The organism is Tunturibacter gelidoferens (assembly GCF_040358255.1).
In the GTDB taxonomy this organism is placed as follows: Bacteria; Acidobacteriota; Terriglobia; order Terriglobales; family Acidobacteriaceae; genus Edaphobacter; species Edaphobacter gelidiferens.
The window spans coordinates 1,326,444-1,787,816 of sequence record NZ_CP132938.1 but is presented as its reverse complement, the minus strand read 5'-3'; the positions used below and the strand labels follow the sequence as shown (position 1 = coordinate 1,787,816).

The following is a 461,373-nucleotide window of genomic DNA, read 5'->3' as shown; positions in this document are numbered from 1 at the left end:
GGTAATGACTGGGTGCTAGAGAATGAGACGGACGTGGAGTACGTCACGAGTCTGACTTACTCGAAACAAAGCCGTCAGAAGGTGAAGTGGGTCCTGGCGGTGCCGGAAGACTCACCGTTCCAGAAGCCGGAGGACCTTGCGGGGAAGATTATTGCTACTGAGCTGGTTGAGTTTACGAAGCGGTACTTTGCCGGGAAGAAGATTCCTGTGACGGTGGAGTTTAGCTGGGGCGCGACCGAGGTGAAACCTCCTACTCTGGCTGATGCGATTGTCGAGGTGACCGAGACAGGGTCGTCGTTGCGCGCGAATCGGCTGCGGATTATCGAGACGCTGATGGAGAGCGAGACCCAGTTGATTGCAAATAAAACGGCGTACAAAGATGCCTGGAAGCGGGAGAAGATTGAGAATATCTCCCTGATGCTGAATGCCGCGATTGCTGCACAGGGACGAGTTGGTTTGATGTTGAATGCGCGGAAGGCCGATTTGGAGAAGATCGTTGGTGAGTTGCCTGCGTTGAACTCGCCGACAGTATCGCAGTTGAGCGATCAGGAATGGGTCGCGTTGAATACGATTTTGGATGAAGCTTTGGTGCGCGAGGTGATTCCTAAGCTTAAAGCTGCAGGTGCTACCGGCATTGTTGAGTATCCGCTGAGTAAGGTTGTGCTGTAAGAAGATCGTTCCTGCTTTAGGCTAACGAGTTGCCTCTGGAGTTTTGTGATGAAGCTGGTAAAGACGTTTGGCCGCGGCAAAGATGCGGCAGATGCATTGATCGAATCGCTGGAGCGGCGAGGGGCTGTGAACACGGCGCGCGTGGAGCCAGTGGTGCGACGCATTCTCGCAACGGTGCGCAAGGGCGGCGATCGGGCGTTGGCGAAGTATGCGGTAGAGTTCGATGGGCTTGCGAAGGGTCAGACGTTGTTGGTGTCGCGGGATGAGATGAAGGAGGCCTGGGATTCGACTGCACCGGCACTGCAAGCGGCGATGATGGTGGCGCGAGGAAATATTCTTGCATTCGCCGAGGCGCAGCTGCCGCAGGAGTGGACGATCTCCCCGGTGGATGGAGTGAGGACGGGGCAGATCGTGCGGCCGTTGGGCAGCGTTGGCTGCTATGTGCCGGGAGGGCGCTATCCACTGCCTTCGACGCTGTTGATGACAGTGATTCCTGCGCAAGTCGCTGGGGTGGAACGGATTGTGGTGTGTTCGCCGAAGCCCGCAAAAGAGACAATGGCTGCGGCATGGCTCGCCGGGGTAACGGAGTTTTATCGGGTGGGCGGAGCGCAGGCGATTGCAGCTATGGCTTACGGCACGACTACTATTGAGCGAGTCGATAAGATTGTTGGGCCGGGAAATCTTTATGTGACTGCGGCCAAAATCCTGGCTTCGGATGAATGCGGGATCGATATGCCGGCTGGCCCAACGGAGATTGTGGTAACCAGTGAAAGCGGAAACGCGGCGGGGATCGCGGCAGATCTGGTTGCGCAGGCAGAGCATGACCCGGAGACGTTGGCTGTTCTGATTACGAGCAAGGAAGAGCTGGCGAAGGCTGTTGAGGCAGAGGTGAAGTTGCGGACGCGAGAGAATGAGATCGCGAAGCAGTCACTGGCGGCGCGCGGATGCTTATTTGTGACCGCCTCAGTACGCGGAGCTCAGGAGCTAACGAACCGACTCGCGCCAGAGCATTTAACCGTCGATTCGGAGGCGGATCTGAAGTGGGTTCAGAACGCTGGATCTGTTTTTGTCGGAGCGTTCGCGCCGCAGTCGATGGGTGATTACGTCTCAGGACCGAATCATGTATTGCCGACCGGGCGCTTCGGCCGAGTCCGAGGTGGATTGAGTGTGGTGGATTTTGTAAAGGTCATTACAATGCAGCAGTACACGAAGACAGGATTGAAGAAGTTGGGTCCCCATGCGATCGCACTGGCGGAAGCTGAGGGACTGAAGGGACATGCAGAGAGCGTGCGGGTGAGGATGAAATGAGTCTTGCTACTGACTTGGTTACAGATAGAAAAATCGTGCAGCCGCGCAAGGCTGTACTAGAGATGCCGGAGTACCATCCCCCGTTGGCTGGACGTGACGCGTTGCGTCTGGACTTCAACGAAAACACGTTTGCGCCTTCGCCACGGGTCGTAGAGAAGTTACTGGCGCTTACAGCCGAGGGGCTAACGAAGTATCCCGAGAGGGAACCGGTGGAGAGGGTCGTTGCAACGCATTTCGGATTAAAGACAGAGGAGGTACTGCTGACAAACGGCGTCGATGAAGCGATTCACCTTATGTGTGTGGCGTTTCTCGAGGCGGATGACGAAGCGCTGATTGCGACCCCGACATTTTTCATGTACGACGTGAGTATCAAGATGATGACGCCTCACCTGCGAAAGGTACAGGCAGATGCGACGATGGAGTTTCCGTTCGAACGCTTTATGTCTGCTATCACGGATAAGACGAAGCTGATTATCGTTGCTTCGCCAAATAATCCGACCGGAGCAACGGTGAGCAAAGAGCATCTGCTGGCGATCGCCGCTGCGGCTCCTCACGCGGTGTTGATGGTTGATGAAGCTTACTACCATTTCCACGGCGAGTCGATACTTGAAGATCTGTCGACGGTGCCGAACGTGATCGTAGCCAGGACGTTTTCAAAGGCCTATGGATTGGCTAGTTTGCGAGTCGGCTTGTTGGCCGGGAATGCAGCGCTTTTGAAGAGTCTGCGCAAGGTGTCGTCGCCGTATAACGTGAATGGAGTAGCGTTGGCTTGTCTGCCAGTTGCTGTTGCCGATGAGGAATATCTTTCCTGGTACACAGAGCAGGTTCGTATTGGACGGCAGAGAATGATGGATGGGCTGCGAGAGCTGGGGGTTCCCTTCTTTCCTAGTCATGCAAACTTTGTTCTTATGAATATTGGGCCAAAGCATGCGGCGCTGGTAGGCGCGATGAGAAGGCAAGGGGTACTGCTGCGAGATCGATCGACCGATCCTGGATGTGATGGTTTTGTGCGCATCACCATTGGAATTGAAGAACACGTGACGCGTGGACTGGATGCGTTGAAGACTTCCCTCCAGGAGATTGAATGGAGCGCTGCGGTATGACGGCGGCGAAGACTTTGAAGGTGCGCTCTGGAATAATCAAGCGCGATACTACAGAGACGCAGATCTCGTTGAGCCTCGTTATTGACGGGCAAGGTGCGTACAAAGTGTCGACCGGCATTCGTTTTTTTGACCACATGCTGGAGCTGTTTACGCGCCATGGAGGGTTTGATCTCACGTTGAAGTGTTCGGGTGATCTTGATGTCGATCAGCACCATACCGTGGAAGACGTGGGGATTGCTCTTGGCGAGGCATTTGGGAAAGCGCTGGGTGACAAGAAGGGCATCATGCGCGCGGGGTACTTTGTGATGGCAATGGACGAGACTCTTGCTGTCGCAGCGGTAGATCTTAGTGGACGAGTTGCTTATGTTGTCGACGATAAAGTGAAGGTGCGGCTGGTGGGAGATTTTCAGAGCGAATTGCTGGCCGACTTCTTCGACGGCTTCGCGCGCGGCGCCAAAGCAAATGTCCACGTGAAAACGATGTATGGGCGCAGCAATCATCACAAGATCGAGGCGATCTTCAAGGCGTTTGCCAGGGCGCTGCGTGGGGCCTGTTCTCGGGATGAGCGGATGAGGGAGATGTTGCCGAGTACGAAGGGACTACTTTAGCGGACTTAATTTTCTTCTTCGTCACATGTACGAATAAGGCTGATTGTATGATCGCGATTATCGATTACAAAGCGGGAAACCTGGCCAGTGTTGTAAAGACGCTGCACTATCTTGGTGCGCGCGAGATGGTGGTGACTCAGGATCCTGCGGTGGTGGCTGGAGCGGCGAAGGTGGTGCTGCCAGGGGTAGGACACTTTCGGGCTACTTCCCTGTTGTGCGAGCTTGGGTTGGCGGATGCGGTGCGGGAGAGTGTTGCTAAGGGCTCATGGTTCCTGGGGATCTGCGTTGGGTTGCAGTGGTTGTTTGAGGGTTCGACCGAAGCTCCGGGTGTGCAGGGGTTGGGACACTTTGAGGGAATGTGCGAGCGGTTCCCTGCTCTGTTCGAGGGCGCGGAGTTGAAGTCGCCACATGTGGGATGGAACTCGCTTGAGAGGGTGAGTGCTGATTCCAGGTTGATGCGTGGGATCGAAAATGGTGGATTTGTTTACTACACTCATTCGTGGCGCGCCCCGGTGATTCATGCAACTGCAGCGGTTACAGAATATGGCGGGGCGTTTACGGGAGTGGTCGAGAAGCACAATGTGATGGGAGTGCAGTTTCATCCTGAGAAGTCGAGCGCGGTGGGATTACAGGTTTTGAAGAACTTTGTGGAGCTGTAGAATATGCCTTTTTTGTATGAGTTGAAGATTGCGGCGGAAGAACCTTCTTATACGTTTGTGCAGCAGCTGGTGCCGGCCGGGTCGCTTGTGGGAACCGGGCAGGCGGTTTGTACGCTGACCGATGGGGCTATGGAGTTTCATGTGCCAGCGCCGCGGCAGGGTCTTCTGGTGGAGTGGTTTGTGGAGCATGGTGCGGTGATCGAGAATGGGGACTCGCTGGCTCGGATTGTATGTGAAGGCGAGTTGGTTGCGGTACCTGCGGCGGTGCCGATGAGGTTGGGATAGCCGATGCTGACGAAGCGGATTATTGCTTGTCTCGATGTGCGCGGCGGACGCGTGGTAAAGGGCGTGCAGTTCGTGGACATCGTGGATGCGGGGGATCCTGCGGAACTGGCGCATCGTCATGCAGCGGCTGGGGCGGATGAGATTGTGCTGCTGGATATTACGGCTACACATGAGGGGCGCGGAACACTGCTCGAGACGGTTAAACGGACGGCTGCGGCGCTGTTTGTGCCTTTCACGGTTGGTGGAGGGATTCGAAGTGCGGAGGATGCTGCGGCTGTGTTCGATGCGGGCGCAGATAAGGTGAGCATTAACTCGTCGGCGATTGCGAGGCCGGAGTTGATTGGAGAGATCGGTGGAAGCTTTGGAGCGCAGGCGGTGATTGTGGCGGTCGATGCTCGGCGAATTGAAGGACGCGGGGTGGAAGAGGCTGAAGTTTTTGTGAGTGGTGGTCGGAAGGCTGCCGGGCGACGGGTGTTGGATTGGGTTCACGAGGCGGAGGAGCGAGGGGCGGGGGAGATTCTGTTGACTTCGATGGATACCGATGGGATGCGGGGTGGCTTCGATTGTGAGTTGACCGCGATGGTGAGCGGGGCGTTGCAGATTCCGGTGATTGCTTCGGGTGGTGCGGGGACTGCAGGGCACTTTGTTGAGGTGTTTGGAAGGGGGAGAGCGGATGCGGCGCTGGCGGCTAGTATCTTTCACTTCGGCGTGACGGACTCACGGGAGTTGAAGGCGGAGTTGCAGCGTGCTGGGGTTCCGGTTCGGCTGCCCTGCTGATGTCCTGCCGGACGGACCTCCTACGCGGAGGGCGGTCACTTCCCTGAGCTTAAGTTCAAGCAAATCAGAGGTGGGATAGGCGGGGAACTTAGTCTTTTCCCAATCGTAGGACCGGATCAGGCGGGTAATCGTCTCAAGCCAAACATGGTCGAGAGCGCACTTAAGATTGTGGACGGCGTCACCGATGATTGTGGACGGCGTCACCGATGATTGTGGCGAGATCATCTCGAATATCTCTTTCCTCGATACCTGCAAAGTCGCACTCGATGTATTCACATCCACTACTCGCGTCTACATGAGCCGCAACGATCAGTCCTTTTTTCAGGCGGTGAATGCAAGATTCAAGATCCGCAATGTGTTTGTCGGCCCGTTTGATCTTGAGATGCGCACCTCGGCAGTAAGGCATGCAGAATCATAGCAGACTTATTCAGTCAAGTATATTATTACTTCTGTAAACCACTCCATCCAAATACTTTACGCCAAAAATACTCCCAGGGGGAGGGGGGTGAGGGTCAGCCGAGGTCTAGAACTTGTGAAACATAAAAAACGCGCCGGCCGAGGCACCCAAAGGCAGCAAAGTGGTTCCAGTGCAACTTGTCGCCAAAGTAAAAGGTCGAAAAGACGTCAAACACCGTCAGCGTAATCACCTCCTGAATCACCTTGAGCTGATCCGGACTGAAGGTCTTCGACCCGATCCGATTGGCTGGTACCTGCAGGCAGTACTCAAAGAGGCGATGCCCCAGCTGACCAGGATCACCTTCCACAGCGGCACCTCCTTGAACTTGAGGTGACCATACCAGGCGAAGGTCACAAAAATATTCGACCCAATCAGCAAAAAGATGGTCCACATAGTTCGTTTCTGTCTCCAGTCAATCTAATTGGAAGCTAACGATAAGATGCAAAGAGCATGTCCATCGCCGGAAACCTCGAGCACCTCCATCAACAGATTCACGAAGCCTGCCGCCGAGCCAATCGCTCCTACAGCGAAGTAGCCCTGATGGCAGTCAGCAAGGTCCATCCGGTCGAGGTCATCCTGGAGGCCTACGCCGCCGGACAGCGCCTCTTCGGTGAGAACCGGGTACAGGAGTTTCAAGAAAAATCTCTCCATCTCGCCGCACTGACTGACGCTGAATTCCATCTCATCGGCCCGCTTCAATCCAACAAAACAGCCCGCGCAGCCGAGTTATTCCACGCGATCGATGCAGTCGACTCGCTGAAGATCGCACAACGGCTGAACGCAGCCGCTAAAGCACTAGGAAAGAAGCTGCCAATCCTGGTAGAGGTTAAGCTGAGCCACGAGGAGTCAAAACATGGATTCGCTCCGGCAGAATTACCCGCTCTCCTGGATGCGATGGAGCCGCTCGAGTCGATCAAAGCCGTAGGCCTGATGACGGTTCCACCATGGTCCGAGGACGCAGAGCTGGCGAGGCCCTACTTCCGCGACCTTCGCGGCCTGAGAGACCAGTCGCTCGCTCGCTTCCCGAAGCTGACGCAGCTTTCGATGGGAATGTCGAACGACTTCCAGGTAGCCATCGAAGAAGGCAGCACCTGCGTCCGAGTCGGGACCGCACTCTTCGGCAAACGGATCGTGGCCAGCGCCGGATGAACTCCGAGCCCAGAGCAAATGAGCTCCATCGCGGCCTCTCAACCGGCGCTGCGCTCGGCCTCAACGTCATCGACATGGTCGGAGTCGGCCCGTTCGTCACGCTCCCTCTGATCGTCGGAGTCATGGGCGGACCGCAGGCGATGCTCGGCTGGATGATGGGTGCCCTCCTGTCTCTCTGCGACGGCTTGATCTGGAGCGAACTCGGCACCGCCTACCCTGAGGCCGGCGGCTCCTACGCCTACCTAAAGCACCTCTATGGAGAGAAGACCTGGGGCCGGGCGTTTTCTTTTCTCTACGCGTGGCAGGTCCTGATCAGCGCGCCACTCTCGATCGCCTCAGGATGCATCGGATTCGCACAATACGTCTCCTTCTTTCTTCCAAACGCGGGCCACCCTTTTGCATCCGCATCGCTTTTTGGGGTTCCAGTAGTACTAAGCGGACAGACGCTGATTGCGATGAGTGCATGCGTTGCTGCTCTGATCATTCTGCACCGGAGCATCTTCGCCATCGGTCGAATCGCACGCTGGCTTGGAGTCGTTGTAGGTCTCACGTTGGTGTTACTGATCGTGGTTGGATTTATGCACTTCAGCCCTCGTCTAGCCTTCGACTTTCCGCCCGGCGCCTTTCACATCAACCATGCATTCTTCGCGGGCCTCGGCGCTGGAATGCTGATCTCAGCCTACGATTATTGGGGTTATTACGGGGTCTGCTTCCTAGGCGCCGAGGTCCGCGACCCCGCAAAAACCATCCCCCGCGCAGTGCTCGGCTCAATCGGTCTTGTCGCAACTCTGTACGTGCTGATGAACATTAGCGTTCTCGGCGTGCTCCCATGGCGAGAGATGGCACAGTACAGCGACAGCCACGCCCGTACGTTTACTATGGCCGTCTTCATGGAGAAGCTGTATGGGCATACTGCCGCCGGAGTGATCGTTCTGCTAATCGCTCTGGCAGCACTTGCATCTGTGTTTGCGTTATTGCTCGGATACTCGCGTATCCCTTTCGCTGCTGCACGAGATGGTAACTTCCCTTCATGGTTTGGCGCGGTACACCCGAAACATCGAGTCCCAATGCATTCCCTTTTGACCCTCGGTGGCATAACACTGACGTGCTGCATCTTCAGGTTGCAGGAAGTCATCACGACTCTTGTAGTGATTCGCATTTTGTTTCAATTCCTACTACAGGGAACAGCCGCGTTGCTACCAAAGCATCGCCGCGAGCGCAAGACGCGAGGGTTCCGGATGCCAGCGTATCCGCTGCCTGTGCTGCTGGCGCTGGGTGGATTTGTCTTCATCCTCTTTTCACGACCGAACTTCCTGCGAGAGATGCGGACAGCCGGGCTGATCCTGGCAGCGGGCTCGGTTGTGTATGGATTTCGCTACAAAGGCATCCGAAGCTGATCCGAAAAGACCTACCTTCGGTATCAATTGTAGTTTAATCTGGCGGATCGCTTGGTACGGTCACCTGCTCGGTAAGATCTTTTTGCGAATCCTACCTAGAACGACATTGCTAGTCAGGTCAACGAGATCACTAATTTAGTTGTGTCCCATTAGTGAGTAAGGGGTGCACGGATAGACTACATGATTGAATTGGTAAAGCAGAAGTACTTAAAATCGACAGATGTCAAGCTACTTGAAACCAAAGTTATAGGTGACGCCGGTACTTACTCGGATATTGTTTTGGCGATCGTTCTTAGCGTTCGGGATCTGGGTGTAGACATAGTCAAATTGAGCCAGGGTAACACCCAATCGTCGCTTAAGTTGTGCGCTTACGCCTCCTCCTGCTGCTAGGCCAAACGAGTTGCGATTGATGGTGAACTGAAAGTTAACATCCTCCTTCGCGCCGCCAAACAGCGCTTCCCCGTAAGGAACAAATCTACTTGAGTTGCGGCGAGTGTATCGCGCACCAAAGAGATAGTTGACGATGGTGATATTCTGAGAAGTGTTGTCCACCTGGTTAGCATGCGCAACAGCAATATCCGCTACAGCGGCCCACCTCGGGGTCACGTTCATGAGTATTGTTCCGCTGCCTCCGCTCAGCGAGAAGCAGCCGCATTCGCCTGGAGGGGCGTTCGCATGGAAATAGTTATAGTTGGCTCCGAGCTCGAATCGAGGTATGTCGTCGTGAATCCCGCCCATGGATATGGCCTGGGCATGCAGAATCCCGGACAAAACGGATAGAAGTGCCACTAACAGGACGCTTCGAAGATGCATCATCCTTCTCCTACTGCACAATCAAAGTGGCGGTTGCCGCATGTTGGACGGTACCTTCGATACCGGTTACCGTGACGGTGTAGGTCGTGGGGGTGAGAGTGAAATACCCGCCTGCGCAGCCACTAAGTGCGGCGATTGGCAGAAGAGAACCGAGCGTCAGGAGGGCCAGCATCAAAGTACGAGGCATCTTCTTTCGAAGTGTCCGCATTGTTCCGAGGCCGAGAAGGCTAAGCATTCCGAGCGCGACCGAAAGTTCGTTCTTTGAGGAAATAGGTCCCTGGGGTGAGGAATTTCGCGCAGTGAGAGAACTGCTGGTTTGCACGTTGAGAACCACTCCCGTGGCGCCACTACCAGCCGCAACGGCAGATGGAGTAAACGTATAGGTTGAACCCGGTGGCAAGCCTGTGACCGTGACTGTCACATCATTGAGGAAGGTTGTCGCGCTTATGGGAGCGAGGCTAAAGTTATAGCTTGTCGCCGCGCCCGGAAAGACATTCTGGCTAGCGGGACCACTATTTGTGTTTGTGAAGTCTTCCACAATGTCGTTCGCGGGAGCTGACGTGCTGGATGCGAAGGTGCTGTCTCCGGAATACACCGCTACGATCTGATGTGTCCCCATTGCCAGATTCGCGGTGAGCAGGGCCGCATTCGCATTCGTGTTGAGCGACACCGCGACACCTCCGTTTGAGGTAAGCGAAGTCGTTCCCAATACGGTCGTACCATCTAAGAAGGTTACCGTGCCCGTTGCGTTAGGACTAGAAGCCGTGACGTTTGCCGTAAAGGTTATTCCAGTCTTGATCAGTTGGGCAGGTGTGCTTTCGGTAATCGTGATAATAGTCGGGATCTTACTGATGACCTGTACTAACACCGAGGAGATGGATGAACTATAGCTCGAGTCCCCCCCATACGATGCAGTGATGGGGTGAGACCCAATCGTCAATGTCGATGTGGAAAAGGTTGCGACTCCTGAGATATTGACTACTCCAGTGCCCAGAGTGGTAGAACCGTCGAGGAAGATCACCAAACCAGTTGCCCCAGGATGTACGACCGCGGAGAAGGTTATAGGCTGACTAACTGCAGATGGATTAGTCGACGACGTCAGAGTTACAACTGTGGCTGTCTTTCCTACTGTTACTAGAGTAGGTGGCGACGTAGCCGGATTATTATTCGCGTCTCCAGAGGTGGCTGCAGTAATGGGATCAACTCCGAGCGGCAGCGATGGAACGTTAAGAGTTGCAACTCCATTCACAATGGTCGCTGACCCTAATGGAGTTATGCCGTCAGAAAAAGTAACTGTACCCGTCACCCCTGTCGGGACTGTCTCGGTAATAGTCTCAGGTGTATCGATGGGTAGGTTAGACGACGACACAACGGGCGGGGGCAAGATCGGCGTATTTTTTCCGACCGACTGGGTGAGGCTAGCTGTTGCGGCGTTGTAGTTGGTATCGCCGCTGTAGGTAGCAGTGATCGTGTCGCTTCCTGCCGGCAGGGTGGAGGTGGAGATGGTTGCTGCTCCGCTCGTTATCGTTGAGGTTCCGAGGAGAGTTGCACCACTGGTAAAGGTCATCGTGCCCGTTACGCCAGATGGAAGCGAAGCGGTAAAGGTCACAGACTGATTCACCGCAGATGGGTTGGCAGAGGAGGTTAGAGTTACTATCGGAGTGGCCTTGGTCACGCTTTGCGTGGTAGTGCCGGTGGCTGGGTTGTCATTCGTATCGCCACCATAAGAAGCAGTGATGGGATCACTGCCAACAGGCAGAGTCGTCGTGCTGACGGTTACAGTTCCGGTTGTCGGATTTACTGTTCCAGAGCCCAGCATCGTTCCTCCACTGGTGATCGTTATCGTGCCAGTGGTACCAGGGGGCACCGTCGCCGTGATCGTGACAGGACTTCCATACGTGCTCGAACCGGAGGTAGTAACAACCACTGTCGGAGTCGTCTTACCAACTGACTGAATAAGAGTTGCCGTCGCGGTGTTGTAATTAACATCACCACCGTAAGTGGCTGTGATCGTGTTACTCCCGCTCGGAAGCGTAGAACTAATTACTGTTGCCATGCCGTTGGTCAGGGCTGACGATCCAAGGATGTTCGAACCGCTCGTGAAGGTCACTGTCCCAGTTACGCTGGTCGGAAGCATGGCTGTGAAAGTTACAGCTTGATTCACAGCAGACGGGTTGGTAGAAGATGTCAGATTTACTGTAGGAGTTGCCTTTGTCACAGTTTGGGTAGTTGAACCGGTCGCGGGATTGTCGTTCGAATCGCCACCATAGGAGGCTGTGATCGGATTACTACCAACCGGAAGCGTCGTTGTGGTGATTGTTACCGTTCCGGTCGTGGGATTAACTGTGCCAGATCCCAACGTCTCGCCTCCACTGGTGACCGTTATTGTGCCGGTTGTGCCAGGAGGTACAGTCGTCGTAATCGTGACCGGATTGCCGTAGGTGCTCGAACCAGACGTAGTGACAATGACCGTCGGCGTAGCTTTGCTAACTGTCTGGGTCAGAGTTGCGGTTGTAGAGTTATTGTTCGCATCGCCATTATACGTAGCGGTGATCTGATCAGAACCTATCGGGAGCGTCGAAGTGCTTACAGTAGTTATCCCATTCACTAATACGGATGTGCCCAGAACAACCGATCCGCTGGTGAAGGTTACTGTTCCGGCTGCGTTCGACGGAAGAGATGCCGTGAAGACAACTGACTGATTGGCGGCGGATGGGTTGATCGACGAGGAAAGGGTTTCTTGAGGAGAGGCCTTGGTCACAGTCTGGGTGGTGGTGCCGGTGGCTGGGTTGTTGTTTGTATCGCCCCCGTAGGAAGCCGTAATTGGATCATTACCTACCGGAAGTGTGGTCGTAGTAATCCTCACCGTTCCGGTTGTGGGATTCACTGTTCCTGAACCAAGAGTTAGGCCGCCGCTAGTAACAGTAATTGTGCCGGTTGTGCCAGGGGGAACAGTCGTCGTGATCGTGACCGAACCACCATAGGTGCTAGATCCAGAGGTTGTCACCGTTACGGGCGGCGTATTTTTTCCGACCGACTGGGTGAGGCTAGCTGTTGCGGCGTTGTAGTTGGTATCGCCGCTGTAGGTAGCAGTGATCGTGTCGCTTCCTGCCGGCAGGGTGGAGGTGGAGATGATTGCTGCTCCGCTCGTTATCGTTGAGGTTCCGAGGAGAGTTGCACCACTGGTAAAGGTCATCGTGCCCGTTACGCCAGATGGAAGCGAAGCGGTAAAGGTCACAGACTGATTCACCGCAGATGGGTTGGCAGAGGAGGTTAGAGTTACTATCGGAGTGGCCTTGGTCACGCTTTGCGTGGTAGTGCCGGTGGCTGGGTTGTCATTCGTATCGCCACCATAAGAAGCAGTGATGGGATCACTGCCAACAGGCAGAGTCGTCGTGCTGACGGTTACAGTTCCGGTTGTCGGATTTACTGTTCCAGAGCCCAGCGTCATTCCTCCACTGGTGATCGTTATTGTGCCAGTGGTACCAGGGGGCACCGTCGCCGTGATCGTGACAGGACCGCCATACGTGCTCGAACCGGAGGTAGTTACAACTACTGTCGGAGTCGCCTTATTTACTATCTGGGTCAGAGTCGCCGTTGCGGTGTTGTTGTTCGTATCGCCGTTGTAGGTCGCGGTGATCGTATCGGAACCGATCGGCAAGACTGTACTGCTTACCGTCGCTATCCCGCTGATCAAGGTTGAGGTGCCCAGAACAGTCGACCCGTTAGTGAAGGTCACTGTACCGGTTGCATTGGAAGGAACAGACGCGGTAAAGACCACTGACTGGTTCGCAGCAGATGGATTGATCGAAGAAGAGAGCGTCTCAATAGGAGTTGCCTTCGTTACCGTCTGAGTAGTCGCTCCTGTCGCCGGATTGTTAACGTTGTCTCCACTGTAGTTTGCCGTGATCAGATCACTTCCTACCGGCAATATCGTGGTCGATATCGTCACTGCTCCAGAAGTTGAAGTGACTGCGCCTGATCCCAGGGTGACGCCGGCGCTGGTTAGCGTGATCGTGCCGGTCGGACCGGGCGGCACGGACGCAGTGATCGCGACCGAATGGCCGTAGATGCTCGAACCGGAAGTAGTAACTGTCACCGCAGGACTCAACTTCGCAACGACTTGAGTCAAGGTAGAGGTGGAAGCATTGTCATCTCCGTCTCCACCATATGTGGCAGTAATGAGATTATTACCAAGTGGAAGCGTCGAGGTCGTGAATGTGGCGACACCGTTCGCCAGTGTTGCACTCCCAAGAGGGGTTGAACCGCTCGCAAATGAGACCGTACCAGATAGGTTTGCTGACAACGTATCTGTGAAGGTGACTGGACCTCCGGGTAGGGACGGATTTGCGGAGGAAGTCAGAGTCGATGTGGGGCTGTCTTTAGCCACCGTCTGCAGAGTGGTTCCTATAGCAGAGTTGTAGTTGCCATCACCACTGTAAGCGGCCGTGATGAGATCGCTTGGCGGTGTCAGCAGCTTCGTAGTTACTGATACGGTGCCACTCGTGATGGTTCCAGAGCCAAGGGCGATACTACCGCTCGTAAAGACAATTGTGCCAGTCGCGTCGGCGGGGACCGAAGCTGTGATCGTAACAGTGTCGCCGTAGTTGCTGGGCCCAGAGGTCGTGACACTTACAGTTGGTGTTGCCTTATTGACAACCTGAACCAGGACAGGGGATTTGCTGGAACTATATTGTGCTGTGATGTTATGCGCACCCCCCGAAAGGCTAGAAGTTGTGAGTGTGGCGGTGCCTCCCGATATGACGCCACTGCCGATGCTCTTCGTGCCATCGAAGAAGGTTATCGTCCCAGTTTTTCCGGTAGCTACGGTTCCTGTGAAGGTAACAGATTGCAAATAAGTTGATGGGTTTGGCGAAGAACTCAGCAGAACATTAGAAACTGTCGCAGTTACCATGTTCGAATTACTGGGGTTGTAGTTTGAGTCTCCAGCGAATGTAGCAGTGAGGGCGTCGGCTCCTATCGGCAACGCAGTTGTCGTCAGGGTGGCTACTCCTTTCACAAGCTTTCCGGAACCAAGCAAGGTAGTTCCGGTGAAGAACTTAACAGACTCAGTGTCAGTTGTTGTAGTCGGTGGTCCGACTGTGTAGGGAGAAAGGACAGCGGTCAACACTACAGACTGTCCAGGCAAAATTGCTGAAGTTGAAGATGCCGTCAAAGTGAGTGTGGTATTTACAGGCGCCGCAGTGAGTGGGACTGTGGCTGAGAGGCTGCCTATGTAAATGGAGTCACCAGAATAACTCGCATCCACTTGATGAACGCCACTGCCAAGTGGAAAGACAGCGACATGAGTGAGGGCGGAGGCGACAGATGTCTGTTGGACCTGACTCAGCGAAACAGCAGCACGAGGTGTGTCCGCATCAGTTCCGATGAGATCAGCGTTGCCGTCGTTGTTATAGTCTCCGGCATTTACAGCGTACGTGAGGGCGAAGCCACCTATGCCAGGCTCCTGATAGTTCTGAAAAGTTCCATCGCCATTGCCCTGATATACGAGAGCACCGGTACTACCTCCTGCGATGATGTCAGGGATTCCATCGCCATTTACGTCGGCAAGGTGGGGATCCGAGGGAATGTCAGACACATAGGTCGTCGTCGTGAAATCTCCCTTTCCATCTCCAAGAAGCACAAAAAGGCTGTTTCCAATATTGTTGCCGCTTCCCGGTCGCGTGATCGTACTCGAAATAATGTCTGGAAAGTCGTCGGCGTTTGTATCGCCAGCGGTAAGAAATTCGCCTATCTGGGTGGCGACGGGAGAAGTCGGGAGTTGGAATGTGCCATCACCGTTTCCGAGAGCGAGGTAGAGATCTGACAACGAACTATTCGGGGTTGCGGTGTTGACTGCGTAGGCTACATCGTCCTTGCCATCTAGATTAAAGTCTGCAACCACGACACCATGCGCAAGAGCGGGAGTAACGAGAGGTACTGCCTCTGGCAGGAACTTGCCGCTGCCATCACCAATAAAGATTGTGATGTTTTGCTGTGACTTATTGGAGAGCGCAATATCCAGAAGACCATCACCATTGAAATCTCCAATGGCAATGCTTGCAACATCGCCCGTCGGATAATAAACGGGAGTCTGGAATTTACCATCCCCACTGCCGAGGATGATCACAAGACCACCGTTCGTACCATCGGAGCAGCCGAGAGCAATGTCAGTGACGCCGTCTCGGTTGAAATCGGCGAGGAGAATCTGGAGCGCTTTACCAACGACGCAGCCGGCGTAGTTTACCTTCGGCTTGAACGTTCCATCTCCATTACCAAGGAGCACAGAGATCGTTTGGGCAGCGTCCCCGGTGACGACATCTAGGTTGTTATCGGTGTCGAGATAGGCCGACGCGATTGCCACGGATCTCAGGGTGGTGCCATTGCCTCCTATGGCAAATGGCTGATTTTGGAGGAAGGTTGTCGAAAGCGTAGATGCGACAAGGTTCTCGGTACCAAGCAAACTGTTACTTGTGCTGGTGTCTAGGAACGAAATACTACCAGTGGGGCCTGTATTGAGCGAGCCAAAGCCAGCGACTGTTCCTGTGAGACTGTAGTTCCCGATGGAGCCTGTAGATGCCAGAGTTAGGGTCGAAGCATAGGTGCCCGTGACTGCATAGGTGACTGTATTTGACTCACTACTGGCATAAATATTATTCGCTCTGAAAACCGCTTTATAGCTGTGGTTTCCAATCGGTCCGCTGCCGATTTTTATGGACGCGGTTGCTGCGGGAGAGGTCAGTTGCGCAATGCCCAAAGCGGAGTTATTTTCGCAAAACTTCGCCGTCGCCTCACAAAAGAGCACCAAACCGGCACTGATTGGCGAATTTCCCGCTGTAACGGTTGCCGTTAAGGTAATTGGTGTCTGATAGGCGACCGTAGTCGCTGAGATTGCCAATGTCGTGACAGTTGGCGTTGGGTTAGGCGTTGTTCCAAAGGCCGCGGAGGAAAGAATTGACATCAACACGAGGGGGAAAAGAACCCGTGTTCGGCAAATACCTCTAAAAACCGAGACAGAAAAACAAGGCGAACGGTGAGACAAGCGCTTCATAGGGTCCCCTTGGCTCGTTACTTCGACCAAACTTTAGTACCCACCGTAACCTCCTGAGTCGGCACTACCTATTACACGAAAGTTGCATCATAGCGATGGCTCGTTTGGCCCCAATCTCGCTGGATATTGTTAGAAAGCCCAACAAATGCAATGGGGAGGCCTGCTTGTACTCAAACGAAGCCCTCTGCGATTGCGCTTGGAATAGATTATTAAATGAAATGGGACACGACTCGCCTCCGCCTAAGTAGGACAAGGGTAGGCACTGCTAGAGCCAGAAGTTACTTCCAGCGTCTAAGAATACGGGTCGATTGGTACTGGAAGCTTGTCCGGGAACTATTCCTCTGTGACGGCCTTGACCAGATTTCTGGGCCGATCAACATCGATGCCCCGACTGATCGCCAGGGAGTAGGCGAGCAGTTGAAATGGCACGACCTCTAGAATTGTCGAGAGCAGATCGTTGCTAGCAGGAATAAAGAGGCAGGCGTCGCTGCACTGAGGGACCTCTTGATCTCCTTTAGTCGCCAAGGCAATGATTCTTGCACCTTGCGCCCGCATGTCCTTCATTAGCTGTAGGACCTTGGAATAACGCAGTAGTGAATCGGGATCGCCAGCGTCAGCAGTGGCTATCATAATTAGCGGAGAGTCCTTGCTGACGAGAGCATTGGGACCGTGTTTCAGTTCCCCTGAGGGATATCCTTCGGCATTCAAATATGCGGATTCCTTAAGCTTAAGCGCTCCTTCGCGGGCGATCGCATAATGAGCACCGCGACCGAGGTAAAGCAGCGCGCGAGAGCTTGCCAGCTGAGGCGTCAGCGCGTCAATCTGTTTCTGCCATTCCGGCAATGCTGTCCGCAAGAGACCGGGGATCTCCTGAAGCTGGCGGCCGTGAGCCTCAGCAGTCTGCAGCGTCATCCGACCGCGAACGCGAGCCAGGTGAAGAGCTAGAGAGTAGAGTACCGCGAGCTGCGTGGTAAAGCTTTTTGTTGCCGGGATGGCCTTTTCAACGCCGGCGAAAGTTGGCATCGAGGCGCTTGCCTCGGTTGCCATGCTGGAACGAGCATTATTGGTGATCGCGACAGTGGCAAGTCCCCGGGCTTGGGCCTCTCGGAGAGCGGCAAGTGTATCGGCTGTTTCCCCGGACTGGGAGATAACGACTACGCCAGGATTATGCAGCGTATGTGTTGAGCGATAGGTGTATTCACTGGCGTATTCGACATCGACAGAGATTCCAGCCAGATCTTCAAGCATGATTTCACCAGCGAGACCCGCGTGTCGGCTAGAGCCACTGGCGGCAATAACGAGCCGCTCCCGCCCCCCAAGGGCATCGACAACCGGTTGAAACGTCTCTGCTGTTGAAACGCCGCCTGGGACATATTGCTCGATAGTCGCGGCGAGAGCTTGGGGCTGTTCGTAGATCTCACGCAGCATGGCGTGAGGAAATGTCACAAGCTCCTGCGGAGTGAGCGTCGGTTCTGTCATTTGCTTTGGCATCCGTTTGCTTTTAGTTGCGTTAAGGGATGGCGGGCAGCGCTGCGGAGCAACTGACCCGTTGAAGACGGTTGAGCACTACCGTTGAGCTATGGGGGAAGCAGTCGCTTAGATCAAGCTTATGCAGACTATGCATCATCGACAATGACCTGTATTGAAAGATGAAATCTCTGCTTCGCCAAACTTGTATGTACGACTATACTGGATTTGCGATATCAAGGATAGCTTTGTTTACGAACGTGGTGACGACGGCTCATAGCCTTCGCGATGTCCGCGCGAAGGTTCAGAACATGGTTAACTAGAGCTTGCGTTTAGCGTGGAGTTAACGAAAGGGCGGCAATGATTAGTACGATAGCGGCGCGGAGACTCATAAGTTCAGACGCGGCGGTCGAATACCCGCTCGTTAGAGTAGAAGATGGTCGGATCAGCCAGATAGAGAGCCTGAACGCGGCTGACCACAAATTGACAGAGGCAACATATAGATTTCCTGAGGCCACCCTGGTACCGGCTTATGTCGACATACATATTCACGGTTGCGCTGGACACGATGTCATGGAGGCCGACGCGGAGGCGCTGGACGCGATTGGGTCCTATCTTTCCAGCCGGGGTGTGGGAGCATACTTTCCGACCACGGTCACGTCTCCGACGGACGAGACTCTACGCTCTTTGACGGGACTCGCGACTGAGATCAGACTGAGAGCGGCGGCTGTCGTCTGTGGCGCCACGCCTCTGGGAATACATCTCGAAGGGCCGTTTCTCTCTCACTTGAAACGTGGCGTACATACGGATGCTCTGCTGCAAGTGCCCACTGTCTCACTGTTCGATCGTTTCTGGCAGGCAGCAGAAGGCCAGATTCGCCTTATGACGATTGCTCCCGAGCTGCCCGGGGCGACTGAACTGATCGCGCATGCCACTGCGCTTGGCGTTCGTTGCAGCATGGGACACAGCGATGCCAAGGTCTGCGAGGCGGATGCCGGCTTTGTGGCTGGAGCGCGTTCCGCAACCCATACGTTCAATGCAATGCGGGCCATTGATCATCGGGAGCCTGGATTAGCGGCCTATGTACTGGATAAGCATTTACTGTTTGCCGAGATCATCTGTGACGGCATTCACGTGGACCCCTTAATGGTCAGGCTCTTCTTCAAAGCAAAGGATAAGGACCGCATCATTCTGGTGACCGATGGTATGAGTGCCACCGGAATGCCTGACGGGACTTACATGCTGGGCGACATGAAGGTTGAAGTGCGTGACGGGCGCTGCACCTCAAATGGCACTCTTGCAGGCAGCGTATTGACTCTGGACCGCGGAGTGCAGAACTTCATCAACTTTACCAGCGCAAGCATGGATACCGCTGTCGCTGCCGCATCGCGAAATCCTTCTCGACTGATGGGCATCGATGACAGCTGGGGCAGTCTCGACGAGGGTCGCGAAGCCAATATCACCGTGCTATCACCTTCTGCGGAGGTCATACAAACCTTCTTGTCGGGAAGATCAATGATTGCATGAAGTGGAGTCGCTCCTATCTTGCGTTCAGCCAACACAGCTCGCTGAATCCGCTACCTGTTGTTACCCACGTCTGACAAGGTGTGTATAGACAACTGAACCGCGTTAAGACTAAAAAGACAAGGGACGTCAATTATTTCGATATGTTGTGTCCACAAGATGCTGGCTGAAACTGCCCATCCGGCGTCGCTGCGAGCCATGCAGACACAAATAATGTCGGAAGGTCTCAGGAGATAGAGTGTCGAAGCCTCAAAATCAAACTGTTTCAGCCGTACGTCCCCTGGATAAGAGCGGATTCATACCGTTGTACTACCAGATTCAGCGGGCCTTGATGGAAAAGATTCACTCGGGGGAGCTATCCACAGGGGACCCTCTGGCTTCTGAGGAGGAACTGGCGCGGATCTACCAGGTGAGTCGAATGACGGCCCGGCAAGCTCTACACGGGTTGAAGACTAGCGGCTTCGCGATTAGCCAAAAGGGGCGCGGCACGTTTGTCACCCGACCAAAACTCGAGAAGAACATCATGCATTTGCGCGGGTTTACCGAAGATATGAAGCATCTCGGTATGGCCCCGAGTTCAAAACTAATCGAGCAAACGGTGGTGAAAGCGACGGCAGAACTCGCGGAGCAGTTGAAGGTCGAAACGGGAGAGGCTGTGATGCGGTTGCGTCGACTACGGCTCGCTGACGGAATTCCGATGGCGCTCGAACTATCTCATATTCCACTAAAACAATTTCCAGGTCTTGAGAAGATCAATTTCGCGAAGCAATCCCTCTACTTCGTCCTTCGCGAAACATTTGGTGTGCGCGTGGCCTGGGCCGATGAGGTGATCGAGGCGCTGCCCGCGACTCGCGAAGAATCCGATTTACTGACAATCCCAAAGAAGGCGAGTATCCTTTCTATCTCGCGGACCATTATGACCACCGAAGAGACACCGATCGAGGTAGCCTGCTCCCGTTATCGCGGCGACAGATATCGTGCTTCGATCCGCGTGCCAACCACGACTATTGAATAAGGGCTGAGCTCGGAGCGAGCGATGCATCGGCTGAGTTCAGATTGCGATGCCCCCTGATTGCGAAGAAGAAAATGTAAGCGTAACAAAGCAAAACAATCGCGAAGCTGTGCTGATAGCCAAGCGTATCGGCGAGAAAACCCTGAATTTCCGGGATCACTGCCCCACCGACGACCATCGTGATTAGAATTCCGGAGCCCTGGCTCGTGAATCTTCCCAACCCCTTTACCGCCAGCGGGAAGATGCAGGGCCACATGACCGAGTTACAAAGGCCGCAAAAAACTACCGCCCACATAGCGATGTGCCCATGGGCTGCGACGGTGAGAGCAATGAGGCCGGCAGCAACCAGCGAGACGACAGCAAGTGCCCTTTGAGCTCGAATCCAGCGCATCGCGAAGTATCCGACGAAGCGGCCTATCAGGGATAGCCCCCAATAGTAGGAGACGTATCGCGCAGCGACCTCGTGGCTCAAGCCCCCCATCGATGGCTGGCCAAGATAGGTGATCATGATGCTTCCAATGGCAACCTCGGCTCCCACATAGAAGAAGATCGCGAGCGCACCCAGTCTTAGATGGCTGAAGCTCCATGCGCTTCCATCAGCACCGGATTTGGAATCGCCCTTTTCAATGACGTCGGGTAACTGCACGAAGGCTGTGATGACTGCCATGGCAAAAGCGCAGATGGCGAGAATCAGGTAGGGCTTCCGCACAGAGTGGGCGAGTTGCGCCGTCGAGGCACCCGCGGCTATGAAGATGAAGGCAGCGCCAACTCGGGGAGCGGAAGTTGTAGCAATCGAGTTGAAGAACCCAGCCAGATTTAGCCGAGAAGCCGCTGTCTCCGGAGGTCCCAATGCACCGACGTAGGGATTAATGGCTACCTGGAGAAGTGCCAGGCCGCTGCCAACGACGAATAGTGCGAAGAGGAACAGTGGATAAAAGATGATGATGGAGGCCGGAAGAAACAGAAGCAGGCCAAGCCCCATGACTGACAGCGCGACCACGATCCCGCGCTTGTAGCCGATCCGTCCGACGATCCATCCTGACGGGAGCGACATTACGAAGTACGCTCCGAAGAAGCAGAACTGGACCAGCAGCGCAGTGACGTTCGTGAGATGGAAGAGATCCTTGAAGTGAGGAACCAGGATGTCATTCAGAGCGGTGATGAAACCAATGCCAAAGTACAAAGAGACCATCAGCATTAGTGGAACGGTGTAATTCTTGCTGCTGGTCTCGACCGTGGTGATAGAGCTTTCTCCCGTGACTCCAAGTGCCATTTCAATCCCCTGTTCGTGCACACGTTTCTTGTATTGTCTAGATGACTATACTGCTTTGCCAAATTGTTCGCAGGAAAATTAGCCGTCTGCCGGTCGAGTCGCTTGCACAAACCGATTTGCGATGGTCTCGGGACGAGTGATGGCGGACCCTATGACGACGGCGGTGGCACCCATGTCCAGGGCTAGCAGGGCCTCCGGTGGGTGGGTGATGTGGCCTTCCAAGAGGACGGGTATTGTCAAGTGAGCGACCAGGGATTGGAGCAAGGGCCAGGAAGGAGTGCGGATGCCTCTGGTCTCGGCGGTGTAGCCGTAGAGGGTTGTGGCGACGGCATCGGCCCCGGCGCGCTCGGCTGCGAGGGCGTCATCCAGGGAGGCGATGTCGGCGAGTACCGGGCGGTTCAGCTCGGAGTGGATGCGAGGGATGAGTTCCGGCCAGGGTTCAGGGGCGGTGAGGCGGCGAGCGGTGCAGTCGAGGGCGATGATGTCGGCTCCAGCGTCGCTGACGGCTTTGGCGGAGTGGAAGCTGGGGGTTATGTAGACGTCTCCGTTGGCGTCGTAGGTCTTGATGATGCCTATGATGGGAAGTTGGGTGAGGGCACGGAAGGCAATGATGCGTGCTGTGCCTTCGGCTCGGAGACCGCCTGCTCCGCCGCGCAGGACGGAGGTTGCGATGCGGGTGAGCGTGTCGAGATCGTCGAGCGGATCACCTTCTGCAGCCTGACAGGAGACGATGATGCGGCCACGAAGTCGATGGAATGGCGAGTTGAAGGAGGAGTTCGAGCCTTGAGACACTTTGCTTGCTTCCTTGGAGGCAGCTTTTGAGGAGAGGCACGCTCAACCGCTGTAGCAAACAGACTATCTGCAAATCACGTTATTGTGGATGAGGGAAAAAGGAGCTGAGATTGAGACAGATTAATCGGCGTGGATTTATTTTCGGTTCGGCAGCGTTATCGGTGATGGGCAGGGCTGGGTTTGCGGCGGCAAAGGATGGGGCCCGGCTGCTGGTTGGGACACAGACCTCGGGTTCCAGCAAGGGCATCTACGCGTACTCCTTTGTGGCGTCGACCGGAGATCTGACGGCGCTTGGCCTTGCGGCTGAGGCGGAGAATCCTACGTTTCTGGCGCTGGCTCCTGATGGGAGGACCGTCCTTGTGGCCAATGAACTGGACAAGTTCGGGGGCAGGGACAGCGGTGCGGTGTCGACTTTTACTCTGGACCGCACCAAGACGCGGCTGTCTAAGGTCAATCAGGTTGCTTCGGGCGGCGGAGGAACTTGCCACGTCGCCTTCGACGGTACTGGGAGGGCGGCGTTTGCGGCGAACTACGGCGGCGGCAGCGCGGCCTCGTTCGCAGTTGGAGCGGGTGGTGAGTTGAGTCCCGCGGTTTCGTTCTTTCAGTACAGCGGACACGGACCGGATAAGGAGCGGCAGGAGGCTCCGCATGCTCACCGGGTGACGGTGTCGCCGGATAACCGGTTTCTGCTGGTCAACGACCTGGGGATCGATGAGATTCACATCTATCGGCTGGATGCTGCGACGGCGAAGCTGACTCCTAATGAACCGGCAGCGTGGAAGTCGGCTCCGGGGGCGGGACCTCGGGCGCTACGCTTTCATCCGAACGGCAAGGTTGCGTACTGTGTGACCGAGATGACTTCGTCGGTCGTGGTGCTGCGCTGGGACTCACAGCGCGGGGCGCTCGACACGGTGCAGGAGGTTGTGATGAGGCCCGACGGATTTTCGGGCGTGACCACCGGGAACGACATCGTGATCGATCATGGAGCACGCTTCGCCTACGCGACGGACCGCTCCGACGACATTGTGGTCACGTTCGCGATCTCGCCGAACGACGGCAAGCTCACGCTGGTAGACCGGTTGCCGTGCGGCGGTAAGGTTCCACGCCACCTGACGCTTGATCCGAGTGGACGGTGGCTGTTGATCGCGAATCAGGAGTCGGACAATATATCGGTGCTGGCTCGCGATGTGAAGACGGGCAAGCTGACTGACGCGGGGAAGAGTTTTCCTCTTTCTCGACCACAGTGCCTGGTATTTGCATAGTCCCCGGGAGGCACCCCCCGGGGGGTATTTTCGTATAACCCTTTTATTTCTAATGGTTTACAAAAAACTGCCATTTCGTAAAATAGTCATAATAAAAGGCTTACGCGCAAATTATTCCAATCAAAGGAGTTATCGGTTGCAGACAGCAAAGCCCCGACTTGATGCCGGGCTTTCTCTTTCTCTGTATCCATTATAGCGATTGACCCATAACTCATACGCCACGCGAAAGTGCTGGATTGACGCGGGTTTTAGACGTTTCGGGGCTTGACAACATTTCTTGGCGGCGACTGATTGCAATGATATGTCACGACCTAGCGCAACGTCGTCACGCACGCACTACTCTCCCACATCACCACGTAAATCGGCGCGATCTGGACTGCCGATCCAGATCGAATCCTCGAATAGTAGGATGTGGTTTTGCGAACTTGCTCAAAACCGGACTTTGCGGGCACTACGGGATTACTTCCGGTCAAGTTGGCAAGCTCTCTAGGGTCAGTAGACGCGCTTTCCGGTGATGGTGTATTTCGCGTCGGGAGGATCCTCTGAGACGATCACCTTCTCCTCCGCAGGTTTTATCTCCTCAGCAGGCCTCTTCGCCTCTGCAGATCTCACCAGCTCTGCTGGTTTCTCTGGCTCTGATGGTTTCATCGACTCCGCAGGCTTCAGCTGGTCCGCAGGTTTCAATGCCTCCGCGGGCCTCTTCTCCTCTGCAGGCTTCTCTGGGATCATCGCCCACGCGAAGCCGTGCGCCAGCCACAAAAAGAAGCTGGCGAACAGGCACACCAAAACAAGGCCAGCGAAGAGCAATCCTACCTGGCCTTTCGTGCTGGCGTCGGCATACAACCCGATTGAGAAAAAGGCGACGGTTGCGAATGAGAAGCCTCCCGCGAAGCGCCCAAGTCGACGCGATAAAACACTCATGCGATTACTCATTTAGGTGCTCCGTCGCTTGCGAAATAGACCATGGAGAGCTTATTGAACAGAGGCGCTTACCTGCCCAGATAGGTTGCACCCTCTGTTTAGGGATTCAAGTGTATCCCGATTCTTCGAGGAGGAGTTAGTGTGCCAATTGCCAGTTCGTGGATTTGAAAAGGCGGACGTGCGGGATTGGCGGCGGCAGGCTCAAGATTTCGATTCGGAACGCTGCACAAGTTGTAGATGGTATTGGTGGGCCCTGTTTCCTGAGCCAATAGGTCAAAGAAGCTCACTAACGGGTTCTGGGCGATTGTCGGCAAATCGCACGTTACTCTCGGCGCCTGACTCCGACCACGTCCTGTGAACCCTAAGAGGCCTGAGCCAATCGAGTTTGGGGGGCCTCCGAACGGACCGCTGGCTTCGGTCGCGGAGGCTTTTTGGGGTGCGCGGGGATATCCCCCTCTTGTCGCACGGCGTTGTCTGGGTCTTGTTCGACGCTGGGAGGAAATAAAAAACGAAGAGTACTGACCGGACAGCAGCCCTGCCTTCCTTTTGACGGCAGGTAACTCGTTTATAACGTGGAGTTGCCAAAACGGGAAATACTTTCACTTTTTTTGGTCGTTCAGGCAACCCGGAAAAGGGTTGACAAGGGGGCTTGGGTATGGTGAACCGAGGGCGTTTTTTGTACACAAAAAATACCCTTTAAGCCTTGAATTTCTTATACTTAAGGGATGCAAACGACACCCGGAAACGAACGTAGCGCAATCACCTTAGGGAGGGCCCGGACCGCTTTTACTTTGGCGGCGATGGTCGTTCTGTCGGCCTTTGCGACGGACAACGCCATTCCGGCGTCCGCGCGGGCGGCAGAACCGACGACGGTGATGCATGATGTCACCCCGTCGGAGATCGTGACCACGGTGCGCATGCCTAAGGCGACGGTGTTGACCAGGATAAAGAGCGGTTTTGCCAGCTGGTATGGGGAGATGTGGCAGGGACGCCGGACGGCGAGCGGTCGAATCTTCGATATGAACGAGATGACCGCAGCGCACAAGACCCTTCCGTTCGGCAGCAAGGTCAAGGTGACCGATCTGCGGAACCATCGGTCAGTCATTGTGACGATTACCGACCGAGGGGCGTTGTTCCCCGGGCGGGTGATCGACCTGTCGCTCGGCGCTGCGAGGCAGCTTCGGATGGTGAGCACGGGCATTGATCCGGTGAAGCTCGAGTTGCTGACCTATCAGAACTAGGACTTGCCTGCTTTATCGGCGGAATTTCGATTCTCTTTAGTCTCAACTTTATTATTTGACGCTGGCGTCCTTCGGGGCGCCGGTGTTGTTTAATTCGGCTGGGCGCGGTGGCGTGGCCGCGCGATCCATCGGAAGAGCGGTGCTCCCCAGGCGCCAATGGAGAGCAGGGCGCCGAAGAGGACGATGGCGTCGATGCTTTCGCGGCCCTCGTGGGACCAGTAGGCTGCGGCGTCGAGGTTCAGCCAAAGGGCGAACTCGTCGAGGGTGAGGGCGGCACCGATGCCGTAACTGAGAGCCAGGAGCCGGCTGAGCAGGATGGAGAGGGAGGCGTCTCCGGTGCCGACGTCTGCGAGTTCGGCGTAGCCGCAGAGAAGCAGCAGGAGGATGCCCCAGACGAGATGGTGGATGTGGCGGCCGCCCATTTCGACATAACCGAAGGGTCCAATGTGATGGGTGATGGAGGCTACCAGAAGGCGTACGGCGAGAAAGGTGATGAAGAAGCTGACCGAGGCGAGGAAGAGACGCCGCTGAGGGTGGTCGGGGATCTGCTGGTGGATGATCTGACCGGCTTTGGTGAGGTGAAGGACGAGCAGAATGAGTGCGGTGGCGAGGGTTAGGAAGACGAGAAGGATCCAGGATCCGGCGATGTGCATGGGTAAGGATTATCACGTGCCAACGGGGATAAGATGGGTCCATGCCGTTGGATGCAAAGGTACAGGCGATTCTGAATGTGGGTAAGTCGTTGGCGCGGCCTCCGGTTGAGCTGCAAACTCCAGAAGAAGCCCGGGCTGAGAGAGCTGAGATGATGGCGCGGTTTGTTCCGATGCCGGAGTACGCTGATGTTCGTGTGGCGGATCGGACGATCGGTGCTGCAGGGCGGGAGATTGGGGTGCGGGTTTTTGCGCCGGAATCAGGTGGCTCGGCTCCGGTGGTGGTGTTCTTCCATGGCGGGGGGTGGGTGGCGGGGACGCTGGAGACGCATGATCCGTACTGCCGGGCGTTGGCAAAAGAGGCCGGAGTGGTGGTGGTTTCAGTGGACTTCAGGCTGGCTCCGGAGCACAAGTTTCCGGCGGGGCTGGAGGACTGCCTGGCCGCGACGGAGTGGGTGATGGCGCATGCCGGGGAGTTGGGTGGGGATGCCTCGCGGGTGATAGTGGGGGGCGATAGCGCCGGGGGGACATTGGCTACCGTGGTGGCTTTGCTGTTGCGGGATAAAGGTGTGACTGGGTTGGCGGGGCAGATTCTGCTCTATCCGACTACCGCCTACTATGATCCGCCAACGGCTTCTTATCTGGAGAACGCTGAGGGGTATGGGCTGACGCGGAAGGGGATGATCTGGTTTTGGGATCATTATCTAAACGACAAGAGGGAGGCGGCGGACTTTCGGGTGGCGCCGCTGCTGGCTACTTCGCTGGCTGGACTGCCGAGGGCGTTTGTAGTGACGGCGGAGTATGACGTGCTGCGGGATGAGGGGCAGGCCTACGCGAAGAGGATGGCGGAGGCAGGGGTTGAGGTGACGGAGGTGTTTGCCGAGGGGATGAACCATGGGTTCGCGGCTTCGGCGAATGAGTTTCCGTTTTTGCCGCAGGCGAAGGAGATGCTGAGGCGGGTGGCGGAGTGGGTGAAGGTGGGCCGCTAGACTACGTCGGTCTTTTGGGGATCCACTTTTTGCGCGCCGGGGCGACATCGTCCGCGAGGGGTGCTGGAGTTTCTGATTCCGCGATTGGGGTGGGGGCCGATTCAGGGACGGCGATGGGGGCAGCGGATTTTGGCTGCCACTTTTTGCGTTCGGGCGGGGGAGGTTGAACGTCCTGAATGGAAGCGGATTCGGATGCAGGCGCGGCTGCGGTTGATTCTTGGATTGGCGCAATCGCAGGGGTTGGAGTTTGATCGCTTGCTGGTTCCGGTAGAGGCGCGGTCGTCGTTTTGGGCTGCCACTTTTTGCGCTCGAGAGTGGGCTGCGTTTGAACGGCCGCGGTTGATGGAGCCTGTTCTGTGACGGGAGCCGCGATGGGGGGATTCTCCGCGGGCTGAGTTGGTGCGGCTGATTTGGGTTGCCATTTTTTGCGCTCGGGGGATGGAGTGGCGACCGGAGGGGCTTCCGGAGTATGAGGTTCAACTGAAGGAGGCTGGGCTGCGATGGGGGTGATGATCGCGGGTTCGAGTGTGGGTTGGGGGGTGGCTTCGCTTCGCGGCGGAGTGACGGCGGTGGTGAGGCCTTTGCTGCGGCGGACTCCTTCGAGGAGGAGCTCGGCTACGTCTTTGATCGCGATGTCTTCGGAGTCGGCTTTGCTGGGGGTGCTGCCGAGCATGCTCTTGCAGAAGGGGCAGCCTACGGCGAGGACTTTTTCTCCGGTGGCGGGGGCGAGGGTTTGCTGGGCTTCGCGGAAGCGGTTGTCGGAGATGCGCTCGTTTCCCTCCTCTTCTTCCTTCCAGAACTGGGCTCCGCCTGCTCCGCAGCAGAAGGAGTTTTCGCGGTTGCGGGGGAGCTCGGGGGTGGAGTTCGAGAGGATGTTGAGGAGGTTGCGGGGGGCTTCGTAGACGCCGTTGTGACGGCCGAGGTAGCAGGGGTCGTGGTAGGTGATGGTGGCGTCGCTGGGCGTGGCGGTGAGTTTTTTGGTGGCTACGAGGGTTTCGAGGTACTCGGTGTGGTGCATCACCTTGTAGTCGCCGCCGATCTGTTTGTACTCGTGGCCGATGGAGTTCATGCAGTGGGGGCAGCTGGCGACGATGAGTTTGGGCTGGACGGTGTTGAGTGTGGAGACGTTTTTGTCGGCCAGCTGGCGGTAGAGGTACTCGTTGCCGGCGCGGCGGGCGCTGTCTCCGGTGCAACACTCTTTTTTGCCGAGGACGGCGAAGTTGACCTCGGCATGGTTGAGGAGCTCGACGAAGGCGCGGGCGGTCTTCTGGGCCTGGGGATCGTAGCTGGCGGCGCAGCCTACCCAGTAGAGTACGTCGGGGTTGGGGTTTTCGTCGGTGGTTTTGACGTTGAGGCCGTCGGCCCAGGCGAGGCGCTGCTCGTGGTTGATGCCCCAGGGATTTTGAGCGCGTTCCATGCCGCGGAAGGCTGATTGAAGCTGGCTGGGGAACTCACCTTCAATCATGACCTGGTTGCGGCGGATGTCGATGATGTCGAGCATCTGCTCGTTTTGCGTGGGGCAGACCTCCATGCAGGCTCCGCAGGTGGTGCAGGCCCAGGCGGCTTCGGGCGAGAGAGCAAATTGGAGGAGAGGGCGGGGGGTGGGAGCGTTCTTTTCGAAGGGGGCGGGGGTGAAGCTGAAGGGGCTTCGCTCGGCGGCGAGGTCGTTGAGCTCCATGCGCTTGTTGATTTCGAGCGCGGCGGGGGAGAGGGATTTGCCGGTGGCGGTGGCGGGGCAGACGTCCTGACAGCGGTTGCACTGGATGCAGGCGTAGGCGTCGAGGAGGCGGGGCCAGGCCAGGTCTTCTAGCTTGGCGGCACCGATGGTTTTGGGATTGGGTTCGGCTTTGGTGTCGGGTTCGCTTTCGTCTTCGGTGTCGAGATTGAGGGCCGCGAGAGGCAGGACGCCGGAGGAGGGTTCGCGGGCGACGAGGTACTTCGCCGGGGCCATGAAGATGTGGATGTGTTTGGTGTAGGGGAAGTAGGCGAGGAAGGCGAGGACAGAGCCGAGCGCTCCCCAGTAACCGAAGATGCGGAAGGCTTCGGCGTTGGCGGGGGTGAAGAGGTGGGAGAGCAGGGTGGCGAAGGGCTGGAGCGGGTCGGGACCTTCGGCGGCGATCTTCGCTCCGGCTCCGATGGCTCGGCTGCCGACGTGGAAGAGGATGAAGGCGGAGACGATGAGAGAGTCGCGGGTGATCTTGGATTGTTGGACGTCTTTGTGGAGGAGGGTGCGCGGGTTGAAGCGGAAGTCGGTGCGGCTGGGGAGGGCGAAGCGGCGGATGACGAGCGCGACGACGCCGAGGAGGACCAGGAAGCTGAGGAGGTCGGCGAGGAAGCTGTAGGCTGCGACGACGATGATGATGGCATAGAGCGCACCGATGCGATTTGAAGAAAGGCCGTTAATTGTCAGGAAAGGAAGGTAGCCTTCGGCGGCGTCAACGAGGTTGACAAGGCCGTAGAAGATGAAGCCGTAAAAGATGAAGGAGTGGAAGAGGCCAATGGTTGGACGCTTTTTGAAGGTGCGCTGCTGGGTGAGCGTGGTGGTGAGGGCATAGAGGAGGCGGCGCGGGAGTTTGTTGAAGCGAGGTTCGGGGTCTGGGGTGCCTCGCCGGATGCGGAGGTAGAGGCGATAGAAGCCGTGGAAGCCCAGCGCGAGGGTGACGACGGCGAAGAGGAGGAAGGCGATCTTCTGGGGGAATGGAAGCATTGGGCTTGAGACGCTCGTCTAGCTTGTGATGACGATCTGAATTGAGTCGTTTCTATGCGCTGTTGGATCTTTCTACGAAGCGCGGGATGAAAGACATACCCCAGGGGCTAAAGTCCCACGTTAGTGGCGGATTGAGAGACCCAAGGCTAAAGCCTTGGGGTACCTAGATGCAAGATCCTTGAGACGAGCATCGTGTCTTGAATATCTAACCTGCCTTTATAGCGACTGAACTCCGGGCGATAACGCGGCGCAGAAGGAGTAACAGTAGATTCCTCCCCCATTCGGCTACGCTCAGGGTGCGGAATGACAAATAAAAGAACGGGCAACAGCAAAACCAGACGACTTTACTAAAGGCGGATCTCTTCAAGCGATCTCTCCGGCAAAGGCTGGCTTCGATAAGAGATCTCTTTTGACAGCAGAAGCTGAGTGCTCTTTAGCTTGAACCCAGCGACTATTTTTTGAGTTCGGTGAGGATGGCTGGGACTAGCTGGGTTACGTCGCCGATGATGCCGTAGTCGGCGATTTTGAAGATGGGGGCTTCAGCGTCGCGGTTAATGGCGACGATGGTTTTGCTCTTGTTCATGCCGGATAGATGCTGGACCGCGCCGGAGATGCCGATGGCGATGTAGGTCTTAGGCTGCACGGTCTTGCCGGTCTGGCCGACTTGTTCGGAGTAGGGGCGCCAGCCTGCGTCGACGATGGCGCGGGTGGCTCCGACTGCGGCGCCGAGCTGGTCGGCGAGGGCTTCGACATATTGGGTGAAGCCTTCGGCGCTGCCTACACCGCGGCCGCCGGAGACGACGATCTCGGCCTCGGAGAGCGAGATGCGTGAGCTGCGCTCGGCGGTCTTGCCGGTGACTTTGAGTCGTGGCGCGGGAAGGCTGAGGTCGACGTCGAACTGTTCGGCGGCTTCGGCCTTCGGGGTTGCGGCATTGAAGACGCCGGGTTTGATAGTGGCTACCGCGATGGGCGCGGTGGACTCGATGGTCTCGGTGACACGGGCGAGGAAGGTGTAGCGCTGTGCGGTGATGGTTTCACCGGTGGCCTTGAGGGAAATGACGTCTTCGAGAAGGGGCGCGTCTAGTTTGATGGCAACGCGGGGGCTGTACTCGCGGCCGCTGCGACTGCCGCCGAGGAGGACGAGAGAGGCTTCTCCTTCGGTTGCGATCTGGGCGACGGCGGCGGACCATAGTTCGGGATCGTATTGGGCGAGTGCGGGGAGATCGGCGACGAGAACCTGGTCTACGGCTTTGGCTACTTCCGCGGCGACTGCTGCTATGTTGCTGCCGAGGACTAACGCGGTGACGGGGCCTTCGCGGCCTGATTCGCGAGCCGCGGTGATCATCTCCCAGGTGCTCTTGCTTACTTTTCCATTGGCATACTCCACGACGACGAGAATCATGCGATCACCCTTGCTTCGTTGCGGAGAAGATCTACGAGTTGCGCGGCGGCAGCAGGGGCGTCTTTGCCATCGAGGATTTTGTTGAGGCGATTTTTGACCTGGATCTCGGCGCTGACGAAGTTGAGCTTTGGCGTTACGTCGAACTGGTTGAGGGACTCTTTGCGGAGCTCTTTTTTCTTCGACTTCATGATGTTGGGGAGCGTGGGATAGCGCGGCTCGTTGAGCCCTTGCTGGGTGGTGACAACGACAGGGAGCTCGAGCGTGAAGGATTCGCTGCCTTCGTCGGCGTCGTGCTTGCCGGTGAGGATGGTGCCTGCGAGTGCGAGGGCACTGGTCCAGGTGACCTGCGGCCAGTTGAGGCGCTCGGCGGTGGCGGCGGCGAGGGCGTGCGAGTCCCAGTCGGCCTGTTGACCGCCGGAGAGAATGAGGGTTGCTTCTTCCTGCTTGGCGAGCTGGGCGAGGACTTTGCTGAGTGCGATGGCGTCGAGACGGATGTCGGTTTCGACGTGGATAGCACGGTCGGCACCCATGGCGAGGGCGGTGCGGAGGGCGTCCTGCACACGGGCGGGGCCTACAGCTACGGCTACGATCTCGGCTTCGATGCCGCTCTCGCGGAGGCGCAGCGCCTCTTCGACCCCGTACTCGTCCATGGTGTCCATGACGAGCTTGCTGTTTTCGAGCGCGACGGCGTTGTTCGCGATGTGCACGCTCTCTTCGGCGTCGAGAACCTGCCGAATGTACGTCAGTATGCGCATGTAGTTCCTACCTCATCCTTTGCATCGTGTCGTTTGACTCTTTCGAGCGATGCGGCGTTGTCATTCGATGCCGCGTCTGTTGAGATCGAGAGATACGCTTGAACACCTTGGATCGCTTCGTGAAAAGAGCGTTGCTCCGACGCGAGAAGGATACTGAATGATCGTTCAGTTCGTCAACGAGGCACGATGAACCATTCCAAAGGCATGTGTCCTGCCGGACTGGCTCCCTGAGCGGGAGGTGGTCACTTCGTGACTTGTATACCGGTCTTGGTTGGATGGGTGCGTTGGTCCTCCCGTTGGTCGGAGGAAGATGGAGATCAAACCTTGAGGCCGATGAGGCGCATGAGTTCGATGCCGTTGCTTTTGGTGACGACGCCCTCCTGCAACTTGAAGTCGAACTTCATCTTTCCGTCCTCGATCTCGTCCTGAAGATGCACATTGTGGAGACGGGGGTCGCGCTGTTCTCCGATGTTGGTGAGGGCGAGGTCGTGGGTGCTGATAAGGCCGATGGCTCCGCTGTCGAGCAGGGCGCGGACTACGCCTTCGGCTCCGATGAGGCGGTCTTTCGAGTTTGTGCCCTGGAGGAGCTCGTCCAGGAGGAAGAGGACCGGGGGATTTTTTTCGGCGAGGTCGCAGATCTGGCGGAGGCGCGTGATCTCGGCGTAGAAGCGAGAGCTTCCTTCCTGTAGCGAGTCGTTGATGAGAATGCTTGCTCCTATTTGTAGCGGAGTGAGTTGCAATCTTGCGGCGCGGACGGGTGCCCCTGCCATGGCGAGGACGGTGTTGATGCCGACGGCGCGCATGAGCGTGCTTTTGCCGGACATGTTTGAGCCGCTGATGAGGAGGACGCGGATTTCGCCACAGATACTAACGTTGTTGCGGACACACTTTGCGGCGGGGATGAGAGGGTGGCCGAGTTGTTCGGCGTTGAAGCAGGGTGCGCCCTCGACGAACTCGGGGAATGGGTCGGCGGGATGCTCGAAGGTGTAGGCAGAGAGGGACAGGAGCGCTTCGGCTTCGCCGATGGTTGCGAGCCAGGAGCGTACTGCGGTTCCGTGGGCGCTGCGCCAGGCTTCGGCTGCGTAGGCAGCCTGGACCCCGTAGACGAGCGGCACGTTGAGGGCGCGCAGGATTGGGTTTTCGAGCGCGTTGATGTACTCCACGATGGTGCGGAGGCGGGCGATAGCTTGAGAGCCTGCGAGGTGATGAGAGGAGAGTTGCTTCTTGAGAGTCTGCAGGCGCGGCGATTCGAACTGTTCGCGCTCGAGACGGGCCAACAAAGAGGAGAGGAGTTGCAGATCCTTGAGGGCGTGCTCGGTGGATTGAAGGACTTCGGCGGTTTGCATGCGAAGAGATGCGGTAATGATGCTTGCGAGGATGAGGATGAGGAAGAAAGGAGTCTTTTCTCCGCGTTGCGCCCAGAAGATCACGGAGGCTATCGATGCGAATGAGATGAGGAGAGAGAGCCAGCGGAGAGCCTGGTGTTTGAGCTGATTGGGAGCCTCGGCCCAACGTGTGAGAGCTTCGGCGTGGATACCAACCTTGAGATCTTCACCAAGGACAGCTACGTCTTCGCGAAGGTTGAGGCAGGTGCGAAGTTCGGAGACTGCGGCGTGGCGCTGCTTTAGGCCGGCGACGGGGGCTGGAGCGAGGAGCCAGGTGGCGAGGGTGTCCTCGCCCATTCGCGTGCGAGCGAGCGAAAGGAGTTCGAAGAGGCTGCCGGGGCCGAAGAGGTCGAGATCGGTGGCGTAAAGGCTGGCGTGGGTATCGATGCGTTCGCCGGTGTGGCCAGTGCCGATCTGGCTGGAGAGGTTCCAGCGGTCTTCGATGCGGGCAATGCCCTTGCGATAGAAGTCTACGGCGCGCTCGGCGCAGGTGCGCTGACGTAGGATCTTTGCGTGCAGGAAGGCAATCGCGAGGAATACTACAGGGCCCGTGAGAAGCCACCATGGTGAAAAGGCGGTGTTGTGGAGAGAGAACCAGCAGGCGATCAGGGTTGCAATGACTACCAGGAGTCGGAGATTTCCGAAGCGCCGATGCAGCTTTTCGAAATGCGCGACCTTCTGCTCGCGGGCTTGCTGGCGCTGCTTGTACTCTTCGGAGGGAGAAAGATCGGACGGAGGCACAGAGGTATTATCGCTTACCTCTGTGCCCAGTCCTTTGGTTGGTTATGTTGTGGCAGGGGTGGCTTCGATGGTGTTGGTGGCGGCGACACGAGAGTACCACTTCGCTGAATCCTTCATGAAGCGGCGCTGTGTGGGGAAGTCCACGAAGACCATGCCGAAGCGTTGCGTGTAGCCTTCGGACCACTCGAAGTTGTCGAGGATGGACCAGGAGTGGTAGGCGCGAACATCGGCTCCGTCGTGAATGGCGCGGGCGAGTTCGCGAAGGTGCTCGCGATAGTAGTGAATGCGGCGGACGTCGGCGACGCGGCCGGAGGCGTCGGGATAGTCGCCGTAGGAGCAGCCGTTCTCGGTGATCTCGATGGGGAGTTTGTAGTCCTGCGAGACGCGCTGGACGATCTCATACATGCCTCGCGGATAGACCTCCCAGCCGATCTCGGTGAGGGGGCCTTCTTTTCCATTGAAGTGGTCGAAGCCCATGGCGTCGTAGGAGGGTTTGGTGGGAGCGGGTGTTTTGAGATTGGCGACGATTTGGCGGAAGTAGTAGTTGACGCCGATGTAGTCGAGCGGTGCAGTCATACGCTTGTCGTCGCCGTTTTGAAAGCCCATGGTCTCGAGGGGGACACCGTGGACAAAGGCTTCGGGATAGCGGCCGCGTAAGGCAGTCTCGAGGAACCAGACGTTGTTGAAGGCGTCGAAGCGTTTGGCGGCGGCGGCGTCTTCGGAGGAGGAGGTTGCGGGGGTAGTTGACGACATACTGAAGGCGCTGCCGACCTTGGATTTCGGAGCGATGGCCTTGATGGCGCGGAAGGCGTCGCCCTGTGCGAGGTTCACAGTGTGTGAGGCCTTGAGGAAGAGGTCGAAGTCTTGTTTTCCGGGGGCGTGGACACCACTTCCGTAACCGAGATAGGTGAAGACCCAGGGCTCGTTGAAGATGGCCCAGGTTTGAATGCGGTCGCCGAGGGCTTTGACGGCGATCTCGGCGTAGTCGGCGAAACGGGCAGCGGTGTCGCGGTTGGGCCAGCCGCCTTTGTCTTCGAGGGGCTGGGGGAGGTCCCAGTGGTAGAGGGTGACGAGGGGGCGAAGCCCTGCCTTGAGAACGGTGTCGGTGAGGCGCTTGTAGTAGTCGATTCCCTTCTGGTTGATGGCTCCTTCGCCGGTGGGTTGGATGCGGGACCATGCGATGGAGTAGCGATAGCTGCGCATATTCATCTGCTTCATGAGGGCGATGTCTTCGGGGTAGCGATGGTAGTCGTCGCAGGCGGCGTCGCCGGTGTAGGCGCCCTTGACGTTGCCGAGGGAGTGGCTGAAGCGGTCCCAGACGGTCTCGCCTCTACCGTCAACATTCCAGGCGCCTTCGACCTGATAGGCGGCAGTGGCGGTGCCCCAGAGGAAGTCTTTTGGGAACTTGACTTCGCCGACGGCTGGGGTTTGCTCGGCGGTGGCGTCGAGTGAGGGGAGGACGGAGGCTACGGATAGCCTGGGGAGCGCGGCGGCTGCGGCCCACGCAGAGGTTTGGGCTAGAAAACTTCGGCGATTCATGTCAGGTAGTCTCCGTGCGGGTTGTTATGGGGACGAAGTGCTCGAAAAAAATGGGGAATGGGAAAACTCAAATTTAGAAGGGTTTTGGGGGGAAACCTAGTCGGAGACGTGGTGATTTGATGGTGAAGTCGTGGTGAGATGGGTGGTAAACGTGGTGTTTGAGATGGTGGGTTTTGAGGGGCGAAAAATGTGACAGGTTTTTGAGATTTATTTTTGTGAAGTGCGCCGGAGCGAACGGAAATACAGGGATCCTTCACTTCGTTCAGGATGACGACTTCTGAGGGAGTGGCTGTGAATGCGTCTCTGGTCCTATCCCAACAGCCTGAGCTGAGACTCGGAGCAAAAAGTACCCGTCGGCGAAGAGGGTTTCTCTTCGCCGACGGGCTGGTTGTGTCGCGTTCGGGTTAGAACAGCACCTTGAGGGCAAACTGATACTGGCGCGGGGTGTAGTTCGGGTCGGCCTGCGATATGCTTCCGAAGCCGGGGTTGCCGAATTGATCGCCTGGTTGGCCATTGCCCAGGTAGAAGTTGGGCGTGTTCGAGATGTTGTAGCTCTCCGCGCGGAACTGAAGTCCGAACCGCTCGGTAATGGCGAACGTCTTGAACACGGATAGGTCTACGTGGCGGAAGGTGGGCCCGAACAGCGAGTTGCGCTGAACGTTTCCAATGGTTCCGAGGGGTTGAGGAACGAAGGCCGCAGTGTTGAAGAAGTGCTGAATCGCCCTCGATCCACGAGCATCTCCGATCTGGCTGGGGCGGTCGTTGCCTCCGCTGTTTTGGGGAACGGCGCGGTTGTTGAAGCCGAATCGTTTGGCGGGATGTAGAGGGTCGTCGCCAGCAGGGTTATCTGCTCCGCTGCCAGTGCTGGTGATGGTGAAGGGTTTTCCGCTCTGCCAGACGGTGATGGTATTGAAGGACCATCCGCTGAAGGCGAGTTTCTTGGCGCCGGTGAACTGCTTGCCGTACTGGAGTTCGTAGTTCAGACCGAGAGCGAAGCGGTTTTGAATATCGGTCTCCGCGATGCCGTATTCAGTTGCACGGATATTGAACGGATCCGCGTTGCTCCAACCCTGGTTGCTGCCCTGTTGGGAGAAGCCAGTGATGTCGCTCAGAGCTTTGCCCCAAGTGTAGTTCGCATCAAATGCCAGACCCTTGGTAAAGCGGCGCTGGTAGGAGGTCTGCAAAGCGTTGTAGTTGGAGATACCGCCGCTGTTGATGTAGCTGACGCCGCCCAAATTCGAGCTGGTCGGCTTGTTTGGATTGGCTGCAATGAAGGCTGCATCCAGCGGACGAGCAGCGCCAGCGGCGTTGGTGATGGGGTTGAAGGGCAGCGGCTGGTTGATGTTGTTAATCGATTCGGGCAGATGCTGACCGATGTTGCCGACGTAGCCGATGGTGAAGACGTTGGAGCCGAACTGTTGCTCTATTTGCAGGTTGTACTGCTGGATCATGGCGTTTTTGAAGTGCGGTGCTTCCGCGACGAACGAAAGACCGGGGATGAGGCTCAGGTTTGCGAGCTGCGCTGGACTCGGAGCAGACGGACCAACGATTCCCTGGCTAAAGTTCGAGTTTGTATTGAAAGGACCGCCTGCGCAGTCCGGGTTCTGGCCTGGAGGGAGTGTGCCGTTGTTTACATAGGTTTCGATATTAACCGCGAGAGTGGATTGGCAAGCCGGGCTGAAGATGGAGGTGAACGGAACGTTCTTCAGGTCGGCGTTGGAGGTGTAGTTCCCGGGGAAGTAACTGAGCCCGTAACCACCACGGAGAACGGTTTGGGGGGTGAGCGATGCGGAGAAGCCAACGCGTGGCGCAACATCGCCGTGATCGGTAGGAATGTTGACCTGTGAGTTGACTCCATTCACATTGGCGATCTTCAACGCAGACGAGGTAGCTGCCGCCGGGTTGGAGAGCGCATCGAGGAAGTCATAGTTTGAGATGTGGTTGTGAGCTTCGGTGAATGGTGTGAAGACGTCGTAGCGGAGGCCGTAGACGATGGTCACCTTGGGGTTGATCTTCCAGCTATCCTGCACGAAGCCACTTGGCTCCCAGCTGCGGTAGTCAGGAGAGTTGATATTGAAGTTGCGGGTTTGGTTGTTGAAGGCGCCGAGCAGAGTAGAAGCAATCTGGTTGTTCTGCTGGGTCAGCTGATCGCCGTTGCTGTCTGTGGTCAGATTGAAGCCATAAGCTCCGACCGCGGAGGCACTTTGCACGTTACGAGCCTGCCGGCGGATGAGACCGAGGCCTGCCTTGATGTTGTGGTTGCCCAGGGTCCAGCTAACGGTACCGGAGTATTGGAAGGTGTTGTCGATGTCCTGCAGAGGAACGTAAGCGCCGTCGCCGATATCACCGAAGGGTCCGATTGAGACCGGGGTCAAGGAGTCAGCAAACGGGCTGAAGTTGGTCTGGCTGGCCGGGAAGCCGACTTTTTGGTCGATCCCGATGCCGTAGTTGAGTGGAAGAGAGAGGTTGTTGATGCGAGTGTAGCCTGCGCGGAGATCGAGCAAGAGAGCTGGTGTGAAGATGTGCGTGAAGCCGAATGCAAACTGTGTTGCGAAGTCGGATGCGGGACCGTCAAAGTTGTACCTTCCACCCGAAACCTGGACACCGTTTACAGTGCCGAAGTTGGGGGGCGTAAAGCTAGTGACTTTGTTGTAGGACCAGCGGCCAAACAGCACGTTTTTATCGTTGAACCTGTGGTCTATGCGAGCGTCATAGAGGTTGTAGTCCTGGGTCTTACTCGGGCTGATGATGTAGTTGTTCGAGAGATTGCTGTTGGTAGGTGCCGGGAACAGCTTCAGATAGTTCAGTGCGATCGGGTTGATGGGTACCGGTCCACCGGTGGCTGGGATTAGTCCCGCATGCGCCTGGGCGGTACCGTTAGCCGTGCTAAAAAATGCCTCTGGCGATCCACCGTTAATGCTGTTGATGTTGTTGTATTCAGACTGAGTCGGTACGGTACCGGTATAGGTAACGCCCGCGACGTTCCGGAGGCCTTCCCAGTCAAAGTAGAAGAAGGTTCTGTCTCGGAAGATCGGTCCGCCGATGCTGACGCCGTACTGATTCTGACGGAGCTCGGGTTTCTTTCCGGTGGATGCGAAGACGTTGCGGGCGTCAAAGATGTCGTTGCGGAAGTACTCGTAGACCGAACCATGGAAGGCGTTCGTTCCAGAGCGGGTGACGAGGTTGATGACTCCGCCGGCAGTACGTCCAGCTTCCGGAGCGTAGCTGTTGGTCTGGATCGTGATTTCCTGAATACCTTCGACGTTGGGCTTGATACCGATGGTGCCGATGATGCGTTCGTTGTCGTCGATGCCGTCGACTACCCAGTTGTTGAGGGTGTCGTCCTGTCCGTTGACGGAGAGACCGGCTGCATTGGTACGACGATCGTCGGGACGGCCACCGCTCGAAAGGCCGTTGCCTGCTCCCTCGTTGGCGCCGGGGACGAGGCCCACGAGCTGAACGAAGTTACGTCCGTTGAGGGGAAGATCCTGCACGGCTTTTGCAGTCACGGTGGAGCTGACGGTTGCGGAATCTGCCTGGAGGAGAGGCGTGCTGGCGGTGACTTCGACGACGGTTGATTCTGCGCCGAGCTGGAGATGGACGTCGTTGCGGGCGCGGTCACCAGCTTCTACAGAGAGATCCTTGGTAATCGCCGCCTCGAAGCCGGTGGCTTTGACGGAGATGGAGTAGTGGCCGACCGGAAGGATGTTGAAGCTGTAGTCGCCGGAGCTGTTGGAGGTGGTGGTGCGCTTCTCGTTCGTCCCGGTATTGGTGAGGACGACGGTGGCGTTGGGAACGACGGCGCCTGTGGCATCGGTGATGGTTCCGAGGATGTCGGCGGTGGTCAGCTGCGCGAAGGCTGCTGAGGTGAAGAGGACCAGGAGTGCCAGAAGATATGCCGGCTTGCTCCATCCCCGAGATAGTCTGCGTCCGCACTGGCCTAGGCGGGTCATCTGGGTGGTTGAATCGTAGATCATGTTGTCCTGCCCTTCGGTTCTTGGGTTTGTAAAACGTTTAAGTCGATCTAACGTTCTGCTGCTTGTGTTGGCAGAGTTCTCTTGAGACTGCTTCAACACAATGAAAATGCTTCGCTTACGGTTTTTGTTTGATGGAAGTCGCCGTATCCGGGCAAATGTTGCTCGTCCTGCATTTACTTCAAACGTTTGAGTAGAGGAAATGTCGTCAATCTTCCCCGGCTGAGGATTCTGCTGGATCAGACTATTGCTTGTCAAGAAAGTTTTTGGTCTGGGGGTGACTCTGTAGAGCCTGACGAGACTCTTCACCGTTACTGGTCTTACCAGTTTCTCTGCCGGTGAGGATCATTCGATAAACGCGGGGCTTGACGGGCTCTTTGCGGGGCGCAACCTCGGGCGCAACCTCGGGCACACGTCGAATTTCGAGGGCGAGTGGTCGGACGTTTCGGAGCTTTGCGGGACTCTCGCTGGTTACTCCTTAAAAAAGGAGGGGAGAGCGCAAAGTACCGATGCGCTCTCCCCAAGGGAAGAATTTGAAATGAGGGTTAGAACATGTACTTCAAGGCGAATTGAAGGTTTCGCTCGCCCTGGGCGTTGTTGACCAGACCAAAGGTGGTGCCGATGCTGGAATTCGGCGCGACCAGGATGGGATGGTTGAGTGCGTTGATGGCTTCGGCGCGGAATTGCAGGCTCTGACTCTCGAGGATGTGGAAGGTTTTCGAGACACTGAAGTCGATCGCCTGGAGGCCTGGGCCGGTGAAGCTGCCGACCTGACAGTCGCCGAAGCCGCTGGTGGGTTGAGAGACGGAGGAGGAGTCGAACCAGACGTATCCGGGGCTGCCGGGGATGGTGGACTTCTTCTTCGGGGTTTCGATCGGCTGGCCGGTGCAATTGGCGCGGGGGAAGCCGGAGGTCGTGCCGGAGTTGTCGGAGGCCTGTGCGGTGATGGGGAAGCCGGTGTGGAACTGGAGGATGGAGTTTACCTGCCAGCCGCCTGCGACGAGATCTGCTGCGCGGTTGATGTTTGAGCCGAAGGTGCGGCCGCGGCCGAAGGGAAGGTCATAGGTGACGAAACCGTTGAAGGAGTTGGCTACGTTCTGGTCGCATCGACCGTAGTCGGCTGCGGGATTGTAGGTGTTCTGGAAGAAGAAGTGGTTGTTGCCGGCCTGGGTGAGTTGCGCGTTGGTGTCGCCGTATTGCGCGTAGAAGCCTGAAGAGTTTCCGAGGCACTTGGAGAAGGTGTAGTTGCCTTGGAGTTCGAGGCCGTGGTTGAGGCGCTGCTGGAAGCTGGCTTGGAGGGCGTTGTAGTTGGAGTAACCGGTGGAGGCGGTGAGACGCGCCTGGCCGATCAGTCCCTGCAGGGTGGGGTTGAGGTAGGGGCTGGGTGCGATGGTGCCGTCGGCCTCAAGAACCTTCTGGTTGATGAGGGCGATGGTCATGAGGTGGTCGGTCTTCTGGCCAACGTAGCCGATGGAGAAGGTGGAGGAGTTGCCGATCTGACGCTGGACGGTGAGGTTGTATTGCTGCGAGACGGCGGGGCGGATTTCGTTGGGATTGAAGGCGTGGATGCCAGAGCCTGAGAAGCAGAGCGGCGACTGCGCGAGGGCAGCGGCTTCGGTGCATCCGGATGCTGGGAAGCTGGAGAAGCCTTCGTCGAGGGTAGTGGTGGGGAGGGCCTGGGTGCCACCCGCGTAGGTGACGTTGAGGGGGATGGCAAAGGGCGGGTTCTGGATAAGGAGGTTGCCGGTGCCGGTGCTCTCGGTGAAGTTCGAGATACCGTAGGCGCCGCGAACGACCATGGATTTATCTCCGCCTGGCTGCCAGGAGAAGCCTACGCGCGGCTGGAAGTTGGTGGGGCCGTTGTATTGGTTGTAGAGGGCTTTGGAGTTGCCGTTCAGTCCTGCAATCTGGACTTCTCCGGTGAAGAGGCCGTAGTTGGTTGCCTGATTGTGGGCTTCAGCGCGCGGGGTAACGACTTCATAGCGGAGGCCGAGGTTCAAGGTCAGGTTCGGGAGCGCGTGCCAATCATCTTGAACGAATCCGGAATAAAGACTGTTGCGCAGACTGCGACCACCGCCCGAGCCGAGTCCAACGTTTTGGGGCAGGCCGAGGAGAAAGTCGGCTTCTGCCCAGCCGGTTGGGGTCGAGGAGGCTCCGCCTGGGCCAGAGGGTGGGATGACGACTGAGGGATTGCTGGTGAACGAGCCGTTGTAGATGAACTCACCGGCCAGACCTGAGTTGCCAACGTAGAGAACATTGGTGCGGTAGTTGTAGAACTCGAATCCGACGTTGACGGTGTGCTTGCCGCGAATGATGGTGACGGTGTCTTCCGCCTGAACGACGGTGTCATGGAACTGCGAGACGAGATTGTTGTTGCCGAACATCGGGCCGTAGCTGGCACCTGAGAACATCTGCAGGGGCAGGAAGGTTTGATTCGGTGCGGCTCCTGCGATGCCGAAGGTGGAGGGAAGGTTCTGTCCGGTGGGATTGGTGTAGCCTTCGGTCACTGGAAAGTAGCTGGTCCCGATACGGGCATTGTTGAGGAGGGACGGGTTGAAGGTGTGGGTGTAGTCGATGACACCGTTATAGAGTGGGAACTCGTTGTCGGAGTCGCCGGTGAGCAGCTGGCTGTTGGTGGTTGGGTTGGTAATGTGCTGCTGCGAGTAGCGGGCGTAGACATGATCCTTCTGGCTAGCAATCCAGTCGATTTTAAGATCGCCTTGATCGCTGTTTGTGAAGGAGTGCGTCACGTTGACCTGGTTGCCTGTGGTCAGATCGTTGATGGGTGCGGGATAGAGATTCGAGTTGAGAATCTTCGAAGCGGCGGAGCTGAACGGAATGTTGATCTTGTTGTAGAGGAATGGGGTACGGCCGCCGGGCGTTGGCGATGAATACGGATTGTAGAGTTGCTGGGTGAGGTTGTTGCAGATGCCTGATGCGTTGAAGCCCGCGGAACAGATGCTGGCGAAGTTACCCTGACGTTCTGCAGCGGTGAATACGGTGTACGGCACGGAGGTCGCCGGCTGGTCAAAACGCGAGCCCTGGTAATCCACGAAGAAGAAGAGCTTGTCTTTGATGATGGGACCGCCCACCGATCCGCCAAACTCGTTCCAGCGGAGGATCGGCTTCAGGCCAGTTCCGTCGGGGTTGTTGGTGCCCGGAATATACGGCTGTCCTTTGGTGAGGCCGTTTTTCCAGGTGTTGGCGTTGAGGGCGTCGTTGCGGATGAACTCGAAGACGTCGCCGTGGAACTGGTTGGTTCCGGACTTAAGGGTGACGTTGATGATTCCGCCGAGGTAGTTGCCGTAGGACGAGGGCGCGTTCTGCGAGATGAGATTGAACTCCTGGATGGCGTCGACACTGGGCGAAAAGGCTACATCGTTGTTGTCGATCTGGTTGTTGTCCATGCCGTCGAGGATGTAGTTGTTGGTCTGCTCGCGGTTGCCGTTGATGTAGGGACGGCCGACCTGGAAGCTGGCCTGAGAGCCTGTGAAGGAGCCAGGATTGAGGCTGACGGCGCCGGGAGAAAGGAGGGTGAGCTGGTTGTAGTTGCGAGTTGCGAGCGGCAGAGTGACGTTGGCACGCGCATCGAGAACAGTTCCAAGGTAGCTGTCATCGGTCTGCAGCAGAGGCGGCGCACCGGAGACTTCGACGGTCTGCGAGGCCTGACCGACGGTCAATGCGACGTCAATGCGAGCTGTCTGGGCTATGTCGAGAGAGATGGCCTGGTGCTCTGAGGAGGAGAAGCCGGGAGCTGCCACCTTGAGCACGTACTGCCCAACAGGCAGAGGAGACAGGTAGTAGACACCGGCGGCGTTGGTTTTGGTTGGATAGACAGTGCCACGAGAGCTTTCACGAGCGGTGACGGTAGCGCCGGCAATAACGGCGCCTGAGGCGTCGGTTACGGTTCCGGTGATCTTAGCGCTGATGTCCTGCCCGTGCGCGAAGGAACAAACCAGAAACGTGAAGAAACTAAATAATGCGATGCGTGCTCTCATTGGTGGCCTCCAATTCCATTTCTTTCTCAAAGAGTGTTGCGAACTTCGTGGAACGTTCTTGTTCGAGCGACTTTGACTGTCGCTTAGATTTCTGTCTGGTGTTTGCGCCTTAGGGTTGAGTCACTGCAGTGTGTGGCTTCTTGCAGCGAATTCAGATCCTTCGCGTCTTGTGTTGTAAACATCCTCGGATGAAACTGTGTCCTAAAAACCTTCCGAAATACCCAGAAAACAGAACTTTCGGGGTCGCTTCTGAGACCGAAAAATCATCAGTTCTTTTGAAGGCCAAATAGTATAGACAACTGTACTGACATGCAAGGAGAAAATTCAGCGCATGTGTCGCCGGTGTCTCCTCAAACGCCGATGGGCAGCGGAGATTCGCGCAGCGCGGTTTTCGAATCAGTGACTTAGTGAAGAAGGGGAGATCGAAGAAGCTGGTGTTTAAATCACGGTTTCAGGAAAAGAATTGGGAACGAGCGGACAGAAACAGGGGGGCTTGTCGTCGCTGTGAACGTTTGAGTTGTTGGATTTTTAGAACAACGTCGAAGTTCCGGGAGGCTCATCGCTTGTCTCAGGATCGTTTCGCCTGAGAGCTGGTCGCAGATCGCGTGCGCTGAAGAGGAGTTTCTGTGACGCTGTGCAGTGGAAGCTCAGTCCGGCGTCTTGAAGGTAGCGAGCAAGCGCTCGCGAACGAAGACGATATGGTCCCGCATGGCAAGTCGCGCCTCGCGTTTGGAGTCTTTTTTCAGGGCCTGGTAGATCTTCGTATGAGCTACGGGCGCGGTGGTGGCTGAGAGTTCATATGATTTGGAACGGCAGAGAAGAGCTTTTTGTTGCACGTTTTCGAGGACGTGGCAGAGCTCCTGGTTACCGGTGGCTGCGGTGATCAGGCCGTGAAACCGCATGTCTTCTTCGATATGTTCGAGCTTGTTGCCGTTCTTGAGAAACTTTTTGGTGCGGTTGATGCTGTTTGACAGATCGCTAAGCAACTTCGGAGTGATGGTCGCTGCATCGATCGCATGGACCTCGAGAACCTCGCGGAGCTCGTAAAGATCCCGGATCTCTTTTGCTGAGAACTGGCGGACGTAGGCCCCGCGGCGGGCTTCAATGCGAACAAGCCCCTCTGCTTCCAATCGATTGAGCGCTTCGCGGACCGGGGACTTGCTGATTCCGAGTTGAGTGGCAAGGGACTCTTCGGTGAGCCTGGACAGTTCGCCTAAAGTCCCATTCAGCACGCTCTGCTTAATGCTCCGGTAGGTGAGCTCTGTAAGGTTTGGGATTTTAGCCAGCTTAATCATGATGGTGGTCTGGAGGATTCTACACGACCGAAGGTTGGAGCTCGTATGAGTGGCGTGAAATCGAGACTTCTTTCATTTTTGGGAGATTTCCTGACTTACTTTCCTGCCGATCGACATTGATTGAGCAGGACTAAGACCGGAGTCAGAGATTCGAGTATTAATTTCCGGGATTGTACTGGCGCTCGATGTGTCCTTCTAGATCTGAAGGATAAAAGTAAACATCGCGGAGGTCGCCAGTGGCGTAGCGCTTTGCCTGGTCGTTGAAGTGACGGGAGGCGGGGTCGCCGCTCTCTCCGCCGGCGGTGACAGCCTTTGCGCGGACCTTGTCTCCGAACTCGACTACGGCTACGAAGCTGTTGCCAACGGTTCCGTACCATTTTTTTGTTCCTGGGTAGGGCCGGGCTCCGAAGGAGGCGAGGGAACCCCAGAGCGAGGAGGTGAATCCGACGGGGATGCTCGGTTGGGCGTCGTTGAAGGGCTGGACAAGATCGCCGGTGATGCGCTGGAACCGATTGATGTCGCCCCACGGAGTCTTCCAGGTTCCGAAGTCGGAGGTGAGTCTGTCGGAGGCGCTGGCGAGGGACTGGAGCAGTTGGCCGCTGGGGACCTGAGTGGCGATGTACTCTTCGACGGGGATGCCTGCTTTTTTGGCGTCGGCGATGGTGAGGCGACGAATGTCTTCGCCCCAGAAGACGGCGAGAGAGGTGGGCATGGAGTCGACGGCCCAGCGTTGGTCCCATGTGCGCAGGGCAGCGATCTGTTCGGTCAGCCGGGCGCGGAGGAGACTGGAGAGTGGTGCTTCGTTCCAGGCTTTGAGCAGAGCTGGGATGGTTTTGTCGAACCAGGGAAGGTAGCTGTCGTAGGCGGCAGCGATGAGGGTGTCGAGGGTGAAGTCTTTTTTATTCTGCAGGACTCGGATGGCGTGGAGGCCGCGTGCGGTTTCGGTTCCGGTTTCGACGTAGGGGGGAAAGTCCTGCTTGCGAAGGCTGCTGATGCCGGCTCCGGACCAGGGCCAGTTGTTGCTGTTGTAGAGCCAACCGCTGGCTGGGTTGAGGAGTTGGGGGAGTTCGTCGATGGTGAGCAGACCTTTCCAGTCTGTGGCGGGATTGCTGCCGTCGACGGGCTTGGTGAAGTCGAAGGTGGTGTCGCGGCGCGGGATGAAGTTGCCGTGAAAGTAGGCGATGTCGCCGTCGGCGTCGGCGAAGATGGTGTTGTTGGAGGAGTTGGCTTTGAGTTCGAGGGTCTGGCGGAAGGATTTGTAGTCGGTGGCTTTGGTGCGGAGGTAGGACTGGGTGAGCGCTTTAATGGGCTCGTGCATGAGACGGATGCTGATCCACCTGGCATTGCCTTCGCGGCTGGATTCTTCGTGGCTGGGTTCTTGGCGGCTGGGTTCTTGGCGGATGATGGGGCCGTGATGAGTGCGGTAGATGATGAACTTCTTTTCGGCCATTCCGTGGTCGGTTTTGTAGGGGACGGTTATTTGCTCGGCGGTGACGGGGCGCTGCTGATTGCCGTACTTGTAGGTGAAGTGGTCGCCCTTCTTCTCGACGGTTTCGAGATACTCGTCTACTGCGTCGACTCCGCTGGAGGTGTGCATCCAGCCGGCTCGCTCGTTGAAGCCCTGGTAGATGAAGAACTGACCCCAGGTGACGGCTCCGTAGGCGTTGAGGTTTCCGTCGCTGGCCATTTGAAGTTCGGAGCGGAAGAAAAAGGAGGTGTGAGGGTTGATAAGGAGGAGGGCGTGATGATCGGCGGTGTTCGAGGGCGCGATGGCCATTCCGTTGGAGCCGGTGGGCTCGGGAGGATCGCTGTCGTGGACGTAGGCTACTTCGTCGCGAGAGGTGATGGGTTTGGAGGCGTGGATTGCGGCGGGATGAGAGTAGAAGGCCTCGAGCTGGGCGAGGTCGATGCGTTCGATGTCGCCGCCGATGCTGCCTTCTGTAAAAGATAGGGCCATCCACGGCTCGAAGTGTTGAATGACTCGCGGTTTTACTTCGGGATGTTTATAGAGGTAGAAGTTGAGGCCGTCGGCGAAGGCGTCCATGAGGGTGCGGAGCCATGCGGGGCTGGCTGCGTATTGTTTCTTCAACGCCACGGGGTCGATGAAGAGCTTCATGCGAAGGTCTTGGTAGATGCGCGATTCGCCTTCAGCTTCGGCGAGACGGCCGAGGGCGTTGATGTAGTTCGTCTCGACGCGGTTGAAGTCGTCTTCGGCCTGGGCGTACTCCATGCCGAAGACGGCATCGGCGTCCGTTTTACCGTGGATGTGCGCGATACCCCAGTCGTCGCGTGTGATGGAGACATTGGCTGCTTCTCGCTTCCAGCGCGCGGAATCGCCGATTTCGGCTGCGTGGAGCGTGGAGGATAAGAGCGTAAGGGAGAGAACGAGGTTCAGACAACGTCGGCAGCAGATCAAACAGCGTGGCCTCCGGTGGGGATGGGTGTGCTCCGTCTGGACGAGACGAATACAGTAGTCGCGGTGCGAGTAGTGTACCTCTCCTGTGCTGATGAGAGATTCGGAGCTGGCAACGCCGCGGAGTGGCGAAATGCAGGTTTTGAGGATGAGATGTCGAACCTACAGTCTCGTGTATCCAATTCATCTCTCTATATATATCGGGTTGGCAGGTATAACGTTAATTATTCAGGAGAAGATGCGTGCCCGTTGATTCACTACGAGTAGTCTCTGATCTTAAAGAACTTCGTGCCCTGACGGCTGACGAGAATGGCGCCCAGCGGGTGGCCTGGACTTCGGTTTGGCTCGATGCGCGTTCGTGGTTCCAGAGCAAGCTGAAGGGACTGCCATTGGAGCATCATTACGATGCCGCTGGAAACTCCTGGACTACGCTTAGCGGAGATTCGGATCGCGCTCTTATTCTTGGGAGTCACCTTGACTCGGTGCCTAACGGCGGATGGCTGGATGGATGTCTTGGGGTCCTGGCTGGCTTAGAGGTGTTGCGCGGCCTAGTGGAAGATTTTGACGGCAAGCCGCCGATCACGATTCGGCTGGTCGATTGGGCTGATGAAGAGGGCGCGCGTTTTGGGCGAAGTCTCTTCGGATCTTCCGCGTTTGCGGGGACCCATACGATTGAGGCTGATCGTAGTCGCACGGATCGCGATGGAGTTCGGCTGGAGGACGCTCTTCGGAGTTGTCAGATCAACGTGGAACAGATTGGAGAAGCGACAAGGGAACGGAGAAACGCCGCCGCTTATCTGGAGTTACATATCGAGCAGGGACCGGTGCTTGAGAGTATGGGGATCCCGCTGGGGGCGGTGCTCGGCACCAAGGGTGTTGAACGACACGCGGTTGCGTTCCACGGACAGGAGGCTCATTCTGGGTCTACTCCGATGAGTGTACGGCGGGATGCACTGGCTGCTGCGGCGAAACTGGCGCTTGAGATTCGCCCGATTGCACGAAAACACCCGGACGCCGTTGCGACGATGGGAAGCGTGAAGACTTTTCCCGGGATTGTGACGGCTGTGGTTGGGCGTTGCGAGACGACGCTTGATATGCGTGATCTCGACGCGGAGGTACTCGCTTCTATGCTGGCTGAGGCTCGCACTGCGAGTGAACGCTTTGCGAAGGAAGAAGGCTGCACAGTCGATTGGTCGAGGATCTGGAGTATTGAGCCGATACCGTTTGATGCGCGACTGATTGAGTTTTGCGAGGAGGCGATCCTTGAGATTGCTGGCACGTTCCACAGGCTGCCCTCCGGGCCGTTGCATGATGCTGCGGAGGTGGCGCGCGCCGGGATTCCGACTGTCATGATGTTTACTCAATCTGTTGCCGGGCTGAGCCACAACAAGGCGGAAGATACGAAGGTCGAAGATTTGATGCTGGCCGTGCGGGCCTTTGACCGGCTTGCCGGGAAGACTATGAAGTGGTTGAGGGATCAGGAGAGAAACGGCCAGGCGTCGTGATTCGAGATTGGAGTTGGTCTCATCTCTGGATCATGCAACGCGCGATGTGAAGTCTTAGATTTCTTTATCTGGCCGTAAGTTTGGTTGAGATAGTGCATAATAGTCACTCCTGACGGAAGAGTATGCAGCCCAAGGAGGATTCATGTTGTCTTCCATGATGCAGTTGCTTTCATTCCATGGAAGTTTCGCCAACTGCAGCAGGCCCATGCATGAGACATCAATGAGGAATGCGTCTATTGAGTGCTGCGGTTTCGATGAGCCTGACGAGGTGATTGGATTCTGATGAGCGAGCGAGTTCCCTTTCCTCTGCAGATCGTAACTGCGCCCAAGGTGGCAGAACGTTTTGGCGATCTGCATCCACCGTTCGACAGGCAGGCGGCGGTGCCTGAGGCGAATCGCTGTCTCTATTGCTTCGATGCGCCGTGTACGATCGCTTGTCCGACGCACATCGATGTGCCGGGCTTCATCAAGAAGATTGCAAGCGGGAATCTTTCTGGCTCCGCGCGCACGATACTGGATGCGAATATTCTGGGTGCCAGTTGCTCTCGCGCTTGTCCGGTAGAGGTGCTTTGCGAAGGGGCTTGTGTGATGCATCGCTACAACAAACAGCCGATTCAGATTGCGCGGCTTCAGCGCTTCGCGATGGATGCGTTGTACGAAAGCGGAGCTCCGCTGCCGTTTGAACCTGGAGCTGAGACTGGGCTGTCGGTCGCGTTGATCGGCGCGGGACCTGCTTCACTTGCTTGCGCTGCCGAGCTGCGAAGGCGTGGAATTCGTGCACGTCTATATGATGCGCGACCGTTGCCCGGTGGCCTGAACACGTATGGGGTTGCGGAGTACAAGCTGCCGCTGGTGGAGAGTCTGCGGGAGATCGAGATGCTTTCGCAGTTGGGAGTGGACTTTCATTTTGAGACGCGGATCGATGCATCCGGACTTGCTGAACTCGAACGAAAGCATGATGCGGTTTTTCTTGGAATTGGACTAGGCGCGATTCATCAGCTTGGAGTCTCTGGGGAGGCGCTTGCCGGAGTGACGAATGCGCTTGACCTGATTGCCGGGTATAAGTCCGGTTCGCTGACGACGGTACCGGAACGCGTGGTGGTGGTGGGGGCCGGAAATACCGCTATTGATGCGGCAATCGCTGCGGTTCGGCTCGGGGCGGCTGATGTGCGTATTGTCTATAGGCGAGGAGCGGAGCAGATGTCGGCGTTCAGGTTCGAATATGAGCATGCAAAGAACGAGGGCGTGAAGTTCCTCTGGCACGTTCAGCCGACGGGCGTTCGCGGCGATAGGGTTGTGGAGGGGATCGAGCTGACGAAACTTGAGTCGACCGAAGACGGTTCGATTGTGCCTCAGATGGGTTCGGAGTTTGTTCTCGAGGTTGACCTTATCGTCTTATCGATTGGACAAGCAACGCATGCGGCTTTTCTCTTTGAGTCTTCGAGTACGTTTGGGAAGATTCAGCTTGAGCGTGGTCGAATTGTGATTGACCGAGCGACAGGACAGACCTCTTACCCGAAGTTTTTTGCCGGCGGAGACTGTACAAACGGCGGACGCGAGGTAGTGGACGCGGTGGCGGACGGAAAGCGTGCCGGGATCGGAATCGCTAAATGGTTGGAGGTGCAATATGTCCAGACCTAAGCCAACACTTGCAAGCACTTTCTGCGGCATTGAGTGCCTCAATCCGTTTTGGCTGGCGTCTGCTCCGCCTACAAACTGCGGTGAGCAAGTGATGCGGGCCTTCGATGCGGGTTGGGGGGGAGCCGTTTGGAAGACGATCGGGGAGCCGATTACCAATGTGAGTTCGCGCTACTCGTCGATCGATTGGGAGGGGCGGCGGATGATGGGCTTCAATAATATCGAGCTCATCTCGGATCGCCCGATCGAGGTGAACCTGCAGGAGATCGCTGAGGTCAAGCGGAGGTATCCGAAGCATGTAGTGATCGCTTCGCTGATGGTTGAGAGCAAGCGTGAGAGCTGGCATGACATTGTCCAACGGGCGGAGGATGCTGGCGCAGACGGGTTAGAACTTAACTTTGGGTGTCCGCATGGGATGAGCGAACGGGGCATGGGATCTGCGGTGGGACAGGTACCGGAGTACTGCGAGCAGATTACTGGATGGGTGAAGGAAAAGGCTCGAACGCCTGTGATTGTTAAGCTGACACCGAACATCTCGGATATTCGTGTGCCTGCGCGAGCTGCAAAGCGCGGAGGGGCCGATGCACTCTCCGCGATCAATACGATTAACTCGATTACAGGCATCGATCTTGATACGTTTCAGCCAAATCCAAATGTAGACGGCAAGAGTTCACACGGCGGCTACTGCGGGCCTGCAGTGAAACCGATTGCGCTCAATATGGTTCAACAGATTCAGGCTGACGCTGCGAGTGTGCTTCCTCTGTCAGGGATTGGCGGGATTGGAAGTTGGCGAGATGCGACAGAGTTTATTTTGTTGGGCTGCAACACTGTGCAGGTATGCACTGCCGCGATGCACTACGGCTACAGAATCGTCGAAGATATGCAGGACGGACTGTTGAATTGGATGGGGGAAAAGGGATTCGCTACGATCGAAGACTTTCGCGGGTTATCACTTCCGAATGTTCTCGAGTGGAAACAGCTTAATCTGAACTATCAGATCGTTGCGCGTATTCATAAGGATTTATGCATCGGATGCCAGCTTTGCTATACGGCCTGTTGGGACGGCGCACATCAGTGCATCCATCTTGATCGCACCGCCGCTGCGCCCGATACGACACGAACGCCGGGGATCGTCGAGGCTGAATCTGCGCGGCGAATTTCGACTACGCCGATTCCGAAACTTGACGCGGAAACTTCGGGCAGGACTAACGCGATTACCCCGCTTGAGCGCATTCCTCGCGTAGACGAAGACCATTGTGTGGGCTGCAATCTTTGTTCGCTGGTTTGCCCTGTTGAGAACTGCATCACGATGGAGCGCATTGACAAAGACCTTCCATTCGAGAGTTGGGAGGAGCGTGTTGCCAAAGGCTTGGTCCCAACGGGCGCTAGTGAAGTGATGAGTACGAATACATGATTCGATGTGTTTTGGGGATGGAGCATCATCTTGTGTCGTGAACTGTAGCGCTCAAACAGTCGGGAGCAACGTATGGGAACTCTGATTCAGAACGGCATCGTTGTCACAGCCGATCGCTCCGAAAAGGCAGACGTGTTGATTGATGGCAGCACGGTATCGGAGGTGCGGGCTAGCATCGATCCTGCGGGGCATACGGTTGTGGACGCTGCTGGGCTCTTTGTCTTGCCGGGCGGTATCGACGCGCATACGCATATGGATATGCCGTTTGGGGGGACGGTCTCTGCAGACGACTTCCTGACCGGCACGCGTGCAGCGGCGATCGGCGGGACAACTACTATCGTCGATTTTGCGATTCAGGCGAAGGGAACGCGGATGCGGGATGCGCTGGATATCTGGATGGCGAAGGCCGACGGCAAGGCTTGCATTGACTATGGGTTGCATATGATCGTGACCGATCTTGGCTCCGACAATGGCAAGCAGGGACTGCACGATATGGACGACATGGTTCGGGAAGGTGTCGCCAGCTTCAAGCTTTTTATGGCTTATCCGAATGTGCTGATGGTAGATGACGGCACGATCTTCAAAGCGCTGCAGCAGACTGCGAAGAATGGTGCGCTGGTGTGTATGCACGCCGAGAATGGCAGTGCGATCGATGTGATTGTGCAGCAGGCGCTTGCGGAGGGGAAGACTGCTCCTGTTTATCATGCGCTTACAAGGCCGACAAAGGCCGAGGCTGAGGCGGTGAACCGCTCGATCGCCCTGGCCGAGATGGCTGGAGTGCCCGTGTACATCGTTCATCTCTCGAGCGAAGACGCGCTGAACCAGGTTCGCGAGGCGCGTGACCGTGGCGTTCCGGCGTTCGCAGAGACGTGTCCACAGTATCTCTTGTTGTCGATCGAAGACCAGATGCCCGGAAAGAGTTTCGAGGAGGCGAAGTATGTCTTCACTCCTCCGCTGCGCGAGAAGAAGAACCAGCCGAAGCTTTGGGATGGGCTGGCTACGGATAATTTGCAGGTGGTTTCGACCGATCACTGCCCGTTCTGCTTTGCGGATCAGAAGCAGCTAGGGAGGGACGACTTCAGCAAGATTCCCAACGGCGGTCCCGGCGTGGAGAATCGAATGCAGTTGCTGTATCACTTCGGCGTGAATGCGGGAAAGATTTCGCTGCAGCGCTTCGTCGAGATTACGTCCACCGCGCCAGCGCGCATCTTCGGGATGTATCCGAAGAAGGGGACGATTGCTGCAGGCTCCGATGCAGATATCGTTCTGTGGGATCCCGAGGTGGAACACGTTATCTCCGCAACAACCCACAACATGCGGTGTGATTTTTCTCTGTTTGAAGGATGGAAGGTGAAGGGCAATGCACGGCGGGTTTACTCGCGCGGTGAGCTTGTTGCAGATGGAGGAGGGTATGTTGCTGCGGTTGGCCGCGGTCAGTATCTACGGCGAGAGGCAAGGGGAGGGGCATGGCAGTGAGTTCGATTTCGACGCGAGCTCTCGATCAATCCGCGGCGGATCTCGCAGTGAAACATGACTCGCGCCTCTATAACGCGGATCTGGCACCTACTGTCGCTGCGCAGCGAACGTGGGGGACTTATAACTACATCGCGTTGTGGTTCTCCATGTCGATGGAGGTGACGACGTATATGCTTGCGTCTTCGCTGATCGCGGGCGGCATGAACTGGAAGCAGGCGATTTTGACGATCCTTCTGGGGAATCTGATCGTACTGGTGCCGATGCTGCTGAACGCGCACGCGGGGGCGAAGTACGGTATTCCCTTCCCCGTGTTTGTCCGTGCGAGCTTTGGGACACGGGGAGCTAATCTTCCGGCGATGCTGCGGGCCGTTGTGGCCTGCGGATGGTTCGGGATCCAGTCGTGGCTTGGAGGGCAGGCTATTGCAGCGATGATCGGTGTGCTGTGGCCTCAGACCGCAGATATGCCCTTCGTGTTGTGGGCGAGCTTTCTTGGATTCTGGCTCCTGAATATGTATGTCGTTTGGCGAGGCGTCGAGTCGATCCGATTTTTGCAGAGTTTCTCTGCTCCCTTCATGCTCGTTATGTCGCTGACGCTTCTCTTCTGGATGCTGCATAAGGCGGGTGGGTTTGGCCCGATGCTTTCGGCACCTAGCCATTTCCATACGACTGGCAGCTTTCTTCGGTTCTTCTTTCCGTCGCTGACGGCGATGGTTGGGTACTGGGCGACGCTGTCGCTGAATATCCCGGACTTTACTCGCTATGCGAGGTCTCAAGATTCGCAGATCGTCGGGCAGGCTTTCGGTTTGCCGGTTGCGATGGTGCTTTACTCGTTCATCGGGATCGCGTGCACTTCGGCGTCTGTAACTATCTTTGGAGAGCCGGTTTGGTCGCCGATCACTTTGCTTGGGCGATTTCATCAACCGTTCGCAGCTTTGCTGGCGCTGGTTGCTCTTTTGATTGCGACACTGAATGTGAACATCGGCGCGAATGTGGTGTCACCGTCAAACGACTTCTCAAACCTTGCTCCTGGACTGATCAGCTTCCGAACTGGGGGATTGATTACCGGCCTGTTAGGGCTCGCGATGATGCCGTGGAAGCTGATGAGCAGCTTCGGCAACTACATCTTTGGGTGGCTCATCGGCTACTCGGGATTGCTGGGACCGGTTGCAGGCATCATGGTCGCGGATTATTTTTTGATTCGTGGGACGCGGCTGGATACGGTGTCTCTGTATCGTCGCGGAGGACCCTACGAGTACACTCGTGGGATCAATCCCAGAGCGATCATTGCGCTGGGCGCCGGTGTAATTGTCGCTCTAATTGGTCGTGCTGTTCCCTCCTTGCGGTTCCTCTACGATTACGCGTGGTTCGTTGGTTTCTTTGTTGCGGCGGTCAGCTACTATCTGCTCATGTTGGGGTATCGAGCGGACCTTCGCACGGGAGTGGCGTCGTGACACACTTAACTTCTCAGGAATAGGATGCAGTCATGAGTCCCATTGATGTCGTCGAGCCTAAGAGCTCCAATAAGTCAGAACCGCTCACCAGCCAGCAGGTTGTCGACCTGACACGACAGCATAACTACGGCACTTGGCGATTCCAAAAAGGTTGGAACCCGATGCACATCGTCGACGCGGAGGGCTGCTATATCGTCGACGGATCGGGCAAGCGGTATCTGGACTTTTCGTCGCAGTTGATGTGCTCAAACCTTGGTCACAAGAATCAAGCTGTTATTGATGCGATTGCGCGGCAGGCACAAGAGCTGAGCTACGCTATGCCGGGCTACGCTACTACGGCACGAGCGGAGTTGTCTCAGCTTCTACTCGAAGTGTTACCCAAGGGCCTCAGTAAGTTTTTCTTTACCACTTCCGGCACAGAGGCTAACGAGGCGGCCTTCAAGATTGCGCGCATGTATACCGGAAAGACGAAGATCATCGCTCGCTACCGCTCTTACCATGGCTCGACTGCTGGCTCAATCGCTGCAACTGGAGACCCACGGCGGTGGGCTATGGAGCCGGGCGGTAAGGGTCCGGGTGTTCTCTTTGCGCCGGAGGTTCACTGTTACAAATGCCCGATCAAACATGCCTATCCGGGATGTGGCATTGCGTGCGCGGACTACATTGAGCATATGATCCGCAATGAATCGGATGTGGCTGCTGTTCTGGTGGAGCCTATCGTTGGAACGAACGGCGTGATCGTTCCTCCGGAAGAGTACATGCCGAAACTTCGCCGGATCTGCGACGAATATGGCGTTCTGCTGATTGCGGATGAGGTGATGACTGGTTGGGGGCGCACGGGCGAGTGGTTTGCGATGAACCACTGGGGAGTCGTTCCGGACATTCTCGTTACGGCCAAAGGGATTACTTCGGCTTATGTGCCGCTGGGACTTTGCGCGACGAATGAGAAGATCGCCGAGTTCTTTCAGGATCATTACTTCGCTCATGGTCATACGTATGAGGCGCATCCGCTTACGCTTGCTCCTGCGGTTGCTACGATTCATGAGATGCAGCGGCTTGGTCTTGTGGAGCGCGCGCGTGAGCTTGCGCCCTATGTTGAAGGCAAGCTCATGGAGTTGAAGGCTAAACATCCAAGTATCGGAGATGTTCGGGGAAAGGGCCTTTTCTGGGCGGTCGACCTGGTGAAGGATCAAATCACTAAGGAGCCTTTCAACACTTATTCCGATAAAGTTTCTGGGAAGCCACTGCTAGTGGATCAGATCGCGGCGAAGATACTGGCGGATGGAGTCACGATCCAGGCATGGGTTTCACACTTTGTGATTGCTCCGCCGCTGATTGTGACTAAAGAACAGATTGATCTTGGCATCTCGGTTCTGGATAGGCATCTGAACTTGGCTGACGCTGCTGTCGGAGCTTGAGTACGTCCTGCCGGACGGGCCCACTCCGCGTGGGGCGGTCACTTCGTGACTTGTGTACCGGCCTTGGCTGGGTAAGTTGCATTGGTCCTCCCGTTGGTCGGGAGGGAGATTGGACCGCAGCCCTAGCCTAGAGTTGGCATGGAAGTGTCGACGCCCTTGCGTATGCCCGTGGGCCAGCGAGACGTGATTGTTTTCAGTCTGGTGTAGAAGCGGATACCCTCCGGGCCATACATCGCGTGATCCCCGAATAGAGAACGCTTCCATCCGCCGAAACTATGGAACGCCATCGGAACAGGGATGGGGACGTTGATGCCGACCATGCCGGCCTGTACTCGGTGCGCGAAGTCTCGTGCTGTGTCGCCATCGCGCGTGAAGATGGAGGTGCCGTTGCCGTATTCATGTTCATTGATCAGCTGCAGCGCTGTTTCGAAGTCGCTGGCTCGTAGGATGCCCAACACTGGACCGAAGATCTCCTCGCGATAGATCTTCATCTCTGGCTTGACGTGATCGAAGAGGCAAGCGCCAAGGAAGAAGCCTTCCCCCTTGGTGAGCGCATTCTTGCGTCCATCAACCACTAATTCTGCCCCCTCGGACTCACCGTGTTGCAGGTAGCTGGTGACTCGTTCGAGATGGGCTTTTGTGACCAGCGGGCCAAGTTCTGCGCCCTCTTTCATACCATCGCCCATCTGCAAGCCTTCGATGCGATGCTCGATTTTGCCGATCAGCTTGTCGGCGGTGGCATTGCCTACTGTCACGGCTACTGAGATTGCCATGCATCGCTCGCCTGCAGATCCGTAGGCTGCGCCGACGAGCGCGTCGGCGGCCTGATCGAGGTCCGCGTCGGGCATGACGATCATATGATTCTTGGCGCCGCCGAGAGCCTGCACGCGTTTGCCGTGTCTGGTTCCTTCGCGGTAGACGTACTCGGCGATCGGCGTGGAGCCTACGAAGCTTATCGCCTGTACGGTTGGATGGGCGAGGAGCGCGTCGACTGCGGTCTTGTCGCCGTGGACGACGTTGAAGACTCCGGCGGGCAGGCCAGCTTCCTTGAGCATCTCAGCGAGGAGCAGCGAAGCGCTGGGGTCGCGCTCGCTTGGCTTGAGAACGAAGGTGTTGCCGCACGCGAGGGCGATGGGGAACATCCACATGGGCACCATCGCCGGGAAGTTGAAGGGTGTAATCCCCGCTACGACGCCGAGAGGTTGCCGCATGGACCAGCTATCAATATCGGAGCCAACCTGTTCGGTAAATTCCCCTTTGAGCAACTGGGGGATGCCAGTCGCAAACTCGACGACTTCGAGCCCGCGAGTGGCCTCGCCTTTCGCATCGGAGAAGACCTTGCCGTGCTCGCTGGTAAGTAGGGTCGCCACCTCGTCGAGACGGCGCTCGAAGATTTCACGAAACCGAAAGAGTACACGGGCTCTGCGGAGGGCCGGCAGTGACGACCATCCTGGAAATGCGGCAGCGGCGGCGGCTACAGCGACATCCACCTCGGCGCTGGTTGCGAGCGCGACCTTGGCCTGGATCTTCCCGGTAGCGGGGTTGTAGATGTCCCCGAACTGTCCGGAAACTCCGACCATGATTTCGCCGTTAACCCAGTGGTGGACCTCTCTCAATTGGCGGTCAGTGGCTTTGGGTGGGGTCAGTGTGGATGTGGCGGACATAGGCGGGCCTCCTCTTGAGAGCACTATCCTACCAGTCGGAGGAAGAGAACTCCGAATCCCGCCTGGTCGATGGGGCGCGCGATCGGCAGGGGCCTACGACGTGGAAGGGATTGTTACAGTTTGAAGTCAACTTTCTTTTTCCGGAACTTGTGAAACGGTCGTGACTTGGCAGGCACTATCTGGGTATCGCGCCTTTACGGGCGGGAGTCTTGTATTTCGATTTGCAGCGCTTCTCTGCCTTGATTCACTCTTGGTGAACACCACCCGCACCTAGTCGAAATGGTCAATTGGAACGGGGCATCAAGATACAAAAAGATCCGAACCCACGATTACCGGAGCGGTTCGTGACAAGTTCGTCCTACGGTGTAAACTTGGGCGCAAGTACAGCCGCCTGGGGGGACAGAGCTTGCAATTTTTTGCGTTCGACGCGGCTTATCTGGAGAGGCTCCGATCCGGAGACGCCCGCACCGAGGAGCACTTTGTAAGCTACTTCGGAGAACTGATCCAGCTTAAGCTGCGTTCGCGATTAAACTCCAGAGAAGCCATCGAAGATGTGAGACAGGAGACCTTTGTGCGGGTGTTGGTGCTGGTGCGCTCGGCACATGGCCTGAGGGAGCCTGACCGTCTGGGTGCGTTTGTCAATTCGGTTTGTAACCATGTGTTGCTGGAGCATTACCGTTCCAAGAACAAGACCGAGTCATTCCTCGACCCCGACACGGAAGCGTCCCTGGTGAATCATGAACCGAGTGCTCTCAGTCTTCTTGAGACGAAGGATGCGCATCGAATCGTTCATCAGATTATGGCGGAGTTGACCGAGCGGGATAGGCGGCTGCTGCAATCGGTGTTGCTGGATGAGCGCGACAAGGATGAGGTTTGCGCCGAGTTTGGCATAAACCGGGAGTATCTGAGGGTGTTGGTACACCGGGCCAAGCAGTCTTTCAAGTCTTTTTATATAAGCCACTTAGGCGACAGCAGAATGAACTAAAGAAGTTCGTGACACGATTTTGCGGCCGGAAACACTATAGAGTTGAGGCATTTTTCCCAATGGACCATTTCGAAGCCACACAGAGCAAAGCGGTAGAGAAGTATTTGCTGGGAGAGATGTCCCCTCTAGAGCGTGATGAGTTCGAAGCACACTTCTTCGACTGTCCGGAGTGCGCTGCCGATCTCCGCGCGACTGCTGCATTCCTTGATACAGCAAAGCATGAACTCAAGTCTTTTCCCCGTTCGAAGCCGGCGTCGGAGGCCCCGAAGAGATCCCGCTCTATTCTGCAGTGGAAGCCGGTATTTGCCTGGACGGCACTGGCGGCGTCGCTGCTGGTAACCGCTTACCAAAATATCGTGGTGTATCCACATTTGACTAACGAGATTGCTCAGTTGAAGGCTCCAGAGATTCTGCCTTCTCTCTCCTTAGTAAACGGAAATAGCCGCGGCGACGGCGCGGCAGCGATCACAGTGTCGAAAGCTAAACCCTTTCTTTTACTTGTCGATGTTCCTACACAAGACCGTTTTATGAGCTACACTTGCTCTCTGTATTCACCTTCCGGCTCGCTTGCCTGGCACGTCCAGGTCTCTGCGCAGGAAGCGAAGGATACTGTTTCGATACGAGTCCCCGGAGTCGAAAAGGTGGCGGGCAGTTACACCTTGGTAGTACGGGGAGATACGGATCGAGCTTCGGTTGGGCCCGCTGTTGAACTAGCTCACTATCGCTTTACTTTGAACGTTCAGGATTAGACTACTGAAACTGAAGGGCTGATATGCGACCCGTTTCAACGAAGACATTCTACTTTCAATCCGACGCGCACTCGCTAGGCGGATTCGTCAAACATCCTTCTCAGAAAATAATCCCGTCGCAGGCACACTCCTTACTGCCCGCCGTCGGCGGCCATGTGACGACATCGACCGGATCGTTTAATCATGATTCGATCGTCTCGTGCCGTGCGGCTTATACTCGTGTTTCGGGTAGAGAACAACAGACGGACGGCCCCTGGTCTATGGTGACCACTTCTGTGGTCGAGGGACTAAACATTCTGGAGGTTTTGACGGCTGAGCGGATTGTGGCCCAGGTCTCTATCGAATACTCCAAAGACGGCAAATACCCTCGAATCTCGTTTGCTGGATCTCGGTTCGACCAGCTTCGAGTAGCTGGGCGCGACGTTGCACCAGTGATGAACGAAAAGTTCATGACTCTACGGGGCGAAGCTGACGAACCACTTTCCCACAAACACTTTCAGCAGGCCAGCCGCGATCAGGGTCGCAAAATAGTCAAGAGCGCTAACGCAAAGAAAGCCGGATGGGTGAGCGACAGATTTGGTTGGATGGATTCGGATCCAAAGCCGGGAGAAGATCGATGTGTTCTGTGTTCCTTGGTGGATGGCGTGGATCAGGCGGTTCCAGGCAGATCTTTCGGCCACGTTATGGAGATTCCGGAGTTCGGAAGGATCTTCCTTGGAGAATTTTTTATCAGTCGCGGGACGGTTTCGTTATCGATGATTCGGGCCGAGCTAGGTTGCAATGTAGAAGGAAACCTGAACATATCTTCGTTGACCACTGGTGGCCGTACTGTTCCGCCATAGTACTGGCCACCGCCTCGCTGTTTGCCATTAGCGGTTTGGGATGCCGTTCCTCGGTGGGCATCGAAGATCCAGCGGCGACGTTCGAGCACATCCGAAGCGACTTTCTGCATGGCAGTCTGGATGTGGCACAAGCGGAAGCGGAGGAGGCACGCGAACGCTTCGCCAGCAGAGATGCAAACTGGTCGATGAAGTTTCGCCTCCTGGAAGGCGAGATTCTCACCTATCAGGGACGCCGAACGGATGTCCTCCACTTACTCGACGATAAGACGGTCTCGTATCCCGACACAGGGGATGCAGCAATCCAAAGGGACTTGCTCTGTGGCTTGGCGCATGCGGGATTGGGCCAATCCCAACAATCAGATCAAGAGTTACGCCAGGCGCGGGTCTTATGCGATTTGAGTAATTCGCATTTAGACGGTGAGGTTTTCAATGCCGAAGCGAGGATACAGCTCAACCGGAATAACCTGACTGCTGCTTCAGACTTGTATAGAAAAAGTTTGCAGGCTGCGCGCGGCCATGCGGATGCTTTCCTCGAAGCCAGCGATCTCTTAAATCTTGGATATGTGGCTTTGCAGATGGAGCATTACGACGAAGCGGTGGCTCTGCTGCAGGAAGCGACTAAATTTGCAAGATCTGTGCAGGCAAGACAGGTAACAGAAGCGGCGATGGGAGATATGGGTGACGCGTTCTATCGGCTTGGAGATTACGAGAAGGCTCTGTCGAATTTCCAGGCCGCTGAAAAAGAAGCCAGGGAGATAGGTACTACAAGCGCACAGGTCGTTTGGTTATGGGAGGCCGGTTCGTCTTATTACAAACTCGGGGATCTCAAGGAGGCGAAGACCTGCTACGAACGAGCGCTAAAGTCCGCAACCGCCATCAATGCTACGGATCAGATCTCTGACATCGAGACACAACTAGCACTCTTGTATTTCCAAGAGGGGCAATTCGATTCCGCGAAGATTCAAAGCGACGAGGCAGTCCGTGCAGCGAATTTATCCGGCGACAAGGGAGCGGAGATTGACGCCAAGTTCGTGCAGGCACTTCTAGCGATACATCAGCCGAACGGGCGAGATGCAGAACGAATGTTGATGGAGGTGTATGAGAGCGCGGAGGGAGCCCCTTATGTGCGATGGCAGATTGAAGACGGCCTCGCAAAATACTTCACCGTCAGACAAAACCAAAAACAAGCTGAGATCTGGTACCGAAGATCTATTCAGACCTTTGAGGATAAGAGAAACGAAGTCACAGATGAAGAACTGAAATTACCTTTCTTTGCGAACGGAAATGATCTTTACAGAGACTACGCTAGTTTTTTAATCGCTTCGCATAGGGAAGACGAAGCCCTGAAGCTTCTCGACCTTGGGAGAGCGCGCACTCTGGCCGAGGGGCTCGGGACGAGAAAGAATTCGCCGACTCTACGTGAGGTGATGAATCCGCAGGCGATCGCGCGTAAGCTCAATGCCGTAATTCTCTTCTACTCGCTTGGATCAGAAAAGTCTTATCTGTGGGCAATCACAGCAACTCATACGAGTCTCTTCTTGCTTCCGAAGGAACAAGAGATCGAATCTCATGTCCAGACCTACCAGAAGGCGATTTTGAGATCGAGCGATGCGCTGCGGGAGGCGAACGTTGACGGTAGATATCTCTATGACACGATCGTCGCTCCAGCAGCGTCTATGATCCCGGATGGGGCGAAGGTATTTATCATTCCTGACGGCGGCCTCAACGGATTGAATTTCGAGACGCTGCTTAAGCCGGGGGTCGGAAAGCTTCATTACTGGATCGAGGATGTGACGCTGACGAACGCGAACTCGATTCGGCTTCTGTCGAAGGTCGATTCTGTCTCTTCTTCAAATGAGGCGGACAATTTACTGTTGATCGGCAATCCAGTCTCTTCGGGCACAGAGTATGAAAGCCTGCGAAACGCTCCGGCTGAAGTGGATGAGATCAAGAGGCATTTTACGGTGGATCGCGAGACAGTGCTCACGCAGGCAGAGGCAGTGCCCTCGGCGTATGGAACGATCGGGCCGGATCGTTTTGAGTACATCCACTTCGTCGCTCACGGGACCGCAAGCCGGCTTAGTCCGCTGGATTCGGCGGTTGTGCTTTCGGCATCAACGGCTCACCCTGAGGACTATAAGTTGTATGCGCGGGAGATCGTCCATCATCCGTTGCATGCCAGACTTGTGACTATCTCGTCCTGCTACGGATCGGGGTTACGCGCTTACGCGGGCGAGGAGTTGGTGGGTTTGTCCTGGGCGTTCTTGCGGGCGGGAGCGCATAACGTAATCGGAGCGTTGTGGGAGGTGAACGACGCTTCGACACCGCAACTCATGGACCGATTGTATGGCGGCCTTGAAAGCGGAAGCAAACCGGACGAGGCGCTTAGAACGGCTAAGTTAGCGATGATGCGTTCTGATGGTGTCACGCGCAAGCCTATGTATTGGGCAGCATTTCAACTCTATGCCGGTTCGTAGAGGCCTTATCTCAATCTTCAAAAGGTTCAAACCAGAGACTTTCTTGATTTAGCTATTTTTCAAATGGTTTCAGCACAATTGAAACGATTTTGGTCCGACCGTCACTACAGGGTGTGCTTGCGCAGACACGTACTTGACAGGAGAACTGATGGCTTCGCTGAAACAGGTAACATCCCAGGCATCGATAAATCAGCTTCGGTTTGAAGAGAAGCTCGACGAAGCTAAACATGCTGTTTGCAGGCTTCCCAGTGAAAGTTATTATGAAGAGCTGCTGTCAGTCATTCATCGTCCCGGCTGGACGAGCGGCGCGGAGCGAATCTACTTCGCTGCAATGATCGATCTGATCGTCGTCTATACCGAGAATCTGATGGATCTGCATCAGCAGTTAATGGCTGCCTCGAGGGCAGTCCAGACGAATTAATCTTAGGTTCCAGCCAAGTCGAGTTGTTCGGGCTGGTGACGCCTGCGAGAGGTGACGGGAGACATCACCTCCGCAGGTTTCTATCTTTTTATCGGTTGAAATCATCTCCGCTGGCTCAAGCGTTTTCTAGAATAGAACTTACAAGGACCAACTCAGGTTGTTATGGAAGACCTATACGAAGTTATCGAGAGCCATCACCTTTGGGAATATGATGTTTGCACTTTCGGGGTTCAATCGCGAACGAAGAGGTAATTTATGAGCGCCTCATTTAATAGGTTTCTGGCCGGTGTGGCTGTTCTCACCTTTTCCGTTTTTGCGAGAGCGACTGACTTGACGATCCACCTAAGTGGGTCGGAACCGATCTCGCGGCATATGATGAAGTACCGCTGTGACGCCCAAGGAAGTAAGATGGGACTGCCTGCGGAAGTTTTTTCGGTTGAATATATTAACGGAGCAGGTAACAGCCTTGCGATCGTTCCTGTCTCTGGGCATTCGCTCATCTTTGCGAATGTAGTTTCGGGTTCTGGCGCGCGGTACGCGGCCGGAGGTTTTATCTGGTGGGATGCGGGAGGCCGAGGGGTTACCTTTTCGTCGGATTCTATCGATGGCAATATAACCTCTGAATGTCATCGTGCCGAATGATCCGCATCACTCGCACAGCTGAACTAGCATTCAAGATTTATGTATCGTGACCTGCAGATTCCGGCCTGCTTTGAAGAAGAACTGCATGGAAAATTACTTAACCACTTGAAGACCAGGTTGAAGGATTCTGAGAAGATTGCCACCTGCGTCTGGGAACTGGTAAGCCAACCACGTGAGAACCGGAGCTGCGCCGAAGGTGACGATTCGGATGTAGAAGTCGAGACCGAGCTTGTTGGGCGCTGTATCCGTGATGCGACTAAGGATGGAATTGCGATGCATTTGGGCGAAGACCCAGACGACACCGGTACCGAGGAAGACAAGCAGGAGAGTGAAACACCAGTCAATCAGTTGATGGGGCTGAAAGGGATACGAGTTCCACGCAACGATGGAGAGCACGAAGGCCGCGCAGGTGAAGAGCATGAGGTAGCGAATATTCACGAGCACAGACCGGATGAGCGCGACGTAGCGGATAACAAGTAGCTCTTCCGCCAGAAGAATTGGAAGGGGATCCTGCGCGGGGGTCTCCGGTTTGGCTCGGTTTGCGCCGAGGTCATCCCCATCGTCTTCGACAAAGCCGACACGTTGGTTATCCCAGTAAGGGATCAACAGATCCGACAAGATTAATTCACAGAAAGCAGCATATCGTTTCTCAATGGCGTAGATGAAGCTAAGATCCTGGCGATGTTCCTCCGGCGGGAGGTCGCAGTCGTTCCGCGGATATTCCATTGGAGGAATGGGCAGACTCTTATCTCTTTTTCGAAACTGAATGTGCTCTCTTAGCTGCTTTAGCTTCAGACTGAGATCATCATGCGCGTTCTTCAAAACGGTCCATTTCGCATCATCGTCGATCGCCTTGCGAAGCTCTTCGTTATTGACTAGCTGGCGGACAGACTCGTTCGAACGCGCCATGTCGCGCCAACGGATGTGGAGGCTGCTCTGGCTAAGCATGGTCATCCACCCAACCTCCTTGAGGCGGCTGAAGGCAGCGCGAATGGGCATTCGCTCCAGTGGCTCGAGGAGGCCGCGACTGAGGGATCCCCACACGAAGATCATGCGCAACCATCCTGTGAGGACGACCATAATGAGTGGAAAGAAGAGCGCGGCAATAAGGAACTCGTAGGGTGTAGGGCCGTAAACAGGATGCAAGAGGAACCGCTCCAGGCTCTGAATACGGCCGCAGAAAACGCAAAGCAGAAACAAGCCAAGGTAGATGATGAAGAAGATCACATTCAGTTTTCTGTGAGGCCAACGAGTGAAGCGGCGCAGGATTTCGCGGGTGATGAGAAGACAACTGATGTTTTCAAAGAGACAGACGTTAGTCGGATTTCTACATGCGCTTAGCTGGCGGTCGGGAACGTAGAGGGGATAGGAGGATTTAAGTGGGACTTGATCGGGAAGCCTGGGGCGGTTCATGGTGGAGAAGCGGAGACGCGCCGTCTGAAAGATTGCCCAAAGGTACCAGCCAAATAGCAGCAAGAGAATGGGAATGACAGGGGAGACACCGCTGCCGGGGTGAAGCGAACGATAACTAAAGAAGAGGCCTACATAAGTGGGAACACCGTTCGCAGCATTGTGCAGACAGATCCGAAGCCAGAACAGTGGAACCACAATGAGCGTGGCAAGTGCGAGCAGGTTGAACAAGAAGTAGAGACCTGTTGGATACTTCGAATTTCTCTGAGGCTCGTATTTGAGATAAGGCCACGTCTTGTAGAGAGTGGCGAGCACGGCCGCGACTGCGACAAGCAGGGTCATAGAGGCGACAACGAGATTGCTTCTTTCCCATCGGTAGACCCGCAGGATGAGAAACATCGGCGAGGCCAGGACGAACGACATGCAGAAGAGTACGGAGGTTCCGATATTGATGTAGACCGATCTGCGACGAGGCTGATCGTTCTGATCGATCGCCAGATCACGGGTGAAGGGCGACCAATACTCTGCTGAAAGCATGATGGCGGCGTGACCGATGCAGAGACCAGTAAGGATGACGCAGAGAATAGACCAAGCCAACGATGGAGCTGCATTCGGAGACGGAAGAGGAAGGAGCTGCATGGAGGATATCTCCCTCTCCGAACACGGTACGGGTTCTGCGCCATGAAAACTCGGTAGAATCCGGGGCCACTCGCTGGCGCATCCATTGACGAGTCCAAGAGGATAGTACCCATCGCTACCGACGGCAGTTGCCCAGAGAGGGGCTTGCATCTTGTCCTCACCGCGTAGATAGCCGGAGAGATTTAACGGCTGGGTCTTCGGGTCCTTCGATCCCTTCCACAAGATGTAACTGGCGGCATTATAGGTAGCTTCAGCCTGCGAGTCCGAGAAGGCGCGGCCCGCATAAAACGGCCTGCTCAACGTCGTTAGATTATAGGGAGAGATTGTAAGGGAACCGATGTAGCGGGCGTTATCTACGTCTCGCTCGACCAGCAGATCGCCGCCGTTGTAGAAGACGATCCTGGCGTCTGGACAGGCGCGATGGAGAAACTGAGCGAGAAAGAGCTCGTCCAGAATGTTTGATGCGGTGATGAGTATATATTCGACACGCGCTCGCTGAAGCTGATGAGCGATGGCCATCAACTGTGCCTCTTGCGATAACGGCGTCTGAGTCGTAGAAAACCGAGGCATGGTGTCATCTGCACTCGAGTCTTTGAGCGTCAGATTCAAATAGGGAGTGGGGATCTCTGAAGAAGAATTCTTTCCAGGCTTCTCGCCCTGGGCATTTCGCAGGAGCGATATCTCTCGCGGAAAGCGAATATAGATTGGATGATAAGGCGCGGCGGATTCATCCGGCATGGCCGGCCGGTATGGCCACCCGGTCGCGTTTAGCCCCCCTGATGTATCTGGCACGCTGGGGCGACTGCTGGCTTCACCAAATACGGTGTCGTCTTCGCTAAGGATAGCGATATGTTGCTCATCGGAATGAGCGCTTCGAAACGAGTCGAGGATTCGATGCTCTTCGGAGACGGTGTCTTCTCCAAAGGAGTAGTACGTGATGAATCTGGTTGAAGACGGCGAATTCAGTTCGGCGTCGGCGATGAGTGTCGAGGTGGTACCCGCTACGATGACGTTGGTTATATCTTTTGGTTTGGCCTGATTTGCACCTTCGAGTCGATCTCTGGTTCCGTTCTTGGTCTTGAGTTTTTCGTGACTCTTTTCTTCACCAGGATTTTTCTCTTCGGCAAATGGAGCATTAACGATCCCTTCGCGAAGAGAGGCGGCGGAACCTGACGAGCCGGGACCAATGACGGCAAGTTGAGAGTCATCGTCGCTCATAGAAAGCTTGGCCCCGTATCGGCTTCGCAGCATGGCTTCGTAACGGAGCGCATTGCGAAGCTGAAGGCCGTTCATGCCCAAGGCGGGAGACTCGCTTACCAGAAAGAGATAGATGACGCGATGGTAGCTAAGCCAGGAGAAACTCTTTTCGTCTCGCTGGGGACTGTATTTGAGAATGATGAGCCCCGGTTGTTGTTCCCGGTAGCGGTCTTCCTCGGTGCTTGTCGCATTGATAGATGATTCATTGACGGCGTCGGCGCCATGCTGAATCTTCCAGGGGAACCAGTAGTTGCTGCTAAGATACCGGCGGTCAGCTGCTGCCTGCATGAATGAATCGATGGTTCTATCAAACTCAAGCGCCAGATGACTGTGAATAGGGTCGGGGACGGACGCAAGGATGACGCGGATCTCTGGCTGGTGGAGATCTTCCGTCGAGGTTGTCGTGGCTGCGTCGATGTGATCGGACGGTAGTTGAGGAATACCCCAGTCATCGTCACCTTCACAGTCAGTCTTCGGGCTGCTCATGGATGCCACGAGCTGAGAAACCGCGCTGGTTTTACTCTCTCTCTGTGCGTTCTTCGGCTGATTTGTCTCCTCCTGACCCAAGGGCTTGATTAAACGCGCGGCGGTCCAGTATTTACAGGAGGCACGCCAAGGACCCTCTCCCGTTACAGGTCCGAGTGTCGCTTCAGTAGTAGTGGGCGGCTTTGCAATCGCAGATGCATTGGGAAAGGTGACTCCGGCGTAGACCATCGCACCAGCAAGTACGGCTGTGCCGACGATGACGCTTCGTCCTTTGTTCATGTTGCCCTTCCCTGGATTCACTCTCGTTGAATGGTAGGACCCGAGACCCAACTATTTGGGCACGATACCAGTCAGCCAATTTCGTGGACGGGCCAAGGTAATGGAATAAAGAGGGTCTTCGCAATTGGGGCAAATGAATCGATCTAACAAAGAGTCGGTTCTTGACTGGGCACCGAAAGCAGACAGACACCTAAAGTTCGCCGGCCCCGGTAGTGCTCGCATTTCCTTTCGGCTGCGCCGCATGGATCTACGGAGCGCTCGTTCTTCTTGTTTCAAGATTTTAGCCCCCTTCCGACGATCACTGCGTCAGGATCTTTGTTGCAAATATTCCAGGCGTCACCGTTGACCGCTTCTGACGAATCGGTCGTTCTTCCCTCTGGACCGACTCCGACCATTCAGAAAGCTATCTAAGCCCTTCCGAGTAGTTGGTTTCATTGCGGGAATAGTGAAGGCAGAGAGATAGGCGTTTCTTCTGTGAGCCACAGGAGATGCCCTGATGAGAGACTCAACCTTCCAATGGAAGACTCTTGGTTTTAATGACGAGAGAAATCTTGCCGACTGAAATAGACCTGCATTCAACACGAACCACGACGCGATAGTATTCCTGCAAGGGATCAAAAACGCTGTTCGAGGTGGTCGAAGGTTTGTCTGTTCTCTAGACACTGACGATCATCCATCGCCTAGCTTCGCCGGAAGAGAGACCGCCTTTATGCATTTTGAAGAGACCGAAGCAGCTGCAGCAACTTCTGAAGCTGGAGCTCCAGGATGGAGATTTGCCGTGGCAGCCGGCATCCTGGGATGGATTCTCGACGCATTCGATTTTTTCGTCGTCGTCTTTCTCATATCGGAGCTGATGGGCAAATTTCACGTGGGGAAGGCCGCGATTGTGTGGAGCATGACACTTACGCTGGCCATGCGGCCGATTGGAGCGCTCTTCTTTGGAGCCCTGGCCGACAGGTGTGGCCGCAAGAAGCCTCTGATCGCATGCGTTCTGTACTTCTCGACCGTGACGGTTCTGAGCGGGCTTGCACCAACCTACTGGATCTTTCTGGCGATGAGGCTGTTGTATGGTCTCGGGATGGGCGGGTATTGGGGCATTGGTGCTTCCTATGCGATGGAGAGCGCACCTCGGCACAGACGCGGCGTTCTCTCTGGCCTGATGCAGGGCGGTTATCCTTTTGGATATCTGATGGCGGCGATCGGAATGCAGACGATCGCGCCGGCGTTCGGCTGGCAGACGATGTTCTTCGTTGGCGTCGGGGTCACCCTAGTCATTGTGGCGCTGGCTGCGGTAGCGCCTGAATCGGCCGCTTGGCGGATGCATCGAACGCCGTCCCTTGGAAATATCTTCGGAACGCTATTCCAACACCTCGGTGTTTTTGGATACCTTTTGCTGCTGATGGCGGCGATCACATGCCTCTCCCACGGCACTCAGGATCTTTATCCCGACTTCCTGAAGACGTTGCTGTGGATGAATGGTGCGACCGTGCTGGGGATGAAAGCTACGCTTGGAATTCCTGTGATTTACAACGTTGGGGCGATCATTGGAGCGGTTGCGGTGGGCGCGATGTCGGAACGAATTGGACGGCGATATGCCGTGATGGCTGCGCTTGGGGTGTGTCTGCTGGCGATGCCGATGTGGGCGTTCGGCGGGTCGGTGCTGGCGATTGTCGTTGGCTCGTACCTTATGCAGAGCGGCGTGCAGGGGGCGTTTGGCGTGATTCCGGCGCATTTGAATGAGCTGGCGCCGGATGCGATTCGCGGGCTATTTCCTGGGTTTGTGTATCAACTAGGCGTCCTGTTTGCTTCGCCGGTGTTGCCGCTGCAGAACCTGCTACGGAGCAGATTTGGCTATCCGTGGGCGCTATGTTCTTTCGAGACGCTGGTGATCGTTTCGCTGCTTCTGATCTTCTGGTTTGGTCCGGAGAAGCGAGGCAGAAGCTTCGTAACGGGCCATCTGATGGGCACGGCCGACAATTTACCCTCGAACGCGACCAGCTCGGCTACCGCTGCTTTGAGATAAATTTTTCAAAGGGCAATAAGTGTGTTTTTGGGGCGATTTTGGGGGAAATGGGTTTTAGAACGTGGTGTTTTGATGGTCATCTCGTGGTGGATTGCGTGGTAAAGATGGTCATTTGACTGACACTTTTCAGGCTCTGAAAAATACGCCACCGATTCAGCATTTATTTTTTAGCTTTCCCCTTATGGGAATCGTCGGAAAAACGAGTCTCTGCCGGAATGTTGATAGTAGCTCCATCCCCGCGGTTGACTTCGTTGCGTCGGTATTTTACGGACTTACCTAGTGAGCGAGAACCTTCAGGCTTCCGATTCAGGCAGGCTGCTGCAGGAGGGAGGTCCGCTTCGCTGTGAAGTAAGGACTGCAGACGTGGCGTAGTTCGGCGTCGGACCGGTCAGCTTCTTGTTCTTGTTTTGCGGCGACTGTCGCTAAGCAATTCAAACAAATCGAATCAGATGATCCATCCATCTTTGGACGATGGGGATGTGTAGCAGAGGCTTGATCAGCCATGACGATCTCCCTTACAAGAAGGTTTAGGTTGTTCTGTTGTCAGATGAGTAAACTCTCGGAGGAGTTGCCCGGCCCGCTTGGAACTCAAGGCCCAAGTCGACTTGCAGCTGTTCTTCAGCTACGGTGATGTTGTTTTAACGGTCTTTTGAAGTTGAATGGGACTTTTGGGTCTCCGCCTTTAGCTGATCGTTTATGGTTGCAAGGCGTTCGTTGATAACGGCGATTGATTCTGCCCAGGTCTTGAAGGTATCTGTGGTGTAACCAGCATCGAAGGTTCGGGGGTGCGGCTCTTTCGCGGAGTGTCTTCGCTTGGCCTCTTCGAGCCTTTGCTGAAAATACGCAAGCCGTTGTTTGAGATCTTCTTCGCTCATGCCAGCACTTAGTATATTCGATGCCGATCCACAGGGTTGGCGGCGGTATATTAAGCGGCCATCCAGTGGAATAGAGCGAAATGCGGGGTCTCTCCACTGCGCGACGGACGATGAGACGTTCCGTCGCTTCGGTCGAGATGACGATTTTTAGGTGTTATGGAGTTGGTTCGGTTGAAATGACGATTCTGGGGTGTTTGCTTATGAAAGGCGCTAAGCAGGCTGGTTGCAGAGCATCACTCGGCCCACGCGACCCCTGCGAGAGAGTGGTGTGCCGGAGTAGGTCGATGCTCTTAGAGATGTTAGCTCGTTTGACCGAAAACTTTGTGTCTACCGCAATAAGTTTGATCGGCCCATTTCCTTCGCGCGGTTGAAGCGTTCGTCTACCTAGGAATTCAATCTTTCGGTGCAGGATTGCTCGCGCAGAACCTCGGTTTTCTGAAGACATTGTTGCTGCAAACGACTTCGCAGGAAAGCCGATTTAGGTTTGGGGGAAGATAGCTCGATTGGGGTGCAACGAGAGGCCCGAAGACGACAAAGGGCGAAGAGCCGATGGAGAAGTTATCTCAGAAAAGAATGCACAAAGAAAACTGTTCCTGAGTTTTACGAGTTCGATCAGGCCCAGGTGATGGCGACGAAGCGGTTCGGGATGCAGATCTCGACCTCTGTCCCGGCTCCGGATCGACTCCATATGCTGAGTTGTGCGCCGATCCTTCTTGCCCGCTCACGCATTCCCGACACGCCCCAGTGGGTGTCTGTTCCCGAGCGCACGTCGGGTCGAGCCATTCCGCGTCCGTTGTCGCGGACGATGAGGCGCAATCCGCGGGTCGAGTACTCTACCTCGGCCTCTATGAGTGTCGCTTGAGAGTGCTGCAACGCGTTGGCCAGCGCCTCTCGTCCAATCAACGTGAGCTCCTCGAGGATCGTTGGCTCCAGTAACTGCGGCTTTCCGGTGACCCAGATCTGACAGCGTGCTCCGGCGGTTGAGAAATTCTCGAGAAATCCGGAGAGAGACTGTTCGATAGTTGGAGAGGTGCACCCTGGAGCGCGGAGTTTCGGCAAGATGGTGAGGCCGTCGTCAAAAACGCGACGAGCCCGGCGCAGAACTCCACCAAACGAGCGCTCGGATGGGCCGGCGGAGACCTTTCCCAAGAGCGGGCCGAGATCTCGGGAAGAGACGGCTTCGATGGTGCTTATGGTTTGCTCAATGCTTTGATTCATTGCTTATACCCCCTGCCTGTTTCAATCCACTCACGGACGTACGATGGGCAATTCTTGAGCATGATTCCCTGAGCCTCGCAGGTGGCTAGAAACCGGATTGCTTCCCGGTCTACCAGCCTCACATCGACGAGATCAAGCGTTATGGCGGTTGATTTGGCTTGAGTCTCGACTTCCAGGAGTTTCTGTAACTCCGGTAGATGCTCCTCCTGGATTCGGCCACTGAAGGCGAAGGTCACAAGTCCCTTGTCCTCGGATCTTCGAATCTTGAACATTTGAGCGATTTATCTGCAACTGCATGACCGTTTGTAAGTTGCTGATACTAAATGGATCTGGGAGTATCCCAGTTTCACGAATTTCGTGAATTAGCGAATTTCGTGAATTAGCGGGAAAGGATTCGGGACACTTAGTTCGTTGTGAAGCGGTGTTTGTTTATGTTGAGCGTCTTGATCTTGGAGTCGAGGGTTGAGGGAGGAATTCCAAGCCTGGCTGCGGCACCCGACGGGCCGGAGACTCGACCGTGCGCCTCGGCAAGCGCGGCTTCGATTGCGCGCTTCTCCTGGGAGGGAGGGATTTTGAGAAGGGTTGGGCCGGCTCGATCCGGTTGATCGACTTCTCCGGAGAGCCAGCTTCCATCCACAGTGAAGGTCTCGGATTCGCCGAGAATCACGGATCGTTCGACTACATTTTGAAGCTCGCGAATATTGCCGGGCCAGGCGTACTGCCGAAGCCGGTCGAGCGTCGACTTCTCGATACTACGAATCTTCTTTCCTGTTTTAGCCGAGTAGCGATCGATGAAGTATTCGACCAGGAGAGGGATGTCTTCTCGGCGCTGTCGAAGAGATGGCATCTCGATGGGAAATACGTTGAAGCGATAGTAGAGATCGCCGCGGAATGTACCAGCGTCAATCAACCCCTGAAGGTCGCGATTGGTCGCGGCGATGACGCGAACGTTCGCACGAATCACCTTGGAGCCACCGACGCGCTCAAACTCGCGCTCCTGCAGAACACGCAGCAGGGCGATCTGCGTCTCGGGCGGGAGCTCTCCGATCTCGTCGAGGAAGAGCGTGCCTCCTTCGGCTAACTCGAAGCGGCCGAGACGGCGTTGCATGGCGCCAGTGAACGCGCCCTTTTCGTGCCCGAAGAGCTCGGAGGAGATGAGTGAGGCAGGGATGGCGGCGCAGTTGACGCTGACGAAGGCGCGAGCGGAGCGCTGGGAGCGCTTGTGAATCGCGCGTGCGATCAACTCCTTGCCGGTTCCTGTTTCACCGGTGATCAAGACGGTTGAATCAGCGGGGGCGACTTTGGTGACGCGGGCGAGCACGGCGCGCAGAGCGGGCGACTCGCCAACGATCTCCTCAAACATGGAGGTCTGAACGATCTCTTCGCGGAGGGCGATGTTCTCTTTGTAGAGCTGGTCCTTGAGGGTTTGTATCTCTTGAAAGGCCGTCTCCAGCGCTGCTCTCGCGTTGTGCTGTTCGGTCACGTCCATTGCGGTGCCGATGTATTCGGAGAAGTTGCCGGAGTTGTCGAAGACAGGATGGCCGACGGAGTGGACGTACCTGGTTTCTCCATTGGGAAGAACGACCCGGTACTCGAGGTCGAGATCGGGCTGTTGATGAGTGATTGCGCTTTCGAAGGCGTTGCTGTAATTTTCGTGGTCGTCTGGATGGATGCGCTGAAAGAACTTGCCGTGCGGGGGAACACCTTCTTTTGGATCAAAGCCCAACAACCGAAAGTTCTCTTGCGACCAGTGAATACCGCGTCTTGTGGCTACGTCGTAGGCCCAGCTGCCAGTGCGGGTTAATCTCTGCGCGTCGGCTAAGTAACCTTCACTCCGTCGCAGGGCTTCCTGTGCCCGCTTGGCTTCGGTGACGTCGGTGACGGCCCCAACGATTTGCAGATCTTCCGGTTCGTCGCCTCTGATGACACGCGCGACTACACGAACGTGCTTTATGGAGCCGTCGTCCGAGATCAGTCGATGCTCGATGTCGAAGTCGCCCGTCTCAGAGGCATGTTCGAAGACGTGTTGAAGACGTTCGCGGTCCTCGGGGTGGGTTCGCTCGACGACCAGCTCGACCGAGGGCGTTGTCCCCGGTTCGCATTCAAAGACACGGTATGTCTCGGCGGACCAAAAGACTTCCCTGGTGCGGATGTTCCATCCGAAGCTGCCTGTGCGGCTCAGGCGCTGGGCCTCGGCCAAAAATGTCTCGCTGCGACTAAGCGCTTTCTCGGTCCGCTTGCGTTCGGCTCTCCCGTCGGCTTCGCGGAGGGCGCGAAGGACGGACGGCGCCAGCCTCGACAGTCTGGTCTTGAGAACATAGTCTGTGGCACCGATCTTCAGCGCTTCAATGGCTACCTCTTCCCCGAGCGTTCCGGAGACAAACAAGAATGGCACCTCGGGGCTGATGCTCGTCGCGAGCTTCAGGGCTGAGAGACCGTCAAACGAGGGAAGCTTATAGTCCGCGAGAATGAGATCAATCCCGCCTTGTTCCAGCGAGGCGCTGAATGCAGCCTGAGTGTCGACCCGTGTAACTACACAGTCTATGCCTTCGGTCTCGAGGGAGGCCTGAATCAGTTCGGTGTCGTTAGGATCGTCCTCAAGGGAGAGGATCCGCAGACGGTGGCTCGTGCTCACTTATTCACGCTCGCTGGCGGAGGAACATTAATGACAGCCCAGAAGGCGCCGAGTTCCTTGATGGCGTTGACGAACTGATGAAAATCGACCGGCTTTACGACGTAGGCGTTCACTCCTAGTTTGTAACTTGTCACCAGATCCTTTTCCTCCTTGGAGGAGGTGAGCACGACGACAGGAATAAACTTCAAATTCTCGTCAGATTTGATCTGCTTCAACACCTCTAATCCATCGACCTTGGGCAGCTTCAGATCCAGCAGGATGACGGCGGGGTTATCGCAGGAACGTGTTGTGAATTTGCCGCGGCAATAGAGGTAGTCCAGGGCTTCTTCGCCGTCTCGAGCGACGACGACCTCATTTGCGAGGTTGTAGTCTTCGAGTGCCGTCAAAGTGAGTTCGACGTCCTTAGAGTCGTCCTCCACCATCAAGATACGTCCCAGTCTTTCCATGGCTTCATCCTGACTTTAGATTCTAGGAACTGAAAAATAGAAGGTCGCGCCTTGATCGACTATCCCCTCCGCCCGGACTTTGCCTCCATGGCGATGAATGATGCGCTGAACGGTAGCGAGTCCTATGCCAGTTCCTTCAAACGCGTCGGCATGATGCAGACGTTGAAACACTCCGAACAGTTTGTCTACATATTTCATATCAAAACCCGCACCATTGTCTTTTACGAATACCACTACCTCATCTCTGTTTCCATCGACACATCCGATCTCGATCTCCGGCTTCGCTTGAGGGCGTGTGAACTTTACCGCATTCGAAAGGAGGTTGACGAGAACAAGCCTGAGCATGGAACGGTCTCCATAACAAACTGGAAGTGTGTCGATTCTCCAGACGATGTTACGACCATTGGTCTCCGGCCGTATCTCGATGAGAGCTTCCTTCACCAATTGCTCCAGATTTACCTGGTTTTTCTGCGTTTCGACGCGTCCTATTCGCGAAAACGCCAACAGATCGTCGATAAGATTGCCCATTTGCTTTGCGGCCTCCAGAATCATCCGCATGTACCGCAGCCCCTTCTCGTCCAACGCGGCAGATGAGTTTTTCTGGAGCAACTCCGCATATCCGGCCATATGGCGGAGAGGTGCGCGTAGATCGTGTGAGACAGAGTAGGCAAAGGCCTCCAGTTCCCTATTGCTGGCTTCGAGATCGGTCGACCTTTTTTCGAGTTCGGTATTGAGGGTACGAATCTCTTCTTCTCGGCGTTTACGGTCTGTGATGTCGTTATTCGTTTCCAGAATGGCGACAGGAAGGTTGTTCCCGTCGCGCCGCAACGACCATCGGCTTGCCACCACTACCTCAGTTCCGTCGGACTTTGCATGCCTGAGTTCGCCCTCCCAGCGCCCGGTTTCTAATAGCTCCGCGCCGATGTCGTCGCTTGGTGTGCTGAAGACGGTGTGCAGCAGATCGTTTGAACGTTTCCCTATCGCCTCGTATGGCGCCCAACCGTATAACTCCTCGGCTCCTCTGTTCCAGTAGGTGATGACATCGCTCATGTCGCGGACGAAGATCGTGTCATGAGTGAGATTCAGCAGGCTCGCCTGTTGGGTTCGCTCGATTACTTCCGCCTGAAGTTTGTCGCGAGTCTGAAGGAGCTGACTCTCGATTCGATGTCTTACGGCACTGAAACGGATGATCAACACGGCGAAGGAGATCAGTACCAATATCGCCGGGATGTCCGCGGGCGTTATGGAAAAAACATAAAGAGGCGGAGCGAAGAAGTAATCGAAACACAGGCTCGAGAGGATGATCGATAGCACTGCGGGTCCGACTCCGGCGTGCCATGCTGTGAGAGCGATCGCAAAGAGCAAGAGCGGCAACTCTACGTCGCGAAACTTATAGTGTTGCAGCAGAAGCCCTGGCAGGAGGGCAAGAAGAACAGCGACGACCGCGAAGCCGTAGCGTTGGATGATCGGCAGGATTTTATGCGAATGAGCTTGCCCTTGCGCCATCAGCTCGCCTCACCTCTGTTGTTGGCGAAATCGTCGCACAAGTATAACCCTCATAATTTCGGCTGCGGCTCCAACGGTCAGCTGAATTCGTGCTCCTCCGAAAGGAAAGGCTCGGGGTTTAGCCATGCAGGCTCTCTCCTATTCCTTTCATCGCCGCATGAACGTTAGGTGCAAAAGGACAGAGACGTCCTATCCTGCTCCCTCAAATGGAGCGACTCAGAAGAGCACCTTAACTGAGAATTGAATCTGCCGGGAGGTTCCCGCGGTTTTGCTGATGACACCGAATCCCGAGCCTTTGATTGTGTTGGCTGGCAAGCCCATATCCACAATGTTGAACAGGTTGAAAAATTCTGACCGGAACTGCACATCAAATAGTTCACTACCGCCCGCGCGTCTCCCCACAGGGGTGTCTTTGATAAGCGAGAAGTCAAAGTCGTAATACGCCGGTCCGCGAAAGGTGTTTCTGCCGAGAGATCCAAAAAAACCTTGATTCGGCCCCGTACCACCGGGCGCGTTGATTGGGATTGAGAAGAAGTTGGCGTTGTTCGCTCCCTGCCCGAAGTAGTCTTCGCGAACCTTTCTTGCGGTGGAGAGATTCGGCTTTGCGATCTGGTTCGGTCGATCCACTCCGTTGGAACCGGCTCCCGTCTGCTGTACACCGGAGTAGACCGTAAACGGCTGGCCACTGCTGATGGTGGAGATACTCAGCAGCTCCCACCCGGCGGTGACTTTTCGGTTGATCGGCTGCAGAAACTGCACTTTCTCCAACTGCAGATCCTGAGCAAGACTCATGGTGAATCCATGGGTGACGTCGAAGCTGGACGGCCCCTTTTCCGCGTGGATATCAAAAGGATTCTGCGGGTACGGGATGGATACTGCGCCGGTGGTGTTTCCGTTCGCTCCGACTCCACTCGTGTCATCAATGGACTTCGACCATGTGTAGCTTACCTGGATGCTGGGGCCATTTTGAACGACCGTACCTGCAAGCGAAGTTTGCAGCGAGTGGTAGCTGGAATGAGCATTATTTGTAATCAGCTGTTCTGTGCCGAAGCCGCCGACCGCGTTACCGGAGCTGTCAAACTGCGTGAAAGGCGCGAATCCAGGACTGGCGCCGGAGTAGCTGTTGGGGAAGCTGATGCGCGGCAGCTTGACCGAGGCGGTGCCAACATACGCGGCGTCAGCAGTGAGCTTTCCGAACTGACGTTCTGCGCCAAGTGTCCACGTTTGTAGGTAGCCATTGCCAAAGCGACGGTCGATTCCTGTCAGGTTCAAAGGCGTGAACTGAGCGCCGGGCGAGAGCGCTGCGAGATCTCTCTGGTAGCGCTCCACGTCGAGAACGGTGTTCGATGGGACATTTTTGGGGTTGCCGCTCGCGAAGACGTTTTGCCCGGCAGGAGTGTAGAAGGTAGGCAGCTGCGCCGAGGTGATCTGGAAGCCGTATAGGATTGGCGCTCCTACGGCAGCGGTAACGTGGGGATAGATCACGAAGGGAACGGCGCCGGTAAGGAAATTGTCTTGCCAGATATTGGGCGGAATCGTTGTAATGCCGCCGCCTGCGTGAAGGTGAAGGGTGTTTGTAACCTTCCAGTCAACTTGAACACGAGGAGCAATACCGCCCCAGTCGAACCGATATCCGGGCTGCGGATTGTCAAGGTATTCCTGTTGCGACCCGTTCATGAGGAAGCCCGAGGTGCGATGCGCGCGCTCGGTGATCGGAGAGTAGATCTCGTAGCGAAGTCCGTAGTCGAGGACAATCCGGTCTGAGATTTTGAAGGTGTCCTGAGCATAGATCGCTCCGCCGGTACGCGAGATTGCTGCAGGGCCGATGTGACTCCCGCCCGAGACGTACGGTGGCGCGACGGCTGTGGTGTAGACGAAAGCGCTTCCGGTGAGGAGCGCGCTCAGAGTATCTGGTAGGGGGTCGCCGACGCGGATGTTATGAGCACCGCTCTGCGAGGTGATGTTTACAGGGGAGTAGGCGGTTCCTCCGCCGAAGTCGTACTCGCCATTTGGACTGATGCCGAAGTAAGTCGTATCGCGATTGGCCCGGAACTCTCCACCAGCCTTGATGAGGTGGCGCCCGATGTTGATTACGAAGTTCTGCCGTGCCACAAAGAGGTTACCGTAGGCGGACATCACCGAGCCGCCAGCCGAGTTGAATGCTTCGAAGAGGCCGTCGTTGAACTTCACCGCAGGATCGACGTGGTTGGGCGTTGGGAACTGGGGAGTCGTTCGAGTTGCGCTGATGGAACTCTCGAAGGAGAAGCGCGGGGAGACTGTCTGGTTGTAGGTAACGACTCCATTGCGCTGGTGATCGACGTAGACAACACCGAAGCTGGGATCGATGGTTGTCTGGTCGGGGTTCGTGGTGGGACCGAAGAGATTGTTGAAGTTGAATCTTGCGGTGAGGTGTTTGTTAGGCGAGAGTACCTGGTCGATGCGCACGGAGAACTGGTTCGCGTTTGTGACTACCTTCGAGGACACGGCATAAGTGTTAGCACCGTAGGAGCCTGTCGGGTTATTTGGCAGCGGATAGCGAGAGAGGATCTTCGCTATCGCAGGTGTGGGCGTGATCACCAGCGTATCGCCCGGAAAGGCGGTGGTGTCGATGCCCTGGCGCTCTGAAGCAGTAGGAACCGGAAGGACCTGCGTCGTTCCCAGTACCTGGCGGAAACCTTGATATTGGCCGAAGTAGAAGGTCTTTCCGCTTCCATCGTAGAGATGGGGCAGGATGACAGGGCCGCCGTTTGTGAAGCCGAACTCGTTGCGCCGGAAGGGTGGGATTCGGCCGGGCTCGGCGATCGAGGGATGATCGAAGTAGTTGCGCGCATCGAGCGCAGAGTTGCGCAGGAACTCGAAGATGGAACCGTGAAAGCCACCGCTTCCGGAGCGTGTCGTGATGTTCGTGAAGCCGGCGGCACCGCGGCCGATCTCGGCGGGCATCCAGCCTGAGGTAGATTGGATCTCCTGGACGGCATCGACGTTGAAGTTACTGAAAGTTGCGCCACCCATCTCCGGGTCGCTGGTGTCTGCGCCGTCCATGGCGAAGACTGCCTCGACGCCGCGCTGTCCGTTGATGGCGAACTGCTGGGTGAAGTTCGTCTGGCCGTTGGCGTCGGTCATGGTTCCAGCCGCGAGCAGGAGTAGCTGGCTAAAGTCGCGTTTGTTCAATGGAATTGCACTGACGGTTTGACTTGAGAGCTTCTCTCCGCCAGTCTTAGCGGCTTCCTCTGAACGAAGTGCAACCGCGACGGTGCCATCTGCGGAGAGGGTCACAACGGCTGGAAGTGAGTCCGCTTTGAGTCTGAAAGACACGATAGAGTGGTGAACGACTCCGCCAACCGTCACATCGAGCTGATAGTCGCCGGGAGTTAGATTGGGAAACTCAAAACCGCCGTCTGTCGAGGTATTGGACTTGAATTCGCCTTGCTTAGAGACGAGGCGGATGGTTGCGTCCTTTATCGACGCACCGGTTTGGTTCTGTAGCGTCCCTCCCCAAGATCGAGTAGCCAGTTCCTGAGCGCAGAGCAAGGAAGATACGAACAACACGAAGAGAGCAGCCTGAATGGAACGCATGAGACGCCATTATATTGTGACGCACATAGGATTGGCCTAGAGTTGGTATCCGCGCACATCTTCTCCAACGCAAAACTTCGTAGCCCTAATTACGTTTTCCATCAGACATGCGACGGTAACGGGTCCGACTCCCCTGGGTACAGGCGTCAAGAAAGCTGCCACCTGTTTGACCTCATTGAAATCGACGTCACCGATCAGATTGCCGTTCTTGTCGACTCGAGTGCCAACGTCGATCACTGTGGATCCGCTGCGAAGAACATCTGCTTTCAACTGATATCGAGCGCTGCCGACACAGGTAATGACTATATCCGCCGCTCTCGTCAGGTCGTCATGCGTCTCCTTCGGTGTAAAGCGGTGGCACCAGGAGACCGTTGCGTTTCCCATGCGGCCGCCCAACATGTGGTGAATCGGCTTGCCGGTGATGTCATTCCTGCCCACGACTACGACCCGCTTTCCTGCAGTTTCGACACCGTAGAACTTTAGTATTCGACTTACGGCCAGAGCCGTAGAGGGTAGGAACGTCAGGCGTTCCAGTTGGCCTCGATAGAGTTCTGCCGTCGAATGGCGAGAGACACCATCGACGTCTTTGAATTGATGTATCCGGTCGAAGATATCGAATTTACCTCTTGCGGAACCGGCGGCATTTTCGATGTGAGTTGGAAGCGGTAATCCGATCATGATTCCATGAACGGACTTGTCCTCACTCAAGGCACTCACCAGGTCTTCTACCTCGGCCGCACTGACGGATGACTCAAAGGTGTGGGGCCGCACTTGGATGCCGATCTTGGAGAAGCTCTTTATTTTGTTTTGCAAATAGACTTCGGAGGAAGCATCTGTTCCGACCTGTATGACCCTCAATTGAGGGACAACGTCGTAGGTTTCTTTCAGATAGGCAACATCTGCTACTACTTTTGTTACGATGGCATCCGCCACCGGTTTACCGATCATTGGAGTTGCTGTCATATGTATTGTCCTTAGACAGTTTACAGTTTGGTTGTGGCGCTCATGGGCTGCTGCCGACAGCCCGCGTCTCTGGATTCTTGAGCCGTTTTCGAAGCTGGTGACCGTGTTGCTTTTCGGTTGAGCGGCAAATTGGGATACCTTGGAGGCGTTTATGGAGAAGGTTGATGTAGTTAGCGCCGTTGCATCTGTAACGGGCTTACCGGCAAATCCTTTTGGAGCAACTGGGTCGCCGTCTATCGCAGTGCCGGCCGGGAGACACCTGGTGGTGGAGACCTTGAGTGTGCAGTTGGACGTGAGTCCGCCGGGGAGTCAGCTCGAGGCTTTCGTGAACTACACCTGTGGGGGCAATAACGTTAGTTTGTTTGTCCCACTAACCTTTGCCTATGCTCAGAGCTCTAATGGCTACGATTTTTATGCCGCTCTGCAGGCGGTGCGTTTGTACGCTGACCCGGGGACGTTTATCGTCGTCACGGGATACAGCCCGGGTGGGTCGACGGGTACGTTGTTCGTAACTGTGTCGGGCTACTTGATCTGAATCAGAGCGCCCTTCTCGTGAATTTGGCTCAGCAGCCCGATCGAAGCCTGATTACATTTTGACGGATTCGACGGTGAGGGAGTCTCCCTTGAGAGTGCCTTCGACCGTGACGTCGTGGCCTGCGTGGGGGACGAGAGTGTCGGGGTTGGTGATCTTGTAGACTTTGTCGCCGACGACGAGGACGGGGGCGGAGCCTCCCTTGATGCACTTGGCTGCGCAGTCGGCACTGTTTTTGGTGCCTTTGTTGGCGCACATGGTGTCGGAGACAAAGCCCTTGAAGGACTCGGCGTAGGCGCCTGCGGTGGTCAAGGCGAGTGCGAGGGTGGTGAGAGCTACGAGCTTTTTCACGAGAGACCTCCAAAGTTTATGGTAGCCGAGATTATAGACCTCGACGTGGGGCGGAAGAGTTGGCGGGTCTATGGAGACATCTTTGTCCGCGAGTTTGTTGGAGAGTTTTTTGGACGGCGTCTTGTGAGTTGATGGAGGGGTTGATGCTTTCAAAAACGCGGCCTGGCAGGGGGAGTTGTTTGGTCTGCTCGAAGCGTTTTAGGCCGGTGGGCTTGGCAGTACTGGCGGGCTTCATCCCACTCTTCGCAAAAGACGCGAAGGATGGGGCACTCAGAATTTTGAACAGTTGGAACTTTCTACTTGAGGTCGAAGATTGCGGCTGTTTGAGGTGCGAGGTGAAGGGTGAGGGTGTTTGTGGTTAGCGTTGCCTCGGAGGATCCGTAGAGGGTGTTGGCCTGTTGAGCGCCTTCGAGTGCGGTGGCCTCGATGTTGACGATGGTGTCGGAGGGCTGGGCGGCTTTGTTTATCGCGACGAGAATGCGTTGGCTGGGCTGGGTGGGGGTGTGGAGGGTGCGGACGTAGACGAGAACGTTCTGGTCAGCGTGGAGGAGTTGCTCGTCTCCGGTCTGGAGGGCTGGATGAGAGCGGCGGAGAGCGAGGAGAGTTTGAAGTGTGGCGAAGGATTGCTGCTGCTCGGGAGTGCGGGAGGATGGGTTGAAGGCGTCGTTCTGCACAGCGCCAGGAGCGGGGACGAAGCCGCCGGGGAAGTCGCGGCGGTTGTCGGGATCTTCGCCGCCGTGCATGGCGATCTCGTCGCCGGAGTAGATCTGTGGCATGCCGCGCATGGTGGTGAGGATGGTGAAGGCGAGCTCGAGTGTGCGCGGGGTTGTCGCGGGGTCGTTAAGGAAGCGGGCTGTGTCGTGATTGCCGATGAAGGGGATAAGGCGCTCGGGGTGCGGATAGAGATTGTCGAGGCGAAGGACGTCGGCCAGCCTGGTCATGGGCGCGTTTTTGAGAAAGACGTCGCGGAGGGCGAAGTATGAGGGGAAGTCGAAGGGGGTGTCGAGGCCGGTGTCGACGCCGGTGCGGGTGACTTCGCCAGCGAATGTGGAGGTGATGGTGGGATCGCTGTTGAAGACTTCACCGACGGTGGTGAGGTGCGGATAGAGTGCATGGAGCTGAGCGTGGAAGCCCTGCCAGAAAGGGCGAGCGACGTATGGGAAGGTGTCGATGCGCAGACCGTCGAGGCCGCCCTGCTCGATCCACCAGATGGAGTTCTGTGTGAGGTAGCGGGCTACGGCGGGATCTTCCTGATTGAGGTCGGGAAGCGTGTTGGCGAACCAGCCTTCGGTTACGTTGTGCTGGTCGCGCCAGGGAGCGTGGGGGTCGGTGAGGGGAGCGAAGTCGCCCTGGGCGATGGTGTGATGCTCGAGGGTGCCGTGGAACCAGGTGGGGTCGGGGCTGTCGCGAACCCAGGGATGGTTGGGGCCGATGTGGTTGGGAACGGTGTCGAGGACGAGCTTCATGTGGCGGGCGTGTAGAGCGGCGGCGAGGTCCTTGAGATCGGCGAGGGTGCCGAAGTGGTCGTCGACGGCGTACATGTCGGTAGCGCCGTAGCCGTGATAGCTCTGACTACCGCGGTTCTGGTAGACGGGTGTGATCCAGACGGTATTGATGCCGAGCTGCTGAAGGTAGTCGAGGTGTTGGGTAATGCCGCGAAGATCTCCGCCATGCCAGCCGCGGGGTTTGGCGAGTTCGGCGGCGTGGTCGGGGCCGTCGTTGGTGGGATCTCCGTCGGCGAAGCGGTCGATCATGATGAGGTACATGACGTCTTTGGAGGAGAAGCCGGCAAAGCTGTCGGAGGAGCTGCGGCGGGACGCGAAGGAGTAGCGGCTCGAGGTTCGGCCGTTGGGTGTGCGGACGTTGATCTGGATTGTTTGAGAGTGCGCGGGTGAGGCAGAGAGCCAGAGTTGCGCGTAGTGGCCGTTGGCGGAGATGACGAGTTTGTTGATGTGCAGCGATGCGTCGCTTAGGGTGAAGTGCGCGGCGGTGAGGTTCTCGCCTTTGACGAGAAGCATGGGCGCAGGCATAGTGGCCCACCAGTTGGGTGGATCGATCTTCTCGATGCGAGGAGATTGGGCGAACGCCGATACGGTGAATAAAAGAGCTACAAGAATACGGCGCATGGACGGAATCTCAAGAGGCAAGAGTGGCGGCTGGTTTGCCGGGGAGAACAGCGGCACCACGAGACTAGCTCAATGATGCCGCCTGAGGTTGCTGCGGGCTAGAAGTTGATGTGAGCGGCGAGCTCAAGCTGGCGTTCGGTGTTGAGGCGAATGCTGTTGATGCTGCCGAAGCCGTTATTTGCACCGCTCGCGTTTGCGCCGGTGGTGAAGATGGTTGTCGATCCGGGAACGTTGACGCCGTCGCGGATGTTGGTGTCGGGGTTGCCGAACTGCGGTGTGTTGAAGAGGTTATAAGCCTGAGCGCGAAATTCTGCGTTGACTCGTTCGGTGATGTGGAAACCTTTGAAGAGACCGAGGTCCACGGTCTTGTAGCCGGGCCCCGCAAAGGCGTTGCGCTGTAGTGTTCCCGGACGGGTGAAGATGCCGGAAGAGTTGATGGGCGGAGTCGCGAAGACACCAGTGAAGAAGGTGCGGTTGTTGGAGTTGGTCGAGCCACCGACTAACTGGCGGGATACCTTGCTGAAGCTGATGAGGTCTGGCCGGTTGTCGATGGTTCCTGGGCTGCCGGTGGTGTTGAGGTCGATCGGCGTACCGCTGTCGAGGGTGACGATAGTGTTGAGTTGCCAGCCGCCGACGACCTCGTCGAGCGCATGGCTCATGTTTGAACCGAACATCTTGCCTCGGCCGACGGGCAGCGAGTAGACGGCGCTGGCGACGAAGACGTTACGCTGATCCTGGTCGGAGTTGCCGTAGTTGGCAGGGAGATCGACTCCCTGCTGGGTGATGAAGATGCGTCCGCTGGAACTTGCGCCTGCGCCTGAACTGAAGGCTCCACTCGAGTTGTCGCGGGTGTGAGACCAGGTATACGCGACGGTTGCAAGGAAGCTCGAGCCGACGTGGCGGTCAAGGTAGATCTGCAGGCCGTCATACTTTGAGGAACCGCCAGCCAGACCCTCGGTGATGGTGCCGCGGTTGGGGAAGAGGCCCTTCGTGGTGCCGTCGAGGACAGGCGAGTTGGCGTTGTACCAGGTCATCAGGTGATCGGATTTGTTGCCGACATACGCGATGTTGAGCGAGGTCGCGTGATCGAGCTGCTGCTGGACTTGCAGGTTGTATTGCGTCACCGAACCGTTCTGATTGTTCTTTGGCACGGCGATGACGGTAGCGTTCGACAGGTTGATGGAGTTGATCGCACCTGGTCCGAAGGCAGGTATGGGAAGAGCTGCGGTTGCGCTGGCTGCGTCGTTAGGAGTGGTTGGGCTTTGACCTGTGAAGGTGATGCGATAGCCGTTGGTCGCGGCGTACTGATTGACTCCATTGAAGCCGGGCTGGTTGGAGAGTTGGTTGCCGACGCCGCCACGGTCGAGGAAGTAGAAGATGCCGTAGCCGCCTCGGAGTGAGGTCTTACCGTTGCCATAGAGATCGTAGGCAAAGCCGATACGCGGTGCGAAGTTGTTCTTGTCGGTATTAATGAGCGAGCGTGAGTTCCCGTTGACGCCTGCAACCTGGAGGGATGCAGTGGCAAAGTCATAGTTCGCCTGGTTGTTGTTCTGCTCGTACGGGTAGGTATAGAGATCGTAGCGAATGCCGAGGTTGAGAGTAAGCCTGCGGGTCGCCTTCCAATCGTCCTGGACGAAGTAGCCGGTCTCGTAGTTGAAGGTTTTGAAGAAGGTGCTGGCTGCACCGATCTCATAGTCGGAGAAGCCAGCGAGGATCTCGGAGGTTTCATATCCTGTGAAGCGTCCCGTTCCGGGATAGTTCACTCCGCCCAGGACGAAGTAGCCTTTGGAGTCATTCCCCTGGAAGAAGTCAACCTCGCGGCGCAGGACGTTGGCGCCGGCTTTCATGGTGTGTTTGCCGCGGGTGTAGGTGACGCTGTCGAGGTACTGGAAGGTTTTCTCGGGGACGGAGTAGGGACCGCCGTCACCGGTGTACTCGATCTGCGTGTTGCTGCCGCCGATAAGAGCGCCGCCTCCCAGAAGGGGGTTGCGGTTTGCATTGACGATGCCGAGATTGGCGGAGATGGGTGTGCCCTGGTCGGGGTTGATGTAGGCGAACTCGGGACGGATGTAGCCGAAGCGAAATTCGTTGACGAGATTAGAGGTAAAGATGTGGGTGTACCCGGCCGCTCCACCGCGTGGGTGGTTTACGTTGGCGCCGGAGGCAAAACCTGCCGGAAGGTTGGTGAAGAGGCTGTTGACGTTGAGGTTGTCCTGGCCGTAGCTGTAACGGACGAAGATCGAATCCTTCTGGGAGACGTGATAGTCGAGGCGCACGTCGAAGTCGTTGAAGTTCTGGATCGCTTTACGGACTGCGAAGTAGTTATTCAGGATGCCGCCGCGGGTGGGTGCGTCGAACGCGTTGAGGTACTTTAGACCGGCGGAGTTGATGCGATTTTGCGGGATGATATTTCCGGCGAAGGGCTGGCACGTTGTCGGATCGTAGATGGCTCCGACCACAAGCGTCGCGTTTGCGGCTGGTGCGGGGCAACCGGTTGCCGAAGAGAAGGCCCCGGGATTGCTGGTGACGTTTTGACCGAGCAACTCGGAGAAGTTGCCTTGACGCATAAGTGCTGTGGGGACGGTGTAGAAGCCGGTGTCCTTTGGCTGTTTCTGACGGAGTGCCTGGTAGTCGCCGAAGAGGAAGATCTTGTCTTTCCAGAGGGGTCCCCCTGCGGCAACGCCGAACTGTTTGCGCTGAAAGGCTGGCGCTGGATTGCCGGGATTGAAGTAAAGGGGGTTGGCGTCGAAGATCTGATCGCGGAAGTATCCGAAGGCCGAGCCATGGATGCTGTTGGTTCCGGATTTGACGGAGTTCTGAAGGATGGCACCGCCGGCGCGACCGAACTCTGCGGGGGCAACGGATGTGGTGACCCGGAACTCCTGGATGGCTTCGGGCGGGGTGAAGAAGACGATGGAATTTACGAGAGATTCGTTGTTGTCGACTCCATCGAGGATGAAGTTGTTGGACTGCTGACGGAGTCCGTTGACCGAGAGAGCGCCACCGCCGGAGTCTGAATAGCGGAAGGTTTCGACGTTACCGTTGCGGCCGCTGGCGTCAGAGTTGAAGGCTCCGCGGGTGACACCGGGGATCAGATTGGCAAGACTGGTAAAGTTGCGGCCGTTGAGAGGGAGATCGGTGACCTGCTTGCCCTCAATGACAGCTCCGGTGGATGAGGTAGAGACGTCGACGACTGGAGCGGCATCGGTTACCTCAACGGTTTCGTTGGAGGAGCCGATGGTCATTTTGAACTCGATGGTCTGGACCTGGGAGACCTGTAGAGCGAAGGACTGATTGACGCTCTGAAATCCGCTGTGGCTGGCTTCAACGCGGTAGTTGCCACGGGGGACGGCGGAGAAGGTGAAATTTCCGTCGTTCCCAGCGGTTACGGAAAGCGTAATGCCAGTGTCAGTATTAATGAGTTTGAGCGTGGTACCCGGGATGACGGCACCAGAGGGGTCGGTAACAATACCAGTGACTCGACCTGTGTCTGTCTGGGCCCGCAGCCCGAGGACTGGGAAGAGCAGCAGACAGAGGAGCAGTAATAATTTGCCGGCGAGTGTCTGCCGATGTCGGTTGAGATCAGTGTGCATGGTGAGGCCTCCAGAGGTGCAACCTGAATGGTGTAATCGCGGTGCAATTCAGGGTCGCGGGAAAACGATGGCAATTTATTTGGGTTCCTCGCCATCGCCTAGTCACCCATTTTCGATAAATCTTTGATCACCTAGTAAGTGATTGATTCGTCTAAGCATTCTTGAGGGTCATCAACAGGCAGTTGATCCGATGAGGTGGTTTTCAGCGTGATAAAGTTTGACTACAAGGAACTTGGTTATGCTCTCTCATCCTGAAGTCGCCTCCAGATTCGGATTCGGAGTTTATGAGGCTGATCTTCAGACCGGCGAACTTTGGAAGGCGGGTCGAAAGATCAAGCTTCAAAGTCAGCCTTTCAAGGTGCTGGCCGTACTGCTAGAGAAAGCCGGCGACGTGGTCACCCGGGAGGAGTTGCAGGTTCGGGTGTGGGGCAAGAACATAGTTGTCGACTTTGATCACTCCATTGGCACTGCGATTAATAAGATTCGGGATGCTCTAGGGGACACAGCAGATAATCCGCGATTTGTGGAAACGCTGGCAAAGCGCGGTTACCGGTTCATCGCGCCTGTTACGGTGCTGAGTGGAACTTCAGCGATCAAGTCGACTGAGTCGATAAACCTTGAGCTCACTTCGGAGTCTGGCTCGGCCCCGGTCGTGTTGGAAGGGCAGCCGGGGACTGCTCCTCAAATTGAGGTCTCCTCCCTTCCGAACGAACTTGATCTAATGCGTCGGCGTCGCAAGGTGTTCGGGTTCTGGCTATGGATCCCGGTGGGAGTCCTGGCGGGTTTGGCTGGGTTTTATTACGGCTCTCGAAGCTCGGGACCTCTACCGCGTATCGAGCGCCTGACGCGGACCGGACGGATTGCGCCGGGCGTGCAGGCCATGGAGAGCCTTCCGGCCTCGGCGACGGATGGGCTACGCATCTATATACCAGTGATTTCAGGAGGCAGATCCGTTCTGGCGCAGGTAGATGTGCGCACTGGGGCGGTCGAGAACCTTCCGCTGCCGAGCGAGATCTCTTCCGCCACGCTTGGAGACCTGTCTCCCGATGGGTCCACGCTGCTGTTGCGAAATCATTTATCTCCGGAGTCGGAGCAGTCCCTATGGACGGTACCGGTTGGTGGAGGCAGTGCGCTGCGGGTGGCCAATGTTGTGGCTCACGATGCGACATGGATGCCTGACGGCAAGAGCATTCTCTACGCCACTGGCAACCAGTTGCTGATCAACAGACCGCAAGATGGCTCCTCTTCCGTGTTCGCCAAATTGCCTGAGCGCGCATTCTGGTTGCGCTGGTCGCCTGACGGGAAAGTTCTGAGATTCACTCTCCTTGACCCGATAAAACACACGTTGGGGCTTTGGGAGGCGTCGAGCGATGGCACGTCGATTCGTCCGATTCTTGGTAATTGGACCAAGCCTTCGTCGGAGTGCTGTGGAATCTGGACCGGCGATGGGAAGTACTTTGTCTTTCAATCGGACCGTGGAGGAAGCAGCGATCTTTGGCGGCTTGAGGGAGAGAGTATCGGCGAACCGAAACGAGTGACGAATGGGCCGTTGAGCTTTGTTGGGCCAGTGACCTCGCGGAACGGGCATCGGATCTTCTTCCTGGGGCTCGAAACCGAGTCCCTTCTTCAGCGTTACGACGCTGGCCGACACGAATTTGTAGCAATGCCGGGATTCCTCGCGGAGGCAAACAGGATTGAGTATTCGCGCGATCGACAGTGGGTCATCTGGACTGATGCATCGGGAAAGCTATGGCGGGCGAAGGCGGATGGGTCGGAGTTGATCCAGATAACACCGGACTCTTTGCAGGTATTTCTCGCCCATTGGTCGCCCGATGGAAAAAGGATCGCAGTGATGGCAAAGGAGTCGGGTAAAGCATGGCAGATCTATTTGGTGCCTGCGGATGGCGGGGCACCCGAGAGACTTCTGCGAGAGAGCCGTAATGCAGCGGACCCATCCTGGTCTGCGGATGGGCAGCAGATCGCCTTTGGGCGCGTGACCGATATTATGGGAAAAGAGGATGGGCCACGAGCCATTCAGATCTTCGATCTACGCACTCACGCGTTGTCGACGGTCCCTGGATCCGAGGGGTGGTTCAGTCCACGATGGTCGCCGGACGGACGTTATATTGCCGCAGTCTCGCTGGACCAACGTAAGCTCTCGCTTTTTGATACGGTACTGCACACTTGGCGGACGATCGCGGAGACTACGGTCGCGGATCCTGTCTGGTCGTCGGATAGTAAGGCGATCTTCTTTCACGCATCGTCGGCCGAGATGCAGCCGATCTACCGTGCGTCGATTCCAGATGGTCGACTGGAGCAGATTGCGAATCTATCAAACTTCAACGGGGGAGATACGGAAGACTATTTTTTCTGCGGCCTGACGCTGGAGAGCGTACCGATCGTGCGATCACGAACTCGGACGGGTAATCTTTATACGCTTGATCTTGATGGCCCCTAGGATTCACGAATACTCCGTTATCGAAACTCAAGATGGTTCTGTTCAGGTTTTTGGAGTTCGGCAGCTCCCGGCATTTGGATTTGGAAATCTGTTCTCTCGTTATCGCCATCGACACAGACGCACATCAAGAACCACCCTACGTCCCATTTTTGACACAACGAAATCCGAGATGGTTTGTGCCGGTGCTGACTTCGCCCTTGCCTCGTGTCCCGACCATATAGCGCGAGCAGTATTGATCCGTGCAAAGATAGGAACCACCTCGATGAACCTTCTTGGGTTCGTTGGGTTCGGCTGGATCGAAAGAGGCATCGGGGCCCTGCGGATTGCGCGCGACCTTACCGGATGCATCTAATTGACGATAGTAATCCGGGCGATACCAGTCGCTGGTCCACTGCCAGACGTTTCCAGCCATGTCATATAGGCCGTATCCGTTCGGAGCGAAGCTGGCTACGGGGGCGAGACCCACGTGGCCGTCCTCTCCGGTGTCGGAGTTGGGAAAATGTCCCTGGTAGGTGTTTGCCATCCACTTCCCTTTGGGACGAAACTCATCGCCCCAGACAAAGGGCTTACCTGCAAGTCCGCCGCGAGCGGCAAACTCCCATTCCGCCTCTGTGGGGAGTCGCTGTCCGGCCCATTTTGCATAGGCTTCCGCATCCTCGTAGGCCACCTGGACTACAGGATAGTTGTCCTTACCATTAATGTTGCTCTTCGGACCAGTCGGATGCCGCCAGTCAGCTCCGTGTACGAAACTCCACCACTGGAAGTGATCGTTCAACGGCACGGAATGATCGGGCGGGGTGAAGACCACCGATCCTGCAATTAGATTTTCTGGAGGAGCTTCGGGAAAGTCCTCTGCTCGAGGCTTGCGTTCTGCCACGGTCACGTAACCGGTGGCATGAACGAACTTTGCGAACTGGGCGTTAGTTACGTCGGTCTTGTCGATGTAGAAGCCGTCCACATAGACCTGGTGGATGGGCCGTGAATCGCGCGTGGCCTGCATGCCTACCTCATCCCCATCAGGTGCATCTGCCGCACCCATCGAAAACTCACCTCCTGGAATCCAAACCATGCCTACGGGCGCGATATGAGGAGCGGGTGTTCCGTTAGCGACCGACGGCTGGAACCGCGTAAGCGGTACGGGTACCGGTTGTCCAACCGGTGTACTCGCCTGTGCCTGCGATGGCGCTGACTTGTTGCACGCCGTCAGAAGCAGTGAGAGCGAGAGAGCCAGACTCAAGTTCAGCGCGTTGAAAGATCTTCGCTTAATCACCTGTGCACTCCATGCTCCTTCGATTCGGTGGTGGGAGATTTGGAACCTTCAACGCTTGCAACAACGCCGGGGTTCCCGCTGGTGTCAAGGAGTAGGCATCGCAAGTTTACTGAACCTTAAGAGGATCTGTTGGATATATCGCTATCGGCACTCGCAATCTCTATCGCGGGACGGCAGTACTGAGGCATCAGGAAAGCTGCTTTCAAAACACAACCTTGCAGAGCAAGCTTACAACCGGGGTCGCTTTTGCTCTCTATACTGCAGGTTATTGCTGACAATGGACTTACGCTTGCAAACAAAAAAGCGATGAAAACGTTGCGTTTCGATAACCTCCTGCTAACCGGAGGCAACTTCGATCAATCGGCAGGTACATCGGCTGGTCGCCTTGGATATTCCGGCTTGGTGCGCGTTCCTCTAAATCTGTGGAAGCAGGTCACTATCTGCACTTCTGTGTCTAATAAACACTGCGCCTCAATGTCTGCTATCTACACTTTGTAAAGATTTTAGCGTCAAACAGTTGCCTTAGCTCGGTTTTAGGTAGACAGTAAGTGCATTCTCTCCAGCGAGTTTCAGAATTCTCAAGGGAATCACCACCCTGACGAAACTGGCCGTGATTGGGAGATTATTGCTGTGGACATTCGTCTCATAGGCCATAGGGCCGATTTCCAGGATAGGCCCAACTAATCCAGACTTACATGAATGTTAACCGAGTAGTTCGTGTCCGGGCCCCTAGAGATTTACTTAGAGAGAGGTCACATGTCGAGGCGAGCTCTTAGTATGGCGGCAGAAAGATTGAACGATTCGCCAGCTCAGGCGGGTGTAGATGACCAACTCCGGTTTGAGATGTTGATGACGGAGCTTTCGGCGAAGTTCGTGAGCGTGACATCTGCGTCAATCGATCATGAGATTGTCGAGGCTCAAAAGGACATTGTGCGTGCTCTGGGGCTTGACCGCAACACTTTGGTGCAATTACGTGATGACGAACGTTTCGTCGCCACTCACAGCTGGCAACTCCCGGGCCTACAGCCGTTTCCTGGCTTCGCCGTCAAAGATCTACCTTGGATGGCGAGCGCAATCCTTCGGGGCGATGTGGTTTGCTTTTCGCGAATCGACGACTTACCCGAGGAAGCAGTTTCGGAGAGGCAGGTTGCACGCAAGTTCGGGCCTCGCTCCAACCTAACCTTTCCACTGAAGGTCGGCGGCAGAGTGATCGGCGCGATGGCCTTTGGCACAGTGCGTCATCAACGGGAGTGGCCCGATGTCGTCGTGAACCGGCTGCGGGTTTTTGTCGAGATAATAGGCAGCGCTCTTGCGCGCACGCGCGCAGAGGACGAAATCCAGAGAGCGCTCGAGGAAGTGAAGCGCTTACGTGACCAACTTCAACGAGAAAATATGTATCTGCAACAAGAGATAAAGACGGTTCGGGGCTGCAGAGGCCTCGTCGGCGAAAGTTACGCTCTTCGACGCGTGTTGGAGCAAGTTGAACAGGTAGCACATACCAATTCCAGTGTGCTGCTAGTGGGCGAAACTGGCACCGGAAAGGAACTTATTGCGAACGCTCTCCATGAACTCAGCCCTCGCAGAGACCGCCCGATGGTACGGCTAAATTGCGCGGCAATCCCAGCAACCCTTATTGAAAGTGAACTATTCGGTCGAGAGAAAGGAGCGTACACGGGCGCACTTTCGCGCCAGGCTGGCCGTTTCGAAGTAGCACATCGTTCAACGTTGTTCCTGGATGAGGTGGGCGAATTGCCTCTCGAAGTGCAGGTAAAGTTACTCCGCGCACTTCAGGAAAAGCAGGTTGAACGACTTGGGAGCTCGAAGAGCATCTCTTTCGATGTGCGAATCATTGCAGCAACCAATCGAGACTTGGATAAAGAGGTTCGTGAAAAGCGATTTAGAGATGATCTCTACTACAGACTGAACGTCTTTCCCATTCGGATGCCGGCGCTACGAGAACGCCCAGAAGATATTCCGCTACTAGTTCAGTCGTTTGTACATGAATTTGCAAAATCATTTTGTAAGCCTATTGAGTCTGTCGACAAAGGCAGCGTACGCGCGCTGCAACTGTACCCCTGGCCCGGCAACATTCGCGAATTGCGAAACACTGTCGAACGGGCAATGATCCTCGCGAATGGTTCGAGACTCTTCATCAGCCCCCCGAGCGATTCATCGAACAATTCAGCTCCCAGTTTGCTTCTCAGCGACGCTGAGCGCGGCCATCTGTGCAACGTGCTTGCGATGACGGGATGGCGAGTTCGCGGAAAAGATGGTGCCGCTGAGCTTCTTGGGGTTAAACCTACGACACTGGATTCCATGTTGGTAAGGCATGGGATCGCCCATGGGGGCGAGCGGTCCAAGTCGCTCAGTCCGATGAACGCTCGATCCTTCGAGGAGTGGCTCTAATTCGTCGGCGTCTATCTCGAACGGCCGAAGAGCGGACGCATGACACAGCGTCGTCGATGACCACCGTCCGCTTGGATATCCATAGACATGGGAGTTAGTCGCGGTACTTAGACCTCTTCGAGGTTTGGCACCGCGGTGCCAGATTCCTCGCACCCACCACGGCTAGCAGTAATACCGGTACGGGCAGAAGCGTTGAGACCTTCTTCCATGAAACTTTTTCAGCATTTCGCCTGAACCCATCGTATTCATAGAGATCACCTATATCGCTCGTACAAAAAACTAGTGATTTCGTTTATTGCTCTACGATGGTCCAGCTGGAGTCGGGATCGAACTCGCTCATGGCGCTCGCTGTCACGGTTGTCGTCTTTCCCAGATCCTTTTGAAGGAGAACGCCATCCTGGTTGATGATGAAAGTCATCACTCCGGAGTTGCCATAAGTCGCAGGATAGGCTACGAATGCGAATCCACCGGTCATCTTCCCATTAACCGCATACTCCTTCGCTCCACTTGGCGCATTTGCGGTTTGGCCCTTCAGCATGCGGAAGTAGTATCCATGAAACGCCGTGTGTCCCTCCGAATTAGCGCTATACCCGTCTGAGGCTGCGGCCGCCGCGAGGGGGCCGAGTGGGCTCGCGGGCTGTCCATCTGCAGATTTCCAGTACAGGCCGTTCTGCTTGTTCGGATCACTGATGAACTTCGCCGCGTACTCCCTGGCCTTTTCGCCGTCATGAGGATGAGCGAAGTACTCTGCTTGTGCATCCGCTGCCGCTTCACAGGCGTCGATGATTGCCAATTCATTCCTGCCGATGCGGCGGTTCAGCACCTCTTCCTTGCCTGCCGCGGTATCGAAGAACCACTTCCCGTCGGTATTCGTCTTTAGCGGAATTGGGAAAGGAAAGTTGTCCGCTCCCACCAAGAGGATTTGCGAATTATCTGGCATCTTGCGCCAGCGGTGCATCTGCACATATCCGGCTACAAACAGGTCGAGGGTGTGCTTATCCTGCACAGCGTCTCCAGAGTTGATCAACTCTCTGGAGTCCGGGCCGAAGATTGTCGTCAGTACGTTTTGATCTCCGGACTTCGCTGCAGTCAACAGAGCGTTGCCGGCGTCGTCCGGCGAAGCAAACACACTCAATGAAGACGCACTCGTCGAAGGCTTCTCAGATTCTTTGCACGCGACCAAAGGCAGTAGGACGGCCAGAAAAAGAAGCTGTAGTGTGCACAAAAGTTTGTGGCGTGTGAGCGACATTTCATCCTCCAGGATTAGTTTCGTTTCGGCCCGCGTTGTTGATGTCATCTTCGACCTCCCCAGCCGCCACCACCGCCGCGGCTAGCTGAGCCGCGAGCGCTCTCCTGTCGGGATTGCCATCCGCTACTGCCTCCTCCAAAGGCAGACGATCCGCCGCTCTTTTGCTGTTCTCCATAGCCCTTAGAAGCAGCGGAGTTAGCTCCTGAGTAGCTCGAACTGTTATGAGGGGTGCCTTGTGTCTGATTCCAGCCGCTTCCCGTGTTCTTATAGACGTTCCCGTTCGCCGTCGCGTACTTATTGCCATTTGCGGCTTGTCCCGCAGCCGCATTGTTGCCATATGCACCCGACGCGGCGACACCTTTGCCGCCTGCGGAGGTCTGTACCGATCCCACCGAGCCATTCGCTGTGGTTTGGTGTTGCGTGTAGGCAGTATTGCCGTTCTTGGAAACAACTGAGCTGCCGTAGCTCCCATAGGCATTCGAGGCTTGATGGGTGGCGGCGTATGCTCCCGTGTTCGGGTTGTATGCCTGGCCAACCTTTTGGGTGCCGTAGGCTGTGGTGGTAGATGCGCCTCGAGCATACGTGCCGGTCGAAGGATTGTACGCAGTGCCCGCTCTTGCGACTCCGTTTGGCCCATGAGCAGTCGCGCTGGAGCCATAGTAGCCGCCATGCCATGCGCTGTTTCCGTAGTAGCCACTGCTGTGATAAACAACCGTTCCACCGTGCCAGTTACAGTTCCAGTAGCTGTAACCCCAGCTGTTGTTAATCGCTGCGCCAACTGCGATACCAATTCCGAACGCAAGGACCGCAGTAGTCACCACCGCTGCGGTACTGTATCCCGGTGTCACATATGGTGTCCCGTAGACCACAGTGGGGTTATACGTCGGCACGTAGACCACTTGCGGATTGGTGGGCTGAATCACGATCACTTGAGGCGCTTGTTGCACCACGGTAATTTGTGACCCCGATTTCAAATTTCCGGCAGCCTGTGCTTTGGCTCGCAGAACTTGAACAGCAGACATAATGTCAGCCGGCTGTGTATGGTAGGCCTCTCCTAATGACGAGGTCCAGCTGAGATTCTTCGCAAGATTGTCGAGCACCGATGGGAACTGGGTCAGCGCCTTCACGCTGGGGTCCCACGGCTGTGCATCGACCGCTTTTGCCAGAACCGAACCGGCGAGGTTCTTATTTTGCAGAACCCATAAAGCTGCTGCAGCGATCTGGTCCGGAAATGTGGCGGCCCCCATGATCTGGGCAACCAGGGCGTCCGGATACAGTGCGATGGGCGCAACTAACTGTTGCAGTTCGTCCGCAGAGAGAGGCGCGCCCTGTCCCGAATACCCCGCCGGTGCCGGCTGCTGGCCTGCAGCTTCGCGCGGTATCACCGGGAAGATAAGCAGAAGAGAGAGTGTCATTGCCAGAAGCTGTTTGAAGAAAGCTTTGATCATTTTGTTCTCCGTCCGAGAAAAGCGTCGCGCCTTCTCTTGATTCGCCAATGGATCAGCGTTGATGTGCAGCTAGAACTTCTTCATGGTGACTGGAGGACCGCTAACGCGCTTTGCGAAGATGTCGACATTGACCTCGACACGATCGGCGATTTTGATGAATGGAATTCCGCTGTTCATCCCAAACTCCTTGCGGTCGAAGGCCATCGTTCCCTTGATATCACCAGAGCCTGTCCCGACGCCGCTGACGGTCAGGCTTAAGGTTTCGGGCTTGGAGACACCGCGTATGGTGAAGGTCCCTGGTACGTCAAACGTCGTTGGACCGGTCTGAACAATCTTCGTTGACTTGAACGTAATCAAAGGATTTTGGTCGACGTCGAAGAAGTCTTTGCTTTTGAGCTTGTCGTCCTTCATGCCGCTTCCGCTATCCACGGTTGCGGCCTGAATCTCGATATCCAAGGACCCCGACGTGACATCGGTCGATGTAAAAGTTAGGGACGCATTCCATTTTTTGAAATCGCCTGCTAGAGCGACCGAAGACTTCACATAGAACTTGACTGTGCTCTGTTGCGGCGTGACTTTGAAAACCGGGACTTGTGCCAGACTAAGCGGAGCGAGCGAGGCGGCGAAGATGCCGAGGAGTGCCAGATATTTTGTCTTCATAGCTGAACTTCCTTTCAGGTGACATGCGGGTGTAAGTTTTCGTCGCGGGATGCGCAGCAGAGTGTGACAATTATGCGCTCGATTGAGCATCAACTGTCATCAGGATTTTGCAAGAAACCAACCATCTATTGCGCTCCCTCGCCGGGTGAAGAGCCATTGACTTTCTCGACTCGGGATTTGAAAAATAGTGCATAGAGCTTTTGCTCTCCCAGCACGCGTCGGAGTTCTCTGAAAGCGAATAGAGGTAAGAACGCACAGAAGACGACGATGCTTCGTGCGATGAGCTCTTCTGAGTGGATGTTGTGCCAGACAGTTCCGAAAGGTTTGCCTTGAATGATGCGTCGAATGAATTCCTCAAGAAAGTGGAAGGCGAGAACCAGCAGACTGTAGACAATCGCCTTATAGAGGGCACCCTGATAAAGCGGTCTAGATTCGGCTCCCCTGCCGAGTCTTGCCATCTCTCCGATGAGAATGACTTTGCCGATGACCAGAGCATTGACCAGGGCAAAGGTGTAGTTCATGGAGCTATCGCTAACGTCATAGTTCCTCAGCACGAGCATGGTGTACGTTACGAGCGCACAGAAGAAAAAGGCAAGATAAAAGGCTATCCACGCGAAGTCGACAAGCTCGTGCTTGGCCTTCTGCTTGAGTCCGGGTTTTGTAGCCGGATGCTCTGTACTCAACTGATTCCTCCTGGTCATAATTGGCTGCGGACGAGCCTTCCATAAGTTCCGTGGCCCCGTTGAAACGTTCAGAAAACTCGTCCTATGCGAAAGTAGAACCTTGCATGACCGTAGTCGCCGACCGAACCGGCGACCAAGACGGGCCCAAATATTGTGTTTACCAGGACCCCAGCGGCAACATCCATCGGCAGATTCGGAGGACTAGGTCCGTTGGGAAGCTTGTAGGTCTTTCCTAACTCCAACACTCCGAGAAAGTCGACTGTGCTGCCTAGCAGCGGTGGCAATTTGATCAACTCGCGAATATAGCCAATCTGCCCCAGAAAATATTGATTCGTAAGCAGCTCATTGGTGCTCCAGGCCACGAGACGCTGCGAACCTCCGAGAGAGAACGCAGGTACTCCTGTCTTATAGCCGTAACTGCTACCGCCATATACTCCGACGAATATGGAGGAAGGTGCATTCAAGCGGAAGAAGTCCTGGGCCTGGATCTCGGTAACGGGGAAGGGTCCCGGTGCCGCAGGATTGACCGTATAGCCTTTTGTATAGGCCCAAAGACTGATCCCTGAGCGCGGAATAACAGGTTGATCCAGCGTTGTTAGCTGGTATTGAATCCTGACATCTCCAGTCGCTCCGGAGGTTGTAGGTAGCGTTAGAATTTTGCCGATCTCCGGAGAGATCTGTTGAAAGCCCCCTTCGTATCCCAGTCGGAATTCACCTGTGCGTCCAAAGGCATAGCCGGTGTCTATACCGCCGAGAACCTCCCGCAGACGGTAGCTTGCCTGTAAGGTGTTGCCGGAGTAGACATTCAGTTGCTGGCTGTTCGCTCCCACTCTGGGCGCTATAAACCAATTGCTAGCTGGGGTAAAAGGATGGTAGTACTCACTTTGCAGCAAGTACTGAGACCCTACAATGACATCGTTGCGCAGCTCGGACCGATAGCTCCCAAAGTCAAGAAAGGTAACTCTGGCTCCAATGCTGAACAGCACATTGTTGTAGTCTGAGCCGTCGATCAGGATAAGAGGCCGGACGATAGGCGGCGCGTATGCTTTTTGCTCGGTTTGAATCTGAAGTCCCTGTTGACCATTCTTCTCGACCATCGAATAAGTGGAGGTTGTGAAGCGCCCCTCTCCCACGATCGACATCATGTCCTGGTCGAGTTTTCTTGAGTCGATTGGCGTCCCCACCAGCCCGGACAGCTGCTTCTCCATACCTTTCTCCATATCGAGAGAGGATGTGCCGGTGACCTGAATGAAGGTCGGGATGGGTACACTCTTGCGCCGGGCGTTTCGATTTGCAATATATTGTTCCCACTCCGCCTGGCTTACCGAATACGCCGCTAGAACCGAAGCCTTGGCTGCAGCTGCGTCGTATCCTGCTTTGATGATGGCATCGGCTTTGTCGTAATCGAGAGCAGTGTATTTCTGGAGCGGAACGGTTACGAGTATGTCGGCCTGCTCCATCGAACGAAGTTCATTGGCCGCAATCATGACAGAGATGGACTGACCCAACACACCATAGCTTGGCAAAGTTGCTTTCGGGCTGAGAGGTTCTGTCTCCAAATGGATCCCGAGGATGACATCAGCACCCATCTCCTTGGCGACGTCTATCGGGATGTTGTTGAGCAAGCCGCCATCGGCATAAAGATGATCTCCAGATCGGACGGGTGAGAAGATTCCCGGTAGCGACATCGTCGCCCTCATCGCCAGCGACAACGGGCCATCGCGGAAGACATGCGGTTTACCAGAGACTAAGTCCGTTGCAACGCAGGCGAACGGAATTGGCAGATCATTAAAGCTTGCGAGTTCTGAATAAGGGAGAGCTACTCGGTCGAGAATCAGATCGACCTCCTGACCGGTGTTGAAGCCCGCAGGAAATTGCAAGCCCTTACGCAAACCAAACTCAAGGGAACCCGGCACTTCATGAGCATCTTGTTTGCGACGGAAAGCTAGATCACTAAATGGAGTTGCCCCGCTTAGTACCTGATCCCAATCGATTCCGTTGATGAGTTCTCTGACTTCAGCCGGGGAGCGCCCGGTTGCGTAGATTCCGCCAACCAGTCCGCCCATGCTGGTTCCGGCTACATAGCTGACGGGAATGCGGTGCTCTTCCATCCAGGTAATGACGCCGATGTGAGCAAGTCCTAGAGCACCACCCCCTTCAAGGACCAAGCCGAGCTTGGGACGCATTGTCTTATCCTGCTTAGGAAGCTCTTGAGAACAGCAGCAACTACTCGCCGCCAGAGCGCTGAGCAGGAGCAATGATCTCTTGGCTAGGGTGTGCATGGCTACCTTTCTGAAACACCTGGTGCGTTATGTTGTGCCGTGTTCAACCTATGGGCTGATAAGTAGAGTTCTGAATCATTACTCCCAACTTCTTGCTAACTCCGTTCACCTGATTGGTTGAAACGTGGTTGGTGCCATCGGGCAATTTGGCAAATTGGACAGCAATGGTCACGGCGTCGCTCGGATCAGTGAGATAACTGGCCACCTGTACCGCCCGAATCGCCTTCTGCTGCCGGTCGAAGACGAGCGTCAGAGAGTCACCGGGCTTGAGGTAGTTCTTGACGCTCAGGATTATCGTTCCGTCAGCGCCATTGGGTTGCATCGAGATGTCACCTCGCTGATAGGCCTGATCGAGCGCCTGCAGATCAAGCTGCGAATATTGCTTTCCGAGAGCGGCGATTTGCTGCCCATACACCTGAAACTCTTCAGTCTTCTTTGCAACGACACGTTGCTTAAACCGTCCCCCGCTGGGCTGAGGCGCCGCCTGTGGATTCAACTCGATCTTTTGCTGCTGCCCGTCCGGACCTATGCGCACCTGAAACTGCTGTGTCTTCTTGACTTCACCTTTTAGGCTGATCGTCTGCTGTTCCATCCAGCTATAACGCGCAAGTGCTAGCTTGTTCGCAGCGGAAGACTGCTTGATCTCGGCCAGCTTTTCTTGCATCTCAGGTTTCTGAGCGAGGACCTGAGAAATCGAACAGAATAGGGTGATTGTGGCTACCGCCGCCAACTGCGCGTTCCTGAGGATTTGGTGGTTTGACTTGTGCATAGTAAGCTCCTCGTTGACCTATCCTGCGATTGACCTTTGTGGAGCGACAAGGGCGCGCGCCTACCACCCGCTCTGCGAGACAGAACGGCTCCGAACGACGCTGTACAGATCCAGACAGTTGCCGCCTGGACACCTGACTATTGCTAATTCTCAGCTTGTTTCCGAGGAGTGGGAACTATCAAAAATGCTATAGACCCAAGGCTAAGAGCTATCTCTCGGCACTGATTAGCTCTTTGGCCACTGTTTGAACATCTTCGTCACGGCCTTCTGAACCAACTGCTGGTTCTTATTGCCATTGTTGTTTAGGGTGTTTTGCGCAATTCCCCGCCAGAGCAGACTTTTACCTTTAGCGTCGTATAGATCTACGATCAACGTCCCTATGACATTTTGCTGTGGTGTGATGGTGCCCATGCCACCTCCAAATCCGCGCATGCCCATCGCGGTATAGCTGGTCTGTTCCTTCATGCCGCCGTTGGCAGTGACGACGAGGTCAGGGTTCTGAGACTCTTCTACTTTTTGAAGACCCTTGCCTTGCAATGCGGCGTCGATATCCTGTACCGCTACTTGCGCCAATATTGAATTTTGGACTTTGTTGGCGTTCTCCGAAGCCCAGGCATACGTGTGAAACTGCGAGAAACTCTGGTTCTGGTTGTAGTTGACTGAGACGGTTTGTCCGACGGCAACCATCGAAGCCGAACACAGTATCATCGTGCATAATGCGAATTTAGTTTTCATCATCTTCTTCCTCTCACATCTTCAGAAATTCATCATCTTCGCCGACGACCGAAAATTCTACTTGCCGGCACCCGAGGCTCCATTTTGGACCGCTTCAAGGAATTGGGTCACCGTGAGCCCACCGCTCTTTTGACTGGGTGGATATTCCTTGAACGTCTCGAGGAACTGGGACACAATCACCGTTGCTGGCACCATCGTCCACAGCTTGTCGCCCCACCATTTCCCGTAATTCATCGACTCATCCTGGTAACGTTCCCACGGGTCTTGCCGCAAATTAGTTACGATAGGAGCCTGGGTGCTCTGTGCCTCTCCGGTGAAAAGATTGCCCTTGATCGTTTTGAAACTAACTTTCCACTGGTCGTAGCGCATCGCCATCAGGTCTGCAGTGTTGCTGAAGTAGAAGAATTCGTGACGCGGTCCTGTGGTGACTTCTCCCTTGAAGTAGGGTATGAAGTTGTAGCCATCAAGATGAGTCTTGAAGGTCTTGTCGCCAACCTTCACACCTTTCAGGAGCTTATCTTTCATGTCTGGATCTCCGGCAGCAGCAACCAGCGTCGGTAGCCAGTCTTCCATCGACATGATGTCGTTGACGATCGTATTGGGCTTGATGACGCCGGGCCATTTCACCAGCATGGGCACGCGGAATCCACCCTCGTAGGTGACGCCCTTCTCCCCCCGGAAAGGCTGATTGCCGCCATCGGGCCAGGTAAAGATTTCGGGGCCGTTGTCACTCGTGAACAACACAATCGTGTTATCGGCGATGCCGAGGTCGTCAATCTTCTTGAGTAGTTCGCCTACTTCCCAGTCCAGCTCCATCATCCCATCCGCGTAAAGGCCAAAGCCGCTCTTGTCCTGCCATTTCGGAGAGAGGTGCGTCCAGACGTGCATACGCGTGGAGTTATGCCAGAGAAAGAAAGGTTTTCCAGCTTTTACGGAGCGCTCCATGAAGTCCGTAGAATGCTTGACGAGTACAGGTTCGATATCCTCCATGTTCGTTGTTGCTTTCGGGTCCATATTTGGATGCGGCGGCAATGGACCTTCATCTACGATCTTCTGTTTCCCAATCGTTCCCCAGCGCGGGTCCGTGGTCGAATCGGCCACACTGGTGGCCGTGGAAGAGATAACGTTCCGCGGGCCAAAACGTTCCTTGAAATTGGCCATCTTTGGATAGTCGTACGCGTACGGCTCCTCCATCGCGTTCAAGTGATAGAGGATTCCATAGAATTCATCGAAACCATGCACGGTAGGCAAGTATTCGTTGCGGTCGCCAAGGTGATTCTTGCCGATTTGTGCCGTCGCGTAGCCTTCGGGTTTGAGTAGCTCCGCGATTGTTGGGTCTTTGTCCTGCAGGCCCTGCTTCGCGCCGGGCAAACCTACCATCAACAAGCCAGTCCGAAACGGCGTCTGGCCGGTAATGAACGCGGCGCGCCCGGCCGTGCATGATTGCTGCGCATAGTAGTCGGTGAACAGTGCCCCTTCCTTGGCGATTCGGTCAATATTGGGCGTGCTGCCGCCCATCATGCCACGATGGTACGCGCTGATATTCCAGATCCCAACGTCGTCTGTCATGATGACGACGATGTTTGGTTTTTTTGTTTGTGCGGGCTGCGCTTGCGATACCCGTGTCACATAAATTAGCAACATCAGAAAGGCTAAAAGTGCCGGCGTCAACTTTTTGTAGTGCGCTTTGAAACACATTTTGTCCTCTTCTATGGCTTGCTCAATTCGAAAGTGTTGGCCGTTGAACTTGGTCTGAACTTGCAGTGGATGTGTGGTACGCATCACCTTTCGGAATAACGTATAGCCTCGATGTATTTCATGCCGAAAAGGTCGATCACTGAATGGATCTCAAGTATCGGCGCTACAGGAGAGGTCTCCATGAGCATCAGGAGGTCCGTAAAGCAGCTCGAACGAATGTGCGATTTCAACTCCGGTTCACTTGACCAATCCTGTTCAAAGCAGATCGCGTCCGGATTGCCAGCTTCCTGGTAAATGCGCCCTTCAATAAATCCGCGATCCATTCGGGCCGCAATCCTGATAGACCGAAGCGCCTCGATCGCTTCGAGCGAACGGTTGGGTCGAGCCATCATTCTTAAACTGATTTGGAACATGCCGCCAGTAGAAGCAATTCGTGGACCAACTAGAATCAAATTCTTTCCAGAAAGCTTAGTCGTTCCAAGATATGGGTTTATCGAAGTGTCGGCCTGGCGTGACAATCTGCCTTACGACGCCTTTGCTCCGACCTGTCGGAGGAAACTCCGAAGAGTCGGAGGCTGGGATTAAGCCCGATCGCGGCAGCAGCCGCAGGTAAGGGACCTTGCCGACCATATCTCCGTGAGGGTTTTCTCAGGGATTTGAACATTAAGTCGTCGCCTCCCTTCGGTTACCAAATTGGCTCGATTGCGCCGTTGGCAGCGGGTATGGTGGGTATGGCGGCACGATTCGGAGCGAGCTCGACGTGTAGATCTCCTGGCGATCTATCGAGCCGCCTCGTCCTGGGCAGCTTTTAATTTCTGGCAAGATGTGACAGGGTTTGGGGATTATCTTGGGTTTCCTGTTCTCTGAAGAGTGATTTTCATCCGTGGGCCGACTCTCCTCTGCGTGGCTAGTTGGAGATAAAGATGGCTATCGCCGACAAGAGCCAGGACGGTGCGTTTACAATTTTTGAACTACGAGGGACACACTTTCATGCGTTCAAAGCTTTGCCACCCCTTCAAATCTTCGCTCCTAACGGTGCTGGCCCTGAGTGCGGCTTTTGCGATCTCGTCCATCCCAGTCCCCGCCCAAGCCCCGCATTCACTAGACGCTGCCGAACAACAGAAGGTGGATAGGTTGGTGAAGCAGATGACGCTTCAGCAAAAGCTGGACTACATCGGAGGAACAGGCTTTGGTGTGCGGGCCGTTCCGTCGCTTGGGATTCCTGCTCTCGATATGTCGGATGGTCCATACGGAACGAGGTCAAACTCAGGGTTTCCCTCGACGACCTACGGAGCCGGGATTAACATGGCGGCTTCGTGGGATCCTGCACTGGCGGCACGGGTGGGCGCGGGAATAGGTCGCGACGCCCGGGCACGGGGAGTCCACTTCATGCTTGGGCCTGGGGTTAATATCTACCGGTCGCCACGAAACGGACGTAACTTCGAGTACTTCGGCGAGGATCCGTTCCTTTCGGGGCAGATTGCAGTTGGCTACATTATCGGAATGCAGGAGCAGGGCGTCAGTGCCACGGTCAAGCATTATCTGGGCAACAATAGTGAGTTTCTGCGGCACGACTCAGACTCCGAGATCGACGAGCGAACACTGCGCGAGATCTATCTGCCTGCCTTCGAGGCAGCGGTAAAGCAGGGGCATGTGAGCTCGGTGATGGACTCTTACAATCTGATCAACGGACAACATGCGACCCAGAACGGTTACTTCAATATCGACATCCTGCGCAACGAGTGGGGCTTCAAGGGTGTGCTGATGTCGGACTGGGATGCGACCTACGATGCGATCGGCGCGGCGAACGGTGGGCTCGATATTGAGGAGCCGGGCGGGAAGTTCATGAACAACGGGAGCCTTGGGCCGGCTATTCAGGGCGGCAAGGTGCCCGAGGCGAAGATCGACGAGAAGGTGCGTCATATTCTAGAGACGGCTGCTTCTTATGGCTGGCTGAATCGTGATCAGCACGATACGTCGATTTCTTTCGTCGATGCGAAGAACAGGGAAGTTGCCCTCGATTCAGCTCGCGAGGGGACGGTGTTGCTGAAGAACGTGGGTAACTTGTTGCCGCTCGATAAGTCGGCGGTTAAGACGATTCTGGTAGTCGGACCAGACGCCTATCCGGGCGTTCCGGTGGGCGGAGGAAGCGCCGGCGTAGTTCCGTTCCATATGGTGAGCGCGCTTGAGGGCATCTCCAACGAGGTGGGCGCAGCGACGACCGTGCTGTATGACAGGGGCGTTCCGACATTGTCGCATCTGGCGTCGGCGACGGAGTTTACTACGGATGCCAAGAACGGTAAAGCCGGGATGACGCTTGAGACCTTCAAGAATCTTGACCTTTCCGGAGCTCCGGCTTCAAAGACAGTCACGCGCCATGCGGTCCTCGAAGGACTCACCATCAAGGATGTCATCGCAAATGTGGATGCGGTGATAGAAATGCTGTTCAACTCGCCCCCAGCTGAAGTTTCTCACCGACTCACCGGCTTTTATAACGCCGCGACATCCACCAAATACATCTTCGCATTGGAGGACTCCGGGGAGGGCTCAGGCAATCGGGTGTATGTCGACGACAAGCTCGTGATCGACAACTGGAAGATTGTGCGTGCGTTTCAGCCGCACCTGACGCTCGAGCTTGCGGCGGGGCCTCACAAGATAGTCGTCGAAGAGTGGCAAAAGACTCCCATCGGAGGCCACGTGGTGCTGGGAATCGTACCTGAAGACAAGGTGGTCAATTCACAGGCTGTGCAGCTTGCCGCGAAAGCCGATGTTGTACTGGTGGAAGCTGGCTTTGAGGAAGAGAGCGAAGGCGAGGGTGGCGACAGAACGTTCTCGTTGCCGTATGGGCAGACTGAACTGATCCGCGAGATGGTTGCAGCGAATCCGAAGGTTGTCGTCGCGATTACATCGGGTGGGAACGTGGATTCGACGCAGTGGATCGATCGCGTGCCCGCAGTATTGGAGACATGGTACGCGGGGCAGCAGGCTGGACAGGCATTGGCGGAGATTTTGTTCGGCGATGTTAACCCGTCGGGACATCTGCCCGCCACCTTCGAGCGCAAAGCGGAGGACAATCCAACCTTCGCTAGTTACTATCCTGAGGGCGACTCAAAGCGGGTCGACTACAAAGAAGGCATCTTTGTTGGATACCGTGGGTACGAGAAGAATAAGGTCAAGCCGCTGTTTCCGTTTGGATACGGTCTCTCCTACACTACCTTCAAGTTTGCGAATCTGAAGGTCGATCAGAACGACAGTGGCGGCGAGGTGAAAGGCGTTGCCAGCTTCGATGTGACGAACACGGGTAGTCGCAAAGGTGCTGAAGTTGCGCAGCTCTATGTAACAGAGGACCACCCGAAGGTGCCGCGCCCGGAGCATGAGTTGAAGGGGTTTCAACGGGTAGAGCTGTCGTCGGGCGAGACGAAACATGTAGAGATTCCGTTGGAGGCAAGATCGTTTTCCTACTATGACGTCGCGGCCAAGCGATGGGCGATCGGCTCTAATCGATTCACGATCTCCGTTGGCGATTCGGTTGAATCGCTGCCGTTGAAGACAGGGGTTACCTTGAAGTCCAGCGGGAATTGACGGATCACCAAACCGATGGACAGGCCCGGGCCGCCAAATTTTGATTGGCGGCCCGGGTATTTTTTTGGCGAGTGAGTTCGTGGTGTTTTGCTGGGGATTTTTGCGAAAAGTGGTGTTTTGACGTGGTGTTTTGGTGGTGTAGTTGTGGTGTTTTGCGTGGCTGGCGTGGTGTTTTAGCAGTCAGTTTTTTGGCTGAGAAAAATGTGACAGAGTTTTGGGATTTATTTTTTGGGTTCCCGTTTCGGGAATGTGAGGGACGGCGGGTCCATGCCCTCCTTGAGGCCACGAGTTATTAGGGAGCGGGTGGACCTGATGCGGTGGCGGCGAAGTGTTGATCAGTCGCGCATACCCGTTCAGGCGGACTGCGTCCCACCCTTCGCAAGAGACGCGAAGGATGGGGCACCCAGCTTCATTTTTTGAGTCATAGAGCGCGATGCAATTGCGCCGTTACAGCTTCTTTTTGAGGTCGTAGGCCATGTTCTTATGGGCTGCGACGGCGGTCTTGCCTTTGATGACTGCGGTTCTGAACTTTACATCTTTGGTGTCCTTGGCTTCGGTGGTGAAGGCACTCAGGGCTTTCGAGTGATCCGTCACCATCTGGTCCATGTACTCCTTGTCGAAGTCATTGCCGGAGAGACCGTTGAGTTTATCCAGTTCTTTCTGGTGGTCGGGGTCGGGGCCGGTTGGAGCTGCGAGGCCCCAGGAGTCTGCGAAGGGCTTCATGCTTTCGGTCATCTGCGTGTGTTCTTTGACCATCTTGTCGGCAAACGCCTTCACTGCGGGATTGGTGGCTTTCTGTTCTGCCAACTGGCTGAGGGCTATCTCGTTCTGGTCGGATTGCGCTGCCGTCGCGAGAAACTTCTTGTCGTCGTCCGTCACTGCTTTTGCTTTGGCTGGTAGGAGTGTGGCGGCGATGCCGAGCATCGCGCAGCACATCCATTGCGTAGATTTTTTCATTGACTCTCCGAGTTGCGGCTTGGCCGCGAAGTTTCGTTCAGGGCGTGAGAGGCAGTTTTTTCGTTTCGCGTTGTATTACGAAGGCATGGTTAGGCGTAGCAGTTTTCGTAGGGCGCAAAAAATTCTTTTTAGATACTTCTTCGGCGTGGAAGATGGTGCGGATGATGATCGATTGCGGGGAAGAAAAACGGTTCGCTCGTGGCGCGAAGGCCCACTCATGCGATGGCCGCATGAATAGAGCACCCGAGGCACTGGTTTCATTTGATGTAGGGGCCACCGCGGTGGTTCGTACGGCGGCGCTTTCATGGGGCGGTGGCTAGTGGCCCAACTGCCTGCTGGCTAGCTCTGTTCCTTCTACTCTGGCTCGGATTTTTTGAAATGCAGTGTCTCGGGCGGTCGAGGTGTCGTCAGCGAATGGTGCAAAGCCACAGTCGTCGGTGGTTCCAAGTTGCTCGATGGGTAGGAAGGATGCTGCTTCGAGGATGCGGTCGCGGACCTGGGCTGCAGTTTCGATGGCTGGATTGATTGGGTCGATGACGCCTATGAAGACAAGATGCTGAGGCCCTGCCAAGTCGCCTACGAGCCGCAGGATGCGCTTTTTGTCCGGTTCGCTGGCCATCTGAAGATAGAAACGGCCGACGTTGAGCTTGAATAGGTCGGGTAGCAGTCCGGCGTAGTCAACGTCCGCGCTGTGGGTCGAATCGTGGTCTCCGCCGGGACAGACATGGACGCCAATTTTGCGGCGTTCGTTCGCGGCGAAGCGTTGCAGGACCTGATTGTTGAGGTCGATGAAGCTGCGCAGAAGATTTCCCGAGGGATCGAGCTTGAGGGAGAGCCGGCCCTCGGTGAAGTCGATCTGTACGGATGCTGCACCTGCGGAGAGAGCCCCGCGAATATCAGCTTCGGCCTCGTCGATTAGGTCCGCGAGGAATGACTCACGAGAGTAGCCGGGAATCTCTGCTGACGGATAGAGGAGGCTGAGCGCAGAGGCGGAGATAACAGCCTGCTTGATTGGGCGATTGGTGTAGGTGCGCGCGGCCTTGAGAAAACTGTCGGCATGAGTGCCGTAGCGAAAGGGGCCAGCGGTGAGTCGAGGCAGCTGGCGTTGGTGGCCATCGGCGAACGGGATGATGACTCCATCGGACGCGAGATTTGAGAGACCGATGAGAGGGTAAGTGGCGAAGCTGGGCTTGGTTTGTTCGCCATCGGTCAGGACCGGCGACCCGGTCTGCTCGAGACGATCGATGGTGTCTCGAAGTGCCTCAGCATAGGCGCTGTCCAGAGAGTCATGGGTGATTTTGTCGGCATGATGCAACGTTAGCGCTTCGATCAGTTGAGGAGGACGCGGGATGCTGCCAATTGGTTCGGTCGGAATCATCGGATGATGGTACTCGTGGAGTGAGGGTTAAGACCCTCCACCAAAAGATTGATTTCGGTTCGGAAGCGATGTTCGCGCGTGGAGCGAATGCCCACTCATGCGATGGGAGTGCATGAATGGGTGACCGAGATGTTCGTTTGTGGTGCGGGCGCGATCTGCCGACCTAATTTAGGAACTCTTATGACTCAAAGGAGTTGACTTCGTGATCTACGGGCGCTAGCGGGACGCATAAGTCATTCTCAGAGAGTTTTTCCACCAGTTCAATCGGCAGGGGATCTTCGCCGACCAGCCAGCAGATCCGGCGCCCTCCAAATGCTCTGCCGGGTTTAGGCTCAGAGATGAGGCGCATACCGCTTTCTTCCAGCTGCACGATAGTCTGTTCGAGATTGTCGGCAGTGAAGCAGAGATGATTCAGACCGCCGCGCTTCGAGGCGCTGACAAGGTTGCTTTCCGGACCATCCGGAGCTACGAACTCGAGAAATGTCTGGTCGCCTGTGAGCTTCAAAAATTGGACAAAAGCAGTTTGAAGGGGGTCGTGGATGACTGGGGTCGACACTTCATATCCGTAACGATCAACGTAGGTCTTTACGATTGGATCTATCGTTTTGACCACATAACCTACGTGATGAAGATGTAGCGCCGAGCCTGGGAGCATCGCAATTTCGTCCTATTCGTGGGGTGCAAACGACCTACTTGGCGGCCAACTTCTGGTCGAGCAGATCGAGCAGATCTCCTACGTGATGGAGCTGCTGCAACTGGCCGAGTGCAAACTTTACTTTGTATCGCTTTTCGATGGCAGTGATCAGATTGACGTGCGCAAGGGAGTCCCAATCAGGAACATTTTCGGCGTTCGAATGACGATTGAGGACAAGGTCCGGTTCGTCCAGAATGTCGCGAAAGATTTCTTGAATTTCAGGAAGACGATCGTCACTACTCATTAGCAGGCTCCATGATTTTTATGTGGGTGTTGCGGGGCGTGAAGCCTTTGGTCTCCAGCGAGTATATCGCGGAGCCATCTGGGTTTTGTGACACGGTTTCAAATCCAAGTTTCGTGTAGTGATCCTGGACCATGGCGTTTTTTTTGGTGGGGAGATAGTGGCCATGCAGGATGGCGACACCCATTCCGCGAGCATACTCAATCAGCGTGTCCAACATCGCAACTTCCATGTCGCGCTTGAGGACGCGACAGCTCATGAGCCAGAGATCGATGTCTAGAATGTCATTCTTGCGGCGGCCAAGCACGACGGAGATGAGTCCATTGTCTCCGAATCGATCAGTTAGTCTGCCGTAGATTCCTATTGCATCGGGATCGGTGAGGATAGACTCAATCTCGCCAAAGGTGTAGCGACGGGTTGTGAGATTGAACTGGTTTGTTTTGTTGGTGAGTTGGGCGATGCGTTCGAGATAGATTGGCTGGAAGCGACCAATTTCTGCGGTCATCGAAAGCGAATCCAAATACTCTCCGTAGTCGGCAAACTTACCTTCGAAGACGGTACGCTTGCTGTTTTGGTCGTAGAGAGCGGCGCGCTCGTAATCTTCCTGGGAGAGTGAGATCGGCTCGAAATAGCGGCCAGCCTCGATGATCCTGGCGAACTGAGCTACCTCGCTTCCAACTTCGGGAACAGCGATACCGTCGATCTGAGCTCTAACGATTTCGCGTTCGGCGGGATTGTCATCCACGAAGACAAAGCTGTCGGCGCCGAGATTAAGTTCTGTCGCGATCAAAGCAATGTTTTCGTGTTTGGGGTCCCAATTGGCTTTGAAGCATGAGATATGTTCGAGCTTGAGTATCGAATCCGGATGTTCGAAGCCCTGTTTGGCGATCTCCTCGTTGTTCTTCGAGCAGACAGCAAGAAGTACGCCGCGATTGCGTAGTGACAGACAGTACTGCTGAAAGGCGGAATAAGCCTCAGCTACGGGTGTTTCCCGACCGATCTGAATCTTCTCGACGCCATCGTCGCCGATAACTCCACCCCAAAGTGTGTTGTCGAGATCCAACACAAGAACTTTACGAGCTTTGCCGTAAATCGCGCGAATGATAGCAGTCAGCGAGGTGGCTATGGCATGACTGCCTTCGAGTGACGTGTTGATCTTGTAGCTGAACCAGCGTTCGAAGTCGAACCATTGGTCAAGGCCAATACGCGCTGAGATGCTGCAGATGTCCTGGACGAGAAGTTTGGAGTTGGATGCCGCTCTCCGTGCAAACTCCAGGTTGAGCGCAGAGACAAATCGAGTATGGCCGCCAGCTATGGTTGCGTCGAGATTGCCAAGAATGGCATAGGACGGGAACTCGAAGTTGTTCTGGATCACGAGGCAGCCGATCTTCTCTTCCAAGGATGTCCACATCTCCTGGAAGAAATTGATCTCAGTTTTTACGTGCTCCTCGAACTCGATTTCCGAACATCCTACGGGAGGGAACCGCTGAATATTTCTTACGGAGGTGTGAACGTAGACGAGATGGGGTTCGAATTGAATTAGGGCATCCGCGTCATGAACTGCGTCGACGTAGAAGCGGCCGTACTCAGACTGATGGAAGGTTGGTGCAAAGCCGGCATCAAGCAGCTTGAGTTCCAGGAGATCGACGACTTCGTTGGTGGTGCTGCCACTGAGCACCGCAATGCGAATGGGTTGAAGGTTTTCCCGCTCCGCGAGCTTGCGTCGCAGACCTTTGCGTTTGGTCAACAATTCGTCTACGGACAAACTGGCGAGATCAATTCCGTCAGGATGAGACATGGGCCAAGAATACAGGATTCGATGTGGTTATCAGGCGAGAGCTGATTATGCTGAGGCACCTAAAACTGAAAGTATAGAAAGCTGGTACTCGCATCGAGCAAGAGGATCGCACAGCATAACAAGAGTGTCAGGCCAAGACTCCACGTGGCTGTTGGCCTCCATCGAAGATTCGGCAAGATGCTTGGCTTGAGAACTTCGTCTTTGGGTAATTGACCCAAAATCTCCTGGGTGTTGGGGAGCGCCCATATGATGAAAAAACAGATCAAGAGAGAGAGTGCAGCGGTTGAGAGGTGACTCAAAAATCTGGAGGTTGGAGGAATGTATTTCATGTAGGGAAATGCGTCAAAAGCCGGCCCCCTACCGTGAATACCGCACATGGTCTGCAATAGGTAAACGGCCTCATGCACATTTGCAGATCTGAAGAAGACAAGACTGATGAGAAAGGCAAGGAAGGTAAGCGCAATCATGAAGGGTGCAGGCACCTTGCGATGGAACCGATGTCCCTGAGGGGTGAAGATGCGCCAGGCGTGATTGACCGTAAGGTATAAACCCTGAAGAACGCCGAACATCACAAATTGCATGCCTGCGCCGTGCCAGATGCCGGCGAGAAACATGGTCATGATGACGGGGAAGGCAACCATGCTGGTGAAGCCTTCCAGTGTGGCACTGGCCTTGCGTGAGACCTTCTTGCCGGCACTGATTCGGCGGCCATTGGTCCATCGCAGGATTGGGGTGTAGAGATATTCGTTGAGATAGCGCGAAAGTGTCATGTGCCATCGCTGCCAAAACTCAATGATGCCCTGTGACTTGTAAGGCGAATTGAAGTTGAATGGAAACTCGATGGAGAACATGCGAGCCAAGCCGAGAGCCATGTCGGAGTAGCCGGAAAAATCGAAGTAAAGTTGCATGGAATAGGCGAGAGCGCCGAGCCACGCTGTGACAATTCCCGCACTTCCTAGGTTATGAAAGACAACGTCCGAGAGTGGAGCTATACGGTCGGCGATGAGTACTTTTTTTGCAAGCCCCATGACGAACCAGGAAACGCCAAGGGCGAGATCGCCGGCGTCCAAACCGCGAATGCGCTCCTCGTCCAGCTGGGGCATCAATTCGCGGGGATGAATGATAGGGCCGGCGATCAGATGTGGGAAGAAAGTAACGAATACGGAATAGGGCAGCAGTCCCTGACGTTTCGCGATCTGCTGGCGAAGGTCGATCAAGTATGCGATTTGTGTAAATGTGAAGAATGAGATTCCCAGCGGCAGCACTACGTTTGCGAAGGCGTGGTTGGTAACACCATGATCATGAAAAAAGTTAAGGAAGGGAAAAAGGTATTTGTAGTAACCCAAAAGCCCGAGGTTGGCGAGAATCGCGATGACAAGCCAACGGCTCTGGCTCGCTTCTGGTTTTCCCTCGCCCAACATCCTGGCGAAGAGATAATTCATCACGATGGAGGCGGTCAAAAGGACGAGGTAGGACGAATTCCAATACCCGTAGAAAAAAAAGGAGGTGATCGTTAGCCAGGCGAGAGTGGCAGACCGGCTGAAACGGCTTACGATCTGATACCCGATAAGACTCGCGGGAAGGAAGAGAAAGATGAAGATAGCAGAGGAGAAGAGCAATCAGGGTTTTCTCCCTGTGGAGTCGACGGACATATGTTGGAGAACCTGATCGGCCACCATATTTGAGAGCAGCGCAGACCCAATGGCGTTGACGTGCATACGGCCTTCTGTTGTGAAAGCGGTTATGGGAATGGTTTGGAAGCGATTGTCTACGAGAGCGGGAAGCTTTTGTTGAAAGTAGGATAGCTTCGGATCGCAGGGCGCCATTGGGGTGGAGTCGACAAGGACCGTGGTTCCATCGCGGTTGTAGCTTCTAAGTCCCGCTACCCACTCGCGATTGGGGACACTTGGCGGCCTCACCATTGTTTCGCATTCCGTCGCGGTTGGAGCGTCAATGGGGTACTGTCCCTGATGAGCGGTTCGGAATTGCAGGATATCGTTTGAGGCTGGCCGGTTTCTGACTCGTTCAAGGGCGAGCCGCCACCCAAACCCGGCCCAGTAAAAGAATTCATCAGGACGTCTGAGCAGAGCGGCCAGGTTGATAAGGCGATTCGGTTGTACCACACGCCAAGTCATTGCCTCATACATCCCGACTATCTGCCGCTGGCTCAATGGATCAAAGTCCTCTGGGGAGTAAAGAAAAATCAGAAACTTTGGGCTCTGATTCTGTGAGAGGTATCGATCCAGCACCATGGTTCCGTTAAAGATCGTCATTCCCTCATACTCAGCGATGTTGCAAGTACTAAGCCCGGTCCGCTGGCGGATCAAAGCAGGGTCGATACCAACCATAGCGGTTGAGTCACCGTAGACAACGATCTGACAGTTGACATTGTGGAGGGTCGCGCCCCAGGCCAAGTTGATGAGGTACTTATTGTCCGAGCGAACCGCAACCCAACGTGAGGGCAGGAAAAAGCACGCTGAAACCAATAAAAAACAGGGAATAAGAATGAATGGCGCGAGGTAGAAATAGAGTCTTCTAGACGAGACAGAACCTGCGAATGCCATTATCCCTTTACTTTATTATAAGAGATCTTGTTTCGATAGGACCAATTCGAGTGAGGCCTGGGCCTGTACTGAAGTACACGCAAGATTGTTCGAAGACAGGGTTAATCTGACGCGGCGAGGTTTGAAGAGGCCTTTGCCGCTGCTTTGGACACGTGGCCTCAGGCCGGCGTACAGGATAAACCGCGTCCCTGGCTCATTTTAGCCCCGCGCTTCAGGGCTATAAACGGAATGCGTCGGCGCCATCGCTATGTGCGCAGGCCTGAGCGGGGCTTCTCTCATCGACGCTTTGCTGGCCGCGAGGAACTCGCCAGGTACCATCTCGCGCACTTCGCCCGCGCGGACTTGTGCCGCAGGCTGGGTAGGAGCGTCGGTTCCTCGCAGGGCGGCTGAGGGAGTTGCAATAAAAATTTGGCTCTGCTGTCGATTTTCCCTGTGCCGGACGACTATAGGTTGAACAAGCCGACGCGCAAGATCGCGCTGCTGGTCCCAACATAAGGAGAAGAACAATGAAATACGTCTGTCTGGGGTACTACGATAAAGACAAATTTGATGGCATGGCTGAGGGCGAGCGAAACGCCATGTTCGACAAATGCTTTGAATACGACGACCATCTTCGCGCCAACGGGCACTGGGCTGGTGGAGAAGCGCTTCAGTCTCAGGAAACTGCCCTGACCCTGTATTGGAAAAACGGCAAAGTGGCAACTACCGACGGTCCCTATGCGGAGACCAAGGAACAACTCGGTGGCATTCTCGTCCTTGAAGCGCGGGACATAAATCATGCTGTACAGCTCATGGCGCAGCACCCGGCGATGACGTATGGCAACATTTTCGAGATTCGGCCAGCAGGGGACATGAACGAAATCGTGAGGGCAAGTGAGCAACGACGGCGAAAGGATACCTCGCGATGAGGACGGCTACGAGGAAAAAATGATCAGGATCATGGGCAGGTGCTGGCCTGGCGATACTCATGCTTTTCAGCTGGCTTGACCCTGGTTTGGATGCGGGCAGAGAAAATCACCTGAATGGAGATTTGATATGTCGTTCTTTCGCGATTTGAGAATTGCCGTGCGTTCCCTGGCGCGAGTGCCTGCGCTGTGGATTACAGTCGCCCTTACGTTGGCATTAGGTATCGGCGCCAACGCCGCAATCTTCAGCGTGGTCCGTGCCGTGCTGCTGCGTCCGCTGGCGAATCGCGACGAAGATCGGTTGCTTTACCTGCGCCAGAGTGCCCCCGGCATCGGCGAAACCAACACAGCGTTTTCGGTCCCCGAGATTCAGGACATCGGCAGCGGGTTGAAGTCAATTAAGGAACTGGGCACATTTTCAGAGATAGATTTTACGGTCGTGGGTCTAGGCACGCCACGCGAGATTCCTGCCGGCGTGGTGGATGGACACTACTTCGAGGTGATGGGCCTGCGCCCGGTGCTTGGACGCCTGCTGACTCCGGCCGATGACGGTCAGAATGCCGCCGGAGCTGTGGTGCTGACCTATCACTTCTGGAGGACATCGCTGCACTCCGATCCCAGCGTGATTGGAAAGGCTGTGCGGCTGGAGAGCTGCTGTGGCGCGCGCCCCGCGACCGTGGTTGGTGTTATGGAACCATCCGTTCCCTATCCGGTGGCAACAGAGATCATCGCCAATATCGTCACCAGCCCGCATCATCTTTCCGCCACGATGGTGACGGGGCGCGAGCATCGCATGACGGAAGTCTTCGCGCGGTTGGCTCCCGGCGCGAGTGTCGACAATGCGCGGGCGGAACTGCGCAGCGTATACGGCGCCATGGTGGCGGCACACCCGGAGGTTTACAAGCCGGAGGAGCATTTCAAGATCGACGTAACGCGCATGCACGAGCAGATCAATTCGCGCGCCAATACAATTCTGTGGATACTGTTCGCGGCTTCGGGACTGCTCTTCGTGATTGCGAGCTCGAACATTGCTAACTTGGTGCTAGCGCGAACGGTGCGCCGCGAACCGGAGCTGGCGGTACGTTCGGCGCTGGGAGCAAGCACTGCAGTTTTGCGCCGTTCTCTGTTGGCTGAGAGCCTCGTGCTATGCGGAAGCGGGGCAGTGGCGGCAGTGGCCCTCGCCATACCGATGGTAGCGGTGCTGGGTCGTTATGCATCGCGCTTCTCAGTGCGCGCCGAGGAGCTCACGCTCGATTTCAGTCTGGTGTGGTTTGGGATTGGGCTGGCGTTGATCGCGTCCGTCTTCCTGGCATTCATTCCGCGGCTTCCCTCGGCAAATGCGCCGCAAGGCGGGCTTACCGGCCGGGGAACACGTGTTGCCGGAGGGAGCAGCCGGCGTCTCCGCATCTTTGCTGTTACGCAGATCGCAGCCTCATTTCTGCTGCTTGCCGGAGCGTGTGTGCTGATGAAGACTCTGTTTGTGCTGGAGCAGACGCGGCCGCCGTTTGATTCGGCTAACGTTCTGGCACTCAATCTTCCGAAGATGTCGTATGGGCGGACACCCCAGCAGGTGGATGAGTTCTATCGCGAGGCGCAACGCCGGGTCAGCGCGCTGCCGGGAGTGGAGCACGTATCCTCCGGTTTCGCCGCTCCCTGGCGTGACGATCATTTGAACGTCAGCTTTGAATTTGCCGCCCAAGGCGCCAAACGTGCGGACGGTCAGGATTTTCGGGGTAAGTTCCGGGTGATATCGCCGGGATTCTTCGACACGTTCGGTGTGCCGATTCAGGAGGGCCGTGACTTCAACGCCAGCGACAAGGACGGCTCCGAACGCGTCGTCATCATCAGTCAGAGTCTTGCAAAGATGCTCTATTCAGGGCAGGACGCAGTGAACCATACACTGTGGTGGACGGACGGGGTCATGAAGTTTGTCGGCATCAGCACCGAGCCAAGGCGGATCATTGCCGTGGTACCCGACTTCGACGATGAAAATATCATCCCGTCACCGGCCATGACGATCTATGAGCCGGACGAACAGGAACCAGGATGGAACGGCCGCCTGTTCGTACGCGCACATCAGGATGCTTACGCGCTGGTCCCGGCCATTACACGAACCATTCGCGATCTGTCAGCCGACCAGCCCGTCGAAAAGGCCAGCACGCTCGGAGACGTTCGCGCGGAGGTGCTGTCGCCCGACCGCCTCAACGCGATTGTGTTTGGCGGATTCGCCGCCGTGGCACTCTTAATCTCCGTGGTGGGCGTGGCGGGCGTTCTTGCTTTCTCTGTGAGCTGGCGTACGCGCGAGTTTGGAATCCGCATGGCCCTGGGCGCTCTGCCGCGCAACATTCTCACCACTGTTCTCGTAGAGGGCGTGACGATGGCCGGCATCGGAGTGGGCGCGGGTGTGGTGGTGGGCTTTGCTCTGGCACGCGCAAGCGCCAGATACGTAACAGGTATCCATCAACCGGGCCCACTTGCGTTTGTTGGTTCCGCGGTGGTCATTCTGGGCGCGGCCGTAATTGCTTCAGCTGTGCCTGCGGCGCGTGCCGCAAGAGTGAATGCGGTCGAAGCGCTGCGTTCCGAGTAACTGGCTCATTTTGACCGCGTGGTGAGGCGGCCAGGATGTACTCGGATGTTTTTAAACAAGGCTTATGGCGGAGAATGGGGGATTCGAACCCCCGATAGAGCTTTCGCCCTATAACGGTTTAGCAAACCGCCGCCTTCAGCCACTCGGCCAACTCTCCGTCTGTGTTGCGGTGGGCATCGCCTATCGGCGATGCCCGGCTGTGGCCATTATAGCTTGAGGCTGGGGGAGGAAGACAAGGTGCTGATAGATGCCGCGGCGGATCTCCCCTGAGACGAATGATAAGGCAACCGCAGATTCCCTTCGGGAATGACAACAAGAAGAACAAAGCAACGGCGGATTCTTGCCGGATACAGCTAGGAGGCTACCGCAGATCCCCTTCGGGGATGAGAACAAAAAGAAAAGACTGAGCCCCGTGGGCTTCCTGATTCCGTTTCGCGCATAGCCTGGATGGCGGTATAAAACGAGAGGGACCAAATACAGCGATCCTTCACTACGTTCAGGATGACGACATAAAACACTTATCGACGCTGAGAGATTTGGGATCATGGCGGGGTGGGGTAGGAGGAGCCGGGAAGATGCGGCTGCTGCCGCTGATTGCTGCTACTTACTTTATGGTTTCGGGTGGGCCGTATGGGCTGGAAGATGTGATTGGCATGGCGGGGTATGGGTGGGCGCTGGTGCTGCTGGTGGTGATTCCGGTGGTGTGGAGTCTGCCGACGAGTTTGATGGTGGGAGAACTGGCGTCGGCGATACCGGAGGAGGGTGGGTACTACCGGTGGGTGCGGCGGGCGATGGGGGAGTTCTGGGGGTTTCAGGAGGCGTGGCTGAGCCTGGCGGCGAGCGTCTTCGATATGGCGATCTACCCGACGATCTTTGTGCTGTACCTGGGAAGGATTGAACCGGCGTGGACAGCCGGGTATCGGGGGACGGGGTGGGCGCTGGCGGTGGTGGTGGCGTGTATGGTTTGGAATCTGCGGGGCGCAAGGGCGGTGGGCGAGGGGTCGGTGGGGCTGTTTTGCGTGCTGCTGTCGCCGTTTGTGGTGCTGACGGCGGTGGGGTTGTGGAAGGGACTGACGGGCGGGGGTGCGCATGGAATGCAGGGTGGGGCGGGCGGGATGGGCGCGGGGGCGGCGGGGGTGGATTGGGCGGGGGCGGTGTCGGTGACGCTGTGGAATTACATGGGGTGGGATAACGCGTCGACGGTGGCGCAGGAGGTGGAGGAGCCGCAGAGGAATTATCCGCGGGCGATGCTGGTGGCGGCGGGGCTGGTGGCGGTGACGTATGTGCTGCCGCTGGCGGCGGTGGGGTTGGCGGGGATTCCGGCGGCACGGTTTTCTACGGGGGCGTGGACGGATGCGGCGAGGGAGCTGGTGGGGCCGTGGCTGGCGCTGTGCGTGGTGATGGGCGGGATGATCAATGGCGGGGGGATGTTCAATGCGCTGATGATGAGCTATACGCGGGTGCCGTATGCGCTGGCGGAGGAAGGCCTGCTGCCGGAGGTAGTGGAGCGGAAGAACCGGTGGGGCGTGCCGTGGGTGAGTGTGGCGGTGTGCTCGGTGGGGTGGGCGCTGGCTCTGCGGTTGTCGTTTGAACGGCTGATCTCGATTGACCTGGTGCTGTATGGAGGGGCGCTGATGCTGGAGTTTGTGGCTCTGGTGGTGTTGCGGGTGAAGGAGCCGGGGTTGGCGAGGCCGTTCAGGGTGCCGGGTGGGGTTTGGGGTGCGGTTGGGATGGGGGTTGGGCCGGGGGTGCTGATCGCGTTTGCGCTGTGGGCGGCGCGGGGCGAGCGGGTGGCGGGGTTGCCGGCGCTGGAGTTTGCGGGGATTGTGGCGGCGGCGGGGCCGGTGGTTTATTGGGCGGCGCGGATGGTGCGGCGGGGGCACTTGGGTGCGTGAAGAGAGCTTGTCCTGCCGGACGGGCCCACTTCACGTGGGGCGGTCACTTCGTGACTTGTATACCGGTCTGGGGAGGGACGCGATGCTGGGTCCCTCCCGTTGGTCGGGGTGTGGGCTTAGTTATTTTTTTGGGACGGGCTTGGGGATGGGGGTGACCTTGTTGTCGAGGAAGCGCTGCTGGGCTTCGAGGACCTTGTTGCGAGCGAAGGAGGCGTCGCGCCAGCCCTTGACTTCGACACGCTTGCCTTCGAGGTCTTTGTAGATGGCGAAGAAGTGGGTGATCTCCTTGAGCATGTGGGGGTAGATCTCGGAGAAGTTCCAGACGTCTTTGTAGCGGGGGTTGTCCTGTCCGACGCAGAGAACTTTTTCGTCACCGAGGCCCTGGTCGAGCATCTCGAGGACGCCGATGGGGCGGACCTGCATGACGCAGCCGGAGAAGCTGGGGGTGTCAACGAGAACGAGGCAGTCGAGTGGGTCGCCGTCGTCGCCTAAGGTGCTGGGGATGAAGCCGTAGTCGCCGGGGTAGTGGACGGGGGAGTAGAGGTTGCGGTCGAGACGGAAGACGTGGAGCTCTTTGTCGTACTCGTATTTGTTGACACCCTCGTAGGGGATTTCGATGACTGCGTTGATGACCTCGGGGCTGTTAGTCCCTACGGGGAGTTCCAGGTAGTTCGTCATAAAGGCTGGTGTCTCTTCTCTTGTCCGATAGAAATTTAGGCGGTGGCTGGCGTGGTGTTTCAAATGGCCGGGCTTGCCTGGTGGAGGGTCGTGACCTCGATTGAGGGCGAAAGCTGCACCATGTCTATAATCAGACAAGATGAAGGCTCATGTCTATGTCACGCTGAAACGAACGGTGCTGGATGCCCAGGGGCAGACGGTTGCAGATGCATTGCGGCGGATGGAATATCGCGGCATTGCCGATGTACGGCAGGGGAAGTATTTTCTGCTGACTCTGGAGAATGGATTGGAACAAAGGGCCGCGCAGGCCGAGGTGGAACGGATTGCGCGCGAAGTGCTGACAAACCCTGTGATTGAAGAGTTTACGTTCCGGCTGGAGGCCTGAGCGAAGGCTTTTTGGGCGGTACTCGAGCCAAATTGACGTGAATTTTTCGGGTGTCATGAACAGCTCAGGCTGACGCGAGTTCGCGCGACGAGTTACGGGTGCTAGGCTTAAAAGGTTATAGAGGATGAGTCATTTGAGTGATGCGATCGTGGAGGGTGCGGCAGTGACGTCTGCTGATACGGGATCGGGCGGCAGCCGTTTTGTTCGGGCGTGCCTGCGTCGGCCAGTTGATAGAACGCCGGTGTGGTTCTTGCGGCAGGCAGGGCGCTACATGCCGGAGTATATGGCCGTGCGGAAGCACCATTCGCTGCTGGAGATCTGTCGTACGCCGGAGATTGCTGCCGAGGTGACGATTACGGCTGCGGAGCGGCTGGGTGTGGATGCTGCGATCATCTTTGCCGATCTGCTGCTGCCGTTTACGCCGATGGGGCTGGACTTCGAGTTTGTTGCGGGAGAAGGGCCGGTGGTTCATACGCCGGTGCGGACGCTCGAGCATGTAAAGGCGCTGCGGACCGACCGTGTGGAAGAGCTGCAGTACGTAGCGCGGGCGATCGAACAGGTTGCGCAACACTTTGCTGCGCCGCGTGCCGATGGGGATGAGCTGGGAATCATCGGATTCTGCGGGGCTCCGTGGACGCTTGCGGGTTACATGATTGAGGGTGGCAAGCAGGGCGGCGGGGACCGCAATTACATCGAGACGAAGAAGATGATGTACTCCAATGGAGCCGCGTGGTCGCTGCTGATGGAGAAGATTGTTACCGTTTTAGTTGCTTATGCGCAGCAGCAGGTGGAGGCGGGCGCAGATGTGATCCAGGTTTTTGATAGCTGGGTGGGAAAGCTGAGCGTTCGGGACTATCGGCAATATTGTCTTGGATGGACGACGGAGCTGGTCGAGCGCATCAAGGCACTCGGAGTGCCGGTGATCTACTTTGGGGTGGAGACCGCTTCCCTGCTCCCCGCGATGAGCGAGACGGGAGCGGATGTGATTGGGCTGGACTGGCGGACGCCGCTCGACGCAGGCTGGAAGGCGGTGGGCGCGGGGTGCGCGGTGCAGGGCAATCTCGATCCGATTGCACTGTTTGCGAACGAAGATGTGTTGAAGGAGCAAGTGCGCGAGATTCTGGCTGCTGCTGCTGGACGGCCGGGACATATCTTCAATCTGGGCCATGGCATTGTGCCTGGAACGCCGGTGGAAAATGTGATTCGGGTAGTGGAGTGGGTGAAGGAGTTGAGTGCGCTGTGAGCGAACCGACGGGGAGTTCCGAGACAGGTAAGAGCGCAGTGCTGCTGCTGGCACATGGCACGCCGGACATGCTGGGGGAGATGGCAGAGTATCTGAGCAAGGTGACCGGCGGCCGTGCGATGCCACAGGAAGTTGTGGAGGAGCTGCAGCATCGGTATGCGCAGATCGGGCTACAGGAGGCGCCTGGCCTGGAGCCTCCGCCGCTGACGAAGTGGACGATGACTCAGGCACACATGCTGGAGCATGTGCTGGGCGCGGGCAAGGTATATGTCGGCATGCGCAACTGGCATCCTTACATTGCAGACACGGTCGCGGAGATGCGGCGGGATAGTGTGACGCGGATCAAAGCGGTGTGCCTGGCTCCGCAGAACTCGCGGACCAGCGTGGGACTTTACCGGAAGGCCGTGCTCGCTGCGGCAACTGGAATCGAGGTCGAGTTTGTCGCCGGATGGGCGGAGAGTCCGCTATTGGCGGAGGCATTTGCCGAGAAGCTGTGGCCGGTGTGGGCTGAGGCCTGCGCTGAGTCGGGGCAGCAGGTTCCAGTGTTGTTTACGGCGCATAGCGTGCCGTGCCGAACGATTATGACCGGTGAGGCTTCGGTTGCAGGAGCAAGGCCGGGAACTCCTGCGCAGGATTCGCCAGACCCGTATCCGGTGGAGGCCAAGCGTACTGCGCAGATGGTGGCGGATCGGATGGCTGCTGTTGGCTTTCACGAGAAGGACTGGTACTTTGCGTTTCAAAGCCAGGGCATCAGCGGTGGACCGTGGATTGGACCGACCGTGGAGGATACGCTGAAGGCAATCAAAGCCGAAGGGCATGTGGGCGTGGTGATGCAACCGGTTGGGTTTCTCTGTGATCACGTGGAGATTCTGTACGACATCGACATCGCCTTTCGTCAGACTGCGAGCGAGTTGGGTCTGAAGCTTTGGCGTGCGGAGAGCCTGAATGACTCCGAGGTGCTGGTGGAGGCGCTGGTCGACGTCGTCTCCGGCAAATATAAGGCGACTGTCGATGAGGTGTTGGTTCCGGCGTAGGTATAGGCTGTCTTGAGGGCCGAAGGCGGAGGCTCTGGCCTCCGATTTTTATTGCTGAATATTTTTCTGGAGAGAAGATGAAGCGCGTTGCGATTGTTGGCGGCGGGGTGGCCGGGCTGGCGGCGGCGTACGAGTTGGCGCGTCTGGCGCGCAACGGCGCATCGTTGCAGGTGGTGTTGTTCGAAGCCTCGACGCGACTGGGTGGAATCATCGAGACGGTTCATGAAGGCGGGTTCGTCATTGAATGCGGGCCCGATGCGTGGGTGACGGAGAAGCCGTGGGCGCGGGAGCTGGCAGAAGAGCTTGGCCTGGGCAATGAAGTGATGCCGTCGAATGACGCGACGCGCAAGACCTATGTGCTGGTGGACAAGAAGCTGCAGGCGATGCCGGATGGTATGCGGATGATGGTGCCGGTCGATCTCGATGCGATGGATGCTTCGGATATGTTCAGCGCTGCGGCGAAGCTGGCGTATCACGAAGAGATGGGACGAGCAGAGGAGTTGCGTGAGGCCGCCCCTGACCAGGACGAGAGCGTTGCGGAGTTTGTTCGCCGCCATTTTGGAGATGAGGTGCTGGCAAAGATAGGAGCACCCCTTCTGAGCGGCGTGTTTGGCGGCGATGTGACGAAGTTGAGCGTGCGTGCGGTGATGGCTCCCTTTGTCGCGATGGAGCGGGAGCGCGGCAGTTTGATAGGCGCATTGCAGGCGAGTGTTGCGGCAAAGAGACACTCCGTGTTTACAACATTGAGGAGCGGCATGGGAACGCTGGTGGATCGTATGATCGCTGCGATTCCTGAGGATTGGGTTCGACTGCTCGCGGAGGTAAGGTTCATCTCGTACGGCGAAGAGGGATGGCTGGTAGGAACGGCGCGAGGTGTCGAACGTTTCGACGCAGTGATGATGGCTGCGCCGGTCGATGTTGCGTGTTCCCTACTGTCTCCGGTGGACCCCGAGGTCGCTCCTTTGATGGAGATGGACGCAAGCTCTGCGGTGGTAGCAGCATTTGGATTTCCTGACGCCGCGAAGTTTCCTGTTCCGCCCGGGTTCGGCTTTCTGGTGCCGCCAGGCTCCGATAGTCTGCTGCTTGCGGGTACCTTTGTCGATCAGAAGTTTGAAGACCGGGTACCGCAGGGAGGACGGCTGGTGCGAGCCTTCTTTGGCGGGAAAGCGGCCGAACGGCTGATGCGGTGCGGTAATGACGAGACAGCCGCTGTGGCGCGGATGGAGCTGGCGAGGATTCTGGGTCCGCTGCCGGAGCCGCAGGTCACTGTGGTGCGACGTTGGCCTCGCAGTCTTCCGCAGTACGCAGTGGGACATCTGGAGCGGATGAAGAAGCTCGATGAGCGAGTGAGCGCGCTCGACGGATTGTGGTTGCTCGGCAACGGGTATCATGGCGTGGGCGTGCCCGATCTGGTGCGCGATGCTCGGGTTGCGGCGCGGCGGATGGCACGGGAGAGCGAAGGTCTAGCGGAGGTCGCGGAGTTGTAAAGATTTGACCCGGCGCAATGACCGGGATAGTCTTTTTCTACACTGGTGTTGGGAAGACGGTGTGAATCCGTCGCTACCCCGTAACTGTAAGCGCTGAGAGTTTTGACGATTGGTACTAAGCCACTGGGATTCGTCCTGGGAAGGTGAGTCAGAGCTCGACGAAGCGTAAGTCAGGAGACCTGCTGGTGGCCGATCAGGCTTGATTCAGCTTCGCTGGGAGAGCTGGAGAGCATTCTCGCCGACTGTAAGAGTCTGCCCGAGCGCTGCCTAAAATTCATCCCGCTCTGCTCGATTGCTTCGAAAGATGCCGGGCGAGGAGCTAACGATGCAGGAGATGCGCCAGAGTTCCGTGACACTCGTTCTTGGTGGCGTTCGCAGCGGCAAGAGCCGTTATGCGCAACAGCTTGCCGAGCGAGAGAGCCGCGTGATCTTTGTGGCGACGGCGAAGGTCTCGGACGACGAGATGCAGAGGAAGATCGAACGGCATCGCGAAGAGCGGCCGGCAGAGTGGATCACCGTGGAGGAGCCACTGGAGCTGGTTCAGGTGCTGGCGCAGCGGGGATCCAGCTGCGATGTGATGGTGGTTGATTGCCTGACGATCTTTGCAGCGAATCTTCTTGAGGCCGAAGGTGACGATCGGGGGGCTGTGGATCGGCGCGTCGAGGCTTTATGTGAGGCGTTGCGGTCGGCAAGTTGTTCAGTGGTGTTGGTTTCGAACGAGGTAGGCAGCGGGGTGGTGCCGGCGTATCCCCTGGGGCGGCGATATCGCGATTTGCTGGGCGAGATCAATCAAAGCGTGGCAAGAGTTGCCGATGATGTTGTGTTGATGGTGGCGGGACTGCCGCTTGCCTTGAAGGGACATCTTGAGGTGACGCTGTGAGAGGCCTGTTAGTGTCGGGCACCGCTAGCGGCGTTGGCAAGACGACGGTTGCACTGGCGATTATGGCGGGGCTCCGACGACGTGGGCTCGCTGTGCAGCCATTTAAATGTGGACCCGACTTTCTGGATACTGGACATCACACGCGAATATGCGGGCGAAAGGCTCGAAATATTGATACATGGATGCTGAGCGAAGAGGCTAATCGCAACGTTCTGCGAGATGCCGCGCGAGAAGCGGATGTTCTGGTCGCTGAAGGCATGATGGGATTGTTCGATGGGAAGAGCGGAAACACAGAAGCGGGCAGTACAGCGGAGATCGCCAAGCTGCTAATGCTGCCTGTGGTGCTGGTCGTCGACGCCGCGAAAACAGCTAGGAGCATCGCTGCGGTTCTGCTCGGCTTTGAGATGTTCGATCCGGATTTGCGGCTTGCGGGTGTGATTTTGAATCGCGTTGCGACCGAGAGGCACTACGAGATGCTGCGGGCGGCGATTGAGACCTCGTGCAGGACGAAGATTCTGGGTTGGCTGCCCCGTGATCAGACGATCGCAATTCCCGAGCGGCATCTAGGCCTGCAGGGTGCAGCTGAGGCTGCGACTGAAGATGATACTGCGATCGACACACTGGCTGCGCTTGCAGAAAGGTTCTTCGATCTTGATCGTTTGCTTGAACTCCAGTGCGGTTTGAAGCTGAACGAGGATCAGGATTCAGGCGTGAGGCACTCGCAATCTGAAGAAGCTGTGCGAATCGGCGTGCCATCGGATCACGCTTTCTCGTTCTATTACGAGGACAATCTGGATCTACTGCGCGAACAGGGGTCCGAGATCGTTCAGTTCAGTCCACTGCACGATAGGTGTCTTCCAACAGGACTGGACGGACTCTACTTAGGAGGAGGATATCCCGAACTCCATGCAGAACAGTTGAGCAACAATCGGAGCATGCTGGATGATGTTCGTGCCTTCGCTGCTTCGGGAAGACCGATCTATGCGGAGTGCGGTGGAATGATTTATCTGTCCAAGAGCCTTAGCACCGCCAGCGGAGAGACCTTCGCAATGGCTGACGTGCTGCCACTCTCGATGCAGATGACCGGTAAGCTCGTACAGTTTGGATACGTCACCGTAGAGTTCACTGAAGACTGTCTGCTGGGCGTGAAGGGGACAACTGTGCGCGGGCATAGCTTTCACTACTCCTGTATCGTCTCGCGGGGAGAAGCGGCAACATGTTATCGCGTGCAATACTCAATGTCCGGGAAAGAAGAGCTTGAAGGGTTCCGTCAAGGCAATGTGCTGGCCAGTTATGTCCATCTACACCTGCGAGCGAACCCTAAGATCGCGAGAGATTTTGTCGCTACAGTTCGACGAGCGCGAATCCCGCAGGCGGTGACGAAGTGAGGCGGCGTGCAGACTCTGGGTCTGGAGGGATGGGTGAACGCATCAACTCAATTAATCGATCCTAAAATCACGTCGACAATCGAAGCGCCAAGTCAACAATGGCTTGCGCGAGCGCGAGTGCATTTGGATGCATTGACGAAGCCGCTGGGTAGCCTCGGTCGGCTCGAAGATCTCGCGGCCCAGATGGTGTCGATTCGACAGCAAAACTATACGAAGCCGTTGCAAAAGGCCGTGTACGTCTTTGCCGCCGATCATGGAGTCACCGCTGAGGGCGTCAGTGCGTATCCAAGCGAAGTGACGCGGCAGATGGTGCTCAACTTTCTTGCTCATGGTGCGGCTATCAATGTGCTTGCGAAACTTCATGGTGTAGAGATGAACGTAGTCGATGTAGGCGTTGATGCGGATTTCGATCGGATTGATGGTTTGCTGCATCGAAAAGTGCGCCGAGGAACGCGCAACATGATGCGAGAGCCGGCGATGAGCAGAGAGGAAGTGATAGAAGCTCTCAACGTTGGATTGAACCTCGCAGACGATTCGAAGGCGAAGGGCCACAGCTTAGTCGCTGTCGGAGAGATGGGCATCGGAAATACCACGGCGGCGAGCGCCATCACATCTCTCCTTACCCGGAGGTCGGTTGAGGTGACGACCGGCAAAGGGACCGGCGTGAATACCGAGGCGTTGCAGCACAAGCGCCGGATCATCGAAGCGGTTTTGCAGAAGTATTTCGGTGAAGCGGGAGGCCATACTCTGCCTGATCCAGTCGATGTACTCCGTATCGTCGGCGGATTGGAAATTGCCGCGATGACAGGTTTCATACTCGGCGCGGCGCGGCATGGAGCGGCAATCGTTGTCGACGGGTTCATCTCGACGGCAGCTGCTGCAGTTGCCTTTGCATTAGTGCCGGAGGTGCGCGGCTATCTTTTTGCTGGGCATCAATCCGAAGAACCTGGACACCAGGCACTCCTGGACTACCTGGGATTGAAGCCGATTCTGACTTTAAATATGCGGCTCGGCGAAGGCACCGGCGCGGTCCTGGCTATGCCGATTCTCGAATCAGCAATGTGCCTCTACAACCAGATGGCGACGTTTGAATCTGCTGGGGTGAGCGAGGCTAAGGATTGACGGCAGCAAAACAGATTCGGAGACTTGGTGAAGAGCTTGTGGTCGCCTCTCAGTTCCTCACGCGAATTCCCATGCCTGAAATAGCGTTCGAGTCCGATTCCCTCTCTCGTGCCGTCAAATTCTTTCCGCTGGTTGGACTGGTCGTCGGATCAGGAGCCGTGCTGCTGCAAAAGCTGCTGACGTCGCACCTGGCTCGTCCACTCGTCGCGGTAGTCGTGTTGACTTACCTTGTGTTGATTACCGGCTTCCTCCATGAAGATGGCCTTGCGGATACTGCAGACGGGTTCGGTGGTGGATGGACGAAGGATCGGGTATTGGCGATCCTTCGAGACAGCAGAATTGGAAGTTATGGCGCAACTGCACTTGTCCTATCTTTACTGGCGCGCTATCTGCTGCTGTCTTCGATGCCAATGGAGCACTTTGCCGCATACGTCATCTCGGCCCATGTACTCTGCCGATGGAGTTCCCTTCCACTAAGTTATTTTCTTCCCCCTGCTCGCAAACAGGAGGGACAAGGTGCGCGCATCGCTCGACTTACATCTCTCCCTTCACTGTTATTTGGTTCGATCTTCGCTGCTGCGGTCGTGGTCTTCGCTCTTCGGGGTGCTTCCACGGAGCCGCTTCTCGCCTCTCTCCTCGTGGTGGTATTGAGCGGGTGGTTCTACTATCGAAAGATCGATGGCGTAACCGGCGACTGCTTCGGTGCGACCAATCAGCTCACTGAAATCGCGGTTTACTTCTGTGGGGTATGGATCGCATGAGCGGAATCCTCTTCATTCGTCATGCCGAGACAGATATGGCCGGAACCTTCTGCGGTCACTCTGACCCTGAGGTTAATGCGCGGGGTCGTGAACAGATCTCCGAACTGATCAACAGGCTTCGCGAGGAGAGTATCGAGATTGTTTACACGAGCGATCTGCGTCGCGCCTCATCGACTGCCAACGCGATCGCCGAGGCATTCGGGGTCGAGTGCCATGTCCGTCCAACACTGCGCGAGATCAACTTCGGCACATGGGAGGGTCTTAGCTGGAAAGAGATTGAGCAACGGGACGCGATTTATGCGCGTCAATGGATAGCGAAACACCCGATGCTGGCCGCCCCTGACGGGGAAGCGTTCAGACACTTTGAACAGCGCGTGTTGAATGAAGTGGAATTCTTGTCTACAAAGGCAGCAGAGCAAAGCATCGCGGTTGTGACTCACGCCGGGGTGCTGAGGACTGTGCTGTGTTCGCTGAACAACTGCAATCAGGCCGATGCCTGGAGGCAGACTAAGACTTACTGTGCCATCGTTCGTCATAGTGTTGCACTCTCGCTCCGGGGCCAGGTCATCGGAGCACACTTATGACCTCCCCTAAGGTTGACGTGCATGAGTTGATAGCCTGGGGTTTGGATGAATATTCCTACCGCGACGGCGCCGCGGGTTTCGATTCGACAGAGTTGGCTGCTCGAATTAGACGAGCAAACACGAGATTAGCCGAACGCGATCGTTACGCAACTACAAGCGCCCTGCTCGAGCAAGAAACACGAGACATTCAACCTTTGCTCGCGATGGCAACGCAACGCGAAGACTTGCACTTGGAGTATCAGAGCCTTGACTGGACGCTGGGCGTGGTCGACCTGCGCCTCTTGCTTGCATTTCAGCGCAGGTTGATCTTTAGCCCTTCGCGGCAAGCTTCGTTCACGCCAAAACAAGGTGATTGGCCCGGATTGATCTCGCTCGCAGTCAGTTCGCAACGCAGCACCGAGCATCTTCTGGTTCATAACGGCAGCGATACTGACCGTTTGGATATTAGCCTGCACTCGAACAATCCTGACCTCCAACTGCGGTTTACTCCGAAGACAAGCGGATATGGGGCTTTGCCACTTTCACTCTATGGCGGCAGCCCTTTCTTCGAAGTGGCTGAACTACGCGGGCGGTGGTTTTTGCGCGACGGCTATCATCGCGCCTACCATCTGCTACAGGCGGGAGTAGATCGGATACCAGCCGTTGTGATCTATGCGCGGAGCATCGAGGAGCTGGGTGCGACGACCCCATGGTTCTTCCATGATGAGCAGCTGTTCTCCGATCGTCCTCCGCGCGTCACGGATTTTCTTGATAGCAGCATGATCCTGCGCTACGAGAGAACCGCTCTTCGCAAGGTCATTCGTATTCGTGTGGAAGAGTCGCTGGAGCCGTTTGATGAAATTCAAGAAGGACAAGGGGAAAGACTATGAGCATCGCAACAAAACGAGGAGATGGAGGCGAGACAGGACTTGCCGGCGGGATTCGTATCTCGAAGGCTGACTTGCGCGTTGAGGCCTATGGCACAGTCGACGAGTTGAACTCGACTCTGGGCTTTGCCCGAAGCATCTGCACGAACAAAGAGATTCACGATTGGACCGAGACAATTCAACGCACACTGTTTCGAGTGGGGTCTGCGCTGGCTACTCCTCCAGAGAGCAAGAAAAGTCCACCATCTGTCTTGACTGAGGACGTTGATATGCTGACCAATCTCGTTCATCAGATCGAGGCGACCGAAGGCATACTTTCCGACTGGTCGCTACCAGGCGCACATACAGAATCGGCGGCTTTTGAGGTCGCACGCACTGTTTGCCGCCGGGCAGAGCGAAACGCGGTTCGACTTGCAAACAGCGGCGTAGAGTTCAAGCCGGAAATACTCTCTTACCTCAATCGCTTATCCGATGTGATCTGGCTCTTCGGCAGACTCATTGAAGTCAAAGCAGGCGTGGATGCACGGTTGCGCAGCGGAGATACCGCGGGACCGAAGTGGTCAAGAGCATGGAAATGACGAAGGCTACAGGCTTCGATGAGAGTGAGCGACGGGCGGTTTACCGGGCGATCCGCGAACGGAGAGACGTGCGTCGCGGCTTTCTGCCAGAGCTGATCCCAGATGAACTTCTACATCGGCTCCTGGAGGCCGCACACAATGCGCCTTCTGTCGGCCTGATGCAGCCGTGGCGATTTATCGTTGTGCGCGAACTCGCCGTGCGCCAGAGGGTCCATCAGATTTTTCTCGGAGCAAACGAGCAGGCACGGGCCGGTTACAAAGGAGAACAGCAACAGAGCTATGCAGGAATGAAACTCGAAGGAATTTTAGAAGCGCCGCAGAATCTGTGCATCGTGTGTGATTCGCAGAGTAGCCAGGGGCATCAGTTGGGGCGGCGGACGATGCCTGAGACCGCGATCTACTCGGCCGTCTGCGCGATTCAGAATCTGTGGCTCGCTGCGAGGGCTGAGGGAGTTGGCGTCGGTTGGGTGAGTATTCTCGAACCAGCTTTGTTGCGCGAGGCGCTGAAGATTCCCGTCCATATAACTCCGGTCGCTTATCTCTGCCTGGGATATGTGGATGCGTTTTCAACGACGCCGGATTTGGAGCGCGCGGGCTGGGAAAAGAGAACACCACTGAAGAGCGTGCTCTCGTTGGACCAATACGACAGCAAATGGGATGAAGGACGGACGGCATCATGAGGGCGCGTGCGATTATGGTTCTGGGCACAGGCTCCCATGTCGGCAAGTCGTTGATGACCACCGCTCTGTGTCGCATCTTTGCGCAGCACGGGTATCGTGTCGCGCCGTTCAAATCTCAGAACATGTCGTTGAACTCTGCGGCAACGATTGAAGGTCTTGAGATTGGCCGAGCGCAGGCTTTGCAGGCAGAGGCTGCCGGTGTCGCGGCTTCGGTTCACATGAATCCTATCTTGATCAAGCCGTCTGGCGATCATTCTTCTCAGGTGGTTGTACGCGGAAAGATCTGGGGACGTGTCACGGCAGCGGACTATCATCGACGGCGCATAGAAGAGCTGCTGCCAGTGGTCCGCGAGAGCTATGATTCCCTGGCCTCTGAGTATCAGGTGATTATTCTGGAGGGCGCTGGATCGCCCGCAGAGATCAATCTGAAGCAACATGATATTGCAAACATGCGAATGGCAGAGATGGCCGAGGCGAGCTGTCTGCTCGTCGGGGATATAGATCGCGGAGGGGTCTTCGCGTCGTTGCTTGGAACGCTTGAACTATTGGAACCTGACGAGCGCCAACGCGTTCGCGGATTCGCGATCAATAAATTTCGCGGCGATGCGAATCTTCTAGAGCCCGGTATACGAATGATGGAAGAGCGAGTGCAAAAGCCATGTGTGGGAGTCGTTCCTCACCTGTCTTCGCTGATGCTCGAAGAAGAAGACAGCCTGGGCTTGCCTGCTACAACTCAAACTCAGTGGACACCAGCACAAGCGTCAAACAGCTCAACAGACCGTGCTCTGCGGGTAGCCGTGATTGCGCTGCCCTCGTTTTCGAACTTCACTGACTTCGATTCATTGCGTGCGGAGCCATCTGTATCTCTTCTGTTCTGTCGCACTGCAGAGGCAATCACACAGGCTGATGTAGTCATTCTTCCGGGTAGTAAGCAGACTGTGGACGACTTGCTATGGATGAAGAGATCCGGTCTCGAGATTGCCATAAAGCAGTACGCGCAGACTGGTCTTGTTGCAGGTATCTGCGGTGGCATGCAGATGCTCGGCAAAACGATCAGTGACCCTACTGGGATGGAGCGAGATGGATCAGTTGCGGGTCTTGGTTTGCTTCCGATTCACACTATCATGCAAACCGAGAAGGTGACTCGAAACGCAAAGGGGCAGCTGGCGGCCGCAGTTCTGTTTGGACAGTCCGTTGCGAACAGCGGAGTCTCCGGGTACGAGATTCACATCGGACATACAGAATATGAAGCGGGAGCGAAGCATTTCTCAACTCTTTCGTCTGAGACCGATCCGTCCGGCATAAGCAGAGACGGTTGCATCTGCGCTGACACCCGCGTCTTCGGTACCTATCTCCACGGAATCTTCGACGAAGACAGCTTTCGCCACCAGTTTCTCGGCGCTGCTCGTGGGTTTCACAAGCTCTCCTCGCCAAGAAAGATGAATCTCTGGAAGCAACTTCGCGAAGACTCCTTGAATCGGCTCGCGCGTGAAGTAGAGAGTTCACTCGATATGAAAACAGTCTTCGATTGGGTGGGGCTGCCTTACAAGGTTCCTCTGGAAGACACCTATCCGCAACTTCGAAGCGCAGGCGTGGGGCGATGAGCAGTCGAGGAGTTGTTGCAGCAGCTTATATATTCGACTGGATAGCAGGCGATCCTGAATGGTTCCCTCATCCCGTTCGATTGATTGGCAGAGGAATCGAGGGAGGGGAGCGAATTCTGCGGAGGACTCGGCAGACTCCCGCAGCAGAGTTTGCCGCGGGCGGATTGCTGACCTTCGGCGTGGTCGTTTCGGTGTATTTAGGTACGGCAAGAATCATCGACTGGGTGAACAAACGAGGCCGGAGGTCGGGATTTGTTGCGGAGACGCTGCTCGCATGGACGTGCCTCGCATCGCGCAGTCTGCACGATGAGGCTTCTGCTGTCGTCACCGCTCTGGAGGAAGGCGACAATGGTCAGGCGCGACAACGACTGGCACGGATCGTCGGTCGCGATACGCTGTCGCTCGACCAACACGAGATCAGCCGGGCGGTGATCGAGACCGTCGCAGAAAGTAGTTCGGACGGCATCATCGCACCACTCTTTTACATGGCTATCGGAGGGGTTCCGCTCGCTATGGCCTACAAGGCGATCAACACTCTCGATTCTATGATCGGCCACGCAGATGATAGGTATTTTTACTTTGGAAAGGCAGCAGCGCGGCTGGATGATGTTGCCAATTTTCTGCCCTCCCGATTGGCAGCTCTAGGAATTGCAACCGTCGCCGGAGTTGTAGACGCAAGTCCTTCGTCTGCGATCGAGACGTGGCATCGCGACGGCATGAAACACAAAAGTCCGAATGCGGGGCAGCCAGAGAGTGCCATGGCCGGTGCCCTCCAGGTTCGGCTGGGAGGGGGAAATTACTATGCTGGAGAGCCGGTGCCTGCGCCTTTCATCGGCGCTAGCTTTCCACCTCCCAATGCACTCAAGGCGAGACAGGCAATTCGCATAGTCGCAGTCGTCTCTGCCGTTGGAGCAGTTGCCGCACTGTTGCTGCGCCGGGGACGTAGATGAAACAGCCTCCGCAGGTCTTCTTGCCAGCACACGGTGGGCAACTTCGTCAGATCGCTGCTCGATATGGAGTCCCGGCGGAACAGCTTGTTGATTTCAGCGCCAATATAAATCCGGCCGGCCCCCCTGCATCCGCGCTCGCCGCGCTGCATCGCGCACTCGCAGACCCAGCCACTCTGGCAGCATATCCCGATCTTGAACTTACCTACCTCAAAAAAATAATTGCGGAAGCTTCGAATAGCTCGCAAAAAAACATCGCTGTAGCAAATGGTTTTGTACCTCTGCTCGAAGCCACTCTGCGTTCGCTCAGGATTTCTCGCTGTCTCCTGCCCGTGCCCTCGTTCAGCGAGTATTGGCAAACGCTCGTGAACGCAGGCGTGGCGGTGGTTCCCTACAATCTCTCCGAGGAAGAAAACTTTTCGTACGATCCGGGCGTCCTGGTGCGAGCTCTGCTGGACGATGGATGTGACGCACTTCTGCTCGCGAATCCCCAGAACCCTTCCGGTGTACTTTGCGAAGCCGACAAGATGCGAGGACTGGTAGAAATGGCCGCAAAGCACGGAATCAAAGTGCTGCTCGACGAAGCCTTCATAGATTACGCTCCAGCGCAGTCCCTCACACGAGCTGCCGCTGAACAGGAAAATTTAATTGCGTTCCGTTCAGTTACAAAATTCTTTGCGATTCCCGGGCTACGAGTCGCCTACGCAGTCAGCAATGACTCTTCGATAGAGGGTCTGAATCGTAGGATTGCGCCATGGCCGCTTACAACATTGGCATCAGATGCAGTTTGTGCCGCTTTGCAGGATGAACTCTATGCTGAGAACGCTCGCCGGGAGAATGTTTTACGACGGACCTGGCTGCAGCAGAAACTCGCTCGCTTGAAGATCTTTACCTATCCCTCGAGTACGAATTTCTTGCTGCTGCGGTTTGCCGCAGAGGTAGACGTCCATCTCATTTGGGAGAAGATGATCGTCGAGCACCACATAGTGCTTCGCTCCTGCATAAATTTCACCGGACTCGCAGCAGGGCACCTGCGAATTGCAGTTCGTTCGGAAGCAGACAATGAGAGATTGGTTCGCAGCCTGGAGCGCGTGCTCGCGCAAACACAAGAATAATGGTCGGGGCGGAGGGATTCGAACCCCCGACCCTCTGGTCCCAAACCAGATGCGCTACCAGACTGCGCTACGCCCCGACTCTGTTTAGTTTATCGCATCAAACCTGCTACTGCGATCATAACGTTCGAAAGAGGCCGTGGCTGCTGGTCCCGAAGATCGCGTGGAAGACGCCGTCGAAGACCCACGTGAGCAGGAGTAGCGGCAGAATGACCAGGCCAGCCAACACGAGACAGACGACCCCGAGAAACAGCCAACTCTGAAGGGTGTGTTTACGTGGCTCATCGACACTGCCGACGAGAAGAGCGTAGTTTCGACGGTTAGCGCGCCAGGCGATATCAAACATATCGCCGAGAACGGGGATCGAACCGACCACGACCTCAATCGCGACATTGGCCACCATGCGCGCCACGGTGGCATAGGAGACCCCGCGCACCCACGCCGCGACGATGATGATGCAGGAGGCTATCCCGCCGATCAGGTCGCCGATCCCTGGGATGAAGCCCACAATGCCGTCGAGACCGAAGCGGATCGAGGTGCCGGGGATCCTGATGAAATCGTCCAGAACGTGCGAGAGCAGATCGAGATTTTCGTCATCAAAGGCTTTTCCGCTGCGCTTGATACGGGGTGACAAGACCTCGGGCTTCGCGGTAAACGGCATGGAACCCTCCCCGCCCCCACCGAGAGATTGCCCCGCAGGCGGCCAGTGCTATAATTCCAGTATACGGCGGCTATAGTTCAGTGGCAGAACGCCGCTCTGTGGCAGCGGATGTCGTGGGTTCGAAACCCACTAGCCGCCCCAAACTTCTCAATTCTTTAGACTGCGGATCAACCTTGCCCCGCGTTCCCAAAGCTTCCTCTACGCCCGTCCCGGTCGCCGCTCCTAAATCCTTGGCGCGCCTGTACGCCGGGACATCGGGCTGGGCGTATCCGACCTGGAAGCCCGAGTTTTATCCTGCGGGCATTCCGGCGAAAAAATTTCTTGAGTTCTACGCCTCGCAGCTTACCTCGGTCGAGGTCAACTACACCTTCCGCGCCTTGCCGACGGCGAAGATACTCGAGGGCTGGCTCGGCGCGACCCCGCCGGAGTTTCGCTTCAGCTTCAAGGCGCCGCAACGCATCACCCACCTCAAGCGCTTACGCAACTGCGAAGAGCTTGTAGCTCAGTTTGTGGCGACGCTTGAGCCAGTTCGTCAGGCGGGCAAACTTGGTCTCCTGCTCTTCCAGCTTCCTCCAAACTTCAAGGCTGACGCCGAACTTCTCAGCACCTTCCTCTTTCTTTCCGCGCTTCACGAAAAAGGCGCCCCGCCGATCGCGTTTGAATTCCGTCACGAATCGTGGTTTGACGAGAAGATCTACTCGATTTTGCGCGAGCATAAGGCGGCAGTTTGCATTGCCGAGAGCGATGACCTACTGACGCCAGAGGTGCATACCGCGGAGGGCCATACCTGCTATCGGCTGCGGCGGAGCAGCGGTTACTCTGCAATCGAGCTTGACGCTTTTGCGCAGCGTTTCGCAATCCTCGCCCAGCAGCGCGACGTCTACGTTTACTTCAAGCACGAGGACGAGCCAACTGGCGCACTCAACGCCACGCAATTTCTTTCCCGCATCCAGGCTCTGGCGGGGAAACAGTGACGCCGACAGCCGAGATCGAGAGCATCGAAAGCCACGCTGCTGAGTTTCAGCCTCGGCGTTTCATCATCAACGGACATCTGCAAACGATCATGGGCAACTACTTGCCGCGACTCAACAGCCTGCCCGCGCCTGAGGCCACCCTCGTCGAGGTTTCGCCAGGCACAGCCAGCCAGATCGCCAGCCAGGTTCTTTGCCACTGCCACTGGCAGCTGAAAGATATTCGTTCTTCACGACCAACAGCCATCATCGTGCATGGGCTGGAAGGTTCCTCGGATTCGCAGTACGTAGTCGGCAACTCGAACAAGCTGTGGCGGGCCGGATGCAACATCATCCGGATGAATATGCGTAATTGCGGAGGCACCGAGGCGCTCACGCCGACACTCTATCATTCGGGCCTTTCCAATGACGTGCTCGCTGTGATGAACTTCTTCGTGGCACAACGGGGGCTCCGGTCGATGTCGTTGGTCGGCTACTCGATGGGCGGAAATCTAGTCCTCAAGCTTGCTGGCGAGCTTGGCTCTGACGCTCCCTCAGAACTGCATTCCGTAATCGGCGTATCCCCCGCGCTCGATCTTGGCCCCTCGGCCGATGCTCTGCATCGTAAGCAGAACCGTCTTTACGAGTTGAAGTTCCTTCGCGCTCTCCTGAGCCGCTATCGCCGCAAAGTCGCACTATTTCCTCACGTCTACGATCCAAATCTTGCTATCGGAGTACGTTCTCTGCGCGAGTTGGACGACCGCATCACTGCACTCTACTCAGGGTTCGCCGGCGCCGAAGACTACTACTACCGCGCCGCTGCAGCCCGCGTCATCGACCAGATCGCTGTGCCGACGCTCATCCTCCATGCGCTGGACGATCCCTTCGTCCGCATTACCGATGAGAGTTGCAGCAGACTCGAGGCGAATCCGAATATCCGGCTGATCACGACTCACCACGGCGGCCACTGCGCCTTTCTTGCCCAGCCCGACGCTGACACCGGATACGATGGTTACTGGGCCGAGCACACCTTGCTGCGGTTCCTGCTCGCCAACGCATAAGATAGTTTCTAATGCTCTCTGACTGGTCCGCCGAATGTTCTTCAGACGATCCTGTGCTTGTGGTTCCTTGGTCTGACCCATCCGATCTCTCCGGAAATCGCCGATTCATCGATCTCCGCGAGAACCCCTACGACCTCGACCATCTCCCTGAAGTCGAACAGCATCCACCACTGATGCATGCTCTGCGCGCGCTCAACGCCCCCCGATCTGCCGTCTTCACCGCGAAGTGCGACGCATGGCCGCTCGATGCAGATGAGCTCGACAGTCTTCGCGCAAACCTTGACGTAACCTCCGACGATGCGCCGGCCGGCTTTGGCAGCTACATCGACATCCTCTGGCGCGAACGATCTCTCTTCGCCTCCTACCATCAGATGGAGCAAATGATGCACCGTTTGACACGCCACTCCTCTCCGCTGGATCAACCCTATGCCATGCTCGACTGTGTCATCCGCCCTGCACTCGTTGATCTCACTGGTCCCCAGGAGGGCTTCGCGGCCAGCCTCTATGTAAAGGCCATCGGCCACGATCCCCACGCCGCAGAACAGAACTGGGCCTCTGCTCTGGACGCTGTCGTTGCACTGTTGCGCAGTAAGGATCTTGCCTTGGGCTAAGCTTCCGCCAATTTTTCAAACCTGAAAGCTCGCCTTCCCCGATACAATCGATACAGACGCTCGCGGGCGAGTAGCTCAATTGGATAGAGCACGAGCCTTCTAAGCTCGGGGTTGTGGGTTCGATCCCCGCCTCGCCCACCACCCGCTCACTGCGTCTGCTACGCGCTAAGCTCCCCTAGGCCTCGAGCAAAAGATCTTCTTCCTCAGTACGGTGAAGATCCGCTTCGCCATTGCGTTTGCCAGTCGCATGTCGTAGCCCCGCCAACGCGATAAAGCTGATCGCCAGGCAACAGACTCCGTTCCACTTCCAGTGCTCCCATGCGATGGTCGCCAGGGCTGACCCCACCGCCGCCCCGCTAAAGTACACCGTCATATAGACCGTATTGATCCGGCTGCGCGCAGAGGGGACCAGCCCAAAGATCCGAGTCTGGTTGGCTACCTGCGTCATCTGCGCCCCTATATCCAGCACCAGCACTCCAATCGCCAGCGCGATGATGTGGATCGTCATCGGCAGCTTGATCGGCTCTTCCACCCACAACAGAACGTAAGAGAACCCCAGCAGCCCCATCCCAAGCGAGACTACCCATCGCGATCCATGCCTGTCGGACAGCCTGCCCGCAAGTGGTGCGACCAGTGCACCCGCCGCGCCGACCACACCAAAGGTGCCTGCGACACCCGCGCCCAGCCCGTAATGACTGTGCAGCACAAAAGCCAGCGTCGTCCAAAAGCAACTGAACGACGCAAAGACGAGCGCGCCAACAATGGAGGATTCTCTAAGCAGAGGCTGCGTACGAAATAGCGTCCAGAGCGACTTCATCGCATCCGCATAGCGCAGTTGTTGCTTTGGAGGCAGTTTGGGCATCACCTTCCCCATCAGCGGAACGAATGCCGCATTCACCACCGCCGCCACCACGAAGACCCAGCGCCAGCCATGAATGCTACTCACCCAGCCAGCGAAGGTGCGGGCCAGCAGAATACCCAACAGCAGCCCGGTCATGACTGTGCCGATAGCCCGTCCGCGCTTTTCATGCGACACAAGGTCGGGCGCAATAGGAAGCGCAACGTGGGTAACCGACGCAAAGAGCCCAAGCAACACACTCGCAGCAATCAGCCAGGTCAGTCCAGGGGCAAGCGCAACCAGCAGAAGGGCAACCGCCTCCGCACCATACATTCGCATCATCAGAGCGCGGCGCTCCAGCACGTCGCCCAGTGGAACGAAGGCCAGCAAACCAGTCGCGTAACCCACCTGGGTCGCCACCGCGACAAAGCCCACATGGCCAGCCGTAACACCGTAGGAGCGACCCATCTCCAGTAGAAGCGGCTGGTTGTAGTAGATCGTCGAAACACCAACTGCGCAGGCCAACCCCAGAAAGGGGAGTGGCGCGCGATGTTCTGATTTCAATAAAGTGGTCATACCAATGCTCTCTTCTAGTTTAGAGCATTGGACAGCAATCGGCTAGGGGCCAGAAATCGACGTGGAGACGCTAAACCTTGCCCAGCGTCAACTTAGCGATAGTAGCTAGCTGCATAAACGACGTGCCTTCATAGATCTTGCCTATCTTGGCGTCGCGATACAGCTTCTCGACCGGATAGTCCTTCACAAAGCCCGATCCCCCATAGACCTCGACCGCGAGACTGGCAACGCGTTCAGCTACCTGCGACGTGAAATATTTGCACATTGCCGCTTCTTTTAGAAAATCCAGGCCCGCATCTTTCAGCCGAGCCGCGTTATAGACCATCAGTCTCGCGGCCTCGATCTCCGTCGCCATCTCGGCCAGTTGAAACTGCATCGCCTGAAACTCTACCAGAGTCTTGCCAAACTGCTTGCGCTCCTTGGCCCACTTTGCCGCATGGCCCCACGCACCTTGCGCCAGCCCGAGCATCTGAGACCCTATCCCGATACGACCTTCGTTCAGGGTTTCGATAGCGATCTTATATCCCTTGCCCGGCTCGCCCAGCACCTGCGCTGCCGGTACAACGCAGTCGTTAAAGATCAGTTCGCACGTACTGGACGCGCGAATACCAAGCTTGTCTTCTTTCTTCCCAAGCGTAAATCCGGGCGCGCCCTTCTCGACCAGGAACGCCGTAATTCCCTTGTACCCTGCCGCCGGATCGATCGTCGCAAAGACGATAAACAGCCCGGCCTCTTTCGCATTCGTGATCCAGAGCTTCTGCCCGTTGAGAACGTAATCGTCGCCGCGCTTCACCGCCCGCGCTTGCAGTGCAAAGGCATCGGAGCCCGAGGAGGCCTCGCTGAGCGCATACGATCCAATCGTATCTGTCGCAAGCCGCGTCAGATATCTCTTCTTCTGCTCTTCATTCGCCCATCGCACAAGCGCATTAATGCAAAGCGTGTTCTGCACATCGACCATCACCCCTACGGACGGATCGACCGCAGAGAGCTCCTCGACTGCGAGAATCGCATTGAAAAACGTACCACCTGCCCCGCCGTACTCTTCGGGAATCTCGATCCCCATCAACCCGAGTTCGAAGAGTTTCCGGATCATCGCGGCATCCATCTGCTGCGACTCATCCATGCCGCGCACCAGTGGACCAATCTGTTCCACCGCGAATCGCCGTATCGTATCGCGAAAAAGCTGCTCGTCATCCCCCAACTGCGTCAACGCCATCGGTCCAACCTGCTGCGACATCCACTCACCTCAACTCGTATTCAGGAAAAGGTGAGTCTAGCATCTTGAACACACGACTGAATAGGCATTCACTATGTCCCCTGAGCAGAGACACACTATCTAAATTGATATCGAAGAAGAGAGCAAGACCGCTATCCAGCGACCTTCACCAGACGTCCACGCCGGCTGACGATCGAGAGCTTCTCGGTATTCAAAATCTTCCTAGCCTGCTCTTTGGCATGGTTTGCCCACGGCCCAACTGGGTCAAGCCGCACATACGCCAGCCAGTGCCGCAACGCCCGTCGACGCTGGCCCTGCCGCTCATACGCCAACGCAAGATTGTAGTGTGCATCCGCATACTGGGGAACCAACGCAACCGCCTTCTGATAGGCAGTCGTCGCCTCAGCCAGCCGCTGCATCTCGTCCAGCACATTGCCCAGGTCAAAGAACGCGAGCGCGTACTCGGGGTCGGCCAGCGTCGCCTGTCGATAGAGCCCTTCCGCTTCTTCAAATCGGCGCAGATTGTAGTGGATCGTCCCGAGATTGATCAACGCCGGTGCATGCTGTGGACGCATCGTCAGAATCGCCGCGTAGATCTCGGCAGCCTCCGGGATCGTAGCCGGATTTTCCTCCAGCTGCACGGCCCGCAAAAACATCTCCTGCACCTCTGCCGCCTGCCGCAGAACAGCGTCTCCGCTGCCCACAACGCGAAGCTGACGTGCCGGTGCAGTTTCGAAATCAAAGGCAAGCTGCTGTGTCACCGGATCCATCAGCGCACCGCCATGCCGGAAGCTCAACCGCGATCCACGACGCACAAAGCTCGCCTCCAGCAGCGGGTTTCGCACTCCCCCCAGCCGCTGCATAGCATCTACCGACGCTCGTATATTTTTCGCAGAGATCTTCGTCGTCGCCTGCAGATCGCGCAGCCTTCGCAGTTGGCCCAACGCTTCAAAAGAGTAGTCTTCGCGGGGAGAGATCAGCCCCGCTCGCTCCCACGCCGTCAGCTGGCGTGCCTGCAAGTGAAGGATCCGGATTACGTCTTGACGGCTATATCGGGTCACAGTGGTGTCTCAGTTGGCACCGTCTTACAAGTTCATCCTGCGAACTCTCTCTGGAGTATGCCTTCGAAACCCGCGCCAATCAAGACCTAAGTCACCTAACCCGATCAATAACAGTGGATAACTTGTACCAAAACGGGTTCACTCTATGGCGAAGTAAATACGCTGTGAAATAGCAACCCTACCTTCAAGACACCCGCCATCACGTCAGTCTGGGCTGGCGGCTCTTGAGATCTTCGAGGAGGCGCTCGATCTGATCCTCTCTCTCCAGGGTGTTCAGTTGATCTTCGAGCGACTGAGCTTCAAGGATCATGTGGCTGGCGGCATTGTTGGCTTCGTCGCGCTGAATGCTGGCGCGCAGACGATTCATGGCGGTCGATCGGTCATGCGAAGCAGCGATCGTGCGAGCCGTATTGGCCTTGCCGACGGTGCGGGCTCGACGCTGCCGGGCGATCAACAACTCGCAAGCAGATCGCGTCTCGGACAGCTTTTGTTGAAGGCGATTGAAAGCGTTGCGAAGAGTTTCAGTCTCAGCGTTCTGATCTTCCAGTTGCTGAGCGAAGTTCGACGTCAGCCGCTGGTTACTCAAACTGCGCTCCAGTGCAGCGCGGGCCAGATCGTCTTGCTGCTTCTGAACAGCGAGTTCGGCTTTGCGATTCCACTGGTTCATGGCATCCTCGTGCTCCTTCAGTTTTTTCTGCAGAAGGTGCTGGTCGGCGATGGCGATGGCGACCTGTGTCTTGACCTGGAGAAGCTGGTTTTCCATATCGAGAACAAGTTGCTTTGCGAGCTTCTCGGGATCTTCAGCCCTCTCGATGAGGTCGTTGATGTTGGCTCGTAAGAGTGTTCCTACACGTTCGAGCAGTGCCATGGGAGTCCTCCTTTACTGCGGTAGTGCGCCGGCGCGGAGAGAGTTTTCCACGCCGGCTGACACGTCATGCCTGTGGACTGTTGCCGTCATCGCGAGGTTTCATCGCTTTGACGTTGGACATCAAATCATGAATATTCATGCCGGATAGAGCTTCGAAGAGCGCGGGAACCTGAGCGGCGATCTTAGTCATCTCGCCGGTGATCTTGTTGGCTCCTGTCGCCCCATCGTTCCCAGTCGAAACAATAGTGATCTTGTCGACCTTGCTGAGCGGTTCTGCCATGGCACGGACAACATCGGCCATATTCGTGATGAGTTTGTCGACGACAGCGGCCTGCGTCCACCCCTGATAGGCTTCGGCCTTGACGTTCATCGCCTTCGCCTCCGCCTCGCCCTTCTGGAAGATGATGTTGGCCTCCGCTTCGCCCTGCAGTTTAGTCGCCGCAGCGCGGCCCTCCGCCTCCATCATGATCCGTGTTTTATCAGCCTGAGCAATATTCTCGATGCGCTGACGCTCGATCTCGGAACCCTTGAGAATCGTCGCGATGAGCTCCTTCTCGTGACGCAGGATCTCAGCCTCCTGCACCTTCACCTGCTCCTGTTTCTCAACCTGTTGCACCCGAACCTGCTCCGCAACAACCTTCTGTTGCATGACGTTGGTCTGGAGCTCGTAAGCTTTGTCGGCCTGAGCCTCCTGACGACGGCTCTGCTCGGTGAACTGCGCCTTTTGGATATCAAGGTCGCGCTGAGCTTCGGCCTGTTTCGCAAGCGACGCCGTCTCTGCGATTACACGATCCTGATCGGCTGAGGCCTTCGCTACTGCCGCCTCGCGTAGTGCAATGGCGCGGCGAATGGCCGTGTCACGCTCAGCCTCCGCTGCCGCGATCTCGGCATCGCGGCGGATGCGAGCGACATCTGGACGACCCATATTGGTAATGTACTCGTTCTTGTCGCGCACCTCGCGAATCGTGAAAGAGATCACCTCAAGCCCCATCTTGCTCATGTCATCCATGCAAGTGGAGCGCATCCGTTCGGCAACCATCTCCGGCTCTTTCACAATCTGCTCGACGGTGAGCTGGCCGATGATGCCCCGCAGATGGCCCTCCATCACAAGGCGGATAAGACCTTCACGCTGGTCGGGAGACTTTGTCAGAAACTGTTCAGCCGCGGTAAGAATGGACTCTTTGTCCGAACGGACTTTGATCTGAGCAACCGCTTCCACAGTCACCGCGACGCCTTGCTTGGTATAGAGATCCTGTTGCGGTGCAACATCAAAGCTCATCAGCTCCAGCGAAAGCTGTCGAGAGTTTTCAACGACCGGAAAGATCACCGCACCGCCGCCTTTGATGACGCGTGGCCCGCGAAAACCATAGACAATAATCGCTTCGTTAGGACCAGCTTTGCGAAACATCTTAGCCATGAGCAGCGCTAAGGCAAGCGTGGCGAGAACTACCAGACCAACAATAATAATGACCGAGTTCGGCATATCGTTCCTTTGTCCGAGACGGACGAGAGAGCGTGTGATGTGCTTGCCTCACGAGGGAGATGGCGGGGAAGCGCCTCGGCAAGTGAGGCCGCCCTGTGACGAAAAAATCGGCGTGTTATGGCAGCCCGTTTGTGAGTTCCTCCCACCGGCGAACGTACGCCACACCACGGTCATAACGAATCACAACAACCTCCGCGCCACGCTCGATCGCGCTGCCGTCTTCGCTCCGGGCAGCAGCAGCACGACGAGCCCCGGCCTGCGAAAAGATGATTTCGCCGATGCCGTTGCCGTCACGAATTGAGTCACTGACCTGAGCGAGTACGCCGGCCATCTCCGTCTCTTCCGGTGTCAAAACACGCTCGCGAGGAAGAAGCAATTTAAAGAGAACAGCCCAGATGAGCGCGGCTCCAGCGACACCGCTTATCAAGGCGATTAGCAAGACCAGAGCGCCTCCAAATATGCTGGAGTGGTGCAGTAGATACCCAGCTCCACCAAACCAACAGAGAAAAACTGTGATCGTGAAGCCGTTCACTGCCGAGATTCCGGATCCACGATGCGCTCCGCCGGGTGCCGCGTGGCCGTGAGCCGCATGGCCAATGTGAAAGCGGCCGACGTGCAGATGGGCGAAGCCTCCAAAGACAGAGATCAGGCTGAGAATCAGACCGACACAGAAACAGATGAGATAGAAGGAGTCCATATTATTTGGTGCTCCGTTTCGCAGCTTTTTTGGGAGCTGGTTGAGTTGGTACAGCCATCAGCGAGGAACTTTCAGGACGAAGAACCTGAAAGAGGCGGTCCAGTAGCGTGGGCGTATCAAGAATGCTTTCGATTAGAAGAAAGCAGCGCCGTGAATCGCTATGGTTAGCCAGCGCGAGCAGAGCCTGACAGAGTGCGGGATCACGACGGAAACGTTCCGCGCCGCCGACCAGCCAGAGATCGAGCTTGTCTTCGGCGGTCCGTAGGTCGGAGATCAACTCAGAGTGGTAGCCCTCGGGATCGTCGACCAGATAGCCGGGATGAACCTTGAAGAACTTCGCCAGCAGCAGCCGCGTCGTATTCGTCAGATGCGGGCGCGCTCCACTCTCAATCTGGGACAGATACGACTGGCTGATCGTCGCTTTGCTTGCCTTCTTGCCCGTGCCATTTTCCTGTTGAATCGCACGGACCAGCTCCTGCTGAGTCATGGCGCGGTTGAGACCGCGGAGGTTGCCCTCGACCTCACGAAGATAACGAATTTTGTCACTGAGTTTCATGCTATTACAAATCGCAATATTTATATCGCGATTTGTAATAAAAATCAAGTGCGTTCTTACGCGAAATACAGTTCGTGAAAACACGAGACTCTGGGATACTGCAAGCTCCGGACGCTTTCGATACCTCAGAGTCGGATACCCGGCGTATGCTGGCCACATGCTTCGGCTTGCCTGGCGTCTAACGCATTCGTGCTGCCTGCCCGCACTCCTGCTTTACGTCTCCTCCCTACTTGCATCTTTGCCGGGGCTCGCTTCGGGACAAGAGCTTGCTGCGCCACCGCCCTCATCCGAATCTGGAATGAGGATCGAAGGTCTAGGGAAAGCCGTCGCACCGCTCGATGGTCCCTGGCAATTCCATCTGGGAGACGATCCCAACTGGGCCTCGCCCTCCTTCGACGACTCTCGATGGGAAAAACTAACAGCAGAAAGGCCTTGGGGCGAGCAGGGACACCCCAGTTACACCGGCTATGCCTGGTACCGCCTGCACCTGTCATTAGACTCAGCGCCAGGAAATCAAACCAACTTCGCCCTCCTCGTGCCCCACCTGGACGATGTGTACGAGATCTTCTGGAACGGCGACTCCATCGGCCGCAGCGGAAAGTTTCCTTCCTATCCCATCTGGTACCGATCCTCAGATGCACCGATCATCTACCCCCTCGGTCCGGGCGCTCCCGAATTCGAACCAAGACTCGAGCACCCATTTCATGGCACCCTTGCCGTTCGCGTCTGGAAAGCGCCTCTTCTTTCCGAAGATTCCGGACGATCCGGCGGCTTCGAGGGGTCCCCAGTTGTCGGTTATCCCGAACCTCTCGCCGCTTATAAAACCACGTTGGACTACCAGTGGCTCCGTGCCAATCAATTCTCTTTCAGCGAATACCTGCTCTACGGAATCGCCGGTCTGCTCGGCCTATTCTCCTGGCTTCGAGATCGGCAGCAGCGGACGCTCTTGTGGATGACCGGGTTCGCCCTCAGCCCGCTCATTCGAATGGTTCTCTACGGGATGCGCATCGCCTGGCCAGTAGGTGTATCAAACGCATTAGGACCGCCTGTCTCCTCCATTCGCGACATCTCCCTTTGGTTTCTGCTGCTCTGGCTTCTGCGCCTTGACGACAACCAGTCCTTAATCCGTCTGGTCCGTCGCTTCGCCATTGTCAGCTTGTCCGTCAGTATTCTCGATGGTCTTCTGTCGCTGGTGGACGCGAGCGTGGGATGGTTCTGGCTCATTCAAATTGCGGACGCGCTGCTCACCGGCATCTACTTCATCACCGCGACGGTACCTCTGGCACTGGTCGCCCTCGCCGTCAAACAGCGACGCCGATTGGATTTGGCCCGCAGGCTGCTTGTCATCGCGGCATTTCTCTCGGGCATGATGCAGGTTGTGCAGGGGTTAGCTCCCCAGGGAAGGCGCTTCACGCACTGGACCCTAGCCGACAAACTGCGCGAGCCCATCTTCCACATCTATGGCAGTGCAGTATCGCTGCCGACGCTCACCGGAATCTTCCTGCTCCTCGCACTGCTCTACACGGTCTATCGCACCTCCGTGGACGACCGCCGTCGTAGGAGCCTTCTCGAGCAGGAGATGAGCAGCGCCCGCGAGCTCCAACAGGTGCTCATCCCCGAAAGTTTCCCGTCGATACCCGGCTTCGCCGTTACCAGCGCCTATTGTCCTGCGCTTGAAGTTGGCGGAGACTTCTTCCAGATCATTCCCCTCGACGGCGATTTCACACTCGTCATTCTTGGCGATGTCAGCGGCAAAGGCATCAAAGCTGCCATCGCGGTATCACTCATCGTCGGACTGGTGCGCGTCCTGGTAGAAAACACGCATAGCCCCGCTCAATTGTTGACCGAGTTGAACCGGCGATTGTGTGGTCGAATGCAAGGCGGTTTTGCCACCTGTGTGACCCTGCGCATCGACCCTGACGGCAACTGCACTCTGGCCAGCGCCGGGCACCCACCTCCCTACCTCAACGATCGAGAGTTAGCCATTCCCGGCTCGTTCCCGCTCGGCCTCTTTCCAGCCGTCACCTACGAAGAGAGTCGCTTACGCCTGCAGATTAACGATCACCTCGCGCTCTACACCGATGGATTGCTCGAAGCCCGCAGCAAGACCGGGGAACTCTACGGCTTTGAGCGGATAAGCGAGCTCTTCGCAACACTCCCAGACGCCGCCCGAGCAGCAGAAGCCGCGGTACGTTTTGGCCAGGATGACGACATCACCGTCGTCACCCTGGTCCGCGTACCCATCAGCAAAGAATCGACCGGCATCGCGGCAGACACTCAAAGTATCTAGCTACGAGCTGCCCGACGAGCTATCGTCGGCTCGCCGAATCGTATCCTTAAGCACATTCCTTTTCTCGTCAAAAACTTTCTCTGTTCCCTCTCTCACCTTCTTCGCAATGTCGGTCCATACCGGGTTGATCGTCTTGAGATCCACCTCTTCCTTCTCTAGGGCTTCCTCAAACTCCTCAGCCTTTATCAATCCATTCGTGTAACTCGACATCTTCTTCACGATCTCGAACGCCGAAGCAATCACGACGCCGACATCATCTTTATGCTCATCTGACACGCCTTCGTAGACTTCTTTTTTGTGCTCGTCGATCCACTGAAACACGATCGGAATCACAACCTCGCAAACCCATCGGTTGTAAGCGTCCAACCCCTCAACCCCCGCGATCCAGGATGGGTGCATCCCCCAATCCGGATAAGCCCCGCACAGTCCATCTCCGTTACATTTCTTCACAATATGTTGAGTGGTCCATTTATTAAGGTTTGACATACCCTCTCCTCGTTGATTTGACTGTTATCTAATTGAATTGAGATACAAGGGCCCACAACCCGAAGAACTACTGCCAAAACTCGATCCGCCGACTCCCTACAACCTGGAAAATGCAGGGACCCATAACGTGGACAAAGCTAGGTGCAGTGTTTATAGCATTGATTCAAGTACCGTTGCATATTTCAACTCCAGCGGCTGCGTCGCCCGGCAAGGGATCATTGGCCTTTCTCATGTAGAAAACGCCGTCTCGTCATCAATCACCGGTCTTGCAGGCCAATCCACTATGACGACCTGATTGAAGACCAAAGCCGCGACTTGTATGTATTGGGAGACATGCTCAAACATCTCAACCCTTGGAGATCAAGGCACGAGCCTATGCACAGCACAGCCAGAGCTAGGCGGTCGTCGAATGGCGGTTCCCCAGAGACGCGCAGACCTCCCATGCTCGGAACTAATGGCGACTTTTTAAATTTATCGGCAGGATGGGTTTGCGACCCTATAGATGCCCGGTCAGAAATCTGAATACTTGTCCATGCCCTCCCGTCTGCCTCGAAGGCAACGCCACACATTTGGGAGCGCACTCTACTCACACCACACCGGTCGGGCATATATGACCAGAGTCCTTGTAAGTATTCATTTTAGGGAGTTTAAATGGAGCCGATGAGCGGAGTTGAACCGCTGACCAATGCCAGGGTGTGGACGTGAAACAAACACAGCGCTAAGGATTTGCGTTCAGTCCGCCCCCCCCAATGCATCGCCGTCTCCGACGGCCGTCCTGCTTGTCAATGGGTTGGACTTCGAATATTCGATCGCAGCCGCGGGAGGCAGATTCAGCAAAAGCACAGGCATCTTCGCCCGCTTAGTTATTGGCAGCACCTCGGAGTTGCTGCGGCATGTTTTATTTTGAATGGGCGTTCGCGAAAAATTGCCATGCCATCTGGGTGAAATCAAGCGGCTCGGTGGGACGGGTGGCTTGATTCAAGGTTGAACTCTTACTTCCCAGCCACTCGTGGCCGAAGCCGGCGATGAAGTCGGCGATGACTGATACATGGTCCCTGCAACCCTGCCAGGATAGCTGGACTCCCCAGGCAGTCTTTTCCGCTCGCTGCACTTGACAGCCGTTGAGATAACCCCACGTAACCCAGTTGCCGTGCGGGGTGGTCGCGAAGTTGGGACTGTTGACCTCAAAGCCAGAGAACTGTTCGTCGTTGTCGCCGTGAATGTAGAGGACGGGCATCGAATGAGCCAGCTTCACCGGGGGCTCCATGAGCGGAGTCGCGACGGCCACGATCGCAGTGATGGATTTGGAGTGTCGGGCGGCGAGCAATTGGACCATTCCGGATCCACTGGAAAAACCAGCGAAGTAGATACGTTTAGGGTCGGCTGAATTACTGTGCAGGACGTCCCGAAGAACGGCCATGAGATAACCGTCGTCATCGACTGGAAGCATGCCGGCTGGAGGGAGATGGGTGCGAGAACCCTGCATGTCCCAGAATGTGGTGTTGGTTTGCTTTGCAAAAGGTTGATCGGGTTGGCGAGGCAGCAGCTCGGGGAAGACAACTAAGAAGTTGTTGAGGTCCGCTTCGGTTTGCCAGCCGAACTCTTCGGAGTTCTGTCTAGCAGAGCTGCCTGTACCGCCCAGCATGAAGACCACCGCAGGGTGCGGAGGAAGATGCTCAGGCTTATAGACGAGGTAGGGACGGCTGTATCCGTTGTGTGTGAACGGAAAGATAGCAGGCTGAGCGGCGAGCGCGCGCATCTCGCCTGCCATCGCTAGTTCGGCAAGGAATAACAAAGTTAGACGGATCAATACTCGGATAATACGTCGAGAGATGATTCCGTCCATCTTCGCTGGCTGGCCGAAGAAAGCGTTCGGGCCCATGCCGCTCAGGCTCGTGACAATTCTCATTGCGCGTCCATGACACACCGGAAACCTACTGCGCCTGAACGGTCTTCGCTTGGAGCCATCAGCAAGAACTTGCCGTGTTCATCGTTGCGGTAGGCTTGCGGAAAGTACCAGATCGATCCACCCGGCTGGTAGTAGCTGCCGCCGCGAAGCACAGCCGCACGCGTGTGATCATCCTCATACTCGTCGGTCCATTGCCATACGTTGCCGACCAGATCCTGAATACCAAAAGAGCTCGCGCCCTTCGGATGCGCGCCTACGGCATCTGGCGAAGTTAGCCTTCGGCCCTTATCGACGACGGGTACAGCTTCAGCGCTCCATGTGTTGCCCCACGGATACTTTCTGTCGTCTGTTCCTTGGGCGGCGTACTGCCACTCCCACTCATGGGGCAGCCGCTTCCCTGCCCACTTAGCGTATGCGCGTGCATCTTCGAGAGAGACCCAGGTGACGGGCTTGTCTGCCCAGCTAACGGGATAAGTGTCACCTTTCCAGTCACGAAGAAAATTTTTGGCATCCTTAGGTTTGTAGTGCGTGGCATCAATGAATTTCTTGAATTGCTCGTTTGTGACCAGGTTCGTATCCATCCAGAATGTGTCGATGTTTACGATGTGATCGTGGTAGCGGCGAGGTGACGGCTCCCAAGGGTACTGAAAGTCGACGCCAACATCGTCACGTCCTTCGATTTCAATCCCGTTCACGCGGAATCGGTATGTAGCCGCAGGAATTTTCGTCATGCCTTCAAGAGCTTGCGATGTAGCTTTCGTCGTTGGGATCTCCACCAATGTTTGCGGTATAAAGTTCCACTCAGCACTGTAGCTCTCGAGCGGCTTTTGCGTGATGCTTCGCATCTTCGTCAGGAGAGTCTGTTGTGCAGCGGATAAGGCACCAGGCACCTGAAGAATCGCTCCGTAACCGTTTGGTTCGACCGTAAACGAGAGCAGTGCGTCCTGGCCGTCCATGCGTGGAGTCAGTTCAACACCGTGGTAGACATCGAAGAACTTTGATCCGGCAGGAGCACTCTTGACACGCAATAGTTCGCCCTGCATCACATAATCGCTGCGATTGACGAGTGTCCAAACGGCTTCTGAGTTCAGAGGCCAGTAACTTGCGAACAGACCGCGCGACTCGGTGGTGTAGTAGGGCTGCCAATCCTTGCTGACCAGAAAAGGTGCGAGGCCGCGCTCCATGGTTGCCATCCGCCGAATCGCTTCGCCATCACGAGGCGTAATGCCGTTCCATATTCCCCAGACATTCTCCCAACTCTCGAATCCGACCCCGTTGAAGAAGGCTGCCTGGAGATATTCTGTTTTGCTGTGACTCCATCGTGCGCTGACGTTTACCATCGCGCGCGGCTCGAGCCACTTACTGCGACTTACATCCGGCGCATAGGGGTAGGTCCAATAACCCCATGACATTGTGTTCCACGCAAGCATCTCGTCATGCCCGGGGAATGCTTCCGGTTCGAGCGCCAGGGGGTGATTAATTTTAAGAGCGGCGTCGCTAAATGCTTTTGGGATACCGTCCATGGTGTCGCCGTTTACGCCGTCTGCCCCGATCTCTTTCATCATCTCCGCAGTAGCTGTCCAGTTCGGTTTTTCTTCGTCTCGGGTTCCCTGGTCCCACACCATCACTGGAAAGAAGACCTTCACTCCGCGGCGATGGAAGTCCGACACCATTTGTTTGACGGCGGGAATGCCGCCGGGCATATCGCGAATGAGATCGTATTGATTCCGGTCGTCGATGCCTATGTTCGTGTAGGTGTGCCATATGAGGACGGAATCGATGCCACCGTAGCGTTTCTCCGTGTCGTCCAGGTAACGATCGACCGTGTATTTTCCCGAGTCTGGATCGTAAAAATACCGATCTTCCATCATCATCTGAGGTTGTATGAAGCTCGACTGCGTCCATTTGAGCGCTGGCAGGTCATACATATCACCGGAGTAACCCATGCGAATCTGGCGATTGGTGCGCCAGCCACGCATCTCGTCCAACCAGATCTGAGTTTCCTGCGCAGAGCAGCCGTGATTCCCCCCAATGAGCAGCTTCGACACATCATTGCATCCGGGTGCCGAAATACCTTCGGTGTTGAGTTTGAGATGAGGGTAATCAATCTGTGCTCTAAGTCCGGCAGAACAGAGGCAACAAAGGCCTGCCGCAACAAGTCTGGCGCTTAGGGATAGTAATCGCAATGTTTGCTCCTCGTGTTTCGTTTACAGATTTTTTTCGGCTGATTGAACGTGTCCGTCGATGGAGCGCTCTAAAGCCATCAACACTTCTCTTTTAGTCGCCAAAGAAGGCTGTGCCCCGGAACGTGTGACAGACAGGGCAGCGGCAACTGTAGCAAACCGTGCGCTTTCTACAGGGGTGTCACCGTTCATCAAGCCGACCGCAAACGCTGCGTTGAAAGCGTCTCCAGCTGCCGTCGTATCCACAGCTTGCACTTTGGGTGCCGGGATTCGATGCAACGAACGATCTTCGCCAAAGAGAACGGCTCCCAACGCGCCGCGCTTTAATATGATGCCCTTCGCTCCCAGTTGCAAGAGCATGGCCATCACCCCCTCTTCAGAGGATGCGCCATTGGTGTAGAACTGAGCTTCTGTTTCATTGGGCGTGAGCCAGGTCACTCCTCTAAGTTCTCCGTTTGGCAGCGCCTGCGCCGGTGCCGGATCCAGGATGAGTGGCAGGTTCAATTCGGAGCACATCTCCGCCAGGCACTGAACCGTTTCAAGTGGAATTTCAAGTTGTGCAAGAACCACCCCCGCGTGTCGGAATATCTCTTTTCTGCTCCGCAAGACGTCGGGAGTCAGATGGAGGTTGGCTCCCGGCGAGACGACGATGCTATTTTCACCCGCATCATCAACGAGAATGGTTGCTGTTCCAGTCGCGGCATTGACCTCGCTCACCTCCGTGATGTCCACGCCCTCTCTCTTGAGCTGCAGTCGCAACTGGTCTCCGAACGCGTCTCTGCCAACCATGCCCAGCATCTTCACGGGATATTCGAGTCGCGCCACGCCGACTGCCTGGTTGGCACCCTTCCCACCGGCATGAGTTTGAAAATCATGTCCAAAGATGGTCTCTCCTGCGCGTGGTATACGGGGCACGCTCGACACCAGATCCATGTTGATACTGCCTACAACGACGATAGGTCGCAGGTCATTATGCATAAGTTTCTCCAGAAGCGGCTAGTGACCAGCAAAGAGCGGAGCGGCGGCGATTGCACAAAGGCCTAAAAGAAAAAAGATGAACATGAACGTTAGCAGTAGCTTGATCCGACTGGTTGTGCCTGCGAACTCGCGCCACACAAAGACACCCCAACCTGCCGACACCATCGTCGCGCCCTGGCCGATGGAATAGGAGACTGCAGGACCGACGAAGTGTGTCCGCGCCGCTACAAAATTGAAAACAGCGCCTGTACACCAAACCATGCCACCGATAGCTCCCCAGAGATGCCAGCGTTTAGGAGCTGCAACATAGCCTGAAAAATCGACGGGAGTTTGCCCATCAATTGGCTTGCGCATAAGCAGATAGTTTGCGGGAAGGGCACAAAGAGCTACCCCGATGACAAACAGGAATGCCACGGCATACGGCCCCGATGCCCCAGAAGTAAACATCGCCTTCGAAACGAAGGGGTAAAAACTTCCCATCAAGACGCCCGAAAGCAGGCTCAGCAAAATGCCTTTGCTGCCGGCGTTTCGTCTTTCTTTTTCCCGAAGACGATATGCCAACGCATCCATAACAATTGCGGCAACCACCAACGCGATGCCTCCAAACAACAACAAAGGATTGCCTGCTGGATTGATAACGTAGTTGCTAATCGCCCCTATGACCAAAGCCAGACCGATTCCAATAGGAAAGGCCACGGCCAAGCCGGCTACATCGATCGCCGCAACCAACAGCAGGTTCGCGAGATTAAAGATCACCCCACCCAAGAGTGCCATGCCGAGATGGTAGGGGTGAACCTTCGTAAGATCGGCGACAAAAGACACCCCTTCTGATCCCGTGCTGCCAAGAGTGAAACCCCAGAGGATCGCTCCAAACAGGAGCCCAATGACGTAGTCCCAGTAGAAGAGCTGAAACCGATAGCCTGGGCACAACTTCATGGTGTTTGCCCAAGAGCCCCAGCAGCTCATGCTGATGAGCATGAAGATCAGCGTGCTTGCATAGATTTCTGGTTGATACACTGCGTCTCCAATCGGTGAAAGGATCCGACCTTAGAAATAGTTTCAAGGCCATCAGTTAGAAAGCCAGCTTTACAGCCAATTGCAGAATACGTGCTTCGCGAGCATTTGTTGCTGCACCGAAAGGAATGCCGCTTCTGGTCCCGGTCTTTGTCTGGTAAGTCTGAGCGCCGTTCCACTGCGTGTGATTCAGAGCGTTATAAGCGTCGGCACGAAATTCAGCATGGAAGCGTTCGAAGATCGGAAACGTCTTGGCGAGAGATAGATCGAGATTATTTTGGCCCGGACCACGGATCGTACCAAGCCCGGAGTTACCACGAACGCCGGTTACTGGAATCGTAAACGCCGCTGTATTGAACTGGTTCAGAAAGTTCTTTGAACCGTGAGAGAGGTTTGGATCGCCGTTGACAAACAGCTCGTCTGTACCTGCATAGTCAAGTGCGCTGGTCGCGTCATTGATGATCGTAAGCGCCTCCCCGGACTCGATCGTGCCGATGAATGAAGCTCTCCAGTCGGTCAATGCTTCCCGTGCGACGCGGTTCCAAGATTGGCCATAAGTCGGTGACCAGATGCCGCTGTAGACAAAGCGGTGGCGGTGGGACAAAGTACTCTCACCCCGGTTATAGATATGTGGGTCCTGGAAGCCATTGAACCCGCCTTCTCCGTTTGCCGCAAGCGTGTTGACGTAGGGATAGTCAGAGACGGTCTTGCCCCAGGTGTAGTTGCTCAGGAACTGGAGTCCATGAGTGAACTGATGTTGGAACTGAGCGACGGCTGCGTTGTAAAAAGCGTTCAAGTTCGGTCGCTGCACGTAGATGTCGCCGAAGCGGCCCAGATTATTCGGACGAGCATTGTTGTAGGCATTCTTAGTCGGCCAATTTGTTTGGTAAGCAGGCAGGTTCTCGTTGATGTAGTTAGAACCCTTTCGTCCCTGTGACCCCAGGTAAGAGAGTGTGAACGAGTCGCGGGGCGTGATTTCATGCTGGACATCCAGCATGAAGCGTTGATAGTAGGGCAGTGGGGTCGACTTCTGATCGTAGTAGTACGCCGTCGAATAGTACCCGTCGCCAAAATATCCCTGACCCGGGCCGGTACTTACTGGATAGTTGCCAGGAACGAGCGGTGGAGGAGTCTGGAAGATGTTCGAGAGTCCCAGGACGGGAGTATCACTTGGAGCGCCCTTTGTAACGTTCGTGATCTCGTCGCCGCTGAAGTAGCCTGGGACGCCATTCAACGCGTTGCCGACCTCAGTTGAAATCTGCGTTGCACCAACGTCATAGAAGATCGCATAGCCTGCCCGCAGTACCGTGTTCTTATCCAGGTTGTAGGCAAAACTAACTCGAGGAGCAAAATCCTTTTTGGTTGCCGACAGATAATGCTGCGGCACACCTTGTGCGATTCCGGGAAGCTTGAGCACGCCACCGTCCGTTGTTGGCTGGTAGATCGCACAGCACAGGTTGTTGTTTGCATAGAGTGGGATCGAGAGATCGTAGCGGAGACCAACGGTTAGGGTTAGACGTGGGGTCACCGCAAACTTGTCGTTCGCATAAAAACCCCAGTACGGAAATGTTACGTCCAACTCCGGCGACGTAGCGTCGCCACCTTGAAAGTCGTAACGCTGGTGGATCGTTTCCGGCAGGCCCATGGCCAGATCAGCCATGGCGTCGCCCCCCTCGTAGTTTTGAAGGCTTCCACCGGTGCTAAACTTCTGCTGAAACTCGACAAAGCGAGCGAAATCCCAGTCATATTCGCTTTTGCGGAAGTAATTTCCTCCGAAAGTCATCGTATGCCTGCCTTTACTCCAGCTCACATTGTCTGAAAATTGCATGACCTTATTCTCAGCACGGAAGACCTGATTAAAACCAGGACTTGCATAGTTGTCGACAATCATCTGAAGAACACCACGCGTAATTCCGGAACCAGTATTTTGAAAGACCTGGTTGAACGGATTTGCATCGCTGTTCAGATAACTGATCTGATTGGGAGCTACGGTCTGAAGGGCTGAGTCGCCGATGCCGAAGATAAATTCATTTACCAGGTTGGGCGTGAAGACGCGCGCATAGTTCACGGTCACAAGGTATGCGCCATCATCGACATCAGACACATAGAGTTGTGAAGGCGCCAGATTTCCCGAGTTGTTGTTGTCGCCGTGCGACTTTGAATACGTGACGAAGATGTTGTCTTTGCTTGTGAGATTCAGATCGAAACGGGAGTCGAAGTGATAGACCGAAAACCCGAGTTTTTGAGTTGTGACGTAATTCAGCTGCGAACTCGGAGTTCCTGAGATGTTCGGCAATGGATAAAGAGCCATGAGCGCCTTGGAAGCCGGGTCAAAAACCGAGCTGCCATCCGGCCTTACAGCCTGGTCAAGCCGATTGTTCGGAATAACGGGACGGCTGCTGAAGCCATTCGCGTCGTAGGTCGTGAAGAAGGGGTTGTACAGTTGCAGTGGATTCGATCCACCCAACAATTCGCTGAAGTCCCCCGTGCGCTCTGCGGCGGACGGTACGCTTTGATAGACCGGCTGAGCCCCATCACTCTCAATGAAGTTTTCGTAGTTGGCGAAGAAGAATGCCTTATTCCTGAGACCTTCGAGAATTTTAGGGATAAACACCGGCCCCCCTATCCCTCCACCGAATTGATTTCGGCGTAATGTGGGCTTTGCGAAGTCGTTGTTGCCGGTGTACGCCGCAAATGATTTCGTAAAAGGATTGATCGCGTTGAGGGCATCGTTCTCGATGAAGTCGTAAGCTTGCCCGTGGAATGTGGAAGTTCCCCCTTTGGTTTGCATACTCAACGTGGAGAAATCGTGCCCGTTGGCGGCAGAGAAGTCTGCTACCTGCAAGGTTCCGGTGCTGAGTGCTTCAACCGAGGGCTCATAGCTGAGGCTGGTTTCGTAATTATCTGTGATGTTTACTCCGTTTACGTAAAAGCCATTGTCGCGCGATCCCTGAACAACTCCTCCCGTTGTGAAGGCGACTCCGCCGGATGCAAATTGAGCGCCAACAGAGTAGGTCCCGCCAGGATTCAGGTTTGCCTGCGGCTGGGTAGAGATTCCGGGCGAAAGCGCAGCTACGGAGGTAAAGTTTCGACCGTTGAGGGGCAACTGCTCAAACTGCTTTTCCGTTACGTTTGTGCTGAGATTCGCCTGACCTGTCTCCATCACCGCAGTAGAGCTATCCACGGTCACCTGTTCCGACTGAGCGCCGATCTTCAATTGCAGGTCATACCTTGCATTGCGGCCGAGGTTCACCGTAATTACACCGGATTGTGTCGTTTCAAAGCCAGCGTGTGAGGCCGTGACCTGGTAGGTGCCAGCGGTGACTTCAGGAAAACTATAGTGACCGGTCGCATCCGACATGGCGGTCTTCGTAGCCTTCTGCTCGAGGTCGAGCAGCGTAACCGTCGTTCCTGGCACTACAGCGCCGGTCGAATCAGTGACAATCCCTTCGACGCCGCCACGCTGGGCGAATTGGCCAAAACTCAGGGCGGGCGCGACGACGGTCATAAAAAACACTACCCAAACGAAACACTTTTTGATTCGGCTCAAGGGCGGCCTCCAGGAGAATGAAACGTTTCAAAACACAACGGGGCAATTTATATGGAAACGATGCGGTAAGTGTCAAGAGTTTTTTTTGTAGAAACAACGGCGATTCGCAGCCCCATTAGATTTGGGCCTCACAGGAGTAAGACTCGTCTAGAATTCCTTCAGCCGCATATTGAAGCTTTCAAAGGTGTTCCATGTCCAACATGAAAGAGATCGCGCGGCTTGCCGAGGTGTCGCTCGGAACCGTTTCTAACGTGCTGAATAACTCTGCGAAGGTACGCGAACCGCTGCGACGCCGAGTGCTCGCGGCTGTCGATTCCCTTCGCTACGAGCCTAGTCAGCTTGCACGAGGTCTGCGACGAGATAAGACAAACATGATCGGCATGATCATCCCGGACATCACCAATCCATTCTTTCCGGCTGTCGTTCGGGGTGCTGAAGACGCGGCGTTCGGGAGCGGTTATCGTCTCGTGCTCTGCAACGCAGATAACAACCTGACCAAAGAGGTCTCGTACATGAACCAGCTGCGGACATACCTTCCTACTGGCATCATCGTGATTCCCTCTAACTTCAGCGAGATAACGATGCAGGCCGGTAGTGCAACCAGAGGCGGAGCAGTTGTGGTTTGTCTCGACCGTATGCCAAGACATTGGAAAGGCGACACGGTCACCGTAGCCAACGATGAAGGTGCGCTGAATGCGACTCAACATCTCATACAGCTTGGTCACAAACGCATCGCTACCATTACGGGTCCCTTGCAGCTGACGATTGCCCATGCACGGCTGGCCGGCTTCCGACGTGCATTGAAACAAGCAAATATTCAAATTCCCGCAGAGTATGTGCAGGAGAGTTCCTTCGATCGTGCAGGTGGATACTCAGCGGCACTAGGACTGTTACAGCTTAAGCCGAGGCCAACCGCGATCTTTGCCCAGAACGACATGATTGCCATGGGCGTCGTGATGGCTATTCGCGAGCTGGGTCTTCGCTGTCCGCATGACGTATCGCTGTTCGGATTCGACGGACTCGAAGTAACCGAGCTGATGGATCCTCCACTGTCTTCCGTTTTGCAGCCTGGTTATCAACTTGGTTCGCTGGGAGTTCAGCTTTTGCTTGAAAGGGTAAGCGATCCGAATCGTCCCTTTCGTCACCATGTGTTGCCAACGGAGCTTCGACTAGGGGCTTCCATTGCTCCTCCCCCTCCAACACGTCAAAGTAAGAAGAAGCCAGACTCGGCGCCTCGTCGCAAATTGGCTACCTGACCAGATCGCCGTTCAGCGGTGCTTTTTCACCCGTTCTCCAACTACGACTGTGCCGCCTAGATCTTCTGTGAGCTCTTTCGCCTTCGCCACTACAATCTGGCGCCAGGACAGCTTCCACCGCTGCGTCGGCATCGTAAGTGTCAGTGCGCCAGCCAACTCACCGCGCGAGTTGAATACGGGGGCCGAAATACCTGATAGCTCCGGCAGCCTACCTCCGATGGAAGTCGCATATCCCTGTTTCCTAATTTTGTCTGGGCCCGCGCCTCGGGCCCCTGAGTAGGCTCCCAAAATTAGACCACCAGCCCCTCGGTCCAGAGGCAGTTCTTCTCCTAACATGACATGCTCTCGCAGGGGCTGCGGTGAATCTATCCAAAACAGCCGAACGCGATGATTCCCTTGCCGGACATGCAGTGCGGCAGTCTCGTGAGTGACTGCAACCAGGCTACGCAGAATAGGCATCACGGCCGCTTGCAGCCCGTCGGCTGCTTCGTGCACTGCGTTTAGTCTCGGAACCTCAGCCGCCAATCGATAGGTTCCCTGAGGTGTTCGGATCAGGTAGTGTGCCCCTTCCAGGGAGTGCAGCAAGCGCAGCGCAGTGCTCTTGTACAAATCTGTGCGCATTGCAAGCTCTGCGAGCCCCAACTCAGTGTCCCCTGCTCGGAATGCCGATAGCAACGCAAGAACGCGATCGGCGATTGCAGACCCCCCCGTGACAGATCGTGAAATTCGCGGCAAGCTGCCTCCTTGACATTGTGTCTGTTGAAGTTGACACTCATTTCGTATAAAAGAACGTCGTTCTATTTTATCAATCATACTTGACGTGAGATGAATGCTTCTTGAGTTGAACCCCGAAACGCAGGTACTTCGACAGTGGCCCCGCTGGCTCTCTTATCGCATTGGGCTGCTGCCCCTTCCCGTGTTTGTTCTGCTGTTTGGTGTTGTAGCGGCTCTGACGGGTGCCCATGCGCTCACTGGAGACGTATCCGTCATGATTGCAACGCTCGCCGCAGGAGGGTTCCTATGCGCGTGGCTTGGGGGACTCATTCCGTTTTTGCGACGCCTCGGAGCACCGGCCATCACCGCCGCATTCCTGCCGTCTTACCTGGTGTATCGACACTGGTTGCCCGTTAACCTGGTGGAAACTGTCACCAGCTTCACCAAGGGAACCAATTTTATTTACTTGTACATTACAGCAATCATCGTCGGCAGTATCCTCAGCATGAATCGCAAGTTGCTGTTGCAAGGGATTGCGAAAGTTTTAATTCCACTGTTCGCCGGCTCGCTTATGGCCGTGTTGATCGGCTCTGTAGCGGGTGTTGCGATCGGTTTGCCCTTAGCCAGTATTGTCACACTCGTTATCGTCCCCGTGATGGCAGGTGGTGTTGGTGAAGGAGCCATTCCACTTTCAATCGGCTATGAGGACATCTTTCATCAAAGCTCCGCCGAGTACCTCGCACATCTGCTGCCTGTCGTCCTCTTTGCAAATCTCGTCGCCATCATCATGGCTGGATGCCTCAATGCCATCGGGCGTCGCTATCCGTCCCTCACTGGTAATGGATTGCTGCAGCCACCGTCCAACATACTCCCTCTGCCGGCGTCGCTAAATGTCGCCCCTATCGCACCTAGGAATGATCAACTCTGTGCGGCCGCATTATTTGCCATCTCTCTCTACTTGCTCGGCATTGTTTCGCACTTTCTTTTGGGGTTTCCTCCCCCCGTCACAATGCTTGTAATAGCAGTGCTGCTCAAGGTATCCAACTTGCTTCCGCCATGGATCGATCGGGCGGCGGCGGCCGTCGGGCACTTCTTTGCGGTCGCCGTAACGTATCCGCTGCTTTTCGCTGTGGCTGTTGCGTTGACGCCTTGGAAGTCGGTGAAAGAAGCACTACATCCGGCAAATTTAGCAGTGATAGTTCTTGTCGTCCTCACTCTTGTTGTTACTGGCTTCTTTATAGGCAAATGGATACATCTTTATCCCGTCGAAACCGCTATCGTCAACGCCTGTCACACCGGCGCCGGAGGCACTGGAGACGTAGCTATTCTGACCGCAGCCAATCGTCTTGAACTCATGCCCTTTGCTCAGATTGCAACGCGTATCGGCGGAGCAATTACCGTTACCCTGACGCTACTAATTTTGCGTTTCCTTACACATGGAAAATAGCTAATGTTCAACCGAATTGAATTCACCTCCGGACCAGGCGGCCCACTTCACGGGATACGTATCTTGGATTTATCCCGACTCGTCGCCGGGAACACTCTCACCATGGTGTTAGCCGATTTAGGTGCTGACGTTATCAAAATTGAACCACCCGGAGGCGACACTCTGCGCGAGTGGCGAGTCGCCGGCGTCGAAACCGCATGGAAGACCTACAGCCGCAATAAGCGCAGTCTTTGTCTCAACCTGCGCGATGAAGGCTCTCGAGACATACTGCTTCGCCTCACCACCGAGGCTCACGTAATGGTTGAAAGCTTCCGTCCAGGGACTCTCGAAAAAATGAACCTCGCCCCAATGACGTTGTTCGCCGCTAACCCCAAACTTGTACTGGCACGCATATCGGGCTGGGGACAAACCGGCCCTTACGCTGAGCGCCCCGGCTTCGGCACTCTTGTAGAAGGCATGTCTGGGTTCGCTTCAATGAACGGCTTCGCTGACCGCGAGCCTGTACTGCCGCCCATCTATCTCGGTGATATGACTGCAGGTCTTTATGGAGCGATCGGAATTTTGTCGGCACTACGGCATGTCGAGGTTAATCACGGTGAAGGCCAGGTAATAGACATCCCGCTGCTAGACCCCTTGTTTTCCATACTAGGTGCACAGGCTGCGAACCACCGGCTGACTAGAGTCGTTAAACCTCGTACAGGAAGCCGTTCAACCAACAGTGCTCCGCGTAATGTCTACCGCACATTGGATGAGCACTGGATATGCCTCTCCGGTTCGACGCAAAAGATGGCTGAAAAGATCTTTCGAGCGATCAACCGGCCGGAGCTCATCACCGATCCTCGCTTTTCAACGAATGAAAACCGACTACACAATGTGGTTGAACTGGATCGAATGATCGCCTCCTTTATACTCACGCTCAACCAACAGGAATGCCTCGACCTTTTTCAGAAGAACGGGGTGACTGTTGGTCCAATTTACGACATGTCCGACATCGAGCACGACCCACATTTTCATGCGCGACAGATTGTCGTTGAGTTGCCAGATACCGACTTAGGAACAATCCCCGTACACACAATCTCACCCAGATTGTCGGCCACGCCTGGGCGCTTCCGCAGAGCCGCTCCTCATCTGGGAGAAGACACCCACGACGTGCTGGGTGAGATCGGCTATACGGATTCCGCCATTGCAGGTTTTATTTCGTCAGGTCTCGTAAAGATGCCCGACAAACCAGAGAAGAGATAAACAATGATGCGCAGCAAACTTTTTGTACCTGCGATCCGTCCGGAGCTCTTTGAAAAGGCGACTAAGTCCGGCGCAGACGCTGTGTGTTTCGATCTTGAAGACTCCGTTGCGCCAGCACGGAAGGTTGAAGCCAGAGACCATCTGCAATCCTACTTGCGCGAACGCCAGTCCATCGATCAACCGCTGCTTCTGGTTCGCACCAACCCCGTCGCCTCTGCAGACTTTGAGCAAGATGTAGACTGCGCAGTCTGGAAGTCGATCTCTGCAATCGTTTTACCCAAAGTGGAGTCGGCGGAAGATGTCTGCGCGTCAGCAGATATAATCGCCAAATTTGAGCGGTCGCGAAGCCTGCCTACCCCTTTAGGCATCCTTCCCACGATCGAATCGCCGCGTGGTTTACGTTTTGCTGCGGAGATCGCGCTCAGTTCCCCACGAGTGCTCGGCTTGCAGATCGGCTTTGCAGACTTACTGGAGCCGCTGGGTGTGGCACAGAGTAATGTCGCTGCTAGGAACCAGATTCGGCTTACCCTTCGCCTGGCAGCAGCCGAAGCTCACCTCGATTGTTATGATTCGGCTTACGCTAATTTCAAAGATATGTCTGGTTATGAAGATGAATTGAGAGCTTCTCGTTCACTCGGTTTCGTAGGTGCCAGCTGCATTCATCCTTCACAGATCCCCATTGTTAACCGGGTATTTGTCGCAACGTCAGAGGAACTCGTCTCCGCTGCGCGAATCCTGGAGGCTGCGGAACAGGCGGCGCAAAAAGGGGTGGCTGTTACCAGCATTGATGGAGCGATGATTGATGCTCCATTTATCCGCCGTGCCCGCAAGCTTCTTGGGAAGAAAGACTATTGAGAATCGGAAAGACTCACCGCCCGCTCACTGTATTGGGCCGTTTCACAATTACAGCTTCGGGAACAGCATCGCGAATCAGCCTCATACTTGACTGTATCAATCACTCGGGAACGGCACGAGGACCCATAGGTGAACATCAATGCGGGAGAGATTGTGGAATTCGCGAACATATCCGAAGACATGCCATCTCACTCAAACAGTTCGCTTCCAAAATCAGCTTAAACAGAATCAGTTGGTCTGACGGCGAAAAGCTTCTAGGGTAATTGAAAGGAATGGAGTCGATGAGCGGAGTTGAACCGCTGACCTACTGATGGTCGGTCAGCCCAACAAAACCAGTGCTATCAGCGGTTTCCCGGCTTCTGAACTGGTCAAGAGTGGGCACTTTTGGGCGCGGTTGTTATGAAATTTGTTACGAATCGGCGCAACATTCACTTTTCCTAGACAGGCTCAACACCAGCCTGTAAGAACTCACCCAAATTGATAAACTGAAGCATCATGGCAAATAAGGACGTGGCACTAGGAATATTGCAAGCCGCTATCGCTATCGGAGGTCTACTCCTGGTTTTCATCGGGTTCGTCCTCGGAAGAGCGGATCGTGAACCGCTCAAGGGAATCCGAGTGACAATAAGAAAAATCGGCATTGCGGGCCTCATTCCGTTTGTCGCATCACTTTTCTGCGCTTGGCAGAGTCTCTGGGTTATTCAAGGGGCACGTGAGTCGGCTACCGCCGCACAACGCTGAAGTCTCTTCACTCCGCTTTCAGTGCTGTCCTCAAATGGGCGATGGCATGCGATTGGGTTGAGAAGAACGTGTGCGCTGGGATCAAACTGCCTCGTGCACTCACACCGGAAAAACCCCATAGCGAGATTCTTCGCCGTGAGCAAGTTGTGAGCTTGTCGAAAAAGCTGGCGGAACCATACGCTACGCTGGTTCTGTTTCTGGATGCAACAGGGACACGGATCGGTGAAGCAATCGGCCTAAAGGCTTCTGACATCGATGCTGAAGGGAACGTCCACATTTGCCGCCGCATCTACGAGGGCAAAGCGGACACACCGAAGACCAAGAACAGCAACAGAAAATTGCCGTTGGGCGGAACAGAATTGCTTAACAGACTTCGCTCACTCGGTCAGGGCTATATCTTTGCTTCGCGTGAGGGAACACCAGTCAATCCTGGCAACGCCCTTAAGCGCTACATCCGCCCGGCAGCTACAGAACTTGGCATCACGCTTAGCGGATGGCACGCTTTCCGGCATTCAGCAGCGACCCAGATGTTACGAAATCGGGTTTCTCCGAAAGTAGCAGCAGATATTTTGGGTCACGATGTGAAGATGCTCTTAAGCACTTACCACCACCCGGAGATGGAGGACTTTCGTCTCCCTCTGCAAGAACGGGCGGGTGGTTTGTTATGCGATGTTATGTAGTTTGTATTTCGTCTGGTTCTAAGTATTGATTCAAAGATACTTGGAGCCGATGAGCGGAGTTGAACCGCTGACCTACTGATTACGAATCAGTTGCTCTACCAACTGAGCTACATCGGCCTGTCGTTCTATTCTATCGGCTTCGTGGCCATCCGCCAAATCTCTCTTTTGTCGCTAACTTCCGATAGCCACAAGCGCAGCGCGCCGCCTCCTCGGGATCAACGTACAAGATGTTGATTCGCGATCTCGATGAAGTTCCTCGCAAGTACACTCTCCGCTCCCATCTTGACGCCGAGATCGATCGACGTCCGGCACCCAGCCTTCACCTCTCGATACACCGCCCCCGGCATCGCAACCCTCGCCACACAAGCTGGCGCCAGCGACACGCCAAGCCCGGCAGCCACCAGACGCACAAGCGTCAACCATTGCGGCGCATCCTGAACAATGTTCGGACGAAATCCGCTTCGTTCGCAACACGCGATCGTTCGATCGTAGGCGAGCGGTCCCATACGCCGCGCGAACATGATGAACGGTTCACCCTCCAATGCCTTTACGCTCAAAGTACTTCGCCGAGTCAACGGATGGCCCTCCGGCAACACAGCCACATACTTTTCTTTCGACAAAGTAGTGATTCGAATCCCCTCAGTCGGGTCGCCATCTCGCAAAAACGCAAGGTCAATCTGGCCATTGAGGAGCGCAACGATCTGCGCAGACGTCACGAGTTCGCGCAAACGCAGCTCAACCTTCGGATAACGACGCCGAAAACTCTGAATAGCAGCGGGCAGCTCCGTAAACATCACCGAGCCGCTGAAACCCACCGTCAACGTTCCTTCTTCGCCGCGCCCCAGCCGGCGAACCTGGGCAAGATCCTCGTCCACCTTCTCCATCGTGCTTCGCGCACGTCTCGCCAGCAACTGGCCAGCAGCCGTCAACTTCACTCCGCGTGTCGTCCGCTCAAAGAGCGCATGACCAAGCATCTGCTCCAGCCTTTTGATCTGCTGGCTCAGCGGAGGCTGCGCCATCCCTAGGCGCCTCGCCGCCTTGCTGAAATGAAGCGTCTCAGCGACCACCAGAAAGTACCGCAGATGCCGAAGTTCGATCTGGTCACTCATACATCAATGATATAGATCACGACTTTTCAGCTATTGGACATCCCTCGAGACTCCTCGTAGCGTTTAGTTCAGGAGGCGTCGCGAGTGACTCTTTCCGGAACAAAAGATACAACCCGGCTGGTGTCTCTACTTCCAAAACATCCCCGGGGGTCACGGCCCGCATGGAGACCGACTTCCACCAGCCGTGCTCTACACCGGCTCGCGCCAGCAGTCCGAAAACAGCAGAAACTAGTGGAGACCCCATGAACAACACAGCTCTGGAATTTAAGATCCGAGAATTTGAACCAGGAGACGAGATCGCCTTCCGCCTCCTCAACGAAGAGTGGATCACCCGCGAGTTCGTCCTCGAGCCGAAGGACGTGTACTCCCTCTCCGACCCTCAGACAACCATCCTTGACCATGGCGGCCGCATCTTCTTCGCCATTCAGAACGGTGAAACCGTTGGCTGCTGCGCTCTAGTCGCAATGAAACCCGGCGAGTTTGAAGTGGCCAAGATGGCAGTAACCCAAGCGTGCCAGGGAACCGGAATCGGACGCCGACTGCTCCAGAGCGTTGTCGAGGAAGCGAAGGCCTCAGGTGCAACTCGCCTCTATCTCGAAACCAACCACAAGCTGACCCCTGCCATTCACCTCTACGAAGCAGTCGGCTTCAAACGACTGCCACCGGAGCGCGTCGTGCCCTCTCCCTATGCCCGAGCCGACGTCTCGATGGAGCTATCGTTTCCCACTCCCTGACCAAAGTTCCGCACGTCGTCGTTCGAAGACTCAGACTCCATCACCTCTAACGTTCCTCCGTCTCCCATCTCACTGGGCCACACCAATATCACCAGAGCCGCGAGAGCGATGGCAACTTGAAGCATCGGATGTAGCCCCTGAGACATAGACCACCTCTTCATTCGAAGAGCCTTCCATTCCCTAAGACCTGCATCGGCGGCCAGGCCCCCGCCATGACACCAACACAACACCTCGGATGATTTCCTTCCCCTCCGCACTCCCACTTTGGTAACCAATCCTCTCGGAAAAATAACCCACGGAAATCCCGTCTGAAAAAGCGAAGAGGCCACCCGGCAACGAGGTGGCCTCTTCTTTAGGGAGAATAGTTCCAACGGAGGCAAAGCCATCAGAACTTTCTGGCGAAATACTAAGTTTGGCGATATGACGTGTCAAGGTCAAAACTCAACTAATGTAAGTCCTTATTTTTCAATGGTTACGGGGGTTACTAACCTGATAACAGATAGTCATATTTTCGCCTAAGATTCGCTTTTGCTCAGTACATCCAGACCCGAACGATATTCCTATCAGCCGCTTAGCTCGCCCCCTGCACCATCCTCAGTGCAGATTGGGGCCCACTCGATCAGCCTCCGTGCTCGACCCCAGACCCCTTCGTCTGAATCCGAGCCGCAGTTCCGCTCAAATCGATCCGGAGAAACTCTGGCTCAGTAGCTGCCGGCTTACCCTGAAGTACCCTGATCGCCGCCCGTCCGCCACCCAGAAACAGCGCCAGAATCACAGCCGCCAAAGCCCCTAATCCACAGAACACCAGAATACTGGTCAGCAGGCTCACTGTCTTCCTGATCTCCGCATGAAACTCCGGAGGCATCGCCTTGTTCCACGTCACCTCGCTCCGCAGATGGATCCCCTCCACAAGCCTCTGCGCCTCGGCCGCGTTCCAGGCGCCCGTCGTCATCAGCACCAGCGGCCCCTCACGCCTCAGCTTCACGGTCCCTGCAGCCGAACCCTCCTGGTTCATCTCCGCCTCGATCTGCCGCCCGTGGTCGCCCGCAATCTGAGGTGTCGGGTAGAGCAGCATCGTCAGCGTACCCTTCCCCTCGTACTTCGCCGTCACCACCTCGGCAGCCTTATCAAAGCCAATAATCTCCGGCGGCAGCGCCCCGCCCATCGCCTTATACCCTACCGGTCCCACCGCATACCGCTCCGAGCCCTTGTCAAGACCCTTCGCCGGCAGATAAGTCGGCAGCAGCGGAGACATTCCCTTCGGCCCCCCTACCTTCGGCAGCCCCACCTCCACCGTCCGTAGCAGCGCCTCAGCCGAAGCCGGACTGCCCTTCAGATTAGCGACCACCACGGACACCCCACTCCGCACCACATAGGGCGCGCTCTTATGCAGATAGTCATACGCAGCGGCTGCCCCCGTAGCATCTTCAAACTGGTAAACCGTCACCGTGCCGTTTGCGCCAGGACTCTGCGGCCCTCCCCGCTCATATCGCCGAATCCCATCTTCCACCAGCACCGGCCCATCGACTCCGCTCCACGATGGAGCACCAGTACCCGCGTCATGGTCAGCCCCTCCCCGCAGCGACTCCGGCAACAGCGGCGTCGGCGGCTCCGCCAACACCACCTTCGGCGTCTGTCCCTCCAGCGAAATCACAGAGGCACCCATCACCACCAGCCCCAGCACGGCCGTCGACACAACCCGCATCCGAGAAAGAAAACCCATACGTTGGTCAGACTACACCAGCGCCCGAACGTAAGCCTAGAGCCTCCTCCCTAAGTTCCATGCCGCTCAAACCCGAGAACGATCCACCAACCTCATCCTAAGAAAACTTCAAAAGCGTCGCGATCCCCTGCGGATCCCCTAACCCCCTGCTCTCTATCAATTGATTGATCTCCTTTAAGTAGCTCGGACTATGCTCCACTGTCTTCGAGAAAGACTGCACCAGCTTGACGACATGCTCCTCCCCGAACGCCTCCCGCCGATAACCCGCCATCCCGACCAGCAGACCGTAGACCAGCGCATACTGCGTCACCATCAACAGGCACTCGCCAAAGATTCCCTGCGGAGTGATATGAGCGCTCGCCTCGCGACCAAACGGAAACAGCGTCCGGTAGACATAGTTCAGTAGATAGTTCTCCAAAATATGCGGATGCCCCGCAAAGAAAGGAGCACAGTACTGCGCCTCCGCCTCCACATAGTTAAGAGCATCACTCGCCGAACTTGATCCCGCAGAGTACCCGATGCCCTGCAGAAACTCGTCGAAGCACTCCAGAAAGCGTTGTCCGCATGAGCCCGCCCGAATCCTCTGATCAATCAAACGAAGGACCACATCCAGCTGCGCCGCAGGCTGCGCCGGCACCATCTCCAGCTTGTCGCGCAGCGTCCCACTCTCTAATATCTCCCAGTAGCTGCCGAGTATCTCCGGCACGGCATCGTCCTCCTGCGCGGTCGTCACTTCGTTCAGCCGCTTCGAAAGCATCCCAAGTAAAAACAGCCGCTGCCACAGCGGTCGCCTACGATCCTGAATCATGGCGACAACCAGATCCCGAACCTCCCAGAAGTACCGTATCGGTTTATGAATCGAACCCTCCCCGGTAGCCAGCCGCGAAAACTGGTCACTTCGAAAGTTAGCCGACGAAGCATCGCCCATCGCCCGCGTCGAGTCGGCATCGAGCAGAACCTGCCGAGCTGCCTGCGGGCACGAGAGATACAACGAAATCTCAAGCTCATTCTCCACACTGTTCAGCGCGCGAGGATAAGTCGAACACGTCGCTGAAAGATGTGCCGAGCCAAACTCCTTCTGCACCCCACAGAGCCGCTCCGCAGAAAGAAACGGGCATCGGCCCGATGCGTTCGGCTTGATACGCGCATAAAGAGATTCAGTCGCGCCGACAGGAAGAATCGAGACATACTCCTTCACCAGCGCACCCAGATTCTCCTCCGGAAACTCTTGATATCCCTCGTAAGTCTTCTTGTCCACGAGAACGCTCATGCCGTGACAGCAGGAGTCCTCGCACTCGGCCCCGATACAGTGAAAGGCACTCCCGTAAAGCGGTTGAATCTTCTGCGTCTCAGGCCTCATGGGCCTCCTCACTGAAGCACGCCATCACCGCATCGAAACAACGAGGCAAGCGCCGCATCTTCGTGCGAAAAAATCTCCGCGACGAACTAGAAGCAACTGCCCTGCCATCCCCGAATCATCCAGATTGGAAAAATTTAAGAATCGCGCACCCATCACCTCACCAAATCTCCCTCCCAACAAACAACGTCATCTCGACCGAAGCGGTTCACAGCCTCATCGTGAACAGCGCAGTGGAGAGACCCCCGTATTCGCCGTTGTCGTTGCCCGTTTTTGTTCGCCCTTCCACAGCCTTTATTGATTGCCCTAAGCACCACGCATCTATTTGTCACCGCAGCGCCGCGAAGGAATCCGCTTCTCCTCTCGCCTTACCCGGCACAACCAAGAATTAATTCCCGCTGGCCCGCTCCGTCGGCGCCTTCGCCCCGCTCAACCCACCGGCATACTTCGCCACACCTTTATAGAGACTCTCCGCCACCCGCTCCCGATACTCCGGCTGCTGCAGCTGCCGAGCATCCTTCGCATTCGTCACAAACGAGATCTCCGCCAGGATCGAAGGCATATTCGCCCCGATCAGCACCACAAACGGAGCCTTCTTCACACCGCGATCTTTCAGTCCTGCATTCCCCTTCTGCAACCCACCATACAGACTCTGTTCCACATCCCCTGCAAACTCTCGCGACTCGGCGATCTTATCCTTCAGCGCAATCTTCTTCACCAGATCGCTCAGCTGATGAATCGACTGGTCCGACACAGCGTTCTCACGCGCCGCCGTCTCCAGCGCATCCGGCGACGACGTGAAGTTCAGGTAGTAAGTCTCCACTCCGCGCGCACTCGCATCCGATGAAGAGTTCGCATGGATCGAAAGAAACAGATCAGCCTGTGCCTTATTCGCAATCGCCGTCCGGGTCTCCAGCGGAATAAACGTATCGTCCGACCGCGTATAAATAATCTCCGACCCCAGGCGCTCATGCAGGAGCCTCCCCAGCCGCAGCGCTACGTCCAGCACCACGTCCTTCTCCTCAATCCCATCCACGCCCAGCGTCCCCGAGTCATGCCCCCCATGCCCCGCGTCGATCACGATCCGTCCAACCTTCAACCCCAGCGCCCGCACCATCGAGGTCTCGCCATCCGCCGTAGGCACTGCCGCCCGCGCCGGAACCGCATCGGCATCCTTCGCACCTTTGCCGTGTCGCAGCTTCCTCGTGCTCGGTACAGGCACCGCAACGTCCGCAGAGCTTGTCGCTACTCCAATAGAGCTACCTGTCCCCGATGCACCATCGCCCCCCTGAACCCTGAGCCCTGAGCCCTGAGCCTTATCTGACTGACTCCTGTCCGACACCACCGCCGAGATCGGCTGCGAGGTTGGCTGCGTCGTCGCCTCCACCCTTCCCGGCTGCGCACTCACCGCAGCCACATCAAACGAACTCCCAGACTTCACCGCCGTCGTATTCGGAACCGACGGCGCAGGAGCCGCCGCTCTCTGCATCGGCACACTCACCACCGGAGCGCCCGGCTCCGCCTTACTACCACCATGGATATCAATAATTAAGCGATAAGGATTCGGCAGCAGAAACGCCGAGTACTCCGTCACATCATTAACATCCAGCACCACTCGAGTCATGTCATTCGAAAACTGCGCCGCCCGAATCTTCTTCAAAAAACCGTCATCCGTCACAGCGAAGCTCTTGCCCACCAGCTCCTGCGCCAGCCGGGTCCCATGCAAATCAAAATAGATGCGATCTGGATTCGGAACCCGCGCCGCCTCATACGTCACATCGTCGCCCAGGTCGATCGCCACCCGCGTGTAGTTCGGCGTCGACCAGTGGCGAATTCCCGTCACCTGCGCCATATGCCCACGCCGCACAGTCTTCGCTATATGCATCGGCGCCACACTTTGCGCTCCCGCATCTGAACCCGAAGCCGAGCCCGAAGTCGAGCCCGGAGCTGTACCGTCCGCCTCATCCGCCGGCGCAGCCCCCTGCCTCTCCGCAACTGTCGCCTGACCCGCCGAACTCACACCCGACACGCGAGCGTCGCGCCCATCAGATGCACTCGCCGCTGCCAACATCCCACCAGCTCCAGCCTCCTTCGCAGCCGTAGCCGCATTCGAAGAAACAGAAGACCCAACCGGAGCCGCCCCAACCGCTCCCATCGCACCTGGATCCTTACGCCCACCCTGATCCAGCGAAGCCAGTCCAGCCCGAGCCTCCTCCGCCATCTCACTCCGCGGATACTCCTTCACCAGCAGCGAATATCTCTCCCGCGCCGCCGCCGCATCATGCAGATCATTCTCATAGATCTGCCCCTCCGCCAGAAGCGCCCCCACACGCAGCGAGCTCCCCGGATACTGCGTCCGCAAAAACTCATACTGCCCCACCGCAGCCTTCAGACTCTTCGCATCATGCAGTCCGCGCCCCTGCTCCGCCAGCAACTCCGCCACCGCATTCACGCTGTCGGGAGCATGCATATCCCCCGGAGCCTCGTGGTACACCGTACGAAACCCATCCATCGCCCGCGCGTAATCGGCTCGCGTCCGCGTCCCCTCCGGCATTGCCTCCAGCGCCTGCCGTCCCCGCTCGGCCTGTTCCCACGGAGTCAACTCCACATGCCGCTGCCGAACCGCCTTCGCAGGCAGAACCTGCACCATCGCGCAGCCCAGCACCACCGCGCAACTCGCGCCACACCAAGAACTACGAATTATCTTCCCCAGGCCCATGTGTCTTCTTCAAAAAAACGACAGACCGCCTAAGTTTAAGAGAGCCCACCCCGCAACGCGTGTGAAAAGAAACCCGGTACTCCCCCCGATACCCCCAACCCATTGCGCTCATCCCGCATCAAGCCTCTATTCAACGAGCCTCTATTCAACGATGATCCCAGCAAGCCATCCTGGGGTAAACTCACACGCATGGTAGACATCGATCTTCTCGTCGAAGCTATTCGCAAACGCGGACACACCGTTGAGAGCGTCTTCTCCGTACCGAAAGACGCGGGCGTCTATGAAATCGTCGTAGACGGCAACCTCCTCAATCTCGAAGAGGCAAGACAGCTTCTCGAAGACGAGGAAGCATCGAAATAGCCAGTACACCCCCCTGAGAATCAGGCAGTGTCGAGCTATAAGGCGACCAAAGATCTGTCATTTCCACGAAGGGAAAGGCGATTATTTGAAGTCGTCATCCTGCCCCTGAGCGAAGTCGAATGGGACGGATCCTTAGTTCGTTCTTGTCGTTCATCTTGACCCTGAGCGAAGTCGAATGGGGAAGGATCCGCAGTTTGTTTTTGTCGTCATCCTGAACGCAGTGAAGGATCCCGACACCTTCCACCTACCCATACCGTTCGAACCTTCCAACCCAACACCCAGCCGTTTGCCGTTCTTCCCCCCAAAAGATCATCTCGACCGATGACAAATCCGCTTTACCATGGTTAACTTGCAATCATGTCGCAGGAAATCACAGTCTCGAAGGAAGATTACCTCAAGGCGATCATTGAAGCCGAAAGCGAGGGCCACACTGTCATTGCAGCCTTGCTGGCCCAGTGGCTGGAGGTCTCCGCTCCCGCCGTGACCAAGGCCGTAAAGCGCCTGCGCGAGGACGGCTACATCGAGGCTGGCCGCGAAGGGGCCCTCAAACTCACCACTAAAGGACGAGAGGCCGCCCACCGCACCGCTCTCCGTCATCATCTCGTCGAACGCATGCTTTCCGAGATGTTCGGCATGGAGTGGCATCAGATCCACACCGAGGCCGAGCGCCTCGAACACGCCATCTCCCCCGCATTCGAAGCCAAGCTCATCGAAAAACTCGGCGAAGCCGGCGACTGCCCCCACGGCAACAAGGTTCTCCCAGAGACCCCCGCGCAGATCAAACGCCGAGGCCTCGTCGCTCTCTCCGAAGCAACCGAGAACACCGACTACGTCGTCGCAAGTCTCTACGAACGAGACTCCGGCCTGCTCGAGTTTCTTCACGAGCTCGGAATAGGACCCAAGGTCGCCGTCCGCGTCCAGAGACGCAACTACGACAACACCATGCAGATCAAAACCCCCAACGGCTCCGTGACCCTCGGCCAATCCGCCGCCATCAGGGTCTGGGTACGGCCCAATCCGGCATCCAGAGAAACAGATGAACCAAGGCGACGTAAAAAAACATAACCTCGGTTAACTAAATGTGGCATACTGCATTTAAGACTGCACGTACCAATGCCGCCTATGCCAACCCTCCAGGAACTCAATCGCGAACTGCGCCCGTCCCTGCCGGAGGCATTCTCTTCGGTACGCCTCACGCAGTCTCCCGGCTTCTGGCGACGCCTCTTCGGCTTTCTCGGCCCCGGCTTCCTGATCTCCGTCGGCTACATGGACCCTGGAAACTGGGCAACCGACCTCGCCGGCGGGTCCAAATACGGATACACCCTCCTCTTCGTCATCATGCTCTCCAACCTGATGGCGATCCTCCTCCAAAGCCTCGCTCTCAAGCTCGGCATCGCCACCGAACGCGACCTAGCCCAGTCCTGCCGCGAAACCTACAGCCGCCCCACCAACATCCTTCTCTGGCTCTTCGCCGAGATCGCCATCGGCGCCTGCGACCTCGCCGAAGTCATCGGCTCCGCCATCGCCCTCCAACTCCTCTTCCACATTCCCCTTATGCTCGGCGTCCTCATCACCGGCACCGACGTCCTGCTCATCCTGCTCCTCCAAAACCGCGGCTTCCGCTATCTCGAAGCCCTCGTCATCACCCTCATCGGCACCATCGCCGCTCTCTTCGGCGTCGAAGTCCTGCTCTCGCACCCCGACTGGCTCCCCATCGCCCGCAACCTCGTCATCCCCTCCAAGGCCATCATTACCGACCCTGAGATGCTCTACATCGCCATCAGCATCCTCGGCGCCACCGTCATGCCGCACAACCTCTATCTCCACTCCTCCATCGTCCAGACGCGAAACTACCCGCGCACCGAGCAGGGCAAACGCGAAGCCATCCGCTTCGCCAACATCGACTCCGCAACCGCCCTCATGCTCGCCCTCTTCGTCAACGCCGCAATCCTCATCCTCGCCGCAGCCGTCTTTCATCGCGCAGGCCACTACGAGGTCGCCGAGATCAACGACGCCTACAAGCTCCTCACCCCCATGCTGGGCTTCGCCGGAGCCAGCACCATGTTCGCCCTCGCCCTGCTCGCCTCCGGTCAAAACTCCACCATCACCGGAACCCTAGCCGGCCAGATCGTCATGGAGGGCTTCCTCCACATTCGCCTCGCCCCCTGGCTGCGCCGGCTCATCACCCGCTCTCTCGCCATCATCCCCACCATCATCGTCACCTACTTCTACGGCGAGCGCGGCACTTCTAAACTGCTACTCCTAAGCCAGGTCATCCTAAGCATGCAGTTGAGCTTTGCCGTCTTCCCTCTGGTAGCCTTCACCAGCAACCCGGCGAAGATGGGCCCCTTCGTCAATCACGCGCGAACCAGGCTCCTAAGCTACGCCGTAGCCTTCCTCATCGCCGGATTAAACCTCTGGCTCCTGATACAAATCTTCCGCGACCACTAGGGCGTTCACACGCCTTTTTAAAGCTTCGCGTGGTCCTCCCGTTGGTCGGAATCATCTTCCCTCGCGACCAACGGGAGCGCCAACCGAAGGGGTATACAAGTCACGAAGTGACCGCCCCACGCGTAGTGGGCCCGTCTGGTAGGACACCCAGCACTTAACCCAGCAAACCGCCAACCACCTCCGACGCTTCACGCCCCTCGCCGGCTATCGAAAAACTTCGTCATCTCGACCGAAGCAGCGAACAGTCTCACCGTTCGCTGCGCAGTGGAGAGACCCCCGCATTTTGCTCGAACAACCAGAAAAGCACTGGCATTCTAACCCAGCAACCCGCCAACCACCTCAACCGCACCCTTCAACGCAGCATCCAGCGAACCCACATCGCTCCCGCCAGCCTCCGCCAGATCAGGCCTTCCCCCACCCTTTCCCCCAACCTGCGCCGCCAGCAGTCCAACAACCTTCCCAGCCTGCACCCGCGCTGTAAGATCCTTCGTCACCCCCACAATCAGCGAAACCTTCCCCTCCACCGCAGCCCCCAGCACCACCACACCACTCCCCAACTTGATACGCAGCGAATCCACCAGCTCCCGCATCTGCGCCTTCTCCACACCATCCACCCTCTGCGCCAGCACCTTCACACCCTTCACCTCCACAGCAGACGCGCCAGCGTCAGATAGAGAAGCCGAAGCCGACTTCATCCGCACCGCATCCAGCTCCCGCCTTAGCTTCTTCATCTCCTCCTCCTGCGCCGCAATCCGCGCACGCAGAGCCTCCGCCGGCGTCACCCCCTCAGACGAACTCCCCGCCCCCGAACCCACAAAAGCCCCCACCACACGAGCCACCTCAAAATCCCTCCGGAACTCATGCAACGCCCCCGTCCCACTCACCGCCTCCACCCTCCGCACCCCCGAAGACACCGACCCCTCCCCCACAATCTTGATCAGCCCAATCTCCCCCGTAGCCCGGGTATGAATCCCGCCACAAAGCTCCGTCGAAAAGCCGCCGGGCCCACCGATTGTCACCACCCGCACCTTCTCGCCATACTTCTCCCCGAACAGCGCCATTGCGCCAAGCTCATTCACCGCCACATCGATCGGCACATCCACCAGCGTCTCCACCTTCGAGTTCGCCATCACCTGCCGGTTCACAATCTCCTCAACCTCGCGCAGCTCCTCCTCGGCCACACCCGTGAAGTGCGAAAAATCAAACCGCAGCCGCGTCGCATCGTTCAACGACCCCGCCTGCTTCACATGCTTGCCCAGCACCTCGCGCAACGCCGCATGCAACAGATGCGTCCCCGTATGATTCCGCGTCGTCGCCGCCCGCGTCGCTGCATCGACCACCGTGTCCACCGTATCGCCCACCGCAATCGTCTGATTCGCCCTCACCTTATGCGCAAACACCCCCTGCACCGGCTTGGTCGCGCCACTCACCTCAGCCACCACCAGGTTGTGGTCTCCCGAATACAGCCACCCCACATCCCCAACCTGCCCACCCGAGTCCGCATAGAAACTCGTAGTATCGAGCACCACCTCACCCGTCTCGCCGCCCTTCAACTCCGGCACACCAACGCCATCCTTCACAAGCGCCAGCACCTTCGCCCCATCCACCCGCAGCGTCGAGTACCCTTCAAACTCCGTCTTCGGCAACTCCCGATAAACCGGCGCCGCCGACTTCTGCGACCCACCCTTCCAACTCGCACGCGCCCGCTGCTGCTCCTCTTCCTTCGCCGCGTCGAATCCAGCCATATCGAATTGAATGACTGCATCCCGCGCCGCATCGACCATAAAGTCCAGTGGTAGACCGTAAGTCTCGTACAAACGAAATAGCTGATCGCCTGGAACCGATGGCCCAAAGCTCCACGACTTGGAAGAAGTCTTGTAAGACATCTTGCTATCTTGGGAAATCGAAGCTTGATCTATCGCTGCAAAGAATGGTGACCAGCTCTGCTTGCTAACAGACTCATCGAGTATTTCAGTAGCAACCAAAGTCGTATTGGGACGGGCAACTCTGGCTTCTTCTACGAACTTAGAAATCTGAAATCGGATTGGATCGGACCATGCTGAACGCTGCGCATCGAAGAGGGTCTGTAAGCGGGCAGATCCAGCCTCCATGACCCTAGCAAACTGCTCCTCCTCCGCCAGCACCACCTTACTCACCCGCTCAGCCGACTCCCTCAACTCCGGATAGGCCACCTGCATCTCATCCCGAACCGCAAACACCATCTGGTACATAAACGGCTTCTCCTGCCCCAGCAGCCGTCCATGCCGAATCCCACGCCGCAGAATCTTCCGCAGCACATACCCACGACCATCATTCGCAGGATGCACCCCATCCGAGATCAAAAACGTAGCCGCCCGAGCATGGTCCGCAATAATCCGCAGACTCGCCCGCGACCTCTCATCCACCTCGTGCTCTGGCTCAACCTTATGCCCAGTCAACTTCTCCGCGCGCTTGATCAGCGGAGTAAACAGATCCGTCTCAAAGTTCGACAGCACACCCTGCAGCACCGCCGCAACCCGCTCCAACCCCATGCCCGTATCGATCGAAGGCTTCGGCAACGGCGTCAGCGTCCCATCGCTGCTCCGATCAAACTGCATGAACACCAGATTCCAGACCTCGACATACCGCTGCTCATCCAACGGAAACGGCTTATCAACTCCCGCCTCCTCCGCAGCCTCAACTCCCAGGTCGTAGAAGATCTCACTACAAGGCCCACAAGGCCCCGTATCCCCCATCTGCCAGAAGTTATCCTTGGCCCGCATCCCAAAGATCCTCTCCTTCGGCACGCCAATCTCGATCCAGAACCTCTCCGCCTCATCATCCCGCGGAACCTTCGCATCCCCCTCAAAGATCGTCACGTAAAGGCGCGAAGGATCGATCCCAAAGCAATGATCGTGATTCGAAGTCAGCAGCTCCCACGCATAAGCAATCGCATCCTTCTTGAAGTAGTCCCCGAACGAAAAATTCCCCAGCATCTCGAAGAAAGTATGGTGCCGCCGCGTAAACCCAACGTTCTCAAGATCGTTATGCTTACCACCTGCCCGCACACACTTCTGCGAGCTCACCGCCCGCGTGTAATCCCGCTTCTCGTTCCCAAGAAAAACATCCTTGAACTGATTCATCCCCGCATTGGTAAACAGCAGCGTAGGATCGTTCACCGGCACCAGCGAAGAAGAGTGCACCCGCCTGTGCCCCTGTCCGGTCGCTTCGGACACCTTGCCCTCAAAAAACCGCAAAAAATCTTCCCGAATCTGGCTGCCCGAACGATTGATCATAGACCTTAAAGTCTACCAGCGAGCCCGCACCTCAAAACCACGTCCTGCTCTTGTACCGCGCATACTCTTCCCCAAACGCCCCAGCCAAAACCTGCTCTTCTCTCCGCGACCTCACGACCTGTAACGGCACAATCACCAACGCCACCACCAGAGGACCCCAGACCGATACGAAAAGCGACAGTCCCACCGTGAACAATCCTCCAAAAAGATAAATCGGATTGCGAATCCGCGAGTACAGCCCCGTCGTTACCAGCCGTCCAGCCTTCGCCTTGATCGAAAACGAACTGCCCAGTTGCCACCGAGCCAGCACAAACAACGGAAAAGATACCCCGATAATCACCGCGCCAATCACCTTCGCCGTGCTCCAAACCACATCGTGCGCATGGGTCAGAAGAAGACCAAGCGTAAAGATAACGACAGCAAGCGTCAGCAGATTTGCTTTCATTTAGCTCTCCGGCTCGTTCAGTGTAGCGGAGCCAACCCCGGCACCCACGTCTGCCCCTCCATCCGAAACACCTCATCCTCCGTCTTCCTCAACCCCGCAAACTCCCCGCGATGCTCCACCATCACCATCGCACTCACCAGCGCATCGAACGCATCCTCTGAAGCCCGCGCCTTCGCCACCACTCCTCGCGACAGCCCAGCATACAGCGCACTCTCCCTCCGCTTCTTCGCAAGATAAGCCGTCCGCGCCACCTCCGAGCTCTTCGTCACCGCCCCCGTCATCAGCCGCGTATAGATCTCCACCACCAACGGCGCCCGCTTCACATCCGGCTCATCATACGGCCATATCCGAAACCCCGCCGCCCGCAAAACCAGCAACCCCGGCATCCCCCGCAGCGAAGCCGTCCCCACCGCCCCCGCCCCGCCAATCTGAAACACCGACTTCGGCGCAATCCCCGCAATCTTCGCCACCTGCAGCGGATCCGTCATCTCCGCCCTCACCTTCAACACCGTCTCTGCCCTCCGCAACATCCTGTGCGCATGCTCCCCACTGAACTCCGCCGGCTTCTTTCCATGCCGCATCGGCCCCACCCTCCCCCAAAACCGCACATCCTCACAGTCCCGATGCAGCCACTCCTCCCCGCGCCCGCCCGCCACCAACTCCCAGAACTCCGGCGCCGACCCAATCCCCAGCTCCCGTAAAAACCACGCCGGATAACTAAACGAAAAATCAAACCCCACCACCATCCGCGGCGTCTCGCGGCTCATCTCCACCAACCAAGCCATCAACTCCTCCCTCGTCCGCCCACTCTCCAGCGTTACTTTGCCGCCCTTAGAGGAAGCCGTCCAAACCCCCGCCCAGATCTTCCTCCGTTGCCCCGGCCCCTTGTCGCCCGACCAGTCCACCCCCACCACCCGCTGCAACCCACTCTCCGCCATCCCCCTATCATCCACCCAACGGAACTTTTCCCCCACCCTCACCGTTAATCTCCTCAGGAGAGAAACACCGATGCTCAACCTTCTGCTCTTTTTGATCCTCATGGTCGTCTGCTGGCCGCTCGCCCTGGCAGCCCTCCTGCTCTACCCCCTGATCTGGCTGATCCTCCTGCCCTTCCGCCTCGTAGGCATCGTAGTCGGCGGCACCTTCGAACTCATCGCCGCCCTCTTCTATCTCCCCGTCCGCATGCTCCGCGCCATCTAGCACCTCATCGCAGAAGTAGAAGAAACGGAAGTAGAAGAAAATAGATCCATGACCGGCACCCGCATCGACAAGTGGCTCTGGGCCGCCCGCTTCTTCAAGACCCGCGAGCAGGCCTCCAAAGCCTGCGACATGAACCGCATCTCCTCAAACAACCTCTCCGCCAAGCCCTCCCGCGAGGTCCGCCTCGGCGACATGCTCCGAATCAAAAACGAAGCCGGCGAGTTCGAAGTAGAAGTCCTCGCCCTAAGCCAGCAGCGCGGCTCCGCAGCCGTAGCTCAAACCCTCTACCGCGAGACCGAAGCCAGCAAAGAGGCTCGCCGCAAAGCCGCCGAAGAGCGCAAACTCCTCGGCCCCATCGCCTACGCTGCCCCTTCTAAGCGCCCCAGCAAACGCGACCGCCGTCTCATCCACAGCTTCCGCGGCGACTACTGACTCTAAAGAGATGTCCCGCCGGACGGGCCTCCTACGCGGAGCGCGGTCACTTCGTGACGGGTATACCGGTCTTGGTAGGACGAACACCATAGAGCCTCCCGTTGGTCGGAATCAGCTTCCTTCGCGACCAACGGGAGCACCACGCGAAGCAGTAAAAAGGCGTGCGAACGCCCGCCCCACGCGCAGTGGGCCCGTCCGGCAGGACAAAATCACTCCTCTTCATTCTGCTTCGCATAACTATCCGAGTCCCCCGCCCGCTCCTCCAACTCCGCATACGAGTCCGAATCCACCCCACCCTCCTCCACACCCGCCAAAGCCTCCTCCGGAAGCTCCCACGCCTTCAGCACCTTAAAGATCGCATTCGAAGAAAACCCCGCCCGCATCAGCCGGTTCATCGTCCGCACCGTCTCCTTCTGAGCACTCTCCCCACCAGGCTTCTTCATCCGCTTCCGCGCAATATACTGTCGCGCCAGCCCCACCTCATCCACATCCTCATACGCCGACTCCAACGTCGAGGCCACCAACTCCTTCTCCACACCCTTCATCATCAAATCCTGCTGCACCCGTCTCTTCCCAAACTTCTCATGCTCCTTCCGCACCCGAGTGTAGTCCTCGGCAAACCGCGTATCGCTCAAATAGTTCAACTCCTTCAACCGCACGATCACCGCATCCATCGCGCGCTCCCCCGCCTCACCCTCCTCCGCGCGAGTCTTCATCAACCGCCGCAGATCCCGCACCGTCCGCATCCGTCGCGCCAATGTTCCCACCGCATACTCGAACAACCCAGCCTCACCCACCGGCTCCCGCTTCTTCGGCCGCGCAAACGCCATCACAATCCCTCGAACCTATTTTCACCCAACGGCTTTTCCCTCGGCGATTTTTGCGCCTTTGTTCTTCGCCGCCCCGCAGGAAATATTGTCATCTCGACCGAAGCGTTCACAGTCTCATCGTGAACCGCGCAGTGGAGAGACCCCCGTATTTTGCTTTCTCCTCCACCCGACGTCATCAGGGCACCACATTCAGCGTCAACTCATTCGACCGCACCACCGCGCCACTCTTTGCATCCTTCCGAAACACCTGCACGGTGTATCGTCCCGGCCTGTTTATATTCACCAGCTTCTCCAGATGCGCCGTCTGCACCGCGGCCTTCCCCGGCTGCACAAACTCCACGGTACGGCTCTCCTCCTCCTGATGCTGCAACGCCTCACGCCCATACGCGGTCAACCCCACCGCACGCCCCGCCGCATCTTTTACCTCGATCCTGTAAGAAAACTCTGCATTGTTCGCGCCCGGTCGATGCGCAAACGCAACCTGATGGTCCGAAACATTTCTCAGCGCAATCGTCACCCTCGCATCCGATCCCACCTTCACCTCATCCTGCGGAGCACCGATCGCAACCGTAAAGTCCTCAGAGCCCCCAGCCCGTTGCGAGGAATCCTCCACGCTCGGCCCAGCAGGTACACCCACCGGCGAAGCAGTTGCAGCAGCCGGAGACGCGGCCACCGGAGCAGCCGGATGCGCCGCCCCCTTCACCTTCGTCCCCGCCTTCGAAGCAGGCGTTGTCGTAGACGGCGCAACCGCGGCATACAGATTCGTCTTCGTCCACTTGTCGCACCAATCCCCCACCGTCTCATACCAGAGCTTCGAGTTCTGCGGCTTCAATACCCAATGCCCCTCATCCGGAAAATAAAGCATCTTACTCGGCACATTCAGCCGCTGCAGCGCCGTAAACAGTTGAAACCCCTCCGACACATCCAGCCGATAATCTCGCTGCGAATGGACCACCAGCGTCGGCGTCTTCGCACTCTGAATCGCAAGCATCGGCGACCACCGCCTGAAAGGATCGTTCGCCACCGGCCCCGCCGCATACCGCCACGGCTGTCCCGGCGCCACCTCGCCCGGCCTCCGAAACTCCCACTCGTTGAACCACAACTCCTCCGTCGTACCGTACGCGCTCTCCGGATTGAACATCCCATCATGCGTCACAATGCAGGCAAACCGATCCGTGTGCGTCAGAATCCAGTTCGCCATAAATCCGCCGTAGCTCGCACCCAGCGCACACTCCCGCGTCTTATCGATAAACGCAAACTTCGACTCCGCAAAGTCCAGACCCTTCATCAGATCGACATAAGGCTTTCCGCCCCAGTCGCCGTTCACACCATCGACAAACGCCTGCCCATACCCCGTCGACCCGCGCGGATTCACCATCACCACCACGTACCCGCTCGCCGCCATCAACTCCGCGTTCCAGCGATAACTCCACGCATCGCCCCACGCCCCCTGCGGACCACCATGAATCAAAAACTTCAGCGGATACTTCTTCGCCGCATCGAACTTCGGCGGCGGAATCATGAAACCCTGCACCGGCGCACCCTCCGCACCGCTGAACGTAAAGCTGGTCATCTTCGGCAAGTCAAGATGCTGCTCCAGGTCATCGTTCAAATGCGTCAGCCGAACCTCGGTCGTCGCAATTTGATTGGAGACACTCGGAATATCTCTATCCGCAGACGCCTTTACGTCTCCCCGAAACAGCGCCACCACCGCAGCCGGCGACTCCACCGTCATCTTGGTCGCCACCAGCTCATAGCCAACATCTTTCAACGCTGCAAACTGCAGCTCTCCATACTCCCCTTTTCCCGGCAGCGCGAAGAGCGAGTCGCCCAGATTCGGATAAGTACAAAAGATGCGCTCCTCCCCGTGATCTGCACTCGTAAAACAGATCTCCGGATTCACCGGGTTCCACACAAACTCATCCACCCAGCGATCCAGCTTCGGCAACAACTCCTTCGTCGTTCCGGCGAGACGATCGAACAACATCAGCCGAAACCGGTCGCTCTCATACGCCGCCCTCGCCTGCGAACGAAACGCGAGATACTTTCCATCGGGCGAATAAGCCGGCGCATCGTCGCTCCCCATAGAAGCCGAAACCTTGCGCGGCCTCGCACCCGCATCATCCAGCAGCAGCGTAAACACATCGTTATTGGTGCTCGCAGCCGGAACAAGATCAACATTGGTTACATAAGCAATCTCTTCCGAACCAGGAGCCCACGCATACCCAACCGGACCGCCCAGCGTGAACGTCGGAGCCTCCGCATCTCCAATATCCCCTCGCGGAGTCAGATCCCGAACAGCATTTCCATCGGCCGCCGACACCACCAGCACGTGACTCCGCTTCGGCCCCAAATAACTATTCCAGTGTCGATACATCAAGTGCTCGAAGACCTGCGCCTTCACTGGATTTGCTGCCGCACCATCATCTTTCTTTTTATTGCAAAGATCCTCATCCATCCACGAGGCTTCGTCACTGCACTCCGGATACACCCGAGACACAAACAGGATCCTCTGCGAGTTCGGCGACCAAACCGCGCCATCCGCCTCCGTGCTCACACCGGTCAGTCGCTTCGGCGTCCCCAGCGTCCCCGCCGCATCATCCCACGCCGCCAGAAAGATCTGCGAAAGTCCCGTCGCGCTATCAGTCGCAACAAACGCGACCTGCTTCCCATCCGGCGAAAACCTTCCCCCCGACTCGCCCTCCTTCCAGAACGTCAACTGCCGCTCAGCGCGGCTTTTCACCGGACCATCGGGCCCGCCTTTCTTGTTCTCATTCCGCAGCGCAGCGGAGGAATCTGCCTGCCGCTCACTCCCATTTTTCAGGTTGTCATTCCGCAGCGCAGCGGAGGAATCTGCTTTTCCTTGGCCGTCCGCAGGCACAGCCGCCATCGGCACCACCCAAAGATGATTCACCTTCGTATTCTTCTCAAGATCGACATCCATCGCCGAAAACATCACCCACCTGCCGCTCGGCGAAACCTGCGGATCACTCACCCGCTTCATCCGCTGCAGGTCCGCAAACGTCATCGGCCGCTTTCCCGTCGTTCCACCCGACAAGGAATCAGAGTCTGGACCAAATCCCTGCGCCCACACCCTGCCACAAGTCCAGCCCCAAACCCCAGCCACCGCCGCCGCCAGCAAGCCGGCCCTGATCGCGCACTTCTTCATCGCGCCAGTCTACCCCCGCAACTCAAGGATCGAACCGGAAGAGGAACCACAGAAGAAAATCCCCGCCAAAGTTTTCACGTCCCAGAAAATAATCCAGAAGACGTGGCACTTTTTTCGACCACAAAATTCACCACACAAAACACCACATCGATACCACGTCCACCACGCGAAACACCACGTTCTGCACCACAAAAAACCACAGGCAAAACCGCCTATCCCCCAACAGCAGCGCGGCGAATCGCCTCCTCCACCACCGCCGATTTTTTTTCCGCCCCCATCATCACCGGCAACTCAACCGCCACCGCCGCCCCATGCGGATGCATATTGAACGCACTGATCTCCCCGCCATGCTCCTGCACAATCGAGTAGGAAAGACTCAGCCCCATCCCCGCGCCATCGCCCGCCTCCTGCATCGTGTAAATCGGATCAAACATCCGCCCCGGCTCGCGAAAACCGGGCCCGGTGTCGCTCACAATCAGGTGAACCCTCCGCCCATCCCCACCCGATGCACTATCAGGAGCACTCCCGGAAGTACTCTCCGGGCAACTCCCCGAGCAGCTCAAAGACATCCGAATCACCAACTCTTCGCCAGTCTTCGTCTCCCGCACCCCAGCCAGCGCCTGCGACGCATTGTTCAGCAGGTGTTCCAGCAACTGCCGCAGCCTGTGCCTGTTTCCCCGCACCTCGGGCACCTCGCCGTCGGCCTGCACTACCAGGCGAATCCCTCTGCTCTCAAGCTTCTCTCCACACGCCGCCGCCAACTCCCGCACCAACTCCGTCAAATCGACCAGCTCATCCCCCTGCCCCACCGGCCTCCAAAACTCCAGCAGCGTCTCCACCGTCTGCCGCATCCGCAGCGCCTCCCGCACGATGATCTCCGCATCCGACTTCACCCGCGCCTCGCCCGTCGACCCCGCAATCAGCTCCGCAAACCCAAGCACCGCCGTCAGCGGATTGCTCAACGCGTGCGCCATCCCTCCAGCCAGCATCCCCATCCCCGCAAGCCTCTCCGCGCGCATCAACTTCTCGGCCAGCGCAGCGTTCTCCATCGCCCGCGCCACCTTCACACCGAGCGCCTCGAGCGGCCACAGCACGTCTTCAAGCTCCCTCTGCCGCACGCTCAGCAGACCGTCCGCGCCCACCGCGAGCGCCCCCATCATTCTCCCGCTGGTCGTCCACAGCGGAATCACAATCGCCCCGCGCGCCTCCTCCCCAAATCGCGTACTCTGTCCCCTTCCCGTTCCCCCATCCCGCCCCATTCCTATTCCGCTTCTCATCCCCATCCCCGTCCCAAAGACCACCGCAAACGCATTGTTCTTCACCCGCCGTCCCAGGCCGCCCTCCCCCCGCCGCGTGCCGATCCCACCCCGGCGCTCCGCCTCCACCACACCCTCTGCCCAGGCATTCAGCGACTCCACCGTCGTCTCCTCCATCCCCGCGCTGGCCGCCACCGCCAGCACTCCCCCCGCATCGCGAACCATTACCGCCGTCCTGCGAAAGACGCTCTTCTCCGCCATCAACCGGCTCACCCGCGTCGCCAACTCAGGCAGCTCCGCATCCGCCCCCAGCCGAACATCCAGCCCCGCATAGGCGCGCAGTTCCTCCTGCTCCCGCCTCTCCCGTCTGCCCTCCGCCACCCGAACCTGCATCCGGCACCAGAGCGCCCACAGGCCTCCGCCGGCCAGCGAAAGCTCCAGCCAGCGCAGCACGATCAACCCGCTCATCTCCCTCGCTTCAGGCCACATCACCAAACCTCCCCAAATCGCGTCTATTCTTAGTAGCGTGCGGGGCAACGCAGGCAAGACACACACAGCCCCGCCCATGGAGCTCCCCACATGAAGCCCAGCCGCGCCTCTGCCTCCGCGACCCTACGTTTTGTTGCTGCAAGCGTCCTATCCCTCCTGCTATCGGCCTCGCCCACCGCGGCCATCGCGGCTGTCGCAAATCCAGACGGAGCCGCCGCTCAGGACCCCGCGGGCTTCGGCCCCCTCGACCCCGCGCCCCCCGCCAACATGACCCCCCAGCAGATCATCGACAAGTTCGCCGCCCGCGAGACCCTCTTCAACCTCGCCCGCCAGAACTACACCTTCCGCCAGACCGTCCGCGTCGACACCCTCGCCGAAGACACCAACCGCGTCGACGGCGAGTACCAGCAGGTCACCGACATCACCTTCGACAAGGACGGCAAGCGCGCCGAGCACGTCGTCTTCGCCCCCCAGAACACCCTCGACCGCGTCCAGATGACCCCCGCCGACTTCGACGAGATCGAGCACCGTCTCCCCTTCATCCTCACCACCGAAGACCTGCCCAAGTACGACATCACCTACCTCGGCCGCCAGCACATCGACGAGCTCGACACCTACGTCTTCTCCGCCGCCCCCAAGACCTTCGAAAAAGGCAAGCGCTACTTCCAGGGCAAGGTCTGGGTCGACCAGCAGGACTTCCAGATCGTCCTCGTCAACGGCATCACCGTCCCCCAGGACAAGCGCAAGGGCCACGAAGATCTCTCCCCGCCCTTCACCACCTACTACGAGCAGATCGACGGCAAGTACTGGTTCCCCACCTACACCAAGGCCGAGGGCAACCTCCACTTCGTCGCCCAGGAGGGCGCCCTCTCGCAGGACGTCCACATGCGCAACGTCGTCAAGTACACCGACTACAAGCAGTACCACGCCACCGCGCGCATCATCTACAACGGCGAAGACATCACCGACAAGAAGGACACCACCCAGTCTCCAGCCAGTCCACCGCAGAACCCTAAACCATAGCGGTGTCCTGCCGGACGAGCGCCCTGCGCGGGCAGGACACGGCGGTTCCAACGAGAATTCATCAAAGTTACCGAAGATTCGCTTGCCCACCAACCGCGCCGAGTTTACTATCACGGTGTTCCCGTTTCCTAAGGATTCACGGGCCCCTGCAGCGTCTGATCGTCGGGAACGATCGCACACCGGGAGGCCACCGTGCCAGTCAAATTCCTTCTCAAAACCACCTGCATCGCCACCCTCTCCCTGGGCTACACCTTCGCCCAGACAGCGCCTGCCCCCGCACCCGCAGCCGGCCCCGCCGACGGCATCACCATGGACATGATGCCCATTACCCAGGAGCAGCTCACCCAGTGCCGCCAGCAGGCCTCCAGCCAGCTCACCGATGAGCAGAAGACCCTCCACGACCGCGAGCACGGCCAGGACAAGGACAAGATGGCCCAGGGCAGCATCGCCGGCGTTACCGGTGCCGCTACCAGCGCTATCTCCCGCAAAGGCGGCGGATGGTGGGGCTACGGCAACAACAACGGCGCTAACACCGCCGCCGCTACCGGCGCCACTGAGCGCACCAACCGCAACAGCGCTGACGTCGCCAGCACCACCGCCACCAGCCAAACCGTAGGCGTCGATGCCTACCAGCAGTGCGTCAACGGCATCAAGGGGCCCGAGTACGTCCACTTCCGCCAGACCGGCCAGATGACCGCCTACACCGGTGCTCCTCCCACCAGCTCCGCCGCGCCCGCGCCCACACCCGGCCCCGCACCCGTAGCCACCGTGGCCCCCGCACCGATGCCGACCAAGTCTCCCGTACAGGATGAAGGCGACGGCAAACACTTCGTCCTAACCGCGCCCGGACAGACCGACGCCCGCGAGGTCACCCTCGTCCCCGGCAGCAAGAACTCCTACATCGAAGACGCCACTGGAGATAAATACATCGTCATGCCCGACGGCTCGGTCAACCGCATCCCGCACGTCAAGAAGACCGCAACCAAGTAAATCGTCCAGTCTCGCCTTCTCGTCGACCACACGTGAGGGGTTCTAACTGATTGGCGGACAGCCTGATCAGACGCCAACCCCACGGAGTTACACGCAATCTGTCACGCCTGAAAGCTTCGCTAAATCCCAGATCGGCCATGTTTCAAACTCTAAGGAGCTCTCGATGGACCGACCCACCGCAAACACTCTATCGCTTTCTCATAAAGAGAGCGCGTTCATCGCAGCCGCCCTGTTCGCTTGCCTTATCTTCACAACCACCCGGGCTAACAGCCAGGCGGCAGGCGGCGATCTGCAAGGGAAAGTAGCGGCCCTGAAGCAGTCAGTCGCCGCAAATCAACAGAGACTGCATCAATACCGGTGGATCGAGAACACGCAGCTCACGCTCAACGGCGACGACAAGCCCCCCTCGCAGTCCATGTGCCAGTACGGTCCCGACGGAAAAGTACAGAAGACCCCTATGAGCCCGCCGCCACCGCCACCGAGCGGCGGTCGCATCAAACAAAGGGTTATCGCAAAGAAGAAAGAAGAGATGAAGGATTACATGGGGCAGGTCAAGACCCTGCTCGCGATGTACGTCCCGCCTGATCCGCAACGCATGCAGCAGGCCTTCCAGGCGGGCAAAGTCTCTCTCAACCCCGCCCCGGACTCAGGCATCACGAAGATTGTGTTCACGGACTACGCTCAACCCGGCGACCAGATGACCATCTCCTTCAACACTGCAGATAAAAAGATCAGCGCGTTGAACGTCAACACCTACATGGACAATCCCCAGGACGTCGTCACCCTCGCCGTAAGCTTTGCCAGCCTGCCCGACTCCACCAACTACGTCCAGCAGTCTGTCCTCAACGCGACCGCCAAGAAGCTCCAGGTCACAACCACCAGCTCCAACTACCAGCCACTCGCCCAATAAACCAGAGACAGCTAAGTGAAGCCGTCATCCTGACTGCAGCGAAGCCATCATCCTGAACGCAGTCAAGCTGTCATCCTGAACGCAGTGAAGGATCCCGACACACTCCATTTACCCATACCATTCGAACTTTCCAGCCCAAACAGTCCAGTCGTTGCCATTCTTCCCAGGCCAAACAATCGCAATCCGTCGTGAGCCGTCACCTCGACTCGCCCCAAACAATTCGTTCTCTCGACCAGAGTCGCGCAGCTTCATCTCGCGACGCAGTGGAGAAACCTCAACATTTCGTGTTTGCTCTACTAACCGCAGACATCTACGCGAACACACCCTGCGCTTCGCAACATGACCCTATGGTCAGGGCAGAAACCCGCCTTACTTCGTCTCGCAGTGCGAATCCGGATCCGCATGCTGCTGCGTCATCCACCGATCCATCAGCGTCCCGGCACACCGCGCCCCGCACAGGTGCTTCACTCCGGCCGAGTGCGCATGGTGAGCTTGCCACCGCGTCAGTTTGATAAGGGGCTGATCCTCCTCCGGCTTCTCCCCCGGAAAACAGTCCACCCAGGCCAGCCACCAGTCCCCGCCCTCACCCTTTTTATCGCCGCACACGTCGCACTGATAACTCTCGATATAAGACATTCGATCTCCTGCCGCTGAAACTATCACATCCCCGTTTCAACTTGCAGCCCCCAATACGCAATCACTGTCCTGCCGGACGGGCGCCCTGCGCGGGCAGCGGTCACTTCGTGACCGGCGATCGCTTTGCGTGGGGCTCCCGTTGGTCGCGAGCTAAAGTTCGTGCCGATCAGCGGGAGGACCAAGATGTTGATCCCAACGAGACCGGTACACACGTCACGAAGTGACCGCTGCCCGCGCAGGGCGCCCGTCGGGCAGGACACACGCATGCAGACTTCAGACAAGCCAAAAAGCTGTCAAGCCCCAAAACCACCTAAGCCTTTACGAAACAAACACTTCGATCTGGCGCATGAGTTATGTCCGAACCGCTAGAATGGAATCAGAGACAGAAAGCCCCGAGGACATCCTCCGGGGCTCTCTTTTTCAGCACCGCATTACGCTAAACCATTGATTTAAAGTATTTTATCCGCAACCTATTTGTTATCAATATTTTACAGATGAACCACACCTGTAAAATATTGATAACAAATATTTTACGTCCAAATACCCCCCGGGGGGAGGGGGTATTCAGCGTCAAGTACTTGAAATGCTAAGCCGCCGGTTCGGCTTCGAAGTAGAGATACTTCCGCCACGCCGCATCCGCGCTCCCAATCATCCGCATGATGTGCCGGGAGGTATGCAAAGAAAACGGCCTCGGCTCCCGCTGCAGCTTCATATCCGTCAGCTCGTGCAGCATCTGGTTGCCCTTGCGCCGATTGCAGTTGTGGCAGCAGGCGACGAGGTTCTCCCAGGTCGAAAGGCCACCACGCGACCGCGGTATGACATGATCCAGCGTCAACTCCCCCGCGGTCAGGATGACGCTGCAGTACTGGCACGAGTTTCGATCGCGCAAAAGAATGTTCTTGCGGCTCAACGCCCGCGTCTGGTGCGGAATCCTGCGGTACTCCAGCAGTCGGATCACGCTCGGCATTGCCACCCGCATCCGCGCCGCATGCAGCACCGCACCCTGCTCCTCCTCGGTGCGCGCCACGCCCTTCAACACCAGCACCAGCGCCCGCCGAGCCCCGCAGATATTGATCGGCTCGTACGACGCGTTCAGCACCAGCACGGGAGTCTGCATCGCCGGCTGCCGAAACACGCCAACACGAACCTCGCGCTCCGTCGTAACCCGCCCGGCCCCGTGCCCACCGCCGTGTCCCGCGTGCCGCTTTCCACCCAGCCCTTGCTTTCGCATCTTCCCCGATTGCATCTCAAAGCCCTCCGGTTCCAGCTACTGTTAGCACTCCGCGCCAAGCTTCTCTACCACTCCAACTCCACTAACCAGCGTCCCAGACCGCAACACTAGAACCCGCATCCGCCGACCTCGCATTCGCCGAAGCCACATCCCAGGAAGCAATCATCTCCGCCTGGGCCCGAGACGCCGTCGCCACCCAAACCTTGCCAACCCCGGCCCGCCGCAAAACCTGCGCACAAGCCCGAGCTGTAGCCCCGGTCGTATAAATGTCATCCACCAACAAAACTTCTCGCCCCGCCAGCGCAGCCCGATCGTCTGCCTGGAACGCGCCCTGCAGATTTCTTCTCCGCCCCTTTGGCGTCAGCTCGAACTGGCTTCGCGTATCCTTCACCCGGCGAATCACCTCATGCGCCGAAGTCAGATTCCACCGCGGACGAGACCTCTTCAGCTCAGCAAGCGCAGCATCAGCCATCAACACCGCCTGGTTGTAGCCACGCTCCCGCTCCTTCGCGAGAAACAACGGCACAGCAACGACAAGCAGCTCACTAGCAGCCTCGCCCTCAAGCATCTCGATCGCCCTCGCCAGGAACCGGCCCAACGGCTTGGCCACCGAGGCCATGCGCTCGTACTTCAGCAGGTGAATCATCTCCCTCAACTCATCCTGATACATGGCATACGCTACCGCTCGCTCGAACTCCGGCGGTGCCATCCGGCAAGGCGAACACACCAGCCCCTCCACAGGAAACTGCCCCGCGAACCGCACGCCCTCCATGTCGAGTGCCTCGCCACAACGGACACACAGCGTCATCGACTGCGCCTCAACGCCTTCTATACATCTGTTGCATACAGGAGACAGCTCAGCTGTCAGCAGAGGCCCACCGCAAGCCCTGCAATCGGTCGGATACAACGTAGTAATTAGGTCATCCAGCGCAGCCCGAACCACCCGTCCCGGCCCTCGCCACCAGCGAGACCTCGCATGCCCTTCTACCCCGCCACCAGGCGGAGCACCGGGCGGTCCCCCGGAACCAATCCCGAGCGCATTGTCATTCAAGCAATCGCTGAAGACTCACCTCACTCGCCGGCGCTCCAGGTCGGTCGGACCGCGCCATTTCCTGCAGTATAGCCCCTTAGCGACGCCGGTCGTCAACAATTCTGCACCATAAAAGATGCGCCTATGCTACATCTAGGCCATGCTCAAAGTTGTCACATGGTGCGCCAAATGCTTGTTTCTATACTTGCTGGTCGCAGCGTTCGCGATCCGATTTTCATGGGTCGTTACAGCACCTGTCTGGCAATTGGCTACCAGGATGCACTGGACAAGCCTGAGCCGCATTGGCTACGTGTTGAGCTACTTCCTGCCTATCTTTGCGGCCAGCGGATTTCTAGTTGGCCTCATTCCCTTCGGCCAACTAGGTAAGGCACTAGGAGATCTCTTCCAGTCCGTTGCTACTTCCCCATCTTCCAGCCTAGCTCCAGAGTCCGAAGCTGTACCTCCCATCCTGTGGGCGTGGTTACCAGTTACGATTGCCTTCCTTATCCGTTTCGCTACTTGGAAATCTCAAGCCTCAAGCGTATTTGACCCGCACCGATCAGTCGGTCGCGTCGAACGCTTCTTCGGCCCTCTCTATGGACAGACGACCGGCCTGCTCGACAACAAGTGGATTACCGACCGTTTCTTCTTCACCGGCCCGATGCTGTTCCTCATAGCCTGCGCCCTCGCCGCCCTACTTCGTTATCGCCTCACCAAGCCACGCAAAGCTCAGACGAATGCTGAGACGGGCAACCCTGCCTGATACTCAGAATCTCTTCAATCTCCGGAACATCATGCTCTGCCGAGCATTACCCCTGTCCCGTTTGGCTCCGTCTACCTCGAGTCGCAAAAGAGTCAGCAGTGAGAATCAAAGTACGACGCTCCCACGCTTCAAATTCAACCAGGCCGACCTCACTCACCGTACACACCCGCTGATACACTCCATCGAAGCCGAAACAAAGCTCGAGCTCGCGGGAGACGTATTGCCATGGCAACATTCACACCGACCAAGCCCACCTTCAAGCCCTTCGTCCCCGCGACGGAAACACGCCCTGAGCTCTCTGCCCGCGCGCTGATTCTCGGCGCTGTCTTTGGCGTGCTGTTCGGAGCGGTCACTGTCTACGTCGGCCTGCGCGCAGGTCTCACTGTCGCCGCATCAATTCCCATCTCGGTCCTGTCTATTTCGATTCTGCGAGCCTTCGGCAAAGCAAGCATCCTCGAAAACAACATCGTTCAAAGTACAGGCAACGCTGGACAGTCGATCGCCTCCGGCGTCATCTTCACACTTCCTGCTCTCATCTTCCTCGGCTTCGATCTGGATGCCTCGCGTATCTTTGCCCTTGCGCTCTTTGGCGGGTGGCTCGGCGTTCTCTTCATGATTCCCCTTCGCCGCCAGCTCATCGTCGAAGAGCACGACAACCTTATCTACCCCGAAGGCACGGCCTGCGCCGACGTCCTTATCGCTGGTGAGCGCGGCGGCTCATTCGCCTCTCGCGTCTTCCTCGGCCTCGGTCTTGGCGGCCTCTACACCCTGTTCCAGAATGACAACCTCTTCGCACTGTGGCCGAGTCAGCCGGACTATCAGCCTGATCTCGGCGCGCAGCATCTCCTCAAAGGCTCAGCCATCCGTGCTGACTGCACTCCCGAATATCTTGGCGTCGGCTACATCATTGGCATCCGCGTCGCTGCCATCATGCTCGCCGGCGGAGTCTTCTCCTGGCTGGTCCTCATGCCTGCGATCTACTTCTTCGGCTCGCACCTCGCCACCCCACTCTACCCCGGCACCATCCTCATTACGCAGATGTCTCCCTCGGATCTCTGGCGAACTTACGTCCGCCCCATGGGAGCCGGCGGAGTCGCCGCCGCCGGTCTCATCACCCTCCTCCGTACCCTGCCCACTATCGTCGGAGCGCTCACCCAAGGATTCAGGAAGACCGGCACAGGTAAGTCCGTCGTTTCGCAACCCTCTCGCACGGAACACGATCTTCCTCCTATCGTCGTCTTTGGCGGATCCTTACTTCTCATCCTGCTGATGTTTCTCTTCCTGCAGTTCAAGCCCATCCCCGGTGCGCAGGTCGGCGCTCTCGCCAATATCGCGGCTGCTCTTCTCGTCGTGGTCTTCGGCTTTCTCTTTGTCACCGTCAGCGCGCGAATCGTAGGCATCGTCGGCTCGTCAGCCTCGCCCGTCTCTGGCATGACAATTGCTACCCTCATGGCTACCGCCGCCATCTTTCTGGTCAAAGGCTGGACTGCGCCCGCCTTCGGAGCGCTGGCAATCACGATTGGTGGAGTCGTCTGTATCGCCGCCTCGAATGCAGGCGACACCTCGCAAGACCTCAAGACTGGCTACCTCATCGGCGCAACGCCGTGGAAGCAACAGATCGCCATTATGATTGGCGTCATCGTCTCAATCTTTTCGATCGGCGCCACACTGAACGCGATGAATAAAGGCCTGGAGACCTTTCAGCGTCTCCCGAAACCGATCGTCTTCTCGCTCGATCGTCTGCCGGACGGAGTCCAGAACAACGGCCACTTCACCGGCAGTGACAAAATCACTCTCACCGCTCACAACGCCGACAATCAGGCAAAAGAAGAACTCTCGAACGCTAAGCAATATGTGCTTCTCAATGCAATTGGCTCTACTACGCTTGATGATGGCAAGTATCTCTACAATCCGACGACAGGTCAGATCGAAGTTCAGTGGATCCAGGGCATTGGCAGCGAAAAGGCCGCAGCTCCACAGGGACGTCTCATGGCGACTGTAATCAATGGCATCCTTAGCCGCAAACTACCGTGGGCTCTCGTTTTGCTTGGTGTTGCCATCGTGGTTGTTGTTGAGCTTCTTGGCGTTCGTTCTCTCACCTTTGCCGTGGGTGCTTATCTCAGCATTGCTACCACCTTGGCGATCTTCGTGGGAGGCGTTATGCGTTGGATGGTGGACCGCGCTATGCTTCGCCACGCGGCCGAGAAGGCTCGCCTCGAACACGATGCCTCGTTGGCTCTTTGGCACTCGGACCGTGAAACCTGGCTGGCTCAACATCCCGACTTTGACCCTACTAATCCTGCACATGCGGATCCTAGCGGTCTCCCTATCTTCAACACCATCACCGCCCGAGACGCGACGATTGAATCGGAGGTTTCTCCGGGATCGCTCTATGCTTCTGGGCTGATTGCCGCTGGTGGAATCGTTGGATTGCTTGGGGTTTGCGTGAAACTCTATGAAGCTGCTACTGACAGGTCGATTCCGCGCTTTAGCGAACACAATCCTCTGCACCATGATCCGGTCAGCGTTGTAATGTTTGCGTTGCTGGCGTTTTCGCTTTATTACTTCGCACGGAAACCGCTTCAGAGCGAGGGTTGATTTTGGTTTTTGGCGGAGAAAAATTTCTGTACGTGGTGAAAGGAGCTTTTTGCAGGGGTTTTTGGCGTTTTGGTGGTGTTTGTGGATGGTAAATCGTGGTGAAGTTGTGGTGATTTGTGTGGCTAACGTGGTGTTTTGACCGTCACTTATTGGGAACGAAAAAATACGCCAACTTTTTGAACTTTATTTTTGGACGTAGACGTCGAGTGCGTCTTTTTCGGGTTCGCACTGGGGCGGGACGGTTGGCGGCAGTTCCAGGGATCATTCAAGGAGATTGCTGAGATGAGTCATGTGCTGGTGATCTTTCAGGCCGATACGGAACATACGGAGCAGTTGGCGCTGGCGGTCGGTGTGGGTGCGGTCGAGGCTGAGGCGGGCATTCGACTAAGACGTCTGAGGAAGCCCGGCGCGGCGGAGATAGGGCATAAGGGTTATGGAACGCTGAGGGAGGCGGATCTGCTGTGGGCCGATACCATTGTGGTCGGGCTCGAGGATGAAAGATCGGAGACGGAGGAGGTAGACGGATTGCTTGCGGCTCTGGCGGATCTGAATCCGGCGCAGATGGTGGGAAAGACCGCCTGGACCTTCGGTATTGCTCCGTCAAAGACAGAGGCGCAGAGGGTTGTGGACGAGGCTTTGCTGGCGGCTGGGCTCAAGCCGTTCCCTGCGGAGGCTACGGAGGTGGTGGACGCAACGGAGCGAATGAAAGATATCGGCCGCCAGCTTGGACGGCAGCCGGTCTGAGGAGCCGTCAAGGCTGCAATGAGCTCGGGCGGCCACAAGCTCGCGGCTGCAACCGGTTCCAGACGTCAACCAGCTCACGGCGGCAACTAGAGGAGCGATTCACCGGTCAGTGCATTCTCTGCTGGAGCTCTTGCTGAAGCCCGGATCGCCTGTGTCCTGCAGGCGTGCTGCATATCGATTTGCCGGGCGTAGTCGGAGTCCTGAGCGAGGTGGATTCCGTAGACCGTGAAGGTCTGGAAGCCGGGAACCTGGACACTGAGAGAGTAGATTCCGTCGGGGAGTTTGCGAAACTCGTAGGTCCCATCGCTTCCGGTTCGGGTTCTGAAGACAGCTTCGGTCCCTTGATTGACGACGACGACTCTGGCGCCCGGGATGGTTGAGCCTTCGCGGTCGTCAACTGTTCCCCGGATGCGCGGCGAGAGATTTCGTGTGCTGGAAGATGGGATGGCAGAGAGAGAGAAGAGCAAGGCGAGCGTCAGCAAGCAGGAGATCAACAATCCATTGCGCTCCCTTTTGATCGTGGGGATCGGAATCGTCACGAGGATTGCGAGGGCTAGACAGAGGCGATAGAAGGAGGCGTGAGCGGGACGCAAGGAGGCGAGATGATGAAGGAAAGATATTCCGGCTGCGCCGTGGAAGGACAGCAGGAGAGCCGACCAGGGTAGCGGGGATAGCACCGATAGCAGGAGCACCGCCGACAACACAATCAGCAGGGGTACGGGCAAAGCGATCAACGACAGATGCGATAGAAGCGTCAGCACCGGAGAGCCTCCTCCGGGCGGTGTTCAGGAGGATGCCTGAGACTGCCCGCCCACAGTTCATTGATCTGAACTTAGGGCCAGACGGACCGGATTCCAAGGTCCACTCACAAGAACCTTTGCATAGCCACTTCGGTAGGACGAGAAAATGTCCATTGGTCCGTCCAGTTGCGCTCCTCTGAGCGAAGGCCGACAAATCTCCGAAATCCGATTCTGCTGATAATAAGGAGGATAGGAAAGGGAGTTGAGGTTTTGAATCTTATCTCGATGTCGAGATATCTTATATCGTAGGAGTTGAGGACGCTGAGATGGCAGATGAGCAGAATATAGTTTCGGCCCCTCGACTCTGGTTAGTTCTGGCTCGGGCCCATGATTCGATGGTCGATTTCATCGAGGGCGCAATAACTGCCCAAGGATTGGGGATCAGCGACTTCATGGTGATGGAGGTCTTGCTGCACAAAGGGCCGTTGACGATCTCCGTGATCGGGGAGAAGGTGCTGCTGGCGAGCGCTTCGATGACGTCGGCGATCGATCGGCTGGAGAAGCGCGGGCTGGTGCAGCGGAGAAGCTGTAACTCGGACCGGCGGATTCGTCTGGTCGAGCTTACGGCCGAGGGTAAGAACTTTATCGAAGAGATCTACGCGCGGCACGAAAAGGATCTGGAGTTTGTGATGGCCGGCCTCTCCGAGGACGAGCGCAGAACGATGTATGAGGGATTGAAGAGGGTTGGGCTTGCGGCGAAGTCCGCGGTGCCGACGCAGAAGTGTAAAGAGGCTGTTTAGAAACGGTTCGAAATGGGATCCTCTGTGCCGACATACGAGCACAACAAATACAGGGATCCTTCCCCTTCGACTACGCTCAGGGTCAGGATGACGACAGTTTTGAGGAGTGTTCAGACGTTGCTGGAAAGATCGCAAGAGCAGTTTTGATTTGGAGGACACGCGGCCCTAAGCAATGAGCCGGTGAAGAAGTAAGAAAGGAAGCATTATGTTGACTGTTCGCAAGAGTAACGAAAGAGGCCACGCGGACCACGGATGGCTGGATTCACACCACACCTTTTCGTTTGCCAACTATCATGACCCGGAGCATATGGGGTATCGCTCGCTGCGAGTGATCAATGAGGATCGCGTGGCCGAGGGGCGTGGGTTTGGAGCGCATGCGCATCGCGATATGGAGATTTTGAGCTACGTGCTGAAGGGCAAGCTTGCCCATAAGGACAGCATGGGTCACGTGGAGGTGCTGGGGCCGAACGAGATTCAGAAGATGTCGGCCGGTAGCGGCGTGGTGCATAGCGAGTTCAACGGTTCGGAGACGGATCCGGTTCACTTTCTGCAGATCTGGATTGAGCCGAAGAGCCGGGGTACGAAGCCGAGCTATGAGCAGTTGAAGTTTGAGGCGGAGGAGAAGCTGGACCGCTTCAAGCTGCTGGCATCGCCGGTGCCGGCTGCTGGAGCGGCGACGATCAACCAGGATACGAGCGTGTCGGTTGCAGAGTTGACACCGGGCAAACAGCTTACGTATCCGCTGGGCAGCAAGCGCCATGCGTGGCTGCATGTGATCCACGGAGAGGTGACGGTGAACGGCAAGGCCCTGAAGACGGGCGATGCTGTTGCAGTCGATCACGAGGAGTCGCTCGAAGTAAGCGCGCAAGGAAAGGCTAACAGCGAGATACTGTTGTTCGATCTTGCATAATCCTTGTCCCGTACCTGACAGCGCGTGAATGAGTTTTTACACAAATGCAACGGTGACCGGCACATATTTTTGAGTCGGCCACCATAACAAAGACATCTCACAGCAGACCTAACAATTTCCGAGGAGAACGACTATGAACCGTCGCATCTTTACCACCGCCCTCTCTGCCCTGCTCCTTACTGGAGTCAGCGCGTTCGCCCAAAGCTCCGCATCAACCTGGACGATCGACAAGAACCATTCCCAGGTGAATTTCGCAATCGTACATATGGGAGTCAGCACGGTTCGCGGCTCGATCAGCGGTGTGACCGGCACGATAGTGTGGGACGACAAGAACCCCAGCAAGTCGAGCGTGGAAGAAACTATGGACGCGACCACTGTGTCGACGAACAACGATAACCGCGACAAGGACCTGAAGTCTCCCAACTTCTTTAACGTCGAGAAGTTTCCGACGCTGACCTTTAAGTCGACCTCGGTGTCAGGCGCGAACGGGAAGCTGCAGGTTGTGGGCGATCTGACGCTGGCGGGTGTGACTAAGAGCGTAACGCTGACTGTTGATGGACCAACCGCTCCGCAGAAGGGAATGGGCGGCAAGACTGTCATCGGCCTGTCGGGTACCGGGACGCTGAAGCGCAGCGACTTCAACTTCGGCTCGAAGTATGCCGCGCCCATTCTGGGTGACGACGTTCAGTTCACAATCGACGTCGAAGCGACCAAATAAGCAATGGGTAGGACGGCCCTTCTCTGCGCGGAAGATTGCGGAGGGGAGGGCGTTTTTGTTTAGTCGGATTAGGAGAGAGTTTCGCGGCTGAGCTGTTCGTTGCGCTTTTCGATGGCGGCCGAGGCCTCAGGTTTCAGACTGCGAAGGATCTCGAGAAGCTTTGCCGGATCGAAGGATTCGAGCTGATAGTCGGCTAAAGGACAGTTATTAGAGTCGGGGGCGGTGATTACGATGATAGGCACCTTCGGCTGAAGAAGTTTGATCTTGCTGGCGACTTCTTCGCAGGAGAGATCGTCGAGACCACCGTCGAGGACGACGCCGCTGACAGCGGGAAAGCGGGTGAAGATCTCGAGGGCCTCCTGACCGCTGTAGGCCGTGAGGACGTTGAACTTCGCAGTTTCGATTACCAGCTTGCGGGTCGAGATGCTGCCGGGAAACTCCCGGTCGATGACGAGGAAGCAGGGTCTGATCATGGACAGCATTAGACACTAAAAGTACCGCAGAAGACGATTCAGAAGGGGCTTGGATACTCGGTTAGAGGCCGTGGGTGCGCTGGATGCGATCCTTGTTCTCTCGAACCAGGCGAAGGAAGTTCTGTTGGATTGGGTCCTCGTTTTGAGGGTTCCAGGCGACGGAGAGCCCCATATAGAGGTTTTGCGGTACAAGCGGGGAGATGACGACTCCGGGAGGGCGGAGGTAACGGACACCTGAGGGAACAAGGGCGACGCCTTCGCCGGATTCGACCAGAGTGAGGACGCCGGACCAGGTCGAGGAGGTGTTGACAATATTGGGGGAGAAGCCTGCAGCAGAGCATAGGGCCACGATGGCGTCGAAGAGTGCGGGCGTCATCTGGCGATCGCAGAGGACGAAGCGTTCGGTGGCCAGTGAGTCGATCGAGATGGGTTTGCCGGCGAGGGGATGTTTGCGGGGAAGGACGACGACAACGGGGTCGCGATAGAGCAGTTCGGCGCGGAGGGTCTGGTCGAAGGGCGGCTCGAGGGGGCGGGCGAAAGCGATGTCGATCTTACCGGTGAGCAGGGCTTCCATCTGCTCGGGGGTGCGCATCTCATAGAGCGAGAGCTTGATGTCCGGATGGAGTTTGCGGTAGTCGCGGATGATGCGGGCGAAGAAACCGCCGGCGCCCCAGAGGAAGAATCCGATATTGAGGGATCCGACTTGTCCGAGGAGGGAGCTTTGGGTGATTTCGAGGGCTCGGTCGGCGGCGGCGAGAGTTTTACGGGCCTCGGCGAGAAAGATCTGGCCCTGGGGGGTGAGGCGGGTTCGGCCTGAGCTGCGGTTGAGAAGCTGGCCGCCGACTTCGCGCTCCAGATCGGCAATCTGCTCGCTGATGGCGGATTGGGATACGTGCAGGCGACGGCCTGCCTCGCTGAAGGTGCCGTGCTCGGCAACTGCGCAGAGATAACGCAAGTGTCTCAGTTCCATGAAGCTATATCCCTCTGTTGTCAGGATATCGGTCTTTCCGATGGCGGCTCTCGGAAATAACTGTGAGACCTAAACGCGGGAAGAAATGTCTTACTCTATACAGGGAAAGATTTGCTCGAAGCGGAAGAGGGTTCGTCAAATGTGGATCGTAAAAGTAGCTCTGAGCCGACCGTACACCTTCATCGTGCTGGCAATCCTTATCCTGATTGCTGCGCCTGTGGTCATCTCGAGCACGCCGACCGATATCTTTCCGAACATCAATATTCCAGTGGTGTCGGTTGCGTGGCAATATACGGGATTGAATCCGGAGGAGCTTGAAGGGCGGCTGACGACACCCTACGAGAAGGCGCTGACGGTGCTGGTGGACAACATCCAGCATATCGAGTCGACGACGTTTGCGGGCCAGGTGATTGTGAAGATCTACCTGCAGCCGGGTGCGAGTCTGGATACGGCGAACTCGCAGGTGTCGGCGGCTTCAGAGTATCAACTGAGGCAACTGCCTCCGGGTATTCTGCCGCCGCAGATTATTAACTTCAGCGCGTCGAGCGTGCCGATCGTGCAGCTGGGTTTGTCTGGAGCGGGACTGAGCGAGCAACAGCTGAACGATCTTGGCGCGAATTTTGTTCGTCCACAGCTGATCTCGGTTCCGGGCGCGGTTATTCCGAATATTTATGGCGGCAAACAACGGTCGATCATGTTGAATATCGATCCGAAGCTGCTGCAGGCCAAGGGATTGTCGCCGGTTGATGTACTCAATGCCGTGGGACAACAGAACGTGGTGCAACCGGGCGGAACGGCAAAGATCGGTGAGGCTGAGTATGACATCCACATCAACTCTTCGCCGGTGACTCTGGAAGGTATCAGCAACCTGCCGATCAAGCAGGTGAACGGAACTACGATCTATCTGCACGACGTTGCGAGTGTGGCGGACGGGAGCATTCCGCAGACGAATATTGTGCGGCAGGATGGGCGCCGCGGGGCGCTGATGGTGATTCTGAAGTCCGGAACTGCTTCGACGCTGTCCGTGGTGAGCGGTGTCAGGAATTTGTTGCCCAGGGTAAAGCTGACTGTGCCGCCAGAGCTGAAGATGACTCCGATCGGCGACCAGTCCGTCTTCGTTCGCGGATCGGTGCAGGGGGTCATCCGCGAGGCTGTGATCGCGGCGGTGCTGACGGGATTGATGATTCTTTTGTTCCTGGGAAGCTGGCGCAGCACAATCATCATCGCCGTTTCGATCCCGTTGTCGATCCTAACTTCAATTACTGTGCTGGGTCTTTTGGGCGAGACGATCAACATCATGACGCTGGGCGGGCTAGCGCTGGCCGTCGGCATCCTGGTGGATGATGCGACGGTAACGATCGAAAACATCGAACGCTACCTTGAGGAAGGCAGAGAGTTGCATGATGCGATCCTCGAAGGTGCCGCTCAGATCTCCGTTCCGGCACTGGTCTCGACCCTTTGCATCTGCATTGTGTTTCTACCGATGTTCTTTTTGGGCGGGGTTGCGCGTTATCTGTTTGTGCCCTTGGCGGAGGCTGTGGTCTTCGCCATGCTGGCTTCGTATGTTCTGTCTCGTACATTGGTTCCAACGCTTGCGATGTATCTGCTGAAGGCACATGATCACCACGCTGTTCCTTCGAATAACATTCTTGCGCGGTTTCAACGTGGCTTCGAGCGAATCTTCGAGCGGCTGCGCAGAAGTTATCAAGATCTGCTTGGCCGGCTGGTGGCGGCGCGAATTTTCTTTGTTCCCATCTTTCTGCTGCTCTGCTTGTGTGTCTTTGCGCTCGTGCCGTTTCTTGGACAGAACTTCTTTCCAAGCACAGACAATGGATCGTTCATCCTTCACGTTCGAGGTAAGAGCGGAATCCGTATTGAAGAGACTGCGAAGCTGTGCGATCTGATTGAACAGGATATTCGGAAGACAGTGCCTGCGGCTGAGATGGATAATATCCTCGATAACATTGGCCTGCCGTACAGCACACTGAATACTCAGCATGCGACTTCGGGGCTAATCGGCGCGGGAGACGCGGACATTCTGGTCTCGTTGAAGGAAGATCACCACCCGACCGCCAATTATGTCGAGGCATTGCGCAGAGATCTCCCACGTGCCTTTCCCGGAGTCACGTTTTACTTTCTACCGTCGGATATTGTTACGCAGATTCTGAACTTCGGTCTGCCTGCGCCGATCGACATTCAGTTTGAGGGATCGGATATCGCGGCTAACCGAAAGGTTGCGAACCAGGTATTGAGCGAGTTGCACCAGGTTCCGGGTCTTGTCGATCTTCGTATTCAGCAACCTGATGACTATCCTGTGTTGAACGTCGATGTAGACCGTACGAAAGCGGCGCAGGGCGGCTATTCGGAACGTGATGTGGGCAGTAGTTTGCTGAACATACTCGGCGGCAGTACGCAGCTGAATCCGATGTTTTATCTGAACTGGAACAATGGCAATACCTACAACATCGTGGAGCAGACCCCGCAATACCAGATCAGCTCGTTGAACTCGCTCGAGAACATTCCTATCTCGTCTCCGACAGCAAAGCAGCCGGAGATTCTGACCGATGTCGCGACCATCACGCGCAGCAGCGAGATGGAGGTGGTGACGCACTACAACGTTCGGCGCACGCTCGATATTTATGGAAATGTTCAGGGGCGTGACCTCGGCTCGGTTGGCAGAGAGATCAACAGAATTGTTGCGAGAAATGAGAAGTCCCTGGTACGCGGCAGCTTTGTGAGAGTGCGCGGTCAGATTGAGACGATGAACAGCTCTTACTTCGGACTAATTGCAGGGCTGGCGTTTGCTATTGTCCTGGTCTATCTGTTGATCGTGGTGAACTTCCAATCCTGGCTCGATCCGTTCATCATCATTACGGCGCTGCCCGCAGCTCTGGCGGGTATTGTGCTCTTTCTGTTCACGACGAGAACGACGCTAAGCGTTCCGGCACTGATGGGCGCGATTATGTGTATGGGCGTTGCGACGGCGAACAGCATTCTGGTGGTATCGTTTGCGAAAGAACGCCTGTTGCATCATGGGAATGCGATCGAAGCGGCGATTGAAGCGGGAGCGACACGGTTCCGCCCTGTGATGATGACGGCACTCGCGATGATCATCGGCATGATTCCGATGGCTCTGGGCGCGGGCGAAGGCGGAGAACAGAATGCGCCGTTGGGTCGAGCGGTGATAGGCGGTCTCTGTTGCGCTACGGTTGCGACCCTCATCTTCGTTCCCGCTGTTTTTGCTTTACTGCATAGCTCTGATAAGAGATCCAATGTCCCCAACGAGAGCCGCGAACACCAGTTGACGGCCGGCGACTAAAAGAATTGACAGGCACGAAGGAGAAAGCATGACCAGCGGAACGAAGGCGGAGCCCAGGATGAATGAGGATGAGACCACACTCTCCGGTGAAGGCCCGGCAGCGGCAGCGGACGCACCGGAACCCGGACTGACGAGAGGGACGTGGATTGGAGTTGCGGTCATCGCGGTGATTGTAGCTCTGGTTGTCGTCTTCGGGATTGCCGCGCGCCACCGGTCGGAGAGCACGCTCGAGACGGATACAAAAGCTGCATCGATCCCGTCAGTCAAAGTGATTCATCCTGCCAGTTCGCTACTATCTTCCGGGTTGGCGCTGCCGGGAAACACGCAGGCGTATGTTGACACTCCGATCTATGCCCGTACCAGCGGCTACCTGAAGAACTGGTACTTCGACATTGGCGCGCATGTTCGCAAAGGACAGTTGATGGCGGTTATCGAGACGCCTGAACTGGATGAGCAGCTTCAGGTGGCACAGGCCGATCTGAAGAGCGCGGAGGCCAACCTCAACCTTGCGAATACGACCTCAGCACGCTATCAAAATCTTCTAACGACCAACTCGGTCTCGAAGCAGGAGACCGATGTCGCCGTGAGTGATGCCGCGGCGAAGAAAGCGGCTGTGGATGCCTCGACGGCGGCGGTACGCAGACTGCAACAGTTGCAATCGTTCGAGAAGATTTACGCACCCTTCGATGGAATCGTGACAGCGCGCAATATCGATATCGGCGGGTTGATCCAGGCGGGCGAAAATACAACACCGAAGGAGCTGTTTCATCTTGCCGCGATTCAAAAGATTCGCGTGTTCGTCTCGGTTCCGGAGGCGTATTCAACCTCGATCAAAGCCGGGGGTAAGGCGACTTTGACTCTGGACGAGTATCCGGGACGGGAGTTCGAGGGCACCATTGCGCGCAACTCGAACGCGATCGACTCAGCAACACGCACGCTGAATGTCGAGGTTGACGTCGACAATCCCAAGGGCGAGCTGCTGCCGGGGGCTTATGTTTTTGTCCACTTTAAGGTGCCGCAGCGGAGTTCGAATTTGATGATTCCGTCGAACACACTGCTCTTCCGGGCGCAGGGCCTGCAGGTGGGGGTAGTTCGTGATGGACGCGTGCAGCTGGTGCCTGTGACCATCAGCAAAGACCTGGGCGCGAATGTTGAGATCGCCTCAGGGTTGACGCCGAACGATGCCGTGATTCTCGATCCTTCCGACTCGCTTGCGAGCGGCCAGGAGGTGCAGGTGAAGAGCCAGATGAATGAGAATGCAACACAGATGCAGAAGAAAGAGGGGGCGCAGTGACGTTACGACCCAGCGCTCTGGCCAGCGCCGCGGTTTTTCTGCTAAGCGGCTGCATGGTCGGACCGAAGTATGTGAAACCATCGGTTCCCATGGCTCCCGGGTATAAGGAAGCAGGACCGGACGCTTACAAAGAGAACTCGAACTGGCAGGTTGCGCAGCCGGCCGATGCGGCGCTGCGCGGAGAGTGGTGGACGATCTTTGGCGATACGGAGTTAAATGTTCTGGAGCCGCAGGTGGCGGAGAATAACCAGAATCTCAAGGCAGCGGATGCTCGCTTCCGCGAGGCACGGGCCTTGATCCGCTTCAATCACGCATCCCTGTATCCGACCGTTGGGGTAGCACCGTCCGCCGGAGGCTCACGTGAGTCGTCAAACCAGCCGTACTTCAATGTGAACAACGCGCAAGGAAACGGCGTCGGCGTGATTCAACTACCGGTGGACTTGAGCTATGAGATTGATGTGTGGGGGCGCGTTCGTCGCACAGTAAGTGCTGCGCGGGAGGAGGCGCAGGCGAGCGCGGGAGATAGACAGACGGTGCTATTGAGCCTGCAGGCCGAGCTTGCCATCGACTACTTCGAAGCTCGTAGCGCCGATGCCCAGGAGAAGCTGTTGAACGATACCGTGAAGGACTTCGAAGAGGCCTACCGGATCACGAAGAACCGCTTTGAAGGAGGCGTCGCTCCGAAGTCGGACGTCGATCAGGCGCAGACTCAGCTGGAGGCAGCGAAGGTACTGGCTCGTGACATTACTCTGCAACGAGCCCAGTTCGAGCATGCGATTGCGATTCTTCTTGGGGAGCCCCCGGCTTCGTTCGCGTTGCCGAGCGCTCCTCTAGATGCGCGACCTCCGATGATCCCGACTGGACTACCTTCGGAGCTGCTGGAGCGACGCCCGGATATTGCTTCGGCGGAACGCCGCGTCGCTGAGGCGAACGATCATATCGGCATTGCGCGGGCTGCGTTCTATCCGACGATTTCGTTGAGCGGAACGGTTGGTGTGGAGGGAACCTCGTTTGCGAACCTCTTCGATCCGGCGAGTCTGTTGTGGTCTCTGGGACCTACACTCTCGCAGACGGTATTCGACGCGGGACGTCGAGCCTCTGTGTCCGAACAGGCCAATGCCAGCTACGATGAGACGGTCGCGAACTACCGGCAGACCACTTTGACGGCATTTCAACAGGTCGAAGACAATCTGGTTGCTCTGCGGGTTCTCGATCAGGAGGCGGGGCATCAGCGTCAGGCTACGATGGCGGCGCAGTCTGCCGCGCAGATATTCAACAATCGATATGTGGGCGGGCTCGATACCTATCTTCAGGTTGTGACCGCTCAGACGACCGAGTTGAATAACGAGCGGAACGACATCGACATTATGCGCAGGCAGATGGACGCGAGCGTGCTTTTGATCAAGGCGCTCGGTGGTGGTTGGAACGTGACTCAGTTGCCGAAGCTCTAGTTTCACGACTACAGGAAGTTTTAGCGGCCGGAGAGATTCAGGGGCAGGTAGAAGGAGAAGACGGAACCCTGTGACGGCTGGCTGGTGACGTCGATGGAGCCGCCGTGGGCTTCGACGATCGCCTTCGCGATGGCGAGTCCCATGCCTGTTCCCTGCACGCGATATCTTTGGCCCTGGCCGCGGTAAAACTTGTCGAAGATCATCATCTTTTCGAGATCGTCAACTCCTGCGCCACGATCGGCGACGCTGGTGACGAGCTGGCCTCGGGAGACTTCGGCGCTGACGAAGATGGGGCTTCCCTCTGCGGAGTATTTAGCGGCGTTCTCCAACAGATGCTGCAGTACTTTGGCGATGCGCTCGAGGTCCATCTGCACGGGAGGAAGGGTGTCGGGGAGGCGGAGCTCAAGGGGATGGTTTTTGAGCGGTCCCTGTACGGCCTCGAGCGCAAGATCAACCGCCTCTCGCATGGAGTGCATGCGCAGGTCGAGCTTGATGTCGTTTGCATCCAGCTCCGCCATCTCCATCGCCTGACCGACGAGTCGGTCCAAACGGGCGGCCTCCTCCTCTATAACCTGCAACATCTCTCCGCTTTGCTCTGCATCGAGGGAGGGCTCGCTGCGCAAGGTGGTGACGGCGGCTGTGATCGAGGTCAGGGGCGTTCGGAGTTCGTGCGCGACAGAATCCAATAACGCGTTGCGCAGGCGCTCGCTTTCGCGTGAGGCCTGGACGCGCGTGAGGGTCTCGACGGCACCGGCGCGTTCGATGGCGATAGCTGCCAGGCCACAGACTGCGTCGAGCGCCTCGGGCGAGGTCCTATTGCCCGTGATTCCAACTGCGCCGATGGGACGCGTTCCGAGGAGGATGGGAACGAGAGTGACGGCGCGCGCTTCGTCATAACGATGGTCGCGGGTGAACGCTGCATCACGCAGCTCGGAGGCGGTTACGTCCATGTAGTCGGGACTGGAGCGGTAGATGCGATCTTTTTCGCGAAGATAAACCGCGGCTCCCGTAAGGCTGAAGGTCACGGCGATCATCTGCGGCAGGACATTGAGGAGATCGATCACGTTGCCGGTCACCAGCATTTGCTGGCTGAACTCGTATAACCGTTCCGCCTCGCGCTGGCGGCGGCGCGATATCTTTGCTTCGCGCCGGGCCCGTTCCGCAAGCTGGCTGGCGACGATGCCGGTCACTAGAAATGCGAACAGGGCGACCCAGTTGCGACCGTCCCCAACTGTGAAGGTAAGGACCGGGGGCAGGAAGAAGAAGTTGAACGCGGCCGCTGAGAGAATAGACAGGTAGATCGAGTGGCGTAGACCCCAGTTCGCAGCTACGAGAAGGATGCCTATCAGGAATGTCAGGGCTACTGTGGTTTCGTTGACATGCAGCCGGAGAAAGTAGACGGCTACAATGACAGCTGCGCTCGCTGTGGAGATACTGTAGCGGACGATACTGCGTATAAGCTTTCGCTGCACTCCATTATCTTATCCTTATGGGCACTCGCGATAACTCGAATCCGGCGCTGAAGAGCCCGGAGGAATGGCTGGAGAAAGTCGCACCGGAGAAGATGCGAGGAACCTTCAAACTTTTCCTGGGCTACGCGCCCGGCGTCGGCAAGACATACAACATGTTGAGCGAGGCGATCCGCCGGCATCAGCGTGGGGAGGATATTGTCATCGGGGTGGTCGAGACGCACGGGAGACCCCGTACTGCCGAGTTGGCCGAGCAGCTGGAGCAGGTTCCTCGTAGAAGGATTGAGTATAAAGGCGTGGTCTTCGAGGAGATGGACCTCGATGGCATCCTTACGCGTCGGCCCCAGATCGTTCTGATCGACGAACTGGCGCACAGCAATATCGAGGGCAGCAAACATCGCAAGCGATATGAAGATGTGCTCGACGTTCTGGCCGCCAACATCGACGTACTGGCCACGATGAACGTGCAGCACATCGAGAGTGTCGCCCCGACCGTCCAGAGTGTCACCGGCGTGATCATCCGTGAGACCGTCCCGGATTGGCTAGTGCAACGCGCGGACGAGATCGTGATGGCCGATCTGACGCCCGAAGCTCTGCAGACACGGATGCGTCGCGGAGATGTCTATGGAACGGCTCGTGCTGAAAAAGCCCTGGCAAACTTCTTCCGTCGCGGAAACCTGATCGCGCTCCGTGAACTGGCGCTGCAACATGTCACGAAGGCGGTCGATCGCACATTGACGGCCTATATGGACGCGAAACGCATCGAGGCGCATTGGGCGGTGCGCGAACGCGTGGCTGTCTGCATCAGTTCCAACAGTTCCTCGCAGATGTTGATCGCACGCGGCGCACGCGTTGCGGAAGGCGTAGGAGGCGAACTGTTTGTTCTGCATGTCGACGATGATGAAGACCTGCTGGAAGAAGAAAAAGCTACGCTAGCGGCTAACATCCAGTTCGCACGCAATATGGATGCTCAGGTGTTCACCGTTAAGGGAAAGAGCATCGCCCACGCTGCTGCCAGCTTCGTCCGCGAGAAGCGCATCACTCATATCGTCTTCGGCCGTACTGCCGTCCACGGCCTTCGCAAATACCTTTACTACTGGGCGATTCAGCACTTTCTCAAAGAGTCGCCGAATGTGGATGTCCACATCGTCACGCAACATCCGGAGCGCGAATGAAACAAAACCTGGAAGGCCAGCAACATGCAAAGATTCTTATCGTGGATGACGAGGCGCAGATCACTCGCGTACTTCGCACGGCGCTTTCGACGCAGGGCTATTCGTTGCGCATCGCTGCGAACGGCGTTGAGGGAATGGAGGCTGTGCATACGTGGAAGCCAGATCTCGTCGTTACAGACGTCTCCATGCCTGAGATGAACGGGATTGAGCTTTGCCGCGAGATTCGAGCTGTATCCAAGGTTCCGATCATTGTTCTTTCGGTCCGCAATCAAGAGGCCATGAAGATCGAAGCGCTGGACGCCGGCGCGGACGACTACGTGACGAAACCATTCAGCATTCAGGAGCTGCAGGCTCGCGTCCGCGCGCAACTCCGCCGCAGTTCGGCTACCGAGTCCGACGCCCCGCAGGTCATCTCAGCAGGCGATTTTTATATCGATATTCCGCAGCACCGAGTAGCAGTTCGCGGGCAAGACACGCACCTGACACCGAAGCAGTTCGACCTTCTCGTGTGCCTGGCGCAGCACCCCGGACAGGTCCTGACGCATCGAGCGTTGCTCCACGCGGTTTGGGGAACGAACGCCGATCAGCCGGAGTATCTGCGCGTCAACATTGGCCAGTTGCGGAAGAAGATCGAGCTCACAGAGGAGCCCGCGTATATCGTCACCGAGCCTTGGATCGGCTATCGTTTTCGCCCTACTGGCGACGACGAGTTCTGATCATGGGCCCTCTTAGTTGGCAAGACGGTTGGTCCTGACCTTTGCTGCATTGTTCTTCGGTATCAACAGAGAAATCGCTTGCGGTAAGAGGCGAACGGAGATCGGGAGGTGACCGATCCACTCCCCGTCGAGTTCTGCATGAATGCGATGATTCGGCTCAAGCGGCGTGCAGCGGAACTCGGAGACTCGAGCCTGTTCCAGCCACGGATTCTGGGTGCTGAGTCTAACGTGACTAAACGCGAACCAGGCCGGTAGACCGATTGTCGCCGGGGGTTTGACGATGGAGAGTAGAAGATCGCTCTCGTTCGCGGAACTACCTGTTGCGAGACGACTGAATATGCCGCCAAGATTTGCAACGCGAGAGCAGATAATCCCGACGCCGCGTCGCTCCACCCACTCGCCGGAGTCGCTCTTTCGATAGTCCACTCGAAACGCGGGAAAGCTTCGCGTCAGGAAGAGTCTCAGCGAATGGGCGTAGTAGACGCTTCGACCGAGCTTCGATCTCTTCCCTGCGAGGAGCCGATACACGAGCGCACCATCCGGACCAGCTCCGGCCATGACGATGAAATGTCTGGTCACTTCGGATCCTTCGGCAGCGTAGCGTACCTCGCCGACCGAGATCGCGCGCGACTCAAAGCTTAGCTGCTCTTGAAGAGCTTTCACGGGATCGAGCGACAACCCGAGATTGCGCGCAAAGGCGTTTGCCGTCCCGAGCGGTACGACCCCAAGCGCGGCTTTTGTGCCCACAAGGCCCTGCAGAACCTCATGCACCGTGCCGTCGCCACCACAGGCGAAGACCGCATCGCATCCCATGGCTGCAGCATCAGCGGCAATTGAATGCGCCTCGCCGGCTGATGTAGTCAGGATCGCATTCGCCTGGATGCCAGCTTGTTCAAGAGTCTGGACCATAGCATGGACCAGAGTTCGCAGGTCTTTGCTTCGCCCGGCCGATGCGTTGATGACTAAAGTTGCTCGATGCACAGTGCAAGACTCTCACATCCTAATCCGAAGGAACAGAATCGGCGTTATCGGGGTAGGTCTCCGAATCTGATTGTGTGGAACCGCTTCTCCATGATTTCATCGATTCTGCAGATACGTTGCAGCCCTCGACTACTCAGGAGATTTGCATGACCTACCAGGTTTCGCGCAACGGGCAGATGTATGGACCGTATACCCTCGAAGACCTTCATCGCTATGTCGGCTCGGGAAACGTTCTGCTGACGGACATGGCCAAGAGCGACACGATGCCCGATTGGCTCCCGGTCGCCCAAATTATCGGCTCTGCGGGCGTCCCGGCGACACCGGTCTACGCTGCTCCTGCTGTGTATTCGCAGTCAGGCAGCACCTATCCTGACCCGCCCAACTTGAACTGGGTGCTTGAGCTGCTGCTCGGTTTTCTTACTTGTGGGCTCTTCGTGGTGGTCTGGAACCTGGTTATAGCCGCATGGGCAAACCGAGTGCAACCGGCGAGCAAAGCCCTGATGTTTTACATTATTGCCACCGTGCTGGTTGTGCTGCACTTCGGTGGGTCCTGGGGACTCGTCATCGCTATGAGCCATCACCAACAGCCCCATCAAAACTTCGTGGGAGGATTCATCGGCATTGCCGCCTGGGTCGCTCGCCTCATCGCCCGCTTTACGTTGCGAGATACGCTTGAGCAGCACTTCAACAGCGCCGAGCCTCTGGGCCTGCGTCTGAGCGCCGTCATGACTTTCTTCTTCGGCGGCATTTATTTTCAATACAAGCTCAACGAGATCAACCAGCTGAAACAGACCCTTCGCTACCAGAACGTGGCGCGGTGATCGTGCTGACTCGAGGTAGTCGTGTCGCAGCAATCGTACGAACGATTGTACCGTTGGCGATCGTCGGGGTGGTGGCTGGAGTTCTGCGGCGCTTTCCCCCTGCACAGTACAGCTTCTATCCACGGTGCCCCATCTATGAAGCTTTTCATCTGCAGTGTCCTGGGTGCGGAGCTACACGCGCGGTTGCCGCGCTGCTCCAAGGGCGGCTTAACGAGGCGATGCACTTGAACGCACTGATTACGCTCTTGCTTCCTCTCGCGGCAGCTTATGGTTTTGGCTGGTACTGGCGATTTGTTCGACGCGAAGATGATGGCTGGCCGCGAATGCCCGGTGCGCCCGTCTATGTCGTGCTCGCTGTGGCTTCGATATTTACAGTTCTTCGCAATCTTCCGCTTCGGCTGTTCCAATAAAAAGCAAAACGATCCCTGGGATTAGCAGGGACCGCTCGACTCGATTAGAAACGACGTTACGAAGCGTTATGCCTCGACGGCGACAGGCTCGGTGGAAGCTGGGGTAGCGGTGCCACCCTTCAGGTCGGTTCCGCCGGGCTTGCGAATGTCGATGCCGCCCTTGAAGAACGCGCCATCTTCAATCGAGATACGTGCTGCGATCACATCGCCGGTGAGCGAGCCTTCGCTGCGAATATCCACGCGATCGCTGGCCTGGCAGTTTCCGCGGACCTTGCCCAGCACAACGATCTCGCGTGCCACGATGTTCGCCGCGACCTGGCCGTTGCGGCCTACTGTGACGCGGTTGCCGGGGAGGTTGATTGCGCCTTCGACCTTGCCGTCGATGTACAGTGACTCAGAGCCTGTCAGCTCACCCTTGACGATGAGGGACTTGCCGATGGTGGCCTGCTCGCCGGTTGGTACGGCAGCAGCTGCATTGCCAGCGCCAACGGTCGCGGGACGGGTGGGGCTCGCCTCGAAGTTCGTCGCTGGAGTCGACGGACGCACCGGTTCAGGAGTCGAGGGAGTGTTGCTTCCAGTCTGATTCGGTTTCCACATGTTCGTTTGTATCCTTTCGTACTGCTTCAAATGATCCGCCGCGGTCTGTCGCACGCGCTACCACGACGGCAGCACGCATACTTTCCACGATACTACTCTGCAAAGGCCCGTGGATTGCCCCGTATTCACAATCTATTCCACAACCTCTGAACCTTTTCCGTTACCTATGGAGTTCTTTCCGACTTCACTGAAGTTTCTTCTGCTATTTAGCCCTTTTATTCCACCCCAAAAGTGTTATGCGTCCTGAAGCCCCTACCGCATAGAAAAGACTGTGCGTCAGGTAGCATGGCAACAACTGAAAATCCCTTGTGAGAGCCCTATCCCTTGAGTTCGACTCCCCGCACGACCCGCGCCAGGCTGCCGCTATTTGATCTTCTGGGGGCAATGTTTTTTTTGGCTTTGCCGTCAATTTATCCGGGACGTCCGCTGCTGGCGGCCGGTCCGAAGATTCATACGGTCACGCTGGGGGCGTACCGCAAGGTTCCCTATACGCAGCCAGATGCCACTCCTGACAGCAAAGTGGACGAGACCAGCAGCCTGAAGGTGCGTCCGCTCTTCGTGGACGACCGCCAGAAGGAGTGGACGACGGGCGAGATTCACGACGTCACGGATCGCACTTTCACAGTCCGCCGTGCGCTTCGGCTCAACGACGCGCTGCCGAATGATGCTGCACCGCATTGGATCTGGCAGCCGGGGCCTTGGCTCTCCGTTGATCGCGTCACTGGCCACATTACGGTGCTCCGCCTGCCCGACTTCGACTTCGCTGTCTCCGATGTGGTCTGGTTCCGCGACTATGCGGCGTACTGTGGGATCGCGACGACGGCCAAGGGAGGCCTTTATGCCATCGTGGCCGAGCTGGGAGCGCGGCGGCCGGTAGTCCAGAAGCAGATCGGGAAGTGACCGGAGGCTGACCACTTCATTCCGGTGTGCCAGCCTGCTCAGTGGCAGCGGTTGCCCTTGCGGGTCACGCTAAAGCCGACTGGCGGCGAGGCGACCACCTACGACGTGGTCGGCACCGTCTCGCTGATGGAAGAGGGCGATAACTCGGACGAATAGTAGAGCGCTGGCTGGGTCGCCGGGGTTGAGGATTCGTGACACGACGTCGTCGAAGCGGCGGTATTTGGTTTAGGATCAACGTCTAGTTCCGGGACCACCGCTGCGAGGGCTGGGAACTTTGCGCTGTCTCTGAGGCAGGAGTTTCGAATTTGTTGAATCTGTTCCAAGGCATCAGGCCGTTGAAGCGAACCGGCGTTATACGAGACGCCGTTGCCGGTGTTGCGTTCGCCGCGATGAATATTCCGCAGGCGCTCGGGTATACCCGGATCGCAGGAATGCCTGTTGTTACCGGTCTGTATTCCCTTCTGCTGCCGCTACTTGCATTTGCGACCTTCGGTTCGTCGCGGTTTCTGGTGGTCGCCGCTGACTCGGCAACTGCGGCTATCCTTCATAGCGGCCTGGCTGGCATGGCTCCAACAGCGAGCACTCGATATGTCGCGCTGGCAGGCCTGGTAGCGCTTCTCACAGCCGCTTTCCTGCTGGTGGGGCGGTTGTGCAGGTTGGGTTTCGTCGCCGACTTCCTCTCACAGACAGTGCTCGTCGGTTTCCTGACGGGCATAGGGTTTCAGGTTGGCATCGCGGTTCTGGGCCAGATGCTTGGTGTTGAGGTCACTTCGCGTAGATCGATTCTTCAACTCGTGGAGATCGTCCGCGAACTCCCGAGGATACATCTACCGACGTTGGCGGTGACCCTCGCGGTGCTTGCGTTCGTCTTTGTTCTCCGCTGGTCTGCGCCTAAGGCACCAGGGCCGATGTTTGCAGTCATTCTGGCCACAGCGGCCAGTGCAGTGTGGAACTTTGCCGGGCATGGCATCGCAGTCATTGGCGCGGTGGCGGGAGGCCTGCCACACCTTGCAATGCCAGACGTTCGTTGGAGTGACATCAAGCCGCTGCTCTCCGTCGCCGGGTCATGCGCTGTCATGATACTGACCCAGAGCGCAGCAACCTCGCGAGTCTATGCAGCTCGTTATCATCAACGGCTTGACGAGAATCAGGACCTGATCGGCCTTTCCGCGGCCAACGCGGCTGCTGCCTTCAGCGGGACGTTCGTCGTCAACGGTAGCCCTACGCAAACCGCCATGGTGGAAGGCGTGGGCAGTCGGAGCCAGATCGCACAGGTTACCACGGCGATAGTCGTCGCGCTGGTACTGTTGTTTCTGACCAAGCCACTTCAATATCTGCCGCAATGCGTACTGGGGACCCTGGTTTTCCTGGTGGCGATCCGGCTGATTAAATTGCGCAGCCTGCAGGGGATTCTCCGCGAAAGCCCTGCCGAATTCGCGCTTGCCGTGACAACTACCATCGTCGTGATTACTGCGGGCGTCGAAGTGGGTATTGTTCTGGCGATGGTTCTGTCGCTGCTGCGCATCGTGCACCATAGCTACCATCCCCGCACGGGAGTGATGATTCCGGATGAGGCCAATGTGTGGAAGCTGATTCCTCCAACTCCAGGCGCAGTGACTGAGCCGGGGCTGGTGATGTACCGCTTCGGCGCCGCACTGTTCTATGCCAATGCGAGCCGCTTCTCGGACGAGATTCTCGCACTGGTTGGCCCATCACCGACCAGCGTGCGGTGGGTCATCGTAGATGCCGAGGCTATTACCAACCTGGACTACAGCGCCGCGCGAGTGGTTGAGGAGTTGAAGAAAAATCTGGCAGATGCTGGCGTCCAGTTGGGATTCGCTCGAGTACCGTGGAACACAAGGGAAGACTTCAACCGCCATCACCTGACCGAGGCAATTGGCACCTCATGGATCTTCACCCGGCTTCACGACGCACTCGAGGCCTACGAGGCAATGAAACCGGCCTTGTCCATAGCGACGATCCAACCATCCGCTACGTCGTAGCCGCGCCTGAGATGTAGGCTTCGAGATGCCGGATTGTCATCTCCTGCTCGCTGATGACCGTGTTCACGAGGTCGCCGATCGAAACTACGCCGACGACTGCACTGCCCTCGACCACCGGCAGGTGCCGGATGCGATTCTTGGTGATGATGCGCATGCATTCGCCCACGGTGTGCTTTGGCGACACGGAGATCACAGGGCTGCTCATAATCTCCGCGACCTGGGTTTCCTTTGAGGATCGCCCCTGCAGAATGACCTTCCGCGCGTAGTCACGTTCGGAGATGATTCCCATAAGCGACTGCTGCGTCATCACCAGCAGCGCGCCTACCTGCCGCTCTGCCATCATCTCAATGGCCTGATAGACGGAGGCGTCTGGCGCGATAGACGCAATAGGCCCGGACTTTTGCTTTAGCACCATACCGATCGTCATCGCAAATTCACTCATGGGGCACCTCGGGCCTCGAATAGTACCTCCGCTGCGCAACCTCGCGCAAATACTTAAAAAACGCGCTTGCGTCTCCAGCAGTATCATCAGATTATGCAGTCTTTTGACGCACTTCTCCGCGAAGCCGAGATCGCCCACGGTCACCTTTGTGCTGGTCAGATTCTCGGTGTCCGGATGGCCATGCTGGGTTGTGAACGCCTTGGCGTCGAAGATCCCAAGGGTGCCGACCGCAAGCGCCTGGTCACGTTCATCGAGATCGACCGATGCGCGACCGACGCTATTGCCGTGGTCACTGGTTGTCGCCTGGGCAAGCGCGCCATCAAATTTCGCGATTGGGGAAAGATGGCCGCCACCTTCGTTGACCTCACGTCACCCCTGACGCCCCAGGGCGATACTCCTGTTTTCAAAGCTCTGCGGATCGCCGCGCTCGAATCTTCCAAGCAGCGTGCTCGTGAGCTCTTTCAGCACCTTGAGAACAAGAACGAACAGCAGATGCTCGCCTATCGCGAGTTGCCTAACCAAGACCTCTTCCAGGAAGATTGGGTTGCGGTCCCGATCCACCCACGTGAGATGCCCGGCTACAAGTCGGCGCGCATCACCTGTGCGCAGTGCGGCGAAGGAATCAACTATGATCGCGAGCACCTCCGCGACGGAAGAACTCTTTGCCAGGGCTGTGCATTCCCCGAAGCCCGCTACTATCGACCGCTTATGGAGCCGGAGTTCGCCAACAACGGCAAGGCCGGCGCGGGGACCTCTCCGCAACCGGCCTGCGAACATTGTTAGGCGCAGCAAGACTGCAGCGTAGGGTATCGACTACCAACGATCACGGTGGTCGTCATGGCGGTAGTCACGAGGGTCATCACGGTGGTCATAGTGATAGCGCTCAAACTCATGCGCTCGCACCCACTCGGCATGTCGACGTTCCTGTTCAAAGCGCAGACGAGCATAGTAGTCGGGCCCGTAGTAGTAGCCGCGAGCGGGATAGCCATAGTAAGCCGGATAGCCAACCCGTACCCCCACAGCGAACTGCTGTGCGTCAGCCTTTGCCGGTGCTGCCAACACAAACGCACCCGCCAGTAAGCCAACCGTTACGCCCTTTGCAACCATCGCTTTTACGTTTGTGATCTTCATAACAACCTCCTGCCTACACCCAATGAAACCCACCTTACTCAAACCGGTTGCGCGCAACTATCGCGGCGATCCGGGGTCGTGAAGCCTCAATCCGCAAAAGATGCATCTGTAAGAAGGCAGGGTGTCCCATGCCGCAACCGGTCATCACATTTCTCCGTCATTCATTCGACTTGAAAGCAGCACTAGCAGATTGCGTTGACGATCCAGATCCCAAGGCTGTACACCGGCTCCGCTCGAGCACACGTCGGCTGGAGGCGGTGCTTGAAGTATTGGCCAATGCTGCGGATTTGCCCAATCTGGCAAAGAGGTCGAAGCAGTTCAGGCGGTCGCTCGGTGACATCCGGCAGAGCGCCGGGGCTGTTCGCGATCTGGACGTTCATGTTGAGCTTCTAAAACATCTCGGAGCAATCGACGGGATGGTAAAGCTGGAGAAGGAACTGCAGGCTTCGAGAAAGAAGAAGGTGAAAAAGCTGCAACGGCAAATCCGCAGCAGTCGAGACGAGATCCATGGAGCCCTCGACAGAGTTGAGATGGATATTGCCGGACAGGCCGATCTCAATCTGAGTGGAGCAAAGCTTATCAATGTAGCGCGAAGCTGGATGGCTCCCGAGGTGCGCGGTCTCGATCCCAGTCAAGATGAGGATCTTCATTCGATACGCAAGGTCTGCAAGACGGCTCGATATATGGCCGAGATCGGCGGCGACGCGTCGAAGGCCGCGGCGAAGTTTGCAAAACGTATGGAAGACGTACAACAGACGACCGGCGCGTGGCACGATTATCTTCTTTTGTTGAATCATGCCAACGCGAGGCTGCCACCGGCAAGTGCTATCACTGAAAAGCTTTACGCCAAGGCCGGAGTGCTGCGGCGGCAGGCTGAGTCGAAGGCAGCGCACCTCTTGAAAACCTGAGCAGCCGACCGCTCCCACCCTGCTGGTGTACACTGAAGCCTGACATGACGGTCTTCCGCCAACCCGCGCCGCTGCACCTCATGCCTACTCGTTGTTGTTGTAGCTAGTCCCCTCTGCGTGTATCCCCTTTCTAAAAATTCAGAGTTGTAGCCCACACGTCGCTTCGTGTGCACCACGCTTCCTCCAAGGAGACTTCTCCATGTCCATCCCTCGTACCCGTCTCTCTTTATCTACCGACACCTGGGCAATTTTGTTGTCTCTTGCTCTCGCCGCCATCGTCCGCGCCGGCCTGCTCAAAACCGTCGCCTGGTAAGCATCGACGTCTGCGTACCAACGAATCTGTACGAAGGAGAGTCTATGGCCGCCTCAATCGATCTACCCGATCTTCGCACTGAGTACCCACCACACGCTCCCGGCCGCGTTCCGGCGGAGCGCTCCTCCCTCCTCGGCCTGCTTCCGGGCATCGCACTTCTGGCCGGCGTCGGCTACGCAGGCAAGTTCGTCGAGCACTTCATCAACACCTACGGGAAGGCTCATCACTACGTACTGCCCAACATCGAATATGTGCTCTGGGCCATTCTCTTTGGGATCCTCATCGCCAACACCGTCGGACTACCACGGATCTTTCGCGCGGGAGTCGCGACCTACGAGTTCTGGCTAAAGGCGGGCATTATCTTGCTCGGCGCGCGCTTTATCCTCGGCGACATCCTCAAACTAGGCGGCATCTCACTGGCCCTGGTCTTCGTCGCTTTCGCTTTCTCGCTGACCTTCATGACGTGGCTGGGCCGCACCTTCAAACTAGGTCCTCAACTCACTACACTGCTGGCCGTGGGCTCCAGCGTCTGCGGCGTCTCTGCCATCATTGCCACTCAAGGCGCAATCGACGCCGATGAAGAGGACTCATCGACTGCGATCGCTGCCATCCTGGCACTTGGAGCGATCTCTCTGTTCACCTTCCCGCTCATCGGTCACGTGCTGCATATGAGCGACCGCGCCTACGGTCTTTGGGCGGGTCTCGCGGTCGACAATACCGCCGAAGCCACCGCCGCCGGAGCCCTCTACTCCGATGCCGCCGGCAAGTTCGCCGTACTCGCCAAGACCTGCCGCAACGCTCTCATCGGCTTCGTTGTGCTGGCGTATGCCATTCAATGGGCTCGCAAGGGCCTCGCCAGTCGCGCCGCCACGGAACAACTCGAGAATAAGGCTGCATTCCTCTGGAAGAAGTTCCCTAAGTTTGTCCTCGGCTTCCTCTTTATCTCGCTGCTAGCGACCCTAGGCTCCTCAACCAACCCCCATATAGCCGCGCTGGGCTTCTCGAAACCTCAGCTCACAGCATTAGGGAACCTGAGCCGCTGGGCCTTCCTGCTCACCTTTGCCGGCGTAGGCCTGCGCACGAACCTGAAGGATCTTTTCAAACAGGGAGCCCGGCCATTCATCGTGGGAGCCGTCGGCGAGGTCGCTATTGCTGCCATCACCCTGCTGCTGGTACTGGGAGCCAACCACTTTTTCCATCTCTAAACCACCATCTTGTGGATGCTCCCGCTTCGCCTTTGACTTTGAGGGAAGCGGAAGTCCCAATGAGAAAGTTGTCACGCTTTGGTCAACGTACGGTCAGTCGGCGTCCGGCTATGGTAGCCTCCAGCAAGGGGTTGCATTATCCGAGTACGCCCGCCCCGAACCGTTACCGATGCTTGTAGCTCACCCAAAACCTGGTCGATACTTCCGCCTCGCAGCACTCCTTTTGCTATCGATCGGGCGATCGTGCTTCGCCCAAGATGCGGCCTCAGAGCCACCAGCTGCGAATGTTCCAGCGGACTCCTCCAGCTCTCTGCCGGATGCACCTGAGCCACAAGTCGCCGGCAACCCTGGGTCGAAGCCAACAGGAGCGAAGGCCGTCAGCGAAGACATTACTTTCGCTGGTACCCCGCGGCGCCTGCTGGCCGATCAGAAAGCGATCTGGACCAGCCCGCTGCATCTACGGCCAAGCGACGCAATTTGGCTGGCACCGTTGGCCGCCACGACAGGTGTGTTGATCGGCAGCGACCAACACACCATGACATCGTTGATCAACATCAACGCGAACGACCGCAGCAAGTTCAATACCTTTTCGAACGCTGGTGTCGCTGCGCTCGGGGCATTGCCGGCGAGCATGTACCTATGGAGCTTATTCAACGATGCGCCCCAGGCCCACGAGACCGGCTTGCTGGCCGGAGAAGCACTGGCAGACAGCCTGGCGGTGAGCGAGGTGGGAAAATTCGTATTCCTGCGTGACCGCCCGCTCGTAAACAACGCCAAGGGAGACTTTTTCAGTTCCAGCCCCTCAGCGGCGGGCTTCCCCTCGAATCACGCTACGGCTGCATGGGCCCTGGCTTCGGTTGTTGGCGATGAATATCCGGGCTGGATCACTCGCACAGCGGTCTATGGACTGGCCGCCGGGGTAAGCGTCAGCCGCGTGCTTGCGGAACAACACTTCCCATCGGACGTACTGATCGGAAGCGCGACCGGATGGCTGATCGGTCATTACGTCTATCGCGCGCATCACAACTTTAGCCTAAACCCCTTCAACTCCAAACCGTTGCCGGACGACTTCGGGAAACCGCGGACGCAGAAAACACAACAGACAAACGGAGCAGCTCAGCCGGTTAGCGGAGCAACTCAGCCAGTACCCGTCGCCCATCACCCGCCCCGCCTCTTTACGGAAGATGACGACCCCGACACGATCGGATCGACGAATGTCCCGATGGACAGCTGGGTCTATCCAGCACTTGAAAGACTGGCTGCGATGGGTTTCATTCCGGGCCAGAGCTCTTCGATCCGCCCGTGGACCCGGCAGGAGTGCCTCCGTCAGCTTAAACTGGCGGAGGATCAGGTCGATATGGATCAATACAACAGCCCCGGGCTAGTTTCGGAGGCTCGTCGCCTTGTAGCGGATCTCCATGCTGAATTTGAAACCGAACCTAACTACTACGAGTCGTTAAGCCTCGAATCCGTCTACGGGCGGTATGGCACAATCGCAGGCCCCGCATTGGCCGACAGCTTTCACTTCGGCCAGACATGGTGGAACGACTTCGGCCGCCCGCTTGGCAGAGGCAGTAGCGCGATCCTCGGGTATTCGGTGCGCGCTCATCACGGACGACTTTTCTTCTACGATCGTCAGGAGCTCCAGCACAGCCCCGGCAACCCGGCCGAATCGCCTGCCATCAACCAACTGATCAATGTACTGGATCGGATATCGCCAGACTCCGACCCGGTTATACAGCCAATCGCCGAGCGCGCTGCATACAACCGCCAGCGTCCCATTGAACTCTACGGTGGCGTCGCATTCGCGGGCAACGAGCTCTCTTTCGGCAAACAGGAGCTCTACTGGGGACCCACTACCATGGGCCCGCTCGCCTTCTCCAGTAATGCCGAACCGACCTATAGCCTGCGCTTGGTCTCGACACGGCCGCACCCTTTTCCACTCGTGCCTTCCCTCGGCACCTACCGCTTCGATGTCGTACTCGGAAAGCTCTCAGGACATAGCTACCCGGCACGCCCTTGGTACAACGGGCAAAAGGTGGATTTCAACTTCGGGGATAACCTGGAGATCAGTTTTACCCGCTGGTCCATCTTTTGGGGTGTAGGACATCCGATTACGCCCCACAGCTTCAAAGCCAACATCTTTAGTTTCAACTCGACCGGGAATATCACTACAGGAAACGGGGGAAGCGGCGGCTATGGAGATCGGGAGGATCCAGGCGATCGAAAGAGTAACTTCGACTTTACCTATCGGCTGCCTTTTTTGAGACGGCTGGTTACGCTCTACGCAGACGCGTACTCCGATGATGACCCAAGCCCCATCGCCGCACCTCGCCGGGCAGTTTGGAATCCGGGCATCTATTTCGCAAGGCTACCCTTTTTGCCGCACATGGATTTGCGCGTCGAAGCCGTCAGTTCGGAGGGGCTTGCACATGACTACGGTGGAACTCACTTCTTTATCAACAATCAGTACCTTGATGGAAATACCAACAAAGGTTTTTTACTTGGGAACGCAGTCGGCCGCGATGCCCGCGCGATCGAAGCCCGCTCAGGTTACTGGTTCTCTGCCCGCACACGAGTTGAAGCCGGCTATCGCCAAAGCTGGGGCGGAAACTTGTTCCTTCCTAATGGAGGCAGGATCACCGATGGATTCGTGAACGGATCCTATGCCATCAACCGTCACTGGCAGGCGCAGATATTCACCCAATACGAACGGTTTCTCATTCCCTCCTACATGAGCGGTTCACAACACAACACCAGCGGATGGTTCCAGATTGCCTGGACACCGGAGTTACATTTGCACCGCTAAGGGTTGATTCCGCTTTGCACGCAGACCGCTCCCAAAGGCAATCGGGAGATAGGGTGATCTCGTTACACAGTGTAACTAGTTCCAGAAAAGACGATTCATACTCAATCGGCGCTTCATACTAATGCTGAACAGATTCTCACCTCTGCCGAATCGGTAACCTAACAGTTTAGCCGCGGTATGGATCAAAGCAGAAGGAATAAGCCACCAATACCGGGGCCAGAGATACCGCAATTCCGACCGAACAAAGCGGCTACCCTCCCCTCCAGCGCCACCAAATTCATTGAGCATCCAACTCTCACGATGGTGCAGCACGCCAATATCAAAGTATCGTCGGAACTCCTGCTTCCAGGTGTAGCTGTGGGAGTGATACACCTTCGCCTCGGCCACGTAGGCGATCTTCCATCCTGCGAGCAATAGTCTGGCGGCAGTGATTGTATCTTCCCCAAAGACGACGTCGTGTGGGAATCCGCCTACGGCCATTAACGCTTCGCGCCGGTAAGCGGCAAACGAGTTTGAGATAAAGATGGCCTTGAAACCAAGCTGCTCCCGGCTGGACAACGTACGCACGCCAGACTGTGCAGGATAGTTGTAGAAACGCGCATGAGCTTCAACCGGGGTTGCACCGCGACGTGGTAACTGACGCCCATACGCCGCCGCAACGCTTGGTTCGGAGAACGCCTCGAGTAAACAATGAATGGCGTCGGGTTGCGCCAGTTCAATATCCTGCGTCAGGAAAATGAGGATCTCTGCGTCAGGCAATAGTTCAGCCGCCAGCTGCCTTGTTCCGCCATGATTGAACTCAGATCTTGCAATCGCATGCACCCGAAAGCCCGCAACCGCCGCCAAACTCGTTGTTTCATCAGTAGAAGACGAGTCGAGAATCAGCACCCGGTCCGCTGCGATGGATCCCAAAAGCAGCGACGTAAGCCGCGACCATCCCTCGGCGGCATTTAAAGTCGGTACAACTACGAAAAAATTCACCTGTTAGAGATTACCACCGTTAGAACGCCCGCTTATGGAGAGTGCTAACTCGTCGTGTTCGAGTCGGCAGCGTCCCCGTCACTCGTTCGTTACACTGTCGCTTCAGAATCGTGGTGACGGAACCGACCATTCCTCCCTTGTGACAAAAAGTGTTTTTTTCTTAGAACACGACATTAGCCGCAGCTATCGCTAATCCAAACTGACCGACGATCTGTGCAATATCTACGATCAATCGTATGGTATTGCCTTTCGTCAGATTCAGAGGAACGACAACCGTGTCGCCTGGGAACAAACGGAGCGAGTCAAAGTTGTTTCCTCGTAGGGAAGAGCTATATTGTTTGCTGATTACAGATCCGCTTGCTCGGATAACATAAGCCCGGCTCTTATCTGCATCTCTATTTGTCCCGCCGGCTAGTCTTATATAACCGCCAAGCCTCCGCTGCGATTCGAACGCAAATGAATTCTGGTTATACACGGCCCCATCCACGCTAACGGTAGAAGGAACACGCGGCACAATAAAACGATCTCCATCCTCAAGCGGGAGGTCGGGTATCTGAGCGAGATCGTGACTATCAGGTTTCAAATCGAGCACAATGCGACCAGTAGCCCTTGCTTGTCGCAAACTGCTTATAATCGATTGGTTCTGCGCCTGAGCCGCAGCTGCGGCTGCAGTGTCAGAAGCGCTTATAGCTCGACCCGCGTTGTTAGTTGCGTTTGTGCTTACCTGTAGAGCTATCTCATCGACGTATTGATTCAGGCGCTGCTGCTGAACGCGACGTGTAGATTCCCGTGTGAATTCTGAGCCATAGAGATATGCTTCTGAAGTAAATCCGCCGGCACGTTCTACCAGATGCCGCAAGGTCTCACCTGGCAGAACGCTATAGACACCAGAGGAGGCAAACTCTCCCTCCAGGCGTACGAATCGCGTCTGCTGCTCCTGGGGCACACGAATATCCGCCTTTGAGAAGATCGCAACTACGTCGCCGGGAAGCAGCTCAAGATTCTGAGTATTATCTTCTTCCAGGATGGCCTTACCAAGGTTGAAGGGAAGAAGAGATGTTGTCAGGTTCACCTTGCTCTGACGCTCGATAACAGCATAGCTCCAGTCGATATCGGGCTCACTCAGCTTAACATTGTTCCGCGGCCGAAATTCTCCAGAAGATGCATTTGCGACGGTTGAACCCAAACTGGCGCTGGCTGCACTCGTGCGATTCGAAGGTGCTGAGTTCGATTGGGAACCATTTTGCAGAAGCCCAGACGTGTTGGAGTTGCCACCGTTGGAGTTGTTTTGATTGTTTGTGGAATTCGTTCCATTGGCTGCATTGGCAGCATTGGTTGCTGTAGACGGGGTATACCGATCGTTGATTCCACTCAACGCGGTCTGCGATGCTGGAATTTTCATGCAATCGAGTGCGCCATCGGTCGAAGCATCTGTTTCGCTATCCGTTTCTCCATCGGCCGTTCGGTAGCTACTTCCCTCTTCGCCTCCGAAAGCCAGCCCAATCAAATTGGGATTCCGGGTAGAGGAGTATCTCCAGTTCGGGTTCGATCCTTCTTCTCCAACCGGAATTCCGTAACGCAGATTTGGAACACCGTAGGGGGTCAAGGGAAGGCATGTGGGAATATAGGTCAAAGTGGGCTGACCAAGTTGGCTTCGCTTCAACCAGTAGTCGCGGGTGATCAGCGCATCCTTGTCCGGCAGTAGATCGCGGACGCGCATTCCCGGCTTCCAGGTGTAGCGTCCAGGATTGGCCACATTTCCGCGAAGCGTCACTGCATCCTTGTATTGGCTAACTACTGCGTTCAGCTCCAACAGGTCGCCGTCCTGCATCACGGTCGCCCTTCCCTGCGCGTCAAGAGCTATCTCAATCATGCTGCGCCTACGGCGTTCGTCCACTCTCTCTAACCGAACCCTCTGCTCTGAAGCAACGTTCGTTAGACCTGCGGCCAACTCTAGAACATCACCAATGGTCGTACTGTCCGGGGATCTAAGCTCGTAGATCGCCGGCGCGCGGACGCTGCCCGCGACAGCGATCTGCGGACCAACGGGCGGAATGTAAATCACATCGCCGGGTAACAGCTGCTCGTCCTTCGATTTATCGCCGCGCTGCAATAGATCGTACAAATCGAACTCAACTACGACTTTGCCCCCACGTTTCAACTGAATATGCCGCAGGCTACCCTGCGGGGTCGGGCCGCCAGTGGCGAAAAGTGCGTTCGTCAATGTGCTCAGCGAGCTGATCGTGTAACTGCCAGGCCTGCGCGCCTGCCCAACGACAAATACCTGGATCGACCGAAGCTGACCCAAATTCACATTGAGATCGAAGTTCCTGAAGACCCTCGCAACTTGGCTCTTTAGAAAGTCGTGCATCTGCTCAAACTTCACCCCAGCCACGTGAACCGAGCCCACCTGCGGCACGAAGATACTTCCCGATCGGTCTACCAGAAAGCGGCCGTTCAGCGTGACCTGCCCCCACATCTGGATCAGCAACTCGTCTCCTGGCCCAACCACATAATCTGGTGTTACCGGAACCATATTCAGGGGAGCAAAGGTGGACGGCAGGTTGCGAAACAGGTTCACTCCGTAGATCGGCAGCATCTTGCCAATCGAATTGGCAACCAGAAGCTGAAACTCAGTTGGCGAATCCAGGGGAAGTCGAGTATCAAGATTTTGGCTTTGCTGCTGGGTCCGAGTGCTGTTTTGCGTATTGGTCTGAGTATTGTCTTGTTGTCCAGGCACGATGATCTGTGGAGTTAGAGTCTGCTGCTGATTGACTGAGGGATTGCGTACCTGAAGGTTGCTCTGATCTGCTGAAGACTGGCACGTTGGATCATTCGGGTCACAAGATTGCTGTTGGCCCGTCTGTCCAGTTAGAGCCTGACCAAATTGGTCGAACTGAGCCGGTGACGTAAGCGTCCCGAACACGGTGATCAGAAGCACATATCCAAACCTGCATAATCTAGGGGAACTACCAAACTGCATCTGCTCTAATCCTCGCAACCTTCTTTTGCCTGATATCGATCATCATACAATCAGCAGTCAGTAAACCCGCTGAAATGAGCTATTGCGCATTGACGATCACCTGGCATTCAAATCAGGATCTCGATGCCCAGCCTACCAATCCATCCGACTCGATCCCCATCCAATGATGGAGTGCGCCCTCGCCAGGACAAAAGACACGGCCTCAGATGGCAGATTCCCGTTGCGCATATTGCTGCGTCTCTACGGCCTGCGCTACTCGAAGCATGGTCGATTCATCGAAGTGCTTGCTCATAATCTGGACTCCGATCGGCAATCCTGCCTTCGTCTGCCCACAGGGCACGGACACGCCGCAAATGCCCGCCAGACTCGCCGCAACTGAGTAAATGTCTTCCAGATACATCTGGACAGGGTCGTCCGTCTTTTCGCCCAGCTTAAACGCCGGGGTTGGAGTTACCGGAGCCACGAGCACATCGACATCGGCAAACGCCGTCAGAAAGTCTCGTGTGAGAAGAGTTCGAACCTGCTGCGCCTTGCGGTAATAGGCGTCATAGTAACCCGCGCTCAGTGCATAGGTACCCAGCAGAATCCGCCGCTTAACTTCGGCGCCGAAGCCCGCATCTCGAGTCTTCCGAAACATCGCCGACAACGTGTTCGCCTCTTCCGCCCTCAGCCCGAATCTGACTCCATCGAACCTCGAGAGATTCGACGATGCCTCCGCCGTAGCGATGACGTAGTAGGTCGGAATCGCATATTTGGTGTGGGGTAAACTGACCGGCTTTACCACGCATCCCACCAGCTTCAAACCAGCAAGTACACCATCAATTGCGCTACGAATCTCCGGGTCCAAGCCATCTCCGAAGTACTCCGTCGGCACGCCGACCCGTAACCCGTCAACAGGTTGCGCCAGTCCGCCGACATAGTCAGCCACCGGTTTGGTCGATGAGGTTGCATCCATAACATCTTTTCCTGCAATAACTTGCAAGATAGTTGCAGCGTCTCTTACTGTTTTTGTAAGCGGCCCAACACGGTCCAGCGAGGACGCGAATGCAATCAACCCGTAGCGACTAACCCTCCCGTACGTCGGCAAGACACCGACCACGCCGCAAAAGGCCGCTGGCTGCCGAATCGACCCGCCAGTATCAGTTCCAAGGGTCGCTACTGCAAAATTCGCCGCCACCGCAGCCGCCGAGCCGCCGCTCGAGCCGCCCGGAACCCTATCTAACGCCTTTGGATTCAACACCGGTCCGTACGCAGAGTTTTCGTTCGACGAACCCATTGCAAACTCGTCGCAATTCAACTTGCCCAGCAGCACCGCCCCAGCTGCTTCCAGCTTCGCTACTGCAGTAGCGTCATACGGAGGTCGGTACCCTTTCAAAATGAGTGAACCAGCAGTCGCCGGAGCTCCCTTCATTGCCAGAACATCTTTTATCCCCACTGGAACACCCGCCAGTGAAGGTAACGGGGCCCCCTTGGCGAGCATCTCGTCGATCTTCTGCGCTTGGGCCATCGCCCGCTCCCGACTTAGCGCCAGAAAGCTATTGATCTCCCTATCCTCAGAGGCGATGCGATCATAGTGCAGCGCCGCAAGCGCAGTTGCAGTCGTTTCACCTGAAGCTAACGCCTTATGCGCGGCATCGATTGTCAGGTTCTCCATATTCAGTACTTTTACGTTCACCTTTCAATCACCTTCGGAACCTTGAAAAATCGTCCATCGGTCTCTGGAGCCGCGGACAGTACTTCAGCTCTATCGAGCGACGGTCGTACTTCATCCATCCGCAACGCCTCTCCACGATCGAGCACAGTGTCACCCAACATCTCACTTACCTGTGCCATCGCAGGGACCCCAGAAGTATCCAGCTCATTCAATTGATCGATATGGCCAAGAATGGCGTTCAAGTCTCTTTGCATCCTTGGTTCTTCCTCCGCCGTTAGCTCCAGATTCGCCAACTCTGCGACCCGCCGCACATCGTCCAAGGTTACGCTGGCCTGTTCGTTCATCGCTTGAAATTCCTCTTCTCGAAGTGTATCTCGCTCACAGCTACACCTGAAATACGTGACAACTCCCCGGCAAGCTGTCGACGCATACTTATCAACTGGCGCAGCCACGCACCATCGTTCACATCTATTCGAACTATGCCGTTCTCAAATCCTACGACCTGCCCCCGCTCCGCCATCGCCTTTCCGCACGCAACTGGCCACGCAGCCGCCAGTCTATCCTCCTCCTGGAGCCCATGCAGGCTCTTACCCAAAGAACCTCTCAACATGTCCCGCATACCTTCTAAAGACATCAGCAAACTCCGATCAAGTCGTCACTGTCGAGATCCACGGGGCGATTTCTAAGGAATTTCCCGGCTAGAGCTCGCCATATTCCAACTCCATGGCGGTCGCTTAAAATCACGGCAAACCAGCGCTGAGATGTTTTGTCTGAGGGATCACCCGCACGAGCAAAGTCAAAAGGCGAGGTCCTCGAAAACAAAGAAATCGATCCCGCGCTCGTAGATGACGCGCAGAAAATTTCGGCCCACACTGCTCTTCATTTCATGAGAGTGAGATTAATACGCGCCGTCCTGGTTAACTACTGATGCAAACGTCTTCATCAGGATCCAAAGGTCTCTCATGAGCGACCATCGTTCAACGTATTCACAGTCAAGTGTGACACGTCTCTCGTAACTCAATGCACTGCGTCCCGATACCTGCCAAAGCCCCGTCAATCCAGGCTTCACCCTGCAATAGCAATCGAAGCAATCACCGTACTTCTCTACTTCAGCAGCTACAATCGGCCGTGGGCCTACCAGGCTCATTTGCCCAACGAGCACATTCCAGAGCTGGGGTAACTCGTCCAAGCTATATCGCCGAAGAAAAAGCCCAAGCGGTGTAATTCTCGGATCTTTACGAAGTTTGTGGGTTCTGTTCCATTCCGCGCGCGCCTTTGGATTTCGCGCCAGATGAGCCTCCAGGACTTCAGCCGAGTTGATACACATCGTACGGAACTTCCACATAGAAAAAAAAGCCCCACTTTTGCGTATCCGCCGATGCGAATAAAAGACGGGCCCTGGCGAGCTCAGTTTCACAGTTGCGGCCACAAAACCCAGCAATAACAGCACAATGGGCATTGAGATCAGAACCAACGCGACATCAAAGCAGCGTTTGATCACCCGGTATCGGAAAAACTCGGACGGAGTTTCGTCTGCTCGATGCGATATCTCCAGCGAACGGCCAACTGACTCCGGGTACGAATAAGAACCTTCGATAGCCGCTGTCCGCGACTCGGGAGATTGATATTCAGCCTGCATTCGAATCCTGTATCTGTTCGGCTCGTATGTGCGCATGTTGTACGTCACATCAGCCGGACCGGTTCTTGTTACACGCCATGTGTCGCGGTGCGTTCTCTAATCCGCTCCTGGAGCCTGATTGAATCCGGGAAACGGCCGCGCTTCCAATTCACTTCACCTGCTTGCTCATATCTACCCGCTCACGGACCTTACGATGGTCTCTCTGAAGAACCGGGTTGGACCAAGTCGACGACTGGGAAACACAGCGCATTGATACAACTTCATCATTCTAACCGACGGAATTCTGAAAACGGAGCCTACCTCTGTAAGATTCGCTTTTTATTCGTTCCACTTTGGAACGATCAAGCGTGGCTGTTTTCATGTAGCGGCGCGGCCACTAAACTAAACAAATGCGAGTTCTCGAAACGCCTCTACGTGACGTTAAACTAGTTCAACCCCAACGCTTCGGAGATAGTCGCGGTTGGTTTTCAGAGGTATTCAATCAATCAACTTTTGCGGCTGCAGGGTTAGGGGCGCATTTCGTGCAGGACAATCAGTCCTTCTCAGTCAAAGGGGTACTTCGCGGTCTCCACTATCAACTCGGCAAGCCACAGGGCAAGCTCATCCGCGTTCTCTCGGGCCATATCTGGGACGTCGCGGTCGACCTCCGGCGGGAGTCTCCCGACTTTGGGAAATGGGCCGGATTTCACCTGAAAGCCCAATCCTCCGCTGACCAACTGCAGCTCCTCTGGATTCCAGAAGGTTTCGCCCACGGCTTTCTTGTCCTCTCAGACACCGCAGAAGTGTTCTACAAAACCACAAACCTCTACCATCCGGCGGGAGACCGCTCCATCCTCTGGAGCGACCCTGTTCTCGCCATTAATTGGCCTATCGAGGCTCTCGATGGCATTCCTCTCTCGGTCAGTCCCAAGGATGCCCTTGGCAAACACTTTCTGGATGCAGAGCTTCCGCCGGTTGAAGTGACCCACCTTGTCTGAGAGGTCGAGCAGTGTCAGCTCCACGCTGAGAGATCCACGCTGAAAGATCATGGACGCTTTGCTTCCTGGCAGACTCCGGGTCGCTGTGGAGCTTTGAGGGTAGTTCATCGTGCATGTCGCCCGGTGGCCCACTTACCCGTGCGCCACCAGCCAACGTTCCACCTCTGTTAATGACTCGACCTTCAGATGTTCCCCAGCGCATCCGTCAACCTCAGTCCCACTGACTAAAAAAGCCTGGCGCAATCCAGCTGCATTAGCAGCCGCCACATCCGAGCATCGATCCCCCACCATTACACTCTCGCTTAACTCCACTCTAAACTGAGCTGCTCCTCGCCGCAGCATACCCGTGCCCGGTTTCCGGTCCTCGTGCTCGCGTTTATACTCCCCCACTCCGTGTTCAGGATGGAACGGGCAAAAATAAACAGCATCGAGTTCAATACCTTCCTCACGAAGCTTTCCGCGCATGAACACCATCAGCGCTTGAAAATCGGCCTCCGAATAATAGCCTCGCGCGATGCCCGCCTGATTCGTCACAACGATCAGTCGATATCCAAGCCCTACGGCGGTCCTGCAGAGCGAAAAGATTCCATCGACAAACCTTACCTCTTCAGCTAGATAGAGATATCCCACCTCTTCATTGACAACACCATCTCGATCGAGAAATAGCGCCCGCTGCTTCATATTTCTGCCAGTACCTCTCGCAACGAGTTCCGCCAGTCCATCATGGTCCATCTGAATCGCTGCGTCAGCTTGCTACAGTTCAACCGCGAGTTCAATGGCCGTTTCGCAGGAGTCGGGTATTGATCGGTTGGTATAGCCTCGACCGCCGCAAGCCGCACTCGGGGCTCCATCTCATACTGCAGTTGAAGCGCCTCCGCTGCAAATCCGAACCAGGTAGTTTCACCGCCTCCAGCTGCGTGGTACACCCCACTCGCGTCCTGAGTTGCAGTCTCGAATCCCGTTGTCTGCGCGTCGGCTTCGGATCGCCCGATCACATGCGCAGTCATCCTTGCCAGATCACGGCTCCAGGTCGGCGCACCATACTGATCGGCAACTATTCGTAACGTCTCGCGCTCGCGTGCCAACTTGAGAATCGTTAGCAAAAAATTTCTCCCGCGGATTCCGTAGACCCAGCTTGTGCGGAAGATCATGTGCGCAGCGCCGCTATCACGAAGCGCCTTCTCTCCGGCAAGTTTGCTCGCGCCATAGACACTCACCGGGCCGGTCGCATCAGTTTCAGCGTATGGCTTATTCCCTAAGCCATCGAAAACATAGTCCGTAGAGAAGTGAATGACACCGGCACCAAGCGCTCGCGCCTCTTCTCCTATTACTCTGACGGCCTCGGCATTGATTGCATACGCCAACTCCGGCTCGCTCTCCGCTTTATCCACCGCCGTGTAGGCTCCGGGATTCACGATCCACCTTGGCCGTACTGACCGAATCGTCTCGCGGACCGATCCCGCATTCGCAAGATCCATCGTTGCGCGTTCCGGGGCGACCACGTCTCCCAATGACTTCAGGGTTTTCCATAGCTCACCACCGACTTGGCCCGTCACTCCCGTCAAAAGGATCCGCTCCCCCAATGGCAACTTCCCAAGCGCCATCAGTAAACCCTTTCTTCCAGAACTCGTAGCAGATATTGCCCATATGTGCTCTTCGCGATCTTCGATGCTAGTGTTCGCAACTGCTCGGCGTTTATGTAACCGAGCCGGTACACAATCTCTTCAGGGCAGGCCACCTTCAGGCCCTGCCGTTTCTCAATCGTATGGATGAACGTAGCCGCTTCCAGGAGAGAATCGTGTGTCCCGGTATCGAGCCAAGCGATTCCGCGTCCAAGCACCTGCGTCCGCAACTGCCCGTGCTCGAGATACCAACGATTTACATCGGTAATCTCCAGTTCACCGCGGGGTGACGGTTTGAGCCCCTCAGCAACTCCGACGACCTGCGCGTCATAAAAGTAGATACCCGTCACGGCGTAGCGTGATTTCGGCTTTAGCGGCTTCTCTTCAATCGAGATCGCTCGTCGATGCTCGTCAAACTCCACCACTCCATACCGCTCCGGGTCAAGGACCGGATAAGCGAACACTGTCGCGCCTGGGCCGCCCGCAGCAGCCTCTCGCAATGTCTTCGCGAAGTCATGTCCGTAGAAGATATTGTCCCCCAGCACCAGGCAACAACCTTCTCCGGCGAGAAACTCTTTTCCAATCAAAAACGCCTGTGCCAAGCCATCCGGTGAAGGTTGTACGGCATAATGCAGCGTAATGCCCCACTGCTCTCCGCTTCCCAGCAGTTGCTCGAACCGCGGCGTGTCCTCGGGCGTTGATATCACAAGAATCTCGCGAATACCCGCCAGCAGCAAGGCCGACAGTGGGTAGTAGATCATCGGTTTGTCGTAGACTGGCAGCAACTGCTTTGAAACGGTCTGCGTCACGGGATGCAGTCTTGTTCCTGAGCCGCCCGCGAGAATAATCCCCTTCATCGAGTTCCCTCGCCAGCTTGGGTCATTGAGCGACCTTCACCAAGAGCAACTTTTTCTCCCCGCCCAGAGTAGTTCTGCTTCATCCACTGTTGATACGCCCCACTGGTCACATGCTCCACCCACGATTTGTTTCCCAGATACCACTCCACTGTCTTCCTTAGCCCCGTCTCAAAGCTCTCCTGTGCTCGCCAGCCGAGCTCACCCTCCAGCTTGCGCGCATCGATGGCATACCGCCGATCATGCCCAGGTCGATCGGTTACATATTTCAGCAGTTGCAAATGCGGCGTGAACTTTGATTGCGGTACCAGTTCATCCAGCAGCGCGCACACAGTCGTTACCACTTCGAGATTGCTCCGCTGATTGCCGCCGCCGATGTTGTAGGTCTCGCCAACTCGGCCCCGCTCTAAGACAGTGCGCAACGCACTCGCGTGATCTCCAACATACAGCCAGTCTCTTACCTGCTGCCCATCTCCATATACAGGCAGCGACTTGCCCTGCAGAGCATTCGAAATCATCAGCGGAATCAGTTTCTCCGGAAACTGATACGGCCCATAGTTATTGGAGCAGTTCGTGATAATGGCCGGCAAGCCGTACGTATGCACCCACGCCCTCACCAGATGGTCTGACGCTGCCTTCGACGCTGCATATGGACTGTTGGGAGCATAAGGCGTCTCCTCATGGAAGGCCGGCGCTTCCGGTGTCAGCGTGCCATACACCTCATCGGTCGAAACGTGCAGAAAGCGAAACCTCTCCCGATCTGCAGTTGCCAACGCCTCGAAGTATGCGCGGGCCGCTTGCAGCAAGGTAAAGGTGCCATCGATGTTGGTTCGCAGAAACGCTTCGGGCCCCACTATCGAACGGTCAACATGGCTCTCCGCGGCAAAATGAATCACCGCTCGCGGGCGGTATTTTTGCAGCAAGCTGGCCACCAACTCCGCATCACAGATATCACCCTGCACAAAGTTGTAGGCCGGGCTGTGCTCAACAGACGCCAGATTCTCCGGATTGCCGGCGTAGGTCAACTTATCCAGATTGACGATTGGTCCATGGCCGGCACCCAACCAGTCCAGCACGAAGTTGCTCCCTATAAAGCCGGCTCCGCCGGTCACCAGAATGGAATCGCTGCATGCGATCTCTTCTGTCTTCACTGCTAATCTCATTTGCTGCTACTGCCTCCGCTTACGACTTCCTAAGCTTTAAATATAGGCTACACAATCTCGGGCGGCGCGATCTCGCCTTAGCGACGACCCAGGCAACTACAAACTCCGCCATTCTCTCCAATGGGTTGAGACTCGAAAGGTGACCTTATGTCCACGAATGATCAACAGTCGAATCAAAGCCGCTATCAGCCTCCCCCTACCAACTCAGAACATGCCGTCGAACCTTCAGGGCCCAAGGGTGATAACCCGTCAACCGCAGGCCCGGGACCCACCGAGCTCAAGTCCAAAACCCCGGAAAACAGTCAGGGGCACATCAATCCATCTGCGCCGGAAGATGCAAACACCACCCCAGGCACTGCAGGCAAAAAATAAGATTGTTCTGTTCAATGTCTACCATCCGTGATATCTCCTGAAAGGGCCAACAAGACGTCGATATCTCGTAGCCGTTAAAAGCTCTGTCGAATCTCCGCCGCTGTTTCCATAGCGATTCAGCAGAAACACACCAGGCGGTGGCTGACGAGGCAGCGAACTCTTCGCTCGCCTATCGGCAGAGACTTGAGAGCTCTACCGGCGTCTGAACGGTCACTTGAAGGAGCAGTTCCATGGAAATCGAAAGCAGTCTCCATCTGCAACAGCAAATCGCTCGGCTACAGGCACTGCTCGACACGACCCATAGAATTCACAGCACCATCGAGTTGGACAGTGTACTGCGCAGCGTCCTGCAGATCACCGTGCGCGAACTCGAGATGGCGGGTGCGTTCTTCACGGCCTTTCCCTTTTCGTACGGAGAGATCCCCCCACGGTTCCTGTTACATCCTCCGTCTTCCGATCCGAGGCGTGGTTGTTACCGCTTCCCCCTGCTGGACCGCCACGGCGCTGTTCTCACCGAAATGGTCGTTATCACGCGGGAGGGCGCGCCGCTCTCCCTCTACGAACAGGACTTTCTAGAGCATCTTGCGACCCAGGCCGCAGTCGCCATTGAAAACGCTCGCTATCACGAGCAAACCCTGGACATGGAGCGAGTAAAGCAGGATCTCTCCTGTGCTCGGGACATCCAGAGAAGTCTCCTTCCCCAGACCTTTCCCAATATCTCGGGTTACAGTATTGCGGGCCGCTCGCAGACCTGCTACGAAGTCGGGGGCGACTACCTTGATCTCATTGAACTTTCATCGGGAGAACTGATGATCGTCGTAGCTGACGTCGCAGGCAAAGGCCTGGCCTCGGCTCTGGTTGGCAGCTCGTTTCGTGCGGCACTGCGGGCCATTGCAAACTCAGAGATGCCGCTCGCCGACATGGCGACCCACCTGAACTACCTTCATTACAAAGAGGGTGAAGAGTCGCGCCGCCGTTATGTCACGGCCATGTTTCTGAGACTCGATCCAAAGACGCATACTGTCGAAGTAGTAAACGCCGGGCACAATCCGGCTTTTCTCCTCAACGGCAGAGATACGCCCGAGTTGATTGAAGCCAGTGGCACGCCCGTAGGGATGTTGCCTTTCTCTAGCTACTCTGCAGAAAAATATGTACTGTCCGACAAGGCGAAGCTGCTAATCTACACCGACGGAATGACTGAGGTGTTTAAAGGTGACGAAGAATTCGGTCAGGATCGCCTCATGGAGGCATTCCGCACCTGCCGCCTCTCGGACGCGACTGGAACACTGAACTCGATCTGGCAGACTTTGGATGCTTTCTCCAATCAGGAAAACCAATCAGACGATATGACCGCACTCGTAATTGGACGGAAGCCGTAGGAGGGGAAGTGAGCGGTAATAACGTGAACAGTATCGAACTGCGTCTTCCTTCGCGTCTCGGCTTTGAAAAGATTGCAATGAGTACCGCCTCCAGCGTTGCGAAACTGATGGGGTTCGCTCCGGACCGGGTGGAAGACCTTAAGACCGCGGTTGCCGAAGCCTGCATCAATGCGATGGAGCATGGGAACAAACTCGACGAATCTTTGATTGTGGGCGTTATTCTCTCCATGGATGAGACTTCGCTGGAAGTGAAGGTCCTCGACACCGGTACCGGACCTCCGAGCGGCGTTCACGCCCCGGATATGGATAAGAAGATGCATGGAGAAGAGGCCAGTCGCGGTATGGGAATGTTTCTCATTCAATCTCTGGTAGATGAGGCAGAATGGGTCAGTGCGCCTCTCACTGGAAGCTACGCGCGACTCGTCATACGCTTAAGGAAAACAGAGGATTGAAGGAGACATCACCATGGCGGAGTTTAGTACGAAGGTCAAAATGGAGCAGGTTAAATGCGCTTCGGGCGATCCAATCACAGTGCTGCGTTTCGCCGGCGATATTACGAGTTCCTCAGAGCCCGCGGTACTGGGCACCTATGGAGGGCTGTCACCCGAGACATCCAAGCGCATCCTGCTCGACTTTTCCAAGGTGGAGTATCTCAACTCCAGCGGGATCGCACTGATCATTCAACTGCTCTACGCCGCCAGCCAGAAAGGCCAAACCGTGCAGACGTTCGGCCTTACACCACACTTCCAAAAGGTCTTCACGATGGTGGGCATTACCAAGTACACCAAACTCTATCCGGATGAAGCCGCCGCCTGTGCAGGCTTCGAATAAACCTGAGCCCTACTAAGTCGCCTCCGCTGAAATCCGCCGTCTAGGTCGCCGTCAGAATGCCCCTCTCATCTGGAACGTTCTCTGGCTGAAGCCTGCGCTGAATCCGCAGCACAAGAATGTCATCCTCCTGCCCAAAGTCCTGAGCCGCTGAGGCTAATTCCGCGGCGGAGATCGGCTGTTGCAGCATCTTCTCGATGCGTTCAAACCCAAACAGCTGCTTCTGTTGGTCTTGTGCTTCGGCGACTCCGTCAGACATCAACATCAACGTATCCCCGCGCTCGAGCTTGAAATGCGAGACGAAGAACTCAGCACCCGGCACCACTCCGATCGGGAGTGAGCCTCCCATCTCAATCTCTATTCCATTCAGATACGGCGGCAGATGTCCTGCGTTTGCCAATGTCACTCGTCCGTCTGTGCGGATCTGGAGGATGAGGCAAGTCGCACTGGCCCGTCCACGACCCCACAGTCGATCATTAAGGCTGTTCATCAGGACTAAAGGATCTGAGTCGTATTGAACCGCCGTCCGGATCGCACCAACGATCAGTGCGACCAGCATTCCAGCCTGCAGACCTTTCCCTGTAACGTCACCAACCACGATCAGTACGCTGCCATCATCCTGCACAGGCAGTATCTGGAAAAAGTCCCCGCCGACCTCTCGCGCCGGACGATACTCACTTTCGATAGCAAGACCGGGTGTCTGTGGTAGATGCTCTGGGATTAGCACGTGTTGAATTTGCCTGGCTTGTTCGATCTCCGCCTTCCACTGCTCGCGTATCCGCTGGGTATGCAGGAATCGCCGAACCAACATGACCGTGATCAGAAAGACGGAAAAGATCGTCGAAATAGTTCCCAACTGAACGTCGAATCCAAGAATATTAAACGCTGTCGGAACATGAAGAAGACGAAGTTGCCCCTGAAAGAGAGCGATGGCGACCAAGAGCACTGCTGAGAAGGCTAGCCATCCTTCGGTCTTCTGTTTTCGGATACCTCGGAACGTTATTGCGCATAGAAGCGCTGCAAAACTGAGCCTCAGCCCGAGCAGAATGGGTGTCAGATAGACGGCCGCGTGTACGGGGACGTGTTCGCCATAGATCGGCGCGCTCATCATGGCCATTCCGATCATCGTAAGAGCAACCAGCCCCCACACTATGCGATGAACCCACTGCATCCGGCTGATCCGGAACCAATAGCCCCAGAAGATGACCCAAAGCCCGATCCGAATCGGACCGATGATGACGAACTGCAGAAAAATGCCCGGCGTCAGGGCAATCCAAGGCACGAAGCTGACGATGAGGACGACGCCATTACCCAGGATCGTGACGGCACAAACCAGGCTCAGCCACAGATACGACGGTTCGGAACGGTCCATGGAAAGAAGGCTCACTGCGACCATCCAGGCAAGGAGCAGGATGAGCATCTCAAGGAAGCCGCTGCCGACAGCATGCGCGGTATTGTCCCAGTCCATCTGAATCAGGGTTCCGATCACTCCAGCATGGCCAAGAACTGGAGGTTCGTGCATCCCACCGGCGTCCGGAGTAAGGAAAAGAGACGCGCTGTCCATGTATATCCGCACCGCAATGGTCATTGGTCCGTTGCGGAGCTCTCTCGGTAGCCGAAACTCTCTAGGAAGCGTGCTATAGGCCGTTGCCTTGTGTTCGCCAAACCTTCCGAGCTCTCCCAGGAGCTGACCATTGACGTAGAGCTGATACGCATCGTCGACTTCATTCGGCATCTTGATCGCAAGCCTGCCGTGGGAACTCTGCACATTAACTCGCAGCCGATACCATGCGAATCCCGTATGTTTCGGGTAACCGTTGGCTGTCCATCCAGGAATATACCCGCTGCTGCCCAGTTCGGGATTCGCGGACCCAGCGGGAGGAGTCAGATCGATAGTCCCCCAACTGGAGTCATCAAAATCCGGGCGCGCCCAGGCCATATCATCACCGATATGGAACTTCCAGAGGCCAGAGAGTTCGACGGTGCCGTCTCCGAGCGTGGCCTCGAGCTGTGTTCTCGGCGCCGAAGCTGTCGGGGCCTTCTGCCCAAGCAGCCCAGCCGCAAGGCCGAAGAGCAGCAACAACACAACCGAAGTTCCAGCGTATCGCATAGATGCAACTCTCAAATCTATTGATCAACTTCCCCAGCCGGTGATCTGTCATTTGTTGCAACAAGTGAACTGGAAAGTACTTGAAGCCATAAGCTTCGTCTTCCCATTTGCCTCATCAGTCTGGGCACCAATCACCGCTCGATGCCCAACAACCTATAGTCAACCGAAATAGCCCACGCCAAAACGCCAGAGACTTAATGAATTCGCGTCGACAACAAAAGGACTTCTTTCATCCCAACGCCAAGCAGAGCAGAAGAAAGGATGTATCAAGACAGCTGGCGGCTTGATTCGCAGGTTACGCAAACCAACACTTGCCTGTCAACGTCATGTTTCTGACATCATGGGACTTCGCCGACCTTACGGAACTCCCATCCCCGGTTAACCTTTTCCACAAGATTGACGGTTCCTTCCGGCTCCATCAGTTGCAGACCACCCAGATTTTGCTCGGACCGGTCGAGAGCACAAAAAGTCTTGTCCGCGGAGGCTGTTGGTTTCAAAGTACGTCAACCAGAATCCCTGACGGTCCCGTTAGCAAATTTAGCCCAGGCCAAACAGCCTGGGCTAAATTGCTACTTCGCACCTTCTGAACAGCGGGGCGGAAACCACACTCCCACAGAGAAACAGCCTTTAGCGATTACCGGCAGCTGACCCTTTGACAGTCGTCCAGATCCGACGAGACATATACAAGCCAGCCATCATAACGCCCGTCGAGAACAGCATCAACGAGTCCGGCTCAGGCGTAATACCAACCACTCCACTCCCTCCCTGGAATAGGGTAGGATCGGCGCCTTCTTCAAAAACAATAAGATCGCTTCCGGGAGCTATCCCTGTTCCACCGGCGAAGGACAGATCGTACAGTCCGTTGGTCTCAGTACAACTTACAACATTGAGAGCGCTGGGCGTACCGTTTTGGCCGCCTGAGTCGCAACTGGCCGGTTGATTGCCAAGTGGTGCGCCCAGGAAGCTGAGCTCGAGACTGTCGATCGTACCCGGTGTTGCGTTATTGGCAAGGAAGCAACCGTAGGTCCCAGGCGTAACGCCATTTCCCAACCCGAATTGATCGCAGACGGACTGTGACAATGAAACGTTGAAGGGAACTCCCGCATTGAAGATGAAGCATGCGGTGTCGTCCGGCGTACAACTGTTGGGCGGGTCGAGAACCGTCATACGAAAGTCGATACCGCTCGCACGAGCGATGCTGGAACTGGAGCCGCCGCAAAGCAGAGCCAGGACAAAAAAGATGCGAAGAAGATGTTTCATTTGCTGTATTCCTCCAGAGAATTCACTTGGCGATTCTGCAATCGCAGTCGGATCGGGGAAATTGCGCCGCAACCAGGGGTACCAGAACTCTTGTGACTAGTAGTTATCTCCTCAGTAAGCACTTGCCATGCCAAATAAAAACCCAAAAAAACAGGCCAATGACGTGCCTTCAGCCTTTCAATGCGCAGAACATTGCACGGCAAACGGAAGTATTTCGTACCTTCACAGCATCGGAGAGTACGAAACGCAAGAAGATATCTAGTGGAGGTAACGGTTCCAGACTGGCGGGGCTGTCTTTCAATTCCGCTGTAGATCTCATGCAAGCCGGGAATTCGCTCAACTCATCAAGTCGTTGCGTAGCCTGCGGTAGAATCGAAGAAATAGGAAAGTCAATTCAATGCGCCGGTTGCATAAGGGCCTATAGCTCAATTGGTTAGAGCAGCGAACTCATAATTCGTTGGTTCCAGGTTCAAGTCCTGGTGGGCCCACCAAATGTCCTGAGACGTACGCCAAAGGGCACATTGCTCGCTCTGGTCGCATTACTGGAGGTGCGTCTCGCTACTCCGTCAAGACCGATCTCTAGAGATTGAAGTTCGTTATTCGGAAGGGCCGGAAGCCTTGCGTCGACGACTTTCAATGCCAAACGCTCTGATCCAATTTTCAAACTGGTTCAGCTCTCCAGCAAGCTGTGGTGCTCAAATTGCTCGAAAAATAACGCCTATTCAGCGAGTATCCTTTTGAAAACCAGAATCGTCTAGCGCAAGAGAAACCGGGCAATCTTCCATTCAACTATCTACCCCTGCGTCAGGGAGATAGACAAGCGGCTGATACGATTTCAATCCCTTTTATATATCTCTACCAGCGAATGGAGACAAGGCATCTTCCCTTCCACCACACAGAAGAACGATTTGGTATCGGGCTTGGTAATCAGAAGGGTGTCTGAGATAGACTCTACGTAATTGGCGCGATGAATCAGACCTCACCCCGTCGAATAGGACTACCGTTCTTGCCGAACTTCACCTTTATCAGTCACCGGCACTTCGCTCCAGATCGCCCGAAACCCGTTTTTTTTAGCTACGTGTACAACTTATTGAATCTCCCCCATCCCCAGCCAATCGGTGCCAATCGTAGAACCTCTAATTATGTGATCGATAAAGCCGCCATCCTTCACAATTTCGATGGTTCCATCTTCACTGACGACAGCCTCGATAAGTACCAATTCCACGCGTTGAAAATTATGCAGGGTTGCAAGCGACAGCCATCGACTCCGGCTTGCACATCACCCGCCAAGGCCATCCCGTCAGCTTGCCGACAGACCACGAGCCGCGACCAATTGCTATTGGCCGGACGAGATTGCGTCTTGTCAGCCGTTATCTGTCCTAGAAAACAGGGAAGTTCCAATCCTCGTCCGAACAATCCGATCCTATGAACAGCGTATGGAAGAGCGGACATCGAATTTCAAAACTCTTGACTACCTTCTTCTTGGGGCAAGGACTTCTACAAGGAGTGAACATTTTGGCGGGGCTTTACCTCGTTCGCACTATGAGCACCGAAGCTTATGCCCAGTTCGGTCTTGCCGCCGGATTTCAACAGACGGTTGGCCTGCTGATGGATCTCGGCTTTACCAGCACGATCATTCCCCTAGTGGGTGCTCGAAGCGGTGACAAGGTATTGGTCGGCAAATATGTTCGCGCGGCAAAGCACCTGCGTGACCGCACCTTCTGGATACTTTCGCCCATCGCCATGATTGCCTTCTTTGCCATCATGCGCAGGCATAGATGGCCGTGGGTCTCGGAAGTTCTATTGATGGGTTCAGTATTGTTGTCCGTATATTCGGGCGGCAAGGTGTCCTATTACTCGGCGCCACTCTTCCTGTACGGACGCCTCAAAGACTTTTATGTCCCGCAGACACTTTCTGCTATAGGGCGTCTCGCCGTATTTTGGATAATGCGTATCGCTGGAGCACTAAATGGGTGGACAGCTGCTATCGCAACCGCCTTCAACATTACGCTCAATGGCGAGATACTGCAGAGGGTATCGCACGCGCATGTCGAGTGGCCAGAGAAAGATGACCCAAAGATCGATCGTGAAGTAATGCGATACGTTCTGCCAGCGATCCCGGCTCTCGTCTTCGCAGCTTTCCAGTTACAGAGTTCGGTATTTCTGATCGGGATTTTCGGCCAAAGCGTCAGCATCGCCCAAATATCAGCGTTAGGTCGGCTCAGTCAAATATTCAGCATTCTTACAATCTTCAACACGGTCGTGGTAGAACCCGCGATGGCGAGGCTACCGGCTGATAAGGTACTCTCTCGCTACATCACTCTGATCCTAATTGCACTGCTTGCATGTACGCCGATTGTGGTGCTGGCCTTCGCAGCGCCTGGTCCCGTGTTATGGCTGCTCGGTTCGAAGTATGAAGGCCTGCGCGATGTTGTGGGATGGGCGATGCTCACTGGATCAATAAATTACCTTTCAATCTTGATCTGGATCATGAATCGCGCCAGAAAGTGGGTGTTCTGGAGCGGAACCATCCTTGAAATAACCTTGACGCTCTCGGGCCAGATTCTCTTCATCGTGATACATGGAGTACGGACAACACACGATGCGGTCTTCTTCTCGCTGCTCTCTGCATTTGGTCCTTTGCTTACGCATATCTACGTAATGGCCTATGGATTGTCTGGAGCGCAACCTCGTCAGGCTGTGTCGAGCGTCTAAGGAGTTGGCAGTGAAGAAGAGTTGGCACGTTGAGCAGCCTGCTGATAGCCCAAGGTGCTGTGCAGCGAGAGAACCCTTTCCATCAGTGGATTGGGAACACAGATATGAGTCAATAAATCTGCTGCGTCGGTAAGTCGTGCTAGCACCCATGCTTGCTGCAACAGGGATCGAAGCTTCAGTTTAATAGGACTGACTGACTTTATTCGATGTTCTGGCCATATCTCACCCAATAAATGGGCACTTGCCCCTAGCCCAACCATGCGGCGACATGCTTGACGAAAGCTGGTCGGATGAAGGTGTTCGGCAACAGCATCGGGCAGAAACGACATTACAAGCTCTTTCTCTATCGCGAGGCGATATCCCAACTCGATATCCTCCATGGCTGCCCATCGAAACCGCTCGTCAAACGGATGGCGCCGCAGTTGATCAGTCTTCAACGACAAATTGCTTGTATAAAAATGTTCCCACGAAGGGGACACTCCACGCAACAGATCTCCGTATGCGAACTGCGCACCATCGCGGTCAAGCCATCGCATGAACGGAGTAACAGTCTGGCCCTCTGCGCTCCAGCGCGTTAAGCCGACAGCGGCAGCATTTGTCTCCGGATGGGAACGGTGGTGCTCACAATGCAGACGCACAAGATCGGGCGACGCAAAAATGTCGTCTCCAAGAAGAAGGCAGGCCGTCGCATTAAGTTCTCGTATCGCTCGGTTGCGGGCACGGGCCGGACCACCGTTGGGTTGGGTTAGAAAACGAAACGGAAACGGCGCCTGAGCTTGATACTCCTTCATCACTTGGGCGGTCGAATCCATCGAGCCATCATCAACGACGATGACTTCGAAGTCTTTCCACGTTTGCACCTCAAGATGCTTGAGGCAAATCAGAAGTGTATCGATACGGTTATACGTAGGAATGACTACGCCAATTGGGTAATCATGTGTTTTAGCAAAGGGTTCCAAGCGTGAATCCTAGGCTCTCTTAATAGGAGGATTTGCTCTCCATAGAATTGCCTCAATTATACGCTGAACTCCATACGTTTTCGGAGCCACGAAAAACTAGGCGCTTGCATAGTATGAGACGGCTCGGCAGTCGCTCCTCTGGTAAAGCGTCTTGCTTTGTGCTGAGCTATCAATCGTTCACGAACGAACCTCACGTGCGTAACGAAATTAATGGTCACAAGTACTCCGCAGATCTCACAAGAACATGAGCTTATCTGAGGCTGTATTTCAGTGTTTGAAGCGCATAGCGCCGATTGCGAACTTTTACGAAGAGGACGACTGCCCGCTTCCACAGCCTAAGTCGGTGAACGAGTGTGCCGCCTCCCCACTCAGTTTCCTTGACAAAACTCCACTCCGCAGAAAGCATACTCACGTAACGCTCGATGCTCATCTCTGCCTCTAAATTCATAGACGAGAGACAGTGTTGGATGGTGACGTCCAACACAACTATTCGGCCACCGGCTGACTGCAAGCGATGAAATATGACGTGGTCCAAATAGTCCAACCGATACTCTAGAGGAAAACCTCCGATCTTAACTAGAGCGTCGATTCGCAGACAGGCAGCGGAGTTAAGTGCCGTCAAATGCTTATCAGATATCCCTGAGAATTCAAATGGAATTGATTTGTTCCAGAATTTTCCGACCACTTGAGGAGATAACATCACGCCATCGCGCGTTAACTTCGGCACCACGGCGCAAACATTGGGTGTTGACAATGCGACAAGTTCCTTTAGCAGAGCCGGGAAAAAACAATCCTCTACCACGGTGTCCTGGTCCAAAACAATCAACCAACTGATTTTGCGTTGTTGAGCTCTACGCAACGCGTAATTGTAGGCGGCCACAAGGCCTCCGTTCTGACCGTCGTGGCGATATTCTGTAGCCAAGAAAGGCAAGTTCGTTGGAGACGTTTGTTGTGGGTAAGGAGAATTGTCGTAAATTAAGATCGAAAGTTGTTCGGCAAGATCGCTCCGCCGCTTGCAACAATTCACAATGGATTGGATCGTTTTCGATTCTGCCGGTGTGTTTTTATATAAGACAATCACACATTGAACTTGAATCGGAAGCACGTGGCCATTATATATCCCAATCAAAAATGGCGAAGGTTTTCAACAACTTGCAAGAGTCTGCAACTACGGGTGCTGATTCTAGCTGGCCGCGAGTGTGCACTATAATGCATTCCATGGTCTTTTGAAGAGCCGACAGAAGTCACACAAATATTGCATTCGCGGATCTCTTAGGACGGTCGTCGGCCCACGGCCTATTTCGTAAATTAGACTTAAACCACATGGCAGACAAGAAACACTTTGGCAGCAACACTGGACGAGGATTAAGAAGGTGAGCGCTAAAAGCAGTCAAGTAGATCCAATAAGTTTGAAACGTGGTCCCCAGAATTCTCCCCGGATCGACGTCTTATTGGCTACCTATAATGGAGAGACGTTTCTTGCCGAGCAGCTCGACTCCTTGTTCGTACAAACATGGACAAATTTTCGAGTCCTCGTAAATGACGACGGTTCCATCGACGACACGCTCAATATCCTCGATCGCTACGCAACTGAATATCCAGGGAAGTTGCTTTGGGAGCGGAATCCCAAAAGAATGGGCCCCTGCAACAACTTTGCCGCCCTCATGCGGCGCTCCACCGCTGACTACATCGCGTTCTGCGACCAGGATGATGTCTGGAGATCAGATAAGCTAGCCCGTTGCATGGAGCGGTTGATGCAAGTGGAAATGCAATGCGGGTCAGACATTCCCATTCTCATCTATACCGACATGAAGATCGCTTCCAGCGACGGCACCATTCTATCCCAATCACATTGGAGAAGAGCAGGAGTCCGGCCCGAAAAAGCCAGTTTCAGAAACTTACTGGCGCAAAATTTGGTCACCGGATGTACCATGATAGCCAATCGTGCACTTATCGACTTAGCGATTCCGGTTCCGGTCGACGACGTCATGATGCATGATTATTGGTCGGCGCTGATTGCCGCCGCTTTCGGTGTGCTGCAACCCCTACGCGACCAAACTGTTACATATCGCCAGCATAGACATAACGTGGTTGGCGCCGGCGGTGGATTGTCTTGGATTCAGCGGCTACGGAGACTTCGAAGCGATCCAGAATTGGAAATGTGGCTTACGGCTGCTGCGCTCCAGGCGGAGGCCTTCCTGAAGATATTTGGGACTAGACTTGACGAGGCAGACAGAAGAGCATTGGTGTCGATGACAACATTACCGAAGGAGTCGTGGCAGCGACGAAATATCAACTTGCTCCGTCATGGGATCAGACGAACTGGCAAACTAAACCACCTGCAGTTCCTCCTTCGACTATGAACGGAACCTCGACTCGGAAACGTACTGGCGTTAAAACTATTGGATCTGACGCGCGGGAGTTGCTTTACCTGCGAAAAGACTGGCTCGTCTAATGCTTACTCCTTTAGGTACCGTGTTCCTTATTGCCACCATATATTGTGGCGTAAGATCGTCCGACAAGCTTTTTTCGTTGCTTATTTTCTCGTCGCTATTTCAAGCTGGATCTATCATCAACATCGGAACTCTTGGAATACAGCCGTACTATTTCGTCGCATGTTGTTTCATCCTGCGTACTTTCTTGGACCGTTCCTTCGGTGGTGTTTCCCCAACCGTATTCCGAGGCAAACTCCCGCTTTTGCTTTTCTGTGTAATTGGTGTGGGATCGGCTTTCATCCTTCCGTTGATTTTTCGTGGCGTACCGGTCTACGACCCCAAGGTCGGAGTTGATTTTTTTCGCCAATCACCGCTTCAGTTTGGCCTGGGCAACGTAGCACAGGCTGCATACCTAGGAGTGCAGGGTTGCGTTGTTCTATCTGCCAGTAAACTAAAGGCGGACCCCGCAAAATTTTTAACGTCTTACTGGGCTTCCTTCTATTTCTTGTTGACGATAATACTCATCCAGTTTATCTGCCAGAGGGTGGGGGTTGCATTTCCGTCCTCCTTTTTCGCAAATAACCCTAGTTACTACATCACGAATATCGATTTACAAAATTGGGACTCGCGAGTCATGGGCACGTTTAGTGAACCATCCCTTGCTGGCGCCGTGCTGGCGATGTTTACTGGAGGCCTACTTGCTCGCGTGCTCAATCGAGAGCGAAAGTTTGCATCTTTGCTTTTTGTTTTCCTGGCTCTCGCCATGGTGCGATCTAGTTCGGCGGTTGCAGCAGTAATAATCGTGGCGTTTCTCTTGATGCTTAACAGTAAGCTCTATGAATTCCCATGGTATATCAAAAAAGCAACATTCAAACAGATATCGATTTTGGCACTCGTTGGTTTAGGTTCACTTGCCGCAATAATCGTCTCTCCACTGCGGCAGTCCTTACTCGTGCAAACCGTCGATAAATCGGACAGCTTATCATTCGTCTTTCGAACTACAGCCGACCTATACTCCCTACTATTGACCATTCAAACCTATGGTCTCGGTGTAGGTCTAGGAAGCAATCGACCATCTAGTCTGTTCGCCGCTATAACAAGCAATACCGGCGTGATAGGAATTTGTCTTTTCGCAATATTGGCGTTCCAACTTACACGAAATGCGGCGCGCACTACCTACTGGGTAGGATGGGCTAGCCTAGCATTGTTCATCGACTTAGTTTTAAGTGGACCAGATATTACTTTTCCTCCGATGTGGGTGCTACTCGCGCTCATGGCTCGCATCGGCGCAGCAAATTCAGTTATCTCTAGGTCTATTGCCCAGATACCTGACGGACGAAAAATAAATCAATTAATGGGCTAATTGATTGGACCCTAAACGAGGAACAGCTTTGTATCCCCTAAGCGTTATGAAAATCGCCTACCCAATGCGAATTGATGCCTTCAAACAACCTGGAGGAGATCTCTATCAGATTCAGGCCTACATCGATGCGGGGCAGCGAATCGAGAGATCCACTGCAGTCCCATTTGCAGGTAAGGTCATAGTCGATTTCAAGGAAGACTTTACCGAATACGATATTGTGCACTTAACAAATATCGACCGCCCGGTCGATGCATTCGCATACTACCTCTCCGCGAAAAGAGCTGGTAAACCGATCGTTTTGTCCACCATTCACCACTCTTATCAGGAAGTGAATCGATATGAGAGAGAAGGAAGAGGCGGAGTTGTCGGTTTAGTATCAGGTAATCTCCGCTTCCCACAACTGGAATTGCTGCGAAGCATGATTCGCTGCGCCGAAAGTCCTCAGCTTATTAAACCTACGTGGACCGTGATGCGCCGTGGAGTTTATGAAATTCAACGCGCTCTTTTATCTAACGCAAACCTTATTCAAATTTTGTCCAAGAAAGAGCGAATCGATATCGCCAAGGATTTTGGCGAATTGGAAAGCAATCATTTCGTTTGTATCCGCAATGGATGTGAATCGAGTCCGCCTGGCACGGCAGCCAAGAACGAAGGACATCGTGACTTAGAAGTTTGCGTCGTTGGAAGAATCGAAGCACGCAAGAATCAAATCAAAATCCTAGAAGCCTTAGAGCAATTAGGACTGTCAGGTGTTTTTATTGGAAAAGAAAATCTAAATCACAGACAATACTGCCGCGAATTTAAATCTCGAATCGCGAGATCTAGTTCTAAATATCTAGCAGGACTCTCTCACGCCGAAACGCTAAGGTATATGCGGCGCTCTAGAGTTCATGTGTCTGCGAGTTGGTTCGAGGTGTCTTCACTTGTGGATCTCGAGGCTTACGGTGAAGGATGCGCTATTGTGTCCTCTCAATGCGGAGGCACTCACGAACTTCTTGGAGAAAACGCGCAATACGTTGATCCGGGTGACTCGCAAGATATTGAACGCGGGATTCTCGCTGCTATGGGAAGAACAGAGCGCGCACACAGTGTTAAGTTGGGAAAAGATTGGAGCGAGGTTGCCATACAGCTTTCAGAGCTCTATTGCCACCTTCTCGGCCGTCGTCCCAACAAAACTCTTTCTCATCGAACCCCTAGCACCTGCGAAATTTGACTCCACTGCAAGCATCGGGCTCTGCGTTCAAAAATTACTTCCATTTCTGCAATTCGATCTGATCGGCGTTACAAACCGAAAAAGATAACCTCAATATTTCCTGCGAAATTGTGAGAAGAGATCCTGCATTTTGGCTGCTTGCGTCGGTATTTGCTGCACCCGACGGATAGCATCCTCGACGAAAACTTTCGCGGAAGCGAGGCCGAAACCGACAGCGATAAAAACTGCGAGAATTAACGCTCGTTTTGGACCGGACCGCTTGTCGGGAGGTACTGCGTAATCGACAACTTGAATAACGGGTGCAGACTTTGCTTCGTCGATACGAGCCGCTTCATATTGGCGCGAAAGTAGGTCGAAAAGGGTTTCGTGATATTTCACTTCTCGAAGTTTGCGTGCGTACTCTAGGCTATCTTCAGGAATTCGCCCCGCGGGCGTATTTCCGGGTTGCACCTGTCGCTGTTGGTCATTCTCCAACTTGGCCAATTGCTGGCGCATAGTTGATATCTCGCCGGTTAGGACCGCTACTTCAGGGTTTTGATCCGTGGCAAACGTTCTTATCGACTGCAATTGCACCTCGCGGCTCGCAATTTCCGCCCGAAGTTGAGCAATTGTCTGAATAATCATTTGAGCTTGCCCACTCAGTTGAATCAAACCGGTCTTTTGCTCTGTTACACGCAAATCCTCTTCGGCAGCCGCAAGGGCCTTCTTCTCGCTATCTAACTGCTCGTCAAAGAACACCCGGCGCTGCGCAGCTTCGGTGATGGCGAGATGAGAGTTCATTTTGTATAGTTCACTTACATAGCCATTGGTGATGTCACTCGCCCGATTGGGGTCGTGGTCAGTCACAGAAATCCTGATAAGACCGTCTTTGCCGACTTCAATCTCCGTGTGTGACTTTAGCGCCTTACGCGTATCTTCAGCTTTTTTCTCTTTGTAAATATCTCGGAGGTTAAACTTGGCAATAACATCATCTGCGATCGTACGACTTTGAAGGATGCCCACATACATATCGCCAGGAGTCTTGAGTCCGAGTGAGGCGGCGGACCCTCCTCCGAGCGAGGCGAGCGAACCCAATTGTCCTAGCAATGCTGAAGAAGAAGAAGACTGCTGTGGGGGGAGTATGATTGCCGTGGCGGTAAAACTAGGCTTTAACAGAAGCGAGAGTACAATCCCTGCTATGAGCGAGACGAGCGTCGCGAGACCAATCATTCGACGGTTGCGCGTCAGCACCAGCAGAATATCGAGAAGATCAAAGACCTCCTCGTCGTTAGAGAGCGGCGTTTGATGAATCTGATCGTTCGCTTGCGCAACAGTATCCATGTACCGATCTATCCTAACCCATCGACGAACTTGAAAAACTCTCTTAAACTAGATGACTTGCCCCAGCGCCTGCTTTGAAGCAATCACAAACAGGCGACCGGTCGGCGCACAGGATCGAAAATGACACATGCCGCAGCGGTGAAGTCGCGATCGTCGTGCCAGCAAGAAGATGCGGCGAAGTGCAATATCAACCGCAAGGACCTCCATCCCTACCTGGATGAGCAATTCTCGACTGTTGGCTTCGGCGAACACGTGACGATAGAGATAGCGATTGCTAAAGTTGTTCAGCGAACCCGCCGAAATTCCTCTGGCGTACTCGCCAACAAGTCCATACTTTAAGTGGTGTGCCGTAAAACCTCGGGTAAGTGGAGAGGTCGTTCCTCTTTGGCGTGGAGACCTAAAATTGTCAATCATGTGGTCGACCGGTGTTGGCTCTCGGAAGAACCCTCTCTTAGTTATACGTTAGCCGTCAAATGACAAATGAACCGACTAAGAAAACAGCCTCCTCCCAATTAGAGTTGAACCTAGTCATACTGAAGAATATGCGGTGCGGGTTCGGTCAGCGTTCCATCCTTGCGCTCGTACCACATAAAGAGCTTGTGGTCGCCATTCACCCTCACCGCGACAATAATCCCGCTTCCAAACGGCCCCGTCCCATCTGTCTTCGAGATATCAACATGGTGGGAACGAATCGGTTCACCTACGGGGCTCGCGCTTGTCCAGTCTTCGGTAAATCTCTTCAGCGGATAGTCCGCGTGACGTTCGGGATGTTGTTGCCAGTCCGGGTCGTTTGTATAAATCGCAAACGCCTTGCCAAAGTCCTGGGTCTCGAGTGCGCTGAAAAAGTTGCTCACCTTATGCTCGGCCGGAAGGTTAGAAAAGAACCACCCATGTCCTAACAGAAAACCACCCACCCCCGACACGACCAACAGCAGAATAAGAACCCCAAAAGCAATCAACAAATTACGGTTTCGTGTCTCGCGACGGCTATCGAAATCCGGTGCATTCAGCAGCGTCATAGTCCCTCATCCTTCTAGATCAAAACAGATCAAGTGTATTAGACACCGGCTCCATCCGTTTTTGGACGACTACTCCACCTTATCGCCGATTCCCATCCATACCCGCATGAGTCGCAAGTGATGCAGCATATGTGCGATGTAGTCCTCGATCAGAAACCCGAGGGTCAAAGACTCCCCTGCAACCGATCCAACATCTCCGAGATGAGCCTTTTCGATATGACCAACCGTCCACGCCATATGCTCATTCAACGCAACCCAGAGCGCCAGTACCTGCGCCCATTCGCGTTCGGAATAGTGCTGCAGATTCACCCACGCCACCTGCTCATAACCTGGCATACTCTGCCCCGTCCCAATCTGTAATCGGATGACTCTACCCAGGTTGTTCACCGCTGAATCGATAAGATGCCCGATCACCTGCTTCGCGCTCCACTTGCCCGGCCGTTCCGGTACGCTCGCCTCAGCGTCGGAGACCGTCACCAGCCACGGCATCGACTCGCGCACCACTGCCGAGAGCCGCTCGCTCAACTCGACTGAATCCAGCGCCGCAACATCCGACTCTTGCGCATACATCACCATCCAAACGCCCCCCGATACAGTTCGAACTCAGTTCCGGTTGGCAGCAAGTATACCGACACCACATCGAACCTCACCGGAACATCAACCCTCAACTTCTCTGGAAATCCCTTCAGGTACGCGCGCGCCATCCTCCGCAGCATATCTCGCTTGTCCCGGTCCACGGCCGACTCAGCCGTCATCCCACCCCTTGCACCTCGCGTCTTCACCTCGACAAAGCACAACGTCGGCCCGTCCCACCCCACCAGGTCGATATCCCCCCATAACTTCGCGCTCTTCCACCTCTGAGCCACAACCGTATATCCCAACTTCCGTAGATGAAACAGGGCCTCCCTCTCTCCCTGCTCCCCGGTGACGAGATGCACCGGAATACCTCTTTGGCCCGTCCGCCGCGCAGGCAGCGAGTCCATCCTTCGCAGCGCCCATGCCTGGATATCAATCCATATCGTAGTTGTTGTCCGTTCCCTAATATATGATTTCAGCTACCACCTCCAAGGAGAATACTTGGACTACGGAATCTCATCTCTAAGGATGGCGTTCCCTTCCCCGCACCCATTTTCGGGCCCCAAAAACCAGAAGTGACATTCACATGGAACGCATCGAGAGCATTATTTTCTTCTCTTGAGGTCGTACCCATTTATGCAACCAATTCTAGGGTGAAGCAATCGCAAATAGGCGACCGGTCACGTGCACAGAATCAAAAATGATCTATGCCGTGACTCTGAAGTCACGGTCGCCGTGCCAACAAGAAGATGTGGTGGGGAAGTGCGAGATCAACTGCAAGCACTTCCATTCCTACCTGGGTGAGCAGTTCTTGACTGTTGGCTTCGTCGAACACGTGATGATGGAGACAGCGGTTGCTAAAGTTGTTCAGCGAACGCGCCCGAAATTCCTCTGGCGTACCAGCGGGCAAGTCCATACCTAGATCGTGTGCCCGTAAAATCTCGGGTAAGTGGGTGAGGTCGTCCTCTTGAGTGTTGCGATCGAAATCTTCAATCATGTGACTTACCGGTGTTGGCTGTCGCCGATGGTCAAAGGTCAAGGTGTAATTTGGAAGAACTAAAATCAGTGAGCCACCCGGTCGAGTGACCCGTTGCCACTCTTTCAAGGCCTTAACCGGATTTGCGAAATGCTCAAGATTGTGAGAGGACAAGACAAAATCATAACTCTCATTAGACACAACGGACAGATCCGAGCCATCGCAGAATATGTTCTTGCCTGCATGTTTGTGCGGGGCAAATATGTAGCTATCGGAATGAGTCCCCCAAGTTGTTGAGCGCGCAATGTCGCAATTATCCAGAGAATCCAACTCCCCATAAATTGGCAGCGGACTGTACTTGTCACGAAATACTGCACTCGGGCCTCCGATCTCTAGGCCTTTCTTTCCTTTAACGAGCAAAACGGCCAATTTGAAACAGGAAACGCGACCTTGAAGCACTATCCGAGCCTTATTTGCAGCACGACTAAATATAGAAACGCCCATCAAAAACTCCATTTAAATTCCGCAGGACGCGACCGGCCATCTCTCTCAGTTATACGTTAACCGTCAGATGGACCGACAGCGAAAAACAGCTCTTCTCGCAATTAGAGCTTGAAATTAGTCATGCTGAAGCATATGTGGTTCCAATTCGGTCAGCGTCCCATCCTTGCGCTCGTACCACATAAATAGCCTTCCGCACCAACGTGCGGGCCCCATAAAGACCAACGGTCACCTAGGCCGCTCTTCCTCCTCGGAGTCTCTTGTTTCTCGATGGGCCACGACTGGAAATCGGGCGACCGCTCAAATCAGCCCAGCCCTGTCAGCCAAAACCAATCTCCTGATGGCTTGGCGCCACAAAGCCGAACATCCTCAATCCCCCTTCCCCTGTCCTGCAGTCACCTAAGTAGCGAATCCGCGTCCCTCCAACCATGCCTGTAGCATGGAACCATCGACACTCTTCACAACATACCGTCGATCGATCGCGCCGGATCCAAAACTATGCAATGTTCGAACTGAGGCAAACGGATGAACGTAATTATCTTCGGCGCAACGGGCATGGTCGGTCAGGGCGCTCTCCGCGAGTGTCTCCTCGACCCCGACGTAAAGCAGGTCCTCACCATCGGACGCACGCCCACCGGCCAGCATGACCCCAAGCTCCGGGAACTCGTTCATAGCGATCTCTTCGATTACTCCACCATCGAAGCCGACCTCACCGGCTTCGACGCCTGTTTCTTCTGCCTGGGCGTCACATCCTCGGGCATGTCCGAGGCCCAATACGCCCGCGTCACGCACGACCTCACCCTCGCCGCTGCAACAACTCTTGCAAAGCTCAACCCCTCCATGACCTTCATCTACGTCTCAGGATCGGGAACCGACGGCACCGAGCGCGGTTCCACCATGTGGGCCCGCGTCAAAGGCAGAACCGAAAACGACCTCCTCAAGCTCCCCTTCAAAGCCGCATTCATGTTCCGCATCGGATTCGTTCAACCACTTCATGGCATCGTCTCCAAGACGAAGTTGTACCGCGTCTTTTACTCCGTCCTGAAACCGATCCTCCCCGTCATGAAAAGCATATTTCCCAAACAGATCGGCACCACGGAGCAGGTCGGCCGCGCCATGCTTCTGGTGGCCAAACAAGGCTTCCCTCGATCCGTCCTTGAATCCAAAGACATTAACACCCTCGGAACCACCCTCTGAGCAAGTCATTCGAAATCAACCGGGGTGCAACCGTGCGACTGTTGCAAACTCTAAGAGTGATATTGAATCGAATGCTGCAACGAATTCTGTCCGAGACGATCCGAGTGATTGGACCGATGGGTGATTGTGGGATCGACCATCAAACGACCAAGATCAATCAGGTCGGCGAAATCGGCTCCTCACCCTATGCTTTCCATGAAACATTCCGCGTGGGTCTCTACAATTGGAAACGTAACTGATATGCACGTTATGCGTAATACGGGCCCCTTTCTCCTGACCACCCTGCTGTGCGCGATGTTCAGTACGTATGCCCGTGCGCAGACGCTTCCCCTCCAATCCGACCTCGCGCCATTCTCGTATCCGATCAACTCGACCCCACCAGGCACAACCCGTCAGGTCGCCACACTCAGCCCCGCTCACGACGAACTACCAGACGCACCCGAACAGCAATCTGCAAACTTCATCCTATCCGACCAGCAATCCGCCGGCAGCATCACAGGAACCGTAGTAGACCCCAGCGGAGCCCAGGTTGAAGGCGCTCTCGTCTCGATCCAGTTCATCGACTCGAGACCCCAGCGCGCGATCGCGACAGACTCAACCGGCTCCTTCAACTTCACCGACGTCAACCCCGGCACCTTCAAGATAGCGGTCGTCTCAACCGGCTTTGCGAATTGGGTCTCCTCCGCCCTTGTCCTCCAAAAAGGCCAGCTCTACGAGCTGCCGACGATCATGCTGCAACTCTCCTCCGCCACGACAAACGTCGACGTCAACTTCACACGCCACGACATAGCCGAGGAGCAGGTATCGCTCGAAGAAAAACAGCGCGTCCTCGGCGTCTTCCCCAACTTCTACGTCTCGTACACCTGGGATGCAGTCCCTCTCAGCTCCGGCCAGAAGTTCCGCCTGGCCTGGAGGACTGCCTACGATCCCGTATCCATCGCAATCCCTGCAATCATCGCTGGCGTTGAGCAGTCCCAGAACACCTTCAGCGGCTACGGCCAGGGCACAGCAGGCTACTTCAGACGCTTCGGGGCCTCCTACGGCGACGGCTTCATCGGCAACATGATCGGCAACGCAATCCTTCCGTCGGTCTTCCACCAAGACCCGCGCTACTTCTACAAGGGCACCGGAACCATTCGCTCCCGCGCGCTCTACGCCATGTCCACTGCCTTCATCTGCAAAGGCGACAATGGCCACTGGCAGCCAAACTACTCCTTCATCCTGGGCAACTTCGCCTCTGCTGGCCTTTCGAACCTTTATTACCCAGCCAGCGATCGCAACGGTGCAGGACTCACGATCAGGAACGCGCTCATCGACACGGCCTCAGGCGCGGCCTCCTCTCTCATCCAGGAGTTCCTGATCAAAAAAATCTCGCGCGGAGTCCCAAAAAACCCCATCCCCTGAAAGCAGAACAAGAGCACGCCGGCCGCCGACGAGGCCATGACTCAACCTGACTTCCCCTCAAAAAGTCAACCCATTGCTTCCAAGCGCGGACCCTGCGATACTTAACCGTGCCCATCCTGCACAAACTTCAAATACATACAAAGAGGTCGCGGACATGTCTGCAAAGTACATCTTCGTAACTGGCGGAGTCGTGTCTTCGCTCGGCAAGGGTCTCGCCGCAGCCTCTATTGGTTGCCTGCTCGAAGCTCGTGGCATCAAGGTCAACCTCATGAAGTTTGACCCCTACCTCAACGTCGATCCCGGCACCATGTCGCCCTTCCAGCACGGCGAAGTCTTCGTCACCGACGACGGCGCCGAAACCGACCTCGACCTCGGCCACTACGAGCGCTTCACCCACGCGAAGCTCACCCGCGACAACAACCTAACCACCGGCCGCATCTACGAGCAGATCATCACCAAGGAACGCCGCGGCGACTACCTCGGCAAGACTGTCCAGGTCATCCCCCACGTCACCAATGAGATCAAGAACGCCATGCGCAAGGTCGCAGCGGACTGCGAAGTAGCCATCGTCGAGATCGGCGGGACCGTCGGAGACATTGAGTCCCTCCCCTTCCTCGAAGCCATCCGCCAGATGCGCCAGGACCTCGGACGCGAAAACACCTGCTTCGTCCACGTCACCCTCATCCCCTGGATCGCCGCCGCGCAGGAACTCAAGACCAAGCCCACCCAGCACTCCGTCAAGGAGATGCTTTCCATCGGCATCCAGCCCGACATCCTCCTCTGCCGCTCCGACCGCGCCGTCCCCCGCGAGATGCGCAACAAGATCGCCCTCTTCTGCAACGTCGAAGAACCCGCCGTTATCGCTGCCCGCGACGTCGCCAGCATCTACGAGGTCCCCCTCACCTTCGCGGCAGAAGGCGTAGACACCCTCGCTCTCAAGTACCTCCGCATCGAAACCAAGACGCCCGATCTATCCAAGTGGCAGGACATCGTCCGCCGCGCCTACCACCCCAAAGATGAAGTCTCCATCGCCATCGTCGGCAAGTACGTCGAGTACGAAGACTCCTACAAATCCCTCAAAGAAGCTCTCGTCCACGGCGCCCTCGCCCACAATCTCAAGCTCCGCGTCACCTGGCTCGAAGCCGAAGGCCTCGAAACTCCCGACTATGCCGCCCAGCTCCAGGGCTTCGACGGCATCCTCGTCCCGGGCGGCTTCGGCAAACGCGGCATCGAAGGCATGCTCAACGCCATCCGCTACGCACGCGAAGAGGCCGTCCCTTACTTCGGCATCTGCCTCGGCATGCAGACCGCCTGCATCGAGTACGCCCGCAACGTCTGCGGCCTCAAGGACGCCAACTCCGGCGAGTTCGACCCCGCCACCCCCTATCGCATCATCTACAAACTCCGCGAGCTAACCGGCGTCGAAGAGATGGGCGGCACTATGCGCCTCGGAGCCTGGGACTGCGTCATGGAGCCCGACTCTCTCGCCGCCCACGCCTACGGCAAGACCGAGATCAGCGAACGCCACCGCCATCGCTACGAGTTCAACCGCGAGTACGAAGCCATCCTCACCGGCGCCGGCCTTCGCCTCACCGGCACCACGCCCGACGCAACCTACGTCGAGATCGTAGAGATCCCCACACACCCCTTCTTCCTGGGCTGCCAGTTCCACCCCGAGTTCAAATCCAAGCCCCTCGAGCCGCACCCGCTCTTCCGCGACTTCATCGCCGCCAGCTACCAGAACCGCCTCGCCATGCAGCACGAGGTCTCAACCTCCTCCAGCATGGAAACTCTGTAATAAGACAACGAATCACTCCCGAGGGCTTCGCTCTTCTTTGCAATCAGAGTTGCTGAATCAGTTTGAATTCTGATAGAGAAAGATGGCGATACCTAAGAGGCCAGCGGCACACGAAATTCCGACGCTCCACCAGAACTGATTAGGATTTTCTGCACGGGTGACCGTCCGACCATAGCCCGCTAGGCTTTGTCCTGTCAGCGTTTCTGCAACTGCAAGTAGCAATAAGAAAATCCCGATAAGCAGAGGCCGATGTCGCTTATCGATGAGATAGGAGTAGTGATCAATTCCTCCTGAGGGCATGGAGACATGATCTCAGGCTCTCAGCAGAGGAGCAAGAGGCAAGAGGCAAGAGGCAAGAGAAAGTCCTACAAGCTTGGAGTACGTGCATTGCAAGTTGACCCACTTACCAAATCAAATCAGGTTTGGCCTGCTGCTCCCATGTCTGTAGACTTGTCGCAATCATGCCCGTCTCTTTGCGAGTTGCTCTCCTCTTCGGCCTTTCGGCCTCTTGCGCCATAGCTCAGACTCCCACCACCACCGATCCCGGCATCCGCACCATCGCCGACGCGAACAAAAACCTCACCGGCCGCGCTCCCCACGGAATCGACTGGAGCCCCGACGGCAAGCTCCTCACCTTCATCGTCGATGAACCCGAAGCAAGCACCCCCGGCAAGGCAGGCGACATCATCCAAATTGACGCCGCCACAGGCCACGCCAGCGTCCTCGCCACAGCCGAGCAGCTCAGCAAACTCTCCGCCGCCGACGTCAACGAGAAAGACGCTGACCATCGCGCCCGTTACGGCATGTCCGCCTACATCTGGGCCGCCGACTCCAAACACCTCCTGCTCGACAACGGTGGTCGCCTCTGGCTCTACGACATCGCCGCAGGCAACGGCACCATGATAGTCGACACTCACGAGGGCTCCGGCGACGACCCCAAATTCTCCCCCGACGCAAAATCCGTCTCCTACCTCCACAATCACAACCTCTACGTCCACCCCGTCGCCAGCACCGGCAAAGAGACTGCCCTCACCCGCGACACCACAGACACTCTCCTCAACGGCGAAGTCGACTGGGTCTACCTCGAAGAGCTCGACGTCCGCAGCAACTACTTCTGGTCACCCGACTCCAAATCCATCGCCTACCTCCAGATGAACGAGGCCAAGGTCCCCCAGTACCCCATCAACGACTGGATCCCCACCCACGCCACCATCGACAACCAGCGCTACCCCCAGCCCGGCGACCCCAATCCCGCCGTCCGCGTCGGCATCGTCTCCGCCAAAGGCGGCAAGACCAAATTCATCGAAGTCCCCTTCAGCCCCAACAACGACTACATCCCCCGCTTCGGCTGGGTCGACCCCAACACCATCTATCTCGAGGTCCTCACCCGCGACCAGCAGCACCTCAATCTTTACTTCGCCGACACTCGCTCCGGCAAAACCCGCCTCGTCTACACCGACAACGACGCCAAGTATCTCGACTTCAGCACTGACCTCAACATCCTCTCCGGCGGCCGCTTCCTCGTCGAAAGCTGGCGCGACGGCCACACCCACCTCTACCTCTACAGCTTCGACGAACACCATCCCCTCGCCGCCGACGCCACCCTCACCCGCCAACTCACCCAGGGCGACTACGAAGTCGAGTACGTCAACAGCATCGACCAGAAATCCAACACCGTCTTCTACACCTCCAACGAAAGCTCCCCACTCGAAGACAATCTCTGGTCTATCAAACTCGATGGCAGCTCAAAAGATCAGCTCACCGCGGGTCGCGGCACTCACGGCACAAAGACCTCTCCAGACGGCGCCCACTTCAGCGACTACTACAGCGACGCCATCACCCCGCCCGTCATCAGCCTCTGCAACGTCACTCGAAACTGCTCTCCCATCTGGAAGTCGAAACCCCTTCCTCCCGCCAAAACCGTCACCAGTGACATCGTCTCCGTCACCGCCGCCGACGGAAAGACCAAGCTCTACGGCCGTCTCACCCTTCCGTCCTCGACAACTCCCACATCCGTCTCCATTCCCCTCATCCTCAACCCCTATAACGGACCCACCCCCGAAAGCAGCATCCGCAACTCATGGAGCGCCACCCAGATCTTCAACGAGCTCCTCGCCCAGCACGGCTTCGCGATCCTCGACATCGACACCCGCGGCAGCGGAGGCCGCGGACGCGACTTCCAGCAGGCCGCCTACCGCAACTTCGGCCCCGTCCAGTTCGCCGACCAGATGGCCGCGCTCGACCAGATCCTCACCCAATATCCGCAACTCGACCCCAAGCGCATCGGTTGGTGGGGCTGGAGCTGGGGCGGCACCTTCACCCTCTACACCATGACCCACACCGACCGCATCCGCGCCGGCGTAGCCGTAGCCCCCGTCACCGACTGGCGCAACTACGACTCCATCTACACCGAGCGCTACCTCGGCCTCCCCTCCGACAACGCCGCCACCTACAAAGACGACTCCCCCACCACCAACGCCGCCAAGCTCAAAGGCCATCTCCTCATAGCCCAGGGTACCGGCGACGACAACGTCCACATGGCCAACACGATCCAATTCATCCAGCCCCTCATCGAAGCCGGCATCCCCTACGACCTCCAGCTCTTCCCCCGCAAAACTCACTCTATCGCCGGCCCCACGGCCCGCGACGAGCTCTTCAACCGCATCCTCTGGCACTTCGAAACCTACCTAAAACCCTGACCCCACCCCAACCGCTGAGATCGCAGTTACATTGTCGTTGCGGTTGCAGGTAGTCGTGCTTCAGTTTTTTAGCCGTCATCCTGAGCGCAGCGAAGGGTCCTGGTATGTTCTGCTCTCGCCAATCATCCCCTCACCCGCCAATAGTTACCACCCCACGTAGTAGCATCCAAACAACATGACTACCCAATACGGCTCATACGGTTCAGAACGCAGATCCTCCGGCACCTTCTTCGTCGTCCTGCTCTCGTTGATCCTTGGCGCAGCCGCCCTGGCCGTGTTCCTGCGCCACGCAACCACCGGCATCTTCGCCCGCGCCGCAACCGCCATCACCGGCCGCACCACCACCTTCGACACCTCCGTTCCCGCCGTAGTCCAGCGCATTCAGCGTCTCAACCGCCTCGAAACCGTCGTCTATTCCATCGACACCGTAGTCGAAGGCTCCAAATCCAGCACCGTCCTCCCAGACCTCCTCGCCGGAGATCGCCTCCTCCTCGTCGTCCACGGTCAGTCCATAGCCGGCATCGATCTCTCGCAACTAAAACCCGAAGACGTCCGCATCGACAACAACGGCCAATCCATTCACGTCACCCTCCCCGCCTCTCAACTCTTCGTCACCACCCTCGACAACCAGCACACCCGCGTCTACGCCCGCTCCACCGGCCTCCTCGTTCCCGTCGACCAGAACCTCGAGTCCGACACCCGCGCCAAGGCCGAGCAGCAGCTCCAGCAGTCCGCCCTCGCCGACGGCATCCTCGACACCGCCCGCAAGAACGGCCGCGCCACCGTCACCACCCTGCTCTACAGCCTCGGCTTCCACCAGGTCGACGTCACCTAACCCAAGCCACTCAAGATCGAAGCGCGCTCTGCGTCAACCACGTCGACGTCTCCTAAAACCCCCTACCGCCAACCGCGTTGCCGCCATCGTAGCCGCCGCCGTTACAGTTGCCCGTTGCAGTTGCGGTTGCAGTTCTTGTTGTCATCCCCGAAGGGGATCTGCGGTTGCTTTTGCCGTTGCCGCTGCGGTTCCTTTTGCCGTTGCCATTGCCTTCTGTTGCTTTTGCCCCCAACCCACCACTTGCAGCAACTTTATTCGCCCAAAGGCGTCCAATCAGTCAATGCCACTGAAGCAGCACCTCTCAACCGCCGGTTCTCTCAACCACCGACGAACCTGCGATATCATTCAAAGCATGATGTTCCGCTCCAAATCGAGGCCTGAAGACTCTCAATCCGAGGACGTCCCCGTCACCGCTCCGCTCCCCTTCCCCCGCCTCGCGCGAGAGGATGAGGGTGACGCAGAATCGACCCTCATCAAGACCGTAGGCTGGATCTCCGCCGGCCTCGGTGCCGTAGCTCTGGGCCTCTTTGTTGGCCGCGAGCTACGCCAGCGCTACAAGTTCAACCGCCGCACCCCCTACGACTTCTACGCCCACTCCGGCGACGAGCAGGACGTAGACTTCGGCCTCGGCATCTAGTCTCCTGAGTCTGAAATTCGTATCAGCCCCTTGCTGTCATCCTGAGTGCAGCGAAGGATCCCGACGAACTCCGCCCCACCCAAACCGCAGGTCCCTTTCCTCCAACCTCTTCACTCATTGCCAAGCCACACTCACACCCTGCCGACCCCCGCAACCCCACAATCCCTTCAGTGAACCCCCAGCAGGTTGCACTTCGCATGGGCCGCAATCTGATGCGCCGTCCCACCCATCAGGCGGCCCGCTATGCCATGGTCATGGCGAAGCCCAATCGCCAGCAGGTCAGGCCTGATCCCCTCGATCAAACGTAACAACTCGCCGACAACATCTCCTTCGGTCAGCTCCAGAAAAAGACTGACCCCGGCCCGATCAGCCTCCGCCCTCGCCTTACCCTGCAAGTCCGAATAAAAACTCCGTTTCTCATTCTTCAACAACAAAGGCACATCAGGAGCCACCGACGCAACGTAGCTCATATACGCCGGAAAGCCTTCAATCACCGTTATCAGATGAAGCGTCGCCGAACTGAACTTCGCCAGATCCAACGCAGAATGAAACGCCCTGCCAGCCTCGGGCGACTCATCAAATGCCACCGCAATTTTCTTGAACATAACTTTTTCCTTCCGCCATCTATTCAGATACTCGCGAACGGAGATTGGCACCGAAATAGTTGTGTTCCAGCGCACATAAGCCCTAATTGCAATAAAGCGAATAATCTGCACCCTGATTTACGATAATCACGATGACTAAACTAGCTTTCCTCTTCCCCGGCCAGGGTTCACAAACCGTCGGCATGGGCCGTGATCTCCACGACAACTTCCCCACCGCCCGCGCCGTCTTCGACGAGGCCGACGAGGCCCTCGCCTTCCCTCTCTCCAAACTCATCTTCGAAGGCCCCGAAGACCAGCTCAAACTCACCGAGCACACCCAGCCCGCCATCCTCACCGCCTCCGTAGCCGCCGCCCGTGTCTTTACGGAAGTCCTTGCCGAAAAAGGCATCCCCGGTCCCGCCTTCGCCGCCGGTCACTCCCTCGGCGAATACTCCGCCCACGTTGCCGCCGGCACCCTCTCCTTCGCCGACGCCGTCCGCACTGTCCGATCCCGTGGCCGTTACATGCAGCAGGCCGTCCCCGCCGGAGAAGGCGCCATGGCCGCCATCCTGGGCCTCTCCTCAACCCTCATCTCCGAGGTCTGTTCCCAGGTCACCGACCAGCTCACCCCGCTCCCCACCATGCCCGACGCCAAAACCTTCAACGCGAATCTGGCCGTTGTCTCCCCCGCCAATCTCAACTCCCCCGACCAGACCGTCATCTCAGGAGCCTCCGGAGCCGTTCATCTCGCCGCCGACCTCTGCAAGGCCGCCGGAGCCAAGCGCACCGTCATCCTCCACGTCAGCGCTCCCTTCCACTGCGCCCTCATGCAGCCCGCGCAGGACGCCCTCGCCGCCGACCTCAAAACCGTCACCTTCAACGACCCCGCCTTCCCCGTCGCCGCCAACGTCGACGCCCGCCTCCTCACCAGCCGCACCGACGTCCCCGACTGCCTCATCCGCCAGGTCACCGGCTCCGTCCGCTGGGTCGAGTGCATCCAGCTCCTCATTGCCCAGGGCGCAACCCACTTCATCGAAGTAGGCCCCAGCAAGGTCCTCTCCGGCCTGATGCGCCAAATCGACCGCACCCAAAAAACCTCCCACGTCGAAGACTCCGCCTCCCTCAAAAAAACCCTTGCTTCGCTCGCTTGAAATACAGTTCTTCCAGAGTGCCGACACCTTATCGTATGATTTTGCTATTTCGTTTTCTCATTCCTGCGACCATAGCGTTATATAGCCTTTTCCTCATGCCGGGGATCAGCTTTGGATTTCATCATGTAAATCAAACTGATCTCCCAGGCGTATACCTGTCACTTGCGATGGTTCCGCTACTCCTACCAGCTGCCCTGCTTACTTTGATTACGCCGCGATGGGGTAGTCTTGCGCTAGCTACTGTTGGGGGATTGGGCATATTGGGAGTGCTGCTGACCCCGAGCTTTTTTTCTTCACCGTTTTATGTGGGCTTAGGACCCGCGATGTTTCTGCTTGCCCTTGCAGACGGATCGGCATTGCATTGGTTCAAGACCCGCAAAGTGATGCCCATCTAGAAACTTCTTTCTGTTCGCAATCGACAACAGGCAGCACACTCTCGTTCGTTAGCTTCAATGTCAGAGCTAAACTGCTATTGAACACCGCAAAGGAAATCACATGCAACCAGGCGACAAAGTAGAAAACTTCACCCTCCAAAACCAAGACGGCAAAGAAGTCTCCCTCACCGACTTCAAAACCAAGCCCGTAGTCCTCTTCTTCTACCCCCGCGCCGACACCCCCGGCTGCACCATCGAATCCTGCGGCTTCCGCGATGCCTTTGAAAAGTTTCAGAAGCAAGGCATCGTCGTCCTCGGCATCTCCCGCGACACCGTCAAAGACCAGAAGAAGTTCAAAGACAAGTACGACCTCCCCTACGACCTCCTCGCCGACCCCGACATGGAGCTCATCAACCGCTACGACCTCGTCAAGCCCAAGAACATGTACGGCAAGCTCGTCAAAGGCGTCAAACGCACCACCTACCTCATCGGCCCCGATACAGGAAAAGGCCAGCGTCTCCTCCACATCTTCGACGAAGTCAAACCCGAAGGCCACGCCGAAGAGGTCCTCGCCCTGCTCAAAGCTCACGCGAAGAAATAACACCGCCGCAACTGCAGCAGCCCCTCGCGACTCCGCATCGAACAAGCAGAGACCTCATCCATGAACACCTACCAAGTGAGATTCAAGACCAATCCGGACCCCAGTAACCCCGGCGGAATCATCATGCAGTACACGCGTGTCGGCGACATCACCCACGAAGAGATCCGCCTTAGAGTCGCCTATGCCGACAAGGTGAAACTACAAGGAGCCTTTCTCAAAGCCGGCCTCTATCTCCACTCCTTCGGACAGGAGGACCCAGGCAGAGACGTAATGCCCGACCCCGATCAGGACTACGAAGTGACCAATGAGATGATGCGGCAACTAGGATTCGATATACCCGCCTGATCACCTCGGCAGAATCAGGTCATGCTCTCGTCAGTGACCGCACACCAGCCTATCGAGCAGGTCGGTGTCACTTTAAAAATTCAGCTATCTAGCGTTGATAACCCACAAGAATATCCACTCGTAATCTCTCATTCATACTTCTTTGATCGCAGGTTAATCAGCCGCCCCAAAACTTAGGGTTATGCGAAAAAAAAGATTTTCTTCTGCACCCAGCCTTGTGGCGGCCATACTGTTTTTCTTCCTGTGCTCCCATCTGAACGCGCAATATGAGAACGGCAGCCTCGTCGGAACCATCCATGACTCCAGCGGGGCCACAGTCTCCGGCGCATCCATAACCATCACCAACAACGCCACCGGAATCACCGCCAAGGCCACCTCCAACAGCACAGGCGACTACGAAATTCCCTCCCTCCGCGTCGGCGTCTACACCATCTCCGCCAACTCTCCCGGCTTCTCAGACGCAGTCGCAAAAAACATCACCATCTCCGTCGGCGTCCGCGAACGCATCGACCTCTCCCTGCAGGTCGGCTCTACCCAGACCACCGTCGAAGTCTCCGACGTCGCCCTCCAAATCGAAACCGAGACCAGCCAGCGCGGCCAGACCATCACCCAGTACCAAAGCGCCGCCTTCCCGCTCGTCTCCCGCAACTACTCTGACCTCCTCGGCCTCGTCACCGGCTCCCGCCAGGCCCCCACTGCCGCCACCACCAGCTCCATCAGCTCGCTCATCCGCGCCGGAGCCTACAACATCAACGGCCAGCGCAGCATGTTCAACAACTTCCTCCTCGACGGCATGGACAACAACGCCTACGGCGAGAGCAACCAGGGCTTTGACAATCAAATCATCGCCGTCCCGCCCGACTCCGTCGCACAGTTCCAGATCGTCACCAACAACGAGAGCGCAGAGTACGGCCGCTCCTCCGGCGCCACCATCAACGTCGCCTCCGCCAGCGGAACCAACCGCTTCCACGCCACCGTGTACGAGTTCATCCGCAACACCGACCTCAACGCCGCCGGCTACTTCAAGCCCACCCTCGTCGGCACCAGCGGCAACGTCGTTCCCTTCAAAAAACCCACCTTCAACCGCAACCAGTTCGGCGTCAACTTCGGCGGTCCCATCATCAAGGACAAGCTCTTCTACTTCGTCGACTACGAAGGCTTCCGCCAGGTCCTCAAGCCGCTTAGCGTCAACACCGTCCCCACCACCAACGAGCTCAACGGCAAGCTCGTCGTCGACGTGCAGAATCCCATCACCGGCGTCGTCTACCCCAAAGGCACCGTCATCCCCGCCGCTGCCATCAACCCGGTCTCTCAGCAGATCATCGGCTTCTTCAAGCAGATACCAACCCAGGGCACCGGCCTTTCGACCAGCGGCCTCGCACAAGACAACTACGCCACCCAGGTCCCCTTCACCGACAACTCCGATAAGGGCGACCTCCGTCTCGACTACCAGCAAAACCCCAGCAGTTCCTGGTTCCTCCGCGTCTCCGATCGCAAAGAGACCGGCGTCAACCATCCCATCTTCCCGCTCCCCCTCGACGGCCAGACCAACGGCACCATCCGCGTCCTCGACCAGCAGATAGCCCTCGGCTACACCCACCTCATCGGCGCCAACAAGGTCGTCGATGCGCGCCTCGGCCTCTCCCGCACCAAAGCCGGCAAATACTCCCTCTCCATCGGCGACAATGCCATCTCCATCCCCGGCCTGCCCTCCGACCCCACCGTCGCCGGCGGCCTTCCCTCGACCAGCATCAACGGCGGCTTCACCTCCTTCGGCCGACAGAGCACCAACCCCCAGTGGCAGAATCCCGCGCTCATCGATCCGAAGGTCAACTTCACCTGGATCAAGGGCCACCACTCCCTCAAGTTCGGCTACGAGTACGAGCACATCTGGATGGCCGTCAACGATAACAACCCCCTATACGGCTCCTTCAGTTACTCCGGCGGCTTCAGCCTCTGCCCCAGCTCCACCGTCAACGGAGTCAAGGTTCCCACCAATCCGAACGGCCAATCCTGCGCGGACATCAAAGGCGCTGTCGCCGACAACTACTGGGCCGACTTCCTCTTCGGCACCACCAACAACTACTCTCTCGCCAACCTCTTCGTCGCCCACCTCCGCCAGACCCTGCAAAGCGTCTACGCCCAGGACGACTGGAAGGTCGATCCCAAACTTACCCTCAACCTCGGCCTCCGCTGGGAGTATGGCTCGCCCTACTCTGAGCAGCACAACTACATCTCCAACTTCGATCCCATCACCCAGACCGTCCTCACCATCACTCCAGGCGCAGTCGCCGGCAACGGCATCACCCCCGTATCCCCCGGCGGAGTCTACGGCAAAACCCTCGTCAATCCTGACCTCAACGACTTCGCTCCACGCCTGGGCTTTGCCTACGCCGCCACCCCGCGTACCTCCATTCGCGGCGGCTACGGCACCAGCTACGTCCACTACACCCGCGCCGGCTCCGGCGACATCCTCGCCATCAACGCCCCACAGGCGCAGTTCGTCTCCGTCACCCAGAAGACACCAAGCACCACCAACCACTGCCCTGTAGGCGGAGCCTCTGCAAGCTGTTACGTCACCACCGACCAGGGCTTCCCCACCGGCATCGCAACCACCTTCAACCCCGCGACCGACAACATCACCTACGTCCCGAAGAACACCCGCGACAGCTACGTCCAGAGCTACTTCCTCAGCGTGCAGCAGGAGCTCGCCAAGAACACGCTTCTCGACATCGCCTACGTCGGCAACCACGGCAGCAAGCTCCAGGGCTTCCTCAACGCCAACCAGAGGAATCCGTCCAATAACTTCGCCCGTCCCTACGCCAACTGGCCCAGCGACATCACCGCAGCCCTCAACGAGTTCTACTCCCACTACGACGCCCTGCAGGTTCGTTACGAGCAGCGCTTCGTAGCCGGCCTAACCCTCCTCAACTCGTTCACCTGGTCGCACTCGCTCGACAACGCCAGCGCCTCCCTCGAAGGCAACAGCCCTTCACCGCAGGACGCCAACAACATCTCCGCCGACTACGGTCAGTCTGACTACAACCTGCCCATCAGCAACGTCACCAGCCTCGTCTATGACCTGCCCTTTGGACACGGTCGCCACTTCCTCAACACCGCCAACGCCGTCACCGACACCGTCCTCGGCGGCTGGCAGATCAGCGCCATCAACACCATGCAGGCCGGTACCGCTTACAACATCGGCTACTCCCCCAACTCCGCCAACGCCGTCTCACCTCAAATTGCCGCAACCTATCGCGGCGCCAACGAGTACCGCCCCAACGTCGTAGCCGGTCAGCCAGCCATCAAAAAAACCAAGCTGAGCAACGGCTTCATCCAGTACATCAACCTCGCCGCTTACACCCTTCCCGAAACCAAGGACGGAAGCGGAAATCTGGTGAGCCCCTTCGGCAACGCCTCCAGAAACCCAGGCCGTTCGCCGGCCTTCTACCAGACCGACGTAGCCCTCAACAAAACCTTCAACACTCCCCTCGAGAGCCTGCGAGTGCAGTTCCGCGCAGAGTCCTACAACCTCTTCAACCACACCAACTTCTACATCCCCGGCAGCGGTCTTAGCGGCACTCTGAGCACCGCAGCCACAAGCACCGCCCCGGCAACCTTGAACAATCCAACCAGCGGAGGCCAGATCACCAGCACCTTCGAGCCGCGCATCTTCCAGTTCGGCCTCAAGATCCTCTACTAACCTCAACCCGCACCAAAGCAAAAGCCCTGCGCCAACCAGCGCAGGGCTTTTTTGTTGAACAACACCACGACCAGCTACGGCTTCGGAGTCCAGAAATCCGGCTCCGCCTGGACAAGCGCCTCTGGCGGATAGCTCATCTTCGGTGAAATCCGAAACAGATTCGACTGTCTCGACTCGACACACGAAGCTTCTAACGCCTCCAGCTTCTTCAAGCCCTCTGGCCCCAGCGCCTCGATGAACTTCGGATCCTTGGCGAACTCCGCGTCGAGCTCCTCCGCCGACCTAAGCGTCGTGATCACCAGGTACGTGCTCCCCCCGCCAAAGAGCATCTCGTAGGTTCCCCAGTGAGCATCCGGAACACCCTTCTTGTACGCCTCGATCACCAGCTTCACCAGCTCCGTCCACTCGCCGGTGTGTCCCGGGCGAACCACGAATTGCGTCAGCTCCTCATAGCGAGCTCCCACCCGATATCCCTGGTTGAGACTGAGATCGTCCCTTCGCATCCACATGCTGGAGTTCGTCTCCGCAAGCAGATCGCCATCCGCTTCATTCGCCCGGTCAAGCTCCGCCGAAAGAGACGCGTTGCTGTTCACCTTCTTGCGCTCAGCTTCAATGTCCGCAAAGCTCGGATAGGCGCTCAGAAACAAAACCCTCGGCCGGCCCGAAAGAGACGTAAGGGCGTAATAGTGGTCCGTAACCTTCCCATCCGCCATCGCCTTGGCAAACGCAGCCTCGCTCTTTTCATGGGCTGCACCTTCTTTGCCCGGCTTGGTGAACTCTCGCTGAATCGTCAAAATCTTCTGACTCGGAATCGTCTTATCCTGCGCAGAGACCGCAGGCGTGACGCTGCTTACAAAACCTGCAAGCAACAAAGGGAGAGCAATACATTGGCAACTGATTGGCAGTTTCATACGGTCTTTCTCCTTGATTCAAACGTGAGAGAAGCTAAGGAGGTGCGCAGACGACGAACTCCTCTGATGTCTTCGCGAGAGGTATATCGGCTGCAATGCGGACAGCCGCGCCTGGGATTAAAAACCCTCAGCCCGGCTGCCCGGGAACGAGTATTTCCCCGGAGCCTGGAAGCAAGTGCTAAAGAGTGCGAGCAATAGTAGGAACTTCAATGCCAGAAAGCAATCAATTTCTGTTACTTATACCCGCAAGCACTCCGGCCTTTTCGCAGCCTCCCTATAATGAAACGAGGGGAGCGAAGGGCATGACACAAACTCAAACAGCCGCCGCCATCCTTGCCGCGGCCACCGCAGCCGCAGGAACTCTCACCTACGCCGCCCTCTCCGCCCAGTCTCAACTCTTCGGCAAAGTCGTCATCGCCAGCAGCAATCCCAACCAGATCGCCCTCACCTACGACGACGGCCCCAATGACGTCGCCACCGAACGTCTCCTCGAAGTCCTCGCCCGCAACAACACCCGCGCCACCTTCTTCCTCATCGGCCGTTACGTCCAGCAGCGCCCCGCCATCGCCCGCGCCATCGCAGCCGCAGGACACCTCATCGGCAACCACACCATGACTCACCCATGGCTCGCCTGGCAATCCTCCGCACGCATCCGCCAGGAACTCACAAACTGCAACGCCGCCATCGAAGACACCCTCGGCATCCCCGTCCGCTACTTCCGTGCACCCCACGGCGCCCGCCGTCCCGCGGTCTTACGCATCGCCCACGAGCTCGGCCTCACCCCGGTCCATTGGAACATCCTCCCCGGTGACTGGAACCCCATCTCTGCCGGCGAGATCGCCGACCGCACCCTCCACGCCATTCTCCGAAACCAAAAGAGAAGTCGCGCATCGAATATCGTGTTGCACGATGGCGGTCAGGCAGGCCTCGGCCAGCCCCGGCTTCCAACGGTCAAAGCTACAGACCTGCTCCTCCAGCACTTGAAGACGCAACCGGCAACAAGCTTCGTCACCGTCGATTCCTGGGCCTGAATCACCCAAATCAAGTACCATAAGCCAACCCCTGATGAGCACAACCTCCACCAACCCGGCAGCCGTTGGGTCGAATGCGCCACCCGTCATCGACCCCGAACTTCCAGCACCCCTATCCATGGGAGACGTCCTCCGCGTCCCCATGATGCGCCGTCTCTGGTACGCCCAGATCATCTCCGTCTTCGGCGACTTCCTCGCACTCTTCGCCGTCATCAACGTCCTCACCTTCAAACTTCACGCCAACGCCCAGGAGGTCACCGGCGTGCAGATCGCCTACATGCTGCCCATCGCGGTCCTCGGCATCCTCGCCGGGGTCTTCGTCGACCGCTGGCCCCTCAAGCCCACCATGGTCTCCAGCGACTCCATCCGCGCAGGCCTCTGCCTCCTGCTCATCTTCGCCACGCAGATCTGGCACTTCTACGCGATCCTCGCCGCCATCAGCGTCATCTCCAGCTTCTTCGGCCCCGCCCAGGGAGTCGCCATCCGCTCAGCAGTCCCCCTCCACGGCCTCCGCTCCGCAAACGCACTCATGCAGCAGGTCATGTTCGGCATGCGCATCATCGGCCCCGCCATCGCCGGCCTCATGGTCTCCTACATGGGAGCCGTCAGCTGTTACGCCTTCGACTCCGCCAGCTTCATCGGCTCCGCGCTCCTCATCGCATCCGTCTCCTTCCTCGCACCCGGACCCAAGGCCGCCGCGCCAACACCCCACGCCGCAGACGCATCTGCCATCGCCAAAGTGTGGCTCGACATGAAACAGGGCATCAACTTCATCATCCACCACGCCGCCCTGCTCTTCGTCATCCTCGCCATGGCGGCCGGCATGTTCGTCCTCGGCTGCTTCGGCCCGCTCATCGCCATCTACGTGCGCGACTCCCTCCACGCCTCCACCAAATCCTTCGCCATCGCCTCAGCGATGATCGGCCTCGGCATGCTGATCGGCATCAACGGCCTCAACACCTTCGGCAAAAAGCTAAAGGACACCCTCCTCGTCTACTCCGGCCTCTGCGGCATCGCCGTCGGTCTGGTCATCCTCACGGCGCTGCCACACCTGTGGTCGACGATCCTCGGAAACCTCATCATCGGCTTCTCCGTCGCCGGCATCATCGTCCCCTCCCAAACCCTCTTCCAGAAAGCAACACCACCGGAGCTGATGGGCCGCGTAGGCTCCACCTTCATGTCCATCATCTTCACCGCCCAGATCTCAGGCCTCGTCCTCTCCGGCATCCTCACCCACTACATCGGCGTGCGTCGCGTCTTCGCCCTCTGCGCCGCCATGCTGGTGGTCCTCATGGCAGTAGGCAAAATCTGGATGGAACCAAAACCCGCAGCCCCGCAGCCCGCCTGAATACCACTCAGTCAGCCTGCCGCATCTGAAAGGCCCGGGCCCAGAAAGATTTCGAACTGCAGGTGTCTCAAGCACCTCCTCCTACATCGAGGCGTCGCGCTAGATCTGGACACCAACCGCAGTTGCCGACAACCCCGTTTCGCGGGAACTTTGTCAGGCCGGGGGTTCTACCTCTGGACCGTTGCTTCACGCCTCGAGTTCAACCACCAGTACAGGGGAAGACTGAATGCCATTCCTCCCAACAGCGATAGCAAAACAAACCAGTACCATCTGACGGTTCCGATGGGACGCACTGCAAACAAGTAGGCAAGAACTCCCATAGTAAGAAAGGCATCAAGCATGAAGGATGAAGCTAGTAGATTGTGGGCAACTCCGCCGCAACCGTTTGGGTCGTGAAGCCATGCGTAGAGAAACATATTATTCGGAACCACTAGACCGAAGAGAGCGACCGCAAGTAGTAGCCACCGCTGGTTCATTGATTTCTTGACCTCCCGTTTCGCGATTGCCCTACCTTCCCCCAACTGGCATTGCCTGTCAAATCCTTATTGCCGTGGAACGGCGTATTGGTTCTGGGTCCTCGAAAGTCGGGTTTTCGAAAACTGTACGCGTCCCTCACCGTCATCGCCAGGCGCAAGGTGGCGAAACGTCATTCTTCGCCAAAAATGTGAGCGTCCTAGTGAAAATAGCTTGCCCCCGTTCCGGTTCCAGCGACATCAGAAGCTTCGAGGACTGGCACCCCGCTGCATCGGGCCCAGAAAACTCTTGTGAAGGAGAGTTCACCATGACTGAACTCATGAGGGAATCTATCGCTCCGCTGGGGAATGGTGCGTGGCACGGACGTGATCGTAGCGCACTAAAACACAAGCCGATGCTTGGCGTGATGATCGCAATGCTCGGCGTCCTGCTTCAAGGTTGCACCGCAGGCAAATCCCCATCCCAGGGCGAAACCAGCCTGGCCAATGCAGCGAAAGACGTCACCATCCCATTGGAGGCAGGCAAGATGAACAACCCGCTGCCTGAGACCGACGAGGTCATCAGCCAGGGCCGCGAAGTCTTCCTCGGATCCTGCGCCCAATGCCACGGCGCCGATGCGCGCGGGGATGCGGACCTCGGCCGCAGCATGGATCCGCCTGCCATGGACCTCAGCTCGGGTCACGTCCAGCACTGGAGCGACGCCGAACTGTTCTGGATCGTACAGAACGGAGTCCGCCTCACCGGCATGCCTGCCTGGAAAACGAGTATCTCCGAGAACGACACCTGGAAGCTCGCCCGTTTCATCCACAAACTTCCCGGCACCAACGCCGCCGCCGCCCCCGCCTCCACAACAGTCCCGGCACAGACCCAGGCCACCACCTCCAGCCAGAATAAGTACACCCTCAAAATACCCAATGGCCTCGCCTTCTCTGAGTTCAGAGGATACGAAAGCTGGCAGGTGATCGCCGTCAGCCATAACGGAGGTGCGATCGCCGCCATCCTTGGAAATCCTGTGATGATCAACGCCTACAAGGCAGGAATTCCCGGTAACGGCAAGCCCTTTCCGGATGGTGCCAAGATGGCGAAGGTCCATTGGACCGCGAAGGTGGATTCCGGTCAACCCGGTTCGCCGACCGTGCCGGGCCCCCAGCATGACGTCGATCTCATGGTGAAGGACGGCAAAAGGTTCGCCGACAGCGGCGGATGGGGTTACGGTGTCTTCGAGTATGACGCCACGTCTGGCAACTTCAGGCTCGGCAACTTAGGGGACAAGCCTCCCCAGGGAAGCGACGCTAAGTGCGGTTTCGCCTGCCACACAGCAGTAAAGTCAAAAGATTACGTCTTCACGGCTTACGGGCAAAGGTGAAGCAGTAGAAGCAGACTGTTCCTGTTCTTTCTTTGCACAAGCCAACCGTTGGCTCAACGATCGTCGAAGTGTCTCTTCTTCGGAAGGCCTGCGAAGACCGGCACTTCAGCGATCCGGGCATCGATCCAGATGCCCGGACGAAGCACGTGGTGTCTCTTTGCCGGTTACGCTAAAAGCAGAATCTTGCCTATGCCGCCCTTCTCCGCTTCAGCATGCGCCTTCGCTGCGTCGGCGAGCGGCATCGTCCGATCAATAGAAATTTTGAACCTTCCGTTTGCAATGTCTTCTGCGAGCGAACGCATACCCGCTACGTCAGGATGGGAGCCGAAAGCCACCACCTTTACGTTGGGATAAACTTTCGCATTTGGGGGAGGGCCCACCACGGACGCATAGGTTCCCCCCGGCTTCACTTTAGTTAGAAGCGCGTCGCTGATCTTGCCGCCAATCGTATCTGCGACGACCTCGACCAAAGCCAGCGCGTCCATCTCCTGTTGGCTATCGAGCGCGAGAACAGCATCGGCCCCGAGCTCCTCGGCCGCCTTCTTCTGCGACCCGCGAACGCCGGCGATGACATGAGCACCAAGCTTCTTCGCCACCCATACCGCAGTGCGGCCCACGCTGCCCAGTGCGCCGGTAATGATGACTGTCTGGCCCGGCTGAACCTTGCCGGCCTCAGTGATGAGCTGATGCCCCGTATTCAGCACCACCGGCAGCGCAGCAGCTTCGATGGGATCAAGTCCATCCGGAACCTTTGACAAGCCCGCAAGATCAGCCAAAAGGAACTCGGCATAGGTCTTGCCGGCGCGCCCGAAGACCTTGTCGCCCTCGACGTATCCTTTGACGCCTTTGCCGACTGAGTGCACAACGCCGGAGTAGTCGTAACCGAGGATGGCGGGCAGCTCCAGCGGCATAAAATCCTTCATGGCGCCGCTGCGAATCTTCCAATCGATCGGATTGACTCCCGCTGCAGTGACGCGAATCAGGATCTGGCCGTCGCCCACCTGGGGATCGTCCCACTCCTCATACTTCAGTTGATCGGGCCCGCCGTACTCGTGCAGCACAACTGCTTTCATCGTCATACCTCGCTAGCTTTGCGACTTAGATGCGCTCGACAGCAGCATCGGTTCACAGAGACGAACCCGCCCTACGCTCATCCACAGCTTTACAACTCCGGCGGTTGAGACCATCGGAGCGAGATCGCGAAGTCCGACCTGACGAAGCCGGGAACCTACTTCACGGTGGCCGCATTCACCGGCTGCCACAGCTCGATTGGGTTGCCTTCCGGATCATGAAGACGTGCAAAGCGCCCGTACGGATAGGTCGTCGGGTCCACCTTCACCGCGATTCCCGCTGCTTCCAGCTGTGCGGCCATCTTGGCCAGATCGCCCACACGAAAGTTGATCATCCACTGCTTCGTCGCGTCGCCAAAGTAATTGGTCTTCTCGGAAAAGGGCGTAAAACTCGTCGGTCCGGCCTGCTGATTCCACACTGGATCGTCTTTGCTCTGCGGAGTGACGAAGACGCCAAGGTGGTCCTGATACCACTGCGCCAACGCCTTCGGATCATGCGCGCGAAAGAAGATGCCGCCGACACCAGTCACCCGTTCCTTCGGCAGAGAGTTCGGGTTCGCGGCGGTCGTCCGCTCTGCGACCGCAAAAGCCCCCGGCAATAGTGCCGATCCGGCAGCAGCTGTGAGCACCCCAAGCACCTCACGGCGTTGCATCTTCATGACGTCCTCCACATTCGCCCAGATTATACGGTCAGCTCAACCGGAGCACCCAACCATTCCAGTGCGCCTCATTTCTGCCGATGCGGGACAGATCTGGAGGAGGCGACCGGCCCTAATCTGTCATCGACAGGCGTCCGAGGCCGCATCCCCAAGCCAACCAAAAATAAATCTCAAAAAGTTGGCGTATTTTTCGAAGCCGAAAAGTGTGGTGCTAAAACTCCACATCCACCACGCATCCCACCACGTTTTCACCATCAAAAAACCACGTCCAAACACACAGTTTTCCCGCAACCCCCTTCAAAAACCCCAGCAAACCCACACTTTTGCGCCCGCCCACCACAGCAGAAAAAAATCTGCTCACCGCAAAAAAATCCACCAACTTTTTTAAGAAATTACTCCGGCCGATCTCTCGAGAGAGACTTGCGGGCAGCCTCAAGGACCATCCCGATCTCCGCCTCCCCATGGGCCGTCGAAACAAAAGCAGCCTCGAACTGACTCGGCGGCAACCACACCCCCTCGTCAAGCATAGCCCGATGAAATCGCCCAAAAGCTGCCGTATCCGACGTAGCCGCACTCGCAAAATCAGTGACTGGCCTATCCGTGAAAAACCACGTAAACATTGACCCAACACGATTGGTCGTCAGCGAAATCCCCGCCTCTCGAGCCACGCCCGCAACTCCCTCAGCGATGCGCGAGGTAGTGCTCTCAAGCCCGTTGTAGACCTCCTCCTCATGCTTCAAGAGGTGGCTCAACGTAGCGAATCCTGCAGCCATCGCAAGCGGATTCCCACTCAACGTTCCAGCCTGATAAACTGGCCCCAGCGGAGCCAGAAACTCCATCACATCAGCCCGCCCGCCAAACGCCCCGCAGGGCAAACCGCCGCCGATGATCTTGCCCAGCGTCGTAAGATCCGGGGTAACTCCATATACCTGCTGCGCCCCTCCAAGCGAAAGACGAAACCCCGTCATGACCTCGTCCAGAATGAACAGCGCACCGTGCTCCGCGGTGATTGCTCGCAGACCCTGCAGGTACTCGGCGGCGGGGGCGATCGTCCCGGCGTTGCCTACAACCGGCTCCACGATGACACAGGCGATCTCGTCCGGCCGCACTGCGAAGGCTTCTCTCACAGCCCCGAGATTGTTATAGGGCAGAGCAAGCGTATGCATGGCAGTCTCTGCGGGAACCCCTGCCGAGCCTGGAATTCCCAGCGTCGCGACGCCGCTGCCGGCTTTGACCAGCATGGCATCCGAGTGGCCGTGATAGCAGCCTTCGAACTTGATCACGAAGTTGCGGCCAGTGAATCCACGAGCAAGTCGGATAGCCGACATACAGGCCTCCGTGCCGGAGCTGACGAAGCGCAGCTTTTCGACCGAAGGAAAACACCGCGTCACCAGCTCAGCCAGATCTGCCTCTGCAGCAGTAGAGGCTCCGAAGCTCGCTCCACGCGAGGCAGCCTTCTGAATCGACTCGACCACCGGCGGAAAGGCGTGGCCGAGGATCATCGGCCCCCAGGAGCCAAAGAAGTCGAGATACTTATTTCCATCCGCATCAAACAGATAGGCCCCTTCCGCATGGGTAACGAACGGCGGATCCCCTCCCACGGCACGAAACGCCCGCACCGGCGAGTCGACGCCTCCAGGCAGGAATTTTTCAGCACGAAGCTGCAGTTGACGGGAGCGGGTAAGAGACCGGGACATAGCAACAGTATAAGAGGGCATATCATAAGGACATGACCGAGCCAGAATATGCAGAGATTGAGGGCCGGGCACTACTGCTGTACGACGGCGTCTGCGCACTGTGCAACGGCGTGGTGCAGTTCCTGCTCAAACACGACCGGCAAGAGAGATTACGATATGCCCCGCTGCAGAGCGCTCTCGGCCATGAGATCCTTGGCCGCCTGGGCATTCACATCTTTCCCGACGGCGTGATGTTGCTGACCGATGCCCTGACTCCGCAGGAACGGCTCTACCAGCGTTCGGATGCGGTAGCCGCAGCGCTGAAGTTGCTCGCAGCACCGTGGAGGCTTCTGGGGCGACTGGTGACGCTGGTGCCGCGGCCCATGCGCGAGTTCGGCTACGGAGTGATCGCCCGCGTTCGCTATCGAATCTTTGGACGCTACGACACATGTCCTCTGCCACCTTTGGGGCAGCGACGAAAACTTTTGGGCGTGTACGAATAACGGTTGTTTTACGATGCTTTGACCACCGCCCTGCTAGACTAAACTTCTTCTTTTCAAGCACTACGATATGGAGCACGACCTTGCCGGATGAGACCTCCCCGCCGCCCGTTTCAATCGCCACGCACCGCGCTACGCCCGAACAGGACACACCCAGGGAGACCTCTCCGCTGCAGTCAGCGATTGCGCAGAGAAAAGCCGCAAGCCTGAAGCAGTCCGGCGCTGGAGAAAAGGCCAAGAGTCCCGCGAAGAAGAGCATCAGTTACGCGGATGCCGGCGTCGACATCACCTCCGGCGACCGCAGCAAGCAGCGCATCAAGATGCTGGCGCGCAAGACCTTCAACCGGCAGGTGCTGAGCGAGATCGGCGGCTTTGGCGGCCTGTTCGCGCTGGACCTCGAAAAGTTTCCCAACCCCGTGCTGGTCTCGAGCGCGGACGGCGTTGGCACGAAGCTGAAGGTCGCGTTTGAGCTGGGCATTCACCATACCGTCGGACAGGACCTCGTCAACCACTGCGTGAACGACATCGCAGTGCAGGGCGCGACGCCGCTGTTCTTCCTTGACTACCTAGCCACTGGCAAGCTGGAAGACATGGTGATCGAGCGGGTCGTGCAAGGTATCAGTGAGGCCTGCAAAGCTAACGGCTGCGCGCTGATCGGGGGCGAGACCGCGCAGATGCCGGGCTTCTACGCGGACGGCGAGTACGATCTCGCCGGAACGATCATTGGTGCGGTGAGCCGCGACAAGATCATCACCGGAGAGCATATTCAAATCGGGGATGTGCTCGTGGGTCTGCCGTCAAACGGATTGCATACGAACGGGTATTCGCTGGCGCGGAAACTGCTGTTCGAAGTCGCAAAGTATGGTCCCGAGCAGTACATCAACGAGCTGAAGGACAAGACCGGAGCCGCCTTGATGCGGACGCACCGCAGCTATCTGTCGGTCATCAAGAAGCTGACGGGAGCCGAGGTGGTAAGCGGCATGGCGCACATCACTGGCGGCGGGATCACAGAGAATCTGCCGCGCATCCTGCCGAAGGGCATGGGAGCGCTGATCGACCGCGCGTCGTGGACGGTGCCACCGCTGTTTGAACATCTGCAACAGCTGGGCAATGTGGATGAGGACGAGATGCTTCGGACCTTCAACATGGGCATCGGGCTGATCGCGGTGATTCCGGCGGAGAAGATCAAAAAGGCAAAGGCGATTCTGAACCGCGCGAACGAACGGCACTGCCTGATAGGCCGTGTTGTGCGCGGAGAACGCAAGGTCAGCTACAACTAGATAGCTCGCAGTGTCGCTTTACGAGCCCGCCGGCCACTAGATCTCGCAGATGGTTGGCGGGCTTTTGTGTCGGTCCAGTTATCTCCGCGAATGATCTACTACGCAGCCAGGGCGTAACTAGACGGACGATGCGGACGGCTGCGTCGAAAGAAAAAGTAGATGATGACGCTGACGACGGCGGCGTAGGCGCACCAGACTGAAGTGAAGGCATAGCGCTTGACCAGCATGACAACGAGCAACCCCACGAGGTTAAGCCAAGCCAGGGTAATGAGATCGCGATAGCCGGAGAAGAAGAGCGAGCCGCAGGTGGCAATGACATAGAGGATCGCGATGAAGGTGGTGGTCGTGATGGTGTTGACGTAGACGATGCTGTTGTCCTGCACAGAGACCTGCAGCGGATACGCGATGAGGCCCCAGAGCACGTACAGCATGAGCGCGCCGCCGAGAATGACGAATGGGAGCACCTGGCGGCGCTGCTTCAGGGTGGGCTCAATGAGCAGCACGCTGAGAGGAAGGAGAAACGGCAGCAGGCCCTGCGCGTAGAGCGTGTAGGCGGCGCCGGCGCTGTGGGTTACTCCGGGCGAAAGTATTCCGTCAAGACCCAACCAGACAAAGCCTTCGATGAACTGATGGAACGCGAAGAGACAGGGCATCGCGGCAAAGAGCAGCTCGCGGCGATGTTTTACTTCGGTGAGCGTGGCGACACCGATTCCGCCCAGGATGGCGCTCCCGACAAAGTTCGCGGTTGCGGAGAAGCACATAGGGTCCTCGTGGTTTCAGGCCATCATACTTGAGAGCTTGCCGACAACCTTGTGTTCTTATAGAAAGCACCAAATCACTCAAGGGACGACATGAAGATTCGAGTCAGCGTTTGCTTTGTTTTCGTCGCAGTCAGCTTGTTTTCTGGTTCTCTCACAAGCGCGCAAGGTGCTCCTTCTTCAGCAACTACCCCAACTTCGCAGGCTACGATGGATCGCGACCTGATGGAGGTCACGATTCCTCGCCTGGAGGAGTTGTACCGCGCGAACAAGTACACCGTGACTGAGGTGGTCGAATGGTATTTGACGCGGATCGCGCGGTACAACGGAATCTATCGCGCGGTGCAGACTGTTGATGCACGGAATGCGTTGGCCACTGCAGCTCGCGAGGATGCGGAAGCGAAGGCTGGAGGAAGCAGTTTTCGGCGTGGACCGATGTGGGGCGTTCCGATTGTGACGAAAGCGAATACGAGCATCAAGGGATTGATTACAACCGATGGCTGGAAGGGCTACATGATTCCAGGACACGAGCTGGTGGCACCGAAGGATGCGACCATCGTCGCAAAGCTTCGAACTGCGGGAGCGGTGATTCTGGGGCAGACGAACATGCCGGACTTTGCAGCGAGCGATACGAATCGCAGCACTGCGTTTGGGCGGACGGGAAACGCTTACGATGTGCGGTTCAGTCCGGGTGGCTCGTCGGGAGGAACGGTGACGGCGGTGACGGGCAACTTTGCGCTGCTGGGCAATGGGACCGACACGGGGAACTCGATTCGCATGCCGTCGGCGACGAGCTCGGTGGTGGGAGTGTTTCCGACGCGAGGGCTGGTGAGTATCGCGGGGATCGCGCCGCTGGACTGGCTGCTCGACAATACGGGGCCGATCGCACGAACAGTGACCGATGCGACGATTGCGCTGGACGTAATGGCCGGCGAGGACGCTGCGGATGCGCGGACGACGGGTTCCGCGGCGGAGGCTCAGAAAGGGCCCTATACGCAGTATCTGAAGGCGGATGCGCTAAAGGGCAAGCGGTTTGGTGTGCCGGCTTTCATTCTTGCAGGGGCGGGGATTCCGTTTCAGGGGATTCCTGCATCGGCGACGGCGAGTAAAGTAGCAGAGGATACCGAAGATTCGCGTGAGCCGTTACGGCCAGAGACCCGGGCAGCGTTTATGAAATCGGTTGAAGGTCTGCGAGCTGCGGGAGCCACGGTGGTATTCGATGATTCGATTCTGCCGGACAGCTTTGCGGTGACGGTGGCGCGCGTGGGGACGTTTCCTTATGTAAAGGAGGGTACAGAGAAGTTTCTGGCGGAGTACGGCCCGGCGCAGTATCACTCGGCGGCGGAGTATGAAAGTGTGATTGGCTCGCGGTTGCCGCCGACGATTATTGGTGGCGCGGATCCGGCGACGCGACGAGGACGGGCGACCATTGTGCAGGAGTCGATCGAGAGCGACCCGCAGGCTGAAGCCAATTTTTACGGGCCGCGGAAAAAAGCGCTCGAGGCTTATAACGAGACTCTCGACCGGCTGCATCTGGACGGGTTTGTCTACCCGGCAACGCAGATGCCTCCGCCGGATGAGACGATGCCGCAGAATGGAAAGCTCAGCGAGGGGCCGCACAGCGATACGGGGTGGGTGAACATGATCGGCGTGCCTGCGGTGGTGGTGCCTGGTGGATTCTATCCCGACGGATTGCCGTTCGGACTGGAGATCTCGGCGCGTCCCTGGAGAGATGGGGATCTGCTGGGCTGGGCTTACGCGTATGAGCAGGCGACGAAGCATCGCAGGCCCCCGGTGCTGGTGGAGAAGGGTTTGCTTCCGGATGCACGATGAGTTGTGGGCCGTCGGAGACAGGAGCGCATGCCTCGCCTAAAATCTAAGCAAGGGACCCTTCATGCACCGAATTGGAATTCTTCTCTCCGGCAGAGGCTCAAACTTTCTTGCGATCGCGAAGGCTATTCATGAGCAGCGTCTGCTCGGCGCGGAGATTGCCGTGGTGTTGTCGAACCTTGAAGATGCTCCGGGGCTGGCCGCGGCGCGCCAGCTAAATATTCCAGCGTTTGGAGTTCCTTCGGTTGGCCGCAAGCGCGCTGAGCATGACGCGGAGATGATTGCGCGTCTGCATCAGCACAAGGTGGATCTGGTCTGCCTGGCGGGATACATGCGCATCATCTCTCCGGTGTTTGTGGAGGCATTTCCGAACCGCATTCTCAACGTGCATCCATCGCTGCTTCCCGCCTTTCCTGGGCTCGACGCACAAGGGCAAGCGCTGAACTACGGGGCCAAAGTGGCTGGATGTACGGTTCACTTTGTCGATGAAGCGGTGGATCATGGCGTCATCATCCTGCAGAAGACCGTGTTAGTCCACGACGACGATACCGACGAGACATTATCGGCTCGCATCCTCGAACAGGAGCACCGTGCCTACCCGGAGGCGATTGCCTGCGTGCTCAGCGGCGAATACTCCATACAGGATCGACGTTACGTCCGCAGCAAAGTCTAAAACCGTCGCATGGTCTGAGGCACAAGCCCCATCAAGGCTCCCAGCAGGAACAACAGCAAGGTGTAACGGATCATCGTCGCACTGCTCGGGTTCTCCGGAGCCGAGCCCGTAAAGAGACGCCACGCCATGCCGGCTGCGATGAAGAGAAAGACCCCTTCATGCAGGAACGCAAAGAAGAGAATGGCGGCGGCTAAGATCAACCCGCGCTGCATACGATTTAGTGCGTGAGTCGCTTGCGCGCCGTCAAGACCCAACACCGGCACCAGATTTATCAGATTCAGCCATGCGCCCGCGTGAGCCAGCGCGGCCCACAATTCGACCTTCGTGAAAAAATACATTGCCGCGCACGCTGCCGCAGCCAGCAATCCAGCGAACGGCCCCGCCAGGGCAATGCTTGAGAGCGCGTCGAGCGAGATCCCCATGCTGTACCAGCGCACGTACGCCCCAAACCCAGGCAAGAACACTGGAAGGTCAGCCTTCAATCCGCGACGACGAGCTGCGACATAGTGCCCGAGCTCGTGGATCAGGATCGACACAGCGAAGCCGAGACCAAATCTCCAGCCAAAGAGCGCCCAGTAGACTCCGAAGAAGGCGAAGAAGCTGAACAGAAATTTGAACTTCAGCAGAGCGAACAGGAAGGTCTTCGCCTTCATGAGGAAGAACGCAGCCGGGGCAAGCGGGCCCAGCCTCTTTTTCCAGGTCGCCGTTCGTTGCTCCCCTTGCTCAATTCGCCCGTCGATCGCTGCGAGGTGCCCTGCCACCATCTGGCTCTGCTCCGTACCGGCAGGCAGCCACTGGAGCATCTGCTGCCAGGTCTCACGTGCCTGCGGCCAGGCTCGCTCCTGCTCCTGCGATACCGCTAGCTGTCCAAGCCCCTTGAGGTGTCGCGCATAGACAATCGAATGACACTCTGGACAGGCGAGCGTCATCGGTGGCAGCCAAAGACCGCACTCGGGACAGTTATGAATCGGATCAGGAGTAGTAGCGGAAGGGGTCGTTTCAGTCACAACAGGTCGGCCGTAGAAGCATCTGCGTCTATTTTATCCGAGAGTCTGTCCTGCCGGACGGGCCTCCTGCGCGGAGCGCGGCCACTTCGTGGCGTGTATACCCCTTCGGTTGGCGCTCCCGTTGGTCGCGAAGAAGATCTTGTGCCGACCATCGGGAGGCTCGGGCGAAGCCGCTATACGCGTCACGAAGTGACCGCGCTCCGCGCAGGAGGCCCGTCCGGCAGGACAGCTTCTAAGTCTCGCGACCTGCCTGCCCCTGCTGCTCGGTTGCATCGTTCAGCTTCACCTTCACATCGAGCCGTTTGCGCCCGCGGAAAACCGTGAGAGTCACCTCGTCGCCCGCTTTATGCGAGTTCATCACCGCCGCCAGATCCTGCGCGTTCGTGATCTCCTGTCCGTCCATCGCGACGATCAGATCGCCGCCCAGCATCACCGGCATGTTTCCCTGGTAGGCTTTCTGCGTTCCTCCATGAAGCCCGGCCTTCTCTGCTGCGCCGCCGGGCAGGACACGCTCAATCAACAGACCATAGTCGGCAGCCAGACCGATCTGGTCGGCGACCTCCGGACCAATCTCCAGGGTGGCGATGTCGAGCGAGGGACGACGGATTCGCCCGTACTTCGCAAAGTCGGCGATGACAGCCTTGGCGGTATTGACTGGGATGGCAAAGCCAATGCCGGCCGACTGGTCAACACCATTCGAAGCGATGAGAGTGGTGATGCCGATCACCTCGCCTCGCGAATTCAGAAGCGGGCCGCCGGAGTTGCCTGGATTGACGCTGGCGTCGGTCTGGATCGCGTCTTCAATGGGATTGTTATTCGGCCCGCGAATCGACCGTATCGCCGAGATGATTCCGCGTGTCATGGTGCCGGACAGGCCGAACGGATTCCCGATCGCGTAGACACGCTGGCCCACGGTGAGGCTCTGCGATTCGGCGAGCGTCGCCGGCTGAAGGTTAGGAGCATTGTTGATCAGAAGCAGTGCGAGGTCATGCCCTTTATCGACGCCGACTACGGTGGCCTTGTACTTGTGCTTGTCCGAGAGCGTGACCTCGACGCGCTGGGCGTTGTCGATGACGTGGTTGTTGGTGAGGATGTGTCCCTGTTTGTCCAGAATGAATCCGGAGCCCTGCCCCTGCTGCGGAACCGGACCGTAGAAGAAGTCCATCGCGATCGCGGTCGAAGTGATGTTGACCACCGACGGCAGGGCTTTCTTGTAGACGGCAATATTCTGCTGCTCTTCAGTGTCGTAGGCGGGAGCGGCATTGGCTTCGGTCAGCTCAAAGGTTCCTAGCGGGCCATTCACGGCGGCGGTGTTCGTCGCAGACAGGGACGTGGAGGGCGTGGCGCGATGCAGCCAGGGCGAGACGGCTCCCGTCGACCAGACATGCGTCGTCAGGTAGTAGAAGCCAGAGAGAAGAAGCACCACAAGGAGAACGGGGCGTAGTTTCATCGTGAGCACGACCTGATCTTTCAAATAGCCGGCTGCGAAAGACCGACACATTCAATTGTATCGAGGCGCGCGCCCCCCTGCTTAGGCGTGTAAAAGGCCGTGGATCCCATCAAAGCGGCAAACAAGAATTATCTGAAGAGCAGGACAGCGGGACCGAATTCGTCCCGCTTTTTAGGAGCACCAGGACGCTGAAGTCGTCGTGCTCCCGATCCATATCCGGGGAGGGCTAAGTCTGTACTTGCTTACACCATACGCTGCAGCCGATTGAGTGCCGACGGCTTGATGCGCGGCGCATGGAGGAAGTTCTCGCGTTCGGGTTGCCGTTTGGTCTGCACCCCCCACTGCTCCTCCTTGACCTTGACCGGCCCGGCCCAGGATTCGGCGTCGAGATCGGCACTGGTGATGTTCGCTCGACCCACCAGGGAACGGTCCGTGCGATCGAGCCGATCGGATCTGTCTGCGCGCTCAGGCCTGTCGATACGCTCAGAGCGTTCCGGGCGGTTGATGACCTCTACTTCTTCGCTCTTCGCCGCGACCTCCATACCTTCGGCCACTGCCTCAACGTCCTGCTCGTTGCTATGAACAGTCGCCATCAGTGAAGCCATGAAGTTTGCCATCATGCGCTGCGCACACTTCTGTCCACACAGATGCTTGGCGCCCTTGCGCGAGTTCTTCGGCGACTCCCAACCGCGCAGCTTCAACTCGCCGCCCTGTTCGTAGGCGACGAACCAGTAGTTACTCGTCTGCTTCTCTGCTGCACAGATATCGCAATTGATAGCTTGCCGGATCATCTGCCTGTCTCCTTGTCCCTCGATGAAGTGTGCCTGTCTGACACAGTCCCTTCATCGGCAGAAGATCAAAATGCATCATCCGGGGACACCCAAAATGTTGGAGATTCGATGCAACGTGTTCCCCCTGAAGTCCGGGACGGAGGCTTGTCTATGCCGCAGTTTCGAGGATCGGCCAAAGCTGATCGACCTGCCACTCCAGCTCGGTCAGCGCGCCGCCATTGGTCAGCACATAGTCGGACAAAGCGCTCTTCTGTTCGTCGGAGATCTGCTGAGCCAGCCTGCGGCGCGCCTCCGCTTCAAGTTCCGCGCGCTGCTCCTCGCTTATCATCCTGCCGGTGGAGCAACGAGCGACGAATCGTGCGATCTTCACCTCTTCCGGAGCCGTCACCAGAATGATCCTGTCGAAACGGCTCTGCCAGCGCGAACCATCTGCACCATAGCGCGTCTCGAAGATCAACGCCGACTCCACCATCACAACGGCGTGAGGCTCCTGCTGAAATATCTTCTCAGTCAACTCCATCTGGCGCGCGATCACCAGAGGATGAGCGATTGCATTTAACTCTTCAACGCGACCCTCTGTGAAAGCGATGCGCGCCAGGGCGGCGCGATCAAGAGTTCCATCGGCGAGAACCACACCCGGACCAAAGTGAGCGACCATCCCGATGTAGATCGGCTGGCCCAACTCCATGAGTTCGCGGCCGATCGCGTCCGACTGCAGGATGTGCGCCCCGTGAACAGCAAACAGCTTCGCTGCGGTGGACTTTCCACTTCCCAACCCGCCAGTGAGGCCGACACGCAGCATAGCGGCTACTTATTCCCCGGCGAGATTCCGCGCCGCAACTTTGCAGCCGTTACCGTGTTCTGCATGAGCATTGCAATCGTCAACGCGCCGACGCCGCCTGGGACCGGGGTGTACGCGCCCGACACCGCAAATGCAGCCGGATGAATATCCCCAACCACAACTGATCCGCGCTTGGCGAAGGCCGCTGCCCGGTTTGGATCGCCGGGGAAGAACTTCTCGACGTCTGCGGCGTCAGTGACGCGATTGATTCCGACATCAATCAGCGTTGCGCCCGGCTTGACCATATCCGCCGTCACGAATCCCGCACGACCGATCGCTGCCACGAGAAGGTCTGCCTCGCGAGTGAAGCTGCCGAGGTCCACCGTTCTGCTGTGGCATACGGTCACCGTGGCGGAGGCGTTCAGCAACATCACCGCCGTGGGCTTGCCTACGATATCCGATCGCCCCACCACAACCGCGTTCTGTCCGGCGACCGGCAATCCGCTACGCCGCAGAATCTCGATGATACCCGCCGGGGTACATGGAGCCAATCCCGGCTGACCGCTCTGCAGACGGCCTACATTCACGGGGTGAAATCCATCCACATCTTTGTCCGGCGCTACAGCCTCGAGCAGCCGCTTGGTGTCTACGTGCTTCGGCAGCGGAAGTTGAATCAGGATTCCGTCGATGTCTTCTCGGGCGTTGAGGGCCGAAACCAGCACCAGCATCTCATCGGTTGTGATGCTCTCCGGCGGCGTGATCATCTCGCTGAAGATTCCCAACTCGCCGCAGGTCTTCACCTTGGTGCGAACATAAATCTGCGACGCAGGCGACTCTCCGACCAGAATCACCGCCAACCCGGGAGTGATGCCGCGAGTCACAAGAGCTTGAACCTCGGTCGCCACCTCGGCCTTGATCTGCGAGGCGATCGCAATGCCGTCCAAAATCGTTGGAGTTCTCTTCATCTCATCCATACGTCTTTCATGGTATCGCGCTCCCCGGCTCCTCTGAAGATAAGATAGTTTTGTGAGCGCCCAATCCCCGCCGGCCGAAGATCTACGTTACGTCGTCTGTCCGGTCTGCCATCAGAAGCTCGAACGCGTGGACGATGTTATCTCGTGCAAGGGATGCAGGCGACGCTATCCTGTGGTCGAAGGAATTCCTGTACTGCTTGCGGACCGCGCTCTAATCCAGTGACTCAAAGAACTTTTCGGGCCATCTTTTCGTAAAGTCGTCTGACGATGGACTCTATTGTCGATCAATGCGTGTCCAGAAAGAGAATACGACCTCAGTCAATTTATGACGTCTAACATCACAGATAAGCTGACGGCGGACACACGCCGGGCAGGAGAAGAACAGATGACAAAGGCAAAGAGCGCCCACGTCGAAAAGTTCACCGAGGCCGATCTCTCCGGGTTGCGGGAAGATCTGATGAAGTCGGGTCTCGACTCCTGGCAGGCCGCCGATCTCATCAGCAGTTTCCTTGTCACGCGCGGCTACGGCGTCTCCACGCAGGATGCGCGCAAAGCGGCGTTCCGGATGGAGTCTATCAGCTGCTCGTTGCCTTGCCTTCAGGAGGAGTTGGAGAAGATCGCACAGGTGATGTGAAGTGCCGAACCTCCACATGGCTCCTTCGGGCTGGAACAGGAACGCGGGCCAGACTGAATAAAAAAAGATTGTTCATGCGACAATTTCGTCCGCTACGCTACCCCATGGCCGTTGGCTCTCGCTGCTCCGTTCTCCTTCTTCTCACCCTCACCCTCCCTGGAGGGATGCCGGTTTTTAGCGAAGAACAAGTTGTGGAGCAACCTGATCGTCCCCAGTTCGTAAAGACCACTCTCGCTGACGGGATCGATCGAGTTGCCGGACAGGAGCCAGGTTCGCAGATAAAGTACGTACGGCTGGCTCTCGCGGGGTCTCTCCGTCTCCCCGCTGCTGCGGACTCTTCCCTGCCTTTACCCGCCCCCACGCTAATCGCTCAATGCACCCTGCGCCCAAACGGCAAATCTTATTTCGAACTCTTTGCGAACTTTGGAGGCGCCACCGACCTCACTTTTTATCCTCCCTGGACGCCTGCTTCCCAAGACGACCTCTTTCCTCCGCGCACGGAGAAAGTCCCCATCACAATGGACTTCCTCGGCTACACCCGCGTTAAACCCGTTCGTCGTCAGTGGGAGATTCCGGTTCAGACACCGGGCCAGTATCGCTACAACCCTCCTGGCCCCGGCTCTACGAACCTGGAAGAGATCGCCTACTACCTCCGATATCTCGTTGCCCTTCCCACGCTTCGCCTCACGCTCGGCAACAACTCCGCTGACTTTCTCACCACACCGCTGCTCAACGAAATCCGCAAAGAACCGCTCTGCCGTGCGGCCGCCCTCTGATAAGGAGGACCAACACAAGACAACGAAGTCGGGACTTCTGGAACAGGGTCTAAAATCCTTTCCAGCGCAGGGCGAAACCTAACGCTCGAGAGCCCATGAAGACTGTGAAGCTTCTCTCCTGGCACGAAGACATTACGACGAAGGCTGCATCGCTGAAACGCCGTGGCCTGAAGATCGACGCTGCTCCTCTGATCAGAAACTCGGGGGTCGTCGGTGAACTCGCCCATCTCAACCCCGCAGCGCTGGTTCTCGATCTGGACAAACTTCCGTCGCACTCCCGCGAGGTTGCACTGGCTCTTCGCTCCAGCAAATCCGCGCACCACGTACCGATCCTCTTCGTAGGCGGATCGCCCGAAAAGACGGCACGAATCCGTGCTGAAAATCCCGACGGCAGTTACGCCTCATGGTCAGAGGCTCCTGGCGCCCTCACCGCACTTCTTCTCCATCCACCAGCTCCTCCGGCCACCGCACCTCACCGCGACTTCTCAGCAACACCCCTGCTAACGAAACTAGGGGTCAGTTCAAATAGAGAGGTAGCCCTCATCGCCGCTCCAGACGGTTTCGAAGAGCTACTTGGCGACCTCCCTGAGAAGACGGTCCTGCTCTCGCGCCTCCGGCCGACCACCAGCCTCGCGTTTTGTTTTATCCGCTCGCTCGCAGACCTGACCTCTATGCTGGATCTACTGACGCTTCGTCTCCCCAGGCAGGCCTCCGTCTGGATCGTTCATCCAAAACGCACCGGCACACACCACGTCGACTTCAATCAGAACCACATACGCGACGAGGCCCTCGCCGCAGGCCTGGTCGACTACAAGGTGTGCTCGATTGATAACGACTGGTCCGCGCTCAAATTTGCATGGCGCAAGTGTTGATCTTCGCGGTCGGACGATCCTTCACGGTGTAACACCTGCTCCGGCCCCGTTGAATATTGCTCGCAGCGCAACACTTCCAGTTCGACCTCAGGGTACGGCATTGAAAAGAGCGCAACACCCCGGCGAGAATATCCCGCGCTCGCTTCCGTAGTCTTACAAGGCATAATCAAAGGATGCCGTCTCTCTGGTCCCCATCCGACTGGCCCCAGCGCCTCGCCGAACTGCAGGCCCCCACGGGCGAGCTGAAAGAAGCTCCGCTGCGCCGCGACGTTCGCTCTCTCGGGATGCTGCTGGGCGAGGTGCTGCGCGAGCAGGCCGGCGCGCCGCTCTATGAGGCCGTCGAAGCTCTCCGCCGCATCGCCATCGCGCGTCGCGAAGCCGAAGCCCCGCAGACCGGAGCCGCCGACCAGACCGTCGCCACCGCCCATCTCCAGCAGACGCTGGCCCGCGTCCATACGCTTGACCTGCCCGCTGCCTACCAGCTCGCCCGTGCCTTCGGCTTCTACTTCGAGCTCATCAACCTCGCCGAAACCAACCATCGCAAGCGCCGACGCCTCTCCTTACAGCTGAATCAGAGCGCGGATTCAGCCGGCTCTATTCAACGCGGTGATCTGCGCGGAACTCTCCGCCGTCTTCGCCAGGCCGGCTTTCCCGCGGAACAAGTTCACTCCCTGCTGGCGCGTATCTGCGTCGCCCCGGTCTTCACCGCGCATCCCACCGAGGTCGCCCGCCGCAGCGTCATGTTCAAGCGCCGTCGCATCTCCGATCTCCTCGAGCAGCTCGACCGCATACCCGTCCCCGAACCTCACCTCGAATCTCTTGAACGCGATCTGCTGGCCGAGATCACCGCGCTCTGGCAGACCGACGACGTGCGCAGCGCACGCCCTACGGTGCTCGACGAGATCCGCATGGCCCTCGACTACTACGAGTCAAGCCTCTTCGACACCCTCCCTGTTCTCTACTCCGAAGTCGCCGCCGCGCTTGCTGCCGAATATCCCGACGATAAAAGCTCAGATTCAGTTACAAACAAATCGGAACAGTCTAGATCTTCGACAGCTCAATCCTCCGTCGCCGATCTTCCCCTTTTAATCCGCTTTGGTTCCTGGATCGGAGGCGACCGCGACGGCAACCCCTTCGTCACTCCCCAGGCGACGCGCGACGCGCTCGCGATGGCCCGCGCTCTCTTGTTCACGCACTACCGCCGCCGTCTGCAAAACATCTTCGAGCAGCTTGCAAGTTCTACCCAACAGGTCCCTGTCTCCCAGGAACTAAACGCGCTGCTCGACAGCTATCTCAGTCAACTCCGCACCGCCGGCCAGAGTGCTCTCGGCGAGCGCTTCCCTCACGAATCCATCCGGCTGCTCATCGCTTGCATCATGATGCGACTTGGTGCGACTCCGCAATCCGCCGTTCCCGTTCCGGCCAATCCCGCGCTCAAGCCATACACCCGGGCTACCGAGATGCTCTCCGATCTCACAATCCTTCGCGAATCACTGGTCGACAATAGCGGCCCTCGTCTCGCCGAGATGCTCATCGACCCGTTGCTGATAGAGGTTCGCACTTACGGACTGCACCTGCAGACACTGGACATCCGCCAGCACGCCCGCGTCCACGCCGCCGCCGTCGCGGAGGTCTCCGCATGGTGTCCCTCCAACTCGCCTGACGCGCTCAACCTCCCATCCGCGCTGAACGAACAGACCGCCGAGGTTCTCGACACCTTCCGCACCATCGCCGAACTCAAGCAAACCTACTCCCCAGAGTCCATCCGGCAGTACGTCATTAGCGGCGCAACCAGCGCCGAAGATGTCCTGCAGGTCATCTGGCTTGCGCGTCTCGGTGGAGTCAAGGTCGAAGCCACCACACCTCAACCAGACGGCACAGTAGACGACCCCGGCCTGCAGCCCGTTCCGCTCTTTGAGTCCATCGAGGATCTTCAGAACGCCCCCGACATTATGCGCAAGCTCTGGACGAGCGAGGCCTACAAGCCACTTCTCGCGAGTTGGAATCGTCAGCAGGAGGTCATGCTCGGTTACTCCGACTCGAACAAGGACGGCGGCATGATCACGAGCACATGGGAGATATGGAAGGCTCACCGTGCACTGCATGAGGTCGCTCGCGAATGCAACGTGAACCTGCGGCTGTTCCATGGTCGCGGCGGCACGGTAGGTCGCGGTGGTGGACCAACGCACCGCGCCATCTTCGCTCAGCCTGTCGACAGCTTCACCGGCGAACTTCGCATCACCGAACAGGGCGAAGTTCTCAACTGGAAGTACTCCGACGTCGTGCTCGCCGAACGCAATCTCGAGCTGATGATCGCCGCCAGCCTCGATGCACTGGCGCGCCCCGATGCGGCGCTGCAGCGTGGCGCGGAGATTCCCCACCTCACCGGCGAGATCCTTCCCGCATGGGAGGCCGCGCTCGACCAGCTTTCGGCTACCTCCTACGAGTTCTATCGCAAACACATCGTCGACAACCCCGACACGTTTACCTACTTCGAGCAGTCCACTCCCGTCGCAGAGCTTGAACACGCCCGCCTCGGCTCACGCCCCGCAAAACGCAGCGGCAAAAAATCCATGGCCGATCTGCGTGCCATCCCTTGGGTCTTTGGTTGGATGCAGTCTCGCCAACTCGTTCCCGCGTACTTCGGCGTGGGTCACGCGCTTCATCAATTCATCCAATCCAAACCCGACGGCCTCGGGCAGCTTCAAACCATGGCCCGCGACTTCCCACTCTTTCTCGACATCATCCGCAACGTCGAGATGGCCCTCGCAAAGGCAGACTTCGGCATCGCCCGCCTCTATGCGTCACTGGTCGAAGACGAAGACCTTCGCGACCGCGTCTTCACGACCCTCGAAGCTGAGTTCAACCTGACGCTTCGCATGATTCTCGAGATCACAAAGCAGAAGTCGCTCCTCGAAACCAACCCGGTTCTCGAGCGCTCCATCCGCCTGCGCAATCCCTACGTCGATCCGATGTCGCTCATTCAGGTCGAGCTGATGCGACGTAAGCGCGCAGCACTGGCAAAAGGACACCCCGAGTCTCCCGAACTGGACCGCGCCATCTCCGCCACGATCAACGGCATCAGCGCCGGCCTCCGCAACACCGGCTGATCGCGAAAGAAGTAGAAATACCTAATTCGAAAAAAGGGGGAGCTCAATCAGCTCCTCCTTGCCGCACCTCTCGCAAGCAAAGTATCAATATCCCTGATCCGCTCGGAACGCCGTTACTTTATTCTTCACAAACGTCACCGCCATCGGTTTGCCAAGATTTGCAAACACCACCATGCGATTTCCGTAGTCGTTGCTCGTGCTCTTACTCACCTGTCCCAGCGCGAGCTCCACCTGCCGCTCGTTCATCCCGAGAATCACCTGGTGCGAGTCCACCGCCCTCCAGATCTCCGGCCCCCAGTGCTTGTAGAGCTGATGCGGATCGTCATAGAACAAAATCTCATCCGTATAAAACTTGTACTCGCCCGCCTGCCGATAGCCCACCGGCACCGCGTACTCCTTCGTGTCGCCTGCAACATCAGGACGCGTGAACACCATCAGCACCTGCTTGTCGCCGCCCGGAATTCGAAACGTCGCAGCCTTCGGAGCCACCTGCTCGATCGCGTCCTTCACCATGAGCGGTTCCGCGCCCAACAACGTTCCGGCAGCCTTGCCGTACTGAGCCGCATGTCCAACGAGAGGATAGTATTCCAGTTGCCCACCGGCCGAAACCCAAACTGTCGATCCCGCCAGATCCTTAATGTCCTTCAGCGAATCCGGCCGCTTCTGCTTCAGGTAAACAAGGTCGTCTGCTGGAATCACCTCGCGCGCGGGAGCCTTTACCGAGTTATCCGGAGCATTCCGCTCCCGGTAGATCAACCCCACTCGAATGCCGACCGCCAGCACCAGCACCACAGTCGCCCCGATCGCCGCCTTCGCTCCATTCTGCATCGACTCTCCCTTACCCCTTAGATAGCAACCACTGCACTCTAATCTACCGACTCCGCGACACTCAACTCCTCATCCGCTCCCATCAAAGCGTCCGCCGTTAGAGCATCGGCATTGCGCAACTGCGGGAACAATGCGGCAGCAGAGGCCGTCACCAGCATCGACCCGATCCCGCCAATCACCACTGCGCGAACAGCGCCCCACCACTGCGCCGTCACACCACTTTCAAACTCGCCAAACTCATTCGACGCTCCAATGAACAACCAGTTCACCGCACTCACACGCCCACGCATCTCAGGCGGCGTCGCCAACTGTAGCACGCTCGACCGAACCACCACACTCACCATGTCACTCGCACCGACGATCACCAACGCCGCCGCGCTTAAGTAAATGCTCTTCGATAACCCGAAAACCACCGTAGCCGCGCCGAAGATTCCAACGCACACCAGCATCGTCGCCCCAGCTTTGTGCTTGATCGGTCGCACTACCATCACCAGAGAAACCGCGAGCGCCCCTACCGACGGCATCGCCCTCAGCAACCCAAGCCCGCGTGGTCCAGCATGCAAAATGTCCGTCGCAAAGATCGGCAGCAACGCCGTCGCGCCACCCAGCAGCACCGCAAACAGGTCCAGCGAGATCGACCCCAGAAGCAGTTTCGCGCGCCAAACGTACTCAAGCCCCGCCAGCACCGTCTTCATGCTGAAAGCCTTCTTTTCCGTGGTCACCATCTTCGTTCGAATCATGCTGACCAGCACAATGAAACCCAGCAGCATCAGGAGCGTGAAGCTGTACACCAGCGGCGCGCCGTTACACAGTGCCGCTACACCGGCCAGTGGCAGCGTAAACAAGATTCCTCCCACCGCAGGCCCTGACATATTCGCAATCTGGTAGACCGTCGCGCCCCAGGTCACCGCGTTGACAAAGTTTTCTTTAGGCACCAGGCTAGGCAGCATGGCACTCGCCGCCGGCCCGCTGAACGCTCTGCCCAACCCAATCCCCACCAGCACGGCATAGATCGGCCAGATCCGTCCATGCTGCAACGCCGTCGCGCTCAAAGACAACCACAGCAGCACGGCCGTGCAACAAGCCTGCAGCCCGTAGCAAAGCAGAATGATCTTGCGCCGGTCATATCGATCCGCCGCATGTCCCGCAGCAAGCACGACAAACAATCCAGGCAGAAAAAGAGCGAGCCCCGTATACCCAAGGTCCAAGGCAGAGTGTGTGATCGCATACACTTGCCATGCCACCGCGACCGACTGAGCCTCTGCCCCCAGAATCACCATCAAACGCGCCGTCTGATAAAGCCGAAAGTCCCGCGACTTAAACGCCGAGCGGTAGTCGTTCTCGTCCGCCAGCTTTACTCGTTCCGAGCCGTCCGCCATGCCCTATGTTTTCACACTTCCGCTACGAAAATGTCACCTTCTCCCAGGACCTATTTGCCTGTCGATCATCTTCTTGGAATGCTGCGTGATCTGTCCCGGCACAACATGCCGTCGCGCAGTCGAGACGTCCCCGCAAGGCTCTAAGCAATCGCGCCTGAATTTTCGTTGGAGATCCCAGTGCCGAAGCACCGCTACCGGCCCAGATAAACCTTGTACTGTGTCTCGACGACTCCAGTATTCCGCGCCAGTTGCAGCTTCGACTGGTTGTACTGATACAGCGTATCCACCAGCCGACTCTGCGCCGCAGCCAGCGTCGCCTGCGCCTGAACGACCGGCAGATTGTCGTCCACCCCGGCAGAGAAACGGTCAGACGCATCCTGCAACTCCTGCGTCGCGAGGTCCACGTTGCTCCTGGCCACCTTCACCAGGTCATTCGACGACTGCACATCCAGCATCGCCGCGCGAATCTGTTGCTCGATCGTTACTCGCAGTGAATCGATCTGCTGCTTCAACCCTGTAACCTGAGCTTCCGCTACCTCACGCTCGCCACGAAGCTGCCCTTCCTGAAACACCGGCACGCTCACCTTGCCGGTCGCTGTGAACACGCCGTGATACAGCGAACCGATCTCACCCAGCACGCCGTAGTATCCATCGAACGACACCACCGGCAGACGCTCCGCCCGTACCGCCTTCCGCGCCTTCGCCGCAACCTCAAGCTGCGCCTGCAGACTCAGCAGATCCTTCCGCCGCTCGTAAGCCAGCTTCTTGGCATCCTCCAGGGGCAGCTGCGCAAACTCCGCGTAAGGAGCCGTATCGGTCAGCGTAATCTCCTGGTCCGCCGGCAGTCCGATCAACCGGTTCAGCGCAATCTTGTCCTTCGCAAACGCGTTCTCGTCATTGATCAGCGCCTGCTGCTGCGTCTGCAACTGGACCCTCGCCCTCAACTCGTCCAGATTCGTACCAACGCCCGCCTCGTGCGAGGCCTTCGCCTGCTGGTACGCCACCTCGTCGGCCTTCTCCAAAGCCTGCGCGTTCGCAATCTGCGAAGCATCCGCCAGCGCCAGCAGATATTGCGATCCCACTGCCAGCGTCACACCACCCAGCTCATTCAGAGTGGTAAGGTTAGCCACCTTCGCCGCCTGCTGCGCCGACCGGTACAGATAATACGCAGGCACATTGAAGAGCTGCTGATTCAAACTCATCTGGGCCTCAGCCGTATTCACCTTGACGATCTCGCTGAACGCCCCTGGAGGCAAACCCAACCCAGCCAGCGATTGGCCCTTGAACCCCTGCGCCGCCAGGTTGATCTCCTGCGCCTCAATCTGTCCCTTGGCGGTTAGACTCGGAAGCAGACTATTTTCGGCGGTCAACACCTCGCCACGCACCACCCGCTCATTCTGGATGACCAGCAGCATCTGCAGGTTGCGCTTCTCACCGCGAGCGATCGCGTCATCGAGACTCAGCGCCAACGCACCCGGCGTTGCCTGTTCGACCACCACCCCACCCGGCAGCTTCACGAGATTGGGCATAGGGGCCGACGGCAGATCTGCACTTTGCACCTGAGTGCCTTGGATCTGAGCACTTTGGGTCTGTGCGCCCGCCATGGGGACACACAAAGCCAGCGCCAGAGGCCACACCACCGCCCGCGAGCGCACCTTCGCTTCTCGTGAAATTTCAGTCAGGGCTTTCATGCTCTCTTATTAGAGTGCCACACTCCCCTCGCGATGCAGAAATCACGAGAAAACGGCCCTCGCACCCCTCCCTCAGCTAAAATACGAAAGATAATCCTATGCGTCTTATAACAATGAACCGCATCGTCCTCGCCGCAGCCCTGCTCCTCGCCCTTCCGGCCGTCCCGGCCCTCGCTCAGGGCTTCAAAGATACCTCCATGCTCCGCGCTCCCGCCGGATCTCCAGTCGCCATCTACGAGTTTGAAGATCTCGAATGCCCCGCCTGCTCGCACGCCTTCCCCATCGTGCATGCGGCCGTCGATAAATATAAGATTCCCCTTCTACGCCACGACTTCCCTCTGCGGATGCACGTCTGGAGCTTCGACGCCGCCGTGATCGCCCGCTACATTCAGGACAAGATCTCCCCACAGGCCGCTGAAGAGTACCGCCGCGCCGTCTTCGCCAACCAGATCTCCATCGCCTCGAAAGAAGATCTCAACGGCTTCACGCAAAAGTACTTTCAATCTCATGGCCGCGTGATGCCGTTCGTCATCGACCCGAACGGGCTCTTCGCTGCAGAGGTGCACGCCGACCAGACCCTGGGCGAGCGCGTCGGTCTCACCAAGACTCCGACCATCTTCATCGTCACCCACAAGGGCTTCGTCGAAGTTAACGACGTCACTCAGCTCTACGCCATGCTCGACACCGCAATCGCAGAAAACCCTGCACCGGCAACGGCCAAACCAAAGACCACGACAGCGAAGCGATAGACCAATGACCCGGGCGCAGTTCCTAATCTCGGGCCTCTTGTTGACGACTGTTGTCGCAATCACGTAGGTGACGCGCACTTCACCGGCATAGGAGCAGTTTCCAGCGCCCTGACCGCATGGTTCGATTTAGATCGCAAACTCTACCACCCGCTGCCTGTCAACGAACAGGTCGAAGTACTCTCCATGATCGGCGACATCGCCTCCTTCCAGGGCAGGCCGATCGTTCACACCCACGTCGTCCTGGGGAAACAACACGGAACCACAGCGGGCGGTCATCTCTTCGAGGCCTGGGTCAACCCCACCCTGGAGGTCTTCGTCACCGCTGATGACACACCGCTCAACAAACGCGACGATCCACGCGGCCTCAGGCTCATCGATCCCGCGAAGTAACGGCTTCCCGATCACGGCCGCTTCACCGAGTCTGGCCATCTCACCGAACCTGAAAGATCAGGAAGTAGTCCTGACCGTCCGCCTTGGTGAAGTCGTACGTCCCGACCAGCTTGTACCCAGCCTGACCCATCTCTTTCACCACAACATCGTGGTTCAATCCATGGTCCGCTCCGTTGCCGTTACGGTCGATAATCCCCACCTTTGCCCCCGGCCGCAAAGCCTTCTGCAGCACCTTCATCGTCGGCACAGGGTGCGCAATCTCGTGATAGACCTTCAGCATCAGCACCGCGTCCACGCTCCCCGTGGGTAGCCGCGGATCGTCTGGGCTGCCCAGCACCGTACGCACATTCGACAGATCTTCCTTCAACGCTCGCTTGCCGATGTATTCGATCGCCAACGGATTAATATCCTCCGCGATCACCGCACCCGTAGCTCCAACCCTGCGCGACGCACGCACCGTAAACCACCCCGAGCCTGCACCGATATCCGCAACATTCTTCCCCGCGACAATTCCAAGCAAGTCCATCACGCGATCGATCTGCAACTTCTTATCCCGGTCCGGATACTCAAAGATGGAAAGGTCGCCAGAGTAAGGAGTACTCGTAGGCCGCTGCGTTACATCCTGCGCCACGCCGGGGGAAGTCGATATTGTGACGGACGCTTTGTCCGAGCTCCGCTGCGTTCCCGCCCCGGTCTGCGCACCAGAAGGGACGCAAACTTCAGCCGTCAAAACAAAAACCAATAGAGCTCTACCCACCAGAGGCCGCAGAGAATCATTCAGAAAAATCATCTCAACAGCATCTGCCTATTCACGGACGAGGGCAATCCCCCAGGTGGCCATTTCCAACCTGACCAACAACTTCACCCGAATGATCAACGAATCTGCACCAGCTCCGTATCGGCTCCGTGCCCCGACGCGCCCGGCGTCACCGAGGAGGTCTGCGGAGCACGCCAGTGGTCGATGTAGCTCACCTGATGCACGCAGCTGATCGTGCAACTCGGCGCGCAGCTCTTCTCCGTCAAAAACTCCCGCTTCACATCGGCGGTCTGGTACTGCGCCAGCGGCACCGCCGGATATCCACGCTGCTGGCTGCAATAGTGCACTAGCCCGTTCTCGCAGATATACAAGTACCGACCACCCGCCCGGCAACGCCAGTCATTCGTCTTCCCATTGGCGATCGCCTCCTGGAAGTGATTGAACCGCGAGTAGCTCCGCCGCGTCAGGTTCCGGACCTTGTCCCAAACCGTGCGCTCGGCATCACCCAGCGGCTTCAACTGCCCGCTGCCATCGTGAATAATTCCAATCGTCGAGCTGAACCCCAGCGCCAGCGCCCGCTCACTCACCGTCAACGCGTCGTTCGGATTCGCAATCCCGCCGCCAACCACGGAGTTGATATTCACATGAAAGTCCGCATGCTCGGCCAGCATCTGCAGCTTCTTATCCAGCACCTTCAGGCTCTTCTTCGAGACCTCATCCGGCATCACGTTATCGATCGAGATCTGCATATGATCGAGCCCGGCCTTATTCAGCCTCTCGATCCTCTCCGGCATCAGCAGATACCCGTTCGTGATCATCCCGGCAATCGCGCCAGTCTTTCTGATGCGAGCGATAATCTGATCCAGCTCCGGATGCAGCAGCGGTTCGCCGCCCGAGATCGTAATCACCGAAGTCCCCAGCCGTCCCAGATGGTCAATGCGTCGTAGCATCTCCTCCAGCGGCACCGGGTCCGAGTGATCGTCGTACTCATTGCAATAGGTACAGGCCAGGTTGCACCGCCGCATCGGCACAATGTGCGCCATGTACGGATGCCCGGTCGACATCACCGCTGAACCGATCGAGCCTAACTCACGCAGCTTGCGCGTCACTGCCTTCCAGCGGCGCCTGGCAGTCATCGGACGGCTGCCATTCACCACGGCAGTTGTAGGAGCAGAAGACATATCATCTTCAAGTATATCGAAGTGCGCTCAGATCTCCTCCTTAGCCCATCGCGGGAGCTCGAAATCCGCGCAGGAGAGATCGGAAACTATGTCCCGACTCTCAGAACCAGCATTCCGCCAACCATAGACTGACTGAAGGCAAACAGACTCACTAAGAGCAAGATCTCGCGTCCTCTCGCCCAAATAAATCGCCCAAATAAATTCTGTTAGATTCCGTCCCGTCTCGCCAACCGCGCTTCGCTCTATAGTTTCGCCAACAGTTCGCGAGTGTATTGGCCCGTCTCGCCAAAGAACTCTTCCAGCCCAAACCCCGGAATCACACACGAGCGCTTCTTTGTATCCGGCGTCAGGGTCAACGTCTGCTCCTGCTTGTCGCGAATCACCACCACCGGCAACGGCCGCCCTCTGTTGTCATGGATCGTCTTCGTCCAGTCGGTTCCGCTCGAAACAGCGATCGAGTTTACCCGCACCACCACATCTCCTGCCTTCAACCCAGCCTGTTCCGCCGGGCTGTTGCTGTCGACGCTCCGCACCAGCAGCCCCGCTCCGCCCTCTGCGCCAAAAAATCCCGCCAGCTGCGGCCCCATCACCTCAAGCTGAGCGCCAGTGTAGGACGAACTCAAAATCATATTCATCGCCAGCATCTCTCGATGCCCCTTGGGAATCGCCGTGGTCCCGGACGAGGTCGAGCCGCCGCCCATAAAACTATTCCCACCGCGTACTGACCCCGAAGGCCCGCTCCCCGGAGCTGGAACCGTATAGTGCTGCTCCCACGCCTGCTGTCCCACCGTCAGCCGGTCCGCCATCTGCATCGTCATCGTCATCGTCTGTCCATCGCGACTGATCACGAAGCTCACCGTTCGTCCCACTGGTTGATCGCGCAGCAACCGCTTCAACTGCTCCTGGCCGTCAACCCCCTGGCCGTTCATCTGCAAAATCACATCGTGCATTCGCATCCCTGCTTTGCACGCCGGTCCATCGTGATCCAGACTCACAATCTCCGCCCCACGCGCCTCTTTCATCCGCAGCGAACCAACCTGATCGTCGCTAACATCGCGCGTCTCCACCCCGAGGTACCCTTGCGTCGCGTACTTGTGTGAGCCAGCGCCCATCGCTCCCCCGAGAACGGTGCGCCCAGACCAGAAAGGCAGACCCTGCGCCGCAAGCGAACTCTGCCCACCATGCAGAACGGTCGTCCCAGCCATCAGCGCCACAACCCCAGCCACAACCCCCAAAGACCTGCGGTATTTCATCTGCCTACCCTCATTCGCGCTTGCTCTCGCACTCAGGCGATCGAGCGCGCTATCTTTCCTGCGCCTACTGAATATCCGCGGAACCCTGCAGCGCATTATAAGAAGCCGTCCGGATAAAGGGATTTGCGTCCTGCGTTGAAACCGTTCGCAGCACCTGCCGCACGCTCGAGTCCGACTGCACCGGCTCCAGCAACCCAATCGCGATCTTACGAACCTGCGCATCCGAATCATGCATGACTGCCTCCAGCACCGCATCGCGCACATGCTGGTCCTGCCCCACAAAATGTTGCAACCCCTGCAGCGCCGTCATCCGAACGCCGGCATCCTGGTCATATCGCAGCGAGACCATCAAAGCGTTACGAATCTCCGCACCATCTACAGCGGTCGGCTGGCACGCATGCCCTAACTTGCATTCGCTCGTCAGCAGCTCAACCGATTGCTTTCGCACTCCATCTGCAGCAGCAGAACGTGTGCCCACCATCAGCAGGTTCCGAATCTGCGGACTATCCAACGACCCCTCCATCGTCTCCGGAACCACCCTGTTGTAGGTAACCTGCACCAACTCCGAGTTCGGCATCGTCACAATCCCGGTCACGTTAGCGACAGCGCCTCTATCAACGCCTTCATCCGGACCCGTAACAATCACCGGCTTCTGAGGCTTCGGAGCGTGCGCCATCTGGTAGCGCAGCGTAAAGTTACCCGCCAGAAAACCCACTCCCAGCAACAGTGTCGCCAGCGCCGGAGCGCCCTGCACATGCCCCAGCCAACGATAGAAATTTGTCCTCAGTTGAGTAAGAAACCCATGTGGCGGAATCATATCCAGCTCGTCATCAAGCCGCATCCGCGACTGCGCCAGAAGATTCGGCGAAGGTTCCAGCACCGGCAACAACGCCAACCGCTCTTCAAACACCTGGAAAGCTTCCAGCTCCGCGCGGCAACCCTCGCATTCGGTCAGATGCTGTTCCAGCCCCCCAGCCAGCTCATCCGGCAGCTCGCCGTACTTCAACAAAACGATACAATCTCTTGCGCTCTCACACTTCATTGTCCTACCTCAACCAGCCTCAAATTTTGTTTGCTTTTTGTAGGCTCTGCGTGCGCCCTTATAAAATCATTCCCAACGTACCTGCACTCACAACTCACCGGCGTTACCGCAGCTCCGCCAGATTAGCCCGCAGCTTTCGCGTAGCCCGGAACAGCGTATTCTTAGCCGTCTCTTCTGTCGTGCTCAACATCTCGCCAATCGTCCGCAGCTTCAGCCCCTGATAGTGCTTCAGCTCGAACACCGTTCGCTCGCGCGGTGTCAGCTTGTTCAAAGCCTCGCCGATCCGCTCACTCATCACCTTCCGGTCCAACTCCCGCCCCGGGTTCGCCATCGCCCGGTCGTCCGTGATATTGGCCATCAGGTCCATCTCATCGCCACTGGCATCCAGCACCGTCGCCGGATCTTCCCTGCGGCTCTTTCTCCGCCGCAACTGGTCCAGGCAAAGGTTTGTGACAATCCGGTAAAGCCATGTATAAAAGCTGCACTCGAACCGGAAGTTCCCCAGGTGTCGATACGCCTTGATGAAGGCCTCCTGGTGGACATCCTGCGCATCCTGCTCATTACCGAGCATATGCAGCGCCAGCCGAAGCACAGACTGGTCATATCGCCGCACCAGAGCGTCGAACGCAGTTCGCTGGCCCTTCTGCGCCTCGCGAATCAGTTCATCGTCTTCGGTCCGCTGCTGGGCACGAGCGTCGAGCTGCGCCTGCGTCAGCTTGCCGCCGTTCCTGGTTCCGGATTGAGCCGCTGCTTTTGCCATCGCTGGCAACGATTCTACAGCGGCTGCACCTAATAATCCCGTAGCAAACGGGCTGACGTGCCGTTTTCGGAGCCCCACAGCGAGCGGAGAAGACAACTCCCCGCCAGGATTCAACCCAGCAACATCTGCATTCATCGTTCTGACTCCGGAGTCAGGAAATCGAACTACACCCCAATAGACCCCCAAACTTCGGAAAGGTGAGCATCACCAGATCCCACAAAAGGGGCAGCCCAACTCAACCCATACACTCGTCGGTAGAGGGCAACTTCGAAACTTGACCACTACCCGCTAGTCATCTCGACCGCAAACCGCCCACTTGGCGCGCTGCAGGGGTAGCTGTTACTTCACCCAGCCGGAATAACATCGTCATCTCGACCGAAGGCGGCGCACTTTGTCGCCGCAGTGGAGAGACCCCCGTATTTCGTATCTGCCCTAGCTGTTGTTCCAGCTGTCTCCATCGATTGACCCGCCGAAGTCACCCGAGCGCTCCGTTTCGGTAAACTCATCCCAATGCCTCCTCGCCCGACCCCCGCTCCCAGCCTCTTCGCAGAGACCCCAGCCTCTACTCCGTCCAGGCCTCAAAACCCCAAACCTCAAAACGACTGGATCAACGCCCACTGCGACGGCGGAGCCCGTGGCAACCCCGGCCCCTCCGGCTACGGCGCTCTTATCCAGGATGACCACGGCAACGTCCTCGCTGAACTCTCCGAGTTCCTCGGCATGCGCACCAACAACTTCGCCGAATACTCCGGCCTCCTCGGCTGCCTCCAGTACGCGCTCGACCACCACCACCCCCGCCTCCGCGTCGTCTCGGACTCCGAACTGATGGTCAAGCAGATCCAGGGCAAATATCAGGTCAAAAGCCCTGACCTCAAGCCCCTCTACGAAGAGGCCAAGCGCCGTATCGCAAAACTCGAAGGCTTCGAGATCTCGCACGCCCTCCGCCACAAAAACAAAGACGCCGACCGCCTCGCCAACGAAGCCATGGACCGCGGAATGCGCCGCACACCAGCCACCGGCTCAAGCACCAGCCCTTCCACTCCGCCGCCGAAGGCGACCCCATACCCAACCAAATCCGAAGCCCCACCCAACCCCTACGCCAAAGCCGACACCATGCTCCGCGGCTTCACCAAAGACGGCGTCGTCCACATCCTCGGCGGCACCACCCTCCCCAACGGCGTCTTCGTAAAAATCATCCGCGAATAACCCTATTTGCTCGAGACGTCCCCGCTGGAGTCGTTCGCGTATTCGATCCTGAAGTCGATCTGGGCGGCCTTTTCCAGCATCTTCGAGACCGAACAGTACTTATTCTTCGAGAGTTCAACCGCGTCTTCGGCAGCCTTCTTTGAGACAGCCCCGCCAATCCGGTAAGTCAGCACAATCCTTGTAAACACCCGGGGCGGCGCAGCGGCCTGTTCAGCGGTTGCAGACACCGTAAGGCTGGTCAGGGGCTCGCGCTTCTTTTTGAGGATCGAAACCACATCGACGGATGTGCAACCGCAAAGGGCCATCAGCACCGCCTCCATTGGGGAAGGACCGTTGGCGTGCCGGTCGCCACCATCGAAAACCACGCTATGGCCACTTTCAGAGCGCCCCTCAAACTCCATCTCCTTCGTCCAAACTGTCTCGGCAATCATTAGTCGCTCTCTCCTATTTCATTGGACACTCGATTACACCGGTCCGTTTTCAAATTATTCGCCTTAGATACAACCTCAGCGTCCGGCAGCAGCCATCCGCGCACAAAGCTCCTCCACCGCCGCCATCTGCGCCAGCATCGTCTCCAACTTCTGCGCCCCCATATCATCCTCAAATCGCCGCTGCATTCGATCCAGAATCCCCATCACCCTCACCGCTCTCCTCTTCCCCAGCGGCCGCAGCAACAGTTGTACCGCCCGCGCATCCTCCGGGTCGATCCTCCGCTCCACCAGACCCTTCGCCTCAAGCGACGAGATGCAATGACTCACGTTGCTTCGCGTAGTCTCAAACGCCTCAGCCAGCGCCGACGGCTTGATCTGCCCGCGCTTCTCAAAGAAGATCGCTGCCAGCACCATCGCCTCAAACGCAGTCACCTCCTCGTGTTTCAACACAAGGTTCAGCGAAGCATCCATCCGCCGGGCAATCCGGCTGGCCTGAAACACAGGGCTCTGCCGCAAAAAAGCTTCAATCCTCATCCGACCTCACCTTTAGCTCAAAGGAGCGGCTGGCGCGGAGCCCGCCGTGCTCTTTTGTTGTCATCCCCGAAGGGAATCTGTTGTCTTCCCTCACACCAATTGCAAATCTGCTTTAGTTAAGCAGTTCAACTATTTATAGCAAAACAAAACTACTCCCAACCCAATCTCATTTCAGCGGATGATGGAAGTAGAACTCAATCGCATGAAGATCCCTCCCCACCTTTGTCTCCCACTCCTCGCCTGTGGTCTGTCCGTCGCGCAGCAGCCTTCATCGCCAGTCTCATCCCCAGACAAGCTCACCTCGATCGCCCAAAGCATCTCCGTCACCACCACCCTCGAGCCCCTCCCTCTCGCCGAGAGCGACCGCGCAGTCAACCTCATCTCCCCCCGCGACCAGCCCCTCGTCTCAAACTCCGTCGTTGACCTCCTCCGACAGGACCCCTCCCTCAACCTCCAGGCCCGCGCGGCCAACGGCGTCCAGGCCGACCTCTCCCTCCGCGGCACCACCTTCGAACAGTCCCTCATCCTCCTCAACGGCCTCCGCATCAACGACCCCGAAACCGGCCACCTCAACCTCGACATCCCCGTCCCCCTCGACGCCGTCACCCGCATCGACATCCTCCACGGCTCCGGCAGCACCTTCTACGGCTCTGACGCCATCGGCGGCGCCGTCAACCTCCTCACCCAGCCCCCGGCCCCAGGCCTCACCCTCATCGGCAGCGCAGGCGGCGGCAGTTACTCCTCCATCGAGCAGCATCTCCGCGCCTCCTACACCCAGGGCCCCATCGCCACCCAACTCACCGGCAGCCGCGACACCTCCGACGGCTTTATCCCCGACCGCAACTACTCCTCGAACGCCCTCGCCTCCGAGACTTGGCTCACCCTCAAGCCCGGCACGACCGACATCCTCCTCGCAGTAAGCGACCGCCCCTACGGAGCCAACCTCTTCTACGGCCCCTATCCCTCCTGGGAGCGCACCAAAGGCTGGTTCGCCAGCATCCAGCAGCAGCTAGGCCAACGCACCGCAGCCAGCTACGGCTACCGCCGCCACTCCGACCTCTTCGTCCTCTTCGCCGACCAGCCCCAGATCTACGAAAACAACCACATCGCCACCAGCTACGAGGCCGCCCTCCGCCGCGCCGACACCCTCACCCCCAACACCACCCTCTCCTACGGCCTCGAAGCCGACGGCGACTCCATCCACTCCAACTCGCTAGGCCAGCACGCCCGCAACCAGGGCGCAGGCTACGCCAACCTCGACCTCCGCGCCCTCGGCCGCTTCTCCCTCTCCCTCGGCGCGCGCGACGAAGTCCTCTCCAGCAACGGCAATGTCTTCTCCCCCTCAATCGCCGCCGCCTACACCCTCACCCACACCACGCGCCTCCGCGCCAGCGCCGGCCACGGCTTCCGTCTCCCCACCTACGTCGATCTCTACTACTCCGACCCCACCACCATCGGCAACCCCAACCTCAAACCCGAGTCCTCCTGGAGCTTCGAAGCCGGCCTCGACTGGAACCCCACCAACAGCCGCCTAACACTCACTGCCACAGGCTTCCGCCTCCAGCAAAAAGACACCATCGACTACTCGAAACTAGCCCTCGCCACCCCAGCCCTCACCTTCGCCCAACCCTACCAGGCCGTCAACATCCAGAACCTCAACATCACAGGAGCCGAGACCACCCTCCGCCTCCGCCTCACCACCACCCAGAATCTGCAGTTCAGCTACACCGCCGCCCACGCAGCAGCCCCACCACCCAACCTCATCTCCGAGTACGCCTATAACTACGCCGCACAAAACGCCATCTTCGCCTGGAACGGCACCCTCCCCGGCGCAATCTTTGGAAGAGCAGGCCACCAGATCAACGCCCACACCCAGGTCAACGTCGTCCAGCGCACCCAGCAGACCGCCTACCCGCTCTGGGACGTCGCCCTCTCCCGCAACACAGGCCGCATCCGCCCCTACCTTCGCCTTCTGAACCTCAGCAACACCGGCTACCAGGAGATCCCGCAAGTCCCCCTGCAAGGCCGCACCATCATCGCCGGTACGGAATTCAACTGGACCACATCGCGCCATTAGCCCGACACAAATTGGGGGTTCCCGAATAAACAGCGCTCAGGAACCCCCAACCCCTTGCTCTCTGCAATCCATGGAGATCACACCTAACCTTCAAGATCCCCTCAGGCGCATCCAAGCTTCAATCCCTGTCAACCGCCAGGCTACTGTTTGTCGTAAACGTCCTCCCCCGCCACCGGTTTCCCGTCCAGTCCCGTTCCCTTGACTGTGGTCGTAAGCGTCTTCCCGTCTGTTGAAACGACGGTATGGCGTGTCCTGATCTCTTTTCCGGCTTTCGTAAAAGTATTAACGCGGCTGTGAGAGCTGACCAGCTTTGAGCTGACTCCGTCGAAGTCGCCCTCCTGTACAGTCCCCACCCCGCCCTTGATCGGAACCGTATATTTCACCGATATCGGCGAGCCATCTCCCGTCGTACCAGTACCAGTCACTTGAAGATTGGCGCCCTGCTCCTCAATCACAAGCGTCACGCTCTTTGGTGCGGTACCGGTCGTATATTTCGTCTTTGCCGAGTTGAGCGTCCATGTCCCAACGAAGGGATCACTTGCCAGCAGCGGCGTCGCAAACGCTAATAGCGCTAACGCGCATAGAATCTTTCGCATAGTTGTTACCTCGATGGCCGAGAAATATACACTGGCCGCCATCGGCCACGCAATCCAGAAATCTACCCTCGAAGCGCCTGATTTATTTCGCCGGCTCCGCCTTAACGAATCCCGCTCACCAGCTTCCCATCTGCGCGCAGTTAATCCGTCGGCCTCCCTTGCAAGGCTCCGCCATCATCGCAGCTCGGAAGTTCAACTGGTAGCGAAGATAGAGGCGCCAACCCATGCGAAATCGAAGATTACATCCGATGAAACGTGTGAAAGTGCATCAGCTCTTCAATCGCTATAAGCGCCAGCGTGACCAGCGATAAAACCAACTGCACCCGCTCCAGTCGAATCTTGCGCTGGGTCAGAGGCCTTTGACGCCAGAGCGACGAAGGGCGGCTGCGGAGATATCGAACACGCCGCAGAATCGCCAGGTTCAGTACCGCACCCACCAGAGCAAACCCAATCATGGGCACGCGAATCCAGTCCGTGTGAACTTTGTCCCAGGTCATCCCGGCCTGTGTGATGCCAGCCAATGCGCCCACTCCAATCACAACACGCAGACCATCCAGAGCAACAAAGAAGCTGCAGACGCTTTGCAGAAGCACGAAGAAGAGGCTCGACCAGGCAATAACGCCCTGTGCTCTCACCGCTTTCACCGCAGGCATCCGCAGCGACAAGGTCTCTTCAGATTCAACTGATTTGAAAGAAGCAGACGACATCGAAGAATAAGCTCCCTGGACAAGCACCGTCCCATCACTACTTAAATAACCGTTCGCGCGATCAATCAGACTTCAGTCCTTCCGACCTACCTGAATCCCCTAACCGCCACACCGGGCATCATGCAACTACTTCGCCAACTCCGCCTTCACAATCTCGCTCACCAGCTTGCCATCCGCGCGCAGTCCATCCGCCAGGATCCGCTGCTGCACCACCTTCATCACCGCGCCCATCTCCTTCGGCGTCGGCTTCGCACCGCCCTCGGACATCGTATGGATCGCCCCCTGCACCACACCGCGAATGACATCCTCCCCCGCAGCCTGCGGCAGATAGCCCTCAATCATCCCGATCTCCGTCTGCTCCTTCGCTGCAAGCTCCGGCCGGCCACCCTTAGTGAACGACTCCACGGACTCCCTCCGCTGTTTGATCAGCGTAGTCAAAATCTGCGACTCCTCCGCATCCGTCAGCTTCTCGCGCTTGTCGATCTCTTTATTCTTCAGCGCCGACTTCACCATCCGCAGCGTCGTCAGCTTATGTTCATCCTTCGCCTTCATCGCAACCACAATATCCGTTTGAATCTTCTCGCCAATCGTCATCGCATCTCCATCCAATCAATCCCCAATTATAAGTAAGCCGAGCAACGCGAGGCCCCAAGCCTCTAACCAACCAAGAAAAGGTATACAAGTCACGAAGTGACCGCCCCACGCGTAGTGGGCTCGTCCGGCAGGACCCCGCTACAATAAACTCATGATCCGCAAAACGCGCCTCTTCACCCCTGGTCCGACCCCTCTCCTCCCCGCCGCCCAGTTCGCCATGGCTGCGGCCGATATTCACCATCGCACCCCCGAGTTCCGCGCGATGTACACCCGCGTCCTCTCCCAGCTCAAAGAGTTCGTCGGCACCAAAAACGACGTCATCATCCTCTCTAGCTCTGGCTCAGGCGCCATGGAAGCCGCCGTCTCCAACCTGACGTCACCGGGAGATCGCGTTCTGGTGCTAACAGCCGGCAAGTTCGGCGAGCGCTGGACCGGCATCACCAAAGCCTTCGGCTGCCACGTCGACGTCGTCAGCGCCCCCTACGGCAGCACCTTCTCCCTCGACGAAGTCAAAGCCAACCTCCACCTCGAAACCCGCGCCGTCTTCGTCCAGGCCACCGAGTCCTCCACCGGCGTCCGCCACGACATCGAAGCCATCGCCAGGCTCCTCAAATCCGAAAACTCCGAAGCTCTCCTCATCGTCGACGGCATCACCGGCCTCGGCACCTCGCACCTCGACATGGACGGCTGGGGCATCGACGTCCTCATCGGCGGCTCGCAAAAGGCCGTCATGATTCCCCCCGGCCTCAGCTATCTCGCAGTCAGCCAGCGCGCCTGGGACCGCATGGAGGCCACCTACAACCCGCGCTACTACTTCGACCTCCGCAAGGAGCGCAAGAACGCCGCCAAGGGCGAGTCCGCCTACACGCCGTCAGTAGCACTCATCGCCGCCCTGGGCGCAGCGCTCAACTACATCGCCGCACAAGCCGGAACCCCGGAAAAACCCGAAGGCGATCTAGCCGCAGGCCGCGTCAAACTGGTCGACAACGCGATCACCTGCGCCGCCATGACCCGCGCCGCAGCCACGGCCCTCGGCCTCAAGCTCTTCGCCCCAGTAGGCAACGAAGCCGCCGCAGCCACTGCCATCGTAGCCCCCGAGGGCAGTGACTCCGGCACGCTGGTCAAGGGTCTCAAATCGCAGTTCGGAGCCATCGTCACCGACGGCCAGGGCGAGATGAAGGGCCAGCTCTTCCGCATCGCCCACATCGGCTTCTTCGACTACATGGACACCATCGCCATCCTCGGGGCCCTCGAACAAGTCATCCACAAAACAAAGTTCCCCGCCCCCAACTTCACCTTCGGCAAAGGCCTGATCGCGGCCCAAACCCTCTTCGCCGAACACGCCAAATAACCAGCAACGCCACAAAACGGGGTGCCCACGTCCGGACTCTCGGACGTGGGTTTTCAATAGCCATGGAAGACGGAAAGTCTAAATTATGGCAACGGACCACGCTTATAGCAGACGAGAGTTTCTGATCGGTGCCGCCGGCGCCGCGCTCACGGCACAGAGCGCGATGGCGTTGGGCGCGAGCACTTCTGCTCTGCGCGGACGATTCCTGACCCATGTCTCCGTCGTGCGCGTCAACCAGATCGAGGTGACGCCTAATCGTTCGATCGGAGAAGACGAAGCTCCGGACAACAGCCCCGCCCATATTCGTTCGCGAAGAGAAGCATTTGCCAGAGGGTGCCCGGAAGGCCGAATGACATGGGCGGTAAGTTGGCTGGCCTTGAACGACAACCGGCAGGAGTACAAAGACGCGCGCCGTCTTCTCGCCTCGTATCACGATCAGTATGGTGACGAGATCACCTTCATTCCGGGCGGCTACTTTGCACCCATGTACGACACGCGAGCCCATAACCGGGAGACGATTCATAAGGCGTTGGGCTTGATCTCCACCATGGTGGGCGGCGGATATCGTCCGCAGTGCATAGTAGCGGGCTTCCTGGACGCGGAAAACCAGAGATACCTGGCTACCGAAGAGGGCATTCATGTTTGCCAGGGGCAGATCTGGAGCCAGCACGGCATTGACCACGGTGATGGCGATGGCGCCATCTGCTATCCGTACTATCCAAGCCGGGAGCACTATCTGAAACCCGCACAGGGAGCGGCCGACTTCATCGACTGCGTCTGCCTGGATGGCTGGACCTGCGACTTTCTAACCGCACGGCGGGAGGGCTTCGAGGGCGGGTATAACAGCCGGCTGGGCGTGGGTCCAATCGAAGCTGTAGGAAATCTCGGGACGGCAGCCGGCCGTAGAGAGATGCTCGCCACCACGGCGGTACACTTCGACCGAGGCCACGCTCTCAATGGATTTGGCTGGGTTACGGGGATCTGGGAGGTGTCGGTTGGGCACGACGAGGATCTGACCTACTGGCTGCAGGCCGTCAGGGACAGGTGGCCTGACACCAGCGTGTTGACCGAGGGTGAGTTCGGCCTGAAGTGGCGTCAGCACACGCCGAGCAATGCCTCGTTGAACTATCAGTTCGATGCTCGAGGAACCGGCGCGCCGGGCTCGGAAAAAGAGTTGGAGATCGAGTGGTACATGAATCGCGAGTTTCGTTTGGCGCTGCTGCGGAACTGGGTGAAGAACGAGCCACCAATGGTCATTGACTTCACGCGCTACGACTTGCCGGCGCAGGAGCCGCAGACTCTGCAGCGGGAGTGGAGCTTGATGAATGTGCTGAATCAGAAAGGCACGCGGCCACAGGATAAGCCCCAGCGGCTGGGGCAGTTGACAGCGGAGGATCAGCGACGGATATTTGCGCGGTATCCGGAGCTGAAGAAGCTGAAATGAAGAGTACCCCTTTAGCCGCGGCAAAGCCGGTCCCCACCCTTCCAGTTTCACCATAAAGGGTCGGATTTGCGAAGCGAACCGCACTCCTCGAACCGCAGTGCAATCGTCTTAGTAAAATCCGCAATCCGCGGTCTCTCGGCCCTTGATACTCTTGTGCAACCCGATGAAACGCTCCCGCCAGGTCGCCGCACCTCTTCTAGCCGCCGCAGCCATGGCGCTCCTAACCGGCTGTCGCAAACCCGAGATGCAGCGCTGCGTCGACGAGAACAACCACGTCGTAGACGACAAACTCTGCGCCAACCTCCCGCCTGATCAACAAGGCATCCAGCAACAGCGCCCCGACGGCCACGGTGGCTTCCTCCCCATCCTCATCCCCTATCGCTACTACTACGGCGGCTGGGGAGGCTACGGCCTCGGCAGCGTAGTTGGCGGGGGAGGCTACGCCCCTGTCGCCGGTCGCAGCTACGCCAATCGCTCCGGCGTCACCATCCGCGGCGGCTTCGGCCGCAGCTTCTCTGAGGGCGGAAGCCACAGCAGCGGTGAAGGCGGATCCCACGGCGGCAGCGCAGGCGAATAACAGCAGCGACGAATCATCGACCCAGGAGACTCATGCAGCGCATCACCCTAACCCCACGCGACAACTGGCAACAAAAAGTCGAGTCCGTCGGCCTCACCTTCCACACCCTCGAAAACGGCACACCCTACTGGGACGAGTCCGCCGCCTACAACTTTACCGCCGCCGAGATCGACACCCTCGAAGCCGCCGCCAACACCCTCCAGGAGATGTGCCTCGCCGCCGCCCAGCACATCATCGACCAGAAGCGTTACGCCGAACTCGACATCCCCGACTTCGCCATCGAAGCCATCGAGTGGGCCTGGAACAACGAGCCGCCCGCGCTCTATGGCCGCTTCGACCTGAGCTGGGCCGGCGCACAAAGCGGCAACGCACCCAAACTACTCGAGTACAACGCCGACACTCCCACCTCCCTCCTCGAGGCCGCAGTCGTTCAATGGCACTGGCTTAAGGACATGCCGACATCACTCGTCTCCGCCAAGCCCGATCAGTTCAACTCCATCCACGAAAAGCTCATCGCCAAGTGGAAAGACATCGACCCCTACCTCTCGAAGCCCGTCTACTTCGCCGCACTCGACAACCCCGAAGACCAGCTCACCGTCACCTACCTCCGCGACACCGCCCAGCAAGCCGGCCTCGAAACCCTCCAGATGTTCATGAGCGAGATCGGCTGGAATGACGAGCAGCAGCTCTTCCTCGATCCCGACGAACATCCCATGTTCTCCATCTTCAAGCTCTATCCCTGGGAGGCTATGCTGCAGGAGGAGTTCGGCCCACACGCCATCGACACCTACCCCAGCACTCGCTGGATCGAGCCCATCTGGAAGATGCTCCTCTCCAACAAGGGCATCCTGCCCATCCTCTGGCAGCTCTACCCCAACCACGAGCTGCTCCTCGAATCCCACTTCGCCGAATCGCCTTTGGAGGCAGCCCAGGACGCCGCCCAGCTACCCAACTACGTCCGCAAGCCGCTCATGTCCCGCGAAGGCGCCAACATCACTCTCGTCCGCGAGGGCACTAACATCGCCACCACGCCCGGCCCCTACAATGGCAAACAGATTATTCAGGCCCTCGCCCCCGACGCCGTCTTCGACCATCGCCACACCGTCCTCGGCCTCTGGATGATCGACCAGGACTGTTGCGGCCTCGGCGTCCGCGAGTCCTTCAACCCCATCACCGACAACCTCAGCTCCTTCGTCCCGCACTTATTCATTTAGAAGATCATGTCCTGCCGGACGGGCCTCCTGCGCGGATAGCGGTCACTTCGTGACTCGTATACCTTGTGTTGTTGAGTGGAAAGCAACGGTCCTCCCGCTGGTCGGAATAAGGATTGTGCCGACCAGCGGGAGGCCCCCATACCTTCCTGCCAAGACCGGTACACACGTCACGAAGTGACCGCCCGAATCGGGGTCCCCACAAACAGGTCTTCGTTTGTGGGGACCCCGAGCGCAGTGGACCCGTCCGGCACGACATGCAGTGACATTGGTCCTTTAAACCAAGCAAAATCGTGTCAAGCCCCCTATCCTCCTAACCCCAACTCAAACAACAACATCAACGTGGCGCATTAGTTTCACCCAATCCCGTAAAATAGAGAGAAGTACACACAAAAAAGCCGTCCCACCGGCCAAACCGTCCGGTAGATTGCCTAACTCGTTTCGTTGGACGAATTTAGCCGTAACCCATTTAGATGGACGTATTTAGCGTCCACCCCTTTCGCTATCTAAATGAAAACAGACAACTTGCACGCGGGTATAGGGGGAGGGGGGTACCCCTCCTGCAAAGCCGCACTGAACCGATACCGAACGCAGAGGTCAATCTTGAAGATCGTTCTCGCCGAAAAAGTCTCGCCAGCAACCCTAGCCGTCTTCCAGCAGGAACCCGGCTGGCAGATCGTCACCCCTGACCAGATTAAGAACGGCCTCGCCGCAGAGCTAGCCGACGCCGACGCCCTCGTCATCCGCTCCGCCGTCCAGGCCGACGCCAAGCTCCTCGAGTCCGCCCCCAAACTCCGCGTCATCGGCCGCGCCGGCGTAGGCGTCGACAACATAGACACCGACGCCGCCACCCACCGCGGCATCGTCGTCATGAACACCCCCGGCGCCAACGCCGTCGCCGTCGCCGAACTCACCCTCGGCCTCATGATCTCGCTCGCCCGCTCCATCCCGCGCGCAAACGCCACCATGCACCAGGCCAAGTGGGACAAAAAATCCCTGCAAGGGCAGGAGCTCCGCGGCAAAACCCTCGGCATCGTTGGCCTTGGCCGCATCGGCCTTGAAGTCGCTCGCCGCGCCGCCAGCTTCGGCATGACCATCCTCGGATATGATCCCTTCGTCGCCCCCGTCATCGCCCGCGAGAACAACGTCACCCTCGTGCCCATAGACGACATCTTCAAATCCTCCGACTACCTCACCCTCCACGTCGGCCTCACCACCCAGACTGAAGGCCTCATCAACGCCACCTCCATCAAGATCATGAAGAAGGGCGTACGCATCATCAACTGCGCCCGCGGCGAACTCATCGTCGAACAAGCCCTCGCCGACGCCATCAAATCCGGCCACGTCGGCGGCGCAGCCCTCGACGTCTTCCACCAGGAGCCTCTCAAAGAGTCGCCCTTCTACAACCTCGACAACGTCCTCCTCTCCCCGCACATCGCCGGCGCGACCGACGAGGCCCAGGAGGCCATCGGCATCCAGCTCGCCATGCAGGTCCGCGACTACCTCAAACTCGGTGTCGTTCAGAACGCCGTCAACCTGCCCTCCCTCTCGCACGAGGAGTACAAAGAGATCGCTCCCTACATCGAGATGGCCGAACGCCTCGGATACTTCCTCGCCCACGCCACGCCGGGCAACTTAGAGAACATCCAGATCACCTACACCGGCCGCATCGCCTCCGGCAAGACCGACCTCATCCGTAACGCCGCCATCGCAGGCATCTTCTCGGGCGCCGACGGCGGCAGCACCGCCAACCGCATCAACGCCGCCGCCATCGCAGCCGAACGCGGCATCCGCATCCAGGAAGACAAGCGAGAGTTCACCGTCGGCGGCGCAGGCTCAGTCCTCAAGATCGTCCTCCACTCCTCCGACGGCGACGCCAGCGCCTCCGCCACCGTCCTCCACGGCACCTCGCCCCGTCTTCTCAGCTACGACGGCATCGACATCGAGGCCCCCCTCCACGGCACCCTCGTCGCCATCCGCAACCACGACGTTCCCGGCGTCGTCGGCCGCATCGGCACCATCCTCGGCGACCATGGAGTCAACATCGCCAACTTCGCCCTGGGCCGCGCACACTCCACGCAGAGCCAGCGCGTCCCCCAGGGCCAGGCCCTCGCAGTCGTCCAGATCGACGTACCCAAGGCCGCATCGGCTACCGCCGCCGTCGAAGCTCTGCGCAAAGTAGAAGCCATCGCCAGCGTTCGTCTCATCGAACTAGGCAAACTCTAACGCTCCATCACCGGATGAGGCCTGAACCGCATCCTCAAGCCTCATCCCGCATCCCATCAAGTAAGGAAATAAAGAAAGAACAACATGCCGCTCTACGAATACGAATGCACCACCTGTCTCAAGCACACTGAAAAAATCCAGAAGTTCTCCGATCCCGAGATCACCGTCTGCCCTCACTGCGGCGGCCATCTCGAACGCGTCATCTCTGCCCCCGCGATCAGCTTCAAAGGCGGCGGCTGGTACGCCGACGGCTACGGCAACGCCAAACCAAAGTCCTCGAGCGATGGCAACGGCTCAGGGTCAAGCGCCGGAGATTCGAAGTCAGCCGATTCGAAATCCACCGACTCCAAGTCCAGCGACTCCAAGTCCGGTGATTCCAAGTCTGGTAGTTCGAAGTCGAGCACCGACTCCAACTCCTCGAGCGGCAGCTCTCCAGCAGCCACGTCCGCCCCGGCAGCGCCTGCAGCAGCTTCCTCGTCGTCAGACAAGAAGTAGCCGCGCAGGCGCTCCAGGCTTCGGTTGATGGCAGCGGCTTCGCTTATGGCACCGGCTTCAGTTGAATCTCGCGAACCAGTTCGCTCGAGACCACCTCTGTGCTTTCCGCCCTCATCCTGAGCACCTCTGCTCTCTTCTCGGGCGAGCCATACACCTTGGCAATAATAGGTTCGGCCAGATCCGCGGACGTATCCAGTACGGCCATATTCTTGAAATGAAGCACATACATTACGTCCCACTTCTCCGGCCCCTCGAAATTCACTGAGGTCATAATCGAGTATCCCGTGATGATGCCAGCTGCTTTCTCGGCCTCGAAAACCTTAGGCGCATAAGCAAACGCTTCGTAAAACTCCTTGGTTTTTCCTGGCAATATCCGGAGCTTCACAGCCCGAACGACTCCTGTATGACTGTAATACTGTTGAGCTAGTCCGCTAACCGGCATAGCAGTGAGTACCAAAGCGACGAAACAACGTGCGAACGCCTTCATGGTCGTACCTCATAGATTTTTCTGTGTGGGAGCCCGCCCGAAAGCTTACACCAGTTTCCCAGCGCTGAACATCAGCAAGTCACCTCGTGATTCGTTCCGGATCCCGAACAAGCTCATCTCTTTCGGCCAAAGCAACGTCTGCTCTCAATTGAGGGCAACGCCACATTGTCGACAGCTGCGCAAGATACCGCTTCGCGCTCCAGCCAACTTCAGCTATCCTCGCTCTAACTCCACGTCATCGTTCCAGCCACAAGCAGCTCTGCCTCGGACATTCGGCACCGCTTCCGCGCATCCGCATCGATATTCCCACCGACGCAAGAAGGATCAAGCACAATGGAGCAAACCGTCGCCGAATCCGAAGCCTCCCTCGCTCCCGCTCCCGGTCTGCGCGCAAACATCCTCTCGCCGATGGAGACGCTCGCCCAATCCATCTCCACCATCGCTCCCACAACCACACCGACCATGACCATCCCTCTGGTCTTCGTCCTCGCCGGCAACGGAACCTGGCTCGCCTACCTCTTCGCCACCGCTGCTATCCTGCTCATCGCCCTCTGCGTCAGCCGCTTCGCCCGCTACACCTCTTGCTCAGGCTCGCTCTACACCTACGCAACCTCCTCCCTCCCACCAGCCATCAGCGGCATCGCCGGCTGGGCGCTCCTGCTCGCCTACATCACCACAGGAGCCTCCGTCGCTGGAGGCTTCATCAACTACGCCAACGTCTTCCTCCTCTCGATCACCGGCAAGTCGGCTCCAACCTTCCTGCTCGCATTACTCTGCGTCGGCGTCTCCACCTTCATCGCCTACCGCGACGTACAAGTCTCTGCCCGGCTGATGCTCTGGATCGAAGCCATCTCCGTCGCGCTCATCGCCATCGTGCTCGCGCTCCTGCTATGGCACAACGGCCTCCACATCGACCACGCCCAACTCCACCTCGAAGGCGTCACTCCCTCCGCAGTCCGCCTTGGTGTAGTCCTCGCCCTCTTCAGCTTCGTCGGCTTCGAGAGCGCCACCACTCTAGGAGCCGAAGCCTCCAACCCGCTCCTCACCATCCCCCGCGCAGTCATCCAGAGCGCTGTCTTCACCGGCCTCTTCTTCATCCTCTGCGCTTACCTCGAAACCCTCGGCATGCACACCGCCCACCAGAACCTCGGCGAATCCACCGCCCCCATGCGCGTCCTCGCCAACCTCGCCGGCGTCACCCCCCTCGGCCCCTTCATCGACTTCGGCGCTCTCGTCAGCATGTTCGCCTGCACCCTCGCCTGCATCACCGCAGCCGCCCGTGTCCTCATGCGCATGGGCCACAACGGCATCGTCCACCAGAGACTAGGCTTGGCCCACCCCAAGAACGCCACCCCAGGCGCAGCTGTCCTCGTCTCCGGCACCCTTACCGCGCTCCCTGTAACGTTCCTCGCTCTCCGCGGCATCGCAGGCACCGACATCTACGGCTGGATGGGCTCCCTTGCCGTTTACGGCTTCCTCACCACCTACGGTCTCGCCGCCATAGCGCTCCCTCTCTACCTCAAGCGCAACCACCGCCTCACCAGCACTTCGCTGATCCTGTCCACCGCCACAGCGCTCGCGATCATGCTCGCGCTGGCCGGAACCCTCTACCCCGTCCCCGAGCGTCCTTACAACTGGCTACCCTACGTATACCTCGCTTACATCCTTGGAGGAACGGCCTGGTTTGCCCTCACCACCCGTCGCAGTCCTCCGCAATCTAATAGCTAGCCGACCAACGGGAGGCCCTCACACAGTTATCCAACTAAGAAAAGGTACACAAGTCACGAAGTGACCGCCCCGCGCGCAGCGGGCCCGTCCGGCAGGACAACCAACAGAATCAATCCGGATGCAGCATCCGAACCGCAATCTCTTCCACGCGCTCCATCGTGATGCCGTCCCTCTGTTCCTCTGCCAGAGGATGGTCCTGATCCACAACTGTAAAATACGGCCTCTGCCCCACCGGTTGCGTCTGCACGCTCACTTCAAGGTTGTATGTATCGCCGAACACCGGCAACTGAGAGTTCAGCCAACCAGGAAACGGTGCTTCCTTCTCTCGTCCTTCAACCGCCCACAGTTCATTGGTCCGCACAAAGTTCTTTGGACTCACCTCAGCCCAGATCCCCCAAACAAACGGCTCCTCCAACCCAATCACAGGCACCAGAATGCGCCCGCGTAGATAGAAATCTTTACCATCAACAACGCACTGATCAGGAGTAATCACCACTCGCTGATCCAACTCCTCCACCGCAATCGCACCAACAGCCAGCGGAGCTTTGACGCTATAACTCAACGACAAAACATGATGCTCGCCACATACGCTACAACCAAACCCGCTCTCTGACTTAATACTCATCTCTCCATCATTCCACATCAGAGAGCATCTTCACGCGAGAGCGATCTCTGTCAGGGAACCTTTACTCCTCACCAATATCCTCATTCCAAACCTCAGGCTTCTCTGCGATAAATCCTGTTAACAGATCCGAACACTCCTGCGAATCGAGATCGATCACCTTCACTCCATGCTCCTTCAGCCACTCCACCCCACCAGAAAAGTTTCTGCTCTCCCCTACCACCAGGGTGCGAATCCCGAACTGCCGAATCAGCCCACTGCAATACCAGCAGGGAGCAAGCGTAGTCACCATCACCTTGTCCTTGTAAGTCCTCTGCCGCCCCGCCCGTCGAAACGCATCCGTCTCTCCATGCACCGACGGGTCATCCTGCTGCACCCTTCGATTTCTTCCCGACGCCAACAACTTTCCATCCCCATCAAACAACGCCGCACCGATCGGAACCCCACCCTCGCTCCGACCGATGCGGGCCTCCTTCAGCGCGACCTCCAGCATTGCGCGATACCTCTCCACTTCCGTCATCCTTACCCTTTCTTCGGTGGCGGCGGAACCTTCTTCCCTGCCTTCCGCGCCTCTGACAAACCAATCGCAATCGCCTGCTTCGGATTGGTCACCTTCTTGCCACTGCGACCACTCTTCAACGTACCCTTCTTCATCTCGCGCATCTCAGTCTCAACGTTCTTGCCGGCCGAAGGACTGTACTTCCGCGTCGAACTCTTCTTTGCCGCCTTCTTGGCCGGAGTCCTCTTAGACGCTTTCTTTTTCGTTGCCGCCTTCTTTGAAGCCGTCTTCTTACTCGCCGACTTCTTTGCCGTTGCCTTCTTCGTAGTCATAGAGTTCCTCCTCACACTAAGAGTCCTCACGACCACCGCAACGTTGCATCACCAAACCATCACAGCACCTCAAACGATATCAAGCCACGTCAGCGATTTCGCCTTCTTCGCCACACCACGATTCCCGCCAAAATCCCCAAAGCTGCTACCCCGACAACTCTCAACGTCACCTTCCGTATCCACGAGGGAGTCCGCTCCAGCGACCCATCCTGCCAAGCCGCGTGCACCAGCTTCAGATCAGCCGCAAACCCAGGAATCGTAATCGAATCGAAATCCGTGACCGGCAGAGACCCGAAGATCCGCGCCGGCTCAGGCGCCCCACCTTCGCGGTCTTTTGGAATAGCCTTGATCAGTTCATTGATCTCCGCATCACGAGGATTATCAAACAACGCGCCATCCGCCGTGTTCGGAAACAGCGTGTCATTCCCCGTCATCTTCCTCTCAATCGCCGCCACACCATCCTGGCACACGCCCAGCGGATAGTATCCGCCAAACGGAAGCTCCGGACGTGCCAGATGTTGATGCATATACGCAATCGCCATCTTTCCCACTAGCCGCGTCACCTCCACCGCATCCGCATCGCGATACTCATGCGCATGACGCCCCAGTACCCACGTCTGATCCTGCGTATCCATAGTACGAAACTCCGCCTTGCCGTCGATGCCGAAGTACCAACTTACATTCGCATTCACCTTCGGCCCGCGAACCTCCCACTCGTACTCAGCATGGCTCACGGGAACCAGCAGCGGACGCCTCGTCCCCGGCACGCGAATCTGCGAGTCCACCCAGAACGGCATCATCACATCCTGCCCCTTGTAATGAAAGTGTCCGAAGTTGGCAAAGTACCGCGCATCGGCCACCACCACCGTATGTCCGGTAGTCATCAGCGCTTTTACAAGCTCCTGCGGCGTCTTCGCGCTCTGACCTTCAATTGTAACCGTAACAGGAACAGAATTATCCAGCCCATTCAAACTCAGCCGGTTCAATAAATTCGCCAGCCGCTGACTCTCAGCATGCATCGGGGCAAGCGTTGAATTGGCGCCATCCCCTCTCACCACGCCGTCACCAAGCTCGCTCACCAAACCATCCGTAGTGAAACCCGGCAGCTTCGACGGAGCATCCAGACTCACCTTCTCAGCCTTATCCAACCCATACTCACCGAGATCGACATAGTCCTTAATCTGGCTCGCAGTTACTGCGCTCTTCGTAGAACCCGAACCCACGGGCGTTCCGGGGTGCAGAGCCGCGACATCCGTCACACTCTGATCCTTGGCAACCACGCGACTGGCGACTCTTACCGTAGGATTGATAGCCTGCATCGTCCAACCAGGAAACCGATCCAGTCCCTGCCAGTCCTTGCCGAGGATCAACTCGCGCAGCCGCTTCACCAGCGCTGGCGTCATCAGCGCCGGGCCCTTCTTCCCGTTCTTATCCAGCTGCGCGAGCATCGCATCCGTGAATCCCGGAGTAGCCGAAAGCTCCCGCATCATCTGCGACAGCATCACCGTATTCGCCGGCATCGGCTCCTCCGGCACAACATACGGAGCATCGCTCCGGCACCCAAACAGAGCAAGCAGAATACTCACACACACCCCACGACAAACACCTTTGGATAAAAGCCACGCGCATGCATCCGCCCATTAAACCCTACGCCGCGCGTCCTCAAGAACTTAATTCAACTCAAACTGCCAGGTCAGACCGAGGCTACGGAATCGCGGCCTGAATCGCCCGGCGAACCTCGTCTCGATACAAAACTTCAACCTGCATAATTCGATCATTGACGACATCAAGAATGATCGTTCCGCTCTTGGGTCTATCCCAACGCATCCAGCTTCTTCGCCACCAATTCATTCAGAAGCGCAGGATTAGCCTGCCCTTTTGACAGCCTCATCACCTGACCAACAAAGAACGCGGCCACCGTCTTCTTCCCCCCGCGATACTGCTCCACCTGCTTCGCATTCGACGCGATCACCTCATCGATCATCGCCTCAATCGCGCCCGTGTCCGAGATCTGCTGCGGCTTCTCCCGCTCGTACACCACAGGAAAATCCTCGTTCTTCTCAAACGCACTATCCAGCAACTGCTTCAGCATCTTGCTCGACAACTCCCCCGACTCCGCCAGGTCAGCCGCCATCACCACACCAGCCATCGACACCGGCGACTGCTCCAACTCCAACCCCGCAGCCCGCAGCCGCATCGTCAACTCGCTCGTCAGTAACGCCGCCACGCGACGAGGACTCTTGGCCTTCTTCGCCGCGTCTTCAAACTTATCTGCAAACTCACGCGTCGCTGTCAACGTAGCAGCATCCTGCGCCGAAATCTCATACTCGCGAATCATGCGCTCTCGACGAGCTTCGGGCAGCTCAGGCATCATCTTCAGAATCTCCGCCTGCCACTCCGCACCAACCACAAGCGGCGGCAGATCCGGCTCCGGAAAGTACCGGTAGTCATGTGCCTGCTCCTTACTCCGCATCGAGTAAGTCCGCCCCTCCGCGTTATTCCAAAGCCGCGACTCCTGTACCACCCGACCGCCGTCTTCCAGCACCCCAATCTGCCGCTCGATCTCGTACTCCACCGCCGCGCGAATATACCGAAAGCTGTTGACGTTCTTCACCTCAGCCTTCGTGCCGTATGCTTTAGCCCCTAACTCCGCCGCATCCTTCTTTAGCATTACGCTGACGTTGGCGTCGCACCTCAGCGAGCCTTCCTCCATGTTGCAGTCGCTCACGCCGGTGTAGAGCAGAATCTCCTTCAACTTCGTCAGGTATTCAAACACCTCATCCGCAGTTCGCAGATCAGGCTCACTCACAATCTCCACCAGCGGCGTCCCACACCGGTTCAGGTCGATATAGGTCTTCGACACCGAATCTGCAAACCCATCGTGAATGCTCTTCCCAGCATCTTCTTCCATGTGCAGCCGGGTCACACCGATCCGCTTGGTCACAGCCGCGCCACTCGCATCAAACGCCGGCACCTCAATCCATCCGTGCTCCGCAATCGGCTTGTCGAACTGCGAGATCTGGTATCCCTTCGGCGAATCCGGATAAAAATAATTCTTCCGCGAAAAAATACTCGTCTCGCGAATCTCGCAGTTGATCGCCTTCGCCGCCAGCACAGCAAACTCCACGGCCCTGCGATTCAACACCGGCAACGCTCCCGGTAACCCGAGGCAGGTCGGACAGCAATGCGTATTCGGCTCGCCACCGTATTTATTCACGCATCCGCAAAACGCCTTCGACTTCGTCAAAAGCTGAACATGAACTTCCAGCCCAATCACAGGCTGGTACTTGGCAAGAACGTCGGGCGAAAGCGCAGTCAAGGTAGACATGGTCTATCTCGATTCTACCAAGCATGTCCTGCCGGACGGGCCCACTGCGCTCGGTCCCCACAAACGAAGACCTGTTTGTGGGGACCCCGATTCGGGCGGTCACTTCGTGACGGGTGTACCGGTCTTGGCAGGATGATGGGCATGGGGCCTCCCGCTGGTCGGCACAATCCTTATTCCGACCAGCGGGAGGACCATTGCTTTCCACTCGACACCACAGGTATACGAGTCACGAAGTGACCGCCCTCCGCGCAGGAGGCTCGTCCGGCAGGACATCGCCACGAAACAAGCTACTATCGGAAGCAAATGGAACCCATCACCCACCTCATGACCGGCGCCGTCCTCGCCCGCTCCGGCTTCAACCGCAAAGCCGCCTACGCCACCGCCACAATGACCCTCGCCGCCGAAGCTCCCGACCTCGACACCCTATGGTCCATCCGCGGCCCCATCGCAGCTTTCCAGCATCACCGCGGCTGGACTCACACCCTCCTCGGTCTGCCGTTCGAAGCTGCATTGATCGTAGGCGCCATCTGGCTCTTTCACCGCTGGCGAAGCCGACGCAACGAAGCCCCGAAACAAACCGACCCCGCGTTGCCCTACGACCCCACGACGACCCCGCTGCCCCGCCACCACGCCCCCGTCCGCTGGGGCCTGCTTTATGGCTTTTCTCTCATCGCCCTGCTGAGCCACCTCCTGCTCGACTGGACGAACAACTACGGACTGCGCCCATTCTTTCCTTTCAACCCCCATTGGTACGCCGGCTCCATCGTCTTCATCTTCGAACCCGTCATCTTTCTCCTTCTGCTCCTGGCTCTTATCGCGCCCTCCCTCTTCGGGCTCATCAGCAGCGAAGTAGGCGCTCGCAAACAAGCATTCCGCGGACGAGGCTGGGCCATCTTTTCCCTCGTCGCCATCGTCGTCCTCTGGACCCTGCGCTTCGTCGAACACGCAGAGGCCCTCCAACTCGCCCAATCCACCGACTACAACGGAGCCCGCGTCTCCCGGGTCTTCGCCAGCCCCTACCCCGTCAACCCTTTCCATTGGCAGACCGTCGCCGAGACTCCACAGTTCTACCAGCTCGCCACAGTCGACACTCTCAACAGCGTCGTCGCCACCAGCACTCAGGCCGACATCATCTATAAGCCCCCCACCACAATCGCCACCCTCGTAGCCAAGCGCAGCTGGCTCGGCGAAGCCTACCTCGACTGGTCGCAGTATCCCGTAGTCACCGACATCGGCACGAACGAGGAAGGCCTCACCGCCGTCACCTTCCGCGATCTGCGCTTCTTCTACGACACGCCGTTCCTGGCCGGCCGCGAAAAGCCCCCACTCTCAGGAACCGTCTACCTCAACGCCGACCGCCGCATCGTCCGCATGGACATGGACGGCCGCACCCAGCATTAGCAACTTGAAACCACGCTAATTCTCTTCCACCGGAAGCGTCGTCCCCCGCCGCCGGTCGAACACCTTCCGCAACACGTACACCAGCAGCAGCACAATCAGAATGCCGCTGAACCCCAGCACATACGCAAGGTGTTGATGAATCGCCCGCGTAATCGTATGCAGAATCGCAGGCCCATACGTGATCGTGATAATGGCCCAGATCAAAAATCGTATGAACTTCCCGAGACAGATCGCACTGAAGAACCACAGCATCTTCATCTCGAACACGCCCGCCGCAAATTCAAACAGCTTCACTGGCGTAGGCGGAGGCATCATCGCCGGAATCATGATCGCGAGAAACTCCTGCTTTTCAAACCGGTCCCGCATCTGCTCATATCGTTGCCGGTTGATGCGTTTGAGCAGAAACAGCTCCCCGCCCGCGCGTCCTAGGTAATACGGCAACAGGCTTCCGACGGCAGAGCCAACCGCCGCCATAAAACAATAAAGCAGAAAACGGGACTTATCGTGGACCACATAGTCGATCAGCAGCGCATCGATCGGCACCGGAATCGCCGCCGAATCGATCACCGCCAACGCGCCGATACCCCACACGCCAAGCGGCTTCAGTGCCGCAAGCATCACGACATTCAATTTATGCAGAAGTGCAACGGGAGAGATCTTCACGGGGTTCTTCTCATTCTAATTGCCGTCAGTCCTTCCATGCTGATCGCTCTCCGTGAACGCATGATGAGCCGTCCGCCCCGCCAGCAAGTCCAGCGCATGCGGCAACACCTCCAGAATCGACGCGAGCGAACTCCTCGCGCCCGAAGGACTCCCCGGCAGATTCACAATCAGCGCATCTCCCAGCGTCCCGCAAACAGCGCGGCTCAGTGCTGCCAGCGGCGTCTGCAGCAGCCCATCGGCTCTCATGCGCTCCGATAACCCGTCAACCAGCCGTTCACAGACCATCCTCGTAGCCTCCGGCGTCACATCGCGTTTCGCCAGCCCCGTCCCTCCGGTCGTCACAATCAGGTCTACAACTTTCGCGTTACGTCTCAACGCCTCAGCAATCTGGTCGACCTCATCCGGCAGCATCTCACTCAACACCTGCCCCACCCCGGCATCCTCAAGCAGCTCGCACACCGCAGGTCCCGATAGATCCATCTGTTCCCCACGGGAACAGCGGTCGCTGATCGTCAGCACTACAGCACGAACATCAGGCGCAAATCTTAGAGTCACCCTCCCAGTCTACGGTTTCACCTGTCTGGCCGAAAGTTCCCGCAAGCGCTTCTTTTCCCAATCCAAGCATCAAAGATGAGAAAATAGAGAGGACTATGCAACCCGGTGCATCATACCGGGAGCATAACGATCCATCCCGCACGAAACTTTCGCCTCCCGAAGCCGTCAGACCACAGAGCCCATGCCTTCACTCGAGACCCCGCCCAAATCCGCACCGCCCAACCAGACCCCCAAGGTGCGCACCGGCCGCTACGGCGAACTCGAGGAGCACGAACTCATTCACCTGCTCGACTCCCTCGACGACGAACGCTCCAAGGCCCGTTTCCGCGAGTCCATCTACATCTCCATCATCATCTACCTGGCCATCGGCTGGTTCCTCTTCTACGGCCCCCGCGTCCTCTTCCATCAGCCCCGCCTCATCAGCCCCGTACAGGTGCTCAAAGAGCGCGACCAGCAGCTAACCCGCCTCGAAGACCCGACTAATCTCTTCAAAATCGCACCCAAAACCCCCAAGGCGCGCCCACCGCAACCAGTCGTAGACGAGAAGATGTTGAAGCAGCTGCAGGCAATGCGTAAGGCCGCCCCGCCTACCCCAGCCGCTCCCGCGCCACCAAAACCCACACCTCCCGTAACTCAACCGGCGCCCCCACAACAGACGACTCCGCTTCCCCCCGCCCCACAGCCTCAGCCTACCCAGCAGCCGGCCCAGCAGGCTCTCGTAGAAGCACCAAAACCAGTCCCAACCCGGCCAAACTTCGGCAATCCTAATCAGACCGCTGGCGACGCGATCCGCCAGGCCGCCCAGGGTGCAGCTCGCGACCATGGCAGCGCCGGTGACTCTGGCGGTCAATCCGGCGGACGCGGCGGTATGGGCACCGGTGCCGAAATTCTCTCCGACACCCAGGGCGTCGACTTCGGCCCCTACATCCGCCGCATCCTTCAAGACATCAAGCGCAACTGGTATCCCCTCATCCCCGAAGAGGCCCGCCCGCCCCTCAACAAACAGGGCGAAACCCTCATCCGCTTCACCATCCTGCCCGACGGCCGCATCGCCGCCATGAACCTCGACGGCAGCAGCCAGGATCAGTCCATCGACAGAGCCTGTTGGGGCGCCATCACCGGAGAGGGCCAGTTCCCCCCACTCCCGGCCAGCTTCCACGGCCCCAAACTCGAACTCCGCATCGACTTCCTCACCAACAAACCCCTCCCGTAACCGCATCTGTTACAGGAGAGCGCACCAGCTCACCCAAAAAACTCTATCCAGTTAATTTGCTTGCCACTGGTTCAGCGAGTGTAAGAAAACGTGCCGCATAGATCCGTTGAATTTGCGATCTCAGTCAACGTGAAAACGGGCATCTTTGGTCCCGAGAAAAATGCGACCTTCAAGGAACGCCCAGCAACATAAGTCGCCATCCACTGCACATCCTCAGTGCCGCACAAAGTGTTCTTATGCAGAAACTTCTTCGCAGCCGGGATGTTCAGCCTGTAGAGGTTGCCACTCCCGCCCGCCCTGCTATCTGCGTCGAACACAGCGCTCACCTCGCCCGGCTCCAGCGAACGTATCTGCGCAATCACAAAGCCAGTAAAGTTGATCGACATCTTCTCGCCGGCGAATCCGATATCGCCCGTAATCGACTGTGCCGTAGAACTCTCCGCACGCCAGTACCCTTTTTCCTGTGCCACCGCAAAAATCGAACAGGCCAGCACTGACCCAATAATCGCACCGACTATCTTCTTCCGCATCATCTCTCAAGGATCACACTCAAGCTGCCGTTTGAGCAACTGCAGCCCGCAACGCCGGCGCCGCCTGCCCCATTGATGCGGTCTCATCGCATGAATGGGCCATCGCGCCAAGGCGCGATCCGCTCTCCTCAAGCGGCTCACTCCAAACACAATCCGCCATCATCTATCATCAAAAAAGACGGCCACCACGATCGCAACTCCACTCCAACACGAACGCCGCCGCCAGATTCGCGGACTCCTCACGCTAGCCGCAATCATCCTCCTCTTCAGCGTCCTCCGCGCCGGCGTCCACCAGCTCTTTCACCCCGGCTGGTGGCGCCTGTGGTGAACCCACCCGACCACCCGCTCATCGTTCTCGTCGGCCCGACCGCCAGCGGCAAGACCTCCCTCGCCATTCATCTCGCCCAACAGTTCAACGGCGAGATCATCAGCTGCGACTCGGTAGCCGTCTACCGCGAGATGGAGATCGGCACCGCCAAGCCCACCCACGAAGAGCGCGCCCTCGTCCCCCACCACATGATCGACATCGCCTGGCCAGACGAACCCTGCACCGCCGGAGACTACAGCCGTCAGGCCCGCGAGGCGCTCGTCGGCATCACCGAACGCGGTCATCTCCCCATCGTCGCCGGGGGCACCGGCCTCTATCTCCGGGCCCTCACTGACGGCCTCTTTCCCGCACCCCCACAAAAGCCCGGCCAGCGCGAACGCCTCCGCAACATCGCCTCCACCCGCGGCCCGGCATATCTCCACCGCCTCCTCACCCGCCTCGACCCGACCGCAGCAGCGGCCATTCATGCCAACGACATCGCCAAAGTCGTACGCGCCATCGAAGTCTCTCTCGCGACCGGCCACAGCCACAACGCCAGCAAACGCACTCCTATGACCGAACAGTGGCAACAGGGCCGCGATGCCCTCATCGGCTACAGCATTCTGCGCCTCGGCCTCAATCCCGCCCGCCCCCTCCTCTACGAACGCATCAATCAGCGCGCCGCCGCTATGTTTTCCGATGAACGGCACGACGGCGGCCTCATCGAAGAGACCCGTCGTCTCATCGCTCGCTACGGCGAAGCCTGCCGCCCTCTCACCTCACTCGGATACGCCGAAGCCTCTGCCGTCCTCCGCAACCAACTCACCTGCGAGCAAGCCGTCTCCCAGGCCCAGCAAGGTCATCGCAACTACGCCAAACGCCAGCTCACCTGGTTCCGGCGCGACGCCGACATGCACTGGCTCCCAGGCAGCGGCGGCGACCCCGACATCGCAGACCAAGCCCACCGCCTCGTCTCAAAACATCTTCGCGAACAAGAAAAAGCTCACCCGCAAGGATGAGCTTTCTCCTAAGAATCCTTCCTATCAGGAAGGCTGAATCACCAAGTTATCGGCCAGCTTGAACCGCACAATCGACTCAGCTGGAATCTCAATATCCCGATTCCCGGTCAACCCGCTGATGAGCGTTCCGCCGCCACCACCAACAAGGCCGCCAACCAGCAGCCCAACGCCACCTGTCGCAAGCCCGCCCACGAGCATGCCCGCTCCCGCTCCGCCTCCAATAATCGCCGCCGACCGCTTGCCCTTGCCCTTCTTCGTCCGGGTCAAATCAGAAGTATCCAGCGCATATCGAGATCCGTTCAGCGTGAGATAGGTCAACCTCAACTCCAGAATGGAAGACCCTTTGAAGTGCCCCCGTCGATGGGAGGCGACCACCACACCGCTCACCGGCGTACCTCGCGGAATCACAACGCGGTCACCCCGCCCAACCACCGGCTCTTCCACCTCTCCGGTAAACCGGTCTCCAGCATGGCTGGTCTTCACACTGATGTGCTGATTGATCCGAATCGTCAGGTTCGTCCCTGCGGCGATATTCACGTCCGCCGGCCGCACAATCGGCGCGCCCCCCGGCGCAGGCACCGTCACCGGCTGTCCTGACGAGTCCACCTGACCCGGCGCAACCGGCTGCCCTGTAGCCGTTTGATCAGCAGGTGGTGCACCCGCCTCGGGTGCACCGGGCGCAGTAGCAGGAGTATTCGCCGCTACCGGTGCCTGTGGAACCGGGGTGGTCGTAGTCGTCGTAGCCTGGGTCGTCTGCCCAGGGGCCGGCGGCTGCACTGTAGTGGTCGTCACATTTCCATTGCTATCGGTGGAAACCACCTGCTGTGCCTGGCCTGTAGCCGCGGCCTGCTTCTTGGCCTGATCAATCGCGGCGTCCTGCTTCGACTTACACCCAGCCAGTATCACCAGCGCCAGCATCATCGTGCCAACGGTCTTGCTCGAATATTGAAGGTTCATCGTGCCATCCTCGTTCTTGGTTCGGAAGTGAGCTTCAGCGACAAAAGGTTACCGGCTGCAGATCCGCTAACTTCGTAAGATGCTCATTCCCCACCAAAGACCACCCGGCGACAAAAGGTTTAAGATAATTTCATGACCACCGCAGCCGCCAAACGCCCCCAGCTCGCCCATCTCACCGCCCAACTCGACGACCTCCGCGAGCGCGGCACCTTCTTCAAGCTGCGCGTACTCGACGACCAGCAGGCCCCGGTCTGCACCTACGACGGGAAGCGTGTCATCAACCTCGCCTCCAACAACTACCTCGGCCTCTGCAACCATCCAAAGCTCGAAGAAGCCGCCATCGCCGCCACAAAAAAATACGGCGTAGGCTCCGGTGCCGTCCGTACCATCGCCGGCACCATGCACATCCACATGGAGCTCGAAGAAAAGATCGCCGACTTCAAAGGAGTCGAAGCCTGCGTCGTCTTCCAGTCAGGCTTCGCCGCCAACGCCGGCACCGTCTCCAGCATCCTCGGCAAAGAAGACTTCATCCTCTCCGACGAACTCAACCACGCCAGCATCATCGACGGCGCACGCCTCTCTCGCGCAAAGATCAAAGTCTTCCGTCACAAGGACATCGCCCACGCCGAGCAACTCCTGCAGGAAGTCCAGAACGAGCCCGGCCGCAAGCTCCTCATCACCGACGGCGTCTTCTCCATGGACGGCGACATCGGCCCCGTCGACAAGCTCGCCGGCCTCTGCGAAAAGTATGGCGCCATCATGATGGTCGACGACGCCCACGCCTCAGGCGTTCTCGGACGCAATGGCCGCGGCTCCGTCGATCACTTTCACGCCACCGACAAAGTCGACGTCCAGGTCGGCACCCTGTCAAAAGCCATCGGTGCCCTCGGTGGCTACGTCTGCGGCAGCCGCGACCTCATCGACTACCTCTACCACCGCGCCCGCCCCTTCCTCTTCTCCACCTCGCACCCACCCTCGGTCGCCGCCACCTGCATCGCCGCATTTGACATATTGGAGAATGAGCCGGAACGCATAGCCCGCCTCTGGGCCAACACCGCCTACTTCAAGCAGCAACTCACCAGCGCCGGCTTCGACGTCGGCGGCAACACCACCCCGAAGAGCGAAACTCCCATCACTCCTATCATCATCGGCGACGGTCGCCGCACGATGGACTTCTCCCGCGCCCTCTTCGACGCCGGAGTCATGGCCACCGGCATAGCCTTCCCCACCGTCCCCGAAGGAAAGGCCCGCATCCGCACCATCATGACCAGCGAGCACACACGCGAACAGATCGATCAGGCCCTCGAAACATTCACCTCAGTCGCAAAGAAGACGGGCATCCTTCAAGCCTGAAGACGCCGGACGAAACCTCTTCGCGCTCAATCCCCGGCGAAGACCCGCGGCACGCGAACGTTTTTAGTGAGCCGTCTCGCTCGTCGGCGCGGAGGGTTGAGTCACAACAACATCCGGAGGAAGACGATTCTTCTGAAAATGCCTGATGACGTCCGGGGCAAACTCAATCAGAAGAGCGCCGAAGGTGCCCTCGGCAGTCACCAGGAAACCCTGCTCGATCGTCAACCCGAATCCCCGATCGTCCTTCGGGTAGTAGAGATTTGAGATACCGCCCGCCGCCATGTTCCCCAGCAGATTCGAGAAGTTCGGCTGCCACTTTCCGTTATCGCCCTTGCAGCGAATCGTCGTACTCACCGCATACCAGAACCGATTCTTGACCGGTCCCGTTCCCATCCGAAAGTAGCGTGCGTCCTGGTGCAGCAGCACAGGAAAAACTCCGTTGCCAAGAATAGTTCCGTTGAACTGGTCGGTGAACGCCGCGCCGAAACGCTTGCCATAAGCATCCCAACCCTGCTGATAGCCTTCTTTCATATACTGCACTGGATTGGTGCCAGGAATCGGATCGGTGCTGGAGTGCGAGTTCTGCGCCTGTCCGATCGCCGACGTAAACAACGCCAGCCCAACCTGGTACGGATCGATCGCACTCCGGAACGATGCCCGCATCTTCTGTCCCGGAGTCAGAGGAAGGTTGTTGCCATCGAGCACAGCGTTGAAGTTCGGCACGACGACACCGATTCGCTGGTGAAGTTCCTTCTGGAGTTCCTCCTCCGAGGCGCTCTTCTTCTGCTCATCCGTCATTGGCTTCTTCGTCGTATCCTCCTGCCCAGACGAAGTCGACTGCACCGGCGTCGCCTGAGCTTGCGCAGTCTGCTTCTCATCCAGAGTGGAAGAACTATATCCGGCCGCGTTGTCTGCGATCTCAACCGGCGCTTGCGGCACCGGCGCATCAGGCAGCGTCGCCTCAGTCGGAACGGCACTCTGCGAGAACAGCGCTGGAGCTGCGATGACTAGGAATGTCACATTAAGAACGAAAGGCAGAATACGGCGGGAAAAAACAATCACTTTAAGAGTCTACCTGACGGTATTGCAGCAATCCGCGCATTAGAACCTGCGCGACCGTGCTTCTGTTTGATATTCATGGCATCCTCTCGCTGATTGTCAGCGCTAACCTGCTCAGCGAAAAGAGCTCTAGACAGGAATCAAAGCTGGCACTCACTCCTGCACTCAACTACTTAGGGACTAGCGTCAGGTGTATAGACGAGCTATAAATCCTCCCGCCTACAGGCGATGAAAGAAATTGTGCCCGCAGGGTGAAAGCTCTTCGCCTGCTCGAATCAGGCATCTTGCGCCCCGCCTTAACGTCTCAACCATCCCGGGATGATCAGCTGGCAAACAAACAAAACTTCAAAGCGTATTGGAACAGCCAGGCACGCGCCTGCGACTCCTGTCACCTCAGATTCTTATCAAAAAACTTCACCGCCATCTCCGACACGGTCCCATGCACCTTCTCGCGGTCAACTCCCGCGGCGTCTCCGCAATACACACCGAGCTTCGCCTTTCCCGCATCCGTGCATGTATCTAAAAACGTGTAGTGCGCCACGCCATCAGGCAACACCGTCAGGTGCGCGTTCGGCATCAACGCCAGCAATCTCCCCGCGTTCGTCGCCACTGGAGCAATCTGATCGGCCGCTCCCACGACCATCGCCACCGGAATCGTCACCTCCCGAAAACCATCCGCGTCGAACGCCTGTCCCACCCCCGGCGCTATCGCAAACACAGCCCGAACCCGCGGATCACGGTAGCTCGCACCTCCGCGCGCCATCGACTCACCACTGCTCGCTCTCACCTTCTTCAGCATCTGCTCCGGGTCGCCCATGCCCTTCATCTCCGGCACCACGCACTTGTGCAGCGTTGGGTCTGTCTCACACGCTTTGAGAAATCGCTCCTGATCCGTGCGCGCACCCGCCAGCTCCAGCACCGTATAGCCGCCAATGGAAAACCCCGCCGCACCAATCCGTGCTTCATCGACATGCGGCCCAAACGTCGGATCCAGCAACAGCGCATCCAACGCATCACTGATATCCGTCGCCCGCTCCCACCACAGCACAAACCCCTCTGCCGTATAAGACTCCAGCGCGTTATTTCCCGGATGATTCACCCCCACCGCAATGAACCCATGCCGCGCCAGCACCGTGCCCAGCCACGCCAACTGCATCGCCGACCCACCCGTGCCATGCGACAGCATCACCACTGGAAACTTCACCTGCGAATTCGCAATCGGAGCATTTAACACCGCTCCACCCGCCAGAAACAGCGGCCCATCCAGTGGCCCAATCACTTGCGGCTCCTCATACAACGTCCCATCGGCATTCGCCGGATACCAGATCGTTGTCACCAGCGCCTCAGTCTTCGCGCCGCGCCAGTTCCGCGCATGCCCCGGCTTGAACACCCGAGAACTCTCTCCCACTTCATACGTAGTCGCGGCGAAACCTGTCCGTACACTCGCCATCGCCATCAATACCAAGATCAGCGCCGCACTTCGTCGCAAAATTCTCATGCGTCACTATACGAAACAGCCCTCCCTAGGTTCCACACACTTCCATCCCCATCTCTCCCGCCCCGTCGTCCTGGTAAGCCACCTTGTTGTCACGGCTCCAAGCCCGTCGCCATTACGCAACGCTCCATCGTTGTCATTCCGTAGCACTAAGCAACCGCCCCATGGTTGTCATTCCGCAGCGCAGCGGAGGAATCTGCTTCCGTCACCCGGCCCCCACTCACCCCGCTCCGTTGACGTCGATCCCGTCTGGTTTTATGTTGAAACTGTCCCTCGCGAGGCCGGACCCGCCGGTCTCTACCTATACCGCTAACCACTTCGCGGCGGCGTGGACGGAGGAGTCAGCGACCCATACTCTCGTGAGGACAACCATGCCTAATCTAAAAATCGTCTACCTCGAACTGCCAGCTCAGGATCTAGCAGTAAGCAGGAACTTCTACGCCAACCTCTTCGGCTGGACCTTCCAGGACTATGGCCCCACCTACACCGCGTTCTCAGAGAGCGGCACCGAAGGCGGCTTCAACGCCGACCCGGCCGAACGCACCAGAACCCCGCTACCTGTGATCGAATCGCAAAATCTGGAAGAGACCGAGCAGAGCATTCTGAAGGCAGGCGGCAAGATCACGCTCCCCACCTTCAGCTTCCCCGGCGGCCGCCGCTTCCACTTCACCGACCCCGCAGGCAACGAACTAGCCATCATGCAACGCGAATAGTCGAAACAGCATGCGACACCAACTAAGCCTTGAAGACGACGCGCCCTTCGCTGATCGTAGCCGCAACGCGACCCAGCATGGGCGCCCCGTCAAAAGGAGTATTGCGCGACTTTGAACGACTCTTCGCCGCCTCAAAACTCCACTCCGCCGCCGGATCGAACACCACCACATCCGCAAAGCTACCCACACTCAGCGTTCCACGCCCGTCAAGCGAAACAATCCCGGCCGGCTGCGCACTCATCAACTCGATCACACGCGAGATCGACATTCCGTTACCCTTATGCAGCACCCGCAACGCCAACCCCAGCGCAGTCTCAAGCCCCGTAATCCCATTCGGAGCCCGCTCAAACTCCTGCTCCTTCTCAAACAACGCATGCGGTGCATGATCGGTCGCAATACAGTCCACCGTGCCATCCATCAGCCCGGCGATCATCGCTAACCGATCCGCATCATTGCGCAGCGGCGGATTCATCTTCGCATTGGTATCGTAGTCACCTACCGCCTCATCGGTCAGCGTGAAGTGATGCGGCGCCACCTCGCAGGTCACATGCAGCCCCGCCCGCTTGGCCTGCCGAATAGCCTCCATCGCCTTCGCCGTCGACACATGCTGCACATGCAGATGCGGCCGCAGCCCATCATGCTGCTCGATATCCCGCAGCAGCCGGATATCCCGCTCCACAATCTTCGACTCAGCCTCCACCGTCATCCCGCGCAACCCAAGCCGAAACGCTACCGGCCCCGCGTTCATACTGCATCCACCCGTCAGCCTCGTATCTTCCGCATGCTGCGACACCGGCACCCCAATCCCCGCAGCAGCCACCAGCGCCCCGCGCATCACGCGATCAACCAACACCGGTTTGCCATCATCGGTGAACCCCACCGCCCCGACACGCGCAAGCTCGTGAAAGTCCGTAATCTCCTCACCCAGACTCCCGAACGTAGCCGCCGGCATCGCAAACAGCTTCACCACCGCGCCACGCGCCGCATCCAGCATCCACTCCAGCTTCTCCACCGTGTCATTCACCGGCAACGTGTTCGGCATCGCGACCACACTGGTAAACCCACCAGCCGCAGCGGCAGCCGTGCCAGTCTTGATCGACTCCTTATAAGTCTGTCCCGGCTCCCTGAGATGCACATGCACATCCACCAGCCCTGGCGCGACGATCATCCCCTTCGCATCAATCGTCTCTTTACCTTTGACCGCGCGCAGTTCCCCCGGCATCTCCACCGCAGCCACCCGCCCATGCCGCAGCAGCAGATCCCGCTCTGCATCCACCCCGCTGGCCGGATCGACCAGTCGTCCATTCAAAATTAATATGTCACTCATACCGTTACACTTTCAAATCCGCCTGCACCAAGCGCCCTCACCAGCAGCGCCATCCTGACCGCAAGCCCATTCCGCACCTGGTCTTCAATCGCCGAGTTCGGCCCATCCGCCACCTCGCCCGAGATCTCGAGCCCGCGAATCATCGGCCCCGGATGCATCACCAAAGCCTCCGGCGCCCGCGCCATCAGCCGCTCCTCATCCAGTTGATACCGCGAAATATAATCCCCCAGATCCAGTTCCAGCCCCGCCAGCCGCTCCCGCTGAATCCTCAGCATCATCACCACCATCGTGCCGTTGGAAGCAGTCTGCTTCAAAGCCTTGTCAAAGTCCCGCTCAATCTCCACCGCTCCGCTGCTATCCGCACCGCCCAACCCCAGCGCATCCTCCGGCAACAACTCCTTCGGCCCGCACAGCACCACCCTCGCACCCAGCCTCGGCAGCAGCATTGCATTCGATCGCGCCACCCGGCTATGCAAAATATCTCCCGTAATCACCACCGTAACGCCCCCAAGCGTCTTCCCATTGATCAGCCGGCCACTCATCCCCGGCAATCGCGTCAGCATCGTCCGCAGATCCAGCAGCGCCTGCGACGGATGCTCATGCATCCCATCACCCGCATTCAACACCGGCAACCCCGTCGACTTCGCCAGCAGATACGGCGCCCCCGAGTTCGCATGCCGCAGCACAATACACTCCGCTCCCAGCGCTCGCAGCGTCAGCCCCGTATCCTTCAGGCTCTCGCCCTTCTCAATCGACGAAGACTTGTCGCTCACCAGCGTCGTCATCGCCCCCAGCGACTTCGCCGCCAGCTCAAACGACGTCCTCGTCCGCGTGCTCGACTCATAAAACAGCAGCGCGATCCGCCGCCCTGCGAGTATCTTCGCTCTCTCGGGCGCAGCCATCCGTTCCAGCCGGTCCGTCGCCGCCAGAATCGCCGCGACCTCCTCCACCGCCAGGTTCGCAACCGTCAGCAACGACCCCGCCGCAACCGTGCCCGTCTCTAATATCGTCATCAAATTCATCTTAGGGCCTGGAGCGAATCTCTGTCCTGCCCGACGGGCCTCCTGCGCGGAGAGCGGTCTGGGCAGGAGAATCTTCTCAGTTCCTCGTGTCGCTCGAGATCAAATCTCATCCCGACCAACGGGAGGGCCATCCGAAGGGGTACACAAGTCACGAAGTGACCGCCCGCCGCGCAGGAGGCCCGTCCGGCAGGACAAGCTCAATCCACCAGCTCAACCAGCAGCACCTGCTCCTGTCCATCGACCTCGTTCAGCTTCACCTCGATAATCTCCCGCTTCGACGTCGGAATCAGCCGCCCCACATACGTCGCCTCAATCGGCAGCTCACGATGCCCGCGGTCGATCAGCACCAGCAGCCGCACGCTCTTCGGCCGCCCATAATCAAACAGCGCATCCAGCGCCGCCCGAATCGTTCGTCCGGTGTACAGCACATCATCCATCAAAATAATGTCGCGCCCCGTCACATCGAACCCGATCGCCCCCGGCGTCACCTTCGGCCTCGGCCCATCGGTCGAAAGGTCGTCGCGATAAAAGCTGATATCCAGCACCCCCACATCCACAGGATGCTTCTCGATCTTCTCGATCAGCACACCCAGCCTCTGCGCCAGCGGAACGCCCCTGCGCTTGATCCCCACCAGGCCGACATTCTTGCTGCCGCCATGTTTTTCCACGATCTCATGCGCCAGCCGCACCAGCGTGCGCTCGATCTCTGAGGCCGACATCAGCCTGCCCTTCTCACGAAACTTCGGCTTCCGAACTTCAGTATCTTCACTCATACAATTGCGCTTGATGATATCAGCCGCCCTGGCCCAATGCAGTGGGAAAACATATCCGATGCATCACCATTCCGCACACATTGCGCAGACCGAATCTGCCAGGAGCCTATCGAGTGCGAGACAGCGTCCTCCCCCTACTTGTTATGCAACAAATCCTGCGTCACCTTGTACTGCTTCGGAGAACCCGTAATCGCAATAGGAATCACCGCACCCGCATTCTGCTTCTTGAAGAACGGAGCGAACGGCTTCAGCAGTATCGACTTGAAGCCTGTCGTCACATGCGACAGATCCGTCTGCATATGAAGATCGCCCACCATATGGACACTCTTGTCGTAAAGGCTGAAGGTGCCCTTCATCTTCACCGCAGCTCCGGGAACCTGAAAGTCGAGGCCATCGGTCGAAACCACACCGTTCCGTATCCTCGCCGGCCCCTTCAGCGACGAGAGCACCTCCTCCTCCCCGGAGGCCGGATATGCCCCGGACGTTCCGCCCACCGTCTCCTTCTTTCCCTGCGCCCGATCGCTGAAGGCTGAAAGCGACTCCTCCGTGCTCTTATTCGTAAGCCGCTCGTTTGGTATCTCGAAGACTCCGTCCATCTGCAGACGCTGAAGAAACTTCAGCCCTTCCTTCGCCGCCGCAATCGACGCATGGCTGTGCAGCCACACGCTCCCCGTCACCGGAACCTTCTCCTTGAAGAACGGCCGCAGAATATCCTCCACCCGGCCCTTGGTCACCGTCAGGTCCAGGTCGGTCACCTTCGGCGCATCCACAATCTGTCCACTCGCATGAACGGTAGTAGCGCCAACATGCGCGTCGACCGAATGAAGCACAATATTCCCGTTCAGACCGTTGACAGTGAGGTGTCCCAACGCCTCCAGCCGCGTCGGCTTCCCACTACCCACCGCAAAATCCGGCGTCACCGAGTCCGCATCCGCTTCAATCGCCGTCAATACCCCCTTAAAGTGCCCCCTGCCCGCAAGTGTCCCGCTTATCCCGTGAATGTCCCCCAGGTTCACCGGAGCAAATGTAAACTCACCCGACACCGGTGTCGCGCCGAGATTATCCGGATAGAGCGGGCCGAAGCTCCCGTTCGCCACAATATGTCCGCCCGGCATCGCATTCTGCATGTCCACGAGATAAGAGATCGAGCTGCCTCTACGCAGATTGCGGATCACCAGTTGCTGAATCGGAAACGAGTACCGGCCCCCGTCCACTCGAAGTATGTCGAGCTTCGCATCATGCACATTCAACTCTTCCACCACCGTTGTCGGGCCCGCGAAGTCAACGCTGCTTCCAGGCGGAAAGTCCTCATGGTTGGCCCGGCTGCCCACCGGCGGTATCACCACCTGCAGTCCCTCGACATCGACCAGTCGCACCCGGTCCCGGAACAACATCAGATCCAGCCAGCTCCCCTGAACCAGCAGGTCCCGGGCCGAGCCGATAGGCGGAAGGTCTGGGGCCGAGTTGCGGCGCAGCGTCAAACCAGTCGCCACGAAACCAGGATGAGGAAAGTAGATCCGATGATAGTGATCGATCTTGATCCGGCTGGCGAAGACCTTCTGCAGCAGCGGCTCCACATTGCGGTACCGATACGGCCAGTACACATCGATAACGCGCCACGCCGCGAAACCGACTGCCAGGCCCACCATAATGAGCACCCACTTCAGGCCCGGCTTGCGCGGAGAGGCTGAAGAAGATCTTTCAGGAATCACTGCTGGAGAGATCGGCACGAAATAGTCCCCCAGCTCTCAAAGAATAAGTTCTGCACTCAACTACTCATCTACCGACCGGCCAGGCCACAAACCTTCACCGCCGGGAATCGCAGCCTGTCACCTTTGGTTATAGATGCAGTTTCCCGCTTCCTTGTCCTATTAGCCATCGAAAAACTGATATCAACATCCACCCAAAAGAACCGCCGCCAACCGCCAACCAGCCTTCCCCACGAACCCACTACGGTTCCAGCACCACCTCACAGACATTCGCATGACAGTTCAGGAACCCCGTCTTAACCAGTTGCGCCTGCGAACCTTCCGGACAGAACCCCGCCACGTCCAGCGAAAAAACTTATTGTTGACACAAAAGTGGAGATGACATATTGTCACCAGCACTCAAGGTTAGGCGGACTACAGATCGCCAAAATAGAATACCCACACCTTCTCTCGGTCCTACTCTGAGTTTCAAAGGACGCCAATTATGGCATTGCGACCATTTTGTCTGCCACCTCTCCTCTACACGCCATCCTCTCGGTCGAAGAGACCAAATCCGTCATATATCTCGACTGGGATTTTTGGCGAAGCATCCCTGCCAAACAAAGTAAAAGCTGGGCGTCTTCGTGGCCTCGCTTCCTTTCTTGCCGTCCTTCTTTTCGTCCTCTTCGCGGCAAGTCCGGCTTCGGCGCAGCAGGCAGCCAACGCGGTAACTCCACCCAGCGCCGACAGCGTTGACGCAAAAGCATTTGCGGTCTTGTTCAGACGTGAGAACGATTATTTAAGGTTGGCGAAAGAAACACAGTCGCCAGATAAGCCCGAAGCACACCTTAGTCGAGTCATCCCAGAACAGTTCCAGCTTACCGATGATGATACGGATAGCCTGCAGCGGGTGGCTCACGATTGGGAGCATGACTCTAAAATCCTACGTTCAGAGTTTCTAAAGGTCGTCGCTCAATTTCACAGCTCATTCCCGAACGGAAGGCTACGATCGGGTGTAAATCCCACTCCACCATCCTCCCTCGCCGACCTAAGAGCACAAATGGACACGGTTACTCTGCAGTATCGCGATAAGCTGCGTAATGCAATGCGGGAGTCCGATTTTCGGGCGCTGCAATGGAATGTTCAAAAGACGTTTGCAAGTAGTCTTCTGGCAAATACCGTTGTCATTACGTTGTCGCCATCTGCTGGGGAGATCCAGCGATGAAGATAGCCTATTTACTTGTCCTGTCCGCAATTCTCGGCTCACCTGCTCTCGCCCAAGATATAGCAGGATCTACAACGATTCAGATCGACTCGGCTTCGAACATTGTCACCGCAACCTGCGAAACAGACCTTAATTCGGCAGATAGCGGGTACTATGCAGCCCGGGTCACATGCATAGTTTAAGATTCAAGCGGAATCCAAAGAGCTTCTGGGGCATACAGTGACGACGGTGACCGAAACGGGTACGCTGCGGTGACTTTAACTTTTGCTGGAATTGCAGGAACTACATATACCGCAATAGGGGGGCATACTGCCGCGTTGACCGTTCCGTTTGATTCCCCCCCGGGGACGCCACAAGGGCTGTCTTATGACGAATATAACTTTGAGTCCTACGCGGAAAATCCCCAGACTTACAACTACGACTATGTCTGGTACGGCCCAGGGCCGGAGCAAAAAACGAAGCAGAAGTCATTACACATCGGAAACACAACGGCAATAGCAACTGGAGTAAGCAATCTCACTCCCCCTCAACATACCTACCCTGGTAATCCTCTGCCTACTGCATGCTGGATCTCGCAGTTCTTCGACAAAATAGGAGCAAATGGACAGTCTCATCATGCAGAAGATGTCACCAATGCAAACGGGAATGGAAACCACTCCTCCTCCTGCATATGGAACGTCGGTGTATGCGATGGAAGCTGGAACAGTTACGAAGTTGGATGGCTCCGAAGGTCCAGCTAGCCCAGCCTTTCCAGCGTGTCAAGGATTGCGTAAACTTGCCAACACAGTCTGGATCCAAGGCAGCGACACATATATTACACGATATGTGCATGTAACACCCGCACCAGGGCTTACGCTTGGCCAGAAGGTAACGCAAGGACAAGTCATCGGAACGCTAGACAACTCAGGTTGCCAGCAGGGAGCACATCTGCATTTAGGCCGGTATCCTGTCAACGGACCAGCGGTTAATTTTTCAATACCTTGCGTGAATGCGCCTACAAATCAATTATGGGATGGCACGGTTGATGATGACGATAGTGCCATCACTCCTTAGAGGAGATAGATGAAAAAGTTAGCCATCTTGCTACTTTGCGGATCGTTGAGCGTACCCGCGCAGAAATCAATTGCGCTGGCCGACCCAGGAGGGGTAGACACCGTTACTTTTCCATCGGGCTCGTTCTCAGAGGCGGAAATTAGATCTATCATGCGCGTGTCTCCTAAACTTCGCATGCTTACTAGCTTCCCGGTTATAAATCAGCTTGAAATGTGCAACAAAGAAGATAACTCATATCGAGGATGCAGCACGGAGGCTGAGCGCAAACAGTGGTTTGAAAAAAATGCGCGAGTCAATATCGACCGAATGAAAAGTGCACGTAAGGCGATAGATGAACTTCCAACAAGTCTGGGGTTAGATCGAATCATTGAATATATGAAAACGCTTCAAGATTTCTATATCACAGTTAATGAAGTTCAGCTTCGATATCACGACGAAAGCGACGTGTCTCTCCTTGAAAAACCGATTGAAGGAATAGATCCTCGTCTCCAATGCGCAGATAGCATTCTTAGTGTGGCCAAAGCCAAATCAAGAGAAGCTGCCTATAAAGTTGCGTCCTTTGACTGGTATAACTGCATGAATAAACAAATGCAAAAAAAATCTGGTCCTTATCCAATGAATGTTTGGCTCGCTTTCTTGAAAAAATCTGGGATTAACGAGACCTATGTGCCTAAGGATGAGTGAACAGTATCTTATCTCTTTCACCTAACAGTTGAGGAATGCAAATAATGTGACGACGTCAACTGAGAAAAGCTCATTTGCGACAACGATATCTGAATCTGGTGTTGATGATTTGTTCGGCAGCCTTTTCGAATATGGCTCTTGGACAATCCACGGCTCCTGAATCCGATATGGACGGAGTAGTTGCGCAAGCATACGATCTAAAAAACACCCTAACCATCTCGACCACCGAGAAGACTATATACCGCGAAGGAGATGGAGTGGCGGTTGCCTTAACCCACATAATCGGTCATGCGATGGTCAATGATCAACAGATTGAGCGCATTTGCTCAATTCTCGAAACCGCCTTCAGATACCCTCAACTCATCGTGAACCCCAGAAATCGCAATCCAGATGTAAGCCTTCTTCTTCTGGAATCAGCCAGATTGCGTAGTAGCAATCCCATAGTTAAAGATAAAATCGACGTACTCAAATCTCATCTAATAAGTATCTATAAAAAAGATGATTAACAGAGATTTGGCTTGCGAAGACTGTGTTTGATCAGCTCATACCTCGGCCGTGCGTCATGCTGATCACGCATGATGTTAGAACTTCTGCGTCGTAACCGCAGTTGTCTACCTAAGCCGAAACCTTCCGCCGCATCCGCATAAAGCCACCCAGCGCCCCACCCACCGTCGACAGCACCAGCAACACCCCTGACACCATCGCAAACCCCGCCAGCATGATCCCCGCCCTCACCTCGGGCGAATACAGAAACCGCAAAACGTCCGGCGGCTCCGGCGTCGTCGCAGCAGCCTTCTCGATCTGGGCATGCAGCGCCTGCGTCAGATCCGCATCGAAGCTCGCCATGCTGTGCAGCCCAAACCTCGCCACCAACCCCGCACCCGCCATCGCAACCGCAAGACACGACACCAGCGCCAGCCCCACCACCACACCAATCCGCGCCCCAATGCCGGCATCCATCCACGCCAGCGGCTTCCTCTTTTGATACAGCGCCAGCGTAATCATCGACCCGCTGATCGTCCACAGCCACGTCAACGGCGACACCAGCTGCACCTTCGCCGACACCAGGCTCAGCACAGCCGCCACACCCGCCACCAGCAACGCACAACGAATCGCCGTCTTCCACTCCACCTGCTGCGGCCTGGGAGGCGGCGTGGCACCCGTCGTATCGCCTTCACCGCTGTTCTGCTCCTCATAGTCCTGCAGATAGATCTGCGGCGAACCGCAATGGGGGCAGAACGGCGACTCGCCAACACTGGCAGAAAGCTCGCCTCCGCAACGATGACAGTACTCATGCATATCTTATGAAGCTACCCCACCCCAAACGGCGCGGCAAGCGCAGACGCTCCGCGCACCACACGATCCTCATCCAACCGCTTTACTGTTTGCTCGAGTCGTTGTCATCCCCAACCGAGATATGTCCCGGCAGATCCAGCGCCACCATCCCGATCTTCGTTCCACTGCCGTCAGGATCGATCCCAACGATATGCTGATGCTGCTTCGATCCAGCCTTCAGCTCCATCTTCCCCGATAGGTCGTTGTCCACCTTGACGTGATTCTTCTGATCGTCTGCGCAGGTCAACCCCTCCGCCGTCCGCGTCTGCGAACTCACCGGCTTGTCGTTCTGGCACTGAATCACATCGCCATATCGCCCCAGCGCCTTGCGATAAAACGCCGCCACCTGATCAGGACTATCGGGCGTCGTGTAACTGGCCGCCTTCACCTTCAGCGAAAAACTGCCGAAGCTCAAATTGATATCGGCCGCCCCGTCGTTCTTATCCTTCTTCTTCACCATCACCGCGCCCGGATACACCGGCAGCCCAATCGCATCGACGCCGGCCGCTTCGTTCGTCTTCACCGACATTCCGCCAAACGGCGTAGCGATCTTCACATTATCGGCGTCGCCATGTTTGTCATTCTCAATCCGGCAGCCGCTCATCAGCATCGTCGACGCTGCCATCGTCGCTGCCAGCATCGCCGTCGTACCTTGGTTCACCCGCATCTGGAGCCTCCATTCAGTCAGAAAAACAATACGCTCTCTTGTCGCCTAAGGTTCCGTCTCTCGGTCTGCTCGAAAAAAAACCGGAATCCGTGGCGTACTTTTCAGCGGTCAAATGATCGCTGTTTTTTCTCCACATTCACCACGCATTTCACCACATCTCCACCACGAATAAACCACAAAAAATCCGCGACTTCCGCCGAAAACCCCGCCCACAAACCACCAGGAAATTTAATACGTGCCACCGGAACACTCCCTCACATCCAAATCCAACCCGCCACATCCAATGGGGTGTGACCCAGCCGACCGACCACCTCTTCGCTCCTCTCAAGCTCCGCAGCCTCACTCTTCCCAACCGCATCGCCGTCTCCCCCATGTGCGAATACTCCTCGGTCGACGGTTTTGCCAACGATTGGCACCTCGTCCACCTCGGAAGCCGCGCCATTGGCGGCGCCGGACTCATCATCACCGAAGCCAACGCCGTAAGCCCCGAAGCCCGCATCACCCCCGGCGACCTCGGCATCTGGAAGGATGAACACACCCCCGAGCTCAAACGCATCACCACCTTCCTCCACCAGCACGGCGCCTACGCCGGCACCCAGCTGGCCCACGCCGGCCGCAAAGCCAGCATGTCCGTCCCCTGGGAACCAGTCCGCACCATGCCCGCCTCCGAAGGCGGCTGGCAGCCCGTAGCCCCCTCCGCCATCCGCTTCGACGAAGCATACCCAGTCCCCACCGCTCTCGACCGCGCCGGCATGGACAAAATCATCGCCGACTTCGTAGCAGCCACCCATCGCGCCCTCACCGCCGGCTTCGACCTCGTCGAGATCCACGCAGCCCATGGCTACCTCCTCCACGAGTTCCTCTCCCCGCTCTCCAACCAGCGCACCGATCAGTACGGCGGCAGCTTCGAAAACCGCACCCGCTTCCCCCTCGAAGTGATCAAAGCCGTCCGCGCCGCATGGCCCCAGCACCTTCCTCTCTTCGTCAGAATCTCCGCAACCGACTGGGCGCCGGAGTCTCTCGGCGCAAGCTGGGACCTCCCCCAATCCGTCGCCTTCTCCAAACTCCTCAAACAGGCAGACGTCGATCTCGTAGACGTCTCCACCGGTGGCAACCACCCCGCCCAGCAGATTCCAGTAGGCTCCGGCTACCAGGTCCATCACTCAGACACCATCCGCCGCGAGGCCGAAATCCCCACCGCTGCCGTCGGCATGATCACCGAGCCGGCCCAGGCCGACCAGATCATCCGCACCGGACAGGCTGACCTCATCCTGCTGGCGCGCGAGCTGCTCCGCAACCCCTACTGGCCACTGCACGCCGCGGCGGTTCTCCACCATTCAACCACCTGGCCCGTCCAGTACCTCCGCAGTGCTCGCGGAAAGACCGAACCTCGCCAGCCCGTCTCCACCCCAGGTGCCTGAAGTTCAACCGCCCTGACCAGGGAAAAATTACAAACCATGCCGACCGAGTGGCCTATACTGGCAGCAGCCGAACGATAGGCCACTCCCGCCGGGCAGGCGGTTCCGGAGCTTCTGGCATGGCGCAGCACCAGCCAATCCGCAAAACCACCCCACCCTCCGGGTCAGACATCCCGGACAAGCTCTACTTCCGCATCGGTGAGGTCGCCAAACTCTGCGACGTCCCCGCCTACGTCCTTCGCTTCTGGGAGAGCGAGTTCCCTCAACTCAAGCCGCACAAAGGCGGCACCGGCCAGCGCCTCTATCGACGTCGCGACGTCGAAATGGCCCTGCGCATCAAGAGTCTCCTTTACAACGAGGGCTACACCATCCCCGGCGCCCGGCAGGTCTTCAAAAGCGAACTCAGGCACAGCGAACCGCAGCTGGCCCTTACCATCGAAGGCGCCCCCACCAGCATCGACTCCCGCCAGCTCCGCAAACTGCATAAAGACCTCCGCGAACTCCACACCCTGCTCTCCAAATCACCCGCCCGCCCCACAGTGCACCCCATCCGCGCCCCGCGCACATCCACCGCTCCCCGCCGAACTCCGGAAAAACTCTTCAACCTTCCTCTCCTTCCCGAAGAGGACAAGAGTTGAAGATGAGATTTAAGGACGATCAAAAGCAGAGTTCCCGGCGCAGACACTCCTCCCAGACTCGCGCCCCCTACCTCGGAACTGAGTCTCGCAGCGGCGCTCCCATCCGTTGCCAGTACTGCTCCGGCCAGAGCTTCCGCCGATCAACTCTTCGCTCCCAGGACCTCACCGAGATACTCTTCATGAGATATCCCGTACGCTGTCTCCGCTGCAGCCAACGACAGCTGGTGAGCTTCACAGTCGCTGGGCTCTCCATCTCCTCCAGCATCAAAATAAAAAAGAGAGGTAGTCGAAACAGCCTCCCCGTCCAGTGGAAAGATCCCTTCAAAGACAGAAGCGGCGAACAACCAAAGGTCACCGCCTCCACACACCCCGACCGCTAAAGCAAATTTCCTGTTGTTATAGAGGTGTTCTACCGCTCATTTTGTTGTCATTCCGCAGCGAAGCGGAGGAATCTGCTTTTGCCCTTCGCTCGGTATCCTCTCCATCAACTCGTAATTTGCTCCAGCTCCTCACAGCGAGATCCACCCCACATGGATCGCCCACAGCGACAGGCTCGCCACCACAATCCAAAGCGCAATACCCTGCACCATCGGCCTGACACCCACCTCCTTCAGCGTCTCCCGCGTGATGCCCGTCCCAATCAAAAACAACACCACAGTCAAAGCCGCGCGCCCCAGCCGATTGAGTGCCGCAAACAGTGGCACAGCCTGCGGCATATACCGTGGCAGATAACTCGCCGCCACCGCCGCAAAGCAGAAGTACAGAATGAACCAGGGCCACGGCACCTTCGCCTTGCTCTTCTTCAGCATCGCCGTAGCAATCGCCAGCGGCACAATCCACAGTGCCCGCGCCAGCTTCACCGTCGTTCCTACAGCCAGCGCCGTCGGCCCATACTTCGCGCCAGCCCCCACCACCGAGCTGGTGTCATGAATCGCCAGAGCCGACCACAACCCAAACTGCGTCTGCGAGAAGTTCATCAGGTGCCCAATCAACGGAAACACCAACAGTGCCACCGAGTTCAACACAAACACCGTGCCCAGCGAGACTGCCATCTCCTCTTCATTCGCATTCAGCACCGGTCCCATCGCCGCAATCGCGCTCCCTCCGCATATCGCCGTCCCAAAGCTGATCAGCAGCGACTGCGTTTTGCCCACCTGTAGCAGCTTACCCAGCGCAACTCCCAGCACCAGAGCAAACGTGATGCTGATCGCCGTATACATGAACCCCGACGCACCCGCGTGCACGACCTCCTTCAAATTCATCCCGAATCCCAGGCAGACCACCGCAGCCTGCAATAGAAACTTCGACAGGTTCCGCCCCTCTCCATGAAACGTATGCACCGTACTCAGGCCAAACGCGAGCCCCGCGGCCAACGCGAGCGGAGGCCCGATCAACCCGCTCGCCGAAACAATAATTCCGATATAAAAAAGATTCTTCTTCCACATGCTTAAAGCATGCGCGTCTCCCAACCACCGGTCGAGACGTACTTTCCAATCAACGATAAGTATTACTTATCAGCCACATCAGCTATTTCGGGTCGACCCTTCCCATCGCGAATCTCTGAAACGCTGCCGCCGCGCCCGTCATCTCAGCACCTGCGAGCCGAACGAAGCTGAAATCCCGCCGCATCTCCAGCCCTTTCACCGCAACCACCCTGACCGTGCCTAGCCGCAAAGCCTTTCCCAGCGCCCACAGCGACACAAAGCCTACTCCCAGCTCCGCCTCCACCCCGGAGAGAATCGACTCCGTCGAATCCAGCTCCACCGCCACCTGCAACGACCGCAGCGGCAGCCCCATCTTCTTCAACGCCCGCTCCACCACCCGCCGCGAACCCGACCCCCGCTCCCGAAGCAGCAGCGGCGCCTTCGCCAGTTCCGCCCCCTCAATCGCCCTTCCCTTCCTCAGCGCCCACGGGTGATTTGGACTCACAATCAGCACCATCTCATCCTGCGCCATACGCTCCGTCTTCACGTCACGCCGCATCGCCGGCCCCTCAATAATTCCCAGCGCGACCTTCTTCTCCGCCACCGCCTCCACAATCTGCTCCGTATTCCCACTCACCAGCGAAAGCTTCACCTGCGGATACTGCTTCAAAAACGCCCCAAGAATCCGCGGCAACAAATACTGCGCCACCGTCGTCGATGCCCCAAGCTTCAGCGGACCATCAGCCTCATCATTCAGCGCCGCCAGCGCCCGTTGCGCCTCCACCATCATCTCCGCCGCGGCATTCGCATATCCAAGCAACACCCGCCCCGCCTCGGTCAACGAGATCTGGCTCCCGTGCCCCGCGCCCCGCGCCCGGTCGAACAACTGCACGCCGGCCTCCTCCTCGAGCGCATGCACATGCTGACTCACCGCCGGCTGGCTCAGATGCAGCACCTCCGCCGCCTTACGAAAGCTCAGCTCCTCCGCCACCGCCCGAAACACCCGTAACCGAAAGTTCTCCAAACCCTCTCCTCGCCGCGAACCAGCCCCGCCACCCATCAGCATAAGCCCACCCGATAAAATCAATTCAACCCGTGCACGCAAACAAAGAATCCATCTCGTCCGACACAACGCCCCGCCGCAACCTATTCGCCTTCCTTCGCCCCTCCGCAACACACAGCGCCTTTTCCGCTACCCTCCTGCTCATGCTTTCCACGGTGCTCTCCGGTGTCCTTGCCCTCGTCCGCATCAAATACATCAACTCCCTCTTCGGCGCCGGAGTCGCGCAGGACGCCTACCGCGCAGCCTTTAAGCTCCCCGATCTACTCGCCTATTTCCTCATCGGTGGCGCAGCCTCCATCTCTCTCATCACCCTCCTCAACCGCTATCGCGAATCCGGCGACGAAGAAGGGGGCGACCGCGCGCTCTCCGTCATCCTTACGACCATGCTCCTTGTCCTCGGTCTCGGCGTTCTGCTGGCCGAAATCTTTGCGCCTCAGTATGTTCTGCTCGCTAATAAAGGTTTTCGCGGCGACCCTGCAAAAGTCGCCCTCTGCACCACCATGACGCGCATCATCATTCCAGCGCAATTGTTCTTCTTCATTGGCAGTGTCATGAGTTCGCGCCTGCAAGTCCGCAAAATCTTCCTGTACCAGGCCTTCACCCCAATCGTTTATAACGCCGGAATCATCCTTGGCGCTGTCTTCCTTCACCGGCAGTTAGGCGTCACCTCGCTCGCCATCGGTGTCTTTGCCGGCACTTTCGTCGGCTCCGCCGTCCTCAACTCCCTTGGAGCCTTTCGCACAGGTCTCCGCTATCGACCCATCATTGGCTTCCGCGATCCCGCGTTTCTCGAGTGGCTCAAGCTCTCACTTCCGCTCATGATCGGTGTCTCCCTCGTCATGTTCGACGGGATCTTCCTCAACTACTACGCCTCACTCCGCGACGGTGGCATCACCCTCATCGGTAACGCCAAAGACCTTTTCAATGCCCCCTTCAATGTCATCGGCCCCGCCGCCGGAGCGGCTTCGCTCCCTTTCTTCGCTTCGCTCTTCCAGCAAAAACGCATCGCCGACTTCTCCCACTCTGTCTCCCGCTCCGTCTCTCGTCTCTTCTCCGTCGGCATGATCGTCTCCGCGTGGATGATCGCCCTCGCACCCTGGTTGATGGACCTCTTCCGCGGTGGCAAGTTCAACCGCACCGATGCGGCAGCCACTACCCATCTCTTCAGAGTCCTCGCCATCACACTCGCGATCTGGGCCGTGCAAGGCATATATGCACGGGCTTTCTACGCCGCCAGCAACACCCGCACCCCAGCGATCACTGGCACCCTCATCACCTTGATCTCCATCCCCATCTACGCCACCCTCTTCCATACCTTCAACCTCGAAGGTCTGGCAATCGCATCCGACATCGGCATCCTCGCTCAGACAGCTTCGCTCGCGTACCTGCTCCACCGCAAAGGGCTGGTAGACCTACACCACCTCGAATTCGCCGAGCTAGGCCGAGCCTTCCTCGCCGCGCTGTTAGCCTTTGCCGCCACCACCGCTGCGGCACACTTCCTGCCGCCTGTCTCCACCCATCCAAAAGACATTCTCACCATTGCAACCGCCTCTATCGCATGGGGTATTACCGCCTACCTCACGCTAACGGCAGTCGGTTCAACTCTCCCGAACCAAATCCTCCGGCGCAAATAAAAGAAGCTGTGACCACGGGTCAGCCGGCCCTCAAACTACTCTTGCGGTATTCAAGTCACAAAGGCGCCACCACACGGCGGAACAAAGGGATCTAAGCTTACTTCGCATCCTCATACTCTTCATTCCAAGCCGCCTGGATCGCCTCCAGAATCCCTTCATTCGACTTAGCCGGATCACCCACAAATCCCGGAAGCCCCGTCACATATTTATGCAGATCCGTGAATCGCACCGAATACGGCTCAATCTCCGGATACTTCTCCTGCAACTGAATCCCAATCTCCTCCGCGTCCGTCCAATCAAACTCAACCGCCATAACATCCCCCGATAAAATAGCTTTGAGCAGCAAAAATCGCCGCCACACCAAAGACTACAAGAAAACCTGCGACAGTTTTATGACGCACAACCGCCAAACCCCTCCAACACCGTGGTCCGCCTCGCTCCTACGCCGCGACCTGAACGCCCGCGCCCAACACCTCGCCATCAACAGCGGCCTCCTGCACGACCAGACCACCGGCACCGAACCCAGCATCCTCTTCGGCCATGAAGAGCAAGCCAAGCAGTCCCGCCACGGCAACTTCCATCCCGCCAGCTACGCTGCCATCTGTGCCAACCCCGCCTGGTCCCGTCGCCTCACCAAAGCCCACACCGCCCACCGCCGCGTTCGCGCAACAGCCGACTGGCAATGGATGGAGCTCGACTGCGCCAACAGCTCCGACGCTCTCCTGATGAACATCTTCTGCCACCCCGCCGTCTTCTCCAACTGCCACCTCAACCCCGCCGTCGCGAATCTTCTGGGCGTCCCCTCAGACACTCAACCCAACTTCGGCGTTCACCCCGGCGTTCCGCTGAAGAGATTTCCGGCTCGCAGAAACAAAACAACGCGCCCCACTAAACAACAAGCAATTTCATCCGCACTCTTCAGCGACATCAGTCTCTCCGCGCCCTCATCGCAAATCGAAGAAGAGCATCATCTCAAAGACCGCACCGAGATCGACCTCCAGCTAGGCGCTCTCTTCATCGAAGCCAAGCTCACCGAATCCAACTTCCAGACCGCAAGCCCACGCCTCATCGAGCGCTACCGTGATCTCGAAACCATCTTCGCCGTCGAGCGCCTGCCCAGCAAAATTATGACGACACCAACGCAACCGTCGGCAGAGGATTTCTCCGACCTCGAAGAGCCGTCGCCCAACCTACTCCCACCCACAGTCTCTGCGCGTTCCCGCACCGTCATTCAGGGCTACCAGCTCATTCGCAACGTCCTCGCCGCCTTCGCCTCCGACGCTTCCTTCTGCGTCCTCTGCGATGCCCGCCGCCGCGACCTCATCGAGATCTGGTACTCCATCCTCTCCGCCGTGCACTACCCCAGCTTCGCCTGGCGCCTCAAGCTACTAACCTGGCAGGAACTGACATCCGCCCTCCCCGAGGACCTGCAAATCTTCCTCGAAGCAAAGTACGGAATCCTCCCCGCGTAGCCGTCACCCCATCGCTCTCACGACCTCACCGATACAATTGGAGTCCATGCAAGCCGATCCATCCGAGCTGCGAGACTTTGCAGCGCGTTATACCGATGCCTGGTGCAGTCAGGATGCCGCAAGCGTCGCTGCATTCTTTGCAGCGAACGGTTCACTCCGCATCAACGACGGCGCGCCTGCAGTCGGAAGAGCCGCAATCGCCGAAGTAGCTCAATCCTTCATGACCGCTTTCCCCGATCTCCGCATCGTCATGGACGCCCTAAGCATCCAGGACGATCAAGTCATCTACCACTGGACTCTCACAGGACCAACACAGGCCCCGGAGGTACCGGACAGCCGGTTCGCATCGGCGGCTCCGAGACTTGGCAGATCGACTCCGATGAACTCATTGCTTCCTCGCAAGGCCGCTTCGACAGCGCCGAATACAACCGTCAATTGGACCCGCGATCCCATAAGCCACGGTAACGAGAGACCGTCAGGAAATCCTAAGCACCAGGTCCATGCGAAGGCTTACCTTCCTGCACATAATTCCTGTTCCACTTCGGAATCTCCACCACATACGTCCCCGGCTTTTCAATCACCGCCTGGCATCCCAGCCGCGAGTTCAACTGAATATCCGCCGCCGTCTCCATCCGGTCCAGCTCCAGATCCTCCGCCTCACTGATCCCCTGCGCGCCTTCCTTCACATGGATATGGCACGTCGTACAAGCACAAACGCCACCACACGCGTGATCCAGAAAGATCTGGTAGTTCTCCGCCACATCCAGAAACGACATCGGCAATCCATGCCCTTCGTAAGGCAGCGTATCGAACGGGAACTCCACCGTCCTGCCCTCAGGCAAAAACGTCACGCGAACCATCCCCTCGCCCGCAGGCTTCGACAGATCCACAGCTTCAGCAATCTTCTTCGTCTCACTCATTGTTCAGTCTTCCGTCGACTCTCCGGCCGTAGCCTCATCATGAATTGATTCTTCAATCTTCTTCGTCTCAGTATCAGCGTCTATACGCGAGCTGCTCACCTGCGCCTTCGCAAAGGGGTGCGGAGCAGTTGGTCCCTTACCCATGCTCTCACCTGCAGCCTCCATCGTCTTGCCCTGCATCGCGCCCGAGACCGCTGTATCCATCATCAACTCCGCAAATCGCCGCGTCGCCTTATCCAGCCGCTCGATCCCGTTGCGAATCACCTTGTACTCCCCACCCTGCACCGCGGCCTCTAAAAAAGAAACCTCCGTTGCAATCTTCTCTATCTCTACGCTCGTCAGCATCTGCCACGCAGCATGGCTCTTACCTTTCTTCACCGCAGTCAGAATCGTCTCAGCCTCATTCTTCGCCTCGATCGTCTGCCGCTCCTGAATATCGGTCTCCGCGTTATCGAACGAATCCAGAATCATCGTCTCAACCTGCTCGTCCGTAAGTCCGTACGTCGGCTTCACCTCAACCTCAGCCTCTTTTCCGCTCCTCTGCTCGCGCGCACTCACATGCAAAATTCCATTCGCATCGATCAGAAACTTCACCTCGATACGCGGCAGCCCAGCCACCATCGGCGGAATCCCCTTCAGATCAAATCGCGCCAGCGACCTGCAATCCTTCGCCAGCTCCCGCTCTCCCTGCACCACATGGATTGCAACATTCGTCTGCCCATCCACCCCCGTCGTAAAGTGCTCCGTCGCGCTCGCCGGAATCGTCGAGTTCCGTTGAATAATCTTCGCCACCACACCGCCCAGCGCCTCAATCCCAAGCGACAACGGCGTCACATCCAGCAGCAACAGATCCTCAAGCCCCGATCCCGACACAGCCCCGCCCGCCAGAATCTGCGCCTGCACCGCCGCCCCCAGCGCCACCACCTCATCCGGATTCAACTCCGTATGCGGCTTCTTCCCCCGCGCCTTCATCTCAAAAAGATCGTCCACCAACGCCCGCACCGCAGGAATGCGCGTCGACCCACCCACCAGCACAACTTCATCGATCTGCGCTGCGCTCAATCCCGCATCTTTCAGCGCCTGCTTGCAAGGCCCCGCCGTCCGCGCAATCACGCCGGCAATCAAACCTTCAAACTGCTCCCGCGAGATCTGCCGCAGATACCTCTTCCCATCCGACAGCTCAACATTCAACGTCGCGTTGTCCGCAATCGACAGCAGAATTTTCGCATCGATCACAGCCTTACGAATCGCCTGCACCACCTCGCCATTCCCGCGAACATCCACACCCAGATCCCCGGCAATATCATCCAGCGCAATCGCAATCATCAGGTTGTCGATATCGTCGCCACCCAGGTGCGTATCCCCACCCGTCGCAACCACCTCGAAGATCCCCTCATGCAGCTTCAGAATCGAAACATCGAACGTCCCACCACCAAAGTCATACACCGCAATCAGTCCATCTTTGTTCTTATCCAATCCATAAGCCAGCGCCGCCGCAGTAGGCTCATTCACCAGCCGCAGCACCTCAAGCCCCGCAATCCGCCCCGCATCCTTCGTGGCCTGCCGTTGCGCATCGTTGAAGTAAGCCGGAACCGTAATCACCGCCTTCGTCACCGGCCCGCCAAAAAACCGCTCGGCATTCTTCTTCAACTGCTGCAGCACATAGGCTGAGATCTCCGGCGGCGTCAGCATCAACCCGCCCACACTCACCTTCAGCACCTCACCCGGCCGCAACCCCTCCGCCAGCTTGAACGGAAACAACTTCAACTCCCCCCGCACATCCTCGATATCTCTTCCCATCAATCGTTTAGCCGAGTACACCGCGCTCGCCGAGTCCGCCATCAGCGTCCCCCGCGCCGCATTCCCCACCACCACACCACTATCGGTCCACGCCACCACCGACGGCACCAGCCGCTCACCGCCCTCACCGGGAATCACCACCGGCGTACCACCCTCCATAAACGCCACCAGGGAGTTCGTCGTACCCAAATCAATCCCTACAACCCGCTCATCCGCCATCGCTTCAAATCCCCTATTAGTCCATCTTCTATTGTCCTACATCGCCACACGCATTGCGGTTAGGGTCTTTAGATGCGCTCGTTGTCCTGCCGGACGGGCCCGCTGCGCGCGGAGCGCCCACTTCGTGGGGTGTTCACCTTGGGGCGGCAAATGATCCTCCCGTTGGTCGGAATCAAAATTTCAGCCGACCAACGGGAGGCCCTATGCAGCTAACCCACCCAGACCGGTAGACACGTCACGAAGTGACCGCCCCACGCGCAGTGGGGCCGTCCGGCAGGACAACCGTCTCCCCTCTGAGATACCATCAGGCAAACCGAGGCGACCCATGCTCTATCTCGAGCACACTCCTCATCCCGCCCTCTCTCCTTTCATCAAAACCCTCTGGTACGCTCGCGACCCTCACGCCACCCATCGCCACGAGCGCGTTCTCCCCACCGGCCGAGCCCAGATCGTCCTCTCGCTCGCCCGCGACTACCTCACCGACGCAAACAATCCGGTCAGTCCCCTCGACCACTCCCCCGCCGGCATCTTCCTCGGCATCTACTCCCGCTACCAGCAGATCGACGCCATCGACTTCACTGAGCTCATCGGCGTTGTCTTCCACCCCGGCGGCACTCCCGCCTTCTTCCCCGAAGACGCCTCCGTCTTCACCAACTGCGAGACCGCTCTCGACGACCTCTGGGGCCGCGCCTGCCACAACCTCCGCAACGATCTCCGCGAAGCCCCCACCCCCGAACAAAAGTTCGCACTCCTCGAATTCGCCCTCCTCACCCGCCTCTCTCTCAGCAAACATCAGCGCCGCGACCCCATCCTCGACTACGCCCTCACCCACCTCCACACCGCCCCCGGCACCACCACCATCGCAGAGCTCACCCGCACCACCGGCCTCAGCCCCCGCCGTCTCTCCGAGCGCTTCAATCAACAAGTCGGCATCTCCCCCAAGCTCTACTGCCGCATCCAGCGCTTCCAGCAAGCCATCCAGCAGATGCATCGCGGCGCCGACGTCCGCTGGGCCGAACTAGCCCTCACCTGCGGCTACTACGACCAATCCCACTTCGCCAACGACTTCCGCGCCTTCTCCGGCCTCAGCGCCACCGACTACTCCACCACCAACCGCATCTGGGCCAACCACATCCCCCTCGATTAGCGCAGTTCACCTGCAGGCCGTGTAAGAGGAAGTTTCAAAAGACGCGGAGCTTTCTAAAAAGGAATTAAAAAAAGGAGTTTGCAGCAGATCGCCAGCCCTTGCAATGACTCGTCATCTCGACCGAAGCAACGAACAGTTTTATCGTTCGTTGCGCAGTGGAGAGACCCCCGTATTTCGTCTCCGCTCCCCACCATCCAACGCAAAACAGCTTTAGCACCCCTTTTCAACCTGGGCCAAGCTCCTCCCCTTCAAACCGCGCCGAAAGAACACCACATCCGCAATCGGATTCTCGTTATACCGCTCCACCCGCACGAATCCCATCTCCTCATACAGCCGATTCGCCTCCGGCATCGCAGCCGGAACCGTATCCAAATACATTGCCCCAAACCCAGCTCCCTCCGCCCACGCGATCGCCTCCTTCACGAGCCGCCGTCCCAGCCCGTCCCCGCGAAACGCGCCATCCACCCAGAGCCGCTTCATCTCACATCCCTTCTGTTCGCCTCGCAAAAGACGCAGAGCCACACACCCCGCCGCAGTCCCATCGACCACCGCCAGCAACAGAACCAAATAAGCTCCCGGCAGCCCCTCCAACTCCTGCCCATACCCCTCAAGACAGATATTCGCCGCACCCGCAGGATTCGCCGCCAGATACTCTCCATACGCCTGCATCAGCCGTCGCACCGCGGCAATATCTTCAACCCCAACCGCCTCTCGCACCACAATCTCCGCCATAACTCCAGTAGCCTACCACCCATCGGATTGTTCCCCGCCTCACCTGAAAGCAGGAAATCAAACCACAAAAAATCTCTCCGCATCGCCGAATTTTCCAAGACCACTCCTCCGCTCCCATGGCATCCTTCCAACCATGAACACTCCAATCAACACCGCCGGATCCACCATCATCCCCAGCCTCCGCTACCGCGACGCGCTCGCCGCCATCGACTGGCTCGTCGCCGCCTTCGGCTTCAAAAAGCAAGCCGTCTTCGTAGCCCCCGACAACAAAACCGTCCAGCACGCCCAGCTCACCTTCGGCAACGGCATGATCATGCTCGGCTCCGTCGACAACGGCGGCGAAGCCGGCAAGTTCATGGTCCAGCCCGATGAGATCGGCTTCCGCGAAACCCAGGGCGCTTACCTCGTAGTCCCCGACGCCGACGCTGTTTACTCCACCGCAAAGGCTGCCGGAGCCGAGATGGTCCTCGACATTCGCGACATGGACTACGGTGGCCGCCACTTCTCCTGCCGCGACCTCGAAGGCCACACGTGGGGCATCGGCACCTACGACCCCTGGCAACCCGAATCAAGCGCCAGATCCTCCTGAAGCGGTCCTCCTCCGACCAACGGGAGGCCCCAGCACCTTCGTCGTGCGCAGACCGGTACACACGTCACGAAGTGACCGCTCCACGCGAAGTGGGCCCAGCCTCCCAAACCAACTAGCCTCCACCCCACCCACCCGTGATACCGTCTCCAGATGGAATTAAACCCCTACGCAAAGTACCTTGACGGCCGCGACCCCATCCCTGTCCTCACCAGCACCGCCGAGCGCCTCCACAACCTCACCGCCCACCTCACCGGCGCGCAGGTCAACACACCACCTGCCCCCGGCAAATGGAGCATCTGCAACATCATCACCCACCTCGCCGACACCGAGATGGTCTTCGCCTTCCGCCTCCGTCAGACCCTCGCCTCCGCACCCGACCAACCCCACCACATCATCCAGCCCTTCGACCAGGACGCCTGGTCCCAGCGCTACGCCGTCTACCACCTCGAACCCGCACTCGCCCTCTTCCAGGCCACACGCAACTGGAACCTCCTCTTTCTCGCCACCGTCTCCGAAGACGACCGCCGCCGCACCGCCACCCACCCCGAGCGCGGCACCATGACCCTCTGGACCATCGTCGAGACCATGGCCGGCCACGACATCAACCACATCCAGCAACTGGAGCGCCTCACCGCACGCGGTAACTAAACCTGCATCCCCTGCATCACTTTTCAAGGTGGAGTTCGCCACCGCGAGTTCGGCCACCGACTACAACATTATGCCGCCACTCGATTGGTTGCCTGTGGGTGAATCGGTGATATGTGCCGACTGACCGCCCTGAATTGCGGGGCCCAGCTGGACTCTACGCTCCGTCTCAGCGGTCTTGTTTGACGCGGTCTCGGTCTAAGGCTCGGATACAGCGACCGCGAGTGTAACGGTTTCGTCTGCGAGAAAGACGATCGTTCCCTCTATGTTGAACGACGAGCCTATGCCGCTAGCCGCAGGCCATTGAGTAACCTGAAATGAGAGGCTGTACGAAGAACTCATCACTGATCCATAACTGACTACGAGATCCTGCGGCTTTACGGATATGCCTTCAGCGATCTCCACGGCCGGGTGCACAACTCCTTGTCCGTTGATCCGACTCAGCTCAATTTGAACCAGACCTGCTACCGACGCATCCATTTTGTATGCGTTGACGTAGAACCCGAGAATGCAGAAAGGTCCTCCGCTGGAGGTCAGAGTAAATGCTGTATTAGACGGAGTGGAGCCCGCGGGTGCGGCCGCAATCGCAATTGATCCGAAAGTTTGCGTTGAGAGTCTCATCGCCATTTCGCCACCCCCTACGATAGTTCCAGAATAAGAGTACAGCCTCGAAGAAATGTTGTGCTTTGGTCCGAGCAATTAGTCCGAGCAACTAAAGGTTCCGCCACCGACTTCAACGTTATGCCGCCACTCGATTGGTTGCCGGGTGAGTGTTCAAAATCTCATCCGCGCCGAAGGGCGTGCGCGGGAGATTCGAACTTGGAGAACTTCGACGCCAGGTTTTGGATCGTCGTTCGATGAGCGACTTGCCCGGCTCGCGATAGTAAGGCGTAAGATTCTGCTTGCACCCTGAGGTCCCTGCGGGTTCAACCAAACGACAGCGATGGGAAGGAGATATCCGTGATAAGGAAAAGTCTTCTATCGTTCAGCATTGCAGCAATGGTAATTTTGACTGGACTCTATTGCAGTCAAAGTTCGGCGCAAACCCCGTCTGACAACTCTACCCAGAGCGCTACGGATCAAAATATCGAGTTATTACGGAAGGATGTTCGGTTACAGAAAAGGCAGATCATCGCTTCAAATCTTCAGCTGACTGATCAAGAGGCGGTGAAATTCTGGCCGCTGTATGACCAGTACACTGCCGATCTGGTGAGGATCAACGATGCGAAGTATGCGGCGCTCAAAGAGTTCGCATCCAGCTACTCTACCTTGACCGACGATCAGGCAATGGGACTGGTACGCAAGATGCTTGGCGTCGATCAATCGGTTGCGGAGTTACGGCTGAGATACACTTCGCTCTTCAACAACGTGATACCAGGAAGGAAAACCGCGGTGTTTTTCCAGTTGGATCGGCGGCTGGTGATGTTGATTGACCTGCAGCTGGCTTCGCAGATTCCGATGATCCTGCTCTCTGGCGGAAATCCCAGACAATAGTGCAGAGGCCTTTAGTTTCCAAGCTGCCACTTCTCAGACCCCGGCACTTTGCAGGCCTCGCCACACTTCGGACAGCCGTTGTTCTTGGCGTCGATGTTGACGACGTCGCGGACAGGGATAACGACGCCACAGTTGGTGCAGATCTCAGTGTAGGTGGGCTGCGGTCCTTTGGTGGCCATGCGTCGCATAGAGCACCCCGACTATCAAGCGAAGTTGCCGCTAACCCCGTTTTGCTGAAAGTCCGCTCTGGTCATCGTCGACCAGGTCCAAAATGGAACTAATACTTGTGTGGAGGTTGCTTCGGCCCTTCTACGAAATCTCTTAGAGTGTAGAGTCGAACTATTCACTTGGCTCAATCCGAAACAGACGCAAGTTGATTTCGAAGGAAACGATGACCGAAGAGGTAAACAATCATTTCACACTGGACCAGCTTCGCCGTTTCTACTCCGAGGAACTCCGCATAGTTGCCGGTCTCGAATCGCCTGATTTGGTGTCTGCATTCGCTCGGGTTCCAAGAGAACGGTACCTTGGAGCGCCACCTTGGAAGTTCTCGTCCGGTACCTCTGTAAAGCACTCCAGTTATCGCACCACGAGTAGCGTATGCGACGTCTATCATGATGTGTTTGTGGCTCTTGAAAGCAAGAAGTTTCTGAACAATGGCCAGCCCAGCATAATCGCACGCCTAATAGCCGCGCTCAAACTGAGCCCGGGTAAGCGCGCCTTTCACTGCGGTTGCGGAACGGGTTACTATACCGCGATTATGGCCGAAGTGGTCGGATCCAGAGGCTCAGTGGTTGCCGCTGAAATCGATTCCACTCTCGCCGAAATTGCCGTCACAAATTTGATGGATTACGACCATGTGAAGGTGCTGAACAGGGATGGAGCTGATGTCGATCCTGTTCCTTGTGATGCAATCCTCATCAACGCGGGAGTTACCCACCCGCACCCTGCTTGGCTCGATTGTCTGAGCGAAGGCGGGGTCTTAGTGTTACCCCTTTCCGTAGGAAGACAACTCAGTGTGAATGACGCCATGGTTCTCGGAATCACGCGGCGACACAATCAATTTGCCGCGGAGATCCTGTCGATCATTACCATCTACTCCAGTCCAAGCATGCGCGATCCCATTTTGCAATCGATGCTGAACGATAGCTTTGAATCGCACGCGATGCTGCGCCTGAAGTCTGTCCGGAAGGAACATCATGACAGAACCGATACCTGCATTGTGCATGCACCCGGATTCTGCCTGAGCGCTGTGACCATATGAACGACTAAAGGGATACCTTCTTGTGCCGATTAGCGGCTGTAGAGGTGTTTTCACTATGAGTATTGCCGCTATCAGTTCCTCTGTCCCCGTGCTGCCTCAGGCAGAGGTGCAGAAGGCTTCCACTCCTGTACCCGCCCAATCAACTTCCGCTCCAACCGACACTGTTTCGATCAGCGCTAATGGTCACCAATCCGCAAGCGCGGGCGATGCCGACCACGACGGTGACAGTCACTAAATACAAGGCTGAATTACCCACTAAGGCCCGCATCGTCCGCCCGGAAGGGTTGATGGTGCAGGTCATCTTTTTCGCACGCTGCCATCGCATAGCTTCAAGTCGTGCCTGCAAAGTCAGCTTTTGAGCAAGTTCCCAAAAACCAGGTCCGACTTTCGAGACTCGATCTGGATTGGCAGTCCAGATCACGCCGGTTTACGTGGCGAGAGGGGAGTGTAGTGGGTGGCGGGATAATTGTTTATTGGGTATGCCGCTAGTGGCGAGAAGTCATAGAACAACACCGTCGGACCGTGTCCTGGGGTCGGCACCCAACGGTCGGGACATCTCTCGTCGCAGCAAGCAGCAACTGATCAAATCTGCAGGCCGCCCACCTGGCCTCGAAGCCTCGATGAAGGAACTCTTCACGATTGTTTATCCGTCCTCGATGAGGCGGCGATAAAACTCTCAGACGAGAAGACCGCCCCGCGTGTAGGGAAGAATCGCTGAATGAGGCAATCGTGCAGCGCTGAGTCCAGGTCGGCGCAACAGTCGCCGATAACCGCAACACGGTAATCGGCGTCGGAAGCCTCGACAAGAGTGGAAAGGACGACGCCACTGGTCGCAATGCCGTAAAGAACCAACGTATCGATCTCGTTGGCGCGAAGAATCATAGCGAGATCAGTGCCGGCAAAGGCGCTGACTCGGTGCTTGGTGATAACAATCTCATCGTCTTGCGGCGCGATCGTATCCGGGATCGCTCCAAGCGGTTCCCGGAATAGCCGCTGATGTTGCTCCGAGGATTTAATGGCGCCGAAGAGTGCATTCCGCGAACAGATCTCGGGGTGTCCCGGTCGAAAACCCACCTGGATGTGGATTACGGTCATGCCGGCAGCACGTGCATGATTGAGAACACTCGCGACTCGAACCAGAAAGGTGTCTTTGCCCTCTCGGGTATAGATGGAAACGATGCCGGCCTGACAATCCATGCTCAGGACGGCCGTGCGGGCCGGATCAATCGTGAATGTGTCAGCCATATCAGACTCCCTTCGGCACAGAGGCCGCCGGTCAAAGATTGTAGTTTAGAGCGACGTTACTCCCTTCAATCACACCGTAAAAGGGCAGATCCTCGCCGCATTGGACAAAGTTTGCCTGTCGAGTGTCACCGCCAGCCTTCCATCGCCCAGCCCAAACCTTGTCAAGCCCCGAAACATGAAAACCCCGCGTCAATCCAGCACATTCGCGTAGCGTATTAGTTACGTGGACTCCGCTATAATGAATACAGAAGATTAGAGAAGCCTCGGCCACCCGCCGGGGCTTTTCTTCTTAAAACACCGCGAACCGAACGACGTTTCGTCTTCCTCGTGGCTAAGTCCAATGACTGGACGTATTTAGCCGTAAGCCTTTTGGAATGACTAATTTGCCAAAATCAGTTTTCAGCAAGTTATTCATAATAAGATACTTACACGCAAGATCTAGTGGGGGGTACCCCCTGGGAAAGGAGTGAACAATGCAGACCCATCACAGCCCGGACTCAACCCCGTGCTCCACAGGCATCGGTATCTCGAGGCGCTCACTGAAACCGACCTGACCGAGTGCGAAAAGATCCCACTCTCGCCACCATCGACGACTTCATCTTGGCCGGGCCCTTCGCGAAGCCGCGACGGACATAGCCATCAACTTCGAGTGCGCGCGTACCACCACCTCAAAAGTGGGGCCTTCTTAGCATCCCAACAGGTCTATACGGATCGAACGACCCGAACTAGATTACTTCCTAGGAGGTCAAACACTATGAACACGAGTCACCTCATCGAAGAGCCAGACGAAACAACCGACGCCATGCGTTCGCAAGCCCGAATGTTTGGTCTACATCAGCTGATCGGAGAGCTTCTCATGAAGAACCAACTCCTCAGAGAACGTTTGCACAATCAGGAGTTACCGTTCTCCGGACTAATCGCCGACTAGTCCACGCACCCGACTGCAGAGAGCTACAGGCCGAGGGCCTCATTGACATCCCGCACCAGGTTCCGCAAGTAGCTCCGCTTGTTCAGCAGTACCACCATCGCATCCTTGGCCCGAGTCTTCGCCACCTCATCCCCGGCGTCCACCCCGAAGTCCCAAACCGACCACAGCTCCTCCAACTCCGCCTGCGTCTCCACCATCTTCGCGTCGAAGGTGTCCTTCGCTGTCATCAGATCGCGCCGCAACTCCGGCTCATCCTCGCCCATCTGGTTGGCCGCCCGCATCTCCTGCAACTGCATGTTCAGCTCGAAGACTTCTTCCAGCAACTCAGGAGGAACAATCTGCTTCTTCTGCTCGCCCGATGCCCGCGCCGCATCAGTCGCCGCCTTCGACTGCTCCTCCAACTCCACACCCTCAAGCGTCAGCAGATACTGCGTCCGCGAGATCGGGTCTTTCAGAGTCCGGTAAGCATCGTTCAGCAGCGAACTCTGCGCCAGCGCCGCCTCCTGCTCCGCCACCGGCTTCGAAGCAAACCGATCCGGGTGCAGCTTGCGGCTCAGCACATAAAACCGCTTCTCCAACGCCACAACATCCAGCGCCAGCTTCCGCGGAAGGTCGAAGAAGGAAAAATAATCCATCTACGCCGTAAAGCTCGACCCGCACCCACAGCTCTTGGTCGAATTCGGATTGATGAAGTTGAACCCCTGACGCATCAGTGTCTCTTCAAAGTCCAGCACCATCCCGTGCAGATAAATAAAGCTCTTCGGATCGACAAAGATCCGTATCGCCGCACCGTCCGTAGGATCGCCGGCAGTTGCCAGCCCCTCACCAAACGCATACACACGATCCCGCTCCCGAGGCTGCGTATCGAAGCGAATGTTGTAGCTCAGACCCGAGCAGCCGCCACCCTGAATCCCGACCCGCAGCCCGCCCTGCTCCGGCGACACACCTTCCTTGGCCATCGCAACACGGATTCGCTTCAGCGCCTTTTCAGTAATCTGAATGCCCTTCTGGCCCGGCTCCTGCCCCTGCGCAGTCAGCACATTCATCCCCGCCAGCGCATTCTTCGGCTGACCGGATGCAGCAGCCTGCTGGGCCGCCTCCATCTCCGCCGCGGTCTGTAGTGTCACCATCGCCATATCGCCGTCCTTGCTGCTACTCACTACCAACAGAACACGGTAACGACGCGACTGAAAAATGCGCCGCTACCGTGGTCTCAACCCTGTACCATCGCTCAAAATTTAGTGAGCAACAGCAACCGCTGCCGTCTCGGCAACCTTGTTCTTCTTCTTCCAGTCGCCGATCGCCGCGCGGATCGCGTCTTCCGCCAGCACCGAGCAGTGAATCTTCACCGGAGGAAGCGCAAGCTCCTTCACAATGTCCGTGTTCGAGATCGCCAGCGCCTCGTCGATCGTCTTGCCCTTCACCCACTCCGTCGCGAGCGAGGAAGAAGCAATCGCCGAACCGCAGCCGAAGGTCTTGAACTTGGCATCTTCGATCACGTTCGTCTCGGGATTCACGCGAATCTGCAGACGCATCACGTCCCCGCACTCCGGCGCGCCTACCAGCCCGGTGCCAACCTCGGCAGCGGTCTTGTCCAGCGTGCCAACGTTTCGTGGATGATTGTAGTGGTCTACTACCTTATCGCTATATGCCATCTTGTTCTCCTGTCTCTCACTTATTCCAAATTCCAAAACTCTAAACTGTGAATGCCGCCAGACTAGTGCGCAGCCCATTCGATCTTCGTTAGGTCAATGCCTTCCTTCACCATCTCATAGAGCGGCGAAAGCTCTCGCAGCTTCGAAACCACATTGATCACCTTGTCCGAAACGTAGTCGACTTCAGCCTTCGTATTGAACCGGCCAAAACCAAACCGGATCGAACTGTGCGCCACATCGTCGCCCAAACCCAAAGCCTTCAATACATAAGATGGCTCAAGTGTCGCCGAGGTGCAGGCCGAGCCCGAAGAAACTGCAATATCGTTGATTCCCATTAAAAGACTCTCGCCCTCGACGTAGACAAAGCTCATATTCAGGTTCCCCGGCAGATGATGGTCCATGTTGCCGTTCACGTGTACATAGTCCAGTGCCTTCTCGAATTTGGCCTTCATGTAGTCGCGCAGTTCCTTCTCGCGCTTCGCCTCGGCCTCCATCTCCTGGCCGGCAATCTCACAAGCCGCGCCCAGCCCGACGATACCCGGCACATTGAGCGTACCTGACCGCATTCCCCGTTCATGGCCGCCACCATTGATCTGTTCCGAGATTTGCACTCGAGGATTGCGACGACGAACGTACAGCGCGCCAACACCCTTCGGCCCATAGATCTTATGTCCCGAAAGCGAGAGCACATCGATATTGTCCTTCTGCACATCCACCGGAATCTTGCCCACAGCCTGTACCGCGTCGGTGTGGAAGATCACGCCCTTCTCATGGCACAGCTTGCCGATCTCAGCGATGGGCTGAATCACGCCAATCTCGTTGTTCGCGTACATGATCGAAACCAGGATCGTCTTGTCGTCGATCGCACGCTTCAGATCCTCCAAATCGATCAGACCATCCGCCTGCACCGGCAGGTAGGTCACGCGATAGCCCTGCTTCTCGAGCTTCTTGCACGTATCTAGAACAGCCTTGTGCTCGGTCACCTGCGTCACAATGTGGTTGCCGCGCTCGCGATACATCTCGGCGATTCCCTTAAGGGCAAGGTTGTTCGACTCAGTCGCACCACTGGTGAAGATAATCTCCTTCGCGGTCGCGCCAATCAACTTGGCGATTTGCTCACGAGCCTTTTCAACGGCCTGCTCCGCCTCCCAGCCAAACACATGGTTGCGGCTCGCTGCGTTACCAAACACCTTGCCAAAGTATGGCAGCATCGCATCCAAAACCCGCGGGTCCATCGGTGTCGTCGCGTGGTTGTCCATGTAGATCGGCAGCGTAACGCCGGCCGGCAATGATGCTGAGGACTCACTGATCACTACGCCGTTGTTGCTCATCTCGTTGCTCATCGTATCTCCCAAACTCGTGTCTCTAACTCTTCTACTAATCTCAAACTCTGCGCGCCGTCAGTCAGCCGTGGCTAAACCGCAATGCTTACCAGACCCCCGCCCACCGGGGCGCCCGATCCAACTTGTTCCGCATCCCCGGCTTCGATCAGGTCAGAGATACGTAGTCCATTCAGCAGATCCTTGATGCTGTCGTTCACCTTGCGCAATGGTTCTTTGATGGTGCAATGCCCTGCCAGGTCGCAGGTCCCGTGAATCGTAATGCAACTTGTAATGAAAAGCGGCCCATCGATCGCCCGGATCACCTCAAACGCCGTGATCTCCATTGCGCTTCGCGACAGTGCATAGCCGCCGTTAGTTCCTGCGTGCGAAACGAGAAGTCCAGCCTTCGCTAAAGTCTGTAGAATCTTCGCCAACAGCTGAGGAGGAATGTGATAAGCCTCAGCGATATCCTTTGCGCTGTGCGCACTGCCGTCTGTCTGCTCCGCCAGATACTTCAGAGCCATCAGACCATAATCGGCTTTTTTGGTCAGACGCAGCATGTCGGCTTTGAGCTCCCGCTCCCTGAAAATTGACGCAAATCAGACAATTCCAGTCCTAGATAGTGTACGTCCAAAATTCGGTGCGTGCAACAGGGAGGCAGAGCCCTCGATATTCAGACTCTATCCAAAATTTATCATCAGACAAAGTCCAGAATCCAGGTTGACAAGGGGTCTGCGGACGCGCAAAATCCATACCATTCACATTTTTTCTCCCCAAATGACTGCCATCTGCAAACATCCCATTGTCAAAATAGTCGCCCGCGAGGAAGACGCTGAATTTGTTGAGTGTCAAAAGTGCGGAGAAGTCTTCGATTCGGCCGAGTACAGCGATATCGCCATCGAAGAAAAGACCGCCCTAGCCGAGATCCCTTCCGACGACTAAACGACGGTCTGCTCCGGCGGAGAACTCATTCTGCGAAGCACAATCCATGCATATTGCGCTGCAGAGAGCGGTGCCAGCACAGCGATCGCGCGCACCAGAATATCCCGCAGCGTCGCAAGTTGTTGCGACACAAACAGCTTCTGACATATCACCGCAATCAAAGCAACGATCTGCACAAACGTGTTCAGCTTTCCAAATACGCTGGGCCTGAAGTCCCGCAGCGTTCCCGTCACAAACAGCAGCGTTGCTATCAACAGAATTCCCACATCGCGACTGAAGACCAGAACCGTTACGTACAGCGGAATCAGCCCAACATGCGTCAGCACCACAAAGAGCGAACTCAACAGGAGCTTATCAGCAATCGGGTCGAGATACTGTCCCAGCGTAGTCTTCTGACTAAGCCACCGCGCCAGTAAACCATCCAACGCATCGCTGATCCCCGCAAGCATGAACAACCCAAACGCGACGCCGTAGTGCCCATCCAGAATCTCAATCAAAAGGAAGGGGATAATAAAGAGCCGCATCAGCGTAAGCAGGTTCGGTGCGGCGCGAAATTGGCTCAGGAAGGGCACGTTGCGGGGTCAATCCATCCTATCCCAACCCCGCGAAGGTTGCCCCAACGCAGATCTCCGTTTAGACTGGGAAGACGCACAGGCGCGTAGCTCAGTTGGTTAGAGCGCTACCTTGACACGGTAGAGGTCAGGAGTTCGAGTCTCCTCGTGCCTACCATCCCTTCCAAAATCCAGCCCCTCGCACCTGGTCATTGTGTCGCCGAGATCATCGGCAGCCCGGTCACGGGCCAATGCTCCACCAGAGCTTCGCCATTGGTCTCGATCCCCACTCCCGCCGCACTCCCGGCAACGACCCTGCCATTCCATCCATCCGCAACCACCAGCGCGCCCTCGCCCTTCAGATCCGCCGTCGCCGCCTCAATTGTGATCGTCTTGCTCTCATTCGGCAGCAAAGACACATAGTTATCGCTGTAGTACACCGGCAGCACTCGCTCGCCGGAACGCTTCCGCCGCAACTGAAGATGTGTCATCAGCGCAACTTCCTTATCCGGATTATGCAGCGTCACCGTGATCAAGCTCCTTCCGTCAGCATCGCTACGGCTCACCTTCGCATCCAGCGCGATCGTAGAAAGACTATCAAGCGCCTTCAGATCGTCCTGATGTTCAGGCAGCGCACGCCAATAGAAGTTATCCGAAACCAGCTTTCCCGCCGCATCACGTAGCTCAAGCTTCACAAAGTGAACCGTCGAAAGATCCGCGGGCCACGCCACAGATCCAAGCGTAGTCGCCAGGCTCGGGGAAGCAGTCACATCGAAATCGTGTTCATACTTGACCGCTCCATCAAGGTTGTAGATCGCCAGATGAGCATGCGCTCCCTCCAAGGTAGTATTCAGGTTATTGATGACCTGGACCTCTCCGTTCGATTCATTCAGCTGAATATGAACCGGCTCGGCTGCCTTCTTCACCGCGAACAAAGCCGAGTTCGGTTCGAGGTCGTGATGATAGATCTGCCACACGAAACTTGGCTGCGCAGGATTACTCATCCACGTAATCACACCCGTCGTCGGATGAAACAGCTTCGCATTGCGTCCCTCATACATCGCGCGGAACGCCTCGTAATTCGCCAGCTGCGACTTCCGCACAAAGTCCGCAAGGTTCGCCACCTTGCCATACCGATCCGCAATCATCGCGGGATATTTGTCGCCATCAGCCGCGCCCTTGGCAAAGTCATGCTCCGCCCAGTCGTCGTTGATCGTCTCCCAATCCTTCTCCGGCATCATGCCGTGAATCGACTCCAGCGTCGGCACCGAGACACTTCCAATCTCCGTCTTGAACGCCTCGTCATAGACATAAAACTCACGTGGCGTCCTCCAGTGATATGGCCCATGCGAATTGACGCCGCGCCCATCTGCCGAGTTCGCCTGATACAGCCGGGTCGGTTCCAACTCAGTCATCAAAACGCGCAGCGCATCGTCGATCTTCTTCGGCGGATACCCCTCATTGCGAGCACACCACAAAACAATCGCAGCATGATTCCGAAACCGCAGAATCTTGTCGCGCACATTCGCCATGTACGTATCGAAGTCATCCGGATCAGGCCCATCAGAGGGATTCGGCTGGAAAAACTCATCCCACACCAGGATTCCGTACTTGTCGCACAGCTCATAAAAGTCTTCGCTCGTACTCTGTCCCACCCAGTTGCGAATCATGTTCATGTTCGCGATCTGATGCATCCGAATCTGCGCCTCCAGCCGCTCCCGCGGATTGCGCTTCATCGCTTCATCCAATCCCCAGTTCCCTCCGCGAATAAACACTCGAACCCCATTCACCGAGATCGTCAGGTTCTCCGAGTCAGGCACTGCATACGTAAACTTGCGAACACCAAAGCTCACATCTTTGTCGTCCGACGTCTTTCCATCCACCTCAAAACTCAAATGCAGCTTGTAAAGATTCTGCGGCCCATAGCCATTCGGCCACCAAAGCTTCGGATTCGCCACATGCATCGCCGGCGTGTTCTTCGAATCGACCGTAACCGTCTGCGAACTATGCGCCGCCACCTCGACGCTCTGTTCGAACGTGACATCTCCAAAGGTTCCTTTCAACACGCCCTTCTGCGGTGCATCCGTCACATTCTCCACCCGCGCCTGCACCGAGACATCTGCCGCATCAGTCTTGGGCAAAGGAAGATCGGTCGTGACCAGTGGATCTTTAATCACCACAGGCCCACTCGCCGAGAGAAAAACCTTCTGCCAGATTCCAGTGTCACGATCCCGAATCGCAGGAATCCAGTCCCAGCCAATCGTCGACAGAAAAGTCGGCCCATCAATCGCGGTAATTCCACCGTTCCTGCCGACGCCATCGCGAATCGTGTGTTCATGCGGATCTCCGGGATGAGGCTGCGGCGACACCAGCACAGCCAGGACCGCCTTCTTCCCCGGCTTTGCCTCTGCTGAGATATCGAAGATCCCCCGCTTGAACGCGCCCTTCATCGTGCCCACCTGCGTCCCGTTGACCCACACCTGGGCGGAGAAATTAATCCCCTCCAGGTTCAACCACACATGCTTCCCGGCGTACGTCTCCGGCACCTCGAAGACCGTACGATACCAGTACGGCGTACGCGCAAGGCTATCGGGAATCTTGTCGGGCCGATTATTCTCCCCATACAAAGGCTCTGGGTAAGCACCTGCATTCACCAGGCTCGTCAACACCGTCCCCGGTACCGTCGCGGAGTACCAACTCTGCGGTTTAAAGTTTGTCGAAGCGATCGCATCCCCGGCCTGCGTCACCTTCGCCGCATCCTGCAGCTGCCAGCCAGCTGAGAGCGTTACAGATTGAGGAAGAGTCGAACTAGCTGCCAAAGCCACAGGACCCAATCCCATCAAACCTGCAGCAAATAACAGCATCAATGCCGATCCCCAAACTCTCATTTGCATTCAACCCGCACCTTTGATCGTTAGACCACAGAGATTTGCAGCGCGAAAATCGACACCGCGCCAGACATAGAAACCCTACACGATCATCAGGCAAAGGTCACACCTTTAGCCTCATCGTTGAATCGTTGTCTCTGCCTTCGACAGCTTCTCTGAAACCTGTGCCGGCGTAGGCAACTGCGAGCGGTCCCATCCTCCACCCAGCGCCTCAATCAATTGCACCGAAGCCGTCATCTCCTGCACTCGCACAGTCGCGACCGACTGCCGATCCGTCAGCAACGTCGTCTGCGCCGTCACCACATTCACGTACGGATCGATGCCCGTCTGGTACCGCGCGGTCTCGAGCGTCACAAACTCCTCCGCCGACTTCACCGCTTCCTGCTGCTGTATCTGCTGCTGCGAAAGAATTCGCACCGAAGAAAGCGCATCCTCTACCTGCTGAAACCCCGTAAGCACTGTTTGCCGATAGCTCGCGACATCAGCGTTATAGACCTCTCTAAACTGATTCACCGTAGCCCTCCTCAGCCCCGCATCGAAGACCGTCTCGCTTACCGTCGGCCCGATCGACCAAAACCGGCTCGGCCAGTCAAACAGATGTTTGAAGGTAGAGCTCTCGAACCCACCGGACGCGCTCAGCGTCAGATTGGGATAGTACGCCGCAGTCGCGATGCCAATCTGTGCGTTCGCCGCCGCCATGTTTCGCTCCGCAGCGGCAATATCCGGCCGCCTCTCCAGCAACGCCGACGGCAACCCGATCGGTATGGGCGGCGGAACTACACTCATAGCCTTCACAGGAATAGAAAAGGCAGACGCATTCGCTCCTACCAGCAGCCCAATGGCATGTTCATATTGAGCGCGCCCCACGCCGAGGTTGATCGCCTGCGACTGCACATTCTGGAGCGTGTTCTGCGCCTCCACCACCGAAATCCGGTCGCCAACGCCAGTCTCGTATTGCGCCTGCGTCAACTCCAGTGCCTTCTTGTCCGCCTCCACCGTGTCGTTCAGAATAGCCTGCAAAGCATCCTGACCTCTGATCTCAAAAAAGAATGTAGCAAGACTCGCCTGTTCGGTCAGCTTCTCGTTTTCAAGATCGGCCGCGCTCAACTGCGCGTTGTACTGCTGTTCGTGAATCGTACTGCGGACCCTACCCCAAAGATCGGGCTCCCACGAAACCGAAAGCGGCAAGGTGCCAATGGAGCTCGTTGCGCCCGTATTGGCTTGGGAAGAACGCCCCAGATTCGCGGAAGACTTGGAACGGGAATACGAAGGTCCCACAGAAGCAGTCGGATAGAGTTGCGAACGCGCCTGCGCGATAAGAGTCCGCGCCTCCATGAAGTTCGCAAAAAACTGCTTGATGTTCTGATTGTCGATGTTCAATCGCTCTTCCAGCGCATTCAACTCGGGATCGCTGTAAATCTCCCACCACTTCCCATGCAGCATCGCATCCTGCGGCTGCGCCACCTTCCAGCCATCGGTATCCTGAAACTGCGTCGGCGACTCCTTGTATGTCGCAGGTGGCGCCTGCGCAACTGCCGGAGGCGTGTGGTACTTAGGCCCCACCATGCAGCCGGTCAACAGAAGCGCCGTGAGTGCCGGGCAAATCGCGAGGGTAAATCGAAGGTTCGTCATAGAGTTACACATCCAAATCTACTCCGCAGCAACGGCAGGCGTGCCGCCCCCGGGGTTGAAAGTATCGCGCTTACGACCCAACGCGCGCAGCCGCAGGCGATCCAGCATGAGATAGACGACAGGGGTGGTATAAAGCGTAAGCATCTGACTCACGATCAAGCCACCGACAATGGTGATGCCCAGCGGCCGGCGAAGCTCCGACCCAGTGCCCGTACCAAACGCCAGCGGCAACGCCCCAAACAACGCAGCCATCGTCGTCATCAGAATAGGTCGAAAACGCAGCATGCACGCCTCAAAGATCGCATCTTCGGTGTTCATGCCGCCCTCGCGCTCCGCCTGTAAAGCAAAATCGATCATCATAATCGCGTTCTTCTTCACGATGCCGATCAGCAAAACTATTCCAATAATCGAGATGACATTCAAATCCACTTTGAAGAGCAACAGCGCAAGCATCGCTCCAACACTCGCCGAAGGCAGCGTCGAAAGAATCGTCAACGGATGCACCAGACTCTCGTACAAAACTCCGAGCACGATATAAACCGCAAGCAGAGCAGTCAAAATCAGCAGAGGCTCGGTGCCCAGAGACTGCTGGTATGCCAGCAGAGTTCCCGCAAAAAATCCGTGCACCGAGGTCGGCGTCCCCAGACGCTGTTGCATCTCCGCGATCTCAAGCGTCGCATCGCTCAAAGACATCCCGGGAGCTAAATTGAACGATACCGTCACCGACGGAAACAGCCCCGTGTGATTCAGCGACAATGGAGTCGTATTGGTCGCAGCTGTCGCCATCGTAAACAAGGGGACATTGCCACTGGCCGTCGTACTGCTGGTGCCCGCCGGATGAAAATAAATATTCTTCAATCCCTCCGGCGTCTGCCAGTACTCCGGCGCAACCTCCAGCACAACGTAATACTGATTCAACTGCGTATAAATAATCGAAACTTCCGATTGCCCGAACGCGCTGTACAACCCCTGATCCAGCGACTGTGCCGTCTGCCCCAGCTTTGCCGCGGTCACTCGGTCGTAGGTCAGCAGCTGATCCAGTCCGCCATTCTGCTGATCCGAGCTCACATCCTGAAAACCAGGCAGATGCATCATCGCCGCAAGCAGCTTCGGACCCCACGTCGAAAGATCTGTAACGTTATCGGCCTGAATCGTGTATTGATACAGCGCGTTGCTCGAACGTCCGCCGATACGAAGATCCTGTGACGCCTGCAGAAACGCTGAGGCCCCCGTCACACGATTCAACTTCGGACGCAGCCGGTTGATAATCTCCGGCGCCCCGATCTTGCGAACGCTCAGCGGCTTCAGCGTCACAAACATATTCCCTGTATTCGTGGCCCCGCCTCCACCGGTAAAGCCGATCACATTCTGAACCGCCGGGTCATCCTTCACAATATGTGCAACTTCCTGAATCGCAGTATTCATCGAAGCGAACGAAGCATCCTGCGGCCCCCGAATCGCTCCCGCCAGCGAACCAGTATCCTGTTGCGGAAAAAATCCCTTCGGAATCTTGATCACCAGCGCCACATTCAAAGCGATCGTCAGGAGCAAAACAGTCAGTGTCAGCACAGGATTTTCCAGAACCCAATGCAGGCTCCGCCGATAGATCGAGAGTACCCAGTCGAAAAACCTCTCCGACGCCATATACACCCGGCCATGCTTCTTCCCATGTTCGTTCCGCAGCAGATAAGCGCACATCATCGGCGTCGTTGTCAGTGAGATCAGCATCGACACAAAGATCGCAGTCGATAGTGTCACTGCAAACTCGCGAAACAGTCTTCCCACAATCCCACCCATCAACAGTAGCGGAATAAAAACCGCAACCAGCGATATGCTGATCGACACAACCGTAAAACCAATCTCCTGCGCTCCCTTCAGTGCGGCGGCGAACGGAGCCATACCATTCTCGAGATGCCGCGTGATGTTCTCCATCACGACGATCGCGTCGTCCACCACAAACCCGGTCGAGATCGTCAGCGCCATCAGAGAAAGGTTGTCGATGCTGTAGCCGAACATGTACATCACGGCAAAGGTTCCGATCAACGAAACCGGAACCGCCACCGCGGGAATCAGCGTCGCCCTTCCATTACGCAGGAAGAGGAACACGACCACGATCACCAACGCGATAGAGAGCAACAAGGTGCGTTCAACATCACTCACCGACGCACGGATCGTCGTCGTGCGATCCAGCACAATCGTCGTATCGATCCCCTTCGGAATCGAAGCCTCCACCGATGGCAGCTCAGTCCGAATACGATCCACCGTGTCAATAATGTTGGCTCCGGGCTGTCGGAAGATAATCAGCATCACAGCCCGCTTGCCGTTCAGATATCCTGCCGCACGCACGTTCTGCGTCGAATCGACCACATCCGCCACATCCGACAACCGCACCGCCGACCCGTTATTGTAACCAATGATGATCGGCTTATAGTCCTCCGCATGCGATATCTGATCGTTCGCAATAATGTCCGCCGAGACATCCCCATTCGTGATCTGACCCTTCGCCAAATTCGAATTCTGCAGACTTACCACCGACTGCACATTCGCCATCGTCATCCCAAAGCTCGCAAGCTTCGTCGGATTCACCTCCACGCGAACCGAAGGCAGCGCACCCCCACCCGGATTGACTTGCCCAACCCCTTGAATCTGCGAAAGCTTTTGCTGCACCACTGTCGAAGCTTCGTCGTAGAGTTTGTCCGGTCCATATTTATCCGATGTCAAACCGATGATCATAATCGGCGCGTCGGCCGGATTCACTTTGCGATAGGTCGGATTCCCCGGAAGATTCGCCGGAAGATAGGTTCTCGCCGCATTGATCGCGGCCTCAACGTCACGCGCAGCGCCATCGATATTCCGGCTCAGGTCAAACTGAATCGTCACCGACGTCGACCCCAGGCTGCTCGTCGACGTCATCTCCGTCACGCCGGCAATGTGCCCAAACTGCCGCTCCAGCGGAGTCGCCACCGACGACGCCATAATTTCTGCGCTGCCACCCGGCAGACTCGCACCCACCGAGATCGTCGGAAAATCCACCTGTGGAAGCGGAGACACCGGAAGCACCTGAAACGCAATGGCTCCGGCAATCGCGATCGCGATCGTAAGCAGCGTCGTCGCTACAGGCCGATGAATAAAAGGTGCAGAGATGTTCATGGCTGCTCCGCCGGCTCTAATTCTCCTCCACCCTCCTCCGCCTTCTTCGACCTTCTCGAAAATCGATGCGAAAGATTGTCGAAGAAGATGTAGATAACGGGCGTCGTATAAAGCGTCAGCACCTGGCTCACCAGCAGACCACCCACCATGGCGATTCCAAGCGGCCTGCGCAACTCCGAGCCGATACCATGACCAAACGCCAACGGCAGACCACCCAGCAACGCGGCCATCGTTGTCATCATGATCGGACGGAAGCGTAGCAGGCACGCCTCATAGATCGCATCGGTGGAGCTCAGCCCCCGATGGCGCTCTGCATCGAGCGCAAAATCGACCATCATAATTCCGTTCTTCTTAACGATGCCGATCAGCAGAACCAGACCGATGATCGCCACAACACTTAGATCCTGATGGAAAAGAATCAGAGAAAGAAACGCGCCCACACCCGCCGAAGGCAGCGTCGAAAGAATCGTAACCGGATGAATGAAGCTCTCGTACAGAACGCCGAGAACGATATACACCGTCACCAGGGCAGCAAGAATCAGCAGCGGCATTCCCGAGAGCGAGTTCCGAAATGATGCCGCGGTCCCTTGAAAATCGGCCTGCAGGCTCGCCGGCATGTGCATATCCTTCTGCACCTTCGTGATCTCCGAGATCGCGCCTCCCAGCGCCGCATTCGGCGCAAGATTGAAAGAGACCGTAATCGCCGGGAACTGGCCTTGGTGAGTAATCGAAAGCGCCTCAGTCGTCGTCTCGAAGTGCGAGAACGCGCTGAACGGAACTGCATTATTGAAGGCGGAACTTGTCGTCCCCGCCGAAGTCGCCCCCTTGCTCGAGGTTGAATTCACAGTGCTCGAAGTCAGTGCATTGATCGGGGGAGTCAACGTATTCGCTGAAGCAGTAAACAACACCGAGCTGGTCAGCGCATTCGATCCCGCCGAACTAGAGCCATTGCCCGAGGAGGAAGTTGCCGCCGCTCCCGTGGTACCTGACGCCGACCCGGACCGAATATAGAGATGATTCAACTTGTTCGGATCAATCTGAAACTGAGGCTCCGCCTCGAGAATCACGTGATACTGATTCAACTGCGTGTACATCGTATTGATCTGCCGCTGGCCAAATGCATCGTAAAGCGTGTTATCGATCGTCGTCGGCGCCACACCGAGCCGCGACGCAGTCGCCCGATCGATCACCAGCGACACCGCCAACCCGCCCAGCTGCTGGTCCGTTGCAACATCTTCCAGCTCCGGCAGCTGCTTCAGGCGAGTTACAAATCGGGCCGTCCAATCGTTCAGCTCGTTCTGATCCGGATCCTCCAGCGTGTACTGGTACTGTGTGCGGCTCACCCGATCATCGACCGTAATGTTCTGCACCGGCTGCATGTAGATCTGGATATCCTGCACATCCTTCAACTTCGACTGGAGCCGCCGAATCACATCAGACGCATTCAGGTCACGATCTTCAAGCGGCTTCAGGTTGATCGACATCCTGCCACTGTTCGTAGTGATATTCGTTCCATCGGCGCCAATAAAAGAGGACAGGCTCTCGACGGCGGGATCCTGCAGGATCACCTTCGCCACCTCCTGTTGCTTGGCCGCCATCGCCTTCGACCCGATTGTCTGCGGGGCCTGTGTGATTCCCTGAATCACGCCCGTATCCTGCACAGGAAAAAATCCCTTGGGAATAATGATGTACAGAAAGATGGTCAGCATCAGTGTCGCAAGAGCAACCAGCAGCGTAATCGTCTGGTAGCGAAGCACAACCTTCAACGTCCGCCCGTAGAACGCAATCATCCGTTCGAAGACATGTTCTGAAGCTCTATAAAAACGTCCCTGCTGCGCTTCAGGATTGTGTTTCAAAATGCGCGAAGCCATCATCGGCGTCAACGTCAGCGAAACCACCGCAGACACGACGATCGTAACCGCCAGCGTCACCGCGAACTCGCGGAACAGACGGCCGACAACATCTCCCATGAACAAGAGTGGAATCAGTACCGCGATCAAAGAGACCGTCAGCGAAAGAATCGTAAAACCGATCTGCTCTGCGCCCTTCAGCGCCGCCTCCATCGGCGTATCGCCCTCTTCCAGATAGCGTGAGATGTTCTCCACCATCACGATCGCGTCATCGACAACAAATCCAGTCGAGATCGTCAGCGCCATCAGCGACAGGTTATCCAGGCTGTAGCCAAGCGCGTACATCGCCGCAAAGGTTCCAATCAGCGACAGCGGCACCGCAACACTCGGAATGATCGTTGCATACAGGTTTCGCAGGAACAGGAAGATGACCAGCACAACCAGCCCGATGGTCAACATCAATTCAAACTCAACATCGCTCACAGACGCCTGAATCGGCGTCGTCAGGTCGGTAAGCGTCGTCACCTCGATGCCCTTCGGCAGATTGGCCTCAAGCTGAGGCAGCAACTTCTTAATGCTCTCGACTACTTTGATCGTGTTTCCACCCGGCTGGCGTTGCACATTAACGATCACAGCAGGCGTCTGATTCATCCACGCAGCCTGCGTCGTGTTCTCGACGCCATCAAGAATGTGCGCGACGTCGGTCAGCATCACCGGCGCGCCGTTGCGATACGCAACCACCACGCTTCTGTAATCCTTGCTGGTTACAAGCTGATCGTTCGCATCAATCTGATAGTCCTGCCGCGGCCCGTCGAAGTTTCCCTTCGCGGCGTTCACGCTGCTCTGCGTGACCGCCGTACGCAGATCTTCAAGATTGATGCCATACGACGAGAGCGCTGTAGGATTCGCCTGTATCCGCACCGCCGGCTTCTGTCCGCCGCTGATGCTCACCAATCCCACGTCTTTCACCTGCGAGATCTTCGGCGCCAAACGCGTATCGACCAGGTCCTCCACCTGAGAGAGCGGCACCGTCTTCGAAGTAATCGCCAGCGTCAGCACCGGAGCATCCGCGGGATTCGTCTTGCTGTAGATCGGCGGCGCAGGCAGATTCGCCGGCAGAAAGCTCTGCGATGCATTGATCGCCGACTGCACCTCTTCTTCCGCGATATCGATATTCAAACTGAGATTGAACTGCAGCACCACAACCGAAGTCCCGCCCGAGCTGCTCGAGGTCATCTGGCTCAACCCTTGCAACTGACCGAACTGGCGCTCGAGCGGCGCGGTCACCGTCGTCGCAATCACCTGCGGACTAGCGCCCGGATAGAACGTCAGCACCTGAATCGTCGGATAGTCGACCTCAGGCAGCGCCGACACCGGCAGCTGCGTGTAACTCACAATACCGACTAGCAGAATCGCGGCCATCAGCAACGAGGTTGCGACCGGTCGCAGAATAAACGGACGAGATGGACTCAAGGAGCGCTACTCCCAGCCGTTGCTGCGGCAGGAATCGGCTTATTCGACACACTAACCTTCGCATTGTCCTGCAACTTGTCGAAGCTGCTATTCGCCACCACATCCCCGGGATTGATCCCGGTCACCTGGGTGGTATTTCCTTCGATCACCCCCGGCTTCACCGGCCGCATATGCGCCGTATCGTTCTGCAGAACATAAACAAACGACGCCGTCCCGTTATGCTGAATCGCAGACGAAGGAATCAGCGTCGCTTCCTGCAGTGTATTCACCAGCAGCCGCGCATTCACAAACTCATTCGGAAACAGCGACGAGTCCTTGTTCGCAAACGACGCCCTCGCCTTCACTGTCCCTGTCGTCGTATCGATCTGGTTATCCAGCGTCAACAACGTCCCGGTGCCGATCTGTTTCAACGCCGCACGATCATATGCATCGACAGGCAGCTTCGCCTGTTGACGTAGTCTCGGTTGAATCTGCCCCAGGTTATCCTCGGGCACCGTAAAGATCACCGTGATCGGCTGGATCTGCGTAATCACCGCCAGCGTCGTCGTCCCCGAGGCCTGCACCACGTTCCCCGGATCGACCAGCCGCAACCCAACCCTTCCCGAGATAGGTGCGCGGATGTGGCAGTATCCCACCTGGATCTGGTCGAACTTCACCGTCCCTTCGTCATTCTTCACCGTGCCCGCGTCCTGCAGCACGATCTTTTCCTGATCATCCAGCGTCTGCTTCGGAATTGCATTCCTCGACCACGCGTCACGATAGCGGTTGAGATCCATCGTCGCCTGCGCCAAAAGCGCCTGATCGCGTTCCAGCACTCCTTGAGCCTGCAGCAGCGTAGCCTCAAACGGTCGCGGATCGATCTCGATCAGCGGATCGCCCTTTCGAACGACCTGCCCCTCCTTGAAGCGCACCGCCACCACCGGCCCAGTCACCTGACTCGTAATCGAAGCCGTATAAACCGGTGTCACCGTCCCGATCGCATCCAGATACACGCCGATATTGCCTTTCTGCGCGGTAGCCGTCGTCAGCGCCACCGCCCCGCCCCCAGCACCCCGCTTCGGAGCAGCTGTGCTCGTATCCTCGTGATGCCTCAGCACCAGATAGAAACCAATAGCAAATATCAGTAGCAAAACGACCCACACAACAACCCGAAGCAGCTTACTTCGGGACGAGGTCGGAGGAGGGGCCGGAAGTTGATGGTCAGGCCCCACAATGGGGTGCTGTTCTTGCGATTCGGCTGGCAATACGTCTCCCTTGCCACATCAGAGATTTTTTGTTGGACAGAAAATGTGCTGCTGGTCCCTAACCCTATCGACGAATGAGCCCGTACAAAGACTCAACTCAGCTCATACAACCGTCAAGTTGTATACGAGGAACAGCGTAATAAGCAATTGGTCCTCAATGAGATGCCCGCAAAATCCCGGACGATGTCCCAGCCTCCCCCACTACGTCAGGCTTCCATTGAGTCCACCGCCCCCTACATGGTATGATTACGAATCGGCAGACTACCCTTCACCCGGTAGCGGTCAGGAGCTTCCACGCTCCCAGTACCACCCTTCCCCGGCACCGTTTTGAGGCTTCTTTCACTCAGGCGCACGTCCCCGGGAATCTTCTGCGACTCAGGATTGGAGCACTTCGTCATGGCACAAAAATGTGATCTTTGCGGCAAAGGCCCGCAGTTCGGCAACAACATCTCTCACGCCCACAACACCACCCGTCGTCGTTGGAACGTGAACCTCCAGCCCGTCAAAGCCCAGGTCAATGGCGGAAGCAAGCGCATGCGCGTCTGCACCAGCTGCATCAAGACCGGCAAAGTCGTCAAAGGCTAACCGCCTCAAAACCCCTGAAATACAACGCCCCAGCCGCGAACCAGCCGGCTGGGGCTTTTCCTGTTTTCAACCCGTTTACTGCTTCTCAAATCACTGCTTCTCAAATCCCAGCGAAGCGCTGTTGATGCAATACCGCAGCCCCGTAGGCTTCGGTCCATCCGGAAACACATGTCCCAGGTGAGCTCCGCAGGTCGCGCACTGCACCTCGACCCGCCTCATCCCAAGCGAATTGTCTTCGATCGAAACAATCGCATCCGGAGAAACCGGATTCCAGAAGCTGGGCCATCCGCTCCCCGACTCAAACTTCTTATCCGAGGTAAACAGCGGCGCATTGCAAGCCCCGCAGTGATACACCCCGTCTTCATGGTTATTCACCAGCGCGCCAGTAAAAGGACGCTCCGTGCCGCCCTCGCGCATCACATGGAACTGCTCCGGAGTCAGCAGCTCGCGCCACTCCGCCTCCGTCTTGTGCACCTTCTCAACCTTCGTCGTCTCGGCCATCGTTCAGACCTCCTGTCGTCTAGTCATTAGATGCCGGGCCGCCCTTTATGTTTCAGGCGGCACCCTTCACGATCACTTCAATCTCCACCAGCGCATCCTTCGGCAGCCCAGCCACCGCCACCGTCGACCGCGCCGGCGGAACCACGCCCTCAGGCGCCAGGTACTTCGCGTAGACCTCATTCATCGCAGCAAAGTCGCTCATCGTCTTCAGGAAAACGGTCGTCTTCACCACATGACTCAGATCCAGCCCGGCCTGCGCCAACACGGCCTTCACGTTCTCCAGCACCCGAACCGTCTGCTCCGTAATCCCCCCGGCAACCATCTGCCCGGTAGCCGGATCCAGTCCAACCTGTCCCGACGCAAACAACATATCGCCCACCCGCACCGCCTGGGAGTATGGCCCAATCGCCGCCGGTGCCTCTTTCGTAGAAACTGCAGTCTTCGCCTGATCGCTCATAGAGCCTAAGTGTATCTCCTATCAGCGCTGTTGTTAATCAGACACCGGAAACGAACAGACTTGCCACCCGTCAGGAGATGCAACCTCGTGTCAGCCCTTGTGCGAAAAGGCAGCTTGCGCAGAACCGCCAACCGCGCCGGCGAGAGCGCCAAGCACAGCTAAGGATCGTCCACCCAACTTCGCTCCTGTTGCCGCGCCGGTAAGCGCACCGGAAACATCCGAGGCAACGATATAGATCGCCCTCTCATGGCGTCTCCCAAATTCGACGCTGTTCTTCGCAATGCTTATGATCGCAACGGTAACTTCTCCAGCCTTCTCCTTCGCCTCCGCATAGATCTTGTCGATCTTAGCGGCCGTCGTCTCCGGAGCTGAGAAGATCGCGTCGATCGTCTCCCTCAGCATCGCTGCATCCTGCTCTGAGATCACATCAAACTGCTGAAGCAGAGCGACCAGCTTCAGAAGCCCTTCCTTCGTGTGAATATCATTGCCCGCCAGCCCCTCCGAGATCCTCCCCAGCATATCTCCGTGAATCCCTCCGGCATCTCTCGGAGGATAGGCAGGTTTCGGCTCTTGCAACCGCTCCTGCGCCAATGCCGCGGGCATCATGGTTCCAACACCAACAGAGGACACTGCGGTGGCGAACTGTCGCCGGCTGATCTCTTTCGGCTTCATTCTGCTCTCCTTACCAGTTCGTGATCGGATTTGCGGCTGATGCTATCACACGTCAGAAACCCGAAGCACCAGCAAAATCAGCCTCTTCAGGCACACGACGATTGCAGTGGAAACGAAAGTGACACTCTTCTCAGGACTGCAATCTGACTCAAACCCGTCCCGAGCCCGTCTCAACATCGACGTCTCCATATCCGTCTGGTGAGGATTTCGATCCAGTTGCGAGGATTTTGTCCCATGAGAAATACGTAAATATTTGTGCCGCCCGACGGCGCTGGGGAAAGATCGGTCATATATTGGGTGCGAGGTGAACAACATGGGAATTATGGACATGATTCAATCGCTCGCCGGTCAGACCGGAGCCGCAGCTGGCACCGATCAGGCCAAAGTTGCCGGGGGCTTCATCGAAGCTCTCACCCAGCATCCCGAAGGTATTCAGGGCGTTCTCGACGCCTTCAAAAATAACGGAATGGCCGAGCACGTCAACAACTGGGGAGCCGGTCAAGCCGCCACAGCCACACCCGAGCAGGTTCAGCAGGGACTCGGCGGAACCGGCCTCATCGAAAAAACCGCAGAAAAGGCAGGCGTCTCGCCTCAGGTCGTTCAGGTAGCCCTCGCCACCGTACTTCCCATGGTCATCCAGCACTTCGCCCCCAACGGGCAAGCCACCCCGACCAGCTCCATGGGCAGCATGGCGCAGACTCTCCTTAGCAAATTCGTCTAACCCGCCAGGCTCGCGACTACACTTCGAGGCTCGCAGCTATTTTTACGGAGCGCCGGGGCCACAGCGCTCTCCCCCAACAGCATCCCACAACAGTCAGCCAAGCTGACCAAGGAGAGCCACGCCATGGCAGATCTCGACGCTCTAAAACAGAAGTACGCCGGTGTCATTGAATCCCTGCAAAAGTTCGCCCCCTACGGAGCCACCTTAGACGCGGTCGACCTTGACGGCGAGCAACTCCACATCAAGGGCACCGTTCCCTCCCGAGTCATCCTCGAGCGCGTCTGGGACAGCATCAAAAAAGCGGACCCCACCTACTCCGACCTGCACCACGAGATCGCCAACACTGGCGGCGACACGCAGGCCTACACCGTCAAATCCGGCGACACCCTCTCTGCCATCAGCCTGCTCTTCTACGCCAACGCCAACAAATATCCCGAAATCGCCAAGGCCAACAACATCGCCGACCCCAACAAAGTCTCGGTCGGTACCACCCTTCAACTCCCCGTCATCACCTAGAGACTGTCCTGCCGGACAGGCCTCCTGCGCGGAGGGCCGGCGTTCGCACGCCTTTTTAGAGCTTCGCGTGGTCCTCCCGTTGGTCGGAATCATCTTCGTTCGCGACCAACGGGAGCGCCAAGCGAAGCGGTATACACGCCACGAAGTGGCCGCCACCCGCGCAGGGCGCACTCCCTGGCCAGCCGCTGAAAAGCCCAAATTGCCAGCACCGTAAATACGATCGCCTGCGTCACGTGTATCCAAAACCAATTGTCGGTTCCACTGTCCGGACCAGCCGTCGCGCTGCGTCTACCCTCTTTCCCCCTCCTCCGCCTCCGCTTGCTGCGCAAAACTACGGCTGCAATTTAATCACTTTGCGCTGAGACGGTCTCCTTCGCACGACCAGGATCAAAGATCCTGTCAAGCCCCCTCACCACGAAAACCCGCGCCAATCCAGCAGATTCGCGTGGCGTATCAGTTATGGTCAAACCGCTATACTGAATAGAGATCAAAAAAGCCCCGGCCAACCCCGGGGCTTTCCTAGTGAGGAGGAGAGACATAACCCGTAACCCCTTTGTTTGCCAGAATCTGTAGGCAAACCCTTTGGAATGAGGTTCTTGCGTCTGGTCTCCTCCGGTAAACCATTAAAAATAAAGACTTTACGCGCAGGTAATATGGGGGGGAGGGGGTTACCCATCAACTCGAGATCGTCGAACCCGCCGCCACCTCAACCCGATTTCTGCCCGCAGACTTAGCCTGATAGAGCGCCTGGTCCGCGGCATCTACCACGACGGTCGAAACAGAGTCGTGCCCCAGCGTCTGGGTTGCACAGCCGATACTCACCGTGACCACTCCGCAAGGATTGCCCGAGTGTGGCAGGCCAAGCATCTCGACCGTCCGTCGAATCTGTTCAGCGACCAGCTGAGCGCCCCCGCTGTCGGTGTTCGGCAGCACGACCACGAACTCCTCGCCCCCATACCGGGCAAACAGATCCGAGGAGCGGTGAATCACCTCCTGCGCGGCCACTGCAATCTGGCGCAGGCAGTTATCGCCCAGCACATGGCCGTAGAGATCGTTGTACGGTTTGAAGTGATCGACGTCGATCATCAACACGGAGAGCAGCGATCGGTCACGCATCGCCCTGCGCCACTCTTCGTCCATCTTTTCCTCGAACCGGCGCCGGTTCGCTACGCCAGTGAGCCCATCCGCCATCGCAAGATTCTCCACCAACCGGAAGGTGCGGTTCAGCTCCTCTTCCGCGGCCTTTCGACCGGACACGTCCCGCACCACATTGACGAAACCGATAGGCTCCCACGTCGTCTCGTCGTGATAGAGCCGCATGCTCGCCTCCATCCAGACGTAACTTCCATCCTTTCTGGCGCACCGATAGCTCAAAGTCTCAACCGGCTCACCCTCGCGACATACGCTCATCAAAGCTTCCACCGCGTCGACATCGTCAGGATGAACGATCTGGAGGTGAGTATTGCCGATCAGCTCCTCTGGCCCCCACCCCAGCACGGTGGTCACGGCCGGCGAAACATACCGTCGCGTGCCGGAGAGATCCGAGAGAACGATCACATCATTCGAAGCTTCAGCCAAAAGACGAAACAGCGTCTCACTAGCCGTCAGGTTCACCTGCAGCCGCTCGCGTTCTGCAATCACAACCTCAACCACATAAAGCACCAGCATCGAAACAGCAACGAAGAACTGCAGCAGCAGATCGCCGGTCATCGTCGACCCCGAACGCACCAGCGCGATCGGACCGTGCCCGCGAATGGTCAGGTACCCACCGATGATCGACACAATCAACAACCCAACCGCGGATCCTGCCAATCGCAGACGAGCGCCAAGCAGCAGGAGCACCGGCAGAAGGAGGAACAGAAGAGGGAAACGCGTCTGCCAGAAGACACCGACTGCGACAACGACCAGCAGCGTAAGCAGCCCTGCAACTTCCAGCCTGGATCGACCCGGAAACTGCTCTCTCTCTCGGAACGACAGATACAGCGGCGTCATCACCGCAATCCCCAGAGCATCCGCCACAAACCAGTGTCTGGCTGCGGTAAATCTCGGCAGTGCGTGCAGATTCGTGATGCTCAACTGAGCCAGCACGGAAGCGATTGCGGGCGCGAGCACAACGCCATACAGCAGCAAGCTGAGCAACTGCTTGCGCTGAGTAAGATCGGGGTTAGGCGAGATCGTCCGATACATCAGCGCCGCCGCTATGCCGACCTCCAGCATGTTGCAGCCGGCCAGGTAGACAGAGGTCCAGGGCGCAAACGACAGCGCCAGGTTGAGCCCAAGATCGACAGCAAAGCCAACAGCCAGGTACGCCGTCCACTGCGGTCGCCTTGAACATAAAAGGACGCCCAGCAGAAGGCCGTTCGAAGGCCAAAGGATCGTGACACCGCCGTTGTCCCAGCTTCGAATATTCAGCAGCAGCGCGGCATAGCCCAGGCACACCAGTACCAGCGCGACCGAAGTCAGTCGCCTGAGAGAAGATACGCGATCCTCTATGGTCTCATCGAGAGAACCAATACCCATAACCAGCCCGGAGTCACTCTATCGGCAAACGCACCGTTCCGCTTCATTGCCTAGCATCGGACTCCTAGTATGCTCCTTCCTTGAAATTTCTAATGAAGATGTCGAACCACGTTGTTCAACTGAGTCGGGTTTCAGTTCGTGCTTGCCGCGGCGGAATCCAGCTCGCCGGCAAAATAGCTTTCACGAAAGCGAATTCGCGCCTCAGGATAATCCGGAATCCTGACGCGTATTCTGTGCATCCCTGACGCAGGCTCTCCGTTGGCCTCGGCGTGAGGCTGAAAGCTCAGCAGATAGTAGTTATGCACGTGATTTGAGAGTTGATGGAGCCCTTCGTCGAAGCCTCGCTGCGTGGTGAAGTTGATATACTCGCCGCCCGACAGCGCAGCCAACTCGTGCGCAGCGTTCTTCTTCAACGCGTTGACTGCCATCACGAGAAGACCGATCGGCCCGCTTCCGCCGCCGTACTTGAGATCGCTCATAACCTCTGTCTTTCCTGGGCCGAACGCTACCGAGTCGACGACGGTATTGGTTCGCCCAAGCGCCGCAACTACTTCGGCTGGCTTGGCTGTGCTGCCGTGGTCGCGTGTCTCGCTGATCAGCAGAATCGCGTGGCGATAGTGATTCTGGCGGGCTTCCAGGAGCCTCGTCGCGTACGCAACAGCGTCGAGCGTTGAGGCTTCAGGATCATCACAGGGCTCGAGCTGCGCGAGTGCATGGGCCATCGCGTCTACGCTGTTGGAGAACTTGCCGAGCAGCAGCGGCGCGGAGCCATAGGTGACGATGGCGACCTCACGTGGGGCGTCGCCGGCGATGCCGTCGATCATGGAGCCGAGGCCGCTTAGCTTGGGATACTCGTAGCCGGCGGCGCGGCTGCACTGGACGACGACTACAATAGAGAGACCGAGAGAGTCGGTATCTTCGTCGACGCGGACAGTCTGCGGAACTCCATTGTCTTCAACGACGAACTGCTCTGGCTTGAGCTCGTAGATCATCTCGCCGTGCTTGGTCTGGACGGTGGTAGGGACCAGGACGACGTTGGATTGAGTTTTGAGGGTGTAGCTTTGGTCGTCCGTCGGCGCGGGGGTCTGAGCCAGGGCGGGCAGTGTGGCCGAGAGCAGGAGGACGGGGAGGAGAGGCCGCATGGTTTAAGTCTAACCGGAGGAGATTTTGTACTTTCGACTGAAAAAAATGGTTTGTGGTGAGGTGGTGGCTTTTATTGGGGGTTTTTTGTTTTAAGGGTGTTTTGCGGTGGTGAAATCGTGGTGAGAGTGTGGTGAATTGCGTGGCTGACGTGGTGTTTTAACCGTCGGCTTTCAAGCTCCGAAAAATGCGCCACATTTTTTGACTTTATTTTCACCGCTGGATGTGCGGCGCGAAGATCTTCCCATTTTTGCCCTCTCAATAAAAGGTGAAGTCACCTTCTGCGTTACCTACTTCGGATTTCGTCATCTAATCTATAGTCCGGGGCGGCACCTCTGAGCGCCACATGACCGAAAGTTGACCTGATGACGACGAACTCTGCTGTTGCTTCGCCCTCCCGTGAAACGACCTCAGCTCTCACATACCCGACCGCTCGCAGGGTGGAGCAGACGGACAACTACTTCGGCACCACGGTCAGCGATCCCTATCGATGGATGGAGGATGTTGATTCGTCGGAGTTGAAGACGTGGGTGGACGCCGAGAACGAAGTGACGCAGGCCTACCTCTCGCAGGTTCCGTCTCGCGAGACAATGCAGAGGCGGCTGATGGAGTTGATCAACTTCGAGCGGTACACTGCCCCCGCGCGTCGTGGGACTCGCTATTTCTACTCGCATAACAGCGGGTTGCAGAATCAGAATGTCATTTACTGGCAGGAGGGGCTGGAGGGTGAGCCGAAGGTGCTGCTTGACCCTAATACCTTCTCAACGGATGGCACAGTTGCCATTAGCGGGATGAGCGTCACCGACGATGGATCAATGGCGGCTTACTCCATCGCAGATGCGGGCAGCGACTGGGTGAAGTGGCATGTCCGCGATGTCACGACGGGAGAGGATCTGCCCGACATCATCGAATGGTCGAAGTTCAGCGGGGCCGCATGGCTCAAAGACGGCAGCGGCTTCTTCTACGAGGGCTACGACGCGCCTGAGGCTGAAGCGTTGAAGGCGGCCAACTACTTTCACAAGGTGTTCTTTCACAAGCTTGGCACACCGCAGAGCGAAGACAAGCTAGTCTTTGATCGTCCCGACGACAAGGAGTTGAACCTCGGCGCGCACGTGACCGATGACGGCCGATACCTGGTGCTCTACCAGTCGAAAGGCACGAGTCCGAATAACGAGATTGCGATCAAGGATCTTCAGCAGCCTGACTCCGCGATTCTGCGGCTGATTAAAACCGCTGACGCGACGTACGCGCCGATCAATAACGACGGCACTCTCTTCTGGCTGCTCACTACGCTCGATGCTCCTAACGGCAAGGTCATCTCGATCGACCTGAATCACCCTGAGCGCGAACACTGGAAGACGGTTATTCCCGAGAGCAAGAACAAGCTGAGCGATATCTCGATCATCGACAACACATTCATCGCGAACTATCTTGCTGACGCGCAGAGCCTGATCGAACTTCGCAGTCTTGATGGGCAGTTGATCGAACGGCTGAAGCTGCCGGCGATCGGCACGGCGTACGGCTTCGGCGGACTGCGCGAGGATACTGAGACCTTCTACCAGTTCACCAACTTTACGACGCCAGGTACGATCTACAGGCTGAACATGAAGACGCGCCAGTCGACACTCTTCCGGCAGCCGAAGCTATTATTCGATCCGGCGCTCTATGAGACGACACAGATCTTTTACACGAGCAAGGACGGCACGCGTGTTCCGATGTTCGTGAGCCACAAGAAGAGCCTGGTTCTGAACGGGAGTGCGCCGACGCTGTTGTATGCGTATGGCGGCTTCAATGTGCCGCTGATGCCGGAGTTCTCTTCTGCGCATGTAATGTGGATGGAGATGGGCGGAGTCTACGCACAGCCCAGCCTGCGCGGCGGCGGCGAGTATGGCGAGGCGTGGCACGAGGCGGGAACACGACTGAAGAAGCAGAACGTCTTCGATGACTTCATCGCCGCAGCAGAGTGGCTCATCGCGAACAAGTACACTTCGGCGGCGAAGCTTGCTACCTCTGGAGGGAGCAACGGCGGCTTGCTGGTGGCGGCCTGTGAGCTGCAGCGTCCCGATCTCTTCGGTGCCGTGATCGCACAGGTTGGCGTGATGGATATGCTGCGCTTCGACAAGTTCACGATCGGCTGGGCGTGGAAGGAGGAGTACGGATCTCCTTCAGAGAACGCAGAGGAGTTTGCCGCAATCTACAAGTACTCTCCACTGCACAATATTCTGCAGGGCACGGCTTATCCGGCGACGTTGATTACAACGGGTGATCATGACGACCGCGTGTACCCGGCGCACAGCTTCAAATACACTGCGGCTCTGCAGGCTGCTCAGACAGGCCCGAATCCGATCCTGATTCGTGTAGAGACCCGGGCGGGGCACGGCGCCGGAATGCCGCTCAGCAAAAGGATTGAGGCGACGGTTGACCAGTATGCGTTTCTGGTGAGGGAGCTTAAGGTGGGGGCACTCGGCGAGTAATAACCATTTACGCAATACAGCTTCAGGCACTCGCCCGGAGATTCAAATTATTATTGCGATTTTGCGGCGATACTAAGTTTGTCCCGCTTTCGGGGTATGTCCAACTGCCCCGAGTTTGTGGTGATTCGCGGAGAAATATGAATCCGGGAACAACGTCTACGCGTCTTATATACACGTAGAAAGGTTGCCTGTATGAAGCTGAAAATTTTCATCGGTTTGCTGCTGGCGCTGGCTCCTGCGTTCGCTTCGGCGACACCAAAGCCGCCTACAGCCCATCTACGGCCGCAGTTGTATCACGACCGTTCCCCCAAGGCTCGCATTCACCAGTCGCTTCCACACCACGCTTAAACCAACGTATTCTGCATTATTCGGCAGCTACTGTGGTTGCTCGAACCGGCTACTACGGGTCGAAGCAGTCATAGTTGCGCTGCATGGCAATTCGTTCATCGCGGAAGCGAAAAAACATCGCGAATGAAGCCTTCATCTCTGTGCCGGCGGCCATAGTTCCAAGCGCAACTGCCAGAACTCCAGTCCAACGAGCTTCAACAGCAACTCGGTCGCCTAGAGCCATCTCCGAGATGATCTCGTATTGTTGCTGTTGGAGGATCTTCAGGCCTTGTTCACTGCGTTTTAGGATGTCCTCCAGATCGCTGACCTGCCCGCGGCTGTTGAGATGATTTGGCAACTCAACCTGTCGAACATCGTCCGTAAAAAATCGTCGGAGAGCATCTCCCGCCTCGCCGCTTTGAAGGGCGTTTAGGTAAGCATGGACGACAGAGACATTTTTGCCTTCCACGTTCGTCATTGTTCACCATCTCCTGAATCTTAGATTGTTCCTATGCGGGATCGACCTTCGACTCGCGCGCCTTCTTTATAAATGCAGCAAGCTTCTCTGGGCTCTTCCGGCCCGTCACCGACTCCACACCACTCGCGACATCTATGCCCCAGGGATTGAGATTCTGGATGGCCTCTGATACGTTCTCCGCGCGCAGACCGCCTGCGACGATCAGTTTGAGTTCAGGCGCGGCCTCTTGAAAGATGGCGCGTGCTTCGTCCCAATCGAAGGAGACGCCCGTGCCTCCGAGGGCTGCGCCTACCTTCGAATCAATCAGAACATGATCTACCAGACCGTCCGCCGCAATCCTGCGTAGCTCTGCGGCTACGATCGCCGCGCCGCCACCTTCGGTACCCACCTCCCAGTGAACCGTCTGGATCAGGGAGACTTGTCCGGCGAAGAGCTTGTGGAGGCGATGCAGAAGCGCGAAGTCGACGCCGCTGTGGAGTTGAACGGCGGTGAGACCGGCCTCGTGCGCGGCGCGAGCGATCTCATAGGCGTCAAGTGCGTGGAAGACACCTACGCGCTCGATGGAGGTTGGGAGATGCGGTGTGATCTTTGCGACCTCAGCAGAGGTGATACGACGGGTACTGGGCGCGAAGACAAAGCCGACCGCGTCGGCTCCCAGCTCGGCGGCAAGTTGTGCATCGTCGAGGTTGGTGTTGGCGCAGATCTTAATCCACATGATGTTAGCCTTCTCCGCTCACAGGCCTGCGAATTAGATGTCGGAGGAGTACTCGCGATCCAGTAGGGTGGCGAGCGCGGCGGCGGGGTCGGGTTGCCGCATGAGGGTTTCTCCGATGAGGAAGGCATCGTATCCCGCGGCTCGCAGGCTGGCGATGTCTTCGGCGGTGCGTATGCCGCTCTCGGCTACGGTGATGGCGCTCTTCGGCATCGATGCGGCGAGTTCGTAGAGAACTTCGGTGCGTACGGAGAAGGTGCGCAGATCGCGGCTGTTGACGCCGATGAGGTCGAAGCCCAGAGCGACGGCGCGCTCCATCTCTTCACGGTCGTGCGTCTCGCAGAGGACGTCGAGGCCGCGAGAGCTGGCTTCATCGCGCAGGTCGCGGAGTGCAGCATCGGTGTGCGCGGAGACGATGAGCAGAATAGCATCGGCTCCGTAGGCGCGCGCTTCGAGGATCTGGAAGGGATCGAGGATGAAGTCTTTGCGAAGGCAGGGAATGTGGACGACGCTGGACGCCTGTTGCAGATAGGAGAGCGAGCCTTGGAAGAACTCCTCGTCGGTGAGGATGGAGAGAGCCGCGGCGCCTGAGGACTCGAACGTTTTTGCGAGGGTGGCGGGATAAAAATCGCTGCGGATGAGGCCCTTGGAGGGCGAGGCTTTTTTGATCTCGGCGATGATGGCGGGGCCGGTCTTAGCTGCGGCTTGTAGTCCAGCACGAAAGCCACGCGGGATGTGGGCAGCTGCCATGCTCTCGAGCAGGCCAAAGTCCGCGACCGGCTTGCGAGCTCTTACCTGTAGAAGCGTGTGCGCAAGGATCTGATCAAGCTGAGTGGGCATAGTCCCTTTGCGATGGGGTGCGAGGTGCGCCGACAGTGCGATGGGGTTGGTGTGGAACCACACTCGGCTGCCGTTGGCGGCTACTGAAAGCTGCCTGGCTGCAACCGAGGTTGAAACTTTGGTGCCGAAGGGGGGACTCGAACCCCCACACCCTTGCGAGTACATGGACCTGAACCATGCGCGTCTGCCAATTCCGCCACTACGGCACGGTGTCATTCGCTCCGCACAGGTGGCCGGAGCACGCTAACCGCGAGTCTCTAGTTTTACAAACGCGGGTGCTGCTGTCAATGTGCGGCGAGATCGCGCAGGTACTATGTTGCGAGGGATGGGCGTCCGGAGAAGGATGCTTGCGCATCTAAGTTCTGAGCATGGATCGAGGATTGCGAGTCTTCTCCCCCGGAAACGCGTCTAGACCCAAAGGAAGGCTGACACTCATACATGAACGAAGCGAAGGTTTCCTCTCAGGGCACGAACGTCGAAAAGATTCCGGAAGAGATCTCCGTCGAGATGCGCAGAATCGCACACGACCTGAGCAACGCACTCGAGATCATTGTGCAGACGAGCTATCTGCTCAGCACCGCCGAGCTGAAGGAGCCCGCTTCGGAGTGGCTGCGCATGCTGGATGGCGGCGTGGAAAAGGCAATGAATCTCAACCAGTCGTTGAGGAAATACATCAAAGAACACACGTCCAATTAGTGCCGCTTCAAACTGTTGCTCAGGACTTCGCGCGACGGCGTGCTGGCTTCGTCTTGACGGAGGTCTTCGCCGCTTTTTTGGCGATGGCTTTCTTCGCGACAGGCTTCTTTTGGGCAGCTGTCTTCGCGGTCGCAGCTTTCTTGGGCGGCGTCCTCTTGACGACCACCTTCTTAGCAACTGCTTTCTTTTTGAAAGGTGGCCTAGCTGGCGTTGTCGCGGGTGACGTCAAATTGAGGCCGGCAAGTTTTCGCTCGTGGGAGGCGATCAGGTCTTCGATCTGCTGCAGGAGGATGCGTGTGTGCATGGGCTTGACCAGCAGCTGATCCGCACCCATCTCCTGCCAGTCCTCTTCGGCGACGGGGAAGGCCGTCAACAACGCGACCGCGGGATGATAGTTGGCCGAGCGCGCCGCCTTGATGACCTCGATGCCGGCGACATCGTGCTCCATGCGCATGTCGGTGATCAGCATCTGGTACTCGCGAGTGTGCAGCTTGGAGACGCCCTCGCGTGCGGAGGCGGCGGTATCCACATCAAAGCCGCTGATCTCCAGCACAGCCTTCAGGGTCAGCAGGACAGCGACCTCATCATCGACCAACAGGATACGGCGTCTCATTCGGTTTCCTCTCTGAAGGCTTCCGTGCAAACATACATGATCAGGGCTCCGATGCCAAAGTTGGCGGCGTGATGGCGACAACGGATAGCCTGGTGAAGATCGCGCAGCGAGCGCTGGATGCCCTCTCTTCTTCGCTGATTCCAGAGGGCTTCGTTTCTGAAGTGTTATACTTTTCGTTGCGGTGCAACCTTTCGTGAGATTTGCATCTAAACCCTAACAACGCATAGCGGGTGACGAAACCTGCTGTGGAGGCGACTTATTCCACCAATTGATAAACGTTCCGCCAAGTCTTTTATCCGCACTAACGAACGCATCCGCGCCCGCGAGATTCGCGTCATCGACGAAAATGGCGAACAGCTCGGCGTCATGGCTCCCTTCGACGCCCTCAAAATGGCCCGCGAGCGCTCGCTCGACCTGGTAGAGATCTCCCCTAACGCCGTGCCCCCTGTCTGCAAGATTCAGGACTACGGCAAGTTCCTCTACGAAAAAGATAAGAGCGATCGCGCTGCCCGCAAAAAACAGAAGGTCATCGTCATCAAAGAGGTCAAGTTCTCAGTGACGGTGGACGAGCACGACTATCAGACCAAGAAAAACCAGGCTGTTCGCTTTCTGGGCGAGGGCGACAAGGTCAAAGCCTCTCTGCGGTTCAAGGGCCGTCAGATGGCGCATCGCGATCTCGGCTACAAGATCATCAACCGCCTCATTCTGGATATCGGCGACGCCGGCCTGGTGGAGTTTATGCCCCGCATGGAGGGCACGACGCTGCACGCCATCCTGGCTCCCTCCAAAAAGGCCGAGGCCGTTCCAAAGAAAGCGGCCACACCCGCAGTTCCCTCCGCCAATGCGAAGGCGACTGAACCTGTCACTCCTGCGCCTGCTCAGGCCTGATAAAACCACCCACTTCGCCTCATTTTCAGGGCTGAAGTGGGTGCGCAAAACTTTTCTGCCATCAAAAGTAAAACAAGCCGCGACGAATCCTCGTCCGCTGAAGCCTGTGCTTGTATTTTTCTTCCTTGGTCGCCTTACGCGGGGGATTTATGAACCGGCGACTTCGGCCAGCTGCACTAATCAATAGAAACAAAAGGGTTCTTGTCGTGAGGCGGTGAGAGAGATCACTTCCCTATCAATCTTGGACCTATTTGGGGGCCGGAGGGAGATCGTCAGTCTCGCTAGTAGGCATCACCCATCAGCGTTGCCGGATTCGTTACTTTAGTAATCAAAATTGTTTGATACTTCTGTATATACCTGATTCTATTAGACTTACTCCAGTTTGTATCCTATTGTTACATCATCTGGTTTGTCCAGAGAAATCTTTTTACATAAATACAACTTTGGGGGTATCTCGTTATGAAACATATCGTTCGCGCTTTCGTTGTTGTCCTCGTCCTCACCGGTGCAGTCGCCACCACCCAAACCTCCAACGCTTCCGCCAAAAACAAGATCGTCGCCTCGCGCACCAGCATGCTACCTGTTCCGACCTGCGCTCCAAACGACCCTAACGCCTGCGGCATGGGAACGCGCTAATTCACGCCAGCAGTGAAGAATTACAAGAAGAATCAGCAGATTGCTAGACCAGGAGATTCCAGATATGAAACTCATCGTTCGCGCTTTCGTCGTCGCCCTCGTCCTCACCGGTGTCGCCGCCACCACCCAGACTTCCAACGCCACCGCGAAGAACAAGGTCGTGGTCGCCCGCACCAGCATGCTACCTGTTCCGACTTGCGCTCCAAACGACCCTAACGCCTGCGGCATGGGAACGCGCTAATCGGGGTTAGTAGTCAAGAAAACCACGATTAATCAACAGCTTACAAGATCAAGGGGCCCAATATATGAAACACATCGTTCGCGCTTTCGTCCTCGTTCTCGTTGTCACCGGCGCAGCCGCCACCACTCAGACCTCCAGCGCGTGGACGAAGAACAAGGTCGTCGCCTCGCGTACCAGTATGCTACCAGTTCCGACCTGCGCTCCGAACGATCCCAATGCTTGCGGCATGGGAACGCGCTAACACTATTGGGTAATTATTTGCGCAAAGTCAGGATTAATCCCTTGTGTCGGACCTGGTAATAAGCTAGCCTGTGCTTGCTTTATCAAATAGGTACGATACAGATGAGCGATTTCCTATCCAGTTTGACGGTGCAAATGGATTATCTAGAGCCGGTCTTTTGCGGCATGCTGGTGTTCTTCCTCGTCCGCAGCAAGGCGGCCCGCCAGTTCGGATACCTCGTCGCATTGTTATGTGTGCGACTTACATGTTCGGCTATCTGTCTACCGTTGTTATCTTTGAGCCGACATACCGTTGAAAGACATGCCGCTTATCAGGTTTACTTTTATGTTTACTGGATAAGCTATGCGTTGGAAGCGATCCTATCGCTCCTCCTGGTATATAGCATCTTCAAGCTCGCGATGGCTCCCCTGAAGGGCCTGCAGACTCTTGGGATGCTGGTCTTTCGCTGGGTCGCTGCCATCTCAGTTGCAGTTGCGATCGGTGTAGCCGTTACTCCCCACCTGTCCGGTATCAATTTCATGGTTGCGATGATTACGCAGCTACAGCAGACTTCCAGCATTCTCACGCTGTGCCTGCTGTTATTTGTTTGCTTTGCGATCCGCCCGATGGGCCTTTCTTACCGGAGCCGGATCTTCGGAGTCAGTCTCGGACTGGGCTTTCTTGCGACCACCAGTCTCGTCAACTCCGCGTGGATCGCTCACAACGCCAACATGTACTCTATGTTCAGCGTGATCAACGGCGTTGCGGTTGGTCTAACTCTCCTGATCTGGTCGGCTTACTTCGCCTTTCCTGAGCCGAAGCGACGCATCATCACTCTCCCAACCACATCGCCCTTTCTGCGTTGGAATCAAATTTCGATGGCTTTGGGCGACGATCCTGGACATGTCGCAGTCGGTGGAATCCCTCCGGAACTGTTTGCACCAGCTGAGCTCGAGGTCATGCGTCGCGCCTCTGCCAAGATGGCGACCGGATCGATCGATGCGCCGGCTTCCGTGCACTCTCTCTCCGCATAAAAGGCGCCATCAATCAAGTACCTCTGAAAGAGACAGTAAAAAGGCCGTCCCGTTTTGGGATGGCCTTTTCACTTTGTTGCTCTATTCGAACTTAGTCGCGCTCGGACTCTGAGCGCTTCCAGTTGATCAGGTCGCCGAGCGTGGTGCTGCTGCTGTTGCCCGAAGAGGTGGAGGAAGACGAACCGGAGTTGTTGCCCTTGGGCGACTTCTCGCGCTCCTTGTAGCTCTCGACCTCCGCGCGGCTGGCCTCTTCGCCAACAGCACGGATGCTCAAGCCAACCTTCTTCTCTTCCTGGTTCATCTTGACGATCTTGAACTCATGCTCTGAGTCAACATCCATCGAGACTGGCTTACCCTCGGCATTGATCGCCTCGGAGACGTGGCAGAGGCCCTCGACTCCTTCAGCAATCTCAACGAAGGCTCCGAACTGAGCCGTGCGCAGGATCTTGCCCTTGATGACGTCGCCAACGCGGTGCTGCGCGAAGAACGTATCCCAGACATCCGGCTGAAGCTGCTTGACGCCAAGCGACAGGCGGCGGTTCTCAGGCTCAACGCCCAGAACGATCGCGCGAACCTTCTCGCCCTTCTTCAGGACTTCCGAGGGATGCTTGATGCGCTTGGTCCAACTCAGGTTCGAGACGTGAACGAGCCCGTCGATCCCGTCCTCGATCTCGATGAAGGCACCGAAGTCGGTCAGGTTGCGAACGCGGCCTTCAATGATGGCGCCAGTCGGGTACTTGTCTTCGAGCTGCTCCCAGGGGTTGTCCTGCAGCTGCTTCATGCCGAGCGAGATGCGGCGGTCGTTCGGATTGACGCTGAGGATGATGGTGTCGACTTCGTCGCCGGGCTTGACCATCTTCGACGGATGCTTCATCCGCTTCGACCAGGTCATCTCCGAGACGTGAACGAGACCTTCGATTCCCTGCTCGAGCTCAACGAACGCGCCGTAGTCGGTGACCGACAGAACGCGGCCGCGAACCTGCGCACCGATCGGGTAGCGCTCGGTCGCGTCGAGCCACGGGTCAGGCGTCAACTGCTTGAAGCCCAGCGAGACGCGCTGCTTATCCTTGTCGAACTTCAACACCTTCACCTGGATCTCGTCGCCAACGTTGACGAGGTCGCGGGGATGGGTGAGACGACCCCAGCTCATGTCAGTGATGTGGAGCAGTCCATCGAGGCCGCCCATATCGACGAATGCGCCGTAGTCGGTGAGATTCTTCACGGTGCCAGTCAGGACGCTGCCCTCTTCCAGGGTGGCGAGAGTGACGGACTTCTTGGCGTTCTGGTCTTCTTCAAGAAGCTCTTTGCGGCTGATGACGACGTTGCCGCGCTTCTTGTTGAGCTTGATGACGCGGACTTCGATCTCGGTGCCGATGTAGCCGTCCAGATTGCGGACGGGGCGAACCTCGACCTGCGAGCCGGGCAGGAACGCCTTGATGCCGATGTCAACGGTGAGACCACCCTTGACGCGGCTAAGAACCATGCCTTTGACAGGGGTCTTGTCGTTCGCCGCCTGCTCCAGCTTGTCCCAGACCTTGTGACGGAGAGCCTTGTCATAGCTGACCAGGTAACCGCCTTCGGACTCTTCGCGCTCGACCACAACTTCAACAGTGTCACCTGCCTGGAACTTCGAGACACCATGGATGTCAAGAACTTGTTCCAGGGGGATGAGACCTTCAGACTTAAGCCCGATGTCGACAACAACATGCTTGTCGGTGATCTTGACGACGGTGCCGGTAACGATGACCTCTTCTGCAGTCAGGTTCTGGGCAGCGGCGGACTCGGCGGCCTGCTCGCGATCAAAGTTCGCGAGGGCGGCAGCAAAATCAGCAGCGTCGTAGTTCAAATCATCGTCAGACTCGTCGGCTGCAGCGGTGACCGTGGCAACGGTTCCGTGGTCTGCAGACTGGTGAGCGGCGGCAGCTGGTGCAACATGCTGTGCAGCTTCACTTGACGCGCCGTGGGCGGTCTCATGCTGTTGGGTTGAGGTGGATTCAGAAGACAGGTCTGTGTGAGCCGCTGTCGCTTCGGGCGCTAGGACTTCCGTTTCGGTGGTCAGGGGTTTGCTCTCGTTGTGGTCAGGATTATGGTTTTCTACCATGGTGAATGCGGACTCCGGGATCCAAGAGATTTCTTCCTCTAGAGCAGCGCGTGGGCGGGAGCAATCAGCGAATCCGGGAGGGGAGGCTGGCTGCTTTCTCTATCCCCGCGACAGCTTCGGCAGGATGGAAGGAATCAGGTCTTGCAGAGGAGCTATTGCACTTGGGTCCCACACGCAATAGCTCACTGATAAAGCATAGAACTTTGCATACGGTACGTCAACAAAAGTCGGCCTCTTCGCCTGCATTTTCATCACCATGTCATGCTCGGAACCGGATGAAATTCTTTTGGGTCGTACATAATTTGATGCAGAGCGCCCCGATTTGATGCAGAGAGTGCTCCAAACTGCGCAAGTGTCGGGACAGAATCAGAGCCGTGAGCGGGTCTGGGCGGCCTCGTCCGCTTCGGGGCTACTCGGTCCGCTATACTCGCCGAATGGACCGCCTCTGGACGCCCTGGCGCTACAGCTACATCACCCGCTCGGACCCGCAGGCCAGAAGCGGGGTTCCTTCGGCTCTCAGCGCCTGGCCGCCAACCGAAGCGGAAGACAAACGCTGCGTCTTCTGCAACATGATCGCTGCGGTGGACTACGCGGTCGATCACGGAATGGAACGGATCGTCGCAGAGAAAGCGGCGCACATCGTCTGGCGGGGGCAGACCTGTTTTATCTGTCTCAACGCCTTCCCCTACTCCACCGGACACCTGCTGCTGCTGCCGTATCAACATCTGGATACTCTGGCTGCGCTTCCGGTCGAGGTTGCGCAGGAGCTGATGGCTCTCGCCCAGCGTTCAGAGCTGGCGCTTCGAGAGGTTTATCACCCGGGCGGGATCAACATGGGTCTCAACCTGGGGGAGGCTGCAGGAGCCGGCATCGCCGATCACATGCACCTTCATGCGCTGCCGCGCTGGAGCGGAGATACAAACTTTATGACGGTGACAGCCGAGACGCGCGTCCTTCCCGAGTCGCTGGATGTGACCTGGGAAAAGCTCCGACTCGCCTTCAAACATTAAATACAACCAAAGTCTCCGGCCTTCCATCCTATCGCAATAGCAGTCTGAGGCCGATGGTCTCGCTCGAGGGCCCAATGCCAAATCTTTCCCAGACACTCCCCGCATCCCTGCGATCAGTTCCGCCTGTCGCGCCGGAGAATCGAAGCGCGCCAAAGCCCGATCGCCGTCCTTATATCGTTCCAGTCCGCAAACCCGCGGCTTCGACTCGCAAATATCTGTCTCTTTTTCCGCACGAATCCGAGGATGCTCGCCTTACCGGCGCCACCCGCTCCCTGTATCGCAGACTACTGGCATTGAACCTTCCGGGCCCGGCGGAGTCGTCAGAGCTTCCGACTCCTGCTCCTGCGCGGGAGACAAGGGATATGCGGGTATCGGTCGTCGCACCGAAGACTGCATGAAACTTGAGCGACGGAGATTTCTGAGGAGTCCAAATCACGACATGAAAAAACCCTGCTGCGAGCAGGGTTTTTTGTGGGACCGAGAACGTCAAGGTCCACCGGATAACCTAAGACGGCCCATCCGGTGGCACGCTGGCAGTGGCCTTGGGAGCCGCAGCATCGCGATTACCCGAATCTCTCGATCCCGGCACCCTTGTAGCCTCAAAGCTGGTGATCTTCCACACGCCCGACGGTAGCCTCTGATAGACACGCGTATAGCGATACGTCCCCTGGACCGCCACGCCTTCATTGGTTCCTTCTACCTGAGCCCGCGAGGTCACAATGGCGATCGAGCCGACCAGCTTTACCTGCATCTCGCCCAGATCGAGCTTCGTCAGGACGAACTTGCGGGTTCGCATGCGGTCCAGCTGTTGAATCTTGGTGTTGACCTGGCCGGTCATCGAGATGCCGATGTAATCGTCGGAGAGGAGCTTGTCCATCGTGGCGACGTCGCCCGCGAGCTGAGCCTGTCGCCATTGCTCCTCGAGCGCTTCGACCTGCCGCTTAGCGTCGTGCTTTTTCTCGTGCAGCGGTTGCATGTGACCCGCAAATGCGTCCTGCGGGGGCCATCCTACTGCCACGGCCGCCAGCAACACGACGGTGCCCGTCAGCGACCTACGAATTGGACGACCGAACAAGCCCATAAGCGTACCGGATGGTAGACCGATTTACCGCGTTGAGTCAAAACTACTTTAGTCGTACGCGAGTCTCCACACATGAGACGGAGCCGCACGCAAAGAACCCCGACAGAAAAGCATCAACAAACAGCGGTGAGATTCTCAACCTGACGTTCTTTCATCTTCTGATACAGACCCCCAATCGCATACTGATGAAAGTGAGGCGTCCCTCTATGATGCTCCAACGCTGCGTCATCGACGTACTGTTCGTAGATAAGAACCGTGCAGGCCTCTCCTTCGACCAGATGGGGAATATAACTTGCGCATCCGGGCTCCTGCCGGGAAAAGGCCGTAAGATGGCACAGAATCTCGGAGATCTCGTCACGGTCCGACTGGTCGAAGGTCATTCGCACGGTAAAACTAAGCATAATCCGCCTTTTCTCTTACGCCTTCAACGCGTCTTCAAATGCAGGCAATGTCATGGTCTGGTCGCGATCCGGGCCGGTGGAGACCATTCCAATCTTCGCCCCCGACTCCTGTTCGATAAATTTCAGATAATCCTGTGCTAACTGCGGCAGCTTGTCGAACTCCGTGATCCCTTCGGTCGAACTGTTCCAGCCCTTCAGCCTGGTATAAACCGGCTCGATTGCGTTGTAACCCGGCATATCCGCCGGAATTACATCTGTTAGCTTTCCGTTGATCTTGTAACCGGTGCAGACGGGGATCTCGGCGCACTCGTCCATAACATCCATCTTGGTAACGACCAGCCACTCGGTCCCGTTGATCATGTTGCTGTAGCGCAGCAGCGGAATATCGAGCCAGCCGCAGCGTCGCGGACGGCCAGTGACCGCACCATACTCCTGACCCCGAGCGCGGAGCAGATCGCTGGTGGAGTCGTGAATCTCGGTAGGGAAAGGCCCCTCGCCCACCCGCGTCACATAAGCTTTGGTGACGCCGATTACGGTGCCGATCCGTGTTGGTCCAACTCCGGTGCCTGTCACCGCGCCGCCTGCCGTCGAGGAGGACGAGGTCACGAAGGGATACGTTCCGTGGTCGATATCCAGCAACGCACCCTGCGCCCCTTCGAACATGACCTTTCCGCCGTTGTCGATCTCGTGGTTCAGCATCACCGCCGTATCGGTCACAAAGGGAGCGATCTGTTCGGCCGCGCGCGAGTACTCCTCGTACATCGTCTTGGGGTCCAGCGGCTCGGTGCCAAAGAGAGCGTGAGCAATCGTATTCTTTTCGTGGCAGGCGTTCTCGATGTGCGTCCGCAACAGCGCCGAGTTCAGCAGATCCACAACGCGCAAACCGCTGCGATGCATCTTGTCTTCATAGGCCGGGCCGATGCCGCGGCTGGTCGTCCCGATCTTCGTCCGTCCGGGCGCATTCTCCGCGGCCAGCTCGATCATCCGGTGGTAGGGGAGAATCACTTGCGCGCGGTTCGACACGAAGAGTTGATCGTCCACGGGCAGACCCGCATCCTTCAACTTCTTGACCTCGCTCAAAAACGCCATGGGGTCCAACACAACACCATTGCCGATGACGCCTTTGCACTCCGGACGGAGCACGCCGCACGGAATCAGCTGCAGGACGAACTTTTTGCCTTTGATGATGACGGTATGGCCGGCATTGTGGCCACCTGCATAACGCGCGACCACGGAGAACTTCTCCGAAAGTACGTCGACGATCTTGCCTTTGCCCTCATCGCCCCACTGGGCACCCAAAATAACCGCTGATTTGCGTTGATTCACGACGGATGTGTTCTCCAAGGATGGTTGTTGGCCGGAAGACGCGCACCGCAACAGGCAAATACGCGCTGCTATCTATCATATAGCGTCGCTGGCTCCAGCGTTTGGCGTCACTGGTTGCGTAATCTGCACCCCAGAAAACCTGCGTCCATCGGCCCAAACAGAGGCCAAATAAAACCCAATCGCTGGGTTTTCAAGGCTGACCATAGTAAAGGTTTCGCGTCCTTGCTGTCACTCCAGGTGTTTCAACGCTGACCGCGACAGAGTGGGATTGATTCGGCCGGTCTGATGGCGTGGGGTCCACTGTCAGCGTGTAAAAGGCATCGGCCTCCGCAACGCAACGAGAAATCTGTTCCGTGATGTCGTTGCTGGAGTTGAGTGCCTGGCCGCCGCTCTGCCTGGCCAGGACCTGCAACGCAAGATTTCCCGCCTGCGCATCTTTCGACGCCGATACCGGTTTCAGAAACTCCTCGTAGTAAGTGAGACGATTCGTAGCAGCATCTTCCACCCCAAGCGGGTCGATGCTGTAGAGCGTGATCCGGGCCTGGCGGAGCGCCGTGGAGAGATAGACAATGGAGGAAAATAGCCCCTGCTCCTCCCTCGTGCTCAGGGTTATATTCGGTCCGCTCAGAATCGGCCAGCCCGGGCTGATCCAGATCACCATCTTCCGTCCCGGTTCCTTCGCCTCAGTGGCAGCAAGCAGATTCAAGCCCTTCAGAGAAAGAGTAAAGCGCTCCTCCGCGCCATAAAAGCCCGTCGAGCGCCGTATCGTTCGTAGCTTCGTCACATGCTGATCAAACGAGGCCAGCAACGCATTTCCATCGCGCGAGGATCCATTCTGCAGCTCAGTTCCGGTGTCGCTGAAGAAGGCGAGCGAGACCGGGTGGGTAAGCTGTCCGCCGTTTTGCAGAAGAAACTTTCTGAGCTGGTAGCGCTCATACGCCACGCGGGTGAACGAAGTGTTGACCTCATCCACCATGAGGATGATCTTCACCGGCGGCTCGGCCGGCGCAGCACCATCCACCGCGCGAAACGAAAGGATCTTTCGAACTTGGTTATTGTCACGCACGACAAAGTCATTCTGGGTGAGACCGGCTCTGGGCTTTCCCGACCTGTCGGTCACCACAACATCCAGCACAAGGTGAGGATCTCTGGCTTCGGTAAGCGGTGGAGCTGCGGTCACTGGAAGTTGGTCCGAGTGCGGCGGCGTCTGTTGTTGTGAGAGTGCGGAAAGAGGGACAAACGAAAGACAGAAGAGAACCAGCGCGGCCCGATTCAACGTACTCATACTTCCACCTCAAATAGTTCTCTGCGGTCGTGCGGTCTGCGGGATGAAACGTCTCACAGCAGCCCAGTTTCGACCCTCGCATGAAGACGCGGCAGCGAACTCAGTAGTTTCAGCAACTCGCCCGACAGGCTATTGGATGCGACTGGCATCCTGAAAAAAGCTGCGTCAGGCCATTTTGGTGGCGCAAAGTGCGACTCTCTCGATATCCTCCTCCTGCGCTTCGGTCGACGGGGATCGGGCGCGGAGTCATAGCGCTGGCGCTTTGCTTCAACTCGACACTCTCAGGGCCGAACATGTCTGCATCACGCCTGCTCTATAGCACTACGATCTTCCTCGGCGCGTTCCTTCTCTTCCTGGTTGAGCCGATGGCCGCGAAACAACTACTGCCGGTGCTTGGCGGCTCCTCCGCGGTGTGGCTAACTTGCCTGGTCTTCTTTCAAGTCACATTGTTGCTCGGCTATCTCTACGCCCACTGGATCACTCGCTGCCAGGCCACCACCTGGCGTCGGCATGTTTATCTGGTGACGCTGGCTGCGGCAACCGTGCTGTTGATCGCGCAAAAGATCGTCCCCGCAGAACCTGGTCGAGGCTCCGACCAACCCGTCACCACAATCTTCTCGACGCTCGCCTTCACCATCGGCCTGCCATTCTTACTGCTCAGCGCAACCAGTCCGCTGCTGCAGGTCTGGTTCCAGCGCTCCAAAGGCGGCACGATTCCCTACCGCCTCTTCGCGCTCTCGAACTTCGGCTCTCTTCTCGCTCTCATCGCCTATCCCTTCGTCGTCGAACCGCACCTCACACTACAGTTCCAGCGGAGTCTCTGGTCCTTCGGCTTCATCGTCTACGCCGTCTTCTGTGCGGTCATAACGCGCCAACTCCCCGCACCTGCGCCGGCCGACGCTGTAGAAGAAACACAAGCCCCAGCCCCTGCTCCAGCCAAAGCAAAGTGGCTCTGGTTCCTGCTTCCCTTAGCCGCCGCGATGCAGCTCAGCGCAGTCACCAGCCACCTCACCGTCAACATCGCTGCAATTCCACTCCTCTGGATGCTGCCGCTCGCCGTCTACCTGCTCACCTTCATCCTCGCCTTCGAGTTCCCTGCGCTCTACCGTCGCGGCATCGTCGTCCGCCTGCTGGTCGTGATGCTCGCCAGCCTCGGCTACGCCATCTCCAAAACGGATGTGAGCCTGCCCATCGGCATCGCTATCCTCTTTTTCCTCGCAGAGTGCTTTCTCGCCGGACTCTTCTGCCACGCCGAGGCCTACGCTCTGCGTCCGAAGAACCCCGCTGAGACAACGCTCTTCTACCTGTGGATCGCCGCCGGAGGAGCAGCAGGAACCTTCTGCATCGGCATAGCCAGTCCGATGATCTTCTCCGCCAACTACGATCTCGCCATCTCGTTCTTCGTCACCGCCGCACTCGCCATCGCGGTGACGTGGAGCGACGGCTGGCCGCAACGCCTTCTCTGGTCCACCGCCAGCGCACTGCTGCTCTTCTTCGCCATCATGCTGCACACCGCCTACGCCCGCGAGGCCATCCTCGAGGTCCGCAACTTCTACGGAACCCTCCGCGTAAAGCAGACGGTCGGCCCACACGGCGGCACCGAGCGCATGCTGTTGAACGGCACCATCCAGCACGGCACGCAGCTCTTCGCTCCAGGCCTCACCCGCACTCCCACCACCTACTACGCCGACAACTCCGGCATCGGTCTCGCCCTTCACCACTGCTGTGGCGAGCGACCCCGCAACATCGCAGTCATCGGCCTCGGCACCGGCACCATCGCAACCTACGGCGCTGCCAATGACCGCATCCGCTTCTACGAGATCAACCCACTGGTGCGACCCATCGCGCAGAACCTCTTCACCTACCTCCGCGATTCCCCAGCGCAGATCACCTTCGCCGACGGTGACGCACGCGCCTCATTGACCCGCGAGTCCCCGCAGAACTTCGACATCATCGCCATCGACGCCTTCTCCGGCGACGCCATACCACTCCACCTGCTCACCATCGAGGCGATCGCGCTCTACAAAAAACATCTCGCGCCGGACGGCATCCTGGCCTTCCACGTCTCCAACCAATACCTCAATCTCGCCCCCGAGATCGGCCAACTGGCACGCGACTCAAACCTGCAGGCAAAGCCGATCGAAAGCCCGCCCGACGACTCCCTCGGAGCCTATCGCGCCACCTGGATTTTGCTCACCTCGAGCCCCACCTTCTTCGATCAACCCGAGCTCGCAGCCGCTGCCAGCCCCGTCCCCTTAGATTCATTGGGCACACGCCTCCGCACCTGGACCGACGACTACTCCACCATCCTGCCCATTCTGCAGCTATCGCATCATTAGTGACTAAGTTGTCCTGCCGGACGAGCCTCCTGCGCGGAGTGCGGTCACTTCGTGACAGGTATACCCCTTCGGCTGGTGTTCCGTTGGTCGCGATAACAATCTTCCGCCGACCAACGGGAGGCTCATGGCGAAGCCGGGATACACCCCACGAAGTGGGCTACTTCGCCCACGCCAGCCCGTCCGCTGCATCTCCCGCGTCGATCAATCGCGCCATCTTCCACTGCTCAAGATCGATCTCCGCCACCTGCTTGCTCCTGGTGCAGGAGACAAACGCACTCTTGCCGTCGGGCTTCATCAGGATCTCCGTCGGCCCATCCGCGACGTCGATCGTGCGAGCCACCTGCATCGACTTCAGATCAACGACCGCAACCTGATGCGTCGTTCGCAGAGCCACCAGCAGCCAACGTCCATCCAACGTAGTCGCCGTTCCATACCCCACACTCGGCAGCGGAATCCACGTCTTGACCTTGTTGGTCGCGGTATCGATGACAGCGAGCTGCGGTTTCGTCTGGTCGGCTGTAAACACCATGCTGTCGTCGCGCGAGATCGCAATCCTCTGCGTATCCGTCGAGATCGGAATGATCGCAAGCGTCTTGCGCGCCTTCATATCGAGAACCGATACCGTGCCCGGCCCCACGTTCGCCGTGTACCCCCGCGAGCCATCACTCGATAGCGCCAGCATGTGCGACTGCTCCTGTCCCGTGGGAACGCTGCCGACAATCTTCAAAGTCTTTGGGTCAATGATGCTGATGGTCTTGTCCAGCTCCGTCGTCACGTACAGCATCCCGCTGTTTTTGTCGTAGATCACGCAGTGCGGCCGCACGCCATGTCCGAAGTCGATCGTATGAACGAGCTTGTGGCTCGCAAGATCGATCACGGAGATCTTGCTGCCGTCGGTGCCCGGCTTGCCCACGCCTGCACTGCCATAGATCGGCACGAACGCCGTAGCTCCATCGGGCGAAGCAGCCACCTCGTGGCCAGTCACACCGTCCACCGGCACCGCAGCCATCTGTTTGCCCCCAGCGGGATCAATCAGGCTCAGATCGCGGTCCCCTTGATTCACCACCAACAACAGCGGACGATCGTTTTTTTCCATGCTGCCCTGTGAGAACGCAACGGCCCCCGCCAGGCTCACGAAAAAGCAGCCCATCATGCGACGCGAAAAAAAGATCTTCTTCATAAGGCGATCAGTATAGCCTTGTGGAACCATATAGCCGTAGGTTGCTTGCCTGCCGCACAGTCGCGGTCACAATTGAATAAAGCTGCTTCACACGCTCATCGCTTGTAGCACCCAGGCTTCTCCAACCATCTGCACCTTCTCCATTCCCTTCGAAGAGAGCACAACAAAGTCGCGGTTAGGTATGGGCCAGCTCGCAGCGAGCTTGTAGCCGAGATGCTGGCGCGCCGTCTTGAGCTCGTCCGGACCGAAGATGCGACACGGCAGAGTCTTTACAAACGTCTCCAGCGTGAAGAAGCCCTCGCTGGCCGAGACAGGAACTTTATTCAAAAAGATCATGTACGGCTTCCGGGGCAACCGATCGATGAGCTCTTCAATCGACCAATCTACATATTGCAGGCTCCCCGAGCACAGCAGCGCATCGCACGCCTCGGTCTCTTCGACGTGCTCATAAAAGCACAACGAGTGCACCTCCGGAGGCACGCGCCGCCGTCCCTCCCTCACCATCGCCGGCACATCGACGATCTGCCAACGAAAGTCTTCGGGAAGATCGAGCATCTCTTTAAACGCGTAGAACTTCACTCCGATATGACCGCCAAAATCGGTCACGGCGTGGAGATGGTTCTCGCGCATAAGCTTCTGACAAAAGGTCAGTATCGGCCAATCAAAGGGGTGAATCGTCGAGTACGATTCGATCCCGATCGAGACAAGCGACTCATTGTCATAGGTTGCACGGCGCTGAGCCGGAAGAGAGTTCGTCGCCTCTTCGCTGGTGTTGAATCGCCCGCGATAATGGCCGAACTCTTTGCCGACTACGAAATCCAGCACGCCGGATTGCCGCAGTTGCTTGTATCCCGGAAAAATTGAGAGGTTCAAACGTGTCAGAACACCCGTCATCGACATGGCATTTCATCCGGTTGTATTTGGGGAGAGTTCAACTATATGCGATGAGGTAACAAATTTCAGGTCTAATTATTAACATTGTGTTAATTTCACGGCGATGAACAGATCGAACCTGCAAAAGGCACGTAGATTGCTATGCATTTCGTTGCAACCATTACGGTAACCTCTCACCCTCCTATACTTACAAGAAGCATGCCTGAACTCCCTGAAGTCGAGACCGTTGCAAATGGTGTTCACGCCCGGATCCACGGCCAAACCGTCCTCTCCGTCTGGACCAGCAACAAGCCTCAAACCTTCAAATCTTCGCCGGATCAGATCATCGAAGCTCTTGCCGGCAGTCGCATCGACCGCGTCCACCGCGTCGGCAAAACGATCGTCGTCGATCTGATTCGCTCCAGACAGAACGAAGAGAGGCCCGCGCAGTTTCTCGTCCACCTCGGCATGACCGGCCGCCTGCTCGTCTCCGCCCCCGACACTCCGATTCCTCCGCACACCCACGCGATCCTGGCTCTCAGCGGCGGAAAAGAGCTTCGCTTCGTCGATGCTCGCCGCTTCGGCCGGTTGTCCGTTGTAGAAGCTGCGACTCCAGAGGAGAAATACGCTGGGCCAGGGGCCGAACCTCTCACCATCGGGCTTGGGGACTTCATTGCGCTCTTCCGCGACCGTAAGACCCCAATCAAAGCCGCGTTATTGAATCAGTCCCTGCTCCATGGGGTCGGCAATATCTATGCCGACGAGAGCCTCTTCCACGCCGGCATTCGCCCCACGCGCCACGCCGGACGCCTCACACGAGCCGAACTCACCCGTCTTCACGCAGCGTTGATCAAGGTGCTCACTGAAGCAATCAGGCTGGGCGGCTCATCGGTCTCCGACTACGTCGACGCAGACGGAGTCGCCGGTTTCTTCCAGCTTCACCATCACGTCTACTCGCGAACCGGCCAACCCTGTCGTATCTGTGGCACGCCAATCAAGCGCGTCGTGGTCGGTGGACGGAGCACACACTACTGCCCCACCTGCCAGAAGTAGCGACTACTGTCCTTAACGAGTGGCGGCTAGCTCGGCCGAGACAGCAGCGCCGATGACCCGCACTTCGGGCGTATCGTCGACGATCTCCAGCGAGTACCCCTGCAGCGGACTCATCTTCACCATCTGCTGCAGATAATCCTTCAGCATGGACATGTCGAGAAAGCGCGTGTTGAATCCCGCGATGAAGATCTTCCCAGGCCCTGCCATATGAATCGTGGTCGCCGACGCCGCTGCCAAAGCCTTATGCCAAAGCCGTTTGAACTCCACGCAGCGCGCATCGCCCTGTTTCGCTGCCTCGAAGACCTCTTCCGGTTCCATGTCGAGGAATCGCAGACGCATCGCACGATGCCCCATGATCCCTTCCATATGTCCGCGCCCGCCGCATCCGCAGAAGCGCTCTTTCTCGTCGAGCGTCACCACCGTGTGGCCGCCCTCCCACGCGCCCGGGGCAAAGGGATACCGCCCATAGCCGATTCCCACGCCCAGGGTCCAGACGCGGATCATGCTGTCCAGCTTGCCGTGCATTGAAGCCAGGCCCGCAGCCATTCCATCGGCATCATTCACCGCTGTGACCGTGACATCGAGCCCGTGACTGCGCAACTGCCCAATCAGCAGCTCCTGGATCTTCGCGCCCTTCAACTGCGGCAGGTTCGGCGCCTCTGCGACCACGCCATCCTTCACCAACCCGGGCAAAGCCACGCCGACTGCCGTGATGTCCTTCGCGCCATCTGCTGCCAGGAGCACCTGACTTGCGATCGTCTCCACCAGCGCTTCGGTGTGCTGCTCCACCAGTGCGTCTTCGTCGTCGTGATCTTCAGGAAAACGTCGTACCGGCCCCACCAGCTTGTGATCCACGACCAAACCGGCCGAAATACGCTCCGATAAAATTACCCCAATTGTCTTTGCCATTACCCTGTCCGCCTCGTCCTCGGGTGCCGCGTTTCTACTCAAATTTGCTGACGCGGTTCAACCCGTTGAAAGCCGCAACTTTATAACATTCTGCGAGAGTTGGATAGTTGAAGACAGTATCCACGAAATAATCCAGCGTTCCGCCCAGTGCCATTACGGCCTGCCCGATGTGCAGCAGCTCACTGGCACCCTCGCCGATGATGTGAACTCCGAGGATCGCGTGCGTCATCCGGTGAAAGATGATCTTGAGCCGGCCAGTCGTGTCGCCGCGAATCTGACCGCGCGCAATCTCGCGGTAGTACGCCACGCCAACCTCGTACGGTACATCCTCCTCCGTCAGCTGCTCTTCCGTCTTGCCGATAAAGCTGATCTCCGGAATCGTATAAATTCCATACGGATAAAGTCCCGGGTTCGACAGGATCTTCTCGTCTCCAAACGCCCGTGCTGCCGCCACGCGACCCTGCTCCATCGAAACCGAAGCCAGAGAAGGAAATCCAATCACATCGCCCACCGCAAAGATCGTCGGCACCTTCGTCCTGAAGTCTTTATCCACCGGGATGCGCCCGCGCGAATCGGACTCGATCCCCACAGCGGCCAGGTTCAACTCATCCACATTGCCCTGACGACCTACCGCATACAGCAACGCATCGCCCTGAACCTTCTTCTTGCTCTCGAGATTCGCCACGACCGTCCCGTCCGGCATCTCCTCCACCGACTCCACCTCTTCGTTCAGGCGCATCGTCACCCGCGAGTCCCGCAGATGGTAGCTCAGCGCCTCGATAATCTCCTGGTCGGCAAACTCCAGCAGCCGCGGCCTCCGCTCAATCAGCGTCACCCGCACTCCGAGGGCTGAGAACATACAGGTGTACTCCACCCCGATGACGCCGCCGCCCACGATAATCATCGTCTTCGGCAGGTTTACCAGTTCCAGCACCAGGTCGCTGTTGATGATGCTGCGCCCGTTGATCGGCACCTTCGGCGAAGACGCCGGCTTGGTCCCCGTTCCGATCAGGATGTTAGTCGCCTCATACACGGTCGAGCCGCGCGAGTTCGTCACCTTCACATGCGTCGCGTCTTCAAAGCTCGCCACACCAACCAGCATCTCGATGTTGTTCCGCGAAAGCTGCGCCTCGGTCACGTCGATCTCGGTCTTGATCACATGCTGCACCCGAAACGCCAGGTCCGCCATCGTGATCCGTTCTTTCACCCGGTAGTTCATCCCGTAGATGGACTTGTAGTTATATCCGGAGAGGTGAAGAACCGCCTCGCGCATAGTCTTTGAAGGAATGGTTCCGGTGCTGATGCAGGCTCCGCCAACAACCTCGCGCATCTCCACCAGTGCAACCTTCTTACCCAGCTTGGAAGCGTAAATTGCAGCGCGCTGCCCGGCCGGCCCGGACCCGATGACAATCAGATCGTAAACACTACTACTCATATTGGCAGATACTCATGGACATCCACTCCAACGTCTCGGCGGGTCTTGTCCCGTTATCGGCCCCTGCGTGGCGATCGTGAGGGGCCAGTTTCTTTGACTGTGTGCGCGTTCGCCTTACTGCCTTGAAGCTACCACACCAACATCACAGACTCCACTAAGGGGACCTTGGCACCATACACTGATTTCACCATGCTTCGCTACGCCATCACCAGCCGCGCGCTCTACCCTGGCGACGAGCAGCAAAAACAAGCCGCCCTCCTCCGCGAGGCCGCAAGATGGATCGCCGACGGCATCGACCTCCTCCAGCTAAGAGAAAAAGACCTTCCCGCCGCCACGCTCGCGATCCTCACCCGTAACCTGCTGGAAAAAATAGCCTTGGCCACCAGCCCAACACGTCTGCTCATCAACTCCCGCCCCGACATCGCCGTCGCCACCGGCGCTCACGGGGTGCATCTCTCCTCCTCGCCGGACGAGCTCTCCCCAACCCAAATCCGCAACCTCTTCCACTCGGCTCACACCCCACAACCCCTGATCACGGTCTCCTGCCACACCCTCGCCGACATCCACCGCGCCCGCCGCGAGCAGGTCGATGCAATCCTTTATGCCCCCGTCTTCGAGAAGCCCCTAGCGAACGGACAAACACTCCCCGGCCGGGGGCTCGACGAACTACGCGCCGCCTGTACCGCCGCCGCTCCCATCCCGGTCTACGCGCTCGGCGGAGTCACCCTCCAGAACGCATCCTCCTGCCTCGACGCGGGCGCCGCAGGAGTCGCAGGAATCCGCCTCTTCCACAATCCCTAATCTGTGCTGGCCACCGCCGATGGAACGCAATCGCGGGTAGAGAGCGTTGGCGGCAGATCCGATTTCAAATGCAGCAACGATGTCTGCTGAGCCAGCACACGTATGTAAGCGTCGGTGAAGACCGTTGCGCAGGCATGACTGAGATGAGAGCTCTCCGGCAGAGTCAGGTTCTGCACCTTGGGAAGATCGTCAATGTGAATGCCGTTCGTGTGCGTGTAGGCGAGCAGCGGATCCCATCCCCTGGCTCGAGGGATATGCTTGTCTTCCACCGCACGCATATCTGGCGCCGAAGGGGGCCGCACGAAGACAACATCGCCACCGCGAGCACGGATCTTGTCGACAGCGATCTTCGTTCTTGCCAGAATCGCCTGGACGTTCTCGTCTTTGACCGGGAATGGCTGAAAGTGCTCATGCCAGACGGTTCGCGCGTGGTCACTGAGTCTTCGATCGTGTTCGAGTCGGCGCCAGATCCAGGCTTGCCCTCCCGCACCCATCTCCCCTACCTTCCAGACATCGTGGTAAGGCCCCTTCACTCCACGCCTCCAATCAGGATCGAGTTGAAAGATAAGCGTGCTGAGTTGATAGCTGTCGTCGAGCATCGCCAGGCGAGGTGAGATCACGCGCTGGATCACGAAAGATGCGCGATTGGACGGAGACTCCCAACGGCTCAACGCAAGCGCTTTCTTCGGCCGCGTAACCGAATATACGGTATCAAAATACACGCTTTCGGCCATTCCCACGATGGCCAGCCCCTTGAAGTGCGGGTCGTCAGCAATGTCTTCCAGAATGGGTAGCGCACTCCCGCCTGCAATGCCCAGCTGCAGCGGACGAACTCCGGTAAGCTGCACAGTGCGATCCAGGTCGGTGTCGTACAGCAGACGCGAATCACTGATGATGGCAACAGGCACGTCGCGCTTATCCACTTGTCGTCGCAGTTCCGCCCAGCGATCATAAGTGCCGCTCGAGTCCCCCGGGACGAGCTCAAGCCTGCGCATCTTCCACTCCCAAAGGGACGTGAACAGGATCACGAGGACCAGGACGACAAGCGACATGGCGCGCCACGGCTGGTCAGGGATGTCGCGTTCCGGCACCGGCTGCGCAACACCTGGACGGTCGGCTGCGGTAAGTCGCAGACCGGAGGGAAGGGGCTCGCGAACAATGTCGTGGACGACGCTAGAACTGGAAATAGATGAAGCCATTGCTCTCTCCGTGTTGAATTACCACTGCGAAGGCCATGATGGTCCACAGAGCTGTCAGCGCCGTGGGGTGTGCGCGCCCGATCGCCGCCTCGAGCGTCTGGTTGCGCATAAAAGAGTGAGCCAGCAACAAGCCGCCGATAATCATCATCGTGGTGATGATGTAAATCGCGGCCAGTACAGGTTCGGCATGCGCATTTCTCCCGAACATACCGCGCAGGATCACCATCGCCTGGTGAAAAGTCTTCGCCCGAAAGAAGACCCATGCGACGTTTACCAGAACGAAGGTCAGCAGCCCGAGCCCGGCAGATGCGATCGGTCCCGGCCGATATCCGGAGAACCGCTTGCGCAGCACTCTTTCGACCGACAGATAGAGACCGTGCAACCCTCCCCACACCACAAAGGTCCAGCTCGCCCCATGCCAAAGACCGCCGATCAACATGGTGGCCATCAGCGAGAAGTAGGTCCGCGCGTCTCCGTGACGATTGCCGCCGAGCGGAATGTAAAGGTAGTCGCGCAGCCACGCCGAGAGCGTGATGTGCCACCTGCGCCAGAAGTCAGTGAAACCAATCGCCGCATAAGGGAAGCGGAAGTTGTCCGAGAGAGCGAACCCCAGGCAGAGGGCCGCCCCGATCGCGGTAATCGAGTAGCCGGCAAAGTCGCAGAAGATCTGTCCGCTGAATGCCAGCGTCCCCACCCAGGCATCCACAAAGCCCGGAACGACCCTACCGTTATAAACCTGGTCTACCACCGGGCCCAGAAAGCCGTCAGCCAGCACTGCCTTCTCAAAAAGCCCCAGCGTCATCAGGGCCAAACCAAAACGCAGCTGATCCGGCGTCGCCTTGTGTGGAACTTCAAACTGCGGCACCAACTCCGTCGGCCGCATGATCGGACCGGCGACAAGGTGAGGAAAGAACGTGACGAAGAGAGCGTAGTCGAGGAAGTTGCGTGCAGGCACCGCGCGCCGAAGATAGATGTCCAACGTATAGGACATGGTGGCGAAGGTGTAGAACGAGATGCCGATCGGAAGGACAATACTCGACTGCGGAGGGCTGTATTTGAACCCCGCCAGCGACACCAGATGCGCGAAGTTCTCGACGAGAAAGTGGCCGTACTTGAAGTAGCACAGCAGTCCCAGGCTTACGACGATCGAGAGCAGCATCCACGCGCGGCGCTTCCATTGCTGCTCTGCCTGCGCAAGTCCGCGTGCCGCGAACCAGTCCACCACCGTCGACACCCAGAGCAAAATTACGAACGGCGGATTCCAGGCCGCATAGAAGATGTAGCTGGCAACCAGGAGGTTAACCTTCTTCACCCTCCACGGAAACGGCATCGCGTGCAGGAGCAGAACAATGGCAAAGAAAACTACAAAGACCAGGGAATTAAAGACCATGCCTACCTCTTAGGATCATGAAAGGAATAGCGGCCCCGAAGTGCAACTACTCTCAATTGTGAAATCCGGCTTCGATTCGTTTCGGCTGCAGCGCCGGCGCGCGTTAGAAGCTCTCTTAGTTCGTTCAGCGTGGCCGATGCATAACCGGCCAGATATAAGTCGTTCGTCTTGCGCACACTCCCATACTGTCGACACACCTCACCCATCGATCCACAACCGCCGTTGGACTCCAAAGCAAAGCAAGAACATCCAGAAACCAGAAGCCGCCTGCTGCTTGAATCGATAAAAGATTGGCCCGAGGAAGCGATTCGAACTACCTGCCCGCCGGAGGTTCCCAGCCTGGCCGTGGTGCTAACAAACCGGTTCGATCCCCTGGAGATCCTGCAACGGGATCTGGGTAGACAGCAAAGGCAGCTTGGTGGCCCGCGTCACCAAACCGAGGAACGGTTCGGTCTCAAATGGTTTTTTGGAGTGTACACCCTTTTATGGCTAAAGCGATTGAAGAGTGAGGTTTGACTATGGAAGCTCTGAGTGCGAACCGTAAGGCCTCAGGACAGACGGTAAACACCGTTTCGCCTGAATAACGCCTATGAGATGGACCTCTCTGGGCAACCCCTGACAACCCGCCCCAAAATTTTTGTCAAGCCCCCTCCGCGCGAAAACCCGCGTCAACACTGAACAATCGCGTGGCGTATCAGTTATCGCCGGCCCGGTATAATAACTACAGAGCAAATAAATAGGCCCCCGGAGCTGCCGGGGCCTTCCTATTTGCAATCAATAATTTACCGCTAACTCTTTTGGTATGACGTATTTGCGAATAACCCTTTTGGTATGAGGAATTTACAATTTGTCAAAAAATGTAAACCGCTGAAAATAATAAACTTACACGCAAATACCCCCCGGGGGGTACAAGACTAGGAGGACCGCAGCGCAGCTTCAATACCGGAGTTCACATCAGCCTGAGCAAACTCTGCCGCCACGCGAACGCCGTTCATGATCGCCTTCTCGTTCGACGATCCGTGCCCAACGATGCATACCCCGCGCACTCCCAGCAGCACCGCGCCGCCGTACTCCGAGTAGTCCAGCCTCTTCTTGAACTCGGCGAAGGCCTTTCGCGAGAGGAGTGCTCCCACCTGCGAGGTCACGGTAGACTTCAACGATTCGCGCAGCGACGCGCTCAGCAGCTGCGCCGTTCCTTCAATCGCCTTCAACGCAACGTTACCCACAAACCCGTCGCAGACCGCCACATCGCTATGCCCGTTGAACAGATCACGGCCTTCGACATTACCTTTGAAGTTGATTCCGGTCAGGGCGCGAAGCAGCGGCAGAGTATCGCGAGTCAGGGCGTTGCCCTTCAGATCCTCTTCCCCGATCGAAAGAAGGCCGATGCGCGGGTTATGGATCTTCAGGATCGTCTTGGCGTACATGTGGCCCATGACCGCAAACTGGACCAGGTTGTCGGGATCGCAGTCCACGTTCGCGCCCACATCCAGAAGCAGCGAAGGGATGCGATGTACGGTTGGCAGAATCTGGGCCAGCGCTGGACGGTCGACGCCGGAAAGCATCCCCAGAACCATCTTCGCCGTAGCCATCGCCGCGCCAGTGTTGCCCGCAGTAAAGAACCCCGCAGCACGTCCCTCGCGGACCATCTTCAGGCCCACCCGCATGGTGGAATCGCGCTTGGACCGGACCGCTTGAGCGGCCTTGTCGTCCATCGTGATCCACTCGCTGGCGGGCACAATAAACACCGGCAGACGCTGCCCACGCAACGCCTGCCGCAGAATCGGCCGCAGCTTATCTTCCGGCCCGACCAGATGCACGCGCACGTCGTACTGACGCGCAGCAAGTACGGCCCCGCGAACCTCTGGCTCGGGGGCCTTGTCGGAACCCATTGCGTCTACAACGATGTCAGTCGGCATCAGCAGGGAAGAGCAGGGTGTGAGGTGAAGATATTAGTTGGCTTCTTTGGTCACGAGAACGCCGCGGCCCTTGTACGTACCGCACTTGCGGCAGGCACGATGGGGAAGCTTGCGCTCGTGGCAGTTGGGGCACTCCGAGAGGCCGGTGGGGGTCAAAAAGTCGTGGCTGCGGCGCTTGGCAGTCCGTTGCTTGGAGTGGCGCCGTTTTGGATTAGGCATTGCAGTATCCCTTTCAATCGGCCGCGGCAATCACGTAAAAAACACGCAGTCGACGAGGCAAAAACTTGATTAGTGCTTCAACTCGAGCTTGTCGGCCAGATTCCCCAAACCCGCAAGCGCATTCCAACGCGGATCAGCCGGAGCCTCATCGCAGGAGCATTTCGCTTGATTCAGATTCTGACCACAGCGCGGGCAAAGCCCTTTGCAGTCTGCCGTGCAGAGGGTACGACTTGGCAGGGAAAGTAACACCTGCTCGCGCACCACATCCTCCAGCAAAAGACCGCTCTCTTGATAATACCCGATTTCGGTCTCATCCGCAGTAATAGAACGCTCCCCGGCATCCGCATCGGCGGATTCGGGACGAAAGATCAGGTCAAAAGCGCCCGAAAGTGGCACTTTGACCGGGTCGACGCACCGGGCACAAAGGATTTCGAAGTCCGCACTGTAGTTGGCCCGCAGCCGGATGTCGTTCACATGCGAACTGGAGCTGCGATGCTCGATCAACAGGTCCGCGACGCCGTGGACCGGCAGCGGGCCCACCTGCCGGATGTCGGAGGCATAGTCCAACACCCCGGGTGCGATGACTTCGTTGAATTCAAGAGGTTCATCTACGAGTTGGAGCGGAGTAATCAGCACATTGTTAAGGGTAGCAGGTTCCCGCCACAGATCAAATAGCCTGCCCGTCGCGCCTCAAAGGCTATCAGAAGCTTATGTCCTACCGGACAGGCCCACGCGCAGTGGACCCGTCCGGCAGGACATCGATTCTAGGCAGCTCTTCGCCGTCGCCCGCTTAATAGATAGATCGCCGCCCGCAACTCCAGCAGAGGATCGTCTGACGGTTCGATTCCCTCCACCCGAGGTATCGGATCGAAGATGATCTGCTTCTGCTCGTGAGCGTTATCCTCCACCAGCGCGGTCAAAGCGAAGCTGCCGAGTTCAAGTACCTTTCGATCTTCCGGCCAATGAATCGTCGCATCGTCTACCACATCGCCGTCGTTCGCAAGCTGTACCAGAATCTTGAACTTGATCGGCCCTTTTCCAACTCGCTCCACGATCTCGTCCACCAAATAGTTAGCGCTCTTTGCAGCAGTTGCAGCATCATCCAGATGATCGTTCCCAGCCTCTGGAACAATCCGATAGCGCCCAAACCGGCCAACGCCGTCCTTATTCGTGAACTTCATCGCGGTCACACCAAAGTAGCTCTCGCGCGCGAAGCTCGAGGGCGCAGGCTTCGGAGTTTGCACAAACGCCAACGCCTTCGGATGCGAACCGAGAAACGCCTCCAGCGGAGAACCTGCCAGATTCTTGGGGTCGCTCGTAGCCAACGCCATCAGCAACTCCAGAAATTCCTGCCCCGTCCTCGTTGGAAAGCCATCCGTCGAATGAGAGACGATATCGGTATGAATGTGCTCGGCGAGGTTGAATCGGATCGCAAATCCGCGGGGATTCGCATTAGGATCGTTGTCCGGCACCAGCGGAATCCCTGTGGAGTCTGAGAATCGCACCGTCACAGGGGTGGACTCCCGCGTGATGTGCGGAGCTTTGGTAAGTGTGGCCGCTTCGGCAGAAGGCGTAAATGTCCCGGTCAGCATAATGCCCTTGGCATGGGCGGGTCGAAAGCCCGGGTTCAATCCGAAGATCGCGTCGAACTGCTGCAGCAGTTGCTGGCTCAATGCGATGATCTTTTCGTCAGTAGGAAGTGGCATTGTTATTTCTCCTCATCACAATCTACCGAACTCTGATTCAGCTTAAGTTACAACCGACTCTTCCCTCTGCCAATTTGTTCGCGCAAGAGGCAACAGGTCTGCCGCTGCGGAACAAAGAAAAAGTTCGCATCTTCACCGCCCCCCTACTACGTCCAATACAGATGAGCAAGAAGTGGCAAGCAGCAGACATTCCGTCGCTCTCAGAAAAACGGGTTCTGATCACCGGGGCAAACAGCGGTATCGGCTATCATACGGCTCTAAAGCTCGCTCGCAAGGGTGCTCACATCATCTTTGGGTGCCGTGATCAGAGACGAGGCGAAGCAGCCCTTGCCCGCATGGAAGCGGATTCGCCGGGCTTGCGCACCGAGCTCGCAATCCTTGACCTCGCTTCCCTTACTTCCATCCATCATTTTGCCGCAGCGGAGGTCGCGCAACATCGCCCGCTGCACCTGCTTATCAACAACGCCGGCGTTATGGCTCCGCCCCGGCGCATGGAGACAGTCGATGGCTTCGAGCTTCAATTCGGTACCAACGCTCTTGGCCATTTCGCGCTTACCGCACTTCTGATACCAGCACTTCAGCAGGCAGCCGCCGAACCTTTTGTTGACGGAGCCGGAAGACCTCGAGTTGTGACTATCGCGTCGATTGCGCACAAACGGGGACGCATGAAATTCGACGATTTACAATCCACACGAAACTACTCTCCTATGGGCGCTTATCAGCAATCGAAGCTCGCCAATCTCCTAATCGCCTTCGAACTCGACCGACGCCTGCGCGCCGAGAATTCGCGCATCATGAGCGTTGCTGCGCACCCGGGGGTTGCAAATACCAATCTTTTCCAGTCGGGCGAATATTCCGCAGTTGAAAGGAGCCTACGTATCTTTGCGGGCCATCTCATTGGCATTGCTCTCAACACAGACTCCGAAGGGGCTCTCCCGACGCTCTATGCGTCAACGGCTCTTGAGGTAAAAGACGGTGGATACTATGGCCCGCAGGGTTTTCAGGAGATGCGTGGTGAAGATGTAGGGCCGGCAAAGATCGCTGCTCAAGCAAACGACACCGGCGATGCAACCCGCTTGTGGCAGATCTGCGAAAAACTGACAGGAGTGAAGTTCTCTAGAGATGTTGCCGCTGCCGCCTCGTGAGACTGATGAGGATCTCATCAAAGAAAAATAGCGGTCTGCTTTAGTCTGAAATCCGACACGCTACATCAGGGAAATTTAATGTACAGGCTGGTAGTCGTCACGTTCGATGTTCGTCCTCAGTGCGCTACGTTTGCCGACTCCATCACGATAATGGCGAGAAGCTCGTAACCGTAATGTCTGCCGCTCTGCACTTCGTCAAGTTTGTCGCCGGAGTAGCCGTAACCTGCGCGCTTCTACCCGGAGTCGTCGGCGAGGGTCGTCTATACGTCAGAGAGTGGGGTTCACTAGTAACTTGCTGAGATGAAATGAAGAATTAATGGTCGGGACGACTAGATTCGAACTAGCGACCTCACCCACCCCAATCCTAGAACTTACGCAATATCAATAACTTAGCTATACAGATCAATACGGGAGAGTGTGGGAGAGCACTTCACGAAACGCTTATTGGACCCATAACGGCCCCCGGGATGGTCCCAGATTGTTCATTACCACAAAACTGGGCGAGATCTAGACGTGGCAGAAACTGAGGAGGGTTTCGGTCCTCATACGATTCGCTAAGCTACCAGCAGTGTTCGCCGCGGGCATGGGCAAATACCGACTGGAGGTAGGAAGAGCCCTTTCAGACCTTCCAACTAGCCGAAACCCTGACATCTCTGCCGCCGCGACATTGATGTTTGCATTTGAGATGCTCACACCACTGAGACAAGAGTTCCCAACGACGAGTAAGACTTGCCCTTTAGGCTTAGTAATTCGCATCAATTCCTGCATGAAACTAAGCACGTCCTGGGCATAGTGGTGGACCATTCCCAGTTGTCGGACCGGCAGTTCATTCAAGGTCCCTGATCTCTTCAGGAGTGCCTTTAGCACAGATTTAGGCATCTCTTTCTCGGCCCTACTTTCAACTCCAATACTCTTTGATCTAAGTGCGCGAAGATCGCCTATTGTGTATCCAAGCCAGACTAGAGCGAGACGGTGACCTCGCAGATAGTCGATTGCATTTAGGTACGGTGGCGAAGTGATGACCACATCGACCGACCCAGAACCGAGATTGGACAATTGTCGTGAGTCGCCGGCGGTGACGGCGGCACTGCCTAGCAACTTGTCGGGGCTTAAACGTGCCGCCAGTCGTTTTACGGACTGTAAAAAACCATCATAAACCTCATAGTCGTTGTCAAAGAAGACTCTATGAGGCCTGCTGTGAGAGGTATCGCGCGCGATAGAAGCGCCACGTTCCTTGGTGACAATAATCCTGCTCAGCGCTATCTTCATCGCATCGGCGAGCACGCCTGACGTGCGCGAAAGAGCTAGAGCAAGAGACCTTAGCGGCTTTTCCTGCTTAGGACAAAACCAAAAGCTGACATATTTGGCGGTTTCTTCGCAGTCATCGATCCACGGCAAGTACATCTCATCAGAATTCCTGGCAGACATGACGAGTTTTTCGGCGGCGCTAATCAAGCGCTTAGTTTGAAATGGTGTTGTCCAAACCTTCGCCATCAAAACTGCTAGCGGGTCCAGATCGAAGCCTATTGCCCGGTGACCAAGTTCAGCCGCTGCACGCAACACAGTTCCCGAACCAGACATCGGATCCAGAATAGTCTTGGGAGACGCCATGCCGGCGAGTTCCTTGAAAACAATCTCTGGGGCCATGCGCGCTGGAAACGGGTGGATTGGGAGCAGTTTCATATTCTCTCCAGATTAATCCCACTGATCGGATAGCGGAAATCGATGATTTCTATCGTCTGATTGCAGATACACCTTTAGCACCTCATACCGCTTTCTTAAGATTCTGAATAAATGCGACGCCGCCGCTACCAATCTTGTAATAGAGCTTGGCCTTTCCAGACTTGTTATAGAAGATCTTCACATGGTGTATAGCGATCGGGAACTTTCCAGCTTCCAGTTGGGGTTTGCCCAGAAATCCCTTTGCACGTGTGATCGATTTTTTATCAGCTGATGGTCCATAGTTTGCTATGGACGAAGACGCGTGAATGGCAAGCGAACCGTCAGGCTTGTTCTTTAGAGCCGTTTTCAGGAAGTCAATTACAAATGTTGGAATGGCGTCATTGCCGACCTTATCCCGTATCTGCTCTAGAGTAGATACGGACGTGGGTGCGGACTGAATTATCTCTTCAAGTTCGCTGGAATAGTCGAAAAGGCCAAACGACATCTCGCCTTTGTCGAGGCTCACCGTCGCCTTATTGATGCTGCTATTCCCCGCGACGGCGACTCTACTATCTCCCACCCAGACAGGCACTCCAAGATTGCTCTCGATCGTAGCCAGGGCGAGTCGATGGAAAATAAAGCACTTCTGCCAATCGTCGTAAAGTTGTGACGGAATGGTCAGTTCAAAGTGTTTTAAGTAACTGCCACGCGCTCCGAACATTCTGGCACGTTGAATGTAGGTGTCTTGTTGCAGCTTGTTCTTTACGTTCCTTGTAAAGAACATTGACAGCAAATTAGGGAACGTGACTCCACGAGAAACGATATTGCCGCCTATGACAATAGTAAAAGGCGATGTCGGGTCTGTTGCGCTATCGCCCGCAGCCTTGCGGTCACGTCTGCTGTTTAGAACGATCAGAGTAGTTCGAGACGCGTTTTCGACAACATATTCGGTCAGAGCCTGCGGATCTGCTGACGGGTACAGTTGCTGAGCGGCTTTGTGAACCTTCGTGGTCAGTTTCGTAAATGCGGAATGCTGACCGTCAAGCAGTGCTTCAACGGACTTTTCAATTGCAGCTCGATCTGCGGCGTGGTCATCCTTTTTCCCGCTCGTATGAACGAGCATTGTGTAGTTTTTCTCGGGTCCAGTAGAGTTGAGGTACGCAGAAGTAACTAGAAAACGAACCAGGGCATCCTCAGCTTCCTCAGCGTTGCCGCCTTGATCGAGCCTGGTTAGGCGGTAAGGAATCCCCTTTGTGTCCAAGGGAAAAAACACCTCTTGTCCGGTGTATTTGGAGTGTGGCGGAAACTTAACCCACCTCTTCGTGTCGTTTTGAAATGTGTCGTTCAGATTTAGGCGGGCGGGCGTGGCGGTCACGCCAATGTAATAGCCCTTAGATCCTATTAACTGACCTACCCACTTATTGATAGTCGTGATTGTTCCCTTATTTATGCCGGAGTTTGGAGTGGCGTAATCGGCCTCATCGTCTATGACGGCAACCTTACCTTTTCCTTTCAGCCAGTAGATGAGGTTTTGCAGGTCGCTGGAGTTCTTCTTGCATATAACGACCAATTCCTTGGGAATCGTATTCGAGGCGAGAAGCTCAGTTGAGTTTCTCGCCGCAGGAGCTAGGCCTGAGTGCTTGAACCTCTTCAAATTCTGCGTGAGCAGGTCGACACTGTCATTCAACAGATGCACGATGATCTTATGTCCCTCGTCCAGCAATTTGGCTGTGAGGCAAATCATCATTTCGGTCTTGCCACTCTGAGGTTCACCGTAAATGACCATAGCGGAGGTTCCAGGCATTGCTAGCTTCTCAACAGCCCCGGTTACCGCTTTTTCGATGCAATCTGTAGGGATCTTCTCGGAATGTAGCCTGCTGAGTTGCTTTAGGTAGCGCCCTGTGAGTGTAGCTTTGCTTTGGAGTTTAGCTATGTTTACGGTAGCCGCCATTTCTCTATATCCCTCGCAAAATCAATAATATAGGCTCCACACTAATTTGTCATTGGTCTTAGTCGAACCCTTCCAAAGCTTGCAATGAAGTGGCCCTGCTGACCGGAAGTCGCGGTTATGTTTGGCTCAACCCTAAATATGTGCATCACCCACCCCGGGCGGCCATTGGCCGCCTTTTCCATTGGAGAATTCCTTGCGAAGAATAGAAAAGCGATACCGTCTTTATCTCGTCCCGCCTCTCGAGTCCGACCCGGCACCGGAAAGCAGCCTTTCCGTAGAAGTCCATACCACAAAGTTTGTGCAGATTCCATTTGACCTTGATTCTCTACCAGACGAGAAGGATGGGCCATGCGTTCAATCCTGATTCAGACAGCCAGTAAAGTCGCCGAAATCTTGCTCATATGCGTCGCAATCCATCTGTGCATGAAATTCCTTGACTGCATTTTCCAGAATGATTCTCGGTACTGGAAATCGAATTCCTCGTTCTCCAACAACCGCCTATCGGAATTAACCAGTTCCCACGCGCATTGCCTTCCCAAACATACGTCTGATAGCCGCTAGCACATTCCCCTGCCGAGCCAAACCCTTCGTGAATTCGCCAGATATCTGGGCCATCCCGCAGCTCTGTTTGGCTCGACAGCTTCCTTAGCTCATTATCGGAATCCTCAACGAGAAGGTTTCAGCGAGCGGGCCGCGAACATCGCGTTCGGTCGGAGCTCCGTCGCAGAACCTAACTAGCTGATGAACGCGAATGGATGTCAGGAATTAAGATCGCTGAAAACCCAGCAAATTAGCTATGTATTTGGCTCGACCCCTCCTTTCGCACATGGTGTGTGCAGGATCGGTGAAGTTCCATCGCAATCGCCGCGCAGTGATTTGCGGGCCTGTCTTTGGTACTCGCCTGTCCTTCAGCACCATTCAGAAGGATGAAGCCAATGAACTTAAACGCAGACCGAAGGCTGTATCAGTTTGGGCAGTTGTCCGACCTCTTGCAGCTTCCCCCAGACAAGATTGACTGGCTTGTACGAACCGGCCAGCTCCGGGCCGTCCGAATATGCGGAGAGGTCCGGTTCGACTCCAACGAGGTCAGCCAACTCATTGAGACCTACAACCAAATCGCCAAAAGGAAAGATACACATGTCCAAACTCTCCCGTAGTACCGTGCAACTCGATGAGGCTCCTGTGACCGAGACGACTGCCACCTCCAAGAAGCGAGTTGGCTATGCGCCTGGACGCGGTCCAAAGAAATCTCGACCAGACGGGATATGCGAACGTCCCGAATGCGGCAAGACTGTACCCGGCGGGCTAGTGTCGGTGAACCAAAAACGCTACTTCTGCTCACCATACTGCCAGCACTCCTTCCACAACAATCGGCACAACATTGGTGCATGCGAATGCTGTGAGCGGCCCATCATGAGCCAGTCGTTCGCAAAGGGAAAGCAGAAATATTGCTCGAATGCTTGCCGACTCGGCCACAGGTCCGAATCTCTGATTGCCACTACGGGTTTTTTCAGGCCAATCATCGAAGAGTATCTGGAGCTTGGATTGGGATACGAGAAGAGCACTTTAGTTAATGTACGAACGAGTCTCTTACACTTCTTTACGTTCGTTGCTCAGAAAGAAAAGCTCACACGGCTGGAGGAAGTTCGGCCGTCCGTGGTATCCCGATTCCTCGCCACGGAACGCGAACGAGGGATGAAGTCGCGTGCATCCATCTCGCATCTCGCAACGTTCTTTCGGTGGCTCTTACTGGAAGAACGCGTTGATATGGCGAATCCTGTAATACCTCGGCTGCACAACTTGCACACCTCTAAAGCAGAGCCGCGGCCCTATGCGGAATGGGAGATTGATGCCTTATGGCAACACCTGACCGACAGCGAAAACTCGATGCTAATGCTTGCGTTCTCAATTGGTCTTGAATGTGGCTTACGCGTCGGTGAGGTCGCCAACATTAGATTGGCGGACATTGACAGGGAAAAACAGACCATCTTCGTGAGACTTCCTACAAAGAACAAGCAGACCCGCACGGTGCCTTACCACGATGGTGTAGCAAAACACCTTAGCCAATGGCTGAAAGTGCGTGACACCGAATGCAAGCATGATCACTTGTTACATAGCAAGCTGCTCAAGTCCCTCAACTCCGGGAGTCTCTGCGTGTTGTTTAGGGGCTTACTAAATTCCAAACCATCTCCTGGCAACGGCTTTTCATTCCACAGACTCCGGCATTCATGGGCGACTCGGCTAATGAATAACGGACTCGAGTTGGCAGTCCTAAAGGAACTGGGTGGATGGGCCTCTTGGAGCAGTATGCAACGCTACATCAAAGTTCTTGATGTGACGATTCAGAACCAGTACCGAGCAAGCTACGCCAAACTCCAGCAGAGAATAGCTGTGAAAACAGCTCCCCCCATCTCGCTGTTGGAGTTCGCTGCAATGAATTCGCCTGAAGCCATAAACCAATCAAAATCAGCAACTTAGAACATTGCGGGTAATGCATCTTACCCGCAATGTTTCACCCTATAGGACAAACAAATGAGAATTGAGAGTTTCTTAGAGTCCTTGTCCACGCGGACATGGAGTGCTGAAACCCTGCGCGCCTACCGGCAGGATCTAACTCGGTTTGAGACCTTTCTGAAGGAGAAAGGGCTCCCGGTGAATGAAGTCAAGCCGGCTACCATCTCGGAGTTTATGAACTACATGGCCGAGAACAAGGGTAGGACCGCTTCGACCACGCTCGCTCCGTCAACAGTAGCCAGACGTCTTAGTGTTATCTCGGCATATTACGAGTGGGTTCGGGACGACTCTGGTGCAACTATTCGGAACCCAGTTGAGAGAATCAAGCGTCCCAAGGTACGTAATGAAAAACCCCGTGCCGCTCCTGATGATGTCCTAGCAACTCTGGTCGACGGCATCACCGACTTACGGGACAGGGCCGTTGTGCTCCTGTTCCTGTACAGCGGCCTGCGGTTGAGCGAACTGAGACAGCTGGATAAGACGACCATTACCCTCACGAGCCAGCAGATGCCGGATGGGTCGTCCCAATACTTGGGCATTGGGGAAGTTTTGGGAAAAGGGAACAAGAAGCGTTCGTTTCTGGTGGGACCGAAAGCGATGCTGGCAGTCGCAACGTATATCGCGCAGCAGCGGATGAAGGACGATGAGCCGGCACTATTCCTCTCCTCCAGGAAAAAGCGTCTCAGCGGCCGGGCGATTCAGCAGATCGTAGACAAGTGGTGCGATCGACTGGGAGTTGCTCATCTCCATGTGCATCAGTTTCGCCACTCCTTCGCGACCAGAAACGTCAATGCAGGAATGTCCGCTGCCGTGCTTCAGGAGTTGATGGGACATGCCAGCTTGACAACCACCCAGCGCTACTTCCACATGAAGCCCGAACGCCTCTCGCGGGAATACTTCGCTGCCATGGAATTTACTCGCGAGTTCTCCCCGGTTTAGCTGATGGCTTTGGCTGCTTACAGACATGAATGTAGATATGCGAAGTAAGGGTTTCCTACGTACTTAGCTCCGACACAACCTCGACCTCCAAATCATTGATTGGCCTCCAGTAGGTCAACCTGTGAATCAACTCACTAACAACCCAAGGAAGACTGTATGAACGTACTAGAACACGCTGTAGTAGGTAGGCCAGCTGCCATTCGGGGCTCGCAAATGAGTGCCTTGGTTATACCCCCATCATCCCCCGTAGTCTTTGAACCGTTAATCTCAGCGGTCGATGCGGGCCAACTATTGAACCTCCATCCTGTCACCATCCTCCGCTGGGCAAGGGAGGGGCGAATTCCTCATCGGCGTCTGGGCCGGAGGGTTGTGTTTCGCGTGTCAGAGCTCAACTCCTGGCTAACAATCTTTGAGACCGAGGTCAGTCATGCCGCGTAAACAAGATTTGGGGAAGATGTACCTCAAGAGAACTCGTTACCAGCAGGGCTCCTTAGCGATCGAGGAGAGAAAGAATGGTTCCCCGGTGTGGGTGTACCGTTGGCGGGAAACCAATAGTGATGGCCGTCGTGTAAAGCGTAAACAAATCGTGGGAACAAAGAGGGACTTCCCGTCGAAGGCTGCCGCGATGAGCGCGGTCGAAGGTTTAAGACTCGACATAAATACCGAGTCAGTTGCATCGAGCTCTGCGCCCCTTACCATCAACCAGTTGATCGATCACTATAGGCGGACAGAGCTTGCCGACGATAGCCCGAAGACAAACAGGACAAAGCAGGTCTATGAACACCAATTGTTGAAAGTAATAGGCCCAAAGTGGGGTGGGTTCCGTCTCAAGGACGTGAAGCCGATCGCCGTAGAAAAGTGGCTCGGTGAGCTTCCGATAGCGCCGGGCTCTAAAGCGAAAACGAAGGGAGTGTTGAGCATTCTATTTCAACATGCCATGCGTTACAGCTGGGCGACAGCTAATCCCATCAGACTGGTACGTCAGAGCGCATTACCTGTACAGGAGGAAATTGTCCTGACACCAGTTGAGATTGCTGCGCTTCTTACAGAGTTGCGCGACCCGTTTCGCGCTCTCATCCTGCTTGTCTCGGTAACTGGGTTGCGACGTGGCGAGCTGTTTGGCTTGAAGTGGCAAGATGTCGATTTCGGTAAAGCGGAAATACGAATCGTTCGCTCCATCGTCGATCAGGTCGAAGGGCCGCCTAAGACTCTTGCGTCGCGCAGACCGCTTCCAATGTCGTTGGAATTAGCAACTGCACTTGAGAACTGGCGGAAGCAGACATCCTTTCCCGATTCAGAGGACTGGATATTTGCAAGTCCCTTGGCTCTTGGCAGGAAACCATACTGGCCGGACGCCGTTCTCAAAAGGCACGTCCTCCCAGCAGCAATACGTGCTGGCATTTCGAAGCGAATTGGGTGGCACAGCTTCCGGCGAACATTAGCTACGCTGCTGCAATCCTCCGGAGCATCTGTGAAGACAACGCAAGAACTCCTTCGCCACTCTTCGCCGGTGATGACCCTTGGCGTTTATGCCAAGGCCGTCAACGAAGACAAGCGGATGGCTCAGAACGCTATCGCGGCACTATTCTTGGGTCCAAGCGTTGAGTGTTCAGAAGGAGAAGAAGGAGAAGAATGAGAAAGTACTATTGGCCCTTTGTGGACCTTCGCAAAGGGCCAGTGGCCCCACGTCATTCAACTAAACCATTGGAAATAAATGGTCGGGACGACTAGATTCGAACTAGCGACCTCACCCACCCCAAGGGTGCGCTCTACCAGGCTGAGCCACGTCCCGACTATGGTTTGCGCGTCAGCCCAAGCGGGGAGACGGCGGGGTATGCTGCAGTCCTAAGTGTACACGACTGGTCCACCTTTTGCCGTTCTCCGGCAATCAGCTACGTCGTCGGCGCCACAAACTCCTTCGGCAATGAACCACCCTCGCCAAAGAAAAACTCGTTCATCTGTTCGACAAGAAATTCCTGCGCCTCGCGCGTCCACGGCTGCAGGCGGTACTCGTTCAAAAGCATCTTCTGCCGCTCTACCCACTCGCCCCACGACTTTTTCGAGACATTCTTGAAGATCTTCTGGCCAAAGTCCGAATCGAACGGCGGCTCATCCAGCCCTTCCATCTCGGCCTTGAATCTCGTGTCGAACACCATGTGTGCCATTCTCTAAACTCCTTTTGGAATTTTTATTTTACGATGCCGTCCGAATTATTGCGCAGCCTCCAATAAATCTATGAATATCGCTTACGACATTTTGACTGTGACCGCAACAGCCATGATGTCAGGTAACGAGGTCGCCGTCGCAGCTTTTGTCCATCCCTAACTGGCAAGACTGAGTCGCAAAGCGCAGGCGGAAGCTGCAGCTTTCATAGTTGCAGCCCTCGAGAAAGTGATGCCATTCTTGTACGGCCTGGTGCTCGTACTCCTTATCGGTGCAGCATCCGAGCATCGTCCAATTTCACACGGTCCCGGAATGCTCATCGCATGAGCCGCATTTCCCTGGGCTGCGACCATCGTCTTCACCGTAACGATGCTTCCCTACGACGGTTGGCTCTAAGACCGCACGTTGGGATCTGATTCACAGCATACGGGTCGCAGGGTTAGTTATCTCCGTTCTCATGCTCCTCACAGGTCTATTCCAGAAAGCGCGTTAAGGCCGGCTCAAACCAATTGCCCCTGATTTGCGAAATACCAGAGCTATTTAACGTCGTTTGCCCTTCGATTTCTTATTTCGCTCCCGAGCCTCCGACTTCGTCTTGCCCTTCTTACCCGAACGGTTAGGGCTGGAGTGGGGCCGATCTGAGCTCGTATTGGCAGCGGTCTTTGATTTACGAGGCGATCGCGGAGCAGCCTCCTCTTCTCCCGGCAGCAAAGCGAACTGAAGTCGTCGCTGTTGACGATCAATGCGATCGAGGAGCACGTGTACCCGCTGCCCCATCTTGAACACGCGGCCATTTCGCGTCCCTACAATCTGCCGATCTGTGTCGCGAAACATGTAGCGATCGTCCTGCAGCGAGGTCAGAGGCACTAGCCCTTCGATGAAAAGGCTGTCCAATTCCACAAAGAAGCCGTACTTCGTGCACGAAAGAATGATTGCGTTGAAGTCTTCACCCACGCGGTCCTGCATGAACTTGATCTTCTTCCACTCGATCAGCTCACGCTCTGCATCATCGGCCCGCCGCTCTGACTGGCTGGACTCTGCAGCAATCGCACCGAGCTCAACCTCCGGTATCGGTCCTTCTAAAACCGACCGTTCAGGTTTCTCCGCGTGTCCTTTGCCGGCCCGTTTTTCTCCCCATGGCTGAGGAGAGTCGGATAAAATCGCCGATCCCTCGGTATTTGCACCGCTTTGAATGAGCTCCCGAAGCAACCGATGCACGATCAAATCCGGATAACGCCGGATCGGCGAAGTGAAATGCGTATAGCTTGGACTTGCGAGCGCAAAGTGCCCAACATTTTTTTCACTGTAGCGCGCTTGCTTCAACGACCGAAGCATGAGATAGGAGAGGATCCGCTCCTCTGCCTTTCCCCCAATCTTCGCAGTCAATTTCTGATACATCTGCGGCGTTACCGGAATCGACTCTGCCATCTCGTGCGTCTTAGCCTGTTTATTAGTTCCGCGCGCATCACGGCGATCACTCTTCGTTTGAATCCGTTTCACGGGCAGACTGCTGAAGCCCAGAGAATAGCCGAACTGGCTCGCCGTCTCTTCAAAATCGACAATCCGCTTCGGGTCTGGAATCTCGTGAATGCGATACAGGCTCGCCACACCTTGCGATTCGATCCAAGTCGCAACGCATTCGTTTGCCGACAGCATGAACTCTTCAATCAACCGGTGCGACCATCCGCGCTGTGACCGAACGATCGCCTCCATGTTTCCATCTGGATCAAATTGAATCACGGGTTCGGGAAGATCGAAGTCGATCGATCCCCTGCGATGCCTTTTCGCATTCAGCTTCAGCGCCAACTCGTACATCCGTTCGAACTCGGGGACCAGCTCAGCAAACTCCGCCCGCGTCTCGACATTTCCATCGATCACGCCCTGAATCTGTGTGTAGGTCATCCGTTTGGCGCTCCGAATGATTCCCTCGCACACCTCGTACCTCAACACCTCGCCGCGCCCGTCGATCTCCATTACGCAACTCAGGACCAGGCGATCCTCATCGGGTCGAAGACTGCACATCCCGCTTGAAAGCTGGGGCGGGAGCATTGGAATAGCACGATCTGGAAAATAGACAGAGGTCCCCCGCAGTCGAGCCTCGAGGTCAAGCGACGTTCCCGGTCTCACGTAATGACTGACATCTGCGATGTGAACCTGTAGCTCCCAGTTTCCATTCGGTAACGGGTTCACCAGCACCGCGTCGTCGAAGTCCCGTGCAGTCTCCCCATCGATCGTTACAATGTTCAGTCCACGAAAATCCCTGCGCCGCCCGATCTCATCCGTGCCCAACGTGGCGACAATCTGTTCTGCAGACACTGTAGCTTCGGCGAGCACGTTTGCAGGAAATACATGCGGTAAATGATGTTTGCGAATGATGATTTCTACATCAACTCCGAAAGCATCCGGCGGCCCTAAAACCTCAATGATCCGCCCACGCGCCGGCCTTCCGGCGGTCGGAAAGTCGGTGATCTCGACGTCGACCGCTAGCCCTTCGAGTGGCCTGTGCGGGTCCAACTCTTGCGACCAGTGAGATTGTTGCGCCTCGGCTTCTTCGCCTAGAACACGGTGCGGTGTCCCCTCCGGCGTCGATCGAATCTCCGCTCCCGCGGGGATCAAAATCGCCTGCGTCATCCGTTCATCTAAAGGAGTAATGTAGTTTCCGTTGATCATGGGAGCGCTCTCCCAGGGACCTCCTCCGCGGTGCGTTCTCGCATAGTGAAAGATTCCTACCACCGTAGGATTTCTTCGATTCAGCACCCGGGCAATCCGACCCGATCGCCGGCCATCTCGTCCCGGCGGCGCTTCATCCACCAGGACTTCATCGCCCTGCATCGCACCGTTTAACTCATTCGGCGGAATAAAGAGATCATCGCTACGATCCACACTCCCATTCGGCCGCACAAATCCATAACCATCGCGGTGGAGATCCAGTCTTCCCGCCAGTAGCCTGTCCCGCGTCGCACGATGCTCCACCGGCATCTCGAGGGCGCCGCGTTTCACACGCTTCGTCTTCTCCGGCGTTGCTGCTGGCAAGCTCCACTGCTCACTATCAACCTTCACCAACTCGCCTCGCGCCGTGATCCGCGCGAGCTGCTCTAACAACAACCGCCGCTCGCGTCCGCCACCCAATCCAAGTTCACGAATCAACTGCTTATACCCAGCGCGATGCCCGGGTGAGCGCTCAATTAACCGCATCAACTCGCGATCAGTCTGTGGATAAGGAGTGTGTGCCATCGTCTCCGAGCATACAGCGAGCCACAGTCATCTTTCGCTTACTTCAATGTCGCCGTCAGTGATTTGGACATCTCCGCGGCCTGCTCCAGCGTGATCCCATCCGGCATCTGCATAAAATCCGTCTGCATCTCATCCTGCTGTTGACCTATGCTCTTAAAAAACAACACTTTGCCCTCGATGTGCACGTGCGTCTCAGTAATCTGCCACATCCCCGGCGTCACCTCTCTTCGTTCCACACGGAACGTCCCACCTCCGCGGAGCCGCCCCAGCAGTCCCCAACCAATCGTAACGTCCTGCGTCAGCTTTCCACTGATCGTAACGATCCGGTTCTGACCCTTATTTACCACAAGCTTCCCCGCCATCTGGCCCAGCACACGCCCCTGCATATCCGGCGGACTAAACTTTGGATTCGGCTCAAAGTTCAAGGTGATGTTCTCTCCATCATCGCTCTGCATCTTCCATGTGAAAGCATCCGGCAGCATCCGAAGCAGCTCTTCGGCATTTTTTCCATCCTGTTGCCCATCTTTTTTTTGCTTGGCCAGTTGAGCCGGATCGTGAATGAAAGTCTTTACTCGTTCATCTTCAACTCTGGCCTCCGCTTCACTCAACGGCCGTCCATTCCTGCCGATCAATCGTTTCACCGAACCGTGGCCAGTCTCGACAACAATCGAAACCTTATCGGTCCCATCGCTCTCTGCATCGCGATAACGCCAATGCGAGTGGTCGTTCAGGTCGGCATTCAACTCTGCCTGCATCGCAACCCGAACGATCTCTCTCGGTTCCTGCGCATGCATCGGCAACCAGCCCGCAGCCAAAAACCCCGCCAACACGACCAGCCGTACATAGACTTTCAAAATCTTCATAAGACCTACACCCTCTAAGATGCAGATTCTTCAATAACGTTAGCGCTTCTCGACTCTATCAAAATGCTGACGCGCAGGCGTTGTTCATGGCAAAAACAAACGCTACCAAATTAACTCACCCACTCCACCCGCACACTCTTCTTCCCCAACCGCAGCGCAGGTGACTCCCCCATAGCAGCCCTTCCAAACGTCCTGCCCGAGATCTTCTCTCCATTCAAGCTAACGGCATTTTCAGCAAGCTTTCGTGTCGCCTCGCCAGCCGAACTCGCCAGCCCGACCAGCACCAGCAACTTCGGCACACGAACCTCCACCACACCGTCCATTGTGCTCATCAAACCTTCTTCAGCCAGCGACACCTTCACCACGGGGACATCCTCGCTCACACCGCGCTGCTGAAACATCTTCGTCCAGCTATCCGCCGCAGCATCAGCTTCCTCCTTCGAATGGAAGTCACGCGTGATCGTCCAAGCCAGGTTTTTCTTCGCCTGCATCGGATGCAGCACGCCACCTGCAACATCCGTCTGCATCTGTGCAATCTCGGAGCCCCGCAGATCTGTCAGCAGCGTCCAGTACTTCCACATCAGTTCATCCGAAATCGACATCAACTTCCCATACATCTCACCCGCTGCCTCATGAATGCATATCGCATTTCCGAGCGACTTCGACATCTTCTGCACCCCATCAAGGCCCTCCATGATCGAGGTCATCAATACAACCTGCTGCGGCTGTCCAAAGTGCTTCTGCAGGTCCCTCCCACGCATCAGGTTGAACTTCTGATCTGTACCGCCCAACTCTACATCGCACTTCAGCGCCACAGAGTCGTAACCCTGCGCAATCGGATAGATAAGCTCATGCAACGCAATGGGCTGTTCCTCATTAAATCGCTTATGAAAGTCTTCGCGCTCCAGCATCTGCGACACCGTGAACTGCGCCATCAGCTTCACCATGTCGTAGTAGCTGAGCTTGTCCAGCCATTCAGAGTTGTACCGAACCTCGGTCTTCTCCGGATCGAGAATCTTGAACACTTGCTCTTTATAGGTCTCCGCATTAACCGCGATCTGCTCCGGCGTCAGCGGCTTGCGCGTTGCGTTGCGCCCGGTCGGATCGCCGATCAATGCAGTTGAATCGCCGATTAGAAAGATCACTGTGTGTCCCAGCGTCTGAAAGTGCTTTAACTTTCTCAGCAGGACGGTGTGCCCCAGGTGCAGATCTGGAGCAGTCGGGTCGAATCCTGCCTTGATCCGCATTGGTACCCCAGTTGCAATCGACTTAGTAATGCGCTCTTTCAGCGCCTCCAGCGGAACAATCTCCGCGGCACCTTTGGTGATCAGATCAAGCTGGTCTTCAAGCGAAGCGAATGTAGACATATTTTTAAGTATAAAGATCCCAGCGTGAGGCTGAAGGAGATCGAGCCATTCGTTCTCGAACTAAGTAGTTACGAACCTGGTTTATTTCGCTAAACCGATGCAGAAAAAAGACACAAAAAGAATCAATAATTTGCCACTCGTACGTTCTATCGGCGCCATGCGTGTAGCGAGTTCAAGTCGCGTTAGAAACGTACCTGCGGACAAACACTGAGTTAATCAATGATTACCTCTATCTATACGTTGAACTTGAAAAAAAGAATGTCACCATCTTTCACGATGTACTCTTTGCCTTCGGATCGCAGTAAACCCTTTTCCTTGACGGCCTGTTCGCTGCCATATTTGAAGAGGTCGTCGGAGGCGTAGCAGTCTGCCTTGATGAAGCCTTTTTCAAAATCGGAGTGGATGACGCCCGCTGCGCCAGGGGCTTTGGTGCCACGGCGGATAGTCCAGGCGCGAACCTCCTGCACACCGGCTGTGAAGTAGGTAATGAGGTCAAGCAGGCGATAGGCGGAGTGAATAAGGCGGTTGAGACCAGGCTCGGACAGCCCCATATCCTTGAGGAACTCTTCGCGCTCAGCAGGTTCTAACTGTGCAATCTCAGATTCGAGGGCACCGGAGATGCGCACAACCTGACTGCCTTCTTCTTCGGCGCGTTTTTCAACGGCAGCAGTGTAAGAGTTACCCGCAATGAGGCCTGATTCGTCAACATTCGCCACGTAGAGCTGAGGCTTCGCAGTGATCAGGAAAAGCTCGCGAGATAGGATCTTTTCTTCTTCAGTAAGCTCGGCTGTACGAGCGGGCTTGCCAGCATTGAGGGCTGCCAGAAGCTTCTGCAGCATGGCGTGCTCAGCCTTGATTTTGCCATCGCTCGATGCTTTAGCAGCGCGCTCAACTTTGGTGTTGCGCTTTTCGACAGTGTCGAGGTCGGCGAGCAGCAGTTCGGTGTTGATGATGTCAATGTCGTGCAGCGGATTGACACCGCCAGCCACATGGATGACCTCGGCATCGTCGAAGCAACGAACGACATGCGCTACGGCATCGGTCGCGCGGATGTGGCCTAGGAACTGGTTGCCGAGGCCTTCGCCCTTGGATGCACCCTCGACGAGGCCCGCGATATCGATGAACTCCATAGTCGTAGGAACAAGCGACTTGGGCTTGATAAGCTCGGAAATTTTGGCGAGCCGCTCATCGGGTACAGTCACAACGCCCGTGTTGGGGTCGATCGTGCAGAAAGGATAGTTGGCGGCTTGCGCCTTAGCTGAGGTAAGGGCGTTGAAGATCGTTGATTTTCCTACGTTGGGGAGACCAACGATTCCGCAGTTCAATGGCATTGTGCTGTTTCCTTGTTACGAAGCTTGTTCCGGCGTCGTGGGTTGTCTTTAACAGAATAGTTCATTCTTGGCTGCGGCCCGGGAAAGACGTAATTATCTCGGTCCGCTCGAAATGACAAGCAAGTGTCTGTTGGACTCTGTAATGATTCTGGTCGGTAAGCTTCTTATTTGCTTTCTCAGAAATGACAGAGCATTGACAAAAAAAATGTGGACTCAACCATTGGACAGGTTAGCCTTGAAGTGCGAGGTGACAAAGATGCAGCAGATGCGTTCGATGTGCGTGGTCGCGGCGTTATTGGGTTCTGGCATGGCAATGGGTCAGACGCCGGCAGCTCCAGTTGGGCCGATTGGGCCCGCGGCTGAGGTACAGCGCGGGTATGCGGCTCAGAAAGGGAACATTCTAAAAGCCGCCGATAAGATGCCGGAGGGAGATTACCAGTTCAAGCCGACGCCAGAGGTACGAACCTATGCACGCGTCGTGAACCATGTCACCGAGGCACAGTTGCGTACATGCGGCGCTGTAAATCGGACGGCTGCGAGCGATCTTGCAAAGGTTCCTGCGGAGACTGCAGACAAAGCAGCCATCGTCGAAGCACTGAAGGCCTCGTTTGCCGAGTGCGATAAGGCGTTCGCTGCAGTAACGGATGCGAATCTGGGAGATATGTTTGAAGTGTTCAACGCGAAGCGGTCGCGCATCGGAATCATGTGGGGTACTGTGTCACATGACAACGAACAGTATGCGACGCTGGCGCTCTATTTGCGGTTGAAGGGACTGGTGCCACCGAGTAGCGAGAAATAATTCGCGCTTGTTGCCGTGCAGTTTTTAGATGAACAGACAGCAAGCGAATGCGTTCACGGAATACCCTGCTGCGTCTAAGGGTTTGAGAGTGACCGCTATTGAAGTATCTGGTCACGGCTCGCCAGTTGAAAGGAACGGCATGGGATCGGTATTGCAGAGTCGTCTTCGACCTCTTCTCTGGATTGTGGGGGTTTTATTTCTTGTTTTCGTCGGATTGCAATTTGTACGTCCGAAGTTGACGAATCCGCCGGTGACGGCGGACCTGCAGACCCCCGCAGAGGTAAAGCAAATTTTGAGGAACTCTTGCTATAACTGCCACTCGAACGAGACGAAGTTGCCATGGTTTGATCAGGTGGTGCCTGCGTATTGGTTAGTGACCGCCGATGTGAAAGAGGCTCGGAAGCATCTGAACTTTTCCGAGATCGGAAAGCTCCCGGCTGCACAGCAGAAGGGGTTCCTGTTTGAAGCGGTGAACATGATCCAGATGGGTGCAATGCCTCTTCCTGCTTATCGGAGAGTGCATCCGGATGCGGTAGTGACACCCGATCAACTGACAGTCCTAAGGAACTATCTGACTACACCTCCTGATCCATCCAATGCTGCTGAGGTTGGAGCAAAGGCGGTGACAGATGCTGCGGCGACGGATGTTCAGTATGGCAAGTGGGTGCAGGCAAGCCAGACTGCGCTGGAGGTGAAGCCGGAGTGGAATGGCGTTCCGTTCGACCCTGACTACAAGAACTGGAAGGCGATCAGCAGCACCGACCGCTTCGACAATCACACGATGCGGGAGATCTTGGGGAACGACGTTGCTGTGAAGGCGATTGCGGATGGACACATCAATCCTTGGCCGGATGGAGCGGCGTTCGCTAAGGTAGCTTGGCAGCAGGCTGCGCCGGACGAGAAGGGCGTGGTGAAGACCGGCGCGTTTATCCAGGTGGAGTTGATGGTCAAAGATAGTGCGAAGTATGCGTCGAGCGAGGGTTGGGGTTGGGGACGCTGGCGCGGAACCGATCTGAAGCCTTATGGGAAAGACGCTCAGTTCCAGAATGAGTGTATGAGCTGCCATGAACCTGTGGCCAAGAATGATCATGTATACACGATGCCGTTCAGCGGCCAGACTGCGGGAGGTCAGTGATGAGATCGCTTGGCGTGTGCTTGCTCGGTGCGGTTGTGGCTTTGGCCGGATGTTCCGAGGAGACGAATCCGCGGGTTGTGACTCGCTTGAATACGGACGCAGCTTTGGTTGGAGAGTTGCCATCGAATCCACTGCAGGGCAAGGTGATTACATCGTGGATTGATCGAAAAGATGCGACGATGTCGACGATGTTCGGCAACGATGTGGCTTGGAAGTATGCGCGATCGAATTCTGATTCAAAATATCCGGCGGGGGCGGTGCTGTCGGTGGTGACGTGGGGCCAGCAGGAGGATCCGCGGTGGTTTGGAGGGAGCATTCCGCAGAGGCCGAAGGCTGTGGAGTTTGTGACGGTGACTGGGCCGGGCGTTGCGGCGTACCAGAGGTACGAGGGATCGCCATTGAAGAAGGTGGCGAGTGTGGAGGGAGTTGATCCCAACGATCGTGCTTCTTATTTGCTTGCACAACGAGCTGCAGTGATGCCCTGACCCGTTAAGGGCACCCGCCGGGGGTTCTCAGCCGTAAGTCATTTCAATGCAATGATTTGACAATTTCTCGTTTTCGCAAAATCTTCATTCCATTGGGGTTACGGCTAAATTATTCAAAACAAAGGAGAAAGCGCCGGTCTTGAGTCCGGGCTTCTGTTTCTGCCTTCTACATCAAGTAGAGAGTCGATATAACTCATACGCCACGCGAATCGCCTTATTTGGCGCGGGTTTTCGCATGATTGGGGCTTGACAGAATTTCGAGTACGGCAGAACTCGGCTTGCGGGCCGCCGTAGCTCGTTTGCACCGTAAAATGATCCGGTCCGTGGGCCAACGGTAGACCTATGCGCTAAATCGAGTTTTAGGAGATCGCTATGAAGCGAGTTCTGGTTGCTGTGGTGGTTTTTGTGGTGGCTTCGTGTGGTTTTGCGGTGGCGCAGCAGGAGAAGCCGATGACGTTGAAGGCGGTTCTTCTGGAGCAGCTGCGGTCGACCCATGACAAGGCGGAGTGGTTCGTTCCGGCGAATACGGCGGTGGCTGGGCTGACGCCGGCGCAGGCGAGCTGGACGGATAAGAGTGGGAACCACTCGGTGGGGCAGCTGGCAAATCATCTTGTGTTCTGGGATCGCGAGATGTTGGCGAAGTTCAAGGGTGAGACTCCGGCGAAGTTCGATGGCAACAACGACGAGACGTTCAACAACTTCGACGCCAAGAGCTGGGACACGACGGTCAAGCAGCTGGACCAGGTGATGACGGACTGGGAGAACGCGGTGGAGGCGGCTGACGACGCAAAGATTTCGCTGTGGGCTTCGAGGATCGCACACGTTGGAGCCCACAACGCCTATCACATTGGGCAGATGGTGTATGTGCGGAAGCTCGAGGGGGTATGGGATCCGAATAAGGGGGTGAAGTAGGGCAACGCGATCAGCCGGGCTCCTGGTAGATGCCGAGGACGTTGCCTCCGGGGTCGCGGAAGTGGGCGGTGATCTCTGACGCGTTGGGGTCGATGGGTTGAACGATCTCGCCGCCGTGGGCGGTGATGAGATCGACGGTGGCGACGGCGCTGTCGACCATGATGGAGATGACGATGCCGGGCTGGGTGGAGGGCGGACGGTTGAGGACCCACATGCCGCTGACCTGGCCGACGCCGTCGTCGAAGGCGGTGGTGCCGTCGCTGTGCTGACGCAGAGACCAGCCAAAGCAAGTGGCGTAGAAGGCGGAGGAGACGGCTACGTCCGTTGCGGGGATTTCGAGGTAGCAGATCTTGCCGTTGCCGACAGTGGGAGGCATGTTTGGCTCCTTCGGGGTGAGTCTACTGCAAGTCGGCGGCTGGCGTGAAGAGTTGTACGGGGTGCAGGAGCGAACATATGAGGATAAAAGTCGGAGCAACGAGCGATAAGTACGAGCTGGAGAGGTTTGTGGAGGCACAGGCTGGAGTGTACGAGCAGGCCCTCGCGGAGTTGCGGGCGGGGAGGAAGCGCAGTCACTGGATGTGGTTCGTGTTTCCGCAGATTCGGGGGCTGGGGAGTAGCCCGATGGCGATGCGGTATGCGATCTCGTCGCTCGAGGAGGCTCGGGCTTATCTGGAGCATGCTGTGCTGGGGCCGAGGCTGCGGGAGTCTACGAGGATTGTGGTGGAAGTGCAGGGACGGACGGTGGGGGAGATCTTTGGGTCTCCGGATGATTTGAAGTTTCATTCGAGCATGACCTTATTTGCGAAGGCCACTGCGCCGTCTGCCAAAACAGCGGAAGATTCGGGCGATGTGTTTGAAGAGGCTTTGAAGAAGTACTTCGGTGGGGCGATGGACCAGGGGACGATCGAGCGGATTTGATTGAGAATTCGAAGCTATTGCGAGCGTCTCAGCAACTGCGCGCTCGTGGACGGCATCTTCCTGTGCAGGGCCCGACTTCAAACGAACGTAAAAGGTGCACGAATGAACCGAGGTCTGAGGGTTGCGGTAGCTTTGGTTGTGGGTATGGCTGCGCCGATCGTGGCGGCGGGATGCGGGAAGCATGAGGCGCAGGCTACGGCTGCTGCTGTTCCAGCTCCGGCGATGAAGCCCGCGCCGCCTACTCCGATCGACACGAAAAAGGCAGAGGTGGGTGGGCCGACGTGGGATCCGGAGTGGGACAAGATTGTGGAGCTGGCGCTGCCGCCGGCGATGCTGTCCGGGCAGGTTCCGCATGATGTGCGGCGATTCTGTCCGGCGTTCTACGGGATGGCGGAGGACGATAAGCGGGCGTTCTGGGCTTACTTCTTTCAAGCGCTGGCCGGTGCGGAGGCGGGACTGGAGCCGACAGTCCAAGCCAAACACGCGCAGCCCGAGATGGCAGTGAAAGATGAAGTCACCGGGCATCAGAGCCGCACGTCGGGGCTGCTGCAGCTTACGTATGGCGACCAAAAGCGGTATGGTTGCGACTTTGACTGGGACCACGATAAGAAGCTGAAGATCGATGATCCGGATAGAACGATCCTGCAACCGAAGAATAATCTGGAATGCGGTGTGAAGATTCTCGACCATCAGCTGATCGAGAAACATAAGCCTCTGTTGTCGTCCTCGGGATACTGGTCGACGTTGCGGCCGGGGACGGTGAGCTATCGGGTGTTTGCGAAGCAGATGACGAATGTTCCTGCAGCTTGCAGGGTGGCAGGTGGTCGGAAAGTGGCTTCGCGGTGAATGGTGCACAGAGTTTATGTATGGCCGCTCCGTCTTTAACAGCTGATGACGTCCATCTTCGCGTTACAGGACGCGCGAAGATGGACGTTGCCGGGTTGTCAGTGCGGAGGGTTATTCATCGTCTTCGTCATCACAAATATGTGCGACAGCAGCCTCTCGAAAGCCGATACCGACCTTGAAGCCGACGGGCTTGAACGGGCCTGGTGTGACGTCGATGGCGAGCTTTTCCATCTGCTCCCAGTTTGGCCGGTTCTTATCGTAGTAGCTCGAACACTCATAGATAAGGAACGGGACGACGATGTTGGGGTGGACTTCATTGCACATCGTGATCATCTCCGATTCTCGGTAACCGGTCATAATGTGCGCGTAGGAGCAGGTCCTGCAGAGCGAGTCCGAGCCAATCGGAGTTCCGCCCTTGATGTACGGCTTGCCCATGGTGGGCCTTTCTTTCTAACCAGCGCTCGGCTGGATTGTTTTGGGCGCGGCTTCGCGGGTGCGTGGTCGCTTCGCGGCAGAGAAATTCGTAGACGTGCGTGGAGACAAAGCTCTCCTCCTGGCGCATCATCATCTATTGGTGCGTGCGGGTTGCGTAGGATCGTCCAGCAGCGGCTACTGACAGGTGAGGAGCATGGCCCGGCGATCACCACGGAGATAGTTCGTCTCTGGCGACCTACGCATCGTGTTGTGCGATTTGGTGTTCATCGGGCTGCTCCTACGCTTTGTTACTTTGCCAGTTACGAATTCAAAATGCAAGAAATATTATCTGGTGTAGAACATAAAGGTTTGGACGATCTCGACTTTTACGAACCTGACGAGGTAAGGCCCCACTCTCACGATCAGGTCGCGTGAGTGGGCACTCGGTTGAGTTGTGAGCTTATCCGATGACGCGATAGCCGAGTTGGAACGGGTTGGCGGCGAGGCTAGCGATGAGGTACCAGCCGGTGGCGCCGATGTGAAGGGATGGTCCGTAGGTGAAGCCGAAGCCGGTGTCGAGAACGCTGGAGGATGCGACGACGCCAAGGCCGCTGGGAATGACCCTTCCGCCTGCGGTTTGACCGACGCCGAGGATCTGCTGGGCGTGCTCGATGTCCTTAAGGAGTTGAACGGCACGGGAGATGTCGGAGAGGAGAGAGAAGATTGGTTCGCCTCCGCGGAGCGCCCTTGCGGTGAGTGCGGCGGAGGTGTGCGCGGTGCCTTCGAGCCAGACTGCATTCGGATCGTTGGCGGTGGTGACGAGACTGGCGGAGGAGAAGGTCATTCCGTGAACGGTTTGAGTTCCGGTGAGGCTGGAGTTGGGTGAGGAGGCGGTGTCGGTGGTTTGAAGATTGGCGAGTGCCCAGTCGATGGTGCCGCGAGAGCGGGCGTCGAGGAAGGCCAAGTAGGACCAGGTCTGGCAGTCTTCGGGGATCGGTGTCGGGTTGATGGTGATCTGGTCGGGCAGAGTCCCGGTGTAGAAGAACGGCCCTGCGGGGTTGAGCATGGCGAAGACGAACTGGAAGGCGTGTTGAGCGAGCGCGCTCCAGGACATGCCGTTGTTGGCATGGCCGCCTTCGGTGAGGGTGTTGAGCATGGTGAAGAAGGCGTAGGTGTCGAGATTGCCTTCGGTTGATTTTCCGTTAGGGGAGGGCTCGGACTGGTTGAACTGATTAATGATGGCGCCGTAGGAGTAGCCGCCTGGCCCCTGAGTGTTGTAGGTGTTCGTGACGATCCAATTTGCAACCAGGAGAGCACCGGTGAGGTATTGCGTGTCGTGGGTGCGGCGGTAGAGTTGTGCGAGGGCCATACCGGCCCAGGCCTGATCGCCCACGGAGCTGCCATAGAAGAAGAATGGGAACGCTGCGGGGGTGATGAAGGCTCCGCTGCTGTCGGGCGCGTTGACGAAGTAGGCCTGAGCGAAACGGCCATCGGCGACGGGGAAGTTGGTGGCCTGGGCGTGGAGGAGGCCGAGGCCGAGGATCTTTGCGCGGGAGAGGTCGTCGGGTAGGCCGCGGGAGAGATAGGCGTGGATGGCGACGGCGTTGTCGTAAATAAAGCCGGTGGCCTGGAGGGCGGCGTCGCTGTAGCTCTGGGAGAGGCGGATGGTGGAACCGGAGGCGTAGGCGTCCATCATGAGGTTTTGGAAGGTGAAGGCGCGTTCGACGGAGTCGGCGAAATCTTTCGCGGTGGTGAGGGGGTTGGACTGGCGGAGTTGCGCTTGAGCCGACTGCGAGGCGAAGATGGGTGGCACTGCGCCAGCCACTGCGGCTGTGGAGACCATGCCGAGGAGACTACGGCGCGTGATGCTGTTTGCAGACATGTGGGGAGCCCTCCTTTTGGGCATCGCCACTCTACGCTCGGGTTCGGAAGACACGCAAGATTGTGAGTTCTTTTTTGACGGAGATTTTCAGCACGTCAAATGTATGGATTTCAACTGGATGGCGGCGAGCGGAGGTCGTGATCTTCAGGCAACTGCCAGGTCAACCTGATGGCGCAAAAGATTGAGAAGGGCCAGTTCCTGCTGCTGAAGCGTCCCGGGAAGGTCGGCGTCCGTCTCTTGAACGCGGCGTTTCACTCTTTGCAGCATCGCGCCGCTCGTGTAGGAGTCGAGGACTGCGGGGTGCACGTAGCATTTTCTGCAGACGGATGGTGTGTTGCCGAGTCTTGCGGCGACGGACTTGATTGCCTGAACTACGTTTCGTTTGGCCTGGGTTTCGGAATCGAATGCCTCGAACTCGTAGAGCAGCTCGCAGGCGAGAACGGTTCCGGCCCAGGTGCGAAAGTCTTTGGCGGTGAAGTCCTGTCCTGAGATTTCGCGGAGGTAGTCGTTGACGTCGGCGGAGTCGATAGAGTGCTGTGTGCCATCTTTATCGACGTATTGAAATAGCTCGTAGCCGGGGATGTCCTGGCAGCGTTGGACGATTTTGGCGATGCGGCGGTCGGTGATGTCGATGGTGTGCTTGATGCCGCTCTTGCCCTGGAAGTTGAAGGTCACGGTCGAACCTTCGATGTCGACGTGTTTGTTTCGCATGGTGGTGAGGCCGTAGGAGTGGTTTTGACGGGCGTACTCCTCATTGCCGACGCGGATGAGTGTTGTCTCCATGAGACGAACGATGGTGGCCAGTACCTTTGCTCGAGGCAGGCCGGCGATTGAGAGATCCTGCTCGACGTGGTCTCGGATAGCTGGAAGAGCTGCTCCGAAGATGACCATGCGCTCGTACTTGGTTTCGTCACGGATCTCGCGCCAGCGGGGATGGTAGCGGCTCTGCTTTCTCCCTCTTGCATCGCGACCGGTGACTTGGAGATGTCCTTTTGGATTGGGACAGATCCACACCCCTGTCCATGCCGGAGGGATGACGAGGGACTTGATTCGGGCTAGTGTCTCGGTGTCACGCACTGCTTTACCGTCGGCGTCGAGGTATCGGAAAGCTTTGCGCCAGGGCTTGCGCTGGATTCCGGGTTTTGTATCGGTGACGTAGCGTAGGCCTGCGGCTTTCGCGGACTCTGCAGGATCGGTGACGATTTGTAGTTGTTTCTTTCGCGGCATCGGATGGTCCCAGGTTTTACCTGAGACCGTTGGATGCAGTTTTGCGGACGGTGAGAGCTCGCCGTTTGAGCAGGATTTGATGAGACGGAAGACGTCCCGCTCCTACGGACAGATGCGGTTGAATTGGGGCGCTCGGAACTTCCTGCCTGAAAGCCTGAATCGGTGCGGTGGTGCTGAACTCATCGGGATCCTTCGCTGCGCTCAGGATGACAGCAAAAGCGAGACTCGTTTATGGATAGATGCGGTTGAGTGTTCTGGCGAAGGGGATGGTTTCGCGGACGTGGTCGAGGCCGCAGATCCAGGCTACGGCGCGCTCGATGCCCATGCCGAAGCCAGAGTGCGGGACGCTGCCGTACTTACGCAGGTCGAGGTACCACTGGAAGGCGGCGAGGGGCAGGTCGTGCTGTTCGATGCGGGATTTGAGGAGATCGTAGTCGTGGATGCGCTGGGAGCCGCCGATGATCTCGCCGTATCCCTCGGGGGCAAGGACGTCGACGCAGAGAGCCTTGGTGGGGTCGAGCGGGTCGGGCTGCATGTAGAAGGCCTTGAAGGCGGCGGGGTAGCGGTGGATCATGACGGGCTTGTCGAACTGGGAGGAGATGTAGGTCTCGTCGGGGCTGCCGAAGTCGTCGCCGTATTTGTGGGGGGCTTCGAGTTTGCCTTCGGCGAAGGCCTTCTCGAGCATGGCGTGGGCTTCGTCGTAGCTTAGGCGGGGGAAGCGGTTGGGTGGGTTAGTGAAAGTTGATGTGCCAGAGTCGTGAGGCCGGCCCCCCGGTTCTGTGGCAGAAAGATCCTCTGCTGTGTGGGCCGGGCTGGCGGCTTCGGGATTCTTCGCTCCGCTCAGAATGACAGCATTCTTTTCTATAGAGGAGTCTGGCGCGATGACTGCTTCGAGTTTGGCGATGTCTTTGCCGATGACCTTGAGGTCGGCGCGGTGCGACTCGAGGACGCGGGTGACGATGTGGGTGATGAAGCCTTCGGCGAGGTTGAGTAGGCCGTCGAGCTCGAGGAAGGCGACCTCGGGTTCGATCATCCAGAACTCGGTAAGGTGGCGGCGGGTCTTGGACTTTTCGGCGCGGAAGGTGGGACCGAAGCTGTAGACCTTGCCGAGAGCGAGCGCGGTGGCTTCGATGTAGAGCTGGCCGGACTGGGTGAGGTAGGCCTTGTCGTCGTCGAAGTAGTCCATCTCGAAGAGTTCGGAGGTGCCTTCGCAGGCGTTGGGAGTGAGGATGGGTGGGTCGGTGCGGATGAAGCCGTTGGTGTCGAAGTACTCGGCTGCGGCGCGCATGATGGTGGCGCGGACGCGGAGGATGGCGGACTGGCGCGGGGTGCGGAGCCAGAGGTGGCGGTGCTCCATGAGGAAGTCGACGCCGTGCTCTTTGAGGGAGATGGGGAAGGGGGTGTCTTCGTGGACGCGTTGGAGGACTTCGATGCTTTCGACGTCGAGCTCGTAGCCGGAGGGGGCGCGAGAGTCGGCGCGGACCTTGCCGGTGACGGTGAGGGAAGATTCGAGGGTTAATTCTTTCAGTGTGTTGAAGACCTCTTCCGAGACTGCGGCTTTGGGGACGATGCCCTGAATGGTGCCGGTGCCGTCGCGGAAGATGGGAAAGAGGAGCTTGCCCGAGGCGCGGAGGTTGTACAGCCAGCCGCGGAGGGTGATGGTCTGGCCTTCGTGCGCGGAGAGTGAGGAGATAGTGGTGATGGGTGCGGAGGTTTTGCTGGTGGGGGTTACATATTCGCTCATTGGTTCCTTGTTTGTGCCTGTGACAGGTGCTAATTATCGGGACTGACTTTTTCTATACAGCGGCTTCAGCGGCTCGCTTGAGGAGGTCGAAAGCTTGGGTAGCTTTGGTAGTGGCGGATTCGGGAGTTTCTTCTAGTTCGTGGGCGATCTCGAGGATGCCGGGGGTGTTGGCCGGCAGCGTCGCGATGTGCTTCGCGATGTTCTTCCAGTCGATGCCTGCGGTGCCGGGCCAGAGGTGGTCGTCTTTTTGGCCGAGGTTGTCGTGGAGGTGGAGTTCGGCGATGCGGGGCTTGAGGAGCTCGAAGGCTTCGTCGATTCCCTTGCTGTTCTCGGGGGCAGCGAGGTGGGCGTGACCGATGTCGAGGGTAACGCCGACGCGGTCGAAGTGGCCGACCTTGAGGATTTCGAGGAGATGCTCGGGGGTGGTGATCTCGTTCTGGAGGTTTTCGAGCAGGATGCGGACGCCGAGGGGGTGCGCGAAGGCCTTGAGGTGCTCTATGGCGGTGAGGGAGTTCTCGAGGGCGCGGAGGTTCCAGGCGTCGTCCTTGTGGCCGAGATGGAGAGTGCAGGCAGAGATAGGAATCTGCTCGGCGGACTCGAGGGCGCGCTTGACCTCGTCCATGGCGGAGATGCGGCGGGACTTCTCGGGGTCGATGAGGTTGAGGTTGGGGGCGACGTGGCGGGACCACTGGGCGTCGGCGCGATCGGCGATGTAGAGCGGCTGGTGAAGTGTGGCTCCAACGCCGGTATTGCGGAACCAGGTGGCGATGTCGCGGACGGCGGCGCGGTCGCTGTAGTCGAAGTGATGGCGGGCGGCGAAGAGCTCGATGACCTGAGCGCCGGATTTGTGGAGAGAGTCGAGCAGGCCGGGGTGCAGGCGTTGCGGGAGGAAGACGTGGGTAGAGAGTCCGGGTTGCATCACCTCTTAAGGTACAGCAGCGGGAGGGTTGGCGGTGTAGCGGAAGGAGTTCGGTGGGTGTTCGGCTAGAATTTGAGACGAGTGGAGGGTTTAGATGAAGCTTGCTGTGCGGGTGGTTTTAGCGGGGTGTGTCGCCTTGGGGAGTGGGATGGCGAATGGGCAGGTCGGGGGTACAGCCAAGGCTGAGGGGGCTCCTACGCCGGTACAAACTCAGCCGGTTGTGCAGACTCCGGCTCCGGTGCCGCCGGTTTCGCCACCGGATGAGACGGCGAAGCAGATCGCCGAGATGGAGGCGAAGCTGGCGGACTGGCCGCAGTTGGGACGATATCGGGCGGAGAACGCAGCGTTGGCTCCGGTGGCGGCGGGGGAGCAGCGGGTGGTGTTTTATGGGGACTCGATCACGGATAGCTGGGGCCGGCAGGCGGGTACGGGGGAGTTTTTTCCGGATAGGGGGTATGTCAATCGCGGGATCAGCGGACAGACCACGCCGCAGATGGTGGTGCGGTTCCGGCAGGATGTGATCGATCTGCATCCGGCCGCGGTGGTGATTCTGGCAGGAACCAACGACGTCGCCGGGAATACAGGGCCGATGACGCCGCAGATGACCGAGGATAACTTCCGGTCGATGATCGATCTGGCGAAGGCGAACGGGATTCGGGTGATTGTCGCGTCAATTCTGCCAGTGGCAGATTATCCGTGGAGGACGGGCCTGGCACCGGTGCCGAAGATCAAGACTCTGAATGACTGGTTGAAGGGGTACTGCGTGAACCACTCGGTGACGTATCTCGATTACTTCTCTGCGATGGTGGGGCAAGGTGGCGGGATGAAGGCAGGCATCAGCTTCGATGGCGTGCATCCAAATGTGCAGGGGTACGCGATTATGGGGCCGTTGGCGCAGGCGGCGATCGATAAGACTCTGAGTAGGTAGGCTGGATTGGTCCGGCGAGTCAGGCGGCTGAGAGAAGGCGCTGGAGGATCTGGGCGTCTCCAAACGCTGCGCCTGAGGCTGTGTTGTCGAAGACGCACCACGTCTCTCTTGTCTTATGGGTGGCGATGGCTGCGGCGAGCGAGCGAAGATAGGATTCCGGGTAGGCGGAGTAGTAGGTATGAGGGCTGCCGTGGAGACGGCAGTAGATGAGTTGACTCCAACCGGCGGCCTGGGCGGCTGCGGGGACGCGGGCGGGATCGGCGGCTACTCTTGAGATACGGAAGCTATTGAGAAGGTAATCGGCTTCAGAGACGAACCAGGTGGGATGTCGGGGTTCGAGGACGATCGCACCCTGATGGAGATCGCGTAACCTCGCGAAGAACTCGGTGGCGACGGAGGGATTGAAAGCGGAGCTGGGCGGGAGTTGAAAGAGGATGGGGCCTAATCTTTGAGCAAGGGTATTTGCTTCGGCGAGGAAGATTTGTAACTGTGCGGGTTCGCAGGCCAGTTTCGCATCGTGGGTGATGGCCTTTGGAGCTTTGACGGAGAACTGGAAGTCTTCGGGGACTGAGTCTGCCCACTTGGCCCAGGTGGAGAGGCGATGGGAGCGGTAGAAGGAAGAGTTGATCTCGGCGCAGTTGAAGATTTGCGAGTAGCGGTTGAGATGGGTTCCTTGCGGCGGGACGTCCAGGTATTGCTTCGGGATGCTCCAGCCGGCCGTGCCGATGCGCAGATGATTCATGCTTCGGTTCGATGCCATTGACCTTACTTTCGTCTAGCTGTCCAGAGCCGGCGGTACCTCCGGACTAATGCTTTCCGGCGGTATCGACCAGTTGTTGCAAGGGTAGGAGGATGACGAAGTCGGTTAGTTCGGAGTGGTCTGCGGCTGTCTTCAGGAGGGTGTTCTGCGCTTCGATCCAGGTTGTCGTTGGTGGCGTGTGGGACTCGATGGATGCGAGTGATTGGATTCCGAGTTGGCCGAGCTGAGTCAACTGGGTGCGGCGAAGGGTGAGTTGATTGAGCTTCGGATGCTCGGGGGCGAGGGCGTCGAGCGCTGGGCCGGAGGCGATCCATGACTGGAAGAGGGTTTGAAGTTGCGGGTGCGCGGTGGCGCGGTCGGCCGGAGCGCTGCTGTGGAGGTAGCGGTCGACGAGGAGGCGCAGGTCCTCGCGGAGGGGTGGGTCGGGGCGGGTGTAGTCGACGGCGTTGCCCATGGGAGTAAGCTGTGAAGTCTTCTGCTGCTCGTAGCGTTCGTGGAAGGAGACTGGAGAGAGCGTGGAGATGAGGAGGGCGAGCTGGGAGGCTGCGGCTTCGCTTCCAGCAAGCTGGCGCAGGCCTGATTCGGGACCGGAGATGTGGGTGAGGCCAAGGCCGTCGAGCCGGATCGATTCGATCTCGAGGCGGCGATACATGTCGGAGACGTCGCGGGTTTGGCGGGGCGACCAGAAGCGTTCGGCTAGGGCGGCGGTGCGAGGCCAGACGCGGGAGTCGACGGTCTGCGCGGTGATTTGTTCGGCCCACATGCAGACTTCGCCGCCGAGGATGAGCTTCTGCTGGTCGGGGGTGAGGGTGGAGTTGTCGGGGATGGGGTCGTCGAGGTACATCCGCTCGGCGGTCTTCATGCCGTCGAGATAGTAGGGCGCGGAGAGGATGCCGCGGTTGCCTTGTTTGGCGGCGACGGCGAGCGACTCAACGCCGCGCCAGCTCTGGATGACGGCGTCTTTCGGAGTGCCGGGGGTGAGGATCTCGTCCCAGCCGACCATCTGCTTGTGGTGTTGGTGGACGAGCGCGAGGACGCGGGTGCTGAAGTAGTTTTGGAGGTCGTCGGTGGATTTCATGTTGTGTGCGTGCATGAAGGCAACGATGGAGGGGTTGGCCTTCCAATCGGCTCCGTTGCTCTCGTCGCCACCGAGGTGGAGATATTCGTCGGGAAAGAGGGAGGACATCTCGCCGATGAAGGCGTCGAGGAACTTGTAGGTGCTATCGCGGGTGGGGTCGAGTGCGCCGTCCCAGATACCGAAGGTGCGGGAGATCTCGTAGGGGCGCTGGACACTGCCTAGCTCGGGCATTCCGACGAGCCAGCTGGTGACGTGGCCGGGAATGTCGAACTCGGGAACGACGCGGATGCCGTGGGCGCTCGCGTAGGCGATGACATCGCGAACTTGATCCTGGGTGTAGAAGAGGCCGTCGGAGCCTTTGGCAGTGAGCAGGGGGAAGCGTCTGCTTTCGATGCGGAAGCCCTGGTCGTCGGTGAGGTGCCAGTGGAAGACGTTGAGTTTGACGGCGGCCATGGCGTCGAGCGTGCGATAGACAACCGGAAGAGGCATGAAGTGTCGGCTGACGTCGAGCATGAAACCGCGCCAGGGGAACCGGGGGGAGTCGTTGATCTCCACTGCGGGGATGACGTAGTGGCCGTCTTCGGCCTGTACGAGTTGCTGAATGGTTTCGAGACCGTGCAGGGCTCCGAAGATAGTTTGGGCCCAGAGGACAATTTTGCTGGAGGTTGCGCTGAGGGAGTAGTCTTCGTCGGTTTCAAGCGTGGGGCGCGTGCCAGTGGAGTCTTGCACCTGAATGGTCAGGGTGGGGCTTGGGGACTGGAGATCTTTGCCGATTGGAATGCCGGTGTTTCTTTCGAGGCTCTCGAGGGTGCGACGGGTGGCTGCCTCGAGGATGGGGTTGTGCGCGCCGCTGAGGGAGACTGTGAAGTCTTTCGTGATGGCGATGGAGCCGTTTCCGGCGATGATATTCAACGGCGCCGGAAGGAGCGTGTTTTGGAGGGTTTGGGACCGTGCAGTGGGCATAAGCGAAACGAGAAGGCAGAGTGTCCCGAGGCTGATTCCTCTGGCGCGAAGAAGCTCCAGAGTCGATGCGTGATTCATTCCTGCTCCTTGTAGGCTACGGCGAGTACCGTCACTGTGCAGGCTTGAACTTCCCTGCGATCTCGGCCGCCCAATCAGATCCTGATGGCTGAGCTGTCGATCGACGTCGCCGATTCCAACTCCAGTCAAACTGGGTCAAACTAGGATAGTTTATAGCTCGAGACGCCACGTTGGTTCGGTTAGCAGGAAAGCATGCACCGCTGCGATACTGTTAGGCGTCTAATGGTTTAAGCCAATGGCGACGACGAACCTTCCCAAACCGAGCTCATTCGACCGTACGCTGGCCAGCGCGCGCTCGACCATGATGTTCAGTGAGGTCGCGAGGCTAGCCGTCGACAGCTTCCGTGCAAGCAAGACGCGGTTTCTGCTCACCATGCTGGGTATGGTCATCGGCTCTATGTCGATTATTTTGGTTGCAACTCTCGGGTCGACCGGCAAGCAGTACGCCTTGGACCAGTTGACCAGCATCGGGCCTAACAAGGTGGAACTGCAATATGGCGGTGGTAACATCAGCGGCCCGGAGAACACGAGCACGCCCGACTACATGACGCTCGACGACATGCGTGAAGTCCTCGATCAGGTGCCCGGAATCGTTGCATCATCTCCGATGTTGGAGTTTTACGACAATGTGAGTCTGGGCGGCGGCATCACGAAGCAGACGACCCTGCTTGGCGTCTCTCCGCAGTATCGGATCGTGCGCAATCTCGTTGTGGTGTCGGGGCGCTTTTTCGACGATCAGGACGAGCTGGCCCACGAGAAGGTTGCTGTGATGGTCAAGCCGTTCGCAGAAGAGCTGTATGGAAACGTGAACGAGGCCGTGGGCAAAACGATCAGCATCAAAGGCATTCCGTTTGTCGTCATCGGAGTATTCAAAGAGGCATTCGATACCTACGGGCAGTCGGAGATCAGTGATCACACGATGCTCGTGCCCTACCCTGTCATACGCTACTTCACTGGAAGCAACTCTCTGAAAGAGTTATTTTTCACGATGCGCAGCGCTTCGCTGGTGGTGCCGGCGAGTGAGCGTATTCTGGCGATCGTCCGGTCTCGTCACTATGCTGGCTCGGTTTACACAGCCGCGACGCTCACCGATCTTCTCAGCAGCATGGCGAAGATCGCGGATATGCTTACCATCGTTCTCACTCTCGGGGCGGGCATCACGATGATCGTAAGCGGCGTCGGCATTATGAACAGCATGCTGGCGAACGTTCAGTCCCGATTGAAGGAGATCGGGATCCGTAAGGCGCTGGGGGCGACAAGTCGTGAGATTCGACTGCAGTTTCTTACCGAAGCGATCTTTCTTTCGCTGAGCGGTGGGATCATCGGGACTATGCTTGGCCTCGCGATTCCCTTCACTCTTGGCCTGCTCACACCGTTCAAAATCCCGATCAATCCATGGTCAGTCGTATTTTCACTTGGCAGCTCGGTGATGGTGGGTGTGCTCTTCGGGACACTTCCGGCGAATCGTGCAGCGCGGCTCGATCCGGTTCAGACACTCAAGTACGAATAGCTTTTTTTGTGGCTGACCGTTGATAGTTACAAAAATAAAAACGCATCGCCCCTAGCAAGATCTGCGCAGGGCGACGCGTTTTATGCTTCGTGGTTCGTAAATTATGCGGTGGTGGCTGTTTCGGCTTCGGGCTGATCGCCCTTGACCGTCACCTTGACGTGGCTGGTGACCTCGCGGTGCAGCTTGACCGGAACGTGGTATTCGCCGATCGTCTTCAGCGGCTCCTCGAGGGAGATCTTGCGACGATCGATCGTGAAGCCCTTCGCCTCAAGCTGGTGCGCGATGTCGCCCGAGGTGACCGAGCCGAAGAGGTGCTCGTTCTCGCCGACCTTGCGTTCGAACACAAGCTCAACCTCAGAGAGCTGGGTGGCCAACTGCTCGGCCCCGGCCTTCTCCTTGGCGGACTTGCGAACCGCCGATGCCTTCATCTGGTCAATGACCGCCTTGTTCGCGAGGGTCGCCTCGATGGCGAGCTTTTCCGGCAGCAGGTAGTTGCGCCCGTAGCCGTCAGCGACCTTGACCACGTCGCCGCGATGTCCGAGCTTGTTTACGTCTTCCTTCAGAATGACTTCCATTGCATTTCTCCGATTTCGTCTCTGGCTCGCGGTGCTGCCAGTCTTGCGTATCCCGTAAAGTCCCGCCGCAGCGGAAGAAGTTAGAAGCGTGCAGCGAAGGCGAGCAGAGCGATGTTGCGCGACTGCTTGATGGCCAGGCTGAGCTTGCGCTGGTGGCGAGTGCAGACACCGGTCAGGCGACGTGGGACGATCTTGCCGCGCTCGGCAACGAAGCCCTGAAGCAGGCGAACGTCGCGGTAGGAGATGGCGTCGATCTTCTCGGTGCAGAACTTGCAGACCTTCTTGCGACGGAAGAACTTGCGACCGCCAGGACCGCCGCCGGGTGCGCCTGCGGGGCGTGGGGTGCGAGGACCGGCGCCAGGGCCAGAGTGCGCCGGGCGGGGTGTGGGTGCGTGGTGCTCAGTGGGTTGCGTGCTGGTTTCGTCAGCCATGATATTTCCCTCTCAGGTACGTTGTGCCTCTCCTCGCTCCAGGTTCGCGTTGGAGCCTCTGAACAACTGACGAAGTGCAGTCAATTGGAAGCGAAGATCGGTGATCGTAGTGCGTTGTGCGATGCAATTGGAAATCCATCGCGAATGTTCAGGCGAAGCACAAGTTAGACCGCGGTGGAGACAGTCTCGGGCGGCGCGTCGGATGCGACGTGCTCGACTGGAGCTGCCGCAACTGGCTTCTTCTCTTCCTCGGTCTCGGCATCGGAAGGCGCTGCTGGGGCCTGGACAGGAGCTGCGATCGGCTGTGCGCTGCGCTTGACCTTGGTGTCGCGGATGGCCTTGACCTTGGCGAGACGCTTCTCTTCTTCGTCCATGCGGACGGTGATGAACTTGATGACCTGCTCGGAGACGCGGAGGCGACGCTCGACCTCGGCGATCAGCGAACCGGCTGCGGCGACGTTCAGCAGGACGTAGAAGCCATCGTTGAACTTGCGCACGGTGTAGGCGAGCCTGCGGCGGCCCATCTTCTCGACGCTTTTGATTTCGCCGCCACCGTTGGTGACGTTCGCGGAGAAACCTTCAATCAGCTTGTCGAGTTCGGCTTCTTCAACATCCGGACGGACGATGAACATGATTTCGTAGGTACGATTCATTCGATTACTTCTTTCTGCGAAGTTCTGCTTCGCACCGTGCTGACGTCTGTTCTGCCAACCCGGTTTGGAATTTCGACTGCGTCTAGTTTCGTAACAACACTTTGCTGCTGCTTCTCGAAACAACAACCTACCGATTGCTTCTTTACTTCTCCTTCGACGCATCCGATCCATTCTCCGGATCGTCTGGCCGACGGTTGAATCTGTTCATCGCAGCGCTGACCCCTTCGGTTAGCACCGCCTCGACAGCGTCTTCCACTCTGTCGAGCACTTCATCCAACACCGCAAGCTCCTGCTTGCGAAACTGCGACAGCAGATAATCCCTGCCGCCGGCTTTGATCTCTCTGCCATCCACCAGCGCTGGTTTCCCAACACCAATGCGAATGCGCAACCACTCTTCCGTGCCGAGCGCACCGGAGATCGACATCACTCCGTTGTGCCCGTTTGCCCGGCCGTTCGCGCTGATGCGTAGTCTGCCCAGCGGGAATGCCAGCTCGTCATAGAGGACGATCAGGTCCTCCGACGGGATTGGAATTTCAAGCTCCTGAACCAGCGCGGCTACCGAAAGCCCGCTCAGATTCATATACGTCTCAGGCTTGGCTAGCAGAACTTCGTGTCCTGCAAGCCTCGCCTTTGCCGTGAGAGCCCGTCCCCGGCGATTGGAGAGGACCACGCCGCAGTCGTCCGCGATGCGATCCACTGCGAGAAAGCCAGCGTTGTGCGGCGTGAACTGATATTCGATACCGGGGTTGCCGAGACCGACAATCAACTTCACGCTTTGTTTCCCTTTCCAGCAAACTCAGGCGGCCCGCAGATCCAAAGAATCGGCAGGCCGCGCAAAACTACTTCTTCTTCGCGTCCTTGGCATCGGCAGCAGGCGCAGCGGCCGGGGCAGCTGCATCTGTCTTGCCCTTCTTGGCAACCTCTGGCTCAGCCGGTGCGGCAACCACTGCATCGACAGCCACAACCTCTTCCTTGATGATCGTGACGTGCGCCACGGTTCCGTTTTCGTCACCGAGGAACTTGATGCTGCCGGAGTGCGGTAGATCGGAGACGTGGATGATGCCGTGCAGCTCGAGGTTGGAGACATCGACATCGAGGTGGCTCGGAATATCGTTGGGCAAGCACTCGATCTCAACTTCACGCATTACGTGCTCGAGGATGCCACCCTGCGACTTGACGCCAACAGGAACACCAACGAGTTGGATCGGCACCGAAACGATCATTGTCTTGTCCATCGCGATGCGCTTCAGGTCGATATGCAGGAGAGTGCCTTTGATCGGCTCGTTCTGCCAGTCGACGATCATGGCCTTCACGACAGCGGAGCCCTCGACGTTAAGGTCGAAGATCGTGTTATGACCGGAGTCGGAGTGCAGAATTTTGGTGATGACCTTGGGGTCGACCGCGACGGCGACGGCATCCTGGCCCGCGCCATAGACGACTGCGGGAATCTTGCCGGCGACACGGACGCGACGAGCGGCGTTCTTGTTAAACTTGCCCTCGCGAGGCGTCGCGACGACTGCTTCCATAGTGGATGATGCCATGATGAATCTTCCTTTCGGGCACAGAGTTGAGCTCTGCTCCCTTTGCTACTTGGGTTAATCCAAGCCGCCCTGTTTCATACCGCGATCCAGTGCTACAGCGACCTAGTTGAACAGCGTACTGACGCTGGTCTCCATGTGAATACTCTCGATCGCGCGGCCAAGCAGACCGGCAATCGAGAGCACTTTAATCTTCTCCACCTTCAACGCGTCTTCGCGCAGAGGGATGGTATTGGTCACGATCAGCTGCTCCAATCGTGAGGCTGCGATGCGCTCGACCGCCGGGCCCGAGAGCACCGGATGCGTCGCGCACGCATAAACTTTTTCGGCGCCCTCGGCCAGCAGCGCATCCACCGTCTTCACCAGCGTTCCGGCGGTGTCGATGATGTCGTCGAGGATCAAGCACGTTCGGCCCTGTACATCGCCGATCACGTTCATCACCTCGGTGACATTGATGTCGGTCCGCCGCTTGTCGACGATGGCCAACGGTACATCCAGTTTCTTGGCGAAGAATCTCGCCCTCTCCACGCCGCCTGCGTCCGGCGAAACTACCGTCAGATTGGGCAGGTCAAGCTCCCGGAAGTAGCTCACCAGCACCGGGCTGGCGAACAGGTGATCCACCGGAATATTGAAGAATCCCTGAATCTGGGCTGCATGCAGATCGACGAGCAAAGCACGGTTTGCACCGGCGGTGGTCAGAAGATCGGCAACCAGCTTCGACGTAATGGCGACGCGCGGACGGTCTTTTCTGTCCTGCCGGGCGTAGCCATAGTAGGGAATGACAACCGTGATTCGTCCGGCTGAGGCGCGCTTCAGCGCATCCATCATGATCAGCAGTTCGACAAGGTGCTGATCGACCGGGAAACACGTAGGCTGCACGAGAAAGACATCCGCACCGCGAACGTTCTCGAGCAGCTGAAAATGAACCTCGCCGTCGGAGAATCTCTGCAACCGGGTCTCGCCCAGCGGCACACCGACGAACTTGCAGATCTCCTCGGCCAAAGGCTTGTTGGAAGACCCGCAAAAAATCTTGATGCGCTTGTCATCTGCCAGCCGGCCGGAGCGCTTTTTTTCCGGGGCCGTCTTGTCGGTTCCAGATGCTTTTTGCTTTCCGTCCAGAATGGCCGTAGAGGAGAGCGCTAGCGCAGGCTGAGAGATTGTTTCTGTCTCTTCAGCCTGCTCTGAAATAGGGGAAAGAACCGCAGTCGTGTTTCGTTCGTTCACGTGAAACCCTCCGAGGCTGGTTGACCTTGAATGTTCCTGCTGCACTGTCTTGCGAGGCCTTGTTGCGGCCCCGTTACTTCTTCTGAAATCCCTGTTGCGGACTACTCAAAAAAACTAAAAGACTTCGGTTCTTCAAACTTCGTACTTCTTTCTCCGCGCTGTTTTCCGCGGAGTCCAAAATCGTCTTCATCCTGCGGCAAGTTGTTGCTGCCGCCTAACATCTCTACAAGACTCCCTAATCTGTCCCATCGCATCTGGCGTCGACTGTTTGGTTGGGCGACTAGGATTCGAACCTAGACAAAGTGCTCCAAAGGCACTTGACCTACCGTTAGTCGATCGCCCAGTACATCGCCGGATGCAGTTTGATTTTACTTGACCGGCGAGGTCACTCCGCGAACATTCTGTTCCAGTACTCTGACCGGGGTAAGGTCTCCGTCAAGAAGACCTGTACCGCAATCCCCGCTTCAGCCGAAGCCGCGGCGGACTGGACGCGCTGTTGAGCTGCCTTTGCATCCCGCTCGGACCGGTAAAGTCCAAACAGAGCAGAGCCAGAACCTGATAGAGCCGCGTAAATCGCAGGACGATTCACATCAGAACTACCCAAATCACTACCCATCAATTGACGCTTGGTTATTCGCAAGGAGGGATACTGAGGAAAGACGACCTCTTCAAAATCATTCTGAAGACCATCGCTTCCAATCCCGGTGCGGACAAGCGCGAGAAGGGTATTCTCGGCCAGATCGTTCATCGCGTCAGCCTGATTTTCACCAGGCAAATCCCGTTTTTTCTCGGGACTAGGATCGCGAACGATACCGGAGGTGCCGGGCCTACTATCGTCTGTCCTTCCCGCTAGGCTTACGCCTGTTGGGGCAGAGAGGGATGAGTAAGCAAGACTCAACTCTTGTAGCTTATCAACTTGGGGCCTGGACGTCAACTCAACGGCTCGCGTCACCCCATGCCCCTCCCCCAATTCGCCCTCGGCGGCCTGGTTATCCGGCCTATCATCAGCGGTATGCGGATGTAACTCACCCAGCCGAGACAAAGGCTTCTCCCTTGCTTCAGCCGCCTCCGCTGCCCGTCGCGCATCCCACTCCCTGAACGCTGCAGGGGTCGAAACGCCCACCGAAGGCACCGCCACAACGCACCAGGTCTTTGGGAGGTCCGGCATCGGCACCACCTGCTCTCCCCTTCCGAGCCCAAGAACGGCCCCCCCCAGCAGAAACAAAGGCACATCCGACCCGATCTCGGCTGCCAGCTTCAGCCTCTCGACTCCTGGCAGAGCTTTGCCAAGCTCCCGCTCCAGCCCAAGCAGCGCCGCCGCGGCATTGGCTGAGCCAGCTCCCATCCCCCCCTGAACGGGCAGTCTCTTCTCTATATTGATCTCGATCTCAGCAGTTACTCCCAACCGCGCGAGCGCCCGTTCCACCATCCGCCAGGCTGTGTTCCGCCCATCGCGTGGAACAAACGGATGATTGGTCATCAGCGAGATCCTGGTTGCGGACGCTCGCCTGGCCTTGACCGTGACTAAATCATGCAGATCCAGCGTCTGGTACAGCGTCGTAAGGCCGTGAAATCCATCGGACCGGACCGGACCAATCGCCAGCCCCAGATTGATCTTCGAATACGAACGAACACGTGTAGACATGACCTCTGATTCTACCCAACCGGAACAGCGAAGAACCGCCTCGTTTGAGATCTCAACCGTCAAACTCGAGCGCCATTATTTCGGACGCCCTTCATCCCGAACCAGCTATGCTGAAACTCAGCACCCATCCACAAATTTTCTGGAGCCCTGAATGCCCGCTGGCACCCGCGTCTTCGCAGCTACCGTCGGACTAGCCCTCCTCGCAAATCAGCTGGCAGCGCAAACGGGCGGTCCAGCAAGCGAAGAGCCTGTCCGCGCAAAACACGCCATGGTCGTCACGATTCACCATGACGCTACCGACGCCGGCGTCGCCATACTCAAACAAGGTGGCAACGCGATCGACGCAGCCGTCGCCGTCGCCTTTACCCTGGCCGTGGTTTATCCGCAGGCGGGAAACCTCGGCGGCGGCGGTTTCATGCTGATCCGGACAAAGCACGGTCAGACTCACTTCCTCGACTATCGCGAAAAGGCCCCCGCTGCTGCGACCCGCGACATGTACCTGGACGAGCAGAAGAACGTCATTCCCGGCCTCTCTACCGTTGGTTATAAGGCCTCCGGCGTTCCCGGTACCGTCGCCGGCCTCGTCTATGCGCAGAGCCACTTCGGCAAACTAACCCTGCAACAAGACATGGCGCCGGCGATCCACTTCGCTACAGATGGTTACGTGCTCTCTGCAGAGGAGGCGCAAAACCTTCATAGCAGGATGCTCTCTGGCTTTCCCACCTCCGCCCACATCTTCCAGCGCGACGGCGACTTCTATAAGGAAGGCGATACCTTCAAGCAACCTCTGCTTGCCGCAACACTCACGCGCATCGCGGCGAATCCCGAAGACTTCTACAGGGGCGAGATGGCGAAACAGATCGCCTCGTTTGAACAGTCTGGTGGTGGTCTCATCACTGCTGATGACCTCGCGGCCTACCAGGTGAAGGATCGCGAACCCATAAAAGGTACCTACCACGGTTACAAAATTATCACCGCGCCTCCACCCTCATCCGGCGGCATCGTTCTGATGGAGATCCTCAACATCCTCTCCACCTACAATCTTCCAAAACTAGGCCCCGACCGTTCTGCGCCCCAGGTTCACATCATCACGGAAGCCTTTCGCCGCGCCTATATGGATCGCGCGGACTATCTTGGGGATCCAGACTTTACGCCGCAGCCGCTCAAAGAGATGGCAAACCCTGCCTACGCGGCCGCGTGGCGAAGCTCCATTCAACCCGCGTCCCCAACGCCGTCCAAGGATCTGATCCGTCCGGCAGGCTTCATGCCGCCTCCTCCGCAACCTCAGCCTGCGGTGCACGAATCGACCCAGACGACCCACTTCTCGATCATTGACGCCGACGGCAACGCCGTCTCCAACACTTACACACTCAACGGCACCTTTGGATCGGGTGTCACGGTGGAGGGCCTTGGCTTCCTTATGAATAATGAGATGGACGACTTCGCCTCCAAGATGGGCGTGCCCAACATGTATGGATTGATCCAAGGCCCTGCCAATTCGATCGCTCCAGGCAAGCGTCCTCTCTCAGCGATGACTCCCACAATTGTCACAACGAAGGGCGGCGTCTTCCGACACGCCAGAGTGGCCTATGTCCTTGGCACCCCCGGCGGATCCACCATCATCACAACCGTTGCCAACAACTTGATCAGTTGCGTCGACAATGGCCTGAACATTCAGCAGGCTGCCGACGCGCCGCGCTTTCATCATCAATATCTGCCGGATCGTCTCGATCTGGAAAAGAAGTTCTCCCCTGAGGTCGCCGAGCAGCTGAAGGCAATGGGCTACAACGTGAACCGCCTCGCCGTCGCCGATGAACACAACCCCGGCACCTGGGGCGATAGCGAGCTCATCGCAGTCGACCCGAAGACTCACGAACTACTCGGTGGCCACGATAACCGACGCGACTACGGCAAGGCCGCGGGCTATTGAGGAGCGGTTGCCAACGACAACCGCGCGTCTCTTATTTCAACAGCGTCTCAGTTGCCATCAACCGAAAAGGTGTAACTCCCTGAGCCGATCTCACGGACCATCGACCCTTCTTTGTAAGGTGTCGTGATGCGGTCGCCGTCCTGCTTTGCGATGCTCGTCGGTGTGGCGGGGAGAAAGACGGTGGCCGTCGTATTTGCGGGTATCTTGACGCTCAACTGAAGCTGGCCATCTGGCTTCTTCGTCCAGTCCGTCACGATCGTTCCATACACGGAGTCATACTCGGTGTGC

Annotated in this window: 396 protein-coding genes, 10 tRNA genes, 3 pseudogenes and 1 riboswitch (2 of these 410 running past the window's edge); of the genes and pseudogenes, 187 read left to right on the top strand and 222 right to left on the bottom strand. The window is 57.1% G+C overall.

Features of this window, described 5'->3' with window-relative positions; translation table 11 throughout:
• From hisG to RBB81_RS08045, 8 genes are all read left to right on the top strand, one after another.
• Positions 1–669 carry the 3' portion of an ATP phosphoribosyltransferase gene (gene hisG, locus RBB81_RS08080; RefSeq protein ID WP_179581464.1) on the top strand. It extends 213 nt beyond the left edge of the window, so 669 of the gene's 882 nt are visible here — the last part of the coding sequence; its start codon lies beyond the left edge, outside the window; the stop codon is at positions 667–669.
• Between the two features lie 48 nt (positions 670–717).
• Positions 718–1,977, top strand: a complete 1,260-nt coding sequence (gene hisD, locus RBB81_RS08075) for a histidinol dehydrogenase (protein WP_353073323.1) — start codon at positions 718–720, stop codon at positions 1,975–1,977.
• Positions 1,974–3,080 (top strand): histidinol-phosphate transaminase, encoded by a 1,107-nt coding sequence (gene hisC / locus RBB81_RS08070; RefSeq protein ID WP_179581462.1) that lies wholly within the window; start codon positions 1,974–1,976, stop codon positions 3,078–3,080. The genes hisD and hisC overlap by 4 nt, the downstream gene beginning before the upstream one ends.
• Positions 3,077–3,688 carry an imidazoleglycerol-phosphate dehydratase HisB gene (gene hisB, locus RBB81_RS08065; protein ID WP_353073322.1) on the top strand — a complete coding sequence of 204 codons (612 nt, stop codon included), beginning with the start codon at positions 3,077–3,079 and terminating at the stop codon, positions 3,686–3,688. Before hisC ends, hisB begins: the two co-directional genes overlap by 4 nt.
• A gap of 47 nt (positions 3,689–3,735) precedes the next feature.
• On the top strand, positions 3,736–4,347 hold the full coding sequence (gene hisH, locus RBB81_RS08060) for an imidazole glycerol phosphate synthase subunit HisH (protein WP_179581460.1): 612 nt from the start codon (positions 3,736–3,738) through the stop codon (positions 4,345–4,347).
• Positions 4,348–4,350: 3 nt separating this feature from the next.
• Entirely contained in the window at positions 4,351–4,632 is a 282-nt protein-coding gene (locus tag RBB81_RS08055; RefSeq protein WP_260736720.1) for a biotin/lipoyl-containing protein, read from the top strand.
• Positions 4,633–4,635: 3 nt separating this feature from the next.
• On the top strand, positions 4,636–5,409 hold the full coding sequence (gene hisF / locus RBB81_RS08050) for an imidazole glycerol phosphate synthase subunit HisF (RefSeq protein ID WP_179581458.1): 774 nt from the start codon (positions 4,636–4,638) through the stop codon (positions 5,407–5,409).
• 184 nt (positions 5,410–5,593) lie between these two features.
• Positions 5,594–5,827: a hypothetical protein gene (locus tag RBB81_RS08045; protein WP_353073321.1), complete on the top strand. Its 234-nt coding sequence runs from the start codon at positions 5,594–5,596 to the stop codon at positions 5,825–5,827.
• Between the two features lie 94 nt (positions 5,828–5,921).
• Here the strand turns inward: RBB81_RS08045 and RBB81_RS08040 are convergent.
• Positions 5,922–6,259 (bottom strand): annotated as a pseudogene (locus tag RBB81_RS08040) (DMT family protein).
• 57 nt (positions 6,260–6,316) lie between these two features.
• Between RBB81_RS08040 and RBB81_RS08035 the strand changes: the two are divergent.
• Together RBB81_RS08035 and RBB81_RS08030 are read left to right on the top strand one after the other, a co-directional pair.
• Positions 6,317–7,015: a YggS family pyridoxal phosphate-dependent enzyme gene (locus RBB81_RS08035; RefSeq protein ID WP_353073320.1), complete on the top strand. Its 699-nt coding sequence runs from the start codon at positions 6,317–6,319 to the stop codon at positions 7,013–7,015.
• Positions 7,012–8,412, top strand: a complete 1,401-nt coding sequence (locus RBB81_RS08030; RefSeq protein ID WP_353073319.1) for an APC family permease — start codon at positions 7,012–7,014, stop codon at positions 8,410–8,412. Before RBB81_RS08035 ends, RBB81_RS08030 begins: the two co-directional genes overlap by 4 nt.
• Before the next feature lie 228 nt (positions 8,413–8,640).
• Here RBB81_RS08030 and RBB81_RS08025 read toward each other — a convergent pair whose 3' ends face one another.
• The 3 genes from RBB81_RS08025 to RBB81_RS08015 all read right to left on the bottom strand — a co-directional run bounded on the left by RBB81_RS08025 (position 8,641) and on the right by RBB81_RS08015 (position 17,767).
• The gene (locus tag RBB81_RS08025; protein ID WP_353073318.1) at positions 8,641–9,228 is read right to left on the bottom strand and encodes an outer membrane beta-barrel protein; all 588 of its coding nucleotides are present in this window, start codon (positions 9,226–9,228) and stop codon (positions 8,641–8,643) included.
• Between the two features lie 7 nt (positions 9,229–9,235).
• Positions 9,236–15,589, bottom strand: a complete 6,354-nt coding sequence (locus RBB81_RS08020; RefSeq protein ID WP_353073317.1) for an Ig-like domain repeat protein — start codon at positions 15,587–15,589, stop codon at positions 9,236–9,238.
• A gap of 1,020 nt (positions 15,590–16,609) precedes the next feature.
• Positions 16,610–17,767, bottom strand: coding sequence for an SIS domain-containing protein (locus RBB81_RS08015; protein ID WP_353073316.1), 1,158 nt, complete (start codon positions 17,765–17,767; stop codon positions 16,610–16,612).
• 336 nt (positions 17,768–18,103) lie between these two features.
• On the opposite strand from RBB81_RS08015, the gene nagA reads away from it, so the two are divergent.
• Together nagA and RBB81_RS08005 are read left to right on the top strand one after the other, a co-directional pair.
• A complete protein-coding gene (nagA, locus tag RBB81_RS08010) occupies positions 18,104–19,270 on the top strand; it encodes an N-acetylglucosamine-6-phosphate deacetylase (protein WP_353073315.1) in 1,167 nt (388 codons plus the stop codon).
• Positions 19,271–19,571: 301 nt separating this feature from the next.
• On the top strand, positions 19,572–20,282 hold the full coding sequence (locus tag RBB81_RS08005) for a GntR family transcriptional regulator (RefSeq protein WP_353073314.1): 711 nt from the start codon (positions 19,572–19,574) through the stop codon (positions 20,280–20,282).
• Here the strand turns inward: RBB81_RS08005 and RBB81_RS08000 are convergent.
• Both RBB81_RS08000 and RBB81_RS07995 read right to left on the bottom strand, forming a co-directional pair.
• Positions 20,272–21,552, bottom strand: a complete 1,281-nt coding sequence (locus tag RBB81_RS08000; RefSeq protein ID WP_353073313.1) for a sugar MFS transporter — start codon at positions 21,550–21,552, stop codon at positions 20,272–20,274. The genes RBB81_RS08005 and RBB81_RS08000 overlap by 11 nt on opposite strands.
• A 78-nt stretch (positions 21,553–21,630) precedes the next feature.
• Positions 21,631–22,344, bottom strand: coding sequence for an N-acetylmannosamine-6-phosphate 2-epimerase (locus tag RBB81_RS07995; RefSeq protein WP_353073312.1), 714 nt, complete (start codon positions 22,342–22,344; stop codon positions 21,631–21,633).
• Positions 22,345–22,454: 110 nt separating this feature from the next.
• Between RBB81_RS07995 and RBB81_RS07990 the strand changes: the two genes are divergently transcribed.
• A complete protein-coding gene (locus RBB81_RS07990) occupies positions 22,455–23,606 on the top strand; it encodes a lactonase family protein (protein WP_353073311.1) in 1,152 nt (383 codons plus the stop codon).
• A 492-nt stretch (positions 23,607–24,098) separates the two neighbouring features.
• On the opposite strand, the gene RBB81_RS07985 is transcribed toward RBB81_RS07990, so the two are convergent.
• A complete protein-coding gene (locus tag RBB81_RS07985) occupies positions 24,099–24,539 on the bottom strand; it encodes a hypothetical protein (RefSeq protein WP_353073310.1) in 441 nt (146 codons plus the stop codon).
• Positions 24,540–25,327: 788 nt separating this feature from the next.
• Between RBB81_RS07985 and RBB81_RS07980 the strand changes: the two genes are divergently transcribed.
• The gene (locus RBB81_RS07980) at positions 25,328–25,768 is read left to right on the top strand and encodes a septal ring lytic transglycosylase RlpA family protein (protein WP_246373995.1); all 441 of its coding nucleotides are present in this window, start codon (positions 25,328–25,330) and stop codon (positions 25,766–25,768) included.
• Positions 25,769–25,857: 89 nt separating this feature from the next.
• Here the strand turns inward: RBB81_RS07980 and RBB81_RS07975 are convergent, their stop codons facing one another.
• The gene (locus tag RBB81_RS07975) at positions 25,858–26,421 is read right to left on the bottom strand and encodes a hypothetical protein (RefSeq protein ID WP_353073309.1); all 564 of its coding nucleotides are present in this window, start codon (positions 26,419–26,421) and stop codon (positions 25,858–25,860) included.
• A gap of 41 nt (positions 26,422–26,462) precedes the next feature.
• Between RBB81_RS07975 and RBB81_RS07970 the strand changes: the two genes are divergently transcribed.
• Positions 26,463–27,407 (top strand): alpha/beta hydrolase, encoded by a 945-nt coding sequence (locus tag RBB81_RS07970; protein WP_353073308.1) that lies wholly within the window; start codon positions 26,463–26,465, stop codon positions 27,405–27,407.
• Position 27,408: 1 nt separating this feature from the next.
• Here RBB81_RS07970 and RBB81_RS07965 read toward each other — a convergent pair whose 3' ends face one another.
• From RBB81_RS07965 to RBB81_RS07925, 9 genes are all read right to left on the bottom strand, one after another.
• On the bottom strand, positions 27,409–30,114 hold the full coding sequence (locus RBB81_RS07965) for a 4Fe-4S dicluster domain-containing protein (protein ID WP_353073307.1): 2,706 nt from the start codon (positions 30,112–30,114) through the stop codon (positions 27,409–27,411).
• Between the two features lie 451 nt (positions 30,115–30,565).
• Positions 30,566–31,516: an electron transfer flavoprotein subunit alpha/FixB family protein gene (locus tag RBB81_RS07960; RefSeq protein WP_353073306.1), complete on the bottom strand. Its 951-nt coding sequence runs from the start codon at positions 31,514–31,516 to the stop codon at positions 30,566–30,568.
• Complete coding sequence (locus RBB81_RS07955; RefSeq protein WP_353073305.1) at positions 31,513–32,271, bottom strand: electron transfer flavoprotein subunit beta/FixA family protein; 759 nt, start codon at positions 32,269–32,271, stop codon at positions 31,513–31,515. Before RBB81_RS07955 ends, RBB81_RS07960 begins: the two co-directional genes overlap by 4 nt.
• A gap of 317 nt (positions 32,272–32,588) precedes the next feature.
• Positions 32,589–34,397, bottom strand: a complete 1,809-nt coding sequence (locus tag RBB81_RS07950) for a MutS-related protein (RefSeq protein ID WP_353073304.1) — start codon at positions 34,395–34,397, stop codon at positions 32,589–32,591.
• Positions 34,398–34,439: 42 nt separating this feature from the next.
• On the bottom strand, positions 34,440–35,936 hold the full coding sequence (locus RBB81_RS07945; RefSeq protein ID WP_353073303.1) for a GH1 family beta-glucosidase: 1,497 nt from the start codon (positions 35,934–35,936) through the stop codon (positions 34,440–34,442).
• Between the two features lie 404 nt (positions 35,937–36,340).
• Complete coding sequence (locus RBB81_RS07940; protein ID WP_353073302.1) at positions 36,341–39,913, bottom strand: TonB-dependent receptor; 3,573 nt, start codon at positions 39,911–39,913, stop codon at positions 36,341–36,343.
• Between the two features lie 542 nt (positions 39,914–40,455).
• Complete coding sequence (locus RBB81_RS07935) at positions 40,456–43,908, bottom strand: carboxypeptidase-like regulatory domain-containing protein (RefSeq protein WP_353073301.1); 3,453 nt, start codon at positions 43,906–43,908, stop codon at positions 40,456–40,458.
• A 647-nt stretch (positions 43,909–44,555) separates the two neighbouring features.
• On the bottom strand, positions 44,556–45,203 hold the full coding sequence (locus RBB81_RS07930; RefSeq protein WP_179581438.1) for a GntR family transcriptional regulator: 648 nt from the start codon (positions 45,201–45,203) through the stop codon (positions 44,556–44,558).
• Between the two features lie 157 nt (positions 45,204–45,360).
• The gene (locus RBB81_RS07925; RefSeq protein ID WP_353073300.1) at positions 45,361–47,619 is read right to left on the bottom strand and encodes a penicillin acylase family protein; all 2,259 of its coding nucleotides are present in this window, start codon (positions 47,617–47,619) and stop codon (positions 45,361–45,363) included.
• Positions 47,620–47,858: 239 nt separating this feature from the next.
• On the opposite strand from RBB81_RS07925, the gene RBB81_RS07920 reads away from it, so the two are divergent.
• The 6 genes from RBB81_RS07920 to RBB81_RS07895 all read left to right on the top strand — a co-directional run bounded on the left by RBB81_RS07920 (position 47,859) and on the right by RBB81_RS07895 (position 56,518).
• Positions 47,859–49,121, top strand: coding sequence for a Zn-dependent hydrolase (locus tag RBB81_RS07920; RefSeq protein WP_179581437.1), 1,263 nt, complete (start codon positions 47,859–47,861; stop codon positions 49,119–49,121).
• A 282-nt stretch (positions 49,122–49,403) separates the two neighbouring features.
• Positions 49,404–50,762, top strand: coding sequence for an NAD(P)-dependent oxidoreductase (locus RBB81_RS07915; RefSeq protein WP_353073299.1), 1,359 nt, complete (start codon positions 49,404–49,406; stop codon positions 50,760–50,762).
• On the top strand, positions 50,749–52,173 hold the full coding sequence (gene preA / locus RBB81_RS07910; RefSeq protein WP_353073298.1) for an NAD-dependent dihydropyrimidine dehydrogenase subunit PreA: 1,425 nt from the start codon (positions 50,749–50,751) through the stop codon (positions 52,171–52,173). The genes RBB81_RS07915 and preA overlap by 14 nt, the downstream gene beginning before the upstream one ends.
• Before the next feature lie 72 nt (positions 52,174–52,245).
• A complete protein-coding gene (gene hydA / locus RBB81_RS07905) occupies positions 52,246–53,649 on the top strand; it encodes a dihydropyrimidinase (RefSeq protein WP_183789984.1) in 1,404 nt (467 codons plus the stop codon).
• Positions 53,640–55,100 (top strand): NCS1 family nucleobase:cation symporter-1, encoded by a 1,461-nt coding sequence (locus RBB81_RS07900; RefSeq protein WP_353073297.1) that lies wholly within the window; start codon positions 53,640–53,642, stop codon positions 55,098–55,100. Before hydA ends, RBB81_RS07900 begins: the two co-directional genes overlap by 10 nt.
• Positions 55,101–55,132: 32 nt before the next feature.
• Entirely contained in the window at positions 55,133–56,518 is a 1,386-nt protein-coding gene (locus RBB81_RS07895) for an aspartate aminotransferase family protein (RefSeq protein WP_353073296.1), read from the top strand.
• Positions 56,519–56,640: 122 nt separating this feature from the next.
• Here the strand turns inward: RBB81_RS07895 and RBB81_RS07890 are convergent, their stop codons facing one another.
• On the bottom strand, positions 56,641–58,182 hold the full coding sequence (locus RBB81_RS07890) for a CoA-acylating methylmalonate-semialdehyde dehydrogenase (RefSeq protein WP_353073295.1): 1,542 nt from the start codon (positions 58,180–58,182) through the stop codon (positions 56,641–56,643).
• A 406-nt stretch (positions 58,183–58,588) separates the two neighbouring features.
• On the opposite strand from RBB81_RS07890, the gene RBB81_RS07885 reads away from it, so the two are divergent.
• The 6 genes from RBB81_RS07885 to RBB81_RS07860 all read left to right on the top strand — a co-directional run bounded on the left by RBB81_RS07885 (position 58,589) and on the right by RBB81_RS07860 (position 64,298).
• On the top strand, positions 58,589–59,167 hold the full coding sequence (locus tag RBB81_RS07885) for an RNA polymerase sigma factor (protein WP_179581431.1): 579 nt from the start codon (positions 58,589–58,591) through the stop codon (positions 59,165–59,167).
• A gap of 59 nt (positions 59,168–59,226) precedes the next feature.
• Positions 59,227–59,916 (top strand): anti-sigma factor family protein, encoded by a 690-nt coding sequence (locus tag RBB81_RS07880; RefSeq protein WP_353073294.1) that lies wholly within the window; start codon positions 59,227–59,229, stop codon positions 59,914–59,916.
• A 23-nt stretch (positions 59,917–59,939) separates the two neighbouring features.
• Positions 59,940–60,758 carry a hypothetical protein gene (locus RBB81_RS07875; RefSeq protein ID WP_353073293.1) on the top strand — a complete coding sequence of 273 codons (819 nt, stop codon included), beginning with the start codon at positions 59,940–59,942 and terminating at the stop codon, positions 60,756–60,758.
• A 53-nt stretch (positions 60,759–60,811) separates the two neighbouring features.
• Positions 60,812–63,235 carry a CHAT domain-containing protein gene (locus tag RBB81_RS07870; protein WP_353073292.1) on the top strand — a complete coding sequence of 808 codons (2,424 nt, stop codon included), beginning with the start codon at positions 60,812–60,814 and terminating at the stop codon, positions 63,233–63,235.
• A gap of 148 nt (positions 63,236–63,383) precedes the next feature.
• Positions 63,384–63,656 (top strand): hypothetical protein, encoded by a 273-nt coding sequence (locus RBB81_RS07865; RefSeq protein ID WP_179581427.1) that lies wholly within the window; start codon positions 63,384–63,386, stop codon positions 63,654–63,656.
• 255 nt (positions 63,657–63,911) lie between these two features.
• Positions 63,912–64,298 (top strand): MliC family protein, encoded by a 387-nt coding sequence (locus tag RBB81_RS07860; RefSeq protein ID WP_221272867.1) that lies wholly within the window; start codon positions 63,912–63,914, stop codon positions 64,296–64,298.
• A 93-nt stretch (positions 64,299–64,391) separates the two neighbouring features.
• Here RBB81_RS07860 and RBB81_RS07855 read toward each other — a convergent pair whose 3' ends face one another.
• Positions 64,392–68,369 carry a hypothetical protein gene (locus RBB81_RS07855; RefSeq protein WP_353073291.1) on the bottom strand — a complete coding sequence of 1,326 codons (3,978 nt, stop codon included), beginning with the start codon at positions 68,367–68,369 and terminating at the stop codon, positions 64,392–64,394.
• 709 nt (positions 68,370–69,078) lie between these two features.
• On the opposite strand from RBB81_RS07855, the gene RBB81_RS07850 reads away from it, so the two are divergent.
• Positions 69,079–70,392 (top strand): MFS transporter, encoded by a 1,314-nt coding sequence (locus RBB81_RS07850; RefSeq protein WP_353073290.1) that lies wholly within the window; start codon positions 69,079–69,081, stop codon positions 70,390–70,392.
• A gap of 638 nt (positions 70,393–71,030) precedes the next feature.
• Here RBB81_RS07850 and RBB81_RS07845 read toward each other — a convergent pair.
• From RBB81_RS07845 to RBB81_RS07810, 8 genes are all read right to left on the bottom strand, one after another.
• Entirely contained in the window at positions 71,031–71,267 is a 237-nt protein-coding gene (locus RBB81_RS07845; protein ID WP_179581424.1) for a hypothetical protein, read from the bottom strand.
• 612 nt (positions 71,268–71,879) lie between these two features.
• On the bottom strand, positions 71,880–72,485 hold the full coding sequence (locus tag RBB81_RS07840) for a sensor histidine kinase (protein WP_353073289.1): 606 nt from the start codon (positions 72,483–72,485) through the stop codon (positions 71,880–71,882).
• Positions 72,482–72,757 carry a hypothetical protein gene (locus RBB81_RS07835; protein ID WP_353073288.1) on the bottom strand — a complete coding sequence of 92 codons (276 nt, stop codon included), beginning with the start codon at positions 72,755–72,757 and terminating at the stop codon, positions 72,482–72,484. The genes RBB81_RS07840 and RBB81_RS07835 overlap by 4 nt, the downstream gene beginning before the upstream one ends.
• A 131-nt stretch (positions 72,758–72,888) precedes the next feature.
• Positions 72,889–75,120 (bottom strand): sigma 54-interacting transcriptional regulator, encoded by a 2,232-nt coding sequence (locus RBB81_RS07830; RefSeq protein ID WP_353073287.1) that lies wholly within the window; start codon positions 75,118–75,120, stop codon positions 72,889–72,891.
• Positions 75,117–75,566, bottom strand: coding sequence for a response regulator (locus RBB81_RS07825; RefSeq protein WP_179581420.1), 450 nt, complete (start codon positions 75,564–75,566; stop codon positions 75,117–75,119). The genes RBB81_RS07830 and RBB81_RS07825 overlap by 4 nt, the downstream gene beginning before the upstream one ends.
• 15 nt (positions 75,567–75,581) lie before the next feature.
• A complete protein-coding gene (locus RBB81_RS07820; protein WP_353073286.1) occupies positions 75,582–77,072 on the bottom strand; it encodes an ATP-binding protein in 1,491 nt (496 codons plus the stop codon).
• Positions 77,073–77,288: 216 nt separating this feature from the next.
• Positions 77,289–80,648 (bottom strand): TonB-dependent receptor, encoded by a 3,360-nt coding sequence (locus tag RBB81_RS07815; RefSeq protein ID WP_353073285.1) that lies wholly within the window; start codon positions 80,646–80,648, stop codon positions 77,289–77,291.
• Between the two features lie 36 nt (positions 80,649–80,684).
• A complete protein-coding gene (locus RBB81_RS07810; RefSeq protein ID WP_353073284.1) occupies positions 80,685–81,581 on the bottom strand; it encodes a bifunctional 5,10-methylenetetrahydrofolate dehydrogenase/5,10-methenyltetrahydrofolate cyclohydrolase in 897 nt (298 codons plus the stop codon).
• Positions 81,582–81,762: 181 nt separating this feature from the next.
• Between RBB81_RS07810 and RBB81_RS07805 the strand changes: the two genes are divergently transcribed.
• Complete coding sequence (locus RBB81_RS07805; RefSeq protein WP_353073283.1) at positions 81,763–82,146, top strand: hypothetical protein; 384 nt, start codon at positions 81,763–81,765, stop codon at positions 82,144–82,146.
• A gap of 51 nt (positions 82,147–82,197) precedes the next feature.
• Here the strand turns inward: RBB81_RS07805 and RBB81_RS07800 are convergent, their stop codons facing one another.
• The 3 genes from RBB81_RS07800 to RBB81_RS07790 all read right to left on the bottom strand — a co-directional run bounded on the left by RBB81_RS07800 (position 82,198) and on the right by RBB81_RS07790 (position 88,213).
• Positions 82,198–82,494, bottom strand: a complete 297-nt coding sequence (locus RBB81_RS07800; RefSeq protein WP_179581416.1) for a hypothetical protein — start codon at positions 82,492–82,494, stop codon at positions 82,198–82,200.
• 296 nt (positions 82,495–82,790) lie between these two features.
• Entirely contained in the window at positions 82,791–84,620 is a 1,830-nt protein-coding gene (locus tag RBB81_RS07795) for an alpha-amylase family glycosyl hydrolase (RefSeq protein WP_353073282.1), read from the bottom strand.
• A 98-nt stretch (positions 84,621–84,718) separates the two neighbouring features.
• Complete coding sequence (locus tag RBB81_RS07790) at positions 84,719–88,213, bottom strand: TonB-dependent receptor (protein WP_353073281.1); 3,495 nt, start codon at positions 88,211–88,213, stop codon at positions 84,719–84,721.
• 238 nt (positions 88,214–88,451) lie between these two features.
• Here RBB81_RS07790 and RBB81_RS07785 point away from each other — a divergent pair, with 238 nt between their 5' ends.
• The gene (locus RBB81_RS07785) at positions 88,452–90,671 is read left to right on the top strand and encodes a winged helix-turn-helix domain-containing protein (RefSeq protein ID WP_353073280.1); all 2,220 of its coding nucleotides are present in this window, start codon (positions 88,452–88,454) and stop codon (positions 90,669–90,671) included.
• Between the two features lie 136 nt (positions 90,672–90,807).
• Here RBB81_RS07785 and RBB81_RS07780 read toward each other — a convergent pair whose 3' ends face one another.
• Positions 90,808–91,941: a formylglycine-generating enzyme family protein gene (locus RBB81_RS07780; RefSeq protein WP_353073279.1), complete on the bottom strand. Its 1,134-nt coding sequence runs from the start codon at positions 91,939–91,941 to the stop codon at positions 90,808–90,810.
• Positions 91,942–92,718: 777 nt separating this feature from the next.
• Here RBB81_RS07780 and RBB81_RS07775 point away from each other — a divergent pair.
• Entirely contained in the window at positions 92,719–94,347 is a 1,629-nt protein-coding gene (locus RBB81_RS07775) for a sigma 54-interacting transcriptional regulator (RefSeq protein WP_353073278.1), read from the top strand.
• Between the two features lie 292 nt (positions 94,348–94,639).
• Here the strand turns inward: RBB81_RS07775 and RBB81_RS07770 are convergent, their stop codons facing one another.
• The 9 genes from RBB81_RS07770 to RBB81_RS07730 form a co-directional block, all read right to left on the bottom strand.
• Positions 94,640–95,596 carry a DUF2950 domain-containing protein gene (locus RBB81_RS07770; protein WP_353073277.1) on the bottom strand — a complete coding sequence of 319 codons (957 nt, stop codon included), beginning with the start codon at positions 95,594–95,596 and terminating at the stop codon, positions 94,640–94,642.
• A 44-nt stretch (positions 95,597–95,640) separates the two neighbouring features.
• Positions 95,641–97,044 (bottom strand): DUF3300 domain-containing protein, encoded by a 1,404-nt coding sequence (locus RBB81_RS07765; RefSeq protein WP_353073276.1) that lies wholly within the window; start codon positions 97,042–97,044, stop codon positions 95,641–95,643.
• A 69-nt stretch (positions 97,045–97,113) separates the two neighbouring features.
• Entirely contained in the window at positions 97,114–97,704 is a 591-nt protein-coding gene (locus tag RBB81_RS07760) for a YceI family protein (RefSeq protein ID WP_179581409.1), read from the bottom strand.
• Positions 97,705–97,829: 125 nt separating this feature from the next.
• Positions 97,830–98,387, bottom strand: coding sequence for a hypothetical protein (locus RBB81_RS07755; protein WP_183790021.1), 558 nt, complete (start codon positions 98,385–98,387; stop codon positions 97,830–97,832).
• Between the two features lie 68 nt (positions 98,388–98,455).
• Positions 98,456–100,573 (bottom strand): patatin-like phospholipase family protein, encoded by a 2,118-nt coding sequence (locus RBB81_RS07750; RefSeq protein WP_246373615.1) that lies wholly within the window; start codon positions 100,571–100,573, stop codon positions 98,456–98,458.
• Between the two features lie 139 nt (positions 100,574–100,712).
• Complete coding sequence (locus RBB81_RS07745; protein WP_246373617.1) at positions 100,713–101,333, bottom strand: hypothetical protein; 621 nt, start codon at positions 101,331–101,333, stop codon at positions 100,713–100,715.
• Positions 101,334–101,663: 330 nt separating this feature from the next.
• On the bottom strand, positions 101,664–102,176 hold the full coding sequence (locus RBB81_RS07740) for a DUF4136 domain-containing protein (protein ID WP_179581405.1): 513 nt from the start codon (positions 102,174–102,176) through the stop codon (positions 101,664–101,666).
• 54 nt (positions 102,177–102,230) lie between these two features.
• Positions 102,231–103,955, bottom strand: coding sequence for an arylsulfatase (locus RBB81_RS07735; RefSeq protein WP_353073275.1), 1,725 nt, complete (start codon positions 103,953–103,955; stop codon positions 102,231–102,233).
• Positions 103,955–104,323: a hypothetical protein gene (locus RBB81_RS07730; protein ID WP_183790025.1), complete on the bottom strand. Its 369-nt coding sequence runs from the start codon at positions 104,321–104,323 to the stop codon at positions 103,955–103,957. Before RBB81_RS07730 ends, RBB81_RS07735 begins: the two co-directional genes overlap by 1 nt.
• 538 nt (positions 104,324–104,861) lie before the next feature.
• Between RBB81_RS07730 and RBB81_RS07725 the strand changes: the two genes are divergently transcribed.
• Complete coding sequence (locus tag RBB81_RS07725; protein ID WP_353073274.1) at positions 104,862–107,453, top strand: beta-glucosidase; 2,592 nt, start codon at positions 104,862–104,864, stop codon at positions 107,451–107,453.
• A 447-nt stretch (positions 107,454–107,900) separates the two neighbouring features.
• Here the strand turns inward: RBB81_RS07725 and RBB81_RS07720 are convergent, their stop codons facing one another.
• The 7 genes from RBB81_RS07720 to RBB81_RS07690 all read right to left on the bottom strand — a co-directional run bounded on the left by RBB81_RS07720 (position 107,901) and on the right by RBB81_RS07690 (position 114,794).
• Positions 107,901–108,410 carry a DUF4142 domain-containing protein gene (locus RBB81_RS07720; protein WP_179581402.1) on the bottom strand — a complete coding sequence of 170 codons (510 nt, stop codon included), beginning with the start codon at positions 108,408–108,410 and terminating at the stop codon, positions 107,901–107,903.
• 316 nt (positions 108,411–108,726) lie between these two features.
• Positions 108,727–109,788: a cobalamin-independent methionine synthase II family protein gene (locus RBB81_RS07715; protein WP_353073273.1), complete on the bottom strand. Its 1,062-nt coding sequence runs from the start codon at positions 109,786–109,788 to the stop codon at positions 108,727–108,729.
• A 178-nt stretch (positions 109,789–109,966) separates the two neighbouring features.
• On the bottom strand, positions 109,967–110,401 hold the full coding sequence (locus RBB81_RS07710; protein WP_423248053.1) for a VOC family protein: 435 nt from the start codon (positions 110,399–110,401) through the stop codon (positions 109,967–109,969).
• 76 nt (positions 110,402–110,477) lie between these two features.
• A complete protein-coding gene (locus tag RBB81_RS07705; RefSeq protein ID WP_353073271.1) occupies positions 110,478–110,726 on the bottom strand; it encodes an acyl carrier protein in 249 nt (82 codons plus the stop codon).
• Positions 110,719–112,470 carry an HAD-IIIC family phosphatase gene (locus RBB81_RS07700; protein ID WP_353073270.1) on the bottom strand — a complete coding sequence of 584 codons (1,752 nt, stop codon included), beginning with the start codon at positions 112,468–112,470 and terminating at the stop codon, positions 110,719–110,721. The genes RBB81_RS07705 and RBB81_RS07700 overlap by 8 nt, the downstream gene beginning before the upstream one ends.
• Before the next feature lie 110 nt (positions 112,471–112,580).
• Positions 112,581–114,140, bottom strand: coding sequence for an MBOAT family O-acyltransferase (locus RBB81_RS07695; protein WP_353073269.1), 1,560 nt, complete (start codon positions 114,138–114,140; stop codon positions 112,581–112,583).
• Positions 114,141–114,794 (bottom strand): hypothetical protein, encoded by a 654-nt coding sequence (locus RBB81_RS07690; RefSeq protein ID WP_353073268.1) that lies wholly within the window; start codon positions 114,792–114,794, stop codon positions 114,141–114,143.
• Between the two features lie 797 nt (positions 114,795–115,591).
• On the opposite strand from RBB81_RS07690, the gene RBB81_RS07685 reads away from it, so the two are divergent.
• On the top strand, positions 115,592–115,993 hold the full coding sequence (locus RBB81_RS07685) for a YciI family protein (RefSeq protein ID WP_179581395.1): 402 nt from the start codon (positions 115,592–115,594) through the stop codon (positions 115,991–115,993).
• Between the two features lie 127 nt (positions 115,994–116,120).
• On the top strand, positions 116,121–118,577 hold the full coding sequence (locus RBB81_RS07680; protein WP_353073267.1) for an ADOP family duplicated permease: 2,457 nt from the start codon (positions 116,121–116,123) through the stop codon (positions 118,575–118,577).
• A gap of 65 nt (positions 118,578–118,642) precedes the next feature.
• Here the strand turns inward: RBB81_RS07680 and RBB81_RS07675 are convergent.
• Positions 118,643–118,734 (bottom strand) — tRNA-Ser (locus RBB81_RS07675).
• A gap of 418 nt (positions 118,735–119,152) precedes the next feature.
• On the opposite strand from RBB81_RS07675, the gene RBB81_RS07670 reads away from it, so the two are divergent.
• Positions 119,153–120,472, top strand: coding sequence for an APC family permease (locus RBB81_RS07670; protein WP_353073266.1), 1,320 nt, complete (start codon positions 119,153–119,155; stop codon positions 120,470–120,472).
• Between the two features lie 120 nt (positions 120,473–120,592).
• Here RBB81_RS07670 and RBB81_RS07665 read toward each other — a convergent pair whose 3' ends face one another.
• Positions 120,593–121,150, bottom strand: coding sequence for an inorganic diphosphatase (locus RBB81_RS07665; RefSeq protein WP_179581392.1), 558 nt, complete (start codon positions 121,148–121,150; stop codon positions 120,593–120,595).
• A 139-nt stretch (positions 121,151–121,289) separates the two neighbouring features.
• Here RBB81_RS07665 and purS point away from each other — a divergent pair, with 139 nt between their 5' ends.
• From purS to RBB81_RS07590, 15 genes are all read left to right on the top strand, one after another.
• Entirely contained in the window at positions 121,290–121,535 is a 246-nt protein-coding gene (purS, locus tag RBB81_RS07660; protein WP_353073265.1) for a phosphoribosylformylglycinamidine synthase subunit PurS, read from the top strand.
• 133 nt (positions 121,536–121,668) lie between these two features.
• Complete coding sequence (hemE, locus tag RBB81_RS07655) at positions 121,669–122,778, top strand: uroporphyrinogen decarboxylase (protein ID WP_246373625.1); 1,110 nt, start codon at positions 121,669–121,671, stop codon at positions 122,776–122,778.
• Complete coding sequence (gene hemH / locus RBB81_RS07650; protein WP_353073264.1) at positions 122,775–123,812, top strand: ferrochelatase; 1,038 nt, start codon at positions 122,775–122,777, stop codon at positions 123,810–123,812. The genes hemE and hemH overlap by 4 nt, the downstream gene beginning before the upstream one ends.
• 77 nt (positions 123,813–123,889) lie before the next feature.
• A complete protein-coding gene (gene hemG, locus RBB81_RS07645) occupies positions 123,890–125,299 on the top strand; it encodes a protoporphyrinogen oxidase (protein ID WP_353073263.1) in 1,410 nt (469 codons plus the stop codon).
• 26 nt (positions 125,300–125,325) lie between these two features.
• Positions 125,326–125,500, top strand: a riboswitch (cobalamin riboswitch).
• 148 nt (positions 125,501–125,648) lie between these two features.
• Positions 125,649–126,179 carry a bifunctional adenosylcobinamide kinase/adenosylcobinamide-phosphate guanylyltransferase gene (gene cobU / locus RBB81_RS07640; protein WP_353073262.1) on the top strand — a complete coding sequence of 177 codons (531 nt, stop codon included), beginning with the start codon at positions 125,649–125,651 and terminating at the stop codon, positions 126,177–126,179.
• Complete coding sequence (locus RBB81_RS07635; protein ID WP_353073261.1) at positions 126,176–127,567, top strand: cobyrinate a,c-diamide synthase; 1,392 nt, start codon at positions 126,176–126,178, stop codon at positions 127,565–127,567. Before cobU ends, RBB81_RS07635 begins: the two co-directional genes overlap by 4 nt.
• Positions 127,568–127,573: 6 nt before the next feature.
• Positions 127,574–128,689, top strand: a complete 1,116-nt coding sequence (cobT, locus tag RBB81_RS07630; protein WP_353073260.1) for a nicotinate-nucleotide--dimethylbenzimidazole phosphoribosyltransferase — start codon at positions 127,574–127,576, stop codon at positions 128,687–128,689.
• Between the two features lie 71 nt (positions 128,690–128,760).
• Entirely contained in the window at positions 128,761–129,450 is a 690-nt protein-coding gene (cobS, locus tag RBB81_RS07625) for an adenosylcobinamide-GDP ribazoletransferase (RefSeq protein ID WP_423248052.1), read from the top strand.
• Positions 129,447–130,034, top strand: a complete 588-nt coding sequence (locus RBB81_RS07620) for a histidine phosphatase family protein (protein ID WP_353073259.1) — start codon at positions 129,447–129,449, stop codon at positions 130,032–130,034. The genes cobS and RBB81_RS07620 overlap by 4 nt, the downstream gene beginning before the upstream one ends.
• A complete protein-coding gene (locus RBB81_RS07615) occupies positions 130,031–130,903 on the top strand; it encodes a hypothetical protein (protein WP_353073258.1) in 873 nt (290 codons plus the stop codon). Before RBB81_RS07620 ends, RBB81_RS07615 begins: the two co-directional genes overlap by 4 nt.
• Positions 130,900–131,478 (top strand): cob(I)yrinic acid a,c-diamide adenosyltransferase, encoded by a 579-nt coding sequence (locus tag RBB81_RS07610; protein ID WP_179581383.1) that lies wholly within the window; start codon positions 130,900–130,902, stop codon positions 131,476–131,478. The genes RBB81_RS07615 and RBB81_RS07610 overlap by 4 nt, the downstream gene beginning before the upstream one ends.
• A complete protein-coding gene (gene bluB / locus RBB81_RS07605; protein ID WP_257025341.1) occupies positions 131,475–132,158 on the top strand; it encodes a 5,6-dimethylbenzimidazole synthase in 684 nt (227 codons plus the stop codon). The genes RBB81_RS07610 and bluB overlap by 4 nt, the downstream gene beginning before the upstream one ends.
• 14 nt (positions 132,159–132,172) lie before the next feature.
• On the top strand, positions 132,173–133,762 hold the full coding sequence (locus RBB81_RS07600) for a cobyric acid synthase (RefSeq protein ID WP_353073257.1): 1,590 nt from the start codon (positions 132,173–132,175) through the stop codon (positions 133,760–133,762).
• Positions 133,759–134,712, top strand: a complete 954-nt coding sequence (gene cbiB / locus RBB81_RS07595; protein ID WP_353073256.1) for an adenosylcobinamide-phosphate synthase CbiB — start codon at positions 133,759–133,761, stop codon at positions 134,710–134,712. The genes RBB81_RS07600 and cbiB overlap by 4 nt, the downstream gene beginning before the upstream one ends.
• A complete protein-coding gene (locus RBB81_RS07590) occupies positions 134,709–135,824 on the top strand; it encodes an aminotransferase class I/II-fold pyridoxal phosphate-dependent enzyme (protein ID WP_353073255.1) in 1,116 nt (371 codons plus the stop codon). Before cbiB ends, RBB81_RS07590 begins: the two co-directional genes overlap by 4 nt.
• On the opposite strand, the gene RBB81_RS07585 is transcribed toward RBB81_RS07590, so the two are convergent.
• Both RBB81_RS07585 and RBB81_RS07580 read right to left on the bottom strand, forming a co-directional pair.
• Positions 135,825–135,901: transfer RNA gene (locus RBB81_RS07585), tRNA-Pro, on the bottom strand.
• A 38-nt stretch (positions 135,902–135,939) separates the two neighbouring features.
• Positions 135,940–136,482 (bottom strand): DUF4112 domain-containing protein, encoded by a 543-nt coding sequence (locus RBB81_RS07580; RefSeq protein WP_179581378.1) that lies wholly within the window; start codon positions 136,480–136,482, stop codon positions 135,940–135,942.
• 66 nt (positions 136,483–136,548) lie between these two features.
• Between RBB81_RS07580 and RBB81_RS07575 the strand changes: the two genes are divergently transcribed.
• The 5 genes from RBB81_RS07575 to RBB81_RS07555 all read left to right on the top strand — a co-directional run bounded on the left by RBB81_RS07575 (position 136,549) and on the right by RBB81_RS07555 (position 139,245).
• A tRNA-His gene (locus tag RBB81_RS07575) sits at positions 136,549–136,623 on the top strand.
• Positions 136,624–136,655: 32 nt separating this feature from the next.
• Positions 136,656–137,456, top strand: a complete 801-nt coding sequence (locus tag RBB81_RS07570; protein ID WP_353073254.1) for a DUF72 domain-containing protein — start codon at positions 136,656–136,658, stop codon at positions 137,454–137,456.
• Positions 137,453–138,493: a YheT family hydrolase gene (locus RBB81_RS07565; RefSeq protein WP_353073253.1), complete on the top strand. Its 1,041-nt coding sequence runs from the start codon at positions 137,453–137,455 to the stop codon at positions 138,491–138,493. The genes RBB81_RS07570 and RBB81_RS07565 overlap by 4 nt, the downstream gene beginning before the upstream one ends.
• Positions 138,494–138,504: 11 nt before the next feature.
• Positions 138,505–139,104, top strand: a complete 600-nt coding sequence (locus tag RBB81_RS07560; RefSeq protein ID WP_353073252.1) for a hypothetical protein — start codon at positions 138,505–138,507, stop codon at positions 139,102–139,104.
• A 64-nt stretch (positions 139,105–139,168) separates the two neighbouring features.
• Positions 139,169–139,245, top strand: a tRNA-Arg gene (locus tag RBB81_RS07555).
• 34 nt (positions 139,246–139,279) lie between these two features.
• On the opposite strand, the gene RBB81_RS07550 is transcribed toward RBB81_RS07555, so the two are convergent.
• The 7 genes from RBB81_RS07550 to RBB81_RS07520 all read right to left on the bottom strand — a co-directional run bounded on the left by RBB81_RS07550 (position 139,280) and on the right by RBB81_RS07520 (position 146,399).
• Positions 139,280–140,518, bottom strand: coding sequence for an MFS transporter (locus RBB81_RS07550; RefSeq protein WP_353073251.1), 1,239 nt, complete (start codon positions 140,516–140,518; stop codon positions 139,280–139,282).
• A gap of 70 nt (positions 140,519–140,588) precedes the next feature.
• Positions 140,589–141,755: an acyl-CoA dehydrogenase gene (locus RBB81_RS07545; protein ID WP_353073250.1), complete on the bottom strand. Its 1,167-nt coding sequence runs from the start codon at positions 141,753–141,755 to the stop codon at positions 140,589–140,591.
• 131 nt (positions 141,756–141,886) lie between these two features.
• Positions 141,887–142,753 carry a tetratricopeptide repeat protein gene (locus RBB81_RS07540; RefSeq protein ID WP_353073249.1) on the bottom strand — a complete coding sequence of 289 codons (867 nt, stop codon included), beginning with the start codon at positions 142,751–142,753 and terminating at the stop codon, positions 141,887–141,889.
• Positions 142,754–142,994: 241 nt separating this feature from the next.
• Complete coding sequence (locus RBB81_RS07535) at positions 142,995–143,663, bottom strand: PspA/IM30 family protein (RefSeq protein WP_179581372.1); 669 nt, start codon at positions 143,661–143,663, stop codon at positions 142,995–142,997.
• 64 nt (positions 143,664–143,727) lie between these two features.
• Positions 143,728–145,146 (bottom strand): flotillin family protein, encoded by a 1,419-nt coding sequence (locus tag RBB81_RS07530; RefSeq protein ID WP_353073248.1) that lies wholly within the window; start codon positions 145,144–145,146, stop codon positions 143,728–143,730.
• A 115-nt stretch (positions 145,147–145,261) separates the two neighbouring features.
• The gene (locus RBB81_RS07525; RefSeq protein WP_179581370.1) at positions 145,262–145,843 is read right to left on the bottom strand and encodes a hypothetical protein; all 582 of its coding nucleotides are present in this window, start codon (positions 145,841–145,843) and stop codon (positions 145,262–145,264) included.
• Between the two features lies 1 nt (position 145,844).
• Positions 145,845–146,399 carry a helix-turn-helix domain-containing protein gene (locus RBB81_RS07520; RefSeq protein WP_179581369.1) on the bottom strand — a complete coding sequence of 185 codons (555 nt, stop codon included), beginning with the start codon at positions 146,397–146,399 and terminating at the stop codon, positions 145,845–145,847.
• Positions 146,400–146,697: 298 nt separating this feature from the next.
• Between RBB81_RS07520 and RBB81_RS07515 the strand changes: the two genes are divergently transcribed.
• Positions 146,698–148,689: a PP2C family protein-serine/threonine phosphatase gene (locus RBB81_RS07515; RefSeq protein ID WP_353073247.1), complete on the top strand. Its 1,992-nt coding sequence runs from the start codon at positions 146,698–146,700 to the stop codon at positions 148,687–148,689.
• Here RBB81_RS07515 and RBB81_RS07510 read toward each other — a convergent pair whose 3' ends face one another.
• From RBB81_RS07510 to RBB81_RS07485, 6 genes are all read right to left on the bottom strand, one after another.
• Positions 148,690–149,175 (bottom strand): hypothetical protein, encoded by a 486-nt coding sequence (locus tag RBB81_RS07510; RefSeq protein WP_179581367.1) that lies wholly within the window; start codon positions 149,173–149,175, stop codon positions 148,690–148,692. It lies immediately after the preceding gene.
• An 898-nt stretch (positions 149,176–150,073) separates the two neighbouring features.
• Positions 150,074–151,084, bottom strand: a complete 1,011-nt coding sequence (locus RBB81_RS07505) for an alpha/beta hydrolase family esterase (RefSeq protein WP_353073246.1) — start codon at positions 151,082–151,084, stop codon at positions 150,074–150,076.
• Positions 151,081–153,132 (bottom strand): formylglycine-generating enzyme family protein, encoded by a 2,052-nt coding sequence (locus tag RBB81_RS07500; protein ID WP_353073245.1) that lies wholly within the window; start codon positions 153,130–153,132, stop codon positions 151,081–151,083. The genes RBB81_RS07505 and RBB81_RS07500 overlap by 4 nt, the downstream gene beginning before the upstream one ends.
• Positions 153,133–153,291: 159 nt before the next feature.
• On the bottom strand, positions 153,292–154,200 hold the full coding sequence (locus tag RBB81_RS07495; protein ID WP_423248051.1) for a ribokinase: 909 nt from the start codon (positions 154,198–154,200) through the stop codon (positions 153,292–153,294).
• Positions 154,201–154,263: 63 nt separating this feature from the next.
• On the bottom strand, positions 154,264–155,211 hold the full coding sequence (locus RBB81_RS07490) for a GRP family sugar transporter (RefSeq protein WP_353073906.1): 948 nt from the start codon (positions 155,209–155,211) through the stop codon (positions 154,264–154,266).
• Positions 155,212–155,317: 106 nt separating this feature from the next.
• Positions 155,318–158,809, bottom strand: coding sequence for a TonB-dependent receptor (locus RBB81_RS07485; protein ID WP_353073243.1), 3,492 nt, complete (start codon positions 158,807–158,809; stop codon positions 155,318–155,320).
• A 191-nt stretch (positions 158,810–159,000) separates the two neighbouring features.
• Between RBB81_RS07485 and RBB81_RS07480 the strand changes: the two genes are divergently transcribed.
• Positions 159,001–160,065 (top strand): LacI family DNA-binding transcriptional regulator, encoded by a 1,065-nt coding sequence (locus tag RBB81_RS07480; RefSeq protein ID WP_179581361.1) that lies wholly within the window; start codon positions 159,001–159,003, stop codon positions 160,063–160,065.
• Positions 160,066–160,077: 12 nt separating this feature from the next.
• Here the strand turns inward: RBB81_RS07480 and RBB81_RS07475 are convergent, their stop codons facing one another.
• Positions 160,078–160,740, bottom strand: coding sequence for an IclR family transcriptional regulator (locus tag RBB81_RS07475; RefSeq protein WP_423248069.1), 663 nt, complete (start codon positions 160,738–160,740; stop codon positions 160,078–160,080).
• A 154-nt stretch (positions 160,741–160,894) separates the two neighbouring features.
• Between RBB81_RS07475 and RBB81_RS07470 the strand changes: the two genes are divergently transcribed.
• From RBB81_RS07470 to RBB81_RS07455, 4 genes are all read left to right on the top strand, one after another.
• Complete coding sequence (locus RBB81_RS07470; RefSeq protein WP_353073241.1) at positions 160,895–162,226, top strand: 2-hydroxycarboxylate transporter family protein; 1,332 nt, start codon at positions 160,895–160,897, stop codon at positions 162,224–162,226.
• Between the two features lie 3 nt (positions 162,227–162,229).
• Positions 162,230–163,468 (top strand): CaiB/BaiF CoA transferase family protein, encoded by a 1,239-nt coding sequence (locus tag RBB81_RS07465; protein WP_353073240.1) that lies wholly within the window; start codon positions 162,230–162,232, stop codon positions 163,466–163,468.
• Between the two features lie 3 nt (positions 163,469–163,471).
• Positions 163,472–164,323: an HpcH/HpaI aldolase/citrate lyase family protein gene (locus RBB81_RS07460; RefSeq protein ID WP_353073239.1), complete on the top strand. Its 852-nt coding sequence runs from the start codon at positions 163,472–163,474 to the stop codon at positions 164,321–164,323.
• An 809-nt stretch (positions 164,324–165,132) separates the two neighbouring features.
• Positions 165,133–165,744 (top strand): tyrosine-type recombinase/integrase, encoded by a 612-nt coding sequence (locus RBB81_RS07455; RefSeq protein ID WP_353073238.1) that lies wholly within the window; start codon positions 165,133–165,135, stop codon positions 165,742–165,744.
• Positions 165,745–165,785: 41 nt separating this feature from the next.
• Here RBB81_RS07455 and RBB81_RS07450 read toward each other — a convergent pair.
• Together RBB81_RS07450 and RBB81_RS07445 are read right to left on the bottom strand one after the other, a co-directional pair.
• Positions 165,786–165,861 (bottom strand) — tRNA-Thr (locus tag RBB81_RS07450).
• A 98-nt stretch (positions 165,862–165,959) separates the two neighbouring features.
• Complete coding sequence (locus RBB81_RS07445; protein WP_183790110.1) at positions 165,960–166,853, bottom strand: LysR substrate-binding domain-containing protein; 894 nt, start codon at positions 166,851–166,853, stop codon at positions 165,960–165,962.
• Positions 166,854–167,095: 242 nt separating this feature from the next.
• Between RBB81_RS07445 and RBB81_RS07440 the strand changes: the two genes are divergently transcribed.
• Positions 167,096–167,587 carry a GNAT family N-acetyltransferase gene (locus tag RBB81_RS07440; RefSeq protein ID WP_353073237.1) on the top strand — a complete coding sequence of 164 codons (492 nt, stop codon included), beginning with the start codon at positions 167,096–167,098 and terminating at the stop codon, positions 167,585–167,587.
• 619 nt (positions 167,588–168,206) lie between these two features.
• Here RBB81_RS07440 and RBB81_RS07435 read toward each other — a convergent pair.
• The 3 genes from RBB81_RS07435 to RBB81_RS07425 form a co-directional block, all read right to left on the bottom strand.
• On the bottom strand, positions 168,207–169,310 hold the full coding sequence (locus RBB81_RS07435) for a DUF6599 family protein (protein WP_353073236.1): 1,104 nt from the start codon (positions 169,308–169,310) through the stop codon (positions 168,207–168,209).
• Between the two features lie 97 nt (positions 169,311–169,407).
• A complete protein-coding gene (fliB, locus tag RBB81_RS07430) occupies positions 169,408–170,670 on the bottom strand; it encodes a flagellin lysine-N-methylase (RefSeq protein ID WP_353073235.1) in 1,263 nt (420 codons plus the stop codon).
• A gap of 385 nt (positions 170,671–171,055) precedes the next feature.
• Positions 171,056–173,386, bottom strand: coding sequence for an N-acetylmuramoyl-L-alanine amidase (locus tag RBB81_RS07425; protein WP_246373635.1), 2,331 nt, complete (start codon positions 173,384–173,386; stop codon positions 171,056–171,058).
• A 102-nt stretch (positions 173,387–173,488) separates the two neighbouring features.
• Here RBB81_RS07425 and RBB81_RS07420 point away from each other — a divergent pair, with 102 nt between their 5' ends.
• The 4 genes from RBB81_RS07420 (at position 173,489) to RBB81_RS07405 (ending at position 176,197) form a co-directional block, all read left to right on the top strand.
• Entirely contained in the window at positions 173,489–173,746 is a 258-nt protein-coding gene (locus RBB81_RS07420) for a hypothetical protein (protein WP_183790118.1), read from the top strand.
• Between the two features lie 175 nt (positions 173,747–173,921).
• Positions 173,922–174,071, top strand: coding sequence for a hypothetical protein (locus RBB81_RS07415; protein WP_179581351.1), 150 nt, complete (start codon positions 173,922–173,924; stop codon positions 174,069–174,071).
• A 32-nt stretch (positions 174,072–174,103) separates the two neighbouring features.
• Entirely contained in the window at positions 174,104–174,811 is a 708-nt protein-coding gene (locus RBB81_RS07410; RefSeq protein ID WP_179581350.1) for a metal-dependent transcriptional regulator, read from the top strand.
• A 57-nt stretch (positions 174,812–174,868) separates the two neighbouring features.
• A complete protein-coding gene (locus RBB81_RS07405; protein ID WP_353073234.1) occupies positions 174,869–176,197 on the top strand; it encodes an Nramp family divalent metal transporter in 1,329 nt (442 codons plus the stop codon).
• Between the two features lie 314 nt (positions 176,198–176,511).
• Here the strand turns inward: RBB81_RS07405 and alaS are convergent, their stop codons facing one another.
• From alaS to RBB81_RS07390, 3 genes are read right to left on the bottom strand one after another with little or no spacing between them, the layout of a single operon-like run.
• Positions 176,512–179,472 (bottom strand): alanine--tRNA ligase, encoded by a 2,961-nt coding sequence (gene alaS / locus RBB81_RS07400; protein ID WP_353073233.1) that lies wholly within the window; start codon positions 179,470–179,472, stop codon positions 176,512–176,514.
• 31 nt (positions 179,473–179,503) lie between these two features.
• On the bottom strand, positions 179,504–179,917 hold the full coding sequence (locus tag RBB81_RS07395; RefSeq protein WP_353073232.1) for a methyltransferase family protein: 414 nt from the start codon (positions 179,915–179,917) through the stop codon (positions 179,504–179,506).
• Positions 179,918–179,934: 17 nt separating this feature from the next.
• Positions 179,935–180,897, bottom strand: a complete 963-nt coding sequence (locus RBB81_RS07390; protein WP_353073231.1) for a hypothetical protein — start codon at positions 180,895–180,897, stop codon at positions 179,935–179,937.
• Between the two features lie 28 nt (positions 180,898–180,925).
• Between RBB81_RS07390 and RBB81_RS07385 the strand changes: the two genes are divergently transcribed.
• Positions 180,926–181,117: a hypothetical protein gene (locus tag RBB81_RS07385; RefSeq protein ID WP_179581347.1), complete on the top strand. Its 192-nt coding sequence runs from the start codon at positions 180,926–180,928 to the stop codon at positions 181,115–181,117.
• Positions 181,118–181,165: 48 nt separating this feature from the next.
• Entirely contained in the window at positions 181,166–181,549 is a 384-nt protein-coding gene (locus RBB81_RS07380; RefSeq protein ID WP_179581346.1) for an RNA-binding S4 domain-containing protein, read from the top strand.
• Positions 181,550–181,758: 209 nt separating this feature from the next.
• Here RBB81_RS07380 and RBB81_RS07375 read toward each other — a convergent pair whose 3' ends face one another.
• From RBB81_RS07375 to RBB81_RS07365, 3 genes are all read right to left on the bottom strand, one after another.
• Complete coding sequence (locus RBB81_RS07375) at positions 181,759–182,379, bottom strand: regulatory protein RecX (RefSeq protein ID WP_353073230.1); 621 nt, start codon at positions 182,377–182,379, stop codon at positions 181,759–181,761.
• Positions 182,380–182,554: 175 nt separating this feature from the next.
• Positions 182,555–185,548 carry a S9 family peptidase gene (locus RBB81_RS07370; protein WP_353073229.1) on the bottom strand — a complete coding sequence of 998 codons (2,994 nt, stop codon included), beginning with the start codon at positions 185,546–185,548 and terminating at the stop codon, positions 182,555–182,557.
• A gap of 212 nt (positions 185,549–185,760) precedes the next feature.
• Positions 185,761–187,272 (bottom strand): sensor histidine kinase, encoded by a 1,512-nt coding sequence (locus RBB81_RS07365; RefSeq protein WP_353073228.1) that lies wholly within the window; start codon positions 187,270–187,272, stop codon positions 185,761–185,763.
• A gap of 111 nt (positions 187,273–187,383) precedes the next feature.
• On the opposite strand from RBB81_RS07365, the gene RBB81_RS07360 reads away from it, so the two are divergent.
• From RBB81_RS07360 to RBB81_RS07350, 3 genes are all read left to right on the top strand, one after another.
• Positions 187,384–188,316, top strand: a complete 933-nt coding sequence (locus RBB81_RS07360) for a hypothetical protein (RefSeq protein WP_353073227.1) — start codon at positions 187,384–187,386, stop codon at positions 188,314–188,316.
• A 192-nt stretch (positions 188,317–188,508) separates the two neighbouring features.
• Positions 188,509–189,306, top strand: a complete 798-nt coding sequence (locus tag RBB81_RS07355; RefSeq protein ID WP_183790126.1) for a hypothetical protein — start codon at positions 188,509–188,511, stop codon at positions 189,304–189,306.
• Between the two features lie 163 nt (positions 189,307–189,469).
• Positions 189,470–190,216, top strand: coding sequence for a hypothetical protein (locus tag RBB81_RS07350; RefSeq protein ID WP_179581341.1), 747 nt, complete (start codon positions 189,470–189,472; stop codon positions 190,214–190,216).
• Between the two features lie 369 nt (positions 190,217–190,585).
• Here the strand turns inward: RBB81_RS07350 and RBB81_RS07345 are convergent, their stop codons facing one another.
• The 3 genes from RBB81_RS07345 to RBB81_RS07335 all read right to left on the bottom strand — a co-directional run bounded on the left by RBB81_RS07345 (position 190,586) and on the right by RBB81_RS07335 (position 192,891).
• Positions 190,586–190,852: a hypothetical protein gene (locus RBB81_RS07345; RefSeq protein ID WP_179581340.1), complete on the bottom strand. Its 267-nt coding sequence runs from the start codon at positions 190,850–190,852 to the stop codon at positions 190,586–190,588.
• 586 nt (positions 190,853–191,438) lie between these two features.
• Positions 191,439–192,098, bottom strand: a complete 660-nt coding sequence (locus RBB81_RS07340) for an HNH endonuclease (protein ID WP_183790130.1) — start codon at positions 192,096–192,098, stop codon at positions 191,439–191,441.
• A gap of 67 nt (positions 192,099–192,165) precedes the next feature.
• Positions 192,166–192,891, bottom strand: a complete 726-nt coding sequence (locus RBB81_RS07335) for a ComF family protein (RefSeq protein WP_353073226.1) — start codon at positions 192,889–192,891, stop codon at positions 192,166–192,168.
• 499 nt (positions 192,892–193,390) lie between these two features.
• Between RBB81_RS07335 and RBB81_RS07330 the strand changes: the two genes are divergently transcribed.
• The 3 genes from RBB81_RS07330 to RBB81_RS07320 all read left to right on the top strand — a co-directional run bounded on the left by RBB81_RS07330 (position 193,391) and on the right by RBB81_RS07320 (position 197,218).
• Positions 193,391–193,876: a hypothetical protein gene (locus RBB81_RS07330; RefSeq protein ID WP_353073225.1), complete on the top strand. Its 486-nt coding sequence runs from the start codon at positions 193,391–193,393 to the stop codon at positions 193,874–193,876.
• A 225-nt stretch (positions 193,877–194,101) separates the two neighbouring features.
• Positions 194,102–196,474, top strand: a complete 2,373-nt coding sequence (locus tag RBB81_RS07325) for an OPT family oligopeptide transporter (RefSeq protein WP_353073224.1) — start codon at positions 194,102–194,104, stop codon at positions 196,472–196,474.
• A gap of 282 nt (positions 196,475–196,756) precedes the next feature.
• A complete protein-coding gene (locus tag RBB81_RS07320; protein ID WP_353073223.1) occupies positions 196,757–197,218 on the top strand; it encodes a hypothetical protein in 462 nt (153 codons plus the stop codon).
• An 86-nt stretch (positions 197,219–197,304) separates the two neighbouring features.
• Here the strand turns inward: RBB81_RS07320 and RBB81_RS07315 are convergent, their stop codons facing one another.
• Positions 197,305–197,979 carry a carboxypeptidase regulatory-like domain-containing protein gene (locus RBB81_RS07315; protein WP_183790136.1) on the bottom strand — a complete coding sequence of 225 codons (675 nt, stop codon included), beginning with the start codon at positions 197,977–197,979 and terminating at the stop codon, positions 197,305–197,307.
• A 305-nt stretch (positions 197,980–198,284) separates the two neighbouring features.
• Between RBB81_RS07315 and RBB81_RS07310 the strand changes: the two genes are divergently transcribed.
• From RBB81_RS07310 to RBB81_RS07300, 3 genes are all read left to right on the top strand, one after another.
• Positions 198,285–198,758: a MarR family winged helix-turn-helix transcriptional regulator gene (locus RBB81_RS07310; RefSeq protein ID WP_179581333.1), complete on the top strand. Its 474-nt coding sequence runs from the start codon at positions 198,285–198,287 to the stop codon at positions 198,756–198,758.
• Between the two features lie 205 nt (positions 198,759–198,963).
• Positions 198,964–199,668, top strand: coding sequence for a pirin family protein (locus RBB81_RS07305; protein ID WP_183790138.1), 705 nt, complete (start codon positions 198,964–198,966; stop codon positions 199,666–199,668).
• 133 nt (positions 199,669–199,801) lie between these two features.
• Positions 199,802–200,386 (top strand): YceI family protein, encoded by a 585-nt coding sequence (locus tag RBB81_RS07300; RefSeq protein WP_183790140.1) that lies wholly within the window; start codon positions 199,802–199,804, stop codon positions 200,384–200,386.
• Between the two features lie 68 nt (positions 200,387–200,454).
• Here RBB81_RS07300 and RBB81_RS07295 read toward each other — a convergent pair whose 3' ends face one another.
• Together RBB81_RS07295 and RBB81_RS07290 are read right to left on the bottom strand one after the other, a co-directional pair.
• The gene (locus tag RBB81_RS07295; protein ID WP_306457994.1) at positions 200,455–200,859 is read right to left on the bottom strand and encodes a response regulator; all 405 of its coding nucleotides are present in this window, start codon (positions 200,857–200,859) and stop codon (positions 200,455–200,457) included.
• 61 nt (positions 200,860–200,920) lie between these two features.
• Positions 200,921–201,829, bottom strand: a complete 909-nt coding sequence (locus RBB81_RS07290) for a LysR family transcriptional regulator (RefSeq protein ID WP_179581329.1) — start codon at positions 201,827–201,829, stop codon at positions 200,921–200,923.
• A gap of 139 nt (positions 201,830–201,968) precedes the next feature.
• Between RBB81_RS07290 and RBB81_RS07285 the strand changes: the two genes are divergently transcribed.
• From RBB81_RS07285 to RBB81_RS07275, 3 genes are read left to right on the top strand one after another with little or no spacing between them, the layout of a single operon-like run.
• Positions 201,969–205,148 (top strand): efflux RND transporter permease subunit, encoded by a 3,180-nt coding sequence (locus tag RBB81_RS07285; RefSeq protein ID WP_353073222.1) that lies wholly within the window; start codon positions 201,969–201,971, stop codon positions 205,146–205,148.
• A 28-nt stretch (positions 205,149–205,176) separates the two neighbouring features.
• Complete coding sequence (locus tag RBB81_RS07280) at positions 205,177–206,442, top strand: efflux RND transporter periplasmic adaptor subunit (RefSeq protein WP_246373643.1); 1,266 nt, start codon at positions 205,177–205,179, stop codon at positions 206,440–206,442.
• Positions 206,439–207,893 carry an efflux transporter outer membrane subunit gene (locus RBB81_RS07275; RefSeq protein WP_353073221.1) on the top strand — a complete coding sequence of 485 codons (1,455 nt, stop codon included), beginning with the start codon at positions 206,439–206,441 and terminating at the stop codon, positions 207,891–207,893. The genes RBB81_RS07280 and RBB81_RS07275 overlap by 4 nt, the downstream gene beginning before the upstream one ends.
• 20 nt (positions 207,894–207,913) lie before the next feature.
• Here RBB81_RS07275 and RBB81_RS07270 read toward each other — a convergent pair whose 3' ends face one another.
• Positions 207,914–209,365, bottom strand: coding sequence for a DUF4118 domain-containing protein (locus RBB81_RS07270; protein ID WP_353073220.1), 1,452 nt, complete (start codon positions 209,363–209,365; stop codon positions 207,914–207,916).
• 17 nt (positions 209,366–209,382) lie between these two features.
• Here RBB81_RS07270 and RBB81_RS07265 point away from each other — a divergent pair, with 17 nt between their 5' ends.
• The gene (locus tag RBB81_RS07265; RefSeq protein WP_183790144.1) at positions 209,383–210,537 is read left to right on the top strand and encodes a histidine kinase; all 1,155 of its coding nucleotides are present in this window, start codon (positions 209,383–209,385) and stop codon (positions 210,535–210,537) included.
• Positions 210,534–211,253: a response regulator transcription factor gene (locus RBB81_RS07260; protein WP_179581324.1), complete on the top strand. Its 720-nt coding sequence runs from the start codon at positions 210,534–210,536 to the stop codon at positions 211,251–211,253. The genes RBB81_RS07265 and RBB81_RS07260 overlap by 4 nt, the downstream gene beginning before the upstream one ends.
• Positions 211,254–211,265: 12 nt before the next feature.
• On the opposite strand, the gene RBB81_RS07255 is transcribed toward RBB81_RS07260, so the two are convergent.
• Positions 211,266–212,234 carry a diacylglycerol/lipid kinase family protein gene (locus RBB81_RS07255; protein ID WP_353073219.1) on the bottom strand — a complete coding sequence of 323 codons (969 nt, stop codon included), beginning with the start codon at positions 212,232–212,234 and terminating at the stop codon, positions 211,266–211,268.
• 146 nt (positions 212,235–212,380) lie between these two features.
• On the opposite strand from RBB81_RS07255, the gene RBB81_RS07250 reads away from it, so the two are divergent.
• Complete coding sequence (locus RBB81_RS07250) at positions 212,381–213,055, top strand: DUF4339 domain-containing protein (protein WP_353073218.1); 675 nt, start codon at positions 212,381–212,383, stop codon at positions 213,053–213,055.
• A complete protein-coding gene (locus RBB81_RS07245; protein WP_353073217.1) occupies positions 213,052–213,465 on the top strand; it encodes a DUF2752 domain-containing protein in 414 nt (137 codons plus the stop codon). Before RBB81_RS07250 ends, RBB81_RS07245 begins: the two co-directional genes overlap by 4 nt.
• Positions 213,466–213,531: 66 nt before the next feature.
• Here the strand turns inward: RBB81_RS07245 and RBB81_RS07240 are convergent, their stop codons facing one another.
• A complete protein-coding gene (locus RBB81_RS07240; RefSeq protein ID WP_183790152.1) occupies positions 213,532–214,062 on the bottom strand; it encodes a bactofilin family protein in 531 nt (176 codons plus the stop codon).
• A gap of 324 nt (positions 214,063–214,386) precedes the next feature.
• On the opposite strand from RBB81_RS07240, the gene RBB81_RS07235 reads away from it, so the two are divergent.
• A complete protein-coding gene (locus tag RBB81_RS07235; RefSeq protein WP_353073216.1) occupies positions 214,387–214,962 on the top strand; it encodes a hypothetical protein in 576 nt (191 codons plus the stop codon).
• Positions 214,963–215,267: 305 nt separating this feature from the next.
• Positions 215,268–216,965, top strand: a complete 1,698-nt coding sequence (locus RBB81_RS07230; RefSeq protein WP_353073215.1) for a SulP family inorganic anion transporter — start codon at positions 215,268–215,270, stop codon at positions 216,963–216,965.
• On the opposite strand, the gene RBB81_RS07225 is transcribed toward RBB81_RS07230, so the two are convergent.
• Complete coding sequence (locus tag RBB81_RS07225; RefSeq protein ID WP_179581318.1) at positions 216,955–217,407, bottom strand: CBS domain-containing protein; 453 nt, start codon at positions 217,405–217,407, stop codon at positions 216,955–216,957. The genes RBB81_RS07230 and RBB81_RS07225 overlap by 11 nt on opposite strands.
• Before the next feature lie 93 nt (positions 217,408–217,500).
• Here RBB81_RS07225 and RBB81_RS07220 point away from each other — a divergent pair, with 93 nt between their 5' ends.
• A complete protein-coding gene (locus RBB81_RS07220) occupies positions 217,501–218,190 on the top strand; it encodes an FmdE family protein (RefSeq protein WP_183790156.1) in 690 nt (229 codons plus the stop codon).
• 30 nt (positions 218,191–218,220) lie between these two features.
• Here RBB81_RS07220 and RBB81_RS07215 read toward each other — a convergent pair whose 3' ends face one another.
• Positions 218,221–218,538 carry a hypothetical protein gene (locus tag RBB81_RS07215; RefSeq protein WP_179581316.1) on the bottom strand — a complete coding sequence of 106 codons (318 nt, stop codon included), beginning with the start codon at positions 218,536–218,538 and terminating at the stop codon, positions 218,221–218,223.
• 128 nt (positions 218,539–218,666) lie between these two features.
• Between RBB81_RS07215 and RBB81_RS07210 the strand changes: the two genes are divergently transcribed.
• The 3 genes from RBB81_RS07210 (at position 218,667) to RBB81_RS07200 (ending at position 223,773) form a co-directional block, all read left to right on the top strand.
• A complete protein-coding gene (locus tag RBB81_RS07210) occupies positions 218,667–219,446 on the top strand; it encodes a CHAD domain-containing protein (RefSeq protein WP_353073214.1) in 780 nt (259 codons plus the stop codon).
• A 357-nt stretch (positions 219,447–219,803) separates the two neighbouring features.
• Positions 219,804–220,964: a YeiH family protein gene (locus RBB81_RS07205; RefSeq protein ID WP_353073213.1), complete on the top strand. Its 1,161-nt coding sequence runs from the start codon at positions 219,804–219,806 to the stop codon at positions 220,962–220,964.
• 169 nt (positions 220,965–221,133) lie between these two features.
• Positions 221,134–223,773, top strand: coding sequence for a capsule assembly Wzi family protein (locus tag RBB81_RS07200; protein WP_353073212.1), 2,640 nt, complete (start codon positions 221,134–221,136; stop codon positions 223,771–223,773).
• A gap of 75 nt (positions 223,774–223,848) precedes the next feature.
• Here the strand turns inward: RBB81_RS07200 and RBB81_RS07195 are convergent, their stop codons facing one another.
• From RBB81_RS07195 to RBB81_RS07170, 6 genes are all read right to left on the bottom strand, one after another.
• Positions 223,849–224,754, bottom strand: a complete 906-nt coding sequence (locus RBB81_RS07195) for a glycosyltransferase family 2 protein (RefSeq protein ID WP_353073211.1) — start codon at positions 224,752–224,754, stop codon at positions 223,849–223,851.
• A gap of 160 nt (positions 224,755–224,914) precedes the next feature.
• Positions 224,915–227,494: an SLBB domain-containing protein gene (locus tag RBB81_RS07190; RefSeq protein ID WP_353073210.1), complete on the bottom strand. Its 2,580-nt coding sequence runs from the start codon at positions 227,492–227,494 to the stop codon at positions 224,915–224,917.
• A 445-nt stretch (positions 227,495–227,939) separates the two neighbouring features.
• Positions 227,940–229,391 (bottom strand): Asp-tRNA(Asn)/Glu-tRNA(Gln) amidotransferase subunit GatA, encoded by a 1,452-nt coding sequence (gene gatA / locus RBB81_RS07185; protein ID WP_183792344.1) that lies wholly within the window; start codon positions 229,389–229,391, stop codon positions 227,940–227,942.
• 17 nt (positions 229,392–229,408) lie between these two features.
• Entirely contained in the window at positions 229,409–229,735 is a 327-nt protein-coding gene (gatC, locus tag RBB81_RS07180) for an Asp-tRNA(Asn)/Glu-tRNA(Gln) amidotransferase subunit GatC (protein WP_183790166.1), read from the bottom strand.
• The gene (locus RBB81_RS07175) at positions 229,732–230,025 is read right to left on the bottom strand and encodes a DciA family protein (RefSeq protein WP_183790168.1); all 294 of its coding nucleotides are present in this window, start codon (positions 230,023–230,025) and stop codon (positions 229,732–229,734) included. Before RBB81_RS07175 ends, gatC begins: the two co-directional genes overlap by 4 nt.
• Positions 230,026–230,289: 264 nt before the next feature.
• Complete coding sequence (locus RBB81_RS07170) at positions 230,290–230,850, bottom strand: sugar transferase (RefSeq protein ID WP_246374026.1); 561 nt, start codon at positions 230,848–230,850, stop codon at positions 230,290–230,292.
• 569 nt (positions 230,851–231,419) lie between these two features.
• Here RBB81_RS07170 and rfbC point away from each other — a divergent pair.
• The gene (gene rfbC / locus RBB81_RS07165) at positions 231,420–232,007 is read left to right on the top strand and encodes a dTDP-4-dehydrorhamnose 3,5-epimerase (RefSeq protein WP_179581307.1); all 588 of its coding nucleotides are present in this window, start codon (positions 231,420–231,422) and stop codon (positions 232,005–232,007) included.
• A 132-nt stretch (positions 232,008–232,139) separates the two neighbouring features.
• Here the strand turns inward: rfbC and RBB81_RS07160 are convergent, their stop codons facing one another.
• The 4 genes from RBB81_RS07160 to rfbB are packed head-to-tail and all read right to left on the bottom strand — an operon-like array spanning position 232,140 to position 235,646.
• Positions 232,140–232,688 (bottom strand): D-glycero-alpha-D-manno-heptose-1,7-bisphosphate 7-phosphatase, encoded by a 549-nt coding sequence (locus RBB81_RS07160; RefSeq protein WP_179581306.1) that lies wholly within the window; start codon positions 232,686–232,688, stop codon positions 232,140–232,142.
• Positions 232,685–233,611 carry a dTDP-4-dehydrorhamnose reductase gene (gene rfbD / locus RBB81_RS07155; protein ID WP_353073209.1) on the bottom strand — a complete coding sequence of 309 codons (927 nt, stop codon included), beginning with the start codon at positions 233,609–233,611 and terminating at the stop codon, positions 232,685–232,687. Before rfbD ends, RBB81_RS07160 begins: the two co-directional genes overlap by 4 nt.
• Complete coding sequence (gene rfbA, locus RBB81_RS07150; protein ID WP_353073208.1) at positions 233,611–234,486, bottom strand: glucose-1-phosphate thymidylyltransferase RfbA; 876 nt, start codon at positions 234,484–234,486, stop codon at positions 233,611–233,613. Before rfbA ends, rfbD begins: the two co-directional genes overlap by 1 nt.
• Positions 234,483–235,646, bottom strand: a complete 1,164-nt coding sequence (gene rfbB / locus RBB81_RS07145) for a dTDP-glucose 4,6-dehydratase (protein WP_353073207.1) — start codon at positions 235,644–235,646, stop codon at positions 234,483–234,485. The genes rfbA and rfbB overlap by 4 nt, the downstream gene beginning before the upstream one ends.
• Positions 235,647–236,248: 602 nt before the next feature.
• On the opposite strand from rfbB, the gene RBB81_RS07140 reads away from it, so the two are divergent.
• Genes RBB81_RS07140 through RBB81_RS07130 form a run of 3 tightly spaced genes read left to right on the top strand, consistent with a single transcriptional unit; the run spans position 236,249 to position 238,228 of the window.
• Positions 236,249–237,397 carry a PP2C family protein-serine/threonine phosphatase gene (locus RBB81_RS07140; RefSeq protein ID WP_353073206.1) on the top strand — a complete coding sequence of 383 codons (1,149 nt, stop codon included), beginning with the start codon at positions 236,249–236,251 and terminating at the stop codon, positions 237,395–237,397.
• A gap of 8 nt (positions 237,398–237,405) precedes the next feature.
• Entirely contained in the window at positions 237,406–237,849 is a 444-nt protein-coding gene (locus RBB81_RS07135; protein WP_183790184.1) for an ATP-binding protein, read from the top strand.
• Between the two features lie 13 nt (positions 237,850–237,862).
• On the top strand, positions 237,863–238,228 hold the full coding sequence (locus RBB81_RS07130) for an STAS domain-containing protein (RefSeq protein ID WP_179581301.1): 366 nt from the start codon (positions 237,863–237,865) through the stop codon (positions 238,226–238,228).
• A gap of 40 nt (positions 238,229–238,268) precedes the next feature.
• On the opposite strand, the gene RBB81_RS07125 is transcribed toward RBB81_RS07130, so the two are convergent.
• Positions 238,269–240,335 (bottom strand): PP2C family protein-serine/threonine phosphatase, encoded by a 2,067-nt coding sequence (locus tag RBB81_RS07125; RefSeq protein WP_353073205.1) that lies wholly within the window; start codon positions 240,333–240,335, stop codon positions 238,269–238,271.
• A 627-nt stretch (positions 240,336–240,962) separates the two neighbouring features.
• Entirely contained in the window at positions 240,963–241,595 is a 633-nt protein-coding gene (locus RBB81_RS07120; RefSeq protein ID WP_179581299.1) for a hypothetical protein, read from the bottom strand.
• A gap of 414 nt (positions 241,596–242,009) precedes the next feature.
• Here RBB81_RS07120 and RBB81_RS07115 point away from each other — a divergent pair.
• Positions 242,010–242,086: transfer RNA gene (locus tag RBB81_RS07115), tRNA-Ile, on the top strand.
• 596 nt (positions 242,087–242,682) lie between these two features.
• Here RBB81_RS07115 and RBB81_RS07110 read toward each other — a convergent pair.
• Entirely contained in the window at positions 242,683–242,820 is a 138-nt protein-coding gene (locus tag RBB81_RS07110; protein WP_353073204.1) for a hypothetical protein, read from the bottom strand.
• A gap of 200 nt (positions 242,821–243,020) precedes the next feature.
• On the opposite strand from RBB81_RS07110, the gene RBB81_RS07105 reads away from it, so the two are divergent.
• On the top strand, positions 243,021–244,310 hold the full coding sequence (locus tag RBB81_RS07105) for a lipopolysaccharide biosynthesis protein (protein WP_353073203.1): 1,290 nt from the start codon (positions 243,021–243,023) through the stop codon (positions 244,308–244,310).
• On the opposite strand, the gene RBB81_RS07100 is transcribed toward RBB81_RS07105, so the two are convergent.
• Positions 244,307–245,269, bottom strand: a complete 963-nt coding sequence (locus RBB81_RS07100) for a glycosyltransferase family A protein (RefSeq protein WP_353073202.1) — start codon at positions 245,267–245,269, stop codon at positions 244,307–244,309. The genes RBB81_RS07105 and RBB81_RS07100 overlap by 4 nt on opposite strands.
• 250 nt (positions 245,270–245,519) lie before the next feature.
• Complete coding sequence (locus tag RBB81_RS07095; protein ID WP_353073201.1) at positions 245,520–246,374, bottom strand: glycosyltransferase; 855 nt, start codon at positions 246,372–246,374, stop codon at positions 245,520–245,522.
• Between the two features lie 268 nt (positions 246,375–246,642).
• Between RBB81_RS07095 and RBB81_RS07090 the strand changes: the two genes are divergently transcribed.
• From RBB81_RS07090 to RBB81_RS07080, 3 genes are all read left to right on the top strand, one after another.
• On the top strand, positions 246,643–247,632 hold the full coding sequence (locus tag RBB81_RS07090) for a glycosyltransferase family 2 protein (RefSeq protein ID WP_353073200.1): 990 nt from the start codon (positions 246,643–246,645) through the stop codon (positions 247,630–247,632).
• 91 nt (positions 247,633–247,723) lie between these two features.
• The gene (locus tag RBB81_RS07085; RefSeq protein ID WP_353073199.1) at positions 247,724–249,067 is read left to right on the top strand and encodes a hypothetical protein; all 1,344 of its coding nucleotides are present in this window, start codon (positions 247,724–247,726) and stop codon (positions 249,065–249,067) included.
• 46 nt (positions 249,068–249,113) lie between these two features.
• Positions 249,114–250,280 carry a glycosyltransferase gene (locus RBB81_RS07080; RefSeq protein ID WP_353073198.1) on the top strand — a complete coding sequence of 389 codons (1,167 nt, stop codon included), beginning with the start codon at positions 249,114–249,116 and terminating at the stop codon, positions 250,278–250,280.
• 90 nt (positions 250,281–250,370) lie between these two features.
• Here the strand turns inward: RBB81_RS07080 and RBB81_RS07075 are convergent, their stop codons facing one another.
• Complete coding sequence (locus RBB81_RS07075) at positions 250,371–251,600, bottom strand: GumC family protein (RefSeq protein ID WP_353073197.1); 1,230 nt, start codon at positions 251,598–251,600, stop codon at positions 250,371–250,373.
• A gap of 120 nt (positions 251,601–251,720) precedes the next feature.
• Here RBB81_RS07075 and RBB81_RS07070 point away from each other — a divergent pair, with 120 nt between their 5' ends.
• Entirely contained in the window at positions 251,721–251,939 is a 219-nt protein-coding gene (locus RBB81_RS07070) for a hypothetical protein (protein ID WP_353073196.1), read from the top strand.
• Positions 251,940–252,124: 185 nt separating this feature from the next.
• On the opposite strand, the gene RBB81_RS07065 is transcribed toward RBB81_RS07070, so the two are convergent.
• From RBB81_RS07065 to RBB81_RS07050, 4 genes are all read right to left on the bottom strand, one after another.
• Positions 252,125–252,619, bottom strand: a complete 495-nt coding sequence (locus tag RBB81_RS07065; protein WP_179581289.1) for a hypothetical protein — start codon at positions 252,617–252,619, stop codon at positions 252,125–252,127.
• Positions 252,620–252,688: 69 nt separating this feature from the next.
• Positions 252,689–253,189: a DinB family protein gene (locus RBB81_RS07060; protein WP_353073195.1), complete on the bottom strand. Its 501-nt coding sequence runs from the start codon at positions 253,187–253,189 to the stop codon at positions 252,689–252,691.
• On the bottom strand, positions 253,189–253,602 hold the full coding sequence (locus RBB81_RS07055; protein WP_353073194.1) for a YraN family protein: 414 nt from the start codon (positions 253,600–253,602) through the stop codon (positions 253,189–253,191). Before RBB81_RS07055 ends, RBB81_RS07060 begins: the two co-directional genes overlap by 1 nt.
• Before the next feature lie 317 nt (positions 253,603–253,919).
• Positions 253,920–254,687: a methyltransferase domain-containing protein gene (locus tag RBB81_RS07050; protein WP_353073193.1), complete on the bottom strand. Its 768-nt coding sequence runs from the start codon at positions 254,685–254,687 to the stop codon at positions 253,920–253,922.
• 510 nt (positions 254,688–255,197) lie between these two features.
• On the opposite strand from RBB81_RS07050, the gene RBB81_RS07045 reads away from it, so the two are divergent.
• The 6 genes from RBB81_RS07045 (at position 255,198) to RBB81_RS07020 (ending at position 263,242) form a co-directional block, all read left to right on the top strand.
• Complete coding sequence (locus RBB81_RS07045) at positions 255,198–255,869, top strand: NAD-dependent epimerase/dehydratase family protein (protein WP_353073192.1); 672 nt, start codon at positions 255,198–255,200, stop codon at positions 255,867–255,869.
• A 249-nt stretch (positions 255,870–256,118) separates the two neighbouring features.
• Entirely contained in the window at positions 256,119–257,273 is a 1,155-nt protein-coding gene (locus tag RBB81_RS07040; protein WP_183790212.1) for a carboxypeptidase-like regulatory domain-containing protein, read from the top strand.
• A gap of 154 nt (positions 257,274–257,427) precedes the next feature.
• Positions 257,428–259,071 carry a CTP synthase gene (locus RBB81_RS07035; RefSeq protein WP_353073191.1) on the top strand — a complete coding sequence of 548 codons (1,644 nt, stop codon included), beginning with the start codon at positions 257,428–257,430 and terminating at the stop codon, positions 259,069–259,071.
• 461 nt (positions 259,072–259,532) lie between these two features.
• Positions 259,533–261,770, top strand: a complete 2,238-nt coding sequence (locus RBB81_RS07030) for a S9 family peptidase (RefSeq protein ID WP_353073190.1) — start codon at positions 259,533–259,535, stop codon at positions 261,768–261,770.
• Between the two features lie 175 nt (positions 261,771–261,945).
• Positions 261,946–262,605: a DUF4230 domain-containing protein gene (locus tag RBB81_RS07025; protein ID WP_353073189.1), complete on the top strand. Its 660-nt coding sequence runs from the start codon at positions 261,946–261,948 to the stop codon at positions 262,603–262,605.
• A gap of 280 nt (positions 262,606–262,885) precedes the next feature.
• Positions 262,886–263,242, top strand: a complete 357-nt coding sequence (locus RBB81_RS07020) for a hypothetical protein (protein ID WP_183790218.1) — start codon at positions 262,886–262,888, stop codon at positions 263,240–263,242.
• Between the two features lie 167 nt (positions 263,243–263,409).
• Here RBB81_RS07020 and RBB81_RS07015 read toward each other — a convergent pair whose 3' ends face one another.
• A complete protein-coding gene (locus RBB81_RS07015) occupies positions 263,410–263,847 on the bottom strand; it encodes a universal stress protein (protein ID WP_183790220.1) in 438 nt (145 codons plus the stop codon).
• Positions 263,848–263,978: 131 nt separating this feature from the next.
• On the opposite strand from RBB81_RS07015, the gene fabD reads away from it, so the two are divergent.
• The 4 genes from fabD (at position 263,979) to RBB81_RS06995 (ending at position 270,000) form a co-directional block, all read left to right on the top strand.
• Positions 263,979–264,977 (top strand): ACP S-malonyltransferase, encoded by a 999-nt coding sequence (gene fabD, locus RBB81_RS07010; RefSeq protein WP_353073188.1) that lies wholly within the window; start codon positions 263,979–263,981, stop codon positions 264,975–264,977.
• A 495-nt stretch (positions 264,978–265,472) separates the two neighbouring features.
• Positions 265,473–265,952 (top strand): peroxiredoxin, encoded by a 480-nt coding sequence (locus RBB81_RS07005; protein WP_353073187.1) that lies wholly within the window; start codon positions 265,473–265,475, stop codon positions 265,950–265,952.
• A gap of 60 nt (positions 265,953–266,012) precedes the next feature.
• A complete protein-coding gene (locus RBB81_RS07000) occupies positions 266,013–266,297 on the top strand; it encodes a hypothetical protein (RefSeq protein ID WP_353073186.1) in 285 nt (94 codons plus the stop codon).
• 181 nt (positions 266,298–266,478) lie between these two features.
• The gene (locus tag RBB81_RS06995; protein WP_353073185.1) at positions 266,479–270,000 is read left to right on the top strand and encodes a TonB-dependent receptor; all 3,522 of its coding nucleotides are present in this window, start codon (positions 266,479–266,481) and stop codon (positions 269,998–270,000) included.
• Between the two features lie 74 nt (positions 270,001–270,074).
• Here the strand turns inward: RBB81_RS06995 and RBB81_RS06990 are convergent, their stop codons facing one another.
• Complete coding sequence (locus RBB81_RS06990) at positions 270,075–270,911, bottom strand: hypothetical protein (protein WP_353073184.1); 837 nt, start codon at positions 270,909–270,911, stop codon at positions 270,075–270,077.
• 302 nt (positions 270,912–271,213) lie between these two features.
• Here RBB81_RS06990 and RBB81_RS06985 point away from each other — a divergent pair, with 302 nt between their 5' ends.
• From RBB81_RS06985 to RBB81_RS06975, 3 genes are all read left to right on the top strand, one after another.
• A complete protein-coding gene (locus RBB81_RS06985; RefSeq protein WP_353073183.1) occupies positions 271,214–271,942 on the top strand; it encodes a polysaccharide deacetylase family protein in 729 nt (242 codons plus the stop codon).
• A gap of 34 nt (positions 271,943–271,976) precedes the next feature.
• Positions 271,977–273,290: an MFS transporter gene (locus RBB81_RS06980; RefSeq protein ID WP_353073182.1), complete on the top strand. Its 1,314-nt coding sequence runs from the start codon at positions 271,977–271,979 to the stop codon at positions 273,288–273,290.
• 781 nt (positions 273,291–274,071) lie between these two features.
• Positions 274,072–275,130, top strand: coding sequence for a cytochrome P460 family protein (locus RBB81_RS06975; protein WP_353073181.1), 1,059 nt, complete (start codon positions 274,072–274,074; stop codon positions 275,128–275,130).
• Between the two features lie 164 nt (positions 275,131–275,294).
• Here the strand turns inward: RBB81_RS06975 and RBB81_RS06970 are convergent, their stop codons facing one another.
• From RBB81_RS06970 to hemL, 3 genes are all read right to left on the bottom strand, one after another.
• Positions 275,295–276,203, bottom strand: a complete 909-nt coding sequence (locus RBB81_RS06970) for an NADP-dependent oxidoreductase (RefSeq protein WP_183790233.1) — start codon at positions 276,201–276,203, stop codon at positions 275,295–275,297.
• Between the two features lie 155 nt (positions 276,204–276,358).
• Positions 276,359–276,859, bottom strand: a complete 501-nt coding sequence (locus RBB81_RS06965; RefSeq protein ID WP_353073180.1) for a VOC family protein — start codon at positions 276,857–276,859, stop codon at positions 276,359–276,361.
• 392 nt (positions 276,860–277,251) lie between these two features.
• A complete protein-coding gene (hemL, locus tag RBB81_RS06960) occupies positions 277,252–278,556 on the bottom strand; it encodes a glutamate-1-semialdehyde 2,1-aminomutase (RefSeq protein ID WP_353073179.1) in 1,305 nt (434 codons plus the stop codon).
• A gap of 32 nt (positions 278,557–278,588) precedes the next feature.
• Here hemL and RBB81_RS06955 point away from each other — a divergent pair, with 32 nt between their 5' ends.
• Entirely contained in the window at positions 278,589–279,038 is a 450-nt protein-coding gene (locus RBB81_RS06955) for a thiol-disulfide oxidoreductase DCC family protein (RefSeq protein WP_353073178.1), read from the top strand.
• Between the two features lie 203 nt (positions 279,039–279,241).
• Complete coding sequence (purM, locus tag RBB81_RS06950) at positions 279,242–280,315, top strand: phosphoribosylformylglycinamidine cyclo-ligase (RefSeq protein ID WP_353073905.1); 1,074 nt, start codon at positions 279,242–279,244, stop codon at positions 280,313–280,315.
• A 98-nt stretch (positions 280,316–280,413) separates the two neighbouring features.
• On the opposite strand, the gene RBB81_RS06945 is transcribed toward purM, so the two are convergent.
• On the bottom strand, positions 280,414–281,076 hold the full coding sequence (locus RBB81_RS06945) for a DUF6629 family protein (protein WP_353073177.1): 663 nt from the start codon (positions 281,074–281,076) through the stop codon (positions 280,414–280,416).
• Between the two features lie 90 nt (positions 281,077–281,166).
• Here RBB81_RS06945 and RBB81_RS06940 point away from each other — a divergent pair, with 90 nt between their 5' ends.
• Positions 281,167–282,906: an amidase gene (locus RBB81_RS06940; protein ID WP_353073176.1), complete on the top strand. Its 1,740-nt coding sequence runs from the start codon at positions 281,167–281,169 to the stop codon at positions 282,904–282,906.
• Positions 282,907–282,967: 61 nt separating this feature from the next.
• Positions 282,968–283,576, top strand: coding sequence for a phosphoribosylglycinamide formyltransferase (gene purN / locus RBB81_RS06935; RefSeq protein WP_179581266.1), 609 nt, complete (start codon positions 282,968–282,970; stop codon positions 283,574–283,576).
• On the opposite strand, the gene RBB81_RS06930 is transcribed toward purN, so the two are convergent.
• From RBB81_RS06930 to RBB81_RS06910, 5 genes are all read right to left on the bottom strand, one after another.
• Positions 283,573–284,505 (bottom strand): site-2 protease family protein, encoded by a 933-nt coding sequence (locus RBB81_RS06930; RefSeq protein WP_221272879.1) that lies wholly within the window; start codon positions 284,503–284,505, stop codon positions 283,573–283,575. The two genes, purN and RBB81_RS06930, sit on opposite strands and share 4 nt — an antisense overlap.
• Positions 284,506–284,815: 310 nt before the next feature.
• Positions 284,816–286,033 (bottom strand): S1C family serine protease, encoded by a 1,218-nt coding sequence (locus RBB81_RS06925; RefSeq protein WP_353073175.1) that lies wholly within the window; start codon positions 286,031–286,033, stop codon positions 284,816–284,818.
• 242 nt (positions 286,034–286,275) lie between these two features.
• Positions 286,276–286,824 (bottom strand): hypothetical protein, encoded by a 549-nt coding sequence (locus RBB81_RS06920; protein ID WP_353073174.1) that lies wholly within the window; start codon positions 286,822–286,824, stop codon positions 286,276–286,278.
• Between the two features lie 148 nt (positions 286,825–286,972).
• Positions 286,973–287,626 (bottom strand): dephospho-CoA kinase, encoded by a 654-nt coding sequence (coaE, locus tag RBB81_RS06915; protein WP_353073173.1) that lies wholly within the window; start codon positions 287,624–287,626, stop codon positions 286,973–286,975.
• 5 nt (positions 287,627–287,631) lie between these two features.
• A complete protein-coding gene (locus tag RBB81_RS06910) occupies positions 287,632–288,579 on the bottom strand; it encodes a bifunctional 5,10-methylenetetrahydrofolate dehydrogenase/5,10-methenyltetrahydrofolate cyclohydrolase (RefSeq protein ID WP_353073172.1) in 948 nt (315 codons plus the stop codon).
• A gap of 52 nt (positions 288,580–288,631) precedes the next feature.
• On the opposite strand from RBB81_RS06910, the gene RBB81_RS06905 reads away from it, so the two are divergent.
• The 5 genes from RBB81_RS06905 (at position 288,632) to ppc (ending at position 293,971) form a co-directional block, all read left to right on the top strand.
• Positions 288,632–288,802: a Trm112 family protein gene (locus RBB81_RS06905; RefSeq protein ID WP_353073171.1), complete on the top strand. Its 171-nt coding sequence runs from the start codon at positions 288,632–288,634 to the stop codon at positions 288,800–288,802.
• A gap of 162 nt (positions 288,803–288,964) precedes the next feature.
• On the top strand, positions 288,965–289,213 hold the full coding sequence (locus tag RBB81_RS06900; RefSeq protein ID WP_353073170.1) for a hypothetical protein: 249 nt from the start codon (positions 288,965–288,967) through the stop codon (positions 289,211–289,213).
• A gap of 74 nt (positions 289,214–289,287) precedes the next feature.
• Positions 289,288–289,989, top strand: a complete 702-nt coding sequence (locus tag RBB81_RS06895; RefSeq protein WP_353073169.1) for a hypothetical protein — start codon at positions 289,288–289,290, stop codon at positions 289,987–289,989.
• Between the two features lie 95 nt (positions 289,990–290,084).
• Positions 290,085–290,861 (top strand): hypothetical protein, encoded by a 777-nt coding sequence (locus tag RBB81_RS06890; RefSeq protein WP_353073168.1) that lies wholly within the window; start codon positions 290,085–290,087, stop codon positions 290,859–290,861.
• Between the two features lie 173 nt (positions 290,862–291,034).
• Positions 291,035–293,971, top strand: coding sequence for a phosphoenolpyruvate carboxylase (gene ppc / locus RBB81_RS06885; protein WP_353073167.1), 2,937 nt, complete (start codon positions 291,035–291,037; stop codon positions 293,969–293,971).
• An 84-nt stretch (positions 293,972–294,055) separates the two neighbouring features.
• Here ppc and RBB81_RS06880 read toward each other — a convergent pair whose 3' ends face one another.
• The 3 genes from RBB81_RS06880 to RBB81_RS06870 form a co-directional block, all read right to left on the bottom strand.
• On the bottom strand, positions 294,056–294,799 hold the full coding sequence (locus RBB81_RS06880; RefSeq protein ID WP_353073166.1) for a hypothetical protein: 744 nt from the start codon (positions 294,797–294,799) through the stop codon (positions 294,056–294,058).
• A gap of 38 nt (positions 294,800–294,837) precedes the next feature.
• Positions 294,838–296,178, bottom strand: a complete 1,341-nt coding sequence (locus RBB81_RS06875; RefSeq protein WP_179581255.1) for an MFS transporter — start codon at positions 296,176–296,178, stop codon at positions 294,838–294,840.
• A 191-nt stretch (positions 296,179–296,369) separates the two neighbouring features.
• Positions 296,370–297,869, bottom strand: coding sequence for a TolC family protein (locus RBB81_RS06870; RefSeq protein ID WP_353073165.1), 1,500 nt, complete (start codon positions 297,867–297,869; stop codon positions 296,370–296,372).
• 98 nt (positions 297,870–297,967) lie between these two features.
• On the opposite strand from RBB81_RS06870, the gene RBB81_RS06865 reads away from it, so the two are divergent.
• Both RBB81_RS06865 and RBB81_RS06860 read left to right on the top strand, forming a co-directional pair.
• Positions 297,968–298,618 carry a DsbA family protein gene (locus tag RBB81_RS06865; RefSeq protein WP_353073164.1) on the top strand — a complete coding sequence of 217 codons (651 nt, stop codon included), beginning with the start codon at positions 297,968–297,970 and terminating at the stop codon, positions 298,616–298,618.
• Between the two features lie 87 nt (positions 298,619–298,705).
• Entirely contained in the window at positions 298,706–299,008 is a 303-nt protein-coding gene (locus RBB81_RS06860; protein ID WP_423248068.1) for a PPC domain-containing DNA-binding protein, read from the top strand.
• Positions 299,009–299,048: 40 nt separating this feature from the next.
• On the opposite strand, the gene RBB81_RS06855 is transcribed toward RBB81_RS06860, so the two are convergent.
• The 5 genes from RBB81_RS06855 to RBB81_RS06835 all read right to left on the bottom strand — a co-directional run bounded on the left by RBB81_RS06855 (position 299,049) and on the right by RBB81_RS06835 (position 304,136).
• A complete protein-coding gene (locus tag RBB81_RS06855) occupies positions 299,049–299,798 on the bottom strand; it encodes a class I SAM-dependent methyltransferase (RefSeq protein ID WP_353073163.1) in 750 nt (249 codons plus the stop codon).
• Positions 299,799–299,881: 83 nt separating this feature from the next.
• Positions 299,882–300,946 carry a radical SAM protein gene (locus tag RBB81_RS06850; protein WP_246373651.1) on the bottom strand — a complete coding sequence of 355 codons (1,065 nt, stop codon included), beginning with the start codon at positions 300,944–300,946 and terminating at the stop codon, positions 299,882–299,884.
• A 242-nt stretch (positions 300,947–301,188) separates the two neighbouring features.
• Positions 301,189–302,199: a PDZ domain-containing protein gene (locus tag RBB81_RS06845; protein WP_179581253.1), complete on the bottom strand. Its 1,011-nt coding sequence runs from the start codon at positions 302,197–302,199 to the stop codon at positions 301,189–301,191.
• A gap of 64 nt (positions 302,200–302,263) precedes the next feature.
• Positions 302,264–303,208 (bottom strand): HEAT repeat domain-containing protein, encoded by a 945-nt coding sequence (locus RBB81_RS06840; protein ID WP_353073162.1) that lies wholly within the window; start codon positions 303,206–303,208, stop codon positions 302,264–302,266.
• A gap of 136 nt (positions 303,209–303,344) precedes the next feature.
• Positions 303,345–304,136, bottom strand: coding sequence for an RNA polymerase sigma factor (locus RBB81_RS06835; protein WP_179581251.1), 792 nt, complete (start codon positions 304,134–304,136; stop codon positions 303,345–303,347).
• Between the two features lie 375 nt (positions 304,137–304,511).
• Between RBB81_RS06835 and RBB81_RS06830 the strand changes: the two genes are divergently transcribed.
• Complete coding sequence (locus tag RBB81_RS06830) at positions 304,512–305,207, top strand: ribonuclease HI family protein (RefSeq protein WP_353073161.1); 696 nt, start codon at positions 304,512–304,514, stop codon at positions 305,205–305,207.
• Positions 305,208–305,209: 2 nt separating this feature from the next.
• On the opposite strand, the gene RBB81_RS06825 is transcribed toward RBB81_RS06830, so the two are convergent.
• Both RBB81_RS06825 and RBB81_RS06820 read right to left on the bottom strand, forming a co-directional pair.
• Complete coding sequence (locus RBB81_RS06825; RefSeq protein WP_183790268.1) at positions 305,210–305,638, bottom strand: OsmC family protein; 429 nt, start codon at positions 305,636–305,638, stop codon at positions 305,210–305,212.
• A gap of 75 nt (positions 305,639–305,713) precedes the next feature.
• A complete protein-coding gene (locus tag RBB81_RS06820; RefSeq protein WP_179581248.1) occupies positions 305,714–306,172 on the bottom strand; it encodes a MarR family winged helix-turn-helix transcriptional regulator in 459 nt (152 codons plus the stop codon).
• 202 nt (positions 306,173–306,374) lie between these two features.
• On the opposite strand from RBB81_RS06820, the gene RBB81_RS06815 reads away from it, so the two are divergent.
• Complete coding sequence (locus RBB81_RS06815; RefSeq protein WP_353073160.1) at positions 306,375–308,249, top strand: TonB-dependent receptor plug domain-containing protein; 1,875 nt, start codon at positions 306,375–306,377, stop codon at positions 308,247–308,249.
• Positions 308,250–308,389: 140 nt separating this feature from the next.
• Here RBB81_RS06815 and RBB81_RS06810 read toward each other — a convergent pair whose 3' ends face one another.
• From RBB81_RS06810 to RBB81_RS06800, 3 genes are all read right to left on the bottom strand, one after another.
• A complete protein-coding gene (locus RBB81_RS06810; RefSeq protein ID WP_353073159.1) occupies positions 308,390–308,845 on the bottom strand; it encodes a hypothetical protein in 456 nt (151 codons plus the stop codon).
• 239 nt (positions 308,846–309,084) lie between these two features.
• Positions 309,085–309,498, bottom strand: coding sequence for a hypothetical protein (locus tag RBB81_RS06805; RefSeq protein ID WP_353073158.1), 414 nt, complete (start codon positions 309,496–309,498; stop codon positions 309,085–309,087).
• A 180-nt stretch (positions 309,499–309,678) separates the two neighbouring features.
• Positions 309,679–310,146: a GatB/YqeY domain-containing protein gene (locus RBB81_RS06800; protein WP_179581244.1), complete on the bottom strand. Its 468-nt coding sequence runs from the start codon at positions 310,144–310,146 to the stop codon at positions 309,679–309,681.
• A gap of 151 nt (positions 310,147–310,297) precedes the next feature.
• Between RBB81_RS06800 and RBB81_RS06795 the strand changes: the two genes are divergently transcribed.
• The 6 genes from RBB81_RS06795 (at position 310,298) to RBB81_RS06770 (ending at position 317,450) form a co-directional block, all read left to right on the top strand.
• Positions 310,298–311,497: a pyridoxal-phosphate-dependent aminotransferase family protein gene (locus RBB81_RS06795; protein ID WP_353073157.1), complete on the top strand. Its 1,200-nt coding sequence runs from the start codon at positions 310,298–310,300 to the stop codon at positions 311,495–311,497.
• Between the two features lie 85 nt (positions 311,498–311,582).
• On the top strand, positions 311,583–312,941 hold the full coding sequence (locus RBB81_RS06790; RefSeq protein ID WP_353073156.1) for a DUF3863 domain-containing protein: 1,359 nt from the start codon (positions 311,583–311,585) through the stop codon (positions 312,939–312,941).
• Between the two features lie 163 nt (positions 312,942–313,104).
• Positions 313,105–313,518: a hypothetical protein gene (locus RBB81_RS06785; protein WP_179581241.1), complete on the top strand. Its 414-nt coding sequence runs from the start codon at positions 313,105–313,107 to the stop codon at positions 313,516–313,518.
• A 32-nt stretch (positions 313,519–313,550) separates the two neighbouring features.
• Positions 313,551–314,732: a glutathionylspermidine synthase family protein gene (locus RBB81_RS06780; RefSeq protein WP_353073155.1), complete on the top strand. Its 1,182-nt coding sequence runs from the start codon at positions 313,551–313,553 to the stop codon at positions 314,730–314,732.
• Between the two features lie 600 nt (positions 314,733–315,332).
• Positions 315,333–316,955 (top strand): phosphoglycerate dehydrogenase, encoded by a 1,623-nt coding sequence (gene serA / locus RBB81_RS06775; protein ID WP_183790280.1) that lies wholly within the window; start codon positions 315,333–315,335, stop codon positions 316,953–316,955.
• Positions 316,956–317,039: 84 nt separating this feature from the next.
• A complete protein-coding gene (locus RBB81_RS06770; RefSeq protein WP_179581238.1) occupies positions 317,040–317,450 on the top strand; it encodes an FmdB family zinc ribbon protein in 411 nt (136 codons plus the stop codon).
• A gap of 43 nt (positions 317,451–317,493) precedes the next feature.
• Here the strand turns inward: RBB81_RS06770 and RBB81_RS06765 are convergent, their stop codons facing one another.
• On the bottom strand, positions 317,494–317,835 hold the full coding sequence (locus tag RBB81_RS06765; protein WP_183790283.1) for a hypothetical protein: 342 nt from the start codon (positions 317,833–317,835) through the stop codon (positions 317,494–317,496).
• Positions 317,836–318,270: 435 nt separating this feature from the next.
• Between RBB81_RS06765 and RBB81_RS06760 the strand changes: the two genes are divergently transcribed.
• Complete coding sequence (locus tag RBB81_RS06760) at positions 318,271–319,665, top strand: APC family permease (protein ID WP_353073154.1); 1,395 nt, start codon at positions 318,271–318,273, stop codon at positions 319,663–319,665.
• Positions 319,666–319,774: 109 nt separating this feature from the next.
• Here the strand turns inward: RBB81_RS06760 and RBB81_RS06755 are convergent, their stop codons facing one another.
• The 6 genes from RBB81_RS06755 to gatB form a co-directional block, all read right to left on the bottom strand.
• The gene (locus RBB81_RS06755; RefSeq protein ID WP_353073153.1) at positions 319,775–320,290 is read right to left on the bottom strand and encodes a DUF2199 domain-containing protein; all 516 of its coding nucleotides are present in this window, start codon (positions 320,288–320,290) and stop codon (positions 319,775–319,777) included.
• 61 nt (positions 320,291–320,351) lie between these two features.
• Positions 320,352–320,807: a nucleoside deaminase gene (locus RBB81_RS06750; RefSeq protein ID WP_353073152.1), complete on the bottom strand. Its 456-nt coding sequence runs from the start codon at positions 320,805–320,807 to the stop codon at positions 320,352–320,354.
• A 2-nt stretch (positions 320,808–320,809) separates the two neighbouring features.
• Complete coding sequence (locus tag RBB81_RS06745) at positions 320,810–321,118, bottom strand: DUF6496 domain-containing protein (RefSeq protein WP_353073151.1); 309 nt, start codon at positions 321,116–321,118, stop codon at positions 320,810–320,812.
• An 89-nt stretch (positions 321,119–321,207) separates the two neighbouring features.
• Positions 321,208–322,704 (bottom strand): hypothetical protein, encoded by a 1,497-nt coding sequence (locus RBB81_RS06740; protein ID WP_353073150.1) that lies wholly within the window; start codon positions 322,702–322,704, stop codon positions 321,208–321,210.
• 118 nt (positions 322,705–322,822) lie between these two features.
• Entirely contained in the window at positions 322,823–322,945 is a 123-nt protein-coding gene (locus RBB81_RS06735; protein WP_353073149.1) for a hypothetical protein, read from the bottom strand.
• Positions 322,932–324,446: an Asp-tRNA(Asn)/Glu-tRNA(Gln) amidotransferase subunit GatB gene (gene gatB, locus RBB81_RS06730; RefSeq protein ID WP_353073148.1), complete on the bottom strand. Its 1,515-nt coding sequence runs from the start codon at positions 324,444–324,446 to the stop codon at positions 322,932–322,934. Before gatB ends, RBB81_RS06735 begins: the two co-directional genes overlap by 14 nt.
• A gap of 303 nt (positions 324,447–324,749) precedes the next feature.
• Between gatB and RBB81_RS06725 the strand changes: the two genes are divergently transcribed.
• Positions 324,750–325,847 carry a metal-dependent hydrolase gene (locus tag RBB81_RS06725; protein WP_353073147.1) on the top strand — a complete coding sequence of 366 codons (1,098 nt, stop codon included), beginning with the start codon at positions 324,750–324,752 and terminating at the stop codon, positions 325,845–325,847.
• A gap of 15 nt (positions 325,848–325,862) precedes the next feature.
• On the opposite strand, the gene RBB81_RS06720 is transcribed toward RBB81_RS06725, so the two are convergent.
• Together RBB81_RS06720 and RBB81_RS06715 are read right to left on the bottom strand one after the other, a co-directional pair.
• The gene (locus RBB81_RS06720) at positions 325,863–326,510 is read right to left on the bottom strand and encodes a VTT domain-containing protein (protein ID WP_179581229.1); all 648 of its coding nucleotides are present in this window, start codon (positions 326,508–326,510) and stop codon (positions 325,863–325,865) included.
• Between the two features lie 15 nt (positions 326,511–326,525).
• Complete coding sequence (locus tag RBB81_RS06715; protein ID WP_246373655.1) at positions 326,526–326,990, bottom strand: MogA/MoaB family molybdenum cofactor biosynthesis protein; 465 nt, start codon at positions 326,988–326,990, stop codon at positions 326,526–326,528.
• A gap of 256 nt (positions 326,991–327,246) precedes the next feature.
• On the opposite strand from RBB81_RS06715, the gene RBB81_RS06710 reads away from it, so the two are divergent.
• Positions 327,247–328,278, top strand: a complete 1,032-nt coding sequence (locus tag RBB81_RS06710) for a TonB C-terminal domain-containing protein (protein ID WP_353073146.1) — start codon at positions 327,247–327,249, stop codon at positions 328,276–328,278.
• A 71-nt stretch (positions 328,279–328,349) separates the two neighbouring features.
• Here the strand turns inward: RBB81_RS06710 and RBB81_RS06705 are convergent, their stop codons facing one another.
• Positions 328,350–328,811 carry a hypothetical protein gene (locus RBB81_RS06705; RefSeq protein WP_246373657.1) on the bottom strand — a complete coding sequence of 154 codons (462 nt, stop codon included), beginning with the start codon at positions 328,809–328,811 and terminating at the stop codon, positions 328,350–328,352.
• A 91-nt stretch (positions 328,812–328,902) separates the two neighbouring features.
• On the opposite strand from RBB81_RS06705, the gene RBB81_RS06700 reads away from it, so the two are divergent.
• Together RBB81_RS06700 and miaA are read left to right on the top strand one after the other, a co-directional pair.
• Positions 328,903–329,136, top strand: a complete 234-nt coding sequence (locus RBB81_RS06700; RefSeq protein WP_183790286.1) for a hypothetical protein — start codon at positions 328,903–328,905, stop codon at positions 329,134–329,136.
• Positions 329,133–330,134, top strand: a complete 1,002-nt coding sequence (gene miaA / locus RBB81_RS06695) for a tRNA (adenosine(37)-N6)-dimethylallyltransferase MiaA (protein ID WP_353073145.1) — start codon at positions 329,133–329,135, stop codon at positions 330,132–330,134. The genes RBB81_RS06700 and miaA overlap by 4 nt, the downstream gene beginning before the upstream one ends.
• Before the next feature lie 24 nt (positions 330,135–330,158).
• Here the strand turns inward: miaA and RBB81_RS06690 are convergent, their stop codons facing one another.
• Positions 330,159–331,091 carry a hypothetical protein gene (locus tag RBB81_RS06690; RefSeq protein ID WP_353073144.1) on the bottom strand — a complete coding sequence of 311 codons (933 nt, stop codon included), beginning with the start codon at positions 331,089–331,091 and terminating at the stop codon, positions 330,159–330,161.
• 132 nt (positions 331,092–331,223) lie between these two features.
• Here RBB81_RS06690 and RBB81_RS06685 point away from each other — a divergent pair, with 132 nt between their 5' ends.
• On the top strand, positions 331,224–332,444 hold the full coding sequence (locus RBB81_RS06685) for a glycine C-acetyltransferase (RefSeq protein ID WP_179581223.1): 1,221 nt from the start codon (positions 331,224–331,226) through the stop codon (positions 332,442–332,444).
• Between the two features lie 63 nt (positions 332,445–332,507).
• Here the strand turns inward: RBB81_RS06685 and RBB81_RS06680 are convergent, their stop codons facing one another.
• Complete coding sequence (locus RBB81_RS06680; protein WP_179581222.1) at positions 332,508–333,506, bottom strand: hypothetical protein; 999 nt, start codon at positions 333,504–333,506, stop codon at positions 332,508–332,510.
• Positions 333,507–333,891: 385 nt separating this feature from the next.
• The gene (locus RBB81_RS06675) at positions 333,892–334,992 is read right to left on the bottom strand and encodes an alpha/beta hydrolase family protein (RefSeq protein WP_353073143.1); all 1,101 of its coding nucleotides are present in this window, start codon (positions 334,990–334,992) and stop codon (positions 333,892–333,894) included.
• Between the two features lie 377 nt (positions 334,993–335,369).
• Between RBB81_RS06675 and RBB81_RS06670 the strand changes: the two genes are divergently transcribed.
• Entirely contained in the window at positions 335,370–335,711 is a 342-nt protein-coding gene (locus RBB81_RS06670) for a VOC family protein (protein WP_353073142.1), read from the top strand.
• A 22-nt stretch (positions 335,712–335,733) separates the two neighbouring features.
• On the opposite strand, the gene RBB81_RS06665 is transcribed toward RBB81_RS06670, so the two are convergent.
• From RBB81_RS06665 to RBB81_RS06650, 4 genes are all read right to left on the bottom strand, one after another.
• Positions 335,734–337,038: a dihydroorotase gene (locus RBB81_RS06665; protein ID WP_353073141.1), complete on the bottom strand. Its 1,305-nt coding sequence runs from the start codon at positions 337,036–337,038 to the stop codon at positions 335,734–335,736.
• On the bottom strand, positions 337,035–338,051 hold the full coding sequence (locus RBB81_RS06660) for an aspartate carbamoyltransferase catalytic subunit (RefSeq protein WP_353073140.1): 1,017 nt from the start codon (positions 338,049–338,051) through the stop codon (positions 337,035–337,037). The genes RBB81_RS06665 and RBB81_RS06660 overlap by 4 nt, the downstream gene beginning before the upstream one ends.
• Positions 338,052–338,257: 206 nt before the next feature.
• Positions 338,258–338,833 (bottom strand): bifunctional pyr operon transcriptional regulator/uracil phosphoribosyltransferase PyrR, encoded by a 576-nt coding sequence (gene pyrR, locus RBB81_RS06655; RefSeq protein ID WP_257025327.1) that lies wholly within the window; start codon positions 338,831–338,833, stop codon positions 338,258–338,260.
• 134 nt (positions 338,834–338,967) lie between these two features.
• Positions 338,968–340,563: an AsmA-like C-terminal region-containing protein gene (locus RBB81_RS06650; protein ID WP_353073139.1), complete on the bottom strand. Its 1,596-nt coding sequence runs from the start codon at positions 340,561–340,563 to the stop codon at positions 338,968–338,970.
• Positions 340,564–341,581: 1,018 nt separating this feature from the next.
• Here RBB81_RS06650 and RBB81_RS06645 point away from each other — a divergent pair.
• From RBB81_RS06645 to RBB81_RS06630, 4 genes are all read left to right on the top strand, one after another.
• Positions 341,582–341,746 carry a hypothetical protein gene (locus RBB81_RS06645; RefSeq protein WP_353073138.1) on the top strand — a complete coding sequence of 55 codons (165 nt, stop codon included), beginning with the start codon at positions 341,582–341,584 and terminating at the stop codon, positions 341,744–341,746.
• 600 nt (positions 341,747–342,346) lie between these two features.
• Positions 342,347–342,799 (top strand): M23 family metallopeptidase, encoded by a 453-nt coding sequence (locus RBB81_RS06640; protein ID WP_353073137.1) that lies wholly within the window; start codon positions 342,347–342,349, stop codon positions 342,797–342,799.
• 9 nt (positions 342,800–342,808) lie between these two features.
• Entirely contained in the window at positions 342,809–343,483 is a 675-nt protein-coding gene (locus tag RBB81_RS06635; RefSeq protein ID WP_353073136.1) for a hypothetical protein, read from the top strand.
• A gap of 104 nt (positions 343,484–343,587) precedes the next feature.
• Positions 343,588–343,989 carry a hypothetical protein gene (locus tag RBB81_RS06630; RefSeq protein ID WP_353073135.1) on the top strand — a complete coding sequence of 134 codons (402 nt, stop codon included), beginning with the start codon at positions 343,588–343,590 and terminating at the stop codon, positions 343,987–343,989.
• 109 nt (positions 343,990–344,098) lie between these two features.
• Here the strand turns inward: RBB81_RS06630 and RBB81_RS06625 are convergent, their stop codons facing one another.
• The 3 genes from RBB81_RS06625 to RBB81_RS06615 all read right to left on the bottom strand — a co-directional run bounded on the left by RBB81_RS06625 (position 344,099) and on the right by RBB81_RS06615 (position 345,727).
• Entirely contained in the window at positions 344,099–344,782 is a 684-nt protein-coding gene (locus RBB81_RS06625) for a zinc ribbon domain-containing protein (RefSeq protein WP_183790295.1), read from the bottom strand.
• Between the two features lie 79 nt (positions 344,783–344,861).
• Complete coding sequence (locus tag RBB81_RS06620) at positions 344,862–345,485, bottom strand: hypothetical protein (RefSeq protein WP_353073134.1); 624 nt, start codon at positions 345,483–345,485, stop codon at positions 344,862–344,864.
• A gap of 101 nt (positions 345,486–345,586) precedes the next feature.
• Positions 345,587–345,727, bottom strand: coding sequence for a hypothetical protein (locus tag RBB81_RS06615; protein WP_353073133.1), 141 nt, complete (start codon positions 345,725–345,727; stop codon positions 345,587–345,589).
• A 48-nt stretch (positions 345,728–345,775) separates the two neighbouring features.
• Between RBB81_RS06615 and RBB81_RS06610 the strand changes: the two genes are divergently transcribed.
• The 3 genes from RBB81_RS06610 (at position 345,776) to RBB81_RS06600 (ending at position 347,921) form a co-directional block, all read left to right on the top strand.
• On the top strand, positions 345,776–346,906 hold the full coding sequence (locus RBB81_RS06610; protein ID WP_353073132.1) for an NADH:flavin oxidoreductase/NADH oxidase: 1,131 nt from the start codon (positions 345,776–345,778) through the stop codon (positions 346,904–346,906).
• A 116-nt stretch (positions 346,907–347,022) separates the two neighbouring features.
• Complete coding sequence (locus tag RBB81_RS06605; RefSeq protein WP_179581212.1) at positions 347,023–347,541, top strand: MerR family transcriptional regulator; 519 nt, start codon at positions 347,023–347,025, stop codon at positions 347,539–347,541.
• A 2-nt stretch (positions 347,542–347,543) separates the two neighbouring features.
• Complete coding sequence (locus RBB81_RS06600; RefSeq protein WP_353073131.1) at positions 347,544–347,921, top strand: hypothetical protein; 378 nt, start codon at positions 347,544–347,546, stop codon at positions 347,919–347,921.
• 129 nt (positions 347,922–348,050) lie between these two features.
• Here the strand turns inward: RBB81_RS06600 and RBB81_RS06595 are convergent, their stop codons facing one another.
• Positions 348,051–348,986 carry a YeiH family protein gene (locus tag RBB81_RS06595; protein ID WP_179581210.1) on the bottom strand — a complete coding sequence of 312 codons (936 nt, stop codon included), beginning with the start codon at positions 348,984–348,986 and terminating at the stop codon, positions 348,051–348,053.
• 82 nt (positions 348,987–349,068) lie between these two features.
• On the bottom strand, positions 349,069–349,989 hold the full coding sequence (locus RBB81_RS06590; protein WP_353073130.1) for a LysR substrate-binding domain-containing protein: 921 nt from the start codon (positions 349,987–349,989) through the stop codon (positions 349,069–349,071).
• Positions 349,990–350,060: 71 nt separating this feature from the next.
• Between RBB81_RS06590 and murJ the strand changes: the two genes are divergently transcribed.
• Positions 350,061–351,662, top strand: a complete 1,602-nt coding sequence (gene murJ / locus RBB81_RS06585; protein WP_353073129.1) for a murein biosynthesis integral membrane protein MurJ — start codon at positions 350,061–350,063, stop codon at positions 351,660–351,662.
• 97 nt (positions 351,663–351,759) lie between these two features.
• Here the strand turns inward: murJ and iscX are convergent, their stop codons facing one another.
• Positions 351,760–351,975: a Fe-S cluster assembly protein IscX gene (gene iscX / locus RBB81_RS06580; protein ID WP_179581207.1), complete on the bottom strand. Its 216-nt coding sequence runs from the start codon at positions 351,973–351,975 to the stop codon at positions 351,760–351,762.
• Between the two features lie 22 nt (positions 351,976–351,997).
• Here iscX and RBB81_RS06575 point away from each other — a divergent pair, with 22 nt between their 5' ends.
• Both RBB81_RS06575 and RBB81_RS06570 read left to right on the top strand, forming a co-directional pair.
• Positions 351,998–353,134, top strand: coding sequence for a PGN_0703 family putative restriction endonuclease (locus RBB81_RS06575; protein ID WP_353073128.1), 1,137 nt, complete (start codon positions 351,998–352,000; stop codon positions 353,132–353,134).
• Between the two features lie 46 nt (positions 353,135–353,180).
• Positions 353,181–353,390, top strand: a pseudogene (locus RBB81_RS06570) (nuclear transport factor 2 family protein); the annotation flags it as partial.
• 229 nt (positions 353,391–353,619) lie between these two features.
• Here RBB81_RS06570 and RBB81_RS06565 read toward each other — a convergent pair.
• Positions 353,620–354,054 carry a 2Fe-2S iron-sulfur cluster-binding protein gene (locus RBB81_RS06565; RefSeq protein WP_353073127.1) on the bottom strand — a complete coding sequence of 145 codons (435 nt, stop codon included), beginning with the start codon at positions 354,052–354,054 and terminating at the stop codon, positions 353,620–353,622.
• Between the two features lie 3 nt (positions 354,055–354,057).
• Entirely contained in the window at positions 354,058–356,073 is a 2,016-nt protein-coding gene (gene hscA / locus RBB81_RS06560) for a Fe-S protein assembly chaperone HscA (RefSeq protein ID WP_353073126.1), read from the bottom strand.
• Positions 356,074–356,398: 325 nt separating this feature from the next.
• Here hscA and RBB81_RS06555 point away from each other — a divergent pair, with 325 nt between their 5' ends.
• A complete protein-coding gene (locus RBB81_RS06555; RefSeq protein WP_353073125.1) occupies positions 356,399–357,220 on the top strand; it encodes an AraC family transcriptional regulator in 822 nt (273 codons plus the stop codon).
• 210 nt (positions 357,221–357,430) lie between these two features.
• Here RBB81_RS06555 and RBB81_RS06550 read toward each other — a convergent pair whose 3' ends face one another.
• A complete protein-coding gene (locus tag RBB81_RS06550; RefSeq protein ID WP_353073124.1) occupies positions 357,431–357,952 on the bottom strand; it encodes a GNAT family N-acetyltransferase in 522 nt (173 codons plus the stop codon).
• Between the two features lie 133 nt (positions 357,953–358,085).
• Between RBB81_RS06550 and RBB81_RS06545 the strand changes: the two genes are divergently transcribed.
• Together RBB81_RS06545 and RBB81_RS06540 are read left to right on the top strand one after the other, a co-directional pair.
• Positions 358,086–358,541: a VOC family protein gene (locus RBB81_RS06545; RefSeq protein ID WP_183790314.1), complete on the top strand. Its 456-nt coding sequence runs from the start codon at positions 358,086–358,088 to the stop codon at positions 358,539–358,541.
• Between the two features lie 150 nt (positions 358,542–358,691).
• Positions 358,692–359,189 carry a DinB family protein gene (locus RBB81_RS06540; protein WP_353073123.1) on the top strand — a complete coding sequence of 166 codons (498 nt, stop codon included), beginning with the start codon at positions 358,692–358,694 and terminating at the stop codon, positions 359,187–359,189.
• Between the two features lie 195 nt (positions 359,190–359,384).
• Here RBB81_RS06540 and RBB81_RS06535 read toward each other — a convergent pair whose 3' ends face one another.
• Entirely contained in the window at positions 359,385–359,807 is a 423-nt protein-coding gene (locus RBB81_RS06535; protein WP_353073122.1) for a hypothetical protein, read from the bottom strand.
• A 546-nt stretch (positions 359,808–360,353) separates the two neighbouring features.
• Between RBB81_RS06535 and RBB81_RS06530 the strand changes: the two genes are divergently transcribed.
• Positions 360,354–360,680, top strand: coding sequence for a hypothetical protein (locus tag RBB81_RS06530; RefSeq protein WP_353073121.1), 327 nt, complete (start codon positions 360,354–360,356; stop codon positions 360,678–360,680).
• 11 nt (positions 360,681–360,691) lie between these two features.
• Here RBB81_RS06530 and RBB81_RS06525 read toward each other — a convergent pair whose 3' ends face one another.
• Entirely contained in the window at positions 360,692–360,868 is a 177-nt protein-coding gene (locus RBB81_RS06525; protein ID WP_353073120.1) for a hypothetical protein, read from the bottom strand.
• A 203-nt stretch (positions 360,869–361,071) separates the two neighbouring features.
• On the opposite strand from RBB81_RS06525, the gene RBB81_RS06520 reads away from it, so the two are divergent.
• Together RBB81_RS06520 and RBB81_RS06515 are read left to right on the top strand one after the other, a co-directional pair.
• On the top strand, positions 361,072–361,944 hold the full coding sequence (locus RBB81_RS06520) for a protein-L-isoaspartate O-methyltransferase family protein (RefSeq protein ID WP_353073119.1): 873 nt from the start codon (positions 361,072–361,074) through the stop codon (positions 361,942–361,944).
• A gap of 55 nt (positions 361,945–361,999) precedes the next feature.
• The gene (locus RBB81_RS06515) at positions 362,000–362,179 is read left to right on the top strand and encodes a hypothetical protein (RefSeq protein ID WP_353073118.1); all 180 of its coding nucleotides are present in this window, start codon (positions 362,000–362,002) and stop codon (positions 362,177–362,179) included.
• 398 nt (positions 362,180–362,577) lie between these two features.
• On the opposite strand, the gene RBB81_RS06510 is transcribed toward RBB81_RS06515, so the two are convergent.
• Positions 362,578–363,189, bottom strand: a complete 612-nt coding sequence (locus RBB81_RS06510; protein WP_353073117.1) for a cysteine hydrolase family protein — start codon at positions 363,187–363,189, stop codon at positions 362,578–362,580.
• Positions 363,190–363,943: 754 nt separating this feature from the next.
• On the opposite strand from RBB81_RS06510, the gene RBB81_RS06505 reads away from it, so the two are divergent.
• A complete protein-coding gene (locus RBB81_RS06505) occupies positions 363,944–364,117 on the top strand; it encodes a hypothetical protein (protein ID WP_183790324.1) in 174 nt (57 codons plus the stop codon).
• 23 nt (positions 364,118–364,140) lie between these two features.
• On the opposite strand, the gene hscB is transcribed toward RBB81_RS06505, so the two are convergent.
• The 6 genes from hscB to RBB81_RS06475 form a co-directional block, all read right to left on the bottom strand.
• Positions 364,141–364,752 carry a Fe-S protein assembly co-chaperone HscB gene (gene hscB / locus RBB81_RS06500; protein WP_353073116.1) on the bottom strand — a complete coding sequence of 204 codons (612 nt, stop codon included), beginning with the start codon at positions 364,750–364,752 and terminating at the stop codon, positions 364,141–364,143.
• Positions 364,753–365,253 carry a HesB/IscA family protein gene (locus tag RBB81_RS06495; RefSeq protein WP_353073115.1) on the bottom strand — a complete coding sequence of 167 codons (501 nt, stop codon included), beginning with the start codon at positions 365,251–365,253 and terminating at the stop codon, positions 364,753–364,755.
• Between the two features lie 102 nt (positions 365,254–365,355).
• On the bottom strand, positions 365,356–365,772 hold the full coding sequence (gene iscU, locus RBB81_RS06490) for a Fe-S cluster assembly scaffold IscU (protein WP_353073114.1): 417 nt from the start codon (positions 365,770–365,772) through the stop codon (positions 365,356–365,358).
• A 62-nt stretch (positions 365,773–365,834) separates the two neighbouring features.
• Positions 365,835–367,103, bottom strand: coding sequence for an IscS subfamily cysteine desulfurase (locus tag RBB81_RS06485; RefSeq protein WP_353073903.1), 1,269 nt, complete (start codon positions 367,101–367,103; stop codon positions 365,835–365,837).
• Between the two features lie 83 nt (positions 367,104–367,186).
• Positions 367,187–367,654, bottom strand: a complete 468-nt coding sequence (locus RBB81_RS06480; protein WP_179581190.1) for an RrF2 family transcriptional regulator — start codon at positions 367,652–367,654, stop codon at positions 367,187–367,189.
• A gap of 378 nt (positions 367,655–368,032) precedes the next feature.
• Complete coding sequence (locus tag RBB81_RS06475; RefSeq protein WP_179581189.1) at positions 368,033–368,608, bottom strand: CDP-alcohol phosphatidyltransferase family protein; 576 nt, start codon at positions 368,606–368,608, stop codon at positions 368,033–368,035.
• An 80-nt stretch (positions 368,609–368,688) separates the two neighbouring features.
• Here RBB81_RS06475 and RBB81_RS06470 point away from each other — a divergent pair.
• A tRNA-Val gene (locus RBB81_RS06470) sits at positions 368,689–368,765 on the top strand.
• Between the two features lie 31 nt (positions 368,766–368,796).
• Here the strand turns inward: RBB81_RS06470 and RBB81_RS06465 are convergent.
• The 5 genes from RBB81_RS06465 to RBB81_RS06445 form a co-directional block, all read right to left on the bottom strand.
• Positions 368,797–371,427: a glycoside hydrolase family 2 protein gene (locus RBB81_RS06465; RefSeq protein WP_353073113.1), complete on the bottom strand. Its 2,631-nt coding sequence runs from the start codon at positions 371,425–371,427 to the stop codon at positions 368,797–368,799.
• A gap of 165 nt (positions 371,428–371,592) precedes the next feature.
• Positions 371,593–373,107, bottom strand: coding sequence for an efflux transporter outer membrane subunit (locus RBB81_RS06460; protein ID WP_353073112.1), 1,515 nt, complete (start codon positions 373,105–373,107; stop codon positions 371,593–371,595).
• An 18-nt stretch (positions 373,108–373,125) separates the two neighbouring features.
• Positions 373,126–376,257 (bottom strand): efflux RND transporter permease subunit, encoded by a 3,132-nt coding sequence (locus RBB81_RS06455; RefSeq protein ID WP_353073111.1) that lies wholly within the window; start codon positions 376,255–376,257, stop codon positions 373,126–373,128.
• Positions 376,254–379,580, bottom strand: a complete 3,327-nt coding sequence (locus RBB81_RS06450; RefSeq protein ID WP_353073110.1) for an efflux RND transporter permease subunit — start codon at positions 379,578–379,580, stop codon at positions 376,254–376,256. Before RBB81_RS06450 ends, RBB81_RS06455 begins: the two co-directional genes overlap by 4 nt.
• Positions 379,577–380,710, bottom strand: coding sequence for an efflux RND transporter periplasmic adaptor subunit (locus RBB81_RS06445; protein ID WP_353073109.1), 1,134 nt, complete (start codon positions 380,708–380,710; stop codon positions 379,577–379,579). The genes RBB81_RS06450 and RBB81_RS06445 overlap by 4 nt, the downstream gene beginning before the upstream one ends.
• A gap of 510 nt (positions 380,711–381,220) precedes the next feature.
• Between RBB81_RS06445 and rpmB the strand changes: the two genes are divergently transcribed.
• Positions 381,221–381,409: a 50S ribosomal protein L28 gene (gene rpmB / locus RBB81_RS06440; RefSeq protein ID WP_179581183.1), complete on the top strand. Its 189-nt coding sequence runs from the start codon at positions 381,221–381,223 to the stop codon at positions 381,407–381,409.
• Between the two features lie 90 nt (positions 381,410–381,499).
• Here the strand turns inward: rpmB and msrB are convergent, their stop codons facing one another.
• The 3 genes from msrB to RBB81_RS06425 all read right to left on the bottom strand — a co-directional run bounded on the left by msrB (position 381,500) and on the right by RBB81_RS06425 (position 383,039).
• Positions 381,500–381,910 (bottom strand): peptide-methionine (R)-S-oxide reductase MsrB, encoded by a 411-nt coding sequence (msrB, locus tag RBB81_RS06435; RefSeq protein WP_353073108.1) that lies wholly within the window; start codon positions 381,908–381,910, stop codon positions 381,500–381,502.
• A 52-nt stretch (positions 381,911–381,962) separates the two neighbouring features.
• Positions 381,963–382,367, bottom strand: a complete 405-nt coding sequence (locus tag RBB81_RS06430; protein ID WP_179581181.1) for a RidA family protein — start codon at positions 382,365–382,367, stop codon at positions 381,963–381,965.
• 90 nt (positions 382,368–382,457) lie between these two features.
• A complete protein-coding gene (locus RBB81_RS06425) occupies positions 382,458–383,039 on the bottom strand; it encodes a hypothetical protein (protein ID WP_179581180.1) in 582 nt (193 codons plus the stop codon).
• Between the two features lie 313 nt (positions 383,040–383,352).
• Here RBB81_RS06425 and RBB81_RS06420 point away from each other — a divergent pair, with 313 nt between their 5' ends.
• Both RBB81_RS06420 and RBB81_RS06415 read left to right on the top strand, forming a co-directional pair.
• The gene (locus RBB81_RS06420; protein WP_179581179.1) at positions 383,353–383,760 is read left to right on the top strand and encodes a YidB family protein; all 408 of its coding nucleotides are present in this window, start codon (positions 383,353–383,355) and stop codon (positions 383,758–383,760) included.
• Between the two features lie 123 nt (positions 383,761–383,883).
• Positions 383,884–384,276 carry a LysM peptidoglycan-binding domain-containing protein gene (locus RBB81_RS06415; protein ID WP_179581178.1) on the top strand — a complete coding sequence of 131 codons (393 nt, stop codon included), beginning with the start codon at positions 383,884–383,886 and terminating at the stop codon, positions 384,274–384,276.
• Positions 384,277–384,951: 675 nt separating this feature from the next.
• Here the strand turns inward: RBB81_RS06415 and RBB81_RS06410 are convergent.
• A complete protein-coding gene (locus RBB81_RS06410; protein ID WP_353073107.1) occupies positions 384,952–386,796 on the bottom strand; it encodes a bifunctional diguanylate cyclase/phosphodiesterase in 1,845 nt (614 codons plus the stop codon).
• Positions 386,797–386,927: 131 nt separating this feature from the next.
• On the bottom strand, positions 386,928–387,938 hold the full coding sequence (locus RBB81_RS06405) for a VWA domain-containing protein (RefSeq protein ID WP_353073106.1): 1,011 nt from the start codon (positions 387,936–387,938) through the stop codon (positions 386,928–386,930).
• Between the two features lie 363 nt (positions 387,939–388,301).
• On the opposite strand from RBB81_RS06405, the gene RBB81_RS06400 reads away from it, so the two are divergent.
• Positions 388,302–390,410, top strand: a complete 2,109-nt coding sequence (locus RBB81_RS06400; RefSeq protein ID WP_353073105.1) for a prolyl oligopeptidase family serine peptidase — start codon at positions 388,302–388,304, stop codon at positions 390,408–390,410.
• Positions 390,411–390,602: 192 nt separating this feature from the next.
• Positions 390,603–390,758: a hypothetical protein gene (locus RBB81_RS06395; RefSeq protein ID WP_179581175.1), complete on the top strand. Its 156-nt coding sequence runs from the start codon at positions 390,603–390,605 to the stop codon at positions 390,756–390,758.
• 52 nt (positions 390,759–390,810) lie between these two features.
• Here the strand turns inward: RBB81_RS06395 and RBB81_RS06390 are convergent, their stop codons facing one another.
• The 4 genes from RBB81_RS06390 to RBB81_RS06375 all read right to left on the bottom strand — a co-directional run bounded on the left by RBB81_RS06390 (position 390,811) and on the right by RBB81_RS06375 (position 392,973).
• The gene (locus RBB81_RS06390) at positions 390,811–391,215 is read right to left on the bottom strand and encodes a nuclear transport factor 2 family protein (RefSeq protein ID WP_353073104.1); all 405 of its coding nucleotides are present in this window, start codon (positions 391,213–391,215) and stop codon (positions 390,811–390,813) included.
• 31 nt (positions 391,216–391,246) lie between these two features.
• Complete coding sequence (locus tag RBB81_RS06385) at positions 391,247–391,930, bottom strand: phosphoribosylanthranilate isomerase (protein ID WP_353073103.1); 684 nt, start codon at positions 391,928–391,930, stop codon at positions 391,247–391,249.
• Positions 391,931–391,963: 33 nt separating this feature from the next.
• Positions 391,964–392,767, bottom strand: coding sequence for an indole-3-glycerol phosphate synthase TrpC (gene trpC, locus RBB81_RS06380; protein WP_353073102.1), 804 nt, complete (start codon positions 392,765–392,767; stop codon positions 391,964–391,966).
• A 119-nt stretch (positions 392,768–392,886) separates the two neighbouring features.
• Positions 392,887–392,973 (bottom strand) — tRNA-Leu (locus RBB81_RS06375).
• Positions 392,974–393,205: 232 nt separating this feature from the next.
• Here RBB81_RS06375 and RBB81_RS06370 point away from each other — a divergent pair.
• On the top strand, positions 393,206–393,463 hold the full coding sequence (locus RBB81_RS06370) for a hypothetical protein (RefSeq protein ID WP_179581171.1): 258 nt from the start codon (positions 393,206–393,208) through the stop codon (positions 393,461–393,463).
• Positions 393,464–393,482: 19 nt separating this feature from the next.
• On the opposite strand, the gene RBB81_RS06365 is transcribed toward RBB81_RS06370, so the two are convergent.
• On the bottom strand, positions 393,483–394,076 hold the full coding sequence (locus RBB81_RS06365) for a response regulator (protein WP_353073101.1): 594 nt from the start codon (positions 394,074–394,076) through the stop codon (positions 393,483–393,485).
• Between the two features lie 267 nt (positions 394,077–394,343).
• Here RBB81_RS06365 and infC point away from each other — a divergent pair.
• The 5 genes and pseudogenes from infC to RBB81_RS06340 form a co-directional block, all read left to right on the top strand.
• Positions 394,344–394,868 (top strand): annotated as a pseudogene (gene infC, locus RBB81_RS06360) (translation initiation factor IF-3); the annotation flags it as partial.
• 555 nt (positions 394,869–395,423) lie between these two features.
• Positions 395,424–395,600, top strand: coding sequence for a hypothetical protein (locus RBB81_RS06355; protein WP_179581169.1), 177 nt, complete (start codon positions 395,424–395,426; stop codon positions 395,598–395,600).
• A gap of 64 nt (positions 395,601–395,664) precedes the next feature.
• The gene (locus RBB81_RS06350) at positions 395,665–395,841 is read left to right on the top strand and encodes a hypothetical protein (RefSeq protein WP_179581168.1); all 177 of its coding nucleotides are present in this window, start codon (positions 395,665–395,667) and stop codon (positions 395,839–395,841) included.
• 64 nt (positions 395,842–395,905) lie between these two features.
• On the top strand, positions 395,906–396,082 hold the full coding sequence (locus RBB81_RS06345) for a hypothetical protein (protein ID WP_183790350.1): 177 nt from the start codon (positions 395,906–395,908) through the stop codon (positions 396,080–396,082).
• A 134-nt stretch (positions 396,083–396,216) separates the two neighbouring features.
• The gene (locus RBB81_RS06340; RefSeq protein WP_353073100.1) at positions 396,217–397,095 is read left to right on the top strand and encodes a hypothetical protein; all 879 of its coding nucleotides are present in this window, start codon (positions 396,217–396,219) and stop codon (positions 397,093–397,095) included.
• A 91-nt stretch (positions 397,096–397,186) separates the two neighbouring features.
• Here RBB81_RS06340 and RBB81_RS06335 read toward each other — a convergent pair whose 3' ends face one another.
• Positions 397,187–399,196, bottom strand: coding sequence for a 30S ribosomal protein S1 (locus tag RBB81_RS06335; protein WP_179581165.1), 2,010 nt, complete (start codon positions 399,194–399,196; stop codon positions 397,187–397,189).
• Positions 399,197–399,630: 434 nt separating this feature from the next.
• Here RBB81_RS06335 and RBB81_RS06330 point away from each other — a divergent pair, with 434 nt between their 5' ends.
• Positions 399,631–400,206 carry an HIT family protein gene (locus tag RBB81_RS06330; protein ID WP_179581164.1) on the top strand — a complete coding sequence of 192 codons (576 nt, stop codon included), beginning with the start codon at positions 399,631–399,633 and terminating at the stop codon, positions 400,204–400,206.
• 74 nt (positions 400,207–400,280) lie between these two features.
• Positions 400,281–400,604, top strand: a complete 324-nt coding sequence (locus RBB81_RS06325; protein WP_353073099.1) for a hypothetical protein — start codon at positions 400,281–400,283, stop codon at positions 400,602–400,604.
• A 107-nt stretch (positions 400,605–400,711) separates the two neighbouring features.
• Here RBB81_RS06325 and RBB81_RS06320 read toward each other — a convergent pair whose 3' ends face one another.
• The 4 genes from RBB81_RS06320 to RBB81_RS06305 all read right to left on the bottom strand — a co-directional run bounded on the left by RBB81_RS06320 (position 400,712) and on the right by RBB81_RS06305 (position 404,299).
• Positions 400,712–401,287: a nuclear transport factor 2 family protein gene (locus RBB81_RS06320; protein ID WP_179581162.1), complete on the bottom strand. Its 576-nt coding sequence runs from the start codon at positions 401,285–401,287 to the stop codon at positions 400,712–400,714.
• A gap of 113 nt (positions 401,288–401,400) precedes the next feature.
• Positions 401,401–401,688 (bottom strand): putative quinol monooxygenase, encoded by a 288-nt coding sequence (locus RBB81_RS06315; protein ID WP_179581161.1) that lies wholly within the window; start codon positions 401,686–401,688, stop codon positions 401,401–401,403.
• Between the two features lie 15 nt (positions 401,689–401,703).
• Positions 401,704–403,014: an adenylosuccinate synthase gene (locus RBB81_RS06310; RefSeq protein ID WP_183790354.1), complete on the bottom strand. Its 1,311-nt coding sequence runs from the start codon at positions 403,012–403,014 to the stop codon at positions 401,704–401,706.
• A gap of 190 nt (positions 403,015–403,204) precedes the next feature.
• Positions 403,205–404,299 (bottom strand): VWA domain-containing protein, encoded by a 1,095-nt coding sequence (locus RBB81_RS06305; protein ID WP_353073098.1) that lies wholly within the window; start codon positions 404,297–404,299, stop codon positions 403,205–403,207.
• A gap of 188 nt (positions 404,300–404,487) precedes the next feature.
• On the opposite strand from RBB81_RS06305, the gene RBB81_RS06300 reads away from it, so the two are divergent.
• A complete protein-coding gene (locus tag RBB81_RS06300) occupies positions 404,488–406,638 on the top strand; it encodes a fused MFS/spermidine synthase (RefSeq protein ID WP_353073097.1) in 2,151 nt (716 codons plus the stop codon).
• 157 nt (positions 406,639–406,795) lie between these two features.
• On the opposite strand, the gene RBB81_RS06295 is transcribed toward RBB81_RS06300, so the two are convergent.
• Both RBB81_RS06295 and RBB81_RS06290 read right to left on the bottom strand, forming a co-directional pair.
• Positions 406,796–407,818, bottom strand: coding sequence for a cytochrome D1 domain-containing protein (locus RBB81_RS06295; protein ID WP_353073096.1), 1,023 nt, complete (start codon positions 407,816–407,818; stop codon positions 406,796–406,798).
• Between the two features lie 87 nt (positions 407,819–407,905).
• Complete coding sequence (locus RBB81_RS06290; RefSeq protein ID WP_353073095.1) at positions 407,906–408,718, bottom strand: methyltransferase, TIGR04325 family; 813 nt, start codon at positions 408,716–408,718, stop codon at positions 407,906–407,908.
• Between the two features lie 192 nt (positions 408,719–408,910).
• Between RBB81_RS06290 and mutM the strand changes: the two genes are divergently transcribed.
• A complete protein-coding gene (mutM, locus tag RBB81_RS06285) occupies positions 408,911–409,744 on the top strand; it encodes a bifunctional DNA-formamidopyrimidine glycosylase/DNA-(apurinic or apyrimidinic site) lyase (RefSeq protein WP_353073094.1) in 834 nt (277 codons plus the stop codon).
• Between the two features lie 12 nt (positions 409,745–409,756).
• Here the strand turns inward: mutM and RBB81_RS06280 are convergent, their stop codons facing one another.
• Both RBB81_RS06280 and sthA read right to left on the bottom strand, forming a co-directional pair.
• Positions 409,757–410,653, bottom strand: a complete 897-nt coding sequence (locus RBB81_RS06280; RefSeq protein ID WP_179581155.1) for an ROK family protein — start codon at positions 410,651–410,653, stop codon at positions 409,757–409,759.
• Positions 410,654–410,687: 34 nt separating this feature from the next.
• Positions 410,688–412,088 carry a Si-specific NAD(P)(+) transhydrogenase gene (sthA, locus tag RBB81_RS06275; protein ID WP_353073093.1) on the bottom strand — a complete coding sequence of 467 codons (1,401 nt, stop codon included), beginning with the start codon at positions 412,086–412,088 and terminating at the stop codon, positions 410,688–410,690.
• 165 nt (positions 412,089–412,253) lie between these two features.
• Between sthA and RBB81_RS06270 the strand changes: the two genes are divergently transcribed.
• Positions 412,254–412,889 carry a thiamine phosphate synthase gene (locus tag RBB81_RS06270; RefSeq protein WP_353073092.1) on the top strand — a complete coding sequence of 212 codons (636 nt, stop codon included), beginning with the start codon at positions 412,254–412,256 and terminating at the stop codon, positions 412,887–412,889.
• On the opposite strand, the gene RBB81_RS06265 is transcribed toward RBB81_RS06270, so the two are convergent.
• The 6 genes from RBB81_RS06265 to RBB81_RS06240 form a co-directional block, all read right to left on the bottom strand.
• A complete protein-coding gene (locus RBB81_RS06265) occupies positions 412,886–414,088 on the bottom strand; it encodes a hypothetical protein (protein ID WP_353073091.1) in 1,203 nt (400 codons plus the stop codon). The genes RBB81_RS06270 and RBB81_RS06265 overlap by 4 nt on opposite strands.
• Positions 414,063–415,478, bottom strand: coding sequence for an MBOAT family O-acyltransferase (locus RBB81_RS06260; RefSeq protein WP_353073090.1), 1,416 nt, complete (start codon positions 415,476–415,478; stop codon positions 414,063–414,065). The genes RBB81_RS06265 and RBB81_RS06260 overlap by 26 nt, the downstream gene beginning before the upstream one ends.
• A gap of 914 nt (positions 415,479–416,392) precedes the next feature.
• Positions 416,393–417,397, bottom strand: a complete 1,005-nt coding sequence (gene plsX / locus RBB81_RS06255) for a phosphate acyltransferase PlsX (protein WP_353073089.1) — start codon at positions 417,395–417,397, stop codon at positions 416,393–416,395.
• Positions 417,398–417,430: 33 nt separating this feature from the next.
• Positions 417,431–417,616 (bottom strand): 50S ribosomal protein L32, encoded by a 186-nt coding sequence (gene rpmF / locus RBB81_RS06250; RefSeq protein WP_353073088.1) that lies wholly within the window; start codon positions 417,614–417,616, stop codon positions 417,431–417,433.
• A 69-nt stretch (positions 417,617–417,685) separates the two neighbouring features.
• A complete protein-coding gene (locus RBB81_RS06245; protein WP_353073087.1) occupies positions 417,686–418,186 on the bottom strand; it encodes a YceD family protein in 501 nt (166 codons plus the stop codon).
• 194 nt (positions 418,187–418,380) lie between these two features.
• Complete coding sequence (locus RBB81_RS06240; protein ID WP_353073086.1) at positions 418,381–419,322, bottom strand: catalase family peroxidase; 942 nt, start codon at positions 419,320–419,322, stop codon at positions 418,381–418,383.
• Between RBB81_RS06240 and RBB81_RS06235 the strand changes: the two genes are divergently transcribed.
• A complete protein-coding gene (locus RBB81_RS06235; protein WP_353073085.1) occupies positions 419,322–420,467 on the top strand; it encodes an oxidoreductase in 1,146 nt (381 codons plus the stop codon). The two genes, RBB81_RS06240 and RBB81_RS06235, sit on opposite strands and share 1 nt — an antisense overlap.
• Positions 420,468–420,974: 507 nt before the next feature.
• On the opposite strand, the gene RBB81_RS06230 is transcribed toward RBB81_RS06235, so the two are convergent.
• From RBB81_RS06230 to RBB81_RS06220, 3 genes are all read right to left on the bottom strand, one after another.
• A complete protein-coding gene (locus RBB81_RS06230; protein WP_353073084.1) occupies positions 420,975–422,150 on the bottom strand; it encodes a hypothetical protein in 1,176 nt (391 codons plus the stop codon).
• An 82-nt stretch (positions 422,151–422,232) separates the two neighbouring features.
• Positions 422,233–424,080 (bottom strand): Z1 domain-containing protein, encoded by a 1,848-nt coding sequence (locus RBB81_RS06225; RefSeq protein ID WP_353073083.1) that lies wholly within the window; start codon positions 424,078–424,080, stop codon positions 422,233–422,235.
• 941 nt (positions 424,081–425,021) lie between these two features.
• The gene (locus RBB81_RS06220) at positions 425,022–425,219 is read right to left on the bottom strand and encodes a hypothetical protein (RefSeq protein ID WP_353073082.1); all 198 of its coding nucleotides are present in this window, start codon (positions 425,217–425,219) and stop codon (positions 425,022–425,024) included.
• Between RBB81_RS06220 and RBB81_RS06215 the strand changes: the two genes are divergently transcribed.
• The 4 genes from RBB81_RS06215 to RBB81_RS06200 all read left to right on the top strand — a co-directional run bounded on the left by RBB81_RS06215 (position 425,218) and on the right by RBB81_RS06200 (position 429,169).
• Positions 425,218–426,558, top strand: coding sequence for a tyrosine-type recombinase/integrase (locus RBB81_RS06215; RefSeq protein ID WP_353073081.1), 1,341 nt, complete (start codon positions 425,218–425,220; stop codon positions 426,556–426,558). The two genes, RBB81_RS06220 and RBB81_RS06215, sit on opposite strands and share 2 nt — an antisense overlap.
• Positions 426,559–426,612: 54 nt before the next feature.
• On the top strand, positions 426,613–427,533 hold the full coding sequence (locus RBB81_RS06210; RefSeq protein WP_353073080.1) for a tyrosine-type recombinase/integrase: 921 nt from the start codon (positions 426,613–426,615) through the stop codon (positions 427,531–427,533).
• A gap of 156 nt (positions 427,534–427,689) precedes the next feature.
• Positions 427,690–427,971, top strand: a complete 282-nt coding sequence (locus RBB81_RS06205) for a helix-turn-helix domain-containing protein (RefSeq protein ID WP_353073079.1) — start codon at positions 427,690–427,692, stop codon at positions 427,969–427,971.
• Positions 427,961–429,169 (top strand): tyrosine-type recombinase/integrase, encoded by a 1,209-nt coding sequence (locus RBB81_RS06200; protein WP_353073078.1) that lies wholly within the window; start codon positions 427,961–427,963, stop codon positions 429,167–429,169. The genes RBB81_RS06205 and RBB81_RS06200 overlap by 11 nt, the downstream gene beginning before the upstream one ends.
• 79 nt (positions 429,170–429,248) lie before the next feature.
• On the opposite strand, the gene RBB81_RS06195 is transcribed toward RBB81_RS06200, so the two are convergent.
• From RBB81_RS06195 to ychF, 6 genes are all read right to left on the bottom strand, one after another.
• Positions 429,249–429,325, bottom strand: a tRNA-Pro gene (locus RBB81_RS06195).
• A 100-nt stretch (positions 429,326–429,425) separates the two neighbouring features.
• Positions 429,426–429,698: an oxidative damage protection protein gene (locus RBB81_RS06190; RefSeq protein WP_179581140.1), complete on the bottom strand. Its 273-nt coding sequence runs from the start codon at positions 429,696–429,698 to the stop codon at positions 429,426–429,428.
• Positions 429,699–430,236: 538 nt separating this feature from the next.
• On the bottom strand, positions 430,237–432,930 hold the full coding sequence (locus RBB81_RS06185; protein ID WP_353073077.1) for a ribonuclease R family protein: 2,694 nt from the start codon (positions 432,928–432,930) through the stop codon (positions 430,237–430,239).
• Positions 432,931–432,968: 38 nt separating this feature from the next.
• Positions 432,969–433,793, bottom strand: a complete 825-nt coding sequence (locus RBB81_RS06180; RefSeq protein ID WP_179581136.1) for a hypothetical protein — start codon at positions 433,791–433,793, stop codon at positions 432,969–432,971.
• Positions 433,794–433,903: 110 nt separating this feature from the next.
• Positions 433,904–435,160, bottom strand: a complete 1,257-nt coding sequence (tyrS, locus tag RBB81_RS06175; protein ID WP_353073076.1) for a tyrosine--tRNA ligase — start codon at positions 435,158–435,160, stop codon at positions 433,904–433,906.
• Between the two features lie 233 nt (positions 435,161–435,393).
• Positions 435,394–436,491 (bottom strand): redox-regulated ATPase YchF, encoded by a 1,098-nt coding sequence (gene ychF / locus RBB81_RS06170; RefSeq protein WP_353073075.1) that lies wholly within the window; start codon positions 436,489–436,491, stop codon positions 435,394–435,396.
• A 256-nt stretch (positions 436,492–436,747) separates the two neighbouring features.
• Between ychF and RBB81_RS06165 the strand changes: the two genes are divergently transcribed.
• From RBB81_RS06165 to RBB81_RS06150, 4 genes are all read left to right on the top strand, one after another.
• A complete protein-coding gene (locus tag RBB81_RS06165) occupies positions 436,748–437,290 on the top strand; it encodes a DinB family protein (RefSeq protein ID WP_257025321.1) in 543 nt (180 codons plus the stop codon).
• Between the two features lie 139 nt (positions 437,291–437,429).
• Positions 437,430–438,425, top strand: coding sequence for a heme-binding domain-containing protein (locus tag RBB81_RS06160; RefSeq protein ID WP_179581130.1), 996 nt, complete (start codon positions 437,430–437,432; stop codon positions 438,423–438,425).
• On the top strand, positions 438,425–438,910 hold the full coding sequence (locus RBB81_RS06155; protein WP_179581128.1) for a hypothetical protein: 486 nt from the start codon (positions 438,425–438,427) through the stop codon (positions 438,908–438,910). Before RBB81_RS06160 ends, RBB81_RS06155 begins: the two co-directional genes overlap by 1 nt.
• A 372-nt stretch (positions 438,911–439,282) precedes the next feature.
• The gene (locus RBB81_RS06150) at positions 439,283–439,822 is read left to right on the top strand and encodes a DinB family protein (RefSeq protein ID WP_183790387.1); all 540 of its coding nucleotides are present in this window, start codon (positions 439,283–439,285) and stop codon (positions 439,820–439,822) included.
• A gap of 10 nt (positions 439,823–439,832) precedes the next feature.
• Here the strand turns inward: RBB81_RS06150 and RBB81_RS06145 are convergent, their stop codons facing one another.
• On the bottom strand, positions 439,833–440,198 hold the full coding sequence (locus RBB81_RS06145; protein WP_179581124.1) for a VOC family protein: 366 nt from the start codon (positions 440,196–440,198) through the stop codon (positions 439,833–439,835).
• 77 nt (positions 440,199–440,275) lie between these two features.
• Between RBB81_RS06145 and RBB81_RS06140 the strand changes: the two genes are divergently transcribed.
• Both RBB81_RS06140 and RBB81_RS06135 read left to right on the top strand, forming a co-directional pair.
• On the top strand, positions 440,276–440,740 hold the full coding sequence (locus RBB81_RS06140) for a DUF1810 domain-containing protein (protein ID WP_183790389.1): 465 nt from the start codon (positions 440,276–440,278) through the stop codon (positions 440,738–440,740).
• Positions 440,741–440,842: 102 nt separating this feature from the next.
• Positions 440,843–441,586, top strand: coding sequence for a hypothetical protein (locus RBB81_RS06135; RefSeq protein WP_353073074.1), 744 nt, complete (start codon positions 440,843–440,845; stop codon positions 441,584–441,586).
• Positions 441,587–441,697: 111 nt separating this feature from the next.
• Here the strand turns inward: RBB81_RS06135 and RBB81_RS06130 are convergent, their stop codons facing one another.
• The 5 genes from RBB81_RS06130 to RBB81_RS06110 all read right to left on the bottom strand — a co-directional run bounded on the left by RBB81_RS06130 (position 441,698) and on the right by RBB81_RS06110 (position 447,772).
• Positions 441,698–442,021: a hypothetical protein gene (locus tag RBB81_RS06130; RefSeq protein ID WP_179581118.1), complete on the bottom strand. Its 324-nt coding sequence runs from the start codon at positions 442,019–442,021 to the stop codon at positions 441,698–441,700.
• Positions 442,022–442,460: 439 nt separating this feature from the next.
• A complete protein-coding gene (locus tag RBB81_RS06125) occupies positions 442,461–443,882 on the bottom strand; it encodes a hypothetical protein (RefSeq protein WP_353073073.1) in 1,422 nt (473 codons plus the stop codon).
• A 144-nt stretch (positions 443,883–444,026) separates the two neighbouring features.
• Positions 444,027–445,109 (bottom strand): DNA topoisomerase IB, encoded by a 1,083-nt coding sequence (locus RBB81_RS06120; RefSeq protein ID WP_353073072.1) that lies wholly within the window; start codon positions 445,107–445,109, stop codon positions 444,027–444,029.
• Between the two features lie 229 nt (positions 445,110–445,338).
• On the bottom strand, positions 445,339–446,853 hold the full coding sequence (locus tag RBB81_RS06115; protein ID WP_353073071.1) for an asparagine--tRNA ligase: 1,515 nt from the start codon (positions 446,851–446,853) through the stop codon (positions 445,339–445,341).
• A 52-nt stretch (positions 446,854–446,905) separates the two neighbouring features.
• Positions 446,906–447,772: a sugar phosphate isomerase/epimerase family protein gene (locus tag RBB81_RS06110; RefSeq protein WP_183790398.1), complete on the bottom strand. Its 867-nt coding sequence runs from the start codon at positions 447,770–447,772 to the stop codon at positions 446,906–446,908.
• Positions 447,773–447,866: 94 nt separating this feature from the next.
• Between RBB81_RS06110 and RBB81_RS06105 the strand changes: the two genes are divergently transcribed.
• The gene (locus tag RBB81_RS06105) at positions 447,867–448,700 is read left to right on the top strand and encodes an SGNH/GDSL hydrolase family protein (RefSeq protein WP_353073070.1); all 834 of its coding nucleotides are present in this window, start codon (positions 447,867–447,869) and stop codon (positions 448,698–448,700) included.
• A gap of 19 nt (positions 448,701–448,719) precedes the next feature.
• Here the strand turns inward: RBB81_RS06105 and RBB81_RS06100 are convergent, their stop codons facing one another.
• The gene (locus RBB81_RS06100) at positions 448,720–449,460 is read right to left on the bottom strand and encodes a DUF72 domain-containing protein (RefSeq protein WP_353073069.1); all 741 of its coding nucleotides are present in this window, start codon (positions 449,458–449,460) and stop codon (positions 448,720–448,722) included.
• A gap of 46 nt (positions 449,461–449,506) precedes the next feature.
• Complete coding sequence (locus RBB81_RS06095; protein WP_353073068.1) at positions 449,507–451,579, bottom strand: beta-N-acetylhexosaminidase; 2,073 nt, start codon at positions 451,577–451,579, stop codon at positions 449,507–449,509.
• Between the two features lie 235 nt (positions 451,580–451,814).
• Here RBB81_RS06095 and RBB81_RS06090 point away from each other — a divergent pair, with 235 nt between their 5' ends.
• The gene (locus RBB81_RS06090; RefSeq protein ID WP_179581102.1) at positions 451,815–453,089 is read left to right on the top strand and encodes an ABC transporter permease; all 1,275 of its coding nucleotides are present in this window, start codon (positions 451,815–451,817) and stop codon (positions 453,087–453,089) included.
• A 101-nt stretch (positions 453,090–453,190) separates the two neighbouring features.
• On the opposite strand, the gene rplI is transcribed toward RBB81_RS06090, so the two are convergent.
• From rplI to RBB81_RS06050, 8 genes are all read right to left on the bottom strand, one after another.
• On the bottom strand, positions 453,191–453,664 hold the full coding sequence (rplI, locus tag RBB81_RS06085) for a 50S ribosomal protein L9 (protein WP_179581100.1): 474 nt from the start codon (positions 453,662–453,664) through the stop codon (positions 453,191–453,193).
• Positions 453,665–453,744: 80 nt separating this feature from the next.
• Complete coding sequence (rpsR, locus tag RBB81_RS06080; protein WP_179581098.1) at positions 453,745–454,095, bottom strand: 30S ribosomal protein S18; 351 nt, start codon at positions 454,093–454,095, stop codon at positions 453,745–453,747.
• 164 nt (positions 454,096–454,259) lie between these two features.
• A complete protein-coding gene (rpsF, locus tag RBB81_RS06075) occupies positions 454,260–454,748 on the bottom strand; it encodes a 30S ribosomal protein S6 (protein ID WP_179581091.1) in 489 nt (162 codons plus the stop codon).
• Between the two features lie 142 nt (positions 454,749–454,890).
• Entirely contained in the window at positions 454,891–455,520 is a 630-nt protein-coding gene (gene pth / locus RBB81_RS06070; RefSeq protein ID WP_179581089.1) for an aminoacyl-tRNA hydrolase, read from the bottom strand.
• 67 nt (positions 455,521–455,587) lie between these two features.
• Positions 455,588–456,289 carry a 50S ribosomal protein L25 gene (locus RBB81_RS06065; RefSeq protein ID WP_353073067.1) on the bottom strand — a complete coding sequence of 234 codons (702 nt, stop codon included), beginning with the start codon at positions 456,287–456,289 and terminating at the stop codon, positions 455,588–455,590.
• Positions 456,290–456,391: 102 nt separating this feature from the next.
• On the bottom strand, positions 456,392–457,339 hold the full coding sequence (locus tag RBB81_RS06060; RefSeq protein ID WP_218892375.1) for a ribose-phosphate diphosphokinase: 948 nt from the start codon (positions 457,337–457,339) through the stop codon (positions 456,392–456,394).
• A 440-nt stretch (positions 457,340–457,779) separates the two neighbouring features.
• A tRNA-Gln gene (locus RBB81_RS06055) sits at positions 457,780–457,853 on the bottom strand.
• A gap of 42 nt (positions 457,854–457,895) precedes the next feature.
• Positions 457,896–459,155, bottom strand: a complete 1,260-nt coding sequence (locus RBB81_RS06050) for a 4-(cytidine 5'-diphospho)-2-C-methyl-D-erythritol kinase (protein ID WP_353073066.1) — start codon at positions 459,153–459,155, stop codon at positions 457,896–457,898.
• A gap of 151 nt (positions 459,156–459,306) precedes the next feature.
• Here RBB81_RS06050 and ggt point away from each other — a divergent pair, with 151 nt between their 5' ends.
• Complete coding sequence (gene ggt / locus RBB81_RS06045; protein WP_353073065.1) at positions 459,307–461,085, top strand: gamma-glutamyltransferase; 1,779 nt, start codon at positions 459,307–459,309, stop codon at positions 461,083–461,085.
• A gap of 47 nt (positions 461,086–461,132) precedes the next feature.
• On the opposite strand, the gene RBB81_RS06040 is transcribed toward ggt, so the two are convergent.
• Positions 461,133–461,373 carry the final stretch of an alpha-L-rhamnosidase gene (locus RBB81_RS06040; protein ID WP_353073064.1) on the bottom strand. The gene runs 2,993 nt beyond the window's last position, so 241 of the gene's 3,234 nt are visible here — the last part of the coding sequence; its start codon lies off the right edge, out of view; its stop codon occupies positions 461,133–461,135.

What these genes read in the sequence shown, in the direction of transcription:
- hisD (WP_353073323.1), top strand. Translation starts at nt 718, where the DNA reads ATGAAGCTGGTAAAGACGTTTGGCCGCGGCAAAGATGCGGCAGATGCA.
- hisC (WP_179581462.1), top strand. Translation starts at nt 1,974, where the DNA reads ATGAGTCTTGCTACTGACTTGGTTACAGATAGAAAAATCGTGCAGCCG.
- hisB (WP_353073322.1), top strand. Translation starts at nt 3,077, where the DNA reads ATGACGGCGGCGAAGACTTTGAAGGTGCGCTCTGGAATAATCAAGCGC.
- hisH (WP_179581460.1), top strand. Translation starts at nt 3,736, where the DNA reads ATGATCGCGATTATCGATTACAAAGCGGGAAACCTGGCCAGTGTTGTA.
- RBB81_RS08055 (WP_260736720.1), top strand. Translation starts at nt 4,351, where the DNA reads ATGCCTTTTTTGTATGAGTTGAAGATTGCGGCGGAAGAACCTTCTTAT.
- hisF (WP_179581458.1), top strand. Translation starts at nt 4,636, where the DNA reads ATGCTGACGAAGCGGATTATTGCTTGTCTCGATGTGCGCGGCGGACGC.
- RBB81_RS08045 (WP_353073321.1), top strand. Translation starts at nt 5,594, where the DNA reads ATGATTGTGGACGGCGTCACCGATGATTGTGGCGAGATCATCTCGAAT.
- RBB81_RS08035 (WP_353073320.1), top strand. Translation starts at nt 6,317, where the DNA reads ATGTCCATCGCCGGAAACCTCGAGCACCTCCATCAACAGATTCACGAA.
- RBB81_RS08030 (WP_353073319.1), top strand. Translation starts at nt 7,012, where the DNA reads ATGAACTCCGAGCCCAGAGCAAATGAGCTCCATCGCGGCCTCTCAACC.
- RBB81_RS08025 (WP_353073318.1), bottom strand. Translation starts at nt 9,228, where the DNA reads ATGATGCATCTTCGAAGCGTCCTGTTAGTGGCACTTCTATCCGTTTTG.
- RBB81_RS08015 (WP_353073316.1), bottom strand. Translation starts at nt 17,767, where the DNA reads ATGCCAAAGCAAATGACAGAACCGACGCTCACTCCGCAGGAGCTTGTG.
- nagA (WP_353073315.1), top strand. Translation starts at nt 18,104, where the DNA reads ATGATTAGTACGATAGCGGCGCGGAGACTCATAAGTTCAGACGCGGCG.
- RBB81_RS08000 (WP_353073313.1), bottom strand. Translation starts at nt 21,552, where the DNA reads ATGGCACTTGGAGTCACGGGAGAAAGCTCTATCACCACGGTCGAGACC.
- RBB81_RS07985 (WP_353073310.1), bottom strand. Translation starts at nt 24,539, where the DNA reads ATGAGTAATCGCATGAGTGTTTTATCGCGTCGACTTGGGCGCTTCGCG.
- RBB81_RS07980 (WP_246373995.1), top strand. Translation starts at nt 25,328, where the DNA reads ATGGTCGTTCTGTCGGCCTTTGCGACGGACAACGCCATTCCGGCGTCC.
- RBB81_RS07975 (WP_353073309.1), bottom strand. Translation starts at nt 26,421, where the DNA reads ATGCACATCGCCGGATCCTGGATCCTTCTCGTCTTCCTAACCCTCGCC.
- RBB81_RS07970 (WP_353073308.1), top strand. Translation starts at nt 26,463, where the DNA reads ATGCCGTTGGATGCAAAGGTACAGGCGATTCTGAATGTGGGTAAGTCG.
- RBB81_RS07965 (WP_353073307.1), bottom strand. Translation starts at nt 30,114, where the DNA reads ATGCTTCCATTCCCCCAGAAGATCGCCTTCCTCCTCTTCGCCGTCGTC.
- RBB81_RS07960 (WP_353073306.1), bottom strand. Translation starts at nt 31,516, where the DNA reads ATGATTCTCGTCGTCGTGGAGTATGCCAATGGAAAAGTAAGCAAGAGC.
- RBB81_RS07955 (WP_353073305.1), bottom strand. Translation starts at nt 32,271, where the DNA reads ATGCGCATACTGACGTACATTCGGCAGGTTCTCGACGCCGAAGAGAGC.
- RBB81_RS07945 (WP_353073303.1), bottom strand. Translation starts at nt 35,936, where the DNA reads ATGAATCGCCGAAGTTTTCTAGCCCAAACCTCTGCGTGGGCCGCAGCC.
- RBB81_RS07940 (WP_353073302.1), bottom strand. Translation starts at nt 39,913, where the DNA reads ATGATCTACGATTCAACCACCCAGATGACCCGCCTAGGCCAGTGCGGA.
- RBB81_RS07935 (WP_353073301.1), bottom strand. Translation starts at nt 43,908, where the DNA reads ATGAGAGCACGCATCGCATTATTTAGTTTCTTCACGTTTCTGGTTTGT.
- RBB81_RS07930 (WP_179581438.1), bottom strand. Translation starts at nt 45,203, where the DNA reads ATGATTAAGCTGGCTAAAATCCCAAACCTTACAGAGCTCACCTACCGG.
- RBB81_RS07915 (WP_353073299.1), top strand. Translation starts at nt 49,404, where the DNA reads ATGAGCGAGCGAGTTCCCTTTCCTCTGCAGATCGTAACTGCGCCCAAG.
- preA (WP_353073298.1), top strand. Translation starts at nt 50,749, where the DNA reads ATGTCCAGACCTAAGCCAACACTTGCAAGCACTTTCTGCGGCATTGAG.
- hydA (WP_183789984.1), top strand. Translation starts at nt 52,246, where the DNA reads ATGGGAACTCTGATTCAGAACGGCATCGTTGTCACAGCCGATCGCTCC.
- RBB81_RS07900 (WP_353073297.1), top strand. Translation starts at nt 53,640, where the DNA reads ATGGCAGTGAGTTCGATTTCGACGCGAGCTCTCGATCAATCCGCGGCG.
- RBB81_RS07895 (WP_353073296.1), top strand. Translation starts at nt 55,133, where the DNA reads ATGAGTCCCATTGATGTCGTCGAGCCTAAGAGCTCCAATAAGTCAGAA.
- RBB81_RS07890 (WP_353073295.1), bottom strand. Translation starts at nt 58,182, where the DNA reads ATGTCCGCCACATCCACACTGACCCCACCCAAAGCCACTGACCGCCAA.
- RBB81_RS07880 (WP_353073294.1), top strand. Translation starts at nt 59,227, where the DNA reads ATGGACCATTTCGAAGCCACACAGAGCAAAGCGGTAGAGAAGTATTTG.
- RBB81_RS07875 (WP_353073293.1), top strand. Translation starts at nt 59,940, where the DNA reads ATGCGACCCGTTTCAACGAAGACATTCTACTTTCAATCCGACGCGCAC.
- RBB81_RS07865 (WP_179581427.1), top strand. Translation starts at nt 63,384, where the DNA reads ATGGCTTCGCTGAAACAGGTAACATCCCAGGCATCGATAAATCAGCTT.
- RBB81_RS07860 (WP_221272867.1), top strand. Translation starts at nt 63,912, where the DNA reads ATGAGCGCCTCATTTAATAGGTTTCTGGCCGGTGTGGCTGTTCTCACC.
- RBB81_RS07855 (WP_353073291.1), bottom strand. Translation starts at nt 68,369, where the DNA reads ATGAACAAAGGACGAAGCGTCATCGTCGGCACAGCCGTACTTGCTGGT.
- RBB81_RS07850 (WP_353073290.1), top strand. Translation starts at nt 69,079, where the DNA reads ATGCATTTTGAAGAGACCGAAGCAGCTGCAGCAACTTCTGAAGCTGGA.
- RBB81_RS07845 (WP_179581424.1), bottom strand. Translation starts at nt 71,267, where the DNA reads ATGAGCGAAGAAGATCTCAAACAACGGCTTGCGTATTTTCAGCAAAGG.
- RBB81_RS07840 (WP_353073289.1), bottom strand. Translation starts at nt 72,485, where the DNA reads ATGAATCAAAGCATTGAGCAAACCATAAGCACCATCGAAGCCGTCTCT.
- RBB81_RS07835 (WP_353073288.1), bottom strand. Translation starts at nt 72,757, where the DNA reads ATGTTCAAGATTCGAAGATCCGAGGACAAGGGACTTGTGACCTTCGCC.
- RBB81_RS07825 (WP_179581420.1), bottom strand. Translation starts at nt 75,566, where the DNA reads ATGGAAAGACTGGGACGTATCTTGATGGTGGAGGACGACTCTAAGGAC.
- RBB81_RS07820 (WP_353073286.1), bottom strand. Translation starts at nt 77,072, where the DNA reads ATGGCGCAAGGGCAAGCTCATTCGCATAAAATCCTGCCGATCATCCAA.
- RBB81_RS07815 (WP_353073285.1), bottom strand. Translation starts at nt 80,648, where the DNA reads ATGCGTTCCATTCAGGCTGCTCTCTTCGTGTTGTTCGTATCTTCCTTG.
- RBB81_RS07805 (WP_353073283.1), top strand. Translation starts at nt 81,763, where the DNA reads ATGGAGAAGGTTGATGTAGTTAGCGCCGTTGCATCTGTAACGGGCTTA.
- RBB81_RS07795 (WP_353073282.1), bottom strand. Translation starts at nt 84,620, where the DNA reads ATGCGCCGTATTCTTGTAGCTCTTTTATTCACCGTATCGGCGTTCGCC.
- RBB81_RS07790 (WP_353073281.1), bottom strand. Translation starts at nt 88,213, where the DNA reads ATGCACACTGATCTCAACCGACATCGGCAGACACTCGCCGGCAAATTA.
- RBB81_RS07785 (WP_353073280.1), top strand. Translation starts at nt 88,452, where the DNA reads ATGCTCTCTCATCCTGAAGTCGCCTCCAGATTCGGATTCGGAGTTTAT.
- RBB81_RS07775 (WP_353073278.1), top strand. Translation starts at nt 92,719, where the DNA reads ATGGCGGCAGAAAGATTGAACGATTCGCCAGCTCAGGCGGGTGTAGAT.
- RBB81_RS07770 (WP_353073277.1), bottom strand. Translation starts at nt 95,596, where the DNA reads ATGTCGCTCACACGCCACAAACTTTTGTGCACACTACAGCTTCTTTTT.
- RBB81_RS07765 (WP_353073276.1), bottom strand. Translation starts at nt 97,044, where the DNA reads ATGATCAAAGCTTTCTTCAAACAGCTTCTGGCAATGACACTCTCTCTT.
- RBB81_RS07760 (WP_179581409.1), bottom strand. Translation starts at nt 97,704, where the DNA reads ATGAAGACAAAATATCTGGCACTCCTCGGCATCTTCGCCGCCTCGCTC.
- RBB81_RS07750 (WP_246373615.1), bottom strand. Translation starts at nt 100,573, where the DNA reads ATGCGTCCCAAGCTCGGCTTGGTCCTTGAAGGGGGTGGTGCTCTAGGA.
- RBB81_RS07745 (WP_246373617.1), bottom strand. Translation starts at nt 101,333, where the DNA reads ATGCAAGAAAAGCTGGCCGAGATCAAGCAGTCTTCCGCTGCGAACAAG.
- RBB81_RS07740 (WP_179581405.1), bottom strand. Translation starts at nt 102,176, where the DNA reads ATGATGAAAACTAAATTCGCATTATGCACGATGATACTGTGTTCGGCT.
- RBB81_RS07735 (WP_353073275.1), bottom strand. Translation starts at nt 103,955, where the DNA reads ATGCGTACCACACATCCACTGCAAGTTCAGACCAAGTTCAACGGCCAA.
- RBB81_RS07725 (WP_353073274.1), top strand. Translation starts at nt 104,862, where the DNA reads ATGCGTTCAAAGCTTTGCCACCCCTTCAAATCTTCGCTCCTAACGGTG.
- RBB81_RS07720 (WP_179581402.1), bottom strand. Translation starts at nt 108,410, where the DNA reads ATGAAAAAATCTACGCAATGGATGTGCTGCGCGATGCTCGGCATCGCC.
- RBB81_RS07715 (WP_353073273.1), bottom strand. Translation starts at nt 109,788, where the DNA reads ATGATTCCGACCGAACCAATTGGCAGCATCCCGCGTCCTCCTCAACTG.
- RBB81_RS07705 (WP_353073271.1), bottom strand. Translation starts at nt 110,726, where the DNA reads ATGAGTAGTGACGATCGTCTTCCTGAAATTCAAGAAATCTTTCGCGAC.
- RBB81_RS07690 (WP_353073268.1), bottom strand. Translation starts at nt 114,794, where the DNA reads ATGACGATCTTTAACGGAACCATGGTGCTGGATCGATACCTCTCACAG.
- RBB81_RS07685 (WP_179581395.1), top strand. Translation starts at nt 115,592, where the DNA reads ATGAAATACGTCTGTCTGGGGTACTACGATAAAGACAAATTTGATGGC.
- RBB81_RS07680 (WP_353073267.1), top strand. Translation starts at nt 116,121, where the DNA reads ATGTCGTTCTTTCGCGATTTGAGAATTGCCGTGCGTTCCCTGGCGCGA.
- RBB81_RS07670 (WP_353073266.1), top strand. Translation starts at nt 119,153, where the DNA reads ATGCGGCTGCTGCCGCTGATTGCTGCTACTTACTTTATGGTTTCGGGT.
- RBB81_RS07665 (WP_179581392.1), bottom strand. Translation starts at nt 121,150, where the DNA reads ATGACGAACTACCTGGAACTCCCCGTAGGGACTAACAGCCCCGAGGTC.
- purS (WP_353073265.1), top strand. Translation starts at nt 121,290, where the DNA reads ATGAAGGCTCATGTCTATGTCACGCTGAAACGAACGGTGCTGGATGCC.
- hemG (WP_353073263.1), top strand. Translation starts at nt 123,890, where the DNA reads ATGAAGCGCGTTGCGATTGTTGGCGGCGGGGTGGCCGGGCTGGCGGCG.
- cobS (WP_423248052.1), top strand. Translation starts at nt 128,761, where the DNA reads ATGCCTGAAATAGCGTTCGAGTCCGATTCCCTCTCTCGTGCCGTCAAA.
- RBB81_RS07620 (WP_353073259.1), top strand. Translation starts at nt 129,447, where the DNA reads ATGAGCGGAATCCTCTTCATTCGTCATGCCGAGACAGATATGGCCGGA.
- RBB81_RS07615 (WP_353073258.1), top strand. Translation starts at nt 130,031, where the DNA reads ATGACCTCCCCTAAGGTTGACGTGCATGAGTTGATAGCCTGGGGTTTG.
- RBB81_RS07610 (WP_179581383.1), top strand. Translation starts at nt 130,900, where the DNA reads ATGAGCATCGCAACAAAACGAGGAGATGGAGGCGAGACAGGACTTGCC.
- bluB (WP_257025341.1), top strand. Translation starts at nt 131,475, where the DNA reads ATGACGAAGGCTACAGGCTTCGATGAGAGTGAGCGACGGGCGGTTTAC.
- RBB81_RS07600 (WP_353073257.1), top strand. Translation starts at nt 132,173, where the DNA reads ATGGTTCTGGGCACAGGCTCCCATGTCGGCAAGTCGTTGATGACCACC.
- cbiB (WP_353073256.1), top strand. Translation starts at nt 133,759, where the DNA reads ATGAGCAGTCGAGGAGTTGTTGCAGCAGCTTATATATTCGACTGGATA.
- RBB81_RS07590 (WP_353073255.1), top strand. Translation starts at nt 134,709, where the DNA reads ATGAAACAGCCTCCGCAGGTCTTCTTGCCAGCACACGGTGGGCAACTT.
- RBB81_RS07580 (WP_179581378.1), bottom strand. Translation starts at nt 136,482, where the DNA reads ATGCCGTTTACCGCGAAGCCCGAGGTCTTGTCACCCCGTATCAAGCGC.
- RBB81_RS07560 (WP_353073252.1), top strand. Translation starts at nt 138,505, where the DNA reads ATGCTCTCTGACTGGTCCGCCGAATGTTCTTCAGACGATCCTGTGCTT.
- RBB81_RS07550 (WP_353073251.1), bottom strand. Translation starts at nt 140,518, where the DNA reads ATGACCACTTTATTGAAATCAGAACATCGCGCGCCACTCCCCTTTCTG.
- RBB81_RS07545 (WP_353073250.1), bottom strand. Translation starts at nt 141,755, where the DNA reads ATGTCGCAGCAGGTTGGACCGATGGCGTTGACGCAGTTGGGGGATGAC.
- RBB81_RS07535 (WP_179581372.1), bottom strand. Translation starts at nt 143,663, where the DNA reads ATGGCACTGCTCGAACGTGTAGGAACACTCTTACGAGCCAACATCAAC.
- RBB81_RS07530 (WP_353073248.1), bottom strand. Translation starts at nt 145,146, where the DNA reads ATGCCGAACTCGGTCATTATTATTGTTGGTCTGGTAGTTCTCGCCACG.
- RBB81_RS07525 (WP_179581370.1), bottom strand. Translation starts at nt 145,843, where the DNA reads ATGGACTCCTTCTATCTCATCTGTTTCTGTGTCGGTCTGATTCTCAGC.
- RBB81_RS07520 (WP_179581369.1), bottom strand. Translation starts at nt 146,399, where the DNA reads ATGAAACTCAGTGACAAAATTCGTTATCTTCGTGAGGTCGAGGGCAAC.
- RBB81_RS07515 (WP_353073247.1), top strand. Translation starts at nt 146,698, where the DNA reads ATGAGGATCGAAGGTCTAGGGAAAGCCGTCGCACCGCTCGATGGTCCC.
- RBB81_RS07510 (WP_179581367.1), bottom strand. Translation starts at nt 149,175, where the DNA reads ATGTCAAACCTTAATAAATGGACCACTCAACATATTGTGAAGAAATGT.
- RBB81_RS07505 (WP_353073246.1), bottom strand. Translation starts at nt 151,084, where the DNA reads ATGAGAATTGTCACGAGCCTGAGCGGCATGGGCCCGAACGCTTTCTTC.
- RBB81_RS07495 (WP_423248051.1), bottom strand. Translation starts at nt 154,200, where the DNA reads ATGGATCTGGTGTCGAGCGTGCCCCGTATACCACGCGCAGGAGAGACC.
- RBB81_RS07490 (WP_353073906.1), bottom strand. Translation starts at nt 155,211, where the DNA reads ATGAGCTGCTGGGGCTCTTGGGCAAACACCATGAAGTTGTGCCCAGGC.
- RBB81_RS07480 (WP_179581361.1), top strand. Translation starts at nt 159,001, where the DNA reads ATGTCCAACATGAAAGAGATCGCGCGGCTTGCCGAGGTGTCGCTCGGA.
- RBB81_RS07470 (WP_353073241.1), top strand. Translation starts at nt 160,895, where the DNA reads ATGCTTCTTGAGTTGAACCCCGAAACGCAGGTACTTCGACAGTGGCCC.
- RBB81_RS07465 (WP_353073240.1), top strand. Translation starts at nt 162,230, where the DNA reads ATGTTCAACCGAATTGAATTCACCTCCGGACCAGGCGGCCCACTTCAC.
- RBB81_RS07460 (WP_353073239.1), top strand. Translation starts at nt 163,472, where the DNA reads ATGATGCGCAGCAAACTTTTTGTACCTGCGATCCGTCCGGAGCTCTTT.
- RBB81_RS07445 (WP_183790110.1), bottom strand. Translation starts at nt 166,853, where the DNA reads ATGAGTGACCAGATCGAACTTCGGCATCTGCGGTACTTTCTGGTGGTC.
- RBB81_RS07440 (WP_353073237.1), top strand. Translation starts at nt 167,096, where the DNA reads ATGAACAACACAGCTCTGGAATTTAAGATCCGAGAATTTGAACCAGGA.
- RBB81_RS07435 (WP_353073236.1), bottom strand. Translation starts at nt 169,310, where the DNA reads ATGGGTTTTCTTTCTCGGATGCGGGTTGTGTCGACGGCCGTGCTGGGG.
- fliB (WP_353073235.1), bottom strand. Translation starts at nt 170,670, where the DNA reads ATGAGGCCTGAGACGCAGAAGATTCAACCGCTTTACGGGAGTGCCTTT.
- RBB81_RS07425 (WP_246373635.1), bottom strand. Translation starts at nt 173,386, where the DNA reads ATGGGCCTGGGGAAGATAATTCGTAGTTCTTGGTGTGGCGCGAGTTGC.
- RBB81_RS07415 (WP_179581351.1), top strand. Translation starts at nt 173,922, where the DNA reads ATGGGGAAGGATCCGCAGTTTGTTTTTGTCGTCATCCTGAACGCAGTG.
- RBB81_RS07410 (WP_179581350.1), top strand. Translation starts at nt 174,104, where the DNA reads ATGTCGCAGGAAATCACAGTCTCGAAGGAAGATTACCTCAAGGCGATC.
- RBB81_RS07405 (WP_353073234.1), top strand. Translation starts at nt 174,869, where the DNA reads ATGCCAACCCTCCAGGAACTCAATCGCGAACTGCGCCCGTCCCTGCCG.
- alaS (WP_353073233.1), bottom strand. Translation starts at nt 179,472, where the DNA reads ATGATCAATCGTTCGGGCAGCCAGATTCGGGAAGATTTTTTGCGGTTT.
- RBB81_RS07395 (WP_353073232.1), bottom strand. Translation starts at nt 179,917, where the DNA reads ATGAAAGCAAATCTGCTGACGCTTGCTGTCGTTATCTTTACGCTTGGT.
- RBB81_RS07385 (WP_179581347.1), top strand. Translation starts at nt 180,926, where the DNA reads ATGCTCAACCTTCTGCTCTTTTTGATCCTCATGGTCGTCTGCTGGCCG.
- RBB81_RS07380 (WP_179581346.1), top strand. Translation starts at nt 181,166, where the DNA reads ATGACCGGCACCCGCATCGACAAGTGGCTCTGGGCCGCCCGCTTCTTC.
- RBB81_RS07375 (WP_353073230.1), bottom strand. Translation starts at nt 182,379, where the DNA reads ATGGCGTTTGCGCGGCCGAAGAAGCGGGAGCCGGTGGGTGAGGCTGGG.
- RBB81_RS07370 (WP_353073229.1), bottom strand. Translation starts at nt 185,548, where the DNA reads ATGAAGAAGTGCGCGATCAGGGCCGGCTTGCTGGCGGCGGCGGTGGCT.
- RBB81_RS07365 (WP_353073228.1), bottom strand. Translation starts at nt 187,272, where the DNA reads ATGAGCGGGTTGATCGTGCTGCGCTGGCTGGAGCTTTCGCTGGCCGGC.
- RBB81_RS07360 (WP_353073227.1), top strand. Translation starts at nt 187,384, where the DNA reads ATGAAGCCCAGCCGCGCCTCTGCCTCCGCGACCCTACGTTTTGTTGCT.
- RBB81_RS07350 (WP_179581341.1), top strand. Translation starts at nt 189,470, where the DNA reads ATGGACCGACCCACCGCAAACACTCTATCGCTTTCTCATAAAGAGAGC.
- RBB81_RS07345 (WP_179581340.1), bottom strand. Translation starts at nt 190,852, where the DNA reads ATGTCTTATATCGAGAGTTATCAGTGCGACGTGTGCGGCGATAAAAAG.
- RBB81_RS07340 (WP_183790130.1), bottom strand. Translation starts at nt 192,098, where the DNA reads ATGCAATCGGGGAAGATGCGAAAGCAAGGGCTGGGTGGAAAGCGGCAC.
- RBB81_RS07335 (WP_353073226.1), bottom strand. Translation starts at nt 192,891, where the DNA reads ATGACGCTGTGTGTCCGTTGTGGCGAGGCACTCGACATGGAGGGCGTG.
- RBB81_RS07330 (WP_353073225.1), top strand. Translation starts at nt 193,391, where the DNA reads ATGCACTGGACAAGCCTGAGCCGCATTGGCTACGTGTTGAGCTACTTC.
- RBB81_RS07325 (WP_353073224.1), top strand. Translation starts at nt 194,102, where the DNA reads ATGGCAACATTCACACCGACCAAGCCCACCTTCAAGCCCTTCGTCCCC.
- RBB81_RS07320 (WP_353073223.1), top strand. Translation starts at nt 196,757, where the DNA reads ATGAGTCATGTGCTGGTGATCTTTCAGGCCGATACGGAACATACGGAG.
- RBB81_RS07310 (WP_179581333.1), top strand. Translation starts at nt 198,285, where the DNA reads ATGGCAGATGAGCAGAATATAGTTTCGGCCCCTCGACTCTGGTTAGTT.
- RBB81_RS07305 (WP_183790138.1), top strand. Translation starts at nt 198,964, where the DNA reads ATGTTGACTGTTCGCAAGAGTAACGAAAGAGGCCACGCGGACCACGGA.
- RBB81_RS07300 (WP_183790140.1), top strand. Translation starts at nt 199,802, where the DNA reads ATGAACCGTCGCATCTTTACCACCGCCCTCTCTGCCCTGCTCCTTACT.
- RBB81_RS07295 (WP_306457994.1), bottom strand. Translation starts at nt 200,859, where the DNA reads ATGATCAGACCCTGCTTCCTCGTCATCGACCGGGAGTTTCCCGGCAGC.
- RBB81_RS07290 (WP_179581329.1), bottom strand. Translation starts at nt 201,829, where the DNA reads ATGGAACTGAGACACTTGCGTTATCTCTGCGCAGTTGCCGAGCACGGC.
- RBB81_RS07285 (WP_353073222.1), top strand. Translation starts at nt 201,969, where the DNA reads ATGTGGATCGTAAAAGTAGCTCTGAGCCGACCGTACACCTTCATCGTG.
- RBB81_RS07280 (WP_246373643.1), top strand. Translation starts at nt 205,177, where the DNA reads ATGACCAGCGGAACGAAGGCGGAGCCCAGGATGAATGAGGATGAGACC.
- RBB81_RS07265 (WP_183790144.1), top strand. Translation starts at nt 209,383, where the DNA reads ATGGGCACTCGCGATAACTCGAATCCGGCGCTGAAGAGCCCGGAGGAA.
- RBB81_RS07260 (WP_179581324.1), top strand. Translation starts at nt 210,534, where the DNA reads ATGAAACAAAACCTGGAAGGCCAGCAACATGCAAAGATTCTTATCGTG.
- RBB81_RS07250 (WP_353073218.1), top strand. Translation starts at nt 212,381, where the DNA reads ATGACCTACCAGGTTTCGCGCAACGGGCAGATGTATGGACCGTATACC.
- RBB81_RS07240 (WP_183790152.1), bottom strand. Translation starts at nt 214,062, where the DNA reads ATGTGGAAACCGAATCAGACTGGAAGCAACACTCCCTCGACTCCTGAA.
- RBB81_RS07225 (WP_179581318.1), bottom strand. Translation starts at nt 217,407, where the DNA reads ATGAGTGAATTTGCGATGACGATCGGTATGGTGCTAAAGCAAAAGTCC.
- RBB81_RS07220 (WP_183790156.1), top strand. Translation starts at nt 217,501, where the DNA reads ATGCAGTCTTTTGACGCACTTCTCCGCGAAGCCGAGATCGCCCACGGT.
- RBB81_RS07215 (WP_179581316.1), bottom strand. Translation starts at nt 218,538, where the DNA reads ATGAAGATCACAAACGTAAAAGCGATGGTTGCAAAGGGCGTAACGGTT.
- RBB81_RS07210 (WP_353073214.1), top strand. Translation starts at nt 218,667, where the DNA reads ATGCCGCAACCGGTCATCACATTTCTCCGTCATTCATTCGACTTGAAA.
- RBB81_RS07205 (WP_353073213.1), top strand. Translation starts at nt 219,804, where the DNA reads ATGGCCGCCTCAATCGATCTACCCGATCTTCGCACTGAGTACCCACCA.
- RBB81_RS07200 (WP_353073212.1), top strand. Translation starts at nt 221,134, where the DNA reads ATGCTTGTAGCTCACCCAAAACCTGGTCGATACTTCCGCCTCGCAGCA.
- gatA (WP_183792344.1), bottom strand. Translation starts at nt 229,391, where the DNA reads ATGGAGAACCTGACAATCGATGCCGCGCATAAGGCGTTAGCTTCAGGT.
- gatC (WP_183790166.1), bottom strand. Translation starts at nt 229,735, where the DNA reads ATGAACGAACAGGCCAGCGTAACCTTGGACGATGTGCGGCGGGTCGCA.
- RBB81_RS07175 (WP_183790168.1), bottom strand. Translation starts at nt 230,025, where the DNA reads ATGTCTTTAGAAGGTATGCGGGACATGTTGAGAGGTTCTTTGGGTAAG.
- RBB81_RS07170 (WP_246374026.1), bottom strand. Translation starts at nt 230,850, where the DNA reads ATGCCCATTGTGCTGTTATTGCTGGGTTTTGTGGCCGCAACTGTGAAA.
- rfbC (WP_179581307.1), top strand. Translation starts at nt 231,420, where the DNA reads ATGCGAGTTCTCGAAACGCCTCTACGTGACGTTAAACTAGTTCAACCC.
- RBB81_RS07160 (WP_179581306.1), bottom strand. Translation starts at nt 232,688, where the DNA reads ATGAAGCAGCGGGCGCTATTTCTCGATCGAGATGGTGTTGTCAATGAA.
- rfbD (WP_353073209.1), bottom strand. Translation starts at nt 233,611, where the DNA reads ATGGCGCTTGGGAAGTTGCCATTGGGGGAGCGGATCCTTTTGACGGGA.
- rfbA (WP_353073208.1), bottom strand. Translation starts at nt 234,486, where the DNA reads ATGAAGGGGATTATTCTCGCGGGCGGCTCAGGAACAAGACTGCATCCC.
- rfbB (WP_353073207.1), bottom strand. Translation starts at nt 235,646, where the DNA reads ATGAGATTAGCAGTGAAGACAGAAGAGATCGCATGCAGCGATTCCATT.
- RBB81_RS07140 (WP_353073206.1), top strand. Translation starts at nt 236,249, where the DNA reads ATGGAAATCGAAAGCAGTCTCCATCTGCAACAGCAAATCGCTCGGCTA.
- RBB81_RS07130 (WP_179581301.1), top strand. Translation starts at nt 237,863, where the DNA reads ATGGCGGAGTTTAGTACGAAGGTCAAAATGGAGCAGGTTAAATGCGCT.
- RBB81_RS07125 (WP_353073205.1), bottom strand. Translation starts at nt 240,335, where the DNA reads ATGCGATACGCTGGAACTTCGGTTGTGTTGTTGCTGCTCTTCGGCCTT.
- RBB81_RS07120 (WP_179581299.1), bottom strand. Translation starts at nt 241,595, where the DNA reads ATGAAACATCTTCTTCGCATCTTTTTTGTCCTGGCTCTGCTTTGCGGC.
- RBB81_RS07105 (WP_353073203.1), top strand. Translation starts at nt 243,021, where the DNA reads ATGAACAGCGTATGGAAGAGCGGACATCGAATTTCAAAACTCTTGACT.
- RBB81_RS07085 (WP_353073199.1), top strand. Translation starts at nt 247,724, where the DNA reads ATGCTTACTCCTTTAGGTACCGTGTTCCTTATTGCCACCATATATTGT.
- RBB81_RS07080 (WP_353073198.1), top strand. Translation starts at nt 249,114, where the DNA reads ATGAAAATCGCCTACCCAATGCGAATTGATGCCTTCAAACAACCTGGA.
- RBB81_RS07075 (WP_353073197.1), bottom strand. Translation starts at nt 251,600, where the DNA reads ATGGATACTGTTGCGCAAGCGAACGATCAGATTCATCAAACGCCGCTC.
- RBB81_RS07070 (WP_353073196.1), top strand. Translation starts at nt 251,721, where the DNA reads ATGACACATGCCGCAGCGGTGAAGTCGCGATCGTCGTGCCAGCAAGAA.
- RBB81_RS07065 (WP_179581289.1), bottom strand. Translation starts at nt 252,619, where the DNA reads ATGACGCTGCTGAATGCACCGGATTTCGATAGCCGTCGCGAGACACGA.
- RBB81_RS07060 (WP_353073195.1), bottom strand. Translation starts at nt 253,189, where the DNA reads ATGTATGCGCAAGAGTCGGATGTTGCGGCGCTGGATTCAGTCGAGTTG.
- RBB81_RS07055 (WP_353073194.1), bottom strand. Translation starts at nt 253,602, where the DNA reads ATGGACTCGCTGCCTGCGCGGCGGACGGGCCAAAGAGGTATTCCGGTG.
- RBB81_RS07050 (WP_353073193.1), bottom strand. Translation starts at nt 254,687, where the DNA reads ATGGAGTTTTTGATGGGCGTTTCTATATTTAGTCGTGCTGCAAATAAG.
- RBB81_RS07045 (WP_353073192.1), top strand. Translation starts at nt 255,198, where the DNA reads ATGAACGTAATTATCTTCGGCGCAACGGGCATGGTCGGTCAGGGCGCT.
- RBB81_RS07040 (WP_183790212.1), top strand. Translation starts at nt 256,119, where the DNA reads ATGCGTAATACGGGCCCCTTTCTCCTGACCACCCTGCTGTGCGCGATG.
- RBB81_RS07035 (WP_353073191.1), top strand. Translation starts at nt 257,428, where the DNA reads ATGTCTGCAAAGTACATCTTCGTAACTGGCGGAGTCGTGTCTTCGCTC.
- RBB81_RS07030 (WP_353073190.1), top strand. Translation starts at nt 259,533, where the DNA reads ATGCCCGTCTCTTTGCGAGTTGCTCTCCTCTTCGGCCTTTCGGCCTCT.
- RBB81_RS07025 (WP_353073189.1), top strand. Translation starts at nt 261,946, where the DNA reads ATGACTACCCAATACGGCTCATACGGTTCAGAACGCAGATCCTCCGGC.
- RBB81_RS07020 (WP_183790218.1), top strand. Translation starts at nt 262,886, where the DNA reads ATGCCACTGAAGCAGCACCTCTCAACCGCCGGTTCTCTCAACCACCGA.
- RBB81_RS07015 (WP_183790220.1), bottom strand. Translation starts at nt 263,847, where the DNA reads ATGTTCAAGAAAATTGCGGTGGCATTTGATGAGTCGCCCGAGGCTGGC.
- fabD (WP_353073188.1), top strand. Translation starts at nt 263,979, where the DNA reads ATGACTAAACTAGCTTTCCTCTTCCCCGGCCAGGGTTCACAAACCGTC.
- RBB81_RS07005 (WP_353073187.1), top strand. Translation starts at nt 265,473, where the DNA reads ATGCAACCAGGCGACAAAGTAGAAAACTTCACCCTCCAAAACCAAGAC.
- RBB81_RS07000 (WP_353073186.1), top strand. Translation starts at nt 266,013, where the DNA reads ATGAACACCTACCAAGTGAGATTCAAGACCAATCCGGACCCCAGTAAC.
- RBB81_RS06995 (WP_353073185.1), top strand. Translation starts at nt 266,479, where the DNA reads ATGCGAAAAAAAAGATTTTCTTCTGCACCCAGCCTTGTGGCGGCCATA.
- RBB81_RS06990 (WP_353073184.1), bottom strand. Translation starts at nt 270,911, where the DNA reads ATGAAACTGCCAATCAGTTGCCAATGTATTGCTCTCCCTTTGTTGCTT.
- RBB81_RS06985 (WP_353073183.1), top strand. Translation starts at nt 271,214, where the DNA reads ATGACACAAACTCAAACAGCCGCCGCCATCCTTGCCGCGGCCACCGCA.
- RBB81_RS06980 (WP_353073182.1), top strand. Translation starts at nt 271,977, where the DNA reads ATGAGCACAACCTCCACCAACCCGGCAGCCGTTGGGTCGAATGCGCCA.
- RBB81_RS06975 (WP_353073181.1), top strand. Translation starts at nt 274,072, where the DNA reads ATGACTGAACTCATGAGGGAATCTATCGCTCCGCTGGGGAATGGTGCG.
- RBB81_RS06970 (WP_183790233.1), bottom strand. Translation starts at nt 276,203, where the DNA reads ATGAAAGCAGTTGTGCTGCACGAGTACGGCGGGCCCGATCAACTGAAG.
- RBB81_RS06965 (WP_353073180.1), bottom strand. Translation starts at nt 276,859, where the DNA reads ATGAAGATGCAACGCCGTGAGGTGCTTGGGGTGCTCACAGCTGCTGCC.
- hemL (WP_353073179.1), bottom strand. Translation starts at nt 278,556, where the DNA reads ATGTCCCGGTCTCTTACCCGCTCCCGTCAACTGCAGCTTCGTGCTGAA.
- RBB81_RS06955 (WP_353073178.1), top strand. Translation starts at nt 278,589, where the DNA reads ATGACCGAGCCAGAATATGCAGAGATTGAGGGCCGGGCACTACTGCTG.
- RBB81_RS06945 (WP_353073177.1), bottom strand. Translation starts at nt 281,076, where the DNA reads ATGTGCTTCTCCGCAACCGCGAACTTTGTCGGGAGCGCCATCCTGGGC.
- RBB81_RS06940 (WP_353073176.1), top strand. Translation starts at nt 281,167, where the DNA reads ATGAAGATTCGAGTCAGCGTTTGCTTTGTTTTCGTCGCAGTCAGCTTG.
- purN (WP_179581266.1), top strand. Translation starts at nt 282,968, where the DNA reads ATGCACCGAATTGGAATTCTTCTCTCCGGCAGAGGCTCAAACTTTCTT.
- RBB81_RS06930 (WP_221272879.1), bottom strand. Translation starts at nt 284,505, where the DNA reads ATGACGCTCGCCTGTCCAGAGTGTCATTCGATTGTCTATGCGCGACAC.
- RBB81_RS06925 (WP_353073175.1), bottom strand. Translation starts at nt 286,033, where the DNA reads ATGAAACTACGCCCCGTTCTCCTTGTGGTGCTTCTTCTCTCTGGCTTC.
- RBB81_RS06920 (WP_353073174.1), bottom strand. Translation starts at nt 286,824, where the DNA reads ATGATCCGGCAAGCTATCAATTGCGATATCTGTGCAGCAGAGAAGCAG.
- coaE (WP_353073173.1), bottom strand. Translation starts at nt 287,626, where the DNA reads ATGCTGCGTGTCGGCCTCACTGGCGGGTTGGGAAGTGGAAAGTCCACC.
- RBB81_RS06910 (WP_353073172.1), bottom strand. Translation starts at nt 288,579, where the DNA reads ATGGATGAGATGAAGAGAACTCCAACGATTTTGGACGGCATTGCGATC.
- RBB81_RS06900 (WP_353073170.1), top strand. Translation starts at nt 288,965, where the DNA reads ATGACAAAGGCAAAGAGCGCCCACGTCGAAAAGTTCACCGAGGCCGAT.
- RBB81_RS06895 (WP_353073169.1), top strand. Translation starts at nt 289,288, where the DNA reads ATGCGACAATTTCGTCCGCTACGCTACCCCATGGCCGTTGGCTCTCGC.
- RBB81_RS06890 (WP_353073168.1), top strand. Translation starts at nt 290,085, where the DNA reads ATGAAGACTGTGAAGCTTCTCTCCTGGCACGAAGACATTACGACGAAG.
- ppc (WP_353073167.1), top strand. Translation starts at nt 291,035, where the DNA reads ATGCCGTCTCTCTGGTCCCCATCCGACTGGCCCCAGCGCCTCGCCGAA.
- RBB81_RS06880 (WP_353073166.1), bottom strand. Translation starts at nt 294,799, where the DNA reads ATGCAGAATGGAGCGAAGGCGGCGATCGGGGCGACTGTGGTGCTGGTG.
- RBB81_RS06875 (WP_179581255.1), bottom strand. Translation starts at nt 296,178, where the DNA reads ATGGCGGACGGCTCGGAACGAGTAAAGCTGGCGGACGAGAACGACTAC.
- RBB81_RS06870 (WP_353073165.1), bottom strand. Translation starts at nt 297,869, where the DNA reads ATGAAAGCCCTGACTGAAATTTCACGAGAAGCGAAGGTGCGCTCGCGG.
- RBB81_RS06865 (WP_353073164.1), top strand. Translation starts at nt 297,968, where the DNA reads ATGCGTCTTATAACAATGAACCGCATCGTCCTCGCCGCAGCCCTGCTC.
- RBB81_RS06855 (WP_353073163.1), bottom strand. Translation starts at nt 299,798, where the DNA reads ATGATTTTTCTGAATGATTCTCTGCGGCCTCTGGTGGGTAGAGCTCTA.
- RBB81_RS06850 (WP_246373651.1), bottom strand. Translation starts at nt 300,946, where the DNA reads ATGTCTTCTGCTCCTACAACTGCCGTGGTGAATGGCAGCCGTCCGATG.
- RBB81_RS06845 (WP_179581253.1), bottom strand. Translation starts at nt 302,199, where the DNA reads ATGAAATACCGCAGGTCTTTGGGGGTTGTGGCTGGGGTTGTGGCGCTG.
- RBB81_RS06835 (WP_179581251.1), bottom strand. Translation starts at nt 304,136, where the DNA reads ATGAATGCAGATGTTGCTGGGTTGAATCCTGGCGGGGAGTTGTCTTCT.
- RBB81_RS06830 (WP_353073161.1), top strand. Translation starts at nt 304,512, where the DNA reads ATGCCTCCTCGCCCGACCCCCGCTCCCAGCCTCTTCGCAGAGACCCCA.
- RBB81_RS06825 (WP_183790268.1), bottom strand. Translation starts at nt 305,638, where the DNA reads ATGATTGCCGAGACAGTTTGGACGAAGGAGATGGAGTTTGAGGGGCGC.
- RBB81_RS06820 (WP_179581248.1), bottom strand. Translation starts at nt 306,172, where the DNA reads ATGAGGATTGAAGCTTTTTTGCGGCAGAGCCCTGTGTTTCAGGCCAGC.
- RBB81_RS06815 (WP_353073160.1), top strand. Translation starts at nt 306,375, where the DNA reads ATGAAGATCCCTCCCCACCTTTGTCTCCCACTCCTCGCCTGTGGTCTG.
- RBB81_RS06810 (WP_353073159.1), bottom strand. Translation starts at nt 308,845, where the DNA reads ATGCGAAAGATTCTATGCGCGTTAGCGCTATTAGCGTTTGCGACGCCG.
- RBB81_RS06805 (WP_353073158.1), bottom strand. Translation starts at nt 309,498, where the DNA reads ATGCCTGCGGTGAAAGCGGTGAGAGCACAGGGCGTTATTGCCTGGTCG.
- RBB81_RS06800 (WP_179581244.1), bottom strand. Translation starts at nt 310,146, where the DNA reads ATGACGATTGGCGAGAAGATTCAAACGGATATTGTGGTTGCGATGAAG.
- RBB81_RS06795 (WP_353073157.1), top strand. Translation starts at nt 310,298, where the DNA reads ATGATCCGCAAAACGCGCCTCTTCACCCCTGGTCCGACCCCTCTCCTC.
- RBB81_RS06790 (WP_353073156.1), top strand. Translation starts at nt 311,583, where the DNA reads ATGGCAACGGACCACGCTTATAGCAGACGAGAGTTTCTGATCGGTGCC.
- RBB81_RS06785 (WP_179581241.1), top strand. Translation starts at nt 313,105, where the DNA reads ATGAAACGCTCCCGCCAGGTCGCCGCACCTCTTCTAGCCGCCGCAGCC.
- RBB81_RS06780 (WP_353073155.1), top strand. Translation starts at nt 313,551, where the DNA reads ATGCAGCGCATCACCCTAACCCCACGCGACAACTGGCAACAAAAAGTC.
- RBB81_RS06770 (WP_179581238.1), top strand. Translation starts at nt 317,040, where the DNA reads ATGCCGCTCTACGAATACGAATGCACCACCTGTCTCAAGCACACTGAA.
- RBB81_RS06760 (WP_353073154.1), top strand. Translation starts at nt 318,271, where the DNA reads ATGGAGCAAACCGTCGCCGAATCCGAAGCCTCCCTCGCTCCCGCTCCC.
- RBB81_RS06755 (WP_353073153.1), bottom strand. Translation starts at nt 320,290, where the DNA reads ATGAGTATTAAGTCAGAGAGCGGGTTTGGTTGTAGCGTATGTGGCGAG.
- RBB81_RS06750 (WP_353073152.1), bottom strand. Translation starts at nt 320,807, where the DNA reads ATGACGGAAGTGGAGAGGTATCGCGCAATGCTGGAGGTCGCGCTGAAG.
- RBB81_RS06745 (WP_353073151.1), bottom strand. Translation starts at nt 321,118, where the DNA reads ATGACTACGAAGAAGGCAACGGCAAAGAAGTCGGCGAGTAAGAAGACG.
- RBB81_RS06735 (WP_353073149.1), bottom strand. Translation starts at nt 322,945, where the DNA reads ATGCGTTGGGATAGACCCAAGAGCGGAACGATCATTCTTGATGTCGTC.
- gatB (WP_353073148.1), bottom strand. Translation starts at nt 324,446, where the DNA reads ATGTCTACCTTGACTGCGCTTTCGCCCGACGTTCTTGCCAAGTACCAG.
- RBB81_RS06725 (WP_353073147.1), top strand. Translation starts at nt 324,750, where the DNA reads ATGGAACCCATCACCCACCTCATGACCGGCGCCGTCCTCGCCCGCTCC.
- RBB81_RS06715 (WP_246373655.1), bottom strand. Translation starts at nt 326,990, where the DNA reads ATGGATCTATCGGGACCTGCGGTGTGCGAGCTGCTTGAGGATGCCGGG.
- RBB81_RS06710 (WP_353073146.1), top strand. Translation starts at nt 327,247, where the DNA reads ATGCCTTCACTCGAGACCCCGCCCAAATCCGCACCGCCCAACCAGACC.
- RBB81_RS06705 (WP_246373657.1), bottom strand. Translation starts at nt 328,811, where the DNA reads ATGATGCGGAAGAAGATAGTCGGTGCGATTATTGGGTCAGTGCTGGCC.
- RBB81_RS06700 (WP_183790286.1), top strand. Translation starts at nt 328,903, where the DNA reads ATGGGCCATCGCGCCAAGGCGCGATCCGCTCTCCTCAAGCGGCTCACT.
- RBB81_RS06690 (WP_353073144.1), bottom strand. Translation starts at nt 331,091, where the DNA reads ATGAACCTTCAATATTCGAGCAAGACCGTTGGCACGATGATGCTGGCG.
- RBB81_RS06685 (WP_179581223.1), top strand. Translation starts at nt 331,224, where the DNA reads ATGACCACCGCAGCCGCCAAACGCCCCCAGCTCGCCCATCTCACCGCC.
- RBB81_RS06670 (WP_353073142.1), top strand. Translation starts at nt 335,370, where the DNA reads ATGCCTAATCTAAAAATCGTCTACCTCGAACTGCCAGCTCAGGATCTA.
- RBB81_RS06665 (WP_353073141.1), bottom strand. Translation starts at nt 337,038, where the DNA reads ATGAGTGACATATTAATTTTGAATGGACGACTGGTCGATCCGGCCAGC.
- RBB81_RS06660 (WP_353073140.1), bottom strand. Translation starts at nt 338,051, where the DNA reads ATGACGATATTAGAGACGGGCACGGTTGCGGCGGGGTCGTTGCTGACG.
- pyrR (WP_257025327.1), bottom strand. Translation starts at nt 338,833, where the DNA reads ATGAGTGAAGATACTGAAGTTCGGAAGCCGAAGTTTCGTGAGAAGGGC.
- RBB81_RS06645 (WP_353073138.1), top strand. Translation starts at nt 341,582, where the DNA reads ATGGACACGGTTACTCTGCAGTATCGCGATAAGCTGCGTAATGCAATG.
- RBB81_RS06640 (WP_353073137.1), top strand. Translation starts at nt 342,347, where the DNA reads ATGGACAGTCTCATCATGCAGAAGATGTCACCAATGCAAACGGGAATG.
- RBB81_RS06635 (WP_353073136.1), top strand. Translation starts at nt 342,809, where the DNA reads ATGAAAAAGTTAGCCATCTTGCTACTTTGCGGATCGTTGAGCGTACCC.
- RBB81_RS06630 (WP_353073135.1), top strand. Translation starts at nt 343,588, where the DNA reads ATGATTTGTTCGGCAGCCTTTTCGAATATGGCTCTTGGACAATCCACG.
- RBB81_RS06625 (WP_183790295.1), bottom strand. Translation starts at nt 344,782, where the DNA reads ATGCATGAGTACTGTCATCGTTGCGGAGGCGAGCTTTCTGCCAGTGTT.
- RBB81_RS06620 (WP_353073134.1), bottom strand. Translation starts at nt 345,485, where the DNA reads ATGCGGGTGAACCAAGGTACGACGGCGATGCTGGCAGCGACGATGGCA.
- RBB81_RS06605 (WP_179581212.1), top strand. Translation starts at nt 347,023, where the DNA reads ATGGCGCAGCACCAGCCAATCCGCAAAACCACCCCACCCTCCGGGTCA.
- RBB81_RS06600 (WP_353073131.1), top strand. Translation starts at nt 347,544, where the DNA reads ATGAGATTTAAGGACGATCAAAAGCAGAGTTCCCGGCGCAGACACTCC.
- RBB81_RS06595 (WP_179581210.1), bottom strand. Translation starts at nt 348,986, where the DNA reads ATGTGGAAGAAGAATCTTTTTTATATCGGAATTATTGTTTCGGCGAGC.
- iscX (WP_179581207.1), bottom strand. Translation starts at nt 351,975, where the DNA reads ATGGCGGTTGAGTTTGATTGGACGGACGCGGAGGAGATTGGGATTCAG.
- RBB81_RS06565 (WP_353073127.1), bottom strand. Translation starts at nt 354,054, where the DNA reads ATGAGTGAGACGAAGAAGATTGCTGAAGCTGTGGATCTGTCGAAGCCT.
- hscA (WP_353073126.1), bottom strand. Translation starts at nt 356,073, where the DNA reads ATGGCGGATGAGCGGGTTGTAGGGATTGATTTGGGTACGACGAACTCC.
- RBB81_RS06555 (WP_353073125.1), top strand. Translation starts at nt 356,399, where the DNA reads ATGCTCTATCTCGAGCACACTCCTCATCCCGCCCTCTCTCCTTTCATC.
- RBB81_RS06550 (WP_353073124.1), bottom strand. Translation starts at nt 357,952, where the DNA reads ATGGCGGAGATTGTGGTGCGAGAGGCGGTTGGGGTTGAAGATATTGCC.
- RBB81_RS06545 (WP_183790314.1), top strand. Translation starts at nt 358,086, where the DNA reads ATGAACACTCCAATCAACACCGCCGGATCCACCATCATCCCCAGCCTC.
- RBB81_RS06540 (WP_353073123.1), top strand. Translation starts at nt 358,692, where the DNA reads ATGGAATTAAACCCCTACGCAAAGTACCTTGACGGCCGCGACCCCATC.
- RBB81_RS06535 (WP_353073122.1), bottom strand. Translation starts at nt 359,807, where the DNA reads ATGAGACTCTCAACGCAAACTTTCGGATCAATTGCGATTGCGGCCGCA.
- RBB81_RS06525 (WP_353073120.1), bottom strand. Translation starts at nt 360,868, where the DNA reads ATGCGACGCATGGCCACCAAAGGACCGCAGCCCACCTACACTGAGATC.
- RBB81_RS06520 (WP_353073119.1), top strand. Translation starts at nt 361,072, where the DNA reads ATGACCGAAGAGGTAAACAATCATTTCACACTGGACCAGCTTCGCCGT.
- RBB81_RS06515 (WP_353073118.1), top strand. Translation starts at nt 362,000, where the DNA reads ATGAGTATTGCCGCTATCAGTTCCTCTGTCCCCGTGCTGCCTCAGGCA.
- RBB81_RS06510 (WP_353073117.1), bottom strand. Translation starts at nt 363,189, where the DNA reads ATGGCTGACACATTCACGATTGATCCGGCCCGCACGGCCGTCCTGAGC.
- RBB81_RS06505 (WP_183790324.1), top strand. Translation starts at nt 363,944, where the DNA reads ATGAACACGAGTCACCTCATCGAAGAGCCAGACGAAACAACCGACGCC.
- hscB (WP_353073116.1), bottom strand. Translation starts at nt 364,752, where the DNA reads ATGGATTATTTTTCCTTCTTCGACCTTCCGCGGAAGCTGGCGCTGGAT.
- RBB81_RS06495 (WP_353073115.1), bottom strand. Translation starts at nt 365,253, where the DNA reads ATGGCGATGGTGACACTACAGACCGCGGCGGAGATGGAGGCGGCCCAG.
- iscU (WP_353073114.1), bottom strand. Translation starts at nt 365,772, where the DNA reads ATGGCATATAGCGATAAGGTAGTAGACCACTACAATCATCCACGAAAC.
- RBB81_RS06485 (WP_353073903.1), bottom strand. Translation starts at nt 367,103, where the DNA reads ATGAGCAACAACGGCGTAGTGATCAGTGAGTCCTCAGCATCATTGCCG.
- RBB81_RS06480 (WP_179581190.1), bottom strand. Translation starts at nt 367,654, where the DNA reads ATGCTGCGTCTGACCAAAAAAGCCGATTATGGTCTGATGGCTCTGAAG.
- RBB81_RS06465 (WP_353073113.1), bottom strand. Translation starts at nt 371,427, where the DNA reads ATGGGATTGGGTCCTGTGGCTTTGGCAGCTAGTTCGACTCTTCCTCAA.
- RBB81_RS06460 (WP_353073112.1), bottom strand. Translation starts at nt 373,107, where the DNA reads ATGACGAACCTTCGATTTACCCTCGCGATTTGCCCGGCACTCACGGCG.
- RBB81_RS06455 (WP_353073111.1), bottom strand. Translation starts at nt 376,257, where the DNA reads ATGAACATCTCTGCACCTTTTATTCATCGGCCTGTAGCGACGACGCTG.
- rpmB (WP_179581183.1), top strand. Translation starts at nt 381,221, where the DNA reads ATGGCACAAAAATGTGATCTTTGCGGCAAAGGCCCGCAGTTCGGCAAC.
- msrB (WP_353073108.1), bottom strand. Translation starts at nt 381,910, where the DNA reads ATGGCCGAGACGACGAAGGTTGAGAAGGTGCACAAGACGGAGGCGGAG.
- RBB81_RS06430 (WP_179581181.1), bottom strand. Translation starts at nt 382,367, where the DNA reads ATGAGCGATCAGGCGAAGACTGCAGTTTCTACGAAAGAGGCACCGGCG.
- RBB81_RS06425 (WP_179581180.1), bottom strand. Translation starts at nt 383,039, where the DNA reads ATGAAGCCGAAAGAGATCAGCCGGCGACAGTTCGCCACCGCAGTGTCC.
- RBB81_RS06420 (WP_179581179.1), top strand. Translation starts at nt 383,353, where the DNA reads ATGGGAATTATGGACATGATTCAATCGCTCGCCGGTCAGACCGGAGCC.
- RBB81_RS06415 (WP_179581178.1), top strand. Translation starts at nt 383,884, where the DNA reads ATGGCAGATCTCGACGCTCTAAAACAGAAGTACGCCGGTGTCATTGAA.
- RBB81_RS06410 (WP_353073107.1), bottom strand. Translation starts at nt 386,796, where the DNA reads ATGGGTATTGGTTCTCTCGATGAGACCATAGAGGATCGCGTATCTTCT.
- RBB81_RS06405 (WP_353073106.1), bottom strand. Translation starts at nt 387,938, where the DNA reads ATGCGGCCTCTCCTCCCCGTCCTCCTGCTCTCGGCCACACTGCCCGCC.
- RBB81_RS06400 (WP_353073105.1), top strand. Translation starts at nt 388,302, where the DNA reads ATGACGACGAACTCTGCTGTTGCTTCGCCCTCCCGTGAAACGACCTCA.
- RBB81_RS06395 (WP_179581175.1), top strand. Translation starts at nt 390,603, where the DNA reads ATGAAGCTGAAAATTTTCATCGGTTTGCTGCTGGCGCTGGCTCCTGCG.
- RBB81_RS06390 (WP_353073104.1), bottom strand. Translation starts at nt 391,215, where the DNA reads ATGACGAACGTGGAAGGCAAAAATGTCTCTGTCGTCCATGCTTACCTA.
- RBB81_RS06385 (WP_353073103.1), bottom strand. Translation starts at nt 391,930, where the DNA reads ATGTGGATTAAGATCTGCGCCAACACCAACCTCGACGATGCACAACTT.
- trpC (WP_353073102.1), bottom strand. Translation starts at nt 392,767, where the DNA reads ATGCCCACTCAGCTTGATCAGATCCTTGCGCACACGCTTCTACAGGTA.
- RBB81_RS06370 (WP_179581171.1), top strand. Translation starts at nt 393,206, where the DNA reads ATGAACGAAGCGAAGGTTTCCTCTCAGGGCACGAACGTCGAAAAGATT.
- RBB81_RS06365 (WP_353073101.1), bottom strand. Translation starts at nt 394,076, where the DNA reads ATGAGACGCCGTATCCTGTTGGTCGATGATGAGGTCGCTGTCCTGCTG.
- RBB81_RS06355 (WP_179581169.1), top strand. Translation starts at nt 395,424, where the DNA reads ATGAAACATATCGTTCGCGCTTTCGTTGTTGTCCTCGTCCTCACCGGT.
- RBB81_RS06350 (WP_179581168.1), top strand. Translation starts at nt 395,665, where the DNA reads ATGAAACTCATCGTTCGCGCTTTCGTCGTCGCCCTCGTCCTCACCGGT.
- RBB81_RS06345 (WP_183790350.1), top strand. Translation starts at nt 395,906, where the DNA reads ATGAAACACATCGTTCGCGCTTTCGTCCTCGTTCTCGTTGTCACCGGC.
- RBB81_RS06340 (WP_353073100.1), top strand. Translation starts at nt 396,217, where the DNA reads ATGGATTATCTAGAGCCGGTCTTTTGCGGCATGCTGGTGTTCTTCCTC.
- RBB81_RS06335 (WP_179581165.1), bottom strand. Translation starts at nt 399,196, where the DNA reads ATGGTAGAAAACCATAATCCTGACCACAACGAGAGCAAACCCCTGACC.
- RBB81_RS06330 (WP_179581164.1), top strand. Translation starts at nt 399,631, where the DNA reads ATGGACCGCCTCTGGACGCCCTGGCGCTACAGCTACATCACCCGCTCG.
- RBB81_RS06325 (WP_353073099.1), top strand. Translation starts at nt 400,281, where the DNA reads ATGCCAAATCTTTCCCAGACACTCCCCGCATCCCTGCGATCAGTTCCG.
- RBB81_RS06320 (WP_179581162.1), bottom strand. Translation starts at nt 401,287, where the DNA reads ATGGGCTTGTTCGGTCGTCCAATTCGTAGGTCGCTGACGGGCACCGTC.
- RBB81_RS06315 (WP_179581161.1), bottom strand. Translation starts at nt 401,688, where the DNA reads ATGCTTAGTTTTACCGTGCGAATGACCTTCGACCAGTCGGACCGTGAC.
- RBB81_RS06305 (WP_353073098.1), bottom strand. Translation starts at nt 404,299, where the DNA reads ATGAGTACGTTGAATCGGGCCGCGCTGGTTCTCTTCTGTCTTTCGTTT.
- RBB81_RS06295 (WP_353073096.1), bottom strand. Translation starts at nt 407,818, where the DNA reads ATGAAGAAGATCTTTTTTTCGCGTCGCATGATGGGCTGCTTTTTCGTG.
- RBB81_RS06290 (WP_353073095.1), bottom strand. Translation starts at nt 408,718, where the DNA reads ATGTCGATGACGGGTGTTCTGACACGTTTGAACCTCTCAATTTTTCCG.
- mutM (WP_353073094.1), top strand. Translation starts at nt 408,911, where the DNA reads ATGCCTGAACTCCCTGAAGTCGAGACCGTTGCAAATGGTGTTCACGCC.
- RBB81_RS06280 (WP_179581155.1), bottom strand. Translation starts at nt 410,653, where the DNA reads ATGGCAAAGACAATTGGGGTAATTTTATCGGAGCGTATTTCGGCCGGT.
- sthA (WP_353073093.1), bottom strand. Translation starts at nt 412,088, where the DNA reads ATGAGTAGTAGTGTTTACGATCTGATTGTCATCGGGTCCGGGCCGGCC.
- RBB81_RS06265 (WP_353073091.1), bottom strand. Translation starts at nt 414,088, where the DNA reads ATGGCTTCATCTATTTCCAGTTCTAGCGTCGTCCACGACATTGTTCGC.
- RBB81_RS06260 (WP_353073090.1), bottom strand. Translation starts at nt 415,478, where the DNA reads ATGGTCTTTAATTCCCTGGTCTTTGTAGTTTTCTTTGCCATTGTTCTG.
- plsX (WP_353073089.1), bottom strand. Translation starts at nt 417,397, where the DNA reads ATGCCGACTGACATCGTTGTAGACGCAATGGGTTCCGACAAGGCCCCC.
- rpmF (WP_353073088.1), bottom strand. Translation starts at nt 417,616, where the DNA reads ATGCCTAATCCAAAACGGCGCCACTCCAAGCAACGGACTGCCAAGCGC.
- RBB81_RS06240 (WP_353073086.1), bottom strand. Translation starts at nt 419,322, where the DNA reads ATGCCACTTCCTACTGACGAAAAGATCATCGCATTGAGCCAGCAACTG.
- RBB81_RS06230 (WP_353073084.1), bottom strand. Translation starts at nt 422,150, where the DNA reads ATGAAACTGCTCCCAATCCACCCGTTTCCAGCGCGCATGGCCCCAGAG.
- RBB81_RS06225 (WP_353073083.1), bottom strand. Translation starts at nt 424,080, where the DNA reads ATGGCGGCTACCGTAAACATAGCTAAACTCCAAAGCAAAGCTACACTC.
- RBB81_RS06215 (WP_353073081.1), top strand. Translation starts at nt 425,218, where the DNA reads ATGTCCAAACTCTCCCGTAGTACCGTGCAACTCGATGAGGCTCCTGTG.
- RBB81_RS06220 (WP_353073082.1), bottom strand. Translation starts at nt 425,219, where the DNA reads ATGTGTATCTTTCCTTTTGGCGATTTGGTTGTAGGTCTCAATGAGTTG.
- RBB81_RS06210 (WP_353073080.1), top strand. Translation starts at nt 426,613, where the DNA reads ATGAGAATTGAGAGTTTCTTAGAGTCCTTGTCCACGCGGACATGGAGT.
- RBB81_RS06205 (WP_353073079.1), top strand. Translation starts at nt 427,690, where the DNA reads ATGAACGTACTAGAACACGCTGTAGTAGGTAGGCCAGCTGCCATTCGG.
- RBB81_RS06200 (WP_353073078.1), top strand. Translation starts at nt 427,961, where the DNA reads ATGCCGCGTAAACAAGATTTGGGGAAGATGTACCTCAAGAGAACTCGT.
- RBB81_RS06190 (WP_179581140.1), bottom strand. Translation starts at nt 429,698, where the DNA reads ATGGCACACATGGTGTTCGACACGAGATTCAAGGCCGAGATGGAAGGG.
- RBB81_RS06185 (WP_353073077.1), bottom strand. Translation starts at nt 432,930, where the DNA reads ATGGCACACACTCCTTATCCACAGACTGATCGCGAGTTGATGCGGTTA.
- RBB81_RS06180 (WP_179581136.1), bottom strand. Translation starts at nt 433,793, where the DNA reads ATGAAGATTTTGAAAGTCTATGTACGGCTGGTCGTGTTGGCGGGGTTT.
- tyrS (WP_353073076.1), bottom strand. Translation starts at nt 435,160, where the DNA reads ATGTCTACATTCGCTTCGCTTGAAGACCAGCTTGATCTGATCACCAAA.
- ychF (WP_353073075.1), bottom strand. Translation starts at nt 436,491, where the DNA reads ATGCCATTGAACTGCGGAATCGTTGGTCTCCCCAACGTAGGAAAATCA.
- RBB81_RS06165 (WP_257025321.1), top strand. Translation starts at nt 436,748, where the DNA reads ATGCAGCAGATGCGTTCGATGTGCGTGGTCGCGGCGTTATTGGGTTCT.
- RBB81_RS06160 (WP_179581130.1), top strand. Translation starts at nt 437,430, where the DNA reads ATGGGATCGGTATTGCAGAGTCGTCTTCGACCTCTTCTCTGGATTGTG.
- RBB81_RS06155 (WP_179581128.1), top strand. Translation starts at nt 438,425, where the DNA reads ATGAGATCGCTTGGCGTGTGCTTGCTCGGTGCGGTTGTGGCTTTGGCC.
- RBB81_RS06150 (WP_183790387.1), top strand. Translation starts at nt 439,283, where the DNA reads ATGAAGCGAGTTCTGGTTGCTGTGGTGGTTTTTGTGGTGGCTTCGTGT.
- RBB81_RS06145 (WP_179581124.1), bottom strand. Translation starts at nt 440,198, where the DNA reads ATGCCTCCCACTGTCGGCAACGGCAAGATCTGCTACCTCGAAATCCCC.
- RBB81_RS06140 (WP_183790389.1), top strand. Translation starts at nt 440,276, where the DNA reads ATGAGGATAAAAGTCGGAGCAACGAGCGATAAGTACGAGCTGGAGAGG.
- RBB81_RS06135 (WP_353073074.1), top strand. Translation starts at nt 440,843, where the DNA reads ATGAACCGAGGTCTGAGGGTTGCGGTAGCTTTGGTTGTGGGTATGGCT.
- RBB81_RS06130 (WP_179581118.1), bottom strand. Translation starts at nt 442,021, where the DNA reads ATGGGCAAGCCGTACATCAAGGGCGGAACTCCGATTGGCTCGGACTCG.
- RBB81_RS06125 (WP_353073073.1), bottom strand. Translation starts at nt 443,882, where the DNA reads ATGTCTGCAAACAGCATCACGCGCCGTAGTCTCCTCGGCATGGTCTCC.
- RBB81_RS06120 (WP_353073072.1), bottom strand. Translation starts at nt 445,109, where the DNA reads ATGCCGCGAAAGAAACAACTACAAATCGTCACCGATCCTGCAGAGTCC.
- RBB81_RS06115 (WP_353073071.1), bottom strand. Translation starts at nt 446,853, where the DNA reads ATGAGCGAATATGTAACCCCCACCAGCAAAACCTCCGCACCCATCACC.
- RBB81_RS06110 (WP_183790398.1), bottom strand. Translation starts at nt 447,772, where the DNA reads ATGCAACCCGGACTCTCTACCCACGTCTTCCTCCCGCAACGCCTGCAC.
- RBB81_RS06105 (WP_353073070.1), top strand. Translation starts at nt 447,867, where the DNA reads ATGAAGCTTGCTGTGCGGGTGGTTTTAGCGGGGTGTGTCGCCTTGGGG.
- RBB81_RS06100 (WP_353073069.1), bottom strand. Translation starts at nt 449,460, where the DNA reads ATGGCATCGAACCGAAGCATGAATCATCTGCGCATCGGCACGGCCGGC.
- RBB81_RS06095 (WP_353073068.1), bottom strand. Translation starts at nt 451,579, where the DNA reads ATGAATCACGCATCGACTCTGGAGCTTCTTCGCGCCAGAGGAATCAGC.
- RBB81_RS06090 (WP_179581102.1), top strand. Translation starts at nt 451,815, where the DNA reads ATGGCGACGACGAACCTTCCCAAACCGAGCTCATTCGACCGTACGCTG.
- rplI (WP_179581100.1), bottom strand. Translation starts at nt 453,664, where the DNA reads ATGGAAGTCATTCTGAAGGAAGACGTAAACAAGCTCGGACATCGCGGC.
- rpsR (WP_179581098.1), bottom strand. Translation starts at nt 454,095, where the DNA reads ATGGCTGACGAAACCAGCACGCAACCCACTGAGCACCACGCACCCACA.
- rpsF (WP_179581091.1), bottom strand. Translation starts at nt 454,748, where the DNA reads ATGAATCGTACCTACGAAATCATGTTCATCGTCCGTCCGGATGTTGAA.
- RBB81_RS06065 (WP_353073067.1), bottom strand. Translation starts at nt 456,289, where the DNA reads ATGGCATCATCCACTATGGAAGCAGTCGTCGCGACGCCTCGCGAGGGC.
- RBB81_RS06050 (WP_353073066.1), bottom strand. Translation starts at nt 459,155, where the DNA reads ATGTCTACACGTGTTCGTTCGTATTCGAAGATCAATCTGGGGCTGGCG.
- ggt (WP_353073065.1), top strand. Translation starts at nt 459,307, where the DNA reads ATGCCCGCTGGCACCCGCGTCTTCGCAGCTACCGTCGGACTAGCCCTC.